Annotated in this window: 384 protein-coding genes, 9 pseudogenes and 3 riboswitches (2 of these 396 running past the window's edge); of the genes and pseudogenes, 306 read left to right on the forward strand and 87 right to left on the reverse strand. The window is 53.4% G+C overall.

Going from position 1 to position 461,373, the window contains the following annotated elements; all coding sequences use genetic code 11:
• The 9 genes from SK3146_RS27940 to SK3146_RS27980 all read left to right on the forward strand — a co-directional run.
• Window positions 1–1,311, forward strand: partial view of a ribulokinase gene (locus SK3146_RS27940; protein WP_249861843.1) — the 3' portion only. Its footprint begins 387 nt before the window's first position; only the last 1,311 of its 1,698 coding nucleotides appear in the window; the start codon falls outside the window, past its left edge; the stop codon is at window positions 1,309–1,311.
• Between the two features lie 309 nt (window positions 1,312–1,620).
• Window positions 1,621–7,272, forward strand: a complete 5,652-nt coding sequence (locus SK3146_RS27945) for an S-layer homology domain-containing protein (protein ID WP_249861844.1) — start codon at window positions 1,621–1,623, stop codon at window positions 7,270–7,272.
• Between the two features lie 226 nt (window positions 7,273–7,498).
• On the forward strand, window positions 7,499–9,811 hold the full coding sequence (locus SK3146_RS27950; protein ID WP_249861845.1) for a helix-turn-helix domain-containing protein: 2,313 nt from the start codon (window positions 7,499–7,501) through the stop codon (window positions 9,809–9,811).
• A gap of 179 nt (window positions 9,812–9,990) precedes the next feature.
• The gene (locus tag SK3146_RS27955) at window positions 9,991–11,619 is read left to right on the forward strand and encodes a type 2 periplasmic-binding domain-containing protein (protein ID WP_249861846.1); all 1,629 of its coding nucleotides are present in this window, start codon (window positions 9,991–9,993) and stop codon (window positions 11,617–11,619) included.
• A gap of 93 nt (window positions 11,620–11,712) precedes the next feature.
• The gene (locus tag SK3146_RS27960; RefSeq protein WP_249861847.1) at window positions 11,713–12,669 is read left to right on the forward strand and encodes an ABC transporter permease; all 957 of its coding nucleotides are present in this window, start codon (window positions 11,713–11,715) and stop codon (window positions 12,667–12,669) included.
• Window positions 12,670–12,685: 16 nt separating this feature from the next.
• The gene (locus SK3146_RS27965; RefSeq protein WP_249861848.1) at window positions 12,686–13,558 is read left to right on the forward strand and encodes a carbohydrate ABC transporter permease; all 873 of its coding nucleotides are present in this window, start codon (window positions 12,686–12,688) and stop codon (window positions 13,556–13,558) included.
• Between the two features lie 14 nt (window positions 13,559–13,572).
• Complete coding sequence (locus SK3146_RS27970; RefSeq protein WP_249861849.1) at window positions 13,573–15,813, forward strand: glycosyl hydrolase family 95 catalytic domain-containing protein; 2,241 nt, start codon at window positions 13,573–13,575, stop codon at window positions 15,811–15,813.
• A gap of 17 nt (window positions 15,814–15,830) precedes the next feature.
• Window positions 15,831–16,469: an SGNH/GDSL hydrolase family protein gene (locus tag SK3146_RS27975; RefSeq protein WP_249861850.1), complete on the forward strand. Its 639-nt coding sequence runs from the start codon at window positions 15,831–15,833 to the stop codon at window positions 16,467–16,469.
• A gap of 181 nt (window positions 16,470–16,650) precedes the next feature.
• A complete protein-coding gene (locus SK3146_RS27980) occupies window positions 16,651–18,195 on the forward strand; it encodes an FAD-dependent oxidoreductase (RefSeq protein WP_249861851.1) in 1,545 nt (514 codons plus the stop codon).
• A gap of 89 nt (window positions 18,196–18,284) precedes the next feature.
• Here SK3146_RS27980 and hcp read toward each other — a convergent pair whose 3' ends face one another.
• Entirely contained in the window at window positions 18,285–19,577 is a 1,293-nt protein-coding gene (gene hcp, locus SK3146_RS27985) for a hydroxylamine reductase (RefSeq protein WP_249861852.1), read from the reverse strand.
• 187 nt (window positions 19,578–19,764) lie between these two features.
• On the reverse strand, window positions 19,765–21,099 hold the full coding sequence (locus SK3146_RS27990; RefSeq protein ID WP_249861853.1) for an ABC transporter substrate-binding protein: 1,335 nt from the start codon (window positions 21,097–21,099) through the stop codon (window positions 19,765–19,767).
• Between the two features lie 423 nt (window positions 21,100–21,522).
• Here SK3146_RS27990 and SK3146_RS27995 point away from each other — a divergent pair, with 423 nt between their 5' ends.
• From SK3146_RS27995 to SK3146_RS28040, 10 genes are all read left to right on the forward strand, one after another.
• Window positions 21,523–23,388 carry a chondroitinase-B domain-containing protein gene (locus tag SK3146_RS27995; protein WP_249861854.1) on the forward strand — a complete coding sequence of 622 codons (1,866 nt, stop codon included), beginning with the start codon at window positions 21,523–21,525 and terminating at the stop codon, window positions 23,386–23,388.
• A 197-nt stretch (window positions 23,389–23,585) separates the two neighbouring features.
• Window positions 23,586–25,895: a glycoside hydrolase family 95 protein gene (locus tag SK3146_RS28000; RefSeq protein WP_249861855.1), complete on the forward strand. Its 2,310-nt coding sequence runs from the start codon at window positions 23,586–23,588 to the stop codon at window positions 25,893–25,895.
• Window positions 25,896–26,110: 215 nt separating this feature from the next.
• The gene (locus tag SK3146_RS28005; RefSeq protein ID WP_249861856.1) at window positions 26,111–28,372 is read left to right on the forward strand and encodes a helix-turn-helix domain-containing protein; all 2,262 of its coding nucleotides are present in this window, start codon (window positions 26,111–26,113) and stop codon (window positions 28,370–28,372) included.
• 152 nt (window positions 28,373–28,524) lie between these two features.
• Window positions 28,525–29,469 carry an ABC transporter permease gene (locus tag SK3146_RS28010; RefSeq protein ID WP_249861857.1) on the forward strand — a complete coding sequence of 315 codons (945 nt, stop codon included), beginning with the start codon at window positions 28,525–28,527 and terminating at the stop codon, window positions 29,467–29,469.
• A gap of 7 nt (window positions 29,470–29,476) precedes the next feature.
• On the forward strand, window positions 29,477–30,337 hold the full coding sequence (locus tag SK3146_RS28015) for a carbohydrate ABC transporter permease (protein ID WP_249861858.1): 861 nt from the start codon (window positions 29,477–29,479) through the stop codon (window positions 30,335–30,337).
• Between the two features lie 47 nt (window positions 30,338–30,384).
• The gene (locus tag SK3146_RS28020) at window positions 30,385–31,950 is read left to right on the forward strand and encodes an extracellular solute-binding protein (RefSeq protein ID WP_249861859.1); all 1,566 of its coding nucleotides are present in this window, start codon (window positions 30,385–30,387) and stop codon (window positions 31,948–31,950) included.
• 65 nt (window positions 31,951–32,015) lie between these two features.
• Window positions 32,016–33,437, forward strand: a complete 1,422-nt coding sequence (locus SK3146_RS28025; RefSeq protein ID WP_249866466.1) for an arylsulfatase — start codon at window positions 32,016–32,018, stop codon at window positions 33,435–33,437.
• Window positions 33,438–33,640: 203 nt separating this feature from the next.
• Entirely contained in the window at window positions 33,641–35,353 is a 1,713-nt protein-coding gene (locus SK3146_RS28030; protein WP_249861860.1) for a ribonuclease J, read from the forward strand.
• Window positions 35,354–35,447: 94 nt separating this feature from the next.
• On the forward strand, window positions 35,448–35,762 hold the full coding sequence (locus tag SK3146_RS28035) for a metal-sulfur cluster assembly factor (RefSeq protein WP_249861861.1): 315 nt from the start codon (window positions 35,448–35,450) through the stop codon (window positions 35,760–35,762).
• 84 nt (window positions 35,763–35,846) lie between these two features.
• On the forward strand, window positions 35,847–35,987 hold the full coding sequence (locus tag SK3146_RS28040; RefSeq protein WP_249861862.1) for a hypothetical protein: 141 nt from the start codon (window positions 35,847–35,849) through the stop codon (window positions 35,985–35,987).
• A gap of 150 nt (window positions 35,988–36,137) precedes the next feature.
• Here SK3146_RS28040 and SK3146_RS28045 read toward each other — a convergent pair whose 3' ends face one another.
• Both SK3146_RS28045 and SK3146_RS28050 read right to left on the reverse strand, forming a co-directional pair.
• The gene (locus SK3146_RS28045; RefSeq protein ID WP_249861863.1) at window positions 36,138–36,470 is read right to left on the reverse strand and encodes a hypothetical protein; all 333 of its coding nucleotides are present in this window, start codon (window positions 36,468–36,470) and stop codon (window positions 36,138–36,140) included.
• Window positions 36,471–36,605: 135 nt separating this feature from the next.
• Window positions 36,606–37,211, reverse strand: coding sequence for a pentapeptide repeat-containing protein (locus SK3146_RS28050; protein WP_249861864.1), 606 nt, complete (start codon window positions 37,209–37,211; stop codon window positions 36,606–36,608).
• A 223-nt stretch (window positions 37,212–37,434) separates the two neighbouring features.
• On the opposite strand from SK3146_RS28050, the gene SK3146_RS28055 reads away from it, so the two are divergent.
• Window positions 37,435–38,166 (forward strand): DUF1906 domain-containing protein, encoded by a 732-nt coding sequence (locus SK3146_RS28055; RefSeq protein WP_249861865.1) that lies wholly within the window; start codon window positions 37,435–37,437, stop codon window positions 38,164–38,166.
• Window positions 38,167–38,331: 165 nt separating this feature from the next.
• On the opposite strand, the gene SK3146_RS28060 is transcribed toward SK3146_RS28055, so the two are convergent.
• Window positions 38,332–38,532, reverse strand: a complete 201-nt coding sequence (locus SK3146_RS28060; protein ID WP_249861866.1) for a hypothetical protein — start codon at window positions 38,530–38,532, stop codon at window positions 38,332–38,334.
• Window positions 38,533–38,884: 352 nt separating this feature from the next.
• Between SK3146_RS28060 and SK3146_RS28065 the strand changes: the two genes are divergently transcribed.
• The 3 genes from SK3146_RS28065 (at window position 38,885) to SK3146_RS28075 (ending at window position 42,321) form a co-directional block, all read left to right on the forward strand.
• Complete coding sequence (locus tag SK3146_RS28065; protein ID WP_249861867.1) at window positions 38,885–40,069, forward strand: MFS transporter; 1,185 nt, start codon at window positions 38,885–38,887, stop codon at window positions 40,067–40,069.
• A 303-nt stretch (window positions 40,070–40,372) separates the two neighbouring features.
• On the forward strand, window positions 40,373–41,599 hold the full coding sequence (locus SK3146_RS28070; RefSeq protein ID WP_249861868.1) for an RtcB family protein: 1,227 nt from the start codon (window positions 40,373–40,375) through the stop codon (window positions 41,597–41,599).
• A 107-nt stretch (window positions 41,600–41,706) separates the two neighbouring features.
• Entirely contained in the window at window positions 41,707–42,321 is a 615-nt protein-coding gene (locus tag SK3146_RS28075; RefSeq protein ID WP_249861869.1) for a hypothetical protein, read from the forward strand.
• A 185-nt stretch (window positions 42,322–42,506) separates the two neighbouring features.
• Here the strand turns inward: SK3146_RS28075 and pdxK are convergent, their stop codons facing one another.
• Window positions 42,507–43,316, reverse strand: a complete 810-nt coding sequence (pdxK, locus tag SK3146_RS28080; protein WP_249866467.1) for a pyridoxine/pyridoxal/pyridoxamine kinase — start codon at window positions 43,314–43,316, stop codon at window positions 42,507–42,509.
• A gap of 365 nt (window positions 43,317–43,681) precedes the next feature.
• On the opposite strand from pdxK, the gene SK3146_RS28085 reads away from it, so the two are divergent.
• The 3 genes from SK3146_RS28085 to SK3146_RS28095 are packed head-to-tail and all read left to right on the forward strand — an operon-like array spanning window position 43,682 to window position 46,601.
• Entirely contained in the window at window positions 43,682–44,722 is a 1,041-nt protein-coding gene (locus tag SK3146_RS28085; RefSeq protein ID WP_249861870.1) for a Gfo/Idh/MocA family protein, read from the forward strand.
• Complete coding sequence (locus SK3146_RS28090) at window positions 44,719–45,630, forward strand: Gfo/Idh/MocA family protein (protein ID WP_249861871.1); 912 nt, start codon at window positions 44,719–44,721, stop codon at window positions 45,628–45,630. The genes SK3146_RS28085 and SK3146_RS28090 overlap by 4 nt, the downstream gene beginning before the upstream one ends.
• Before the next feature lie 50 nt (window positions 45,631–45,680).
• On the forward strand, window positions 45,681–46,601 hold the full coding sequence (locus SK3146_RS28095; protein ID WP_249861872.1) for a sugar phosphate isomerase/epimerase family protein: 921 nt from the start codon (window positions 45,681–45,683) through the stop codon (window positions 46,599–46,601).
• 82 nt (window positions 46,602–46,683) lie between these two features.
• Here the strand turns inward: SK3146_RS28095 and SK3146_RS28100 are convergent, their stop codons facing one another.
• Window positions 46,684–48,972 (reverse strand): helix-turn-helix domain-containing protein, encoded by a 2,289-nt coding sequence (locus tag SK3146_RS28100; protein ID WP_249861873.1) that lies wholly within the window; start codon window positions 48,970–48,972, stop codon window positions 46,684–46,686.
• Between the two features lie 257 nt (window positions 48,973–49,229).
• Between SK3146_RS28100 and SK3146_RS28105 the strand changes: the two genes are divergently transcribed.
• The 7 genes from SK3146_RS28105 to SK3146_RS28135 all read left to right on the forward strand — a co-directional run bounded on the left by SK3146_RS28105 (window position 49,230) and on the right by SK3146_RS28135 (window position 57,427).
• Window positions 49,230–50,138 carry an ABC transporter permease gene (locus tag SK3146_RS28105; protein ID WP_249861874.1) on the forward strand — a complete coding sequence of 303 codons (909 nt, stop codon included), beginning with the start codon at window positions 49,230–49,232 and terminating at the stop codon, window positions 50,136–50,138.
• Window positions 50,139–50,154: 16 nt separating this feature from the next.
• Window positions 50,155–51,021, forward strand: coding sequence for a carbohydrate ABC transporter permease (locus SK3146_RS28110; RefSeq protein ID WP_249861875.1), 867 nt, complete (start codon window positions 50,155–50,157; stop codon window positions 51,019–51,021).
• Window positions 51,022–51,053: 32 nt separating this feature from the next.
• Window positions 51,054–52,601 carry an extracellular solute-binding protein gene (locus SK3146_RS28115; RefSeq protein ID WP_249861876.1) on the forward strand — a complete coding sequence of 516 codons (1,548 nt, stop codon included), beginning with the start codon at window positions 51,054–51,056 and terminating at the stop codon, window positions 52,599–52,601.
• Window positions 52,602–52,876: 275 nt separating this feature from the next.
• Window positions 52,877–55,144, forward strand: coding sequence for an Ig-like domain-containing protein (locus tag SK3146_RS28120; RefSeq protein ID WP_249861877.1), 2,268 nt, complete (start codon window positions 52,877–52,879; stop codon window positions 55,142–55,144).
• Window positions 55,145–55,598: 454 nt separating this feature from the next.
• On the forward strand, window positions 55,599–56,270 hold the full coding sequence (locus tag SK3146_RS28125) for an EAL domain-containing protein (RefSeq protein ID WP_249866468.1): 672 nt from the start codon (window positions 55,599–55,601) through the stop codon (window positions 56,268–56,270).
• Window positions 56,271–56,279: 9 nt separating this feature from the next.
• Complete coding sequence (locus tag SK3146_RS28130; protein WP_249861878.1) at window positions 56,280–56,636, forward strand: hypothetical protein; 357 nt, start codon at window positions 56,280–56,282, stop codon at window positions 56,634–56,636.
• A complete protein-coding gene (locus SK3146_RS28135; protein ID WP_249861879.1) occupies window positions 56,633–57,427 on the forward strand; it encodes a diguanylate cyclase domain-containing protein in 795 nt (264 codons plus the stop codon). The genes SK3146_RS28130 and SK3146_RS28135 overlap by 4 nt, the downstream gene beginning before the upstream one ends.
• A gap of 635 nt (window positions 57,428–58,062) precedes the next feature.
• On the opposite strand, the gene SK3146_RS28140 is transcribed toward SK3146_RS28135, so the two are convergent.
• A complete protein-coding gene (locus SK3146_RS28140; RefSeq protein ID WP_249861880.1) occupies window positions 58,063–62,493 on the reverse strand; it encodes an S-layer homology domain-containing protein in 4,431 nt (1,476 codons plus the stop codon).
• A gap of 405 nt (window positions 62,494–62,898) precedes the next feature.
• A complete protein-coding gene (locus SK3146_RS28145; RefSeq protein ID WP_249861881.1) occupies window positions 62,899–63,078 on the reverse strand; it encodes a hypothetical protein in 180 nt (59 codons plus the stop codon).
• Window positions 63,079–63,238: 160 nt separating this feature from the next.
• Here SK3146_RS28145 and SK3146_RS28150 point away from each other — a divergent pair, with 160 nt between their 5' ends.
• The 6 genes from SK3146_RS28150 to SK3146_RS28175 all read left to right on the forward strand — a co-directional run bounded on the left by SK3146_RS28150 (window position 63,239) and on the right by SK3146_RS28175 (window position 69,851).
• Complete coding sequence (locus SK3146_RS28150; protein WP_249861882.1) at window positions 63,239–63,658, forward strand: BlaI/MecI/CopY family transcriptional regulator; 420 nt, start codon at window positions 63,239–63,241, stop codon at window positions 63,656–63,658.
• 3 nt (window positions 63,659–63,661) lie between these two features.
• Complete coding sequence (locus SK3146_RS28155) at window positions 63,662–64,510, forward strand: M56 family metallopeptidase (protein WP_249861883.1); 849 nt, start codon at window positions 63,662–63,664, stop codon at window positions 64,508–64,510.
• 964 nt (window positions 64,511–65,474) lie between these two features.
• Window positions 65,475–65,882 (forward strand): DoxX family protein, encoded by a 408-nt coding sequence (locus tag SK3146_RS28160; RefSeq protein WP_249861884.1) that lies wholly within the window; start codon window positions 65,475–65,477, stop codon window positions 65,880–65,882.
• Window positions 65,883–65,994: 112 nt separating this feature from the next.
• A complete protein-coding gene (locus tag SK3146_RS28165; RefSeq protein WP_249861885.1) occupies window positions 65,995–66,699 on the forward strand; it encodes a DsbA family protein in 705 nt (234 codons plus the stop codon).
• A 41-nt stretch (window positions 66,700–66,740) separates the two neighbouring features.
• Window positions 66,741–67,139 carry a disulfide oxidoreductase gene (locus tag SK3146_RS28170; RefSeq protein WP_249866469.1) on the forward strand — a complete coding sequence of 133 codons (399 nt, stop codon included), beginning with the start codon at window positions 66,741–66,743 and terminating at the stop codon, window positions 67,137–67,139.
• 453 nt (window positions 67,140–67,592) lie between these two features.
• Window positions 67,593–69,851 carry a heavy metal translocating P-type ATPase gene (locus SK3146_RS28175; RefSeq protein WP_249861886.1) on the forward strand — a complete coding sequence of 753 codons (2,259 nt, stop codon included), beginning with the start codon at window positions 67,593–67,595 and terminating at the stop codon, window positions 69,849–69,851.
• A 373-nt stretch (window positions 69,852–70,224) separates the two neighbouring features.
• Here the strand turns inward: SK3146_RS28175 and SK3146_RS28180 are convergent, their stop codons facing one another.
• The 3 genes from SK3146_RS28180 to SK3146_RS28190 all read right to left on the reverse strand — a co-directional run bounded on the left by SK3146_RS28180 (window position 70,225) and on the right by SK3146_RS28190 (window position 72,800).
• The gene (locus tag SK3146_RS28180; RefSeq protein ID WP_249861887.1) at window positions 70,225–70,842 is read right to left on the reverse strand and encodes a hypothetical protein; all 618 of its coding nucleotides are present in this window, start codon (window positions 70,840–70,842) and stop codon (window positions 70,225–70,227) included.
• A 56-nt stretch (window positions 70,843–70,898) separates the two neighbouring features.
• A complete protein-coding gene (locus SK3146_RS28185) occupies window positions 70,899–71,759 on the reverse strand; it encodes a carbohydrate ABC transporter permease (RefSeq protein WP_249861888.1) in 861 nt (286 codons plus the stop codon).
• Between the two features lie 72 nt (window positions 71,760–71,831).
• Window positions 71,832–72,800, reverse strand: coding sequence for an ABC transporter permease (locus tag SK3146_RS28190; RefSeq protein ID WP_249861889.1), 969 nt, complete (start codon window positions 72,798–72,800; stop codon window positions 71,832–71,834).
• 219 nt (window positions 72,801–73,019) lie between these two features.
• On the opposite strand from SK3146_RS28190, the gene SK3146_RS28195 reads away from it, so the two are divergent.
• The 3 genes from SK3146_RS28195 to SK3146_RS28205 all read left to right on the forward strand — a co-directional run bounded on the left by SK3146_RS28195 (window position 73,020) and on the right by SK3146_RS28205 (window position 78,274).
• Complete coding sequence (locus SK3146_RS28195; RefSeq protein ID WP_249861890.1) at window positions 73,020–75,170, forward strand: helix-turn-helix domain-containing protein; 2,151 nt, start codon at window positions 73,020–73,022, stop codon at window positions 75,168–75,170.
• 156 nt (window positions 75,171–75,326) lie between these two features.
• Complete coding sequence (locus SK3146_RS28200) at window positions 75,327–76,859, forward strand: extracellular solute-binding protein (protein ID WP_249861891.1); 1,533 nt, start codon at window positions 75,327–75,329, stop codon at window positions 76,857–76,859.
• Between the two features lie 29 nt (window positions 76,860–76,888).
• Window positions 76,889–78,274: a hypothetical protein gene (locus SK3146_RS28205; protein WP_249861892.1), complete on the forward strand. Its 1,386-nt coding sequence runs from the start codon at window positions 76,889–76,891 to the stop codon at window positions 78,272–78,274.
• A gap of 128 nt (window positions 78,275–78,402) precedes the next feature.
• Here SK3146_RS28205 and SK3146_RS28210 read toward each other — a convergent pair whose 3' ends face one another.
• From SK3146_RS28210 to SK3146_RS28220, 3 genes are all read right to left on the reverse strand, one after another.
• A complete protein-coding gene (locus SK3146_RS28210) occupies window positions 78,403–78,651 on the reverse strand; it encodes an AAA family ATPase (protein WP_249861893.1) in 249 nt (82 codons plus the stop codon).
• A 60-nt stretch (window positions 78,652–78,711) separates the two neighbouring features.
• Window positions 78,712–79,197 carry an HD domain-containing protein gene (locus tag SK3146_RS28215; protein WP_249861894.1) on the reverse strand — a complete coding sequence of 162 codons (486 nt, stop codon included), beginning with the start codon at window positions 79,195–79,197 and terminating at the stop codon, window positions 78,712–78,714.
• 102 nt (window positions 79,198–79,299) lie between these two features.
• On the reverse strand, window positions 79,300–80,184 hold the full coding sequence (locus SK3146_RS28220; protein ID WP_249861895.1) for a hypothetical protein: 885 nt from the start codon (window positions 80,182–80,184) through the stop codon (window positions 79,300–79,302).
• 172 nt (window positions 80,185–80,356) lie between these two features.
• Here SK3146_RS28220 and SK3146_RS28225 point away from each other — a divergent pair, with 172 nt between their 5' ends.
• From SK3146_RS28225 to SK3146_RS28235, 3 genes are all read left to right on the forward strand, one after another.
• A complete protein-coding gene (locus tag SK3146_RS28225) occupies window positions 80,357–81,013 on the forward strand; it encodes a response regulator transcription factor (protein WP_249861896.1) in 657 nt (218 codons plus the stop codon).
• On the forward strand, window positions 81,010–82,404 hold the full coding sequence (locus SK3146_RS28230) for a sensor histidine kinase (protein WP_249861897.1): 1,395 nt from the start codon (window positions 81,010–81,012) through the stop codon (window positions 82,402–82,404). Before SK3146_RS28225 ends, SK3146_RS28230 begins: the two co-directional genes overlap by 4 nt.
• An 87-nt stretch (window positions 82,405–82,491) precedes the next feature.
• Entirely contained in the window at window positions 82,492–83,367 is an 876-nt protein-coding gene (locus tag SK3146_RS28235; protein ID WP_249861898.1) for a hypothetical protein, read from the forward strand.
• A gap of 180 nt (window positions 83,368–83,547) precedes the next feature.
• Here SK3146_RS28235 and SK3146_RS28240 read toward each other — a convergent pair whose 3' ends face one another.
• Entirely contained in the window at window positions 83,548–84,414 is an 867-nt protein-coding gene (locus SK3146_RS28240; protein WP_249861899.1) for a helix-turn-helix domain-containing protein, read from the reverse strand.
• 269 nt (window positions 84,415–84,683) lie between these two features.
• Here SK3146_RS28240 and SK3146_RS28245 point away from each other — a divergent pair, with 269 nt between their 5' ends.
• From SK3146_RS28245 to SK3146_RS28275, 7 genes are all read left to right on the forward strand, one after another.
• On the forward strand, window positions 84,684–85,676 hold the full coding sequence (locus SK3146_RS28245; RefSeq protein WP_249861900.1) for an aldose 1-epimerase: 993 nt from the start codon (window positions 84,684–84,686) through the stop codon (window positions 85,674–85,676).
• 39 nt (window positions 85,677–85,715) lie between these two features.
• Window positions 85,716–86,822: a Gfo/Idh/MocA family protein gene (locus SK3146_RS28250; protein ID WP_249861901.1), complete on the forward strand. Its 1,107-nt coding sequence runs from the start codon at window positions 85,716–85,718 to the stop codon at window positions 86,820–86,822.
• Between the two features lie 21 nt (window positions 86,823–86,843).
• Entirely contained in the window at window positions 86,844–87,746 is a 903-nt protein-coding gene (locus tag SK3146_RS28255) for a sugar phosphate isomerase/epimerase family protein (RefSeq protein WP_249861902.1), read from the forward strand.
• A gap of 89 nt (window positions 87,747–87,835) precedes the next feature.
• Window positions 87,836–88,936 carry a fatty acid desaturase family protein gene (locus tag SK3146_RS28260; protein ID WP_249861903.1) on the forward strand — a complete coding sequence of 367 codons (1,101 nt, stop codon included), beginning with the start codon at window positions 87,836–87,838 and terminating at the stop codon, window positions 88,934–88,936.
• Window positions 88,937–88,994: 58 nt separating this feature from the next.
• Window positions 88,995–89,279 carry a MocE family 2Fe-2S type ferredoxin gene (locus tag SK3146_RS28265; protein WP_249861904.1) on the forward strand — a complete coding sequence of 95 codons (285 nt, stop codon included), beginning with the start codon at window positions 88,995–88,997 and terminating at the stop codon, window positions 89,277–89,279.
• A gap of 151 nt (window positions 89,280–89,430) precedes the next feature.
• Window positions 89,431–90,420: an aldo/keto reductase gene (locus tag SK3146_RS28270; RefSeq protein WP_249861905.1), complete on the forward strand. Its 990-nt coding sequence runs from the start codon at window positions 89,431–89,433 to the stop codon at window positions 90,418–90,420.
• Window positions 90,398–91,282: a creatininase family protein gene (locus SK3146_RS28275; RefSeq protein WP_249861906.1), complete on the forward strand. Its 885-nt coding sequence runs from the start codon at window positions 90,398–90,400 to the stop codon at window positions 91,280–91,282. The genes SK3146_RS28270 and SK3146_RS28275 overlap by 23 nt, the downstream gene beginning before the upstream one ends.
• 157 nt (window positions 91,283–91,439) lie before the next feature.
• Here the strand turns inward: SK3146_RS28275 and SK3146_RS28280 are convergent, their stop codons facing one another.
• Window positions 91,440–93,647, reverse strand: coding sequence for a hypothetical protein (locus SK3146_RS28280; protein ID WP_249861907.1), 2,208 nt, complete (start codon window positions 93,645–93,647; stop codon window positions 91,440–91,442).
• A gap of 354 nt (window positions 93,648–94,001) precedes the next feature.
• Between SK3146_RS28280 and SK3146_RS28285 the strand changes: the two genes are divergently transcribed.
• The 5 genes from SK3146_RS28285 (at window position 94,002) to SK3146_RS28305 (ending at window position 99,117) form a co-directional block, all read left to right on the forward strand.
• On the forward strand, window positions 94,002–94,721 hold the full coding sequence (locus tag SK3146_RS28285; RefSeq protein WP_249861908.1) for a metal ABC transporter ATP-binding protein: 720 nt from the start codon (window positions 94,002–94,004) through the stop codon (window positions 94,719–94,721).
• A complete protein-coding gene (locus SK3146_RS28290; protein WP_249861909.1) occupies window positions 94,655–95,557 on the forward strand; it encodes a metal ABC transporter permease in 903 nt (300 codons plus the stop codon). The genes SK3146_RS28285 and SK3146_RS28290 overlap by 67 nt, the downstream gene beginning before the upstream one ends.
• A 45-nt stretch (window positions 95,558–95,602) precedes the next feature.
• Window positions 95,603–96,628: a metal ABC transporter substrate-binding protein gene (locus SK3146_RS28295; RefSeq protein ID WP_249861910.1), complete on the forward strand. Its 1,026-nt coding sequence runs from the start codon at window positions 95,603–95,605 to the stop codon at window positions 96,626–96,628.
• 351 nt (window positions 96,629–96,979) lie between these two features.
• Window positions 96,980–97,930 carry a methyl-accepting chemotaxis protein gene (locus SK3146_RS28300; RefSeq protein ID WP_249861911.1) on the forward strand — a complete coding sequence of 317 codons (951 nt, stop codon included), beginning with the start codon at window positions 96,980–96,982 and terminating at the stop codon, window positions 97,928–97,930.
• A gap of 302 nt (window positions 97,931–98,232) precedes the next feature.
• Window positions 98,233–99,117, forward strand: a complete 885-nt coding sequence (locus tag SK3146_RS28305) for a putative RNA methyltransferase (protein WP_249861912.1) — start codon at window positions 98,233–98,235, stop codon at window positions 99,115–99,117.
• A gap of 143 nt (window positions 99,118–99,260) precedes the next feature.
• Here the strand turns inward: SK3146_RS28305 and serS are convergent, their stop codons facing one another.
• The gene (gene serS / locus SK3146_RS28310; protein WP_249861913.1) at window positions 99,261–100,568 is read right to left on the reverse strand and encodes a serine--tRNA ligase; all 1,308 of its coding nucleotides are present in this window, start codon (window positions 100,566–100,568) and stop codon (window positions 99,261–99,263) included.
• Window positions 100,569–101,154: 586 nt separating this feature from the next.
• Here serS and murC point away from each other — a divergent pair.
• Window positions 101,155–102,447: a UDP-N-acetylmuramate--L-alanine ligase gene (gene murC, locus SK3146_RS28315; RefSeq protein ID WP_249861914.1), complete on the forward strand. Its 1,293-nt coding sequence runs from the start codon at window positions 101,155–101,157 to the stop codon at window positions 102,445–102,447.
• A 124-nt stretch (window positions 102,448–102,571) separates the two neighbouring features.
• On the opposite strand, the gene SK3146_RS28320 is transcribed toward murC, so the two are convergent.
• Both SK3146_RS28320 and SK3146_RS28325 read right to left on the reverse strand, forming a co-directional pair.
• Window positions 102,572–103,513, reverse strand: a complete 942-nt coding sequence (locus SK3146_RS28320) for an aldo/keto reductase family protein (protein WP_249861915.1) — start codon at window positions 103,511–103,513, stop codon at window positions 102,572–102,574.
• A gap of 244 nt (window positions 103,514–103,757) precedes the next feature.
• Entirely contained in the window at window positions 103,758–104,171 is a 414-nt protein-coding gene (locus SK3146_RS28325) for an IS5 family transposase (protein ID WP_434006916.1), read from the reverse strand.
• A gap of 205 nt (window positions 104,172–104,376) precedes the next feature.
• Here SK3146_RS28325 and SK3146_RS28330 point away from each other — a divergent pair, with 205 nt between their 5' ends.
• The gene (locus SK3146_RS28330; protein WP_249861916.1) at window positions 104,377–105,507 is read left to right on the forward strand and encodes an IS4 family transposase; all 1,131 of its coding nucleotides are present in this window, start codon (window positions 104,377–104,379) and stop codon (window positions 105,505–105,507) included.
• 47 nt (window positions 105,508–105,554) lie between these two features.
• On the opposite strand, the pseudogene SK3146_RS28335 reads toward SK3146_RS28330, so the two are convergent.
• Window positions 105,555–105,767: pseudogene (locus SK3146_RS28335) on the reverse strand (transposase); the annotation flags it as partial.
• Between the two features lie 136 nt (window positions 105,768–105,903).
• Window positions 105,904–108,111, reverse strand: a complete 2,208-nt coding sequence (locus tag SK3146_RS28340; RefSeq protein WP_249861917.1) for an AraC family transcriptional regulator — start codon at window positions 108,109–108,111, stop codon at window positions 105,904–105,906.
• Between the two features lie 358 nt (window positions 108,112–108,469).
• Here SK3146_RS28340 and SK3146_RS28345 point away from each other — a divergent pair, with 358 nt between their 5' ends.
• The 11 genes and pseudogenes from SK3146_RS28345 to SK3146_RS28400 form a co-directional block, all read left to right on the forward strand.
• The gene (locus SK3146_RS28345) at window positions 108,470–109,375 is read left to right on the forward strand and encodes an ABC transporter permease (protein WP_249861918.1); all 906 of its coding nucleotides are present in this window, start codon (window positions 108,470–108,472) and stop codon (window positions 109,373–109,375) included.
• A 17-nt stretch (window positions 109,376–109,392) separates the two neighbouring features.
• Window positions 109,393–110,277 (forward strand): carbohydrate ABC transporter permease, encoded by an 885-nt coding sequence (locus tag SK3146_RS28350; protein ID WP_249861919.1) that lies wholly within the window; start codon window positions 109,393–109,395, stop codon window positions 110,275–110,277.
• 27 nt (window positions 110,278–110,304) lie between these two features.
• A complete protein-coding gene (locus SK3146_RS28355) occupies window positions 110,305–111,936 on the forward strand; it encodes a type 2 periplasmic-binding domain-containing protein (RefSeq protein ID WP_249861920.1) in 1,632 nt (543 codons plus the stop codon).
• 28 nt (window positions 111,937–111,964) lie between these two features.
• Window positions 111,965–112,783: a hypothetical protein gene (locus SK3146_RS28360; protein WP_249861921.1), complete on the forward strand. Its 819-nt coding sequence runs from the start codon at window positions 111,965–111,967 to the stop codon at window positions 112,781–112,783.
• A complete protein-coding gene (locus tag SK3146_RS28365; RefSeq protein WP_249861922.1) occupies window positions 112,774–114,495 on the forward strand; it encodes a glycosylhydrolase-like jelly roll fold domain-containing protein in 1,722 nt (573 codons plus the stop codon). Before SK3146_RS28360 ends, SK3146_RS28365 begins: the two co-directional genes overlap by 10 nt.
• Window positions 114,485–115,567, forward strand: a complete 1,083-nt coding sequence (locus SK3146_RS28370) for a sialidase family protein (RefSeq protein WP_249861923.1) — start codon at window positions 114,485–114,487, stop codon at window positions 115,565–115,567. Before SK3146_RS28365 ends, SK3146_RS28370 begins: the two co-directional genes overlap by 11 nt.
• Window positions 115,568–115,610: 43 nt before the next feature.
• Entirely contained in the window at window positions 115,611–116,336 is a 726-nt protein-coding gene (locus tag SK3146_RS28375; protein WP_249861924.1) for a glycerophosphodiester phosphodiesterase, read from the forward strand.
• A gap of 421 nt (window positions 116,337–116,757) precedes the next feature.
• On the forward strand, window positions 116,758–117,081 hold the full coding sequence (locus SK3146_RS28380; RefSeq protein WP_434006917.1) for a helix-turn-helix domain-containing protein: 324 nt from the start codon (window positions 116,758–116,760) through the stop codon (window positions 117,079–117,081).
• Window positions 117,056–118,229 (forward strand): annotated as a pseudogene (locus SK3146_RS28390) (ISL3 family transposase); the annotation flags it as partial. The gene SK3146_RS28380 and the pseudogene SK3146_RS28390, both read left to right, overlap by 26 nt.
• 142 nt (window positions 118,230–118,371) lie before the next feature.
• A pseudogene (locus SK3146_RS28395) lies at window positions 118,372–119,103 on the forward strand (transposase); the annotation flags it as partial.
• A gap of 201 nt (window positions 119,104–119,304) precedes the next feature.
• Window positions 119,305–119,508, forward strand: a pseudogene (locus tag SK3146_RS28400) (IS4 family transposase); the annotation flags it as partial.
• A 30-nt stretch (window positions 119,509–119,538) separates the two neighbouring features.
• Here SK3146_RS28400 and SK3146_RS28405 read toward each other — a convergent pair.
• Both SK3146_RS28405 and SK3146_RS28410 read right to left on the reverse strand, forming a co-directional pair.
• Window positions 119,539–119,712, reverse strand: a complete 174-nt coding sequence (locus tag SK3146_RS28405; protein ID WP_249861929.1) for a hypothetical protein — start codon at window positions 119,710–119,712, stop codon at window positions 119,539–119,541.
• A gap of 111 nt (window positions 119,713–119,823) precedes the next feature.
• Entirely contained in the window at window positions 119,824–120,579 is a 756-nt protein-coding gene (locus tag SK3146_RS28410; RefSeq protein ID WP_249861930.1) for an MBL fold metallo-hydrolase, read from the reverse strand.
• A gap of 253 nt (window positions 120,580–120,832) precedes the next feature.
• Between SK3146_RS28410 and SK3146_RS28415 the strand changes: the two genes are divergently transcribed.
• The 9 genes from SK3146_RS28415 to SK3146_RS28455 all read left to right on the forward strand — a co-directional run bounded on the left by SK3146_RS28415 (window position 120,833) and on the right by SK3146_RS28455 (window position 131,039).
• The gene (locus SK3146_RS28415; protein WP_249861931.1) at window positions 120,833–121,336 is read left to right on the forward strand and encodes a CYTH domain-containing protein; all 504 of its coding nucleotides are present in this window, start codon (window positions 120,833–120,835) and stop codon (window positions 121,334–121,336) included.
• Window positions 121,337–121,426: 90 nt separating this feature from the next.
• Window positions 121,427–121,672 carry a cold-inducible protein YdjO-related protein gene (locus SK3146_RS28420; protein WP_249861932.1) on the forward strand — a complete coding sequence of 82 codons (246 nt, stop codon included), beginning with the start codon at window positions 121,427–121,429 and terminating at the stop codon, window positions 121,670–121,672.
• A 257-nt stretch (window positions 121,673–121,929) separates the two neighbouring features.
• Window positions 121,930–124,116 carry a sensor histidine kinase gene (locus SK3146_RS28425; RefSeq protein ID WP_249861933.1) on the forward strand — a complete coding sequence of 729 codons (2,187 nt, stop codon included), beginning with the start codon at window positions 121,930–121,932 and terminating at the stop codon, window positions 124,114–124,116.
• A gap of 216 nt (window positions 124,117–124,332) precedes the next feature.
• Window positions 124,333–125,295, forward strand: coding sequence for a carbohydrate ABC transporter permease (locus SK3146_RS28430; protein WP_249866471.1), 963 nt, complete (start codon window positions 124,333–124,335; stop codon window positions 125,293–125,295).
• A complete protein-coding gene (locus SK3146_RS28435; RefSeq protein WP_249861934.1) occupies window positions 125,292–126,137 on the forward strand; it encodes a carbohydrate ABC transporter permease in 846 nt (281 codons plus the stop codon). The genes SK3146_RS28430 and SK3146_RS28435 overlap by 4 nt, the downstream gene beginning before the upstream one ends.
• 108 nt (window positions 126,138–126,245) lie before the next feature.
• Window positions 126,246–127,238, forward strand: coding sequence for a cache domain-containing protein (locus tag SK3146_RS28440; RefSeq protein WP_249861935.1), 993 nt, complete (start codon window positions 126,246–126,248; stop codon window positions 127,236–127,238).
• A gap of 173 nt (window positions 127,239–127,411) precedes the next feature.
• Window positions 127,412–128,032 carry a sensor histidine kinase gene (locus SK3146_RS28445; protein WP_249866472.1) on the forward strand — a complete coding sequence of 207 codons (621 nt, stop codon included), beginning with the start codon at window positions 127,412–127,414 and terminating at the stop codon, window positions 128,030–128,032.
• Entirely contained in the window at window positions 128,010–129,614 is a 1,605-nt protein-coding gene (locus SK3146_RS28450; protein ID WP_249861936.1) for a response regulator transcription factor, read from the forward strand. The genes SK3146_RS28445 and SK3146_RS28450 overlap by 23 nt, the downstream gene beginning before the upstream one ends.
• A 117-nt stretch (window positions 129,615–129,731) precedes the next feature.
• Entirely contained in the window at window positions 129,732–131,039 is a 1,308-nt protein-coding gene (locus SK3146_RS28455; protein ID WP_249861937.1) for an ABC transporter substrate-binding protein, read from the forward strand.
• A 609-nt stretch (window positions 131,040–131,648) separates the two neighbouring features.
• Here the strand turns inward: SK3146_RS28455 and SK3146_RS28460 are convergent.
• Window positions 131,649–134,624, reverse strand: coding sequence for a DEAD/DEAH box helicase (locus SK3146_RS28460; RefSeq protein WP_249861938.1), 2,976 nt, complete (start codon window positions 134,622–134,624; stop codon window positions 131,649–131,651).
• Window positions 134,625–134,983: 359 nt separating this feature from the next.
• On the reverse strand, window positions 134,984–135,409 hold the full coding sequence (locus SK3146_RS28465; protein ID WP_249861939.1) for a P-loop nucleotide/nucleoside kinase family protein: 426 nt from the start codon (window positions 135,407–135,409) through the stop codon (window positions 134,984–134,986).
• An 878-nt stretch (window positions 135,410–136,287) separates the two neighbouring features.
• Between SK3146_RS28465 and SK3146_RS28470 the strand changes: the two genes are divergently transcribed.
• The 22 genes from SK3146_RS28470 to SK3146_RS28580 all read left to right on the forward strand — a co-directional run bounded on the left by SK3146_RS28470 (window position 136,288) and on the right by SK3146_RS28580 (window position 167,129).
• A complete protein-coding gene (locus tag SK3146_RS28470) occupies window positions 136,288–137,115 on the forward strand; it encodes a ParA family protein (RefSeq protein ID WP_249861940.1) in 828 nt (275 codons plus the stop codon).
• A complete protein-coding gene (locus SK3146_RS28475) occupies window positions 137,063–138,016 on the forward strand; it encodes a ParB/RepB/Spo0J family partition protein (protein ID WP_152826919.1) in 954 nt (317 codons plus the stop codon). The genes SK3146_RS28470 and SK3146_RS28475 overlap by 53 nt, the downstream gene beginning before the upstream one ends.
• 255 nt (window positions 138,017–138,271) lie before the next feature.
• On the forward strand, window positions 138,272–138,880 hold the full coding sequence (locus SK3146_RS28480) for a hypothetical protein (protein ID WP_249861941.1): 609 nt from the start codon (window positions 138,272–138,274) through the stop codon (window positions 138,878–138,880).
• Window positions 138,881–138,915: 35 nt separating this feature from the next.
• A complete protein-coding gene (locus SK3146_RS28485) occupies window positions 138,916–140,037 on the forward strand; it encodes an SAF domain-containing protein (RefSeq protein WP_249861942.1) in 1,122 nt (373 codons plus the stop codon).
• A gap of 11 nt (window positions 140,038–140,048) precedes the next feature.
• Window positions 140,049–140,756, forward strand: coding sequence for a hypothetical protein (locus SK3146_RS28490; protein ID WP_249861943.1), 708 nt, complete (start codon window positions 140,049–140,051; stop codon window positions 140,754–140,756).
• A gap of 14 nt (window positions 140,757–140,770) precedes the next feature.
• The gene (locus tag SK3146_RS28495) at window positions 140,771–141,604 is read left to right on the forward strand and encodes a P-loop NTPase family protein (protein ID WP_249861944.1); all 834 of its coding nucleotides are present in this window, start codon (window positions 140,771–140,773) and stop codon (window positions 141,602–141,604) included.
• Window positions 141,601–143,463 carry an ATPase, T2SS/T4P/T4SS family gene (locus SK3146_RS28500; protein ID WP_249861945.1) on the forward strand — a complete coding sequence of 621 codons (1,863 nt, stop codon included), beginning with the start codon at window positions 141,601–141,603 and terminating at the stop codon, window positions 143,461–143,463. The genes SK3146_RS28495 and SK3146_RS28500 overlap by 4 nt, the downstream gene beginning before the upstream one ends.
• On the forward strand, window positions 143,460–145,529 hold the full coding sequence (locus SK3146_RS28505) for a hypothetical protein (protein WP_249861946.1): 2,070 nt from the start codon (window positions 143,460–143,462) through the stop codon (window positions 145,527–145,529). The genes SK3146_RS28500 and SK3146_RS28505 overlap by 4 nt, the downstream gene beginning before the upstream one ends.
• 73 nt (window positions 145,530–145,602) lie before the next feature.
• On the forward strand, window positions 145,603–146,082 hold the full coding sequence (locus SK3146_RS28510) for an ABC transporter permease (protein ID WP_249861947.1): 480 nt from the start codon (window positions 145,603–145,605) through the stop codon (window positions 146,080–146,082).
• A gap of 67 nt (window positions 146,083–146,149) precedes the next feature.
• A complete protein-coding gene (locus SK3146_RS28515; protein WP_249861948.1) occupies window positions 146,150–146,542 on the forward strand; it encodes a hypothetical protein in 393 nt (130 codons plus the stop codon).
• Window positions 146,539–147,087, forward strand: coding sequence for a hypothetical protein (locus SK3146_RS28520; protein WP_249861949.1), 549 nt, complete (start codon window positions 146,539–146,541; stop codon window positions 147,085–147,087). Before SK3146_RS28515 ends, SK3146_RS28520 begins: the two co-directional genes overlap by 4 nt.
• Entirely contained in the window at window positions 147,074–148,048 is a 975-nt protein-coding gene (locus SK3146_RS28525) for a hypothetical protein (RefSeq protein WP_249861950.1), read from the forward strand. The genes SK3146_RS28520 and SK3146_RS28525 overlap by 14 nt, the downstream gene beginning before the upstream one ends.
• 29 nt (window positions 148,049–148,077) lie before the next feature.
• Window positions 148,078–149,712, forward strand: a complete 1,635-nt coding sequence (locus tag SK3146_RS28530; RefSeq protein ID WP_249861951.1) for an RCC1 domain-containing protein — start codon at window positions 148,078–148,080, stop codon at window positions 149,710–149,712.
• A 20-nt stretch (window positions 149,713–149,732) separates the two neighbouring features.
• Complete coding sequence (locus tag SK3146_RS28535; RefSeq protein ID WP_249861952.1) at window positions 149,733–150,770, forward strand: DUF916 domain-containing protein; 1,038 nt, start codon at window positions 149,733–149,735, stop codon at window positions 150,768–150,770.
• A gap of 68 nt (window positions 150,771–150,838) precedes the next feature.
• Window positions 150,839–151,459, forward strand: a complete 621-nt coding sequence (locus SK3146_RS28540; RefSeq protein WP_249861953.1) for a WxL domain-containing protein — start codon at window positions 150,839–150,841, stop codon at window positions 151,457–151,459.
• A gap of 134 nt (window positions 151,460–151,593) precedes the next feature.
• Complete coding sequence (locus SK3146_RS28545; RefSeq protein ID WP_249861954.1) at window positions 151,594–152,709, forward strand: copper amine oxidase N-terminal domain-containing protein; 1,116 nt, start codon at window positions 151,594–151,596, stop codon at window positions 152,707–152,709.
• 5 nt (window positions 152,710–152,714) lie between these two features.
• Window positions 152,715–156,545, forward strand: coding sequence for a DUF5704 domain-containing protein (locus SK3146_RS28550; protein WP_249861955.1), 3,831 nt, complete (start codon window positions 152,715–152,717; stop codon window positions 156,543–156,545).
• A gap of 24 nt (window positions 156,546–156,569) precedes the next feature.
• On the forward strand, window positions 156,570–157,055 hold the full coding sequence (locus tag SK3146_RS28555) for a hypothetical protein (protein WP_249861956.1): 486 nt from the start codon (window positions 156,570–156,572) through the stop codon (window positions 157,053–157,055).
• Window positions 157,056–157,064: 9 nt separating this feature from the next.
• Entirely contained in the window at window positions 157,065–157,331 is a 267-nt protein-coding gene (locus tag SK3146_RS28560; RefSeq protein ID WP_249861957.1) for a helix-turn-helix domain-containing protein, read from the forward strand.
• Between the two features lie 13 nt (window positions 157,332–157,344).
• Window positions 157,345–163,593, forward strand: a complete 6,249-nt coding sequence (locus SK3146_RS35360; protein ID WP_434006827.1) for a DEAD/DEAH box helicase family protein — start codon at window positions 157,345–157,347, stop codon at window positions 163,591–163,593.
• Window positions 163,594–164,183: 590 nt separating this feature from the next.
• Window positions 164,184–165,998: a reverse transcriptase/maturase family protein gene (locus SK3146_RS28575; RefSeq protein WP_249861000.1), complete on the forward strand. Its 1,815-nt coding sequence runs from the start codon at window positions 164,184–164,186 to the stop codon at window positions 165,996–165,998.
• Window positions 165,999–166,073: 75 nt separating this feature from the next.
• Window positions 166,074–167,129, forward strand: a complete 1,056-nt coding sequence (locus tag SK3146_RS28580; RefSeq protein WP_249861958.1) for a hypothetical protein — start codon at window positions 166,074–166,076, stop codon at window positions 167,127–167,129.
• 31 nt (window positions 167,130–167,160) lie between these two features.
• Here SK3146_RS28580 and SK3146_RS28585 read toward each other — a convergent pair whose 3' ends face one another.
• Window positions 167,161–167,556, reverse strand: a complete 396-nt coding sequence (locus SK3146_RS28585) for a VOC family protein (protein WP_249861959.1) — start codon at window positions 167,554–167,556, stop codon at window positions 167,161–167,163.
• A gap of 210 nt (window positions 167,557–167,766) precedes the next feature.
• On the opposite strand from SK3146_RS28585, the gene SK3146_RS28590 reads away from it, so the two are divergent.
• The 15 genes from SK3146_RS28590 to SK3146_RS28660 all read left to right on the forward strand — a co-directional run bounded on the left by SK3146_RS28590 (window position 167,767) and on the right by SK3146_RS28660 (window position 180,297).
• The gene (locus SK3146_RS28590; RefSeq protein ID WP_249861960.1) at window positions 167,767–168,270 is read left to right on the forward strand and encodes a recombinase family protein; all 504 of its coding nucleotides are present in this window, start codon (window positions 167,767–167,769) and stop codon (window positions 168,268–168,270) included.
• 374 nt (window positions 168,271–168,644) lie between these two features.
• Entirely contained in the window at window positions 168,645–169,592 is a 948-nt protein-coding gene (locus SK3146_RS28595; RefSeq protein WP_249861961.1) for a DUF3991 and TOPRIM domain-containing protein, read from the forward strand.
• Between the two features lie 79 nt (window positions 169,593–169,671).
• Entirely contained in the window at window positions 169,672–169,839 is a 168-nt protein-coding gene (locus SK3146_RS28600; protein WP_249861962.1) for a hypothetical protein, read from the forward strand.
• Window positions 169,840–170,142: 303 nt separating this feature from the next.
• On the forward strand, window positions 170,143–170,475 hold the full coding sequence (locus tag SK3146_RS28605; RefSeq protein WP_249861963.1) for a plasmid mobilization protein: 333 nt from the start codon (window positions 170,143–170,145) through the stop codon (window positions 170,473–170,475).
• A gap of 14 nt (window positions 170,476–170,489) precedes the next feature.
• Entirely contained in the window at window positions 170,490–171,878 is a 1,389-nt protein-coding gene (locus tag SK3146_RS28610) for a relaxase/mobilization nuclease domain-containing protein (RefSeq protein ID WP_249861964.1), read from the forward strand.
• The gene (locus SK3146_RS28615; protein ID WP_249861965.1) at window positions 171,823–172,776 is read left to right on the forward strand and encodes a PcfB family protein; all 954 of its coding nucleotides are present in this window, start codon (window positions 171,823–171,825) and stop codon (window positions 172,774–172,776) included. The genes SK3146_RS28610 and SK3146_RS28615 overlap by 56 nt, the downstream gene beginning before the upstream one ends.
• Window positions 172,773–173,678 (forward strand): hypothetical protein, encoded by a 906-nt coding sequence (locus SK3146_RS28620; protein ID WP_249861966.1) that lies wholly within the window; start codon window positions 172,773–172,775, stop codon window positions 173,676–173,678. The genes SK3146_RS28615 and SK3146_RS28620 overlap by 4 nt, the downstream gene beginning before the upstream one ends.
• A gap of 49 nt (window positions 173,679–173,727) precedes the next feature.
• Complete coding sequence (locus SK3146_RS28625; protein ID WP_249861967.1) at window positions 173,728–173,919, forward strand: hypothetical protein; 192 nt, start codon at window positions 173,728–173,730, stop codon at window positions 173,917–173,919.
• On the forward strand, window positions 173,906–175,684 hold the full coding sequence (locus SK3146_RS28630) for a VirD4-like conjugal transfer protein, CD1115 family (RefSeq protein ID WP_249861968.1): 1,779 nt from the start codon (window positions 173,906–173,908) through the stop codon (window positions 175,682–175,684). Before SK3146_RS28625 ends, SK3146_RS28630 begins: the two co-directional genes overlap by 14 nt.
• Window positions 175,681–175,977: a glutamyl-tRNA amidotransferase gene (locus SK3146_RS28635; protein ID WP_434006828.1), complete on the forward strand. Its 297-nt coding sequence runs from the start codon at window positions 175,681–175,683 to the stop codon at window positions 175,975–175,977. Before SK3146_RS28630 ends, SK3146_RS28635 begins: the two co-directional genes overlap by 4 nt.
• A 57-nt stretch (window positions 175,978–176,034) precedes the next feature.
• Complete coding sequence (locus SK3146_RS28640; RefSeq protein ID WP_249861969.1) at window positions 176,035–176,874, forward strand: VirB6/TrbL-like conjugal transfer protein, CD1112 family; 840 nt, start codon at window positions 176,035–176,037, stop codon at window positions 176,872–176,874.
• A gap of 187 nt (window positions 176,875–177,061) precedes the next feature.
• Entirely contained in the window at window positions 177,062–177,247 is a 186-nt protein-coding gene (locus SK3146_RS28645) for an aspartyl-phosphate phosphatase Spo0E family protein (protein ID WP_249861970.1), read from the forward strand.
• A 25-nt stretch (window positions 177,248–177,272) separates the two neighbouring features.
• Complete coding sequence (locus SK3146_RS28650; RefSeq protein WP_249861971.1) at window positions 177,273–177,590, forward strand: hypothetical protein; 318 nt, start codon at window positions 177,273–177,275, stop codon at window positions 177,588–177,590.
• Window positions 177,591–177,619: 29 nt separating this feature from the next.
• Complete coding sequence (locus SK3146_RS28655; protein ID WP_249861972.1) at window positions 177,620–177,976, forward strand: PrgI family protein; 357 nt, start codon at window positions 177,620–177,622, stop codon at window positions 177,974–177,976.
• Complete coding sequence (locus tag SK3146_RS28660; protein ID WP_249861973.1) at window positions 177,973–180,297, forward strand: VirB4-like conjugal transfer ATPase, CD1110 family; 2,325 nt, start codon at window positions 177,973–177,975, stop codon at window positions 180,295–180,297. Before SK3146_RS28655 ends, SK3146_RS28660 begins: the two co-directional genes overlap by 4 nt.
• Before the next feature lie 53 nt (window positions 180,298–180,350).
• Here SK3146_RS28660 and SK3146_RS28665 read toward each other — a convergent pair whose 3' ends face one another.
• The 3 genes from SK3146_RS28665 to SK3146_RS28675 all read right to left on the reverse strand — a co-directional run bounded on the left by SK3146_RS28665 (window position 180,351) and on the right by SK3146_RS28675 (window position 182,704).
• Window positions 180,351–180,689 (reverse strand): helix-turn-helix domain-containing protein, encoded by a 339-nt coding sequence (locus tag SK3146_RS28665; protein ID WP_249861974.1) that lies wholly within the window; start codon window positions 180,687–180,689, stop codon window positions 180,351–180,353.
• Window positions 180,690–180,980: 291 nt separating this feature from the next.
• Entirely contained in the window at window positions 180,981–181,931 is a 951-nt protein-coding gene (locus tag SK3146_RS28670; RefSeq protein WP_249861975.1) for a HAMP domain-containing sensor histidine kinase, read from the reverse strand.
• A 98-nt stretch (window positions 181,932–182,029) separates the two neighbouring features.
• Complete coding sequence (locus SK3146_RS28675; RefSeq protein WP_249861976.1) at window positions 182,030–182,704, reverse strand: response regulator transcription factor; 675 nt, start codon at window positions 182,702–182,704, stop codon at window positions 182,030–182,032.
• Window positions 182,705–182,853: 149 nt separating this feature from the next.
• Between SK3146_RS28675 and SK3146_RS28680 the strand changes: the two genes are divergently transcribed.
• From SK3146_RS28680 to SK3146_RS28735, 13 genes and pseudogenes are all read left to right on the forward strand, one after another.
• The gene (locus SK3146_RS28680) at window positions 182,854–183,393 is read left to right on the forward strand and encodes an ABC transporter ATP-binding protein (RefSeq protein ID WP_249861977.1); all 540 of its coding nucleotides are present in this window, start codon (window positions 182,854–182,856) and stop codon (window positions 183,391–183,393) included.
• A 43-nt stretch (window positions 183,394–183,436) separates the two neighbouring features.
• Window positions 183,437–183,625, forward strand: a complete 189-nt coding sequence (locus SK3146_RS28685) for a hypothetical protein (RefSeq protein WP_249861978.1) — start codon at window positions 183,437–183,439, stop codon at window positions 183,623–183,625.
• A 126-nt stretch (window positions 183,626–183,751) separates the two neighbouring features.
• Complete coding sequence (locus tag SK3146_RS28690) at window positions 183,752–184,168, forward strand: ABC transporter permease (RefSeq protein WP_249861979.1); 417 nt, start codon at window positions 183,752–183,754, stop codon at window positions 184,166–184,168.
• Window positions 184,169–184,290: 122 nt separating this feature from the next.
• Window positions 184,291–184,896 carry a hypothetical protein gene (locus SK3146_RS28695; protein ID WP_249861980.1) on the forward strand — a complete coding sequence of 202 codons (606 nt, stop codon included), beginning with the start codon at window positions 184,291–184,293 and terminating at the stop codon, window positions 184,894–184,896.
• Window positions 184,897–184,992: 96 nt separating this feature from the next.
• Window positions 184,993–185,619, forward strand: coding sequence for a DUF2269 family protein (locus tag SK3146_RS35365; RefSeq protein ID WP_434006829.1), 627 nt, complete (start codon window positions 184,993–184,995; stop codon window positions 185,617–185,619).
• A 21-nt stretch (window positions 185,620–185,640) separates the two neighbouring features.
• Window positions 185,641–185,914 (forward strand): annotated as a pseudogene (locus SK3146_RS28700) (phage infection protein); the annotation flags it as partial.
• Between the two features lie 94 nt (window positions 185,915–186,008).
• A complete protein-coding gene (locus tag SK3146_RS28705) occupies window positions 186,009–186,656 on the forward strand; it encodes an NAD(P)-dependent oxidoreductase (protein WP_249861981.1) in 648 nt (215 codons plus the stop codon).
• An 82-nt stretch (window positions 186,657–186,738) separates the two neighbouring features.
• A complete protein-coding gene (locus SK3146_RS28710) occupies window positions 186,739–187,518 on the forward strand; it encodes a GTP pyrophosphokinase (RefSeq protein ID WP_249861982.1) in 780 nt (259 codons plus the stop codon).
• An 86-nt stretch (window positions 187,519–187,604) separates the two neighbouring features.
• Window positions 187,605–189,101 carry an MDR family MFS transporter gene (locus SK3146_RS28715; protein WP_249861983.1) on the forward strand — a complete coding sequence of 499 codons (1,497 nt, stop codon included), beginning with the start codon at window positions 187,605–187,607 and terminating at the stop codon, window positions 189,099–189,101.
• A gap of 114 nt (window positions 189,102–189,215) precedes the next feature.
• Entirely contained in the window at window positions 189,216–189,842 is a 627-nt protein-coding gene (locus SK3146_RS28720) for an NAD(P)-dependent oxidoreductase (RefSeq protein ID WP_249861984.1), read from the forward strand.
• Between the two features lie 25 nt (window positions 189,843–189,867).
• Window positions 189,868–191,013, forward strand: coding sequence for a metallophosphoesterase (locus SK3146_RS28725; RefSeq protein WP_249861985.1), 1,146 nt, complete (start codon window positions 189,868–189,870; stop codon window positions 191,011–191,013).
• A 293-nt stretch (window positions 191,014–191,306) separates the two neighbouring features.
• Window positions 191,307–191,392, forward strand: a riboswitch (cyclic di-GMP riboswitch).
• Window positions 191,393–191,480: 88 nt separating this feature from the next.
• Window positions 191,481–192,176 carry a response regulator gene (locus SK3146_RS28730; RefSeq protein ID WP_249861986.1) on the forward strand — a complete coding sequence of 232 codons (696 nt, stop codon included), beginning with the start codon at window positions 191,481–191,483 and terminating at the stop codon, window positions 192,174–192,176.
• Between the two features lie 242 nt (window positions 192,177–192,418).
• Window positions 192,419–192,931 carry a hypothetical protein gene (locus SK3146_RS28735; RefSeq protein WP_249861987.1) on the forward strand — a complete coding sequence of 171 codons (513 nt, stop codon included), beginning with the start codon at window positions 192,419–192,421 and terminating at the stop codon, window positions 192,929–192,931.
• 411 nt (window positions 192,932–193,342) lie between these two features.
• Here the strand turns inward: SK3146_RS28735 and tnpC are convergent, their stop codons facing one another.
• The 3 genes from tnpC to tnpA form a co-directional block, all read right to left on the reverse strand.
• On the reverse strand, window positions 193,343–194,917 hold the full coding sequence (gene tnpC, locus SK3146_RS28740; RefSeq protein ID WP_249861988.1) for an IS66 family transposase: 1,575 nt from the start codon (window positions 194,915–194,917) through the stop codon (window positions 193,343–193,345).
• 71 nt (window positions 194,918–194,988) lie between these two features.
• Window positions 194,989–195,342: an IS66 family insertion sequence element accessory protein TnpB gene (gene tnpB, locus SK3146_RS28745; RefSeq protein WP_094051092.1), complete on the reverse strand. Its 354-nt coding sequence runs from the start codon at window positions 195,340–195,342 to the stop codon at window positions 194,989–194,991.
• Window positions 195,336–195,662, reverse strand: a complete 327-nt coding sequence (gene tnpA / locus SK3146_RS28750; RefSeq protein WP_094051093.1) for an IS66 family insertion sequence element accessory protein TnpA — start codon at window positions 195,660–195,662, stop codon at window positions 195,336–195,338. Before tnpA ends, tnpB begins: the two co-directional genes overlap by 7 nt.
• Before the next feature lie 447 nt (window positions 195,663–196,109).
• Here tnpA and SK3146_RS28755 point away from each other — a divergent pair, with 447 nt between their 5' ends.
• The 11 genes from SK3146_RS28755 to SK3146_RS28805 all read left to right on the forward strand — a co-directional run bounded on the left by SK3146_RS28755 (window position 196,110) and on the right by SK3146_RS28805 (window position 208,297).
• Window positions 196,110–196,532, forward strand: coding sequence for an RNA polymerase sigma factor (locus SK3146_RS28755; protein ID WP_249861989.1), 423 nt, complete (start codon window positions 196,110–196,112; stop codon window positions 196,530–196,532).
• Window positions 196,533–196,750: 218 nt separating this feature from the next.
• Window positions 196,751–197,155 (forward strand): DUF6075 family protein, encoded by a 405-nt coding sequence (locus tag SK3146_RS28760; RefSeq protein WP_249861990.1) that lies wholly within the window; start codon window positions 196,751–196,753, stop codon window positions 197,153–197,155.
• A 17-nt stretch (window positions 197,156–197,172) separates the two neighbouring features.
• Entirely contained in the window at window positions 197,173–199,047 is a 1,875-nt protein-coding gene (locus SK3146_RS28765) for a C40 family peptidase (protein ID WP_249861991.1), read from the forward strand.
• Window positions 199,048–199,219: 172 nt separating this feature from the next.
• Window positions 199,220–199,456 carry a transposon-encoded TnpW family protein gene (locus tag SK3146_RS28770; protein WP_249861992.1) on the forward strand — a complete coding sequence of 79 codons (237 nt, stop codon included), beginning with the start codon at window positions 199,220–199,222 and terminating at the stop codon, window positions 199,454–199,456.
• A gap of 146 nt (window positions 199,457–199,602) precedes the next feature.
• Complete coding sequence (locus tag SK3146_RS28775; protein ID WP_249861993.1) at window positions 199,603–201,225, forward strand: recombinase family protein; 1,623 nt, start codon at window positions 199,603–199,605, stop codon at window positions 201,223–201,225.
• A 256-nt stretch (window positions 201,226–201,481) separates the two neighbouring features.
• A complete protein-coding gene (locus SK3146_RS28780) occupies window positions 201,482–201,835 on the forward strand; it encodes a hypothetical protein (RefSeq protein ID WP_249861994.1) in 354 nt (117 codons plus the stop codon).
• A 1,269-nt stretch (window positions 201,836–203,104) separates the two neighbouring features.
• Window positions 203,105–203,854, forward strand: coding sequence for an Ltp family lipoprotein (locus SK3146_RS28785; protein WP_249861995.1), 750 nt, complete (start codon window positions 203,105–203,107; stop codon window positions 203,852–203,854).
• A 1,384-nt stretch (window positions 203,855–205,238) separates the two neighbouring features.
• Complete coding sequence (locus SK3146_RS28790) at window positions 205,239–205,727, forward strand: reverse transcriptase domain-containing protein (protein WP_249861996.1); 489 nt, start codon at window positions 205,239–205,241, stop codon at window positions 205,725–205,727.
• Window positions 205,728–205,790: 63 nt separating this feature from the next.
• A complete protein-coding gene (locus tag SK3146_RS28795) occupies window positions 205,791–206,201 on the forward strand; it encodes a reverse transcriptase domain-containing protein (RefSeq protein ID WP_249866476.1) in 411 nt (136 codons plus the stop codon).
• A 555-nt stretch (window positions 206,202–206,756) separates the two neighbouring features.
• A complete protein-coding gene (ltrA, locus tag SK3146_RS28800; RefSeq protein ID WP_249861997.1) occupies window positions 206,757–207,980 on the forward strand; it encodes a group II intron reverse transcriptase/maturase in 1,224 nt (407 codons plus the stop codon).
• A 161-nt stretch (window positions 207,981–208,141) separates the two neighbouring features.
• The gene (locus tag SK3146_RS28805) at window positions 208,142–208,297 is read left to right on the forward strand and encodes a hypothetical protein (RefSeq protein WP_249861998.1); all 156 of its coding nucleotides are present in this window, start codon (window positions 208,142–208,144) and stop codon (window positions 208,295–208,297) included.
• Window positions 208,298–208,656: 359 nt separating this feature from the next.
• Here the strand turns inward: SK3146_RS28805 and SK3146_RS35370 are convergent, their stop codons facing one another.
• Window positions 208,657–208,929 (reverse strand): DUF7352 domain-containing protein, encoded by a 273-nt coding sequence (locus tag SK3146_RS35370; protein ID WP_434006830.1) that lies wholly within the window; start codon window positions 208,927–208,929, stop codon window positions 208,657–208,659.
• A gap of 211 nt (window positions 208,930–209,140) precedes the next feature.
• On the opposite strand from SK3146_RS35370, the gene SK3146_RS28810 reads away from it, so the two are divergent.
• On the forward strand, window positions 209,141–210,451 hold the full coding sequence (locus SK3146_RS28810; protein ID WP_249861999.1) for an ABC transporter substrate-binding protein: 1,311 nt from the start codon (window positions 209,141–209,143) through the stop codon (window positions 210,449–210,451).
• 161 nt (window positions 210,452–210,612) lie between these two features.
• On the opposite strand, the gene SK3146_RS28815 is transcribed toward SK3146_RS28810, so the two are convergent.
• The 3 genes from SK3146_RS28815 to SK3146_RS28825 all read right to left on the reverse strand — a co-directional run bounded on the left by SK3146_RS28815 (window position 210,613) and on the right by SK3146_RS28825 (window position 213,569).
• The gene (locus SK3146_RS28815) at window positions 210,613–210,912 is read right to left on the reverse strand and encodes a hypothetical protein (RefSeq protein ID WP_249862000.1); all 300 of its coding nucleotides are present in this window, start codon (window positions 210,910–210,912) and stop codon (window positions 210,613–210,615) included.
• A gap of 243 nt (window positions 210,913–211,155) precedes the next feature.
• Window positions 211,156–212,643, reverse strand: coding sequence for an IS1182 family transposase (locus tag SK3146_RS28820; protein WP_249861330.1), 1,488 nt, complete (start codon window positions 212,641–212,643; stop codon window positions 211,156–211,158).
• A 263-nt stretch (window positions 212,644–212,906) separates the two neighbouring features.
• Window positions 212,907–213,569 (reverse strand): phosphatase PAP2 family protein, encoded by a 663-nt coding sequence (locus SK3146_RS28825; protein WP_249862001.1) that lies wholly within the window; start codon window positions 213,567–213,569, stop codon window positions 212,907–212,909.
• A gap of 471 nt (window positions 213,570–214,040) precedes the next feature.
• Between SK3146_RS28825 and fba the strand changes: the two genes are divergently transcribed.
• The gene (gene fba / locus SK3146_RS28830) at window positions 214,041–214,907 is read left to right on the forward strand and encodes a class II fructose-1,6-bisphosphate aldolase (RefSeq protein ID WP_249862002.1); all 867 of its coding nucleotides are present in this window, start codon (window positions 214,041–214,043) and stop codon (window positions 214,905–214,907) included.
• 35 nt (window positions 214,908–214,942) lie between these two features.
• Window positions 214,943–215,893, forward strand: coding sequence for a 1-phosphofructokinase family hexose kinase (locus SK3146_RS28835; protein ID WP_249862003.1), 951 nt, complete (start codon window positions 214,943–214,945; stop codon window positions 215,891–215,893).
• 151 nt (window positions 215,894–216,044) lie between these two features.
• On the opposite strand, the gene SK3146_RS28840 is transcribed toward SK3146_RS28835, so the two are convergent.
• Window positions 216,045–217,055 carry a LacI family DNA-binding transcriptional regulator gene (locus tag SK3146_RS28840; RefSeq protein ID WP_249862004.1) on the reverse strand — a complete coding sequence of 337 codons (1,011 nt, stop codon included), beginning with the start codon at window positions 217,053–217,055 and terminating at the stop codon, window positions 216,045–216,047.
• A gap of 202 nt (window positions 217,056–217,257) precedes the next feature.
• Here SK3146_RS28840 and SK3146_RS28845 point away from each other — a divergent pair, with 202 nt between their 5' ends.
• From SK3146_RS28845 to SK3146_RS28855, 3 genes are all read left to right on the forward strand, one after another.
• Window positions 217,258–218,190: an aldo/keto reductase gene (locus SK3146_RS28845; protein WP_249862005.1), complete on the forward strand. Its 933-nt coding sequence runs from the start codon at window positions 217,258–217,260 to the stop codon at window positions 218,188–218,190.
• A 57-nt stretch (window positions 218,191–218,247) separates the two neighbouring features.
• Window positions 218,248–219,261 carry a zinc-binding alcohol dehydrogenase family protein gene (locus SK3146_RS28850; RefSeq protein ID WP_249862006.1) on the forward strand — a complete coding sequence of 338 codons (1,014 nt, stop codon included), beginning with the start codon at window positions 218,248–218,250 and terminating at the stop codon, window positions 219,259–219,261.
• A 158-nt stretch (window positions 219,262–219,419) separates the two neighbouring features.
• Window positions 219,420–219,917 (forward strand): DinB family protein, encoded by a 498-nt coding sequence (locus SK3146_RS28855; RefSeq protein ID WP_249862007.1) that lies wholly within the window; start codon window positions 219,420–219,422, stop codon window positions 219,915–219,917.
• A gap of 86 nt (window positions 219,918–220,003) precedes the next feature.
• On the opposite strand, the gene SK3146_RS28860 is transcribed toward SK3146_RS28855, so the two are convergent.
• The 3 genes from SK3146_RS28860 to SK3146_RS28870 all read right to left on the reverse strand — a co-directional run bounded on the left by SK3146_RS28860 (window position 220,004) and on the right by SK3146_RS28870 (window position 223,935).
• The gene (locus SK3146_RS28860) at window positions 220,004–221,428 is read right to left on the reverse strand and encodes a family 43 glycosylhydrolase (RefSeq protein ID WP_249862008.1); all 1,425 of its coding nucleotides are present in this window, start codon (window positions 221,426–221,428) and stop codon (window positions 220,004–220,006) included.
• A 56-nt stretch (window positions 221,429–221,484) separates the two neighbouring features.
• A complete protein-coding gene (locus SK3146_RS28865) occupies window positions 221,485–222,801 on the reverse strand; it encodes an ABC transporter substrate-binding protein (protein ID WP_249862009.1) in 1,317 nt (438 codons plus the stop codon).
• A gap of 288 nt (window positions 222,802–223,089) precedes the next feature.
• The gene (locus SK3146_RS28870; RefSeq protein ID WP_249862010.1) at window positions 223,090–223,935 is read right to left on the reverse strand and encodes a helix-turn-helix domain-containing protein; all 846 of its coding nucleotides are present in this window, start codon (window positions 223,933–223,935) and stop codon (window positions 223,090–223,092) included.
• Between the two features lie 157 nt (window positions 223,936–224,092).
• On the opposite strand from SK3146_RS28870, the gene SK3146_RS28875 reads away from it, so the two are divergent.
• The gene (locus SK3146_RS28875) at window positions 224,093–224,971 is read left to right on the forward strand and encodes an alpha/beta hydrolase family protein (protein ID WP_249862011.1); all 879 of its coding nucleotides are present in this window, start codon (window positions 224,093–224,095) and stop codon (window positions 224,969–224,971) included.
• A 231-nt stretch (window positions 224,972–225,202) separates the two neighbouring features.
• On the opposite strand, the gene SK3146_RS28880 is transcribed toward SK3146_RS28875, so the two are convergent.
• From SK3146_RS28880 to SK3146_RS35375, 3 genes and pseudogenes are all read right to left on the reverse strand, one after another.
• Entirely contained in the window at window positions 225,203–225,541 is a 339-nt protein-coding gene (locus SK3146_RS28880) for a VOC family protein (protein ID WP_249862012.1), read from the reverse strand.
• 169 nt (window positions 225,542–225,710) lie between these two features.
• Entirely contained in the window at window positions 225,711–226,313 is a 603-nt protein-coding gene (locus tag SK3146_RS28885) for a class I SAM-dependent methyltransferase (RefSeq protein ID WP_249862013.1), read from the reverse strand.
• 686 nt (window positions 226,314–226,999) lie between these two features.
• Window positions 227,000–227,278 (reverse strand): annotated as a pseudogene (locus tag SK3146_RS35375) (IS1380 family transposase); the annotation flags it as partial.
• A gap of 335 nt (window positions 227,279–227,613) precedes the next feature.
• Here SK3146_RS35375 and SK3146_RS28895 point away from each other — a divergent pair.
• The 15 genes from SK3146_RS28895 to SK3146_RS28965 all read left to right on the forward strand — a co-directional run bounded on the left by SK3146_RS28895 (window position 227,614) and on the right by SK3146_RS28965 (window position 246,193).
• Window positions 227,614–227,994, forward strand: a complete 381-nt coding sequence (locus SK3146_RS28895; protein WP_249862015.1) for a GntR family transcriptional regulator — start codon at window positions 227,614–227,616, stop codon at window positions 227,992–227,994.
• Window positions 227,995–227,998: 4 nt separating this feature from the next.
• A complete protein-coding gene (locus SK3146_RS28900) occupies window positions 227,999–228,715 on the forward strand; it encodes an ATP-binding cassette domain-containing protein (RefSeq protein ID WP_249862016.1) in 717 nt (238 codons plus the stop codon).
• Window positions 228,712–230,310: a hypothetical protein gene (locus SK3146_RS28905; protein ID WP_249862017.1), complete on the forward strand. Its 1,599-nt coding sequence runs from the start codon at window positions 228,712–228,714 to the stop codon at window positions 230,308–230,310. The genes SK3146_RS28900 and SK3146_RS28905 overlap by 4 nt, the downstream gene beginning before the upstream one ends.
• Window positions 230,311–230,642: 332 nt before the next feature.
• A complete protein-coding gene (locus SK3146_RS28910; protein ID WP_249862018.1) occupies window positions 230,643–231,218 on the forward strand; it encodes a class I SAM-dependent methyltransferase in 576 nt (191 codons plus the stop codon).
• Window positions 231,219–231,224: 6 nt separating this feature from the next.
• The gene (locus tag SK3146_RS28915) at window positions 231,225–231,833 is read left to right on the forward strand and encodes a DedA family protein (RefSeq protein WP_249862019.1); all 609 of its coding nucleotides are present in this window, start codon (window positions 231,225–231,227) and stop codon (window positions 231,831–231,833) included.
• A 213-nt stretch (window positions 231,834–232,046) separates the two neighbouring features.
• A riboswitch (cyclic di-GMP riboswitch) is annotated at window positions 232,047–232,130 on the forward strand.
• Window positions 232,131–232,234: 104 nt separating this feature from the next.
• Entirely contained in the window at window positions 232,235–232,684 is a 450-nt protein-coding gene (locus SK3146_RS28920; RefSeq protein ID WP_249862020.1) for a chemotaxis protein CheX, read from the forward strand.
• Between the two features lie 120 nt (window positions 232,685–232,804).
• A complete protein-coding gene (locus SK3146_RS28925) occupies window positions 232,805–233,935 on the forward strand; it encodes a sensor histidine kinase (protein ID WP_249862021.1) in 1,131 nt (376 codons plus the stop codon).
• Between the two features lie 514 nt (window positions 233,936–234,449).
• The gene (locus tag SK3146_RS28930; RefSeq protein WP_249862022.1) at window positions 234,450–237,545 is read left to right on the forward strand and encodes an efflux RND transporter permease subunit; all 3,096 of its coding nucleotides are present in this window, start codon (window positions 234,450–234,452) and stop codon (window positions 237,543–237,545) included.
• Between the two features lie 45 nt (window positions 237,546–237,590).
• Window positions 237,591–238,835: an efflux RND transporter periplasmic adaptor subunit gene (locus SK3146_RS28935; protein ID WP_249862023.1), complete on the forward strand. Its 1,245-nt coding sequence runs from the start codon at window positions 237,591–237,593 to the stop codon at window positions 238,833–238,835.
• Window positions 238,836–238,913: 78 nt separating this feature from the next.
• Entirely contained in the window at window positions 238,914–240,731 is a 1,818-nt protein-coding gene (locus SK3146_RS28940) for a hypothetical protein (protein ID WP_249862024.1), read from the forward strand.
• 194 nt (window positions 240,732–240,925) lie between these two features.
• Window positions 240,926–242,518 carry a spore germination protein gene (locus tag SK3146_RS28945; protein WP_249862025.1) on the forward strand — a complete coding sequence of 531 codons (1,593 nt, stop codon included), beginning with the start codon at window positions 240,926–240,928 and terminating at the stop codon, window positions 242,516–242,518.
• Between the two features lie 29 nt (window positions 242,519–242,547).
• Window positions 242,548–243,612: a GerAB/ArcD/ProY family transporter gene (locus SK3146_RS28950; protein WP_249862026.1), complete on the forward strand. Its 1,065-nt coding sequence runs from the start codon at window positions 242,548–242,550 to the stop codon at window positions 243,610–243,612.
• A gap of 31 nt (window positions 243,613–243,643) precedes the next feature.
• Complete coding sequence (locus SK3146_RS28955; protein WP_249862027.1) at window positions 243,644–244,744, forward strand: GerAB/ArcD/ProY family transporter; 1,101 nt, start codon at window positions 243,644–243,646, stop codon at window positions 244,742–244,744.
• Window positions 244,741–245,967: a Ger(x)C family spore germination protein gene (locus SK3146_RS28960; protein WP_249862028.1), complete on the forward strand. Its 1,227-nt coding sequence runs from the start codon at window positions 244,741–244,743 to the stop codon at window positions 245,965–245,967. Before SK3146_RS28955 ends, SK3146_RS28960 begins: the two co-directional genes overlap by 4 nt.
• Before the next feature lies 1 nt (window position 245,968).
• Complete coding sequence (locus SK3146_RS28965; RefSeq protein ID WP_249862029.1) at window positions 245,969–246,193, forward strand: hypothetical protein; 225 nt, start codon at window positions 245,969–245,971, stop codon at window positions 246,191–246,193.
• Between the two features lie 97 nt (window positions 246,194–246,290).
• Here SK3146_RS28965 and SK3146_RS28970 read toward each other — a convergent pair whose 3' ends face one another.
• Entirely contained in the window at window positions 246,291–248,228 is a 1,938-nt protein-coding gene (locus tag SK3146_RS28970) for an ABC transporter ATP-binding protein (protein ID WP_249862030.1), read from the reverse strand.
• A gap of 194 nt (window positions 248,229–248,422) precedes the next feature.
• Between SK3146_RS28970 and SK3146_RS28975 the strand changes: the two genes are divergently transcribed.
• From SK3146_RS28975 to SK3146_RS29025, 11 genes are all read left to right on the forward strand, one after another.
• The gene (locus tag SK3146_RS28975) at window positions 248,423–249,544 is read left to right on the forward strand and encodes an ABC transporter ATP-binding protein (protein ID WP_249862031.1); all 1,122 of its coding nucleotides are present in this window, start codon (window positions 248,423–248,425) and stop codon (window positions 249,542–249,544) included.
• Window positions 249,545–249,575: 31 nt separating this feature from the next.
• Window positions 249,576–252,593 carry an extracellular solute-binding protein gene (locus tag SK3146_RS28980; protein WP_249862032.1) on the forward strand — a complete coding sequence of 1,006 codons (3,018 nt, stop codon included), beginning with the start codon at window positions 249,576–249,578 and terminating at the stop codon, window positions 252,591–252,593.
• Window positions 252,583–253,560: a carbohydrate ABC transporter permease gene (locus tag SK3146_RS28985; protein WP_249862033.1), complete on the forward strand. Its 978-nt coding sequence runs from the start codon at window positions 252,583–252,585 to the stop codon at window positions 253,558–253,560. The genes SK3146_RS28980 and SK3146_RS28985 overlap by 11 nt, the downstream gene beginning before the upstream one ends.
• Window positions 253,560–254,462 (forward strand): carbohydrate ABC transporter permease, encoded by a 903-nt coding sequence (locus tag SK3146_RS28990; protein WP_249862034.1) that lies wholly within the window; start codon window positions 253,560–253,562, stop codon window positions 254,460–254,462. The genes SK3146_RS28985 and SK3146_RS28990 overlap by 1 nt, the downstream gene beginning before the upstream one ends.
• A 24-nt stretch (window positions 254,463–254,486) precedes the next feature.
• Window positions 254,487–256,634, forward strand: a complete 2,148-nt coding sequence (locus SK3146_RS28995) for a YIP1 family protein (protein WP_249862035.1) — start codon at window positions 254,487–254,489, stop codon at window positions 256,632–256,634.
• Window positions 256,631–258,982, forward strand: a complete 2,352-nt coding sequence (locus tag SK3146_RS29000) for a DUF5696 domain-containing protein (RefSeq protein WP_249862036.1) — start codon at window positions 256,631–256,633, stop codon at window positions 258,980–258,982. Before SK3146_RS28995 ends, SK3146_RS29000 begins: the two co-directional genes overlap by 4 nt.
• Window positions 258,982–259,845, forward strand: a complete 864-nt coding sequence (locus tag SK3146_RS29005) for a carbohydrate ABC transporter permease (RefSeq protein WP_434006831.1) — start codon at window positions 258,982–258,984, stop codon at window positions 259,843–259,845. Before SK3146_RS29000 ends, SK3146_RS29005 begins: the two co-directional genes overlap by 1 nt.
• A gap of 16 nt (window positions 259,846–259,861) precedes the next feature.
• Complete coding sequence (locus tag SK3146_RS29010; protein WP_249862037.1) at window positions 259,862–260,830, forward strand: carbohydrate ABC transporter permease; 969 nt, start codon at window positions 259,862–259,864, stop codon at window positions 260,828–260,830.
• 253 nt (window positions 260,831–261,083) lie between these two features.
• Complete coding sequence (locus SK3146_RS29015; protein ID WP_249862038.1) at window positions 261,084–261,797, forward strand: response regulator transcription factor; 714 nt, start codon at window positions 261,084–261,086, stop codon at window positions 261,795–261,797.
• 2 nt (window positions 261,798–261,799) lie between these two features.
• Complete coding sequence (locus tag SK3146_RS29020) at window positions 261,800–263,170, forward strand: sensor histidine kinase (protein WP_249862039.1); 1,371 nt, start codon at window positions 261,800–261,802, stop codon at window positions 263,168–263,170.
• A gap of 265 nt (window positions 263,171–263,435) precedes the next feature.
• Window positions 263,436–263,987, forward strand: a complete 552-nt coding sequence (locus tag SK3146_RS29025) for a glycerol-3-phosphate responsive antiterminator (RefSeq protein ID WP_249862040.1) — start codon at window positions 263,436–263,438, stop codon at window positions 263,985–263,987.
• Between the two features lie 8 nt (window positions 263,988–263,995).
• Here the strand turns inward: SK3146_RS29025 and SK3146_RS29030 are convergent, their stop codons facing one another.
• Window positions 263,996–265,657: a glycerol-3-phosphate dehydrogenase/oxidase gene (locus SK3146_RS29030; protein WP_249862041.1), complete on the reverse strand. Its 1,662-nt coding sequence runs from the start codon at window positions 265,655–265,657 to the stop codon at window positions 263,996–263,998.
• A gap of 305 nt (window positions 265,658–265,962) precedes the next feature.
• Here SK3146_RS29030 and glpK point away from each other — a divergent pair.
• A pseudogene (gene glpK / locus SK3146_RS29035) lies at window positions 265,963–267,446 on the forward strand (glycerol kinase GlpK).
• Window positions 267,447–267,458: 12 nt separating this feature from the next.
• Complete coding sequence (gloA2, locus tag SK3146_RS29040; RefSeq protein ID WP_249862042.1) at window positions 267,459–267,848, forward strand: SMU1112c/YaeR family gloxylase I-like metalloprotein; 390 nt, start codon at window positions 267,459–267,461, stop codon at window positions 267,846–267,848.
• 233 nt (window positions 267,849–268,081) lie between these two features.
• Here the strand turns inward: gloA2 and SK3146_RS29045 are convergent, their stop codons facing one another.
• Both SK3146_RS29045 and SK3146_RS29050 read right to left on the reverse strand, forming a co-directional pair.
• Window positions 268,082–268,888, reverse strand: a complete 807-nt coding sequence (locus tag SK3146_RS29045) for a histidinol-phosphatase (protein ID WP_249862043.1) — start codon at window positions 268,886–268,888, stop codon at window positions 268,082–268,084.
• A gap of 6 nt (window positions 268,889–268,894) precedes the next feature.
• Window positions 268,895–269,797, reverse strand: coding sequence for a LysR family transcriptional regulator (locus tag SK3146_RS29050; protein ID WP_249862044.1), 903 nt, complete (start codon window positions 269,795–269,797; stop codon window positions 268,895–268,897).
• Window positions 269,798–270,063: 266 nt separating this feature from the next.
• On the opposite strand from SK3146_RS29050, the gene SK3146_RS29055 reads away from it, so the two are divergent.
• The 3 genes from SK3146_RS29055 (at window position 270,064) to SK3146_RS29060 (ending at window position 272,436) form a co-directional block, all read left to right on the forward strand.
• Window positions 270,064–271,602: an MDR family MFS transporter gene (locus SK3146_RS29055; protein WP_249862045.1), complete on the forward strand. Its 1,539-nt coding sequence runs from the start codon at window positions 270,064–270,066 to the stop codon at window positions 271,600–271,602.
• 82 nt (window positions 271,603–271,684) lie between these two features.
• Window positions 271,685–271,816: a hypothetical protein gene (locus SK3146_RS35075; protein ID WP_283942793.1), complete on the forward strand. Its 132-nt coding sequence runs from the start codon at window positions 271,685–271,687 to the stop codon at window positions 271,814–271,816.
• Window positions 271,817–271,875: 59 nt separating this feature from the next.
• Window positions 271,876–272,436 (forward strand): PadR family transcriptional regulator, encoded by a 561-nt coding sequence (locus SK3146_RS29060; RefSeq protein WP_249862046.1) that lies wholly within the window; start codon window positions 271,876–271,878, stop codon window positions 272,434–272,436.
• Here SK3146_RS29060 and SK3146_RS29065 read toward each other — a convergent pair.
• Window positions 272,382–272,999, reverse strand: coding sequence for a histidine phosphatase family protein (locus tag SK3146_RS29065; protein ID WP_249862047.1), 618 nt, complete (start codon window positions 272,997–272,999; stop codon window positions 272,382–272,384). The two genes, SK3146_RS29060 and SK3146_RS29065, sit on opposite strands and share 55 nt — an antisense overlap.
• A gap of 19 nt (window positions 273,000–273,018) precedes the next feature.
• Window positions 273,019–273,816, reverse strand: coding sequence for a TIGR01457 family HAD-type hydrolase (locus tag SK3146_RS29070; protein WP_249862048.1), 798 nt, complete (start codon window positions 273,814–273,816; stop codon window positions 273,019–273,021).
• A 310-nt stretch (window positions 273,817–274,126) separates the two neighbouring features.
• Here SK3146_RS29070 and SK3146_RS29075 point away from each other — a divergent pair, with 310 nt between their 5' ends.
• From SK3146_RS29075 to SK3146_RS29100, 6 genes are all read left to right on the forward strand, one after another.
• Window positions 274,127–274,618 carry a cysteine dioxygenase gene (locus SK3146_RS29075; RefSeq protein ID WP_249862049.1) on the forward strand — a complete coding sequence of 164 codons (492 nt, stop codon included), beginning with the start codon at window positions 274,127–274,129 and terminating at the stop codon, window positions 274,616–274,618.
• 210 nt (window positions 274,619–274,828) lie between these two features.
• Complete coding sequence (locus SK3146_RS29080; RefSeq protein WP_249862050.1) at window positions 274,829–275,683, forward strand: AraC family transcriptional regulator; 855 nt, start codon at window positions 274,829–274,831, stop codon at window positions 275,681–275,683.
• Between the two features lie 192 nt (window positions 275,684–275,875).
• A complete protein-coding gene (locus SK3146_RS29085; RefSeq protein WP_249862051.1) occupies window positions 275,876–277,033 on the forward strand; it encodes a hypothetical protein in 1,158 nt (385 codons plus the stop codon).
• On the forward strand, window positions 276,940–280,194 hold the full coding sequence (locus tag SK3146_RS29090) for a X2-like carbohydrate binding domain-containing protein (RefSeq protein ID WP_249862052.1): 3,255 nt from the start codon (window positions 276,940–276,942) through the stop codon (window positions 280,192–280,194). The genes SK3146_RS29085 and SK3146_RS29090 overlap by 94 nt, the downstream gene beginning before the upstream one ends.
• Before the next feature lie 617 nt (window positions 280,195–280,811).
• Complete coding sequence (gene ltrA, locus SK3146_RS29095; protein ID WP_249862053.1) at window positions 280,812–282,104, forward strand: group II intron reverse transcriptase/maturase; 1,293 nt, start codon at window positions 280,812–280,814, stop codon at window positions 282,102–282,104.
• Window positions 282,105–282,284: 180 nt separating this feature from the next.
• Window positions 282,285–282,875 (forward strand): type 2 periplasmic-binding domain-containing protein, encoded by a 591-nt coding sequence (locus tag SK3146_RS29100; RefSeq protein WP_249862054.1) that lies wholly within the window; start codon window positions 282,285–282,287, stop codon window positions 282,873–282,875.
• 116 nt (window positions 282,876–282,991) lie between these two features.
• Here SK3146_RS29100 and SK3146_RS29105 read toward each other — a convergent pair whose 3' ends face one another.
• On the reverse strand, window positions 282,992–284,284 hold the full coding sequence (locus SK3146_RS29105; protein ID WP_249862055.1) for an MFS transporter: 1,293 nt from the start codon (window positions 284,282–284,284) through the stop codon (window positions 282,992–282,994).
• 221 nt (window positions 284,285–284,505) lie between these two features.
• On the opposite strand from SK3146_RS29105, the gene SK3146_RS29110 reads away from it, so the two are divergent.
• The 3 genes from SK3146_RS29110 to SK3146_RS29120 all read left to right on the forward strand — a co-directional run bounded on the left by SK3146_RS29110 (window position 284,506) and on the right by SK3146_RS29120 (window position 286,787).
• The gene (locus tag SK3146_RS29110) at window positions 284,506–285,465 is read left to right on the forward strand and encodes an acetylxylan esterase (protein ID WP_249862056.1); all 960 of its coding nucleotides are present in this window, start codon (window positions 284,506–284,508) and stop codon (window positions 285,463–285,465) included.
• 141 nt (window positions 285,466–285,606) lie between these two features.
• Window positions 285,607–286,089, forward strand: coding sequence for a CcdC family protein (locus SK3146_RS29115; RefSeq protein ID WP_249862057.1), 483 nt, complete (start codon window positions 285,607–285,609; stop codon window positions 286,087–286,089).
• Window positions 286,090–286,319: 230 nt separating this feature from the next.
• Window positions 286,320–286,787, forward strand: coding sequence for a zinc ribbon domain-containing protein (locus tag SK3146_RS29120; RefSeq protein ID WP_249862058.1), 468 nt, complete (start codon window positions 286,320–286,322; stop codon window positions 286,785–286,787).
• A 53-nt stretch (window positions 286,788–286,840) separates the two neighbouring features.
• Here the strand turns inward: SK3146_RS29120 and SK3146_RS29125 are convergent, their stop codons facing one another.
• The 5 genes from SK3146_RS29125 to SK3146_RS29145 all read right to left on the reverse strand — a co-directional run bounded on the left by SK3146_RS29125 (window position 286,841) and on the right by SK3146_RS29145 (window position 290,773).
• Window positions 286,841–287,212, reverse strand: coding sequence for a c-type cytochrome (locus tag SK3146_RS29125; protein ID WP_249862059.1), 372 nt, complete (start codon window positions 287,210–287,212; stop codon window positions 286,841–286,843).
• Window positions 287,209–287,412 carry a twin-arginine translocase TatA/TatE family subunit gene (tatA, locus tag SK3146_RS29130; RefSeq protein WP_249862060.1) on the reverse strand — a complete coding sequence of 68 codons (204 nt, stop codon included), beginning with the start codon at window positions 287,410–287,412 and terminating at the stop codon, window positions 287,209–287,211. Before tatA ends, SK3146_RS29125 begins: the two co-directional genes overlap by 4 nt.
• A 101-nt stretch (window positions 287,413–287,513) precedes the next feature.
• Window positions 287,514–288,251: a twin-arginine translocase subunit TatC gene (tatC, locus tag SK3146_RS29135; protein ID WP_249862061.1), complete on the reverse strand. Its 738-nt coding sequence runs from the start codon at window positions 288,249–288,251 to the stop codon at window positions 287,514–287,516.
• Between the two features lie 14 nt (window positions 288,252–288,265).
• Window positions 288,266–289,987 (reverse strand): GMC family oxidoreductase, encoded by a 1,722-nt coding sequence (locus SK3146_RS29140; protein WP_249862062.1) that lies wholly within the window; start codon window positions 289,985–289,987, stop codon window positions 288,266–288,268.
• Window positions 289,988–290,005: 18 nt separating this feature from the next.
• The gene (locus SK3146_RS29145) at window positions 290,006–290,773 is read right to left on the reverse strand and encodes a gluconate 2-dehydrogenase subunit 3 family protein (RefSeq protein WP_249862063.1); all 768 of its coding nucleotides are present in this window, start codon (window positions 290,771–290,773) and stop codon (window positions 290,006–290,008) included.
• Between the two features lie 351 nt (window positions 290,774–291,124).
• Between SK3146_RS29145 and SK3146_RS29150 the strand changes: the two genes are divergently transcribed.
• The 5 genes from SK3146_RS29150 (at window position 291,125) to SK3146_RS29170 (ending at window position 295,289) form a co-directional block, all read left to right on the forward strand.
• Window positions 291,125–292,141, forward strand: coding sequence for an ABC transporter ATP-binding protein (locus SK3146_RS29150; RefSeq protein WP_249862064.1), 1,017 nt, complete (start codon window positions 291,125–291,127; stop codon window positions 292,139–292,141).
• On the forward strand, window positions 292,132–293,028 hold the full coding sequence (locus SK3146_RS29155) for an ABC transporter permease (protein WP_249862065.1): 897 nt from the start codon (window positions 292,132–292,134) through the stop codon (window positions 293,026–293,028). The genes SK3146_RS29150 and SK3146_RS29155 overlap by 10 nt, the downstream gene beginning before the upstream one ends.
• 16 nt (window positions 293,029–293,044) lie before the next feature.
• Window positions 293,045–293,842: an ABC transporter permease gene (locus SK3146_RS29160; RefSeq protein WP_249862066.1), complete on the forward strand. Its 798-nt coding sequence runs from the start codon at window positions 293,045–293,047 to the stop codon at window positions 293,840–293,842.
• A 128-nt stretch (window positions 293,843–293,970) separates the two neighbouring features.
• On the forward strand, window positions 293,971–294,429 hold the full coding sequence (locus tag SK3146_RS29165) for a chemotaxis protein CheX (RefSeq protein ID WP_249862067.1): 459 nt from the start codon (window positions 293,971–293,973) through the stop codon (window positions 294,427–294,429).
• 86 nt (window positions 294,430–294,515) lie between these two features.
• Complete coding sequence (locus SK3146_RS29170) at window positions 294,516–295,289, forward strand: SDR family NAD(P)-dependent oxidoreductase (RefSeq protein ID WP_249862068.1); 774 nt, start codon at window positions 294,516–294,518, stop codon at window positions 295,287–295,289.
• A 168-nt stretch (window positions 295,290–295,457) separates the two neighbouring features.
• Here SK3146_RS29170 and SK3146_RS29175 read toward each other — a convergent pair whose 3' ends face one another.
• The 4 genes from SK3146_RS29175 to SK3146_RS29190 form a co-directional block, all read right to left on the reverse strand.
• Window positions 295,458–295,976: a pentapeptide repeat-containing protein gene (locus SK3146_RS29175; RefSeq protein WP_249862069.1), complete on the reverse strand. Its 519-nt coding sequence runs from the start codon at window positions 295,974–295,976 to the stop codon at window positions 295,458–295,460.
• 18 nt (window positions 295,977–295,994) lie between these two features.
• On the reverse strand, window positions 295,995–296,996 hold the full coding sequence (locus SK3146_RS29180) for a hypothetical protein (protein ID WP_249862070.1): 1,002 nt from the start codon (window positions 296,994–296,996) through the stop codon (window positions 295,995–295,997).
• Between the two features lie 21 nt (window positions 296,997–297,017).
• The gene (locus SK3146_RS29185; protein ID WP_249862071.1) at window positions 297,018–297,785 is read right to left on the reverse strand and encodes an RNA polymerase sigma factor; all 768 of its coding nucleotides are present in this window, start codon (window positions 297,783–297,785) and stop codon (window positions 297,018–297,020) included.
• A gap of 263 nt (window positions 297,786–298,048) precedes the next feature.
• Window positions 298,049–298,312, reverse strand: coding sequence for a DUF2573 family protein (locus SK3146_RS29190; RefSeq protein ID WP_249862072.1), 264 nt, complete (start codon window positions 298,310–298,312; stop codon window positions 298,049–298,051).
• A 141-nt stretch (window positions 298,313–298,453) separates the two neighbouring features.
• Here SK3146_RS29190 and SK3146_RS29195 point away from each other — a divergent pair, with 141 nt between their 5' ends.
• From SK3146_RS29195 to SK3146_RS29205, 3 genes are read left to right on the forward strand one after another with little or no spacing between them, the layout of a single operon-like run.
• The gene (locus SK3146_RS29195; RefSeq protein WP_249862073.1) at window positions 298,454–299,452 is read left to right on the forward strand and encodes an alpha/beta hydrolase family protein; all 999 of its coding nucleotides are present in this window, start codon (window positions 298,454–298,456) and stop codon (window positions 299,450–299,452) included.
• Window positions 299,453–299,478: 26 nt separating this feature from the next.
• Window positions 299,479–300,891 carry a DEAD/DEAH box helicase gene (locus tag SK3146_RS29200; protein ID WP_249862074.1) on the forward strand — a complete coding sequence of 471 codons (1,413 nt, stop codon included), beginning with the start codon at window positions 299,479–299,481 and terminating at the stop codon, window positions 300,889–300,891.
• Window positions 300,892–300,937: 46 nt separating this feature from the next.
• On the forward strand, window positions 300,938–301,477 hold the full coding sequence (locus SK3146_RS29205; RefSeq protein WP_249862075.1) for a hypothetical protein: 540 nt from the start codon (window positions 300,938–300,940) through the stop codon (window positions 301,475–301,477).
• A gap of 159 nt (window positions 301,478–301,636) precedes the next feature.
• Here SK3146_RS29205 and rsgA read toward each other — a convergent pair whose 3' ends face one another.
• Entirely contained in the window at window positions 301,637–302,698 is a 1,062-nt protein-coding gene (rsgA, locus tag SK3146_RS29210; RefSeq protein ID WP_249866478.1) for a ribosome small subunit-dependent GTPase A, read from the reverse strand.
• A 299-nt stretch (window positions 302,699–302,997) separates the two neighbouring features.
• Here rsgA and SK3146_RS29215 point away from each other — a divergent pair, with 299 nt between their 5' ends.
• Entirely contained in the window at window positions 302,998–304,791 is a 1,794-nt protein-coding gene (locus tag SK3146_RS29215; RefSeq protein WP_249862076.1) for an ABC transporter ATP-binding protein, read from the forward strand.
• A gap of 316 nt (window positions 304,792–305,107) precedes the next feature.
• Here SK3146_RS29215 and SK3146_RS29220 read toward each other — a convergent pair whose 3' ends face one another.
• Complete coding sequence (locus SK3146_RS29220) at window positions 305,108–306,721, reverse strand: FAD-dependent oxidoreductase (protein ID WP_249862077.1); 1,614 nt, start codon at window positions 306,719–306,721, stop codon at window positions 305,108–305,110.
• A 306-nt stretch (window positions 306,722–307,027) separates the two neighbouring features.
• Between SK3146_RS29220 and SK3146_RS29225 the strand changes: the two genes are divergently transcribed.
• The 6 genes from SK3146_RS29225 (at window position 307,028) to SK3146_RS29250 (ending at window position 311,998) form a co-directional block, all read left to right on the forward strand.
• Window positions 307,028–308,959: an S-layer homology domain-containing protein gene (locus tag SK3146_RS29225; RefSeq protein WP_249862078.1), complete on the forward strand. Its 1,932-nt coding sequence runs from the start codon at window positions 307,028–307,030 to the stop codon at window positions 308,957–308,959.
• Window positions 308,960–309,179: 220 nt separating this feature from the next.
• Entirely contained in the window at window positions 309,180–310,439 is a 1,260-nt protein-coding gene (gene ilvA / locus SK3146_RS29230) for a threonine ammonia-lyase IlvA (protein WP_249862079.1), read from the forward strand.
• A 135-nt stretch (window positions 310,440–310,574) separates the two neighbouring features.
• Window positions 310,575–311,057: an RNA polymerase sigma factor gene (locus SK3146_RS29235; protein WP_249862080.1), complete on the forward strand. Its 483-nt coding sequence runs from the start codon at window positions 310,575–310,577 to the stop codon at window positions 311,055–311,057.
• Window positions 311,047–311,409 carry a hypothetical protein gene (locus SK3146_RS29240; protein WP_249862081.1) on the forward strand — a complete coding sequence of 121 codons (363 nt, stop codon included), beginning with the start codon at window positions 311,047–311,049 and terminating at the stop codon, window positions 311,407–311,409. Before SK3146_RS29235 ends, SK3146_RS29240 begins: the two co-directional genes overlap by 11 nt.
• Window positions 311,406–311,714: a hypothetical protein gene (locus SK3146_RS29245; protein ID WP_249862082.1), complete on the forward strand. Its 309-nt coding sequence runs from the start codon at window positions 311,406–311,408 to the stop codon at window positions 311,712–311,714. Before SK3146_RS29240 ends, SK3146_RS29245 begins: the two co-directional genes overlap by 4 nt.
• Before the next feature lie 8 nt (window positions 311,715–311,722).
• Window positions 311,723–311,998 (forward strand): hypothetical protein, encoded by a 276-nt coding sequence (locus SK3146_RS29250; protein WP_249862083.1) that lies wholly within the window; start codon window positions 311,723–311,725, stop codon window positions 311,996–311,998.
• A gap of 163 nt (window positions 311,999–312,161) precedes the next feature.
• On the opposite strand, the gene SK3146_RS29255 is transcribed toward SK3146_RS29250, so the two are convergent.
• Window positions 312,162–313,469: an aminotransferase class I/II-fold pyridoxal phosphate-dependent enzyme gene (locus SK3146_RS29255; RefSeq protein WP_249862084.1), complete on the reverse strand. Its 1,308-nt coding sequence runs from the start codon at window positions 313,467–313,469 to the stop codon at window positions 312,162–312,164.
• Window positions 313,470–313,830: 361 nt separating this feature from the next.
• Between SK3146_RS29255 and kduI the strand changes: the two genes are divergently transcribed.
• Window positions 313,831–314,664: a 5-dehydro-4-deoxy-D-glucuronate isomerase gene (gene kduI / locus SK3146_RS29260; RefSeq protein WP_249866479.1), complete on the forward strand. Its 834-nt coding sequence runs from the start codon at window positions 313,831–313,833 to the stop codon at window positions 314,662–314,664.
• Window positions 314,665–314,939: 275 nt separating this feature from the next.
• Window positions 314,940–315,527 carry a DUF3238 domain-containing protein gene (locus SK3146_RS29265; RefSeq protein ID WP_249862085.1) on the forward strand — a complete coding sequence of 196 codons (588 nt, stop codon included), beginning with the start codon at window positions 314,940–314,942 and terminating at the stop codon, window positions 315,525–315,527.
• Between the two features lie 65 nt (window positions 315,528–315,592).
• Here SK3146_RS29265 and SK3146_RS29270 read toward each other — a convergent pair.
• Window positions 315,593–316,188, reverse strand: a pseudogene (locus tag SK3146_RS29270) (sulfite oxidase-like oxidoreductase).
• Between SK3146_RS29270 and SK3146_RS35080 the strand changes: the two are divergent.
• Window positions 316,144–316,275 carry a hypothetical protein gene (locus tag SK3146_RS35080; RefSeq protein WP_283942857.1) on the forward strand — a complete coding sequence of 44 codons (132 nt, stop codon included), beginning with the start codon at window positions 316,144–316,146 and terminating at the stop codon, window positions 316,273–316,275. The pseudogene SK3146_RS29270 and the gene SK3146_RS35080 sit on opposite strands and share 45 nt — an antisense overlap.
• 16 nt (window positions 316,276–316,291) lie before the next feature.
• Here SK3146_RS35080 and SK3146_RS29275 read toward each other — a convergent pair.
• Window positions 316,292–316,471, reverse strand: a pseudogene (locus SK3146_RS29275) (DUF2536 family protein); the annotation flags it as partial.
• 287 nt (window positions 316,472–316,758) lie between these two features.
• Here SK3146_RS29275 and SK3146_RS29280 point away from each other — a divergent pair.
• The 3 genes from SK3146_RS29280 (at window position 316,759) to SK3146_RS29290 (ending at window position 318,854) form a co-directional block, all read left to right on the forward strand.
• Window positions 316,759–317,928: an MFS transporter gene (locus SK3146_RS29280; RefSeq protein ID WP_249862087.1), complete on the forward strand. Its 1,170-nt coding sequence runs from the start codon at window positions 316,759–316,761 to the stop codon at window positions 317,926–317,928.
• A complete protein-coding gene (locus SK3146_RS29285) occupies window positions 317,925–318,473 on the forward strand; it encodes an SLOG family protein (protein ID WP_249862088.1) in 549 nt (182 codons plus the stop codon). The genes SK3146_RS29280 and SK3146_RS29285 overlap by 4 nt, the downstream gene beginning before the upstream one ends.
• Window positions 318,474–318,587: 114 nt before the next feature.
• On the forward strand, window positions 318,588–318,854 hold the full coding sequence (locus SK3146_RS29290; protein WP_249862089.1) for a hypothetical protein: 267 nt from the start codon (window positions 318,588–318,590) through the stop codon (window positions 318,852–318,854).
• 142 nt (window positions 318,855–318,996) lie between these two features.
• On the opposite strand, the gene SK3146_RS29295 is transcribed toward SK3146_RS29290, so the two are convergent.
• Window positions 318,997–320,319, reverse strand: a complete 1,323-nt coding sequence (locus tag SK3146_RS29295) for an ABC transporter substrate-binding protein (RefSeq protein WP_249862090.1) — start codon at window positions 320,317–320,319, stop codon at window positions 318,997–318,999.
• A gap of 169 nt (window positions 320,320–320,488) precedes the next feature.
• Here SK3146_RS29295 and SK3146_RS29300 point away from each other — a divergent pair, with 169 nt between their 5' ends.
• Window positions 320,489–320,785, forward strand: a complete 297-nt coding sequence (locus SK3146_RS29300; protein WP_249862091.1) for a DUF6509 family protein — start codon at window positions 320,489–320,491, stop codon at window positions 320,783–320,785.
• Window positions 320,786–320,919: 134 nt separating this feature from the next.
• On the opposite strand, the gene SK3146_RS29305 is transcribed toward SK3146_RS29300, so the two are convergent.
• Complete coding sequence (locus tag SK3146_RS29305) at window positions 320,920–321,546, reverse strand: pyridoxamine 5'-phosphate oxidase family protein (RefSeq protein WP_249862092.1); 627 nt, start codon at window positions 321,544–321,546, stop codon at window positions 320,920–320,922.
• 120 nt (window positions 321,547–321,666) lie between these two features.
• Here SK3146_RS29305 and SK3146_RS29310 point away from each other — a divergent pair, with 120 nt between their 5' ends.
• Both SK3146_RS29310 and SK3146_RS29315 read left to right on the forward strand, forming a co-directional pair.
• A complete protein-coding gene (locus SK3146_RS29310; RefSeq protein WP_249862093.1) occupies window positions 321,667–323,145 on the forward strand; it encodes a MocR-like pyridoxine biosynthesis transcription factor PdxR in 1,479 nt (492 codons plus the stop codon).
• A 136-nt stretch (window positions 323,146–323,281) separates the two neighbouring features.
• A complete protein-coding gene (locus SK3146_RS29315) occupies window positions 323,282–324,655 on the forward strand; it encodes a stalk domain-containing protein (RefSeq protein WP_249862094.1) in 1,374 nt (457 codons plus the stop codon).
• A gap of 170 nt (window positions 324,656–324,825) precedes the next feature.
• Here the strand turns inward: SK3146_RS29315 and SK3146_RS29320 are convergent, their stop codons facing one another.
• Both SK3146_RS29320 and asd read right to left on the reverse strand, forming a co-directional pair.
• Window positions 324,826–326,103 carry an MFS transporter gene (locus SK3146_RS29320; RefSeq protein ID WP_249862095.1) on the reverse strand — a complete coding sequence of 426 codons (1,278 nt, stop codon included), beginning with the start codon at window positions 326,101–326,103 and terminating at the stop codon, window positions 324,826–324,828.
• A gap of 47 nt (window positions 326,104–326,150) precedes the next feature.
• Window positions 326,151–326,939: an archaetidylserine decarboxylase gene (asd, locus tag SK3146_RS29325; protein WP_249862096.1), complete on the reverse strand. Its 789-nt coding sequence runs from the start codon at window positions 326,937–326,939 to the stop codon at window positions 326,151–326,153.
• A gap of 229 nt (window positions 326,940–327,168) precedes the next feature.
• Window positions 327,169–327,273: riboswitch (TPP riboswitch) on the forward strand.
• Between the two features lie 127 nt (window positions 327,274–327,400).
• Here asd and SK3146_RS29330 point away from each other — a divergent pair.
• From SK3146_RS29330 to tenA, 4 genes are all read left to right on the forward strand, one after another.
• Entirely contained in the window at window positions 327,401–327,988 is a 588-nt protein-coding gene (locus SK3146_RS29330; protein ID WP_249862097.1) for an ECF transporter S component, read from the forward strand.
• On the forward strand, window positions 327,988–329,520 hold the full coding sequence (locus SK3146_RS29335) for an ABC transporter ATP-binding protein (protein WP_249866480.1): 1,533 nt from the start codon (window positions 327,988–327,990) through the stop codon (window positions 329,518–329,520). Before SK3146_RS29330 ends, SK3146_RS29335 begins: the two co-directional genes overlap by 1 nt.
• 35 nt (window positions 329,521–329,555) lie before the next feature.
• Complete coding sequence (locus SK3146_RS29340) at window positions 329,556–330,362, forward strand: energy-coupling factor transporter transmembrane component T family protein (protein ID WP_249862098.1); 807 nt, start codon at window positions 329,556–329,558, stop codon at window positions 330,360–330,362.
• A 96-nt stretch (window positions 330,363–330,458) separates the two neighbouring features.
• Window positions 330,459–331,127 (forward strand): thiaminase II, encoded by a 669-nt coding sequence (gene tenA / locus SK3146_RS29345; protein WP_249862099.1) that lies wholly within the window; start codon window positions 330,459–330,461, stop codon window positions 331,125–331,127.
• 365 nt (window positions 331,128–331,492) lie between these two features.
• Here tenA and SK3146_RS29350 read toward each other — a convergent pair whose 3' ends face one another.
• Together SK3146_RS29350 and SK3146_RS29355 are read right to left on the reverse strand one after the other, a co-directional pair.
• Window positions 331,493–332,002 carry a GNAT family N-acetyltransferase gene (locus SK3146_RS29350; protein ID WP_249862100.1) on the reverse strand — a complete coding sequence of 170 codons (510 nt, stop codon included), beginning with the start codon at window positions 332,000–332,002 and terminating at the stop codon, window positions 331,493–331,495.
• 150 nt (window positions 332,003–332,152) lie between these two features.
• Entirely contained in the window at window positions 332,153–332,368 is a 216-nt protein-coding gene (locus SK3146_RS29355) for a hypothetical protein (protein WP_249862101.1), read from the reverse strand.
• 138 nt (window positions 332,369–332,506) lie between these two features.
• Between SK3146_RS29355 and SK3146_RS29360 the strand changes: the two genes are divergently transcribed.
• The 13 genes from SK3146_RS29360 to SK3146_RS29420 all read left to right on the forward strand — a co-directional run bounded on the left by SK3146_RS29360 (window position 332,507) and on the right by SK3146_RS29420 (window position 346,092).
• The gene (locus tag SK3146_RS29360; protein ID WP_249862102.1) at window positions 332,507–333,973 is read left to right on the forward strand and encodes an FAD-binding oxidoreductase; all 1,467 of its coding nucleotides are present in this window, start codon (window positions 332,507–332,509) and stop codon (window positions 333,971–333,973) included.
• A complete protein-coding gene (locus SK3146_RS29365) occupies window positions 333,974–334,525 on the forward strand; it encodes an MFS transporter (protein WP_249862103.1) in 552 nt (183 codons plus the stop codon).
• 147 nt (window positions 334,526–334,672) lie between these two features.
• A complete protein-coding gene (locus SK3146_RS29370) occupies window positions 334,673–335,362 on the forward strand; it encodes a response regulator transcription factor (RefSeq protein WP_249862104.1) in 690 nt (229 codons plus the stop codon).
• Window positions 335,363–335,366: 4 nt separating this feature from the next.
• Entirely contained in the window at window positions 335,367–336,830 is a 1,464-nt protein-coding gene (locus SK3146_RS29375) for a sensor histidine kinase (protein WP_249862105.1), read from the forward strand.
• A complete protein-coding gene (locus tag SK3146_RS29380; protein ID WP_249862106.1) occupies window positions 336,827–337,948 on the forward strand; it encodes a hypothetical protein in 1,122 nt (373 codons plus the stop codon). Before SK3146_RS29375 ends, SK3146_RS29380 begins: the two co-directional genes overlap by 4 nt.
• Window positions 337,949–338,124: 176 nt before the next feature.
• Window positions 338,125–338,727: a hypothetical protein gene (locus SK3146_RS29385; RefSeq protein ID WP_249862107.1), complete on the forward strand. Its 603-nt coding sequence runs from the start codon at window positions 338,125–338,127 to the stop codon at window positions 338,725–338,727.
• A 758-nt stretch (window positions 338,728–339,485) separates the two neighbouring features.
• Entirely contained in the window at window positions 339,486–339,614 is a 129-nt protein-coding gene (locus SK3146_RS29390; protein WP_249862108.1) for a cytochrome c oxidase subunit 2A, read from the forward strand.
• Window positions 339,615–339,641: 27 nt separating this feature from the next.
• Window positions 339,642–340,127, forward strand: coding sequence for a cytochrome c oxidase subunit II (locus SK3146_RS29395; protein ID WP_249862109.1), 486 nt, complete (start codon window positions 339,642–339,644; stop codon window positions 340,125–340,127).
• Between the two features lie 91 nt (window positions 340,128–340,218).
• Complete coding sequence (locus tag SK3146_RS29400) at window positions 340,219–341,868, forward strand: b(o/a)3-type cytochrome-c oxidase subunit 1 (protein WP_249862110.1); 1,650 nt, start codon at window positions 340,219–340,221, stop codon at window positions 341,866–341,868.
• 108 nt (window positions 341,869–341,976) lie between these two features.
• Window positions 341,977–342,963, forward strand: coding sequence for an S-layer homology domain-containing protein (locus SK3146_RS29405; RefSeq protein ID WP_249862111.1), 987 nt, complete (start codon window positions 341,977–341,979; stop codon window positions 342,961–342,963).
• A gap of 361 nt (window positions 342,964–343,324) precedes the next feature.
• Window positions 343,325–344,842: an FAD-dependent oxidoreductase gene (locus tag SK3146_RS29410; RefSeq protein ID WP_249862112.1), complete on the forward strand. Its 1,518-nt coding sequence runs from the start codon at window positions 343,325–343,327 to the stop codon at window positions 344,840–344,842.
• Window positions 344,843–344,939: 97 nt separating this feature from the next.
• The gene (locus SK3146_RS29415) at window positions 344,940–345,539 is read left to right on the forward strand and encodes a TetR/AcrR family transcriptional regulator (protein WP_249862113.1); all 600 of its coding nucleotides are present in this window, start codon (window positions 344,940–344,942) and stop codon (window positions 345,537–345,539) included.
• 121 nt (window positions 345,540–345,660) lie between these two features.
• Window positions 345,661–346,092 carry an HIT family protein gene (locus SK3146_RS29420; protein ID WP_249862114.1) on the forward strand — a complete coding sequence of 144 codons (432 nt, stop codon included), beginning with the start codon at window positions 345,661–345,663 and terminating at the stop codon, window positions 346,090–346,092.
• 56 nt (window positions 346,093–346,148) lie between these two features.
• Here the strand turns inward: SK3146_RS29420 and SK3146_RS29425 are convergent, their stop codons facing one another.
• Window positions 346,149–346,928, reverse strand: coding sequence for an EcsC family protein (locus SK3146_RS29425; RefSeq protein ID WP_249862115.1), 780 nt, complete (start codon window positions 346,926–346,928; stop codon window positions 346,149–346,151).
• Between the two features lie 276 nt (window positions 346,929–347,204).
• Here SK3146_RS29425 and SK3146_RS29430 point away from each other — a divergent pair, with 276 nt between their 5' ends.
• Both SK3146_RS29430 and SK3146_RS29435 read left to right on the forward strand, forming a co-directional pair.
• Window positions 347,205–347,972: a DeoR/GlpR family DNA-binding transcription regulator gene (locus tag SK3146_RS29430; protein ID WP_249862116.1), complete on the forward strand. Its 768-nt coding sequence runs from the start codon at window positions 347,205–347,207 to the stop codon at window positions 347,970–347,972.
• A gap of 115 nt (window positions 347,973–348,087) precedes the next feature.
• Entirely contained in the window at window positions 348,088–348,939 is an 852-nt protein-coding gene (locus SK3146_RS29435; protein WP_249862117.1) for an EamA family transporter, read from the forward strand.
• A 378-nt stretch (window positions 348,940–349,317) separates the two neighbouring features.
• On the opposite strand, the gene SK3146_RS29440 is transcribed toward SK3146_RS29435, so the two are convergent.
• Both SK3146_RS29440 and SK3146_RS29445 read right to left on the reverse strand, forming a co-directional pair.
• Complete coding sequence (locus SK3146_RS29440) at window positions 349,318–350,001, reverse strand: response regulator transcription factor (RefSeq protein WP_249862118.1); 684 nt, start codon at window positions 349,999–350,001, stop codon at window positions 349,318–349,320.
• 208 nt (window positions 350,002–350,209) lie between these two features.
• Entirely contained in the window at window positions 350,210–351,712 is a 1,503-nt protein-coding gene (locus tag SK3146_RS29445; RefSeq protein WP_249862119.1) for a sensor histidine kinase, read from the reverse strand.
• A gap of 148 nt (window positions 351,713–351,860) precedes the next feature.
• Here SK3146_RS29445 and SK3146_RS29450 point away from each other — a divergent pair, with 148 nt between their 5' ends.
• The 5 genes from SK3146_RS29450 (at window position 351,861) to SK3146_RS29470 (ending at window position 363,936) form a co-directional block, all read left to right on the forward strand.
• Window positions 351,861–353,177 (forward strand): ABC transporter substrate-binding protein, encoded by a 1,317-nt coding sequence (locus SK3146_RS29450; RefSeq protein WP_249862120.1) that lies wholly within the window; start codon window positions 351,861–351,863, stop codon window positions 353,175–353,177.
• 70 nt (window positions 353,178–353,247) lie between these two features.
• The gene (locus SK3146_RS29455) at window positions 353,248–354,066 is read left to right on the forward strand and encodes a carbohydrate ABC transporter permease (protein WP_249862121.1); all 819 of its coding nucleotides are present in this window, start codon (window positions 353,248–353,250) and stop codon (window positions 354,064–354,066) included.
• Window positions 354,067–354,158: 92 nt separating this feature from the next.
• Window positions 354,159–355,037, forward strand: a complete 879-nt coding sequence (locus SK3146_RS29460) for a carbohydrate ABC transporter permease (RefSeq protein WP_249862122.1) — start codon at window positions 354,159–354,161, stop codon at window positions 355,035–355,037.
• Entirely contained in the window at window positions 355,034–356,485 is a 1,452-nt protein-coding gene (locus tag SK3146_RS29465) for a sulfatase family protein (protein ID WP_249862123.1), read from the forward strand. The genes SK3146_RS29460 and SK3146_RS29465 overlap by 4 nt, the downstream gene beginning before the upstream one ends.
• Window positions 356,486–356,694: 209 nt before the next feature.
• Entirely contained in the window at window positions 356,695–363,936 is a 7,242-nt protein-coding gene (locus tag SK3146_RS29470) for a polysaccharide lyase family 8 super-sandwich domain-containing protein (protein WP_249862124.1), read from the forward strand.
• An 89-nt stretch (window positions 363,937–364,025) separates the two neighbouring features.
• On the opposite strand, the gene pyk is transcribed toward SK3146_RS29470, so the two are convergent.
• On the reverse strand, window positions 364,026–365,444 hold the full coding sequence (gene pyk / locus SK3146_RS29475; protein ID WP_249862125.1) for a pyruvate kinase: 1,419 nt from the start codon (window positions 365,442–365,444) through the stop codon (window positions 364,026–364,028).
• A gap of 139 nt (window positions 365,445–365,583) precedes the next feature.
• Between pyk and SK3146_RS29480 the strand changes: the two genes are divergently transcribed.
• The gene (locus SK3146_RS29480; protein ID WP_249862126.1) at window positions 365,584–366,369 is read left to right on the forward strand and encodes an AraC family transcriptional regulator; all 786 of its coding nucleotides are present in this window, start codon (window positions 365,584–365,586) and stop codon (window positions 366,367–366,369) included.
• A 144-nt stretch (window positions 366,370–366,513) separates the two neighbouring features.
• Window positions 366,514–367,113: a DNA-3-methyladenine glycosylase I gene (locus tag SK3146_RS29485; protein WP_249862127.1), complete on the forward strand. Its 600-nt coding sequence runs from the start codon at window positions 366,514–366,516 to the stop codon at window positions 367,111–367,113.
• A 187-nt stretch (window positions 367,114–367,300) separates the two neighbouring features.
• On the opposite strand, the gene SK3146_RS29490 is transcribed toward SK3146_RS29485, so the two are convergent.
• A complete protein-coding gene (locus tag SK3146_RS29490) occupies window positions 367,301–368,497 on the reverse strand; it encodes a YheC/YheD family endospore coat-associated protein (RefSeq protein ID WP_249862128.1) in 1,197 nt (398 codons plus the stop codon).
• Window positions 368,498–368,722: 225 nt separating this feature from the next.
• Here SK3146_RS29490 and SK3146_RS29495 point away from each other — a divergent pair, with 225 nt between their 5' ends.
• From SK3146_RS29495 to SK3146_RS29570, 16 genes are all read left to right on the forward strand, one after another.
• A complete protein-coding gene (locus tag SK3146_RS29495; RefSeq protein ID WP_249862129.1) occupies window positions 368,723–369,874 on the forward strand; it encodes a glycosyltransferase family 4 protein in 1,152 nt (383 codons plus the stop codon).
• A 204-nt stretch (window positions 369,875–370,078) separates the two neighbouring features.
• A complete protein-coding gene (locus SK3146_RS29500; RefSeq protein ID WP_249862130.1) occupies window positions 370,079–370,735 on the forward strand; it encodes a chromate transporter in 657 nt (218 codons plus the stop codon).
• A gap of 28 nt (window positions 370,736–370,763) precedes the next feature.
• On the forward strand, window positions 370,764–371,300 hold the full coding sequence (locus tag SK3146_RS29505; protein ID WP_249862131.1) for a chromate transporter: 537 nt from the start codon (window positions 370,764–370,766) through the stop codon (window positions 371,298–371,300).
• Between the two features lie 185 nt (window positions 371,301–371,485).
• Window positions 371,486–372,988, forward strand: coding sequence for a UDP-N-acetylmuramoyl-L-alanyl-D-glutamate--2,6-diaminopimelate ligase (locus SK3146_RS29510; protein ID WP_249862132.1), 1,503 nt, complete (start codon window positions 371,486–371,488; stop codon window positions 372,986–372,988).
• 150 nt (window positions 372,989–373,138) lie between these two features.
• On the forward strand, window positions 373,139–378,151 hold the full coding sequence (locus SK3146_RS29515) for a WIAG-tail domain (protein ID WP_249862133.1): 5,013 nt from the start codon (window positions 373,139–373,141) through the stop codon (window positions 378,149–378,151).
• A 693-nt stretch (window positions 378,152–378,844) separates the two neighbouring features.
• Window positions 378,845–379,282, forward strand: coding sequence for a MarR family winged helix-turn-helix transcriptional regulator (locus SK3146_RS29520; protein ID WP_249862134.1), 438 nt, complete (start codon window positions 378,845–378,847; stop codon window positions 379,280–379,282).
• Window positions 379,279–379,935 carry an HlyD family secretion protein gene (locus tag SK3146_RS29525; RefSeq protein ID WP_249862135.1) on the forward strand — a complete coding sequence of 219 codons (657 nt, stop codon included), beginning with the start codon at window positions 379,279–379,281 and terminating at the stop codon, window positions 379,933–379,935. Before SK3146_RS29520 ends, SK3146_RS29525 begins: the two co-directional genes overlap by 4 nt.
• A gap of 13 nt (window positions 379,936–379,948) precedes the next feature.
• Window positions 379,949–381,265, forward strand: coding sequence for an efflux RND transporter periplasmic adaptor subunit (locus tag SK3146_RS29530; RefSeq protein WP_249862136.1), 1,317 nt, complete (start codon window positions 379,949–379,951; stop codon window positions 381,263–381,265).
• A 12-nt stretch (window positions 381,266–381,277) separates the two neighbouring features.
• Window positions 381,278–382,927, forward strand: coding sequence for a DHA2 family efflux MFS transporter permease subunit (locus SK3146_RS29535; protein ID WP_375295433.1), 1,650 nt, complete (start codon window positions 381,278–381,280; stop codon window positions 382,925–382,927).
• Between the two features lie 113 nt (window positions 382,928–383,040).
• Window positions 383,041–384,771, forward strand: a complete 1,731-nt coding sequence (locus SK3146_RS29540) for a hypothetical protein (protein WP_249862137.1) — start codon at window positions 383,041–383,043, stop codon at window positions 384,769–384,771.
• A gap of 71 nt (window positions 384,772–384,842) precedes the next feature.
• On the forward strand, window positions 384,843–385,295 hold the full coding sequence (locus SK3146_RS29545; RefSeq protein WP_249862138.1) for a MarR family winged helix-turn-helix transcriptional regulator: 453 nt from the start codon (window positions 384,843–384,845) through the stop codon (window positions 385,293–385,295).
• A gap of 227 nt (window positions 385,296–385,522) precedes the next feature.
• A complete protein-coding gene (locus tag SK3146_RS29550; protein ID WP_249862139.1) occupies window positions 385,523–386,872 on the forward strand; it encodes a hypothetical protein in 1,350 nt (449 codons plus the stop codon).
• 534 nt (window positions 386,873–387,406) lie between these two features.
• Entirely contained in the window at window positions 387,407–388,201 is a 795-nt protein-coding gene (locus tag SK3146_RS29555; RefSeq protein WP_249866482.1) for a DeoR/GlpR family DNA-binding transcription regulator, read from the forward strand.
• A 30-nt stretch (window positions 388,202–388,231) separates the two neighbouring features.
• Window positions 388,232–389,215: an ROK family protein gene (locus SK3146_RS29560; protein ID WP_249862140.1), complete on the forward strand. Its 984-nt coding sequence runs from the start codon at window positions 388,232–388,234 to the stop codon at window positions 389,213–389,215.
• 339 nt (window positions 389,216–389,554) lie between these two features.
• Window positions 389,555–390,265 (forward strand): response regulator transcription factor, encoded by a 711-nt coding sequence (locus SK3146_RS29565; protein ID WP_249862141.1) that lies wholly within the window; start codon window positions 389,555–389,557, stop codon window positions 390,263–390,265.
• A 55-nt stretch (window positions 390,266–390,320) separates the two neighbouring features.
• On the forward strand, window positions 390,321–393,800 hold the full coding sequence (locus tag SK3146_RS29570) for a response regulator (protein ID WP_249862142.1): 3,480 nt from the start codon (window positions 390,321–390,323) through the stop codon (window positions 393,798–393,800).
• A gap of 31 nt (window positions 393,801–393,831) precedes the next feature.
• Here the strand turns inward: SK3146_RS29570 and SK3146_RS29575 are convergent, their stop codons facing one another.
• Window positions 393,832–394,872, reverse strand: coding sequence for a glycosyltransferase (locus SK3146_RS29575; RefSeq protein WP_249862143.1), 1,041 nt, complete (start codon window positions 394,870–394,872; stop codon window positions 393,832–393,834).
• A 114-nt stretch (window positions 394,873–394,986) separates the two neighbouring features.
• Between SK3146_RS29575 and SK3146_RS29580 the strand changes: the two genes are divergently transcribed.
• Window positions 394,987–396,273, forward strand: coding sequence for a glycosyltransferase family 2 protein (locus SK3146_RS29580; protein ID WP_249862144.1), 1,287 nt, complete (start codon window positions 394,987–394,989; stop codon window positions 396,271–396,273).
• A 242-nt stretch (window positions 396,274–396,515) separates the two neighbouring features.
• On the opposite strand, the gene SK3146_RS29585 is transcribed toward SK3146_RS29580, so the two are convergent.
• Window positions 396,516–396,758 (reverse strand): hypothetical protein, encoded by a 243-nt coding sequence (locus tag SK3146_RS29585; RefSeq protein ID WP_249862145.1) that lies wholly within the window; start codon window positions 396,756–396,758, stop codon window positions 396,516–396,518.
• Between the two features lie 560 nt (window positions 396,759–397,318).
• Here SK3146_RS29585 and SK3146_RS29590 point away from each other — a divergent pair.
• Window positions 397,319–399,796 carry a glycosyltransferase gene (locus tag SK3146_RS29590; RefSeq protein WP_249862146.1) on the forward strand — a complete coding sequence of 826 codons (2,478 nt, stop codon included), beginning with the start codon at window positions 397,319–397,321 and terminating at the stop codon, window positions 399,794–399,796.
• A 64-nt stretch (window positions 399,797–399,860) separates the two neighbouring features.
• On the opposite strand, the gene SK3146_RS29595 is transcribed toward SK3146_RS29590, so the two are convergent.
• Window positions 399,861–400,694, reverse strand: a complete 834-nt coding sequence (locus SK3146_RS29595) for an FkbM family methyltransferase (protein ID WP_249862147.1) — start codon at window positions 400,692–400,694, stop codon at window positions 399,861–399,863.
• Window positions 400,695–400,892: 198 nt separating this feature from the next.
• Between SK3146_RS29595 and SK3146_RS29600 the strand changes: the two genes are divergently transcribed.
• The 14 genes from SK3146_RS29600 to SK3146_RS29665 all read left to right on the forward strand — a co-directional run bounded on the left by SK3146_RS29600 (window position 400,893) and on the right by SK3146_RS29665 (window position 413,759).
• On the forward strand, window positions 400,893–401,639 hold the full coding sequence (locus tag SK3146_RS29600; RefSeq protein WP_249862148.1) for a class I SAM-dependent methyltransferase: 747 nt from the start codon (window positions 400,893–400,895) through the stop codon (window positions 401,637–401,639).
• A gap of 103 nt (window positions 401,640–401,742) precedes the next feature.
• A complete protein-coding gene (locus SK3146_RS29605) occupies window positions 401,743–402,504 on the forward strand; it encodes a glycosyltransferase family 2 protein (protein WP_249862149.1) in 762 nt (253 codons plus the stop codon).
• A 174-nt stretch (window positions 402,505–402,678) separates the two neighbouring features.
• Window positions 402,679–403,401, forward strand: a complete 723-nt coding sequence (locus SK3146_RS29610; RefSeq protein ID WP_249862150.1) for a sugar phosphate nucleotidyltransferase — start codon at window positions 402,679–402,681, stop codon at window positions 403,399–403,401.
• Window positions 403,398–404,417 carry a dTDP-glucose 4,6-dehydratase gene (rfbB, locus tag SK3146_RS29615; protein WP_249862151.1) on the forward strand — a complete coding sequence of 340 codons (1,020 nt, stop codon included), beginning with the start codon at window positions 403,398–403,400 and terminating at the stop codon, window positions 404,415–404,417. The genes SK3146_RS29610 and rfbB overlap by 4 nt, the downstream gene beginning before the upstream one ends.
• Complete coding sequence (rfbD, locus tag SK3146_RS29620; RefSeq protein ID WP_249862152.1) at window positions 404,414–405,295, forward strand: dTDP-4-dehydrorhamnose reductase; 882 nt, start codon at window positions 404,414–404,416, stop codon at window positions 405,293–405,295. The genes rfbB and rfbD overlap by 4 nt, the downstream gene beginning before the upstream one ends.
• A complete protein-coding gene (locus SK3146_RS29625) occupies window positions 405,282–405,743 on the forward strand; it encodes a dTDP-4-dehydrorhamnose 3,5-epimerase family protein (protein WP_249862153.1) in 462 nt (153 codons plus the stop codon). Before rfbD ends, SK3146_RS29625 begins: the two co-directional genes overlap by 14 nt.
• Window positions 405,744–405,763: 20 nt before the next feature.
• Window positions 405,764–406,906: a CgeB family protein gene (locus SK3146_RS29630; protein ID WP_249862154.1), complete on the forward strand. Its 1,143-nt coding sequence runs from the start codon at window positions 405,764–405,766 to the stop codon at window positions 406,904–406,906.
• Window positions 406,907–406,939: 33 nt separating this feature from the next.
• The gene (locus SK3146_RS29635; RefSeq protein WP_249862155.1) at window positions 406,940–408,073 is read left to right on the forward strand and encodes a CgeB family protein; all 1,134 of its coding nucleotides are present in this window, start codon (window positions 406,940–406,942) and stop codon (window positions 408,071–408,073) included.
• Window positions 408,074–408,099: 26 nt separating this feature from the next.
• Window positions 408,100–408,396 carry a hypothetical protein gene (locus SK3146_RS29640; protein WP_249862156.1) on the forward strand — a complete coding sequence of 99 codons (297 nt, stop codon included), beginning with the start codon at window positions 408,100–408,102 and terminating at the stop codon, window positions 408,394–408,396.
• A gap of 45 nt (window positions 408,397–408,441) precedes the next feature.
• Window positions 408,442–410,088 carry a glycosyltransferase family 4 protein gene (locus tag SK3146_RS29645; protein WP_249862157.1) on the forward strand — a complete coding sequence of 549 codons (1,647 nt, stop codon included), beginning with the start codon at window positions 408,442–408,444 and terminating at the stop codon, window positions 410,086–410,088.
• A complete protein-coding gene (gene wecB / locus SK3146_RS29650; RefSeq protein WP_249862158.1) occupies window positions 410,085–411,167 on the forward strand; it encodes a non-hydrolyzing UDP-N-acetylglucosamine 2-epimerase in 1,083 nt (360 codons plus the stop codon). The genes SK3146_RS29645 and wecB overlap by 4 nt, the downstream gene beginning before the upstream one ends.
• A 2-nt stretch (window positions 411,168–411,169) precedes the next feature.
• The gene (locus SK3146_RS29655) at window positions 411,170–412,159 is read left to right on the forward strand and encodes a polysaccharide biosynthesis protein (protein WP_249862159.1); all 990 of its coding nucleotides are present in this window, start codon (window positions 411,170–411,172) and stop codon (window positions 412,157–412,159) included.
• Window positions 412,156–413,034 carry an SDR family oxidoreductase gene (locus tag SK3146_RS29660; protein ID WP_249862160.1) on the forward strand — a complete coding sequence of 293 codons (879 nt, stop codon included), beginning with the start codon at window positions 412,156–412,158 and terminating at the stop codon, window positions 413,032–413,034. The genes SK3146_RS29655 and SK3146_RS29660 overlap by 4 nt, the downstream gene beginning before the upstream one ends.
• Complete coding sequence (locus SK3146_RS29665; protein ID WP_249862161.1) at window positions 413,031–413,759, forward strand: glycosyltransferase; 729 nt, start codon at window positions 413,031–413,033, stop codon at window positions 413,757–413,759. Before SK3146_RS29660 ends, SK3146_RS29665 begins: the two co-directional genes overlap by 4 nt.
• A 68-nt stretch (window positions 413,760–413,827) precedes the next feature.
• On the opposite strand, the gene SK3146_RS29670 is transcribed toward SK3146_RS29665, so the two are convergent.
• Genes SK3146_RS29670 through SK3146_RS29680 form a run of 3 tightly spaced genes read right to left on the reverse strand, consistent with a single transcriptional unit; the run spans window position 413,828 to window position 417,034 of the window.
• A complete protein-coding gene (locus tag SK3146_RS29670; protein ID WP_249862162.1) occupies window positions 413,828–414,748 on the reverse strand; it encodes an NAD-dependent epimerase/dehydratase family protein in 921 nt (306 codons plus the stop codon).
• Between the two features lie 3 nt (window positions 414,749–414,751).
• Window positions 414,752–415,726 (reverse strand): NAD-dependent epimerase/dehydratase family protein, encoded by a 975-nt coding sequence (locus tag SK3146_RS29675; protein ID WP_249862163.1) that lies wholly within the window; start codon window positions 415,724–415,726, stop codon window positions 414,752–414,754.
• 33 nt (window positions 415,727–415,759) lie between these two features.
• Window positions 415,760–417,034 carry a nucleotide sugar dehydrogenase gene (locus SK3146_RS29680; protein WP_249862164.1) on the reverse strand — a complete coding sequence of 425 codons (1,275 nt, stop codon included), beginning with the start codon at window positions 417,032–417,034 and terminating at the stop codon, window positions 415,760–415,762.
• Between the two features lie 245 nt (window positions 417,035–417,279).
• Between SK3146_RS29680 and SK3146_RS29685 the strand changes: the two genes are divergently transcribed.
• The 19 genes from SK3146_RS29685 to mscL all read left to right on the forward strand — a co-directional run bounded on the left by SK3146_RS29685 (window position 417,280) and on the right by mscL (window position 439,471).
• Window positions 417,280–418,521 (forward strand): glycosyltransferase family 4 protein, encoded by a 1,242-nt coding sequence (locus SK3146_RS29685; protein ID WP_249862165.1) that lies wholly within the window; start codon window positions 417,280–417,282, stop codon window positions 418,519–418,521.
• 379 nt (window positions 418,522–418,900) lie between these two features.
• Window positions 418,901–419,368, forward strand: a complete 468-nt coding sequence (locus SK3146_RS29690; protein WP_249862166.1) for a hypothetical protein — start codon at window positions 418,901–418,903, stop codon at window positions 419,366–419,368.
• Between the two features lie 117 nt (window positions 419,369–419,485).
• Window positions 419,486–419,860 (forward strand): hypothetical protein, encoded by a 375-nt coding sequence (locus tag SK3146_RS29695; protein ID WP_249862167.1) that lies wholly within the window; start codon window positions 419,486–419,488, stop codon window positions 419,858–419,860.
• A 238-nt stretch (window positions 419,861–420,098) separates the two neighbouring features.
• Window positions 420,099–421,658, forward strand: coding sequence for a glycosyltransferase (locus SK3146_RS29700; protein ID WP_249862168.1), 1,560 nt, complete (start codon window positions 420,099–420,101; stop codon window positions 421,656–421,658).
• Between the two features lie 89 nt (window positions 421,659–421,747).
• Window positions 421,748–422,782, forward strand: a complete 1,035-nt coding sequence (locus SK3146_RS29705; RefSeq protein ID WP_249862169.1) for a glycosyltransferase family 4 protein — start codon at window positions 421,748–421,750, stop codon at window positions 422,780–422,782.
• A gap of 237 nt (window positions 422,783–423,019) precedes the next feature.
• Complete coding sequence (locus tag SK3146_RS29710; protein WP_434006832.1) at window positions 423,020–423,721, forward strand: glycosyltransferase family 2 protein; 702 nt, start codon at window positions 423,020–423,022, stop codon at window positions 423,719–423,721.
• Window positions 423,722–423,728: 7 nt separating this feature from the next.
• Window positions 423,729–424,865 carry a glycosyltransferase family 2 protein gene (locus SK3146_RS29715; protein ID WP_249862171.1) on the forward strand — a complete coding sequence of 379 codons (1,137 nt, stop codon included), beginning with the start codon at window positions 423,729–423,731 and terminating at the stop codon, window positions 424,863–424,865.
• Between the two features lie 6 nt (window positions 424,866–424,871).
• Entirely contained in the window at window positions 424,872–425,600 is a 729-nt protein-coding gene (locus SK3146_RS29720; RefSeq protein WP_249862172.1) for a glycosyltransferase family 2 protein, read from the forward strand.
• A 109-nt stretch (window positions 425,601–425,709) separates the two neighbouring features.
• On the forward strand, window positions 425,710–426,000 hold the full coding sequence (locus SK3146_RS29725) for a nucleoside-diphosphate sugar epimerase (RefSeq protein WP_249862173.1): 291 nt from the start codon (window positions 425,710–425,712) through the stop codon (window positions 425,998–426,000).
• Window positions 426,001–426,029: 29 nt separating this feature from the next.
• The gene (locus SK3146_RS29730) at window positions 426,030–426,371 is read left to right on the forward strand and encodes an alpha-helical endospore appendage domain-containing protein (RefSeq protein WP_249862174.1); all 342 of its coding nucleotides are present in this window, start codon (window positions 426,030–426,032) and stop codon (window positions 426,369–426,371) included.
• Window positions 426,368–426,670 (forward strand): hypothetical protein, encoded by a 303-nt coding sequence (locus tag SK3146_RS29735; protein ID WP_249862175.1) that lies wholly within the window; start codon window positions 426,368–426,370, stop codon window positions 426,668–426,670. The genes SK3146_RS29730 and SK3146_RS29735 overlap by 4 nt, the downstream gene beginning before the upstream one ends.
• A gap of 89 nt (window positions 426,671–426,759) precedes the next feature.
• Window positions 426,760–427,218 carry a ferritin-like domain-containing protein gene (locus SK3146_RS29740; protein WP_249862176.1) on the forward strand — a complete coding sequence of 153 codons (459 nt, stop codon included), beginning with the start codon at window positions 426,760–426,762 and terminating at the stop codon, window positions 427,216–427,218.
• A 237-nt stretch (window positions 427,219–427,455) separates the two neighbouring features.
• Window positions 427,456–428,682: an S-layer homology domain-containing protein gene (locus SK3146_RS29745; RefSeq protein WP_249862177.1), complete on the forward strand. Its 1,227-nt coding sequence runs from the start codon at window positions 427,456–427,458 to the stop codon at window positions 428,680–428,682.
• A 38-nt stretch (window positions 428,683–428,720) separates the two neighbouring features.
• Window positions 428,721–429,932 (forward strand): S-layer homology domain-containing protein, encoded by a 1,212-nt coding sequence (locus SK3146_RS29750; RefSeq protein WP_249862178.1) that lies wholly within the window; start codon window positions 428,721–428,723, stop codon window positions 429,930–429,932.
• Window positions 429,933–429,937: 5 nt separating this feature from the next.
• Window positions 429,938–436,306: a CARDB domain-containing protein gene (locus SK3146_RS29755; protein WP_249862179.1), complete on the forward strand. Its 6,369-nt coding sequence runs from the start codon at window positions 429,938–429,940 to the stop codon at window positions 436,304–436,306.
• A gap of 198 nt (window positions 436,307–436,504) precedes the next feature.
• On the forward strand, window positions 436,505–437,323 hold the full coding sequence (locus SK3146_RS29760; protein WP_249862180.1) for a sensor histidine kinase: 819 nt from the start codon (window positions 436,505–436,507) through the stop codon (window positions 437,321–437,323).
• Window positions 437,320–437,991 (forward strand): response regulator, encoded by a 672-nt coding sequence (locus tag SK3146_RS29765; protein WP_249862181.1) that lies wholly within the window; start codon window positions 437,320–437,322, stop codon window positions 437,989–437,991. The genes SK3146_RS29760 and SK3146_RS29765 overlap by 4 nt, the downstream gene beginning before the upstream one ends.
• Before the next feature lie 139 nt (window positions 437,992–438,130).
• On the forward strand, window positions 438,131–438,793 hold the full coding sequence (locus tag SK3146_RS29770; RefSeq protein ID WP_249862182.1) for a YcnI family copper-binding membrane protein: 663 nt from the start codon (window positions 438,131–438,133) through the stop codon (window positions 438,791–438,793).
• Between the two features lie 195 nt (window positions 438,794–438,988).
• Entirely contained in the window at window positions 438,989–439,471 is a 483-nt protein-coding gene (gene mscL / locus SK3146_RS29775) for a large conductance mechanosensitive channel protein MscL (RefSeq protein ID WP_249866483.1), read from the forward strand.
• A 153-nt stretch (window positions 439,472–439,624) separates the two neighbouring features.
• On the opposite strand, the gene SK3146_RS29780 is transcribed toward mscL, so the two are convergent.
• Entirely contained in the window at window positions 439,625–441,532 is a 1,908-nt protein-coding gene (locus SK3146_RS29780; protein ID WP_349655169.1) for a terpene cyclase/mutase family protein, read from the reverse strand.
• A 169-nt stretch (window positions 441,533–441,701) separates the two neighbouring features.
• Between SK3146_RS29780 and SK3146_RS29785 the strand changes: the two genes are divergently transcribed.
• The 15 genes from SK3146_RS29785 to SK3146_RS29855 all read left to right on the forward strand — a co-directional run bounded on the left by SK3146_RS29785 (window position 441,702) and on the right by SK3146_RS29855 (window position 456,390).
• The gene (locus SK3146_RS29785; RefSeq protein ID WP_249862183.1) at window positions 441,702–442,568 is read left to right on the forward strand and encodes an AraC family transcriptional regulator; all 867 of its coding nucleotides are present in this window, start codon (window positions 441,702–441,704) and stop codon (window positions 442,566–442,568) included.
• Window positions 442,569–442,722: 154 nt separating this feature from the next.
• Window positions 442,723–443,790, forward strand: coding sequence for a zinc-dependent alcohol dehydrogenase (locus SK3146_RS29790; RefSeq protein WP_249862184.1), 1,068 nt, complete (start codon window positions 442,723–442,725; stop codon window positions 443,788–443,790).
• On the forward strand, window positions 443,765–444,187 hold the full coding sequence (locus tag SK3146_RS29795) for an alginate lyase family protein (protein ID WP_249862185.1): 423 nt from the start codon (window positions 443,765–443,767) through the stop codon (window positions 444,185–444,187). Before SK3146_RS29790 ends, SK3146_RS29795 begins: the two co-directional genes overlap by 26 nt.
• Window positions 444,174–445,661 (forward strand): IS1182 family transposase, encoded by a 1,488-nt coding sequence (locus tag SK3146_RS29800; protein ID WP_249861446.1) that lies wholly within the window; start codon window positions 444,174–444,176, stop codon window positions 445,659–445,661. Before SK3146_RS29795 ends, SK3146_RS29800 begins: the two co-directional genes overlap by 14 nt.
• Window positions 445,662–445,962: 301 nt before the next feature.
• A complete protein-coding gene (locus SK3146_RS29805) occupies window positions 445,963–447,369 on the forward strand; it encodes a glycosyltransferase family 4 protein (RefSeq protein ID WP_249862186.1) in 1,407 nt (468 codons plus the stop codon).
• Window positions 447,366–448,796 (forward strand): glycosyltransferase family 4 protein, encoded by a 1,431-nt coding sequence (locus tag SK3146_RS29810; protein ID WP_249862187.1) that lies wholly within the window; start codon window positions 447,366–447,368, stop codon window positions 448,794–448,796. The genes SK3146_RS29805 and SK3146_RS29810 overlap by 4 nt, the downstream gene beginning before the upstream one ends.
• 31 nt (window positions 448,797–448,827) lie before the next feature.
• Window positions 448,828–450,150, forward strand: coding sequence for a glycosyltransferase family 4 protein (locus SK3146_RS29815; RefSeq protein WP_249862188.1), 1,323 nt, complete (start codon window positions 448,828–448,830; stop codon window positions 450,148–450,150).
• A complete protein-coding gene (locus SK3146_RS29820) occupies window positions 450,150–451,358 on the forward strand; it encodes a glycosyltransferase family 4 protein (RefSeq protein WP_249862189.1) in 1,209 nt (402 codons plus the stop codon). Before SK3146_RS29815 ends, SK3146_RS29820 begins: the two co-directional genes overlap by 1 nt.
• A gap of 146 nt (window positions 451,359–451,504) precedes the next feature.
• Window positions 451,505–451,729: a helix-turn-helix domain-containing protein gene (locus tag SK3146_RS29825; RefSeq protein WP_028547616.1), complete on the forward strand. Its 225-nt coding sequence runs from the start codon at window positions 451,505–451,507 to the stop codon at window positions 451,727–451,729.
• A 205-nt stretch (window positions 451,730–451,934) separates the two neighbouring features.
• On the forward strand, window positions 451,935–452,183 hold the full coding sequence (locus tag SK3146_RS29830) for a hypothetical protein (protein WP_249862190.1): 249 nt from the start codon (window positions 451,935–451,937) through the stop codon (window positions 452,181–452,183).
• Window positions 452,180–452,554, forward strand: a complete 375-nt coding sequence (locus SK3146_RS29835) for a retropepsin-like aspartic protease (RefSeq protein ID WP_249862191.1) — start codon at window positions 452,180–452,182, stop codon at window positions 452,552–452,554. The genes SK3146_RS29830 and SK3146_RS29835 overlap by 4 nt, the downstream gene beginning before the upstream one ends.
• A gap of 157 nt (window positions 452,555–452,711) precedes the next feature.
• On the forward strand, window positions 452,712–453,179 hold the full coding sequence (locus SK3146_RS29840; RefSeq protein ID WP_249862192.1) for an SRPBCC family protein: 468 nt from the start codon (window positions 452,712–452,714) through the stop codon (window positions 453,177–453,179).
• Window positions 453,180–453,406: 227 nt separating this feature from the next.
• Window positions 453,407–454,711, forward strand: a complete 1,305-nt coding sequence (locus SK3146_RS29845) for a beta/alpha barrel domain-containing protein (RefSeq protein WP_249862193.1) — start codon at window positions 453,407–453,409, stop codon at window positions 454,709–454,711.
• Window positions 454,712–454,838: 127 nt separating this feature from the next.
• A complete protein-coding gene (locus tag SK3146_RS29850; RefSeq protein ID WP_249862194.1) occupies window positions 454,839–455,810 on the forward strand; it encodes a phosphotransferase family protein in 972 nt (323 codons plus the stop codon).
• A gap of 217 nt (window positions 455,811–456,027) precedes the next feature.
• Window positions 456,028–456,390, forward strand: a complete 363-nt coding sequence (locus tag SK3146_RS29855; protein WP_249862195.1) for a hypothetical protein — start codon at window positions 456,028–456,030, stop codon at window positions 456,388–456,390.
• Window positions 456,391–456,567: 177 nt separating this feature from the next.
• On the opposite strand, the gene SK3146_RS29860 is transcribed toward SK3146_RS29855, so the two are convergent.
• Window positions 456,568–457,434 (reverse strand): helix-turn-helix domain-containing protein, encoded by an 867-nt coding sequence (locus tag SK3146_RS29860; protein WP_249862196.1) that lies wholly within the window; start codon window positions 457,432–457,434, stop codon window positions 456,568–456,570.
• 83 nt (window positions 457,435–457,517) lie between these two features.
• Here SK3146_RS29860 and SK3146_RS29865 point away from each other — a divergent pair, with 83 nt between their 5' ends.
• Window positions 457,518–458,336, forward strand: coding sequence for a phytanoyl-CoA dioxygenase family protein (locus SK3146_RS29865; RefSeq protein ID WP_249862197.1), 819 nt, complete (start codon window positions 457,518–457,520; stop codon window positions 458,334–458,336).
• A 249-nt stretch (window positions 458,337–458,585) separates the two neighbouring features.
• Here the strand turns inward: SK3146_RS29865 and SK3146_RS29870 are convergent, their stop codons facing one another.
• Together SK3146_RS29870 and SK3146_RS29875 are read right to left on the reverse strand one after the other, a co-directional pair.
• Window positions 458,586–458,969: a hypothetical protein gene (locus tag SK3146_RS29870; RefSeq protein ID WP_249862198.1), complete on the reverse strand. Its 384-nt coding sequence runs from the start codon at window positions 458,967–458,969 to the stop codon at window positions 458,586–458,588.
• Window positions 458,970–459,105: 136 nt separating this feature from the next.
• Window positions 459,106–459,324, reverse strand: a complete 219-nt coding sequence (locus SK3146_RS29875; protein ID WP_249862199.1) for a hypothetical protein — start codon at window positions 459,322–459,324, stop codon at window positions 459,106–459,108.
• A gap of 261 nt (window positions 459,325–459,585) precedes the next feature.
• Here SK3146_RS29875 and yhfH point away from each other — a divergent pair, with 261 nt between their 5' ends.
• On the forward strand, window positions 459,586–459,798 hold the full coding sequence (gene yhfH, locus SK3146_RS29880) for a protein YhfH (RefSeq protein ID WP_249862200.1): 213 nt from the start codon (window positions 459,586–459,588) through the stop codon (window positions 459,796–459,798).
• Between the two features lie 97 nt (window positions 459,799–459,895).
• Here yhfH and SK3146_RS29885 read toward each other — a convergent pair whose 3' ends face one another.
• Entirely contained in the window at window positions 459,896–460,879 is a 984-nt protein-coding gene (locus SK3146_RS29885) for an HD-GYP domain-containing protein (RefSeq protein ID WP_249862201.1), read from the reverse strand.
• Between the two features lie 394 nt (window positions 460,880–461,273).
• Here SK3146_RS29885 and SK3146_RS29890 point away from each other — a divergent pair, with 394 nt between their 5' ends.
• Window positions 461,274–461,373 carry the 5' portion of a response regulator transcription factor gene (locus SK3146_RS29890; protein ID WP_249862202.1) on the forward strand. 596 nt of this gene lie beyond the right edge of the window, so 100 of the gene's 696 nt are visible here — the first part of the coding sequence; it begins with the start codon at window positions 461,274–461,276; its stop codon lies beyond the right edge, outside the window.

A 461,373-nucleotide genomic window follows, 5' to 3' on the forward strand; every position in this document is an offset into this window, starting at 1 on the left:
GCGCAAGAGCAGGCGAACCGCATCAATGAGACGGCTCGGCGCCGCGGCGAGCCCTTCCTATCCAGATACGGGGGGAAAAGTTCGTCCGAGTGGATGTTAGCCAAAGCCTGGCAGGTGCTAAGCGAAGCGCCTCATGTTTATGATGCGGCGGACCGCTTTATGGAAGCGGCCGATTGGGTTGTCGGCCAATTGGCGGGCAGGCCGGTGCGCAGCGGCTGCTGCGCGGGATATAAAGCGTTCTGGAGCAAAGAGGACGGCTACCCGGGGGAGGCGTTCCTCCGCGCGCTCGATCCCCGGCTGGAGCGTTTCGCTATAGATAAGCTGCGCGGCGAAGTGCTGCCGCTCGGGGAGAGAGCCGGGGAATTGACGGAGGGGCTGGCTGCCGAGCTCGGACTGGCTGCGGGGACGGCGGTCGCCGTCGGCATTATTGACGCTCATGCGGGCGTGGCCGGCGTCGGAGCGGTGCATTCCGGCCAAATGGTGATGGCGATGGGGACATCGCTATGCCATATGCTGATCAGCGATAAAAAGATTTATGCTGACGGTGTCAGCGGCGTGGTCGAGGACGGGATTATACCGGGATTATACGGTTACGAGGCGGGGCAGCCGGCGGTCGGAGACATCTTCGGATGGTTCGTGGAGCATCAGGCTCCCGCTTACGTAACCGGGCTTGCCGAAAGCGAGGGAATAGGCGTACACGATTGGCTGGAGCGGCGCGCTGCGCAGCTCAGGCCCGGTCAGCACGGTCTGCTCGCGCTTGACTGGTGGAACGGCAACCGCTCGGTGCTCGTGGACGCCGACTTAAGCGGTCTGATCGTCGGACTTACGCTTCAGACGAAACCGGAGGAAATATACCGGGCGCTGCTGGAGGCGACCGCATTCGGCACCCGCAAAATTATCGAGACGCTTGAGCGGGCGGGGGTTGAAGTGAAGGAACTGCTCGCTTGCGGAGGATTGCCGAAGCGCAACCGGCTGCTGATGCAGATTTATGCCGATGTGACCGGCCGTACGATCAAGGTAGCCGCTTCAGAGCAAACCACCGCGCTGGGAGCGGCGATGTTCGGCGCGGTCGCGGCCGGCCCCGGTCACGGTGGCTATTCGGACATAGCCGAGGCGGCTCGTCATATGGCTCGCGTGCGCGATGAGTATTTTGTCCCGGATGCGGAGCGCGGCGAGGTATACGACAGACTGTACCGGTCCTATGTTCAGCTTCACGACTTGTTCGGCCGGGGAGGATGCGAAGTGATGAAAGAGCTTCTTGCGGTCAAGCTGGAGACGAGCCGCCGACAGCTTGCAGACGACAAAATATAAACCGATATCCGTAATCAATCTGTCCGCCTGACCGGGTGGGGAACCGAAGCCGTTTTCGTTCCCCTGCCCGACCGGAGCGGGCTGTTTGTTGCGGATTTTTTTGCGCAAAGCCCGAAAATGATGATTCATTTTATAAATTAATGATATACAGTGAGTGAATTTCATGCCGTGTTCATGTTTTGGTGATTTCCCTCTCCCCGTTCTTCCGTTATAAATATAGGGTATAGGGACCGACTCTATTGTTGTATTGTTGCAAGCGCTTTAATCTAGTGGATAGAAGGGCTTGAAGCGCAAAAATGCAAGGGAGAGGTGACACTGAATTTGAAGGGGAAGATGAATAAGAAAGGCTTGTCCAAAGCGGTTTATATCGGGCTTACTCTGGCGCTGATGCTCGGCGGCATGCCTGCCGCACCTTCGGCGGTCCGCGCCGCAGCTGCCGGGACTCCGGGCGGCGTAGATTCTGCGGGCTTACGGCTGTGGCTGAAAGCGGATGCGAATAGCGTCGAATTGGCGGGCGATTCCGTGAACCGATGGAAGGACAGCAGCCCGAACGGGAACGATTTCATTAATGACGGCACGGTCGACGCCCTTGCATCCCGGACCAAGCCGAAATATGTGGCGGAGAACGACAGCCTGAATTTTCAGCCTACCGTGAGATTTACCCGCAGCAGCAACGGAAGTATTTTGCAGGACGTCGACGGCGTGTTCGCCGATGGGGAGAAGGTGAACAACGCCAGCCTGTTTACGGTGACCGGCGGTTTGCCGAAGATGGGAACTTCCTCGATCTTCAACCAACCGCTGGCAGTCGGCAGTCTTGGAGCATACATTCCTCTTACGCCTAAGGCGACACCCGATGTGGGGTATGTTACGTGGGACGTTGGAGATAGCGGCTCTACTCGCTTGCAAACATCCAATATTGACATTCTGAACGATTACAGCGTATGGGGGCTTCATTTCGACGCCTATCCCGAGACGGTGGGATCGAACGTTTACCAATCGATTACCCGCGACGGAAAGCAGGAGGCGACAGGGACGCAAACCCGCGCTCCGATGACCGGCAAAGGCGGCGCTGCGGCGTCAATCGGCTCTGCGGCAGGCGGAGGCTCGGGCTACGAAGGCAATATGGGCGAGCTGATTCTGTTTACGAATCCGCTTACAGCCGTGCAGAAGCGGCAGGTGGATACATACCTGGCGATCAAGTTCGGCTTGACGCTGAAGGAAGGCGATTACTTGTCCGCCGGCCCTTCTCCGCAGATCGTGTGGAACGCCGCGGCGAATGCCGGTTACGGCAATCATATTGCCGGGATAGGCGCGGACGAGGTCGGTGCGCTGCAGCAGACGCAAGGCCGCAGCAGCCAGAAGGACCAGAATCGTCAGATCCTAGTTACGGCCAAGCAGCCTCTGGCGGACAAGCAGTATTTGATGTGGGGCGATAATGACAGTCAAGACGACGGAGTTCCGTACGGAACCGATTATAAACGGCTGTCCCGCATCTGGAAAGTGCAGCAAACCGGCGGTGTAGGCACGGTTCAGGTAGCTGTCCCGGCGGACTTGATCCCGCTCGGCGGCGTGCTGTTGACGAGCGGCGGCACCGATTTCGGCAGCGCTTCGGCAACGCCGATGACGGCGGCGACGATTCATGGTGCTCCTTATTATGTAGCCGATGCGGCGCTCGCCAGCGGCTCGTATTTTACCTTTGCGGAAAAGCTGCCTGACGTCCAATTGACGAAGCTGGAGATTTGGAACGGCGCGGAGAACGCGCTTGGCGGCTTTGATCCGGGCAAGATGAACGGATATGAAGCTTTGGTTCCGGAAGGAGCGGATCAAGTTAAGATCGCTGCGCAAGCGGGCGGCGGCGTTGACCTGAAGCTGACGCTCACGAATTACTTGCAGGCCGACGCGCCGGTTGCAGACCCGGATCGCGTGCCGCTTGTGCCGGGAGTAAACAGGCTGAAGCTCACATTGTCGAGCGGTGACTCCATCAACGTCTATACGGTGGATATTATACGTAAGCTTGCGGTGGCCGAGGACGGCCGGATCGAGCTGAACGCAGGCTCGGTGACGGCGAGCTCCTATCAGCCGAACACGAATTATGTGCCCGCCAATGTGGTGGACGGCAATTGGGAGGACCCGGAGAGCCGCTGGTCGGCATCGGGGCAGGGGCAATGGCTTCAGTTCGATTTGGGGCAGCCTCAGCCGGTTACCTACGTGCAAATCGCGTTTCTGAATGCGGCGGAACGCTTATCTACCTTTGAAATCCTGGAGTCGAACGATCCTGATTTCGCTTCAAGCACCGTCCTGCTGGAGAAGCGAAAAAGCCGCTCGCTGCAAGCGACAGACAGCGTGCTGCAGCCTTATGTGCTGTCGAAGCCGTCAACCGCCCGCTATTTGCGCTTCGTCGGCTACGGCAACACCGCTTCCGGCAGCTCGGGCAACTGGAACAGCTTGACGGAGGTGGCTCTGTACACGGGGACGCCTCCCGTCATCGTAGAGCCGGAGGAGCCTACGGGACCTCCCCAAGCGGGCGATGTTCCGGAAGGACCGCCGCCTGTGCTTGACGTCATTCCCGTAAGCACGGCAGAGCAATTGCAGACGGCTCTGGATCAAGCCAGGCCGGGAATTGAAATCAGGCTGAAGAGCGGCTCTTACGAGCAAAACGGTCCGTTCGTCATTAAGGACAAGCAGGGCACGGCCGCACTCCCGATCCGGATTACTGCGGAAGAGCAGGGCGGCGCTATTATTAAAGGAAACAGCTATCTTCATATTGAAAATTCAAGCTATGTCGAAGTATCCGGCCTTGTGTTCAACAACGGGATCGGTATGCCCGGCCTCGATTATCGTGGGATCGACAAGGATCTGGCGGCGGGGATAAAGGGAGAGGACCCGTCATCCGCTACCGTGCCGAAAGCGCAGCTTCCGCACGCGCAGGTTCATCCCGGGATTGAACTGTACAATTCAAGCAATATTTCGGTGCTGCGCAACAAATTCGCTCTCGACGAGACAGGGCAGCCTTACCGGTTCACCGCTTCCGATGAGATCGGTTCCGTATGGTGCTTGGTCAATATCGAGGGAAGCTGCCGGATCGGCGGAGATCATTATGATGCCGACAGGCCCGTGTACACCGGCGATACGCCGTTCACGAATTCTTCTCTGCAAACCGATAACGGCACGAACCGCCATTTCATCCGCGTCGAGGGGATCGGCAGTCATAACCGGATCGCCTATAACGATATCGGACCGAAGAAAGGGTTCGGCGCTACGGTTATATACGACGGGAAGGAAGGCTACAACGTTTCGCAATACGACGTCATCGAGTACAATTACTTCCATGATATCGGTCCGCGCGTAACGAACGGGCTTGAAGCGATCCGACTCGGTTTGTCCGGCTTGTCGCTTGCGTCGGGCCATGTGACCATTCAACATAATTTGTTCGACGGGCTGAACGGAGAAGACGAAATCGTATCGGTGAAAAGCAGCGATAACGTCATCCGCTACAACACCGTCCGCAACTCCTACGGGGGCATCGTAGCCCGTCACGGGCACCGCAACAGCTTCTACGGCAATTTCATTTTCGGCGACGGGAAAACGCCGGGCTTCAGCGGCTTCCGTATTTACGGCAACGATCACAAAATTTACAACAACTATATGGAAGGTCTGACGACCAATGTGATCCGACTCGACGGAGGCACCGAAGATGCCGGTCCGGACGGCAGCACGAACCCGACGGTCAAATGGCTCGAAGGAACGACGGAGCAGACGGCCAAGCTGCGCGATCTGCCGGCGGACAAGCAGACGGAAATTCTCCGCGGCCACTGGCGGCAGTATAATGTGGAAGTTTTCAACAATACGCTGGTCAACGTAGGCAACAGCACGTCCAGCTTCAGCATCGGAGGAAGAAACTATCAGCCGGTAGGCACGAAGGTTTACAATAACGTCGTCTACAGCAATGCGGGCGTCATGTTCAACGAAACCTCCGCCGCGCAGAACGCGCCGGAGAACGAACGCCAAATCTATGTCGGCAACCTGGTAGAGGGTACGGCGAATCCGACCAATATCTCCAATGCCGCCCGGGTACCGGCGAGCGCGATCGAGAAGAAGCCGCTGCAGCTCGTGCGCAGCGCGGACGGCCTGATCCGGCTGTCGGCAAGCAGCCCGGCCATCGATGCGGCGAAGGCTCCGTACCTTCCTCAGGAGGATATGGACGGGCAAACCCGCTATAACATGCCGGATGCCGGAGCGGACGAGTACGACCGCCAGATCGCCCCTACGAACAGGCCGCTGACCCCGGCCGACGTAGGGCCTGACGCGGGCAAGACGCAAGAAGAAGGGGAAGCGGGGTTAAGCGCGCTTTCCTTCGATCCGGAGGGAGGGCTTGTTCCCGCCTTTAACGAGGACGTCACTTCTTATCAAATGACGGTTCCGGCCGAGCAAGGCAGCCTGAAGGTCATTCCGACCGCAATAACCGGCGGTTCCCTGATTACGGTAACCGCGGACGGAGCCGGGCCGGTCCAGGTCGCCAGCGGCCAGCCGAGCGGCGCCATCGCCATTGCCGAGGGAGGCACGGTTCTTGTCGTGCAGGTGTCACTTCCATCGGGAAAAAGCAAATCGTACACCATTGCCGTACAGCGCGGGCAGGGGGGAGAGCCTTCTTCCCCGCCGACGGACGAACCGATCGACGAGCTTCGATTCGCGGACAATGCGTACAGCCTGAAGGTTAACGGCACCCAGTCTACGGTCGTTTACGCCGTCTATCAGGGAAGCTCCCGCCTGCTGACGGGCGCCTCCTTCCATACGGAAAACCCGCAGATCGCAGATGTAGATTCCCAAGGGCGGTTGACCGGGGTATCGCAAGGCGCGACTGTTGTCGTCGCCACCTACAAGCAGTATAACGCCAGAGCCGCGGTAACTGTAACCGGGGATCAGGCGCCTTCCGGGGAAGCGGGACTCGGCAGCTTGTCGCTTTCCCCGGTCGAGGAGATGACTCCGAGCTTCGATTCGAACACGACCGCGTACAACGCGACGATGCCGTACAATGAGAGTCTGCTTACGATTATGCCCTCGGCCTTGACAAGCGGTTCGCAAATTACCGTCAGCGTGGACGGAGCAAGCCCACAGACGGTGGCAAGCGGGCAATCCTGCACGGTAACGGTCGGACAAGGCGGCGGGATCATCACGATTGAAGTAGCTCTGCCTTCGGGAACAAGCAAGACGTATACGATCGCCGTGCATAAGGGAAGCGCCCCTCCCAGCCAACCGGGCGACAACGGATCGACCGTTATCGTCCGGCACCGTTCCGGCTCATCGGGATCGGCTCCCGCACCGGCGGAAGTAACGCCGGCCGTACCGTCTGAACCGGGCACAACCGCTCCCGGCACGACGTCTCCGCTCCCGCCTGCTCCGGGAGCGTCGGCTCCCGCAGAGCGTCCGCTCTTCTCCGATACAGCCGGACATTGGGCGGAATCCGCGATCGCCAAGGCGTCCGGGCTGGGCATCGTTAACGGCTACCCGGACGGCAGCTTCAAGCCGGATGAACCGATGACGAGACTGCAGTTCGCCGTCCTGCTGGTTCGGGCGTTAAAGGTGACGTCGGCTGACGCCAAGGCGGAGTTTGCGGATCAAACGGACATACCGGATTGGGCTTTGCCCGAAATCGGGGCAGCGGTTCAGGCCGGCATTATTCAAGGCTACGAAGACGGTACGCTGCGTCCCGGCAAGGAGATCAACCGCGCCGAGATGATTACGATGCTGGCGCGAGCGCTCAAGCGGGACGGCGAACCGGCCGCAGCCCCGATGTCCTTTGCCGACGGAAACGAGATACCGGACTGGGCGGCAGCCTCCGTCTCCTATGCGGTTTCCGCAGGCATCATGCAGGGCAAACAAGCCGGACGCTTCGCCCCGGGCGATATCGCTACGAGAGCGGAAGCGGTAACGGTGATCATACGTATGCTGGAGCTTCAATAAACGAAAGGGGCGCCTTGCGCCCTATAAGGGATGGCCGCCCGCAAGGGACGGCCTTCCCTATATTGCGTAACAGGGACCTCATCTGGCAAAGCGTCGGCGTTCGACTTTGTCGCCGGATCTTGCGGCAGGCAGTGGAGCCGATTGCATGAAGATGCTGCCCTCTTCCTCCCTTTCGTGTATAATGAAAAAAGAATGAATGCAAAAAAAGAACGCGGGGGCAACGGATATGAGTCTTGGAAAACTCCGTTTTAGTACACGAAGCGTCATCGTCAACTGGCTCATCTCCTATATCTCCGTATTGCTCGTCCCGACCGTTATCAGCGGTATCATATATGCGGCGACTTGGCATGTCGTAGAATCGGAAGTGAACCGGGCCAACGAATCGCTTCTCCGGCAGATGGAGCAGGCCATCGACAGCAACCTGGCCGGCATTGAGCGGTTAAGCGTCGAGATGGCCTTAAGCAAGCGGCTGTCCGGATTCATCACGACATCCAAGCCGCTGACGGATACCGATTACTATGATGTGGTCGGCATCGCCGCCGATTTGCGCGTATATAAAATGGCAAACGACTATATCGACCAAATCTACGTGTATTACAAAAATAGCGACACCGTCGTATCTACGCGCGATCATATCGACAGCCGCAAGCTCTACGAGACGATCCGCGAGCGGGAATCCATGAGTTACGAGGAGTGGAAACGTTTTTTTGACAAAAGGTATATTCAAGAGTACGCTCCGGTCACGCTGCGCGAAGGCGGGGAATCCGCGAAGGCGGTTATGTACGCCAAATCGATTATTCTCGATAACCCGGAGCAGCCCGGAGCGGTCATATTATTCGTCATCAAGGACTCCAAGCTGCTTGAAAATATCAGCTCCGCGAACAAATCGTCCATTGCCGTGCTGGATAAGGAAAATCGTCTGATCGCTTCCGACAGCTTCGAACAAGCTCCCGATTTTCTCGTTCAGGAGCGTTTATCCGGCAAAAACGGACTGTTTTACAGCAAAGTGAACGGGGAAGACGTCGCCGTGACTTACACGACATCCGACAGCACCGGGTGGAAATACGTATCGATGATGCCGGCCGAGCTGTTCGACGAGAAGATGCAATACGTCAAATCGCTCATTACGATCAGTTTGATACTGAGTCTGTTCATCGGGGGAGTCGTCAGCTACTTTTTCGTAAGGAAAAATTACAATCCGATCAGCATGCTTATTCACAGCTTGTCCTCCCAATCCGGAATTTCTTTCGAGGAAGGCTCCAACGAGTACGGCTATTTGCAAGCGGCGCTGAACGATACGTTCGCGGAGAAAGAGAAGATCGGCCAGCGGCTGGAGAGGCACCGCAGCGCCATTCGCTCCCATTTCCTGCAGGGGCTGTTAAAAGGCCGGATGGAGCAGGATGTGCCCGTGCATGAATCGCTCGCAGCCCATAATATCCGGCTGGAGACGCCTTATTTCGCCGTTCTGCTGTTTCACGTCGACCATTACGGCAAATTCGACGCCTCCGGATTCGTGGACCCCCATAAGGAAAAGCTGGTGCATTTCATTATTATGAACGTTGCGGAAGAAGTGGCCGGAGGCCGTCATCAGGCGTTCACTACCGAGACTGACGATATTCAAGTGTGCATCGTCAATTTCAAGGAGGAGCGCGATCCCGCAGCGCTGAATTCCGTTGCGGAGCAGGTCAAATCGTTCATGCTCGATCATTTCCATGTACGGCTTACGGCAGCGATCAGCGGCATTCATGAAGGGCTGGACGGGATTCAGAGCGCCTATCAGGAATCGCTTGCAGCGCTGGAATACCGGCTGGTCATGGGGAGCGGCGAAATTATTCGCTACGAAGACTTGCCTAGCGCAGGAGCCGGGAAGGAGACGGCGGGCTATTATTACCCGCTGCATATCGAGCAGCAATTGATCAACTTCGTGAAGACGGGCGATTACGAAAAGGCGAAAGCGTTGGTTGACGACATTATCGATATTAACGTATCGGATGCGCCTTTATCCGTGCCGCTGGCTAAATGCCTGATGTTCGATCTGACCAGCACGCTGCTCAAAACGATGGACGAAATCGGGGCGAGCAATAAGCGAGAATTGATGGAGCGCGTCAATCCGGTCGACCGTCTGACGGGTTGCGAGACGATCAAAGAGATGCGGGTGCAGATCGGAGAAGTGCTTCAGCAAGTATGCCAATCGATCGGGGACGACCGTAAGCAGGATCATAACCAGTTAAGCCGGCAGGTGATCGCTTTCGTGAAGGAGCATTACAGCTCGGAGAACTTGAACATCACCATGATCGGCGAAACGTTCAAGCTGACTCCTTCCTATTTGTCCAAGCAATTTAAGGCGCAGACGGGCGAGGCTCTGCTTGAATTTATTAACAAGACCCGGCTTGAGGAAGCGAAGCGGCTGCTTGGCGAGCAATCGTATTCGATTATGGAAATCGCCCGGAGGGTAGGCTATGCGGATATTAACACCTTCAACCGGGTATTCAAAAAGTATGAAGGCATTACGCCGAGCAAATACAAGGAGATCGTATAACGCATGAAAAGCCGCCCAGCAGCGGCTTTTCGCTATTTTACACGGCGATTGCGGATAATAAGGAGAGGGATTTTCGGTTTTATAGACCGATTTCGTTTTTTAATGATTTCAAACCGGCGCTTTCCGTTCCATAATAACGCTTAGGTAACAAGTCTTACACATGAATGAGGGGGATTGGCATGAAGAAGTATTCTAAGAAGAAAACGATCGGCATCGCGGTATCCGTTGTAGTCGCTTCCGCCAGTATGCTGACAGCCTGCTCCGGCTCCAAGGAGAACGCGGGGCAAACCGGAACGGGAAATTCTACGGCTACACCTGCCGCGGAAGCCGGCAAGTATCCGGTCAACACAACGGAGACGCTTACGTCTTGGGAACAAATTAATAATAATTTGCTGACCTTCGTCCCTAATCTGGCCGATTCGCCGTTCGGCAAGCAGCTGGAGAAGGATACGGGAATTAAAGTGAAGTATTCCCATCCCGCCGACGGGCAATCCAAGGAGCAGTTCAATCTGCTCATCGCTTCCAATAATTTGCCGGATGTGATCGAATACGATTGGAACAACGCCTATCCGGGCGGTCCGGAGAAAGCGATCGCCGATAAGGTGATTTTGCCGCTCAATGATCTCATCGATAAACAGGCGCCGAATTTGAAAAAATTGCTGCAGCAGGATAAAGAGCTCGATAAGATGCTGAAGACCGACAGCGGCAAATATTACGTGTTCCCGATGATTCGTCCGGACAACGGACTTGTGTTCCGCGGGCCGATGATTCGTAAGGACTGGCTCGACGAATTGAATTTGCAGGTGCCGACGACGATCGACGAATGGTATACGGTGCTTAAAGCGTTTAAGGAAAAGAAAGGCGCTACCGCTCCGTTCACCGCTCAGTACAGCAATGAATTCAATGTTCAGGACGCCTTCATCGGCGCTTATCACACCGCTAACCGCTATTATGTCGACGACCAGGGCAAAGTAAGATACGGTCCGATCGACCCGCAATTTAAGGATGCGTTGAGTCTGCTGCGTCAGTGGTATGCGGAAGGCTTGATCGACAAAGACTTCGCGCTCAATACCGATTCGAAGGCGTACGACAGCAAGATGCTGAGCAATGCGTCGGGAGCAACGGTAGGTCTGCTCAGCGGAGGTATGGGCAAATGGATGGAGAGCGGGAAGAAGCAAGATCCGAAATTCCAGCTGGTTGCGGCTCCTTATCCTACGTTGAAGAAGGGCGAGCGGGCGTTTATCGGCCAACGCGATTTCAAATTTAATCCGATCGCCAGCAAGGCGGTAACGACCGCCGCCAAAGATCCCGAGCTCGCCGTCAAATGGCTCGATTACGCATACAGCGAGAAGGGCAGCATGCTGTTCAACTTCGGTATCGAAGGGGAAAGCTACACGATGAAGGACGGCAAGCCGACCTTTACGGATAAAATCACGAAAGATCCGAAGTACAATTTGCAGCAAATGGTGACTCAATATACGAAACCGAACGGACCGTTCCTAGGCGATGCAAGAAAAAGCTTCAATACGTTCAAGGAGCAGGACGACGCCGTCGGAATCTGGGAACAAACGGACGCAGCCAAGCACGTCCTGCCGCTGTTCATTACTCCAACTGTAGAGGAGAGCAAGGAAGTCGCCAAAATCAACACGGCTATCGCAAGCTATAAAGAAGAAATGTTCGTTAAATTCGTAATGGGCAAAGAACCGCTCGATAAGTTCGACGACTACGTGAAGCGTATTAAAGAGATGGGTAGCGATAAAGTTACTAAAATTTACCAGGATGCCTACGACCGTTACAACAAGCGTTAATATCATTCGGCTCCTACGCAGAACTTGGGACGCGCGCGGCCTGGCCGGCGCGTCCTCTCTGCACAGAGCCTCAGAAGGATGGAGTGGAGTTATATGACCGCAATCAATCAAGAGGCTGCATCGGTCTTTGTAGAGAAAAAGCGGACAAAAGCGGGCCTGCTGCTCGATATACGGAAGAACAAGCTGCTGTATGTCATGCTACTTCCGGTACTGCTGTATTACGTTATATTTCATTATGCTCCGATGTACGGCGCGATCATCGCTTTCAAGGATTTTTCGCCCCGGCTCGGCATTTGGGGAAGCGATTGGGTCGGTTTCGACAATTTCCGGACGTTTTTCACCGGCGCCTACTTTTGGCGGACGATCAAAAATACGATTCTTATCAGTTTCTACGAACTGATCTTTGGGTTTCCGGCTCCGATTATTTTGGCTTTGCTGCTGAATGAAGTGAAGCATTCGATATTCAAACGCACCGTACAAACGGTAACTTATATGCCGCATTTTATATCGCTGGTCGTCATATGCGGGATTATTAAAGATTTTACGTCCAGCAACGGAGTCATTAACGACTTGATCGCCTGGATGGGCGGAGAACGGTTCACCTTCTTGCTCGAACCGGAGATGTTTCGTCCCGTCTATGTCACTTCCGGCATATGGCAAAATATAGGCTGGGGGACCATCATTTATTTGGCTGCGCTGACCGGAATCGATCCGGAACAATATGAGGCGGCGCGGATTGACGGGGCTGGGCGATGGAAGCAAATGATTCACATTACCATTCCCGGCATTATGCCGACGATCGTCATTTTGCTCATCCTGGAAATCGGGCGGATGATGAATGTAGGATTCGAAAAAATCATTCTGCTGTACAATCCGAGCACGTACGAAACGGCCGATGTCGTCTCGTCGTACGTCTATCGGGTCGGCTTGCAGGATTTCAATTACAGCTTCAGCTCGGCGGTCGGTTTGTTCAATTCGGCAGTCAATTTCACCCTGCTTATATTCTCGAACTGGCTGAGCCGCAAATTGAACGATACGAGTCTATGGTAGAAAGGGGGCAACTCAAATGAACCGGCCGACATTTTCGGAACGATGCTTTGATTTGGCCAACGGCCTGTTTTTAATACTGATGATGATCGTCACGATTTATCCGCTGATCTATGTAGCTCTAGCCTCGATCAGCGACGCTTCGCAGTTGATGGCGTTTACCGGTCTGCTGTGGAAGCCGCTCGGCTTCTCGCTCGACGCTTACGCGAACGTATTTGCCAACCCGATGATTTTAAAAGGCTACGGCAATACGCTGTTCGTGGTTGTCGTCGGCCTGGCTTTCAATATTTTGTTGACTTCGCTGGGCGCCTATTCGCTGTCCCGCAAAAGCCTGATGTACCGTAAGCCGATTTTGCTGTTTATCGTATTCACGATGTTTTTCAGCGGGGGACTGATTCCTTTTTATTTGACGGTCAAAGGGGTCGGCTTGGCTAACACGTTATGGGCGCTGATTATTCCCCAGGCGATCAACACCTTCAATCTGATTTTGATGAAAACGGCGTTCGAATCGATTCCCGACGCGCTGGAGGAGTCCGCCAAAATAGACGGCGCGAATGATTTCGTCATCCTGTTTCGGATCGTGCTGCCGCTATCCATGCCCGTTATTGCCGTGATGCTGCTGTATTACGGCGTGAGCCACTGGAATTCATGGTTCCATGCGCTGATCTTTTTGCAGGACCGGTCGATGTATCCGCTGCAGCTTATTTTACGGGAAATTTTGCTTCAAGGCGAAGCCAACAGCACCGGCGCTTCCGACACGGATATGGTTATGCTGGCGGTTACGTTGAAATATGCGACGATTATTGTAGCTACGGTGCCGATTTTGTGCGTCTATCCGTTCTTGCAAAAATATTTCGTGAAGGGCGCGCTGATCGGAGCCATTAAAGGATAAGGAGAGAGACGGACATGCAGGAAAACGGTACGGAAGGCGTCAAGCTGGATTTCGACTGGGAGACGTTCCTCGCGCCGAACGATATGGAGTGGGTCGTCAAGCCCGTCAGCTGGGATGAGGGCGCCTTCATCGGCAACGGCTTGATCGGGGCGATGATCTACGGCGAGGAGAACGCCAGAAAACGGCATGTGCTGCGCCTCGTAACGGGAAGAACGGATGTGACGGCATCCAGAACGGAATCGCCGGGATTTCCTCCCCGGGTGCCGATCGGCGAGCTGGACTTGGAGCTTGAAGGCATGATTTACCATCCTACCCGCCTGCGGCTCGACTTGTGGAACGCCGAGCTGAAAGGGTCGGCGACGACGACGCAGGGGGAAGTCCGTCTGCGCGCTTTCGTCCATAGCGAAGAGAACGTGATGGCCGTCGAAACGGAAGCTTCCGAGGGGGAGCGGGCGCATCGCTTCGTGTGGTACGAACGGGCGAATGTCGATCCGGTGCTGATTTACGCCGACGGCGTGAACGTGAATCAGTTTATTCCGGAGGCGGACATCGCCAGGCTGGATAAGGACGGGATCGCGGTATCCGTGCAGAGGTACAAGACGGATGAGGGCTGCGTAACGGCCTGGAAGGAAGTCCGCTTGTCCGAAGCGAGAAGAGTATGCTACTTGTCGGTTGCGCGGGGCTGCGGCGATGCGGCCGTCCGCGAGGCGGTTCAAGCGGTCGCAAAGGCGGCCGGCGCCGATTACGGGCAATGGCTTCAGGCTCATCGCAGCTGGTGGCATCGCTATTACCGGCAAAGCTTCGTTTCGATTCCCGACGGCCGGCTGGAGAGCTTCTACTGGATTCAAATGTATAAGCTGGCTTCCGCTACCCGGGCGGATAAGCCGCTGATCGATAATCAGGGGCCGTGGCTCGCTCCGACCCCGTGGGCGGGCGTCTGGTTCAATATGAACGTACAGATGAGTTATTCTCCTGTATATACTTCCAACCGGCTGGAGATCGGCGAATCGTTAGTTCGCTCGATCGAGGAGCATCAGGAGCAGCTGATCCGCAATATCCCTGAGGCCTACCGGCACGATTCCGCCGGACTCGGCCGAAGCTGCAGCTTTGATCTCGACAGCAAAGTGGAAGATGAGGTCGGGAATTTGACATGGGTATGCCATAATCTATGGCGGCAATACCGCTACTCCATGGACGATGACATGCTGAGGCGGGTGCTGGTGCCCGTCCTGCGCAGAAGCGTCAATTATTACGCTCATCTGCTGGAGGAAGGCGAGGACGGACGCTGGCATCTGCCCCCGACCGTCTCGCCGGAGTACGGCTCGTTTATGAAAACGAGAGTGCGCGACTGCCATTACGATCTGGCGCTCTTGCGCTGGGGCTGCGAAACGCTGCTTGCCGTCAGCGGCCTATTAGGCGAAAGCGATCCGCTGGAGGAGCGCTGGCGCGCCATTCTCGAACGGCTGGTTCCGCTGCCGGTGGACGATAGCGGCTTCATGGTCGGCGAGAATACGCCTCTGGCCTATGGGCATCGCCACTTCAGCCATCTGCTCGCCGTCTTTCCGCTGCATCTGATCGGCTGCGACGACGAAGCGGAGCGGGAGCTGATCGCGCGGTCGCTGGAGCATTGGATCGGGAAGGAAGGCGACCTGCGCGGCTTTAGTCTGACCGGGGCGGCGTCCATTGCCGCCGTGCTCGGCAGAGGAGGCGAGGCGCTCGGCTATCTGCAGGCGCTGCTGCATATCGTGAAGCCGAATACGATGTACAAAGAGGCCGGGCCGGTCATCGAGACGCCGCTCGCCGGAGCCGAATCGCTGCAGGATATGCTGCTGCAAAGCTGGGGCGATACGATTCGGGTATTTCCGGCCGTGCCGGACGAATGGCAAGCTGCCGCATTCCACGACCTGCGGGCGGAGGGCGCGTTTCTAGTCAGCGCCGTCCGCGAGGGCGGCAGGACGCGGTGGGTCCGGGTGAAGAGCCTGGCCGGAGAGCCGTGCGCGGTGAAGACGGATTGGACGGGAACCGTCATGTACAAGCTGACCGGTACGGATCGGGAATCCGCTGCCGACGCGCAGCCGGGCGGCATCATCCGGCTGGAGCTTCGCTGCGGAGAAGAGGCGCTGCTGTATCCCGAGGGAGAACAACCGGACTTCGTCATCAGGCCGGTATCTGCGGGAGCGGCCGGAAGGCCGATTCGCCCGTTCGGCGGGCATAAGCCGTGGCGCTGGTTCGGATTCCCCCGGCATATCGAATAAGCAGGAGGCGTTCAAAAGTGGACAGCTGTATAAGGCAAAGCGACATCGTATTGTTTCAAGGAGACAGCATTACTGATTCCAGTAGAAATCGCGACAATCCTTCCGATCTCGGCAAAGGCTACGCGAGCATGATCGCCGGATTGTACGGCGCGGCATTGCCGCAGCGGCAGGTCACTTTCCTGAACCGCGGCATCAACGGCAACCGCGTCAAGGATTTGGAGGCGCGGTGGCGGCAGGATTGCCTGGAGCTTAAGCCGGACGTCGTTTCGATCTATATCGGCATCAACGATTGCTGGAGACGGTACGACCGGAACGATCCGACCCCGGTCGAAGTATTCGAAGCGGGCTACCGGGAGCTGCTTGTCCGCACGAAGGAAGAGCTGGGGGCGCGGGTGATCCTGATGGAACCGTTCGTGCTTCCGGTTTCGGAAGACCGCAGGGCGTGGCGCGACGATCTGGACCCGAAAATTCAAGTCGTCCGGGAGCTGGCCCGCGAATTCGGCGCGCTGCTCGTCCCGCTCGACGGCCTGTTCGCGCAAGCTTCGGTCACGGCTCCGTCCGCCTTCTGGGCGCCGGACGGGGTACACCCGTCGCCTGCAGGGCATGCGCTGATTGCGAAGGCGTGGCTGAGGACGGCCGGCGCGGCGGTTTGGTAAAGCGAAGCGATATAAACGTGAATCCCTTTGCATGGTTCGGATTGAAATCCGGCCTGCAAGGGGGTTTTTCATTGTTTAGGAAACCGAGCATCGCGTCACTTTTGGGGGAGTTGTTGTTGTATAGAATCGGCCTGGAAAGGAAATCCTATGCAAAAAAAATGAAGCTAAGGGGTAAATGACCATGACGCTGCAAAGTGAACCGGCTGCCGTCAGCATGCCGCAATTTCCCGATTCCTACTGGCTTCGCTCGATGCCGATTCCGCAATTTCCCAAGCTGCTCGCCAATCTTGAGACTGATGTCACCGTGATCGGCGGCGGAATTACCGGCATGGCCACCGCTTATTTGCTCGCGAAGCAGGGCGTGAAGGTGATCGTCCTGAACGCAGGACGCATTCTGGAAGGAACGACGGGCTCGACGACGGCCAAAATAACGGCCCAGCACGATCTTATCTACGATGAATTCATCGCCCATTTCGGGGAAGAGAAAGCCCGTTTATATTACGAGGCGAACCATGAAGCGCTAACATGGATCACGGCGACAGCCGCCGAGCTGGGCGTCGACTGTCAGTTAAGCGAAGAGGATGCCTGCGTCTATACAAGCCGCGACGATTATGTGCAGAAAATTCAAGCCGAGTATAAAGCCTACGAGAAGCTCGGCATCCCAAGCGCTTATGCCGATACGGCGCCGCTGCCCTATGAAACGAAAGCGGCCGTCATCATGAAACGTCAGGCTCGCTTCAATCCGGTTCCGTTTCTGGCCCGGCTTGCGGAGGAGATTATTCGTATGGGAGGGCAAATTTTCGAGCAAACGACGGTGGTAGGCTCCACCTTGGAGACGCGGCCGACCGTAAGGACGAAGCACGGACCGCAAATTACATGCAGCCATGTCGTCAGCGCCTCCCATTTTCCGTATCGCGATTTGAAGGGGCTTTATTTCGCCCGGCTTCATGCGGAGCGGTCGTATGTGCTCGCCGTCCGGACGAAGCAGCCGTATCCCGGAGGTATGTACATCAGCGCCGAGGAGCCGAAGCGTTCTCTGCGTCCGCTGCTCATCGACGGCGAGCCGGCGGTGCTGCTGGGCGGCGAAGGGCATAAGGCGGGACAAGGCATATGCACGTTCCAATATTACGAGCATTTGCAGAAGTTCGGCGAAGAGACGTTCGGGCTTCGGGACATATTGTACCGCTGGTCCGCCCAAGATTTGTACACGCTCGACAACATGCCGTATATCGGTCAAGCGTGGCCCGGCGTTCCGAATCATTGGATCGCCACCGGCTTCCGCAAATGGGGTATGACAAGCGGCATCGCTGCGGCGATGCTGAATGCGAAGCTGATTACGGGCGAGAAGAGCCCTTACGAGGAAGTGTTTACCCCGCGCCGATTTCACGCCGATCCGAGCATCAAGACGTTTATCAAGCAAAATGCGGACGTGGCGATGCATTTTTTGACAGGCCAGCTGGAGACGCCGCACAAAGAACCGGAAGATTTGTCGCCGGATGAAGGCGCGCTCGTACAGGTGAACGGCAAAAAAGCCGGAGCCTACCGGGATGCCGCCGGAAAGCTGCATGTCGTCGATACGACCTGCACGCATATGGGCTGCGAAGTGGAGTGGAACGAAGCGGAGCGGACTTGGGATTGCCCTTGCCACGGCTCGCGGTATTCGTACAGCGGCGATGTCATCGAGGGGCCGGCCAAGGAGGCGCTTGCGCAGGTCGAGCTGACGTAGCCCTGATACAATAATCCCCCTGCTTCGGCGGACATGAAGCCGCAGAGGCAGAGGGATTTGTTGCGTGAAGCGGAAGCTCCGGCCCAAGATTAGTGCAGCGCAAGCATGGTTGCCATATCCTCCTGCGCGTCGCCGATCAGCTTCAGCCCGAATTTTTCGACGAGGACGTTCAATACGCCTTCGTTAATAAATTCCGGCGCTTTCGGACCGATCCGGATATCCTGGATGCCGAGACTGAACAGGCCAAGCAGAATGGCCACGGCCTTTTGCTCGAACCAGGACAGCACGATGCTCACCGGCAGCTCGTTCACGCTGCATCCGAAGGCGTCGGCGAGCGCGAGCGCGATTTTGACCGTAGAGCCGGAGTTGTTGCATTGACCCAAGTCGATGTAGCGCGGGATGCCGGTGCCGGGCACCGTTCCGTAATCCACATCGTTGAAGCGGAACTTGCCACAGGACGTCGTCAAAATGACGGTGTCGCTCGGAAGCGAGGTGGCGAGCTCGCGGTAATATTCGCCGCCTTTGCCCGGGGCGTCGCAGCCGGCGATGACAAAAAAACGCTTGATCAGACCGTCCCGAACGGCTTGGATGATCTCCGGCGCAAGCCCGATCACAGTTTCGTGATGGTAGCCGGTCGTAAGCACCTGATCGGAGTCGATATGCGCCTCCGGCAGCTCCAGCGCCCGCTCGATGAGCGGAGAGAAATCGTCGCCGACGATTTTCGTGACATTCTCAAGACCGGCTACCTCATAGGAGAAGAAACGGTCCGCATACGTGCCTTTGATCGGCATCACGCAGTTTGTCGTCGCCAGAATCGCTCCCGGGAACTGCTCGAATAACCGGCGCTGGTCATACCAGGCTTTGCCGATATTGCCTTTCAAATGCGCATACTGCTTCAGCTTCGGATACCCGTGCGCCGGCAGCATTTCGGAATGGGTGTAAATATGGATGCCTTTGCCTTCCGTCTGCTTCAGCAGCTCCTCCAGCGCGTACAGGTTATGCCCTGTCACGACGATGCATTTGCCCTCGATTTTATTTTGCGGCACCGTGACCGGCTGGGGGACGCCGAAATGCGTCGTGTGCGCCCGGTCGAGCACATCCATGATCCGCACGGCGGCATGGCCGACCTTCATGGCCATATCCAGATGCTCCTGCAGATTAAAATTGGAGTTGGTTAAAGTCATATAAAGCGCTTCATGGGTGATTTTATCCACTTCCGGGTCGGTATAGCCAAGCTGCCGGGCATGCGTCGCATACGCGGCAATCCCCTTTAACGCAAAAATCATCGTATCCTGCAAGCTGGCGATCGTCTCGTCTTTTCCGCATACCCCGATCACCTTACAGCCGCCGCTCGGCGTTTGTTCGCATTGGTAACAAAACATAAGTCTTCCTCCATTCGCTGATTCGCTAATGTTTTCTTACAACGCTTAGCTTATCAGAAGCGGGAGCACGCGCATGTGACGGCCGTCACAACATTTCCGGCGAAATCGTGACAGCGTCTCGGCGGCGCATGGTTAAGAGGTGAGGCGGGCCCGAATCGGGCGCAGCTTGCGGATAATCTGAAAAAGGCTATTCTTGTCTTATTTTCGCCTGCACGATGGCATTAATCTGTTCATCCGCATCGCGCAGGGCGGTATTGATGTCCTTTTCTTTTTTGAGTACGCTTTCATAAGCGTCCAGAATAACTTTGTTCGTATCGCTGCCCTGATATTTGGAAATCCGGGGGACAGACGGCTTCAGGCGGGTCATGCTGCTCAAGTTGTACGTCTTGCCGGCGAATTCGGGAATGGCTTTGCCGAACTCTTCCTTCACCTTCTCGCTGGACAGGACGGACATTTTCCCGTTTCGCGCCAACTGCAGCTGGACTTCGTCGGACAATGCGGTTTCAATGACGAGGAAGGCGGCTTGTTTGTTTTTGCTTTGGGCGGTGATCGACATATTCGGAGTATCTACGTTGGTGCTGAATCCCATATTATCTTTGTGCTGCGGATAAGTTACGACGTCCCAGTTCATATCCGGCGCGCTCTTTAGCGCGTTGACTGTGCTGCTGTATCCGGTAATCATCGCCAGCCGGCCCTCGACGAACGCCTTCTGATTTTCGCCGAAATTCATTGTATTATAAGGAGCGTCGGAGTTGCCGGGATAGTTGTAGATGCTTTCCCATAGATCGAACGCTTTTTTCCAAGGGTCCGTCGTTATGGTCGCCTTATTGTCCTTGTCCAGCTGATACAGCGTAATCTGATTGACCATCCGGTTCACGTTGTCCGGGAACAGCCCGCGATATTGGACGCCGTCGTAATTTCTCGTCATCTTCTTCCCGAGATCCCCGATTTCCTCCCAGGTCATCCCGTCCTTCGGATAAGGCACGGCGAATTTATCGAACAAGGTTTTATTGTAAAACAAACCGAATGCATTGTTGTACACGGGCAAGCCGCCCAAATCGTTGCTGCCGCCGTTGACTCTGATGTAATCGATCATCTCGGGAATAATCCGGTTCACATCGAATTTGTTCTGCTTGATCAGCGGTTCCATATTATAGAAAAGCTGCAGCTCGATCAGCGATTTGATGGTGGACCCGTAACCGACGACGATATCCGGAATGTTGCCGGCAGCGATGATCTCGTTGAGCGAGGAGCCTTTTTCCGAGGTATTGATGTACTCCACGTTAATATTCGGGTACTTTTTGGCGACCGGATCGACTATGTACTGCTTGAATTCGGCTTCGTTAAAAATCCCTTGGCTGGTCGCCAGTTTAACGGTTACAGGCTCGTTAACGGCTGACGGAGTCTCAGCTTCCTCAACCTTGCCGGCGCCCCCGCCCGGATCTCCCATGCAGCCGGATAAGACGGCCGATGCGGCAATAAGGACCGCAAGCGACGGCTTCCATCCGTAATATTTCTTCAATACGCACACCCCCTGAATAATTTGTGAACGATTCCAATTTATTTATAAAGGAATCGGCTTTAGAAAGAAATCATCAAAATGTGAAATGATCATCAAAATGGAAACTGAGGATAAAAAAGGATTAGATGGCGGCTCGGGCCGCCGCGTCCGCCAGCTGCGGAATAGGGGGGATGTCTTCTTGCGGAGGCTGCTGATACCATAGGGGCCAAACTCCGATTTTTCAGGTTTTAGTTGCGATTTTTAAGTGCCATTTTATGTTTTGATGATTTATTTTTGGGAGAAAAGCCCTTATAAATGAATTGAGTGCGCACTCGAACCGATATGAAACCGCTTTATTTTTCGTCGAGAGGAGAGGGAAGCCAACAGTCCGGCAATAAAATTGTTTTGAAAAAAAACATCATTTATGTGAAGGATGTGCGGCTAATGAAAAATTGTAAAAACGCATTTGCGGCGTTCTTGTGCCTGCTTCTTGTGTTCGCTATGCTGCCCGGGATCGGGAACGCGGCCGACATCAAGCTGACGGTGCCCGCTTCCGGAGTAACCGCCAGCGCCGACGACGGCAACGTTCCGGCCAACGTCGTCGACGGAAGCTTGGCGACCCGCTGGTCGGCGAGCGGCGACGGCCAATGGATTCAGCTCGATTTGGGAGCAGCCAAACAAGTCTCGTACATTAAGATGGCTTTTCAAAGCGGATCGACGCGTACGTTTACTTTCGATATTCAAACTTCGGCGAACGGCAGCGCGTTTACGACGGCGCAGAGCGGCGTCGTCAGCAGCTTGAACGACTCGCTGCAAACGTTCGATTTTCCCGATGTCAGCGGCGTGCGCTATGTCCGCATTGTCGGCCATTGCAATTCCGTCAGTTTGTGGAATAGCTACACGGAGATCGAAATTTACGGCAGCGAACCGTCCGGCGTGGTGAACGTATCTACCTCCGCGCAGCTGCAGGATGCGATTAATCACGCGTCCGCCGGAACGACCATCGTGCTTGCGAACGGAACCTATACGCAAAGCAGCGCCTTCGTCGTCAGCGGCAAGAACGGTACCTCCGGCAGCCCGATTACAATCAAAGCGGCGAATCAAGGCCAGGCGATCATCTCGGGAGGCGCGGCTCTGCAAATTTCCAATTCGTCCTACGTAACCGTAGAGGGCCTGAAGTTTACGAACAGCGGCAAAACCGCCGTACTGCTGGACGGCTCCAATCATATCCGGATTACCCGGAACAAGTTCGCGCTGGCGGCTACGGGGGGCGATTTGATCTGGCTTCAAGTCAGCGGCGCTAACAGCAATCATAACCAAATCGACCGCAACGACTTCGGGAACAAGACCGATACCGCTCCGCTTATCACTTATCAGGGGGACGGGAACGGCCATATATCGCAGTATGACGTCATTGAATACAACTATTTTCACGACGTAGGTCCTTGGGTTGACAACGGTAAGGAAACGATTCGCCTCGGGCTGTCGGGCATTTCCCTCTCGGACGGCTTCAACACAATTCAATACAATTTATTCGAGAACACCGACGGCGAGCCGGAGATCGTCTCCGTCAAAAGCAGCAATAATACCGTCCGGTACAATACGTTCAAAACGTCCCAAGGCGGGGTTACTTCCAGACACGGCCATTTTAACAGCTTCTACGGAAACTTCTTCCTCGGCGACGGGACGGAGCCGAAAGAAGACGGCATCCGGATTTACGGCAACGACCATAAAATTTATAACAACTATATGGAGAAGCTGACAGGGAAAGCGATTTTGCTTGACAGCGGCGATTATGACGGAGGATCGAGCGGTCACCCGTCGAATCCTTCCTCGAGCGATTTGGCGGCGCAGTGGAAAATTTACCGCGCGCAAGTAGTCAATAACACGATTGTCGACAGCGCTACGGGCATTATCGTCGGCTCCGGTAAAACGTACGCCCCCCAGGACAGCAGAGTAGCGAATAACATCGTGCGAAATTCGGGCGGAACGCTCTACAATGAGGCGGCTACGACGAATACGGTGTTTGAAGGCAATATCGGCTACGGCAGCACGCTGAACAATAAGTCGCGGACATCGGCCGAAATTTGGAACACCAACCCGCTGTTTACGACGGTCAACGGATTGCAGAAGCTGTCTTCCAGCAGCCCGGCGATCGATTATGCGAAAGGAACGTATTCATTCGTTACGACGGATATGGACGGGGAAACTCGTTCCGTCAATGATGCGGGCGCAGACGAGCGCTCAAGCGCAACGTCGTTTGCCAATCATCCGCTGACTGCGGCGGAGGTGGGACCGAGCGCTCCGTAAGGCGGTAACTGCGGGCATGCTGCTCTTTTTGCAGCATGCCTGTCTTGCCGTCGTAACGGCAATATGCGAGAGGGGCGGCATACGGCAGCGCCGATACGGCTCCAAATGCCATAACCGGAGGGATGCCGGGGAGAGAAGCCCCGCTTTCTTACGCCGGACCCATGTAAACGAACAACGGGAGAAAATGGGGGATTACGATGTTATCTACAGAACGTAAGCAAGAAACGGTATTGCATTATCTGAAGCCGGCTGCCAAATGGCTGCAGGCTCTCCCGGTAGGGAGCGGGCGGATCGGGGCTATGGTGCACGGAGAAATCAACCGTGAAGTCATTCAGCTGAATGAAGATACCGTCTGGGCGCGGGGACCGGTAAATCGCAATAATCCGGATTCTTTGGCCGCGATGGAGGAGATCCGGCGGCTGTTGTCGGAAGGCAGGCTGGAAGAAGCTCATGACCTGGCCGATATGGGAATGATGGGCGTGTCGCGGCGTCAGCCGCCGTACCAAACGTTGGGCGAGCTGAATCTGTTTTTTCCCGGTCATCGGGGCAGCGATGCCGCGGAGTATCGCCGGGAGCTTGATTTGGAAACCGGCATCGTCAAGATCAGTTACCGTTTGGGAGACACCGTCTACACCCGGGAGATATTCGCCAGCGCGGCCGATCAGGCATTGATCGTGAGGCTGACGGCGGACCGTCCGAACCGGCTCCGCTTCGGAGCCAATTTGTCCCGCAAGTTCGACTCCGTAACGGAAATGAAAGGAACGGATACGGTTAGCCTGGACGGTCAATGCGGAGCTTGGGGCACCCGGTTTCACGTGATGCTGAAAGCGATAGCGGAGGGAGGGACCAGCCGCTCGCTGGGCGATCATATCGTCGTGGAAGGGGCGGATGCCGCTACTTTGGTGCTGACGGTGTCCACCGATTTCCGCTATCCGGATTACCGGGAGCGCTGTCGTGAGGAGCTGATTCAAGCGGCAGGCATTCCGTACGCTCGCTTAAGGGAGCGGCATACGGACGAATACCGTCCTTGGTTCGACCGGATGCGGCTGTCGCTTTCCGCCGGGACGGAGGCGGACGATGAGCTTCGCCGTCTTCCGACCGATGAGCGGCTCGCCCGCGTGAAAAACGGCGAGGCAGACATCGGGCTCATCGAGCTTTACTTTCATTTCGGCCGATACCTGCTGATTGCCAGCAGCCGTCCCGGCACGATTGCGGCGAATTTGCAGGGGATCTGGAACGACAGCTACGTCCCTTCCTGGGACTCGAAATATACGATTAACATCAACATTCAAATGAACTATTGGCCTGCGGAAGTATGCAATTTGGCCGAGCTGCACGTCCCGCTGTTCGACCGTTTGAATGCGATGCTGCCTAACGGGCGCGAGACGGCGCGCATCCAGTACGGCGCGCGAGGCTTTATGTGCCATCATAATACCGACTTGTGGGGAGATACCGCGCCGACCGATTTTGCGCGGGCAGGGCTATGGCAGATGGGTGCGGCCTGGCTGTGCTATCATTTGTGGGAGCATTACCTGTACAGCCAGGATCGGGCGTTTTTGGCCGAGCGGGCGTATCCATTAATGAAGGAAGCCGGGTTATTCGTATTGGATTTTCTGCTGGAGGATGACGAAGGGCGGCTGCATATCGGACCGACCGTATCGCCGGAGAACAGCTATCGGCTGCCGAACGGTCAGGTCGGAAGAATATGCATGGACCCCGCGATGGATGTCCAGATCGCCAGGGGCTTGTTCGAGCGCTGCGCCGCCGCCGCGGATATTCTTCAGGCGGACGAAGAGCTGCGGAGCGAATGGCGGGCGGCGGGCGGCAAGCTGCCGGAACCGAAGATCGGCCGCTTCGGACAATTGCAGGAATGGGACGAGGATTATGAGGAAGCCGATCCCGGCCATCGCCATGTGTCGCATCTGTTCGGCGTATTTCCGGATCATCAGCTGCTGCGCGACGAGCGGTGGTCCCGCGCGGCCAGGAGCTCTCTGGAGAGGCGGCTGGAATACGGCGGAGGCGGGACAGGCTGGAGTCTGGCGTGGATCGTCAGTCTCTGGGCGCGCTTGCTCGAAGGCGACAAGGCGAATGAGATGCTGGAGAAGCTGCTGCGCGTGAGCACCGCGGACAATTTGCTGGATTTGCATCCGCCGCAAATATTTCAAATCGACGGCAACCTGGGCGCCGTCGCAGGCATCGCGGAGCTGCTGCTGCAGTCGCATGAAGGCGCCGTCCGATTGCTTCCGGCGCTGCCCTCTTCCTGGCCGGAGGGCCATGCGAAGGGGCTGCGCGCCCGGGGCGGCTTTGAGGTTTCCTTGCAGTGGCAGGCCGGAAGTCTTAAGCAGGCGGAGATCGTATCGCAGTCGGGCTCCGTCTGCAAGCTGATCGCCCCTGCGCGGCTAGAGCTGGAGATTAGGCACGGCGGCATTGCCATAGCGTCGACCGTCTCGGGCGAAGCCGAATTTCCGACCGTGCCGGGCGCCGTTTATGAAATTAGCGTGCGCTAATCTCGGCTACGCCGGCTATAGTCTTTCACTTCATTCGGTAACCCCCGTCAATAACGTATAATCGATAACCGTCCGCCGTCCGAAACTTTTCGGGCGGTTTTTTCTGCTCGTAAGCAGGGGAGGAATCTGAATTTTACCGAAATATCCCAGGAGCGTCTGGACAATTGGTTTTAAGAGCGATACGCTAGAGGAAGACGCAAGGAGGGATTGGATGTATGAGGCTTTCAAGGGGGATCTTTCGTAAAAACGTATTTCGCAAACATCTCGCGCTGTTCCTGATTACGATTCTTGTTCCTACCTGCTTATTTCTAGGCGTATATATGTACGGTTATGCCAATAATGTTAAGGAATCGATCGTAAGCGCTTCCAACAATGATATGGACCGGGTTTCAAGAAATTTGGACATATTTTTCGAAAATACGGACCGGATCGCGCTGCAAGCCTCGCTCAACCCCTCTATCGTGGAAATGCTGAACCGTCCGTTTGAGAAATCGGCCTATGATTTTTTCGTTGTCAAGGAGCTGCTGAGGGGATGGACTTCGTACAATTCTTTATTTCAATCGGTGTATATTCACATTTTGCAAAATAACAAAGTGCTGACCACCAATGAAGGCTTGTACAGCCTAAACGATTTTTACGATGCGGCCTTTATTCATGAGATGGACCGTCTCGGGCGAAGCCGTTACGCCGTATGGACCGGAGTTCGAAGATTTCACGAGAGCACGGGGGTAAATACGGTCGATTCGGACGTTCTCACTTTCGTAAGAATCGTTCCCGTCACGGAGCAAACGCCGCTCGGCGTCCTATACATCAATTTCAACAAGGATGTTTTTTTGCAAACGATTGAGCATTTGTCGCCGGATAGCTTGGGGAATATTGTCGTCATCGACCCTCAAAACCGGCTTGCCTCGGGACCCGTAGACGGTCTGGACGCCGAAGCGGTCGCGCGCGAGCTGCAGCCCGGTCAAACGCGAACGGATGTCCTCGGACACGGCCCGAACAAATATTTCATTACGGCCAGCAAGAGCGCGGTTAACGGTTGGACGCTGCTTAATCTTACGCCCTACGAAGCGTACAGCGGGCAAATGTCGCATATTTTGCTGAAAGTCTCAGGCATCTTCGCAGCCGTGCTTGCGCTCGGAATCGGACTGGCTTATTTGTTCGCATCCATCCTCTACGGCCCTTGGAGACGGGTGGAAGAGCGGCTGCAGGGCTATGTGCTGAAAACATTCGAAGCCTCCAAAGGCGATGTGTATGCGGTCGTCGATCATGCGATTCATAATCTGATCGATACGATCCGCCATAACGAGCCGGTGCTGCGGGATCATCTGGTGCGCGATCTGTTCCACTATCCGCATCCGCAGGACGATCGGACGCTACGGGACCGGTTCGCCGAATGGGGCGTGCCTTTCGAGCATCCGTATTTTATCGTTATTGTCATCTCCGGGGAGCTGAGGATCGCCGACAGGGAGAACGAATCCAGGTATAATCTGGTTTTGTACAGCTTGGCCGAGGAACTGCTCAACACCCGGTTTCAGGCGGCGGGCAGCGTGCTCGGTAAAGTCCAATTCGCGTTTTTGCTTAACACGGAACGCAGCGAGCTTCAGGAGGAGACGATTCATGATCTGGAGGCCTGCTGTCAAGACATCGTCACGAAGGCGAGGGAGCATCTCGATGTTTCGATGCATTTTTGCATCGGAGGCGTCAGACCTCTTCATCGCGTGCACGAGGCTTACGAGCAGGCAAGGCGGGTTATGGCTTACAAAGCTTTTCTGTCGCATTCCGGCATCTTTTATGCGAATGAATGGAACGAGCCTCAGCAGTTCGAATATCCGGCTTCTTACCAGAAGCTTCTGCTCAATACGCTAATGACCGGAAACCGGGAACAGGCGGAGGAGCTTATATCCGATTTGTTTCACCGTTACATTCATAACAGCCGGTATCCGCTTCCCAAGCTGCAGCAGATGCTCGTTATGCTGATGAGCCATATCATGAGCTCGCTTGCTCAAGAAGGGTATGACATCGGTCCGCTGGTCGACGAAGCGGGGCTGCTGAACCTGCAAACCAGCGGCAACAGTCTCGAGCTGCAGGCGTTTATCAGCAATCAGCTGAAATCGGTGATGGATTATTTGGAAGCGGTGCGCGAACAGCGTCAGATCAGCCCTTATATCCGTCAGGCTTTGACCTATATCGAAGGGAAATACAAGGAAAATATTTCGATCTCCGACATTGCGGCGGCGATCGGCATCAGCAGCGGGCATTTGAGCCGGCTCTTCAAGGCCGAGGTGGGCAAGCCTCCGCTCGAATATTTGACCGAGTACCGGCTGGAGCAGGGCAAGCAGCTGCTCGTCGATTCCGCGCAATCTCTGAATCAAATCAGCGAAGCGATCGGCTACAACGATGTGCATACGTTCATCCGCTTTTTTAAGAAATATGAAGGTACGACCCCGGGAGAATACCGGAAACAGTGGATGTAGCCTTTTTGATGCGCCATGTTGAGTTTATGATATCCCACGATACCGCGCTATTTTCTCCATCCGGATCAAAGAGTGGACATTTACGGCAGCCCCGTGCCCCGGTGTATGATGGAGCCGTAAACACATCATCTGACGTAAAGGAGGAAATGGCTATGCATCATACCGCCGTTATGCGCGAATCGAAGCGGAACCGAACTCGTCTTCTGTTTCGCCATAACTGGAATGAGCTCCGCAAGCACAAATATTATTTCGTGCTGCTTTTGCCGGGGCTTCTTTATTTTCTGTTATTTCATTATTGGCCGATGGCCGGAGTTGCAATCGCTTTCAAGGATTTCCGGCTGCTGGACGGCATGATGGGCAGCCCTTGGGCGGGGCTGAAATGGTTTCGGATTTTGCTGGATTCTCCGGATTTTTGGATCTCGTTGAAAAATACGGCCGTTATCAGCTTGTACAAACTGCTGTTCAATTTTCCGGCGCCGGTCGTGCTCGCCCTGCTGCTGAACGAGGTATACCGGGCCGCTTTCAAGCGGGTTGTTCAGACGATCGTCTATTTCCCGCATTTTTTATCCTGGGTCATTCTCGGCGGCATTCTGGTCTCCTTATTTTCGAACAATACGGGAGTAACCGCGATGATCGGGCTGGCGACATCGCCTCTTATGGACCCGGCCAAGTTTCGCGGGCTTCTGGTTCTAACGGAAATGTGGAAGGAAATCGGTTGGGGAACCATCATTTATTTGGCGGCCATTTCCGGCATTAATCCGGAGCTCTATGAAGCGGCGCGAATGGACGGCGCAAACCGGTATCAGCTTATACGGCATATTACGATCCCGTCCATTGCGAGTACGATCGTCATTATGCTTATCCTGAGAACCGGGCAAATTTTACATGTCGGCTTCGACCAAATCTACGTGCTTTACAACCCGCTTGTATTTGATGTGGCGGATGTGCTGGATACCTACGTGTATCGGGTAGGCATTACGATGGGACGCTATTCGTTCGCGACGGCGGCAGGCTTGTTCCAATCGCTGGTCGGCTTATTGCTGCTGCTGCTGACGAATTCGGCGGCCAAAAAAATGGGGGAACGCGGAATATGGTGAGATGCCTATGAAAAAAAGCGCTGCATCCAGATTATTCGATTCGGGAAATGCGGCATTCCTCTCGCTGCTTAGCGTAATTTCGATTTATCCGTTATGGCGGGAAATTTCGTTATCGCTCAGTTCACGCGATGAGGCGATGCGGGGCGGATTGTTTCTGTGGCCGCGGGAATTTACTTGGAGCGCTTATTCCCATATTATGGATTCGGGCTTTATCGGGCTTGCCTACACGAATACGATCTTTATTACAGCCGTCGGCACGGCGCTGCATTTACTCGTCACCTCGAGCGCCGCCTACGCTCTTGCCAAACGGACGCTGCCGTGGAAAAACGCCTTTCTCTTGCTAATCGTCTTCACGATGATATTTAGCGGCGGCTTGATCCCAACTTATATGGCGGTCAAACAATTGGGCCTAGTAAACTCGCTGTGGGCGATCATCGCGCTAAATCTGTCATCCGGCTTCAACCTGATCATCATGCTAAATTTTATCCGGGCGATTCCGGAGGAAATGGAAGAGTCGGCCATGATCGACGGGGCGAACCCGATCCGGATCTACGCCTCGATCATACTGCCGCTTTGCAAGCCGGTGCTGGCCACATTGGCCTTATGGGTCGCCGTTTCGCTGTGGAACAATTTCTTTCAAGCGATCATTTATTTGAACGATCAGTCGCTTACGACCTTGCCGCTCCTGCTTAGACAAATCGTCGCCGGACAGGAGATCGCTCAGCAGCTGGGCCAGCTCGACGATACGACGACGGAATCGGTCATTGCCGCGACGATCGTCGTGTCCATCCTGCCTATTGTGGCCGTCTATCCGTTTCTGCAGCGTTATTTTACGAAAGGCGTTATGCTGGGCTCGGTAAAATCGTGAAGCGTCAAGGACATTTTCAAATCGTACGATATAAGGGAGGTCTTTCGATGAAACCACAAAAACGGCTGTTGGCCGTTACCGGTATTACTGCATTGGCATTGGCGCTGGCCGCGTGCAGCGGCAAAGACGCCGCTACGGCTCCCGCCGACTCGGCCCCCGATAAGGGGGACAAACCGGTTACGCTGCAATTTTTGCGCAACGGAGGCTTTCCGGAGTTTCCGGCCGACGGCGGCGAGGCCAGGCAGGAAATCCTGAAGGCTCTGGATAAGGCGGGAATCAAGGGGATCGACTACAAGGTGACGATCGCGGCGGGAGACGAGTATACGACCAAGCTGAACCTGCTCGCTTCTTCAGGCGAGCTGCCCGACTATTTCGATATCGATGCGAAGACGTTATCCCGGTTCATTGAGCAGGGACTCGTGAAGCCGATCGACGAGTATTTGAAACAAACGCCCAACTTGGTCAAATCGATTCCGAAGCCGTATTGGGATCAGGTGACTTACGACGGCAAAATTTACGCCGTACCGAACGGCACACGTCCGGAAGCGTTCAATACGCCGAGCGTGACCTCCATTCTCGTCCGGCAGGATTGGCTCGACAATTTGAATCTGAAGCAGCCGACGACGATCGGCGAACTGCATGATGTCCTGAAAGCGTTCGTCACGCAGGACCCGGATAAGAACGGCAAAAACGACACGGTCGGTTTCGGAGCAACGAAGACGATCCAGACGAACCAGGCGCTTTTGACGCAGTTCCGGTCGATCTTCGGGGCATTCGGCATTGCGCCGACCCATTGGATGGAGAGCGGCGGCCAAATCAAAAAGGGCATGGTGCTGCCGGAGACGAAGCAAGCGCTTGCCGTTCTGCAACAGTGGTATAAGGAGGGGTTGATCGACCCCGACTTTCCGGTGATGGAGAGAAAGCAGCTGGAGGAGAAAATCGTCGGTTCCAAGGTAGGCGTATGGGAAGACGACGGGTATTTGGTTAACCCGCAGGCGAATCCGGTTGCCGGCTCGCTGGTTAAGGCGACGCCGTCAGCCAAGCTGTCGCTGATCGCGCCGCCCAAAGGACCGGACGGAAAGCAGGGCTTCCCGGAGACGAACGCGGCTGCGTCGGCTCCGCTTCGGGCGATGTCCGCCAAGGCGCAAAATCCGGAGAAGCTGTTCCAATTTCTTGAATGGATGGCTTCGGATACGGAGAACGGCGGTTTCAACTATGTCACTTACGGGATCGAGGGCAAAGACTTTACCTTCGACAAGGCGAGCAATACGATTACGCAAACGGTCAGCTATGCCGATTTGTACAAGCGGGGCTACTCCAATCCGATTCGGATGGTATTTATTATCGACAGGCGCTGGACGACGCCGGAGGTGCGCTCGGCGCTTGAACTGGCCGGCAAATATGTGATCCCGAACCAGCTTTGGCGAACGGTGCAGGCGGAGCTCGATTATCCGGACCTTGAAGCGAAGCTGTGGCCGGAATACCTGATCAAGATCATTACGGGCGTATGGCCGGTAGAAAAGTATGACGAGTTCGTGCAAAAGTATTATCAACAGGGCGGGCAGCAGATCGAGAAGCAGGCGAACGAAGAGTGGAAAAAGCTGAAAAAATAAACGGAGAGGGGATCGTTACATTGCAGCAGCGGCGACCTAATATTTTGCTGATAACCGTCGATCAGATGCGTTGGGACTGCCTGAGCGTTATGGGGCATCCGGTCGTGGAGACTCCGAACCTGGATAGTATGGCCCGTTCCGGTGTATTGTTTCGCAGCGCCTATTCGGCGACGCCGACCTGCGTCCCGGCCCGGGCGGCTATCTTCACCGGTATGAGTCAGCGCTCGCACGGACGGGTCGGTTATCAGGACGGTGTTCCGTGGAAATACGAGCATACGCTTCCCGGAGAGCTTGCGAAGGCCGGGTACCACACGCAATGCGTCGGCAAGATGCATGTGTATCCGACCCGCAGCTTGTGCGGCTTCCATCATGTGGCGCTTCATGACGGGTATTTTCATTACTACCGCGACAAGCATATTACGACGGCGAACCGGCATTTTGACGAATGCGACGATTATTTGCGGTGGCTTCGCGAATCGGCGGGAATGGGCCGCGATATTACCGAGCTCGGCCTCGATTGCAACGCTTCTACGGTCGGCAGGCCGTGGCATCTGCCCGAGCATCTTCATCCGACGAATTGGGCGGTAACCGAGTCGATCGACTTTTTGCGGCGGAGGGACCCCGGCATGCCGTTCTTTCTATGGACATCCTTCGTACGCCCGCATTCGCCGCTCGATCCGCCGCAAGCTTACTTCGATATGTATAAAGATGCCGACATGCCGGAGCCTCCTGTAGGGGATTGGGTAAGTCCGGAAATGGAGGCGGGAGGCTCCAGCGATCCGACGACGATCTTCGGCATCGTGCCCCGGCGCAGATTGAACCGTGCGCGCGCAGCCTACTACGGCTTGATCACGCATATTGACGATCAGATCGGGAGGCTCGTTAACGCGCTTCAGGAATACGGAGTGCTTCGCGATACGCTAATCGTGTTTACATCGGATCACGGGGACATGCTCGGCGATCATCATTTCTTCCGCAAAGCGCTTCCTTATGAGGGAAGCGCGAAAATTCCGTTTATTGTGTACGATCCGGGAGGCAGTTTGGGCCTGCGCCAAGGCGGGCAGGTCGACGAGGTGATCGAGCTGCGCGATCTGATGCCGACGATGCTGGACGCCGCCGGCGCGCCCGTTCCGCAATCCGTCGAAGGGAGCAGCGTGCTGCCTCTCTGCCGCCGGGAAGCGGCGCCATGGCGGAAGTACATTCATGGGGAGCATGCATTCGGGAGTTTGTCCAACCATTATGTAACGGACGGGCGCGAGAAATATATTTGGTACTCCCAGACCAGCGAGGAGCAGCTGTTCGATTTGCGCAGCGATGCGCAAGAGACCGCTAATTTGGCTGCCCGCCCTGAAGGCAAGGAACGGATCGGCATTTGGCGGGAACGTCTCGTCGCGGAGCTTGAGGGCCGCGAGGAAGGATACGTCGAACAAGGGAAGCTTGCTGCAGGCCGAAAGCCGCGGGCTTGCTTAAGCCATATTTTGCAATAAGTCGATAGACTTGACTAAACGGGCTGCCCCCTTCGCGGGCGGCCTGTTTTTTGACCTCAGCGGAAACCATCTCTGAACACGGCTTGGACAACTGTGAAAGGACGTCCAGCGGCGTTTTTCTCAAAGCTCACCGGGGATTTGGATCTGGCATGGCTGCGAGCTTGGCGCGCCTTTATGCATGATAACGGCGGCGCGGACAAATAATGATACTAGACACCAATAGATATTCGAGGGGTGTTTTCGTGAAAGGCTCAGGCCAAAAGCTATCCATTTTCGCCCTCGGAGGCGTAAATGAAATCGGTAAAAACATGTACGTCGTGCAGTACGGCAAAGATATCGTCGTAATCGATTGCGGATCGAAGTTTCCCGACGAAAGTTTATTGGGAATCGATCTCATCATTCCCGATATTTCTTATTTGATGCAAAATCGCGATAAAGTGCGGGCGTTGATCATTACCCACGGTCACGAGGATCATATCGGCGGTTTGCCTTATGTTTTGAAACAAATGAATATGCCGGTCTACGGCACGCGGCTGACTCTGGGGCTCATCGAAGCGAAATTAAGGGAGGCTCGTCTGCTTGGGCAAACGAAGCTGATTCCGATCGACTCGGATTCCCGGCTGGAGCTGGGCTCGATCACGGCTGCATTTTTCAAAACCAATCACAGCATCCCCGACTGCCTCGGCATCGCTTTCGAGACTCCGGAAGGAACGGTCGTTCATACCGGAGATTTCAAATTCGACCTGACCCCCGTCAACGAACAGTACGCGGACATTCACAAGATGGCGGATATCGGCAAAAACGGCGTGTTGGCGCTGCTGTCGGAGAGCACCAATGCCGAGCGTCCCGGCTTCACGCCGTCCGAACGCAATGTCGGAGAGCATATTTTGGAGGCCTTCCGCAAGGCGCGCCAGAAAATATTTTTCTCCACCTTCGCATCGAACGTTCATCGGCTGCAGCAGGTCATCGACGCGGCCGCTGCAACCCGGCGCAAGATTGCCCTGCTCGGCAGAGGAATGGAAAACGTCGTCGCCATCGCCGCGGAGCTCGGGTATATTCGCATACCCGAAGGCATGATGGTAAAGCCGGAAGAAGTAAACGGGCTGCCTCCCGGCCGGATCGCCGTCCTGTGCACGGGAAGCCAAGGCGAGCCGATGTCCGCTTTGTCGCGGCTGGCCGGCTCCATGCACCGTCAGGTTGCGATTTTGCCCGGAGATACAGTAATTCTCTCCGCTACGCCGATCCCGGGCAATGAACGCAGCGTGGCGCGCATGGTAGATAACTTGTACCGGCTCGGAGCGGAGGTCATCTACGGTTCAGGAACGGTGACGGGTATGCACGTGTCCGGGCATGCCAGCCAGGAAGAGCTTAAGCTGATGCTTACGCTGATGAAGCCCAAATACTTTATCCCGATTCACGGCGAGTTTCGGATGCTTCACCTGCACGGCCGATTGGCCGAAACGGTAGGGGTCGACCCCGGTCATATTTTTATCGTGGGCAACGGAGATGTTGTCGACATCGAGAACGGAACCGCGGTGCAAGCCCGTAAAGTTCAAGCCGGAAACACCCTGGTGGACGGCTGGGGCATTGGCGACGTCGGCAGCATCGTGCTGCGGGACCGGAAGCATTTGTCCGAAGACGGCATGCTGGTCGTGGTCGTTACGCTGAGCAGGACCGAGGGGCAGATCGTATCCGGGCCGGATATTATTTCGCGCGGCTTCGTCTACGTCCGCGAATCCGAATCGCTGCTGGAAGAAGCCAACCGGCTTGTAGCCGAAACGATCGCGCGGCTGCAAGCGGAAAATGTTTATCAATGGAGCGCGCTCAAAATCGGCGTCAAAGACGTGTTAGGACGCTACCTGTATGAAAGTACCGGGCGCAAGCCCGTTATTTTGCCGATCATAATGGAAATATAACGGCGACGGAAAAGTGATGCGGCAGATGCTCCCGTTGCCATCAGGGTCGGCCCGGCAGGAGGAAGTTAGATTTATTGGAGGGAGGTGCGACAGCATGAGTTTAGAAGACCGCGTTGTAACTGCGCTGGAAGAAGTGATCGATCCTGAAATAGGCGTCAACATTGTCGATCTCGGGCTTGTCTACGATGTGTCCGTTAGCGAAGCCGGAAAGGCGTCCATCCGAATGACGTTGACGATTCCGGAATGCCCTTTGGCCGATACGATCGTCTCCGATGTGGAGAAGGCGGCGGGGCAGGTGCCCGGAGTCAATGAGGTCGACGTCAAGCTGGTTTGGGAACCCAAGTGGACCCCGGCCAAAATGAACGATCAGGCGCGGGAAGAGATCCGGGCGCGACAGACGTTGTCCTAGCCCGTGCATGATTCAATCGGACTTGTATATCCTAAGGGCGTAGAATTTCATTCTGCAACCCGATTCGTACGGAGGTGAAGCCAAGTGGCCAAAGGAATGAAGAAGAACGAAGGAAACAAATACAATACCAATCCGAATTATGCGGATCAAGTATTGAAAAACCATGAAACGCAGCCGGCCCAAAACAGCCCGCGTGAAAGCGACGATACACTTCGCCATCGTTAAATCCGACATCGGCATGTTCGACAAGGTTAAGGCAGCTTATTCATTCGGCTGCCTTAACCTTTTATTCGTAGGAGCGTCCGCCTTCGCATATAGAAAAAAAGACCGCTTCGGGCGCTCCATGCGCCAAAAGCGATCCGGTTAGCGAAGCGGTTATTGATACATTCTGCCGCTTGGATACGCCGGCATGCCGGACGGATTGTATTCGGAATATCCGCCTAAGGCCATTTGCTGACTTTCCAGCTGTCTGCAAATTTGCGCTACTTGCTGCAGCTGCTGCATGGCGAGCTGATGCCCGTGCAGAGCGGTCTGGATCATATGGACGGCCTGCCGCTCCCGCTGCGCCAATTGCTCCAGATGGAGCGCGTTTTGCTGCTCTTGCTGCAAGAGCTGCTGATACATTTGGCTCGCTTGCTGGGTTTGGCTCATCAACTGCTGGATCATTTGCTCGCATTGGTTAATCTGATTGGACATCGCTGTGTGCATGTACGATAGGCTCCTTTATATCTATGGTTTGCAGTGCGCCTTTATTGTGGGTTAAACCGCACGGCAATATTCATTATCCTGAATAAGGAAACCCGCTTGACTCAGATTGTTCAGGGCGATGACTGACATGGACTGCTATTCGACCTTGGCGCCGAACGAGCGTAAAAACGCGATCGCCTGTCCCGCATCCATCCGCGCTCCCTTGACATCAAGCGATTTGAAGTCGACCCCGTCCATAACGGCGCCGCGCAAATCAGCCCCCTGGATACGCGCTTTGCCCAGCTGGGCCCGCGTCAAGTCGGCCGACCGGAGATCGGATTTCTCCAGACTGCATTCATATAAATCCGCCTCGACAAAACGGATTTCGCGCAAATCCTGCTTACCGAGACGAGCATGGCGCAAATTCGTATATGACCAGTCCCCGCGAACGATCGTAATGCCGTCCATCGTACATTCCGAAAAATCGGAGCCGACCATTTTGCATTCCTCCAGCTTGGCCGCAAACAGGTTCGCGCCGCGAAATCGGCAATTGGTGAAGGCGGTGCCTTTGTGGACCGACCCGTTCAACTGAGCGCCGCTAAAATCGCAGTCGATGAATTGGCATCCTGTCGTCCATATTTCCTCCAAATAAGTCCCGCGAAACCGGCAGCGCTGAAACAGGCAATGGGTTAATTCGCCGCCGCGCAAATCTTTTTGACTGAAATCTACCTCGTCGTACTGCTGATCTATGTAAGAAAACATAGGAACTCTCCTTTATTTTGACTGTCTTCCTTTCTCATTATGCGCGCTGGTCAGAGCCGGTTGCAAGGACGAATTCATTTCGGGGCGGCTTGAAGCTTCGACCTAGCTGGTTAAACGCCTGTTTAAATTGAGCAGGGCTATAATCACTAACTATGAAGCTTTTTTTGCATAACTTATAGTAATAGCGTCTGCTGCGGCAGACGACAAAAGGGAGAGATGCAACATGGCCAAAGGATTTGACTGCGCAACACCGCTTACGGCGAACACAGCTGCGGCGTTTGAGCGGGACGGGTACGTTTTTGTCGCCCGCTACCTCGTTCCGAGCAGTTGGAAAGCTTTGACCCGGCAAGAGGTCGATACGATCAGCAATGCCGGATTGCAGATCGTCTCCGTCTATGAAACGACGGCGGACCGGGCCTTGGGCGGAAGAGCGGCGGGATTGTACGACGGCGCGTCGGCGCTGGCCTTGGCGGGGCAAATGGGGCAGCCGCCGGGAAGCACGATCTATTTCGCGGTCGACTTCGATGCCTCGTCCGCTCAGATGAGCTCGGTCATCAGCTATATTCGCGCAGCAAGCGAAGCGACGCCTGGGTACAATACCGGGGTATACGGTTCTTATTCCGTAGTTGAAGCGGTAATGGCGGCAGGAGCCTGTTCGCGCGCATGGCAAACGTATGCTTGGAGCGGAGGCAAAAAATCGGCGAGAGCGAACATCTATCAATACCAAAACGATATTACGGTAAACGGCATCGCCGTCGATCTGAACGAATCTTATGGACAAGAGGGCTGGTGGAACTCAGCCGGGGCCAATGTTTCTCTCAGCGTAAGCGACGCGAATAAGCTGATCGAATTTATGAAGGCCGGGTATTTCGCGGCGAACGACGAGGCCGGCAAGGAGGAGTTTCACCGTCTGGCCAACGAACTGCGCAAAGCCTCGGGACAGCCGGAGGAGTAGGCGCGAGTCTGTCCCGCCGGGTACGCCAAATATGCCTCGTCCGCTCAAGGAGAGCAGGCGGGGCTGTTATAAGATCGCCGTCGCCATACGGCGGCGCTTGGACGCGGCTTCATCGCGGCAGGACACGGCGTTCGATGGCGTTGACGATGGCCAATAAAATACCGGTCAAAAAGGCGGCTTGCGGTAGCGGCCGCTTCCTTCCGAACGCACCTGCTTCTTCCCGACGAACGCCATCACCGTCACGGAGAAGGCGATAAGCAGAACGGATTCGAATACCGAGATATGGCCGTCGTTAGCCCACATCAAGGTGAGAAAGAGCAAGATCCACATGTTGACGTAAATATATTCATACAATAATCTCGGCATGCATCCACCCTCATTTCATTGTCTTTTCCATAGGCTCCGATGAGTGGGTTGAATTAATACTACTATAATTTTATAAAAATCCGGAGCAAATTTCAAAGGAAAAAGCAGCAATTTGTCGTATGCTGCGGCGACAGTTCTCCAGCCTTTTATATTATATGACCCGATTGCAAACGTTGGAACTCTCTGTAGAAAAATAGGACAGCCCGCCCGAGCAAGGTCGGTTGAGAGGGTTTACAGATAGAAGCCGGGATGTTACGATGAATCTGTTAATAAATTGTTAAGACAATTATTGAAATGAAAACAACGTCTTGCTATTTTAATCGGGAGTCGTTTATACGGTGCGGAGGTTGTCATGGAGATTTGGAAACGAAATTTATGGCTCCTATGGGTAGGATGCTTTATTACATCGGCAAGCTTTTCCATGGTTATCCCCTTTTTGCCGTTGTTCTTATTACATATCGGAGTAAGCGAGAATATCGAAATGTGGTCGGGACTGTTATTCAGCTCGGCCTTTTTTGCCGGCGCTATTTCTTCGCCTTACTGGGGCGCGCTGGGAGATAAATACGGGCGCAAGCCGATGATTATTCGCGCGGGCTTCGTCCTGTGCGTCATTTACTTGCTGACGAGCATGGTAACGAGCCCGTATCAGCTGCTTATCCTTCGTTTATTGCAAGGGCTGCTCAGCGGATTTATTCCGGGTTCGATCGCGCTTGTCGGCACGAATACGCCGGAGAAGCATGTGGGTTACGCGCTGTCCATGATGTCCACCTCCACGGCGACGGGGAGTATTATGGGCCCGCTCATGGGCGGCTTGATTTCGAAAATTTTTGACAGCCGCGTCGCCTTCGCCAGCGCGGGAGTGTTCGTGCTGTGCAGTACGCTGCTCGTGCTGTTCTGGGTGAACGAGGAGAAGTTCGTCCCGAGCAAGGACCGGTCGTCGATCATCGCCTCGATGAAAATGGCCGTCAAAAATAAACCGTTCGTGACCGTGCTCGGCTTGACGTTATTGACCCAATTTTCCGTAATGACGATCGAGCCGGTGCTGCCGCTGTACATCGTGCAGATCGGCGGCTCGGCCAAGGACGCCTCGCTCATGGCGGGAATCATCTTCTCGCTGGTCGGGATCGCCAGCATTTTGTTCGCCCCGCGGTGGGGCAAGCTGGCCGATAAGATCGGCTTTCATAAAATTCTCGTTATCGGCCTTTTCGTCGGCGGCCTCGGCAATTTGGCGCAAATTATGTTTCACGGCATTTGGGGCTTCTCGATCGTCCGCTTTATTTACGGGGCGTTCTTCTGCGCCGTCTTCCCGGCCTTGAACGGACTGGTCGTCAGAACGACGCCGGCCGACTTCCGCGGACGCGCCTTCGGCTTGAACCAGACCGCCAGTCAGCTGGGAGGCATGCTGGGGCCGCTCGTCGGCGGAGCGATCAGCGGCGTGTTCTCGATCCACAGCGTCTTCCTCGTCACCGGATTGCTGCTGCTGCTGGCGATGGGCGCCGCTTATTGGTCGAAGGATAAGGAAATGCAGCCTTCTTAGCATGAGGCTTGCCCGGCAGATCTACAATTTCATATCCCGATCGATGAACCCGCGGGACGCGCTGAATAGGTTATGTGAGGCGCTTCCCCGGGTTTTTGTTGTTGCCAAGCGGATTGCCGAAACGAGGCGGGGTATCAACTTAAACGACAGTGCGGCGCGTTTTGCAGGGGTATCGGTTGGGGGCCGCTTTCGGGGTCCGGGAGGCGGCCGTAATACTTTTGCCGTGTACAGCATCGTCTTTTTCGGAGAAAATGGAGCTATCATCGCGAGGGCGATTACAGAAGACGAGGAGTTGAATCATTCATGGCATATCAAGTGATAGACGGAGTGCGGGTGTGGGGGAAGCCGGATGAAGGGGCGCTGGCCCAAGCGCGAACATGCGCGTCTCACGGCAATGTAATACAAGCGCTGCTGATGGCGGATCATCATAAAGGCTACAGCCAGCCTATCGGCGGCGTTGTCGCCTACGACGGTCAAATCTCGCCTTCGGGTGTCGGCTACGATATCGGCTGCGGGAATAAAGCGGTTCGCACGAATTTGCAGGCGGCGGACTTGATGCCGCGCATCGGGCAGGTGATGGACCTGATCGCCAAGCGGGTTTCCTTCGGGATCGGCCGCGCTAACAGCGAGAAGGTCGATCATGAGCTGTTCGACGACCCGGATTGGTCGGTCTATCTGGCGGTCGGCCGTCAGGAGCGCGATAAATTAAAAGCTTTGGCCCGCGAGCAGCTCGGCACGGTCGGCAGCGGCAACCATTACGTCGATTTGTTCGAAGAGGCCGGAACCGGGAGACTGTGGATCGGCAACCATTTCGGCAGCCGCGGGTTCGGCCATAAGACGGCGAGCGGATTTCTCAATTTGGCCGCCGGCCGCGAGTTTCTGGGGCGCGCTCCGGGAGAGAGCATGGATCAGCCGCCGGTGCTGCTCGATATGGGCAGCGAGCTCGGCGATATGTATTACCGGGCGATGAAGCTGGCCGGCAGGTACGCTTATGCGGGAAGAGATTACGTTATTCGTCAGGTGCTGTCCCTGCTCGGGGCTGAGGCCGAGCTGGAGGTGCACAATCATCATAATTACGCCTGGAAAGAGCGGTATCACGGTCGCGAGGCGATTGTCGTCCGCAAGGGAGCGACGCCGTCGGCTCCGGGCCAGCTCGGTTTTATCGGAGGGAGCATGGGCGATATTTCGGTCATCGTGCGCGGCAAGGAGACGGAGGAGAACCGGGATGCCTTTTACAGCACGGTTCACGGCGCGGGCAGAATTATGAGCCGCACGCAGGCTGCGGGCAAAATGAACTGGAAAACCCGCAGCCGCTCTGGCGGCCAGATCTCGCCGGAGCAGATGCAAGCGGCGGTCCGCAGCTTCGGCGTCGAGCTGCGCGGAGCCGGAACCGACGAGAGTCCGTTCGTCTACCGCAAGCTGCAGGAAGTGCTGGATGCCCATGCCGACACGATCGACGTCCTGCATGTGCTCAAGCCGATCGGCGCATGTATGGCCGGAGCCGATGAGTTCGATCCGTATAAGGATTAAGTTTTTCACCCATTTTTGCCCATCTTATTCTATAATTATTGAATAGTAGCTTGTTTTTAAGGGTCCCTGTACAAAAGGGGCTCTTTCATAATGATAGGGGGGATAGAATGAGCGAATTTACGGCAGGAACGCTGTTTCGGACAAGCGATTTCGCCGATGAAACATTTGGGGCGACGTTAACCGATAAGGACAGAATCGAGATATTGAATGATACATGGTCGGTTATCCTGATGGAGGATGAATATTTGGGCGATTCCGCTACAGTGGAGAAATTGGCCGGGCTGTCCCGCAAAAAGCCGCTGCTGTATTTTTACAATGCTGAGGATCACGGATGGGGATTCAAGGTGTTTGATGACGGACGCATTACATCTTCGTTAGATGTAAGTTATGATTTAGAATATTCCTATTTTTGTAAGTTGGCTGAGGAAAGATACCCCGGTGAAATACCGCATGCTTTACCCAAAGAATTAACGGACGAGATGTTTGAGGAAGTTAAGCGACTGCCGGAGTTTCTCAAGGAAACGGAGGAGCAGTACGCTGGGGTACGTCCCGAAGCGTTTCAGCGCTTTGAGATCGACATCGAAGAATTAAGGGATTTGTTCTCCGAGGAGTATCGTCATCATTTGGAATTCATTCATGATTTGGTGTATGAATTTAAAACGATTATGGGGTTCAAGGAAATGAGATGGGTCAATTACGATATGGATCTGTCTAACCGTTGAACGATATTTCACCCCTCGGTATCCGGCCCGGCATAATAAAGCCCCGGGCATCGGGTAACCTCCTTTCGAGGAGAAACCCGATGCCCGGGGCTTTTTGCCTTGCTGTCCAGACTGAGCAGCTACGCCTTGAAACGGTAGCTGCTCATCTTTGGAAGATGGAGGCGCCCGCGCTTAACGCGAAGCGCTTATTGGAACTTTCTGTAAGCGGAATGCATTGTAGGGCCGACGAAGGAATTGATCGGGAAGCCGTGCTTGATCGCGCTCATAATAAACGCTTTGGCCGTAGCGACCGCTTGCTTCACATCGCTGCCTTTGGCCAGCTCCGCGGTGATGGCCGCAGAATACGTGCAGCCGGCTCCGTGCGTGTAGGTCGTAGCGATTTTCTTCGACTCGTAGAGCTCGAAGCTCGTACCGTCATAGAGCAGATCGACAGCCGTCGGATGATCGAGCTTCGCTCCGCCTTTAATCAGCACATATTTGGCGCCGGACTCGCGGATCGTCTGCGCGGCTTCCTTCATGTCGTCGAGCGTCTTGATCGGAGCGCGGCCCGCGAGCTGGGCGGCCTCGAACAAATTCGGCGTGACGACGTCGGCCAAAGGCACAAGCAGCTCGCGAAGCGCCACGGTCGATTCCGGATGAAGCGCTTCGTCATTGCCTTTGCATACCATCACCGGGTCGATGACGATACGGCTTAAGCCCTTCTTCTTAATCGTTTCGCTGACCAGCTCGATAATTTCTACGGAGCCGAGCATCCCGGTCTTCAGCGCATCGACGCCGATGCCGCCGAGCACGGTTTGCAGCTGCGCTTCAATCGTAGGCAGGGCCACGGGATGGACGCCGTGATGCCAGTTATTGTCCGGGTCCATCGTCACGATCGTCGTGAGTACGGTCATTCCGTAGACGTCTCTTTCCTGGAAGGTTTTCAAATCGGCTTGAATTCCGGCGCCCCCGCTCGTATCCGAACCGGCAATCGTTAAAGCTTTGTGCATACTCATCATGCTTCTCTCCTTATAGCTGTCTTTCGTGAAAAAGCCGCCGGCGGCGTCGGCCCCCGCAGGAGCCCGACGAACCAAAGGCTGGTATTCTTTATCCTATCACTTTACACGGAATTTTCAATGGAAAAACGCGAATATTCATTTTATCGGATTCATCGTCATAGTTTCCGGTACCCTGAATCTTGAGGTAAAAGCGGAAAAACCGGCGATAGGCTGATCAAGCGTTCCTCCGTTATGATAGCGGGGAAAGGATATATGCTGCGGCGGCAGGATAACGCTTCAAATTCGTTAAACGGCCGCGCTATAAGCTGCGAGAGAGCAAGGCTGAGTAACGCAGCAATTGAAAACGGAAGAGGGGATTACCGATGTCATCATCAGGCAAAATCAAGTTTGCGATTATCGGGGCGGGGGTTATCGCGCCGCTGCATGCGGGAGCGATCAGGGCGCATCCGGAGGCGGAATTGGTCGCCGTTGCGGATAGCGTGAAGGAGAAGGCGCAGAAGCTGGCGAACGAATACGGTGTGCCTTTCGTCTATGAGCATATCGGGCAGCTGCTGGAGCAGTGCGAGGTCGACGCCGTCTGCGTCTGCCTGCCGAGCGGGCTTCACGGCGAAGCGGTCATTGCGGCGGCCGAGGCGGGCAAGCATGTTCTGTGCGAGAAGCCGCTCGATATTACGCTGAAGAGCATGGATGCGATGATTGCGGCGTGCCGCAATCATAAGGTGAAGCTGGCGACGGTGTTTCAGAAGAGAACGACGGAGCTGGCGATCCGGACGCGTCAAGCCGTTCAGCAGGGCAAGCTCGGCAAGCTCGTGCTCGGAGACGCTTATTTGAAATATTATCGCAGTCCGGAATATTACCGGAGCGCCGATTGGCGGGGAACGTGGGAGATCGACGGCGGCGGGGCGCTGATGAATCAGGGCGTCCACGGGGTGGACATCATCCGCTGGATTATGGGCGATGTGGACAGCGTATTCGCTTATGCGGCTCCGCTCGTCAGAGATATCGAGGTCGAGGATACGGCGGTCGCCGTCGTGAAGTACAGGAACGGGGCGTTCGGCGTCATTCAAGGGGCGACCTCGGTCAATCCCGGGCAGGAGCCGAGATTCGAAATTCACGGCGAGCACGGCTCGATCGTCTATGCGGACAGCGGCATCAAGCTGTGGAAGACGGCGGACGGCGAGGAGCCGCCTGTGATTGCGGCCGCCGAGCGCCGGGCGGAGGGCAGCGATAATCCGCACGACATATCCGAGGACGGCCATTACATGTTGCTCGACGACTTGATCCGCGCTATACGCGAAGATCGGGAGCCGTTAATATCCGGCGAAGAAGCTCGCAAATCGGTGGAGCTGATCTTGGCGATCTACGAATCGGCGAGGACCGGCAAGGAAGTGAAGCTCCTATGAACGACAGAACATTACGCATCGGCATGATCGGGCTCGATACGAGCCATGCACCCGCCTTTGCGGAGCTGCTTAACGATCCGAGCCATCCGCATCATATTCCCGGCGCGCAGGTAACGGCCGCCTATCCCGGCGGCTCGTCCGATTTCGAGCTGAGCCGCTCCCGGGTCGCCGGCTTTGCCGCCAGGCTGCGGGATGGCTTCGGCGTCGATATAGCCGCAACGATCGAAGAGGTCGCCGAGCGCTGCGACGCCGTCATGCTGCTCTCGGTGGACGGCCGCGTTCACCTGGAGCAGTTCAAGCGAGCGGCCGCCTACGGCAAGCCGGTCTTCGTCGACAAGCCGTTCGCCGTCGGCAGCGGGGATGCGGAGGCGATGGCCTCAATCGCCGCAGAGCGCGGCATACCGCTCATGAGCTGCTCGTCCGTCCGCTACGCGCAAGGGCTGAGCGATGCGATCGCGGAAGAGGCGCAAGGCGCTATTATCGGGGCCGACTGCTGCGGCCCGATGGAGCTGCAGCCGACGCAGCCGGGGTTGTTCTGGTACGGCATCCATACCGCGGATATGCTGTACGCGGCGATGGGCCGGGGCTGCCGGGAAGTGAAGGCATTCACAAACGACGATCATGATGAAATCGTCGGCGTATGGGAAGACGGCAGAATAGGCACGATTCGCGGCAACCGCAAAGGCAACCGGAATTTCTGCGCGCTCATCCATCGGGAGCAGTCGAGCCGGTTCGTCGATGTGTACGCGCATCCGAAGCCGTATTACGCCAGCATGCTGGAAGCGATCGTTGCGATGTTCCGCACGGGAGCTGCGCCTATCGAGATGAAGGAGACGCTGGAAGTGATCCGGTTCATCGAAGCGGCCAACGAGAGCAGAAGAACCGGAGCCGCCGTCCGGCTAAGTTAAAAGCAACCGGCCTTGAACTTATGGCCGGCCAAAGGAGTGGAACCGAAACGATGGAAATTCCGTTTCAATTAGGGATTATTACCGATGAAGTGTCGCAGCGGATTGAGGAGGCTATTGCGCTGGCCCGGGAATTCGGGCTTACGGCGCTGGAGCTTCGCTCGGTGGACGGCTTGCCGCTTCATCAGCTTTCGCAGAAGCGGCTGGAGGAGCTGCGCAGCCAAATCCAGGCGGCGGGTATGCACGTGTGCGCGCTGTCGACGCCGGTGTTCAAATGCGCGCTGGACAGTCCGGAGGAGGTAGCGCAGAGCAGGGCCGTCCTGGCGCGGGATTTAGCGATCGCGCAGCTGTTCGGCGCGAAGATGGTTAGAGGCTTCAGCTTCTGGGCGAAGGAAGGAGAGCCGTTCGGCGCCGCGCTCCCGGCGATCGTGCGGCAGCTGAGCGGCATCGTGCCGCTCCTCGAAGAAGCGGGCGTTACCTTCCTGCTCGAATTCGATCCGGCGGTCTACGCTACCAACGCCGCCAAAGTCGCACAGCTGGTGGAGGCGGTCGCTTCCCCCTATGTCAAGGCGCTCTACGATCCGGGCAACGATATATGGGACCCGGACGGCGAGCTCCCTTATCCTGACGGTTACCTGCATGTGAAAGAGCATCTGCGCCACATTCATCTGAAGGACGCTGTTCGGAAAGGGGATAAAATCGAGGGCGCTGCCATAGGAATGGGACAGGTCGATTACAGAGGGTTATTCGCCAAGCTTCTGGAGGACGGATATAACGGCTATGCGATGGTCGAGACCCATTACCGGCTGCGATCCGAGCTGACGGAGGAGCAGTTGAAACGCCCTTCGGGCTATGCCTTTTCCGAAGGCGGGGAAGAAGCTTCCCGGCAATGTCTGGAGCATTTATTCTCCCTGCTGCGGGAAACGCTGTCCGGGCGTACGAGCGCCGCACTGCCGGACAACCCGGATAGGTAAGTTATATAAGCAAGGTTCGTTGTACGGTTCGCCGGCTCGCGCGGGGCAAGCGATGCAGCCCAAGAGAAGAGGGCTGCATCGCTTATTCCGCCGTCAGCCGCGAAGCGTATTTCTTGCGGTATTCCCCAGGCGTAATCCCCGAATATCGCTTGAACATGCGGATGAACGAGTTCGCGTTCTGGTAGCCGACATGAGCGGCCACATCCTGGATTTTCAGCTCCAGATTGTCCAGCAGCAGCTTCGCCCGCTGAATGCGCAGATCGTTCAAATAATCGCTGAAATTCATCCCCGTCTTTTCTTTGAAATACGTCGATAAATAGCCCGGCGTAATCTTCAGCTTGTCGGCCATCAGATCGAGGGTGATGTCCTCGTGCAGATGAGCGTCCAAATAGTCGATGACAAAGCGCGTGATCGGGTCCTGGTCCTCCGTATGGCGGCGGATCAGCTGAACGGCGGGCTGCAGCAGCGCCGCGAACCATTGCTTCAGCTGCTCCGCGCTGTAAACGGCGCTGAGCCCGCATAAGGAAGGCTGGGCCGAAGCGCCGCCGCGCTGCCCGTGCAAATTCAGCTTCTGCAGCGTCTTATCCGTCTGCAGGGCGACTTCCTTGGCGAACTGCCGGTACGCCTCGATGGAAGCGCCCCGCCGGCCGAGCTGCTCCACATGCTTGGCGATCCATTCGCCGACCGCCTCCTCGCGGCCGCTCATCAGCCTCGTGTGAAGCTCCTCCTCCATCAGCACGGTGAACGGATACGGCTCGGGAGCGGGCTGTACGCCGCGAATCACCTGGGTTTCATCAAGCAGCCTCCGCTGCTTGATCGCCTGCGTCATCTCCTCATAAGCTTCCGTAAAGGCCGAAGCCGCCGGATATAACGGGCTGACGGCCATCGTCACCAAATACAGATCATGCTCGACATCGAACATGTTTTTCAAATAATCGATCGGCTGGCTGACGCTGTCCGGCCCGGTATCCGCGGTAAAAATAAGCGACAGCACGAGATTGCGCTCCATCTGGAACGTCACCGATTCCTCGTACGACCGGAGCAGCACGCTGTCGATACATTCGCGGATGTAATAGGTTCCTTTCTCCTGATCGATGCTGAGCTCCGCGTATTTCTCCTTGAAATGGATTTCGAACAGCAAAATCATGAACGGCATGTTGTTATCGGCCATTTCCCTTAATTCCGCCAGGTTCATATGGATGTTTTTGAGCTTGTTGGTCAGCGCGTATTTGCGCAGCAGCGACGTCTTATGCGCCAAATCCTGCGTTATGCTTTTGTTCGTCTGCATCATTTGATCGACTTTGTGGCCGATCAGGTCGAATTCGCGGATCGGCCCGTGCTTCGGCTGCGGCTCGCCGGTATCCCATGCCTGCAGCGAGTCGATAATTTTGCGCAGCGGCGTATGGAGGCTCCGGCTGAACAGGACGGAAGCGGCGATGCTGACAAGGGCTGCCGCGGCGAGCAGCGAAATGAGGATCGTATTAAGCCGGACCAGCTGCAAGGAGATCGACTCGGCCGGCACCATGCTCACATAGGTGAACCCGGTCTCCGGACCTTTGCGGAAAAAGTAATAATAATGCCCTTTCATGACAGACGATTTTGCCGGATCGAAGGCGGATAACGGCTCGATCGGCATATCCGGTGTCGTCGTATAAATTGGCCGTCCGTCCGGGTCCAATATGTAGAAATGCTGATCGGACGAAATATTATGAATTTGGAACAGCTTCTGCGCGTCGAGCATGACGATCATGTACATATCGTTATACGGCATCGGCTTCATCAGCATCGGCAGCAGCAGTCCTTTGTCCGTCTCGACGCCGGCCGATTTCTCGGTAAACCGGGAAGCGGGCAGCACCCGGAAGCCGATGCGCTCGTCGAACTGGCGGTTCCAGAACGACAGCGGGTAATCCCCGCTGCGGTAAAATTTGCCGAACATGTCCTCGGCGCTGCTCGTGCCGTCCTTCTCCACGACATAAGCGTCGTTTCGGAAATAGATGATGACGTTCTCGAACTGCAGGAACGGATTGCTGTAGAGCGCTTTCAGCTCGGAGCGTATATCTTCGATGCTGGCGTAGCCGTTGTTCTCCTTCACCTTTCTTAATATGTTCAGATTCGTCATCCAGCGGTCGTTTTGATTCAGACCCAGCACGATGTTTTTCGATAAGCGAAAATGATTTTCGTACCCTTCCACCGTATGATTGATGCTCAGCTCGTTGTATTTCACGATTTCGTCGTGAATTTTATTTTTTAAATAAACGGAAGTGACGAAATTAAAGGCAACGAGAAGAACGATGACGGCCAGGAAGCCGGTCAGCATTTTGCCAAACAGGGATTTCGGTTTTATCGATCGGGGAACAAATTCGGCCATCATGCTTCCAACCCTTCGTCGCGGAAGTCACCTCTCATGAAAACGGACGTCTCCAGGTGCGGGTACCTTTATCATACGTTGTTTTTTCGGTTCGGAACAATATGCACTTTTTCCACTTCATGCACACTGCTCCATCTGTTCAAGAAAAAGCGGATCGGATCAAGAACATGCAGATTTATTTGCCGCTCCCGGTTCGATTATGATGGCCCTACAAGCAGGATGGACTGCGGGCGACAAAAAAGCAAGGGGGGTGTAGGAGAATGGCGGCGTCCTTGTCCAAAACATGGCGCAAGAGCAAATATCTCTGGCTGCTGCTTCTGCCGTGTCTCGCGTATTTTATTGTATTCCGGTACGTTCCGATGTTCGGGCTCGTCATTACGTTCAAAAACTACAATACGTTCAAAGGCATTATGGCGAGCGAATGGGTCGGACTGAAGTATTACCGGATGTTTCTGGAGAACCCGGATTTTTTCCTGCTGCTGCGCAATACGTTCCTGCTCGGAGCGTACAAACTGCTGTTTGGCTTCCCCGCTCCGATCGCGCTGGCGCTCTTGCTTAACGAAGTGCGAACCGTGCTGTTCAAAAAATTCGTGCAAACGGTCAGTTATTTGCCGCATTTCATCTCGAATGTGATCGTGGCGAGCATGGTCATCATGTTTTTGTCGCCGACCGGCGGATTGGTCAATCAGGTGATCCGATCGCTCGGCTTCGCGCCGGTCAACTTTATGATGGAGCCAGGGATGTTCCGAACGGTGTACGTGCTGTCGGAGATTTGGCAGCATATCGGCTGGGAGACGATCATTTATTTGGCGGCTCTTACGGCGGTCGATCCCCAGCTCTACGAAGCGGCGGGCATGGACGGAGCAAGCCGCTGGCGCAAGCTGTGGCATGTGACCGTACCCGGCATCGCCCCGGCTATTGTGATCGTGTTGATTCTGAACGTCGGCAAGGTGCTGGAGATCGGCTTCGAAAAGGTATTTCTGATGTACAATCCGGCGACCTACGGCACGGCGGACATCATCGGCACGTACGTTTACCGGGTGGGGCTGGAGCAGGGCAATTTCAGCTATGCGGCGGCAATCGACTTGTTCATGGGCATCATCAGTCTGATCTTTATTTGGACGGCCAACACGATCAGCCGTAAGGTCGGAGAAACGAGTCTGTGGTAAAAGGAGGGGGTGAGCATTGAAAGAAAAGACCGGGTTTTTTACCGTCGTAAATACGGTCATCCTGCTCGGCGTGATCGTCATTACGCTGTATCCGTTCGTCTATATGCTGGCGGTTTCTTTAAGCCAGGACGTCTATGTCATGAAGGGAGAAGTGACCCTTTGGCCGAAAGGATTTAATCTGAAGATGTATAAGCTGGTGTTCGCCGATCCGAACATTTGGCTGGCTTACAAAAATACGATCGTCTACGTCGTCCTCGGGACGCTGATCTCGGTCGCCGTCACTTCGATGGGGGCGTACGCGTTATCGCGCAAAGATATGGGGTATCATTCCTTTTTTACGCTGCTGGTCGTCTTTACGATGTTTTTCAGCGGCGGGATGATTCCGACGTTTCTCGTCGTCCGCTCGCTCGGGCTGATGGATACGGTGTGGGGCATGGTGCTGCCGGGCGCGGTGAACACATGGAATCTGATTCTGATGCGGACGTTTTTCAGCGGCATTCCGAAGGAGCTGGAGGATTCGGGGCGTGTGGACGGCCTGACCGATATCGGCATTTTCTTCCGCGTCGTTATTCCGCTGTCGCAGGCGGTGTTCGCCACGATCGCTCTGTTCTACGCCGTCGCGATGTGGAATAACTTCATGCTGCCGCTGCTCTACTTGCGCAACCCGGATTTGTTCCCGCTGCAGGTGCTGCTGCGCAATCTGGTGCTGGCCGGGAGCGTCAGCTCCGGCAATGTGACCGGCATCGGCGGAGATAATCTGGTCGTCGAGGATTCCTTGAAGTTCGCTACGATTATGGTCTCGACGCTGCCGATTTTACTCATATACCCGTTCGTGCAAAAATATTTCGTCAAGGGCGCGATGATCGGCGCCGTCAAGGGCTAGCTGCTCAAACCTATACAAAGGAGAGGGTCTTCATGAATAAAATGGCATCGTTATCGCTTGCTTCCGTCATGGCGCTATCGGTTATGGCCGGCTGCAGCGGGAATGAAGGGACGGAAGCGGGAGGAGGGGCGGCGCCGAACGCGCCGGACGGAACGCCGGCCAAGAAGACGCTGACGGCGCTGCTCGACAACAACCCGACGTTTCCGTACAGCAAGGATTGGCCGATCTGGAAGTGGCTCGAAGAGAAGACGGGGGTGACGCTGCAGGTACAGACACCGTCGGGCAAGCTGAACGATACGCTCAATTTGACGATCGCTTCGAATCATTTACCGGATTTAATGAGCATGCCGAGCCGCAGAGATTCCGACCGGTTCGGGCAGCAGGGCGCGCTTGTCAACATTCTTGATTATCTCGATCAGATGCCCAATCTGAAGAAGTGGATACAGAAGTATCCGGATGAAGCGAAGGCGATGATTTCGGCCGACGGCAAAATGTATATGTTCCCTAACCAAGGCTTCGGGGAAACGAACCGGATGATTTGGCTGTATCGCGAAGACATTTTTAAGAAGAACGGCCTGACGCCGCCCAAAACCTATGAAGAGCTGTACCGGACGATGAAGCAGCTGAAGCAGGTTTATCCGGACAGCTACCCGCTGTCGCTTCGCTTCGGGCAAATTCCCGACGAAATGTATACGCATTTGGCTGCCAACTACGAAACCGGCGCTGACGCGTATTACGACATCGACAAGAAGGAATGGCGATACGGGCCGATTGAAGACAACTACAAGGCGATGGTGGGGATGTGGCACCGGTTTTACGCCGAGGGGCTGATTCCTCCGGATTTCCTGTCTATCCAGACGAAGCAGTGGCAGGATACGATGTCGACCGACAAATCGTTCATTACCATCGACTATATTAGCCGGATCGATTTCTTCAACAATGCGATGCAAAAAGAGAGGCCCGACTACAACATGCAGTTTATGGCTCCCCCTGCAGGTCTGGACGGTGGCAAGCAGCTCAATCCGTACTTCCATTATTTGGACGGCGGCATGACGGTGGCGTCGACTTCCAAAAACATGAAGGACGTCATGGCCTTTATGGATTTCTTCTATACCGAAGAAGGGCGCACGCTGGCAAGCTGGGGCAAGGAAGGAGAGACGTACGTTACAGAGAACGGGCAGAAGAAATTCAAGCCTGAATTTACCGACGTGACGGAAATGCGCAAAAAGACCGGTCTGCAATCGAGCAGAGGCACGTACACCTGGATCGATTACGACGCCCATCTGTCGCTGTTTTCCAAAGATTTGCAAAATGCGTACAAGGAAGCGGCCAAGTACGATCCTCCGGCGATGCAGCCGCGGCCTTCGTTTACGGAGAAGGAGAACGAGGTGCTGTCCGTCACCGGCGAGGCGCTCAAAAAGCACAAGGAGGAAAGCTTCGCCAAGTTCGTGCTCGGAACCCGGAGCTTAAGCGAGTGGGGCAAATATGTCGAGGAGATGAACAATCTGGGCGCGCAAAAGCTGGTTGACACGTACAAGGAAGCTTACAAGCGGGTGGAGAGCGCGAAGCTGAAGCCGTAGCCCGCAGCCGGAGACGGCGGAGAACTTTAGATCATAACGGCGAAATCACCACTCTTTTAAGAGTCTGGCCGATGAGCGACGTAGAAGGTATATATGCAAAATGATAGTAATTATACAGCGTTAGCGGTGAAATATACAGTCATTATTCATTCGCTATGCACAAAAGGTACTCCGTCGGACAGACTCTAAAAGGATAGGAGCCGCAGGGAGAAGCCTGAAAATCAAGCTGGCGGGAAGCGGGAGCACCGCTGTTCCCGCCATAGGAGGCCGCTAAGATGTTAAGCAGAGTAAACGCCTGGAGACGCTTCGTCTTCGCCGTATGCATGTCGTTGCTGGTTACCGCTTCTTCCTTCACCGTCCCGCTGCCCGCCGTCTGGGCGGCTTCCTCCGTGACGATCGACGCTCCCGCGACGGGCGGGACGCTCGCATGGCCGAAAATGGTGCTGACCGGCACGTATACGGGGGCTTACGATATTAAGCTCAGCATCAACGGCGAGTCCCAGGTTAGCGTCGCGACGGACGACCCGGACGCCGACGATGCGGGCACGTGGCGCTATGAGCTGGACACGCGCGAGTACAGCGGCGTCGTCCGTCTGCGCGCCAGCGGGTCGGACGCGCAGACGCGTTACGGCGTCTGGAGCGATACGCTCGAGCTGCGGGCCGATCCTTCCAGGGGAGAAGCGCCGCAGGTGGCCATCGTGAACCCGGCGGAAGGGCGTTCCGTGAGCGGAACGGTTCCGGTCACCGTGGCGGTATACGGCGGCGCGCCCGTGCGCAGCGTGCAGGTGCGCGTGAACGGAGGGCCGTGGAAGCCTGCGCTGCGCCATGGAGAGCAGTATGTGCTGGAATGGAACACGAAGGGGCTGGGGGATGCGACGAGCAGCCTTGAGGCGAAGGCGACGGATATCCGCGGCCGCACGGGCTTCAGCGGCACGACCTACGCGACGGTGGGCCGGGGCGCGCGCGAACCGGTCACGCCGAAGCCGCAGGATCGGGCGATGTGGATATGGGAGCCGGAGGCTTACCGGCTGCTGCTGAACCCGGGCTCGAGGGCGGTGCTGGACGCCTTCGCCAAGGACACGTCGACCTTCGGCTCGGACCCGGTGACGACGCTCTATTTGGCCGTCGGCCCGATGGCGGATATGGACATACTGGCGGACGATCCGGGCAAGCTGCGCAATTTCATCGCGTGGGCCCACGGCCGGGGGTATCAGGTGTACGCCTGCATTTCCGGAGGGACGACTCCGCCTTATATGGGAGCGTATACGATCTATCACGACAAAGCCGTGAGGGAAATGGAGAAGGTGCTGAACTACAATATCGCCTCATCCCGCAGTGAGCGGTTTGACGGGGTGAACGCCGATATCGAGCCTTACATCTCGCCGGATTTCAAGGACGATTATCCGTCGCTGCAGCTGCAGTATTTGGAGATGCTGCAAAAAATGATCGACCGCCGCAACGCGTCCGGCTTGAATCTGCCCTTCGGACCGGCGATCCCCAAATGGTTCGATTCGTCGGCGCAGGCGGAGGGCATCGTCTGGAACGGAAGCGCTAAATGGCTGTCGCAGCATGTGCAGGATATGACCGATTATATTTCGATTATGGATTATCGCGATACGGCGGACGGATCGGCGGGCATTATCGCCGGAGCGCAGGGCGAGATCGATTATGCGGACGGGATCGGCAAGCCGCATTCGGTCGTCATCGGAGTGGAAACCCTCGATATTGCCAATAGCGGCGATCCGGAAGCGATCACGTTTCGCGAGGAAGGGCGCGCGGCGATGGAAGCGGAGCTGGATAAAGTATACGCCGCTTACGGGAGCAGAGTCTCCTTCGGCGGGATTGCGGTGCATCATTATGATTCGCTTCGTACGCTGCCGTCTTACTGGGGACCGGGCAGCACCGTCTGGCAGCCTCCCGCCGACACGAAAGCGCCGTCCGCCGTCCGCGGCATCCTGAAGGCCGAAGCGGCCGATTACCAGCAGGCCGAGCTTGCGTACGGCATGGCCGGCGACAATACGGATATCGACCGGTATGTGATCTACCGCGGGACGACGCCTTGGTTTACGCCGGGCCCCGACAACGTAGCGGGAGAGTCCCGCTCGCTCTCCTTCCGCGACGCCGGGCTGCTGCCCGATACCGTCTATTATTACAAGGTAGCCGCCCGCGATGTGCGGGGGAATGTCGGCCCGGCTTCATTGCCTGCGTCCGTCAAGACGAAGAAGACCGCTTTGAAGCCGATGGCGCTCCAAGGGATGAGCATTGCGATGAAAGGCTCCGCCGCGGCGGTGACGATGCAAGCGGTTGACAAGAATACGGGACAGCCGCTCGCGAACGCTCTGGTCGAAGGCCGCTTTCAATATGCGGGCGGCAAATATACCGGCGGCCGAACCGATGTCAACGGGATGATCACGCTCGCCTCGGAGACGATTCCGGCGGGGGGACAGGTCGGCTTCGAGCCGCGGCGCGTCACTTCGCCGGGCTATTACTGGGCTCAAGCTTACGACGAGCCGCATACGGTCAGCTTATATCCGCTTCGCTGAAGGGACAAGGCGGCATCATGGGACTTGGCAGTCAAGTCCTGCGATGCCGCCGTTTTTGCGTTGGAAACATGATGTGCTTCCGTTTCCGGCCGTATGAATGTATTGTTTCAAATGTATTGTTTCAAAAATTCCGAAACTGCTCGGCATAGAATGCGCCGGGCAGTTTTTCTTTTTGTTTGCCGCCTCTCAACATAGGCTTTAAGAACTAATCGCTAGAAAGTAGATTTTGTCTTTTTTGGGACATGGAACCTGGAAAACATAAAATATTTGTCGATATATGTAAGGGATTGCTGGATTTGATAAGCAAATTCATTTAGAATTAGAGTGATGCTAGTAAATTATAGAAATAGATTGCAGCCGCATAAGCCCTTTAATTAGGAAGAAAGGAATATTGACAATGCCGTATGAAAAAGCAGGTTGCTCTTTCTCGCATGTATATCAGCCGATCGTCTATATGGAAAATAGAGAGATACTAGGATTTGAGGCTCTGATCAGAAGCAATATAGGACATCCGGAGCAGTTGTTTGAGATGGCCCGCCGAGAAGACCGCCTGTTCGATCTGGATACGCAATCCGTTCTTCGGGCTGTCAGTCAATGCAGTCAAGTCATATCGGGCCGGAAAAATCAGCTATTCGTTAATATATACCCGTCCACGCTGCTTCATCATGAATTTCATGCGTTCCTGGACGAGCTTGTTTTTCAGCGATCTGCCGGCTTGGATATTGTGTTCGAAATTAACGAAGCGATCGAGGAATTCGACAGATGGACGGAGCTGCTGGATCGGGGTATTGTGAACCTTTTACATAAAAAGGCGATCTTGATCGCATTCGACGACGTAGGGGAAGGCGCCATTTCCCTAAAGCAGCTGGTCGACTTCGAGCCCGATTATATTAAGCTGTCCAAATATTTCACGAACGGTCTGGAGCATTCCCAAGGGAAGCAGCGAATGATCCGGATGCTGGCCGAGTTTTGCAGCGGCGGCTCCTCCGAATTAATCGTCGAAGGCATCGAAACTGAGCGGCAATTTTACATATTGGAGCAGATGGGGGTCGTATACGGACAAGGTTATTTGTTTGCAAAACCCCAGCCTTTGGAAGAACTCGTGTTCGTTAACCCTATATTGTAAAGGATGTTTATGATGAGCAATCAAGTGAACTATTCTCGCAGAGCGAGCTTGTCCATGAAGATGACGGAATTTGAGATGCCGCCGATGCAGGATTTGCTGATTATCGGAAAAAGAGCGCCTATCGGTCCGGAGGCCGTGAGGAGAATGGCCGAAGCGTTGTCTCCCGAGCAATTCTCGATCCTAAAGTTCGATCATCCCAAAGTCGAAGGGGTGTTAATCCGCAATTCGCTGCTCGAATTGCTCGATAAAAATCTGCTGCTCGAAATCATATTGGAGGAAGCGGATAAACTGATCAATGAAACGATGGTATTAAGAGCCGAATTGAAAATTACGGTTTCAATCCAACGAGAGGTGGAGCTTCAGTGAAGGTTGGACAGGTCATGTCGGAAAAAGTATGCAGCATCACTTCCGGAAGGAGCGTCAGGTATGCTGCGGATCTTATGAATGAGCTGGGAATCGGTTCGCTGGTCGTAATCGATGAAGGGGAAGTCAAAGGGATCATTACTTCGAAGGACATTCGTTCTGCTCATCCGAATCGAATCGTGGCCGACGCGATGACGTATAATCCGGTAGGCGTATCCCAATCGGCGTTCATCGGCAGCGCGCTGCTTACTATGGAACAGCATAAGGTAGAGAGGCTGATCGTCCAAGACGGCAAGCAAGTGAAGGGCATCGTCACCCGTGAAACGTTAAAAAGCACACTCGGCAATTATATCGATCCTTTAACGAATTTGTACCGTTCCAATTACATAGAATACATCCACGAATACTTGGTCGAAGAGGGTACGCCGTTCTATTTGCTGTTCATCGATTTGAATGATTTCGGCAGAGTGAATAAAACATACGGGCACGCGGTCGGCGACGATCTGCTGATCCATTTCTCCGGTATGCTGAAGCAGGTTGTACGGGATCAGGATTATTTATGCAGATACGGCGGAGATGAATTCGTCATTATTACGAGCCGCAGCCGCGAGGAAATCAACTTCATGACGGAGCGGCTGTCGATGCCGGTTACGTTCCACTCGTTCACGATTTCCGCGGCGATCGGCGTCGTATACGGCTATGCCGATAACGGACAAGCGCGTACGTACCGCGATTGTATCAGCACTGCGAGCCTGCTTTCCACCGACGCCAAGCAAAAGCAAAAGGTGCAGTAAAGCAGGACTCGCATCGCGGTGAATGCTGCTTCTGAGCGCCGTCGATCATTCGAAGAAATCGTTGACGAAATAAACGAAGGGCGCAAAGATAGCTCTAACATAATGAATAGTAAATCGCTTGGAATAATAAACGTTTGCCGCTGGAACAACCGGAGACCGCTATTCCGCTCTTTATGGAGGGGAAGGGTGCATCTCCTTTTTTGGTTATATCGGCTATAAAGACGACGCAGCATCATCCAGCATCCTAAAAAACCTTCCGTTTTCCGCAGTGTTCGCGGAACGGAAGGTTTTTGCCGTATATCGCTAAGGATGTTGATTAATACCCTGGATGCGGACGGAATAAGCTTCAGAGCATCACGTCACTTTTGGGGGATTTGTTCCTCCCCTTTCGCTTAACCATTCAAGAAATCCGGGGATAAGAGCGACCGGAAGATGCTTTCGCATGCGCAGTCAGCGTTTTTCACCACGCTTTTAGAAGCCTGGTGAAAAACGAGCGGAGGGACCATTTGAGTCTGGAAAAGCGTAAGCGATCGCCTTTGAAAACGGATTCTCTCCATAGAAAAATAGGAAAATAATCCAAAGAATCCGATTTCAACAGCGATTGGAGGATCAAATGGACGCGGCTGCGGACTTTTTCACCACCCTTTTAGATACAAGCCGTAAATCAGCTTGGCTGCTTGAGCTCTGGTGCTGCTGTCGTCCGGAGCGAACCGGCCTTCGGACATTCCATCCATAATTCCGGCCTGCTGCAGCTTCTCAATTGCTTGGGCGGCATAGCTTTGAATATCGCTATGATCGCTGAACGCTTTGCCCGGAACGGCCGGAGTCAGCTTGATTTGCGCCAGCTGAGACGCTCTATAGGCGAGCGCGGCCATTTCCTGGCGGGTTATTTGCCGGCCGACGCCGAAGGAGCCGTCCTCATAGCCTTGGGTAATGCCGAGCTTTTGGGCCGCAGCAACGTATTTGTAATAATACGCGTCCTTGTCGACATCGGTGAAGCGGGCCTCCGCTTGGTCATCCGCGAGATCCAAAGCTTCGATCAGCATTTTCACGAACTGCTCGCGGGTCACGTTAAGTTCGGGAGCGAAGCGGCCGCCGCCGACGCCGTCGATCATGCCGCGCGCGGCCAATGCTTCAGCCGCTTCCTGAGCCCAGACCGCGCCGGACAAGTCGCCAAATGCGGCGGGAGCCTGCATCGCCGTGTAATAGCTGAAATGACCGGCGGTGAAGGATACGGTGCCTGCCGCCGCGTCGTACCGGCTGCTGGCTACCGGCTCCAGCTGTCCCGCCTCTGTAACGTAATAGGCGACGATCCTTGAAGGGGTTTCTCCGCCTGCCGTATAACCGAACGTGATTTGCGCAGGGCGCTTGCCTGTCAATGCATGAATCTGCTTGCCGTCCACGGAGACGCCGAATTCATAGACCGGCTTATTGTCGGCGGCGCTTCTGACCTCGGCCGGGAGCGTCTCTGCGTTCGCCAAGGCGATCGTAAAGACGACGTCCGACGCGGGCATATGGCCGCTGCCTAGGGCGTCCGGTCTGATGCTTACGGCAGCCAAGCCGGTTTGGATGCGGATCGCTCCCACGGCCCTCGACGCTTGCAGCTCGTTCCATACTGCGGCCGGAAGCTTGACGGTCAGACGCGCCGCGCCGTCCAATGGCGGCAGCTTGAGCACAAGAGCCGAGCTTCCGTCCTGCGGCGCCGCCTTCAAGGCCGCCAGCGCTTGCTCCAGCACCGCCCGGGTCACTTCGGCCGCCGCGATTCCGCTGCCGTCGACCGCGGGCTTGGGCAGGTCGACCGTTACGTCGCCGCCGGTCGGCAAGGACGTGCCCGATTCGGCGCTGCCGGAGCCCCCGCTTGAACCGGATGATCCGCCGGAGCCGGAGTTGGAGCCGCTGTCCGAGTCGTCGCCGGAATCGTCCGAGCCTCCCGATGTATCGCCGGGATTGCCGCCGTGATCACCCGGGCTGCCTCCATTGCCCGTATCTCCGCCGTCCCCTGGCTGGCTCGGATTGCCGGGATCGACAGGAGGCTGCTCCGCATCGTCCAGCTTCACCGTAACGGCTGCTTGCGCGGATTGTTCGCCGAATGCGTTCACGGCCGTAACCGCAAAGCGGTACTCGATGCCGCCGGCAAGTCCCTTTGCCGTATAACGGGCTTCCGTAATCGGCTGTTCCGTCAGCCGCCGTCCGTCCTGGTACACATAGTAGCCCGCTGTCGCCGGGTCTTGAGCGGCTTTCCACGATAAGAGAGCCTCGCCCGTTCCCGCAGCCGCCGTCAGTTCGGCGGGAGCGGCAGGCAGAGCCGCGCGATTCACCGTGACGCTGTAGCTATCGGTCGAGCGCCCGTCAGCCGCCGTCACGCCGATGGCAAACAGACTGTCGCCTTCCGGCAGCGGGACGCTGCTTGTACGGTATACCGCATCGCTGACCGTATAGGTGACGACGGTGACGGTATCGCCGCGTTTGACGGTAATGCCGCTGAGCGAAGCGCGGGCAGCGGTCGTCGCCGCCTGCAGCGTAACGCTGCTCATGGCGTGAGGGGCGCGGTACACATAAGCTTTCGTCTGCGGGTCGAATCCGGCCAAAGGCTCGTCGTTTAAGGAAACTGCTTTTAGCGTCGCGTCGCTGTCGGGCACGACCTTAAGCGAGTAAACGGCCGTTTTTCCTTTATAGGTGGCGCTGACGACAGTATCGCCCGCGCGAAGCGCCGTAAGCAAACCGTCTGATTCTACGGAGGCGACCGAAGGATCGCTGCTAACGAACGAGGAATAGGCGGTCACATCGTTTGTTCCCTGTTTGCCCAAATAATAACGCACCTTCAGCGGGACGGTCTGTCCTTCGGTCAATGCCGCCGCAGGGCCGTCGATCGCAATATGATCGTATAATTCCCATGCCTTCAGATCGACGATCTGCAGCCGGTCGAGCGGATAGTTGATTTCGGGACGATAGATGTTGGCGCCCGATTCGTACATAATGTACAGCTTGCCGTTCAGCAGGAAGTTTCCTTCCGCCGAAGGAGGCATATTCAGCGAATCTTCCATATTCAGTCCGTCGAGGAACCAGACCGGCACCGTCGTATTCTCGATCGTTACGCTCGTATGAGGCGGCTCCTGCACGCTTGCTTTATATTTCAAAATATTGCTGTTCGGATTCCCGTTCGTTTGGCTTAGCATGACCTCGTCAGCCGTAACTGTAGCGCCTTGAATGCGGTCCGGCACCGAGAATATATAGTCCGGGATCACCATGCCGTCGCTTGTCAGCTTGGAGTCCGCAGGAAGCAGGTCCGTCTGCTTATCGAGCTTGTAACCGACGATCCAGGCGTTATATACTTTGTTGTCGCGCGTCGTCATTTTCTGAATCGGCGTAGTCAAGTAGTTCGGCGAGCTGTAATAATCGCCTACCCATAGAATACCGTCCGAATACGTGGCGAAGGAGGCCCGCGTATTGGTCAGAAAGCTGCCTTCGAACGACAGATTGGCGTTATCCGGACAGTCGACCACATCATCCAGCTTCAGCCGGAGCAGTTCCTTGCCGTAGGCGACCCATACGTATTTATCGCTGACGGCTACTCCGCCCGCATGTCCTGTAAACGGCTGCCCGTTCTTATATAAATGAATCGTTTTGACTTGCTTGCCGGTCGTTAGATCGATGATCGTCAGCGTGCTCGCGCGCCGGTCGTCGCGGTAGCTGGAGAGGACGGCCCAGTTTTTGTCGCGAATGATATGCATCCCCTGAGGAACGAGTCCCTGCAGCAGTCCGGGCACGATCGGCCCTGGCTCGCTCACGTCGAGGAACCGCTGATAAGGCGTAATGTCTCCGACAATCGGAGCGCCCGTCTCCTCCTGCGTCAGCGGCTCATGCGGCAGTGTAACGGCCAGCGGCTGCGACTTCTCGGATTCGTTGGCCGACGAATCGACGGCCGACACCTGCAGCTTGTACTCGAAGCCCCCGGATAACGAAGTAATGTCGGCGGTATACGTTGACGACGATACGGTGCCTGCCAGAGAGCCGTTCCGGTATATGTTATACGAGGCGATATCCGGCTCGGTATTCGGAGCCCAATTCAGCTTCACCGTAGCGGCGCCGGTTTGCGATGCCGCAAGCCCTGTCGGAGCGTCGGGCGGGATCGAGTCGATGACCTCCGGCTGAGGCGTAGCCTTAACAAGCTCCGAAGGCATGGACATCTGGAAGTCGGCGTTCACCGCGACGACCGAGAAACGGTATTCGGTGAAGTTGGTCAGTCCCGTCACTTCGTACGAAGTATCGGACGCCGTCTCGTCTTCCATCACCCCGTTGACGATGACGCGGTAGCCGGTTACGTTCGGATCGGCGCTTGCCGTCCAGTTCAGCCGCACAGAGCGATCCCCCCGCACGGCGAACAAGCCGGCGGGCGATACGGGCGCCGAGGTGTCCGGAGCTTGTCCGGCAACGATGCTGCCCGGCGTCGGCGTCTGCTGATTGGCCGTCTTGCGCATGACGATCGTCTGATCGGTCGGATAGCTGTAGATGACGCTTTTATTCAGCACCACATCGTCGTTTTCGCCGGTTCCGTCCGAATACGAAACGCTGCACAGCTGGAAGCCGTTGCCGTCTACGAGAATAAGCGTGCGGGAACCGCTGTTGGACAAGCCTTGGCCGGATATCGGGTAAAACTGGTCTTCCCGGATATGGGAGCCGAAGTTGGCGTTGAACGCCTCCACACTGCCGGACAAGCCCGGCGACTGCACCCACAGAATCATCGTGTCATGCGGCTGAATCGTCATATCTTTATCAAGATTCCACGTTGAGGTGGTATTATAAATAATTTTGTATCCCTTCAGCGGGATCGGAGTACTGCTGTTGTTGTACAGCTCGATATACTCGAAGCCGTCGACCGAAGAACCGGAGGCGTTGACCGCGTTGGTCGTATCCTGAACCATTTCGGTAATCGTCAGAGGCGGGATCGGGACGGAGCCCGCTGCGGCTTGCGCCGCAGGCAGCCCGTGAAGACCGGCTATCGGAGGTACGGCGAGGAGGAGTACGAGTCCTGCGGTAAAACGACGTTTCCATTCATGGTTTATCATTTGAACACTCCTTTATAAAGGCTTATGCTGTGTGCTGATTGCTTCAATGATTTTTGGCCAACACAAAAAAGACGAGATCCACCCCCCGTACAAATCGTCTCCTTCCCGCCCGTATTGCGGCAGAAAGGGAAAATGTTGTAGGATCAGGGTTTTCTCATCGTCTCCACCCATATTCCTTCTATAAATAAAGCGCATTCAAATCGAGAAAAGTATATCATAAGCCTTAGTCTCTGTATAGTTAATATTCCGTTAAGCTCTAGCCGTATTTTTCAACCTGTCAGTGAGTTGGGGGAGGCCGCCCGCTTTACAGCAGGACGGTTTCCGTCATCGGGGACCCGTCCTGTTGGCCGACCAGCTGCTGCGCAAAGTCCGGATCATCCGGAAGCGGCTATGGCGTCCGCCAATTCATCGCGGAGAATCCGGGTCGGACAGACTGCGGGTGTAAAATTTGGCCGGCGGCGATAACGGGGCTTGGAGATGCTGCTTCCGGAGCGCAGCGCCAGGCGCCTGGTAACCCGGATAAGCATCGCCCGGCCGGACCGGCAGCAGACCGCGGGAGGATACGTCTACGGCGTCGATAAGCATCCTCTTCCGGCGGTTTCAGCATAAGCGCCGGCTCGAATAGAAGCGGAATTCGGCTGTGTTGTTTCGAGCGGAGATGGCGAGGCGTAGAGCTCCCGCATCCCGGCGCCGCCTTGACTTTTCCGGGCACGGTCACTACAATTTGTAGTGAGAGGTGTGGCAATTGAAAATTCATCATTTCAAAACGAATGAAAGCGGCTTAAACCGGTTCTTCGGCGCGTTGGAAGCCAAGATCATGGACATCCTGTGGGACGGCGCCGAGAAATCGATCAAAGACGTGCAGCAGAAGCTGGAGCGCGAGCAGGAGAAGCTTGTGAACTTCAATACCGTTATGACGGTAATGAACCGTCTGGTCGCCAAAGGCGTGCTGAAGAAGCGGCTGGAGGGCCGGTCTTTTGCCTACAGTCCCGTTCTTTCCAAGGAGCAGTTCATCGACACGCAGTCCAAGGAGCTGACGCATGAGCTGATCGAAGAATTCGGGCCGCTTGTCGTGAGCCATATGCTCGATGCTTTGGAAGAAGCGGACACGGAATTGATGGAAAAGTTGGAACAAAAAATAAAGCAGCTGAAAAAGGAAACGTAATCGATGTGGGAAAATCGATCGAAGCTGATTTTTGGTTCGTGTATGCTGATTGCGAGCTTGATGTTTTTCCAGATGGGCATGTACACGATGCATGTGCTGGCCGGCTGGGACGTGAAATATAATGTCATCCAGTTTTGCCATACGGCGATCCGGTCGCTGGGCGTCACATGGGCCGGATATATTCTGAACGGGATTGTATTTCATACGCTGCTGCTTACGGTCTGGATCGCCGCAAAGCAGCTGTATTTATCCAGAGCCTTCTATAAGAGGCTGCTGTTTTGCCGTCATGAAGAGCTAACTCGGCAAATATGCGAGCAGCACGGCGGCGGGCATCCGTCGATTACCGTCGTCCGCAGTCCGGCGCCGATGGCGTTTGCGGCAGGCTTTTGGAAGCCGCAGATCGTCTTGTCGACGGGCTTGCTGGAGCTGCTCGATCCGAGCGAGCTGGAGGCTGTCATCCACCATGAGACGTTCCACCGCAAGCACGGCGATCCGCTGAAAATATTTTTGCTGTCGCTGTTGGCTTCCGTCATGTGGTATTTGCCGATTTTGAAGTCGTTTCACCAAAATTATAAAATCGTCAGGGAAATATTGGCCGACAACTATGCGATAGACAAGCTGGGCGGCTCTGCGGATCTCGGAGGAGCGCTGCTGAAGCTGTTGAAAGGACAGACTCCCGCGAATCTGTCGATATCGCATGTATCCTTCACGGATACGTCGATCAATTTCCGCATTCGGAAGCTGCTGGAGCCGCAGAGCGAGCTTCCGCTCAAATGGCCGTTTACGCCTGCGATGATCTCGGTTCAGGCGATGCTCGCTTTATGCTCGATGTTTATTGTAGTCATGCATTAGAAGCGTGGCGAACAAGTCCGCTGCGATACCCATTTGATCCAATCGCTGTTGAAATCGGATTTTTGGATGGTTGTCTTAGACGAACGTTAACGCTTTTCCGGATTCAAACGGCCCCTCCGCTCTTTTTCATGTCTGTCCGACGGAGCTGTCGTTTGTGCATATTGAATGAATAATGACTGCATATTTCTCCGCCGACGCTGCATCATTACTGTCATTTTGCTTATATACCTTCGACGTCGTTCATCGGACAGACTCATAGAGGAGCGGTGAAAAACGCTGACTGCGCAGGCGAAAGCATCTTCCGATCGCTAGCCCGTAGAATAGCGGAAATCCGGGAACAAAGTCGAACGTTAACGCTTCGCCAGCTTGCTCTCGCTGCTTCCGCAAAGGGGAAGCTAACGGACGCCGGCGACCTTAAATCGCCATAACTTGCCCTTTTCAAACGGTAACGGTCGCCACAGCGCTTATTGGCCCCGATCTGCTTCTGAGAAGCGATATTACAGGTAAATAGCTGCACTCCTGTCCGTTAAAAATCCGAAAGGTCGGTTTTGGCGCAAATAACTGCGTCTGTGTCCGTTAGAGTTTGGGGCGGCGTCTCTGGTTCCGAGCAGGGAGCTTCCCGCCGCATAGGAAGCGTGCAGTGAAGTTCTCACAGTAATCATTCCGTTGTATCGCTGACGAAAACCTTCTCCGAACGATGCCGAAGCGCTAGGATGCCCGACAGATCTTTTTACGCATGCGGGTAGACACTACGGGGTGTAGTTTGCCGATTTATGGCGGACGCTTTCTCTCCTGCTTCAAGCATTGAACGGCTTATGGAGCCCGGACGGTAACGGCATGCGTTTCCTGCAGGCGGCCGTTTTCGCAAATATATCCTTGGCCCGATCCGCCCGCTGCAGGGCGCCGCTTTTGTTGCTTGCCGCAGCTTGGGCCAGTTATATTATAATGAAGGAGGCAATCGGCGATGCCGCATGTCAAAGAAGGGCTCGGCGCCTTTATCGTAAGAGTGGCGCTGGGGTTTACTTTTTTCATACACGGTTGTTTGAAATTTCAAGGAGGAATCGAAAACGCCGCGGCGTTTTTTGAAACGCTGGGTTTGCCGGGTATATTGGCCGATGCCGTAGGGGTGATCGAGCTGGTCGGCGGCTTTTGCGTCATGCTGGGCATCGGCGCCCGCACCGTGTCCGCGGCTTTCGCGCTGATCATGCTCGGAGCGATTTTTACGGCCAAGCGATCCGCCGGATTTGCGGGAGGGTATGAGCTGGAAGTGGCCTTGCTCGCTATGTCGGTACATACGATACTAAGCCCCAATCCGATATTCGCCGTCGGCAATTTGCTGACGAAGGCGGAGGCGACAGGACGGGAAGTCTGAGCTTGTCCGCGGCCTCTCGTCCGCAACCCTTCGGGGAATAGCGGAAGTTAGTGAAACCATATGACGATTGTGATAAGATAACGATTATATAAGAAAGAAGAGGTATATTTCCTTGAAACCTACAACGAAAAAAGCGACGTATAAAGAGCAAAAGAAGCTGGAGAAGCAAAAAGAACAAGCCCGCATGCGGAATATCATGTGGATTACGGCGGCATGCGTCGTTGCCCTCATCGCCATTATTATCATTGTGATACCAAAGCCGCAGCCGGCGCAAATGCCGTATGAATCGATGCCGGTGCTCGGCAAGAGCGACGCGCCTGTCAAAATCGTCGAATTGGGCGATTACAAATGCCCTTCCTGCAAAGTGTTCAGCCAGCAGATTGAACCGCAGCTGCAAAAGGATTTCATCGACACGGGGATCGCGTCGCTTCATTTTATGAACTATACGATTATCGGTCCGGATTCCAATACGGCGGCGCTGGCGGCCCAGTCGATTTTCCATCAGAATAACGACGCTTATTGGAAGTTTTACGACGCGATCTACAAAGCTCAGGGGGATGAGAAGCTCCCGTGGGCGACGCCGGAATTTTTGACGGAGCTTGCCCGCAAAGAAAATTTGCCGGTAGACTACGACAAGCTGATGGCGGATATTACAGGTAAAACATACCAAAGCGAAGTCGACGCGCATAACGCATTCGCCCGCAATAATAAGGTGGGCGGCACGCCGACATTGTACATCAACGGCAAAAAGTTCGACGACGTGTTCGATTACAACAAGATCAAAGCCGCGATCCAAGAAGCGCAAAAGGGTGAGTAAACGACGTGATCCGATCGATATGCAAGCAATACGGATTGTATATGGCCTGGGCGGTGTCCCTGGTCGCCGTAGCGGGCAGCTTGTTTCTGAGCGAGGTGCTGGGCTTCGAGCCGTGCAAGCTGTGCTGGTTCCAGCGCATCTTTATGTACCCGCTCGTCATCGTACTGGGAATGGCATGCTATAAAAACGACCGCAGGCTGATCTCTTACGTGCTGCCGCTCAGCGTGATCGGCGGGTTCATCTCGCTCTATCATTATGCGGAGCAAAAAATTCCCGGATTGGCGAAGCTGCTTCCGTGTACGGTCGGCGTTCCGTGCAACCAGGATTACATCGACTGGTTCGGTATTATCACAATTCCGCTGATGGCTCTTGCGGCGTTTATTTTGATCACGGTTTTCCTGCTTCTGGCCCGCAATTCCGGCAGCGGCGAAGAGGAGTAATCCGGCAATCGGCCCGGGTCCCGATTACGGCAAAACGGCTTCATAAGCGACACTGCTTTTTACGCAGATTGCGAAGAAAGCGGCGATGCTTATGGAGCCGTTTTTTTTGTTGCGGAGGAAACAAAACGTATCCTTTTCCGCAAATAGCCGGGAGCTTCTCCTGTAATGAGGCGTACAGTCATGCAAAGCGTTTCGGCGGAATAGCAGACGGCCCGGGCAGGGGCTATAGACAAGCGGAGTGAAAAAGCTGCCTGACGCTGGCGGAGCCGCTAATTCGAACTTGGCTGCAGGCGCTCTCGTATCTCCTGGAGCAGGATGTTTTTGCCCCGCAGGCTGTCATGATTGGGCGGGCCGGTCCATATATTGGTACAAGCGGGTGAGCCTCGTTGCAGCGGCTGCATCGGGTTCATCGAAGTCCGTTGTCAACTACCGATGGAGATGGAGTGAGGGAGCATGAACGGTACAATGCCTACGGCCGTACGGCAGGTCGTATTGAACATTTCGGGAATGACATGCGCGGCGTGCGCCGCCCGGATCGAGAGAGTCGTCGGCCGGATGGAAGGGGTCGAGCAGGTTAACGTCAATCTGGCGATGCACCGGGCGACGCTGACGCTAATGCCGGACCGGGTGGACGTGCATCAGGTCGCGGACAAAATCCGGCTGCTCGGCTTTGCCGCGCAGGAATATGCGCCCGACGAGAAGAGTACGGAGACGGCCGACCCGTTCGACATTGCCAAAACCGGCGCGATCTTCTTCATTTCGCTATTGTTTATGCTGCCGTTTATTTGGGCGATGGCCGGGCATCATCGGCTCACCTCCTCGCTGTGGGTGCCCGAGCTGATCGTCAATCCGTGGTTTCAGCTGGCCTTGGCGACGCCGGTGCAATTTGCGATCGGCCTTCCGTTCTATATCCGGGCGTTTCATGCGTTGAAGAGCGGGGGAGCCAATATGGACGTGCTGGTCGTCATTGGGACGTCAGCCGCTTACGGCTACAGCCATTATTTGATGTTTCACGGAGCCGCCGCCGGTCACGGCATGGCCGCAGGGCATCATAGCCCGCTGTATTTTGACGCCAGCGTCATGATTATGACGATCGTCTGGTTCGGCAAATGGCTGGAAGCGTTGTCCAAGCGGCGAACGGTGAACAGCCTGCGCGAGCTGCATCGGCTGCGTCCGGATATGGCCTGTGTCGTTAGGGAGAACAAGGAGCAGCGCTTACCGTTCGAGGAGGTCGCTTCCGGCGATTTGCTGCTGGTCCGGCCCGGCGATAAGATCGCGGTCGACGGCATCGTTGTGGAGGGACACGCCGCGGTGAACGAATCGATGATCAGCGGGGAGAGCATTCCCGTGGATAAACAGGCGGGCGACCGCGTGATGAGCGGTACGGTAAGCCAGAACGGGATGCTCCTGTTCAGGGCGACGCAGGTCGGCGATCAGACGACGCTGGCCAAGCTGATCCGGCTGATGGAGGAGGCGCAGTCGTCGAAGGCGCCGATTCAGCGGATGGCGGATAGGCTGTCCGGCATCTTCGTCCCGATCATCATCGCCGTCGCCGCGCTGACGTTCGCCGCCTGGTATTTCCTGCTGGAGCCGGGCCTCACCGGCGGGGCGCTGGAGAAGGCGATCGCCGTGCTGCTCATCGCCTGCCCCTGCGCGCTCGGATTGGCGACGCCGACCTCGATTCTGGTCGGGTCCGGGCGGGCGGCGCAGCTCGGCATTCTGTTCAAGGAAGGGAAGCATCTGGAGTCGCTTCCGCAGGTTAACGTCGTGCTGCTGGACAAAACCGGCACGATTACCGCCGGCAGGCCGCAGCTCACGGACGTGCTGGCGGTTCGCCGTACGCCCGAGGCGCTGCTGCGGCTTGTGGCGGCGGCCGAGCGGCCGTCGGAGCACCCGCTCGCGCGCGCCGTCGTCGAGGCCGCCGAGCGGATGCACGGCATGCCGGGCGGAGGCCCCGCGCAGGAGCAGCCGCCCGCCTGCGAGGCGTTCGAAGCCTATGCGGGGCGCGGCGTTCGCGCCGTCGTGGAAGGCTGCGAGGTGCTCGCGGGGACGCGGCTTTGGCTGCAGGAGCGGGGCGCCGCTCCGGCGCTGCAGTCCGCTCGCATCGAGCGCTGGGAGCGCGAAGGATGCGGCATCATCTACGCGGCGGTCGACGGGGAATGGGCCGGAGCGATTGCGCTCAGCGACCGGATCAAGCCGACCTCGCGCAAGGCGATCGCGCAGCTGCAGGCGATGGGCGCGGAGGTGATGATGGTCACCGGCGACCATCCGTCCACCGCCCGGTCGATAGCGAGGCAGACCGGCATTCGCCACGTATACGCGCAGATGCTGCCGGAGGACAAGGTCGCGCTGGTCGATCGCCTGAAGCGGCAGGGCAAGCGGGTCGCCATGGTCGGCGACGGGATCAACGACGCGCCGGCGCTGGCGGCGGCCGATGTCGGCATCGCCATCGCCCAGGGCACGGACATTGCCAAAGCGGCCGCCGACATCGTGCTGCTGAAGGGAGATTTGAAGGGGATGGTGCGGGCGCTGCGCATCAGCCGCAGGACGATGCGGATCATCAGGCAAAATCTCGGCTTCTCGCTGCTGTATAATACGCTGGCGATTCCTTTTGCCGTAACGGGGTATTTGGCGCCATGGGTCGCCTGCACGGCGATGGCCTTCAGCTCGGTCACCGTCATAGTGAACTCGCTGCGGCTGCAGAAGGCGTAGCACAGATTCGCGGCTCCAGAAACGGCGGTAAAGCTCGCTGCGGCGCCCAATAAAATATCCCAATTATTTACAAAATTGGATTATTCAAGGTTAATAGCGAAGTTTTTTCAGATTCCAACGGCCCCTGCCTGCGCTCGCGTTTATTACGTTCTTAAGCATCCGGGTAAACGGTCCATCCGGTCAATTCAGCTGTCGAGCATCATCGCCGGCATCTTCCCTCGGATTAGCACGAAATGAAACGAAACGGTATACGCACAAAAGCCCCCGGCTCCGCTCGGCTGCATCCCAAACGGTATATACGGCTTACCGTCGGAAGATGCAGCTTTGCGGTTCGGGGGCTTTTTCAGGTTCAAGGGAAGTCCTTCAGAGTCCTTCAGCCGTGCGGCGCCGGGCGCAAAGAGGCGGATTGCGCGAAATACGCGCCTACAGCCCGCACATCAGACACAGATTGTAGCCGACGCCGGTCGCTCCGGTAGAACGGGTCGCTGTAACGCGCCAGCGCCTGCTCCGAGTCCGCGGCATTCGCATCCGCCCAGACGCGGATCATGCCGTCGGGATAGAAGCAGAGCAGCTGCTCGCCCGGCAAGTCCATGGACTTCGACGCCATCGCGACGGTGCCGCCGACATGGCCGAAGGACCGGCCGTGCCGGTCGAGCACCTCGCCGTCGCCGCCGCGGACGAGCTCGTGCAGCCCGTCGCCGTTCAGGTCGAACGGATATACAGGGCAAAACCAGATACCCGGAATGACCGACGGCCCGAAATCCCGTGTCCACAACACCTCGCCATCCTGGGTAAATACGGTCAGCTTGAGCGTGTCCGTCGGGAAGAAGAACATTTCGTAATACGGATCGATATCGAAATCGCGGCTGTATACGGCGGCGATCGCTTGGCGTCCTTCCCCGATCCGCACGGGAAACGCCCGCAGCATGCCGATCTCGGAGCCGAGAGAGAGCTCCAGTACTTGGCTTAACTCGATGGACGGCTTATTCATGGCGCAAAACCTCCTCCAATATGTGCGTAAGGGTTATTTGACGCGCCCAGGTCCGTTTATCCTTTGATCGCGCCGACCATAATGCCTTTTACGAAGTAGCGCTGAATGAAAGGGTATACGGCAAGGATCGGCAGAGACGCGAGAAAAATCGAAGCGGTGCGGATCGACAGCGAAGAAACCTCGTTCATGGACGTAAGATCGCCCATCAGCGCCGCCATCTCCATCTGAATGACCATATCGCGCAGGAATAGCTGCAGTACCTTCAAATCCGCGGAATTCGTATAGATCACCGCATCCATGAACGAATTCCAATGGAATACGGCGATGAACAATCCGATCGTCATGATCGCCGGAAGCGATAACGGCAAATAAATTTTGGCGAAAATCGAAATGTCGTTGGCTCCGTCGATCTTGGCCGACTCCTCCAGGCTGTCGGGAACATTTTCGAAAAAGGTGCGCAGCAAAATCACGTTCCAGGTGCTGATGGCGGTAGGAATAACGAGCGCCCAGATCGTATCGATCAGCCCGGTCGCTTTGACGATCAGGAACGTCGGCACGATCCCGCCGTTGAACATCATCGTAATGATGATGTAGATCATAAACGCCTTGCGCCCCGGCAAATAACGTTTGGACAAGGCGTAGGCGATCGTCAGCTGCAGCAGCAGGTTCACGGTCAGGCCGAGCACGGTCCGGGTTACCGTCACGAGGAACGAATGCAGAAATTGGGCGTTATCGAAGATAAGTCCGTAGGCCTTCAGGTTAAAGCCCTTCGGAACGAGCATCAGCTCGCCCTCCCGGATCAGATTGGAGTCGCTGACGGAAGCCAGCATGACGTAATAAAACGGAAGAAAGGTGAGAATTGCAAATGCGGTCAGCACGGCGCCGATCCATATATTTGCCGAAAGCTTGAAGCTCATGGGCCGCAGCTCCTTTCACAGTAGGTTGGGTGGAATTCTTGATAGCTTATCCCGGCGTATTTCGCGCCGCGTCTACCAGAGCGAAACTTCGCTGTACTTCTTGGCGATCCGGTTCGTGGTCCAGATCAGGATGAAGCCGATGACCGACTGGAACAGTCCGATCGCCGCGGTAATGCTGAACTGGGCGCTCTGCAGGCCGATCCGGTAAATGTAGGTGCTGAGCACATCGCCGACATCGTACACCGACGGATTGTAGAGGATGTAGATTTGCTCGAACCCGACGTCGAGCAGATAGCCGACCTTCAGGATCAGCATGATGAGCACCGTATTGCGGATGCCCGGCAGCGTAATGTAGATCAGCTTCTGGTAGCGGTTCGCGCCGTCGATGGTGGCCGCTTCGTACTGCTCCGTATCGATCGAGCTGAGCGCAGCCAGATAGATGATCGCGCCCCAGCCGGATTCCTTCAGGATGGAGGAGAGGACGATGACAGGGCGGAAATATTCCGACTTGCTGAGGAAAAATACGGGCTCCATGCCGAAGGCGCGCAGCATGTTGTTGACCAGCCCTTCGTTCGGAGACAGCAGCTGAATAATGATGCCGCCGAACACGACCCAGGAGAGAAAATGGGGGAAATAGACGACGGTTTGAATCGTTCTTTTGAACAGCAGGCTTTTCATTTCGTTCAGCAGCAGCGCCAAAATGACGGGCACCGGAAACGCAAACAACAGCTCGTACAAGTTAATGACCAGCGTATTGCGCACGATGGAATAGAAGTCTTCGCTGCCGAACAGAAATTCGAAATGCTTGAGCCCTACCCACGGGCTGCCCCAGATGCCTTTGGAGAAATTGTAATCCTTGAACGCAATCAATACCCCGTACATCGGCAAATACCGGAAAATAAAGTACCATAGCAGCCCCGGCAGCAGGAGGGCGTATAAATATTTGTGCTTGCCTGCGGCGCGCCATACGCTCGTGAGCGGCTTGCCTCCGGTTTGTTTCGGTGCGAGTGTGCGCTCCTGCGTTTCTGTCATAGCTTTCATGCGGGTTTCGCCTCCCTTATCGGTTTGTTGGGTTTAGTATAGAGCCGCGCCGCCGCCGGGAAAATGGATAAAATGCCGGATCGTGTACATAATTCTAGCTTCGGTCTGGACAATTTTTTGACTCAAAGAAATATACCTTAACCGCCATGTGTAAAATGTTATAATCATGCCATGAGAGCGTTTTCTTAACGGTCGAAGATTGCTTTAGGGGGGAAAAGAATGAGGCTGAGAAGTCTGGAGCCGCCGAGAAAAAAGCTGCTGCTGCTGGCGATGGTCGTTCTGTTTACGGCGGTGCTGTCCTATACCGCAACGCTGCTGAAGATGCACCTGGATACGTCGGAGCGGTACGTCGAGTCGTTCCAAAGCACCCATGACAACGCAGTATCCCTTTCCTTTATGCTGGAGAAGCAAATCCAGTCGATCTACTACCAGCTCACGCTGGAGCGGGTGCTGGCGGAATGGCTCTCTCAGCCGGAGCCGCGGATTTCCAATATGTACATGCTGGGAGAGGTGCAGAACAATTCGCTGAAAATCATTAACAGCAATCCGATGATCGTCTCCGTGTACATTTACAGCAAAGTGAACCGCACCGTGCTTGCGTCCAATCACGAGTTTACGACACTCGATCAATTTCCCGACAAGGAGCTGTTTACCGAATTTAACGAGAAAGGCGGCCATTGGGTAGGCGTAAGGGAAGAGAAGGCAGGTTATTTCCATAAAAAGGACATCATTACGTTCGTCGGCCCGCTCGGAGATCAGGGGCTGGCGGCCATTAACATCGACGAGCGGAAGCTGTTCGGCGAGACGCCCGACGCTTACGGCATGGTTCTGCTCGGCAAGGACGGCCGCGTGCTCGCTTCGCGCGCGGGATATGACGAAAGCGGCAATGAATTGCGCCTGGAACGGCTTCCCGCGCTGAATGCGGACATCGGCCAGCCGCTGCGGTGGGAGAACTACTATGTGACGGCTGCCGGACAAACCGGCGGCGAATGGAGCATTCTCTCCTACACTCCGCAGATTGAGCTGTCCGCCTCCTGGAAGCAGCGCAGAAACGGGCTTGCCGTGCTGGCCTGCGTGCTCGCGGGGCTGGGTTATTTGATCTACGGCTCCGTGCGCAGACTGTACGTGCAGCCGATGGAGAGGCTGGAGCTTTCTTTTAATAGAAATCTGGAGGATTTGAAGCATCAGTTCGTGTTGAATGTGATGAACGGTAAACTGAAGGAGCCGGATATACGGGATAAAATGGCGGAGACGGGGCTTGTCTTTCCGTCGGGGCGGTTTAGGGTGATCGTTTTTCAGATCGACGATTTTTACAGTTATTTGCTCGGCATGAAGCAGGAAGAACGTTATTTTATGGATAAGACGGTCTACAACGCGATCAAATGGACGTTTATGACATCGTATCCGTGCTATGCGGTCAAGGCGGAGCTGGAGAAGATCGCGATTTTGATTGCCGAACCGGAAGAGTTGGAAGAACGCGGCATTTTGCACGATCTGGAAGGGACGATCCGCTATTTGCAAAAGGAGATTTACGATAACTGCAGCCTGACGATCTGCGCCGGGATCAGCCGCGTCCACGAAGGGATGAATCAAGTCCACTGCGGTTATTACGAGGCGCTGCAGGCCGTCGATTTCAAGACGATTTACGGCAAGCACAGCATCATTCATTATAAGGACATTGCGGCTCGCAAAAGAGACGATAGCGCAAGCGGGGCGGACTCCGCCGATATCGGCCGCTGGCTGCAGCTGCTTCGGGAAGGAGAGACGGAGGCGTTTGAGTCGAGCCTGAGGGAAGGCGTCGAGCGGCTGGTGAACGGGGAGCGGTTCTCGCTGGACCGGCTGAACGCGTTTTTCTCCAATGTGCTCTACGGCATGATCAAGACGGCGCTGGAGCTGCGGCTGGATATGTCCGAAATCGTGCAGGAAGATTTGTTTATGAAAATGTACGGCTATGAATTTTTGCAGGATAAGACGGATTATGTGCTTCAGGTGGCGGGGAAGCTGTCCTCCTGCCTCGCAGCGCGCAAAGGCTCCAACAACAAAACGCTGCAGCTGATCGTCGATTACATTCACGCCAATTACGATAAGTCGATTTCGCTTACGACGATCTCCGATTCGCTTGGCATTAACTCCTCTTATATCAGCACGCTGATGAAGCATGAGTTCGGATGCGGGTTCGTCGAATATTTAAACCAGCTGCGCATTAAGAAAGCCCAGCAGCTGCTGGAGGACCCGAATCTGGCGATCAAGCGTATTTCCGAGATGTGCGGCTACGATACCGTGCACTCGTTCATTCGCAACTTCAAAAAGCTGCATCTGTTCACGCCGAGCGAATACCGCAGCAAAGCGATCGCCAAACGCAATGTATAAAAAATCGATACCGGAAATGAACACGCCGCATCCAAAAATATTTACACAACCCGAAGGAATGTCCATTGCGATTTTTTCCGCACCAAGAAACAATGGGGTTACATTCGCAGGAAGCTGCAGGCGGATGCATCCTAATCTAACGGAGGAGGAAGTCGTATGCAAAAGAAAAGGGGCTATTCGGCGGCGCGGCCGGCGCTTCTGGTTCTCTCGGTCTGCCTGGTGACGGCGGGCTGCAGCGGCGCGAAGAGCAAAGAGGCGGGAGGCGCGGGGGAGGCAAACGGAGCGAAGGCGGAGCCGTACAAATTCAAGGTGATGTTCGACTATAACGTCGATCCGAAGGGCATGTCGCTGACGGATAACGAGTACATCCGGTATTTGAAGGAGCAGACCGGCGTCGAGGTCGCGCTCGATTCGCCGGGAACCGCCGGGTATGTCGACAAGCTGAACGTACTGATGGCTTCGGGCAGCTACCCGGACGCCTTCGCCGTCAGCGACCGAGACTTGATCATGAAGTACGCCAAGGACGATCTGCTGACCGATCTGACGCCATACATTAACGATACGGCCAAATACCCGAACATTAAGAAGGTGATGCCTGCGGATTCATGGCTGCCCGTGACGGAGAAAGGCAAAATATTCGCCTTCCCCTACAGCCGTCCGGACGGTCTCAGCCAGGTCGTCTACATTAACAAGCAGTGGCTGGATAAGCTGAAGCTGCCGGTTCCGCAGACGATCGACGATTTTTACCAGGTGATGAAAGCCTTTACTTTGAACGATCCGGACGGCAACGGCAAGAACGATACGTTCGGGCTGCTGACGACAAGCAGCGTGGACAACGGAGCTCGGGCGTTCAAGGCGGCGTTTAACGCAGAAGCGTACTCCGTACGGGACGGAGTGGTCACTCCGCCGGAAATTACGCCGGAATACAAGGAATTTCTGAAGTTTATGAACAAGCTGGTGAACGAGAAAATTCTCGATCCCGAGTTCCCGACCGTCACGTCGCCGATTTTCCAGCAAAAATTCAAGTCGCTGAAGTACGGCGTCATCTCCGGCTTCTGGCATTATCCTTCCGGTCTGGAAATCCCCAAGGAGGTGATGAGCCAGTACATCGCGGTGCCTTTGCCGCTGCAGCCGGACGGCAAGCCTGCCAGCTTCTCCTATCCGAGCTTGAACCGGCATTACATCGCCATTCCGAAGGAGACGAAAAACATCGATCAGCTGATGAAATTCATGGATTGGGCCGTTTCTCCGGAAGGCATGAAATATTCGTTCCTCGGCGTGCCGGGCTATAACTACAAGGAAACAAGCGGAAAGATCGAGCTGACGGACCAGCAGCTGGCGCCGATCCACTGGTCGTTCTCGCTGGTGAGAACCGGACAATTAACCGATGATGTGAAAAAGTATATCGGCCTGGTGTACCCGAAGGAGGCCGTGGACAATTTGGAGCTGGCGGCCAAGATCGGCAAGCCCGACTTGCTGCGCGCCGCGCTGCCATATTATCCCGAGCTGGCCGGCTTCAATCTGGGGAAAATTACGAGCGAATATACGACCAAGGCGATACTCGGCAACGCCGATGTCGACCAGACATGGGACAGCTATGTCAGCAGGTATAAATCGTCCGGCGGGGAGAAAGCGATGGCATTTTGGACGAACTGGTACAACACGGAAGGCAAATCGGTTTTGAAATAAATCTGAAGCGATAGAGGAGGATATGAAACATGACAAGTTCAACGAAGCAGATCAAGCTGGATAAGGCGCTGGAGTTTTCCGTCGGGCAGAAGCTCGGGCAGCTGCGGGCGGTTCCCGTCGCCTTGGGGGATGAACGGAAGGCGTTTCTCGCCGTCTACGCCGCGGACTTCGATGTCGACCCGTCCGTCAATATGTTCTTTTACCCGACGGACACCTTGAAGATGATACTGTTTACCGAAGACGGCGAGGTGCTCTGGAAGCGGGAGCTGGGCAAGACGGTCGTGCCGGGCATCTGGTTCTGCCCCGTGTACCCGTTCGATCTGGACGGCGACGGGGTCGACGAGCTGTGGTTCGTCAACAATCTGAACGAGCAGCATCCGTTTGCGGTGCCGTTTTACCGGCTGGAGCGGCTCGATGCGCGGACGGGCGAGACCACCGGCCAGTGGCCGTGGCCGCATGACGGAGGCAAGGAACAGCCGCTCAGCTGCACGTTCCGCAATTTTATCGTCGGCGGCTATGCGCACGGCGAGCCGGTGCTGGTCACGGCGCAGGGCACGTACTGGAGCATGTACCTGCAGGGCTGGAAGCCGGATATGACATCGCGCTGGGAGCATGTCATTCGCAAGGAGGACCCCGGCGCAAGAGGCAGCCATGTGACGCCGGTGATCGATCTGAACGGCGACGGGATCGACGAGCTGATGTGGGGCGAGCGGTGCATCGAGCTGGATACGGGTCGGGAGCTGTTCTGCGCCGACCGTGAAGTATACGCCGGGCACTCCGACGTCGTGCAGCCGATCTTGAACCGGGAGCACGGCCGCTGGTCGCTGTTTACCGTGCGCGAGTCCGATCCGTCCGCAACGCCGCGCGTCGTTATGTTCGACGAGCAGGGCAGCCGGAAGTGGGGCGATGTCGACCAGGGGCATATGGATATCGGCTGGGCCGCCCGCCTGCAGGACGACCGGAGCCATGTCGCGATGGCGATCCGGATCGGGGCCAAAACATGCGGCCCGGACGGACGCTTCCATCAGAACATGGATGAGTTTATTTACGATGCCGAGACAGGGCGGCCGTACCAACTGCCGTTCCAGGTATACCGCACGATTCCCGTCGACCTGAACGGCGACGGCTATCACGAGCTGGTGCGCGGCATGCCGGCCGGCGACGGCGAAGTGTTCGACCGCCACGGCGTCTCGTACGGCAGCGTCGGCGGCACCGTTGCCATGGCGTCGAAGCTGCTCGACCTGCCGGGAGAACAGCTTCTGTCCTTCAAGCCGGATGGCACGGTGACGATATGGGCGGACCGGAACGCCGAGGACGCTCCCGAGGCGCTCGAACGGTACAGCCACCCGTATTACAAGGCTTGCCAGCGGTTATATGCGATCGGCTATAATTTGTACATCGTCGCCGGGTTATAAGAGGCTTGGAAGCAAGAGCGTCCCTGCGTTGGCAGCAGGCGCTCTTTGCGTATTTAATGAACCTGCTTCAGACGGGCCGGTACGGGAGTCTTTGGCCTATTCCGCATCCAAATCCTTATTGTGTTCTTTTAATTCGGATAAGTTGGTTTATTTAGTCCGTAATCGAGTATAACGGTGGCGTTTGCAGCAATGACGTTAGTTAAAAACCGGCAAAGAAAATCGAAGCAGATTCTGTTTCTTGAATGATGCTCCGGCACGAGCTCGACAACGGAGTCGTAAATATCATCCTTATGCAGCACGGGTACGGGTACATGGAGCCTCATAGCCAGTTCGTTGGCCAACGTCGACTTGCCGGTTCCGCACGTTCCTCTAAGCAAAAGGATTTTAGGCATATAATCCATCCATTTTTTCATTTGGAAAACCAGCGCGCGCCGAATTTAGCTTTGAGCAAGTAGTTCTTCTCTTGCCTCAATAAGCCATGGGTGCACTAATTTGAGCTTGTCCCTTTGTTCCCAGACATGATTCAAGTAAATAAGAACCGCTCCATTCAAATCAATACAATCTATTTTTTCTTTCATTTTTTCTTGAAACGGCTGTTCTCCTGGAAGCTCCCACGAAATCTTATCGGAGACAAATAAAACCTTGTCTAATAAACTTGATCCTGCTTTCAAGGTAGTGTGGCATTCAATGGCGCTTAGCACATTAACGTGTGTACAAGCAAATATTTTATTGGCCATATCTCTTGAAAGCTTCTGATGAATAATCCGGTGATAACGGTATTCTTCCTCCAATATATCGATACCGGAGCTCTCAGCCATGCGAATCATGCCGGATTCAGGAATCACGTTGCTAATATCATGAAGAAAAGCCGCTTGGGCTGCGAGTTCAGGATCTAAACCAAACAGGGTTGCAATTCTCCCCACGTTTTTTTATGCAATTCTTCATCACGAGACGCTGCCAATCGGCAAAGATTCAGTTTTATTCTAGACCGCAGCGGGATCTAGTACTTTCGGTTAATGGCACTCTTAAATCATCCCGTATGACTGTAAGGTTCGAAGCCTTTCCACCGTAATCCCACCCCGCCATTCTAACTCTGTACCTGGGGAGAGGGCATGCCAGTTAATCGGCCATCCTCCGTCCTCTTGCTGCTGTCGGATAAGAACTTGTAGATGGTTATGGATCTCTTCATCAGAAATAAACTTCCTTGAGTAGCTTGTCGAGACAGGGCACCAATCAAGAACTTTATGGACATAACCTTCCGCTAGCGGGTTACGTTCGATTGTTCCAGGACGGCTCAGCCAATCGTCAAGAGCAGGCCAATATTTGTCCGCCTTGTTGGTATCTGGCACATTCTCCAAGAAAGTTATCCATTGAATTCCATCATGGTACCCTGTCGGGCTTCCGTGTTCCAGATAGTCCCAAGTAAATTGCTCATTTTTTAAAAACCACTCTTCTTGACAGAAGTCCGTGAACGCCTTTTGCTTGTATAAATAGCCAAGAATTTTTCCCGTCGGATTGATAGAAGGCCGGCAGTCCTCTTCTGTTTTCCACCATGGCGCATGGGGATAATGTTTGGCATTTTTAAATACAAAGGGTACTCCACCCCCGGGCAGCGTAATTTGCTGAAGATGTTTAACGATCCCTTTGACGATATGCGGATCGAAATAATGAACTTCCTCCATAATAGTCAACGCTAGCTCGGTTGGAACAGGCTGGCTTTGAGGGCAGCGGAGGTCAGGCTCAAGTGCATTCCCGAAACCGCCGTCCTGATTTTGATACGCTTTAAGAACATCGACAACCTCAACATTAGACCCGCCTTCAAAATGATACTCGTACCGTTTTCGATCCAGCAAACGCGCGTTTTTGTATAAAAAATCTTTAGCCCGACTAAGTACCTGTGCCCCGTTCATGTTCGTCACCTCTCATTTATCTTGTGAATCCAAATACTGGATATTTCGAATTTATTATTCGTGCTGAAGGAAACGAATTCCTTCTTCAGTTGCGAATGAAAAAGCCGCCTAGCGAAAACGACTGAAACAAAATCGATGACAGCTCCGTCGATTACTTGAGGGGGGTCATCGAATGGCGCATATTCTCATCGTAGAGGATGAGCTGGCTATCAACGATTTGATTGCCATGAACCTGGATTTGGTAGGGCATAGCTGCGAGCAGGTATATAACGGCAATGAGGCGCTGGAGTGTTTAAAAACTAATGCTTATGCGCTGATTATTATGGATATTATGCTGCCGGGACTGGACGGCTTTCAATTAATTCAGCATGTGGCTGAGGGGACGCCGGTCATTTTCTTGACCGCCATGGGCGGCTTATCCGACAAAGTGAAGGGACTTAAGCTGGGCGCCGACGATTATATCGTGAAACCGTTCGAAACCGTGGAGCTGCTGGCGCGAATCGATGCGGTGCTGCGCCGCATTCAGCGGGCGTCGCCCGTTTTTGCCCTTGACGGTACGGTTGTCAATCTGGACAGCAGGGTGGTTACGGTAAACGGCTCCGAGGTTGAATTCACGCATCGCGAATACGAGCTGCTGGAGACGCTGATCAAAAATAAAAATATCGCGTTGTCGCGCGAGAAGCTGCTTCATCTGGTTTGGGGATACGACTACATGGGCGAAACGAGGACGGTAGACGTCCATATTCAAAAGCTGCGCAAAAAATTGCATTGGGAGCAGCGCATCAAGACTGTATATAAAATGGGCTATCGGCTGGAGGTCAGCCCATGAAGTTTTGGCAAAAAACGTTTATCCTCATCCTGGCGGTGGTCATTATATTCATCAATGGATGCCTGTACCTTATCGCCAGATCGTACTACACGCTGGATATGAAACGGGATGCCGACAGGGCGCTGGGGGAATATCAGTTTATTTCCAATAGTGTTTACCAGACGTTGGACAGCCTGTATTTCAGAGAGCAAACGCTGCCGATCCCGGAGCAGATGCGAAGCTTTATGCGCTCTTATGCCGATTATTACGCGCGCCAGCACGTATACTTGGAGCTGCTCCGTTCGGATCAGCTTATTTTCTCCAACGTGCCGGCTCGTGCCGCAGCGCCGGATGTTCCCGGGGAAGCGGATCGGACGAAGATCCGGATGGTCAACGAAGGCCCGTTTTTATGGATCACCGGCAGCGTCGGCGGTCATTACGACGATTACACGCTGCTGTATGCGCGGGATAACTCCGAGCTGTATCAAGCCCAATCCCGGATGACCCGTTACTTGATCATCGTGAGCGCTGCCATGGAGATCGCTTTGGCGTTAGCGCTGCTTCTGCTGCTTAAGAGATTGACTTACCCCGTCCGGGCTTTACAGCAAGCCGCCGGCGAAATAGCGGGAGGCGTCTATGATCGCGCCATCGCAGTGAAGGGGAAGGACGAGTTCCGCGATCTTGCCGTAAGCTTCAATCAAATGGCTGCAAGCATCCGGGAGAAGATCGGCGAACTCGATCAAGCCGCGCGCAATAAGCAGCGTCTCGTGGATAATTTGGCCCATGAACTGAGAACGCCGCTCACGGCTATTCGCGGGTATGCCGAATATTTGCAGCGTGCGAACGCCCGCGAACAGGACCGCATCAAGGCGGCCGGCTATATTTTGAGCGAAACCGGCCGAATGCAGGATCTTGCCTTCAAATTGCTGGACCTCGCGCTCATAAGCAACAATGCGGTGGAACGGCTTCCCGTCGTACCATCCCGATTGCTGGAATCGGTGCGGGTTGCGGCCGAGCCAACGCTGCGGAGCAAACAGATACGGCTGGAAGTTTCCTGCCGGTTGGATGAAATTAAGGGAGATGCGGTGCTGCTGCAATCGATGCTGATCAACTTTATCGACAACGCCGCCAATGCCTCCGCAGCGGGTTCAACTATACGTTTATCGGCTTACGCCGATGCGGCGCCGGTACTCGAGGTGCAGGATTTCGGCTGCGGGATGGAGGAAGAGCAGACGGCATTGGTGTGCGAACCGTTCTATCGGGTGGATCGGGCGCGTTCCAGACATGGGGGCGGCGTAGGCTTGGGATTGTCGCTGTGCCGGCAAATTGCCCAGCTGCACGGAGCCGAGCTTCAAATGAAATCCCGGCCAGGAGAGGGAACGACGATGCGGGTGATTTTTACAACTTCATAACAACTCTTTGAAAACTCGATAATATCCGCGGATGTATGATGTTGTTGTAAGTACTTCGGTACAATTCAATCAGAGGAGACGATCGAGATGAACATGTTGAAGAACACAGTGAAAAAGGCAGGCGTATTCGCTGCAGCGGCCGCTTTAATTGCCGGCGGCGGCGCGACGATGTATATTCTGCTCAGCGGCGAGACTTTCGCGCAAACCGGCGTGCAGGTTGTGCAGCAGCCGATTAAGGATGTACAGCCGGACACAAAGGCGGCTGTGACGGAGGAAAAAGCGGAGTACACCGTAATCGACCAATCCGCGGCGTATACTGCGGATAAGCTCAAGGAGGCGCTCGTAGCGAAGGGCGCTCCGACAGCGCAGCTGGAGAGCCGGGCTGCGGAGCTTCAGTCTACATACGTCCCGGGAGATAAGGATATTACTGCCGAACAGGCCGCCGCCTATGGAGCCGGGCTGCTTAAAAAAGTGTTTGACGCCGACCTCGCCGGGTACACGGCCCGCGCAGGCTTTCTCAAAGGGGCCGTCCCCGGCACCGACACCTGGTCTCTGACCTTTGATCCGGCAGGGTCGTCCGGCGAGGCTGCCGCTGAAGCGAGCGGCGCAAAGTCCTACTCGGTTTACCTGAACTCCGTTAACGGAAAGATCATTAACGCCTCGTCCTCCTATGACCGGAATGCAGTGAAGAATGCGGAATTGAACGACTCGGCCTGGAAGGAAAAGGCAAAACAGGCTGTGACCGCTCTGCTGCCTCAAAATGTAACGATCACCGGCGTCAAAATCACGGCTGCGGACGGCGTCGACAAAATCGGCGTTCCCGTCCTGTGCGAGCTGTCCGACGGCTCGGCCTATATGGCAGGACTCGCCGGCGACAACAAGGAGATCGTCAATCTTTATTACTTTCAAACCGGATACGACGGCAGCCTGGATCGTACGATCAACAAGCAAAAACAAATGTAGGCGCACATAGAGGATTGATGAAAAAGCACCGGAAGGAATCGGAACCCGTTTCAATAGCAGGGGTTCCGATTTTTTTATTGTTTAGGAAATGATGCGCAGCAATTTCCTGTGGATATCCGGGGGCTCCCCGAAAGTAACGGGAATAAGCTTCAGAGCATTACGTCACTTTTGGGGGATTTGTTATTTAATACTGGAGCTGAACTGCGTCAGGCTCATTCCGGTCTCGGCTTTGAACATCCTGCCGAATGTATGCAAGTCTGCATAGCCTACCCGAACGGCGATTTCATTGACCGAGAGGCTGGTATTGGCCGCCAGCTCTTTGGCCCGTTGGATGCGAATCCATCTCAGATATTTCATGGGGGACAGATTATAGAACTGTTTGAATTTGCTCAGCAAATAATTGCGGCTTAATTCGGAGACGGACTCCAGCTGCTCCAAAGTAATATTTTCCGCATAATGCTGCTCCAAATAACGCCGGGCCAATTCGACCCTTGCTCCCGAACGGGTTTGATTCAAGGCGAACGGCGCCGCAGATGTCAGCAGCTGCAGAAGAATGCCGATCAAGATATGCTGGCACCTCAACTGATTGACCCAATGAGGGTCCTGATAATTATGGACTAGCTGGTGAAGCTGGTCTTCAAGCGGCAGGCCGCGAATCGTACCGAGATACGTCTCTTTCGGAAGCAAATCGGACAGCGGAAAGTTCCTGCTCTGTCCGAAATGAAACAAGATGCTGATGCACTTGTAAGGACTTCCGGCTTTTCCATGGATGGTGTGCGGATGATCGGGCCGGATCAGAAAAAGATCTCCTTGTTTTACCGGCATCGGCTTATCTCCGAGCATGAATTCTGCGCTTCCATCCTCTACGTATTCCAATAAATATTGTTTCAAGCGCCGGTTTTTGTACAAGTCTTCTTCCCCATGCAAAAAATCGAAGCGGCTGGCCAGCGTAATATAAGGGGGGAAATAATAGTTAAACAGCCTGAGTATCGTCTCTTCAGGACTTAGAGCGAAGTATTCCTGATCTTCATGCGGAGCAAGTGCCATACCGATCACTCCTCACTGATTCGATACATTGATTGTAATCAAAAAATAATGATTCTAGCAACTCGGCATAGATAAGAAGTGGAATAGCCTACTCCGGGCGCTAGTCCTATAGGGCTAATTCGGTTTACCTGAATGTTATAACTAGACGTTATCCATTTTTTAAAAAAGTGATTTCGGCAACTTAAATGTTGCTTTTAGCTAAATACAAGGGAAAGGAAATTTTCTATAATGATTTTTAGAAAGCGTTACCAACCAGGGAGGGACTTGCATTGACAAGTAATTCGGCATCGGTAGAACAGGTCGTCAAAGAGGGACTGGATATCGTTGTTCTCAGGGAACCGGCTACCGGCTCCATAGCGGAGATCATTCCCGGCATCGGGAACAATCTGATTCGTTTTGAGAGCGGGGATCATCCGGTTATCGAGCCGCCGGCCCGCTTGCAGAAGCTGCAACAGGAAGCGTTTGCGCCGTTTCAGTACGGCATGCCTATGTTGTTTCCCCCCAATCGCGTACATAAAGGAAGGTTCAGCTATCGGGGAAGGGAATACGAATTGCCCATTAACGAGCCTCCGGATTTTCATCTGCACGGGGAACTGTGTAAACGGGCATGGGAGATCGTGGAAAAGGGGGTATCAGGCGATGGCGGAGCGTATGTAACAAGCCGGTTTAGCTATGCTTCCCATCCGGGCCTAATGGCTTATTTCCCTCACTCGCTAACCTTTACGGTAACTTACCGGTTATTGGCGGGACGTCTTTATTTGGAAGGCGCCATTGTTAACGACGGGGAGGAAGAGTCGCCTTTTGCATTCGGGCTTCATCCTTATTTTGCTCTACCTTTCCATCGCGGAAAAGAAATCATTCTCCATGCTCCCGCCTTGGAGGAATGGCCTGTCACTTCTCAGGCCACGGTCAAGGGTCTGCCTTCGCGAACCGAGTTGAGCCGGAGCTTGAACGAAGGCGTCTCGATCTCGGAGTATTCCGAACTGGACTGCTCGCTGATTACCCTTAAGGAAGGCGGAGCCACCTGCCGAATCGACGTGCCTGATAACGCGTACTCCATTCTCTTTCGTCTGGGGCCGGAGTTCCCTTATCTGGTGCTGTTCCGTCCGGACTGGTCTTCGGCTTACTCTCTGGAGCCTTATACGTATGTTACCGACGCGTTTAATTTGCCTTATGAATCTGAACGGACTGGAGCCAGAGGCCTCATGCCGGGAGAAACGTTCCGTTTTGCGGCTTCCATGTGGACCGAAGCGCTGGGTTGACGGTTTCGTTATGCAAGTTGACTATAAGGAGGGATCGGATTGAATTCGACGGATTTGGATGTATCTATTCGACCGCAGCTGCCGAATCGGAAAGATTTCAGAATCGGCTGTATCGGTTCCGGGTTTATTATGAGGGACTGCCACCTGGTTGCGTATCGGGATGCGGGATTTAATCCGGCAGCCATAGCTTCGAGGACATTTGAAAATGCCAAAGCAGCGGCGGAGCAGCGGGGTATCGCGAAGGTGTATGCAGCGTGGGAAGAGCTGATAAACGATCCGGAGATCGAGATTTTGGACATTGCCATCCCGCCGGATAAGCAGCTTGAGGTGGTGAAAAAGGCCGTAAAGCAGAAGCACATCCAAGGCATTTTATGCCAAAAGCCGTTGGCGATGAATTCGCGCGAAGCCTCCGAAATCGTCCGACTTTGCGAAGAGGCGGGCATCAAATTGGGGGTTAATTCGAATATGCGCTACGATCAATCGATTCGCGCCCTCAAGGCGCTTTTGGATCGGGGAGATCTTGGATTGCCCGTCTTGGCCACGATCGAAATGCGCGCGATTCCCCACTGGCAGGATTTTTTGCATCAATACGAGAACGTCGAAATTTTGAACATGGGCATCCATCATATCGATACGTTCCGGTACTTATTCGGCAACCCGTTGAAAATTACGGCTGTCGCCAGGCGGGACCCGCGGACGACCTTCCGGCATATTGACGGCATTTCCCAATATTCGTTCCAGTACGCTAACGAGCTGTTGGCGACAAGTCTTGACGATGTCTGGGCATGGCCGGGCGAAGGCACCGAGAAAGACATCTACATCAAATGGAGAGTCGTTGGACTGGACGGCTTGGCGCAAGGGACGATCGGCTGGCCCTCCTATCCGGAGCGGCAACCCAGCACGATCGAATACACGACCAAAACATCGCCGAATAAGTGGCATCGTCCAACCTGGGATGAGGTATGGTTCCCGGATGCGTTTCAAGGAACGATGGCCCAGCTGCTCCGGGCGGTTGAGACGGATAGCGAGCCTGAGATCAGCGGCAGGGACAATCTGCTGACGATGGCCGTCGTGGATGGATGCTATAAGTCGATTGCCGAAGGGCGCACGATCTTGTTTGAGGAAGTGGCGAGTTCATTCAATTAACTTTTTGGGAGGCGATGGTTCATGATTTCAGTAGGTATTTTTAACGGGTATTATCCGTATACATTGGCGGAAACGATTTCACGAATTCAGAAGGACGGCTTTTCCTGTGTTCAACTGGATCTCTCCTTCAAAGATCTGGATGTATCCGCTCATAACCTCGATAAGAGCAAGGCTCAATTCATACAGCATGCGTTCCGGGACGCTAACCTGCCGATAGTGGCCATCTCGGGATACACCAATATTATTCATCCTAACCCGGATATTCGGGAACAGAACATCGCAGGGTTAAAGAATCTCCTGCGCTATGCCCGCGATCTGGGTACCCCGTATGTCATCAGCGAAACCGGTACATATAACCGGGAAAGCGATTGGGTCTGGGATTCGAAGAACGGCACAGAGGAAGCTTACGAGGAGATATGCAGACAGATTGAAGATCTGGCAAAATTCGCTTACGAGCATGGTTCGGTGTTCCTGGTTGAGAACTATGTGAATAATATCATCGGTTCGGTCGATCAAGTGACCAGGCTGTTCTCCGATGTAAACCATCCGGGGCTCGGCTTGCTCATGGACCCGACCAATTACTTTACGGACACGAATATTCATCACGTGGACGAGGAGATTCACCGCATCTTCAATGCATTGGGCGACAGAATCAAGATTGCCCACGCCAAGGACTGTAAGCCTGCGGAAGACACAGGAGAAAAGCATGTCAATATCGACGCCGCCGAATCGCATACGTTCCGCGGAGCGGGAGCCGTCGAGCTTCCGGCGCCGGGACTGGGCATACTGAACTACGATCTGTACTTGGCCCGCTTGGCGAAGCTGCACCCGAATATTCCGATTATTATTGAGCACCTCGACGAGACCGACATTCCCCGGGCCAAGCAGTTTCTGGACGGCAAGCTGAAGCGGCTGGGCGTCTAAACCAACCCTTGAACGTTTGATTGGCGGATAAGCGTGCAGAATAGCGCGCTTATCCGTTATCCGGTTGACCGTTTGAAAGGAGATTTGAGATGGAAGTACAGACCAAGAGAAGGGATTACAGCATTACAGGTCCGGAGGGCAAACGCGCGGAGGAACGGGGACTGGTAGCGGCCGAATGGTACACCAGCCCGATTCCCCGCCAAAAAATGAAGGAATTGATGAAGAGAAAGGACGGTCCCGCCATACGGGATACGATAATATGGTTCGGCGGACTTGTCCTATTAGGCTATCTCGCTTTCCTCTCTTGGGGGACCTGGTGGGCGGTGCCGGCCTTTCTGGCGTATGGTATTTTGTACGCTACGCCCGGCGATTCCAGATGGCATGAATGCGGGCACGGCACAGCGTTCAAAACGCCTTGGATGAACGAGGTTCTATATCAAATCGCTTCCTTTATGGTGCTTCGTTCGGCTACGCCGTGGCGCTGGAGCCATGCCCGGCATCATACGGATACGATTATCGTAGGACGCGACCCGGAAATCATTACGGAGAGACCGCCGATTTGGAAGCAGCTTCTGCTGCAGGTCTTTCATTTATACGGGGGTCCCATAGAAATCAAGCGATTCCTTCTGCATACTTTCGGTAAGTTGGAGGCCCAAGAGAAGGAATATATCCCTGAATCCCAGTACAACAAAACGTTCTGGGAAGCGCGCGTGTACATGCTGATCATACTGGGGGTTATAGGAGCTTGTCTCTACGCCGGAAGCCTGCTGCCGGCCATGTTTGTATTTCTGCCCTCGTTCTACGGCGGTATCGTCGTCATTACCTTCGGCATTACCCAGCATCTCGGCTTATATGAAGATGTCCTGGATCATCGTCTGAATACCCGTACGATCTATATGAATCCGGTGTTTCGGTTCTTGTACTGGAACATGAACTATCATACGGAACACCATATGTTCCCTATGGTTCCCTATCATGCGCTGCCGAAGCTGCACGAGGAGATGAAGGCGGACTGTCCGGCCGCGCGAACCAGTCTTTGGGCGGCTCTGGCAGAGGTTATTACAGCGCTGCGCAAGCAGAAGCAGGACCCGGCTTATGTTGTTGTCAAGCCGCTGCCAAGCACGGCACGACCCTATATGTATGGAATTCCCCATGAAATGGATCTCGAATTGCAATTAACGAGGTCTTAACGTTAAACGAAGGAGTGAAGCCGGCATGAAGGTAACAGAATGGTTGGAGGTCTGTCATATGGAGGATATCGAAATGGAAGATGTCATGAGATTCGACCATGACGACCGCACCTTTGCCGTGTATCGTACCGACAAAGGCGAATTTTTTGCAACCGACGGATACTGCACCCATGAGAAAATTCATCTTGCGAACGGGCTTGTCATGGGGAGTGTTATTGAATGCCCGAAGCACAACGGCCGTTTCGATATTAAGACCGGCGCGGCCAAACGAGCTCCGGTGTGTGTCGATCTTAAGACGTATCCGGTAAAGATCGAGAATAACAGAGTATTTATTCAGCTTTAAAAGCGTGGTGAACAAGTGGCCGAAGAGTCGATAGAAAGCTGGAACGGCGTAAGCGGTCGCCTTTGTAGACGGAGCGAGTGGAAACTTCTATCGACCGCAGGCTGCTTGTTTTTCACCACCCATTTAATGGTCAGGAGGTCTAGGAAGCCGTATGATACAAAAAAATCCATTCGGGAAGCTGGAAACATCCGTTTCGCGTTTAGGCTTTGGAGCTATGGGGCTGGGCGGCGTTTTTGGGCAATATGGAGAAAAAGAGCTGATCCGGTCCGTCTTGAACTGCCTGGAGCAAGGCGTCAACTTTATCGATACGGCCCGTAATTACGGGGAATCGGAAAGAATTCTCGGGCTGGCTCTGAGAGAGTGGACAGGCGAGAAGCCGTTCATCGCTTCCAAAGTCCAGTCCCGAGGCCCCGGCAATTTAGGGTGGGGCCAGCCGATTCCGATTGAGACAGCCTACCCCAAAGGCTGGCTTAGAGAAAGCACGGAGACCTCGCTCAAGCTGCTCGGTGTAGAGACGATAGATTTAATGCAGCTTCACCAATATTGGCCCCAATGGGACCGCGTTGATTATTGGATGGAGGAGCTGCTTCAGTTAAAAGAGGAGGGGAAGATCCGGGGAATCGGGATTTCGCTTCCCGATCAGCGCCATGACCTTGCATTATCTCTCGTACAGAGCGGCAAGATCGATTCGGTGCAGACGGTATTTCATTTATTCGACCCTCTTCCTCTGGATTGCCTGGTTCCATTTTGCGTTGAAAACCGTGTTGCCGTCATCGCGCGCTGTATTTTGGACGAAGGGGGCTTGACGGGCTTTCTGCGAGAAGACACTCCATTTGAAGAAGGGGATTTCCGCAAATCCTACTTCGATTATTTGCCCCGTTCTATCTATATGGAGCGAGTGAACCGCTTGAAGGAGGCATTCATCCCGCAATATGCCGATAGCTTAGCGGAGCTAGCCATCCGGTTTGTTCTCCAGCATCCGGGAGTGACGACGGCAATCAGCTCGATGCATGTGATGAAGTATGCCGACGAGAACATTGCAGCCGCCGGCAAGCCGCCTTTGCCTGACGATGTTTTTGAAGACATTCGCCGTCACTATCGATGGGTGAGGAACTTCTATGAAACCAAATATTGGGCCTAAAGTGCTATGGTCCGAGCTGCTGCCGTATGAATTCAGAGCCAGGCTGGCAGAATGCCCGACGGTTTATTTGCCGCTTGGAATTTGTGAGCCGCATGGGCAGGTAAGCGCCTTTGGACTCGATACGTTTAAAGCGGAATGGCTCTGTATCGAAGCGGCTCGTCGCACTGGAGGGATCGTAGCGCCTTCCATGGGCTATCACATTCATGAAGCGGGATACCACGCCAGGTGGCTGGAGGAGGAAGTAGGGGAAACCGACCCTCTCCTAACCGGCATTCCCCCTGCGGTGATGATTCATTTATTGCTGTACCAGCTTAGGTCCTTCGTCAACGCGGGATTTCGAACCATTGTCGTCGTTTCGGGACATAGCGGAGGCAATCAAGCGGATTTGCGCCAAGCAGCCGCTGCCTTTACGGAGCATGTTCCGGTTACCGTATGGGTCCGAAGCGATCCTGAGCTCGCGGATGGACTGTACACAGGGGATCACGCGGGAAAATACGAGCTATCTCAGCTAATGTACCTTCGTCCCGAGCTGGTGGATATGGAGGCCAGGGCATGGGGGAATGTGCCGGGCTCCGGAGGGAAGATGGCGCTCGGCGACGATGCGGATGAAGCGACGCCCGAGCTGGGACAAAGCATTATGAATGCTTGTCTGGACCGCCTTTGTGCCGCGGTTTGTTCATTAAACAAGGCTCAACACTCCAAGACCATTCCTCCGTTAACGTATGGCATTATCGAAGAAATATGGCGCCGGGTATTATCCGGCTCGGAGACCTGGGTAACGGCTCGGCCGTGGCCGAATCAAAAGCCGGTCTCAGCTCATTCGCGGTGGAAAACGTACGAGTGCTACAGGGCGGACCGTTAAGGCAAGTATGCCGGCGGCGGTTGTTCGAACTTGACTCGGTGCAGAATGAAACGGACTAGCGTTCGATAGTACGCTAGTCCGTTTCTGTATGGTTATTTGAAAACCACCTCTAACCGCGGCCGCTCATCTTTGAAAGATACGTCGATGCTCATCGCGGTTATGGCTGCGGCCATTCGGCCGTCAATAAGGCGTGGGTCCGCATCGTCTGCTCCGCCAGCTGAGTTTGCGCTTGGCCGGTGCTCAAATCGTTATACTCGTACGTCATCGGCAAAACGGCTTCGATATGATAATTGCCGGGAGGAACCGGATGTCCGTCGTCGTCCTTCATATCCCAAGAGAACTGGAACCGGCGGTAATAGAGCGGCTTCAGGCTTCCCGTCAAGGCCGGAGCCCGGCCGTGCCATACCGGTTGAAAGACGCTCTCGCCAGCTTGCTCGGTAACCCGGGTAATGATGACATCGTAAACGATGGGCTTTGTCATTTCCAGCGAATTATCTCCGACATGGGTCAGCTGCAGGTCGACTTCGACGGGAGACCCGAGCCAGAAGCCGTTCGGGCTGTTGAAGTCGTAGGCGTCCAGGCTGAGCGCAAGCGGCATTCCGCGGTAGCCGACGAACCGCTCCGGATAACTGCCCGCCGTCCATGAACCGCTGAGTTCATGGAGCTTTGCCGAAGCCGGAGGCGTATAAGCCTGCGCATCCACCGGAGAAGGGATGGGGTCTCCGGCGGTTTTCCGCACATATAGACGGGCGATGTCGAAGTCGGAGCGGATGACCCCGGCCGCTTCTTGCTGCTCGCTTTGAATGCGGACCCGGTACAATCCTTGGCCGCTCGGAAGCGGCAGCTCTTCGGAGAAGCGCTCGGCGGGCAGGCTTGCCGACTGCTCCCACACTTCGCGGTAGCCGGCTTCTTCCCGTTTCTCCACGATAAACTTCAGCTTGGAGCCTACCGCCGTGCGGACGGAGCCGCTCACCTGTACGGAGGCAAGCTCCGTCGCCGTCAGGGCGGAAGCCGGCTGATCGAGCGAAATGCGGCTGTACTCGCCGTGCGGCAGCGGCGTATCGTCCGGCAGCAAGCCGCTGGCTCCCAGCAGCTCTGTGGCCGGGGCGAATCTTTTCTGATACAGCACTTTATAGCCGTTCGTTATTTGCAGAACGACATCGTTATCCTTGATGTCGAGCGGCGTCTCCGCGGCCAGCTTATACCGGGACAGTCCGCCGTCTCCGGCCGCTTCGCCGGTCTTGAACACGTTGAACCGGCCTTCCGTGTACAGGGACTGACTGGCGTGATTTCTGGCGATCAGCGCAGGAATGAACAGCTTGCCGTCGTCCAGATAGGCGTCCGCCTGCACGCCGTACAAATAGCTCGGACTGGAATCCAGCACGCCGTAGTCCTGCACCTCGTATTCCGCGCAGCGGTAATCCCACTGCGAGTCGCTGTGATCGATGTCCGTGGAGCAGCCTAGCAAAGCGCGCGCGTCCTGTTCGTGCACGAGCCAGTCTCCATTCTCGATCAAGGGCGCCTTGGACCAGTCGGGTCCTTCGGTCTCCGAGCCGAGCCAGTATAGAGAAGGGCCCTTGCGATCCGGCGTCATCTGAATGCGATTGACGCCGTTATCCAAAGTGAGCGTATGCTGCCGCGCATCCTCGGATACGAGGTAGCCGAGCCGCTCGGCCAGCTTGCGGATCGAGAGCATCGGCGTTCCGTCGGCGATGCGGCCGATGACGGCGTCCTTCAGCCGGACGACCGAATCCGCAGCCGTTATCGGGCCCAGCTCCGTTATGGCCGTCTGCCGGATGACGAGCGGCGCGTGTTCCTTGTAAGCTTCCGTCTCGCCGGGAGCGAAGCTTAATGTCCGCGCCTGCTCATTCCATTCCACCTGCCCGAATGGCCCGAGGTCGTTCAGACGCACCGCCGTTTGTCCGCCGATATTGTAAGAAGGGATGCTCACCCCGTCGTACTCGGCCTGAATGTCCGTGTACAGCACATCTCCCAGCTTGACGCCGACCCGGCTCGGCGGATCATCCTGCTGCGCGGGCGGCGGCTCGGCGGGCTTGCCGGAAGCGTAATGAATCGATACTTTGTGCTGGGCGGGAAGCCAGGCGACTTCAAACCCGTACTGCCGCAAATCTTCGGCCACGACGGCGGTGTAGCCGTCGATATTCATCGAAGGGATGGGCTGGCCGTTAATAGACGCCCGAATATCGGTGGAGAGCACCCGCCCGATAACGTCCCCGATCTTTCCGCTTGCCGGAAGCTCAGCCGCAGCAGGCGCGGCCGCTGCGAAAGTGTAAGCGAACGTCCACGCCGTTCCGGCGGCCAGCCAGCGGCGCCATAATCGCCTCGGTTCCCGATTTGTTTTCACGAAAGCAGCTCCTTCGTTTCTTTTTCTCATTAGACGCAAGGCAGGCGCCAAAAGTTACGTTGGGCGAACCGCAAGCCGGTCCTAGAAGCCCGGTGAAAAAAGAGCGGAGCGGCCATTTGAATCTGGAAAAGCGCAAGCATTCGCCTTTTTAGCCGGATGTTATCCGCTTCAGAGGTTATAAAAGTAATGATTACGCTTATAAAACGTAAAAAATACTATTTACAAATAGGCTTGGTTGTTTTATGATGGACTATGTTATTTGTAAATTTTACGTTTATAAATGGGGCAAAGAGATTATATGCAGAGCATGGCTGCTTATTGGCGATGCGGCTGTTGCAAGGAGGAGGTGAGCGCATGGAACTGATCCGGATGAAGGAGGTTGTCTTCGGATATACCGAGTATCCTTGCCTGGACAACGTGAATTTATCGGTGATGCAGGGGGAATTCGCCGCAATCATCGGCCCGAACGGCGCCGCCAAGACGACGCTGCTCAAGCTGATGCTCGGGCTGCTTAAGCCGTGGACGGGCGAGATTGAACGCCCCGGACTCCCAGCCGAGGGGCGGGGCGGGACGATAGGATACGTGCCCCAGCAGATCGCTTCCTTCAACAGCGGCTTTCCGAGCAAAGTGCTGGAGTTCGTTCAATCGGGCCGTTATGCGCGGCGGCGCTGGTTCGCCAGGCTGGGGGCGCAGGATCATGCCGCGGTCGAGGCGGCGCTAAAGCAGGTGGGGATGTGGCATTTGCGCCATAACAGGATCGGCGAGCTGTCGGGAGGACAGAAGCAGCGCATTTGCATCGCCCGCGCGCTTGCTCAGGAGCCGGACCTGCTTGTGCTTGACGAGCCCGCGACCGGGATGGATAAGGAGAGCCGATTAGGCTTTTATGAGCTGATGGAGCATCAGGTGAAACGACACGGGCGATCGGTCGTTATGGTGACGCACGGCTTGGAGGAGGCGCTGCCGCGCATCGACAGGGTCATCGAGCTGAAGCGAAAGGAGGGAGGAGATTGGAAATGCTGCACTACGAGTTCATGCAGCGGGCATTTTTGGCCGGAGGGATCGTCTCCCTGCTAGCTTCCGTGCTGGGCGTCTATCTGATGCTGCGCAGACAGGCGCTGATGGCCGATACGCTGTCCCATGTGTCGCTCGCCGGAGTGGCGCTCGGATCGCTGCTGCGCCTAAACCCGGTCGTCACCGCTTTCCTGGTCGCCATCGTCGGAGCGTGCGCGGTGGAGTACGTGCGCAGGTCGTTCCGGTCCTTCAGCGAAATTTCAATTGCGATCATTATGATCGGCGGGCTGGCTTCTTCGGTCGTCATCATGAATATGAGCCAGGGGCTCAGCAAAAGCATGAACGCCTATCTATTCGGCTCGATCGTCGCCGTCAGCGGCGGCGAACTGTGGCTGATGCTGGCGGTGGCCGTTATCGGCGGGCTGTATTTCTGCCTGCTGCGCCGCCCTTTGTATGTGCTTGCGTTCGACGAGGAGACGGCAGAGACGAGCGGGCTGAAGGTGAAGCTGCTGTCGCTTTCCTTCAGCATTATGACGGGAATGGCCGTTGCCGTAGCGATGCCGATCGTCGGGGTGCTGCTCGTCTCGTCGCTGGTCGTGCTGCCCGCCGCGCTCGCTATTCGCATTGCCCGCAGCTTCGCCGGAGCGATCTGGATTGCCATGGCGGCGGGGCTGACCGGAGTGTATACGGGCTTGACCGCCTCGTATAAGCTGAACACGCCGCCGGGCGGGACGATCGCTTTGACGCTGCTCGCTTTTCTGATCGGCGGATTGCTCGTCAAGCGCGGCTGGCTCTACATAGGGAAGCTTCGCAATCGAAACGTACCGCTGCAGGAAGAGAAGATCGGTTCCGCGACTTCCGGCGAGCTGACGCATGCTCCTTCCCGCGGCATGCAGTAAGAAGCGGATTTTCACTACACTTTTAGATATAAATGGAGGAACGAGATGAAATCATTAGTAAAGCAATCATTGGGATTATTGTTGGCCTCGAGTTTGGTACTTGCGGCAGGATGCAGCAGCGCGGAGCCGAAGACGGCTCCGGCGGCGGCCGGCGGACAAACCGCCCCGCAATCGGCCGCAGACACTTCGTCTAAGCCGGCGGCTGCGACGAAGCTGAAGATCGTGACGAGCTTCTATCCGCTGTACGAGTTCTCGCGCCAGGTGGCCGGAGATAAAGCGGATGTCGTGAATTTGATCCCCGGAGGCGTGGAGCCGCACGATTGGGAGCCGACCGCTCAAGACATGAAGCAAATTCAAGACGCCGGCATCTTCGTATACAACGGCGCCGGCATGGAGAGCTGGGCGGATAAGGCGCTCGACAGCTTGAAGAAAGAGCAAACCGCCGTTGTCGAAGCGAGCAAAGGGATCGAGCTGATGGAAGGCGTGGAAGAGGAAGACGAGGACGACCACGATCACGGCAAGGAGCATGCTTCCGCCGAGGGGCCTGTGCTTGATCCCCATATTTGGCTCGACCCGGTTTTGGCGCAAAAAGAAGTGCAGGCAATCCAGGATGCGCTGGAGAAGGCCGATCCGGCCAATAAAGAGACGTACAAGAAAAACGCAGATGCTTACATCGCCAAGCTGCAGCAATTGGACAAAGCCTTCAAGGACGGACTCTCCGGCGCCAAGCATAAGGAATTCGTCACCCAGCACGCCGCTTTCGGCTATTTGGCCAAGCGCTATGGCTTGACGCAGGTGCCGATTGCCGGTCTGTCCCCCGAACAGGAGCCGTCGCCGGGCAAGCTGGGCGAGATCGTCCAATTCGCTAAGGAGAAGCAGGTGAAGACGATTTTCTTCGAAACGCTGGTCGCTCCGAAGGTCGCTGAGACCGTTGCCAAGGAGCTCGGCGCCAAAACCGCGGTGCTCAATCCGATCGAAGGACTGACGGACGACGACAAAGCGAAAAATCTCGACTATATCGGCATTATGCAGAACAACCTCGCCGCATTGCAATCGGCGCTGAACGAATAATGACAGGCCCGTTTCCTCTCCGGCGATCCGGACGGGGAGGCGGGCTTTTTTTGTTGTTTAGGAAGTGATGCGCAGCAATATCCTGTGGATATCCGGGGGCTCCCGGTAAAGTACCTGAATCAGCTTCGAAGCCAAAGCCCCAATTGGTGGAATTATTTTGCCGTTTAACCGGAAAATGGCTTGCACCCGCCTCCTGCGATTGGCGCAGCTTCCCCTATGAGCGTTGTGAAAAGCGGCCTGAGAGCGGGGAGGGAGTTGGAAATGTTCAGATTTTGTACAGTTTCTGTTAGTATACTTATAAGCTGTGCAGCGAGCGGAGCCAGAGAATAGCATTGGATAGCAGGAAAGAGGTTGCAAGTCAAAATGGCGGACAACATTAACGTTTACGAGAGCACGCAAGTGCTGGAAGCGGGTGCGGTGCTTGCCGCGTTAGAGCGTTCCTTGGCCATGATCGAGTTCGACAGGCACGGAAACGTGCTGTGGGCTAATGAATCTTTTGCCCGGACGATGGGGTATTGCGCGGAGGAGCTGCCCGGCGCGCATCACCGGCAGTTTTGCACGAAATCATTTGCGAACAGTCCGGAGTACGGAGCTTTATGGGACCGGCTGCGGAGAGGGGAAAAATTTCAGGAAAAAGTGGAGCGAATCGCCAAGGACGGACATATCGTTTGGCTGGAAGCGACGTATATGCCCGTACAGGATAAGTCGGGCGCTATATCGGCCGTATTGAAGGTCGCTACCGACATTACCGTGCGGGAAGAGACGGGTGCGCGCGTGACGGGCGAGCTGCAGGAGATGGCTGCGGAGCTGTACCGGCGGGCGGAGGCGGGACTCGGCCGCAGCAGGCAGCTGTCATCGGCGGTCGAAGAGACGGTCGGCGGCTATGAACGGCAATTGCACGATTTGCGCGACCTGGAGCAGCAGGCTCAAGCCGTCCGCAGCATCGTCAAGACGATTCAGGATTTCGCTTCACAGACGAATTTGCTGGCGTTGAACGCAGCGATCGAGGCTGCGCATGCCGCAGAATACGGGCGCGGCTTCGGCGTTGTTGCAAGCGAAGTGAAGAAGCTGGCGCTGCAAGTGCAGGAAGCGGCAGGGGAAATCCAAACGGATCTAGAGGGCATTTCCGATCAAGTCGCGCGCGTCAGCGGAGGCATCAGAGATTCGCGGCAGGCGATTATCAAGAGCCTTGAGCAAAACAAGCTGGCCGCCGAAGCGTTCGTCGAGATCGGCGAAGCTGCGGGACAACTGGACGAGCGGGCTAACGATTTGCGCGGAATGATGTCGCAAGGAAACGTATGAGAAAACACAGTTCCCGCTCGCATAGCGCGTCGGTCCAAGCCTGCGGGCTTGCGGTCATCATGCTGCGGCTTGAGGTCTGCGGAACGGCCGGCGGACGACGAATTCCTCAATATATGATATAATCTATCATGTATTACACTATCTACCACCGGGAGAGTTCCGTTATGATCATCCAGTTCATTCGTTACAGGTAAAAAGGGTGCAGATCATGGAATCCATTCATTTTTTTTGGAAAATGATTGGGTTTATTTGACTGCGCCTTTTTTCATTCACCTATTACGAATGAACGGGGTGCTTTTTTGATGTCCAAAAAAGAAAATAAACGGACGGTTCATGCGGGCGTTATAGCACAAAATGAAGCGATTTTCAGATGCCCGTTATGCTCATCTCCGATGCGAATGGCCGGTCTGCAAAGCCTTATTTGCAGCCAGCGCCATTGTTTCGATCTATCGCGGCAGGGCTATATTAACTTATTGCCGCGGCCGCTGGAGACCAAATACGATAAGCGGATGTTCGAGGCGAGAAGGATGTTGTGCGGAGAAGGTCTCTTCGAGCCGCTGCACGCCGCCGTAAGCGATACGATCCTGAAGCGGCTCGGCAGCGGCAACGCGCAGGCGAGAATATTGGATGCAGGGTGCGGGGAAGGCTCGCATTTGTCAGGCATCCGGGACAACATCGTGCGAAATGCCGGTCGGCCGCCGCTCACCGTAGGGCTCGACATTTCGAGGGACGGGATCGGAGCGGCCACGGCCTATGCGAACGCGATTTGGTGCGTCGGGGACATCGCGGCCTGCCCGTTTGCCGGCGGGCAGTTCGGATTCATTCTGAACATGTTGTCGCCGGCCAACTATGCTGAGTTTCGAAGACTTATGACCGCTGACGGCATGGTGATCAAGGTCATTCCCGAACGGGATTATTTGAAGGAATTGCGGGGTGCTTTGTACGGAGGCTTGCCGATGCGGACTTTTGCGAATGATCGGACGTTGCAGCTGTTTCGGGAAAACTTTAGGCAAACGGATGCGAAGCGGGTGCGGTATCGGTTTCCGCTGGACAAGCAGCTGCTGGAGCCGCTGCTGCGCATGACGCCGCTCTCATGGAGGGTGACGGAGGAGCGTCTGCAGCAAGTTCTGGCTATGAGCTTGCCTGAGATTACGATTGATTTAATGATCTTAACCGGAGAGAAATAGACGAGGGCGATTGCCTGCCGGATTTTCGGGTAAAACCAATTAAGAACGGGGGTCATGCGGGCTGCATGACCCCCGTTCCCGTATGGGCAACGGCTCAAGCTCAAGCTCAAGCTCAAACTCAAGTCCAAGCTCAAGCTGCGCCCCTACCGGAAGGAGGCGCCCGAAGCTTCGGCTCCCGGAACGAGCAGCTCCAGGCCGTTCATGTACGGCCTCAGAGCCGGCGGAATCCGGACCGAGCCGTCTTCCTGCTGGTGGGTTTCCAGCAGCGGGATGAGAATGCGCGGCGAAGCCACCGCGGTATTGTTCAGCGTATAGCAGAAACGCAGCCGACCCTGCGCGTCGCGGTACCGGATATTGGAGCGCCGCGCCTGGAAGTCGAGCAGATTGGACGACGAATGAGTTTCGCCGTAGTTTTGCCGGCTCGGCATCCATGTTTCGATATCGTACTGTTTGTAGGTTTTTTGCGACATATCCCCGGTACAGACGGCCATCACCCGATAGGGCAGCTCAAGCAGCCGCAGCAGCTCCTCCGCATTGCGGGTGATCGCCTGGAGCAGCGACTCCGCAAGATCGGGGTCTGCTTCGCAGAGCACGACCTGCTCCACCTTGGCGAATTGATGCACGCGGTATAGACCGTGGACGTCGCGCCCTGCCGAGCCGACCTCGCTGCGGAAACACTGCGATGCGGCGGCCAGCAGACGGGGGGCCGACAGATCGACGATTTCGTTGCTGTAATAGGAGATCAGCGCCGCTTCCGATGTGCCGGCCAGCCACGTTTCGCCGCCGTCGATGCGGTACACCTGATCTTGACCGAGCGGGAAAAAGCCGGTGCTCGTGAGCGCTTCGGTCCGCACCATCAGCGGCACTTCCAGCGGCGTGAAGCCTTTGTGCAGCAGCAAATCAAGCGCAAGCTGCTGAACGGCGCGGTGCAGCAGAACGCCTGCGCCCTTCAGGTAGTAGCTGCGGCTGCCGCCCGTTTTCACGCCGCGCGGAATATCGATCATATCGTGCAGCTCGCCGAGCGCTACATGATCTCTGGGGGCAAAGGCAAAGACCGGCTGCGCGCCTGTGCTCCGAACCTCGACGTTATCTTCGTCCGACAACCCTTCGGGCGTGTCCGGCGATACGATATTCGGAACGAGCAGCAGCAGCTGATTGCAGGCCAGCTCCGCTTCGGCCAGCTCCGTCTCCAGTCCGGAGAGCTGCAGGCCGAGCTCTCTTACCTCCGCTTTGCCCGCCTCGGCTTCATCCGCGCGTCCTTCCCGGATCAGCCCGCTAATCGCTTGCGACCGCTGATTGCGCGCTTGACGCAGCGGCTCGATCCGCTGCAGCAGTTCCCGCCTTCGTTCGTCCCATTCCAGCAGTTTGGCAACCGACAAGCGAATCTTTTTCCGGTCGGCGACCGTCTGCACCAGCCCTGCGTGTTCTCTCACCCATTTGATGTCCAACATGGTTCCCTCGCTCCTTTTTGTGTGAAAATGCAAAAAGCGCCCTCATCCGTATGGGACGAGGAGCGCTTCACACTCGCGGTGCCACCCAACTTGACCGAACCGCTTCAGGCGATTCGATCCTCTTTGGTTCCGCGGTAACGGGCGGTGCCGGTAAGCTTAGGGGGGATGCTCCGGGTGTTGGAGCCCGGGTTCCCCTTGACGAAAACGCCTCCGAGTTGGATTCTCTTCATAGGCATAATGGCCGTGATGAAATTGTTTTATCAGTATACCGTATTCCGGACCCTTTATTCAAGTGCGGGCCGGGCGAAGAACCGCATGTGGAGTCGTTTGGCGAAGGAAAATGTGGAAAAGTTTGGATGAGTAGGCTTTCGATAGGATACCGGATGCAAACGCCGGCATATAATGCAAGCAATAATAAAACAAGGTTCCGGCTGCCGCGCCGATTTGTCGCCGCACAAGACAAACGGGGCGGAAGAGCGTATGATGGAGGAGGGGCGGAGGAAATAAAAGTGAAATAGGCAAAAGCATATTTCAAAGGTTTTACATATACTAACAGCATGTGAATAAGTTGCTGCGGGAGGTTACCATGGGAAACTATCATTTTATCGGAATTAAGGGCAGCGGGATGAGCGCTCTGGCGCAGCTGCTGCACGATCTTGGACACCGTGTTCAGGGCGAGGATACCGAGGATTATATATTTACCCAGGCTGCTTTGGAGTCGCGCCGGATTCCGATTTATACGTTTGGCCATGCTCCGCTGTCTTCAGAGATGACCGTTATTGCCTCCAACGCATTCCAGGACGACCACGCCGCGCTGGTGCATTGCAGGCTGGCCGGGCTTACGGTGCGGCGTTATCATCATTTTCTCGGCGACTGGATGCGCGGCTTTACGAGCATTGCGGTTACCGGATCGCACGGCAAGACGACGACGACCGGAATGATGGCGCATGCCTTAGGCTCGGTGAAGGCCTCGTGCAGCCTTGTCGGAGACGGAACGGGAACCGGACATCCCGATGCCAGCCTGTTTATTTTCGAGAGCTGCGAGTATAAAAGGCATTTTCTCGCTTACCGTCCTGAAATTGCGGTTATTACGAATATCGATTTCGATCATCCCGATTATTTCGCAGACATTCACGATGTGAGGAGCGCTTTCGAAGAGATGGCTTCTCTGGTCCGGGGGAATTTGGTCGCCTGCGGCGACGACGAGCAGGTGCGTCTCATGCGGACGGACAAGAAAACGCTGTTGTACGGGTTCGAGCCGCATAACGAGCTGAGAGCGGCCGATGTGGCCGTAGCCGGAGGCGGCGTCTCTTTCTCCGTCCAGTGGCGCAGCGCGCAGCTGGGGCGTTTCTTCATCCCGGCGTTCGGCCGGCATAATGTGCTTAACGCGCTGTCGGTCATCGGCACGGGGCTGCTGCTCGATCTGGACATGGAGCAAATCAGAGCGCATATGAGCTCGTTCTCCGGAGTGAAGCGGCGCTTCACGGAGAAACGGTGGAGAGGCAACGTGCTGATCGACGATTATGCGCATCATCCTTCGGAAATTAAGGCTACGCTGGAAGCGGTGCGCAGCAAATATCCGGAGAAGCGGGTGGTCGGCGTGTTTCAGCCGCATACGTTCAGCCGCGTAGAGAAGCTGATGGACGATTTCGCCGTGTCGCTGCGGGAGGCCGACGACGTGTTCTTATGCCCGATCTTCGGCTCGGCGCGGGAAGCGTTCGGCAAAGTATCGATCGAGCAGCTGCGCGAGCAAATTCCGAATGCCCAGCTCATTTCCGAAAGCACGGTCGCCGATCTGACCGGCTACGATAACAGCGTTCTCGTATTTATGGGAGCGGGCGATATTCAAAAGTACCAACAACTGCTGGAACGCCTGTAAGACAAGCGGAGGTTGGCGTTATATATAGACGGCCTTAAGGCTAAACCAAAGGGCGGCTCCCATCCGGATCGGAATACTACCGGAGGAAGCCGCCCTTGGCTTGCGGATGACAGCTAACCGCTCGTTAGCCTTGCAAAATCTCCTCGATGGCTTGCAGCACATCTGCGGACAGCGTGATCCCGCTGGCGGCGCAGTTCTCGACGACCTGCTCCGGACGGCTTGCGCCGACGAGAGCGCTGGCGACATTATTCTGACGGAGAATCCAGGCGATCGCGAGCTGGGATACTTTGATGCCGAGCTCGTCCGCGATTTTGGAAATGCTCTCGACTTTAGTCAGGTTGGACTCGCTGAGCTGTTTCTCGCCCCAGTTTTTGCTGGCCGCCCGGCTGTCCGCAGGAATCGGCCGACCCAGACGGTATTTGCCTGTAAGCAGACCTTGAGCGAGCGGAGAGAAGACGACCTGTCCGTAACCTTTTTCCAGGCCGATAGGAATAATTTCCTTCTCGATGTAACGGTTGAACATATTGTAAACCGGCTGGTTGACGATAATCTTGTCGAGCAAATATTTGTCGGCAAGCGCGTACGCCTCCACGATTTGAGCCGGAGTCCATTCGCTCACGCCGATGTAGAGCGCCTTGCCCCGAGTGACGAGATCGTCGAGGGCGCGCAGCGTCTCTTCGAGCGGCGTCTCCTTATCGTAGCGGTGGCAGTAATAAATATCGATGTAATCGGTTCCGAGACGCTTCAAGCTGGCATCGCATTGCTCCATGATGTGCTTGCGCGACAAGCCGCGGTCGTTGGGGCCTTCGCCCATTTTGTTGAACACCTTCGTGGCCAGCACGTAGGATTCGCGCGGATATTGGGACAACGCCTTGCCCATGACTTTCTCCGCTTCGCCGCGCTCATACATATTGGCGGTATCGAAGAAATTGACTCCAAGATCGTAAGCTTGCTCGATCGAACGAACGGCATGATCGTCCGCCACATAGCCTCCGTATGTCAACCAGCTTCCCAGGCTGATCTCACTTACTTTCAGTCCGCTGTTTCCCAGTTTGCGATATTGCATCTCGCATGCCTCCCTGATTTGGTATAATGGTTGCTGTAGTCTATTATAGAAATAATCGCTTGTTTTGGTAAGAGCTGAAAAAGAGTTCATTAACTTACCTGAAGGTACGGCACTTACGAAAAAGTAACTTTGGATTTGATAAATAAACCCATGCAAGTTGCTTCAGTCAAAGATCACATCGTATGCTTCCGCCAAAGGAATTCCCAAACTGGATCGTGAGAGTGATTAGAGCGTGTCTTCAAACCTAATTTAGCCATAACAAAATAGAGGCCAGCGATAAGAAGGCGGCAAATGTACAGGTTAGTTTATCATAACGAGTGGCCAGTCTGCGATAATGTTTGAGCTTGTTGAATAGACATTCGACCAGGTGGCGTTCTTTGTAGAGCCACCAATCGCACTTTCGCTGGACTTTACGATGTTTTCGACTCGGAATGACTGCAATGGCTTGTTGCTTCTCTATCAGTTCCAGGATGTTATTCATGTCATAGCTTCGATCGGCAATTACCGTCTTACCGGCCAGATCCATATCTTGAAGCATTTCATAGCCTTTCACACAATCGTGGCTATTGCCAGCAGTCAGTTCGAAGCGCAACGGATTGCCGAGCGCGTCCACAATGACATGGATTTTGGTCGTTATTCCACCTCTGGATCGTCCGATAGCTTGAAATTGCTGCCCACTTTTGCACCTGCGCCATGCTGATGGACGCGGACAATAGTGGCATCGAGCATGATATTTTCAAAATCAGGGGATATAGATACATGCTTTAGCAGACCTGTTGATTAACCACTAAATGGTAGAAAAAGAGCCGTCAACCCGGTAAAATGTTTGTACCCCTACAAACAGACCGGAAGGTGACGACTCCATGAAAAAGTTTAACACGATTCTCCCGATTCTTCAAACTGTCCTTACACCCGAAGAAGTCGAATCCATCGTTAAAGCGATTGGTTATGTGGATAAGGCGCGAAAATTCACCGTTTATCAGTTGCTTCACTATTGGGTTGCCGCAGCCAGTGAAGAATGGTCCGGGTATCGTTTCGGCGCAGATCATGCTGCTTGTAACGGTCTGTCTCAAGTTCACTATTCGTGTTTTTCCGGAAAAGCAGCTGATGTGCCGTTTGCTGTATTTAAAGAGCTATTTCACCTGCTTGTCCGCAAATGTAATCGCGAAACTCGGCGAAAGCTGGCCTTTCCAAAAGAATTGCTACTCATTGACTCTACGACGATGACGGTTGGGAAAACTCGCTTGCCCTGGGCCCCCTACCACGGAGAGCGGGCTGCGGTTAAACTGCATGTTGCATTGCGGGCGCAAAACGGACAACCGCTTGGCGTTACGGAAACGATCGGCGCAAGGCACGATGGCCCTGTATGCGAATCCTTGGAAAACCCCGACTTTATTATGGTCATGGACCGGGCTTACGGCAAACTGGAGCGCCTGGACCGCTATAAACAAGATGGACAATCCTTTGTCATCCGGCTTCGTGACCATGTTCATTTTGAAAAACCCTATGCACTTCGGCGTCAAGTCACTACAGATTCTCCGGTCATTCGGGATATCACTTGCCAGTTGGGAACCCCTCAGTGTCGTTCTAAGCATCGTCACCGCGTTGTCATCTTTCGTGATTTTGAGGGTAGAGAAATTCGCGTCGTGACCGATTTGCTGGGCATTACAGCTGAACAAATCGCCCTGATCTATAAAGCTCGTTGGCAAATTGAGGTGTTTTTTCGTTGGATCAAGCAACATCTAAACATTCCAACGTTATTTGGTACGACCGAAAACGCCGTCTATGGCCAATTGTTCTCTGCGCTGATCGTCTTTGTGCTGCTCAAATGGCTATTTGATGGGACAAAACATGGATTCCCTCGTCATGCTAATCTTTCGTTTGTTCGATTTGCTCGCCTGCTTCTTCTGGATCGACTACCCGTAGAATGGATGATTCGCTTACATCGTCTCATTGTGGATTACGGATCGATCTTAGTTACATATTCTGGATAATCAACAGGCCTGATGCTTCAGAATTTTATCCCATATGCCGCTATCTGCCAGCGACGGAAACGAGTGTACACTGTTTTCCATGAACCGTAATGTTCAGGCAAATCCCGCCACGGTGCTCCAGATCTGGCAACCCATAGCATGGCATTCAGCATCATCCGATTGTCTTTTGCAATACGTCCGCCTTGACGTTTCCGTTCCGGTGGCAGTAAATCTTTTATTTGATCCCATTGATCATCGCGTATTTCATATCGTCTTCTCATAGTACTAAGTTTACCATGTTTTGGGCTGGCCTTGTAGTTTGAAGACACGCTCTAGTTGAAAATAAATTTTACTCTTGAAAAAAGAAGCCGAGGCTTTACGTTCTGGAGCAGAAGATTAAGCGTCTAATGATGAAATTTAATCAGGCTTCATAATCTTCGCTTTGTATTGCATGCGATATTGGTTAGGCGTTAAACCGAATCTTTTTTTGAACTTCGTGATAAAGTAGGTACTATTGGACATTCCGACCAATTCGGCTATACGCTCAATCTTAAGCGCTTGATCTTCTAGCATATCCTTAGCCTTGTCCAAACGAACCTGGGACACATATTCTGATACGCCAATTCCAAATGTTTTTTTGAATAATTGGGAAATATAGGATGAACTCATAAATGTTTTTTGGGATAGAATCTCTAGAGAGATCTCCTGATGATAATGTTCATCAATATATGATTTAACACTTTGCATAACCATTTTCGTAACATGATCGAATCGTTGTGCATCAAGCATGCCTTCAATTAGTTCTATCAACCAGGCAAAAGCCTCAAACACGTTTCGCCGTCTGAACAACTCATCTGCCAACTGTCGTGCATTGGTTGATCTACTCTCTTCATAGGGATTGTTCTCCATCATCTTTTCGGCGATCATAGGAATGATCTGATACAGAACGAGTTCCACGCTTTCATATCTGTACATTCGCTCGGAAAGCTGCTCTGTGAGCGTTTTCACCCTTCGGCGGACTTTCTCAATCTGGTTATTCTTCATAGCAAGAGCGATATCTTCGTACAAGCCTGAGGCTACAAAATGATCGAGCTGGTGTATGGCTTCGTATATTAACGGTTCTTTCAATTCGCCATGGACCAGATAACGATGCTTCATTGCTTCTAATGCACCTTCACAGGATAAATGGAGCTCTGCAGCTTGAACTATTGGGCCAACGGCGCAAATCAATGGTTTCGGCGAGAGCTCGGGTATATGTATGCTTTGTGCTATATATCTAAATACCCGGTCCCTGTCTTCAAGGTTGAAGTTAAATGTAGCCGCCAGCTTTCGTTTGCTGTAGAAGGTAAGAAATACATCTACACCGGCTTCAAGCAGTTTTTCTCTTACCTTTTTATCCCAATTGCAGAATGATGTCGAAATTTCTTCATCTAGCGCATACATTACGACGACGAACATTTCTCCACGCAGTCCTGTTAGAAATTCCTTTTCGTCTAAAAATCCTAGAGTTCCGTGCAACAATTGATTTAAATTGTTTTCTATTACTTGTGCTTTCAAATTGGCTACCGAATAGTTCAAATGCTGAATGCTTTGTTCTATCAATATATATTCGTTGCTATCCATCTTCGACTCATAATCGGGAATCCCCTTTAGTTTGGCAGCTAGTAATCTGAGAGGCTTATAATGATTTATTGCAAATACGATTGCCAGGAGCGCTCCCAGTACCAGAGCACTGGCAGAAATCATAAGAATGACCGATCGGATTTCAAATGGAACACGAAAAAAGTCGCTCGTAGGCATGAGTAATACGTATTTCCATCCGGTATAAGGAGACTCCTTGAAGAATTGCATTAGCTCTAGATTTTGTAATTTGATCATCGACAACTGCTCGGAATTTAACGCGCGTTCAAAAGAATCCGGTTTCAGATCTGCCAAACGAGGTACTGCTGATGTGCTTTGCGTAATAACTTTTCCGTCATTAGACAAAATGACTAGTGCTTCTTGATTATTAACAAGTTGTCTTGTCAAAATTTGTTTAATGTTATCTATGTATACATTTACATACAGAATGTATAACGGTCCGTCCCCGCTTTTGAGGGCAGCGGATTTAGCGTAGGTAATTAGTCCTTCTTCCTGAAGCCCGTTTCCGTGCTCTTCTTGTGCGATTTGTGTTATTGTCCAGCAGGATTCGCTAGACTTTCGCTGCTTGCAGGTCGTTTTGTCGTTAATGGGGGACGTATAATCGTATTTAACGCCGTTGCTAGAGATCAGTAATTTTTCTTTGGGATAGTAAATGTTTATGGATTCGACGAAGGGCATGGAGCTAATCTGGCTTTTAATAAACTGATGCAACTCCAGATGAGCATATGATCCTTGAAGATTAACAAACTGTGCAGACATCAACTGATCTAGAACTAGCATTTCGGCAGGCTCAAGCACACTTTTTTCCACTATGGATTCGATGTAAGATACCCGGTTTGTATTAATCGTGAGCATTTCTTTCTCAATTTTGTTTGATATCAAGCTGAACAAGTTAAGACCAGCAAGTCCTGTAACAACCAGTACGGTGAAAAAGTGTGAAAGCAAATATTTTTTGAATACACGGGATTCAAAAAATCTTTTCATAGAAAGCATGCACCTCTAAGCAGCAGTTTTTTATACAGAAAGCGCTAACAAGTATGAACTCGGACATTCTTCTTTTCGACATATTTCTTCATATTCGACATGAGAAGAGGCATCCCTGCTTAAGTGCTGAATGTTTTGATTCAACTTAACAAAAAAATGTGCTCTAATTCGCTATTCAAAAAAACGAAGTTTTCTAAATAATGTTGAAAAACGGAAATTATTGAGATGAGCACTGAAGACTAAAAGAATGTGAAGCTTTGAAGAAAAATTAATATTGAGCTTATCGGTTTGGTTGTACTACATTGGATTTGTGGGCCAAGCCGCACAAACAATCACTTATAGAAGGGAGGAGAACGATATGTTTGAATCTGTATGGAAGGCGTACGGTAGGCAGAAAGTTTTATTTTTATTTTTGCTGCCTGCACTTGTCTATGTAATCGTATTCAATTATGTTCCTATGTACGGAGTCATCATTGCATTCAAAAACTTTAATTTCTCCAAAGGCATTATGGGCAGTGAATGGGTCGGTTTCGACAATTTCGGGCGCTTGTTTCAGAGGGGCTTCTTGAGGGTCCTTCGAAATACGATAGTCATCAGTTTGCTCAAGCTTATATTTGTATTTGGCGGTTCGATTGTATTTGCGCTATTGCTTAACGAGATACGTACTCGATGGTTGAAACGTGTCGTACAGAACATCAGTTATTTGCCTCATTTTCTTTCCTGGGTTATCATCGGGAGCATTTTGGTTGAGATGTTGTCACCGTCGCGAGGAATCGTGAACCAACTGATTGAGCATTTCGGAGGGACGCCAATCTATTTTTTGGCTGACAAGACCTGGTTTATGGTCATTCTTATTTTATCGGATATTTGGCAGAGTATCGGTTGGGGATCTATCGTTTATCTTGCTGCTATTACGGCTATTGATCCACAGTTATATGAATCGGCGCGCATGGACGGCGCTAATCGTATGATGCAAGTGTTTAACATTACTTTGCCGTCGATTATGAACATCATTATTATTATGTTATTGCTGCAAATCGGAAATATTTTAAATGCGGGTTTTGATCAAATTTTCAATTTGTACAATCTAAAAGTATTTGAGGTTGCGGATATTTTGGACACTTATGCCTACCGAATAGGATTGGAGCAGGGAGACTACAGCTTATCCACCACAATCAGTTTGTTTAAAAATGTCGTGGGATTAGCGCTAGTGCTTGCTTTTAATAAAATTGCCAACCGTTTCGGTCATACCGGTCTATGGTAGGGAGAGGAGAGCCGAATTTGAGACTCAAACTAAGCGCATTTGATGTGATAAACGGGATATTGATGCTTCTGTTCTGTTTTTCGATTATTTATCCATTTATATATTTGATCGGGTATTCGCTCAGTACTGCTGAAAGCTTGTATTCAGGAGGCGTGTCTCTGCTGATCTGGCCTAAGGAAATAACATTTGAGGCATACCGTAAATTCCTGTCGATGGATTTTATCTATACCGGTTTTTTTAATACGGTATTCCGCACAGTGATCGGTACACTTCTATCTCTTTTGGTTATGAGTTGTGCAGCCTATGCTTTATCGAAAAAGTACTTGCCGCATCGCAAATTTTATACGACCATTTTTATTATTACCATTTTCTTTAATGGCGGCTTGATTCCAACATATTTACTTATGCGTAATTTACATTTGATTGATAATATTTGGGTGTTTGTGCTGGGGCCGCTTATAAATGCTTTTTATTTGCTGATTTTGCGTAATTTCTTTATGCATATTCCCCCCGAATTAGAGGAATCGGCTAAAATGGATGGAGCGGGAGAACTGCGTTTTTTTTTCCAAATTATTATCCCGCTTTCATTGCCGTCCTTGGCGACTATTGGTTTGTGGCAGGCGGTTCATCACTGGAACAGTTGGTTTGATTCGCTGATCTATATCAACTCCATTGATAAGCATGTGATTAGCGTTCATATTCGCAGGCTGGTCATTGAGCAAGATGCCGCTATGAATGAAATGCTTGCCGGCATGGCCAATCAACAGGCGAAGAACATGCCAACGCCGGAAACGATGCGTGCGGCAGCCATTATGGTTACAACATTACCCATTCTGTGCGTGTATCCTTTTATTCAGAAGTATTTCGTGCAAGGTGTTATGGTTGGAGCTGTGAAAGGATAATAACAAATTCCGGGAGGTCGATCAAAAATGCGAAATATAAGAAAATCGCTATTGGCAGTCATGATTTCGACGGCACTGATGCTAAGCGCTTGCACTAATAGTCAGCCGCCTTCTAAAACTGAGGAAAAACCAGTAATTTCATGGGCAGGAGGACCGAATTATCCATTCAAAGATGACACATATGGTCAAAAGTATATGGAGGATACCTTTGGCATCAAAATTAAACCTGTTCGTGTCGATAATCAGGAAAAGTTGAATCTTCTCGTATCTACCGGTGAAATCCCTGATTTGATTGCTCTTGACAAGACAGAGCTATCAAATTATGTAAAAAATGATCTTTTGGCTCAAATTCCGCTTGAGATGATTCAGAAATATGCTCCAAACTATTATAATATCATGCTCAAGCAGGATGGGAAGGTATTCGTGAACAACAAGGTGAACGGAAAGAACTATGCTCTGCCCATTTTGGAGGCTAATACTGCTCCATATCCGGTAGCAATTCGCGGTGATTGGCTGCAAAATGTCGGGGCTGATATTCCCATAACACTTCAGGAATTGGAGAACGTGTTTATCAAATTCCGCAATGACGATCCAGACCGGAATGGGAAAAAGGATACGTATGCCCTCTCAACGGCAAGTGATAATCCAAACTTGTGGTTCAACTCGATTTTCGGTGCGTTTGGAACGAATCCGTTTATGTGGCATTTACAGAATGGTCAATTGGTGTATGGTTTTACGATGAACGAGACCAAAGATGCATTGAAAGTGTTGAAGAAGTGGAAGGATATGGATCTTATTGATCCGGAATTTATTACAGATAAGCGTCGCACCAGCGGTAAGGACGATGTTCCCTATAAGTTTGCCTCTGGTCGTATCGGCTATTTGGATACTCTCGCATATGCCGATTATCAATGGGACAATGACGGGCATTTGAACGCCAAGTGGGTATCGCTGCATCCGGAATGGAAAACGTTTTTCGATACTTCGGATAATCCGTATTCAACGGCTCCATTTACTAAATTGACGACTTCAGGACCTCAACCTGTCTATGTAAATGTCAAGCCGCCCGTCGGTCCCCAAGGGAAGTCGGGAACATTTGTCACGAACAGCCTGTCGAAATACGTTGTATTTGGTAAACAAGTTGAGAGCGACGAAGGCAAGATGATTAAGTTGCTTCAAATCGTCAATACGTTAATTAGCGACGAAAATGTCATGATCGCGATTGAAGTCGGCAAGGAAGGTGAGCAATGGATTTGGAATGAAAATCACCAAAGGGTTCCTAATCCAGAATTTCAAAAAAGCGAATTGTACCATCCGCAAGGCCGCAATATAGGAACCGGGTTATTCTTCGATGTTACCTACTCGTCTAATCCGGACATGTTGGCAATATTTGGAGGTCCTCGTGCCATTCAGCGTTACGAAACGACGAAGAAGAAGATCACGGACTTCCCTGGCATTATCAATGAGTTGAAGGCACCGCTACCTTCGGAAGCGAAATATTCCGATCTTAAGTCGAGTGTTCAAGAATATATCCTAAAGGCGATTTTGGGAGAAGTCGACATTGACGCAACTTATGCCGATCAGGTTCAGAAATGGAAAAACAGCGGCGGTGAAGTACTGACGAAGGAAGCCAATGAGTGGTATGCATCCGTTAAATGACCGGCTAACAGAGACGAATGAAAGACCGATGTCCATTAAAGAACTGAAGCAACAGTTTCTGCAGCCTTCTAATAACTATTCTGCTGCTCCGTTCTGGTTCTGGAATGACGTGTTGGACCGGGTTACGCTTGCTTCCCAGATGAAGGATTTTCGTGAAAAGGGTGTATATGCATTTGTTATTCACCCGCGGATTGGTCTGCCCGAATCTATCGGATTTCTTTCCGAGGTATATTTGGACTGGATGCAATTCGTGATTGAGGAAGCAAGTCGTACCGGAATGAAAGTTTGGTTATACGACGAGGCCATGTATCCGTCAGGATCAGCACACGGAATGGTCGTGAAGATGCTCCCGGAGCATGCTAGCAGGGGACTCAAGGTGATCGAGGTAACTCGAATGAGTTCCCTGGAGCTGCTTCGGATTCAGGAGGGGGAACGGCTGATTTCGGCACAGAAGGCACGTCTGCTGCCGGATGGAAAGCTTGAAGCAGAATCGCTGCGTATCATGAATGTGGAAGAACCTATTGGCTATTTAACTAATAGCCTCGCGAAGGATGAGGTATTACTGCTTTTTGTCGAGCATTATACAGGGGGGTTATTCGAGGCATCCATTACGGCGAGGATTCTCATGAGCCTGGCGCGCCGTTATACCCGGATGTGCTCCATCCTGCAGTTGGAAGGGCGTACGTCTCTATTGTGTATGAGACATATCGGAAGCGTTTTGGACCGTATTTCGGCAATACCGTGGTTGGTATATTTACTGACGAGCCTCATGCCCTGGGAAAGAAAAGGAAGCTGCCTCCGGGTGCAAAGCAGCCCGTTCCCTGGACAACCGGCTTCATGCAGTTAGCTAACAATGAGAATGTTGATGAGAGGGATCTGGCGTGGTTATGGTACGATTCTGACACGAATACCGAAGATTATGTTCGTCGACAGTATCAAAAGGCGGTACAACGACAACTGGCAGTTGCCTTCTATGAACCGTTATTTGCATTCTGCGAAGCGAACGGTGTAGCGCTGTGTGGGCATCCGATGAATCCCGATGATTATGGGCTCCTAGCCTATTTCCACATACCTGGTCAGGACATAGTGTTAAAACAATTGCTTCCGGGACATTGCAATGCTTTGACAGGGCCGGACAGCACACAAGGCAAATGCTCTTCAGATGCGGCAAGACATTCAGGCAAACGCCGGAATAGCAATGAATGCTTTGGCGGCTATGGGTGGTCGCTGACCGTCAGTGATATGAAATGGATTATGGATTGGCTGTTTATACGCGGAGTAAACGTGCTGCATCCGCATGCCTTTTATTATTCCGTTCGAGGAGAGCGTTCGGGGGAACGTCCGCCCGATGTAGGACCTCATAATCTATGGTGGCCTCATTTCAAGCGGATTGCGGAGTATATCAAGCGCATGTGTTGGATGAATACGGACAGCTGTAATTCAGCTGAAGTTGCTATTCTGACCGATGAATATCATTTGTCATGGAGAGCCGCCAAGCCTCTGTATCAGGCGCAAATTGAATTCAATTATATAAGTGAGCATGAGGTTATGCGGTCTAAGTTGGACAAGCTTGAAGGGACAATGAATCTTGGCTGCAACCGTTACCGTGTTCTTATTTTACCTGAAGACTATCGGATATCGGCAGCTATGAGCGATATACTGCTTCAGTTGCAGTTGGGTGGTGTCTCCATTTTAGGTTATATGTGCAAAATTCCGCATCTTAAGATGTGTTCCGTTGCGACGGATGAGGGAGAGTTTGTAAAGCTTGTTGACCTGAATATCCCGCGTAAAATGCTTCTGGAACCGCCATGCTCGGATATGCGCGCGAGTATGCTGAAGAAGGGGAAAACTACGTTCGTTATGGTGATGAACGAGGGGCAGGAAAGTTATGAAGGAATGATTCGTTTTCCCGGCATGATCAGCGCCCGATATGAAATATGGGATGCCTGGAATGGTTCGATCAAGCCTGCGGATTCTTCGATCAGGGGAGACGAAGGAATTAGTCTGAAGCTTGGAAAGCGCGAGTGCCTTGTCGTGGTCATTGACACGGAAGCGGCATCTATCGGGTCTACGCAGCTCGATGAAGCCTCTAGAGGACAGGATTATCAATACAGCAGCATATCATGTAATGAGATTACTGTGCCCTTCGACCAGGCCTGGATGTGTTACGGGTTACCTTGTGGTCCCGTTAGGGTGAAAAGGTTTGGTTCGTGGGCGGAATACGCGGGATGCGAGAATTTTTCGGGAACAGTGCGATACTTTAATCGGTTTCACATCAACGATCTATCTGATCAGTATGTCCTCGATTGCGGTCAGGTGGGTGATTTTATGGAAGTACGAGTCAATAAAAAACACGTCGACGTCCGATTTTGGGAGCCATATGAGGTGAACATTACGGATTGGTTGAATCCTGGAGTCAATTTGATCGATATCCTTGTCTCCAATAGTATGGCCAATCATTATGAAAAAGTGGGCAGGGCATCCGGACTTCTCACAGGAGTTCGGATGCGTCGAATTATAAGTAACAATAAAAAGTACGGAGGTTTTTATGAATCATAATAAATCAATTGTTCTCAATAATGTGCAGCATATCGTTTTGTATCGCAACAATTTCGAATTTAGTTCTTGGCCGTTCAACGCTGGAATGTGGAAAGTATCTGACGATGAAATTGTAGTGGGTTTTATGAACATAGCTTGTAATTACCAGCACGCTGGCACGATCCACCATGACCGGGTTGAAATGTTTAGCAATATTATGGTTGTCCGCACAACGGACGGAGGACAAACATGGACCGAACCCCAAAGGATTGTAAACAATGTTCGGTTATATGATCAGTTGCGTTATGGACCTGTCCATGAGATCACGGAGGGGGTTGATTTGATCAACCCTCGATCGCTACTGCTCTGCTGGAGTACTCCGGATTCCGCAGCTGCCGACGCAAAGGCATGGGTCAGCTTGTCCAGCGATGCAGGACATACATGGGGAGAAGCGGTTGTGCTCCCCTCCTGCGGTATTCCGCGGTTTCAGGGAAGACCGTCGTATCTAGTACGTCCTGACGGAACGATTCTGCTTTTTTTGACAGCAAAACCGAAAACGAGCCCGTATGACCGGCCTGTGGTGTATGCATCTTTCGATCAAGGCTGCAATTGGACGCTTGTGTCCATGATGCCGGGGAGTCAAGAGTACAGAATGATCTGCCCATCGCCTGTGCTTTTTGACGATGGCAGAATATTAGCTGCCATCCGATGCAAGCCTTCTATGGAATCAGCATGGGGTGAAGTATATGCGTCTGATGACGGAGGACGGACGTGGAGTTATTTGTCGCGAATTAATGATCATGGCGATACGGTTCATTTGACCCTTATGAGAGATGGCAGGCTGTTCGCAGTGTACGGCTATCGCAGACCGCCTTATGGTATTAGGGCGCGCATAAGTGAAGATCGGGGATTAACGTGGGGCCCCGAGCTTATCCTTCGCGATGATGGCGGCAGCCGCGATTTGGGGTATCCAAGAGCGGTAGAGTTGTCGGGTGGAAGGATGCTTGCTGCTTACTATATGAATGACCGCAACGATGCGATCCAGCAGAATGGTGGCGTACGCTATATCGCGGGAACGATTCTGGAACTGTAGGCGTCCGTTGCAAAAGTGCGAATAGAAGGAGTGAATGGATATCATGTTTATGAATTTGGCGCATAGGGGAGCTTCTCACTATGCTCCGGAGAACACGTTTGCCGCCTTTTATAAAGGATTGGAGATGGGAGCTAATGGACTGGAAACTGATCTGCGCAGAACGAATGATGGTGTAATTATTCTGCAGCACGATGAGCAATTGGATCGAAATACGAATGGAAATGGTAAATTGTCTGATTATACTTGGAGAGAAGTTGCACAACTTGATGCAGGATCATGGTTCTCTGATTTTTATCAGGGGGAACCGCTTGTTACACTGACGTCTTTTTTCAGGCATTTCGCTCGTCGTCCGGTTCTGCTGGCGCTTGAACTCAAGGAGCCTGGGATGGAGAAGGAAGTAAGCGAGATGATCGCAGTATGGAAACTATACGAACGGGTCACCATAACTGCATTCGATTTTGAGGTTTTGCAGGAGTTGAGAAGACGGGATGACAGAGTGCGTCTTGGTTACCTGACGTACGGTTGGGATTCAAAAGTACGGGATCAGTTAGCTGGGATTCGAGCGGTTCAGTTTTGTCCCAAGGCTGATCTGGTAACTGTAGGACTTGTCAACGAAGTTAAACAAGCAGGTTATGAAATAAGAGCATGGGGAATTCGCAAAGAAGAGCAGATGATGAGCTGTTTACAGGCATCTATTGATGGAATGACCATTAACTATCCTGATCGATTGACTGAAGCCTTGAAGGCGTCTGGAGGCAGTGTGAACTAACTTAGGAAACAACTTGGATAGCAAAAATTGTACAGTATTGGTTAAAGTAACGGAATTCATACCGCTTTAATAAATTAATGAGGTAAATCATTAATTGAAGGCTTCTTGATCCGGTTACTATGTCCTATTTGGTAAATCTCAGTTTAGGAACAAAATGCATGAAACTTCAAAACACGCCATTTTGCATCGGAAATCGTAGCGGAATGGCGTGTTTTTTAGGTGCGCCTGGCATGGGAGATAACTAGTAGACAGATTCTCAAGTAAAGATGTGGTATACTCTAAGAAAGCGAATGAACGGAGAGATACCATGCCTTTTAAATCCACCAAAGACAAACTGACCTTAAATGAGCAAGACCTGAACCTTCTAAAGCGAATCAGCCAAGCGCGTTCTGAAGAATTTCGACGGGTTGAACGTGCCCGAATGCTCCTGCATTATGCAGAAGGTCTCAGCATTCCGAAAATTACTGAGTTGTTGCAAACAACGGTTCCTAAAGTGAATCGTTGTGTGGATAAAGCGCTTGAACAGGGGGTTGGAGCCGCACTGAAAGAAGAAAAACGCTCGGGTCGTCCTCCTGAAATAACCGATGAGGCGAAAACTTGGATCGTTGAACTTGCCTGTCAGAAGCCCAAAGATCTCGGGTATTCTTATGAGGTCTGGACGAATCGATTACTGTCCAAGTCCCCACCCACAACAAAAGGAATAGACAGATGCCAACTCAGTATATCAACTATTATCCCATCATGACGATGAGGTTCACATCGAAGCAGTGCCGCTAGACAACAAGCAAATCTGCCCATGCTGCGCTTCGGATCAAGCGGTCATTCGGAAGGGAAGCAATGGTATGCGAATCGTCCGACATCTCCCTTTATTTGAGAAGAAGACCTATTTGCATGTGCCGACCATTCGCTTGTATTGCACACGCTGTGAAGCCGGATTCGTATAGCTATACGATTTCGTTGGCTCCAAGCAGCGTTACAGCAAGCTTTTTCGCTCCCGTACGGTCGAACAAGCGCTTGGATCCGCGGATGCAGCAAGTGCCAGCAAGTACCGTACAACACATGCATAACGAAGCGGTTCCTGTTCTTTGCGATGCGCTTTATGAACAAGTGTGGGAAGCAGTAAAAGAAATGGATGAGCTGATTCTGGGTGTCGATGACTTCGCGGTCAAGAAAGGTCATACGTATAACACTGGCATTCACAACCTGAAAGGCGAGACGATGCTGGATCTGCTGCCAGGCCGAAAGCTGGAAGCACTGCGGGCGTATGCCCAGGCACATCCAGACCTCCTTCTGCTTGATCCCAAGGCCGTAGTCATGGATTTGGCTCAGGCGTATCACACCTGGATTAGCGAGTGTTTTCCGAAAGCGATACGCATCGCGGACCGTTTTCATGTTCACGGTTATGTGATCGAAAGCGTGCAGGAAGTTCGGAAAACCGTTCAGCCTACATTGTCGCCGCGAGCGAAAGCTTATCTGAAAGCGAATCATCGTTTGCTGAATCCGCCCTCCGAATCACTGGACGAGCAAAGTAGAAAGAAGTTGGATGCGATACTGAATTACTCCCGTTTGTTGCGCAGCGTGTGGGAATGGAAAGAAGCGTTCACGACGTGGTACGACTGTTCACCAGGCTACACCGTTGCCAGGATGGGATTTGAGCGCTGGTATAGTCAAGGTGAACAGATCGAGCATGCTGCCGTCCAATGTGTGCTGAAGACCATGCGCAATTGGCAAGAAGAAATCGTAAATTACCACCAATGCCGATGGACAAACGCAACCGTAGAAGGCCGTCATAATCGCGTTAAAGCCTTTCAACGCCGCCATTATTTCACATGGAATTGCAGTCGCTACAAAGCGGGGATTCTGATTGCATGTAACCGCCATCGGATGTTATGACAATAATCAAGCACTGATTTTAAGGTTGAGCCCCAAATCTTTGATAGGATGGTGTTTGCGAAGACAACATCACCCAAAGAGAGGAGCACCTTTTAGATGAAGTCTACCACAGACGTCAGCAAAATCAAGAGTGAATGTTTCATTCCGCAAACTGCAGCACGATGCGCTGCTCCGTCGCTTTCTTGGCGGTCGCCTACCGCATCATAGCTTGCTGTATAAGGAGCTTGGGAGACTTGGCCGGTCGTGTCCGTCACTGCCGGATGAACTGCGGAAGCTGAATCAGGGGATCATCGCACCTTGCTTGCCCCATGGCCTTATTCTCGATCTGGATTCCACGGTGGAAACGGTCTACGGCGATCAAGCCGGCGCGGCCAAGGGCACGAATCCGCACAAGCCCGGGCGAAAAAGTTACCATCCCCTGCTGGCCTTTGAAGGAAAATCCCGCTTGAATCTGAATGCCGTCCTGCGGCCAGGTAACACGCACTCTTCTACGAACGCCGCTGACTTTCTAAAACAAACTTTCGATCTGCTCGGCGAACGCAAAGTGAAGTATGCCCGATTTGACAAGGGCTTCGGCGGCGAAGACTTCTACCGACTTTGGGAAAGCAACAACGTTGGCTATGTCGGCAAACTCAAGTGGACAAAGCGTCTGGCTAAAGAAGTTCGGGCCTGCCGCTATTGGACTCGCTATGTCGACGAAGAGTGGATCATCGAAGGCATTACCCTAATCTACAAAGCGACGTCTTGGACAAAGTCTCGGTGTATAGCGATTATTCGCAAAACCCAGGTGTTCGAACACGGCCAAGGGCGCATTGTGTTCGATGAGGACTGGCAGTATGAAGCTCTTGTAACCAATCTGGAATGGGCACCGATTGTTCAGCCATCCCTCGTAATTAGGGGATAATCTCACGAATGCTCACTCATTCGCAGGATTTCTATTGTATTGGATGTCGGTGAAGTTTGGAATGTAGGGATTCTGGCCCATCTCATTGGCTAATAGGCATGCAGGAACAGAGGCAGCGTTCATAACGCTTCCAGTTTTACCCTATTGTGCACTACTCCACTTTGCCTCTGAGGACTCTTCTTCCTGTTTGCGGATGAAGTTCGGGAACTTGATTATAAGTCCGCGCTCCAACAGATCATGACGTTTTTCTTGGAGTTGACGAATCTCAAAACCAAATGGGAGAAGTCTGTGCTTTTTAGTCAACTCCAGCAATGGATTGCCGGTGTGCCCAGCTATATCAAGGTTTTACTGACTGATCTTAGCTGCGAAAGTTGAGTTATTAATGATTCCATCTCACTTAATGCGTTATTGCAGCCTGTAATCGTCGATTTTCTCTCCGTCTTCCCATACTTCCACGAACAGGGCGTCGCACCCGTCAAAATCGGCGGGAGTGAGCGCCAGCGCTTTTTCTTCGTCGGTGCTAACAAAGACGTTGTCCATCTGTTCGCCCTGCAGCGAGATAACTACGAATATTTTCATATAAACCTCCGTCTCCTGCCGCGGCAGCTTTCGTCTTGGTCAATGATTCAATCCATTTTCTCATGAAAAGCTTGGGGCTTCGTTATTCGGGCGGGCCGCGCCCTCAAACGGCTAAAGTCCGCTCCCTCGGGCCAGCTCGGCGATCCGCGCGTTGGCTTCGCCCTGATACAAGCCGCCGTGATAGCAGATGACGGTGTGGATGTCGTACGCCGCCAGCTTGGCCAGCGATTGCAGCGCCTGCTCCATGTTCAGCGTCTCCTGCGGCGCGGGGCCTTGCAGCGAGCCGTCCGTGACCTTCAGCGCGTCGCCTGCGATAAGCGTTCGGCTGGCTTCGTGGTACAGACTAATATGCCCCGGCGTATGGCCCGGAGTCGCGATGACCCGGATACCCCCGCCGTAAGGCAGCAGTTCTCCGTCCGCTATCGTTCGGTCCACCTGGGCTTTCGGCGGATTCTCCAGCAGCGCCTTCAAGCTTCGGCGCCATTCCAGCGGCACTTCCTCAGGCAGAGCGTCGATCTGCGCGAGCGCTTCGGGAGTTACTTTGAGCAATCTTCTTTCTCCCTGAATGTACGGCTTCTCCAGTTCATGCGCCAGCACTTGCGGCTTCGAGGGGGCAGCGCTTGTGAGATCGGGCAAATTCCCGATATGATCGATATCCTGATGGGTGATAATAATGTGCTGCAGCTGCTCCAAACTCGTTCCCGCTTGGCGGATCGCCTCCCGGAGCGAATGAATTTGGCGCGGGAAACCGGTATCGACAAGCACGGCGGTTTCGCGGTCCCGGATCAGCACCGGGTGCACGGTATCCTTTTGTCCCAACACGACGGCGGAAATGTCCAGTATCTGGATCTCTCGAGCTGTTTGCATGGTATCCCTCCAACTTTGAATGCTTAGTAAGGCTATTTCATCATACAAAGTTAGAATTTATTAGTCAATTAAAATTTTTATTATAACACATAATTAATAAAATGTCAAGAAAAATATTTTTATCGCATGAAGGAAGCCGCGCGTTAAAGCTCTAAAGCGTCTGTGGAAGAGCGTTTCTGGCTTGTCCGACATGTGGTATGATAAGAACATTCACATGGGCTTTAGCCGCTAAAAACGAGAGGGGAAACAGAGAATGAGTACGGAGATTGAACGCAAGTTTTTGATTACCGCTTTTCCTAAGGAGCAGTTGGAGTCGGAAGAGGTCCGGTTCGTCGGGAAAAGGCATATTTACCAGACGTATCTGGCCTACTCGGAAGATCAGGAGATTCGCGTGCGGAAGCTGGTCGATCACGAGGGACGGGCCTCCTATACTCATACGTTCAAATCGGGTCACGGCCTGGTCCGTCAAGAGGTGGAATATGAAATATCGGAGGAAGTGTACCGGCAGCTTCTGATGAATACGAAGTTTGTTCCTTTGGAGAAAATACGTACGAAGGTCGAGCGGCAAGGATTGTGCTATGAAATCGATGAATACAAGCAGATTGATCTGATGGTGGTGGAGGTCGAATTTGAGGACGAACAAGCGGCACAAGCGTTCGTACCGCCGCATTGGTTTGGAAGAGAACTGGGACAAGAGGAAGAGTTTCGGAATAAGTCTTTGTGGATAAGTTTGCAGTCACAAAATGTTCGTCTATAAAAGGATGTCAAGGGGTTGATAAACTCCCCTATCTGTATAATAATTAATAGTCTACTAAAACGAAATGAAACAGGGAGATTAAGATTCAAAATGCCGACATCGACTTCAGAAGAACAAAAACCGGAACAATCAACCCCGGAGACAGAACTGCAGCAGGTAGAGATTTTCAAATGCAAGGATGCCATTTGTAAAGCATGGATTCGCAAAGAATTTGTAACGGAAGCGTCACCGAGCTGTCCTTTATGCAAAGGCCCGATGGTGCGAAGCTATAAACATGTGCCCGTCGTCAAGAAAAAGGGGAACAAAAAGTTTATCGTAGGCAAACGCCGCCTCTAAGGCGCGCCCCTCGTGAACCGATCGACTTCAGACAGGCTCTATCAGGTTGCCGGCAATGATACCGGCAGCCTTTTTTTTGTTCTACGGCCCAGGAACCCTCTATAGGTGAACGGATGATCCGCGAGTATGCCGAAAGTCGCAGTTTCGCGTCATATGCCGCCGAGCGTTAAAATTTTGCATCGAAAAAACAGGAATTTTCCGATGATTTGACGAAATTTGTAATCACTACATCTTTTTCGTAAAAAGGAATCGTCCAGATGGCACATGATAAATTGGCCGTGAAGAGCCTCCTGATTCTGTTCATTTCCGTCGCGTGCTGCTGCGCGAACATGCTGCTCTGGCCGACTGCTCCGGCCGCGGCGTCGCCGGAAGCTCCGTTATCGCCGCCTATGAGCGAAGCGGCCGGCGGCACGCTGGATCTATCCGGCTGGAATCCCGAAGAGAGGGGCACCGTCCGTCTGAACGGGGAATGGGAGCTTTATTGGCGCCGGCTGCTCGAACCCCGCGACCTGAGCGCAGGAGTGGCGGAGCCCGATGCGTATGCCCGCGTGCCGGGGACATGGGGGCAGTATCGGATCGGCGGGGAATCTCTCGGCAATCAGGGCTACGGAACGTACCATTTGACTCTGCTGCTGCCTCCCGGCGCGGTATCGGACACTACGCTGGGCCTGTATATTCCTCATGCGGCCTCTGCCTACAAGCTGTGGGTAGACGGGAGGCTGCTGGGAGGAAAAGGGACGGTCGGCGCGAGCCGCGAACAGATGATTGCGGGAAATGCCGCCGATACGTATTATTTTGTTCCGTCCGGGCCCAGAGTGGAGCTGACGATACAGGTATCCAACTTCGTCCAGCGCAAGGGCGGGCTGTGGGATGAGATCAGGCTCGGTTCCAAGGAGCAGATTGCCCGCATCAGCGAGCGGAAGGTCGTGCTGCAGACGCTGTTGTCCGGCTGCCTCTTGATCATGGGGCTGTACCATTTGATTCTGTACGTACAGCGCCGGAAGGACCGGTCGACGCTATATTTCGGCGGTTTATGCGCCGTCGTCGGCGTCCGGACGTTATTCGTCGGAGATACGGTCGCCGTTCAGTTATTTCCGGCGATTCCGTGGGAGCTTGGCGTGAAGCTGGAATATTTGGGCGCCATTTACGCGCTGCCCTTGTTCGCGGCTTATGCCGAATCGCTGTATCCGAAGGAACTTTCCCGCCGCCTGCTCGTCTGGATCGTCTGGACCGCTTGCGCGGGCAGTCTGTTCGTGCTGGCGGCGGAGGCCCGGCTGTATACGCTGTTTATGCTGCCGCTCCAACTATTTATTATGGCCGTCTTCGGTTATATTGCCTGCGTATACGCGGCGGCCCTGCGCCGCAAGCGGGAGTGGTCGGGGCTCAGTCTCGTCTCGCTGGCCGCGATTATTGCGACTGCGTTGAACGACACTTTATATTACAACCGGCTTATAAATACCGGAGATTTGTTCCCGTACGGCGTGCTGGCGGCGGTCTTCATTCAAGCGTATATTTTATCGGTGCGCTTCTCGCGTTCCCTGGTTCAGGTGGAGAAGTTATCGGGGCAGATGGCGGCGCTGACCGGAACGCTGGAGCTGAAGATCAAGAAGAGAACGGAGCAGCTGGAGAAGTCGAACCGGGAGCTGCAGAACGTATCGGAGGAGCTGATCCGGCTGGAGAAGTCGCGCCGCCGGCTCTTATCCAACATCTCCCATGAGCTCGGCACGCCGCTTACCTTGATTCAAGGCTACGTCTCTGCGATGATGGACGGCGTCGTCCCGCCGGGGGATGCCAGGACGTTGAAGCTCGTCTTGGACAAGTCGGAGATGATGGACCGGATTATCGGAGATTTGTCGGAGCTGTCGAAGCTCGAATCGGGGCAAGTCCGCTTCCGGTTTATCGAGCTCGATCCGCTGCAGCTCCTCTACGATATTTACGAGCGCTATGAGACGGACATTCGCTCCGGCGGTCTGGAATTCACGATTCGCGCTGCTCCGTGCCCGTCCGGGACGTACGTGCCCGTCATATGGGCCGATCCGGCGAGACTGGAGCAAGTCTTCGTCAATTTCCTGTTCAATGCGCGCAAGCATACGCCTGCGGGCGGCTCTATCGCCTTGGAGCTGGAATGGGTCTGGCCTAAGCGGACGAAGGCAGCCTCATCACCTCGCGTCGTCTTCAAAGTCGCCGATACGGGAGCGGGCATACGGCCCGAGGATGCGCCGCGGGTGTTCAACCGGTATTTTCAAGCCGGGGACCGCGAGCAGGTGAACCGGACCGGGGTCGGGCTCGGGCTTGCCATCGCCAAGGAAATCGTCGGCTATCATAAAGGGAAAATCGGCGTTCACAGCGTACCCGGCAGCGGAAGCACCTTTTATTTCTCGCTGCCGCTGCGAATGAAGCAGGATAACGACGCATCGGATTCCGCAGACGGACTTTCGCTCTGAACCGGGGCGTTTATACCAAATGGACATCGTCAAGTCTTCCGTTCTGCCGCGGCAGAGAGGGGGGCTTTTTGCTGTGAAGGAGGGTCCCGTACGATGATCTCATTGTTCAATTTTGAAAAAGAAGTGTTCATTCCCCTCATTTTAGAGCCCGCCGCCTTCTCTTATACTTGTAAGCAAGAGACAAGCGACTTTGTAAACTAAAGGTGGGCTACAATGATGAATTCTTCGACAACCTCACTCTCCTCTTCGAAAACCGCCCGCAAACGGACTTCCGCCTTCTCGCTGAAAGGCCGCTGGGAATCGCCGATTGCCGGATATTTGTTCATTTCGCCGTGGCTGCTCGGATTTTTGCTGTTAACGCTGTGGCCGATGCTGCAATCGGTGTATTACTCCTTCACCAAATTTACGCTGCTCGATCCGCCCGATTGGGTGGGCCTCAGAAATTACGAGAGAATCTTCGCCGACGACGATACGTTCCGGCAGTCGCTCAAAATTACGCTTTCTTTCGTAGTGCTGTCGGTTCCGCTGAAGCTGATCAGCGCCCTGCTGGTCGCTATTGCGCTCAATAAGAAGATTAAAGGGATTTCCTTCTACAGAACGCTGATCTATTTGCCTTCGCTCATCGGAAGCAGCATCGCCGTGGCTGTCCTGTGGAAAAATATGTTCGGCATCGACGGCTTTATCAACAAGCTGCTCAGCTTTGCCGGCATTAAAGGCATCAGCTGGATCAGCAGTCCGGGCACGGCGCTCGGCACCTTGATCATTCTGGTCGCCTGGCAGTTCGGCTCTTCGATGGTCATTTTCCTGGCAGGTCTCAAGCAGATTCCTGCGGAGCTGTACGAAGCTTCTTCGGTGGACGGAGCCTCCAAAATGCGGCAGTTTGTCCGGATTACGCTGCCGATGCTGTCTCCGGTGCTGCTGTTCAATCTGGTGCTGCAGACGATCGGCTCGTTCCAGATGTTCACGCAGGCATTCATTATTACTAAGGGAGGGCCGGTCAATTCGACGTACATGTATGCGCTGTATTTGTACGATCGCGCGTTTTCGCGCTACGACATGGGCTACGCCTCCGCCTTGGCGTGGATTCTGCTGGTCATCATAGGCATCGCCACGGCCGCCATTTTTGCCTCGTCTAAATATTGGGTATTCTATGAAACGGAAGGGAATGGGAAGAAATGAATCTAACTGTGCGCCGATCGATCCGATCGCATGTGCTGCTAACCTTGTTCAGTCTGGTCATGATCTACCCTGTTCTGTGGTGGGTCGGTGCAGCGTTCAAATCGAATGATGAGATGAGCTCGCCTTCTTTGTTTCCGACGCATTGGCTGTGGAGCAATTTCACCGAAGGCTGGACGGCGATTCCGAAGTACACGTTCACCCATTTCTATATGAATACGTTCGAATTGATCGCAGGCGTGCTGATTACGTCGGTGCTCTCCTGCAGCCTGGTCGCGTTCGGATTTGCAAGGCTCGATTTTCCGCTCAAAAACTTCTGGTTCTCGATTCTGATGGTGACGCTGATGCTTCCGACTCAAGTTACCCTGGTGCCGCAGTACATTATGTTTAATGCGTGGGGATGGGTCAACACGTATTTGCCGTTTTACGTTCCCCATGCGCTGGCGGGAGGGATCGGCGGCCCGTTCTTTATCTTCCTGCTCGTCCAGTTTATCCGCGGCCTGCCCAAAGATCTCGACGAATCGGCCAAGATGGACGGCTGCAGCTGGTTCGGCATCTATTGGCGCATTATTTTGCCGCTCACCAAACCGGCGCTGGTTACGGTCATGATCTACTGCTTCCTGTGGAACTGGGACGATTTCTTCGGCCATCTGCTGTACATCAATTCCGTGGACAAGTATACGGTGGGCCTCGCGCTCAAGCTGTTCGTGGACAGCCAGTCGGCGCTGCCTTGGGGACAGCTGCTGGCGATGTCTCTGGTCTCCGTCGTACCGTCGCTCATTTTGTTCTTCATGGCTCAGAAGCATTTCGTCGACGGCATTGCGTCGGGTGCGGTGAAGGGGTAAAATGAGGCTGCCATCATAACGATTATAGCGGGAAAGCTGCTTGTTACGGCAGCTTTTTTCTGCATAAGGGCGGTTTGAGGCGCAGCGGAGGACAGAGGGGGGAGCATCGTGACGAGCCTGCTTAAGAGGGTAAGGATCGATCGATTGTTTTTCGGCAGCTTCGCGGTATTTATTGCCGCCCTGCTGCTTATTTTCACCTGGATCAGCTACAGCATCACTTCCCGGGAGCTCGCCGATAATACGTCTTATTACCAGCAGGATTTGCTGGGGGAGCTGAACAAGCAGCTGGATATTCAGCGCCAGTCGATCGAGCAGATGTCGCTTGCGGCGGCGCGCAATATCGATACGGTCGGCTACGACCCGCTGGAGAAGGATTCCTTCGAGCGGCTCCGGCGCAAGAAGGACCTGCTGAATATGCTGGCCAATATCACCTACAGCACGACGATGGTTCAATCGATTTATTTGTATATGGAAAATCCCGAGCTTACCGATTCGCAGGCGCCCGTGAAGTTTCTCGATATTCGCGATGTGCAGTCGCAGAGCTGGTATCCGGATGTCAAGAGCAACGATTTTGCCTGGATAGGCGATCATATGCTGGATACGAACACGGGGCCGCAGCATTTTATCGGGTTCGCGCGAAAAGTATATAATAACTCCGGCAAATATTACGGATTGCTTGTGCTTAATGTGAAGGCTTCGGCGATAGAGCAGCTGGTCCGCGGCGAGACGGAGCAGAGAAACCGAATATTGCTCGACGCCGGCGGCAAGACGATCTCGGCGATCGGCGGCCTGACGCTGGGCGACTCGGAGCTGAGCCGGATTCGCGCCTCGGAGAAGAAATCCGGCAGCTTCCGCTTGCCGGCAGCTTCCGCTTGCCGGCGGCACCGGCCGGGGGCGACGCGCTGCTCGTCTGGAGCAAATCGCATTCGGACTGGATTCTGGCCGAAGCGACGCCGTGGAGCAGCATCGTTCACGGCAGCGTGCGTCTCGCTTATGCGCTCGTCGCCGCAGGCTTATCCGCCATTTTCATCGCTTCGTTCTTCACGCTGTTTCTGTCCAGGCAATTTACGAAGCCGATCCGGCAGCTGCTGGCGATTATGAACCGGGTTCCGGGAAGCGCCTCCGCCTCGCACCTGCCGTCGGATTACACGAATGAATTCGGCAGCTTGTTTAACGGGTACCGCCGGCAAATGGAGCGGATCGATGAGCTGCTGCAATCGCTCAAAGCGCAGCATAAGCGCCAGCGCGAAGCCGAGATTTTGGCGCTGCAGGCGATGATCAACCCGCATTTTCTATACAATACGCTTGACCAGCTGAACTGGCTCGCCATTGAGGCCGGGCAGGAGAAGATCAGCCGGATTTTATCGCTGATGGGCAAAATGTTCCGCATCGGCCTGTCCAACGGGGAGACGATGATTCCGATCCGGGACGAGCTCGTTCATGTGGAATCGTACTTGCAAATTCAAAGTATACGTTGGGGCGATGGCTTAACTTACTCGATTGAAGCGGACGAGGCGCTGAAGGAGCTGTATATCCCGCGGCTGACGCTTCAGCCGTTCGTCGAGAACGCCATTATTCACGGCTTTCACGGGCGCCGGACGGGCGAAATACGGATTGAAGCGGAACGGGAAGGGAACGCTCCGCGTATCGAATTCCGAATTTACGATAACGGCGTAGGGCTGCGGGCCGATTGGAGCGAGAAGAAGAAGCGGAGGACGGGCGGCTACGGCATCCGCAACGTCAAGGAGCGTATCGCCGCTTATTTGGGAGCGCCGTACGGCGTGCAGCTGCACAATCTCGACGGGCAGGGAACGCTGGTAAGGATCGTTCTGCCTGTCATTCATAATCTAGAAGAGGCGGAGGAGGAGAGCCATGTGGCGGATTCTCATCATTGACGACGATTTTCAAGTGCTGGACGGCATGCGCAAGTCGATCCCGTGGGAGCAGCTCGAGGCCGAGTGGGTCGGGGAAGCGATGGACGGCGAGGAAGGGCTTGCCGTCATCCGGGAGACGAATCCGGATATCGTCATTACCGATATTTATATGCCGGTGATGAATGGGCTGGAGATGATCGAGCAGCTGCGAAACGAGCGGTTTCCGGGAGAAATCGTCATCTTGAGCGGCTACTCGGATTTCCAGTATGCGAGACAGGCGCTTAGGCTTCAGGTCAGCGATTATTTGTCCAAGCCGGTCACGATGGAGGAGCTGCGCGCGGTGCTGGAGCGCGTCATTCAAGAGCTGGAAGCCAGAGAGCTTAAGGAGCTGGAGCAGGAAGAGATTAGGCGGAGGCTGAGAATGTACGAGCCGTTCGTGCAGAAGGAATGGCTGAAAGCGGTCGTTACCGGCACGTTCGACCGTTCGGTAGCGGACGAAAGCTTGAAGCTGTCGGAGAAAGAATATTGGAGCGAGAGATATCATCTCGTGATGGGAATGGAGCTGGCGAGCACGATGCGCATTTCCAACTTGACCTTGACGGATTGGAACTTGTTCCGGTTTGCGCTTGCCAATATCGTCAGGGAGCTGCTGGCCGATCATTGGCCGGAGGCGGAATTCGTCGAGCTGCACAGCCATCATGCGGCGGTCATTTTTCATCTGAAGCGGGACATGAGCGGGGAGGAAGCGTTGCGGGACATACGCCGCGCGGCGGAGCGGATGGCCGACTGCGTCCGAACCTATTTGAAGCTGGAAATACGGACCGGGTTCGGCGGGATTACGGATCATTGGAAGGAAATATCCAATTCTACGGAGGAGGCGTTTCTCGATCTGCTGCAGCAGACGCTGGTGACCGATCCCGCGCAATCCGGCGTTCTGCCTGCGGACAGCAAGATCGCGATCCGCCCGATCAAATTTTGCCAGGAGCTGGCCGAAGCGATCGTCTATTCCAAAGAGGAGACCACGGATGCGATCGTGGAATCGTATGTCCGGCAGCTGGGGGAGACCGCATCCGTATCGCCCGCTTACGTGCAGTATTTATGCTCGGAGATTTGGACGATACTCGCCTATTCTCTGTACAGTACGGGTATTGTGCTGGATGAATTGTTCCCTGAACAGACGGTTTCGCAGGAAGTGAGCCGGATCGCGACGGCGGGGGAGCTGGGGCGGTGGCTCAAGGAGAAAATTCGCGTCATCTCCACAAGCCGGGGCTGGAACGAAAATTCGCGGCATAAGGATACGGTGGAATTTATGATTCAATATGCGCACAGCCGCTATCCCGAAGAAATCAATCTGGAGGATGTATCCAAGCAGCTCTACTTATCGCGCAACTATTTGAACCAAATATTCAAAAAGGCGATGGGCGAAACCTTCACCAACTACGTCATCCGCGTCCGGATGGAGAAAGCCAAGGCGCTGCTGCTCGAAGGACGGCATATGATCTATGAAATCGCCGAGATGGTAGGGTACAAGAACGTCCCTTATTTCAGCTCCCTTTTCAAAAAATATTACGGTATGAACCCGAGCGAGCTCGGCAAAAAATAGGTTGTGATCAATAGTGACAGAAATGTGTTCATTACTCTTATTTTTCTTGCTTCCTGACGTCATTATAATGAAACTTGTTAGAATAACCTGCTGATACAGGAAGGGGATATGGGAAAGATGAGCAAGCAGATGCGAACATGGGGGTTGCTTTCCTTAACGGCTTTGGTGGCCGCGAGTCTGGCCGGCTGCGGTTCGAATACGAACGGCAAGCAGAGCGCAGCCGACGCGGGGGCTTCCGCGGGAAGCGGGGATAAGCCGGTCAAGCTCAGAATCGTTTGGTGGGGCTCGCAAGCAAGGCATGACGCGACCCTCAAAGCGCTGGATGCGTATACGAAAAAGCATCCGAACGTTACCTTCGAGCCGGAATTTTCCGGATTTGACGGATATGCCGATAAGCTGGCTACCCAGGCTGCCGCCAAAAACGCGCCGGACATTATTCAGATGGACCCGGCCTGGCTGTCGGAATACGCGGGCCGAAACCAGCTGGCCGATTTGTCGCAAGGCATTCATACCGAGGATGTCGACAAGTCGCTCGTCGATTCGGGCAAATATAAAGATAAATTGTATGCGATTCCACTCGGCAACAACGCCACGGGAATGGTCTTCAACAAAAACGCCGTGGACAAGCTCGGCATTACGCCTCCGGCCAACGGCTGGACCTGGGATCAATATTTCCAGTTCGGCAAAGACGCGAAGGCGAAGCTCGATAAAGATAAATATGTGCTGATGGATTACACCGCCGATTATACGATGTATACCGCTTATCAGATCAGCCAAGGAAAAGGCTACCCGATCACGGTGGACGGCAAGTTCAACATCGACAAAGCGACTTGGCTGGCTTATGTGAACAAGTATACGGAGCTTAGAAAAGACGGCGTCGTTCCGCCTCCCGACGTGGCCAGCACCGATAAAGAATCCGACGCCAAGCTCGATCTGATGAACAACGACACCGTGCTGATGAAGCGCAGCTTCGCCGCCTTGTTCCCGGGCTATGAAGGCGTCAAGCCGGGAGCGTATACGCTGGTGACGCAGCCAAAAGGGGCGCAGTCCAGCGGCTGGCTCAAGCCGTCGATGTTCTGGTCGATCAGCGCCGACTCCAAATATGTCGAGGAATCGAAGAAATTCATCGACTGGTTCATTAACGACACCGAAGCGGCCGACATTCTCGGAACGACCCGCGGCGTGCCCGTATCGAAGAAAGTGCTCGATTACTTGACGCCGAAGCTGACGGCTTCCGACAAGCTGCAGATCGAGCTGATCAAGAACGTCTCCCCGGACGCGCAGCCGTTCAACCCGGGAGCCAAAGGCTGGAGCAACTATACGGCCAAGGATTTCAAGGACATCGGGGAAAAGGTGATGTTCGGCAAGATGGCGCCGGAAGCGGCTTACGACGAGCTGGTGAAGAAGGCGAAGGATTATCAGTAAGGAATAGATTTATGGCTTGCGGCCTCCGCTCACATTGCGATGAGCGGGGGCTGTTTTTGTTTTTGCGGTAAGGAGTGGCTTGGAAGGAGGAGCGGGATTTGTAGTTTGTTGATGTGGATGTTAAACCTTAATGTTGATTTCTATGTACTATCGGTATATGGTCATAGAGATGGCATTCAAAATCGTCGCGGCGGTTGGGTAATGTGAAAAATGCCTATCAGTATGTAAGGAAATATCGATGCAAGTAAAGTGAGATCCGGGAGTACATACTATTTGCGGGCATGGTATTATGTTCCTGCTGAAGGGCGTTTTATTAATAAGGATACGTATGAAGGGGATATAAGCAACCGCTGAGTTTGAATTTGTATACGTATGTGCATAATAATCCGGTGTTGTGTTTTTTACTAAGTAAATTTAATAACATCGGAATCAGCAACAAATCGGCTTGAACAGCCACCTTACACGATAAGTGAAGGTGGCTGTTCTCATTATATGAAAAAAAGCTAACAATCTATCACTTCGTCATTAATAAGCATTTAAAACAAACAACAAGCCCATCCTAATTACATTTTGGAGCAAAAGAGCTTGGTGCGAAGCGATTCATTCGGATCAACTGCAAATGACTTTGAGGTCAATACTGTAGGTATCCATTAAATACGATGCAGTCCCGCTTAGAATGCGAAGCATATCGTCCGTAATACCTTGTGAATTGATACCTGGCTGTACAATTTTTATTTCAACTTTTACTGGAAAAACACGCATCTTATTTTTAATCTCCCGAAGTTTTCGCAAATCACCAATTTCAAACCTAGTGCCACCTGATCGTGCACGAGAAGATTCACGTTTCATAAGTCGATCAATAATTGAGGAGGGTTCTTGGCACCATTTTACAGACTTTTCAGCTTGTCCACAGACTTCATACAAATCAGCAACTCGCGCTCCAGGACTTTCACCGTGTGCATATTTACAGTGGTAAAATTGAATGGTTATTTTACCAGCTTCATCGATAATACTTACAATATCGGCAACTTCACCTGCACCATCATCATCAAATATCACGCAATATTTATTGGAGGAGATCAATTTCTGTATTGTGTGATATTGAATGCTTTGTATATCGCGTTGTATGCCTTGAGATTCTTTCTGGATATCTACATTGCTCCAATCCCATGATGTTATTCGTTCTTTATTGAACACCGGTGGCGACGAGGTCATTCTAACAATGAGATTTCCTTCCAACATTGATTGATCAACAAACTTTATGCGAGGTGGGAATTCATTGAAAAACTCTGTCATCCGGTATTCGCGTTTATTCCTTTTGAGTATTAATCCTGTTGGCTTTATAGTTTTAAATTCAAATTTTCTATTTGATATTTGAAGCTCGTATTCCTCGAAAACATAATTGTTTCCGATAATGAATCGGATCGGGTCAGTTTCACTATGATTTGAAAGTTTGATCTCCAAATCATAAATTGAGTAAGTGTTTGAACCATGCTTGATAAGAAAACTGCTGTCATTAATCAAATCCATATCAATAGGCCATTCTATTCCGTAAGGAACAGATGTTGGACGATCATTAATGATCTCAGGTACTAATGCGCCTTCAAATATCTTAGAGGTGTTGATTTTTTCATTTTGTAGACGAGCAGCTATCTCATTACACCAGTTCAACCAATAATCCATGCTCTCAACCCATTTAGACCAGATACGACCTTTGTAAGAGCACCCAATACTTATCTTACCGTTTCCACTGTATCCAGCTCCAAATAAATTCGATTTATATGAGGTTTCTTTTTGTGATTCAGTTATACCATTGCCTATATCAATCCCTGCAAACATTCGGTATCGAATAGGACCGTCGATTGCTGACTTAAGTCCGACAGTACCCAGCATTAAGCGCTTGATCCCATGCAAACACCGAAACACTGTCTCTCCGCGAATTTTATCGTGTTGGGCAAATAACACATCTGCTAGAGTATCTGAAATGCTCTTATTCGTACTGTTTATAAAGAACATATTTATTTCGGAATTCCAATAGACTAGATGCAAATGCCAGTTAGTATCACTAATTCCTTTGAAAGAGGTCCAGTCAATATTTGAATCCTGTTTTTCAATAATGACAATAATTCCAGTTTCATTATTTATAGTGAAGAAGCAATTATCAGGGTCAAACACATTATAAATTCCATCTGGATTCCAACTTTTCTCTTTGGTATTGTATGCTATCATACTAATCTTAGGTCGTAGTTGTTGTATTGTCATGCCATGTAGTGAAGAAACATCAAATCCTTCTGCAAGTTCTTGAAGGGATAACTCTCTGTTAATTTCTCGGTTAGCCAAAACATGAAGTAATACATTCCAGTCGGAATCCTGGGAGTACAGTTCTCGGAGTGACTCATTGAGTTCATCGTTCGCTATATTTGTAATGACTGTTGCCGTACCAAGCCCTTTTTTTGACCTTGCAAATCGTCCAATAAATTGCAACGTTATGGGCAATGATTTGTACTTATCATGTACGGCAGCGATTTTGAGGCTGGGTATGTCAATGCCTTCTCCAAACATATCGACACAAACAACAACTCTTGCGTTTCCACTTTTAAGTGCTGTCATTGAAACTGCTCTATCAGCTGGTGGAATATCGCTGTGTACTAACACTGGATTGTAGTGTGAAAAGTAAGGATGATATATCGTTTTATATAAACGATCTGCAGAACGCTTGTCTTTTGCACGGACAAGAATGACGTGATTATATCCAGCTTCTAGATCATTTTCAAGTTGGTTTACTGCAGCCGCAGCAATAGCCAAGTCTCCTTTTTCTTCGTCAAATTCAAGAATAGGAAGAAAATTGATCTCTTGAAAATACCCCTGTTCTTGAGCCATGGATAGTGGGAAGTTGTAAATTATTCTTCCATCAACCTTCTTCCCATCATTTCTAAAAGGCGTTGCTGTGAACTGCAAGCATTTTAATTTTCTCAATTTGTATTTTACTGATGCCCATGTATTGGCTGCGATATGATGTGCCTCATCTACGATTAGTGTATCGCAAGTATTTCTTATTGCCTCCAAATAATTATCAGGAAATCTTTGCAGTAGTGCCATTGTAGTGACTACAACATTTGATTTATTAAGGATTGTCTGAAGATCGGAAAGCTCTTTTGGAGTTCTGAGTAGTGTTGTCACGGCAGGTTTCAATGCAACGTCATTAATGACACCGATATCTTGTAAAACTCCAAAAGTCATAAATTTTTCAGCAGTTTGCTTTCTTAATAAGTTACTTGGGACAACAATAAAAGTTCGATCTATTCTTTCCGATACAACAGTTGCAATCATTGTCTCTGTTTTCCCTGTGCCTGTTGGCATAACGACAGTAGCAGGCTCGCTCGATACAGTCCAATGTGCTTTTATTGAAAATAAAGCACCAAGTTGTGCAGGACGAAGTCCAGTAGAGCCTTCATCTGGTGCTACAAGCGATAAAACACCACGCCAAGAGGAGGCAACACGACTAACGTCTATAAGTTCAGCTTCTGGTGTCGATTGGACCTGCACAATTTGATTGTTCCCAGCTATATGACTGACAATATTCACATAATCAGCCCCCTTAAAGCCAATATGATGATAGTTCAAATATAGATGAACAGAATCGAACGAGTAATTTTGATCAATTCCCTATATTATACCATTTCTAAAGCATCATGAAGCAAGAGGGAGATTAAATATAAATTCGCTGAAAAGTCCACCTTCGGTACATATCTGCAAGGTGTCTTTCCCTTTTCTAGGTATTAGATTAAACAATGTTAAGCGTAGCTTCACTGACTTACGCTGCGTCCCTTCCTAGCTGTTTCTCCTCAATTGAGTACTAACCCTTTCTCACCAGACCAAGCTGCTCACGAAGCAACCGCAAACTTTCCTCTACCGTTTGATGAGCCGTATCGATAATAAACCGTTCATGATTCCACGCCTCGTATTTGTCTATTCTTAACTTCATCCCAAGTCGGAAGAATAAGGCCAGGAATATCCGTTCGTCGTGTGCGGACACGGTGCCTGAGTTCGCGTTCATTAGAACAAATCACCTCGATTTCAACAAACGTAATCTGGAGAGATTCCGTTACGTCTCGCCAAGCCTGGCGCGTGATGGTGATGGTGATCGGATTGACCGTATCTGCGATTACATCAAGATCCAAGCGCAGGTTTTGTTTCGCAAGTTCGTAACACACCATATAGCCTTCTGTCCCGTTCACCGTGATTCCGGCAGCACGCATCGCCTGTTCAACTACATCGACCCGAAGATGCGTAGCTCGGAGCTCCTTAGCTAAAGCTGCGGATAATGTGGATTTGCCGGTACCTGGCAAGCCGCCAAAGATATATAACATGTTGTTTCCTTCCTCTCATCAAAGTCGAACTTTTCCTCAATTGCGGATTACCCCCTCACCATTCTAACTTTTTGAACATGAATCTCACTCCGCTTTCAGTCCATTGTTTCCTGTTTTTTGGCAAACAGATACCCGCGAGATGTCCTCGAAAAACTTTCTTCAAAATATTTTTCCTCAAACTACCCGATTTTGCCCGAAAAATGAAACGGCTTATAGAGGGACAAAAATCCTCGACTTCGCTCCTTGAAAATCGAATACAAATTTGTCCGGTACATTCCCCATGCAGCCTCAAAGGAGAGCCAATATGCCAGCGCGCCTTGACCGTAATGTTCCTGTACGTCCGTTTAAGGCGCAGGGCAAGACGAGAGCGATTCCGCGATGCATAGCGAAATGGTGGTTCCATTTACGGCGATGACCTGCATGGAGGTATCATGATACTTCCGTCCAGCCACAGCTTATCGCAATGGGGGCGGCCTGCAGCGATCCTGGAGGAAGCGCTAATCTGCGCTTATGGAGACAGTCCACCGCCGTCCGCCGGATAAATTTTTCTAATTCTATCTGTAACCCGGCCATGCCTGTTTTTGGCGTTGGATACAAACAGATTACTCTTCTATGAACATTCAGCTCGACCCGCAGGTAGAGAGCCTGCATGGAAGCAGTCACTCGTTATCATTCTTCATTTATTGTGTAAAGTAGAAAGCAGCTTAACGAAAAAACGACACTCTAATGCCTGTAAATGAAAATATATCATTTGAAGTCGAATATCCAAGAGGTCATCCCTTTCAGATGCACTCTTTTTATATAGATACCCTTGAAATGCCGGTGTTCTGGTTCCTCAGAGCAACCGGCTTCTTCTATTTGAAAGGAGACTTGAACAGATGGCCAAAGTAATCGCCCTTGCCAATCAGAAGGGCGGCGTGGGCAAGACAACGACAGCGGTCAACCTCGGCATCGGGTTGGCTGCGGAAGGTAACCGGGTGCTGTTACTGGATGCTGACGCACAAGGAAATCTGACGATTGCACTCGGATTCAGAGAGCCGGACAATCTTCCGGTATCGTTGGCGACGATGCTGCAAAAATGTATAGCGGAAGAAACCTATGATCCCAAAGAAGGCATTTTGCAGCATCACGAAGGAATCGATCTAATGCCGGGCAATATCGAGTTGTCGGCTGTTGAAGTGGCGCTCGTAAACACGATGAGCAGGGAAACCATCATGCGCACGTACATTGATTCTGTAACGGATAACTACGATTATATCCTGATCGACTGTATGCCAAGCATGGGCATGGTTACGATCAATGCATTGGCGGCGGCGGATAGCGTCATCATTCCCGTTCAGTCCCATTATTTGCCGGCAAAGGGCATGACGCAGCTTTTGCAGACGATTGCCCGCGTTCGCCGTCAAATTAACAAAAAGCTGGTGGTAGAAGGTGTCCTGCTGACGATGGTAGACAAACGCACCAATTTTGCCAAAGATATATCGTTTGTATTGAGACGCGATTATGGCGATAAGCTACGGGTTTATCAAACCGTAATTCCTTTTGCCATTGGCGCGGCGGAAACAAGCGCTCTCGGAAAAAGCATCTATGCACACGATCCGGGCGGACAAGTCGCCAGAGCTTATGCCTCATTAACGAAGGAGGTGCAGGATATTGGCAGCGAAAGAAGACCGACGCGCCAGCATAAAGCTGACCACAGTCGATGATTTGTTTACAACGGAAGAAACCCGGAATGCGCCACAGAAGGAACAGATCAAGGAAATCCCGTTGGCGGACATTAGTGATTTTCTCGATCATCCTTTTAAAGTAAAGGCAGACGATGCGATGTTGGAAATGGCGGAAAGCGTAAAGCAATACGGGGTGCTGGTTCCTGTGCTGGTACGTCCCAAAACGGATGGCGGCTTTGAAATGGTGGCCGGGCATCGGCGTAAAAAGGCAAGTGAAATGGCAGGAATGGAATCTATTCCATGCATTGTTCGTGAGTTGGACGACGATCAGGCGACCATTATTATGGTGGACAGTAATTTGCAGCGAGAGCATGTGTCTCCGAGTGAAAAGGCGTTTGCATATAGGATGAAGTTAAATGCGATGAAACGTCAGGCAGGCAGACCGAGCAAAGAAAATGCTGCCCAAGTTGGGCAGGATATAAATGGTAAATACTCGGTCGAGATTTTGGCAGAGCAAGTAGGTGAAAGTCGCAATCAGATTCAACGCTACATCCGTTTAACCGAACTCATCCCCCCCATTCTCGAAATGGTGGACAATAAGGATATCGCATTTAGCCCGGCGGTTGAAATCTCTTACTTGGCCGAGAAAGAACAGCAAGCCCTGCTGGAAACGATGCATGCCGAGGATTGTACGCCTTCGCTGGCGCAGGCGCAGCGCATGAAGAAGCTCAGCCAGGACGGCAAGCTGAACGGGGATGTCATCTTCGGCATTTTGACGGAGGAAAAGCCGAATCAGAAAGAGAAGCTGACGATTCGCAAGGAACGGCTTAGCCGCTTTTTCCCCCAGGACTATAGCGCGCAGCAAATGGAAGAGATCATTGTGCAACTGGTGGAAAATTGGTATCGCAGGAAGCAGCGGGAACGCGAACACGAGCGTTAATATCCCTACTCTCTCGGATGGAGAGATTTTTTTATGCCCATTTTTGCAGAAAGGAGTCTTCCAGATGGACTTTACCGCAGGAAAGCGGCGACAGTATGAGCGGCTGATGAAAGAAAAGCCCGGCTTTACCCGCAACGATGAATTGCCAGATGAGGATGAACGGGAGCCTCGTGAACGGGAGCCTCGCAAGCAGAGAAAAGGTGCTCTAAGCGGGCATAAGAGGCCTAATCGCAAAAGGAATCGGGAGGACTGACGATGGAGCAGGAGCAACGAATGGCTGGCGACTATGAAGTCTACCAGGCGCTGCCCATCGGCAGGGTCGAAGTTATTTTGGGCATCGACACGGCGAACGCCGAGAAGCCCTATTTGGTCTGCTACTGCGACCAGAACAATTTGTTTGGCATCGATCAGTATTATGGCGCAGAAGGATACGCGGACTATCTGGAAGCGATGCGGGAGTTCACTAAGCTCATGCAGTGGGAGATCGAGAAGTTACAGACGGAGCGTTCTGCCCTTCCAGAGCCGATGGCATCTATTCTATCTGCCCATTGCCTGCCCATCAAAGGGGAGGATGAACTCAGCGGCAGGCTTGTCGTGATCAGCCCGGAAAGGCTGCGACCGGAGTTTCGCACGGCGGATCATCAACTGGTTTGGGTGACAGGTGGCTTCGGCGCATCGGGACATTCGCGCGGACGAGCGGTTTACGTGAAAAGGCTCTATTCGGACGACGAATGCCGCTATAACCGGGAAGACTTGGCGGGCTTCCTCAAACCGGAGCATACACCGGCGTGGGCAGTAGAGAAGCTGGCGCTGCTTCAAGCGGAGAAGCAGCAGAAGCCACGGTCGCGAGACGAAGCCCGCTGAAATTCATTTCATCATAAAGAAAGGAGTCGTTAGCGATGTTGCCGACTTATCGAAACCGCAAGTTGTTTGTCATTGGAGCTATTGGGGCTGGGTTGGCGCTGCTCGTGGCGGCAGCCGTCTTTTTGCTGATGCAGTACAACGAGCAGCAGCACATGCAGCAACAGATGCAAGAAAGCTATGAAAAACAGATCGAGCAACTGAATCAAGAAAAGGAATTGAACAGCCGCGAGGTGTGGGTAGCAAGCCGAACCATTGCGGCAGGTGTCGCGCTCACTGCCGATGATCTCCAGGCGATTCCGATGCCCATGACCCTTCTGCCACCCGGTGTTATTACAGAGCGGGAAGCGATTATCGGAAAGCATGCCAAGGTGGAGTTGGAGGCGGGCACGCCGCTGCTCGCTTCTTTGTTGTACGAGGGCCAGCCGGTTCCGAAGGATGTACGGCTCAAGGAGTTTCAGGTTATTCAGCTTCCCTCCAATCTGAAGGCCGAGCAGTTTATTGATGTCCGAATCGGTTTTCCAACGGGCGAGGACTTTGTTTTGCTAGCTAAAAAGAAGGTGCGGCAATTGTCGGGCAATGTCGTGTGGCTGGAAATGAATGAGATGGACATTTTGCAAACGTCCAGTGCGATCATTGACGCGTACTTGCAGGGAGCGAGGCTATACGCGCTGCCGTATATCGAGCCGGGCTTGCAGGAGGCGGCAGTCGTGAACTATCCGGCCAATCCGAAAGTGCTCGACCTGATGGAGATCGATCCAAACCTGCTCGAAACGGCGAAAACCGAATTAGCCCGGAGCCTGCGCCAAACGCTGGATGCCAATTTGAAGGCGGTCAGCGACTCGGACAAGCTGCGGGCTTCCAGCGGCAATGTCACGGTACAGCAGCAATTGCAAAATGAACGGGCGACAACCCGGCAAGGCAACGCCATGTTTGAAACGCAGCCGCTTCCAGGCAGCGGAGCTTCGGAACCGCATGTATCAAACGACACACCGTCGGGAGAGGGGCAGTCACCGGCTGTGCCAACGCCGGAACCATCAGTTCCTTCCATACCGGCAGAATCGATTGCGCCCCCTTCGGCTGCAACCGAAACGGAAGCGGCGACAGATACAGTAGCGCCATCGGGAGAAGAACGCTGGGAGGACATTTTAAATCAGTAAAGGAGACGGTTATGAAAAAAATCGTATTTCTTGGTTCGGCGGACAAAAGCAATGTGCTGCTGTTGCTGGGCCGCTTGTTAAGCGCACTGGGGCAGAAGGTGCTGCTGGTGGATTCGACCATGGGACAAGCCGTTCAAGGGTATTTGCCGCCCGCATTCACCGGCAGCGCTGTTCAGGAGTTTGAGGAGATGGATGTGGCCTACGGCTATATTACTGCGGCGCAACTGGATCGCGCGCTGGAACAGGCGGGTACATTGGGCACCTATGATGTGCTGCTGCTTGACACGGATCATACGCAAATGATAACAGGACGGAATTTGCCCGATTTTGACAAGCGGATTTGGTGCTGGGACGGCAAGCGGTTGTCGCTGCAAAAAAATGAGGAGCTGATGCTGCGCCTGTGCTTGCATGAGGCGGAAGCGCCGCTCTCTTTTTATGAATGGCTGTCTCCCGCGCTGCCGGGCACACTGCCCGCATGGCGGGCCGAAACGCGGCTGCGACATGTGGAGTGGCTGGAGCCTTCCTTTCATTTTCCGCTTGATGAACGCGATGCCATAGCGGATTTGCATAACCAGCATCAGCACCGCATCGACCTTCGCCGCGTCAGCGGAGCGTTTCGGCAGGTGCTGCTCACCATGCTGCAACAGCTTGGGGATTGCGATGCCAAGACTGCGCGGCGCGCTTGGGCGACTGCCCAAAAGCGATGGCGAGCTTGGTAGAAAGGAGAAGAACGATGGGAATGATTGTTGTGTTTTGGAGTCCGTTCCCCGGTTTGGCCGGAACGACCACCAGTCTGCTGGCGGCGGCTACGTGCATGGGGCTGGAATACTCGGCCCGGCTGCTGCTTCTTGGCCTTTTGCGCGAGGAGGATGAGTCGGTGCAGCGCGCCTTTTACCCGCCGGAAAAAAATCCGTCCCCGTTGCCGGATACCGGCATGGATGCGCTGCTGCGGCTGCTGCAAAACCGCAAGCTGGAAGCGAGTATGCTGCGAGATTATGCGCAGCCGCTGCTTCGGGAGCGGTTGGATGTACTGACTGGCTCGGCGAAGCCGAACGCAGGCTTTGCCATGCTGGCGGAGCGCTGGCTGGAGCCGCTTTTGGACACCGCCAAGCGCGCCTACGATCTGGTGCTGTTGGACGGCGGCAGCGGGACCGCTCCGGGCTGGCGGGAGAAACTGCGGAATCGGGCGGATCTCCTTATTGTTTGCCTGCCGCAAAATCGGTTGCTGCTGGAGCGTTTTTTTCAATCTTCGGAAAGCGCGAAGCTCAGTGAGCAGAAAGCGATGCTCGTGTTTGGACAGTTCGATCCGGGTTCGTCCTTGACAGTCAATAACCTCCAGCGCCGCTTTCATTGGCAGCAGCCAGCCTTTCCAGTCGTGCATAATACGGGCTGGCTGGATGCGGTTCAGCACGGGGAGGCGATTCCGTATTGGTTTCGCAATCGCAAGACCTCGCACCAGCATGAAAATCATCGCTTTGTTCGGCACGTACGCGCGCTTGCGCATGCGCTGATCGAAGGCGCGGGCAGGAATCAGCCTGTATTCGGCGGCAAGGAGGACAAGCCATGATGACGCTGCTGAACACCCTGATTGTCATTGCCTTGCTGTTGCTGGCCGTTTTCTTCCTCTATTTGCGTATGAGCCGCCGTCTGCCGGAGCGAACGGATGGCGAGACCGTGTACACGCTGGAGGCGATGACGGCGTTCGTTAAAGACACCTTGCACGAAATGACAACGAGCCATCTCAGTGACTTTGGCTTATCCGAGGAAGAATATCGCCGTCGGAAGAATAAACGGGCGGAGCTAAAGAAGGCGCTTCGCGGCTGCACCTCCGGCGATTTGCGGGATAAGGAATACGTGAAGCAGGTCATCACCGATTTGCTGATGCAGCAATACGAAATGGACGATGCGCATCTGAACCTGCTCCTGCCGTTTCATCAACCGGAGTCACTTTCCGCACAGGATCAGTTTGACATCCTGCTGGATCGCTACAAGCAGCAATTCGGGCTGCGGGCGCTGGAGCAAATGATTCAGGTGTATGAGCTGGATCGGCAACGCTTCGATGAGGACGGTCAGCTTGAGGCTTACCGGATTTCGGGGGCAGAGATTCGAGGCATCTACGCGCAGGAATCTCCCTCATTGCAGACCGAGGATAAGCTTCGCATTGTCGTGCAGCGCATTTACCAGCACTACAAAGGTTTTAGCGTCATCGACGAGCTGCGCGATATGCGAATCGACGGCGTATCCGGCGGGGTGTCCGGTTTGCCGCCACTGATGTGGGAGGGCGAATGGGCGTTGGAGGACGAGGTAGAATGGCAGGCGCTGCCTCGTTCCCACGACAGCGTATGGCTGTTTTACAAGGGCAAGTCCATTCATTTGAGCTTCCTGTCGTTCGGCACGGAGCAGGAGCTGCGCCGCGTCTGTCAGATCATCTACAAGCACAATTTTCCCGGCCAGTTGTCCGAAGCGAATGGATTTAAGGTCAATGAAATGGGCGACGGCTCTCGCGTCGTCGTACTGCGCCCCCGGTTTGCGGAATCGTGGGCTTTTTTTGTGCGCAAATTTGATGTGCAAAACGCCACGCTGGAGCAGTTGATTCAGGACGAAAACGCGGAATTGCCGATCGGACTCATTCGCTATCTGGTGGCTGGCGCGCGTATTACGGCGATCACCGGCGCGCAGGGCAGCGGCAAGACGACCCTACTAATGGCGATGGTGCGCCATATTCCGGCGGTGCTGCCGATCCGGGTGCAGGAAATGAGCTTTGAGCTGCAACTGCGAAAAATCTACCCGAACCGCAACATCGTCAGCCTGCGGGAAACGGAAACGATTACCGGCCAGCAAGGGCTGGACATTCAGAAAAAGACGGACGGTTCGGTGAACATTTTGGGCGAGGTGGCGACCGATCCGGTTGCGGCGTGGATGGTGCAGATGGCGCAAGTGGCTTCGTTGTTTACGCTGTTTACCCATCACGCCAAAACGTTCCGCGATCTCGTACTGTCGCTGCGCAATTCGCTGCTCAAGACCGGCGTGTTCAGCAGTGAGCGCGTGGCGGAGCAGCAAGTTGTCAGCGTCGTCAACTTCGATATCCATCTGCGCCGGGATTTGGACGGGCGAAGATACATTGAACGGATTACGGAGTGCGTGCCGGTGCCGCAGGAGGCCGACTACCCAGCCGAGTTTACCGGCAAGATGACCAAGGATGTACGACTGGCCGCTTTTATGGAAACCGCGTTGGAGTTTTTCCGGCGCTCGACGGATCGCCCGCTGTACACGGCCCGGAATTTGATCGAATACCGGGATGGACGTTATGTAGCCGTACATCCCTTATCCGAGCAAAGCCGCCTGGACATGGCAACCTATTTGAGCGGCCCGGATCAGGCAGTCTTTGATGCCTTCTTGGATAGCCATTGGGAGGAGGAGTCATGATGCGCGAATGGCTCTCTCCCCTGCTCGGTATTTCGACGGTTCTCTTCCTGATGACGGTTGCTGCGTTTCTGTGGCTGTCACGCCGCGATTCGGACATTGCCGCCATTCGACGCTACGAGTCGCTGCGCAAGCCGGGACAAGCCTCGCGCAGGCAAGCGATGTACAGCTTCCTGCAACAGCTCTACAGCGTGTGTGAGCAAGTGCCGATCCTGCGCGCCTATTTGCATCATTTGCGCAAGCGGCTCCTGATCGTTCGGCTCGGCGACGAGTGGAAGCTGCGGCTGGAGACAATGAAATCGGCCTTGCGGGTGTGGAGCCTCCTGCTCCTGCTTGTCATCCCGCTTGCTGTCATGGTGCGCGATCCGTTCACCTGGGGCATTCTGCTGATCGGTCTGTGGGTAGGGCACGGCGTTTTGGCGGACATGGGCGTGCAGCGGCTGGAACTGCGTCTGCTCCGGCAGCTTCGCGCCTACTTCGGCGATGTCCGGCATCACTATCATCGGCACGGCATGGTGGAGGAAGCGATCTATGAAGCGGCAGACGGCGCGCCCTATGAAATGGCGCTGCACGGGCAGGAGTTATACGAGATGTTGACGGACAGCGATGCGGAGGACAAGCTGGCGCAATATGTGGAACTCGCCCCCAACCGCTATTTGCAAGGGCTGGCCGGATTGTCTTACCTCATTAAAGAGCATGGCGACCGGCAGAACGAAAGCGGTTCGGTGTACCTCAAAGGGCTGGAAAAGCTGGCCGGCGAGCTGAATCTGGAGCTGCTGCGGCGGGAGAAGCTTAGCTATTTGCTGCAAGGGCTGACGGTGATCGCGTTGGTGCCGTTGCTTTTTACCCGCCCGATTGAAGCATGGGCCAGCCACTTTTTCCCGTCGATGGACGCTTTCTACGCCGGGACGCTCGGCTGGCTGGCGAAGCTGAGCTTGCTTGTGGTCGTATGGCTGTCCTATGTATTACTTCGCGCACTGGCGGAGCTGGATGGGGCTGCCCGATATACGAGCAGAAACCGATGGGAGAAGCGCGTATACGGTTGGCGTTGGGTACGCTGGCTCGTGCAGCGGCTGGGACCGGCTCCCGATTCGCGGGAAGCGCATCGGGTGACACGGCTGCTCAAGGACACGGCATCGCCGCTGCGGTTGGAGTGGTTTTATGTGCAGCGCCTGGTTGCTGGCACTTTGGCATTTGTCGCTGTGCTAGGGCTATTTGTTTCCTTGCATGCAGCGGAGCGGCACCAACTGCTTTATGCGCCGGTCAAACCGGGGATGCTGTTCGGGCAGTTGTCCGTCGAAGAGGAAGTCAAGGCGCGGGAAACTGCGGCACTGGATCGCCGCATTTTGGAACAAGTAAAGGAGGTGAGGCCGCGCAACGAAGCCATCATTATGAACCGTCTCCGTCAGCAGGCATCGGGCAGCGAACAGGAGGATGAACTTCGCCTGACTGCGAGGCGCGTGCTGGAGAAGCTTGCGCAACTGGATCAGCCGTGGCTGCTGTGGTGGGAGGTGTTTCTAGCACTTGCCGCAGGCTGGGGTGGGTATGCGCTGCCCGTCGGCATCCGATTGTTTGAGCGGCGTATGCGGCGAATGGAGATGAAGCACGAGGTCGATCAACTGCAAGCGGTGATCGCCATGTTATCCGGGATGGAGCGCATGTCGGTCGAACAACTGCTGATCTGGATGGAGCAGTTTGCCCGTGTGTTCAAGGAGCCGCTGCAAGCCTGCTTGCTCCACTTTGAGCAAGGTGAGGAGCAGGCGCTGGCGCAGCTCAAGGAGGACGCGCCATTTCTGCCGTTCGTTCGAACCGTGGAGAAGCTGGAGCTGGCTTCGCAGCATTTGACGATCCGCCAGGCGTTCGATGATCTTGAAGCGGAGCAGGCGTTTGCGCGGGAGCAGCGCAAGCAGGAGTATGAGCAGTTGATTGAACAAAAAGCAGGCTGGGGGCGCTGGATCGGCTTTACCCCCTTGATGACACTGATCTTCGGATATTTGGTGATTCCACTCATTGTCGTCAGCCTGCAGCAAATGACCGCTTACTACGATCAGCTTCAACGCATTCAGTAAGCGGCACGGGTATCCTTCCTTTTCTTCATGAGGAAGGCTTTTTTTGTTGATCCCAATCAAAGGAGCGAATGCAATGTCGAATGCACAAAAAGCATTGGTGATGGCAGCGGGGATTTTCCTCGCCATCGCCCTCATTACCTTGGCCGTAGTGCTGTTTGTTTCGGCTCAGGATTCCACAAAGGCGGCGCAAAGCAATTTTAGCAATATTCAAACGGAGCTGTCACAAACGGCTTTTACGGTATACGACAATACGACGTTGTCCGGCAGTCAGGTCGTTAACGCGCTGCGTAAATTCCGCGATGTCGATCAATTCGGCATTCAGATTTTCACCGGCAAAAATCCGGCCGGACAATGGTATGGCAAAACGATCAATACGAGTGTGCCGATGGACAACGTGACTTACGGCACGGTCGTCGGCGTTGCTCCGGGCTTGATCGCTCAAACAGTGGACGAGGCGGATATTAACTATGTCAATCCGAGCGGCAAGTTCCGCGCGAACCTGGTGCTGGACAGCAGCAATGTCATTCGCGGCATTGTGTTCCGGCAGCAGTAAGGCCGCATGAAGGACCGAAGGTGCCCGGAGCTTCCCGGGCGCTTTCGGCTGAAAGGAGGAGAAGCGGATGGGTTACGTCCCGAGAATGATGATGGAGATGAGTGTCGCTTTTCTGGTGTTTCTGCTCGCGGTGGGAACGGGCCTGCTGCTGTTTCAAAACGGGGCTTTGCTCAACACGCTAGCCTACGTCTCAGGCCAAGTCCAGGATCGCAGCTTGCATCAAACCGCAAGTCCGATAGCCAGTGACGGCACGATCAGCGGAGCGGAGGTGCTCCACGCGCTTGCGCGGCTGGAAGAAGGCGATGTGGAAAGGATCGTGGACGGTGTCCGATACGCAGCGCCGCTGGAACGGGAGCAGCTTCGCGTAAGCGGCATCCACCTGCAAGCGAAATATGTGCCGCAATATGAGCGGGATGAGAGCGGGCGGCTGCTGCGGCTCATCTTGAGGCGAGTGCCATGAATACGCTGATCAAGCTGTTCGCGGTGCTGATTGCACTCCTGTTGCTCTACCTGTATCCGCTCGCTGCCGCCTTTGACCAGCAGGACGATATTTCCGAGCTGGTGGCGCTGCGGGCGACGACCTCATTTGTGGATGCGGTGCGCGACAAGGGCGGTATTACGCCCGCGATGTACTACGATTTTATGACCGCATTGGCTGCAACGGGCAACAGCTTTGCGGTCGAGATGGAGCATGGCAGCAAGAAATATGTGCCGGTCTACGATGATCCGACTCGGCCGGAAACGTTCCGCGGCATCTATGAAATACATTTCGATTCGTACTATGACGCACAGATTTTGCCGGTACTGTTTCCTGACAATACGCTGGCCAGAGATGATCCAAGCCGCCGCTACCGCATGCGGGTTGGCGATAGCTTCTCAGTTACAGTGCGCAATACGAACCGGACGGCGGGGACGCTGATCTTTGACATGCTGAACAACACCATCAGCCCAAATGAAAAGATCGTTATTCCTTACGGAGGGATGGTGCGCCATGCGCTGGATTGAGTGGGCGATTGTCGGCGCGCTGTTGTTCCTTCCCTTTGCGACCATCAATCGTATTGAGACGGATGCCCTGCGCCGGACGCTGCTGACCGAATTACGATATGACGCTGCGCTAGATGCGGCGGTAGACGATGCGGCGAGCCAGTTAATTGGCAATGCCAGTCAGCAACGAGAAGCGCAGTACGGCTCGGAGAAACGGGTCGCACTGAATAAGGAAGATGCCATTGCGACGTTTTATCGGACGCTTGATGCGGGCTTTGGCATCGCGGACGATCCGGTGGCGCAAGGCACGCTGCGCCGCTACATTCCCGCGATTGTCATTGTGGGGTATGACGGCTTCTATGTATACAGCGAACAGGAATGGATTGGCGTTGACGGGACGGTAGTGATGAAGCCGGTTTGGGGCGCGAAGAAGCCGTATGCCTACGCCGATGCGGCCGGCAACAGCCTGTCGTTTACGCTGGATCAGGAGGTATTGGCTTACGATGCGGCGAGCGGAAGCTGGCAGGAAGGGTTGCGGCAGGACATCCGGCAGCAAACGTCGATTCCGCTCCTGCAGGATGCTGAACAATTTGAGCAGATACGGCGCAGCACGATTGTCCGGGCGATTCAGGATGAACTGGCATATCGGATCAACCAATACAATGAAACCGTCTCCCGATCCGGATTTTCGTACGTGTTCACCTTGCCGCTAATCCCGGACGAGGACTGGAGCAACAGTATCGATGATGTGGGCGTCATGGCGTTTTTGCAAGGCATTCCGATGGGCGCGAAGGTGTACAACAGCTATGCGTTGGGAGGAAGCCGGGTGCTGAAACAGGAGGCCATAATCGGCGCTCGCAAAGGCGCGATGAAGGTTTATTTCCGTAGCTCCTGCGGCTACGGATATCCGCGCGAAGAGGTGTTTGCCAGCGAGCAAGCGGGTGCGTTAAAGGGCTACATGCCGCTGCCCTGTCCGCAATAGCTGGCATTATTGAAAGGAGGAAGCCGGATGTGTATGTCCGAGTAATGATCGGAATTTTGCTATGGCTTGCCGTCCATATCCCCGCCGCGCAAGCAGCCGGGCCTGTGTATACCCAGACTTGTGGCGGCAGTGAATTTGCCATGGCGTTAAAATCGGATGGCACGGTTTGGTCGTGGGGCAGCAATCAACAACGGCAGTTGGGATACGATTCCGGCGGTGCTGTCGTTTCGTTCCCTACTCGGATTCAATCTCTGCATCAGATCACGGACATCGCTTGCGGCGCCACCTCAGGCTATGCGCTGCAAGCCGATGGTTCGGTATGGGTTTGGGGGCGTGGAGCAGAGGGGCAGCTTGGTCTTGGCGACACGCAGCAGAGAAATGAACCAACGCTACTTTCATTGTCCGATGTGACGCAAGTGGAGGCCGGAGTCCATTTTGCGCTGTTTGTACGTAAGGACGGGACGTTATGGGCAGTTGGAGAGAATCAGCAGGGGCAGCTTGGCGATGGGTCGACCACGAGCAAGACATCGCCGGTTCAAGTGCCGGAGCTATCTTCGATTCTAACCATCGCTGCAGGTGGCGCGCATAGCTTGGCTGTCACGACAAACGGTCATGTGTATGCATGGGGGAGCAACAGCTACGGCGGCATTGGCAATGGAGGAGCCGGACCGCCGGTAACGACGCCGTACTGGCAAAGTACCTTGGCCAACATCGTCAGCGTGTCGGCAGGGAACGATTCCTCCTTTGCCTTGGATGCCAACGGTCAGGTCTGGTGCTGGGGCGTGAATACGTATGGACAACTGGGCTTTGGCGATACCGTAAGGCGCTATGAGCCGACGTTGTTTTCTGCGTTATCGAATGTAGCTTCGATTCATGCCGGTGGCGATTACACTCATGCGAGGCTGTCGAATGGCGAACTTTGGGGCTGGGGCTCGAACTGGAGCGGCAAATTGGGAGACGGGACGGGGACGGATCGCCATACCCCGGTGCACATACAGATGGAGGATGTTCAATTTGTAGGCAGCATCAAATCCAACTTTGTTCTGGCAGGAACAATCGACGATTTATTGTATAGCTGGGGCTATGGGGAGGGCGGTGTGCTTGGAAATGGCGGCGGCTCACGAGCTTTGCCCGGCCTGGTGACCGGGACGATGACGACAGCAAAAGGAGCCGCTTCGTTCTCATCGGTAATCCTGCCGTCCTCGCTTCAAAGCTCGGCAACCTTGCCCATAACGGTTTCGGACTTGCGCGGCTATAACGCGGGTTGGACGCTCAGCATATCCGCATCTCCATTTTACTGGTCGGGACTTGATCCCACAACGGGAAACAGCAGTCTGATCGCCAGCTTTCCAGCCTCCAGCCTGATGGTAAGCGGAGCCGCGCCGGTTACGATGCTAAATGGTATGGAAATCGACGCCGTTCACGGCCCCAAGCACCTGCCGGGACAAACACTGGGGACGACCTCCGTCCCCATCATGCAGGCAGATGCCGGGTACGGCACAGGGAGATATGAGACGGCTATGTCTTTGACGCTGGCGGTGCCGTTGACCGTACAGGTATTTCAGGCTGCTCCTGCCTCTTCCTACGAGCCAGGCGACACGATTGGCCTGTTGGCCGGAACGTATACGTGTACGATCACCTTGACGCTGACCAGCGGAATTTGAACAAAAGGAGCGAATAACGCATGTGGATTCGACTGTTGCTGCTGGCAACGGTTTTTTGGGTTGGAACGGGGTTTTCGGCCCCGGCGAAGGGACAGCAATTGATCGTGAGCGGCGATCCCGAACGCATCCATCCGCAGCTCGGCGCTTACGTCGAGGAAATCGTCCCCGGAGAGGAACGCGAGTATGCGGTGGAGGTGAGCAATCCGACGGAGAAGGACATCACCGCCCTGCTCTACATGGCGGATGCCATCCCGGCGCTTGGCGGCGGGAAGGATTTTACGTTGCCGAATGATCCGGATCTAAGCTCGGCAGCTTGGTATTCAACGCCGGATCGCCCCATTACGGTGCGGGCAGGAGAAACAGAACGATTTACCGTGAACATGTGCATCCCCGATTCCGTTCAGCCGGGTCAATATGTCTCGGTGATCGGCGTTTACGACGATCAGGATCACACAGTGGAAGTGTTGGACGATACGCAGGCGCGGTTTGTTACCCGCGTGGTCCGCAAGACCGGCTTGCAGGTCGTCCTCAACTACAAGCTGGACGAAGCGAAGCCGCCGCAGGCGGTTCCGCATGCAGCCGTCTACGCGAAAGAAAATGAGAAAGCCTTCCTCTCCATTTTGCTCATGAACGAAGGCGGCAGTTTATCCAAGCCGGAGATGACCGTGGAGGTCAAGCGGCAGGACGAAGATAAGACCGTACTGGAACTGAAAACTCGCTTCGACTCCATCTATGCGGGGACGGTGGCGCAATATCGAGCCGAACTAAGTAGGCCGCTCGCTCCGGGAGCCTATCTGGCGGAGGTCATCACGACCGTCAACGGGCAGGTGGAGCAAAGGGTACTGCCCTTTGAAGTGGCGGGCGAAGAAGAACGCACCCGCTGGGGAACGGCGTCTTCGGGCGAGGTGATTCAGGTAGCGGAGGATGGCTCCCCGTTGCCTGCGCCATGGCTTGGGTTTCACCGAGTCTACCTCTATGCCGGACTATTGCTGCTGATTGTGATCGTCACGTGGCGACGAAAACGTGCCGACAAGCGGCGTGCCAGGGAGCCGCGCTAAAATCCCATGCTGCGTCCGGGCGCAGTATGTTCATATAGATCACCCCATTTGTAAAGGAGAATTGATCCATGTTCAACTTCATTCGCAAGCTGCTTCCCCTTGCCTTGGCAACGGCGCTCCTGCTCCCTGCCGCCGCCCATGCCGAAACGGTGTCCATCATCGCAGGTACGAATCAATCGTCGCAGACGGCCATTTCCTTTAGCTCAGTGACGCTGGACGTAACTGCGAATCAGATCTCGACGGCCTCCAATGGAATTACCGTTCGCGATAGCCGCGGCAGCGGTGCAGGCTGGTCAGTATCCGTTTCGTCCACCGATTTTGTGAGCGGCTCCTTGCCTGACCCGACGACCTCGGGCACGTACACCGTCAAAATTCCGGCCAGCGCTGTTTCGGTCATTGTTGGTACGCCGGTTGTAGCCTTGAGCGGCCAGGCCGTCGATCCGACCTATGGGCCGCTGGCCTATAACGGTACGCTGTCCTCCACGCCGCTCAAGCTGATACAGGCAGCTCCGGGTTACGGCATGGGCGAATATACGGCAGGCGTCTCCTACTCGCTGGCAGTGCCGAAAACCGTAACGGTGGCTTCGGTCAGCAGCGGCTCCAGCAAGTATGAGGTGAATGATGTGGTCGGCACGGTAGCGACGACCTATACGGCGACGTTGACCTTCACCCTCGGTTCGGGCGTGTAAGCATGGCGCGGCTCCCGTTCCTTCATTAAAATGGGAGCCGCTTTTCCGATTTGTAAGGTAGACAGGCTCCAGCGATATCCCCTATCATATAGGGACAAGAAAGTTTTTCCAAACGAACGAAACTGTTATGAGGAGTGAAGCCATTGAAAAAAAGAATATTGCTGGTGTTGATCGTGGTCATGCTGGTGAATGGGTTTGCCCTGACTGCGAGCGCGGCATCCAAGCCGCCAACATTTGTCACGGTAGTGATGGATGGTACGAAGCTGTGGTTCCCCGACGCCCAGGCGTTCATTGATGAAAACCAGCGAACGTTGGTGCCGGTGCGGTTTGTAGCGGAGGCGCTCGGCGCAAAAGTCGGCTGGGAAGCGGAGAGCCGGTCGGTGCCGATCCAAAAGGACGATCAGAACATTCGGTTGACTATCAGCAGTCATGTCGCGACGGTTAATGGCGAAGAAGTGGCCTTCGATACCCAGGCGGTGATGCAAGGTGGTCGCACATTTGTCCCGCTGCGATTTGTCAGCGAAATCCTTGACGTTGCGGTGGAATGGGACGATAAAACGACTACGGTGTTGTTGTCAACAACGAAACAGTTGAATGGCGAGCGTGATCCGTGGGGCAGGCTGATTCGCACCACCGATCTGCCGAGCAATGCAGCGGATTATTCGTACATTCTGGCAGATATTCCGAACGCGATGTACGAAATGGCGTATCCGTATTCCGCGCCTGACGATAGAAAAGTATCTTCTACGCTGTACGCGACGATCCCGGAATACAACAAAGGGAATGTGGACATCTGGCTGGGCAGGCTGAAAACGTTTGGCGCGTTGTGGCTGAATGTGGATTACCGGACGATTGATGACGCATGGGCGCAGGCGCTGTTCGCGACCAAGTTGCAAAACTCCAATGCGGAGTTGAAATATATTCGCGAGTATGTCGATTGGGTGAAGGACAACAAAATTCAGATTGAGGGCTATCTCGATCCAGAGCCGTCCATGATCTATTACGATGGTTTTGGCGCAGATTACATTCGGGTCAAGTTCAGAATCAATTTTATTTCGTTCGACAAGCAGGAACGACTGTTATATGATGAGTGGTTTCCGAAGGATGCCAAATTCGAAAAAAATGTTTGGTATGAAGGATACTCGGATATTAAAATGAAGGCTAGTGTCGGTGGCGACTGGGGCAACTCATTAAAAGTTTCATCTACCGCAAGCCTGTTCTTTAATCACACCATTTCAAAGGTGGAGTAGATATAATGAAGCTCTCAAAACTGCATAAACCTATCCTGTACATGCTGCTGGCATGTACTTTTTTTATGTCATTTATGCCTCAACAGGCAGTGGCAGCTTCGCCGGAAATTAATATTAAGGACGGAGCCATCCAATTTGAAATTACCAGTACAGCCGCTACGACTTCCATCCGGTACAAAACGGTAGGCTGGGTAGTCACGCGCGAACAGGTATGTTCCGCAGCTGTGCCCAAACAATGCAGCGATCCGCGAGATAGGCCGCATGCGCTGTTTCTCAATCAGGAGGTCAGACAAAAAGGGCAGTATCCTGATCCGCCCATACCCGGCCAGCCATTGACTTCCTACTACGAAGTACCCGAAGAAATCGTGACTCAGCGACTTTGGGCAGCAGGTATGGACGGCATTCAGGACAATGACGATTTGTACTTCTATGCGGTCATGGTTTCCATCAATGGGGATGGCTCGGTTCGCAAAGGCCCCTTCTATACGTTGTCAGGCATCAAGCAAGCAGAGGGCTGGCGGGTTCCCGACGATCTGGATGACTATTTCGGCCTTCATATTCCTTATCGCAGCGCGGAGTTTCCAGTCGATGTCGTGGCCAAAACCGTCGACGGCCGAATCATTCAAAAGCCGGACGTGACGTTTTTGAAGGGCAAATACAAAATCGGGGAAACGATTGACCACGAATTTCCGGCGACCTTGACCGATGGCGGAAAAACGTATCGGATCGTTCGCTCCTATTTGTCCCCGAAGCAGGATACGACGCAGAAAAAGTGGTTGCAGGAAAATCCCGAAACGAACGAAAAAGTTCGTATTCGCAGCTTTACGGTAGCCCTTGGCGGTTCGGACGCGATTGCCGAATTTGAGGAAGCTGCGAGTCCCGTGAAAGCTTACTATCAAAAGGAAGATGGTACAGTATTGCAGGAGGTGGATAAGGGCGAGTTTGCGACAGGAGCGGAAGTGAATCACACCTTTGAGGCGACGATCACCAAAGGCGGGCAAACGTATGAGATTATTCGCTCCTTTATTACGAGCAACAGCAATCCGACAGAGAAGCTGTTCATTCAGGAAAAGGGCGACAGCAAGTTGCGGGAACGCTCCATTCTGGTTGGCCCGAGCGGTTCCAACTTTGTCGGTATCTACAAAGTGCCCTCGCCCGTTACCGTTACTTCCCGCATCGACGCGCCGGGGCAGGCGGCTTCGACGGAAACAGCGGTCACGGGCGATTTTACGTTCGAAGCCAAGTCGCAAAGCCAGCTCAAGTCTTATCGGATTACGAGTATCGAAAACGGGCAACTGGTCAACGCGAGTCAGCAAACCGGCGCACTGAGCGGCACATCGGCCAGCAAGTCGCTTCCGATTCGCATTCCGCTTGGCAGTAGCGACCAAGTCACCGTCAAAATCACAGTCGTGGTGACGGACATGGCCAACCAAACGGGCGATTCGACCGCCGATCACACGGTGCAGAACAATCGCGGCGGAGAACCCCCGCAAACCGGCTCCGAGCAGCAGCACGAGGACATGGATGCATCGGCATCGGCGGTGATCAAGGCGGATACGCGCGGCGCGGAACGCTATGACGTGCTCAAGGGCATCCCGACATCGGAAAGCTTATACGTGAATGCAAGCGCGAAAGCCTATTTGTACAAAAACAAATTTACGGAGCTCAAGGGGACGAAGCAGTATCCGGTCACCGTCAGCCGCACCTATTCGCTGCAATGGACGGAGTATGTCTCCGGCCCGCCAGACAGCGGGGGCAACCCGACCACTATCCCGGTATCGCGCTCCGCTACTCAAACGGTTACGCAAAACTATACGGTGGAACGCAAGTTCAGCTACTGGCTGATTGATCGCCTGGAAGTGTACGGCTTGCAGCGCGCTGAAATATCCAACTATGCCTTGCCGGGCGGCAAGGTGACGCTGCAACCGAGTGGCTACACGCCGCCAACCGTTTCGGCCAGCCATGATGCTTCGCCATCAGCGCATGTGACCGATCCGGTGTATCGCAATGTGACCTTGCCCGGCCAATCGTTATATGGCGGCTCCAGCCGTCCTGCTGTGCCGAGTGAGAATTGGAAGAATGAAGCGGAAAAGGCGGTCGGGAAAATCAAGGTGCGGAACGATTCCCTTGTCTTTAACGGACAGACCATCATGGACAGCCGAACAACGGAGGAAACGGCTCCGGCTCCGGGGGCGATTCCGGCTTCGCCGATGATCGGGCAAAACGTGCTTTACGGCAGCGGGTTTGTCATTGATTCAGGCAAAATCAACAAGGCAGCGCAGCCAAGCAGCGGGACGCTCTCCTACGCGCTGATTAAGGGCATTGGCGGCGGAAGCAATCAAAGTTTTCCGATTTCCGGCATCAATCCGGTGACGGTGCATACACCGGTGGTTTCTCGGGCCACCGTCTCTGACGATCAGGCACATAACCAGAAGACGGTGCCGACACCCGGGCGTTCTGCCCTTATTCTGAACCGCCCCTTCACCGTGACGATACCGACCAGCGGGCTGCATCGGGACATTACGGGGTATGGCAACCGGGATTACGCCAAGTACACCCGGGACAAACAAGTTCGTTTCCCCTTCGATGTATACAAGGCTGACCGCACTACGCTGATCCCGAAGGAGACCTGGACTTCGATTCCGGTTGGCCAGCTACAGACGACGTTTTATTTGCCGGTGTGGGTCGATGAAGGAAATTACGAGGTACTGTTCCGCTCCTTTGCCGAAAACAGTCCTTCTTCGTTTACCTCGCAGCCGAATGCCAATCTGGATGTGAACCATCATGCGGCGACGCAGGTGGTGCCGGTCGAAGTCATCGGCCGTTTGTTTGATTTCCGTATTACCGACATCGCGGACTACCAGTGGGAGACGGTATTCCGCACGGCAAAAGGTAGCGCGACCCCTAATGGCAACAGCTATTGGGTCGGGCCAAACGGGATCGATGGCGCGGCGCGGGGCAACAAGGCTCCGTACATGCTGCCGATCCGCCCGGGCAGTCACCCGGAGAGCGGCAAAAAGAACGTGGCGATTAAAACGGGCTATCACTTCAAATTCGAGGTGAAGACGCTCGGGAACATGTTCGGTTCGGGCGACGGTATCCTGATCACCCCTACCTTCTATTTCGTGGACAAGAAGGGGCAGAACCGGCAGCCGGTGGACTTGTATTACCATGCGGGCAACAAGCGCTTTATTCGCATCGGTTCTGCGGAGGACACGGAGCAACGGCTGGTGACGCTGGATACCCGGCTTCGTAATGTACCGCAGCAGGAATTGACCAATACCGCAAGCTCCCTCTGGAGGCTGAATGGCGCTACGGGGAATCAGGCGACGTATGTGCAACAATTTTTGAAGGATGCGGTGCAAAAGAAGATTGTTGTAGGCGGTTATGATGGCATGCTGCTGCCGCCACAGCTTCGGACCTTCATCGGCAGTATGCAAGTGCCAAGCGGCGTAGATGCGGTGCGAGCGAATGCTGCTGTTCAGCTTTGGCGCGGAGAGTACAGCTTGCCGGCAGCGCCGTATGCGGTGCCCGCAGGCTTCAATGTGGCCGAGTACGGACGCACCCATCGACTGGACGATCAGTCTCCGATCTTCTTGCGCGATGGCTACCTGATCGTTAATTTCAACATCGAGACGGTGCGCAACCGAAACACCAGTCAGCCGCATTTGCAATACAAAAATGCGCCTCTGAATAACCAATGGCGGATGGAGGGATTTGGTCGCAGCTTTGTCGATCCGTATGGCGCAAGCTTCTCCCTGCTAGACGGCGACGTGGTGTTTTATCATGCCGACCTGTCCAGCTACGACGATTTTGGCACGGGCGGCACCCACTAATTTCACCAGCCGGGAGGAATGAAAATGTTTGAGAAGCTGCAAAGCGCCGCTCCCGAGGAAGCGGCCTATTTTTATACCGGTTCGGCTGAGCAGGAGACCGGGCGTACCTGCATCGGCCATCTGCGCGGAGACTTCGGGCGCTCGGGCGAGGAGTTTTGGGTGACCTGGTTTCCGCGAAGCTCACCCTTTGAAACGTCAGCCTTCAAGGACGAGTTGAGCAAGGTGTTCCAAGCCATCGGCGATCAGGGTGTACTGAAAAGCCGTCAGCATATGCTCCGCTTTTGCAGCCAGCACCCGGAGGCGCGTATTGCCGGGGCAAGGAGCACGGATGTTTACGGTTTTCGGATGGAAACGAAGGAGCATCGTTACTATTTGCGCTGTTTCCCCTTTGCCGGGGACTACAACTTTTACTTGTATTGCTACGCCCGGCCGGAGCGCGTGGCCGAGCAGCAGCGGCAAGCCTCTTCTGCGCCTATTGCGCCGAAGAAGAAAACGGAGCCGCAACGATAGGAGGACGCTATGAACGATTTGACGCGTTATCGGCTGCTGGCGGAAGCCGCGCTTCCCCCGGCGGCCAAGCTGCTGTACAGCTATTTGCTGGATTTCGCGGGCGGGAGAGGCGGCACGGTGTGGCTGTCCTCCCGCCGCCTGGCGGCAGAGGTCGGACTTTCGACCTCTGCTATCCGCCGCAATCTGCATCGTCTGGAGAAAAACGAATTGATTCAGCTCACCTCGCGCTACTCAGAGGAAGGCATTCGGCTAACCAACAAAATTACGCTTCTTTGAAGGAGGTGCCCAAGTGACAGCCAAGCTGCAGCGAATGGTCGAGCTGTCTGCCCGTACAGCGCATGCGGTGGTGAACGATACTGGACAATGGAGCGATTTTTTACGCAGTGCTGCTTGGAACTACAAATATCCGTTTCAGGATCAATTACTGATCTACGCGCAACGCCCGGATGCCACCGCCTGCGCTCCGATTGAGGTGTGGAACCAAAAGCTGGACCGCTGGGTCAAGCGCGGCGCGAAGGGCATTGCACTGATTGAGGATCGGGGCAGCAGCTTGGGGCTGCGCCATGTGTTTGACGTGTCGGACACGCAAAGCCGCCAGTCGCGCGGCGTGCCGCTCTGGCGCATGGACGCGGCGGATACGGAGGCTGTGCTTGAAACGCTGGAGAACGCTTTTGGTCACGAACGGGAGCCAGCCATGGAATTGCCCGGCTCTCTGCTGGCTGCGGCGCGGAATGCAGTAGAAGATCATAGCGCCGACTACGTGCGGATGCTGCTGGCCGAGCGCGAGAACAGCCTACTTGAAGAGCTGGATGATTCGCATGTGGAGCTGCTGTTCCGGGAAGCCGTGCAGCATGCCGTCGCCTATATGACGATGGTTCGCTGCGGGCAGGAGCCATCCCACTATATCAGCACCGATGACTTATCCGGTGTCGGGTATTTCAACACTTTGCCCGCGCTTTCGCATGTGGGCGCAGCGATCAGCGATGTGGCGGAAACGATCTTGCGGGAGATTGAGTCTACCGTGCAGGCGCAGCGCCGACAAAACATGCAAAGTCAACCTTTGGATTCAATCCGCATCTTTGCAAAGCCGCAACCGCTGCCGCACAATGAGGGTAAACCACGCGAAGGGATGATGGAGCATGGAACTGACGTACACACAGAACGGGGATTACCTGCTGCCGGATCTGGCACAGCCGGAGTCGATGAGCATCGGGAAATACGGCCTGCTGCGCAAGACGTTTCTGAAAAACGAGCGCAAGGGTACCTACGCTCACCTGATGCTCTCGGAGCAGTTGAACCCGCATCTGGCGGAGATCGACCGGACGGCGAGGGAGCAGATCGAGCAGACCATCGCGCAACTGCTGGCGCAGCACCCGGCACCGGACAAAGCGAGCGATCCGTTGGACTGGACGGGCCACATGAACAATCTGAAGCAACAGGCGGAGGAACTGATTCTGACCGAACTGGTGTATCGCTAACATGGCATGACCGGAGAACGGAGGACAATCGTCTTCCGTTTTTTCATGACGGGAACCAGATCAACGATATGCTGCGAACCGCGCCGCTCTCGGAGAACAAGGCGGAGATCGCAGCTTTTTTTGATGCCCATGATGATCCGGTAGAACGCGCCCTCTACGTCAGAAGCCTGTTTCCGCAAGGGCAGACGGAGCTGGTACTGGAGCCGGACACCTGGCTCGGTGTGGAGCCTTACCAAAATGTGCTGCATATTTGGACGGGCAAGTCGGATAGCCGGACGGCGCAAGGCTTCTATGATTGGGGCGTGATCGTCGGCCATATCCGCAGCATGATGTTGCTGGGCGAATTTGACCGGACTCGGCAACCGGAGCCTTCCCTCCAGCAGCAAACGATGTGGCTGGAAGGGACGGCGGAGGAAAAAGCCGCCGCTTTTGTCTGGCCGCAGGCGGTCATTGACGCTGTTCTGCAAAACGGCAGCGGCTTCGAGCATGGCAAGCTGCGGATTGCCCTTCATTTTCAGCAATCGATATCGGCGCAGGACAATGCCGAGTTTTTGAAACGGGAATACGGGACGGGCGGGCGAACCCCTGCCTTGATTGGTACGAATATCCATGAACATCACGACAGCAAGGGCATTACGTTGGAACGCGGCTTTCGAGGGGATCAGGATCAGAAGCTGGTGCTGCCCTGGATGAAGGTGCAAAAGCGGATTGGCGAGTTGCTGGCCGCCGGACGTTATTTGAATCGCCGGGAGGCGGAGCAACTGCCTGCCTATGCCGAGCAGCAGGAGGAGCAACGCAGGCAGCGCGAGGCCGAGATGCGAGAGAAGCGCTCCATGCTGCCGGAGCCGCCGCTGGCTCCACCTCCATCCGCCCCGCCGCACAACCGAAAGAGCCTGCGCTATGCGTATACCGAGGGTAGCACGGTCTTCATCGGTGCTGACGAATATGAAATCGCGCAGTTGGAGCCGGGCAAGATTTGGTTGCAGGACAAGCAGTTTCCGCTCTTTTCAAAGGAGTTGAGCCGCAGCGAGTTGGAGCGCCTGCTGCGCGATAATCCGCTGAACGATCATTTGTTGACCGATGAACCGCTGTCTGCGGCGGAAGCGGCGTTGTGGGATATCGAGGAGACGGAGGAGCGACCGGAGGAGTCGGAGCAGGCGCAAGCTCGGGCAGGACGGGAGGCATTCGCACCTACGGAGCCTAATGAAGTTTCCGTTGCACCTGCTTCTGAGATCATCTCTCCACCGCGCCAACCGGCAAGCAACTACCGCATTGTGGATGTTGCGTTGGGGCATGGCGGTGCCAAAACGAAATTTCGCCGCAATGTGGAAGCGATTCGGTTGCTTCGGCAGTTGGAGGAGGAAAACCGCCAGGCCAGTACGGAGGAGCAGGCGGTGCTGGCGCATTATGTCGGCTGGGGCGGCATCCCGCAGGCATTCGATGATGCCAACAGCCAGTGGGCTGCTGAATATGCCGAACTGCATGCGCTGCTGACCCCGGAGGAGTTTGCGTCTGCCCGGGCCTCAACCTTGAACGCCCATTATACGTCGCCAACGGTCATTCAGGCGATGTATGAGTGCCTGGAGCAAATGGGCTTTCGGCGAGGCAATATTTTGGAGCCTTCCTGCGGGATTGGCAACTTCTTTGGTTTGGTGCCGGAATCGTTTCAGGATTCACGGCTGTTTGGCGTGGAACTCGACAGCTTGACCGGGCGCATCGCCAAGCAGTTGTACCCGCAGGCTTCCATTGCGATCAACGGATACGAGCGGACGAATCTGCCGGACAGCTTCTTTGACCTTGCCATTGGTAATGTGCCGTTCGGCGGCTATGGCGTGGCCGACAAAAAATATGACAAGCACAAGTTTTTAATTCACGATTACTTTTTTGCGAAGACGCTCGACAAGGTGCGGCCGGGCGGCATTATCGCCTTCATTACCTCCAAGGGGACGATGGACAAGCAAAATCCAGCGGTTCGCCGGTACATCGCGGAACGGGCGGCCTTGCTCGGCGCAGTGCGCCTACCGAGCAATGCGTTTCTGGCGAATGCCGGAACCGAAGTCACGGCAGATATTCTCTTTTTGCAGAAGCGGGATCGCATGGTGACGGTCAACGAGCAGAGCGAGCCGTGGTTGGCGTTGGCTGAAACGGAGGATGGCGTGCCGATCAACGCCTACTTTGCCGCTCAACCGGATATGGTGCTGGGTACGATGGCGTTTGATGACAAAATGTACGGCAATCGCGAGGAAACCACATGCCGACCGTACCCGGATGCACCGCTTGATGAGCTGCTGCGCGAGGCATTGGCCAATATTCACGCCGAATGGGTAGAAGGAGAACGTGAGGAGCAGCCGGAGGAAGCGGAGTCTTCCCTGCCTGCCGATCCGAATGTGCGTAATTTCAGCTTTGCGCTGGTGGAAGGCCGGGTCTATTTTCGCGAGAACAGCCGGATGCATCCGGTGGAAACTTCGGCAACGGCGACGGGGCGCATCAAGGGGCTGATCCAGTTGCGCGATACCGTGCGCGACCTGATCGAATACCAGACCGAGGACTACAGCGAGGAATCGATTCGCGAGCAGCAGCGCAAGCTGAACACGCAGTATGATCGCTTCGCAGCGCAATATGGGCTGATTAACAGCCGCGCCAACAGTCTCGCCTTTTCGGATGACAGCGCCTATTTCCTGCTCTGTTCGCTGGAGATTCTCGACGATGAAGGGCTCATGCTGCGCAAGGCGGACATGTTTACGAAGCGCACCATTCGGCAACGGACGCAGGTCGAGCGCGTAGACACCGCGTTCGAAGCGCTGGCGGTATCCATCGGCGTCAAGGCTCGGGTGGATTTGGCTTATATGAGCGAACTATCAGGCATTCCTGAAGCGAAGCTGATTCAGGACTTGCGCGGGATCATTTTTCCTAATCCCGAGCAGATGGATGAGGACGGGGAGCCGGTCTATGAGACGGCGGATGCCTATTTGTCCGGCCATGTCCGCGACAAGCTGCAGAGCGCCAAAGTCTTCGCAGCCCATGACCCCGAGCGGTACGCCGAAAACGTCAAGGCGCTGGAGGCGGTGCAGCCGCCGGATTTGACGGCTTCCGAAATCGATGTTCGGCTGGGGGCGACCTGGCTGCCTGCGGAGGTCGTGCGGGACTTTATGTTCGAGCTGCTGGACACGCCGCCGATGTTTCGCCCTTCCATTCAGGTGCTCTATTCCGATTACACAGCAGCCTGGAACGTGCGGGGCAAAAGCGATGATCGAAGCAACAACATTAAAGCCAACGTCACCTACGGCACGGAGCGGATCAATGCGTACAAGATTATTGAAGATACGCTCAATTTGCGGGATGTGCGTATTTTCGATACGGTGATCGAAAACGGCGTAGAAAAACGGGTGCTGAACCGGAAGGATACGGCCGTTGCCCAGCAAAAACAGGAGCTGATCAAGGAAGCGTTCGGCGAATGGCTGTGGCAAGATCCGCAACGCCGCGAACGGCTGACGCGCTTGTACAATGATCGGTTTAATGCGACCCGCCCGCGCGAGTATGACGGCAGCCATATCCGGTTGAGCGGCATGAACCCGGAAATCCGGCTTCGGCAGCATCAGGTGAACGCGGTCGCTCGGGCGCTTTATGGCGGCAATGCCCTCTTTGCCCATTGTGTTGGCGCGGGCAAAACATTCGCGATGACCGCCGCAGCGATGGAGAGCAAGCATTTGGGTTTGTGCAACAAAAGCATGTTTGTTGTCCCGAACCACTTGATAGAGCAGTGGGCGGCTGAATTTTTGCAGCTTTATCCGTCTGCGAATGTGCTGGTGACGACGAAAAAGGATTTTGAGACGAAAAACCGTAAAACGTTTTGCGCCCGCATTGCCACTGGCGATTATGACGCGATCATTATCGGGCATTCACAGTTTGAGAAGATTCCGATTTCCATGGAACGCCAGCGCCAGCAACTGGAGGAGCAGATTTACGAGATCACCGGCGGCATTCGGGAGTTGAAAGAGGCCAAGGGCGAGCGGTATGCGATCAAGCAATTGGAGAAGACGAAGAAGACGCTGCAAATCAAGCTCGAAACATTAAACGATACGAGCCGTAAAGATGATGTGGTGACGTTTGAGGAATTGGGTGTGGATCGGCTGTTCGTGGACGAGGCGGATTCATACAAGAACTTGTTTCTGTACACCAAAATGCGCAATGTCGCGGGGCTATCGCAAACTGAGGCGCAGAAGTCGTCGGACATGTTTATGAAGTGTCGGTATCTGGATGAACTGACGGGTGGACGTGGAATTATTTTCGCAACGGGAACGCCGATCTCGAACTCCATCACGGAAATGTATACGATGCAGCGGTATTTGCAGTATGGGAGCTTGCAGAAGCAAGGCTTACAGCATTTTGATTCGTGGGCGTCCACGTTTGGCGAAACCGTCACCGCAATTGAACTGGCACCTGCGGGAACGGGGTATCAGGCGAAAACCCGCTTTGCCCGGTTCTACAATTTGCCGGAGCTGATGAATATGTTCAAGGAAGTGGCCGACATCCAGACGGCCGATATGCTCCAGCTCCCGGTGCCGAAGGCGCATTTTCATAATGTGGCTGTCCCTCCAAGCGAGTTTCAACGGGATATGGTAGCCGATCTTGCTCGCCGCGCAGAGCAGGTTCGATCCAAGGCGGTTGAGCCGCACGAGGACAATATGCTGCTGATCACGAATGACGGGCGCAAGCTGGCGCTCGATCAGCGGCTGGCCAATCCGCTGCTGCCGGATGATAAGGGCAGCAAGATCAGCGCCTGCGCGAATAACATTTACCGGCATTGGCAAGACGGGCAAGAGCAACGGCTCACGCAATTGGTCTTTTGCGATTTGTCTACCCCGAAAGCAGACGGCACCTTCAATGTCTATGATGAGATCAAGCGCAAATTGTTGGAGAAGGGTGTTCCGGCGACGGAGATCGCCTATATTCATGAGGCCAATACAGATGCGCAGAAGAAAGAACTGTTCGGCAAGGTGCGGGCGGGACAGGTTCGCGTTCTGCTGGGATCGACGTTCAAAATGGGGGTGCGTCCGTAAAGGTCAGCCAGATTTCTAGCTGATCTGTGGACGATTGAGAATTCTACCTGTGGCAAGGTAGTAGAGAAAGGTATAAACGGTGTCATAACACCACTCTATCATCAGCCTGCTTACTCGAAAGGGAAACTGGACGGGGACAATAGCACGCAGGAAAAGCCATAAGTCGGTAAACTATCGCTACCGCGACTGAATGGCGAGATGAAAAGCTGTGAATGAGGATAAAGGCTAAACTGCTTGAATGACAGTCCGATGGGCCCTATTGTGCAGCTACGGCGAAAGATAGTTGATACGCCGTATAACATGCGTAAATGTACGGTATCCCATGTGCATTTACACTATACCGCATGTTTCCAAGCCGTAATCTACGGAAAAGGACGAACGTCATATCCGACATCACAGCATGCCATTTTCAATCGTCTAAACGGAGATTGCCTAAGTCGGAACGCTTGCAACAAGCTATGAGCGTAAGGCTCTGAAAATCCGATAAGGCAACGGAGTTTCCATAGTAGTCCGAGGACGGGAAAGCCGTCTACATGGCGAAGGGAAACAGGTATTCGTTTAATACTGAAAAAGGAAGGATGTGCGAGACATTGAGAAATCCTTTAGAGGTATTAAAAAGTCTAAGCACAAAGGCGTGTAACTCCAAGTACCGATTTCAACGGCTATATCGGAATTTGTACAACCCTGAATTTTATCTGATGGCCTACCAAAACATCTACGCAAAACCGGGTAACATGACCAAAGGCGCGGATGGACAAACCATTGATGGCATGGGAATGGAACGTATCTCCAAGCTCATCGACAGTATGAGGAATCATTCTTACCAACCAAATCCCGCAAGACGGGTATACATTCGGAAAGCAAACGGAAAAATGAGGCCTCTTGGTATCCCATCTTTCGATGACAAACTGGTGCAAGAAGTAGTTCGCATGATGCTGGAGAGCATCTATGAGCGTACATTCTCCCGTCTTTCTCATGGCTTCCGGCCAAACAGAAGCTGCCACACCGCGCTTGTGCAAATCAAAAAGGAATTTACAGGAGCGAAATGGTTCGTTGAAGGCGACATTAAAGGATTTTTCGACAACATCGATCATCATATTATGGTCGATACACTACGTCGAAGAATCGATGACGAATATTTCATCGCCTTGATATGGAAGTTTCTTAAAGCCGGATATTTGGAAGATTGGAAATTTCATAATACCTACTCGGGCACGCCGCAAGGCTCTATCATAAGTCCGATTCTTTCAAATATCTATCTTGACCGGTTTGATAAACATATGGAGAAGTATATCAAATCGTTTGATAGAGGAACTTTCCACCAACGAACAAAAGAATACCGCTTCTGGGAATACAAACTCTCGGTCAAGCGCAAAGAAACCACGGCGAGATGGAACGGTATGTTCGACGAGGAGAAACAACTCGCTTTACAGGAAATCAAGGCTTTGAAGACCAGCATGCAGAGCGTGCATTGTCGCGATCCCTTTGATCCCACATTCCGCAGGCTCAAATATGTCCGGTATGCAGATGACTTTTTGGTCGGAATTATCGGTTCAAAAGAAGATGCCGTACAGGTTAAACGTGATATTGGCAACTATCTTCGGGAAACCTTGAAGTTGGAAATGTCCGAGGAAAAAACGCTGATTACACACACGGCAACAAAAGCCCGGTTTCTAGGCTACGACATCTGTGTCTGCCGCGATCAACAGACACACTACGGCAGGCGCAGCATGAGCAACAGAGTCTTGCTGTATATGCCGCAAGAAAAGTGGCTGAAAAAACTGCTGGCCTATAAGGCGCTTCGCATCAAAACGGACAGAGACCAAAAAAAAATCTGGAGACCTAAGCATAGACGGTATCTGGTAGACAATGATGACCTTGAGATTCTGAAAAAGTACAATAGCGAAATTCTGGGGATGTACAATTATTACCGATTAGCCCACAACGTCAGTAACCTCCAAAGCTTTAAATATGTGATGGAATACAGCATGTACAGAACCTTTTGCCTGAAATACCAATGCAGTATTGGAAAACTCAAAAGGAAATATTGCATTGACGGGAAGTTCGCGGTCAGATACCAGACGACTTCAGGTGAAAAGACGCTGTTTCTGTACAATGGAGGATTCAGACGCCAAGAAATGCCGGATACGAGGCCATCCATAGATAACAATCCCGACAATATCTCGGTCACTATGGCTAGAACAAGCATGATGGACCGGATAAAAGCCTGCAAGTGCGAATGGTGCGGTAAAGGAGGAGTCTCCATCCATATGCATCATGTTAGGAAGCTAAAAGACCTAAAGGGCAAACGGGCTTGGGAAAAGGTGATGGTCGCTCGGAAACGGAAAACGATGGCGCTCTGTGTTAGCTGTCATAAAAAATTACACGCTGGATTGCTAGACTAAGAATACTGGAGAGCCGTATACAGCGAGAGTTGTATGTACGGTTCGGAGGGGAGCGTTTGGAAACCTGCCGTAGTAATGCGGCAAGGCGCCGGGCGCTTACCCTACGCCGGTACGAATGTGCAGACGAAGCTGGTTGCCATTCATGACCTCGATTGCCCATGGCGTCCGCGAGATTTGGAACAACGTTTAGGGCGTGTGATTCGCCAGGGCAACCAGAACAGCGAAGCGCATATTTACCGCTACGTGACGGAAAACACATTTGATGCCTACCTCTACCAGACGCTCGAAAACAAGCAGCGCTTTATCTCGCAAATCATGACGAGCAAGTCGCCGGTTCGCTCTGCCGAAGACATCGATGAAGCGGCTCTTTCTTACGCCGAAGTGAAGGCACTGGCGACCGGCAATCCGTACATTAAGGAAAAGATGGACTTGGACATTCAAGTGTCCAAGCTCAAGCTGCTTAAGGCCAACCATCTAAGCCAGCGTTATGCACTGGAGGATCGGCTGCTCAAGCTGTTGCCGCAGCAGATCAAATCGACGGAGGAACGGATTGCCGGGTATGAGCAGGATGTGGCTTTGTACAGGCGTCAGGATGCCGATACGATGGACGGCGAGGAAGCTGCCTTTGCCGGAATGACGATCAAGGAGTTTACGTATAAGGAACGCGCATCGGCAGGCGCGGCGCTGCTGGAAGCCTGCAAGGGGATGACTTCTCCCGATCCGCAGGAGATCGGCCAATACCTGGGCTTCTCCCTATGGGTTTCGTTCGACAGCTTCTATAAGGAGTACAAAGCGACATTGCGCGGCGCGTTGGGGCATAGCATTTCGCTTGGAACTGATGCAAGCGGCAATCTGACTCGACTGAACAATGCACTTGTTGCGCTGCCTGAGAAGCTTGCCTATTGCCGCGATCAACTGGTCACGCTCAGAAAGCAGATGGAAACAGCGAAGGAAGAAATTGCTGCCCCATTTAAGCAGGAAGAGGAACTGCAAGCCAAATCGGCGCGGCTGGCGGAGCTGAATGCGCTGCTGAATATGGATAAGCGGGAGAACGAGGCGATAGACGCAGGCGTGGCTGACGAGGAACCGGAGTTGCCGGACCGCAAAAGAGCGAACCGGCAGGAGCGGTGACGGATGGTAGATGCAGGATGATTTCCGTCAGTTACAATGACGTGCTTCGATAAAGCGAACCTTGCCCTTTTTTTGCCCTGCTCCAGAGCACTTCATCTGAAAGAGAGGTTTGGATGAGTTCGACCGGCACGCCATTATCGTTAATCACGGCAACTCGATAATCGTCAATAGGTTCGTATGGTCCTAAAATCACTTCTTCTCCCTCGATGGCAGCTTCTAAATCATTCACTTTAAAGGCCAAATGAGGCAAGGACTTCATCAGCGGGTGCAAGGGGGAATCCGGCTCAAAACGATGCCATTGGATTCGAAATTGGCCATCATGATCTGAAGTGTACATTTTGGCTGCTGCGCTATATTTTTCATTTGGCTTGATTTCCGTCGTGGGAATACCCGTATGGTGAAACTCATAACGAATACCGTCTTTCAAGATGCAACACCTCCATTCAAAATTTGTATAACCAGATTATACGAACTCAACGTCTGTCTTGTCCAATTCCGCCGCAGTATCGAGCCGCCATAGGGGCGAAAATAGCAAATATCCATAAGCCCGGCGAGATGTACTATCCCAAGAGCCTGTTGCCCTTCCCCGGCAGCAGGCTTTTTCTCTTGGGGTATCCAAACGAGGAGGTGTGAACCATTGGAAGCGAATCAGGACAAGGTTTATCGGGTAGGGATTTATTGTCGCGTGGGAAGAAGGGATGAAGGTATTGCAGAGAGCGCCGGTATTGCCGATCAAAAAGCTCGGTTGACGGAATATGTGGTGCAGCAGGGCTGGCGATTGGTGAATGTGTATGCGGATGATGGTTACAGCGGCATCCATTTCAACCGCCCGGCGTTTCAAGCCATGCTGCGGGACATCCATGACGGAGAAATGGATTGCATTATGACCTGTGACTTGGCGAGGCTCAGTCGAAATCAATCGGAAGGGTTGTTGGTTTTGGAGCGCTTTTTTCCTGAGCGCAAGGTTCGGTTTTTGACGCTGGATGGCAGCGTGGATACGTTGAATCGGGGAGCGCTTAGCGCCTTGCCGGTGCGCCATAGGTTGAACGTAAAGGGTAGCGAACGGAAGGCGATAGAACGAAAACCGAGTGAAGGAGAGAAAACGGCAAACCGCAGAAGGGGACATCGGCCTACACGCTGATAGGCCGAAGCTCGGATGCTGCCCCATCCTATTCTTGATGTGCTTTAGTGTGGCGAAGCTTTTCTAATGGAATGATCCGTAGAGACGATCAATGACAGGTTCGCGCGTTCCGACCGGATCAGGTATGTTTGTTAAGGGAGGGAACGCGCATGGAAAAGGAATGTAAACGATACGTATGGAACGTATGGCGCTTTATTGGCAAGGTCATGCGGATTATTATGCGTACCTGAAAAAAATGAGGGTGCTATAGTCGCAGAAGTCCCATATGCTGAACCCGACAAGTCTGTTGCCGACCGGTAACAGACTTATTTGCGTTCATCTCTGCTTGTGCATGGACATTGAACAGGATGAAGATGATCGAAAGGAGCGAGTCGATGGCTTATGTAAGCAAAGAACAGATCGAGCGTGCCAAAGAATGGGACTTGCTGACGTATCTGCAACATGTCGAGCCTTATGAATTGGTGAAATGCTCACGAAATGCCTATGCGACACGCAGTCATGGCAGCTTGAAAATATCCAACGGCAAGTGGTTTTGGTGGTCGCGCGGGTTTGGAGGGCGCTCGGCACTTGATTATCTCATTAAAGTGCGGGGAATATCCTTGCCGGAGGCGGTGTTGCATATTAACGAGCAGGCTTCTCTCTCTCTATCACCGGTTTCGCAAGTGATTCAGGAGGTGATCGCCGCTGTCCCATTCGAGCTTCCCGAAGCCTATGAAACTTCAAGCCGCGTGGTTGCTTATTTACGCGGACGGGGAATTGCCCGTGAGGTGCTTGAAGCGTGTCTCCAAACGGGACGCCTGTATGAAAGCCGGAACTATCACAATGCGGTGTTTGTCGGTTTTGATGAGCAGGGCGTTCCACGCTATGCGGCGATTCGCGGAACGACTAGCACTCGCTATATGGGCGAAGTGCCGGGCAGCGATAAGCGTTATGCCTTCTCGCTTCCAGCAGTAGAGAACAGCGCTGAACTGCATCTGTTTGAAAGCGCCATTGATCTACTGTCCTATTGCACATTCATGTTGTTGCGAGGAAAGCACTGGCGGCAAATTCATCTTCTGTCGCTTGCGGGGATACATCGCCCCGCAGAGAATAAGGACGAGTCGGCACTTCCGGCTGCTCTTCTCTCCTATCTGGATCGCCACTCGGAAGTAAAGCGACTGGTGCTGCATTTGGACAATGATGAACCGGGACGCTTGGCCGCAGAGATGATCGAGCAGCAACTCGCTCAGAGCTATCTGTTGAAGAATGAACTGCCTGTCCAAAAGGATGTAAATGAGGACTTGATGGCGTACAAAAAGCAACGTGAGTTTCCAGCACGGTAGTATTGCGGCACAATGGCAAGCCGACTCGTCATTCGCAATAATAAAAAAGTATCCATCTCAGGGGGAGGGGGGATTGAGCATGCAGTCGAGAAATGACAAGGAGCAAGGCGAGACAAGTTGGGATGCGGAGAAGATTGAAGCGGCATTGGTGGAGGCAGAGGAGCAAGCTCGCAGCGAGAAGACGCGATATGATCATCATCAGGTCATGCGCGAGGCGCGACAAAAGATCAATCGAAAGGAACGTTGAGCGAGGTATTGTAATCAAATTGAACCGGACCAGGGTTCCATGAAGACGCTGTTTGCACGGCGTCTTTTTGTTGCCCGCAGCCCCCTCTTTTTCCCGGCAGGTGCCCTGAGGGCAACGTGTAACGTTGCAGCAAGCACTGAATTTGGTCTCCCAAATTCGCTTGTTAGGGGCGAAGCCCCTAATACCCCTTCCACTGAATCGTATGTTTCTTGTTCATTAGGTGGCTGCATCTTGCATCTGGAACGCTTTTTATAAAAGTGCCCTTTTCTCTAGGACTACTCCATTTCAGAAAGGAGCGAACATATGCGGAAAAGAAATCTGCGTATTCAAGTATGGGTCAATCAGGAAGAAGATCGAAAGCTTCAAAAGTATGCGAAGCAGTCGGGATTATCACGCGAAGCTTACCTCCGCTCACTAATCAACGGCTATGTCCCTAAAACGTTGCCGCCTTTGGATTACTACACGATGCTGCGCGAGCTGCACGCTATCGGAAATAATCTTAACCAGCTTGCGGCAAAGGCTCATGCAACCGGTCATCTGGATCGAACCTCGTTCCAGCGCGAAGCGGATGATTTGCGTCGCGCTGTGCAACAGATACAGGAGGCTGTGACTGCGCCGGAACCGCGCCACACATAGGGGAAAGTGCCAATATGGCTACGACTGCGATATGGGACGTGACCGACCGTTTGAAGCGTGTACTAAACTATGCTGTCAATCCGGATAAGACGGATCAGGAGCGCATGGAAGCAGATGGCTTGCAACAGACGCTTGCCTACACCGGCTCGAATGCGAAAACGGAGCGGCAGCTTTATGTGAGAGGGATTAATTGCGATCCCAGCAGTGCATATGAGCAAATGCAGCGCACCAAGCAGCGGTTCCAGAAGTCGGGCGGCATTGTGGCGTTTCATGGGTATCAGTCCTTTGCACCGGGGGAAACGACGCCGGAGATGGCGCATGCCATTGGCGTAAAACTTGCGCAAGCGCTTTGGGGAGAACGCTTTGAAGTGATCATCGCCACCCATCTGGACAAAGATCATTTGCATAATCACTTTGTTCTCAATTCCGTTTCCTTTGTGGATGGTAAACGCTATTACGACAATAAGGCTTCCTATTCACTGATGCGGCAAACCTCCGATCAGCTATGTCGGGAGCATGCGCTATCCGTCATTGAACAACCGGAGCGTGGGAAAGCCAAACATTACGGTGAATGGAGAGCCGATCAGGAAAGCAAGCCGACATGGCGTGGAGTCATTCGCGAGGACATTGATGATGCCATTGCTGCAACAAGGACAATGAGCCAATTTTATGCGCATCTGCAAGCGAAGGGGTACGAGATCAAGGCACATGTCAAGCATTTGGCAGTTCGCCCGTCAGGTAAAACGAGATTTGTCCGGTTGCGCAGCCTTGGCGAAGCTTACTCCGAGGAAGCAATCAAGCAACGGATTTTGGACAGTACGTGGTCAGAGAAGAAAGCAGCGATGCTGTCTCCACGCCGTAAGCGTGCCGTGTTGGTTCGAGGAAAGCACTTCGCCAAGTATCACAAGCTTTCCGGCCTTCAAGCATTGTATATTCGTTATCTATATGCCTTGGGCATTCTGCCCCGCTATCGTTCGTCCCCGAGACGAGCGTCTTTTTTGTTGCGAGAAGACCTGCGCCACTTGTCGCAAATCGTTGAACAGACAAAACTGCTCTGCCGTTATCAGCTTTCCAGCCGAGCGCAATTAGTTAGCTATTATGAAGCTCGACTGGTCGAAATGAGTGAACAACAGATTGAACGTAAATTTTGTCGTAGGCGCTTGCGCAGTTGCCGACAGCCAGAGCAGATCGCAGAGTACCGTGAACAGATCGCGGCGCATTCCCGGCAACTCGCGCAGCTTCGAAAGGAGGTGAGGCTTTGCGCGGGCATTTTGGCGCGCTCAGATACGATCAAAGACAAGCTGCATCATCGTGAAAAAAAATCCAGTCGCAAGGAGGTAGAAGCCCATGAGCGGAAACGAGGCGGCAGATCAGGTCGTCAGCATGAGTCTACGCGGCATTGAAGTGATGGCGAAAATATCCGGCGAAGGCGCAAAGCATTTGGCGGTCTATTTGTTCGCGGTGCTGCAAGGGCAAAAACAAACCCGAGGTCGTACGCGGCTTGAGAATTTGCTCCGCAGCGGGAAGGAATTGAAGGTATTTGCTGTCCGGAATGAGGATTTGCCGACCTTTTGTAAGGAAGCGAAGCGCTACGGCGTCTTGTACTGCGCGTTGCGAGACAAAAAGAATGTGGATGGTTTGTGTGATGTAATGGTGCGCGCCGAGGACGCCTCCAAGATCAACCGTATCGTGGAACGCTTCCAACTGGCAACGGCGGATACCGCCAGCATCAAGCAGGAAATCGAGCAAGCCCGTCAGGAGAAGCAGCCAGATTTGGAAGCGGAACGAGCGATGGAAGTTGTGGAGAATCCAGAGGCGACAGTCGCGGAGACAGCAGCGCCTGAAACGGAGATCAGCGAGGACTTCTTGGATGAACTGTTGGGAAAAAAGCCCGAACCACCGGGGGAGGTGGAACTGGGAAACGAAGTGCTGGAAGGCGGAAGTCCGATTCCCCAGGAACCGCTGGCCGAAGCAGGGGAACTGGAACATCCTCATCCCATTCCACCCCACCAGGCCGAGAACTTGAATCAATCGGAACCCCTATCTCCGTCCGCGCCTACCTCCGCGCACAGCGAGGCATCCGAAACGATTTCTGAACCGCCGAAGCAGAAGGTGTCTGTGCGACAATTGTTACGTGAAATTCGGGAGGAGAACCGTGCTGCGGAAAAGCGGCGGCAGCAGCAGCAAGAACGGGAGCCGGGCTTGCCGAAACGGAAGGATCGGGGCAAGACTCCTGTTGCCGTGAACGCTCCGGTCGAGACTCCGAAGCGCAGCAAACGTAAGAGGGGGAAAGCCAAATGAGTGAATGGGATGATTTATTCCGTCAAGAAACGCCGCCGGTGAAGGCCGCTTCGCAAAACCAGTCCTTCGATAAGGATGCTTGGGTGCAGAAAAAGCAGGAGCTGCGTCAATGGACGTATGAAACCATTGATGCCACTTCGGTTGCGGTCGCGCAAACCAGCGAGCAGTTTCAACAGTATTTGGATGTGCAAAGCCGCTTCGGTCGATATAGTGTTTCCAATGCGCTGCTCATTATGGCACAGCGGCCGGAAGCAACGCGGATTGCGGATTTTGAGGGATGGCAGGCAATGGGGTTTCGCATCCGTCGGAAAGAAACGGGCTTTTATATTTTGGAGCCTGGCGAGGAATACAAACGGGAGGACGGCAGTACGGCGGTAAGCTACAATCCGAAAAAAATGTTTGACGTTGCCCAAGTTATCGGAGAGAAACCGGAACTAGCGCCCTCACCAGACGAACGCACCCGAATCAAGGCGCTCACGCACCGCGCTCCGGTGCCGATTCAGATGGGTGATGCCTTACCAGAGGGGATGAACGCCCTCTACCAGCCGGATGTCCGCCAGATTGTGATTCGCCGCGGACTATCAGCCGGTGATATTTTTCGTTCACTTGCTCAGGAGTTGGCCCACGCAGAATTGGATCAGGGAAAGTCCGACTACAGCCGCTCAGATCATCATTTCCAAGCCAGTAGCGTTGCCTATATGTTGAGCAAGAAGTTTGGCATGGAGACAGCGGATTTTCGATTTAACAGAGCAGTCGAAAGGCTTAAAGGACTGGAGCCTCAACAGATCCGCACGGAGCTTTCAGTTATTCGAGATACGGCCTACACGATGACCAGCCGAATGTACCATCTTCTAGGTCAACTGCGGCAACAACAGCCGAGTCGAACAAATACGGCCCGTTAGGGAACGTCAAGCTGACGGCTGCTATTACGATGACGTGGGAGGAAGGACGATGAAAGAGGAGGAACGCATTCTTTGTTTGGATCATTACGAGCATGGCATTGTCATCAACGCTCTGAACACGCTGCGCAATGGACTGATCGGGGAACGGCGATCAACAGATGCTGTTGATGATTTATTGTTGAAGGCCATTGATGCCCCCTACAACAAAGGGAAGTACCGGAGACAGCATGCATCGCGCTAATACCGTAACGAGTCAGCTAGTACTCGTTGCGGTTTTTTTGTTGCCTTTTATCTGGATGGCACTACATGCTGCCCCTGCCCTATCAGAAGGCTTGCCTGCCCTCCTGCTGCAACTTAGCACGGCGATGGAGCATCCCTTCCGCGTCCGGTGGGTCGCAGATACGCCGCGCAGCTTGCTGCTCTTTACGGTGGCTTATGCCATCTGCGTCGGAGTGTATTTGTCCTCGTTGCGAAATTACCGCAGGCGTGAGGAACATGGCAGCGCCCGCTGGGGGAAGGCGAAGCAGATCAATGTTAAATACCGAAGCAAAAAGCTGGAGCAAAACAAAATTTTGACACAGCATGTGCGAATCGGTTTGGACGGCCGCAAGCATCGTCGAAATTTGAATGTGCTTGTGGTCGGCGGATCGGGGGCTGGGAAAACACGCTTTTATGCCAAGCCTAATGTCATGCAAGGCCATACTTCCTTTGTCATTCTCGATCCGAAGGGCGAAATTTTACGAGATACTGGTAGCTTGCTCCGGTTGGAAGGATACGACATCAAAGTGCTGGATCTCATCAATCCGCATTTGTCGCATGGCTACAATTCGTTTGCCTATTTGCGGGATGATAAGGATGTTCTCAAGCTCGTTACCAATTTAATTCGCAATACGACACCGAAGGGGAGCAATACAAACGACCCGTTCTGGGAACGTTCAGAAACGGCGCTATTGGAGGCGCTTGTGCTATATCTGCTGTACGAAGCACCGCCGGAGGAGCAGAATTTTCCAATGGTGATGGAGATGATTGCGGCAGCGGAAGTTCGCGAAGAAGACGAAACGTATCAAAGCCCGCTGGATGAACTGTTTGAGCGGTTGGCGATGCGCGAGCCGGAGCATTTGGCGGTCAAGCAATACAACATCTTTAAGCTGGCAGCAGGCAAGACGGCCAAGTCCATCCTGATTGGTCTCGGAGTACGGTTGGAGAAGTTCAATCTGCCAACTATTGCAGGCATGAGTGTGGTAGATGAACTGGACATGTCCAGTATGGGAACGAAAAAGACAGCGCTATTCGCCGTCATTCCCGATAACGACAGCAGCTTCAACTTTGTCGTCGGCATGCTGTATACGCAGTTGTTCCAGAGTTTAATGTATGAAGCTGATTACCGACATGGTGGACGCTTGCCCGTTCATGTTCATTTTGTGATGGACGAGTTTGCGAACGTCGCGTTACCGACAGAGTTTGACAAACTGCTCTCTACGATGCGCAGTCGCGAAATATCCGTTTCCATCATCCTGCAAAATTTGGCACAGCTCAAAGCGCTATATAAGGATGAGTGGGAATCCATTGTCGGCAACTGCGATTTGTTTTTATATCTCGGAGGCAATGAGCAGTCCACTCACAAGTATGTGTCGGAACTGCTTGGCAAGGAGACGCTCGATACCAATACGTATGGACTCAGCAAAGGACGCAATGGGAGTTACTCTATCAATTATCAACAGACAGGTCGGGAATTGCTGACACCGGATGAGGTTCGGTTGCTTGATAACCGATACTCGATTTTGTTTATCCGCGGCGAACGGCCCGTATTGGACGAAAAGTATGATGTGCTTCGGCATCCTAACGTTGCCTTGACGTTGGATGGCAACGGGGAAGCCTACCGACACGGCGGCACAGAGCATGCAATTGATTGGAAATCTGTGGTGCTGCATGAACAAGGTGACTATGAACTTTTGTCTGAGAGCGAACTGGAAGATCTACTTTTACAAGGAGATGATCGTCATTGAAGCGTAAAACCCAATGGTTGCTGGCAGGCGGCGCGGTGATCGTACTCGGATCAGCATGGGCTTCGACGGCCTATGCCGCAGGCGATCCGATGGAGACCGTCAATAATTTTTCCAATTTCATTTTTGGTTTGATCCGGGCAGTGGGCATGATTATTTTGGGTTTCGGCATCGTCCAGATCGGCTTGTCGCTCAAATCGCATGATCCATCCCAACGAGCCAATGGGTTTTTAACCTTGGCTGGCGGAATCATTATTACATTTACGAAGGAAATTCTGGCGTTGATCGCGGGGTAAATGATCGTGTAGGAGAGAAGCGCTTGCTTCCCTCCTGCACAAAAAAAGGGTGAGCGCATGTCGAAAAACAGTTGGATTGAAGAAAATCTGGAGAATGCCCTGAACACCTGGAATAACAAGATGAACGAGATTTGGCAGCTCGTCACGCAATCGCCTGCCGAGTTTAAGGGCGGCGCAATTTGGCGGGTGGTCACGGATATTCACGGCGCGTTGCAAGCGACGGGGCTTGCTCTGCTTGTGCTGTTTTTCGTGGTCGGCGTGATGAAGACGGCGGGCAATTTTGCAGAGATCAAGCGACCGGAATTGGCTGTTAAGTTGTTTATCCGTTTTATTCTAGCCAAGGCGGTTGTGACCTACGGGCTGGAACTGATGATGGGGCTATTTACTATCGTGCAAGGTGTCATTACGACCATTATGGGAAACTCCGGTTTCGGAGCGATGGAAGGCATAAGCTTGCCGGGCACAATTTCGCAGGCGATTGATGATGTTGGGTTTTGGGAGAGTATTCCTTTATGGATTGTTACTCTGCTGGGTAGTTTGTTTATTACGGTGCTATCGTTCATTATGATTCTATCCGTCTATGGCCGGTTTTTTCGCATTTACTTGTACACGGCCATCGCACCTGTCCCACTGTCATCTTACGCTGGTGAGCCGAGTCAAAGCATTGGTACGTCCTTCCTGAAAGGATATGCAGCAGCATGTTTGGAGGGAGCTATTATCGTGCTGGCTTGTATCATATACGCGGCATTTGCCGAAGCTCCACCTGCTGTTGTGGAAGGAACTGGAGCAGTGACGATGATATGGACGTATATCGGTGAGTTGATCTTTAACATGCTAGTGCTGGTCGGAACCGTTAAAATGGCAGACCGCGTTGTTCGAGAAATGATGGGGTTATAGAACGATTTAGGATAGAAACTCGATAGTTTGCTTCCCCTCGGTGAATTTCTTCTATATCCTATAAGTATATTACGTACCATACAATTATACATTTGACTTATAGGTGGTTCGTGAGTACGATTTATTTATCGTATAAAATTTTTATAGTGCTGATTCGTTATTGGCTCTCAGATAGGGGGACAGATCAATGAGAGAGTTGGAGCGAGATCTGGAAGCGCAGCGGAAACGCTTAAACAAACTGGGAACGCGCTTGGTGAAGCAATCCATTTCGTTAGCTGAAAATCAGGAAATACAAGAACTCAGCCGCCAGGTCGATCAGCTTGTGATTCGTAGTCAACGTATGAAGCGAGTACAAGAACGGCAGGAACGGTAGTGGAAAAAAGCGAGGGGGAGCACCTATGGAGTTTCCATCATGGTTCAAGCAAATGGTTCAAAAGAGACTGGATAAGGTTTCGGCGCAAGTTGCATATCATCCTGATATAGAGCAAATACGCAAGGAGGAAGATATCGCCTTTAAAGCGATGTTTGCCGAGATTGATATAAAACATTCACCAATCTTTTCCGAATGGGAGGACAGACACAACTTGATGCAAGCCATGATGAATGAGAAGCTGTACTTTAGAGGTATGCAGGATGGTATTCAACTTGCTGTTGTGATTCTCTATCACTCTTGTTGGCAGGACGAGGAGGCACCTTCAACTGGTAATCCTAATTAAAGTAGATTGTTTGGGAGGTTGAATTGAATATGGAGATCAAAATTAACCGGGAAATCCGGGCATATACGGAAAGCTTATTCTTTGGACTGTCCTTGCGGCAGTTCTTTTTTTCTGTCCTGGCAGTGGGAGCGGCGATTGGCCTTTACTTTGGATTGCGGAGCCACTTTGGTGTCGAAACCGTTAGCTGGATATGCATCTTGGGAGCAGCTCCCTGCGCCGCGCTGGGCTTTATTCAGTACCACGGAATGACTGCGGAGCAGTTGTTATGGGCATACATCAAGTCAGAGTTTATGATGCCCAAGCGACTCGTTTTCCATTCCACGAACCATTATTATGAAGCGCTGAGAGGTAAACTACGGCAGCGCGGTTTGGAGGAGACGCGATGATTAAAACACTCAAGCGCATCCTCAGCCAAGACAAGGAACGATTTGTCGTTCCCAAAGGTGTTCAACAAGCAATCCCGATTCGAGCCATCTGGCCGGACGGGATTTTTTTAGTTGGCAACAAGTTTTCTAAGTCGTTTCGCTTTGAAGATATTAATTACGCCGTAGCCTCGCGAGAGGATAAGGAAGCGATGTTCCTAGCTTACGGTGAACTGCTTAATTCATTGGACAGCGGGGCAACGACGAAAATTACAATCAACAATCGGCGGCTTAATCGGACAGACTTGGCTGATTCTATTCTGATTCCGTTGCGGGAGGACGGGTTAGACCCGTATCGGGAGGAATATAACCGCATGCTGCTCGACAAAGCGACCGGTGCCAATGAAACGTATCAGGAGAAATACATTACCGTCTCCGTTGTCAAAAAGAACATTGAGGAAGCACGGCAGTATTTTGCACGGATCGGTGCCGAACTGTCAGGGCATTTTACACGGCTTGGCTCTAAATGTACGGAGCTGAGTGCCACGGATCGTTTACGCAGATTGCATGATTTTTATCGCATAGGAGAGGAAGCCGGTTTTCGATTCGATTTGTCGGAAACGACGCGCAAGGGTCATGATTTTAAGGACTTCATCTGCCCGGACACGCTGGAGTTTGAGCGGGATCATTTTCGCATGGGTCGTTACTTTGGTCGCGTCATCTTCTTACGGGAGTATGCCAGCTACATCAAGGACAGCATGGTCGCCGAGCTTTGTGATTTGAACCGAAACCTGTTACTGTCACTTGATGTCATCCCGATCCCTACCGACGAGGCGGTACACGAAGTGGAAAATCGACTGCTTGGCGTGGAAACCAACATTACGAACTGGCAGCGGCGGCAGAATAAAAACAACAATTTCTCAGCGGTTATCCCTTATAACATGGAGCAGCAGCGCAAGGAAAGCAAGGAGTTTCTGGACGACTTGACCACACGGGATCAGCGAATGATGTTTGGATTGCTCACGATGGTGCATATCGCAGAGAGCAAGGAGCGGCTTGACCAAGATACCGAAGCCTTGTTGACGACAGCCCGCAAGCATCTGTGTCAGCTTGCCCCGCTGACCTTCCAGCAGATGGACGGCCTAAATACGGTGTTACCGTATGGGCTTCGCAAGGTGCAGGCGCTGCGAACGCTAACGACCGAAAGTACGGCAGTCTTTATCCCATTTCGCGCCCAGGAGGTCATGCATCCCGGCGGCGTTTACCAAGGACAGAATGTCATCAGTAAAAATATGATCTTTGCCAGCCGCAAGCAATTACTGAACGGAAACAGCTTTATTTTGGGCGTACCTGGTTCCGGGAAAAGCTTCACCGCAAAACGGGAAATCGTCAATCAGGTGCTGGCGAGCGACGATGATGTTATCCTGATCGACCCGGAAAGGGAGTATTCCGCTTTGGTAAAAGCACTTGGCGGCGAAACGATTCATATCTCGGCCACTTCGCCCAATCATATCAATGCGATGGATATGAACCGGCAATATGGCGATGGAGCCAATCCAGTCATTTTGAAATCCGAGTTTGTGTTGTCATTGTGTGAGCAGTTAATGGGCGGATATCCATTGGGGGCAAAAGAAAAGTCACTGATCGACCGTTGCACCGCCAGCGTCTATCGAGGCTTTTTGCAGAGCCAGTACAAGGGGGAGCCGCCAACATTGCGAGACTTCCATGCGGAGTTGCTCAAGCAAGCAGAGCCGGAGGCGCAGGACATCGCGCTGGCGATTGAATTGTTCACGTCAGGCAGCCTGAACACTTTCGCTCAACCTACAAACGTCAATGTTCATAATCGGCTGATCAGCTATGATATTTTGGATTTGGGCAAGCAGTTGCTTCCGATTGGCATGCTGGTCGTGTTGGATAGTATTCTCAACCGTATCACGCAAAACAGAGTGAAAGGCAGAAACACATATATCTTTATTGATGAAATTTATTTGTTGTTCCAACACGAATACAGCGCCAACTTCTTGTACGCCTTATGGAAGCGTGTCAGAAAGTATGGCGCTTTTTGCACAGGCATTACGCAAAATGTGGACGATTTGCTACAAAGTCATACCGCCCGAACGATGCTGGCTAATAGCGAATTTATTATCATGTTGAACCAGTCCAGTACAGATCGCAAGGAGCTTGCCGAATTGCTGAACATTTCGGATTTACAACTCTCCTACATCACGAATGTCGATGCTGGAAACGGTCTTATGAAGATCGGAAGTTCGTTGGTTCCTTTCACTGATCAGTTCCCGCGGGACACGATGCTGTATCAATTGATGACGACCAAGCCAGGCGAATAGACAAACAAAGGAGCGGCAGACTAGCTGCCGCTCCTTTGGCCCACACGATTATGTTAATTGTTGTCTTCTTCTGTTAGTAGCGCTTTTAGAATACGGTGAGCCTGACGCTGGCGGGCTTCGTCCTGTTGCAAGAGTAGTAACACACATTCCCATATCCAAGGATTCTCTTGCAAGCTACCTGCTTCATCGCCAAACAGGTCGTGGACAGACATATGTAAACCGGAAGCAATTTTTTCAATCGTATTTAATTTGACATTGATTTCACCGCGTTCCACTTGGGCAAGGTAGTTGCCAGCCATTTCAATACGCTCACCCAACTGCTCTTGTGTCAAATTATGAGCCATTCGATGCAAGCGAATCTTGGCTCCCACGATTTGTGCAAATGTAGCCATACCCAACCACAACCTCTCTCACTTAAAAGTGTAGACTACACTGTGAGATGGGGGGAGAGTCTTAAAAGTTATAGAAGACAATTATAATTATAGTTTTAACTGATAGAACTTTGTGATATATGCATCACTATTTTTTCATGATTATGGTTTAATGTTTTTGGCGTGCATGTCAATGAAAATGACGCGCGGTGAAATGTGGTAAGAGGGGGGATGATCTTGTTTCACAATTGGAATAGGTGAGAGAGGAGGAGCTGCAAAATAGCAGCTTTTCTCCTATAAGATTAAACGGGATTAGGTTAAACTCGGCAATACAATGGTAAACATACTCCCCTTGCCTATCTCACTTTGCACGATTACATCACCGCCGCAAAGTTTTACTATACGTTTTACAAGTGGAAGTCCAAGCCCATATCCTGTTTTTGAATGGGATGTATCTCCTTGATAAAACTTATCGAAAATACGAGCTTTAGACTGTTCGTCCATTCCAGGGCCATCATCTTGAATCACAAACCGAATCTCGTCATTTACGTTTACAAGGGTAATATTTATTAAGCCACCTTGATAGGAAAATTTAATTGCATTATCCAAGAGGTTAAGCCAGATTTGCTGCGTTAAATCTTCGCTTCCAATATAAATGACTTCATCTAGTTCTACATTTACAGTAATCTCTTTTGCAGACCATTTAGGCTCCATTAAAACAATTGTCCTTCTAAGTTGTTCGTCGAGCCTAAATGGAGTTTTATCCACAATAATTTCAAGATTTTCGTATTTTGATAACGTGAGCACATTGGTGGATAGCGCAGCTAAACGTTCTGATTCCGTTATAATAATATCAAGGTACTCTCGACGTTCTTCCTCTGAGAGTTTATTTTCCTTGAGAAGTTTTGCAAAACCGCGTACAGATACGATAGGTGTTTTAAATTCATGTGAAAAGTTGTTGATGAAATCACTTCTCAGAGTTTCAATAGTTGAAAGTTCTTGTGTCATTTTATTAAAACTATGAGAGAGGTCCTCCAATTCACCAATGCCTTTTAAATCTATCTTCACGTTAAAATCACCGTTTGCTACTCTATGAGTAGCATCTATTACTTTGCGGATCGGATTTAGCGCTTTTCTACTGAAAAAAGCTGTAAGTGCTGTTCCAAGCATAATGCAGAGTCCAAAAAGAATAACAATCAGTAATAAGGGGTTATCTTTATTTCCGCCAGGTAGAGATATAATGCCCATTTTCTGTAACAACATAGCGCTTCCACCGATTAATAGAAATGTTACCACCATAACACAGAAAACGAGCAGGACCAGTATTATGGCGAGGTTTACCCTTTTTTCGAAAAATACCCTCATTCTTTCTTCACCACCTTATAACCTAGACCTCGTACTGTAACAATCTCAATCTCTGGCCAATCTTGAAACCTGTTTCGCAAACGGTTGATATGAACATTAAGTGTGTGGTCATCAGTTTCAGACTCCATTCCCCAAATCTCATCCATTAATTGAATACGAGTAAAAATCATGTTTGGATAAGATAGTAGCTTAAATAATAGATAGAACTCTTTTTGTGGAACATTAATAACCTTATCCTCACGAGATACGGTGAGCGCATCATAATCGAGTACAATTTTGCCGACCGTTAGTTTTCGCTCAACAGCAATCTTGGCTCTGCGGAGAAGTGCCCTAATTCTAAGGATCATTTCTTCTTCATCTACAGGTTTCGTCATATAATCATCCGTGCCAACAAGAAACCCCTGTCGCTTGTCCCGTGGCTCTTGCTTGGCTGTTACCATCAAAATCGGTATAGTCCCCCATGACAGTCGGAGCTGTCGGGTCAATTCATAGCCATCTATATTTGGCATCATTAAATCAAGCACTACCAAATCAATGTGCTGCTTTTCCATTAAATGAAGTGCGGCCATGCCATCCTCGGCTCCATATGCTTCAAAGCCGTTCTGTGTCAAGACAGCGCACATTAACTTTCTTGTATTTTTATCATCTTCTACCACTAATATTTTTATCATAATCGTTGGCCTCCAGTAATTCTATTATAGATTAATAAATTATATCTTCAAAAAGTAAACTGAAAATCAATTGGTTATTTCCGTCCAGTTGAGATTCAGTTTACTTTGCCCTGCTACATTATGAATGTACAGAAAACGGAGGAATATTCATGCTAAAACTTAAACTTGAAAATATTAAGAAAACGTATAAAAGCAGTGAAGTTGTTACCGCCTTAAAGGGCATCTCTATTGGATTTCGCGAAAATGAACTTGTTTCTATCCTTGGCCCATCAGGCTGCGGTAAACCCACGCTTCTTAATATTATTGACGGATTAGATCATTATGATAGCAGAGATTTGATAATAAACGGATTATCAACAAAAAAATTCAAGAACAGTAACTGGGATGCTTACCGTAACCACTCTATAGGTTTTGTGTTTCAAAGCTATAATCTGATTGGACATCAAACGGTGTTGCAGAATGTTGAAATCGCAATGACTTTATCTGGCGTGGATGCTTTTGAAAGAAAACGGAGAGCGAAGCACGCTTTAACGGAAGTGGGGCTTGCAGATCATTTGAATAAAAAGCCAAATCAATTGTCCGGTGGCCAGATGCAGCGTGTCGCAATCGCAAGAGCGCTCGTCAATGATCCTGATGAACATTTTAAAGGAAATATCAAAAACACGCCTTGTCATCATGGTTACCCATAACAGTGAACTAGCGGAGGAGTACTCAGACAGAATTATTCGCTTTTTGGACGGTGAAATCCAGTCGGACAATAATTCTGTAATCGAAGCTGAAGTAGCGGAAGTATCCACGCAATCGTCCAAAACACAAAAGAGCGAAATTGCCGCTGCACAAAAAGATTCAGATAAGGATGTTTTGCTTGGTATTCCTTTCACAGACGAAAAGGCAAAGGAAGAAGGCATTATTAACGCTTGAGGCAGTTACCACGCCTACAGGTATCAGTATTTATCCAAAAGATTTTGAAAGCAAAGATAAGATAAAGAATCCCTTGATAAATTCAACAATGGCAAAGAAGACGATGATCAACTGATTTATTCTGATATGGCGGAAACCATTTCTTCCATGATTGGAACATTGCTTAATGCTGTAACGTATGTTTTGACTGGATTTGCGGCTATATCTCTTTTGGTTTCTACAATTATGATCGGAATCATAACGTATGTTTCAGTAATTGAACGCACCAAAGAAATCGGAATCCTTCGTAGTGTGGGTGCACGTAAAAAAGACATTTCAAGGGTATTTAGTGCGGAAACGATGATTATCGGATTTACGGCTGGAATACTTGGGGTAGGTCTTTCTTATCTCATGACAATACCAATTAACTCTATTATCTTCAGTCTTGCAGATATTTCTAGTATTGCAAGCCTTAACCCACTTCATGCGTTAGCACTTGTTGCTGGAAGTATGATACTCACGGATTTGTACCATCCAGAATGGCTGCAAAGAAAGACCCGGTAGTTGCACTTCGCAGTGAATAGTGAAGGCATACAGATGATAACAGGACTTATAGCGTAGCGAGGAGATTGCAATGAGAAAATATATCGGAATAAAGATACATTCTATATACAGGGGGGATCGGCATGATCTTGTCACCATTTTTCCGTAAACTGGCACTCACTTTACACGTGATATCAACAATGATCTGGCTTGGCTCCGCTGCGGCCTATATACCTATAGCGATCTATGTTCTGACAAATCAAGATGTCGAGCTGGTACAATCCGCTATTCAGATCATGTCTTGGATTGTTAATTTTATCATTGTCCCTACGGCTTTTGCATCGCTGCTCACCGGAGTTGCTTTATCGCTTGGCACCCGGTGGGGTTTATTCCGGCATTATTGGATTATATTTAAGCTTTTGTTAACCGTCATAGCTGTTTTTTTCTTGATAGGATACACACGAGGATTAAGCGAAATGGCATCCATAGCATCGAATGTCGACCTTAGTGTTTTACAAGACAGAGAGCACATCGCACACACCATTGGAGGATTGGTGGTTTTGATTGTTGCAACGGTTCTGTCGGTGTACAAACCAAAAGGCATGACTAGGTATGGGTGGCGTAAGCAGTTGGACACAAAAAATGACTCCACACCTTATTCAACACCACGTTGGATAAAAAGGATTGGATTCGCTGCCATTGTCTTGCTCCTGGTAATTGTCGTTTTATTTTTTTTTCAAACAATGTGAATAGATCAGGTTAAAGCAGGATCAATCGTTTGAAATAGGAGGATATTGTAATGGCAAAATATATCGAAATAAAAATACATTCTATATACGGGGGGAATGGATATGACCTTGTCACCATCTTTCCGTAAACTGGTACTCACTTTACACGTCATTTCTACAATGGTATGGCTTGGCTCTGCTGCGGCTTATATACCTGTAGCGATCTATGTTCTAACAAATCAAGATACCGAGATGATACGGTCTGCTATCCAGATCATGTCCTTGGTTGTTAATTTTGTCGTTGTCCCTGTGGCTTTTGCATCGCTGCTCACTGGAGTTGCTTTATCGCTTGGCACGCGGTGGGGTTTGTTCCGCCAATATTGGATTTTAATCAAGCTTTTACTTACTGCTTTTGCAGTATCTATGTTGGTTGCTTACTCAATTGAATTGGGCCACGCAGCGTCTATAGCGGCTCAAACTACATGGTCAAGTACCGACGTTGAAATTTTAAAGGCTCCTATTCACATCACCCATCCAAGCGGAAGTGTGTGTATTGTTCTCGTCGCAACAATCTTGTCGGTGTACAAACCCAAAGGCATGACTAAGTTTGGGTGGCGTAAACAGATGGAATCAAATAATAAAACGGATTCTACACCTTTTTCAAGGCCGCGATGGCTAAAAAGGGTAGGAGTCGCTGCTATCGGTGCATTTTTGTTATTTGTGACGATAATGATAGTTATTTAGGCAATTACGGTGTGAATGTTCGTATCCGTCTTTATCCTACTGCTATTCTTCGGAGCGCCTTTACTTGCATTGGCTCCAGAAATGATGTCTCCATTTTATCGGGATTGGGTATTCTTGGCTACCAATGAGATTTATGATAGAAGGTTTACGGGAACTGTTCTTCTTCAATAAGGAATTATCCTGGAGTATGGTTTCTGTTCAAGTCTGGATTGGAATAGTAAGCATGTTGGTTGTTTTGGGTACTGCTTTCAAAAAGAATAAAGCCAAGGAAGCAGTAACGGATTCTCAATCGTGAAAAATAGAATGATGTGAAATCTGTAAACTCCATACGACAGTGTATCGTATGAAGTTTACAGATCTACTTTTGCCATTAAAGGAGTGGAAGTGTGATGAAAGTATTAGTAATTGGGGCAACTGGTAGAACGGGTCAAGAATTAGTGAAGCAAAGTTTAGAAAAAGGCTACGAGGTAAGAGTTTATGTCAGACGTCCCGAAGCTATAACACTACAAAAGAATTTGACAGTTTTCAAGGGGAATTTAGATGACATTGAATCGTTGACAACAGCGCTCCATGGTGTTGATTCAGTATTAATAGCGCTTGGCAACTCCATATCAAATCGCAATGATAAATTATTTGAATGGGTGATACCAAATTTAATTACAGCAATGAAGGCTGCAAATGTAAAACGAATCGTAAGTTTATCTGCTTTAGGTGTTGGAAGTACATTTGATAATACACGCTATCCTTATCGGTTCGGTGCACGCAGCTTCTTAAAAGGGAATTTTGAAGACCATTTGGCAGGCGAAATCAAATTTAAAGATTCCGGATTAGACTGGACAACGGTTCACCCCGGTCCATTGTTTAATGGAGAGAAAATGGAAAAACCACTTGTACGTGACGCATCAACTGGTTATAAAATGCCTAGAGCACCTCGAACAAATCGCGCAGATGTGGCACAAGTCATGCTTAAAGCATTAGTAGACCCATCCACTTATGGGAAAGAGCTTATCATGGCGTCAACACCGGATAAGAATTAGAAGAATATAGGGTAGGTGTGGGTTCGCTCCACACTTCCTGTTTTGGAGAACTATATAAATGAACTAGGAAGGAGAATTATTTATGGAGCGATATCAGGTAGATCATTTAGACAGATTTAAAAAGGAAATAACTCGATTCATGATGGTGTATAAATTTGCCCTGAATGAAGTGGAAACGAAAATAGATATTTTGAAAGAGGAGTTCCAATTACTTCATGATTATAATCCGATTGAACATACTACCTCTCGATTGAAGTCGCCCAAGAGTATCCTAAAAAAGATTCATCGAAAAGGCGGGGATATTACGTTCGCTAATGTAAGCAATAATGTGAAAGATATTGCCGGAATACGAATTACATGCTCCTTTATTTCTGATATATACCGTATTTGTAATATGTTGCAGCAACAAAGAGATGTGAAAGTTTTAGAAATTAAAGATTATATTAAAGAACCTAAGCCGAATGGTTATCAGAGTCTTCATCTGCTTATCAAAATTCCTGTTTTTATGTCGGACAGGGAAGAGCAAGTAAATGTGGAGATTCAAATCCGAACGATTGCAATGGATTTTTGGGCGAGTTTGGAGCACAAGATCTATTATAAATACAACGCCTCTGTCCCTCCGCACCTTCTTCGGGAATTGAAAGAAGCTGCTGATACGGCAACAGCATTGGACAAAAAAATGGAACGTATTCACAACGAAATAGAAGTATTAAAAGGAGAACGTAGAGAGAATTTTGAGGAAGAAGCAATTCAACTGGAAATTAATAACCGGAGGGTTATCATTCCTGAATTTTTACTTAGTATGATTAATTCTGATGATGCTTTGGATCTTGACAGAAAAGCATTTCAAGGAAATGTCTGAGGAAAAGCAACGTTGTCAGTTTTATCTAAGAAGGTTTAAGTTGGAGCATTCGGGATCGTTAATAAAATTTGAAAGGAAGTTTCCACATGAGTAAAAGCACCACTTCCGCTGGATCTGCTCAAAGCGTTTCACTTAAATCACTCATTGGACCTTTAATGGCAGTCGTACTGGGAATGTTTATGGTAATTCTCGATACTACAGCTGTTAACGTCGCTATACCTGGGCTGCTAGATTATTTTGACACTGAAGTCTCGACTATGCAATGGGCTATCACCGGCTATACCCTTGCCTTGTCCGCCGTCATACCGTTAGCAGGTTGGATGACGGACCGGTTCGGGGCTAAACGTATTTTCCTGATCACTATCGGATTATTCACACTAGGCTCCGCGCTTTGTTCATTGGCGGCTTCACCAGAGCAATTAGTCCTTTTCCGGATCATTCAAGGTCTTGGTGGCGGTATGATCGCTCCAATCGGTTTTGCTATGGTCTTTAGGCTTGCTCCGGAAGGGAGCCGAGGTGCATTAATGGGAATGCTTGGCGTTCCAATGCTTCTGGCTCCTGCCATCGGCCCAATCCTGTCAGGGTGGCTTATGGAATATGCGACATGGCACTGGATTTTCCTGATTAATATACCCATAGGAATCATCGCAATATTCGTAGGTATCCGTTATTTGCAGAATTTCGAGCGTAAAGCTGTTCCTGCGTTGGATTATTTGGGGATGATCCTTGGCCCTACTGCATTCGTCATGCTGGCATATGGTGTTAGTGAAGGGGGACATAGTTGGACCTCCACACAAACCATAACCGGGTTGTCCATCGGCGGGATTGCCCTGCTATTGTTCATCATCGTTGAACTGAGACAAAAAGAGCCGCTTCTGGAGCTTCGGGTATTCCGCTCTTCTGATTTCTCAAGGGGAATTCTGATTGCATGGATGTTGCAGATTGCATTATTTGGTGCTATGGTTCTCATTCCGTTGTACTTTCAGACTGTAAGTGGCTACGGACCATTGAAAACAGGGCTGGTCATGTTGCCTCAAGCGCTTGCCTCAGCCTTCATGATGCCTATCGGCGGAAGGCTGTTTGATAAAATAGGCGCGCGACCGTTGGCTGTGTCAGGACTCGGCCTCATTACGACAGCACTCGTCATGCTTTCGCAGATTACTCAGGATACAAGCCTGACTTACATCATTTTCAGTTTGGTTATGGTAGGAGCAGGCAGTGGTCTGTCGATGATGGCCCTCAATACCCACGTGCTTCAATCCGCACCTTTAAGGCTGGTAAACCGCGTAACTCCGTTGACGACAGCAGCTCAGCAAGTTATGGTTTCCTTCGCCGTAGCAGGTTTGACCGGCTATCTTACTTCACAGTTGGCTGATCATATGAAGGAATCCGGAGGAATCGATCCAATTGGCTCAGCAGTAGCTGCGTACGGCGACACCTTCTTAGTCGCGGCAGGTATTGCTTGCGCAGGGGCCTTGCTTGGACTTATTCTCCGCAGGCCGAAGCCGCAGTTGGGCGATAAAGACGGCGATGAGGGTGCAGAAGTGGAGAACGCAAATGCCGGTGCGATGATGGGGCACTAACCCTAGTAAGCAATACGATCTAAGAGTCATAATTCAAAGGGCAACTTATTGGTGGTTGTTGTCAACTAATAATGAATTGCCCTTGTAAGACAAGTCTAGGGAGGGGTGAAAAATATGAACCTGCTTATTCTTGGAGCGACCGGGCCAACAGGCCGATATGTTGTGGATCGCGCTCTACAATCAGGTGACACGATTACAGTTCTCGCTAGGCGGCCGGAAGCGTTAGCTGATTTGAAAGATAAAATTAAAGTTGTTGTTGGCGACGCAACGTCAAAAAATGACTTGGTAAAAGCCATGATGGGGCAAGATGCGGTGATTGCGACGCTCGGCAGAGGCAAATCAATTCGTTCAAATGACTTATTTACTAGCGCAGCCAGAGCCATTGTCAATGCAGCCAAACAAGCAGGCGTATCCCGCCTGGTATGGCTGTCATCTTTTGGTGTTGGTAATACAATCCAAAACGCGACCATCGTACAAAAATTCATGTATAGGACTCTTTTACGCGATCTCTACGTCAACAAGGAATCTTCGGAAAAAATAATTCGGGGAAGCAAGTTAAACTGGACAATAGTTTATCCTACTGCATTAATGAACGGACCAGCCAAGGGAATGTATCAGGTGAAGGAGCGTATCAAGATGAAAGGAGCTCCTAGAATTCGCCGAGCGGATGTTGCGGATTTTATGCATAAGGCAGCATACAGCGATGAATGGAGCTACCGTCATGCCGTTATAACAGACTGAGGCTTGCAAGGAGATGGGGGAGAACATGAGTAAAATTGCTATCATATTTGGTGTTACAGCCATCTTATCTTTTTACGGGGGTTCTAATTTCTATATAGGGAGGAAGTTATTCCATTGGCTCAAATGGCTTTTTCCACAAATCAATGGAACGATTTATACAGTGATCTATGTTTTATTCGCTTTGTCGATGGTCATAGCTATTTTACCGCTCCCCTCTGCAATTAAAGGAATAATGAGTTGGTTTGGGTCCTATTGGATGGGCATTTTTATCTATTTACTCATCTTCTTTTTAGTCGCGGATTTGGTTATCTTACTCGGGAGCGTAGTAAAGTTTATGCCTAGACCTATCCCGCAAAGTGTTCACTTTTATACAAGCCTAGCGGCTATATTGTTAACTGTCGGTTTTGTTAGTTATGGCATCTATAACGCAACTCAAGTCAAAAACGTTTCCTACGATATTCAAACGAAAGAAGCGGTTTTGTCGCCAAACATGAAAATAGTCCTCATAAGTGATTTGCATTTAGGGGCCGTAAATTCCGAAAAACGCCTTGAAAGCATTGTGAAAAATATAAATAGCCTTGAACCTGATCTTATTTGTATAGCTGGGGATATTTTTAATGACGATTATGACGCTATACAAAATCCCGAACAAGCAATTGATTTGTTTAAAAGTATGAAGGCGACCTACGGCGTATATGGAACTCTTGGGAACCATGATGGTGGAAAAACATTTGACAAGATGATTGAATTTCTTAAGCGAAGCAACATAGAACTCCTTAATGATGAGTATGTAATTGTCGATGGGCGGCTAGTTTTGTTCGGCCGAGTAGACCCTTCGCCGATTGGCGGTTTTGGCGAATTGACAAGAAAAGATGTGACAGAACTAATATCATCACTGGATACGAATCTACCGCTTGTCGTAATGGATCATACACCCTCCAAGCTTGAACAATATAACGAAAAGGTTGATTTAGTGCTTTCTGGTCATACGCACAGAGGACAAATATTTCCAGGTAACTTAATAACAAATGCTGTCTTTGAAGTAGACTATGGACATTATCAAAAGAGTGCTGACAGTCCACACATTATTGTGTCATCGGGTGTAGGGACTTGGGGAATGCCAATGCGAGTCGGTTCAAATAATGAAATTGTAGCTATTAATTTACATTAGAAATGATGTTATGTAGTTGACCCAATCCCAGTTGAGGTGATTTTCGAACCATAGCGGGAACACTTCCATTCCATTGTCGCAGTATAGGTGTTCCCGTTAAAAATATTTGATTTTGGTCAAACAGGTTTCTTGAATCTCCAGAAGACTGGTCAAAAAAGCTTCGATGCTGCCGGGTAAATGCGAGAGCATTATCCTTCTCACACGTGGAAATTTGATTGAGAGGTCGAGAGAAAATTGAGCGCTATTGTCTGTAGTTAGCCATTGGAAGGCAAGGGCAGGATGAATTAATATAAACAGGAAAATGGCAAACCAGCTCGAAAGACTGGGACGCAAAGCCACGGGTCTTCTGCATATGTGCAATGATCGCCGGGCTGCCCTCTTAAAGTCAAAATTAGGCGAGACACGACCATTGAGGGGACGTGTTTTTTTGTCATTTTCCGTAATAAGTTTAGGGGTGATGATGACAAATGGGAAATTCAAAAGCCTATCCAATTGAGATTGAGAATTTGATGCGGCAGAGAGCCAATAGTATAGAGGTACTATTAGTAGATAGCGACCCATCTTGGCAACAGCGTATCGTTACATTAATTGATGCTGAACAGGATATGAAAGTATCGTGGACTGTTTCGACAGAGGAAATGGCGATTCGAGCGGGATTACAATTAGATGTAGATGTCATGATTCTGGATGTTTCGCTATCCGAGGGACTGGAAGTGGTGGTGGAAATTCTACGTAAAAAAACATTACCTATTATTGTTCTTACATCGCTAAATGATAGAGAAGTAATTATTGACGCCATTTTATCGGGAGCAACAAATTACATTACAAAAGAAAATTACATTGATATTCTGAAAGCTATCAGAGAAGCGTATTATGACAAACCTTCCCTACATGCGGATGCTGTAAAAGTCCTGCGAAACGAAATAGAGCTTATAAAGCGAAAAGAACTACATTGTATGCTCACACCCGCGGAAAGAGATATTCTTAAACTAATCGGTTGGGGCTACAGTCAACCAATCATTAGAGATTTGCTTGGTATTACATCAAATACAATGAAATCTCATGTGCGTAATATCAATCGTAAATTTAACGCGCGTACAATTCGAGAAGCAGCTCGCAAGGCAGAACGTAGGGGACTTTATGATCGCCAATATGCTACTTAAAATGATGTGGCAAGATTCGAGAAACTTCGACAAAAGCAAGAAATCGGTGTCATAAAAAGATCACCCTACTCAACTATATGTTTTATAGGTAAAATGAAGGGTATAGACAGGAAGAAAAGGGAGGAATCTACTGAAATCAAAGGGGATGGAGGGTAAAAAGAATCAATTTTCATAGTCGAAAAGTAGTAACTGTTGATTATTAACGAGACCACTCCTAAATAAAAGGTTAAGGAGACGATATTATGGCTCGAAAAGAAACGGAGAGTGAACTGTGTTCGACTGTTGTTGGGACTAATGTGCGATTCAAGCAGGTTACCCCTTTAGTTGAGGTAGAAACATGGCTTATGTCTTATAACGAGTGGAAGGCACGATTAGAATATTTACAAGTTGAACTTTCCCATATCCCGGAGTTAACGAGAACATTGCATTTAATAGCGACCCGTAACTATACCCAAAAACAAGAGACTGTATTGCGAACTGTTATGCGACGAATGGAAATTACGGAATATGAGATTCCGCTATTATTATCCAAAATCGGTCTGATCGACTACGCTTTCACGGCTCTGACCCCGGAAGAAAGTTTATTCGTTCGGCTGCGGTATTTGGAAAAGCTGACATCTACAGAAGTCGGGAATCGACTTGTTCTTTCACGTCGTACGTTTTTCTATCATCGAAAGCGAATATTAAATAAAATATATCTAAAAATAAAGGATCGGACGTTTTTGTTGGAGCTTGACTCATTAGAAGAAGCTTGAGACTAATGTTTAGAAGATGCTTGCACTTCTTTTTTTTGGTTCGGAGTAGAAACCTTGAGGTTCTTATAGCCCGCTTTCTTTGCACTTCCGATGACATTATTATATCAGACATAATAAACTCTGAAAATAGAGAATTTGTTGTATGTTAAATAATATTACTACATCATATAAACTTGAAACATGTGATGGTTGATTGAAATTACATTGCACTGTATTTGCTCTTATTTTGCACATAGTATGCATCCTACCTGCACTTATTTCATGATACGATTGTAATGTAGAAATAGTGAAGGACAGCCTCAATCAGTGGCTGTCTTTTTTTGTGCTTATCTTTTGTTTAACGTCCACTTTATATGTAAGCGTCAAATAGCCCCCACCTTGAGATCAGTGGGAGCTGGCGTAGGCTAAGTATTAAGACTGATGCATTCGGCACGTGTTCGGCAACGATTGCGACCAAGGCATATACGGCTCCAGCGTTTGCGGATCTAGCGGTCCGGCCAGTTGCGGTAGTTGCTCGAAGAGATACTTCAAGTAGTCGTAGGGACGAAGTCCGTTTTCCTTGGCTGATTCGATGACGCTGTAGATGGCCGCACTCGCCTTCGCGCCGCGTGGCGTGTTGGCAAACAGCCAGTTCTTGCGTCCGATTACAAATGGCTTGATCGAACGCTCGCTTCGATTGTTGTCAAGCTCCAATCGTCCATCTGCAAGGAAAGCCGTCAACTTCTCCCACTGGTTCAGGCTGTAGGTGATCGCCTGCCCAAGCAAGCTCTTAGGCAATGTTCGGGAACGTTGCTGTTTCAGCCATGCGAAATACGCCTCCACGATGGGACGGCTTCGTTCCTGACGAGCGGCATGGCGCTTGTCAGGCGCAACTTCTTTTAGCTCGCGCTCAATGGCAAAGAGCTGATTGCAGTAAGCCAGCCCTTGTCCTGATGCCGTCTCGGCCCCCCGCGCTTCCGGCGGTGCGGCCTTGAGCGCCTCATCGTACTTGCGGCGCGCATGCGCCCAACAACCGACCAGCGTGACGCCCGCGACCTTGTGATAACCCGGATAGCCGTCTACATGCAGGTAGCCTTTGAATCCAGACAGGAAATTACGGGGATGCTCCCCGCCTCGGGTGCGCTGGTACTCATAGAGTACGGCCGGAGCGACTCCGCTCCCGGTCCGGTACAGCCACAAATAGGAAGTGGACTCTGCCGACTTGCCTTCTTCGCGTAAAACTTGCAACGTCGTCTCATCCGCATGCAGCACTTCTTGCTTGAGCAGATGGACTTTCATCGCGGCGAAGATGGGCGTCAGCCACTGCTCGGCACCATAAATCATCCAGTTCGCCATCGTCTGTCGGGACAGTGTATACCCAAGCCGCGCATAGATCTGTTCCTGTCGATAGAGCGGCAAGCCGTCTACGTATTTCTGGCATAGCACATGGGATAGGATGGACGGCGAAGCCAAACTGCCGGGATACACGGGCTTTGGCATCGACGCCGTAACGATGGGCGTGTGGATTTCTTCACGCTCGCAGCGGCGGCAGGCATACACCTGTCGGACATGCCGAACTACCTTGATTTGCGGCGGCACGATGGCAATCTCACTGCGCGTCTCGGTCGTCATCTCGTGAAGCGCTCCACCGCAGCATGCGCATACCTGCTCGTCTTCCGCAAGGGTGTACGTTACCGTCTCAACCGGCAGATGCTCTAGGTCCGCTTCGCGTTTGCCCGTCGTCTTACGGCGCTCATACGTCACCTTTTCCATGGGCGGCTCTTGGCCTGCCGGCGTAGCCAGCACTTCCGCTTCGTTGAACAGATTCAGTTCAATCTGATCCAGGTTTGTCTTCTCGCTGGAAGCACCGAAACGCTTCTGCTGCGCAAGACGGAACTGCTCCTCGTACCATTTGAGCTTGGCGGACAGCTCCGCAATTTGCTGTTCCTGCTTGGCGTTTTGCTGTTGAAGTTGTTCTAGAGTAAGGGATTCCGGTCGATTCTCCATACGCTATGATTTCGATACGGATGCCCCGATGCCTGCCTGCACATATGTCGATTTGACGAAGGAATAGATTGCTAAATGATGGTGGTGGCGGCCACTTTCGGGTGAGCCTGTCGCTGGCTGAGCGAAAGTCCGTCCAGCAGCCAGCGGAGCTCGCGAGTTGTGACCGTTACCGGATCGCCGTGATCCCTGGGCCACTGGAACGTACCGCGCTCGAGTCTACGGTAGAACAGCCAGAAACCGTTATGCTCCCAGTATAAGATTTTTAATTTGTTACGCTCGCGGTTGCAAAAGACGAACAGGCATGCAGAGAATGGGTTCAGCCCGAGTCCCTCTTGGACGAGTGCGGCCAATCCGTCGATGGATTTTCGTAAATCCGTGCTGCCACAGGCCAGGTAAACTTGCCGTGTCGTCAGTTCGCTTAGCATACGTCCTCCAATGCTTGCACGACATTGCGAAGCAAGGCGGGATTGAATCCGGCGTCGACCTCGATGACGGCTGCGCCGATCTTGATGCGAAGACAAGCGGATGATTTGGGTTCCGGCTCAGGAGTAACCACAGCTTTGACGAAAGTGGTTGGCTTGGCAGTAGTGACAACGGTAGATGAACCGCCTAGTCTTTTCATCCAAGTGTAAAGCCCGCGACGATCCACCTGATTGGCTTTGCACCATTTTACTGCTTTTTCTCCGCTGGCACGGAAAGCGGCAATTCGTTCTTCCCATTTCTTCTGTACATCTTCTCTGGCCATAAAATATCCTCCCCGAATTGATTCTGAGGAGGATTATCTCATGGTTGCTGCAAAGAACGAAGGTGGGTAGGGTTTGACGCTTACCTTTATATTTATGATTTTCTTTTGTTAGAAGTTGTCGTAACCGTCATGATGTTAAAATTAACCATTTGACGACACCAACATTAACAAAATTGCTATCCATCTCACGAGGTGTTGCCATGTGAGAATGGAGCTGATATTGATGTCTCCCAACCATGTATAGCATTAAGCAAGGATTTAATTATGTTTCATTGAATGGAATACAATCCACTTTAGGCCTGGCCACATTTGAGTGCTTTTCTACTCAATGGCGAGGCCTTTTTTATTTCTATTATAGCCTTCAGAATGCTTTGAAATATAGCGTTGGCTGTCGCTCGCCTCCTTCCGTTTTGGTTGCTCACAAAAACCAAAACGGAGGGGAAATATATGAAAGTAAAGGTTAACTTGCGCGAAATCTATCCTTATTACAAAACTGATATTTGGGTAGAAGTGGAGGAAGAAGTGGCGCGCGATCTTCGACAATTTGATTTAAATGAAAACGCATATAACTTGCGGCGGTATCGGAATAAGGCTTATTTCTCCTTAGATCGAGAAGATGGAATCGAACAAGAAGCCCTGCAAGGTTCTGCCTCACCTGAAGAACTACTGATGCAAAAGGTTTCCAGTGAGGAGTTGTACACAGCGCTTTGTCAATTGCCGGACAAATGGGTTCAACGCATCTATGCGCATTATATGATGGGGATGTCTAAAGTTGCGATAGCGCGGTCGGAGCAAGTTGATGAGAGCACGGTACGTAAATCCATCGAACGAGGGCTTAAACAGTTGGAGCGGTTGCTGCAATCCGAATAATGAAGTAATTAATCAAACAGATTCTACATGTGGGACTGTCGCTTTTTGTGGCAGTCCTTTTTCTTTGCTTGAATGAACAGTAACATGCAGTAAGTTATTTTTTTGTTTTCGGCACTTGAGTACCCGATTTGGACTTCGAAATGAAAGGGCTAGTGAAGGCTCGTCATTTTTAGTAGCTATATTGCTGTACAAATCATTTTGAAAGGAGAAATTGCATAATGTCTACTTTATTCCGTGATGCTGAACATGAAAGCTTCTATTATCATATGTTAGCTGAACGTCAATGTACAGATAGTTACCATCGAGCATTGTTCTATACTTTGGGAATATCGAAAGATACGCGTGCGCATATCCATGACGTATTCGATTTTGCGAGCGGTGGTATTAAACCGGAAGGTCTGTCAGCTTCCTGGCAAACCGGAAGCTCTATCCGCACTTGCCGCTTGGCGTTCAATCTCTGGAATGGGTGGAGCCAGGTTGGAGAGGAACGCTATTCAACCCCGCATGAACTTTTTGATTGCGGTTTTGCCCCTTACTTTTTTGAAGCGATACGCCTCCGTTATCCCGATTATTGCAGAAATCAAGCCCCTTCTTTCAGGCCCAAAGCTGAACGTAGTCGTTAAGGTGAGGAGGGATTTCTTTGAAAAAAATAAAAACCAGAATGACAATTAAGTCAATCAAACGGATAAACAAGCATGCTCGTTTGCTTAAACGAACTATATCTGAAAGGAGTAGAAGGACCCGATACAAGGAGCATGAAAACACTGGTTCTTCCTTCGAGCAGATACAGGATCGTAACCAGACGAACATGCAAGAAGCGGTAAACAGCGCAGTACGTGTCTCAAAGGGGGCTGTGGTAACAATCGGCAAGCGGTGGCGTCATCGTTACCGAGTTCGTCAGTCTCATCAACATGTTGATTTAGGTTTACGGCCAATTACGCACATCAAATTACGGCGTGGGGTAACTAAAGGGCTTCAACCTCAAATAGCTAGGCGAAAACGTCGCTCTTCCTCTGTAAAGGTGATAGACCGACAAAAGTCGAGGACTCAACCAGCCGGAAAAACAAAATGGTTTACACATGCAGGAGCTAAAACCACAATTGACAATAACGGAAAAACGAAAGGAAATACGCCGCGGCGGAAGAATACATCTTCGGCTGCTTCTCCTTTTTCGGGAATGAAAATGAAAGGAAATGTCCGTCAAAGGCGGACTCTGAAAGTTGTATCGCGTACCCTAAAGTCAAGCCGTTCCTTCGGTCGGGATGGAGGCCAGAATCAAAGAGAGGATAAGCGCTCATCTTCTCAACAGCAGAGAGCCTTGCAAACTGCCGTCCAATTGCGGCGTTCGATACAATGGTCGCGAACTGCTGCTCAAATGAATCTACGTATGATAAAAATGCTTGTCAGAGCGGTAGTTTTACTGATTAAAGGACTATCGACACTTCTGGGGATCAGCAGTACCGTTATCATTCTGTTATGCATAGTCATGATCATCGCGGCACTTGTATCATCCCCATTTGGAATCTTTGTTGCAGATGAAAATACAGAACCCGGTACACAGAAACTTGCTTTGATAGTAGAGGAAGTTGACGTCCAATTTTCAACTCAATTGGAACATGTGCGTCAGGCAGCCGGAGACATAGATCGAGTGGAAATCTCTTATGTGGGTAGCGCGGACAACACACGCATTGATAATTGGCCGGACGTACTGGCCGTTTTCGCTGTCAAAACGTCAACAAACACAGCGGGATTCGATGTGGTAACTATGGATAGACAGAGGGTGGAACTGTTGCAAGCGGTCTTTTGGGATATGAATCAGATTGATTCACATATCGAAACACTGGAGCATACAAAGATTGTCTCTGTTGAACAGGATGATGGAAGCATAGAAGAACAACCGATGACGGAATACGAACGCATCTTGCAACTGTCGATTATTGCTCGAACGGCAGAGCAGCAAGCTGCACACTACAATTTCTCTAATGAACAGATCAATTTAGTGGAAGAACTGTTGTCGGCAGAGTTTCGGCCCATGATGTTTGCGTTACTTGGCAAGGATGAGAGTGTGGGCTTGTCATCAGAACAGCTTGAAGTGATCCGAACAGACCTTCCTGCCGGAGTGCTTGGAAGCCAGGCCGTCGAGTTGGCGTTGACTCGGTTGGGAGATCCCTACAGCCAGCCCAAAGCAGGACAAGCAAACTACACAGATTGCAGTTACCTTGTGCAGTGGGTATATCGGCAGCTAGACGTTACTTTGCCAAGAACTGCGGCAGAGCAGGCACGGTTTATTATGGAAAACGGATTGACTCTCAATTCCAATGAATTAATACCCGGAGATTTAATTTTCTGGAGCTACGAACAAAACGGGCGATTTATGGATATTACGCATGTCGGCATCTATGCCGGTAACGGCAAGGTCGTTGATGCTTCATCCAGTCGGTTACAGGTTGTTTATCGGAATGTGTTCGATGCTAATCTTCAAGTGCTTTACGGAAGACCCTACTTTCAATCGTAGTTAATTGAGAGCCGCTATTCGTCCGAATAGCGGCTCTTTTGCATTGTTTGGAGTTAATAGCGATTCCTGATTATTTCGCAGACTGCCCGAATTTACTTGGAAAATGAAACGGATAGTAGAGGGACGAATTTGGCTCTACTCCGTTTTGGATAATCGCATGGGAGGAGTGTAAATGAATGACAGTAGACTGAACCTTCAATCCTTACATCTTTCTGCTCCAACAGGAGCAAATAAAAAGTTGACAGGTTATACCGAACATTTAATAGAAAGCGTGCAAAAACGCGAAGTCCAAATTGGAAAAACCAAGTATATCGTGAAAAGTAGCTATATCGGAAAAGAAACATTCAGTGAAAAAATCAAGCGGCTTGTTCTGAATGCTTGGGAGAACGAGCAGTACCTGGATAAATAACGATACTTGCCGGGAATCTATATGATTCCCTTCTTTTTGTGGCTATAACGCAACACGTTTCGGAGAACACGATTTTGCACATTACTCCATTTTTCAAAAATGCAATATACTGAAATCAGCCGATTGTTGCTGGGAAAGGAAGGGGAATGAAAAAACAGCAGCAGCGAACTCGAACCGCTATCTATCGTCGTCTAAGTCGGGATGATGAACAAAGCGGAGAGAGCATGAGCATTGAAAACCAGGGTAGTTTACTTGAACGCTATGCAAAAGAAAACGGCTTTGAGGTTGTAGATATTTATACGGATGATGGTTGGAGTGGTACCAATTTTGACCGTCCCGACTTTCAAAGAATGAAACGGGATATCGAGAATGGTAAAATAGACATTGTACTGGTCAAAGACTTGAGTCGTTTAGGGCGCAATCAAATTGAAACCAGCTTGTGCATTCAGGTGTTTTTCCCTGAGCATGATGTACGCTTTATTGCCGTCAATGAAAACATAGATACGGCCAAAGGCGAAGATGATTTCATGGAATTGCGCAACTTGTTCAACGAATGGTTCGTCCGCGATACAAGTCGCAAAGTAAGGAATGGCTATCATCTGCGAGCGGTAAAGGGAGAATACACTGGGGCGTACGCTCCTTATGGTTATCGTAAAGATGAGCTTAACAAGCATAAGCTAGTTCCAGACGAGAATACCGCTTCGATTGTGCAGCGAATCTTTCAATTGGCTGTGGAAGGATATAGTCCTTACAAAATCGGCAGATTGCTTCGGGAAGATAAGATTCTGACACCGCGGGCTTACCTAGCGGAGCAGTATCAGCGTTACTTGAAAGTGGTCAATACCAAGCATCCTTATGATTGGGGAGCAACTACAATCAAGAACATTCTTCAGAATAAAGTGTATTTAGGTCATATGGTAAGTCATAAGGCCATGAAGCGATCTTACAAGAGAAAAGGAATGGTTATTTTACCGCAAGAGGAATGGATTGAGGTTCTTAATACACATCAGGCGCTAATTGATGAGGAAACTTTTGCTTTGGCTCAGAAAGTAATCCGTGTGAAAAAGCGTCCAACTAATGAGGGAGAACATCAAATCTTTGCAGGATTGCTGAAATGTTCGACCTGCGGACAAGGATTATCCTTTGCACGGGGCGGCAGTAGCAAATATGATGGCGGCAAAGGCGGTCGCGGCAGCTTCGCTTGTAACCAGGCGCGAACGCGAGGCAAAGATTACTGTAGCTTTCATTATGTCAGTTACGTTGATTTATACGAGATTATATTGTCGGATATCCGGCGTCACGTTCAGACAGTCAAGGATCAAGAAAGCGCCTTTGTGGAGATGCTGACTGAAATGAGTCAAAGCCAGCAGAAGAAGCAGTGGGGAGCTGCAATTAGGGAACAAGACAAGCTCAAAAAGCGGGAAATTGAGTTGCAAACCATTCAGCGAAAGCTTTACGAAGACAACGCTTTAGGAAAGATCAGCGATGAGCAGTACATAGCGTTGTCACGAGATTTCACCTCAGAGCAAGCTCAAATTAAGGAACGACTAAAGCTGTTGGAAGACCAACTAAATCAGGTTAAAGGCAGTCTTGAAAATACAAAACGCTTTTTGGAACTGGTGCAACAGCACACCGACATGAAAGAACTTACGAAGCCGGTTTTAAATGAATTGATAGATAAGGTTGTTGTGTTTAATGCAGAGAAGGTAAACGGCAAGCGTGAGCAACGCATAGATATACATTATCGGTTCGTCGGATTAATTTCGTAAACGACTGGGGTATTACTTAGTTAAAAACAGAATACTCCACTCTCGTTTACTGACCCGACTGGACAAAGACCTCAGTATTATAAAAGTGGTGATTATTACTATTATGTTTCATCAAATAGGGGAATTGATACTTGGAACGCAGCTGCTAGTTTTATTCCAGGTGGTAGTTGGTTATTTAATAAAATTAATGAGAAAGGGTTTAACGTGATACCTCCTGAAGAGTTTAGAAGTGATGAAATTAAAAATTTTCTAACTGTTGGCTAAAAGGGCAGTGAAGACCTTGGGGAAAATAGCGAAGGTTGTTGACGGTGCACTCATTATGGGTGACTGGGCCTATAAAATGTATGATAGTGATTATGATCTTGATATCGTAGTGTATAAGTTAATGCCGCTTTCTTCTTTACGATCCAAAGATAAAGGTACGCTGTTTCAAAAGTACATTTATGCGAAAACAAGGATAAAAGAACTTGTTGATGAAGGGAAAATTAGCTATGATAAAGACCTGATTGACACATTAACTCAAGATATTGCTTCGTACAATATTACATCCAATAAGAAAGACATTCAAAACCTGGTGGATGAAATTGGTAAAATTTTTGGCAACGATTAATTTATGGTGGAGGTATTAATTGAGTGCGATTTTCTTTATCATTTCGGGATGGATATTATTAAATTGTGTATTCTATATTAGAATGAGATACATTTTTACTAAAATGCAAAAAAAAGAAAGCATATTAGCACTTATCGTTGTTAATATTATCGTTCTTTCTTGTTTATTTTTAATTATCAGTTTTAGGTGAAAAGTTCACTATGCAAGACGGGAAGCGTCTGATCTGGTTAATGGTCTTTCGTATGTTTGTTGCGAATATGCTAGACAGTTTGGGGATGGCCAATTCCTTGAGTTAATCAATAACTCTCAAAATGTGATTTTAATAGCCACAATGCGTTTTACCCTTCGCATTGTGGTTTTGTTATTTTATGTTCGACGCACCACCTAAAATATGAAAAATCGCTCGATATGTGTGCGGGGCGCAATCCATCAATTCAGACGAACAGATTTTGTCTTCTGACCGATATGCGTGGGTTAAACCCCTTGCCAACGGTGAAGGGAACGGTCAGAAGCTATTCTGTTTCGGCAGGTTTGTAAATGGCTTATCATGCTAAAAGTTGGAAGTTGGCTACCCTCGTTTGCGCAAAAATAGAGTAGCTGCCGCTACTCGTAACATTACTTCAAAGCTCTTTTGAGCATTTCCTCCAATTCCTTCCTCTTCTCTTCTTGGGTCATGGACTCAATTGGCTAGTATTCACCATTAAAATTATAGTCCGCTGGGTTTCGTGAAGTCCCGTTTTTGGGAACGTATTCACCCTTTGAATTATAATCTGTAGGATCTTTGGATGGTGCTTTAGGGTTCTTTTCAAGCTGCTCTCGCGTATATGTTGCGGGTTTATTTGTTGATTGAGGCTTAGTTAACTCGTATTGTCTATCAGCTAATGGTTGAAACTTGAGAAGCATACTATTTTTTCACTCATTGAAAGTAGAGAATCAACTGGTTTTAGCTGATTCAGATAGTTAACCAAATGAATGTAATCATGCTGGCGGAGCAGACCAGACCAGACGCTGACGACGGGAAGCTGCCACGGCAGCGGAGCAGCTTTCCGGTAGGATCTGACAGACTCAGGGATGAGATCCGGAAAGGCCAGCAGGAGACGAGCGCTCAGTTGGGCGAGATCCTCTCTCGCGTCGAGACATACGGCTAGCAGCGGCGCGGCCTGTTTGGGAGGCTGTTCGGCAAATGACGGATGACAAATAGCGATATGCTGTTATATTATGGTTTCAGTATTGAAAAACTCTCACATTGTAAAGGGGTACATAATAATCATGGAGCAACAGCAACAAACAGCGCCAGCAGGGAAGCCAATCAAGCCAAAGAAGCCACTTTTAAAGCGTTTTTGGTTTTGGGTGGCCGTGATCGTCGTCGTCATCATTTGGACAGCTAACTCGGGCGGCAAGGATCAGCCGCAGCAAGCAGCAGCACCACAGCAGCAAGCAGCAACACCACAACAGCAAACGGCAGCACCACAACAGCCAGCAGCAGACACGACTAGCCAGAAGGCGGAGGAGCCGAAGAAAGAGGAACCGAGGAAAGCAGAGCCTCCGAAGGTGGAGGATAATGTTCCCTCAGAATATAAGTCTGCTTTGAAAAAAGCTGAATCCTATGCAAAATCAATGAGCATGTCAAAGAATGGCGTTTATGATCAATTAACATCGTCGTTTGGGGAAAAATTTTCCGCAGAGGCTGCTGAGTATGCAATGAGTAAACTTGAATTTGACTGGAAAGAAAACGCGTTGAAAAAGGCTGAATCCTATTCTAAATCTATGCACATGTCGAAAAAAGGTATTTATGATCAACTTACTTCGGAACACGGGGAAAAATTCACTAAAGAGGAAGCGCAGTATGCCGTTGACAATATTAAAGCCGATTTCAATGCAAACGCCTTGGAAAAAGCAAAAAATTACCAGAAATCAATGAGTATGTCGCCGGAAGCAATAAGGGATCAACTTACTTCGGAATACGGAGAAAACTTTACGGCAGCGGAAGCCGATTACGCTATTAAAAATTTAAAATAAATCAATCCCTAAGGTCGGGTGGAGACGCTCGGCTTTTTTTGCGTTCTCGCTTTGGTTTTCTAAGAGTCCGTTATTCAATAGCGGTTATCCCGATTATCCACGATATCCGACGATGAAAAGATTTAAGCCCCCATTGCCGGGGGTTTTTACGTTTATGGCGTGCCCAGCTAAGCACGCATCTTCTAGCCGGTGAAAGTCCGGTCGCGGGAGGGACCCAACTCCCGCATAGCTAGGATACCTGCATATGACGAAATTTGTACATAGAAGCGTATCGACGATAGTTTTGTCAGAGATAAGGCGAGCAACATACCAGGCCGTAACATAAAGTGAATCCTGCCGTGCCGTAAAAAAGGCCTCGCAAGAGGGAAGAGAGGAATCGGAATATCGCCTAAATGGGTGAAGGCCACGGAAGCTAATCGAAACTTGGAGCGACAGCAAAGAACCCTCCGGCGTATGGGGAGCGGCATGGTATGAAAGAGGATGCAGTGAACTGGGGAGATCCTCCCCTGCACGGAAATTTTTTTTGAACCGTAATGAGACGATCTATAAGCCAAAAGGCAAAGTGAGCCATCTGCAGAAAGGGAGTCCGAGGGGCTTATAGTGCGTGCGTGGCAGCACGATCATCAGGTTGGTTAAAAGTCCCGCTGAGTCCCGGACTAGGGGACTCGTATCCAAACTCGGGAGTAACGTCTCGGGGGCCGGCAAAGTTTTTTTGCCGGAGGGCAGGGCGTCTGCCGCGAGACAGAGTCTGAAGGGCTTGAGGAGAAGTACCAGGCCGTAGTGAAACGGGGCTACCCGAATTGCGAACCGGTCGGCCAAAGATGGGGCAAGGTCGAGTCTGCACTATGGAGACGAAGGCGTTCTAGTCCACCCATCGCACCAAGGTGTGTGCGGACGGCATGGTACGGAAGATGACGATGTGACCCACGGAGATCTCGTCGTGTCTGAAACAAATGCACTTGTAGGGCGAGTGGTTAAACAAAGTCGAAGCGGTCGCGCCGCGCCCGCCGCTTCTAAAGAATGCGCGGCAGTTTCAGTAACGGATGCTATAAGGAAACCCCGAAATGCATACCGGACGCATGGCGAGAAGTCGAAGAGCTGCGTAATACTTCAGAACGGACGAACAACAGAAACGTCCGGATCAGCCGCCAAGGTGCGGTTGGCCTTTGCTCACTCAAAAGGTGACGCAGAAGGGGGAAGGCGGCTCGCTTTATGGAGACCGGAACTGGAATGAGTTTCGCGAGTAGGCGGCAAGGAACGGAAAAGTTCCCTATGTGAAAGACCCAGAACTTGCAGCGGAGGACACGAGACGCATGAAAGCAGAAGGCACAGGACGAAAAGTTCAATCGTTAATTGACAAGGTGTATCACCGAACATCTTGGAAATGGCATGGGAATCGGTGAGAGCAAACGGAGGCAGCGGAGGCATCGACAAGGTCTCCATCCCGGTATTCCAAGCTGCGGCCGAGGCGGAACTGGAACGATTGTACGAGGAATTGAAGCAGGGTACGTACCGACCAATGCCGGTCAGACGGACACACATTCCCAAGAAGGGAAAGCCCAAGGAGAAACGTCCGCTGGACATACCGGCCATACGGGACAGGGTGTGCCAACAGGCATTGAAAAACAGGTTGGAACCGATCCGTGAATCCTTGTTCAGCGAATGCAGCTTCGGGTACCGGTCGGGTCGCTCGACCCATCAAGCGTTGCGGAAAATCTATCGCGAACTGATGGACGGATGTGAATGGGTTGTTGACGCGGACTTGCGGGAAACGTTGGCTGACATTGAAAAACAAGGAGATCATCGTTTCCTGCATGAATGCCGTCGATTCCTGAAAGAAGGCGACTATCACCCACAGCCTGTCCGGCGGTAATACATCCCGAAGAAAGACGGAAAACAAAGACCACTTGGGATTCCTACCGTTCGAGACCGTGTCATACAGATGGCAACAAAACTAGTTATGGAACCGATCTTTGAAGCGGACTTTCAGGAGTCTTCATTCGGATTCCGTCCGAAACGAAGTGCGAAGGGAGCGCTTGACCGTATTCGAAAAGCATGCAACCGCAAAGGGAATTGGGTGGTCGACGTCGACATCCAAGGCTACTTCGACAACATCAACCAAGAAAAACTCATGAAGCTGGTGGAAATGCGAGTCAGCGACAGGCGTTTCCTGAAACGGGTACGGAAGTGGTTAAAGGCGGGAGGGATGGAGGAAGGAAGGGTAAGGCGATCGGATTTAGGAACGCCGCAGGGCGGGGTTATCTCTCCGCTCTTGGCGAACATCTATCTAAATTACTTCGACATCCTATGGGAGAGGTACAGCAGCGGGATTGGAGAACTGACGTGATACGCGGATGACTGTGCGCCACGAATGCACAGCGCTTAGTTAAGCGCAAAAGCAATGCTGAACAAAAGATGAAGGCGGGCCCTTCGGAGCCGCTGTACAGGCGGAGGCTTCAAACCACCTTAAGCTGCTGCGGTCAAAAGCCGTGGTGGTGAGCGTTAAGGAAAAGGCAGAGCTAGACTCTATCAGGTGAGTGTTACGGAGACGAACACAAGTCAATGGCTGATAAAGTGTCGAAAGCGTAGGAACGTCATCAAAACCAGGAGGGAGTCGTTGGCCTGAGATAAGTCTGGAGGAAACCTGTTTACTGTCCAGATGGTGACCGGCATGAAGGCGGCGTGAACGTAACACAGGCTTTTGTTCGGAACGTGGGAACCTACGACTCCGATGTGAATGGAAAAATCCAAGCGGAAACCCCGCAAGGATGAAAGTACAGATGCGGGGTATAGGGGCGGAATAGCCAGTAGTAGCAATGAACCCACTGAAAAGGTGGCGGAGCCAAGGGGCTACGTTATTCAGTTTTGAAAATGCGTCAACCGCGAAAGTGGGAGGAACAAAATGGACAAAATAAAGCCGTATGAAATTTCGAGGCACATCGTTTGGGAAGCCTATGAACTTGTCAAAACGAACAAAGGTGCGGCCGGAGTCGACGAAGAGTCGATTCAGAAGTTCGAAGCCAATCTGAAAGACAACCTCTATAAAATATGGAACCGAATGTCCTCGGGGAGTTACTTTCCTCCACCAGTCAAAGCGGTAGAAATACCGAAGAAGAATGGCGGCGTCAGGATATTAGGAATGCCAACCGTGTCAGATCGCATCGCGCAAATGACAGCTAAACTATACTTTGAGCCCATGGTAGAACCCATTTTCCATCCTGACTCTTACGGGTACAGACCGGGGAAATCCGCTATTGATGCCGTTCGAGTGACAAGAACCCGATGCTGGCGATATGACTGGGTACTGGAGTTTGACATTAAAGGTCTATTTGACAACATCGATCACGAACTGCTCATGAAAGCAGTGAAGAAGCATACGGATTTCCCGTGGGTCATTCTCTACATCGAAAGATGGCTAAAGGCCCCGTTCCAAATGAAGAATGCAGACATTGTAGAACGAACTTCCGGCACACCGCAAGGCGGGGTCATCAGTCCAGTACTTGCAAATCTGTTCATGCATTACACCTTTGATAAGTGGATGGGAATCGAACATCCCCAGAATACGTGGGCAAGATACGCGGATGATGCAGTGATCCACTGCCAAACGAAAGAAGAAGCTGAACAACTGCTAAAGAAACTCAAAGAGCGGTTCGCACAATGCAAACTCGAATTACATCCGGAGAAAACTCGGATTGTCTACTGCAAAGATGATGACCGTAATGGAGACCATCTTGAGATCAAGTTTGATCTCTTGGGATATACCTTTCGGCCAAGAAGATCGAAGAACCGGCATGGAAAATTCTTTATTAACTTCACACCAGCGGTAAGCAACAAAGCGTGTAAAGCGATGAGGCAGACGATAAGAGGTTGGCGAATGCATCTGAAACCAGACATTACAATCCATGATCTGTCTCGGATGTTCAATGCATCTATTAGAGGATGGCTCAACTACTACGGGCACTTTTACAAGTCGCAACTATACCCGGTCTTCCGTCATATGAATCAAGCACTTATCCAGTGGGCTAGAAGGAAATACAAGAAGCTAGCAAGGCATAAAATTCGTGCAATTCGATGGATGGGTAGACTGCGAAGAATCTTCCTAAACTGTTTGCACATTGGCAGTTAGGTGTACTGCCTGCGGCTGAATAATGGGAGCCGGATGAGCCGAGAGGTTCACGTCCGGTTCTGAGAGGGCCTAAGGGTGCGATTTCCTCGGGCTACTTACCTCGTAATCGTGTGTAAGAGAAGGAAAGACGCAGATCGTGCGAAGAGCTAATACGAGCGATCATGGAGCGACTGGAACTCACGTTACATCCAACGAAAACTCGTATCGTCGGCCTCTGGACTGGAGATGAAGGTTTTGACTTCCTGGGCCTGCACCATCGCAAGACGAAAGCGGGAACTTCGAAGGGAAAAGTGTACTACACCACGCAGCAGTGCTAACCCGAAAAGCGGAAGAACACATTCGGGAAGTGGTAAAGGAAAGATTGGCGCCATCAAGCATGCGGCATAAGTCATTCCTGGAACACATGGAATGGCTGAACCCCAAAATTCAGGGCTGTCGGAACTATTACGATACGGCCTACAGCCAATTGAAGATGGCGAAGCTGATTGTAATCTGCATGCACATGAATGACGAGCATCGGAAAGCCGTATGAGGGAAACCTCACGTACGGTTTGATGAGGAGGGGCTGGGCACCGCCCTGCCTTTCACTCTAGAGGTCAATTTCATGTTTAAACCGTTTTCTTTGAAATCAATGGCTCTAGTTGGCTTTTCGGAATTTATGGTGGAATTGCACAATTCAATTGTAGTGGAATACGAGACTACCGCTCTGGAGCAACACAGAATCAAGGAATTCGTAATCTGAGATATTTACTTCAATGTCATGCACTGTTCCGTATACCAAAATGTTGTATGTTTCTCTGATTTCCTCATCAGGATTAACTAATGCATAAAGTACGACTTCATTTCTTTGTTCCTTTACCGAAAGAATTTGCGAACCCAAAGGAAGTTCAAGTCCGCAATACGTCCAATAAAATAAACTTACACAGAGTAGACTTATACTGAAATACAAACCTACATTTTATGCATTAAAGGATAATTAAAGCGATAAAATCAAGAAATGGATAAATAATGATCGAATTGCCCAATGAATTTTTAAAAAATATAGGATATGCTTTATGTTATGTGGTGATGCCGGAGTGCATTTATCGTTTATCACAACATTTGAAACCGCTTACCAAAAGTTTTCATTTAGGCAATGAAATCATTAGGAGGGGAAAAAGATGAAGTGGATGAGAACGGTATCTTCCGTTATACTGGTTGCGGTGCTTGCCGGTTGCAGCCAAGGAACGGACACAAAGGACAGCACGGAGAATGTTCCAACGAAAAATGAAATAACCAGCGAACCGATAACGCTTACTCTGTACCAGCACGCGGCGATCAGCAATGAGGAAATCGACAAATTTATCGTTAAGCCTGTGCAAAAAAAGTATCCGAATATTTCGTTTAATATTGTACGTAAAGGGACAGGCACCAATCCGGAGGATTTGGTGGCTGCGGGCATCGTTCCGGATCTGATCTATACGACGGACGCTAATACTCCGCTTTGGCGAGAGCTAGATGTGCCCGAGGATCTGAGCGCGCTGATTAAGAGCAACAACTTCGATTTGAGCCGTTTTGACTCTAATGCGATCGACGCGGTTAAAGTTTACAGCGGTGGAAAAGGCGCCATATACGCGCTGCCGGTTGCGCAGAACATCGCAGCTCTTCTCTATAATAAAGATATTTTCGATAAATTCGCTGTCCCGTATCCGAAGGACGGAATGAACTGGGACGAGATCATCCAGTTGGCCCGCAAGGTCACCAAAACGGAAAACGGGGTCCGGTACATTGGGCTCAGTCCCGATACGGTTTCCCGCTTAGGTTACGGACTTTCCTTACCGTACGTTGATCCGGCTACGAACAAAGCGGCAATTAATAACGATAATTGGAAAAAAGTGCTCACCACGATGAAAGAGATGATCGACATCCCGGGATTTCTCGGAGAGGATAAGAAGATCACCTACGGCAGCAGTGATTTCTTTAAGAACGGGAATATCGCCATGCTGACCGCCTGGGTTCCCGATATGATAGCGAGCACGGACCCGAGTATCGCGGATAAAATTCCATGGGATTTCGTCTCTCTTCCCAACTATCCGGAAGCCATCGGCACAGGACGCATCATTACCCCGCATACGATCATGCTGAATAAGCAAAGCAAATATAAGAATGAAGCTTTTCAAGTGATGTCGATCTTTACTTCCGATGAAGTGCAAGCGGAGCTGAGCAAAAGCGGAAAAATTTCCGCTTTAGCCAAAACGGATTTTCAAACACAGTATGGCGCAAATGTGCCTTATCTTCAAGGAAAAAACATCAGCGGAATATTTAAGTCAAAAACACGCCCGATAAACGATCCCCTCACGGAATATGACGCTTTAGTTCGTTCGGCGCTCGATGCTGCGGCCAAAGAATTGGCAGCGGGGAAAGATGTTAATACGGCCTTGCGGGAAGCCGAGGAGAAGGCGAATAAAGCGATTGAGGAAAAAGCGAAATAAATCTCCTACGAAAAAGTCCATGTCTGTTATGGACTTTTTTGGGTTTGTAAATAATTGTATAAGAACCCATCCAGTTCACGGCCCCTGGTTCGCGTATACGGAACGGGGGCCGTTTAGCGCGGTATGCCGTAGACATCGCCTTTTCATTTCATAAGCCCTGCTTATATCCCAAACCGCTCCATCTGCTCCCAGAGCCGTTCTTGATACAAGATCTCCTTCTGCTTCGCGCCGATCAGGTCATAGTGAGGAAACTCGGCCCGGTAATGGATGTAATCCGGGTTCAAGCCGTGCTCGGCGCACCAGCTCCGCAGCCGCTCCAGATCGGAGCAGCCGACTTTGGTCACCGTCTTGATCCCCGGAAACCGCGGCTCGTACCAGTAATGCGTCAAATATGCGATTTCTCCCCGCGCGACCTTCTCCTTCCAAGCGTTAAGCTCGCGCCTTGCTATTCCGAAAGCCATCGTGAATCCCCCTTGCCGTTTGCGTATAAAATAATCTGCCGCGGAGTGCGGCCTTCCGTTCTTTTTTCACCGGGGAAGAACCCTCTATCGACCGCAGAACATGATGACGAAATCACCGCATTTCTAGGAGTCTGTCCGACGGAGTTACTTTTGTAGGTCCCTTCGGAGTAAGACTCGGTTTTCAAATGATTTTTCATCACGATTTGAGTATAATCACTGTGTCTTTCTTTGCCTTTGTGGGAGTTACGCCGCTTTTTTACGTTTTTGGGCAGACCTCTCCCGTTTATACACCGTGGATGGTTTGGGATATCTGGCAGAATGAAGCTTTCTTAAATTATAGCTTAAAGCCAAAAGGACGAACTCACCCTCAACCTTATCTTCGCCACGGAGGTGAAACTGACGAAAGCCCTGACATTCTTTCATTTGCCCCCACGCGGGTTCCACGATGGCTTTACGTAACCGGTAAATGTCTTTACCGGCATCGCTTTGCACTTTGGTTCTCATGGCTTCTCGGATCGGATCGCCTTCATTGCGTTTGACCCTTCGTTTACCGGATCCGGACTTAACGCAGTCCTTTTGAAACGGGCAGGTCAGGCAGGCATCGCTCATATACACCCATTGAGTCGCTTTTTGAGGATCCTTTTCATAGTATGTGTACTTGTGGATCAGCGTTTGTCCCGCTGGGCACACATAGGTATCCGTTTCCGGGATATACGTAAAGTTGGTTTTATCGTACGGATTCCCGTGCTGCTTGTTTTCACGGGTTGCCGCGATGTAGGCGTCGGTCTCGGCCTTCGTCGCCGCCTGAATGTTGTCCGCACTAAAGTACCCTGCGTCCGCACTCACTTTCTCGGGCACCTTTCCCGTTATGTTGCGGATGGAACCGAGCACCGGCTGGAATTGGTGTTGGTCGCTGCTGCTAGGGTTCATCTGCAGTCCGACGATGAATCCCTGATCCGCATCTACGGCAATTTGCGGATTATATCCTTGGATGACGCCTTGGGTTTTCGTATCCATGATTTGGGAATCTGGATCGGTAAAGTTGAATTGATCTTTGTCCGGTGTCTTCGATTCCTCTACCGGTTTGCGAGTTTCCAACTGTCTGAGCGCCTCTCTGATTTTTTCAAGTCGGGATTGGCGATTGGTCACCGATTCCGGCAACAGCGAAAGGGGCTCTTCGTTCTCTTGGTCGTCTATCTGGCCGGCTTGCTCGAGAGCTTCGCGGATTTCCTTTTCCAGACGCTCGATTTCCTGGTTCATCCGATCTCGCGACATCGACTTATGCTTCGATGCATGGGCTTTCAGCTTCGAACCATCGATGCTGACATGACCGAGGGACACGTACCCTAGCTGTATGGCGATGTGTACCACTTGTTTGAAAAGTCCCGGTAATGATTCGAGGTGATCCTTTCGAAAATCGCTGAGCGTACGGAAATCCGGTCGATGGCCGCCACATAGCCAACGAAAAGGAATATTTTCATCCATAGCCTGACGAAGGGTCCGGGAGGTGAACACACCCGTAGCATAGCCATAGAACCATAACTTCAAAAGCATGGCGGGGTGATAGGCTTCTTCTCCGCGATGGGAATACCGATTTGTCATGACCGTGAGATCCAACTGATCCACGATGTCGCTAACAAGCCGCACTAAATGATCTTCAGGGATCCAATCGCTCAAATACATCGGAAACAATTCACCTTGTTCCGTGGAGTAAGATTTAAATTTTGCCATAAACCACACACCCTTTTTTACCAGATAAACAGATTACAGTTAAGTTTCGCGACGAAACTATGCTTTTCCTGTTTCGTCGGACAGACTCCTAGAAGGGTGGTGAAAAAGTCCGCTGCGGCGTCCATTTGATCCTCCAATCGCTGTTGAAAACGGATTCTTTGGATTGTTTTTTCGTTTTTCTATGGAGAGAATCCGTGTTCAAAGGCGAACGCTTACGCTTTTCCAGATTCAAATGACCCCTCCGCTCTTTTTTCACCAGGCTTCTAGAGGCGCGCAGGGACCCTCTCGAAACCGGGGCCGGAATAACGCCGGTAGACTCCGATCGCGAAGGCGAGCCAACAGCCGCTGGCCATAAAGCCAGCCGCTACGTCGCTCGGATAATGCACGCCCAAATAAATCCGGCTGATGCCGACCATGACGATCATGAACGCGCCGAAGAGCAGAAGCAGAATCCGTACCGGCAATGAAGGCACATGCCTCCAGACGAGGAAGAGGAATACGCCGTACAAGCTGAACGCCGCCATCGAGTGGCCGCTGGGAAAGCTGTATCCCGCCGCCTCCGCCAGCCGGTATAATGCCGGACGCTCCCTGTGAAATAGAAGCTTCAGCAGCTCGTTAAGCAGCCAGGAACCGCCGGGTACGGCAAAGAAGAAGAGCAGCTCGCGGCGCAAACCGCAGCATATATATAGAACGACGGCAAGCAGACAGGCCAATAGCCCCGCGGGCAGACCCGCCCCGATAAAAGTAAATGATTGCATAATGCGGGTTAACGGCGCTGATTCCATCCCTTGAATGGCAGAGATGAGTGCGGAATCGAAGCCGTCCGTATGGCTCGTACCGACGAGCGCAGCGATGATGCCGAATCCCGCCGCGCAGAACAGAGCGGTAAGAAGAAGCGATGGGAATGGGCGATAGGACGGTTTCAAAAGGTTTTGAGCCTCCTTGTTGATGGATGTGCGATAAACGGCTTATCTCCATTATGCATGAAGAAGAGCGGATTCGCCAAATTCATAAAATAAATGATTGAAAAAATCAAAAAAATGATTTAATATTTCATTATAAACGACATGGATGGAGTGATAGTTCCACCCGGTCTTCGCGGTCCAATACCGCGTCGAAGCGCAAAAAAAGGCGAAGGAGAAGGCATGAAGCGGGCGGCAATAGATCGCACAGGCTGCAGCTTCGCGTTTCATCAATTGAAGGTATCGTTCAAAACTATGAGCGAAAACTTCGTTAAGCCTGCGGGAGACCGAATGGAAATGCGTCGGTATATCGTTGCCCAAAATGTCGGCAGACCTTTCCCACGTCGCGATCGTTTTCAACCCGGCTTGCCGGGACATGCTTTGCTGCAAGGATGACTCGTTTCTTAAGATTATTCATCATTTGGAGGTAATCATATGCCATTAGTATCGTCCACCCCATTACTGCAAGCGGCCAGAGCGAACGGCTACGCTGTAGGAGCTTTTAACGTACACACGCTGGAAATGCTGCAAGCCGTTGTCGAAGCGGCGGAAGAAACCAACTCGCCTTTGATTTTGCAATCGACGGTAGGGACCGTCAAGCATTTGGGAGCGGACTATATCGCCGCCGCCGCAAGAACGGCCGCCGACCGCTCCAGCGTTCCGATCGCGCTGCATCTCGATCACTGCACTGAGTTCGACGTGCTCGTACAATGCATTCGCGCAGGCTACACCTCGGTGATGATTGATGCGTCGATGCATCCGTTCGAAGAGAATGTGCGCCAGACGAAGCGCGTCGTGGAAATCGCCAAGGCGGTCGGCATTAATGTCGAAGCGGAGCTCGGCAAAGTCGGCGGCGTCGAGGACGATATCGTGGTCGCCGAGCATGAAGCGCTGATGGCGGACCCGGACGAATGCGCCCGTTTCATTGAGCTGACGGGAGTGCCTACGCTGGCACCTGCGATCGGAACGGCCCACGGGATTTATAAAGGGGAGCCGAAGATCGATTTCGACCGGATCGGCCGCATTGCGCAGAAGGTTGCGGAACCGCTCGTACTGCACGGCGGATCGGGCATTCCGGAGGAACAGGTGAAACGCTGTGTCGCTCTCGGTATGGCCAAAATGAACATCGCTACGGAAATCCGGATCGTCTTCTCCGATGCGATCAAGCGCGTGTTTGCCGAAAATCCGGATGAAAACGATCCGCGCAAATATATGATTCCGGCGAAACAAGCGGTCAAAGCGGCGGCCATCGAAAAAATGCGGATGGTCGGCTGCATTGGCAAAGCGAGCGATTGGCGCTAGGCGCCGAGCTTCGCGGCGCTTTTAGGAGGAACAGGATGATAACGACGGTTACGCTTAATGCGGCGATAGACAAAACGTATTACATGGCGCGTTTTCCGCTGGGCCGCGTGTCGCGCGTCAAGCAGATGTATGCCGAGCCCGGCGGTAAAGGAATTAATGTGGCGAGGGTGATCCATCAGCTGGGGCTCCCCGTGACGGCGACCGGGTTCCTCGGCGGCTATAACGGAGACTGGATTCGGATGGCGTTAAGCAGGCAAGGCATTACCCATGATTTCGTGCAGGTGGAAGAAGAATCGCGGCTCTGTCTGAACATGATCGACGAGGAAGTCGGCGTCTCGACAGAGGTGCTGGAGCCGGGACCGTCGATCCCGGAGCGGGCGATGGAGCAGCTTTCGGCGGCGGTCGGCAGGCTGGCTGCCCGCTCGCGCATCGTCTGCTTCAGCGGCAGTTTGCCGAGCGGCGTGCCCAGCGGCTATTACGCCGAGCTGATCGGGATTGTGAAGCAGGCCGGAGCGCTGGCTTTTCTCGATACCAGCGGCGAGGCGCTGCGAAGCGGCGTCCAGGCGGTTCCTGATTTCATTAAACCGAATGAGGATGAAATCGTGCAGCTGCTTGGCGAGGAAATGAACGGGGAAGCTGCTTCGTCCAGCCGGACTTTGCAAGAGAAGCTGGCTTCGCTGCAAGCTAGGGGCATGGCGGGCGTGACGGTGTCGCTCGGAGCGGAAGGCTCGCTGTCTTCGTTCGACGGCAGCCTGTTCAGGGCTGCAGCCCCGCGGATCGAGGCCATAAACACGGTCGGCTGCGGCGACGCTTTCGTCGCCGGAATGGCCGTAAGCACGGCGCGGGAGCTGCCTGCGGAAGAGCGGATCGCGTTTGCGACGGCAGTCGGCACGGCCAATGCGCTGAACGCGAAGGCCGGATATGTGAAGGCAAGCGATGTGGAGCGGCTGCTCCGCGAGGTGAGTGTAGAACGGATAACAGGCTAGCCGCCTGCCGGAATAGAGTGAGTGAAAACGGTGCGATCCTTGGGGGCGCACCGTTTTTTTATTGTTTAGGAAATGATGCGCAGCAATAAGGACAACGATAGATGTTTTCCCCATTGCCGCAACCCTTTAAAATGATGCCCGGCGGCTGCACTTACGCTTTCACCGTCGATTTACGCACGATCAGCGTCGAGGGCAGCATGATCTTGCGGCTCCGCGCAGGGGCGGTGCCTTCGATTCGTTCGATCAGCATCTGCATTCCCATATAGCCGATGTCGTAGGCCGGTTGGGCCGCTACCGTCAGAAACGGGTTATAGTCCGGAATCGGCTCGGGATCGTCGAAACAAGCGACGGAGATTTCATCCGGAACGGTCACGTTCATTTCTTTCAGCGCTCGCAGCGTGTTGACGCCGATGAAATTGTTCGCCGCCACGATCGCCGTAGGCCGGGCTGCCGGAGCAAGCGCCATGAAGGTCCGGACGATGTCCGAGAAGCTGTCCTGCCGGAAATGCGTTTCGATCAGCAGCTCCGGACAGGCCTCAAGGCCGCTTAGCACCAGCGCGTCAAGGAACGCCTGTCTTCTCTCGCGGGCGTTGGAAATGCCCGAAGGACCGTTGATCAGCGCGATCCGGCGATGTCCCTGCTCCGCCAGATGAGCGACAAGCTCTCTGGTCGTCTCCACGTTGTCGCCGCTTGCCAGATCGGCGTCGATGCCTTCGACATAGCGGTCGACGAAGACGAACGGAACGCGGCGCTTCGCCAGCTTGCGCAGGTTGGGCAAGGAAGCGTCGCCCGTCGGCGCGATGAGGACGCCGTCCACCTTGGAGGACAGCAGCAGATCGACGTAACGGCATTCCTTGTCCGTCTGTTCGTCGGAGTTGCCGAGCAGCATCTGATAGCCGGACTGGAGAGCTTTATCCTCGGCTCCGCGGGCGATGGTCGTAAAGAACGGATTGGCGATATCCGGGATCACCAGAGATACGAGCTTCGTTTCCTTGGAGACAAGACCCCTGGCCTGCTTGTTGGGGATATAGTCCATCTCCCGGATCACGGCCTCGACCTTCAGGCGCGTCGCCTCGCTGATGGCGGGGGAATGGTTAATGACGCGGGAGACGGTCATGGGAGACACGTTGGCTTTTTTGGCTATATCGTAAATGGTTACCATAATGAATTCAGTTCCTCTCAAATTTCCAAGAGCTTGACCGATTGACGAATCGGGCAGTGGCTGTTATGTTAATGTTATCGGTAACATAAACATAACATATTTTCGGGCTGATCCGCAATCAGCAGCGGGCGGACACCGCCCGCAAGCCGGAGGAAGATAGGGTACCGGCGGATGAGGTCATGCTAGAGGAGGAGGGACAGGAATGAAATATAGGCAGCTCGGGAAAACGGGGCTTCAGGTTTCGGCGCTGAGCTTCGGGGCCTCGTCGCTTGGAGGCGTTTTCCGCGATATTGACGAGAAGGAGGGAATACGCGCCGTCCATGAGGCGGTAGAGCGCGGGATCAATCTGATCGACGTGTCCCCGTATTACGGCTTGACCAAGGCGGAGACTGTGCTGGGACAAGCGATAAGCGAGCTCGACCGCAGCCGCTTTTACTTAAGCACGAAGGCCGGCCGCTACGGCAGCGAGGAGTTCGACTTCTCTCCCGGGCGAATTATCCGCAGCGTGGATGAAAGCTTGCAGCGGCTCCAGACGGACTACATCGACATTTTATATTTGCATGATATTGAATTCGGTTCCATGAAGCAAATTTTGGAGGAAAGCATTCCGGCGCTGCAGCGTCTGAAGGAGCAGGGCAAAATTCGCTTTACCGGCGTATCCGGTCTGCCGCTGGCGATCTTCCGCACGGTGCTGAATGCGGCCGAGGTGGACAGTATGTTGTCTTACTGCCATTATTCGCTCAACGATACGTCGCTGACGGAGCTGCTGCCGTTAATCGCTGCGAACGGGACGGGGCTTGTCAATGCGTCTCCGCTGTCGATGGGGCTGCTGAGCGGCAAGGAGCCGCCGTCTTGGCATCCCGCCGGAGAAGAGACGAAGCGGGTGTGCCGGCAGGCGGCGGAAGCGTGCGCGGCCCGCGGCATCAACCTGCCGAAGCTGGCGATTCAATTTGCCACCGCGAACGAGGCGATTCCGACGACGCTGGTCAGCACGGCCAGACCGCAAGCGATCGCGATGAACGCCGACTGGGCGGACGAGCCGATCGATCGGGAGGAGCTGGCGCAGGTGCTGGAGCTGCTGAAGCCGATACATAACCACACATGGCCGAGCGGCAGGCCGGAAAACAGTATGTAATCGCCGCGTTACATGTCACCATCTAACCCTATTTCGGAGAAAAGAGGCGTAATTCGGATGAAAACGATTGTATGCGAGGAACCGAATCGTTTGGCGATGAAGGAGACGGAGAAACCGGAGGCGGCACCCGGTGAAGCGTTAATTCGCATCCGGCGGATTGGGATTTGCGGCACCGACTTGCACGCGTACCGGGGCAATCAGCCTTACTTTGTGTACCCGCGCGTATTGGGGCATGAGCTTGCCGGAGAGGTGATAGAGATTGGCGCGAACGCTCAAGGACTTAAGGCGGGCGATACGGTAGCGGTCATTCCGTATCTCGAATGCGGCGAATGCGTCGCCTGCCGCAGCGGCAAGCCGAACTGCTGCGTAAAGATGAGCGTGCTCGGCGTGCATCAGGACGGCGGGATGCGCGAATATATGACCGTTCCGGCGGAACATCTGCTGTCCGCCGAAGGGCTCGGCTACGATCAGACGGCGATCGTAGAATGCTTCAGCATCGGCGCTCATGCGGTTCGCCGGGCGCAGATCGTCCCGGGCGAATTCGCGCTGGTTATCGGTGCCGGACCGATCGGTCTGGGCGTCATGAAATTCGCCAAGCTGGCGGGAGCCCGGGTCATCGCGCTCGATATCAATGAAGAGCGGCTTCAGTACTGCAAAGAGTGGGCGCCGGCCGATTACATCGTCAATGCGAAGGAAAACCCGCTGCAGCAGATTGCGGATATGACGGGAGGCGATTATCCGACCGCAGTGTTCGATGCGACGGGCAACGCCAAATCGATGGAGGGCGCCGTCCAATATGTGTCTCACGGCGGGAGGCTCGTATACGTCGGCTTGGTGAAATCCGATATCGCCTTCAGCGATCCCGAATTCCACAAGCGGGAAATGTCGATAATCAGCAGCCGCAACGCGACCCGGGCCGACTTCGAGCATGTGCTCGACAGCCTCCGCGGCGGCCGTATCGATACGTCATCGTTCATTACGCATCGGGCCGGCTTCGATGAGATGATAGACGCTTATGAATCGTGGCTGAAGCCGGAGACGGGTGTCATTAAAGCGGTTGTTGAATTATAATTAAATAAAGCGGAGCGTATCCTGACATACTGTTGTCAGTAAAGCTGTTGTATAGTTGAAGCAAAGAGTCCGTTTGGAGCGGCGGGATGTTGCCGGACCTGCTGCAGCTAAGATAATGAACGAGAACTGACACAACTATTTCAGGGAGGCGTTTACTTATGTTTACGACCATTCAACAATTTATCGAGGAATACGGCCAAGAATCGGCCAATACGCAAAAGCTGCTCTATGCTTTGACGGATGAATCGCTTAGCCGGGAAATAGCTCCGGGATACCGGACTCTAGGTCATCTTGCCTGGCATTTGGTGCCGAGCGGGGGACTGCTCCATCCGACCGGACTTAAGTTCGAGGCGCCGGATGAGCGCAGCGAAGCCCCGTCGTCGGCAGCGGCGATTGCCGAAGCTTACCGGGCCGCTTCACAGTCTCTGATTGACGCGGTCCGCAATCAGTGGACCGATGCCAAGCTGCAAGAGACGGCGACGGTTTTCGGCCAGCCCTGGAAAAACGGATTGACTCTGCATGTATTCCAGAAGCATGAAATTCATCACCGCGGGCAGTTGACGATTTTGATGCGTCAAGCCGGTCTGCCGGTAACCGGAGTGTACGGTCCGACCAAAGAAGAGTGGGCGGCTTTAGGAATGGAAGCCCCCGTGTAACAAACGAGCGAAGGGCCCTCTCCTGCAAACAAGAGAGGGCCCTTCGGCTTGCTCCGCGGGCGGCTGCCGGGAGCGGGGAAGCTAAGCTATGTATGATCAGACACGCCATAATGCGGCGCGATCAGGAAGCTTTGGCTGCGGAGGGCGGCGCCGTCCTCATGCTTCGGAGCGGCCGTCAGCCTGCCGCTGCGCTCGCCGCCCATGGTCAGCATCAGCCCGGTTGCGCGGCTGATGACGGCGGACCAGCCGCCGCTCTCTACCGCGGCGAATTGCCAGAACTGGCCGTCGCCGTCGGCGCGGGGGCGCAGCGCAAGCTCAACGGGCTCAACGCGGTCCGGCGTCTGCACGGCTTCGAGGCAGCGCCCGCTCGCCTTGCTCACGATGCGGACATATCCGTCCGCCGTCTGCTCGAGCAGCCAGTGCTGGCGCGTGGAATCGTACGCCAGCGTCTCGGCGATCAGTGCGTCCGAGCTGTCGTCCTCGGCGGCCAAATAGCGGCGAGAGCGGTTCAAGATGCGGATGTAGCCGCCGGCAGACGCAAGCTCCGTGTGAGAGGCGCCCGCCCCCGTACCGTCTCCGCTCTCCTCTGCGGCATTCACCTTTACCTCATCGCTCCATAGCAGCGTCATCGTCGTGTCGTCGGGAAAGCGAATGGGCAGTATCGCATAGGACGACCGGTGATAGTCCCGCGGATGCCAGCGGTCTCCGACGTACCAATAGCTTGTGCCGGCTTCGCCTTGCAGCGGCAGGATAAAGGTCGGCTGCGTATCGTAGGTCGTCGGCCCGCCGAAGTCCAGCAGGCCGGACCAGCGGCCGGTGAGGCTGCGGGAATAGGCGTATTTGCCTTGGTTCGGCTCCCAGCCCGTACAGCCCGAGCTGATCATGAAATAAACGCCGTTGCGCTTGACAAGCGCGGGGGCTTCCCGGTATTGACTGGGCCATAACGTGCGAACATGCTCGTCAATAGCGAGATAGTCGTCGCTGAGCCGGTACATATGCAGATCGGCGTTGTCCCGCGCCGCCGAGATGAAGTAGGCCGCGCCGTCGTCGTCGACGAACAGCGTACAGTCCCGCGACATCGCTCCCGACGGGTTAAAGCTGCCGTGATACACGTAATCTCCGTCGACGGTGTCGCAGCTGGCGATCGCGCAGCGGGCCGCTCCGTAGTCCTGGCCGTTCTCCCAATGCATCCACATGACGTATTTGCCGGTCGCGGCGTTGTAGATGACCTTCGGCCGTTCGATATTCGCCCCGCGCCCCGTCTCCTTATCGGTGACAAGCTCCGGGGACGTCCGCATGTCGATCGGCAGAAACCTCGAATCCAGCGTCAGCACATCGCCGCGAAATTCCCAATTCGTCATGTCCGTCGTGCGATAGCAGGAGACGCGTTTGCGCCCCTGCCGGTTTTCTCCGAACCAGTAGATGTACGGCCCGGATTGAAGCATGCCCCCGCCGTGAGCGTGCAAGGGCTGGCCGCTCGTATCTTTCCATAAAGAACCGTTGTACAGCATATGGTCATTCTCCTTTGCCTATTGATGGTCCCGCGCCAGGAAGCCGCGCGATTCGGTTACTTGCCCGCACCGGCGTCGATCTGGCGAATATGATTTTGCAGGCCCTCGTCGGCTACGCGGAGCGTCGTATTAACATCCTGCTCGCCCGCCAAATATTTGGTCACCTGTTCGCTGACGATTTTGCCCGCATCGGGATATTTGCTAGTCGCCGTATAAGCGGGAACGTACGCGCCTTTGAAAATCGCGTCCAAATGCTTGCCTTGCAAAATCGGCATATCCGCACCGAGCTCGCGGCGGATCGAAGCATCCTTCAGCACGGACAATTTGCCGGAAGCGCGCGTCAATTTCTTCTGTATTTCGTCCGACGTCAAAATTTCGATCACCTTGAACGCCTCGTCCTTGTGCTTGCTCGCCTTGGTGACGAAAGCGACGTGCTCGTCGACCATGCCGGCTACATTAGGCTTATCCGGGTTGCTCGGATACTGGGAGATGTCCCAGTTCAGCCCTTTGGCCGCGTCGCCCTGCAGCAGGTTGAAGTTATTGCCGGTCGCGAACATCGCCAGATTGCGGTCCTTCATAAATTGGTTGCGCGGATGCACGTCCGGCACAGGCTCGTTGGACGGGATCGACTCGATGCTCTTCGCAAGCTCCAGCACATGCTTCCATTCGTCGTTATTGAAGTTAGACTTGCCGTCCTTGATCGTCGGCAGCGCTTCCTGGAGCGCCAGCTTTCCGTAGCCGTCGGCTTCCAGCCCGCGGTAGCGCACGCCCTGGTCCTCCCGGCTTACCTTCTTGGCGAGCTCGATCGTCTCTTCCCAGGTCATCCCGTCCTTCGGATAATCGACCCCGAATTTATCGAAAATATCCTTGTTGTAATAAATAGCATTAAAATTGGCATCGTACGGGAGGGCGACCAGCCCGCCGTTGTCGTATCCGCGGATCGTATCCAAATAAGTGGCCTCGAACCGGCCCAAATCCAGGCTATGCTTCTTGATCAGCGGCGTCATATCCTCGACCAGTCCCAGCTCTTGATAGTCGGGAATCAGATTGACCCAGGTCGCTACAAGATCGGGAACTGTGCCGGCGGCAATCATTTCTTTAATATTTTCGCCTTTAAGCATCTCGATCTGAATATTCGGATATTGCTTCGCCAGCGGCTCGACAATCAGCGTTTGAAAATCGGCATCGTTGATTTCCGACCACTTTTGGGCGAGCAGCAGTTTGACGGGTTCTTCGGATTTCGTCGTCGCTTCGGCGGTTTGACCCTGCTCCTTGCCCGCTGCTTGCGGCTCGTTTAAGCCGCTGCTGCATCCTGCCAGAACCATGAAGGCGACGAAGACGGCGGCTGCCGCTTGGCATACACGTGCTTCCATTTTGCAATCCCCCTTGAATATTGTGTTGTAAGCGATTTATGAATAATAGTATCACTGCCTTTTGCCTGCCAACAATTGAAAAAAGCAGGCTAAAATAACACTTTTGCACACAGAGTAAGCGGTAATAGGGAAGATCCCCCGCGCAACGAAAGTCCTATCGCGATTGCACGCGTGAGGCGGCTGATGCGGCGGCGGCATTGACGGACAGGCTCCTTCCTAATCGAGTGCGCACAAAAAACCGCTTGGAAACAGCTTCCCCAAGTGGCTTGCTTGAACTGGAACAAGAGGCTACGCCTTAATGCCTGAGCGGTATTGAAACGGCGTCGAACCGACCTGCATGCGGAAAAACTTGCAGAAATAAGCGGATGACGAGAACGTCAGTTCTTCCGCGATTTCCTCCACGGACATCGTCGTCTCCTGCAGCAGCTTCTTCGCCTTTTCGACCCTTACTTTCGTCAAGTAATGCTTCGGCGACATGCCGTACACCTGCTTGAAGCAGCTCGTAATATAGTTGCGGTGCACATGCAGCTTCTCGGACAGCTCGGCGATGAGCAGCCTCTCCGACCCTCCGTACGTTTCGAGCAAATAAGCGGCTTCCGTGGCGATCAAATGCTTGGAGTTTGAGGCGGGGGAGTCGTCGTTCATTTCGGGAATGACGATCTTTTCGATCAGAAACGCGAGGAACTGCATCATGATCGACTGCATCATCATCTTTTGGGTAAAAGCGAGCTCGTCCTGCGTCCGGAACAATTCGATCAGCCTTTGCATGGATTGGCGGATTTCCGCTTCGATCTCGGGCGTTTGGCGCATGCTGACGATAGGTCTGCGCATTTGGTGAAACAAAGAGTGCACCTCGCGGGGCTCCACATCGAAATGAAAATTGAAGAAGCGGCTTTCCTCATGCGCTTCCGGATAATGCAGAACACCGGAGTTAACCAGAATAAAATCGCCTGCGCGCAGCCTGTACTCGACGCCGTTCACCCACTCGCTCATCTCGCCCGTCTCGACGTATAAAATCTCGAACATCGGATGCTTGTGATTCGGATAGACGGAGCCTTTCTCCGCATTTTTATAGAGAATGCTCCAAACGTGGAAAGAAGTGAAAAAACCGGGAAAGAAAAAATGATCCTTCATTTTTTGCACCGACTTTCGGAAAAAAATGCGGTTTATGATCAGAGTATCATAACGGGGCATTCAGGTAAATATTTCCTCCCCGTGCCATGGGAAACGCCGGCGCTTTCCTGTATGATATACATGGATAGGAAGCGATTGACAATCAGGAGGGATTGCGATGAGTGAATCTGTCATCATTCATGACACATTCGTATTAAACGCCGGCCGGCTAAGCGGCGGGGAGCCGCTGTTCATCCGCGGCGACGTGCGTCTGATCCAAAGAGGAGGCTTGCAGGAAGCTTCGGCGCTGCCGGTTCTGCTCATCAGCCACGGTTTCAAAGGGTTTAAAGATTGGGGCTTCTTCCCGTATATCGCCGGGCGTTTTGCCGAAAACGGCTATTATACGGTTACCTACAATTTTTCCTGCAACGGCGTCGGGCAAACGGATTTCGACGAGCTGGACAAGTTCGCGCTCAATACGTTTTCGCGCGAGCAGGAAGATTTGAGCCTTGTGCTGAACGCGCTGCTGGAGCGGGGGCTTCCTCGCGCCGAGCTGGCCGATCCGTCGCGCATTGCTTTGCTGGGCCACAGCTGGGGAGGGGCGGGCGGCATCGTATTCGCCGCCGAGCATCCGCAGGTGAAGGCGCTGGTCACTTGGAACGGCAGCGCCTATGCCGATTTATTCCCCGCCGAGTTCAAAGCGCAGGTGGAGAAGGACGGCGTAGCGTACGTGGCGAATGCGCGAACGAAGCAGGAGATGCCGATTCGGATCGAGTATTTCGACGATCTGAAGGCAGGCGGCGAGCGGTACGATATCGTGCGGCGGCTCGCCGAGCTGAACATACCCGTGCTGCAGGTGCAGGGAGACCAGGATTCTCCGCGGCTGCAGGCCGGCTTCGAAGCGCTGCGAGCCGGCGCGCCCCGGCATAAGACCGCCGTCGTTGCCGGCGGCAATCATACGTTCGGCGCGGTGCATCCTTTCCAGGGCGCGACGCCGCATTTGGAGGAGGCGCTGCAGGCTTCGCTGCGCTTTTTGGATGAAGCGCTCCGGCGTTAACGGTTTGTAAGCAATCTGCGGCGTCTTAAGCCTGCGTCCGGCGTGATCCCGCGCCGGACTAGACTGGATATGTTGATTCCACGTGGCTTTTAGCATTACGAAACGTCAGACTCTTCGCCAAATAAGTATTAGACTGGCTCCCAAAATAAAACAGCGGCAGCCATGGAATGAAAATAAAGCGTTAGACTGCCGCTGTTTTATTAAGCTGACGTTCACCGTTAGCGTAATCAATTAACTCAGAACCTCGACAGTAAATCCACCAGGCGCTTGGACATAGAACGTCCATGCGTGCGATCTTTGCGGGGGCTCCACATCAAACCCATCATCCTTCATACGTTGATTGATTTCGTTCACCCGATCCTCGCTTTCTTGAATGAAGCCGATATGAAAGGTGTTGGGGTAGCTGACTTGATTGCCTTTCATCAAGGTAAGCACTAACCTACCGTCGTCAAATAATACGGCGAATGTATTGCCGCGTGTGTTTCCAATTTGCAATCCGAAATATTTTACCAAGAAATCGACTGTAGCTTTAACATCACTGACCGTTAGGTTGAGATGGTTTAGTTTCACAAGAACACTTCCTCTTCCAGGAATTTATTTGTTCAATATCCATACTTTAACACAATATCTCCTAATCTGCCCGTTACTTCAATGAGTATAGGAGCTACCCTGCGAAGCTACACACTGTCTGTCCCGTTAAATATCTATCTATAGGTGTCGCAAATTTAACTTTTCATTATTATTTCTGTAAAGTAAGTGCTTGAAAATGTGGTTGTCCATGTTGTAATGGAATTGTGTTAAAACTTATTTCTTTAAAATGTTTTCCTACAACCGCTCTTATTGAATTATCAGAATATGATGCAAAAAAACGTTTAGGATCACACCAATCATTATCCCATATCCCTTCTGAATCTTTTCCGCCATATAATCCCATATAGAAAAGAGCATCTGGTTTCATTATTCGTTTGATTCCTAAAAGTACGTCATCTATTTCGCTTTTAGGCACATGTAACAGACAATTTAGGGCATATACAGCATCGAATGTACTATCGGCGAAATCTAAATCGTAAAAGTCCATGACATATGCTTGAAGTCCTCTCTCCTTGCAATAGCGCACCATCTCGGAAGACAACTCAACGCTTGTTACCTCAATGCCATTTTCCTTGAAATAAAGACTATCAATGCCTGTGCCGGCACCAATTTCAAGTAAGTTTTTTTTATTCGATGAAAGTAACTTGTTCAGAAAATTTTCTCTCTCAATAATTTTCCACTCAGCAGGTGTAGCATTTACCCTTCTATGAGAGTCAATATCATATGATTTAGCAAGATTCATTTTATTCATATGTACACCTCGATTAAAAATGACTTCGAAAAACTTCCTTGCCCGTAGGAATATTAGGCAGCTTTCTTAAGAAGATTATTTCATAAAACTGGAAGTTATACTACTGAAAATTGGCTGATATTTAACTTACAGATTAAAATCGGTAGTTAAACATTACTGACAGTTAGCTGAATGAAGCATGGTCAGTCTACAACTTTATTTTCCACAGTTATCAAGACCTAAATTTAAGAAAGTCAGATAAAATAAAGAGTTCCACATATTGTACATGACTAATATGTGGAACTCTTTATCGTTTCTGCGGCAGCCTCTTGGTGATGGTTAATATGCTCATTACCGGTTAGAGTTCAGTATAATCCATCTTTTGTATACTATAGAAAATCGTCGATCAACGAGATTCCATTGATGATCCGCATCCGACTATCTTGCAGAAAATCGCGGGTCCAATCGTCCGGCTGACGTAAATCCCAGCTCCGGTACATACCGACAACTACTATAATCTCGCGAAGCCTAAGGAAGAGCGACAGCTGATTCTTCCAACCGTCGGGCAACCGTCGACCATCCTCTGTATAGCCTTGTTCGAAATGCTCAATGAAGAGTTCGTACTGCACCTTCCGTTCTGACTTCGAATCTTCCCCGAATACATAAAGCAAATAATAGAGTTGAATAGCAATGTCCTCGGCATACCAACGACCGCCAAGAAAGCGACGGAGCAGCGCATCGTGCTGCAGTTTGCGGAAATGAAACATTCGCTCGCAACCGAGCGTCCAACCAATGATGAGATAGAGCAAGATGCGATGAACAGGGAAAATGGCGTTGTGCGCTTTACCACCGGAGAGGTCCTGCATGGCCTCGGCGAGCTTGATTTTTTCAAGATAGGCCAGGAAGATTTTGACGCCTCCGAAACTCGTGGCGTTTTGTAGCGAAAATTCACTCTTGATTTTGCTGACGTCTGTGGTAGACTTCATCTAAAGGGTGCTCCTCTCTTTGGGTGATGTTGTCTTCGCAAACACCATTCTACCAAAGATTTGGAGCCCTTTTTATATTTTTAGACGATCGTACTTTCGAAATTCAGGATTAATTTTTTAAGCCATTGTTAATAATTCTTTTAAACAAAAAATAGAGGAGATTAGCTCATATAATGAACTAACCATCCTCTATTTACGTTACTACAATTAACCGAGTCCACTACTTTATTTTTCAGTGAATGGAGAATCAGGGTTGAAGTGTATGGTGTGATGTGATACAATCCAAACATAATGTATGGCGTGTAGTCATACACTAGCTACAGTGAGGTGGAAGCATGGATTTTATATGGAAACCGGATCATTTTCGGATCGACCCGTCTCGTCCGTTATATGAGCAGTTCGTAGAGCAACTGCGGGCCGATATTGCACGCGGCGTGCTGGCCCCCGGCATCCGGCTGCCGTCCGTACGGGAGCTCGCGGCAACGATCCGCGTCAATCCGACGACCGTCATGAAAACTTATCAGGAATTGGAGCGAAGCCAGTTGATCGTAACGTACCGCGGACAAGGCACCTTTGTCACTAAGGACGAAAAGGTTATCCGGGAGAGCAAGCGGGCTATCGCCCGCGAGGCGGTCCGCAAGCTCCGCGAGACGGCCGAATCGCTCGATTTGACTGTGGAGCAATTGCTGGAGCTGGCACAAGTAAAGGAGGAATAAGTTTATGGGCGTTAACGTAAACGATGCTCTCTATGCAATCGAATGCAGTGAAGTGAGCGTAACGTTGAAGAAGAAGCCTATTTTGCAAGACGTCACCTTCCGTTTGGAAAAAGGGCGTATCGGCGGCTTGCTCGGACCGAACGGCGCCGGGAAATCGACGCTGCTTAAGGTATGCTCCGGTCTGATGGAGCCGAGCGGAGGCGCGGTGCGAATATTCGGCGAGCCGGCGGGGGTGGCGACTCTTGGGCATATGGCGGTTTTGCCGGATCGGGGCAAGCTGCCCGGCTGGCTGACGGCGGGAGAATGGCTTCAGTTCGCGCGCGATTTGTATCCGGATTGGAACGAGGACTACGCGGAGCAGCTCGTTCAGTCATTGCGCGTCAACCGCCAGTCGCGGATCGCGGCCTTGTCCCGGGGAGAGGAAGCGAGGCTGCAGCTATTGACCTGTCTTGCCCGGAGATCGCCGCTCATCGTGCTGGACGAACCGTTTACCGGCGTCGATATGCTGTCCCGGGAGCAGATCGCTTCGTCGGTGGTCGCCGATCTGGCCGACGGAGAGCGAACCTTTCTTATTGCGACGCATGATATCCGGGAAATGGAAAATTTATTCGATTGCCTCATCCTGCTGGGAGATGGCCGAGTCCGGTCGACGGACGATGTGGATGACTTGCGGCAGCGGGGACTGTCGGTAGAATCACATTATAGGGATGTGTTCTCATGACCGTGATCCCGCTGTTGTCCCGTTTGGAAATGAGCCGATACAGTCCTTTTTTAATCGGAAGAAGACAAAGCAATTATTTATGGATCGTCTTGGCTATCTTGGCCGCGCTCGCCGGGAGCATGGCGCTCATGCGCGATGCGACGACGGTCAGCGGACTGTTTACGTCAGGGGTACTCATCCTGTTCGAGGCGATGCTGCTGCTCGTATTGTACGATTCGACATCGTCCGGCGCCAGATACGGCGTTAGCCGCGACTGGTGGCTGCTGCTGCCGCATTCGCGCCTGTCGCTTCTGCTCGGCAAGGCGCTGGGCCTGCTCCGGTTCGGAGGGCATCTCGCCGCTTATCTGCTCTTCATCCGCGTGGCGCATTACGCGCTTGCCGCCGGCTGGGAGCGGATGGAGACCGTACCGCCGGCGGAGCTGCTGCGGATCTTGGGCGCCGACGCGCTGCTGGCCGCGGCGCTTATGCCTGTCGTCGTCGCTTTCGGTTTGCTGCTGACGGTGTTCCATATAGGGTGGGCGCGTATGGCCGTTACGATCCTGTGCCTATACGTTTCGATGCCTGCGCTCATTTTTACGATCATGGCGGGGAATCGGCAGTTCGCGGCGGATTACTTGGCTCCGGGGGATGTCGCCCGCTACGCCGGGATCATCGCGGCCGCGGGATGGCCGCTGGCCGGACTATGCCTATGGCTCGCCGCGTCCGTCGGAATGAAGCGGATGAGCGGCATCCGCTACAGGAGCGGCGCCGTTTCCCGGGCCGCCGAATCCGGCCCCGGGCTTGCCGCAGCGAAGCAGGGGCAGCTCGGCGGAGACATCCGCCGAACGCCGTTCCGCACGCTCGTCGCGATGGAGCGGCGGCGGCATACGAGCCTGCTGCGGACGAAGGCAGGGAAGCTTATCGCGTGCATATTGCCGGCGGTGGCGGCTATTTTTGCTTATCGCAACGGCGGCAATATGCAGGAGCTGATCTCGTATCAGTCGGCTATCGTTGTGCTCGGCTATATGGCTATCGTCGGTTATTATATAAACCGGCATATGGAGTTTCAGCGCAACGATTCGGCCTGGTGGTTGACTTTTCCGCATTCCCGATATTTGCTGCTCGCAAGCCGCGCCTGCGCTTATTTATCGGTCATGCTTCCGTATTGGGGACTGCTGCTGCTCGGTTGCGCGGCGGGAGCGCTGCTCAAGCAGTGGACGGAGCCGATGCCGCCGGAGCAATGGGGGATCGTATGTCGCTGCGCGGCCGGGTACCTGCTGCTGTTCGTCCCTTTGACCGTTCTTTATATTATCGCGCTGCAAGGGCTGGCGGCTTTCGTGAGCCGCCCGTGGATGTCCGTTCTTTCAATGCCGCTGTACGCAGGCTATGTACTGGGCTTCCCGTTGTCTCAACGGGTCATAGCTCCTGAACGGGGGATCGGGAGGCTGTATCAAGAAGGTCCTTCGCCGGATTTAGGAACGCATCTGCTGCTGTTCTACGCCTTGGTCATCCCTTTTGCGGCGTGGTGCTTCTGGCTTGGAGGCAAGCATATGCACCGGTATTTGCTGGCACGCGATGCTTCGGCCTCCGGGACCGGAAGAAGGAGCAAGCAATGAGCATGCGTCTGCGCCCGAAGACGACAACCTGATAGCTCTGAGTGGTGTCAGTCAACCATACGCCCCCGGTAGCCGGTTAAAGCTACGGGGGTTTTTATATGTTGTTTTTGGGACAACTCCTCCTGAAGCCCTATATCATGGCTAAAACTAACATATGTTGTTAGAATGAATGCCGAAAAGCAGTCCGGAAGACAACCTGGTCTTAAGTCCAGTAAAATCCCGGCCTGCGGACTGTTGAATAGTTCATCCAAAATTTGTATGCTTAATGTGAAAAGTGATAAAATTGTGAACGCATCAAAAAAAGAGTAATCTTATGAAGAGAGGTTCCCACCATGATTGATGTCAATGCGCTAGTTCAGGAAAAGTTTCTATTCCTTCATAAATTTCTCCGTTCCCCTAAGCAGATGGGGAGCATCACGCCGAGCTCCAAATTTTTGGCTAGAGCAATGGTTCGGCATATACCTTGGCATGAAGTGGGCGCCGCGGCGGAGCTCGGAGCCGGCACCGGGGCGATAACCGAGCAAATTCAAGTCAATCTGAAGGAGCGGACCAAGCTGCTGCTGTTTGAAAAGGACGGCATTCTGCGCGACCAGCTTGCCGTGAAGTATCCGGGAGCTGCCTGTTACGCCGACGCATGCCATATCCGAAATGCGATGAAATCCGAGGGCATCGGCCAGCTCGACGCTATTGTCAGCGGTCTGCCGTTCTTTAACTTCCCGCAGGGACTGCGGGATAATATTATGAAGGAAGTGGCGGCTTCGCTGAAGCCGGGGGGATATTTTATCGCGTTCCAGTATTCGCTGCAGATGAAGCATAAGCTCAGCGGCGATTTCGATATGGAGACGATCGACTTTGTGCCGTTTAATTTGCCCCCGGCTTTTGTCTATGTTTGCCGCAAGAGAGGTTGATCGTTCATGAGTTATGATTCGCTGCTGTCCATGATCGGACAATTCGGTTATGCGGCTTTGTTTTTCGCTCTGTGGTTAGGCATCGTCGGCATGCCCATTCCCGATGAAGTTATCGTCATGACAGGCGGCGCTGCAACAGCCAGCGGTTTGCTGCATGTTATACCGGCATTTGCGTTAACGTATTTGGGCGTTATTTCCGGGTTGTCCCTCGGCTATTTTCTGGGAAGGTTCGTCGGCAGTCCGGTGATCGAGAAGCTGAAGCGCAAGAAGAAGATGGACAAATATTTGAGCATGTCCGAGAGTCTGATCGAAAAGTACGGAAGCATGGCGCTGGTGATCAGCTATTTCTTCCCGGTTGTCAGGCATGTAACCCCTTATATTGTCGGCATAAATAAAATGACGTTTCGGCGCTATGCCTTGATTTCCTATTCGACGGGCTTGGTATGGACGCTGATCTTCTTTGTTGCTGGCCGCTTGGCCGGAGACCATGTGGAGGAAGCCGGCAAACTCATTCATCTGTACGGGCTTCGGCTTTTATGGGTGCCTGCCGCGCTTGTGATGATTTGGGCCGTCTATCGGCTCGTTTTCTCCAAACGGTCGCTGGGCGGAGAATAGCTTGTTTTCGGGGCTCCCCGCAAAATACCTGAATCAGCTTCGAAGTCAAGGCCCCACTACTTTGTGGGGTTATTTTACTTTTCCGGGAGGGCGGTAGTCGTAAAGTCATGTTTTTTTGCGGCAATGATATCGGAAAATGATACTATTTTATTACCTTCTATGCTACAATGGGATTAGTTTGATACGTATTTTCCGTGGAAGCTATCATGACAAATCGAAAAACGGCAAACTTATCGAAAGGTAAGGACGCAAAGCCACAGGCCTAAGGAACCATTCTATGGCGGCTGGGTTACCGAAATTGCGCTTATATTCCGGTCTTTGTAGAACAAGACTGCCCAATTTCGGGCAGTCTGTTTTTTTTCTCGGGAAAATAACTTTCATTTGAAAAGGGGTTGTATTGTGTGCAAGCAAACTTCGTCAATCCGTTCTTGACTTCATCGCTTCATGTCATCGAAACGTTGATCCAGATTAAACCTGTCGTAGGGCAGCTCAGTGTGAAAACGATTCACTATACCGAGGACTACGTTTGGCTTAAAATCGGCATCATGGGGCAAATGAGCAAAGACGTTTTATTCGGGTTTCCGGAGACGGTAGCTTTCCGTATGGTTTCCGGCATGATGGGAGGATATCCCGTTAGCCATTTTGACGAGCTATGTCAGAGTGCCGTAGGAGAGCTTGGCAATATGATCAGCGGCAATGCGAGCACGCTGCTGTACCAGCAGGGGATCGAAGTTGACATAACGCCGCCTCATCTCGTTAACGGCACCGCGTACGCTTGGGGAGGGCAAGTGTTCAGCATCCCGTTGTTAATTGACACGATCGGCGAATTCAATATTTACATATCAGCATAAATTCATGCAAAGCAAGAGACAAAATGTATAAAAAAACTGTTAAATAGAGCATTGGCGTGTGTGAAGCTTTATGATAAGTTAAATATTATCACACAATTCAACTATAGGCGGGTTTTCATCATGGACGAAGAGCCTTTGCTGAAGAAAATACGGAATTCGAAGCCGCAGATCGTGCAATTTTGGCTGCGGGGAGCCATCAAGCTTTCGGGGCTTGCCGGGATCGAGAAGCTGCAGCGAAACGGCGACCGGTATTTCGATTATTTGCTGGATATTCATATTCCGGCCGCTGCCCATCCTTTTCAAGCCGTAGTTCCGGACTGGTGTGCCAGGTATTCCGAACTTAAGCTGCAAATTATTGATATTATCGACTGTTCTCACCGTTGGCGCCAAGCCTTTTTTGCGTATTGCGGAGACTGGGCGCCGAAGGATTTGCTCCAGGCGATCAGCATGCGCATCGATTATTTCGAGGCACAGCTCTGCGAGGGCTATTGGCAAAGAACCGTGTCGTCCTTAAAAGAAAAGGACATGGCGATTCATCAGCTTCACGACGACAGAATCAACCTGCTTGGCAAAATGGCCGCGAGCATGGCTCATGAAATTAGGAATCCGCTTACTTCGATCAAAGGCTTCCTTAAGCTGCTGCGTTCCAATATTCAGTCGCTGCCGCGTGAGAAAGCGGATGCCTATCTGGAATTTATTGAAGAAGAATGCAACAATATGCATATGCAGGTTACCGGATTTCTCAGCTTTTCCAGAAGGCCCATTATTGAAGAAGAAATGGCCCATATCCCGGTAAAGCAAATGATCGAATACAACTTGTCGCTGCTAAACCCTCGGCTCATCAACGAGAATGTTCATTTATCGATAAGCATAGCGGACCATTTGACGCTCAATTGCCAGAGGCTGGCGATTCAGCAGGTTTTGAACAACCTGATCAACAACGGCATCGACGCGCTGTCCGAGATCAAGCATGAGAAAAAAATGGAGATCCATGCCTTTGAAGAAAGCTGGGGCATCTCCATCCACATAAGCAACAACGGTCCGGCCATCCCGGCTGAGATTTCAAATACGCTGTTTACCCCGTTTGTAACGAACAAGACGAACGGTACGGGGCTCGGGCTTGCCATTTGCAAGCAAATTATGTCCAAAAACGAGGGAGATATTACTTTTCAAAGCTCGGAAGAAAAAACGGTCTTTATATTAACTTTTCCGAACCGCCCCGCTTGCGATATGCAGCCGGTTCGCAATTGAATCGAAGAAGCCCTGTGCGGCTTCTTTTTTTTGTTGTTTAGGAATTATGCGCAGCCATTTCCTGTGGATATCCGGGGGCTCCCCCGAAAGGAATGTCTACCCATAGAACGATCCCAGAGGAATGGTTAGACGCCGATCCAGCTTAGGCTGGATGCGGACGGAATAAGCTTCAGAGCATCACGTCACTTTTGGGGGATTTGTTCTCCGGATTCGCACATCTGGCAATATGTTCTGCTGGATGACTGCGCAGCTTCTCGTGTATAGTAGGTTTCATGTTAAAAAGAAGTAGAGTTCCTTGCTGACGGCATGACGATGCAGATCCGGGGAGCTCTGCTTATTTGCGTTGCCTTGGTTTGGTTTTCTCATCCCTTTTTTTGGAAGGTTGGTTAGCCCGAAGCCGGCAGCTGCTATTATTTACTAGCTTCGCGCTGCATGCCGGAGAGCCGTTTGTTCATGTTCCGTTCATATTGCAGGTGTATTTTGATGAAAGCTTAAGGTCCTAGGAGGGAACTTCATGAATAAACTGACCAGCTTCTCCATGAAAAATGTAGCTGCTGTGTTCATCATAATCGCTCTATTGATGGGCGGAGGCTTGTACGCGGCATCTACATTGAAAGTGGAGAACATGCCGGATGTTTCGTTTCCGGTTGTATTAATCAGCACGACCTATCCCGGTCCGCCCACGGATGTGATGGAACAGGTCACCAAGCCGCTGGAGGATAAGGTAGCGAACATCGAGGACCTGGATTCCTTAACGTCGACCTCCAGCGACAACGTATCGACGATTATCGTTCAGTTCAAACAGGACGTCGATACCGACAAAAAGAAGCAGGATATCGAGAGCCTCGTTCAGGAAGTGAATCTGCCGTCTACGGCGGAAAGACCGAAGGTCTCAACGTTCGGCTTCGCCTCGATTCCCGCTTATTACCTGGCGATTTACGCCGATAACGGGATGAGCCAGACCGAGCTCGATCAGCTGTATGAGGATCAGATTAAGCCCGGCTTCGAGTCGATGCAGGGGATCGACCATGTCGATTCCATCGGTTCGCGGGAGACGACGATGGACATTCAGCTGAACGCCGATGCGTTGAACAGCTACGGCTTGACGCCTGCACAGGTGACCGCGTCGATCCGCAGCGCGCTGTCGAGCGGCCCTATCGGTTCGGTCGATTTTGACGGAAATACGAAGATGGCGCGGGTTACCGGCGATTTGGACAGCCTGTACAATCTGCAACAGATGGAGCTGCAAACGGCGAGCGGGGGCACGATTACGCTCAAGGAAATTGCCGTCATCAAAGCCGTCACCGATTCCGAATTCAACGCGCGGCTAGATGGCAAACCCGCTATCGGCATTCATCTGTACAAGACGAAAAGCGCCAATGCGGTGAATTTCTCCGACGATGCCGATAAGCTGATCGAAGGCTGGCAGCAATCGATGCCCGGCGTGACCTTCAAGGCCATTTACAACAGCGCGGACGAAGTTAACGAATCGGTTCACGGCATGCTGAAGGAAGGGATTTCCGGAGCGCTGCTCGCTTCCTTGATGATTTTGCTGTTTTTGCGCAATGCGCGCATGACCTTGATCGTTCTCGTATCGATTCCGTTATCGATACTCATTACGTTATTGATGATGTCCCAGCTTCATATCACGCTTAACATTATGACGCTCGGCGGTATGTTCATTGCGGTCGGGCGCGTCGTCGACGATAGTATCGTCGTTATCGAGAACATTTACTCCGCGCTGCAAAAGGCGCAGGAACGTAATGAATCCGTCATTAAGCTCGCTACCAAGCAGGTAGCGATGGCGATTACGTCGTCGACCTTGGCGACGGTCGGCGTGTTCGCTCCGATCGGATTGGTCAGCGGGATTGCCGGCGAGTTTTTCCGGCCGTTCGCCATTACGCTGGCGTGCGCGCTGCTCGCTTCCCTGCTGGTCGCCTTGACCGTCATCCCGATGATGGCCAAGCTGCTGGTGTTAAAAGGCGGACGCATCAAGCATCATGACGAGTCGCATCGCGGCCGGTTGCAGGCATGGTACGAGCGGGTGCTTAAGTGGTGTTTGAACCATCGGATCAAAACGCTGCTCGTGTCCGGTTTGCTGCTCGTCGTCACCTTGGCGACGGTAGTGCCTAATTTGGCCGTCAGCTTTATTCCCGAAGGCAGCTCTGAGCGGCAGATGTACTTTTCCATCAAGCTGCCTTACGAAACGTCCATCGAAAGCACGGATGAGCAGACCAAGCAGATCGAAGCGATGCTGCGCGATGCGAAGGACGGTTCGGGCCAGCCGCTGTTCACCTATGTGGAAGCGTTGGTCGGCTACGGCGGCAAGACGGACCAGGTCGCTTACCAGTCCGAGGTGTATACGGAAGTGAATGAAACGGCCGATCCGGATCAAGTGAGGGATCAATATAAGAAGCTGATTTTGGACGAGCTGCCTAAAGGCTCCGAGGTTACGCCCAAAACGTTGGCCGGCGGCGGCGGCGGCGTTTCTACGACCGATTTCAGCTACATGCTCAAAGGCGACGATCAGAAGCAGCTGGAAGACGCGGCGGCGCTTGTCAAACAAAAGCTGCAAAGCTTCCCGGAGCTGTCCGAAGTCGAAGACAGCCTGAGCGATTCCAAGACAGAGGTTGAAATTGCCGTCGACCAGCAAAAAGCCCGTTTGTTCGGCCTAAGCGCCGCGACGATTCGGGATTCGGCCCGCAGTTGGATTCAGAAGGAACAGCTCGGCGATCTGCACTTTGACAACATCCTGTATAAAACGACGGTCGAGCTGGCCAAAGACGATAAAAACTCGCTCGATAAAATCGGCAAAATGCCTTTGAAGGCTGCAAACGGCAATACGATTTATTTGAACGAAGTAGCCAAGATCAAAGAGGTGCAGGCTCCTGCGTCGCTGCAGCGCGATTCGCGCGAGCAGGTCGTCAGCATTACGGCTAAAATCAACGACGAGAACAAATCCGGCGTCAGCAATAAAGTATCCGCGGCGCTGAATGAAGTTCAGCTGCCGGACGGCGTATCCCGGGAAGTCAAAGGGGTTACGGCGGATATTCAGGAAAGCTTCTCCCAGCTGTTCGTAGCGATGGCTGCGGCGGTGTTCATCGTATACCTGGTCATGGTGCTTGCCTTCGGCAATGCGGGAGCGCCATTCGCGATTTTGTTCTCGCTGCCGTTTGCGGCGATCGGCGGTCTTATTGCTTTATTGTTAACCGGCGAATCGCTGAATATTACGTCGCTGATCGGCTTTATGATGCTGATCGGGATCGTCGTAACGAATGCGATCGTCCTGATCGACCGCGCTCAGCAATTGCGTCAGGAAGGCTACACCGTCCGCCACGCATTGGTTGAAGCGGGTATGGTACGGCTCAGACCGATCATTATGACGGCCGGAGCGACGGTCGTGGCGTTAATTCCGCTGGCGCTGGGCTTGACCAAAGGCACCTTGATCTCCAAAGGTCTTGCCGTCGTCGTCATCGGCGGGCTCACCACCTCCACGCTGCTTACGCTGGTCGTCGTGCCTGTCGTGTATGAGCTGATCGAAGCCATTAAAGGGCGGATCGGCGGATGGTTCCACCGCAAAGCCAAACCGAATCAAACCATGGATATGTAAGGGGAGAAAACAATGAATCAGCGTAAAAGGACGCGTCATAACAGGATGCAATGGGTTAAAACGGCGAGCATGGTGATGGTGGTCGCGGCGCTGGCCGCAGGCTGCGCCTCGCCCAAGACCGCCAGCCCCAATGCCGCCGCGCAGACGGATACGAAGACGGTAAAAACGGCCGCCGTCGACAAGCAAAGCATGGGCGATCCGAAGGAGCAAGTAGCGGATATCGTCGCCGCCTCCGAAGTCGATATTAGCCCCAAAGCCGACGGGCAAGTGCTCGAGATCGTTAAAAAACGGGGAGATACGGTGCAGCAGGGGGAGGTGATTTTCAGACTGGATCAAAAGGACGCGCTCCTGCAAAAGGATAAAAGCGAGGTTGCTCTGAAAAGCGCAGAGGACGCGCTGCAAAAAGCGTCCGAAGACCTCACAAACAGCAAGACGGAGCTGCAAAATTCGATCGCAAAGGCGCAGCAGCAGCTGGACAGCGTGACCAAGGATTACAACAAGATGCATAACGATTACGACGCAGGCCTTGTAACGAAGCGCCAATTGGAACAAAGCGAGATGCAGGTGAACAGCGCGCAGCTGGATTTGCAAAATCTGCAAAACAAGCTGGACGCCATGGACAAAACCAACGGGCTCGCCAGCGCCCAGTCGCAGGTCGATTCCGCGAAGCTCAGCCTTCAAGACATCGACAATACGCTGGATAACTACGCCGTGAAGGCGCCGATATCCGGGGTGCTGACGGATCTGTCCGTGGAAGTCGGCCAATCCGTGGCGCGCGGAGGCAAGGTCGGCCAAGTGCAGCAGCTTGATCCGATCAAAATCAAAGCGGATTTGAGCGAAGCCGCGGCGGCGCTCGTCAAAGGCAAGCAGGAGCTTTCCTTCTACAGCGCGGACAATCCGGACAAGCTGCTGCAAGGACGCGTCACCTATTTGGCGGACGTGATGAACTCGCAGACCAAATCGTACCCGCTGGAGCTGGAAGTCGCTAACGCCGACGGCTACTTGAAGCCGGGCTCCCGAGTGCAGATACAGCTAACGAGCAAGGAGGAGCAGATGGTCATCGCGGTGCCGAGCCTTAGCATCGTAAGAGAGGGCAGCGACGCCTTCGTATTTATTTTGAAGGGAGACCAGGTAGAGAAGCGTCCGATAAAGCTCGGCCGGGTAAACGAAACGTATCAGGAAGTGTTGGACGGAGTGAAAGCCGGCGAGCAGGTGGTCGTCTCCGGGCAGCATCAGCTGAAGGACGGCCAGAAAGTAACGGTTGCTCAAGACGCCAATAATCAGAAATAATCTATCGCTAAAAGCGTGGTGAACAAGCGGCCGAAGGCCACGAATCAATCACCACCCTTCTAAGGGAGGCAAAGAAAGATGAAAACAAACTGGAGAGCGGCGATGGCCGCTACCGTGTTATCGGTAGCGCTGATCGGTTCGTCGGTTCCCGCGATGGCGGATGACGCGCCCGCGGCAGCTGTAGTTAGCAGCGCCTCGTATTCGTTGAACGAATCGATGTCCGCCGTAGTCAAAAGCGTGTCGGTCAACCGCACGTCGGGCGGCCTGCAGATCGGGGCTTTGGTCGGATTGACCAACAATACGGGAGCGATGGCCCGCGTGCCCGATTACGAGGTCAGGGTGAAGACGACGGAAGGAACGGTGTACACGCTGCAAGCGAGCAGCGCCAACGCCCGTTCCTTGATGGCTCAGGAAAGCGCGGAGCTCACTTATATGGTTACGGTCGACCGGCCGACCGATGCGGAGATCAGCGAGCTGTCGTTCGTCGAGGTCGACGAGTACACGTATCCGAAGACGGAGAAGGTGCTGCTGAACGTTCCGGTAACCTCGAGCGTATGGTACGGAACGAAGGGAGAGCTTACCGATCCGTCGGCCAACATCGCCTGGGGCGAGACGTTCTCGCTGCCTTCGTCCAGCTCCCCGCTGCGTTACACGCCGGTGGAAATGAGTAAGCAAAACGACACTAACGGGTATTCATATCTGATTACTGTGCTTGCGGACAACCAAGGTACCGGCACGGAGACCGTACCGGATTTCCGGCTGGACGGCAAGACGGCCGATAAAACGTACGCCGGGAAAAGAGTGGAGCAGGAGCCGGTCACATTGGCCGCAGGAGAGAAGAAGTACGTGCATTTCTCGGTAACGCTGGATCAGGACGTCTCGCTGCAGAGCTTGCTGCTGATGACGACGGAAGCTTTCGTTCCGGCCGGCGGCGCCTCCTCGGCTCAGGGAGCCGCCGGGGCAGGAGCGGGAAGCGCGGCGGGCGGAGCCGCTGCCGGGTCGGCCGCCGGAGCATCGGCGCAGACCCAGCCGGGCTTCGATGTCGCGCGGCTGATCATCGCGGCGCCGACGCCGTCGTCGCCTTCGAATACGGCCGGCGATTATACGATCGGCTCGCCGATAGCGGTGGACCCGCTCAATCATCTGATCGATTCGAAGACGGAAGTATCGCTTGTCGAGCTTCATATGCATGAGAATGAAGGAGAAGGCTTCAAATCGGTTGTCGCCAAGTTCAAAATATCGAACAAGAGCGATATGACGGTAGCGACGCCTGCCTTCCAGACCGAGCTGGTCGGAGGCGACGGCTCCAGCTATGCGGGAACCCGTCAATCGACGACGGCGGCCGAGCTGATGCCGAACCTCGGCTATGTCGTCAGCTATTCCTTTATGATTCCGGCATCGGAATCCGGAGAGACGATGACGATGAAGCTGCTCGACAACGTGACGGCGGCTCCGTACAGCAGCACGATCGCCAATTTCAACGTCGCCGTTCAAAAGGATACGGACGATTCGCTGATGTCGTTCTATCCGTTCAACGTGAAGCTGGACGATTGGACGCTGTCCGCCTTCACGAATACGGCCGCGGGCGGGCAAGGCTTGACGTATTCCTACAAGCTGAAGCTGTGGCTGACCGTGAACCGTCTGGAGGACGTCGTTGTCGATCAGAACTTCTCCAAGTTCAAAGTCGAGCTTGTAGACAGCGCGGGCCGGTCGTTAGGCTCGCAAACCGTGCCGTTTACCGGCGATAATAAGCTGGTAAGCGGAGAACAGACGATAGATCTGAGCAATATTAAAACCGACCAGGTCAGCTCTCCGATTACCGTCAAGCTGTACGAGTCGATCGATACGCCGAACGGCGAAGCGACAAGACTCGTGAAAACGCTGGTTCAGCCCTAATCGATAGCAGATATTTCGTGAAAGAGAGATCGTGGACTTCGCTGTCCGCGGTCTCTTTTTTTGCATTATACAGTCGGCGTTTTCGCCGCATGGAAGAACTGCGGAGTTTTGGATAAAAAAACGGCTCTTGGGTGAGAATGGAGAATATCCATACCAATTTTACGGCGACAATCTGTGCGAAAAGGGGATGCTCTGTGAACTTCATCAAGTGGCTTGCCAAGAAACCGTTGAAATCCCGCGCGTCTGCGCAATCCGCCGCAGCGGCGGTGCAGCCGCAGCAGCAAACGCAAACGGCGGGCAAAGCAATTTTCATAGAGTTGAACGACAATTACAACTACTTGTCCTCCTTGTATGAAGATTGCTCGGATATCGTATTCCATCACTTTAAAATCGGCGGTATAACGGATGCGTTCCTTATCTTTATCGATGAGATGTCGGATACCGATATGATAGATCAGCACGTCCTTAATCCGCTCATGGAAGGCGTCGCCGAATCCGAAAAGGGCAGATCGATTATTTCAAAGAGCATCAGCGTATGCCACGCCAAGGAAATTGCGACGTTTGATCAAGCTGCCGACGAGATTTCCAAGGGCAATCCTGTCATCTTCGTCGACGGCGACAATCAAGCGGTATCATTGGGCCTGGCCAAGTGGCCGAAACGGAATATCGAGGAGCCTGTTGCCGAATCGGTAGTACGGGGACCGCGGCTCGGGTTTACGGAAGCTCTGGGTGTCAACACTTCTTTGCTGCGAAGAAGCATCAAGAGCCCGGCGCTCAAGATGAAATCGCTCAAGATCGGGCGGTATACGCAAACCGAGGTAGTCGTCACTTATATCAAAGGGGTCGTCGATCCCGCATTAATCGATGAAATTATAAGCCGGCTGCAGCGCATCGACATCGACGGCATTCTCGACAGCTACTATGTTGAGGAACTGATCGGCGACAACCCGCTCACGCCGTTCCCGCAGATGCTCTCTACGGAAAGGCCCGACGTCGTTGTGGGCAATTTGCTGGAAGGCCGGGCGGCGGTTATCATCGACGGTTCTCCTTCGGTACTGGTAATGCCGATTACGCTGTTTTCGCTGATCCAGTCTCCGGAAGATTACTACCAGACGTTCTGGGCGGGAACGTTCATCCGGTGGCTGCGCTATTGCTTCTTTGTTATCGCCTTGACCATTCCGTCCGCTTATGTGGCTATTTTGACATACCACCAGGAGATGATTCCGACGACGCTGCTGCTCAGCGTAGCCAAGTCGAGGGAAGAGATCCCTTTCCCCGCGCTGATCGAGGCGCTGCTGATGGAAATTACCTTCGAGGCGCTAAGGGAAGCGGGATTGCGCCTGCCGAAGCAGGTCGGACCTGCGGTCAGCATCGTCGGCGCTCTCGTCATCGGTCAGGCGGCCATTTCCGCAGGGCTCGTCTCCTCGCCGATGGTTATGGTCGTCGCGTTTACCGGCATCGCTTCGTTCACCTTCCCGCGATATACGCTGGGCATATCGATCCGGCTGCTTCGGTTCCCGCTGATGTTTCTCGCCGGCTTTCTCGGACTTCTCGGCCTCATGCTGGGGATTATTACCATCGTCATTCATTTGTGCACGCTGCGTTCCTTCGGCGTTCCGTATTTGTCATCTCTTGCGCCCATGCATAAAAACCTGGTTCAGGACGTGTTAATCCGTACGCCGCTATGGGCCAGAAGCATAAGGCCGAAATTAACCGGCACTGTGAACCGTCGGCGACAGGCACCGGGGCTTAGGCCCAAACCGCCGCAAGGGGATGGAAGCGGATGATCGAAAAGGGAAGATTAACGGCCATGCAAATGGGAATGCTGATGTTTCCCACCATTTTGGCTACCGCTATATTGATTTTACCGGCCATTACCGTCAAATACGCAAAGCAGGATGCCTGGCTTTCCCCTTTATGGGCTTGCGCCGTCGGCTTTGTTCTGGTCTACGCCATGTACAAGCTTCATACGCTGTACCCGGGAAAGAGCATCGTGGAAGCAAGCGAGCTTATTATCGGCAAATGGCTCGGCAAATGCTTCGGCTTCGTGGTTTTCTTCCTTTACTTGCAGGATACGGGATTTGTTATCAGGGAATACGAGGAATTCGTCGTCGGCAATTTCTTGCAGCGCACTCCTGCGATTGTCGTCACCAGCTGCATGGTGTTCGTTTGCGCGATAGCCGTGCGCAGCGGCGCGGAAGTGTTGGGACGATGCGCGCAAGTGTTCGTGCCGCTCATCATTATTTTTTTGCTGCTTATTCTCATGCTGCTAATCCCGGAGCTCAAGTTTATCCGGCTGCTTCCGGTTTTGGGCGGCGGGCTCGGACCGTCCGTTCGGGGAGCCGTTCCCCAGATCAGCTGGTTCAGCGATTTTATGCTGATCACCTTTTTTCTGCCGGTTTTGGCGGATCAGCGCAAAGGCTTGAAGCACGGTTTATTATCGGTCGCTGTCGTCGCTGTGACTATGGTGCTCATCAATATGGTCATTTTGCTGCTATTCGGCCATTTGGCGTCCAAGTATACTTATCCGGTCATGGTCGCCTCCAGATATATTAGCCTGGCTGATTTCATCGAGCATACGGAAGCGATGGTGATGGCGATATGGGTGATGGGCGTTTTTGTTAAAATATGCGTCTACTACTACTGCTTGCTGCTTATTTTCTCGCAGTGGCTCAACTTTTCCGATTACCGGCGGATCGTTTATCCAGTGGGGTTTTTGCTTGTGCCGTTCAGTTCCTGGGTGACGCCGAATGTGCAGGTGATGTCGGATTTTTTCGACAAGGTCGGAGCCGCTTATTATATTACGCTCAAAATCGTACTGCCCTTGCTGCTCACGGTCATCGCGCTGATTCGTAAAAAGTTTGCGTCTGCCGGAAGCTGAGCGCCAGTTTGCGAACGGGGGAAACCTGACCATGATAGAAAAAGGCAAAATCAGCTCGCTGCAAATGGCCGTCATGCTGTATCCGACGGTAGTCATTACGGGAATCCTTTTGCTGCCTTCGCTGCTGGCCGCCATTGCAGGCAGGGATATGTGGATGTCGCCGATTTGGAGCGCCTCGGGCGGCTTCTTCATCGTATGGCTTTGCTTCTGGCTTCATAACCGGTATCCTCGGCAGTCGATTGTCGAGTACAGCACGGCCATAGCCGGGTGGTTTCCGGGCAAGCTGATCGGGCTGATCATTCTCTTTTTCTACCTTCAGCTTAACGGCTATGTCGTCAGGGAGTACGGAGAGTTTCTGGTCGGCAGTTTTTTTCCTAAGACTCCTTTGATTCTTATTATGGGGAGCATTGTGTTCGTCTCTTCATTCGCAGTTCGCGGCGGCGTGGAGGTGATCGGTAAAAGCTCGATGGTATTCGTTCCCATCATTATTATCCTGTTCGTAACGGTTGTGCTGCTGCTCATTCCGGAGCTGGATATGAGAAGGCTGCTGCCCGTGATGGAGCATGGATTGAAGCCTTCCTTGTTGGGGGCGGTGATCCCTTTCGGCGGATGGTACGGAGAGTATATGATCGTCGCCTTTTTGCTCCCTTTGCTGGTCGACCGTTCGAAGGGGCTGCGCTCATGCGGAATATCGATTTGCGCGGTGATGGCAACGATGCTGATAACGAATCTGGTCGTATGGTCATTGTACGGCGGGATAGCCGCCAATGTCATTTATTCTCCGTTTCTCGCCGCGCGATATATTGAAGCGGGAGATTTCATCGAGCATGTGGAGGCTATCGTGATGGCTATTTGGATTTTGGGTATTTTCATTAAAATCTCTACCTTCTTCTATATCGTTACGCTTGGGACGGCGCAGTGGCTCGGGCTGTCCGGTTACCGCCTCCTCGTATTTCCGATAGGCCTGCTCCAGCTTATGTTCAGCATCTGGTCAGCCGCCAATTTGCAGGAGCTTGGCCATACGATCGGGACGAAAGGTCCGTTCTATTATGCTACCGTCCAATACTTACTGCCGATCCTCTTAGTTCTTATTGCTATGATCCGCAAAACGAAAGCAGGAGGTACCGCATGAACAACGGGTTTGCGCAAACAGGAATGCGGCTGTTACGGCCAGCGCTTTCTTTCTTCGGCGGCTTCGCATTGCTGCTTACGCTGACAGGCTGCTGGGACCGGGTCGAGGTGAACGATTTGACGCTCATTATGGCGGCGGGTCTCGATAAAAGTGAAAATTCGATGATCGAGCTGTCAATCGAGGTTTATGTGCCGAAGCCCTCCGGGAGCGGGGAGCAGGGCGCTTCGGGAACGGGAGCCAGCAGCGGCAACGCCCAGACGCTCGTTCGCTCCGCGCGGGGGGTGACGCTGGCCGATGCCATGTCCAGGCTGCAGGAGGAGTTTCCGAGACGGATTTTCTGGGGGCATTGCGAAATCTTCATCTTCGGCGAAAAACTGGCAAGAGAGGGAATACGCGATCAGGTCGATTTCATTATGCGGGAGCCCGGTCCGCGGGAGCGGGCGGATGTCTTCATCAGCAAAGGAGAAGCCAAAAATGTCCTATCGCTGCTGCCGCCGATTGAGAGAAGCTCCGCGGAAGTGCTGCGGGAGATGGCCAAGCTGCAGACAGGCATGAAGGTGACGGTCAAGGATTTGGCCGAAATGCTGATCGGCGACGCTCAAGCGGCGGCGGTCCCCTGGATCGAGGTGCTTCCGCCCGAGGAGAATCAAAAGCCGAACCAGACGGTAGGCTTTATCAACGGCACCGCCATAATGAAAGAGGACCGCCTGGTCGGCCGATTGGACGACAAGCTGACCAGAGGCTTGCTCTGGCTTCGAAATGAAGTGAAAACGTCCATCGTCACGATCGAGCCTGAGAGCGCCAAAGGGCATGTGTCGGTGAAGCTGCTGAGAAGCAGCAGCGAGCTTATTCCGAAGATTGACGGAGACAAGTGGAGCATGACGGTCAAAATTCATACGGAAGACGACGTGATGCAAAATACGACGAATCTCAATTTAAGCGATCCCAAATTGACGAAAACATTGGAGAAAGAGCTGGCGAAGGATATCGAAGAGCGGATCAAATTGGCGCTGGTGCGGCCGCAGAAGCAGCTGAACGCCGATATTTTCAACTTTGCCGAAGCGTTTCACCGCAAATATCCGAAGGAATGGGAGAAGTCGAAGGATCATTGGGACGACATTTTCCCCAAAGTGGAGGTTCGGATCGTGGCCTCGGCGCGAATTCTTCGCACCGGCATGGCGACTATAGGGGCGAACCGCCCGGAAAGCGAGGTGAAAAAATAAGATGAGCTGGGGAACATTGCTGTCGATTACCGTATTGGTCATTCTGATGATCGCCTATGAATGGCCCAAGATGAAGCAGTATTCGACCAGGGAGAAGGGGGCGTTTATCGTGCTCACTCTTTTCGGTTATGTATTGGGGGTGCTGCTGATTTTCTTCCCGGAAATGCCCGGCCCGACCCAACTGGTGGATGCGGTGTTCAAGCCGCTCGGGAAAATGCTGGAGTAGTCCCGCCGTAACCGGAGACCGGGGCGCCCGGTCCGGCCGGACACCGAAACCGGCCATCTGTAAAGAACGCCGCCGGACAGTCGTTGTTATTGCCCGCCTAGGTACCGAAGCCGGCGCCCATCATTTCGTCCGGTCTCATCGCCTTTAGCTGCTTCTCGTATAGCTCGCGGTACAATCCGCTCTGTCTTAGCAGCTCCTGATGGGAGCCGCGCTCCGCAATCCGGCCCTGATCGATGACGAGAATCTGGTCGGCCCTTACGACGGTAGCGAGCCTGTGGGCGATGATGAAGGTCGTCCGGTCTTTCATCAGCTTCTCCAGCGCCTCGGTCACCAGCGCTTCCGACTCCGCGTCGAGAGCGGAAGTGGCTTCGTCGAGAATGAGGATGCGCGGATTTTTGAGCAGGGCGCGGGCGATCGCGATCCGCTGCTTCTGACCGCCGGACAGCCGGACGCCCCGTTCGCCGACGATCGTATCGTAGCCTTGGTCCATATCCCGGATAAACCCGTGCGCATTGGCCGCCTTAGCCGCTTCGACGACCTGCTTCCTATCGGCGTCCGGATTGCCGTAAGCGATGTTCTCGTAAATCGTGCCGGAGAACAGCATATTGTCCTGCAGCACGACGGCGATTTGCATACGCACGTCGGACAGGTCGTAGTCGCGCAAGTCGGCGCCGTCCAAATACACGGTGCCTTCGTCCGGGTCGTAGAAGCGCGGAATCAGATTGATCAGCGTCGATTTGCCGGCGCCGCTCGGCCCTACAAGCGCGATGACATCGCCAGGGGCGGCGGAGAAGCTGATGTTTCTGAGCGCCGTCCGTTTTTCCGTGACGACTCGCGGCGGGTCGGGCTTCGTTTTGGGCGGGATGAGGTAAAATTTTTTGGCCGGCAAAATCATGTCTACCAAATCGGGATCATATTTTTTACCGGGCTCCTTCTTGTCCTCCGGACGCTCGGTGACATAGGTGAAGGTCACATTGTCGAAGACGACGCTGCCCTTGCACTGCCTCAGTCGGAGCGGATTCTCCTTCACGGTGATTTCCGGTTCGATGTCGAACACCTCGAAGATGCGCTCGATGTTGCTGAGCGAGTTCTGGATCGTCGCATTCGCTTCCGCGAACCGCTGGATAGGTCCGTACAGCTGGCTTAAGTACGCTTGGAAAGCGACGAGCAGGCCGATGGTCATATGCCCCTTAAGCACGAACAAGCCGCCGGTGAACCAGATGATCAGCCCTCCGGTCTGCGTGAACGTTTGGCTGATGCGCCCGAGAGAGTTGGCCAGCAATTGGGCTTTGTTGGCATGCGCTATATGGTTTTTGGCCTGCTTCTCGAATCTTTCCATCTCCTTCTTCTCTTGGTTGAACGATTGGACGATCTTCATCCCGGAAATTTTCTCGACGAGAACTCCCTGAATTCTCTCCATCTGCCGGTGCACCGAACGCCAAGACAGCCGAATTCGCACGTTCATGTTCGTAAAGGTCAAGTAATAAAGCGGCAGCAGCCACAGCGACAGCAGGGCGAGCTGCCAGTTGATCTTGAACAGCATGAAGCCGGCGAAGAAGACGAGAAACAAATCGATAACCAGATTGATAATGCCGCCGTTCACCAGGTTCTGCGCTCCGTTCACATCGTTCATCATCCGCGTCACGATGCTGCCTACCTGCCGATTGTCGTAAAAGCGCTGCGACAGCTTCTGCATATGCTGATACAGCTGGTGGCGGATGTCGTAGACCATCCGGTTTCCGAGCCGGAAGGTAATCGTATTGCGTAAGAAATTAATCCATATTCCGAAGGCATAGACGGCGCCCAGGACGGTCACCGCCCTGCCCAGCGTCCAGAAGCTCTCCTTTTGGGGAAGCACGTCGTCGATCAAAATTTTGGTCATCCACGGGCCGATCATCGGCACGGCGAATTGCACAATCCCAAGCGATAAAATGAGCAAAAGCGTGAGCCGATAAGGCTTGAGAAACGTTAAATAGCGCTGGACGAGCTTCTTCTTATCCGAAGGAGCCGTCTCGCTTTGCGCGGATGCGGTCATGCAATCACTCCCTGATATTGTCGTTATTTTCCAATAGTATAGACATTAACACAGTCTTTTTTAAATAAAAATGGCGAATATAACCATTAAACATGGACTATTCTGCTTTGCTGCCAATTATTCACACCATCTTCACACGGAATTCATTACAATAGTTTCTAAGATAATGAAAATTTGTGCGTGGAGGCGGGAATATGGCGAGAATTCTTATCAATCATCTGTATAAGCGATACGGAAAGGATAAGCACCCGGTCGTAAAGGATTTCCATCTGGAAATCAAGGATAAAGAGTTTTTGGTCTTTGTCGGGCCGTCCGGCTGCGGGAAATCGACGACGCTCCGAATGATTGCCGGCTTGGAGGACATTTCCGAAGGGGAGATCTACATCGGAGATACGCTCGTTAACGATCTGCCGCCGAAGGATCGCGACATTGCGATGGTGTTCCAGAACTATGCGCTGTATCCGAATATGAGCGTATATGAGAATATCGCCTTCGGCTTGCGTCTGCGCAAGCTTCCGAAGCACGAGATCGATCTGGCCGTCAAACGGGCCGCGCGCGTGCTTGAGATCGAACAATATTTGAGCCGCAAGCCGAGGCAGCTGTCGGGCGGTCAGCGTCAACGTGTGGCCCTCGGACGCGCCATCGTCCGCAATCCGCAGGTGTTTCTGATGGATGAACCGCTCTCCAACCTGGACGCCAAGCTGCGGGTACAGATGAGAACGGAAATTATCAAGCTGCACAAAACGCTCGGCGTTACGATGATTTACGTGACGCATGACCAGATCGAAGCGATGACCATGGGCGACCGCATCGTCGTCATGAAGGACGGCATCATTCAGCAGGTCGACACGCCGGAGGTTATTTATACGAATCCGAGCAACACGTTCGTCGCCAGCTTTATCGGCTCCCCGCCGATGAATTTCATCGAAGGCCGGATTACGGAGAACGCTCTGGGCAAGCTCGAATTTCACACCCAACGGTTCGCGCTCGCGATTCCGGACGGCAAAGCTCATGCTTTGGTCAAAAACAAGCAGGTGAACAAAATGATCACCCTGGGGGTCAGACCGGAAAATATCAGCCTCGAAGAGATGGTGTTCCAGGCATTTCCGAACGCGGTCATTCCGGGTACGCATAAGCTGAGCGAGCTGATGGGAGCGGACCGCTACCTGCATCTGGATATCGGTCAGGAGAGAATGCTCATCGTACGGGTGAACCCGCGGTACCACTATGACGAAGAAGATAAGGTTCAGGTCGCCGTCGATATGTCGAAAGCGCTGTTCTTCTATAACGAAACCGGCGAGCGGATTATGGATTAATACGCCGTGATGCGAAAAAGGAGTGACTGAATTGCAAGTAAAATGGAAACGCATACGCAAGCGCTTTCTTGCGGTTCTGATGATCGGGTCGCTGGGATTGTCGTGTACGTCCTTTCCGGCGCTGCCGCAAGCTGCGGCGGCCGATACCGCCGGTCCCGACGCCGCCAAGCCCGCTGCGACTTTGGCGGGTACGGCGGGTACGGCGGCCAAGGCTGCGCCGACCAACCAGCGTCAAGTCGTAAAGGCCAATGAATTCGAGCCGTATTACGCCAACGTGCTGAAGGGCTGGCAGGACAAGGGGATCAAGGCAGGAACCGCTTCGATCGAAATCAAGGCGGCCGATGTTTCCGAGAAATCCGATGAGGCCGCTGCCACGGTAGGCAGCTACGAGGGCAAGAGCAACGTTCTCCTGTGGAACAGTCCGAAGGAAAGCTGGGTCGAATATCAGGTGAATGTTCCGGCCGACGGGTTGTACGAAATGCAGGTATCCTACCGGCCGTACACGGGCAAGAGCCTTCGCCGTCCCGTCAACTGGGACATCAAGCTGGACGGAGCCCATCCGTTCCGGGAGGCGTCTTCCGTCGCGCTGTACCGCCAGTGGAAGGACGCCCGTCCGATCAAGAAAGACCGCGACGGCAACGACATCCGGCCGAAATCCGAGGATATCTCCAATTGGTCGCTGCAGCCGCTCCGCGATTCCGGCGGCGCTTACTCCGAGCCGCTGCAATGGTATTTCAGCAAAGGGACGCATACGATTCGTCTGCAAAGTTTCGATCCGGTGGCGCTTGAATCGATCAAGCTTGCGCCGCAGACGAAACCGAAGCCGTATCAAGACGTCGCCGCCGCTTATCCGCAATCGAAGCCGGTGGAAGCCGAAACGGCTACGCTGCAGGCCGAAGACGTCGAATGGAAGAACGATTCGGCGATTCAGATCACTTCCGATACCGATCCGAGAACGGTTCCGCTGGCCAAAGGCCGGATTACGTTCAACAGTATCGGAGGGAAAAAATGGTATAACCAAAACCAAGAGATCACGTGGACGATCGATGCTCCGGAGTCCGGCAAATATAAGCTGGCTTTCCGGGAGCTGCAAAATACGATTTCGCAAAAAGCTTCCTTCCGCCGGATTGCCATCGACGGGAAGGTGCCTTTCCAGGAAATGCTTGCTTACCGTTTCCCTTACGCTACGGGCTGGCAGGGCATGGTTGTGGCGGACGACCAAGGGAAGCCGTACGAATTTTATTTGGAAAAAGGCAAACATACGCTGACGCTGGCCGTAACGCATGATCCGTTCAAGCCGGTCATTATCGGCATCGAGGAAATTACCGACATTCTGCAGGGCATCGACCAGGATCTGAAGTCGCTGACCGGCGGCCAAGACGATAAGAATCGCACTTGGAAAATCGCTCAGGATATGCCGGATTTGCCGAAGCGGCTGACGGAGGTCTCCGATTTGATGAAGAAGCTGTCCGAGCAGGTACAGACCGTGAACGGACGCAAGGATAATGTAAGCGAAAGCCTGAACACCTCGATTAAAGATATTGAAGAGCTGCTCAGTAAAGTCGACGATATTCCGTACCATAAGGATACGATTTCCTCGATGAACGAGAAGGTAAGCAATTTTATCGAAACGCTTGTGCAGCAGCCGCTGCAGTTCGATGAAATCTATGTAGCGCCCGTCGAGAAAAACTTTCCCGTCATGGAAGCTTCCTTGTTTTCCAAAATGAAAGGCATGGTCGTCAACTTCTTCTATTCGTTCCAATCGAAGGATCGGCTGAGCGATTTGGACGACAAGGTGCTTAACGTATGGGTGCAGCGTGGTCGCGACTATGTCACGCAGCTTCAGGAGCTGGCCGACGAGACGTTTACGCCGGACACCGGCATTCAGGTCAAGGTGAACCTGCTTCCTAACGCGCAGCTGCTCGTGCTCGCCAACGCCGCAGGCATCCAGCCGGATATCGCCTTGGGGCTGACGCAGGATTTGCCGGTCGATTACGCGATCCGCAACAGTATATACGACATTTCCAAGTTCCCTGATTTCAAGGACTTGTATAAAAATTACAGCCCGGGCTCCTGGCTTCCGTTCTACTATAATAAAGGCTACTACGCGGTTCCGGAAACGCAGGCGTTCCATGTGCTGTACTACCGCAAAGACATTCTGAGCCGTCTCGGTCTGTCGATCCCGGAAACTTGGGACGACGTGTACGACATGCTGCCGACGCTGCAGCAAAACTACATGAACTTCTATATGCCTCCTACGGAGTATATGACGTTCATTTACCAGAATCATGCGGATTTCTTCGATAAAGACGGCGTCAAAACCGCATTGGATACGCCGGAAGGCTTCAAAGCGTTCAAGCAATGGACCGATTTGTTCAATATTTATGCGATGGATCGTTCCGTATCGAGCTTCTATCAGCATTTCCGCAAAGGCGATATGCCGATCGGTTTCGCCGATTATAACACGTACATCCAGCTGTCGGCGGCGGCGCCCGAGCTGAACGGCTCTTGGGGCATCGCGCAAATTCCGGGCACTCGTCAACCGGACGGAACGCTCGCGCGCTGGTCGGGCGGAGGACAGACGGCGGGGGTTATTTTCAACTCCTCCAAGAAGAAAGACCAGGCATGGGAATTTATGAAATGGTGGGCTTCGGCCGATACGCAGGAGCGGTACGGCTCCGATTTGGAAGCGTTTAACGGAGTATCTTTCCGCTGGAACACGGCCAACGTCGAAGCGTTCTCCAAGCTGCCTTGGAAGCGCGAGGACGCGAACGTGATTTTGGAGCAGTGGAGATGGTATAAGGATATGCCGAACCTGCCGGGCGGCTATTTCGTAGGACGCGAGATCAATAACGCTTGGAACCGGGCCGTGGTGGACGGCATGAACTACCGAAGCTCGCTCGAGCAGACCGTTCTCGACATTAACAGGGAGCTGCGGCGCAAGCAGCAGGAATTCGGCTTTATAGATGCAAACGGCGAAGTAATCAAAACGATGGATTTGCCGGTTGTCGACAAGCCTTGGGATGGGGTGAATCCGTATGTTAAGTAACCAAGCAAGCCTTTCCACGAAATCGGCCGCTCCGGTCAAGCTGACATGGACGGATAAAGCAAAGTCGTTGCTGTCCGAGATTTGGGCATACCGCTTATCGTATTTGTTTATTGCACCGTTTATGTTTTGCTTCATCGCTTTTATTCTGGTGCCGGTGCTTGCGGCCGTTTGCCTGAGCTTTACTTATTTCAACGCCATTGAGCCGCCTCGCTTTATCGGCTGGACCAATTTTCAAAATTTAATTTCGCAGGATTTGACCTTCCTGAAATACGCTTTGCCGAACACGTTCAAATTTGCGATGATCGTCGGTCCCGGCGGTTATATTCTGGCCTTCCTGCTCGCTTGGCTGATAACCCAGCTGCCGGCGGGGCTGCGCAGATGGTTTGCGCTGGCCATGTACACGCCGTCGCTGACGATGGGGATCGCGATGACGATCGTCTGGCTGCCGCTGTTGTCCGGCGACCGTCTCGGTTACTTGAACAGCATTTTACTGCAAATCGGATTTATCGACGAACCGCTCTTATGGGTGACGGATAAAGCTTATCTGATGAACTCGATGATCGTCGTTACGCTCTGGTCCAGTATGGGCGTCGGCTTCCTGGCGATGATGGCAGGGATACTGAACGTTAACCCGGAGCTGTACGAGGCGGGGCGTCTTGACGGCATGAGCAGCAGGCTGCAGGAAATTTGGTACATTACGATTCCGTCGATGAAGCCGCAGATGCTGTTCGGCGCGGTAATGGCTCTCGTCTCGACGTTCAAGGCGGGATCGATCGGAGTCGAGCTGTCGGGGCAAAACCCGACGCCGCAGTATTCCGGCCACTTGATCATCAATCATATCGACGACTACGGGCTGATCCGATTCGAAATGGGCTATGCCGCTGCGATTTCCGTATTCCTGCTCGTTCTGATGTACGTGTCGAATAAACTTTGCTGGGGATTGTTCGGCTCCAAGGAGGATGAATAATGCAAAACGCAGCCGTATGGTGGAATAAAATCAAGCCGTGGAAAAAGAAATCGAAACTCAATTCCATGGATATGTTTCAAAAAATTCTCGTCGTTCTGCTTGTGCTGTTCTCGATCTTTATGCTGCTTCCGCTCATCTTTATTTTCAACCATGCGCTGAAGCCGTATCAGGAGCTGTTCATTTATCCGCCTAACATTTTCGTCAGGGAGCCGTCGTTCCAGAACTTCGTCGAGCTGTTCCTGGTCGCGTCGAGCTCCACGGTGCCGGTGACCCGTTACCTGTTCAACAGTCTGGTCATCTCGGGCGGCGCAGTCGTATGCGTAACGATCGTCAGCGCGCTGTGCGCTTATCCGATCTCGAAGCATAAATTTCCCGGGCATAAGATCGTGTTCGCGACGATTATTTTGACGCTGATGTTCGCTCCGGAGGCGGTGCAAATTCCGCGCTATCTCGTTGCGAGCAGCCTCGGCATTATGAATACGTATTTCGGCCATCTTTTACCTTTGTTGGCGATGCCGGTCGGAGTGTTTCTGCTCAAGCAGTTTATCGATCAGCTTCCTAACGAGCTTCTCGAAGCGGCGCGCATAGACGGAGCGACGGAAATCCATATCTTCCTTCGCATTGTCATTCCGATTTGTATGCCTGCGGTAGCGACGGTGGCGATTTTGACCTTCCAGCAATCCTGGGGCAATACCGAGACGTCCACTTTGTTTATGCAGGATGACGAAATGAAGAACTTCCCGTTCTTCCTCTCGACGCTTACGAACGGCCTGGCCAACAACGTCGCCAGACAAGGGGCCGCAGCGGCCGCAGCGATGGTAATGTTCATCCCGAACCTGATCATCTTCCTCGTATTCCAAGGGAAAGTGATTGCGACGATGGCTCATTCCGGGATCAAATAAATGAAGAAAGGAGGAAGAGCTACTATGGTAGTCAAGAAACGATGGCGTCGTCCGCTGTTCCTTCTTTTGGCGATCGCCATGCTGGCCTCGACCATGCTGCCTATGACGGCGCTGGCCTATGTGCCTTACGATACGAACTATAAGGACGGCTACGATCAGCTGATTTGGACCCAGTCCGCTTACACCCCGGTAGAGGTGATGGGCAGGGAAATATATGCTCCCGATCCGAAGGACCCGAGCAAGCAGGTATTTTCGCCGCTCGTTCAGCCTAAGGGCATTTTTATCGACGAGAAAGACAACATCTATATTGCGGATACGGGAAATAACCGGATTGTCCAGCTCGATCCGCAAGGGACTTTCGTCCGCATCATCGATGTGAAGGAAAGCCCGCTGAAAAAACCGGAAGGCGTGTTCGTCGACAAAAAAGGCGAAATTTACGTTGCCGACACAGGCAATAAGCGTGTTCTCCGATTGGATAACAACGGTAAGCTGATCCGCGAATTCAAACGTCCGGATACGAAGTTTTTACCGGAATCGTTCAAATACGACCCGATCAAGGTCGCGGTAGATAAGCGCGGGTTTCTGTACATCGCAACGCTGGGCGGCTATCAGGGGCTGCTCCAGCTCGATCCGGAAGGCAATTTCCAAAGCTTCTTCGGCGCCAACAAGACGGATTTCTCCGTGATGGACGCGTTGAAGCGACTCCTGTACACCCGCGAGATGTATTTGCGGGAGATCAGCAAGCTGCCGGGATCGGTCAGCAGCGTAACGATCGACCAAAGCGGATTTATTTACACCGTGACCAAAGAAGTGGAATCGGGGCAAATTAAGAAGCTTAACATTGCGGGGAAAGACTTGCTGGCAACGAAAAATGACGCTTCGGCAACCGATGAGAAAATCAAAAATTTCGGAGAAGTCCGCTTCCCAAGCAAGGATAAGCTGACGCCGAAGCTGAACGATTTGACGGTCGACCGCAACGGCAATATTACCGCGATCGATTCGACGCTCAAATACGTCAACCAATACGATGCCAACGGCAATTTGCTCTTCTTCTGGTCCGGCGACACAAGCGCTTCCTCCTCCAAGCTGGGGGTCGTGAAGACGCCTTCGGCGATCGCCTCCAACTCGCAGAATAACCTGTTTATTCTGGATGAAGAGAACAACGTCGTCCAAGTATTCCGCCTCTCCGAGTTCGGCGAGCTGGTTCATAAAGCGAACCAGATGACGCAGGAAGGGCGTTACGAGGAGAGCGAGAAGCCCTGGAAGGAAGTGCTGCGGCTTAACGCTTACTATACGCCTGCGCTGCTTGGTCTGGCCAAGGCGGCGTATAAGAAGGGCGATTATGAAGAAGCGGAGAAGCTGTTCTATCAAGCGGGGCAGCAGGAGGGATACTCCGATGCATTCTGGCAAATCCGTCTGGTCTGGTTCCAGAAGCACTTCGCTTTATTAATGAATATCGTCATTATCGCCGGTCTGGGCTTCCTTATATTCGAACGGGTTACCCGGAAGAGCCGGTTCCGTCAAAATTGGCGCAACCGCCGCAGATCGCAAATTCCGATCGTCGTGCAGCTGAAGCATGCGTTCTACATTCTGAAGCATCCGATCGACGGTTTTAGCGCGATCCGTTACGAAGGCAAAGGCGGGTTCGCCAGCAGCGCGATTATGCTTATTCTTGCCTTAGTATCGTTTTGCATTTACCGGGCGTATACGAACTTTACCTTTAACGCCTCCGTATTCCTGGAAATTAATTTGGTTACTGTGTTTTTCCAATTTATGGTTCTTTGGATCGGCTGGATCGTATCCAACTATTTGATCAGTACGATTTATCGAGGGGAAGGCCGTTTCCGCGACGTCGTGTTCGGAAGCACGTACGCCTTGTTCCCGATCGTGCTCGTCGGTTTGCCGCTGACGCTAATCTCGAATGTTATGACGCTCAGCGAGGCGTCGATCTACACGTTCTTGCAGTACGGCATGATGATCTGGGTCGGCCTTCTGATCTTTTGGAAAGTGCAGTCGATGCAAAACTACAGCGTAGGCGAAACGATCATGAATATTTTCTTATCGCTGGTCACCATGACGCTGCTCGGGGTTCTGATCTTCATTACCTTCGGTCTCAGCACCGAGCTTAAAGACTTCTTCTATTCCATCTATCAGGAGGTGACGATCCGATGAGACGCAGACGATATAAAATCATCCTCTCCGCTTCGCTTGCCGCCGCGCTTAGCCTCTCGCTGATTGCGACGCAAGCGGTGCAGACGATCAATGCGGCGGATCCACCGGCCGATGCGGCGAAGACGGATGCGGCTGCTGCGGACAAATCGGCGCAGCCCGCCCAGGACGCGCAGGCTCCTGCCGCCAACGCGGCTTCGTCCGCTCCGGCTCCTGCGCAGCAGGCCGCTCCGGTCGACGCCGATAAAGCGAAGGCGGAGCTGCCGAACGACGCGAATTTCAAGCTGGCGGCGCAAAGCGATACGCTGAAGCTGCTCGTGGACAGCACGACCGGGCATTTTCAGGTGGAAGACAAGCGAAGCGGCGAAATCTGGCGCTCTTACCCGAATCCGGAGCAATGGCCTAAGGAGACGATTACGGGGACGTGGAGAAACAATTTGCGCTCTCCGATCATGCTCGAATACATCGACGCGGCGAATTTTAAATCGCAGCCCAAAATGACGAGCTTACTCGAGGATAAAGGCACGCTCGAAGGGTTTCAAACGACGCCGACCGGGTTCAAGGTCACCTTTAACTTCAAGACGTCCGGGTTCAAAATTCCCGTCGAAGTGAACGTGAAAGACGATTTTGTCGAAACGAAAATTATCGACAGCGGCATTACCGAAGGCAAGCTGAGCTTGCTGAACCTGAAGCTGTATCCGATGTTCGGAGCCGAGCCGTCGATCGGGCAGGACGGGTATCTTCTCGTACCGGACGGCTCCGGCGCGTTGATCCGCTTCAAGACGAAGCAAATTAACGACAAATCGATCTACCGCGAGAACATGTACGGAAGCGATATTTCCTTTTATTCGGAGCGGACCGCCCGTCAGCAGGCCAAGATGCCGGTGTTCGGGATGAAATCGGGCGACAAGGCCTTCGTTGCCGTCATGAGCGGCGGGGAAGAATACTCCAAGGTGTTCGGCTCGCCGTCGGGAGCGTTCGGCCAATCGAACTGGATTACGCCGGAGTGGCAGTACCGGATCAAATTTTTCCAAAATACGAGCAAGAAAGGGAACGCCGGCTTCTTTACTTACAGCAAGGAGCGGTTTGCTTCCGAACAGCGTTCGACCCGTTATTATTTGCTCGATAAGAATCAGAGCGATTACGTCGGCATGGCATCCAAATACCGCGAGTATTTAATGAAGGAGCAGGGCGTCAAGCCGCTGCAGGTCAGCTCGAATAAAATTCCGATGTTCGTCGATATTGTCGGAGCCGACGTGAAAAAGGGGATGCTGTGGGATAAATATTTGCTCGGCACCTCCACATCTCAGGCGATGGAAATGGTCAAGAGGCTTTACGGCCTCGGCGTTGAAAATATGTCGATTCAGTATTTAGGCTGGCAAAAAGGCGGCTACAGCTCGTTCGGCGGCCTGTTCCCGGTCGATAAGCGGCTCGGCGGCAACGAAGGGATGAAGCAATTCATCGAATTCGCCCATTCGTTGAAGCTTCCCGTTTACCTGGCGGCGAACTACAGTCTCAACAATAACGAGCGCGACGGCTTCAATCCGCGGTATGACGGCATGCGCAACTTGGCCGGCACGCTGATGGACTTCGAAATGTATGCAAGCCGCGATACGGTGACGCAGATGAGTCCTAAATTTGCGGCCAAATCGCTTGACAAGGACTTGAAGGAATACGAGTCATTGAACGCCGACGGCATCTACTTCGAAGACGGCGTGGGCCGCTATCTCGACAGCGACTTCAACACCCGTTATGTATCGACGAGAACGGATACGATGCATACGCAGCAGGATATGCTGCAGCAGGTGAAGGATGCGCTGGGCGGAGTCAGCGTGGAGAGAGCCAACTTGTATACGCTGAAAGACATTAATCACATCCATCGAATAGCTGACGATTACTCGTACGATTTGTTCATCGACGAATCGATCCCGTTCATGCAGATCGCTCTGCACGGACTGGTCACCTATTCGTCCAACTGGTCCAACCTGCGCGATCAGTACAAGACGGAGATGCTTCGCAGCATCGAATACGGCGCAAGCCCGTCGTTCATCTTCACCAGCGCTCCGTCGGAGGATATGAAAGGCGCTTATTCCATCTATTATTACAGCATGAACGTGCATGATTGGGAGTCCACGGCCGTGGAGGAATACCAGCGCTATAATCAAGCGCTCGGCGATGTGCAGAACAAGTTCATCGTCGGCCACCGGACGATCGCTCCCAACGTCAAGGAAGTGACGTACGAAGGCGGCAAGAAGCTGGTGCTCAACTACAACACGACGCCTTACAGCGACGGCAAGCTGAGCGTGCCTGCTCAAGACTTCATCGTAGTGCAAGGAGGGGGAAGCCAATAATGCGCAAATACAAATTGAGCTCCGCCGCTCTCCGCAAAGTGGAAGGTTCGCTGTTTATCGCACCTTGGGTTATCGGCTTCCTGGCGTTCATCGCCTTCCCTTTGGCGTACTCGTTCTACATGAGCTTTAACCGGGTGAAAATAACGGCCGGCGGCGTGGAATACTCGCCGGTCGGCTTCCAGTATTACCGGGAAATTTTGTTCGCGGACGGCGGCCTCTTGTACAACGATTTGCTGCCGTTCCTGCGGCAGGCTCTGATCATGATCCCGGTCATCGTCGTCTTTTCGCTGTTGATCGCGATCCTGCTGAATCAAAAATTTTTCGGCCGTTCGTTTTTCCGGGTCATCTTCTTCCTGCCTGTTATATTCTCTACCGGTCAAATCATTCAGGAGTTTATAACCCAGGGCGAAGGTACGCTGGCCCTCGTTCAGGAATTCGAAGTAGGCAGCTACATCAATACGTATTTGCCCAAAGCGTGGGCGACGCCGCTTGTGTCCGTTATTAGCTCGTTCGTCCTCATTCTGTGGTATTCGGGCGTGCAGATTCTGATCTTCCTGGCCGGGCGCCAGACGATTTCAACCTCGGTCTATGAAGCGGCTCGTATCGACGGCGCTGACCCGTGGGAGACATTTTGGAAAATTACGCTTCCGGGGCTGACTCCGTTCATTTTGCTGAATCTCATTTATACGGTAGTCGATTTGTTTACGTTTCCGTCCAATCCGATCATTTCAAAGGTGAATACGACGAATTACGGTTTATCCAGCGCGCTGGCCTGGATTTACTTTATGATCGTGCTTATTTTCCTCGGTATTGTGCTGTACATCTTCTCCAGAGTCAACAAATCCGCAAGCGGAGGCAAATAGAAAGGAGGCGAACGGAATGCAAAAAATCGTAAGAGATATAAAAAACTCGCGCTTTGACGCTCACACCGTGAGCCGCTGGCTGACGACGCTGAAGCATTTGTTCATCGGCAAGGAAGCCGATAAAGGGTTAATCTTCCGGTTGTTCATGTATTTGATCCTCATCGACGTGGCCTTTATTTATATCAAACCGATTTTGTATATGATAACGACCATGATCAAGGATTCGTCGAACCTGCTCGATCCCGCCGTCATTTGGGTGCCGCGTTCGTTTTTTATGGGGCATCTGGAGGAAGCGTTCAGGCTGCTGAAATACAGCAGCGCGTTTTGGATCAGTATGACGGTTGCGTTGAGCGTCGCGGTGCTGCAGGTCATCTCCTGCGCAGTCGCCGGGTATGCGTTTGCGCGGCTGGAATTCCCGCTGAAAAAGTTCTGGTTCGTATGTCTGATCTTCACCTTCGTCATGCCGCCGCAGGTCACGATTTTGCCGTCGATCCTGCTGTTTAAGGACTTCGGGTGGATCAATACGTACTTGCCGTTGATCGTTCCGGCGATTTTCGGCCATGGCTTAAAGGGAGCGCTGTTCGTCATCATTTACAGGCAGTTTTTCAGCACGCTGCCGAAGGAGCTGGAGGAAGCGGCCAAGATGGACGGCGCCAGCGTCTTCCGGGTGTTCTTCCGGGTCATGCTCCCGATCTCCACGTCGGCCATCATCGTCGTCTTCCTGTTCTCCTTCGTATGGAACTGGAACGACTTCTATTATCCGACGATGTATATGTTCGGGGCCAAGGAAGTGCCGCTGTCGATCAGCTTGTCGCGTCTTGCCGCATCTCTGGCGGCGGAAGCCGAGCAGAGCGGTCCGAGCATCTTTGCCGAGCCGATCAAGATGGCCGCTTCGTTCCTGATCATTATGCCGGTGCTTGTCGTTTATATGTTTACCCAGCGCTGGTTCGTTGAGGGCGTAGAGCGTACGGGTCTGGTTGAATAGTTAGCGGAACTGGCAGCAAGGACGGATGAAAGCCTGACGGTGTTCAGGCTTTTTTTCGTTTGTTTTGAGAAGTGTGATGAAAACGCCGACTGCGCATGCGGAAACGACTTCCGATCGCTCTTGTCCCCCGACTTCTTGAATGGTTAACCCGTGAATAGGTTGAAATCGGGCACACTTTTGGGGATAGTAGGGAATTGTTTCTTGTCTAAAAAGGAATAGCCAAGTAATATGAAAAGATAGGGGGAATCACAGAATGCATATATTACTTGTGGAAGATGAACCTAAAATCCGCGAAGTTGTAACCGCTTATTTGAAGAACGAAGGCTGGGAGGTCGATTGCACCGCTAACGGGTTGGAGGCTGTGCAGCTGTTCGACGGCCGCGCGTACGATCTGGTCATTTTGGACCTGATGCTTGAGGGATTGCCGGGAGAAGAAGTATGCCGGCGCATTCGCGAAAAATCGGTCGTGCCGATCATTATGCTGACGTCCAAATCGCGGGAGAGCGATACGATAGCGGGACTGAACCTGGGTGCGGACGATTACATCGCCAAGCCGTTTCGGGTGAAGGAGGTCATTGCCCGCATTCACGCTTTAAGACGGCGCATTCATGCGTATAAGGCCGATCAGGCGAAGCCGGATGTGCTGACCTTCGACAGAGGCCAGATCGTGGTCGATTTGGAGGCGAATACGCTGCTCGTCCGCGGCGTTCATACGAATCTTACGACGACCGAATTCAAGCTGCTCAGCGTATTTACAAGCAAGCCGGGCAAAATTTGGTCGCGCAGCGATCTTTCCTATCATGTGCTGGGCTACCGGTTTCAAGGGGACAGCCGCTCGATCGATACCCATGTCAAAAACTTGCGAAAAAAAATCGAAGAGGATACGAAGGAGCCGCGTTACATATTGACGATGGTCGGCTCGGGATATAAATTTGCCGCCGAGCCCGATGCGAAGGAAACGGTCTGATTATGATTAGATTTTTGCGTAAAATGAATGTGATTCTATTTATTACTCTCCAAAGCTGCTTTATTCTTATCATTTCGATCGTCGCTTACGGTTACAGTTTTAACTGGCAAAATGTGTTTGACCGGTATCAGGAGGATCAGCTTAAAGTAAACGCTTTCAAATTAATTGACGACATAAGAAACGAGAACATGTCCGTAGGCCCGTACAATGAGGATCAGAAATCGTGGCTGACCCGCAGGGCGACGCTGTACGGGATTCTGGTCCGTTACGGGGAAGACCGGCGCAACATCTGGTTCGACATGTTTTCAAGAGTACAGAACGAGAAGGATCTGATTGTTCAGGAGTATCCGGTGGTGGCTAAAGGGGAAACGAAAGGGGTTTTGCAGGTCGGCTATTTGAAAACCGTCAACCAGATCGACCCGAACGTCGTCGCCTATCAGAAGATGATGCAGACGCGCTCGGCGCTGCTCTACGGCATCATTATCGTGATCTCGGTCATCGTCAGCTTCTTCGTGGCCCGGCTGCTCTCCGCCCATTTGGAGAGGCTGCAGGAGGCCGCTCATAAGATCCGGCTCGGCAATTGGGAAGTGCAGGCTTCGGTGAAAGGCCCCGAAGAAGTGCGCAGACTGGCCCTGACGCTCAACGAGCTGTCGCGGGAGCTGAAGAAGCAGGAGGATTGGCGTCATCATCTGATGGAAGATTTGACGCACGAGCTGCGGACGCCGCTGACGTCGATGCTCTCTCAGCTGGAGGCGATGATCGACGGCATTTATGAAGTCGACCTGGAATGGCTGCAGCAAATTTATGACGAGCTGATCCGCTTAACCCGGCTGATGAACGATATGGAGAAGCTGTCGGAGGCGGAAGCAGCGCGGTTTACGATTCATATCCGGCGTATTAACATGGTGCAGCTCACGCAAAACGTATACCGTAACTTTCAGCAGATGGCCCGCAGCAAAGGCGTCAAGCTGCAGTTCGTGCCGACCAATGCTCCTTGCTACGCGGAGGTGGACCGCGACAAAATGATCCAGATTATTTCCAACATCGTCTCCAATGCGATCAAATATACGAACGAAGGCGGGAAGGTGACGCTGGGCGTCGATTGGACGACAGATTCTACTATTATCTATTGCAAAGATACCGGAATCGGGATCAGCGAAGCCGATTTGCCTTATGTGTTCAACCGGCTCTACCGGGTGGACAAGTCGCGTTCCCGGTTCAGCGGCGGGGTCGGCTTGGGGCTGAGTATTGTCAAAGCTCTCGTCGAAGCCCATGAAGGCGAGATCGAGGTGACGAGCGAGCTGGGACACGGGTCGTCGTTTACAGTGACGATTCCGAACGTGTACAAGTCGCTGGAGCAGCAGCTGGCTTAAGTAGCGCGATGAAATCATGGCCCTTCTAGAAGCCCGGTGAAAAACGAGCGGAGGGGCCATTTGAATCTGGAAAAGCGTAAGCGTTCGCCTTTGAAAACGGATTCTCTCCACAAAAAAACGAGAAAATAATCCAAAGAATCCGTTTTCAACAGCGATTGGAGGATCAAATGGACGCCGCAGCGGACTTTTTCACCACCCTTTTAGAAGCGTGGCGAAAAGGCGGCCGCAGGTTACAGGTTGCAGGGAATGAGAAGGAGGCAGGCAAATGAATTTTTACGGTCAAAAGGTACTCCCAGCGGTGCGCAAGATGAGAGATTTGGAGCTGCTGCTCAAAAGCCAATTTACATATCTGGTGCTGCTCGATATTCATATCTCGCAGCTGTTAAGCATCGTTCAGCTGGCAAGAAGCCATCAGAAAAAAATGCTCATTCACGCGGATTTGATCCACGGGTTGAAAAACGACGAGTATGCGATCGAATTTCTATGCCAATCGGTCAAGCCCGCCGGCATCATCTCGACGAAGAGCGCGGCGATAGCGACCGCCAAGAAAAACAAAGTGCTTGCCATTCAGCGGCATTTTCTGCTCGATACGACGGCGTTGGAGACGACCTATAAAATTACGGCGAAGGTACAGCCCGATTATATTGAAGTGCTGCCGGGGGTAATCCCGCATATCATTGCAGAGATGAAAGAAGAGCTCGGCATTCCGATTCTTGCAGGGGGACTCATACGTACGGTGGAGGATGTGGAGATGGCCCTGAAGGCCGGGGCGGTCGCCGTGACGACCTCCCGGAAAGACATATGGGGCCACTATTAACGCGTTTGTTAAGCGAGCGGCTCTACCGCGTCGTGAAGATGGCGTTCGAGCTCGGACGCCTGCAGCTCGGCTTGCTCTTCAGTCCAGCCGAAGCGTTCGGCCATATAGCCGATCACCGGCTGCTTCCAGCTATGGACCGCTTGGATATTGAAGTACAGCGAGCCGGTGCGGCGAATGAAAAAGTCCAGCGGCGTTACGACCATCTCTTCGTCGATGCCGTACAGCAGGGAAGCGAACCAAGAGGCGGGCATGCCGTAACGCTTGGCTTCTTCCTGGTGTTTCCCGTACAGTTCGAAGACGCGGTCGATGTTGGAGCCGTAGCGCTGCACGAGCGTTCTGGCTTCGGCTTCGCTTAGTCCGATGCGGACGCCCTCCTGCACCTTGCTCTTGAGGAAGCCGGGGTAGCCTTGGGAGCCGCCGACATCTCCGCCGGACAGTTTGACGCGGTCGGTCGTGCAGCCGGGATACGAAGCATGGCCCTGCTGCTCAAGCTGGCTTGCCACCAGGTTGACGATGCGCTCCGCCATTTTGCGGTAGCCTGTCAGCTTGCCGCCGGCAATCGTGATCAGCCCCGACGGCGCGATGAAAATTTCGTCCTTCCGCGATAGCTCGGAAGGGGATTTGCCGTCTTCGTGGATGAGCGGCCGCAAGCCCGACCAGCTCGATTCGACGTCTTCCGGCCCCAGCTTGAGCGACGGGAACATGAAGTTGGCGGCGCGGACGATATAGTCGCGGTCTTCCACCGTCATCCGGGGATGGGCGATATCGCCCTGGTAGTTCGTGTCTGTCGTTCCGACGTACGTTTTGCCGTCCCGCGGGATCGCGAACACCATCCGTCCGTCCGGCGTATCGAAGTAAATCGCCTGCTTGAGCGGAAAGCGGCTGCCGTCAATGACCAGATGGACCCCTTTTGTCAAATGGAGCCGTTTGCCCTGCTTGGAGCCGTCGATTTCGCGGATCGTGTCGACCCAAGGGCCGGCGGCGTTGACGATCTTGTTGGCGCGGATTTCGAAGCGTTCTCCGCTCATCCGGTCCACCGCGCGGACCCCGACGATTTTCCCCTTGTCGTAAAGCAGCTCCTCGGCTTTGGCATAGTTCATCGCCTTCACGCCTCGGCGCACCGCTTCCTTCATCGTCTCGATCGTCAGCCTCGCGTCGTCCGTCCGGTACTCTACATAATAGCCTCCGCCCTTTAATTTATCCGTGCGCAGCAGCGGTTCCTTATTCAAGGTTTTTTCCTTCGAGAACATAATCCGGCGCTCTTTTTTGCGGACGCCGGCCAAATAATCGTATACGAGCAAGCCGACCGACGTCGCCAGCTTCCCGTACGTACCGCCCTCGATGATCGGCAGCAGCATCCATTCGGGAGTCGTTACATGAGGGGCGTTTTCGTATACGATCGCGCGCTCCTTGCCGACCTCGGCGACCAGCTTGAATTCCAGCTGCTTCAAGTAACGCAGTCCGCCGTGAATCAGCTTGGTCGAACGGCTGGACGTGCCAGCCCCGAAGTCCTGCATTTCGATCAGGCCGGTCGACATGCCGCGCGTCTGAGCATCCAGGGCGATGCCGGCTCCCGTGATCCCTCCGCCGATGACCAGCAAGTCCAACTGCTGACTGCTTAGGCTTTGTTTATGCTCCGCGCGATACACTCCTGAAAAACTTGTACTCATCTGAAATCAACCCTCTTCTTCGTTAGTATGCCTTCTGTCCGGATGACCGGGCCGCAACAAAAAAAGACCGATAACATGGCCTGGCCCCAAGTCCGAAAAACGGCTTGCAGCAAGGTATGTTACGGTCTACTCTTATTCTCTGACCAAATATTAACTTGTCATAGGTCTTGCATGTACTTGATTATTCGTATCATAACACGAGAGTGGAGAGGAATCAATACGGTTGACAGAGAAAATGTTCGTATGATAGATTTCAACTTGAAAACGGTTTAATCCGTCAGGCGAAGCGGCAAGGAGGAGAAAGGATGAGCACATCCCGTTATGTCGTTGCAATAGATCAAGGAACGACGAGCTGCCGGGCGATCGTCTTCGACCGTCAGGGAGCGATTGTTCGAACGGCGCAAAAGGAATTTACGCAGTTTTTTCCGCAATCCGGCTGGGTCGAGCATGACGCCGAAGAGATTTGGCAAACCCAGCTCGAAGTGCTGAAGCAGGCGGTGGAGACGATCGCGGTGGAGGATATCGCGGCTATCGGCATCACCAACCAGAGGGAAACGACGGTCGTATGGGATAAACGGACCGGCAAGCCGCTGCATCCCGCCATCGTCTGGCAGTGCCGCCGCACAAGCGCCATTTGCGACGAGCTCAGGGAGAGGGGCGCGGCCGCCGCGATTCAGAGCAAGACCGGGCTCGTGCTGGACGCTTATTTCTCAGGCACGAAGCTGAAATGGATTCTCGACGCGAATCCGGATATTCGGGAGAAGGCGGAGCGCGGGGAAGCGCTGTTCGGCACGATCGATACGTGGCTGATCTGGAAGCTGACCGAGGGCCGGCGCCATGTGACGGATGTATCCAACGCTTCCCGAACGATGCTGCTCAACATTCACACCGTGGAGTGGGATCGCGACATTTTGCAGGAGCTGTCCATACCGGCCGCAATGCTGCCGGAAGTATGCTCCTCCAGCGAAGTGTACGGACATACGACGCTGCTCGGGGAGCTGCCGGCATACCGATCGCCGGAGCGGCGGGCGACCAGCAGGCGGCGCTGTTCGGTCAAGGCTGCTTCAAGGAAGGGATGGCCAAAAATACGTACGGAACCGGCTGCTTCGTCTTGAAGCAAACGGGCGAGAAGCCGATTTTATCGCAAAAAGGGCTTATTACGACGATCGCGTGGAAAATCGGCGGCCAAGTATGCTATGCTTTGGAAGGAAGCGTGTTTAACGCCGGAACGGTCATTCAGTGGCTGCGCGACGGTCTGGGACTGATCGCCGACGCGTCGGAAACCGATGCGCTCGCTTCTTCCGTCGAGCATACGGAGGGTGTCTTCTTCGTACCTGCCTTCACCGGTCTCGGTACCCCTTATTGGGAGCCGGAGGCAAGAGGGATGATTACCGGACTGACTCGCGGCGCCTCTAAGGCGCATCTGGTGCGCGCGGCGCTGGAGTCGATCGCCTATCAGAGCGGCGAGGTGCTGCAGGTAATGGAGGAGGAATCCGGTATCCGGCTCAAGGAGCTGAGGGTAGACGGAGGTGCGGCCAAGAACGACTTCTTGATGCAGTTCCAGGCCGATCTGCTCGGAGTGCCCGTCGCGCGGCCGAAGACGATTGAGACTACGGCTTTGGGAGCCGCCATGCTGGCCGGCCTTGCCGTTGGCTTCTGGAAGGACGTGGCGGAGCTGGAGACGTTGAAAGGATTTGACCGCACGTTCGTTCCGCAGCAGGGCGAGGAGTTCAGAGAGCGGAGGATGGCGGGCTGGAAGCGGGCCGTTTCGTATCAAATCGGGAGTTGATTTTTACCTTATATGTTATCTATACGTAAAGTTCATCATGTAGCTATCATTTGTTCGGATTATACGGTGTCCAAACGGTTTTATACCGAGCTGCTCGGATTTCGGATCATTGAAGAGACGTACCGCGCCGAGCGGCAGTCCTATAAGCTCGATCTGCAAATAGCGGAGCATACGCAGATCGAATTGTTCTCCTTCCCGGATTGTCCGCCCCGGCTGCAGTACCCGGAAGCGAGAGGGCTGCGGCATCTCGCCTTTGAAGTAATCGATGTGGAAGCGTCCGCCGCATACTTGCGCGAGCAGGGCGTAGACGTCGAACCGGTCCGCGTCGATCCGGTGACCGGGAAGAAATATACGTTCTTCAAAGACCCGGACGACTTGCCGCTGGAGCTGTACGAAGCGTAGGCGGCGTTAGCCAAAAAGCCGAAAACTAAGGAAAGCCCGATTCTCCCAGCTCTGTGAAGAGCGGCAGAGCCGGGCTTTTTTAGTGAAATCGCTCCTCATTCGGCAATATCGAACTCAAAATGCAGCGTTTGTCTCAATGCATACGGCGGAAGGGGGAGGGTCAGCTGCCTATCCGTCCGCACGCAAAAAGGCCGATTCCCCGCAAGGAATCGGCCCCGAATCTGCTTTATGAATTACAACGGCACGATCTGCCGCTGTTTTTGCTTGAAATAAACCCACTCTTTGAAGCCGATTTCCTTCAGCCGCCGGCTCACCAGCTCCCAGTCGTCCCCGACACGTTCCGGCTTATGGGCGTCGGAGCCGAAGGTGACGCGAACGCCGTAATGGTTGGCGCGCTCGAGCACCGCGTCGATCGGATACCAGCCGCCGCAATCTTTGGTTTTGCCGGAAGTGTTAATCTCTATAGCGACATCTTGCTCGGCGATGATTTGCAGCGTTTTATCCACGGCATTGGTAGGGATGTCCGAGAAGGCCGGATAGAAGCCGCGCATCGCATCGATATGCCCGAGAATTTGGAACATGCCGCTGCGGGCCGACTGCGCGATCAGATCGTAATAAATCTCTTTTTGCTCGATTTGTTGCCGGTCGGTCAGACCATCCCAGCGCTTCCTGTTAAAAATACTGACACCGCCTGATAGATGAACGGAGCCGATAAGATAATCAAAAGGGTATTGTTCGTAAACGCTGCGGTAGACGTCGGCATGCTCCGGGAAAAAATCGGATTCGCAGCCCAGCAGCACGTCGATTTTACCGGCGTACTCCTGCTTCAGCTTCAACACTTCCTCCACATAGCGGGCGAATTCGCTCTTGGCCATTGCGATGCCGGGCTGCTCGTGGTCCGCGTCGCTGGCAAAATACGGCGAATGGTCCGAGATGCCGATCACGGACAAGCCGCTGCTGATCCCCGCCTCGATATAGTCGCGGATCGTGCCCAGCGCATGTCCGCAGCGTTCATGATGAGTATGCAAATCGAATTTCATTTCACGTCACTCCGATCCTATAAATTGGATTTCCTGCATGCCTTTCAAATCGAGCAAAAATTGATGCAGCGCCGAGCTCAAATACCGCCCCGACTTATAAACGACGCCGACGGGATGACTGATTTCCAGCTCGTTGACTTTGATCATTTTGAGCGTTCCGAGCCTGAGCTCCGTCGCGATCGACATCTTGGAAATAATGGCCGCGCCGAGATTCAATTCGACCATCCGCTTTACTTCCTCGCTGCTTGACAGCTCCATGACAATTTGCGGAGCAAGATTCAGCTGTTTGAAAATTTGATCCACGAACCGGCGGCCGGCCGTCTCCGGCGAAAGCATAATGAGCGGAATATCTTGAAGCTTCTCGATCGGAATATGCTGAAAGCGGCTCAGCGGGTGCTGCGGGGAAACGACAAGCTCGAAGGTGTCGTAATAAAGAACCGAGCTCTCCAGCGCCGGATGCTTCTCAAACAAGTATGTAATGCCGATATCGATCGTTCCGTTCTCGACGCTCTGCATAATTTGCGACGAAGTCATCGAATGAATGGTCGTCTTAATCAAAGGGAACTGGTTTTGGAAGTAGGACAACACCCGCGGCAAAATTTGAATCGCAATCGAAGTCGTCGTTCCAAGATGAATATGTCCCTGCGGGGTTTGATTCAAATCAGCCAAACGCTGCTTTAAGTCTTCCACCGTTTGTAAAATCAGCTCCGCATGCTCGAGGAATACCCGTCCGCTGTCGGTCAGCGTCACCGGCTGATTACGGTCGATCAGTACGGTTTTAAATTCATCCTCCAAGCTTTTAATTTGGGCGGATACGGCTGGCTGCGTCAGGTTGAGGACTTCACCGGCTTTGCGGAAGCTCATCGTTTTGGAAATTGTGAGCAGCGTCTCCAGTTGGTTTAAATTCAATGACCGGATCCTCCTCTCCAAAAAGGGGCTAAACTACTGCGAGATTAGCATCATCAAAATAGATTTAATTTATCAGCTTTACAAAAAATATAAATTCCTTTTCTTGAAATATATTTTCATTATATGACACTTGATGCCGGGGATCAAACGAAAAGTAGTTTGGCACTAAAATAGTTGATTATGTAAATAAATAAGTCACTTGATTAATACTCAAATTTGAATATAATAATTTAGTGTAATCAAACTTGAGGGAATGAGGGGAAATTATGCCGCCTAAGAAATCCAACGTCCGTTGGACGATTGCCGGTCTTATGCTCGGGCTGTTGCTTGCAGCGCTGGACCAAACTATAGTATCCACCGCCATGCCGACGATCGTCGGCAAGCTGGGAGGACTCGATCAATTCGTATGGGTGTTCTCCGCCTATCTGATCGCCAATGTCGTATCGATGCCGATCTTCGGCAAATTATCGGATATGTACGGCCGAAAATTATTTTTCCTGCTTGGGCTGGCCGTATTCATGATCGGCTCCGCATTGTGCGGTATGTCGACCACGATGTTCGAGCTTATCGTGTACCGCGCCATTCAGGGGATCGGGGGCGGTGCGCTGATGCCGATCACCTTCGCCATCGTCTTCGACTTGTTTCCCCCGGAGAAGCGGGGCAAGATGCAGGGGCTGTTCGGCGCCGTATTCGGCATCTCCAGCGTGCTCGGACCGCTGGCGGGAGCTTATTTTACAGACAATGTCGACTGGACGTGGATCTTTTATATTAATCTGCCGCTCGGAGTCATTTCCTTCGTTCTCATCGCGCTGTTCTATCACCCGGTGCTGGCGACGAATCGCAATCAAAAAATCGATTGGCTCGGCACGGTCACGTTCGCCGCTTCGATTTTATGCCTGATGTTCGCGCTGGAGCTGGGCGGCAAGGAATTCGCCTGGAACTCGCTGCAAAGCTACGGGCTGTTCGCCGGCTTTGTTCTGCTGTTCCTGCTGTTCCTGCTGGTTGAATCGCGGGTCGCCTCACCCGTCGTGCCGCTGCATCTGTTCCGCAACAAGCTGTTCAGCGCCAGCATGGCAACATGCCTGCTCTACGGCGCCATCATGATCGCCGCCGCTTCGTATATTCCCCTGTTTATCCAAGGAGTATTCGAAGGCTCGGCTACGAGCGCCGGCCAGGTGCTCACGCCGATGATGCTCGCCGTCGTTGTGAGCAGCACGCTCGGCGGCCGTTTTATCGGCAAAACGAGCTACCGCAACATTATGCTCGTCTCCGCCGTACTGCTCATTATTGCGACTTCTTTGCTGAGCACGGTATCGGTTGAAACGCCTAGGTGGTCTATCACGATGTATATGATTTTCATGGGTCTGGGCATCGGGATGTCGTTCCCGGTTACCTCCATGTCGTCTCTGCATAACGTCAGCCCGCAGCTGAGGGGGATCGTCACCTCGCTCGTCAGCTTTTTCCGTTCGATCGGCTCGGCTATCGGCGTTACCGTGCTCGGGGCTGTGCAGGCGGGCGCTTTGAAGTCGAAGCTTGCCGAGCTGATGCCGAATTCGGGGCTCGCCGCGAAGCCGATCGATCCGCAGGCGCTGCTGCAGCCGCAAGTGCGGGCATCGATCCCGGGTCCCGAGTTGCAGAATATGATCGCGGGTTTGGCCGATTCGATCGCTTTTGTATTTCTATGCGCCATCTTTATGGCGGTGGCAGGGTTTCTTTTCATCCTTCTGATGGGCAAAGCGAAGATGGAAATCCCGTCCCGCAGCCAGCAGAGCCTGCGCAAGGAGCAGGCCGCTTCCGAGGTCTAAAAGGGCGGTGAAAAACGCGGACTTCGCATGAGAAAGCATCTTCCGATCGCTCTTGTCCCCGGATTTCTTGAAGGGTTAACCCATGAAACGGTTGAAATCCGCAGAAAAACGAAAAAACAATCCAAAAAATCCGTTTTCGACAGCGATTGGAGGATCAAATGGACGCCGCAGCGGACTTTTTCACCGCCCTTCTAAAGAGCAGGTTAATGCCTGACGGTTTTCGAACTCAACATAGAGCAGTCATTTATTGTTTTGACAAGAGGGTGAACGACCATGTCGATGAAATTGGTTATTCTCGGATTGCTGATGGAGGGAGATTCTCATCCGTATGAAATCCGGCAAATGATGAAGGTGCGGGAACTGCATCATTATATTAAAATACAGGACGGCTCGTTGTATTACGCGATCGATCAGCTGCGCAAGGATGAATGCATCGAAGCGGTCGAAGTCGTTAAGGACAGTAATCGTCCGGATAAAACGATATATCGAATTACCGGCAAAGGGAAGGAACTCTTTCAGGAGCTGCTTCTGTGCCAGCTTGAAGAGCGCAAGCAAATTTACGATCCGATGGCGACCGCTCTGGTGTTTGCGCAGTACGGGGATCAGGATGAGATTTATGCGATTTTGGCCAAAAAGGTCGAGGAGCAACAAACGAAAGTGCAGCAAATGCGGGACATCTACGAGGAGCATATCCCCAAAGTGCCGCGGGGGGTGCTGCATCTGATGATGAGCGCCTACGAGCACGGTTTGACGCAGCTGCGCAGTTTGGAGCGGCTGGCTCAAGACGCCAAGGAAGGACGTCTGAGAGAGCGGGGAACGCCGATCGACGAATGACGAAAACCCGGAACTACGCTGGCTGAACAAGCTGCGCAGTTTCGGGTTTTTTTGTTCTCGTCCGGCGGCAATCCGACACAGTGGCGGAAGAAGGCGCGTATCGGGCCGCCGTGGGTTACCATCGCGACGCTTCCGCCGGGATGGAGAGAGGCGATCCGGCTTACTTCCTTCACGATGCGATGATGCAGGTCGACGAACGACTCGCCGCCCGGGCAGCGGAAGTACGGATCGCGGCGGCTTGCCCGCCAGCCGTCGGGATCGGCCGCCAGGCAGTCGGCGTAGCTGATGCCGGTCCAGCGGCCGCGGTCGATTTCGCGCAGCGCCGCAGACGTCGCAAGCGAGCCGCCGCCGGACCGCCGCCCGGCTATGATCTGCGCGGTCTGAACGGCGCGCGGCAGGTCCGAGCAGTACAAGGCGTCGATCGCCCAGACGCTGAGTCGTTCCGCCAAACGCTCCGCCTGGCAGACGCCTGCTTCGGAGAGGGCATTGTTCATATGCCCTTGAAATACCGGCTCGCGGTTCGCCGCCGTCTCGCCGTGGCGAATCAAGATCACTCGCGTCATCGTCGTGTGAACCTCCTCCTTACGCGCGGCCCGGCTGCTGCGACAGCTTGTCCGCAAGCTCGGCCAAGCTGTCGCAGACGAGCTCAGGCTGCACGCCTGCGCCGAGCTGCTCCTGCTCCAGCGTCGCGCGGGTAATCAGCCCGGTCAGCACGAGCGCTGTCCGGCAATGCGCGGCGACGCCGCCGCGGATGTCCGTCCGCAAGTTGTCGCCGACGACCCAGATCTGCTCCGCCGGCAGGCCGAGCTTGCGGATGGCGTAGTTCATAATGATCGGCGACGGTTTGCCGATCACGACAGGCTCGGTCTGGCTCGCCCGTTCGATGGCGGCGCCGATCGAGCCCGCGCCGGGGCGCAGCTCGTGGTTCCACGGGAGCAGATGGTCCGGATTCGTCAGCACGAAGCCGGCTCCCGCCCGGATGAGGCTAACCGCCTGCGCCAGCTTCTCGTAGTTGAAGCTGCGGTCGATGCCCTGCACGACGAAGTCGACGGGGCCTTCCGTCACGATCGAAAACCCGGCTTCCAGCATAGCGCGTTCGAGCCCCGTTTCGCCGATCATGTATACCTTGCTCCCTGTGCCCTGCTCCTTCATATACATTGCGGCCGCCTGCGAAGTGGTCAGCACTTCCTCCGGTTCGGCTTCGATTCCGACTTTGCCGAGATGCTCGGCCACCTGCTCGGGCGTGCGCGATGAATTGTTTGTGACATACAAATACGGATATCGCTGCTTCTTCAGCCATTGAATGAATTCGGCCGCGCCGGGAATCGGCCGGTCTCCATGGTATAACGTTCCGTCCAAATCGAGTAGAAAACCGGGCATGTTTATTGTCCTCCTTGATTTCGCTTAAGCTCGGGATATGAATAGAGAACATTGTAGCAAATGGAGAACGGTTCTGGCTAGGGCATAGCGGGAACGGAAGCTTGCTGGAGCAAAATATTGTCAATGGGGCGGTAAAATCCGGCTTGCTCTTATTTCCGATTGTGAACATTTTTTGCAGCGGACAAGCGCCGTTTTTTTTATGGACAAGCACTCCTTACCCTCCGCTCGAATATTTGTATAGAAGTTCAGTTGAATATAAGTTTTATTTATGCAAATCCATAGAAAACTTTATTAACGGAGGTAAGGCAGCATGAAACTACTTGAATCCATTGAGCAAGCGTTTCGCAATATGACCGACCCGTCCCCCTATGATTTGCGGCAGGCGATACAGCAGTTGGAGCTGAAGGAAGAGGAGGTGTCTTCGTATGTCGCGGAGCCTTCGTATTTGCCTTACGGGCGCAAGGTGTTATTTCAATCCGAAGTCGTCGAAGTCATCCTGATTCATCTGCCTGCAGGGAGAGAGACGATGATTCACGATCACGGGGCTTCGAGAGGATGCGCTTATGTCGTGGAGGGTGAATTGACCAACAAAATTTACGAACTCGGTGCGGAAGGCTATGTTGACGAGAGCGGCGAGAGCGTCGTGAAGCAAGGGCAATTTCTGTACGCGCCGGAAGGAATGATTCATCAAATGTGCAATACGGGGACGAGACGGGTCGTTTCTTTACATGCCTACACTCCGGCTATGAGCAATACGAAGGTGTATCATACGTACGAGCAGGTGCTCGATTACGTTATATAACCCGGTTACTCGGGATGGACTGCCTCGGGCTTATGCGGCCCGGGGCTTATTTTTTTGCCACAAGCGGTTTCTTATGCAGGCGGAAGGGGAAGCTTCGGCGCGAATCGAACATGTAAGAGAAAGAAAACGTTTGAAGGAAGCGACAGGAGAACGGGAGGTGACCGGTGCCGCGCATGCCGTTTAAGGCCAACGAATAAAGGGGAGTGGGAGATGGAACAAGATCAATCGCAATTATTGAATCATCAGCTGTCCCGGCTGCGGGTCAAGCTGCTCTTTGCCAAGCTGTCGGTCTGCAGCCCCGAATGGAGGCGCTCCGCCTACCTTCCTTCGTACAACCAAATGTATTACATCATGGAGGGAGAAGGCTCGCTTCGACTGGACGGCAAGCAGTACCGGCCGAAGCCCGGCGAGCTCTGGTTTTTGCCAGGAGGGGTGGAGCAGGCGTATTCCGCCGCGGATGGCATTCCCTATACGATGTACTGGTGCCACTTTCGCGCTAACGTCAGCTTTATGAGGCTTTTCCAATGGTTCGGGCTTCCTTATGCCGTACCGGTTGCCGCAGAGGATATCCGGCAGCTGCAAAGCGGCTTCCGCGAGCTGGCCGACCGCCGCACCGGCACGGGACCTGCGACAACGCTGCAAGTTCAAGCGGCGCTGTTCACCCTGATCGGTTTCTTCATAGACCGCGCCGTCATGCTCCTGCGCCGCGATCCGCCTCCCGTCGCCATAGGGAAACTGCTGGATTGTCTTCAATACATCGAAGCCCGCCTCGCGCAGGATCTGACCGTGGAGCAGTTGTCGCAGCACGCGCATTTTCACCCGAATTATTTTATTCGGATGTTCAAGCGCTATATGGGCCTTCCTCCGATGCGTTACATTCATGAACGCCGAATGGAGAATGCGCAGCAGCTGCTGGCGTCGACGGAGCTGCAGATCGGAGAGGTGGCGCAAAGATCGGGATTCGGCGACGGCTCGTACTTCTCGGCGGCCTTCAAGAAGAGCACGGGACTGTCTCCGACCGATTACCGACATTTGCACGGAGGGGCCGGGAAGATGAATCCGTGATATCCTCCGCCTGCTGAAGCGCGTACTTGGTCGTCATCTCTGCGAGAAGTTAGTTTTACAACAAGTTTGGTTAGGCTGCTCTATTCCGGCTCGTCTTGAAAGCGCTGTATGATGGTGAGGGAATAAATGGGGATATACCCAAATACAGTGTGAAGGCGAGGCAGGCTTATAATGGAGAGTAAGGTCGGTTTCATGAAAGCGGTGATAGCTTGCATGGTGCTGGGCGCAAGCTGGCTGCCCGCAGGGAAGGGGGCGGCGGCAGACGAACGCCAGGCTTCCGTTGAATGGTTTGTAGCCGTAGACGGAAGCGATGCCGGCGACGGCTCGATTCAGCATCCGTTTGCGACTCTGGAGCGGGCGAGAGATGCGATCCGGGAGATGAAGAGCGGAGGCGCTCTGCCTGCCGGTGGCGTCACCGTACAGCTGAGAGGAGGAGAATACCGTATCGATCGTACGTTCCAGCTCGACGGCCGGGATTCGGGGGAAGCGGACGCTCCCATCGTGTACAAGGCCTATAACGGGGAAAAGGTAACGCTCTCGGGAGGCGATGCGCTGGACGCTTCCTTGTTCGAGCCGGTGACGGACCCGGCGGTTCGGGCCCGAATTCCGCAGGAAGCCGCGGATAAGGTGCGGCAGGTGGATCTGAAGGCGCTCGGCATCAGCGACTACGGAACGCTCGGCAACTATTTGGCCGTAGCCCCGGAGCTGTTCGTGGACGGCAATGTGATGACGCTGGCGCGCTGGCCGAACGAAGGGTTCACTACGGTAAACCAGGTCGTATATGCCGGCAATTCGTCGCAAGGCACAGGCTACACGTTCACGTACGATGACGGCGGACTGCGGCCTTGGAGCAGCGCGAACGATACGTGGGCGCTCGGATATTGGGGGAACGACTGGTTCACCAACGATTTGCAGATCAAATCGATCGATCAGGCGACGAAGACGATAGAGACGTATAATACGTCCAGCTACGCGATGAAAGCGGGACAGCGGTTTTATTTCTACAACATATTGGAAGAGCTGGACGCTCCCGGCGAATGGTATTTGGACCGCGCGGACGGAATGCTCTATCTGTATCCTCCGGCTCCCTTGGCAAGCTCGCGCGTGCAGCTGTCGCTGTTCGACCAAAATATGATCGCGATGAACGGAGCGTCGAACATCGTATTCAGCGGGCTTGCGCTGGAAGTAAGCCGAGGCAATGCGATCGATATGACCGGGGGGACAATAACCGGATCGAATACTGCGAGATCAGTAAAATGGGCGGCTATGCCGTCAAAATTAACGGCGGAAGCAATAACGGCGTGTACGCCTCCAGCATCTACAGCATGGGCAACGGCGGCGTGTCGCTGAACGGCGGCGATGTCGCGACGCTGACGCCGGCAGGCAACTATGCCGACAACAACGATATTTTCAATTATTCCAGAATCAAATTGACGTATACCTCCGCGGTCGAGCTGAACGGCGTCGGCAACCGGGCGACGCATAATAAGCTGCATAACGCGCCGCATTTTGCAATTCAATTCAGAGGGAACGACCATGTCATCGAATACAATGAAATTTACGATGTAGTCAAAGAAACCGCGGACGCCTCGGCGATCTACTCAGGCCGAAGCTTCGTGTGGCGCGGCAACGTCATCCGCTACAACTACTTCCATGATATTGTCGCGAGCGATCTTCGCGTTTCGACGGCGGCGATCTACCTGGACGATTATATGAGCGGCGTGGAGATGCGCGGCAACGTCTTCTACAATATCGGCAAGCAGGCGTTCAAGCTGGCCAACGGCCGGGAAAATATTGTGGAGAACAATATCGTGATCGACACGGGCTCTTCGATTGCTTTTATGAACCGCGGCTATAAACCTGGAGAGAAAAATTACGAATCGCTGATGAGCAAATTCGATCAGGTGCCTTATCAGAGCGACATATGGAGCGAGCGCTATCCGACGCTGCCGGACATTCTAAGCGACGAGCCGCTGCTGCCCAAGCGCAATGTCGTCCGCAACAACGCCATCGTGAACAGCGGACCGATTACCGGGGACAGCCGGAACATGGAGCTCGGCACGTTCGAAAACAACGTAACGTTCGGAAGCAAGGACGATCTGGGGTTTGAAGATGCGGCCAACGGCAATTTTCAGCTGAAGGAGGACTCGATTCTCTATTCGCGCATCCCCGGGTTCCAGCCGATCCCCTTTTCCGAAATCGGGGTGAAGGCCCCCGGATTGCCTCCGGCTCAATCGATCTTAGCGGTCCGCTCCGTGCTTTATCCGGTGAACGGAGGCAGCCTGACCGTCGGTATGGGACTTAACGGAAACACGCTGACATCGATCCGGGACGACAGCGGTTTGCTGGTGCAAGGAACCGATTATGTGGTTCAGGGGACGTCGGTTTTGTTCCCAAAAACATATTTAAGCAAGCTGGAGCTCGGCTATCATAGTTTGACGTTCTCCTTCAGCGCCGGCAACCGCGCGTTCTTGAACATTCGCGTCACGCCTCCGGCCAGCTCGCAGCTCGGCGCTTCTACGCTTAACTATGCGCAGCATTCGGGCGACAGCACGATCTCCGTGAATTTAAACGGCAATACGCTCGCATCCGTGCGCGATGAAACGAGAATGCTCGTCCCCGGTATCGATTACGTGAACAACGGGACGTCGGTCACGCTGAAGAGCGCCTATTTGTCCACGCTTGAGCTGGGATCTTATACCCTTACGTTTACCTTTAGCGCCGGAGACGACGCCGTGCTGGCCCTGAATGTCGCGCAGGAGAGCTTCACGCTTAATAAAACGTATTTGGCGTCGTCCGAATGGAGCAAGGATTATACTGCGTCCAAAGCGTTTGACGGGAGCGGCTCGACCCGTTGGTCCGCGGAGAAGGGCAAGGTGACCGATCAATTTTTGACGGTCGACTTCGGAGATTCCATCACGTTCAATCAGGCGGTTATTAAGGAAAGCTCTTACCAGCGGGTGGACTCCTATGTGCTTCAATATTCGGAGGACGGCGTCAATTACGTGGATATTCCGGGCACGGCGGGAACTTCGATCGGAGCCGAAAAGAAAATCGACTTCGCCCCTGTAACCGGACAATATTTCAGACTTTGGATGTTTTCTACCAAAAAGGAGTCGGGAGTCAGCAAGGAGCCGACGATCAATGAGATCGAGGTTTATTATACGGCTTCGGATGCGTTTCTTTCGCCGGATCGCGCCGTTTTCGATAAACATCCCGCTTTACAGCGCGATATCGACGTGACGGTCCGGGGGAACGGAAATCCATTGAAGGCGATACGGCTGGGGGATACCGCATTGACTGAATCCCGGGATTACTCGGTTACGGATTCCGCTTACGGCAATGAGGTGCGATTGTACAAAACCTTTTTATCCGCGCTGCCGGTCGGAGAGAGCAGGCTGGTCTTCGAGCTCAGCGGGGGGCGGAATGAGGGCTTTACGGTAGAAGTGAAGCAGACGGAGACGCAGCCTCCGCAGCTGACAGTTCCGCCCGATCTGACGGTCGAGGCGGCGGGAGAAAGAACGGCGGTGAATATCGGCGCGGCCGCCGCACCGGGAGCGGTATCGATCGTAAACGACGCCCCCGCGGATTTTCCGCTGGGAGTGACGCTCGTTCATTGGACGGCTATCGACGCGTACGGTGCGGCTGCAGCGGGAGTGCAGACTATTACGATAGTCGATACGACGCCTCCCGTCATTAGCGGAGCGCCTGCGGCTGAGCCCAATGCCAACGGCTGGTACCGCACCGATGTGACGGTGCTTTTTACGGCGGCCGACAGCGGCTCCGGCTTGGCCTCGGTTTCTCCCGATCGGACGATTTCCTCCGAAGGGATCGATCAGTCGGTGACCGGAACGGCCGTGGATCGGGCGGGGAACGAGGCGACGGCGACGGTTGGCGGAATTCGCATCGACAAGACGAAACCGGCAGTCGACATTCGCTTGGAGCCTTCCTATACGACGGGTCAGACGATGACGGTGACGTATTCCGTTTACGACGACTTGTCGGGAGCGGACGTCGTCAGCGCCGCATTGAACGGCAAGCCGGTCAAGAACGGGCAGACCGCTCGGCTGTCGTCCATGGCGGGAGATAACGTGCTGACGGTGACGGCGTCGGATAAAGCGGGCAATCAGACGGTACAGGAGGCGCATTTCCAGGTTGCGGTTGAAGCGCAGGTGGAGCTGATTCCCCCGATACTGATTGTCAAGGCTCCGGGAGTTTTGGATTCCGTCGGCGCGTGGATTCAGCTTCCCCGGGGATACGACGCCAAGGCTATCGACAAGAGCAGCGTCCGGCTGCTCGTTAACGGCAAATCCGTCCATCCCGAGCCGAGCCGCTGGGAATTTGAGGAGCGGGGCCGCGAGCGTCTGAGCCTGGCGCTGGTCCGTTTCGACAGGCAGCAGGTGATCGCGGCCGCCGGCCCGGCTGCCGGCAGCGTGAAAGTGACCGTCATCGGCAGCCTGCGCGACGGCACGCTTTTCCAGGGCAGCGGCACGCTGAGGATTGTACGTTAAAAGCCGTTAAGCTTTAAACCGTTCAGAGTTAGGCCCGGCGGGAAAGTGAAGAGGCTGCATCGGCGTTTCCGGCCGGTGCGGCTTTTTTTTATTCGGCGTGCCCAGAGGCACGCATCTTCTAGCCGGTGAAAATCCGGTCGCGGGAGGGGCCAAGCCCCCGCGTAGCTAGGATGCCTGCGTACGGCGAAATCTGTGCGTAGAAGCGCGTCGACGAAAGTACCTGTCAGAGATAGGGCGAGCAAGATACCAGGCCGTAACATGAAGTGAATCCTGCCGCGTCGTCAAAAAGGCCTCGCAAGAGGGGAGAGAGGAAGTCGAACCTCGTGGATATGGGTGAAGACCAAGGAAGCTGCTGGGAACTTGGAGCGGCAGCGAAGAATCCTCCGGCGTACGGGGATCGGTATGGTATGAAAGAAGATGCAGTGAACTGGGGAGACCCTCCCCTGCACGAAATTTTTTTTTTCGTAACGAGACGTTCTATAAGCCCAGCAGGTGAAATGAACGGTCTGCAGGAAGGGAGTCCGAGGGGCTCATACTACCGAGGAACGCAGGACAACACAACCTGCGGGAGGGAAGGGGTCCTGCTTTGTTCATGTTTCTTAAGGAGGTACGAGTCAGTGAATGCCGAGAGGCTAACAACACCAAAGGAAAACGTTCAACAACTCCAAGAGAAACTAGGTCATGCGGCCAAGGAAAACAAGAGGCGTAGATTCCATGCGCTTTATGACAAGATCTACCGGATGGATACTCTGTGGGAAGCATGGAAGAGAGTACGAGCAAATAAAGGGTCGGCTGGAATCGACGGAGAGACACTGGCGGACATCGAAAAGCAAGGGGAGTATCTTTTCTTGTATGAATGCCATCAAATCCTCAAAGAAGGCAAGTATCATCCCCAGCCCGTAAGACGGCACTACATTCCGAAGAAAGATGGAAAGCAAAGGCCGCTAGGCATTCCCACCATCCGAGACCGCGTCATACAGATGGCGACGAAACTGGTATTGGAACCGATCTTTGAAGCGGATTTTCAAGAATCCTCGTTTGGATTCAGACCGAAGCGAAGCGCCAAGCAAGCGCTGGACCGAATCCGAAAAGCATGTAACCGCAAAGGCAATTGGGTGGTCGACGTCGATATCCAAGGTTACTTCGACAACATCAATCAGGAAAAGCTGATGAAACTGCTGGAGATGCGAATCAGTGACAGACGTATCTTGAAACTGGCACGGAAGTGGCTAAATGCAGGGGTCATGGAAGAAGGAACGGTTCGACGTTCGGATTTAGGAACGCCGCAGGGGGGAGTCATCTCTCCACTTTTAGCGAACATCTATCTGAACTACTTCGATATCCTGTGGGAACGATATGGTAGCGAATTCGGGGAATTGACGCGTTATGCGGATGATCTCGTGATCGTGTGTAAGACGAAGAAAGACGCAGACCGGGCATACAAACTTATTCGTGCCATTATGGATCGTCTTGAATTGACGTTACACCCGACCAAAACACGCATCGTCGGACTTTGGACAGGAGAAGAAGGCTTTGATTTTCTTGGCATGCACCATCGCAAAACGAAAGCGGAAACTTCTCAAGGGAAGGTGTACTATACAACCCAACAATGGTTGGCCCGGAAAGCGGAAGAACGCATCCGGGAGGTCGTAAAAGAACGTCTGGCCCCGCCGAACATGAGGCATAAATCATTTCTCGAACATGTGGAATGGCTAAATCCTAAGATTCAGGGGTGGAGGAACTATGACTACACGGCTTACAGCCAATTAAAGCTGGCAAAGTTGGACTGGTACATTTTGCAGAGGCTCACGAGATGGTATGCCAAGAAGAGGCAACGCGCAAGATGGATGAGTTCGCTACAAGAAGTGAGGTTCCTAAGTAGTCAATATGGACTTAAAACGCTCTTGTAATCTGCATGCACATGAATGACGAACATCGGAAAGCCGTATGAGGGAAAACCTCACGTACGGTTTGATGAGGAGGGGCAGATTTCTCTGCCCTTTACTCTAGGCAAAAACCGTCTGGAAATTTGTGGTATGATAAAAGATAAACTTTGCTTGAGCTGATGAAAAAAATGAAGGAGGATATGTATGAGCGACATGCTGAGAATAGCTTTGCCGAAGGACAGCTGCGATGCGGCGGCCGGCTTGCTGCGGAAGGCGGGAATCGAACTGCCCGAAGAGCTGAGCGCTTCGCGGAAATATTTGTTTCAGGCTGAGGGGCTGGAGTGGATACTCATCAAACCGGCGGATGTTCCGCTGCTCGTCGAAACCGGCGCCGCGGATCTCGGCATTATCGGCAAACATCTTATCGCCGAAGCGGCGAAAAAGTCGGTGGAACTGCTCGACCTGGGGACGAACCGTCTCGCGCTGTCGCTGTTCGGGCCGGAAAATGCGCTTCACCGTCCGGATCTCGTTGTCGCGACCAAGTTTCCGCGTATCGCGTCGAGCTACTTTTTGAGCCGCGGCTTTGCCGTAAGGACGACGCCTGTTATGGAAGAGCTGCAGGCATTTTCCGATGTAACGCTGGATGCCGAGCCGGGTTATCGTCTGCGCGGGAACAGACCGCCGATCGGTACGGTCATGCAGGCAAGCGATAGGCTCATTGCCGGCCGCGGCAGCTTTGTTTGGAAGAGGCAGGCCGTGGAGGCGCTGTACGCCCGGCTTGAGAAGGTGCTATAGCTTAAGGCGCAGACTTCCGGAAGCGAAAAAAAAGAACGTCCGACCTTTGCGGTCATGACGTTCCAAGCGAATCGGTGAACCGGATCGGGCGGATGCCGCTGGAAAGAGCGCCCTTCTCACCGGAGGGCAGACTTCTTCTGTCCGAGTTTGCGGCTGCGCAGCATATAGACGATGTAAGTGATCAGGTACAGCACGAACATAATGGCGGAAAACCGGTACATGACAGCGTAGTTCGTCGCCGCTGCGATAGGACCGAGGAGCAATGCGCCGAGACCTATTCCGAGATCGAACGCGGAGAAGAAGGTCGCATTGGCGGCGCCGCGCCGTTCCGGAGCGGCACGCTGGATGATCCAGGCCTGCAGGGAGGGCTGGATCGCGCCGAAGCCGGTTCCGTAGAAGGCGGCCGCCGCTATCAGCAGAGCGGTACTGGAGGCGTAGGACAGCAGGATCAGGCCGATCAGACTAAAGACGGCGCCGGGAGCGAGCACCCATACATGACCGCGACGGTCGAAAATTTTACCGGATATCGGCCGGATCAAAAACAGCATGATGGCGTTGACCGAGAAAAACCAGCCGACATTGGCGATACCCTGCTCTTTCCCGAACAAAGTGATGAAGCTGACGATGCCGCCGTAGGTGACGGCAATAAGCAGCACCAGCAGCGAAGGAAACAAGGCTTGTTTATCCACCAGCCGCGACAGCAGCGCTCCTTGCTTCGAGGCTTGCGCAGACGGTCCGGAAGGAGCGGAAGAGGCGGAAGCAGAGCGGGCTTCCCCGGCGGCGGCTTTGCCGCTCCGGCCGGCGAACAGAGACACGAGCAGGGACAACAATGTCAAAATAAACGATACGGCGAACAGAACGGTGAAGCTGAACGTATTAATAATGGCGATTCCGGTCATCGGTCCGAGCGCCATAGCGAGGGTGGACGCCAAGCCGAAGTATCCCATTCCCTCGCCGCGGCGCGAAGCGGGAATCATGTGAGAAGCCATTGTTCCGTAAGTCGTCGTTGAAATTCCCCACCCGAACCCGTGCACGATCCGCAGCACGTAGATGGCTCCTACGGCGGAAGCGGCTATGTAGCTGCCGATGGCTGCCAGCGTGACGACCGATCCGACGATGAGAATAAGCCGGCCGGACATCAAATCCAGCGCCGCGCCGGAGAAAGGACGGATGAGAAGCGCCGCAAAGGTAAGAATGAAGATAACCATACCGACGGCGGAATTATCTCCGCCGAGTTGTGTGACATAAGCGGGGATCGTAGGCAGCAGCATTTGGAAGCCGAAGAACAGCAGCAGGTTGCCGAGGGCCAGCACGATAAAACTGCGGGTCCACAAAGGCTCCTTCAGCGGCTTGCTTGAGGCGGCGTCCGGCGGTGTTTCCACGCTCCGGTCGGCCAGCGATTGGGTCATTTTAACAATTCCTCCTTCGTCATTTCTTGACGATCAGTGCGTCATTGACGATTTTTATAACATTCTAAATATATATGTATATTAACTGAATTATACTCTGAAAATCGGAATTGTAAATAAAAGATTTGGCAAAACATTGGCGGATGGAGTATTCTCTTGATTGGAAGCGCTTTGATCTTTAAAGACGAATACCGGCAAGCGATGAAGGAGGACGATCTTCCATGCACTATATTGATAAAAAGCTAGAGGAGCTGTATGCAACCCAAGCGGACCGCACGGCGCCGGACGATCTGGACGCATTCTGGGAGGCAACGCTCGCCGAATATGATGCGAAGCCGTTGAATGACCGGCGGGAGAAAGTGCGGACGGAGGCGCCTTATATCGACGCCTACGAAGTGACCTATAACGGTTTTGATGCGACGCCGATTAAAGGCTGGTACCTGCTTCCGGGCTTTCCGGCGAAGCAGGATAAGCTTCCGTGCGTGATCTCGTTTCACGGCTATACCGGGAGCCGCGGCATCCCGGAGCAGCATGCGGCTTGGCTGCTGGCCGGCTTCGCGGTATTCGCCGTCGATGTGCGCGGTCAAGGAGGCGAGACCGGAAATCTTCTGCCGCAGCATTACGGCATGACCCGCGGCTGGATTACACAGGGCATTCTGGAGCCGCAGAAGAGCTACTACCGCGCAGTCGCCGTCGATGCGCTCAAAGCGCTGGAATGGGCTTCGCTCCAGCCCGAAGTCGACGCCTCGCAGATCGTCGTCTGCGGCGAAAGCCAAGGAGGAGGGCTGGCATTACTGACCGGGGCGCTCAGCGGCAAGCCGGCCAAGATCATCGCCGATATCCCGAATTTATGCTACATGGATTACGGTCTGTTCCATTCCACCGGCTCGCTGAAGGAGGCGGCCGATTTCGTCGCCGCCCATCCGGACAAGCTGGAGCAAGTGCTGCGGACGTTCAGCTATTTTGACATGGTGAACCTGGCTGACCGCCTTCGCGCGCCGGTGCTGATGTCCGTCGGGCTGAAGGATACCGTCTGCACGCCCGAAACGATCTTTGCGGTATACAATCGGATTCAAACGGAGAAGGCATTGAAAGTATTCCCGTTTAACGGACATTTTACGAGCCGCGATCATATCCGGACTCGCATCCGGTTTATCCGCGAGGATCATTTCCGGCTGTAGCGCCCAGCGTATGGCAACCGGCATGATCTAATAACAAAAGTTCCAGCAGGGCGCACTTACATAGGACGCGGATTTTCGTTATAATAAAAGTATTGAAAAAAATCTTCGTCCAGTGACGACACAACTCGGGGTGGTTACGCCATGCATATAGCTAATCCGCAGATGACCGTTACGATTGGGGCGGCGGCCGCCGCCTGTATGGCCATGGTAGTAAGGATGCGCGCTTCCAACAAGCCGGTGAATCCCAGAAAGCTGCTGATCCCGCCCTTTGCCATGAGCACGGGCTTTTTGATGTTCGCTTTCCCGATAACCCGGATTCCGCTGGAATGGGCGCTTACGGCTTTTTTGGTCGGAGCGTTTATCTTTTCCTATCCGCTGATTCGGACTTCACAGATGGAGACAAGGGATGGAGAAATTTATCTCAAACGCTCCAAAGCGTTCGTGTTCATTTTGGCCGGACTGCTGCTGGTGCGCATAGCATTGCGGCAGCTGATCGAACAATACGTATCGCTTCCGCAGACCGGTGCGATTTTCTTTCTCGTTGCCTTCGGCATGCTGCTTCCGTGGCGGCTCGCCATGTACGCCCAATACCGCAAAATCCAGCTCCGCGCGGAAGCGCGGTAGACCGGATCTACGAATTTGCAAACATAGCTTTCTTCCCAAGGCGCGAAACGTTTTATTCGCACCGGGGAGGAAGCTTTTTTGCATATCGGGCTAACTCGCCGCGGCAGCGTCCCCGGCCGGTACGTCCGGTGCCAACGGGCATTATTTTTCGGCTCAAGAGGGGGAATGCGGGCGGCCTTTCCCGACATATGATGACTAAGAGCAGTATTACTTAAGGGGAGGCTTGGCCGATGTCTTTTTTTGATAAAATGAAGCAGGGAGCGTCCGAAGCGGCCAAAAAAGCACAGCAAACGGTGGAGGCTACGAGACTGAGAGCGCATATTTCAGCGAAAGAAAAAGAAATGGAGAAAGCGTACGCGCTGATCGGCGAAGCCGTCTACGGCGCCTACGCGTCCGGCAATTGGAAGCGGCCGGAAAAGGAGGTAAACGCGTACTGCGAACACATCACGTATATTCGCCAGGATATACAAGCGCTCGAAGCGAAGCTGAAGGAAGCCAAAAACGAGAAGCTGTGTCGCTGCGGCAGAGTGGTATCGCGCGATGTGAAGTTTTGCTCGGTTTGCGGATTTCAATTCGAGGATGTCGTCTTTGTCGCGGAAAAAGAGACCGAGGAACCGATTCAGGTCATGTGCCGCGCGTGCCGGAGCTACAATGAAGTGGGAGCCAAGTTTTGCGGGCATTGCGGCGTCGTTCTCTAGGACGCACGAATAAGGATGGCGCGAGCGCCATCCTTATCGTTTTTTGCAACGGCTTATTTCTTGGCTGCCAGCCAGTCGGCCAAGCCTTGGATTTCCGTGTCTTTCAGCTGCGTCTTGAACGCGGGCATGCCGCCGCCTCCGGCTCCGATCTTGGCGGCGATCTGATCCTTGCTCAGCTTGCCGCCGACCTTCGTCAAGTTCGGGCCTGTCTTGCCTTCGAGATTGCCTCCGTGACAGGCGATGCAGTTTTGCTTGTACAGCGCATCCGCGTCGACCGCTGCGGTACCGCCGCCTCCGGCTGTCGTTCCTCCGGAAGGCGCCGTTGAAGGGCTTGGCGTCGGCGCCGTTTCATTCTTTGTGCCGCAGGCGGCCAAGCCGGCGATGATCATAACGGTCAGCAGAAAGATCGTCCATTTCAGCTTCATCTTAGTTCCTCCATGATTGACTTGGGTTCTTCTTTTTTGTCGGCTGCGGTATCGTCTACCATGCCGCGGGTCGAATTGCGGAATTCGCGCAGCGTGTCGCCGAACGCCCGTCCGAGCTGCGGCAGCTTGGCCGGCCCGAATACGATCAGAGCTATGATCAGAATGATAACCAGCCCCGATACTCCGATATTGTTGAACATGAGTGTTCCCTCCTTTGGGAAAGTTGAAACATCGTCAGCGGTCGCCTTTACAGACGGATTTTCCCAGCTTCGTCGCAGGATACGACTCAATCACCACACTTTTAGGTCAGCTGTTCTCGAGGCTTCGCCGCCAATTTCCGGTAATATTGTCCCGACACGACGACGCTCAGCTCGAACAGCAAAATCAACGGGATGGTGACGGACAAATGCGACACGAAATCAGGCGGGGAAATGCATGATCCGGTAATCGCCAGCCCCAAATACGCATACTTTCTTACTTGCTTCAGCCTCTCCGGGGTCAGCACGCCGATCCGGGTTAAGAACAGCACGACGACCGGCATTTCGAAGGCGACGGCAAGCGGGAAAATAATGTTGAACATGAAGGAGAAGTACCGGTCTATACCGTATGTTTCCACGGCGCCGATGCTTTGATTCATCTTCTTCATAAATTGGACCATCATCGGAAAAACAACGTAATAGCTGAAGGCGACCCCCGATACGAAGAGGAATAAAGAAGCGGGAATGTAGGCGAACGTTTCCTTTGCTTCGGATTCCGTCAAACCGGGGCGCACAAAAGCCCATACATGATACAAAAGGAGAGGCAATGTGGCGAACATCGCGAAGATGAACGCGCATTTCATGTAAATGAACAGTCCGTCCGTAAAGGAGAACACGTTCCATTCGATGTGAACCGCTGCAGGCTGGGACCGGATGTACCGCAAAATGGCGGGGGCTATGTACAGCCCCGTTCCCATAGCAAGCACGAACCAGGCAATAACGATAATCAGCCGTTTTCTTATTTCGGCCAGATGCCCGACAAGCTCTTCACTCGCTTCCATGCATTAACACCTCGCTATACTAGAGACCCCGGCGTTTTCAAATATTTCAGAATCCCTTCCGCCGCGCGGTATGACAGCGCCCCGACAGTCGCCGTAGGGTTGTAGCCGCTGTTATGGGCGAAGGCGGAGGCTCCTATGACGAATACGTTATCTGCATCCCACATTTGCAAATAGGTATTGACGACCGAAGTGCTCGGGTCCGACCCCATGACGACTCCTCCGGTGTTATGAGTCGATTGGTAAGGGATGATATTATAGTTTTTCAATTCGGCATTCGTCTGCTGCTTCGACGGTTTCATTTCTTTCATAATTTCGTCCGCTTTGGAGGCGATGAATTTCACCAGCTCGCGGTCCTGGTCCTCGAAATCGTAAGTAATGCGCAGCAGCGGCATGCCGTAGACGTCTTTATACGTCGGATCAAGATCCAGGTAATGATGCCGCCACGGCATATTGGACCCTTGACCGCTGACGGAGAGAACGCGGTTCGCGTATTTGATCGACGCCTGCTTGAAGTCCTTGCCCCAGGCCGGGGTGCCTTTCGGCGTGGAATTGTTGTCGATCGGCCGGTTGCCCGCCTGCGAGATGCGAATGCCGGCTCCGTGAATGAAGTTCAGGCTGCCGTGGTCGAAATTGTCTCCGTTGAAATCGTCGATCTCCATCCCGAGTGCGCCTGCTCCGGCGTACAGGTTGAACTCCTGATCGTCGTAAAAGCCGACCGAGGAAGCGCCGTTTACCTGATACGCATAGTTTCGTCCGACGACACCGGTTCCGCTCTTCGGATCGTAAGGCTTGCCCAGCTTGGAATTCAGCAGCAGCCGGACGTTATTGAACACATAGCTGGTCAGAATGACTACGTCCGCGGGCTGCTCGAATTCTTCGCCCGTAATCGTATTGACATAGACGACGCCGGTCGCTTTCTTGCCGTCGTTCAATATTTTCGTCACGTTGGATTCGGTCCGAATCTCCAGATTGCCCGTCTGCTGCGCTACCGGGATGACGGTAACGACCGGGTCGGCCTTGGCTCCGTATTCGCAGCCGAACCGTTCGCAGAACGCGCAGTATTGACAGGCGGCGCGGGCGATGCCGTCCGGGTTCGTATACTGCGTGGACAGATTGCCGGATGGCATCATATAAGGGTGATAGCCGAGTTTTTTGGTCGCTTCTTCGAACATCGTGAAGCTCGGCGTTTTTTTCATCGCGGGCGTGGGGAACGGATTCGACCGTTTGCCCACCATCGGGTTCTGTTCGGGCTCGCCGGAGATGCCGGCCATTTTCTCGAATTTATCGAAGTACGGCTCCAGCTCGTCGTAAGTGATGCCCCAGTCCTGGATGGTCATCCCTTCGGGAATTTTTTTCGCTCCGTACCGTTCGACGGTTTTGGAATAAATCTGGAAATCGTAAGGGAGAAAACGGAAATATTGGCCGTTCCAGTGAATCCCGGCCCCGCCGAGACCTTCTCCTAACAGGAATGAACCGTACGAGCGCATAGGAAGCGCAGTAAGCTTTTCCGTATTGCGGAACGTGACGGTTTCCTTGGACAGATCCTGCATCAAGCCGTAGCGGCGGGCATAACGCAGCTCATCGTGCACCATGTAATAATCTTCCGTTTTTCTCGCTTTGCCGCGCTCTAGCGCGACGACCTTATGGCCGGCTTTGGTCAGCTCTGCGGCAATGACGCCGCCAGTCCAGCCCAAACCTACAATGACTACCGGTACCTTCGGCAAAGTTGTAGCCATGAACTCATTCCCTCCTCTCTAGTGGCTCAAATGGTCGCGCAAGCTTTGCGGTTCCATTTTGACGAATTCTTTTTTGTCGACGACATCCAAATAGCTCATCTGGTTGCCCGGATAATTTTTCATTTTCCAGCCTCCCATGTTCTTGTTGCCGCCGTACAGCGGGTCGGCATAGACGCCTTCCGTCGTAAAGCTGATCAGCGTCTTGAAGAAGGCTTGGCCCGTCGTTCCGTACAAGCTGATGTCGGCGCCGTTCTCTAATGCTTTCAATACTTCGTCCTGCTCCGCCTCGGCCAAATCCAGAAACGATTTTTTATATTTTTGCTGGCTCAAATTTTGAATGGCCTGCAAGCCCATCGTAAACAGCTCATGCCGTTTTACGCTAGGATAGTCGCCTTGCGTCGTTTCGCCTTTCTGGAACGGCCCCATCATATAATCTTGGGCGTTAATCCCCCACTGGCCTGCCAGCTGATGGTCGATGAAGTAAGCGACGCCGAGCTCCTTGGCTCCCGGCCCAAGGTCGTCCTTGGGAAAAATCCGTTCGGTCGCCGCTTCCGTAATCCGGAATTGTTCCTGATTAAAGAACATGAGCGCCTGATTGTAGTCGGCCGCTTCGGGCTGCGCCTCGTTTGGCTGCTTGGCAGGCTCGGCAGGCTTGCCTCCCAGGCTTTTGCCGATGACGCCGCCTACCACGCCGCCTACGACGACGCCGCCGATGGCCGCACCCGAATATTTTAAAAATTTGCGCCTTGAATCACTTTGAGGCTGATTATCACGATGTTCCGGCACAAAAGCTCCTCCTTACGTTTCAAATGGTGTGCAATACATGGATGATTTACCTTTAATGAGGTTAGTTTTCCTATCTTTTGAAGTTTTATTCGATGCAAAAAAGTTTTTGGAGAACCGCTTAGAAACGGATTGTCAGCCTTATATGGGTGTGGTAATATATAACAATTAAGTGGGAGGGCTTCTAGGGATCCGACGGCGCCAAGCCGGTTCGAACCAAGCGAAGCCGAACGTCCGGCGGGGAGGCCGGCGTTAACACCGTAGGGATAAAAGACCTCGTGCAAGTTCCGCCGATTGCCGGCGAAACGAATGCGGGGTCTTTTCTGCTTTACTGGAGGAAAGGAGAATGTGCCGATGAAGGCGATCAAGGTGGAAGCTTTAACGAAACGGTTTGCGGTGAAGCAAAAAGGAGTCGGTCTGAGCGGCAGTCTGCGATCGCTGCTTAGCCCGAAATACGAGGAGAAGACCGCCGTGCACGGGATCGATTTGACGGTGGAGCAGGGGGAGATCGTCGCTTTTCTCGGACCGAACGGAGCGGGCAAGTCGACGACGATCAAGATGCTGACGGGCATTCTTCATCCATCGGGCGGAAGGGCCGAGGTGCTCGGGTATTGCCCCTGGAAGGAGCGCAGCCGGCTGGCTTATCATATCGGCTCGGTGTTCGGGCAAAAATCGCAGCTCTGGTACCATCTTCCTCCCAGCGATTCGTTCGAGCTGATGAGCCGCATTTACGAACTGAACCGCAGCGATTATTTCGTCCGCAGGGATGAACTGGTCCGCCGCTTTGAGCTGGAGCCTTACCTGCATATCCCGGTCCGCAAGCTGTCGCTCGGGGAACGGATGCGCTGCGAGATTGCGGCGGCGCTCTTGCATAGCCCGAAGATCGTATTTCTCGACGAACCTACGATCGGTCTGGACGTGATCGTGAAGCATAAAATTCGCGAGCTGATTTTGCAGATGAACCGGGAGGAAGGCACGACGATCTTCCTGACCTCCCACGATGCCGGAGACATCGAGCAGCTCTGTAAGCGGGCGGTCGTCATCAATTACGGCCGAGTGATTCTGGATGATCGGGTGGAGAGGATGAAGCGGGAGCTGCTTACATCGAAGACGATTCGCCTGAAGCTTCAGGAAGAAGGGCCGCTGTTTCAATTTCCCGGCGTCGAGGTGCTGGCGCAGGGGCGGATGGAGATGCTGCTCTCCGTCGATACGGCGCAGGCTAGTATTGAACAGGTACTGGCGCAGATCGTCAGCAAATACCGGGTGATCGACGTTACGATCGAGGACCCGCCTATGGAGGAGATCATCACGCATATATATGCCCGCGGCGGGCATGTCGGGAAGCAAGAGGAGGGGGCGGCATGCGTGTAGCAGACTCGGAGAAGAGCGGCAAGGCCCGCGTGGGAGCGGCGCTTCAACTGGCCGCAGACGGGGAGAGGCCGGTCTCGCCGCCATCGACGGCGGGCGGCAAAATCATGAAATACGCGGCTATCGGGAGGGTGACGCTGCGCAATCATTTTGCCTATGTGTATGATTTTCTAATACGTTCGATCTTCCTTATTACGATCATGTACATTTTCATTCAATTATGGCGGGTGACCTATCAGGGGGAAGGGAGCCGGCTCATTGAGGGATACAGCTACGATCAAATTATTTGGTACATTTTGTTTGCCGAAGCGTTGACGACAGCGTTCCCGAGCTTGGCGACGCGCATCGAGGATGAGGTCAAAAACGGCGATGTCGGCTATAAGCTGACCCGCCCGCTGAGCTACATCGGCTATCATTACGTGGGCTATGTCAGCGAGGTGCTTGTACGGCTGCTCGTCAATCTGTGCATCGGCGGTTTGCTCGGTATCGCGATGTTCGGCTTGCCGCATTTCGGATGGGGCTGGGCGGGCTTTGCGGTTGTGGCGATCGGCTCGGTGACGGTCAATTACCTGCTGAATATGGCTTTGGCGCTTTGCGCTTTCTGGGTAGAAGAAACGCGCGGGTTGGAGTTCGTCTATCACAAGCTGCTGTTCACGATAGGGGGCATGCTGATGCCGCTTGAGCTGTTCCCGCAAATGCTGCAGGACGTATGCCGCTGGCTGCCCTTCCAAACCGTGCTTTACTTTCCGGCAAAAACGGCGGTGCGATGGGACGATGTTTCGCTCGTTCCGATGCTTTTGACCCAGGGAGTTTGGATCGCGCTGCTCGCCGGACTGGTTATGCTCATCTACGGTATGGGAATAAGGAAGGTGAATGTCAATGGCGGCTAAGGAAGGAGCGCGTCCCATGGGAGGTAAACTGCGCGGTCTGCTCTTGTTCGTATGGACCTGCTGGAAGCTGAATTTGGCCGGAGCGATGGAATTCAGGATGAGCTTTCTGCTTACGGCCGGTATGATGGTCGTTAACAATGCCGTGTGGATTTTATTCTGGGGGCTGTACTTTCAGCGATTTCAGGTGGTGCAAGGATGGACGTTTCGCGATGTGGCGATGATGTGGGCGGTAAGCGCCGGCGGCTTCGGTTTGTCGGCGGTGCTGTTCGGCAATGCTTATCGTCTCGCTTCGCTCGTTGCCGCGGGGCAGCTGGATATTTATCTGGCGCAGCCGAAACCGGTGCTGCTGCATATTCTGATCAGCCGGATGTCGGTTTCCGCGATCGGCGATATCTTGTTCTCGCTCATTCTGTTCGCGCTGTTCGGCGATCTGACGCCGGCCGGGATGCTGAAGTTTGCGCTGGCCCTGCTGCTCGCGATGCTGATTTTTCTGTTCTTCGTCGTGGCGGCGCAGACGCTCGCGTTCTATATCGGCAGCGCGGAGGGGATCGGACAACAGCTGTTCAACGGTTTGCTGGCCTTCTCGACGTATCCTACGGGGATTTTTACCGGGCTCGGCAAGCTGCTTCTGTTCACCGTCATACCGGCCGGATTTATCAGCTACTTGCCGATCGGGCTGCTCCGCAGCGTCGAACCGCTGTTTCTTGCGGAAGCCGCCGGCATTGCGCTCCTGCTGACGGCAGGCGGCAGCGCCTTTTTTTACATTGGGCTAAGGAGATACAGTTCAGGCAATATGATGGGGCTTCGAATGTGAGTCTAAATAACTATTTTCATAAGGGGGGTTACAAAAACATATACTTATTGGAGAAAATTAGGTATAATGAATGATATTATAGACCTATGGATCTTACGTGATTTTGTCGTAAAGGAGACCGCCACCTCATGAAGGCAGAATATATCAATCCCTTTTTGGAATCTGCAAGAATCGTTATCGAGCAAGTCGCCAGCATACGACCTTCGACCGGGCAGCTTGGGATAAAAGACGTAAAGTTCGTAGAGAAATACATCTGGATTCAAATCGGCATGACCGGACAGATGGAAGGGGACATCGTATTCGGATTGCATGAAGAGGTCGCCTTGAAGGTAGTCTCCGCTATGATGGGCGGGTTCGCCATCACCGAGATGGATGAGATGAGCAAGAGCGCCATTTCCGAGCTTGGCAACATGATCAGCGGTAATGCGAGCACGATGCTGTACAATCAGGGAGTGAAGGTGGACATTACGCCGCCGAAGCTGCTGCATTCCGCGAACTCGGCAGGTTTTTTGCCGAAGAAGGCTTTGACGATTCCGCTCATTATGGAAGGAATCGGCGAGCTGGACATTCAAGTTTTGATCGTTTAATCGAATCGATTACAATAGAAGCGGGGAGCCTTGCGGAGATGCCGAGGGCGAACCGCTTTTTTTCATGCCGATGGAGGTGTCATACTATGTTTCAAGGGAAAATTGCCGTCATTACCGGGGCTTCCAGCGGAATCGGGGCGGTAATGGCGAGGAAGCTGTCGCTGCAAGGGGCGGTTCCCGTGCTGATGGCGCGCAGCGAAGACAAACTGCAGCAAGTAGCGGCCGGTTTAAACGGACCTTGCGGAACGCATCCTTTGGACGTCACGTCGGCCGCGCAGGTGACGCAGACGATGCAGCGGGTGATCGAACAGTATGGGCGCATCGATATTTTAATCAATAACGCCGGCTACGGGGTGTTCGAACGGTTCGTGGACACGCCGCTGGAGGAGTTCGAGAGCATGATGGACGTGAACTATATGGGAACCGTCCGCTGCACGAAGGCGGTGCTGCCCCATATGCTTCAGTCGGGAAGCGGCCATATCGTCAATATCGCTTCCATGGCCGGTAAGATCGGATCGGCCAAATCGACCGGTTATACGGCGACCAAGCATGCCGTCCTCGGCTTCACCAACTCATTGCGCCAGGAACTGGTCGGAACCGGCGTATACTTAAGCGCAATCAATCCGGGGCCGATCGATACGCCCTTCTTCGACAAGGCCGATCCGAGCGGCAACTATGTCCGGAACGTCAAATGGTTCATGCTGAAGCCGGAGCGGGTGGCCGATAAAGTGCTGCGGTCGATAGCCAGGCGCATCCCGGAGGTCGATATGCCGTTTACCGCCGGCCTCGGCGTCAAGCTGTTTCAGCTGTTTCCGCGCGCCTTCGATAAGGTGGCTTATAAGGTGCTGAATAAGAAATAGGCGCATACGCCAAACCGCCGAACGGCTTGATCCTATAATACCAACCCGCCCCTGTTCAAAGAGGCGGGCTGAGTTTTCATTATGAGAAGAGCGCTGCTTCTATTTCTGCATGGCGTCCTGTTAAGGCAACGGACGGCCGGAAAACCGTTCCGCCTGCATCAAGGTAAGCTACTCGATACCGCTGCCGCCCCGTGCCTGCCTGTAGGCGGCAAGCAGCTGCTCGACGGGAATTCCGTCGATCGTCATGTCTTTCATACTGCACCCGCGGATAGATACGCCGTCCAGCCGGCAATCGGAGAGCGTACTGCCGTTCAAATCACAGTTCTCGAACCGAAGCGGACGCTGCGATTTGCCTTCTTCATAAGCGGGGTGCCCCTCCGGCGGAAGACCGATATTATGAATATACGCTCCTCCGAGCTGGGCGTTGCAGATCTCCAGGTCGCTCAAATTGGCATCGTTAATGCGGGTTCCGCTAAAATTAATGTCGTTGAAGCGGGCTCCGTGCAAATCGGCGCATTGAAAAGACAGCTTCGGCAACGCGACCATTTGAAAACTTACCCGCTCCGCGTAACCGTTCCGGAACTCGGAACCGGAGAAATTCGAATCATTCAGCAGGATTTGCTGAATCGGTTCTTTTTTGCCGCTAATGACAATGGTTTCTGTCGGGGATTCATGGGATGGTTTCATTCGGATTCACCGCTTTCTTTATTTGTCGAGAGCTAAGAGCAAGGACGCCATGCGTTCGAGGACAAGTACGGCCTGCTCTTCGGCCGATTGGGCCTCTTCTAATCGTTCGATCGCCCGCATCGACTCCGAAGGGTCATTGGGACTGCCTCCTTGAGGAAAAGGGAACATCGTATGCATAACTTTCAATGATTCCGCGACTCGGGCATAATGCCTTTCGGCTTCGAAGGCCGCCTGCCGGATATCTTGCTCCAGCTCGTCGTCCGCGTCCCACACTTGCTGCAGCCGCTTCATGAAGGCGGCTGCATAGAGCCGGGCGTCATACACGAGGACCGTATTGTAAGCATTGCCGAATTCGCTTACGGCGCGGGAGGAGAACGCTTGCTTCCAGCCGTCATAAGCAGCAAGACCGTTCATGTAAGGGGGCAGTTCATGCTGATGCTCTCTTTGTCTGGCATGATGAATCGCCATGGCGAGCGCGCCGCGAAGAGCCGACGCTTTATCGAAGGGGCGGGCTTCCTCCAGGCTCATGACGAACAGCTCGGAGATTTCGCCCCGTCCCAGCTTCTCATACGGCAGCGTCCCTCCGTCCTTCATCTTCGGATCTTTGGCATGAAGCAGCTTCTTGTCGTCGTCGTAGCCGTACAGAAGACCGAATTCAGGAATGAACAAGTCCCAGCCTATGACGGGAATTCCCTTATCAAGGCTCGCCTGAATCAGATTCAGACCGCGAGTCAGCTCCTCCGCCGTAGGGGGCGCGAGATTGGCGGAGCGCACGGAGGCCGTTCGAAAGCCGAGATTGCCAAGCCCTTCCGCAAAAAACGGTCCCCACGGATAACCCGTGGGTCCTGCCACATCAACGTTCCGGGGATGAATGTTAATGCGAAAAGCGTGCCCCGTGTAGCCCATTACGTCTATCAGGTCCAGTTCATGGCGGCCGGTAAACCGGATAGCTCCATACATGGCTACGGCGGCGGATGTCCATGAATTTTGATGCGCAATGCAAGCTGCGATTTCTTCCAAGAGAAGCTCCCATCCTTTTCATCAAAATCGGATTTTGGAGCTGTCCAGGAGAACGCGCCGGTTATGACCGGCGTGCGCCCGCTGCTCCACGTAATCCGTCACATGGATTCGAATGCGCTCCTGCTGCAGTTTTTGCCGGGAACGGGAGATCGTTTTGTACACATTGGCGGTTGTCGTATTGAACAGGCCGGCGATTTCCTGAGGGGTGAGCTGACGGAAAAAGTGCGCCTCTACGAAGCTGCGTTCTTTGACGGTCAAGCAGTCCAGCAGACTGACAATGAACCGAACCGTTTCTTTGCGAATCAGCCTTTCCTCGGGAAGCCAGGAAGCTTGCGGAGCCGAACCCGGCAGCGACGGCTGATCGGGTTCCAAGGCGATGAACGCCAGGATGCTGTCGAGATGATCCCAATCGACTCCCGAAGCGTCCTTAACGGCGCTTGGAGTCAGGCTGGTGAACGGCTGTTCCTTGCCGTAAGGGCCTCCTCGGCGAAGCTTCATCATCGCTTGATTGCGCACGATCCGGTGCAGCCACGGGACGAAACGGCTGTCTTCGGTTAATGTCCCGAGACTCAGGAAAGCGCGGATCAAAGCATCTTGAACGATGTCTTCGGCCATATGGTGGTCCCTTGTGATCCCCGCGGCCCAGCTGTAGGCTATGCGCCGGTGCATCCTTACCAGCTTGCCGAACGCCTCGCTGCATCCTTGACGGGCCCGAAGGACGATATCGGCTTCCGGTTCCGCAGCCGCGGCCTCATCCGCACTGGAATCCGGCAGCGAGCTTTTTCCCATGTAATAAGTCATGTTTGAACGATTCCCCGCTTTCCGTTTCTTAAAACGCCCATTCAACGGCAGTCCATGCTTGGGACGGCTCTATGCTGCATAACGGGCATGCCTTGAGCATCGTTCCAAAAGCGGAAGCCTCCGATCCATATCGTATTGATGCCGTCCGCCGCTTATTTCTGACAAATAATAAAAAAAAGACTGGAACATGGAAGCCTCCGGTCTTAAGTTCAGCTGCAATATGATATTCTAGTGTCGTGAGAAGCGGCCGGTTACTCCGGCTCCTGAGCGTTATGGCGTTCTTTCAGCGCCAGGTTCAAGGAGCGAACCTCTTCGTACAAGCTTCTGACAGCCGCTTTGCCTTCCGGGTGGGTTTGATTCCAGTGATTTGCCAGCGCGGGCATGGATCTGTGAATATGGTTATAGACGGACCATACTTTTATTTTTTCCACCATTTCGGGGGATGTATCTCCTGTAAGCAGCTCGGCGAACTTTTCGACCAAGGCGTCAAATTCGGTTTGAAACTGGGGATTCATAGAAGCTCCACCTTTCAGAACATAATAGAAAGTAAATTTGTCGTAACAATAGTAAGTCTAGCGCACGAACGGGCTTCTGTCAAAAATTAGGGCAAGCGCTTATCGGGAAAGATGAATGCGGGAAAGGAGCCGCTGAACGGTATGAATGACGGACGAACTAAAGAAAAGACGACGGTGGGAGCCGGCGGCGGCGCAGTGACTTCTATATCGGAGGGCGCCGGCATAGGATGGACAACAGGAGGAGGGGCGCAGACTCCGGAAGCGGCCGGCGAAAGCGCCGCCGATTCCTGCGCCGCGAGCTCCTCTCCGGGGGAGGCGTTCTGCCGGAAACGCGAGCCGCTCAGAAGCCGCTACAGAGACATCTTATTGTACAGGCTCACTTATGTCAGCGAAGGGCTGAGGGTCAAAGGCTATTTGGCGGTCCCTGCAGCCGCATCGGCTTTGTCGCCGTATCTGGGCTTAATCTACTGCCGCGGAGGCATCCGCAAGGTCGGCATGGTGCGCAAAAGACGCATTATGTCGATGGCTAGACGCGGGTATTGCGTTTTTGCGCCGTTTTATCGCGGCAACGAAGGAGGCGAAGGGCGCGAGGATTTCGGCGGCGAAGACCGCTACGACGTCTGCCATGCGATCACCCTCGTTCGCTCGCTGCCCGAGGTCAAGCGCGGGCCGGTTCCGCTCATCGGGTTTTCCCGCGGAGCGATGATGGCTTTGCTGGCGGCCAAGCAGTGTCCGGATGCAGGACCGGTGGTCGTCTGGGGCGGCGTCAGCGATTTGTTCCATACGTACGAAGAGCGGGTCGATCTGCGCCGTATGCTGAAGCGGGTCGTCGGCCATCCCCGCAAGCAGAGCGAGGCGTATGAAGAGCGCTCGCCGGTGTACTGGTTAGAGCGGATCTCTGTGCCTGTGATGATCGTCCATGGAACCGTTCGCAGGTCGGCGTTGCCCAGGCGCGCAAGCTGGCGGAAGGGCTGGAGAGAGCGGGCAAGGATTACGCCATGGAGCTGTATGAGGGGCTGGACCACCGTTTTCCGAAGGAAGAGGACGAAAAGGCGCTCGATGCGGTGTTCGGCTGGATCACAGGGAAGCTGGCGCAGGCAGAGCAGGCTTGATGTTCCGCTTCTCCATTGGTATGATTAGGATGCTTTTGATGAAGGGGGAATTCGATGAATAACGGTTTTGCTACTTTACATATTGACGACATTTACGTTCGCAAGCTGCAAGCGTTGAATATTACGACGCCGTCGCCGATTCAAGCCGAAGCGATACCTGTCATTCTGGAGGGGAAGGACGTGGTCGCGCAGTCCCAGACCGGTTCCGGCAAAACGCTCGCTTACACGCTGCCGCTGCTGCATAAAATAGACAAGACATCCAAGGACGTGCAGGGTATCGTGCTGGTGCCGACCCGGGAGCTTGGCGTTCAAATCGTCTCTACGCTCGAACAGCTGACCGAGGGTAGCGGCATCCGTGTACAATCGCTGATCGGAGGGGCGGCCATCAGCAGGCAAATCGACCGGCTGAAGCTGCGCCCGCAGATTGTGGTCGGCACGCCGGGCCGGGTGCTGGAACTGCTTAAACTGCGCAAGCTGACCATGCATCACGTGCAGGTTGCGGTCGTCGACGAAGTCGATCAGGTGTTCGAGCTGGGCTCGATGCATGAGGTAGAGGCTATATTCAAAGGGATGCTTCGCGAGCGGCAGCTGCTGTTCTTCTCGGCTACGCTGCCGCCGCAGGTTCAGGCGGTGATCGACCGCTGGATGCGGGAGCCGGCGTTCGTGCAGGTGAATCCGGAACAGCGCACGTCGCAGACGCTGGAGCATCAATACTTTGTGTGCGAGGAACGCGACAAGATCGACACGCTGCGCCGTATCGTCAGATTGTACAACCCTCCCGCGGCAATCGTCTTCATCAATGAAACCGATGACGTTGCCGAGGTCGTTAGCAAGCTGCAGTTCGCCGGACTGTCTATAGAGGCGCTATACGGCGATGCGGGCAAACAGGATCGGGCCAAGGTGATGCAGGCGTTCCGGTCCGGCAAGTTCCAGCTGCTGCTCGCAACCGATATCGCCGCGCGCGGTCTTGATATCCCGCATGTGACCCATGTCATCAATCTCGATCCGCCGATCGATGCGGATCATTACGTTCACCGCGTAGGGCGTACCGGCCGGATGGGCAAGAAGGGGACGGCCGTCTCGATCATTACGCACAAAGAACGATTTATTATCAATAAATTTGCCAAAACGCTCGGCATTGACATCGAAGAAAAAGAGATGGCGTACGGGAAAGTCATCGACCCCGGCCAGCGGCGCGGCGCCTCCAGGGCGGTTCCGCGTTCGCGGGTGGAGCCTGCCGGACGCCCGGCGGCGGAGTCCGAGCTTGCGGAAAACCGCAAGAGCGCATCGGGCAAGTCGGCGGAGCCTCGCGCGAAGCTCTCCTCGCTTGCGGCCAAAGCCGCTCCGGGAGGCGCCGCCAAGCCGTCTTCGCCGCAGGCCAAGCGCAAGCCGGAGCGCGAGCGCGACCGCAAAAACAAGGGAGCGCCGCGCTGGCTGAAGGAGAAGCAGAACAAACCGAAGTCATAGATGTCTCCGGCGAGGGCGGATTCGGGAGAGGGGTTGGCTAAAGCCTATGGGAAAGCTGCTGCGGAGCATCGTCTCGCTGGCGATCGGCTGCGCCGTCATCGCCGCAATCGGATATTGGTATGTGCAGCCTGAGCGTCCATTGGATTTAACCTATTCGGAGCTGAAGGTGCGCGGCAAGCTGGCGGATATGATCGCCAGCCGCAAGCTGGAGGTGGAACTGACCGAGCCGGAAGTGAACAGCCTGCTTAAGAAGGCGCTTGCCGCGCATGCCCAAGTGACGCCGGATTTGGAAGTGACCGGAGCCGAGTTCAGCTTGGAAGGCAAGGAGTGGGTAGCGGATGTCAATTTGCTGTACAAGGGACAGTGGGAGGCTGCAGCCAGGCTGTATTTTACGATGTCATGGCAAGAGCCGTACCTCACGGCCGTTCATACGTCGACGAAGATCAAACGGCTATCCGTGCCATTGGACTGGTTCCGTCTTCAGCCGTTGAACGTCGAGCTGAACGATTATTTGCCGAGGCCGGCGGGAGTTCGTTCGGTCGCTTTCGAGGAACATGCGGTGAGAGTCGGATTGAAGCTGAGATAGACGGGATAGGCGCATACAAGAGCACACTGCGGCAAGCGGCATCGGACAGGTTCGATGCCGCTTGCGGGACAGGTGCTTTTTTTGCCGTTACAGCGTATAACCCGGGTCCGCTGGGCCCGGGTTATCTTCGCTTGCGTGCTTATGCGTGCGGGCGGCCGGTTACCGGTTTGTCCGCCCACGCATGTCCTTATGAATCTTTTTCCAGCGGTCTTTCTCCGCTTTGGCGGCCGCCGTATCGGTCTTGCGCTCGATATAGGCGAGCTCCTTCTGCAGCTTCACATAGCCGGCGTAGCGTTCCCGCTCCAGCGTGCCGTTCGCAAGCGCCGCCTGCACGGCGCAGCCCGGCTCCGCCCGATGGCCGCAATCGGCGAATCGGCACCCGGCGGCCAGAGCGTCGATGTCCCGAAACGCCGCGTCCATCGAGTCGCCGCCTTCCCACAGCTGCAGCTCTCTCATGCCCGGCGTATCGATAATGAGCGCGCCGCATGGCAGGACGACCAGCTCGCGATGCGTCGTCGTATGCTTGCCGCGGTCGTCGTCCTCGCGCACGCCGCCCGTTTTTTGCCGCTGCTCGCCGTACAAGCTGTTGAGCAGCGTCGATTTGCCGGCGCCGGAGGAGCCCAGCAGAGCAATCGTCTCGCCGCGCTTCAGCGTGGCGATCATCTGCTCCGTGCCTTCGCCGATCAGGCTGTTCACCGTGTAGACGGGCACGCCGAAGGCGATCGTCTCCACCTCGCGCACCTTCGCTTCGACGTCGTCGCATAAATCTTTTTTGGTGAGCACGATTTCCGGCGCCGCTCCGCTGTCATAAGCGGTCAGCAAATAGCGTTCCAGCCGCCGCACGTTAAAATCGCGGTTCATCGCCATCACGAGAAAGACGCGGTCGATATTGGTCGCGACGATCTGTTCTTCTACTGTGGAACCGGCCGCTTTGCGGGAAAATTTGCTTTTGCGGGCGTACACCCCATGGATGACCGCCTTGCGTTCGCCGGGCAGCTTCTTCATCCACACCCAATCGCCGACGGCGGGGTAATCGCTGCGTTCGCCCGCTTCAAACCGGTACTTGCCGGATAATTCGCCGAGCCACTCGCCGTCTTCGGCATAAATGCGGTACAAATGCTTGTGCTCCAAGGCAACGCGGCCGACGTCGTAATCTTCTTTCAGCTGTTCGACGAAAAACGGCTGAAAGCCGTATGCTTCTAAAGAGGTAAACTTCGTAATAATAACAACACCGTTCTTTCTACTAGATTAGTTCCGTCTGTCCGGACGGCAGTTCTCTCCGCGCGCACGGCGCTTATACCGCGTTCAATCATTACGCCTCACTCCGATCTGATTAGGATAGATTTAGTATAGGTAACCTGCGGGAACGGCAACAGGTAAAAAATCGCTATATCGATTTTTCACCGGCAGATTCGCGATGGGGCGGCGGGAACCGGTTCGTTTATATTCCGTTTATAAAACTGTCGTATTCTTTTCCCATAGAGAGCTGCACAGAAGTAAAAACGGATAGGAGTGCTGAAATGAAAGAACAACGAGCAACAGGCAGTTGGCGTTTATTTATGACTTTAATTCGGGAAACGAAGCCGTCCAAGTGGAAGCTGGGCATCGCGATCGCGCTTAGCGTCATTTCCACCGTGGTCGGGCTGATCGTACCGCTGTTCACTAAAAATCTGGTCGACAGCTTCTCGCTGACGTCGATCCGGCCGATGCAGATTGCGGCGCTGGTGCTCACCTTCTCCGCCCAGGCGGTTGCCGGAGGCCTATCGATTTATTTGCTTAACCATGTCGGACAAAACGTCGTGGCGAACCTGCGGGACCGGCTGTGGAAAAAGCTGCTGGCGCTGACGGTTCCTTATTACGACAACCACCGTACGGGAGAGACGATCAGCCGGATGACCAATGATACCGGGGTCGTCAAAGGGCTCATATCGGAGCATGTGACGAGCTTTTTTAACGGCATGATCTCGATTATCGGTTCGGTCAGCATTTTGCTGTATTTGGATTGGAAAATGACGCTGATCATGCTGCTGGCCGTGCCGCTGGCGATCCTGATTTTGGTGCCGATCGGGCGGCAAATGTTTGCCATCTCCAAAGGACTTCAGGATGAAACGGCCAAATTTACCGGGGTGCTGAGCCAGGTGCTGTCCGAAATCCGTCTTGTAAAGACGTCCAACGCCGAGCCGCTGGAATATGAGAACGGCAAGAGCGGCATTACGAAGCTGTTCCAGTACGGGGTTCGGGAGGGAAAAGTTCAGGCGATGATCGCGCCGCTCATTTCCTTCGTGCTGATGGCGCTGCTCGTCGTCATTATCGGATACGGCGGTATGCGGGTATCTTCGGGGATATTGACGGCCGGTGAACTGGTCGCATTCATCTTGTACTTGATCCAGATTATTATGCCGATCAACCAGATTACAACCTTCTTTACGCAGCTGCAAAAGGCCGTCGGCGCCACGGAGCGGATCATTACGACGCTGGAAGCGGAGGAAGAAGATATCGAACGCGGCTTGACGCTTGACAACGCGCATCAGCCGATCGTCGTCGATCATGTTACCTTCCGCTACGGAGGCGGCGAACCGGTGCTTAAAGAACTGGATTTCACCCTACAGCCGGGTAAGGTGACGGCGATCGTGGGACCGAGCGGCGGAGGGAAGACGACGCTGTTCTCGCTGCTGGAGAGGTTTTATACGCCGCAGAGCGGGCAAATCCGCGTCGGCGGAAGAAAAATCGAAGACTATTCGCTGCATTCGTGGCGCAGTCAAATCGGCTATGTGTCGCAGGAGAGCCCGCTGATCGCCGGAACGATCCGAGACAACATCTGCTACGGCACGGACCGCCTCGTTACCGATGAAGAGCTGAAGCGGGCCGCTGCGATGGCGTATGCCGATCTGTTCATCGAAGAATTCCCGGAAGGCTACGATACGGAAGTCGGCGAGAGGGGCATCAAGCTTTCCGGCGGTCAGCGCCAGAGGATCGCAATCGCCCGCGCTCTGCTCAGAGATCCGAAAATATTGATGCTGGACGAAGCGACGTCGAGCCTTGACAGCAAATCGGAAATCGTCGTGCAGGAAGCGCTCAAAAACTTGATGAAAGGCCGGACGACGCTGGTCATTGCCCATCGTCTCTCCACCGTCGTCGACGCCGAACAGATTCTGTTTATCGAGAAAGGGCAAATTACAGGCCGCGGCAAGCATGAAGAGCTGCTGCAGACGCACCGTTTGTACCGCGAATTCGCCACCCGGCAGCTTCAGATCAAGGAGTCGGTTCCTCCGGTGCCTGCGCCCGAGGCGAGCGGCGGTGCTTGGGTGAATTGACGCGAGGCAGTTCTTACAACGGCAAAAAAAGCAGAGGGAGCTTGAAGAGCCCTCTGCTTTTTGTACATTGTTTAGGAAATGAAGCGCAGCCATATCCTGTGGAAATCCGGGGGTTTCCCCGAAAGGAAAGTCTACCCATAGAACGATCCCAGAGGAATGGTTAGACGCCGATCCAGCTTAGGCTGGATGCGGACGGAATAGGCTTCAGAGCATCACGTCACTACCCTGGAAATTACTCTTGGTACCCCATTTCCATTGTCTGTGGTGCCGCGTCGGCGGCATGGATGGCTTTTGGGGGATTTGTTCTTGCCGCGGTTTATTTTTTCCGTTTGTTCACATACGACGCGTACACAATTTCGCCCGTGTCGAGCTTGGCGATTTCATCGCTGGTCCAACCGGCGATCTTGTTGTTTCCTTTGACCCCGGTCAGCTTGATCTTATATTTGCTTTCGAGGTAGCTGTCGAGCGCGGGCATATCCGCTTCCTTCAGCTCGCGCAGCGCCTTCTTGCCGTACAGCTGGCCGAGCAGAATGCCGATCGTTTCCGCGGCAAGACTCGTATTCGGCTGAATGCGCGCGCTGCCGTAGGCGATGGCGGAGGCGCCGACATTTTTGCCGGCCATAATGACGTTGTCGTAATCCTTGAGCAGGAAGCTGCGCAGCGGCATGCCGTATTTGTCCGGGCGGCCCATCTCGATGCCCCATTTGTTGGCGCTTGTGCCTTGCAGGTCCAGCGGATAGCCGGCGATGCTGACGTTGTCCCAGAACATTTTGGCGCCGAGCATATCCGAAGGCTTCAGAACGTAATCCGATTCATAGTGATTGTATTCCCGTATGTACAAGTAGTTCGGGAAGCCGTTCAGCTCCGCATGCTCCCAGCCTGTGATGTTTTTGCGGAAATGCTCCAGGATGAGCGGGATTTCCTTCTTTCCGAGCTCCATCGCTTCCGCCACCGACTTATCGTCCGACGGATCGACGGTATAGATCAGGAAGGCGTTGATGGCGACTTGCCCGTCGCGCTGGTTGACCGCGTTGAGCCCTCGCAAAAACACCCGGTCATTGGTCGGCTTGTAGGCGTCCGTCATGCCGCTCAGTCCGATGGCGAAGCTTTCGTTGACGGAACCGCCGCCGTACTTGGCTCTGCGCTGCTCCGGCGTCATGTTGTTGAAGCTGGTCTTGAATTTTTCCCAATCGACGTTTTTGAACAGCATCATCATGCCGGAGCTCATATATTCAATGTTGCTTTGGCCGTAGAACTGCTCCAGTCCCGGCATCCGCTTCGACTGCAATTTGCCGAGCAGCGCGGCGAAGTCCGTATTGTCGACCCAGTAATCGGCCTCGATCTTTTTCTTGGCGCCGGACTTGTCGGTATAGATGACCGATTCGACGGCATGAGGTCCGAATTTGCCAGGCGCTTCCTGAACGCTCTGGATGCTGACGCCGGATTCGATAGAAATATCTTTGCTCAGCTTGTCGTAATATTGCTGAAACTCCGGGAGCTTGCGGATTTTACCGTTGCGGAACCCGTCGAACAGCTCCTTGGCTCGTCCCTGCACCAACGAATGATACTGGTCGTCCCGCGTTTCGTCGAGAAACAGCATCTGCCCCTGGAGCAGCTGCCCCCCGATCGCATCCCGCGGGTCGAGCACCTTGACCTTCAGCCCCTCGTCGGCCGCCGCTCGGGCCAAATACATGCCTTCGAGCTCGCTGCCGAAGACCGCAACGTCGGCGTGCTCCGATGGAATCGGCGGCTCGGGCGTCGGAGTCGGCTTCGGCGTCTGCGAGCTGCCGCCCGGCAGTGACTCCGGGGTCGCCGCGGCTTGAGGCTTGCCCTGATTCGTCCGGATAAACTGGATGGAGGACACCGCAGCCACGGCGATCAGCGCCAGTACGACGAGACCGACGGATAGTCTTTTTGCATTCCATTTCATGCTTCATTACTCCTTCCTGCTGCTTCGCGTAACCCCGAATCGTAAATAATCTCGGTAAAAAAGGCAGTACCCAAATAAGTCTATCATTTTTCCGATACGTGTTCAAAAGACCCCCACAAACATTTTTGGGGCGGCGAAACATTGTAGTAAATCCAGGAACACTTCGCGAAGGTTCTGATTCATTGGTTCTTAACCGAACTTATCCATTTAAGCGGAAGCTGCCTGCAGCGGCTGTCCGATGCTTAAACCGTCATACATTATTTATATAAGGGAGAAATGATGATGAACAACGCTTTTAAGAAGGTTATGGTAACGGGTCTTACTGCGGCCATGGTGCTCGGAGGATCTACCGCCGCATTTGCCGATAGCGGCAAAGGCAAGGGCAACGACAAAGACCGCGGCCGGGATGCGGTGCAAACGAAAGTAAACAGCGGAAAAGACGTATACATAAATAATTTGAACGTAAAAAACTTGAACATTAAGCTGTCTTTCGACGACGTGAAAGGCGCTGACGTGGAATGGGCGCAGCGGTATATTGCGAGTCTTGCTTCCAAGCGGGTATTCGAAGGGTATGAGGACGGAACGTTCCAGCCTCGTAAAACGATTTCGCGTATTGAAGCGATTACAGCGGCGGTTCGTCTGATGGGATTGCGCGATGAAGCGGAATCGACCGAAGCGATGCAATCTAACCTGAACTTCAAAGATGCGGATAAAATCAAGAAAAATTATCCTTGGGCCGTAGGATATGTTGCGGTGGCTCTGCAAAACGATCTGTTCGAGGAGTCCGACGATTCCGTTCAGCCGGATAAGGACGCCGACCGTCTCTGGGCTACGACGCTGCTTATCAAGGCGCTGAAGCTGCAAGACGAGGCCAAGACGAAAATGAGCACGAAGCTGAGCTTCAAGGACGCGTCCAAAATTCCCGCCGGCTCCGTAGGCTACGTGGAAGAAGCGATCGAGAAGAAGCTGGTGGACGGCTACGAGGACAACACATTCCGTCCGGATCGCTCCGTCACGCGCGCCGAGCTGGCGGCCTTGCTCGACCGTACGGGCGATCAGCTGCCGGATAACACGGCGGTCCGCGGGACGCTGACCGCAGCGGTCAGCAACAATATGCTGACGCTGACCTCCAACGGACAGCCGTACAGCGTCGAGCTGGACGCAGCCGCCTTCATCTTCCGCAACAATGCGAAAGTAGCGGCCTCCGAGCTGAGAGCGGGCGACCAAGTGACAGTCCGCACGTACGGCGGCAAAGCGATCTTCGTTGAAGTGACGAAGCTTGGAAGCGGCAGCGGCAACAGCGGCAGCTTACCCGACAATACGACGTTCGCGGCTACCGTGAACGCAGCGGTGAGCGGCAATAAGCTGACGTTTACGAAGGACAGCCAATCCTACACCGTAGAGCTGGCGTCCAACCCGACGATCGTGCGCAACGGCCGCACGGTGTCGGCTTCCGATCTGAGAGCGGGCGATCAAGTCAATATCCGCACGTATAACGGCAAAATTATTTTCGTCGAAGTGACGAAGCTGTCGGACAGCGACCTTCCCGACAATACGACATTCGCGGCTACCGTGAACGCGGCGGTGAGCAACAATAAGCTGACGTTTACGAAGGACAGCCAATCCTACACCGTAGAGCTGGCGTCCAACCCGACGATCGTGCGCAACGGCCGTACGGTGTCGGCTTCCGATCTGAGAGCGGGCGATCAAGTCAATATCCGTACGTATAACGGCAAAATTATTTTCGTCGAAGTGACGAAGCTGGCCGGCAGCGATCTTCCCGACAACACGACGTTTGCGGCTACCGTGAACGCGGCGGTCAGCAACAATGTGCTGACGCTGACCAAAGATAACAAAACTTACGACGTGGAGCTTGCTTCCAATCCGACAATCGTACGCAACGGCCGTACGGTAGCGGCTTCCGAGCTGAAGGCGGGCGATCAAATCAATGTCCGCACCTATAACGGTCAAGTGATTTTCGTTGAAGTGACGAAGATGGTCGAAGAAGAAGTCGACTTTACCGTCATCGGCACCTTCAATTCGTATACGCTGAATTCCAACGGCTCCATCAATACGATTTCGATTAACCAGACGCTCGGCGACGGTTCGGTGCAAACGGCGGTTTACAACGTATCGTCGAGCTTAACGATCGAAGGCGACCAATCGCAGCTGACAACGGACCGTACGGTCGAGCTGCGAGGCAAAGATCAAGTGGTGCACACGATCGTCATTCGCTAATTCCTACTTTCGATAGAGAATAAGAAAAAAAGGTTAGATTACGCAAGGAGCAGCCTTCCCGTTCGAGCCGTCCGGCTCGGCGGGAGGGCTGTTCTTATTCACGGAACGAACTTCGGGGCGGGACGGCCGGTAATGTGAGAATTATGTTAAAGCCTATGGACAGCGGCGGACTTGGGTGTATAATAGATAAAATTACGTATAGATTAAACCGGAGGAAGTCATGGACAATCAATTACCGCAAGTTAGACTCGAAGATATCATCGTAGCCAGTCATGTGCTCAAAGACGTTATTCATCATACTCCGCTGCAAAAAAACTTCATTCTTTCGGAGAAATATAACTGCAATGTCTATTTGAAACGCGAGGATTTGCAGGTCGTCCGTTCGTTCAAAATACGCGGAGCCTATAATCTGATCCGCAGTCTGCCGGAAGAGAAGCTGCAGAAAGGCGTCGTTTGCGCGAGCGCGGGCAACCATGCGCAAGGGCTGGCCTATTCGTGCAAGGCGCTGCAAATTCCGGGTAAAATCTTCATGCCGACGACGACTCCGCGGCAAAAAATTTCGCAGGTGAAGCTGTTCGGCGGCCCGTTCGTGGAAGTGATTCTGACCGGCGACACGTTCGACGATTCCTTGAACGAAGCGGTGCGCTGCGCCGAGAAGGAAGGGATGCAGTTCATCCATCCGTTCGATAACCCGCAAATTATTGCGGGACAAGGAACGGTAGGGCTGGAGCTGATGAACGATATGCGCGAGCCTGTCGATTTCGTCTTCGCCGGTATCGGCGGCGGCGGGCTTGCAGCGGGCATTGCGACGTATGTGAAGGGCGTCAGCCCGTCCACCCGGTTTATCGGCGTCGAAGCGACCGGCGCGCCATCGATGCGCAATTCGATCGATCAGGGAGAGATCGTCACGCTGACGGAGATCGATAAATTCGTCGACGGAACCGCCGTGAAGCGGGTAGGCGAGCTGAACTACGACATTTGCCGCAGAGTCGTCGACGATATCGTCGTCGTGCCCGAAGGCAAAGTGTGCACCACCATTTTGGAGCTGTACAATGAAAATGCGATCGTAGCCGAACCGGCGGGGGCGCTGGCGATTACCGCGCTCGATTTTTACCGCGAGCAAATCGCCGGCAAAAACGTCGTTTGCGTAATCAGCGGCGGCAATAACGATATCGACCGTATGCAGGAAATTAAAGAGCGCTCGCTCATTTACGAAGGGTTAAAGCATTATTTTACCGTAGAGTTTCCTCAGCGAGCCGGAGCGCTGCGCGAATTTCTCGACGAGGTGCTCGGACCGAACGACGATATTACCCGGTTCGAATATACGAAGAAGACAAGCAAGGAGAACGGGCCGGCGCTCGTCGGCATCGAGCTGAAGAACAAAGAGGATTACGGTCCGTTAATCGATAGAATGAATAATAAGGGAATCAAATTCGTTGAAATTAACAAAAATCCGCACTTGTTCAATCTGCTTATTTAGCGATACGGGTACGGACCCGTCCAATACCGTGACAACACCGCTTTCGGCATCCGAACCGAGGCGGTGTTTTTTTTGACCGAACCGAACTTTAACGCCGAATTTGGCGACTATAAAGGTGAAAGGACGGTTGGGGGGATGACATTCGACGAACTTTACGCATCGTATGCGGACAGCGTGTACTCGTTTTTACGGTTTAAAATCCGGGATGTTCACCTGGTCGAAGACATCTTCCAGGACACGTTCCTCACCGCATTCAAGGAGATCGACCGGGGCCGGCGGCCGGAGCATCCCAAGGCCTGGCTCCTCACCGTCGCTCACCGGAGAATGGTCGACCGGTTGCGGCGCGAGCCCAGCGTCGAAGGTATGGACGAACAAGAGGAGGCGATAGGGACAGACAGGCAAGCCGATTGGACGGAAGCGCTCTACGTGCGGGAGCTGCTGGGCAAGCTGGAGGAATCGTCGCGGACGATTCTGTACGGGCTATATGTAGAAGGGCTGTCGATCCAGGAGATCGCGGTAGTATTGGGAATACCCGAGGGCACGGTGAAGAGCCGCTGCCACGCCGCCAAGAAGAAGCTGTCCGGATGGATGAAGGAGGAGAACCGGGATGGAAATTGAAGAGAAGCGAGAATGGGCTCTGCGTTACGTTCAGGGACTTCTCGGGGAGCAGGAAAAGCGGACCGTGTTCGAGCTGATTTTGACGGATGCGGAGTTTAAGCGATGCTTGAAGGAAGAAGTGGAGCTTTTCGCTAAGCTTCGGCAGCTCCGGTCTTCGCTGCAGCCGGACCGCAAGCGTGAGCTGCTTGCCGCGATCAAGCGGCAGGCCGCAGCGGATCGAAGCGATGCTGCGAACGAGGCGCAGGAGGAATCCAGACCCTGGATTTGGTGGAGCGAGCGGACGCTGCAGCTGACGCTTCCTCCGGTCATTTATCCTATGATGAAATTTTTACAAAGGAGATGTTTGACATGAGTAACGGAAACAACATTCCAACGAAAGAAATCGGCGAGCTGCTGGAGATCATATCGGGCAAAGCGCCCAAATTGGTGACGGATCTGCTATCCGCTTTGTATTCGGAGGAAGCGGGAGCGCGAATGGGGAAGGCGGTCGGAACCTTTTACAAAGAATTGATGGAAGCGGGGATTCCTGCCGACGAAGCGTTGAAAATGTCTAAGGACTATATGAATACGGTGAAATCGATCGCCGCGGAGCTGATCCCCAAAAACATCGTAAACCATAACAATGTAACCGGCGGCCCGACCCCTCCTCAATATTAAACGGCCCGATGAGCATGGTGAAGATCATCGTTCACGGCGCTTTGCTGATAGCCAAGACGCCGGGCTTGTGGCTCGGCTTTGTGCGGGAGCGTCGCAGCGGAGCCAGGGCGTTCGAGACGGAGCTGCTTAGCTTCGGGATGGAGCCGGAACAGGCGGCCGAGCTCGCCCAATGCTATAAAACGATGTTTATGCCCAAATGGAAGGACGCGTTTCGCAATATGAAGCGGATCAGCGGTGACGAGGGTAAAAAATTTCATACGGCCGATGCGCGGACGAAGGTCTAACATTCCGCATAACGCGCATCGCTCCGCTTCGTTCAGGCTGCCGATCGGCGGCCTGTTTGCATAAAGCGACCGGGACATCGGGACGGCGGAGGGGAGGAAGCCGTTAGAGCAGCGCGAACTGCAAAAAACCTGACGGATGTCCGCCAGGTTTTTGTGGGATTGTTTATTTGGAGGAGACTTTTTGCAAATCCTGAACGCCTTGGAAAATCGTCTCGTACAGCTCTTCGAGATTTTCTTCTTCGATGCAGGAGAATGCAACGCGCAGATCGGTTTCGCCGAGGGCGATCGTTCCGATGCCGTACTGGTCGAGCAGATGAACGCGGAGCGTTTCCGCGTCGACGGTTTTCAGCTTCAAGCACATGAAGTAGCCGGAGTTGAACGGGTAGTATTCCCAAGCCGCATCGAATTTGCCCGAGTCCAGAATGCTTTTTACTTTGTTGGCGCGGCCTTTCATGATGTTCGATTTCTCCAGCTTTTGCGCTTTGAAATCAGGGGATTTCAGAGCATGCAGCACAAAGGTTTGCGAAGGATGAGGTCCGCTGGAAATCGTGGCGCGGATAATCCCCATCGTTTTTTGCTCCAAGGCGGCAAGCAGCGGTTCGCTTTGGCCGGCGTAGGTGATGAAGCCGACGCGGAAGCCCCACACGTACTCTTCCTTGGTCGCTCCGTCGATCTTGACGGACAGCACGCGAGGATGCAGCCCGGTTAGCTGACCGGCGAGCGATTCGTGCAAGGACTCTTCGAAGAACAAGCCGAAGTACGCGTCGTCGGTTACGGCGACGACATTGATGCCCGCTTCCGCCGCATCCTTGATAGCCGCTACGATTTCTCGGCCTTCCTCGACGCCCGGCGTATAGCCCGTCGGATTGTTCGGGAAATTCAGCACGACGATCGCCTTGCCTTTGTCCTTTTGCGCGAGCAGCGCGCTGCGCAGCCCTTCGGCGTTGAATTTGCGCTCGCTGTTATATAGAGGATAGTATACGATTTCGGCGCCGCGGCGGATACCGAAGGTCAGCTCGTAGTTCTCCCAGTTTTTGTCGGGGATGATGACCGCATCGCCGGCATCGGCGTACAAATCGGCGACGATGCTGAGTCCGTGCGTCAGAGCGTTCGTTGCGATCGGATTGCCCAGGCTTTTGCCGCGAAGGGAAGGATTCTCCTCAAGCATCTTCTCGCGCCATGCGCTGCGCAGCTCCGGCTTGCCCGCAGGAGGGGCGTATTCGTAAATGTCCTTAGGATCGTAAGCGGACAATGTATCTTGAATCACCTTCAAGTGCATTGGCTTGCCGTTCTCCAATGCGGTTCCGATGGTGGCGTTAAATTTCTTCGCTTTTTGCTTCGCTTCGGCCGATTGGCTCAGGATGCCTACTTTAGGAAAGTAGATTTGCTTCCCAAGGCTGGAAAGCATGTCGAAAACATGCGGGTTTTCTTTGGCAATCGTGTCGTTCAGCTGTTGTGCAAGAGGGTTCATCTCGCTCCATCCTTCCATTCGTCTAACTATACTTTTTACAGGCCTGACATTAGGCTATATTATACCATTTTCACCCGGGGGAGTCACGGGCTGTTTTGGAAAAAGATCCGAACTATTTTGCCCCGGCCCCGACCGGAATTTCGGGATTTGCATCTGTTCGGGAAAACGGAGAAAAGCGGGACAATTATGTGACAAAGCTCGAACATCCTCGATGGCGGTAGCGAGGGAAGAGTTTTTATGTTACCATATACAGGGGAGCGGACGAAACGGAATTCGCTTTTTTGTCGAATTGAAACGTTTTACGGATGCAACCGATCCGAAATCGACGCAACCAATCATTATTGAGGAGGCAATTATTGCTATGGAAATCCGCTATGCGACAAATCCGACGGAAACGAAATCGTACGATACGGACAGACTTAGAAAAGAGTATTTGATCGAAGGGTTGTTCGTTCCTGGCAAATTGACCATGGTATACAGCCACGTAGACCGTTTTATTACCGGGGGCGTTATTCCTGCTTCCGAGCCGATCAAGCTCGAAGCGGACAAGCATGAGATGGGTGCCGACTACTTCCTGGAGCGCCGCGAAATCGGGATTATCAACGTAGGACCAAAAGGTTCGGTTGTCGTTGAAGGTACCGAATACGAATTGAATACGAGAGACTGCCTGTATATCGGGCTTGGCAATAAAGACGTTACGTTCAAAAGCGCGGATTCCGCGAATCCTGCTCGCTTCTACTTCAACTCCACGCCGGCTCACAAGCAATACCCAACCGTGAAAGTCGGTCTGGAAGAAGCGGAAACCGAGCATCTCGGTTCGATCAATTCGTCCAACGAGCGCGTCATCCACAGATATATCCATTTGAACGGCGTTCAAAGCTGTCAATTGGTTATGGGTATGACTTTGCTGAAGCCGGGCAACATGTGGAATACGATGCCTTGCCATACGCACAACCGCCGTTCCGAGGTCTACTTCTACTTTGATATGCCGGAAGACGGCCTGGTGTTCCACTTTATGGGCGAACCTAGCGAAACCCGCCACCTCGTTGTGCGCAACGAGCAAGCGATCATCTCCCCGAGCTGGTCGATTCACTCCGGCGTCGGTACGAACAACTACACGTTCATTTGGGCTATGGCCGGCGAGAACCAAGTGTTCCACGACATGGACAAGGTTGAACCGAAGGATCTTCGTTAATCGTTTTGAAGCGCCTTGAATAAGGCGATAACAAGAAGCCGTCCCGCTTAAGCAGAGCACTCTGCGGCGGGGCGTTTTTTAATTGTTTAGGAAATGATGCGCAGCAATTTGCTGTGGAAATCCGGGGGCTCCCCCGAAAGTAATGTCTACCCATAGAACGATCCCAGAGGAAGGGTTAGACGCCGATCCAGCTTAGGCTGGATGCGGATGGAATAAGCTTCAGAGCATTACGTCACTTTTGGGGGATTGCTTCTAGCAAAGAGAGGGATAAGCGCATGGCTGATATCGTAAAATTTAGAGCGAGCGTCTTTATCGGGGGGATGGCTTGGCTGCCGCCGGCGCATGATCCCGCAAGCGGGAATCGGCTGGAATTTGCGGCGGATATTCGCGGTTTTACTCCTCATGCGGTCAATACGGGAAGATCCAGGGTCGAGCAGGAGGTCGTGGTCGATTTTGCCAAGCGGAGGCTCGTTTCCTTCGGCGCGACAGGGGTCACGGTGCTCAAGATGACCGGCTCCGACGGAACGGTCACTTACCGGCAGGGACATGCTTCGACGGAAGGCATCGTTATGGAAAATGAGGTTTGGGGCGGGAGCGAAGTGACGTTTACGATGAGAGCGAGCGTAAGCAATCCGCTGCGGCCGGGCGCGCCGTCGCCCGATTATGCGCTCCGCATCAAGGCGAAGGAAGACGGCACCGCTCATATTAGCGGCTCTCATGACGGCTTTCCGTGCTACGAATTTTACAAGCAGGTGGACTTCGGCGAGTTTCAGCCGATTTACTTGCATCATTTCCTTGATACCGGCGATACGCCCGCAGCGATGGCGGGTGAAATGGAATACCATTTTGAGAAACACGTATAAATAGCGAAAAACACCTCCGCAGGCTCGGCCAAAAGAACTTGCGGGGGTGTTCGTCTACAGAGGCATTAATCGAAATCTTTATGTACCCATTCGTCTTCCGGAATGTCGAGCGCTTCGCCGGAAAACCGCTGCTCGCGGAAGGCGTCTCCGTACAGGTGAAAGCCGTTGCTCTCCCAGAAGCCGGCCCGGTCCTCGTTCATAAACTCGAACCCGCGAATCCATTTGGCGCTTTTCCAAAAATACAGATGAGGGACGATTAAACGCATCGGATAACCGTGTTTTGGCGTTAAAGAAGCGCCGTTATAGTGGGTAGCGAGCAAAATATCGTCGCCGAGCAGGTCGGCCAAAGGCACGTTCGTCTCGTAATCGTGATCGGCGTGAACCATGACATAACGGGCGGAAGGCTTGACCTCAAACTCCTTCAGCAAGTCCTTGAACAGAACGCCGCGCCATTCGGTATCGAATTTGCTCCAGCGAGTGACGCAGTGAATATCGCAGCGGACGGTCGTTTGCGGCAGCTTCATCAGCTCGTCGAACGAGAAGACGGCGGCTTTCTCGACTTCGCCGAAAATCCGAAAATCCCACTTGGACATATCGTATTCGGGACCTCGCCCTCATGCAAAATCGGGAAGCGCTCCGTAACGACTTGTCCGGGCGGCAGCCGGTCTCCGTACGCATGGCCGCCCGCCGGTTGAACGGGCTTCATTTGTTTCAATCTTTCGGCTTTATTGTTCATGATGTGCTCTAAGCTCCTTTGGGATAGTTTACTTCGCTTTAAAATGAACGGCTGCGCTGTACAGCATCTTGCCGATATTCGGATCGAACGCGACGCTGTGCTGTATCGACTGCACGTCCAGCAGCAGCGCTTTGTTGTTCTGGATTTGCTCCTCTATTTTTCTCTCCAGCGTTTTCAAATCATACGCTTCGAACAATTCAACCTTATTCTCGATACGGTCGACTATGAACTCCATCTCGATCTTCTCCCGATTAGAAATGTGGTGAAACGCGCTGACTGCGCATGCGAAAGCATTGTCCGATCGCTGTTGCCCTCGGCTTCCGCAGTTATTACCTATTGTACCAGAAGTTTCGCCGCCTTGGACAGCCCTTCGCTTATTGTTGTTCGAGCCGCCGCTGGTTCGCATTTTATTAGAAAATGCATTGTCAAGCCCGGATGCCGGTGAGATAATAGGCTCGTACTCTCACTTTGGAGCGAAAAGAGCGAAAATTTCTTATGATCTATTTTTTGCTGTTTTATATGGTCATCTATATGGGCAATGCCGTCTACGGCACTTACATTCCGGTTTATTTCCAATCGGTGGGCGCGGCTCCGGCCGAAATCGGCACTCTCTTGAGCTTGGGACCGCTCGTGGCCGTGCTGGCCCAGCCGATGTGGGGAACGATCGGAGACAGGGCGAAGACAAAAAACTCGGTATTGGCCGCACTGCTTGTAGGCAGCGGGGTGATGATCCTGCTCTTTCCGCTGTCCACGGCGTTTTATTATTTGCTTGCGATGGTGTGCTTGTTCACTTTCTTTCAAACGTCGATCTTCGCTATCAGCGACGCGATCACGCTGGAAGAGCTGGATAAGCAGAAGCGCTGGGCGTTCGGGCCGATTCGTCTCGGCGGAACGATCGGGTTCGCGCTCATGTCCCTCGGTTTCGGTTATTTGGCGAAGGTCAGCATTCAGTACCTGTTTCCGGTTTTTGCCGTCGTCATGCTGATTTCGCTGTTCTTGCTGCTGAAGTTCCCCAAAGTGTCCGGTTATCAATCGTCCGGCAGCAAAATGCAGGTTTGGGTGCTGTTCAAAAACCGCAAGCTGATGCTGTATATGGGGATTAACCTCGTGCTGCAAATTACGCTGGGCTACTACTATTCGTTTTTCCCGATATACTTCCGCGAGCTTGGCGCGGACAACGTCATGATCGGCTGGTCGATGGTCATCTCGTCGATCAGCGAAATTCCGTTTCTGCTGCTGGCTGGCCGGATTATGGCCAAAGTGCGGCTGACGCATGTATTTCTCGTATCGAGCATCGCTACGGCGCTGCGCTGGTTCGCCTTCTCCTCCACCGAAAATCCGTATTGGGTACTGCCTGCGCAGCTGCTGCACGGGCTTATGTTTATCGTGCTTACCGTGACTATGGCGATGTATATTAACCGGGAAGTTCCCAAGGAGCTTAAGGCAAGCGGCCAGACGCTGAACGGTCTTCTCAGCCTGGGCGTGGCCCGGATTATCGGCAGCTTCATCGGCGGCTTCGCCAGCGAGTCGTTCGGAATGAGGAGCGTGTTCATGTACAATGCTTGGATTGCGCTGGCGTGCGCCGCATGCATCGGCTGGGTTATCGTCAGAGAAAGCAGGCAGCGGTCGGCGGCGGCCGAACAGAAAGGGGCGTTACACGGATGAAGCGGGTTCTGATTACCGGCTATAAGGCGTCGGAGCTCGGCATCTTTTCACTCAAGCATCCCGGTATCGCGATCATTAAGAAGGCGATCAAAAAACGGCTGCTATCGCTCGTCGACGAAGGCTTGGAATGGGCGATCGTCAGCGGGCAGTGGGGCGTCGAGCTGTGGGCGGCCGAGGCGGCGCTGGAGCTGCGCGAAGATTATCCTCAGCTGCAGCTGGCCGTCATTACCCCTTTTTTGCAGCAGGAAGAGAAGTGGAGCGACGAGAAAAAGGAGCTGTACTCAGGCATTATGCAGCGCGCCGACTATGTCAACAGCGTGACCAAGACGGCCTACGACGGACCGTGGCAGTTTCGGGAAAAAAACAAGTTTTTGCTGCGCAACTCCGACGGCATCCTTTTGTTGTACGACGAAGAGAAGGAAGGCTCTCCGAAGTTCATCAAGGAGCAGGCGCTCAAGCTGGCCGAGCGGACCGATTACCGCTTGCTCACGATTACGGCCGACGACCTGCAAAATATTGTGGAAGAGGAGCAAACGGAGTTCTAAAACCGCTGTCGGCTGCAGGCAGTTCATTTTTTTCAGCATACTTCTAAACGGCGTTCCTCCGGCATACAATAGTAACACACTTAGGGAAACTAAGTGCAAATTGGAGGGATTGCTATGGGAGAAGAATTTCAAAAAGATGAATTGCCGGTAGAGGCCGACGCTGCGTTCGAAGAAAATGTAAGCGCTTCAGAGGACGCCGGAGAAGCGGCGGCAGAAGAGATTGTGGACGAAGCCGAGGATGAAGCATGCGAAGCGCCAGAAGAAACGGAATCGGAAGAAGAAGCGGAGGACGGTGAATGCGAAGAGCAGCCGGAAGCCGCGGCACAGGAAGAACCCGACGAATCGTCGGAAGATGAGGCAAACGAAGAAGCAAGCGAATAGCGAGAGACTCCAAATCCCTTCTCCAAGAACATAACCTACAACCTGTTCAGCGATGAACAGGTTTTTCTCATTTTGATTAGCCCTAATAATGAAAAAAATGGACCCCGATAACGGCAGGCAGAGTCCATTATGGAGGCATGGTTTACTGGCTTGCGGCTTTCTCGGTTTGGATCGCTTTCGTAGCCGCTTCCTCCACCATCCGAAGCGCGGTGACGGAATCTTTGGATTCGGAGAAGATCAAAGGCTGGAACACGTTGTGCACAGGCACGTCGATATAGGTGAGACCGGGGGCGCGAGCCGCCGGAGGCATGGCGTTCTTGCCGTAGAAGATCGCTTGCGCATGCTTGCCCTGCATTTGCGGCAGATTTTTGCCGAACGCTTCTTGAACCTTGGGGGTTTGCAGGGCGCCGATATTGCCGTCCTTGGCGTAATTGATCTGCATCTCCTCGGAAAGCAAGTATTGGATGACTTGAAACGCCTGATCCTTCTTGGTCGATTGCTTCGTAATATAAGCGACGTTGATGTTCGGCTGGGCCTTCACTCCCGGCGCATCGGCGAAGGAAGGCATGGAGGCGATATCGAAATTCAGGTTTTTATTTTGCTCGTACCACTGCACGATTTTGCCGGATACATGGACGGTCATGGCCATATTGCCTTTCGGGAAGTCGTCGACGGACGTAAACTGGTTCGCCGGAATTTCGTAAAACCGCCGCAGATTGTCGACCAGCTTCTTCCATCCGGGCGAGCTGAGATCGGCCTTGTCCTCCGTCAGACTGAGCGGCGACAGCGACAACTGATTATAGGTCATATATAAGCCGGGATGCTGCTGATACCCTTTGTACGTGCGCTCCCCTTCGACGCGGGTCAGCTTCTTGGCCATCTCGTAGATTTCATCGTAGGTCATACCGTCCTTCGGATAATCGACCCCGAATTTATCGAAGATGTCCTTGTTGTAGAAAAGCACGAACTCGCCCGACATGAACGGAAGGCCGTACATTTTTCCTTCCGGCGACAAGCGTTGTATTTGCGCCATGAAGGCCGGATTCAACTGGCTCGTATCGAAATTATACTTTTTAATCAGATCGCTCATATCGTATTGGAGATCGTTTTTCAAAATATAACGCTGGTAGTTCATCCCGGGGTTGTCGAAAATAATATCGGGAACCGTTCCCGCCGCGATCAAATCCTGATACTGCCTGCCCGGATTGTCCCACTGCGCATGCTTAAAGGTGAGCTCGGGAAACTTTTTTTTCAAAAATTGGCCGACTTGCTTTTCCCAGACGTCTTCTTTGCCAAAAACGGGATAAACGGTGTAAATGAAGATTTCGTTATCCGGCGATGACGGGCCGGGGGATTGCTTGTCTGCTAGCGGATCGCCCGGAGCTGCAGCCGGCATAGTACAGCCAGTGAGTACCGCTAGCGCGGACAACGTATAGATGGACGTTCGGAATAAACGGGTTGCCATTTTCTTCCTCCTTTACGTTTTTGAATTGTTTACCATTATAGGATGTAATGTATACGTTTTCATTGGGGCTATATTTGAAAACATAGGTGGTTAGGCGCATGTTTCGGATTACTTTTTCCCATTTCCATGTATAATAGGATTCTGAGGCTGCATGGAAAGGATGAGACAAATGATAGCCATTAGCGGTTATAGCGTGGAACTGGTTAGAGACCCGTTCGGAATTTTGCAAGGCAAACGGTACGAGTTCGTGCTCGACATCGAGGTGGATGAGGAAGACGAGCTGTATTCCGAGAACGGGCTGTACGTCAGAGTCATCTATAGTGTGGAGGAAAGCCGCGCTCACATAGTTAAATATGAAATATACGAGAGAAGCACGAACGTTTACCTCGAATTTGATATGGAAGATGAGGAGCGCGCTCTGGTAGAAACTTTCTGCAAGGAGCATTATCAAGAGGCGGAGGAATAAGCGCTTCTCGGGCAAGAAAAAAGGGAAAGAACGAAAAGCCTGACGGCGGACGTTCTTTCCCTTTTTTTTGCTGCCTGAGCTTGAGGATACCGTTCGTGCGGCATCTTCTACCGGCTGGAGCTTCGGCCGCTTGCTCAGGACTTCTCTTCCCGATGATGCGGGCAATATTTGCGCATCAGCTCGGCGGTTTCCGGATCGAGCGGAAGCCCTCTGGCGAGAAGATCTTGTTCGAGCTTGTCCCGGCGCTCGCCGCTGAGATTTTGCCCGAATTTGAATTTGGCGGTCAGATCGAGAATGCCGATGCGGACGACGGATACCGCCCTCAGCTCACCTTGATACAGCGGATCTGAGGCGTCGATGGGGATGTAGCCGCCCTCGGGCTGCAGCTTTTTCATCAGCGCCGACAAGGCCTCGGCCTTCTCCGCGGGATCGTCCACAGGCTGAGCCTCCCCGCGGATGTGCACGGATTTGAAATAGGCCGTTGCGGGACAGGCGAGCTGCGGATCGCTAAAATAGGATGGGATAATCGCATACTCCTTGGCGACGGCGAAGCTGACCTGCTTATGGCGGGCGATCTCTTTCATTTTCTGTCCGGCGCGGGAGCCGTGAATATAAATATGTCCGTTATGGTAGGCGTAATTGATCGGGGTCAAATGCGGCCAGCCGTCCAAGCCCGCCGTGCCCATAATGCCAAACGACATTTCTTGCAAAAAATCATCGATTTCATTTTGCTCCGTTACGGAAAATTCATTGCGTCTCATGTAGGGTCACCTCTTTGAAATGATTGATTCCCAGTGTAGTGGAATGATTGACAATTCAAAAGATCCAATTTAGATTGATTTTATTGGACCATTGAATATGGAGAGGAGGGAGAGGTTCGAATGGATTTTCAGATTCCGTATCAAGGATATACCGGTAAATACCCGACCAAGATGCAGGCGTTTTACCATGCGATCAAAGACTCCATAATAAGCGGCGTGCTTCCTTGCGGGACGAAGCTGCCGTCGAGCCGGGAGCTGGCGGCCTTATCCGGCGTCTCCCGCGGAACGGTCAATCAAGTGTACGATATGCTGGCGGCCGAAGGCTACGTAGAATGCCGGGTAGGCCGCGGCACCTTCGTCTTCTACGACGCGCAGCAGCGGCCCGGCGAGCCGAAGCGAGAGGACAGAGACGATTATGCGCTGTCTCCCTGGGGCGGACGCGTAATGGAGCAGGAAGCGCAGCTGTACTCCGCCGGCTCGGTCGCATACAACGGCAAAGCTCCCCGCACGGCGGATTTTCATGCGTATGCCACCGATTTGCAGCGGTTTCCGCATGAGGAATGGAATCGTTGTCTGCACGCCCAGGCGCGCCTGCTGTATCGGCAAGAAGGGCAGGCGGACGGCCGAGGAGGGCTGCCGCCAACGGAAGGCGATCAAGAGCTGAGGGAGCAGATCGCCCAATATTTGCGCAGAGCCCGCGGCATCGCCGCACGGCCCGAGCAAATCATAGTCGTCAACGGCTCGATGCAGGCGATAACGCTAACCGCGCAACTGCTTGTAGGGGAAGGGGATAAGGTCATTGTCGAGTCACCGGGCTTCAAGGGGATTCCGCGCGCCGTCCGCACGGCTGGAGGCGTACCCGTATCCGTTCCGGTGGACGGGCAGGGGATCGTCCCGGCCGATTGGGATTCCCGGCTGTTGTTCGTCACGCCGGGCAGACAGTTTCCGACCGGCGTCGTCTTAAGCCTGGAACGCCGCAGGCAGCTGCTCGAATGGGCTTACGACAAGGGCGCCGTCATCGTAGAGGACGATTACGACAGCGAGTTCCGCCACCGCGGTATGCCGCTGGAGCCGCTGAAGGCGCTCGACGGCAGGGAGAGGGTGATTCATATCGGCAGCTTTACGAAGACGCTGCTGCCTTCCGTCCGCATCGGCTACGCCGTGCTGCCGCCTGCGCTGGCCGCTCCGTTCGCCAAAGCCAAAGCGTTGTTCGAGCCGCTGCCCGCCGGCCTGCTGGAGCAAAAAACGCTGGCCGCCTTCATGGCCAGCGGACAGTATGAGCGGCATTTGCGCCGGATGAAGCGGATTTATTCGCGCAAATACGAAAGCTTGAGCCGCCGTCTGGCCGATTCGTTATCCGAACGGTTCTCATGGGTAAAAAGCGATGCCGGCCTGCATATATTCGGCTGGTGGCGCGGGAGCACACAGGCGTACGAGCGGTTCCGCAGCCAATGTGCGGACGCCGGAGTGCGCTGGTCGGAAATTCGCGGGGAGGACAGCGAAGGCGTCCGGATCGGCGTCTATTTCCACTTTCCTCATTTGACGGAAGAGGAAATGGAGTACGGCGTCGCCGTTATGAAGCGATTGGCGGACTCCTGAACGGGGAAGCAAATGTCTCCCAAATGCAGGAAATCGGGCCGGGAACGTCGAACTAAAATGGACGAATACCCACGGGGGTGAGCGATTGAAACGTCGATGGGGTAGGGGGGCGGCCGTAACAGCGTCTCTGTTTGCAATGCTGGCACTAATCTGGACGGCCGGGCCGGGACCCGCCGCCGCTTATGCGGACGACGGCGGCATTACGGTGAAAATTAACGGTGCCGCCGAAGCGATGGATCAGGCGCCGCTGCTGATGAACGGGATTGCGTTCGTACCTGTGCGTCCGGTTGTGGAAGCGCTTGGCGCATCTGTCGCCTGGTCCGATCACTCCAGAACCGTTACCGTCACTAAGGACGGCCAGTCTGCAAGGCTGCCTGTCGGCTCCAAAGAAGCTTATATAGCGGATCGGCCGCAGGAGCTGGAGTCGGAGGTGCGTTTGGTCGGGAATACGGCGATGGTTCCCGCCCGCTTTTTCAACGAAGTGTTCGGGATGTACGTATCTTGGGATGCCGGTACGCAAACGGTCAGCATCGATGCGGACGAGCCGTTCTACGGAAGGACGAAGCGCCAGATCGTCTCCAGAATGATGGCGGCCGTTCCGCAGTTCTCCGGCGATCCCTTCGAGGACAAGCCGCAAATCGTCTCCCCCCATCAGGCAGGCAAGCTCAATACCGATTTTATCGAAGACGGCGTCCGAACCGTCAATACAATGCGTTATTTGGCGGGTGTTCCCGACGATCTCGCGCAGGATTCGTTCCTTAACGAGCAAGCTCAGTACGGCGCCGTGCTGCTGGCCGTATACGGCCAGCTGTCGCATACGCCCGCGAAGCCGAAAGGCATGAGCGAAAGCTTTTACAGCAAGGGATATGCCTCCACGAGCAGCAGCAATATATACAGCCTGTACGGCGCTGCCGGAGCCGTTAAGCAGAACGCGATTTTACCGAGAACCGTCGTTTCCTATATGAGCGACAATGACGAATCGAATGTTGCCTCCGTCGGCCACAGAAGATGGATTTTGAACCCGGATCTGAAGAAAATCGGCTTCGGCTTGGCCGAAGGACGAGCGTCTAACGGGTACCGGTCGTTTTATTCGTCGATGCAGGTGTTGGATCAGAGCCGTGCGGATAAGTTCGACTATGACATCATAAGCTGGCCCGGCAAAGGATATTTTCCGCTAAAATATTTCCAAGGAAATGATCCCTGGTCGGTGACGCTAAATCCGGATAAATATGCGACGCCCGATCCGAACGAGGTGTCCGTATCGTTAACCCGGCTGAACGATCAAGAGATCTGGACGATGGATAAGGACGACGATGCCGCCGGCGAAGGGAAAGCCTATTTCAATGTCAATACGCATAAATATGGCGTGCCCAATTGCATCGTATTCAGGCCGGGCGGGAATATGAGATATGAGGACGGAGACCGTTTCGAGGTGCAAATCTCCGGGCTCAAGGATGCCGAAGGCCATGAGGCGCGGGTGGTTTATCAGGTCGTATTTTTTGCTTATTGAAGCGCTGGCAGAGCGCTGGACGCGGCAAGCGGAGGCGGCCGGATCTCACTCGCGGGCAAGGCTCCAGTCTATATTCGCCGGCGATAGCAAAGAGGCAGTTTCAGGGTTTTGGCGCCCTAAACTGCCTCTTTTGCTTATGTTATCTATGAACGGCCGGCTTCAACAAACAGTTACTTATCGGCAGCGCCTTCCGCTTCCTGCGCCCATGCCTTCAGCTTGCGGTCGGAAGGCAGGAAAAAGGTGAGCAGCCCGAGCAAAGGCAGGAAGCTGAGCATCTGCATGACGACCGTCAGATGAAACTTGTCGATCAGACTTCCGAGAGCGACGGCGCCCAGAGCGCCCATGCCGAAAGCCATTCCGGTAATGAGACCGGATACGGTGCCTACTTTGCCGGGAATCAGCTCCTGCGCATAGACGACGGTTACGGAAAAACTGGATAAAATGATCAGTCCGTTAATCAGCAAAATGACGTAGGCCCAAAACGCGTTCGCGTAAGGAAGCGCCATCGCCAGCGGCGCCGAGCCGAGCATGGAGAAGAAGATCAGGTTGCGCCGTCCGAACCGGTCGGCCAGCGGCCCGCCGAGGAACGTGCCTACGGCGCCGGCAGCGGCGAACAGAAAAATATAAATCTGCGCGTGCTCCAGCGACAAATGGAACTTTTCCATCAAATAAAACGGATAATAGATCGAGACGCCCGAGTGATACCACGATCTGGCAAAGACCAAGAAGATGAGCATGACGACGGCGAAAGTCACCTGCTTCTTACGAGTCGGACTGACGGCGCGCGCCGCCGCCGATTTGGCTTTGCGCGGGTGGGCGGCCAAATAGCCGCCGTACCAGCGGGCGATATACATCTGGACGACGATGGCCAGTCCCGCTACGAGCATGAACCATACGGCGCCCCGCTGGCCGAGCGGCACAAAGATCAGCGCCGTCATAATGGATGCGAGCGATTGACCGGCATTGCCGCCGACTTGGAAGATCGACTGCGCCAGCCCGCGGCGCGAGCCTGCAGCCATATGGGCTACCCGCGAGCCCTCCGGATGGAAGATTGCCGAGCCGAGTCCGACGAGGACGACGGACAGTAAAATAAGCCAATAATTCGGCGCAAAGGCCAGCCCGAAGACCCCCAAGCAGGTAAGCCCCATTCCGAGAGGGAGCATGTAGGGGGAAGGCTTGCGGTCCGAATACAGTCCTACGACAGGCTGCATGATCGAAGCGGTCATATTAAGCGAAAATACGATGATTCCCGACTGCATATAATTCAGCCGCATCGTATCCTTGAGAATCGGCAAAATCGCCGGGATGATCGATTGAATCGAGTCGTTGAATAAATGAACGATGCTGATCGCCAGCAAAATACGCATTACGGTAGGCTTGATGCCCGGCTGCGTCGCCGCCTGCGTCGTTGCTCCGGAAGCGGCCGTTCCGGTCTGTGCTGCTTGCATGGTTGTACTAAACTCCTCTGCTTTAACATAGGATGTGGGGCGGTTTTTTAGGAAGGCTTGACCGTTCCGAGAGCTTCGCCCATTTTAACTTTGCTGCCGACCTTCAGGTCGTTTCGGCTCTTGAAGGTGTTCGTCTCCATCAGGAGCACGACGGTGGAACCGAACTCGAAGTAGGCCAGCTCGTCCCCGCGGCTGAGCCGGTCCGGCAGCGGCGAGACGTATTTAATGCTGCTGACGTTCATTGCGCCCACCTTGACAACGGCGATTTCGCCGCCTTCATGATCCATATAAGTGATCAGGCGCTCGTTGCGGCTCAGCACTCTGCGCATCTGGCGAAGCCCGAATTCATTGACGGGGTAGACTTTGCCGGGCACATGTTCCTTCTCGATAATGACGCCGTCCACCGGAGTATGAATGCGGTGATAATCGGTCGGGCTCAAATAAAGGACGAAGTAGAAGCCGTTCTTGTAATTGACCGTGCGCGGAGAATGATTCAGCAGCTCTTCTACGGTGTAATCCTGCCCCTTGACATTGACAATCAACCCTTCGGAGATCGGCCCCATACCCGTAATGGCGGCATCGACGGGGCTGACCAGCGTATGCTCCGCGGTGTTCACCGGACGAAGCCCTTGGCGCAAGCGTCTTGTGAAAAAGTCGTTCAGCGAAGCGTACTCGGTCCACTGTTTCTCGGCATCCTGCATCGGAATTCCATATATTTTGGCAAAACGCGGAATGAGGCCGCGGCTCGCTCTCGATTTGGCAAAAGCTCCCGTTAACCTGGAGATCGACTTGCGCGAGGACAGCTCGGTCAACAAGCGGAAAAAGGGTTTCATCATAAGTGTACATTCACCTGTTCTTTCTAAAGTCTCTTGTCTACCGAATATCTTGACACAGAACCTGCTGCAACGCAAGAAAAAAGAATCGTATGCATATGACATTTTCATAGGAAACGACGAGGTTGGAGCTCTTCGGTTGCGTGCCGCTCCGAACGATGCGGACGAAAGCGAAGCGCCCATGATGCTATATATTAGCCGTTGACATTTATTTCATTCGTGTTAATATGATTATTGTCACTAGGGGAGCCGCAAGGCTGAGACTGGATCAATAGATCCTAGACCCTCTGAACCTGATCTGGATCGTGCCAGCGTAGGGAAGTGGAGAGCGTTTGAAGCGTGTGTATTTATTGAACATGCAGACCACTTCCTGTTTCGGGAAGTGGTCTTATTGCGTTGTCCCATTCAATCAGAAGAAGGTCGGAGCTATGGCCCCAAACAAGATAGAGGAGGAGTGGGTTTACATGTCCAAAGGGTTAAAATTGACGGACATCCTGGTTACGATCGTCATCGCGATCGTATTCGGCATTATTTACCGGTTGTGGGGGGATGTCTCCAATGTAGTGAAGCTGGCCGGGCTGCAGCTCGATCAGCTGGTATACGGCGTTTGGTTTATGGCCGCTACCGTTGCGGCGCTGATCATACGCAAGCCGGGCGTCGCCTTGCTGGCCGAAGTGGCGGCGGCGTCGGGAGAATTGATCTCAGGCTCGCAATACGGCGTGGAATCGCTGACTTACGGGATTGCGCAAGGGCTGCTGGCGGAGATGGTTTTCGCTCTGTTCCGCTACCGCAGCTTCTCGGCGGCGACGGCATGCCTTGCGGGAGTCGGTTCGGCGGCGGCTTCGCTCGTATTCGACGCCTTCAAAGGCTATTTGACCGATCTGCAATCATGGAATTTGCTGCTGTATTTCGCCTTCCGCTTTATCGGATCGGTGTTCTTTACCGGGCTGTGCGCTTACTGGCTCGTCAAGGCGCTGGAGGCGACCGGCGTGACGCAGCTGGTCCGTCCGGCCAGCCGTGCCGATTACCAGGCGCTGGAGCGTAGAAAATGATGCCGGTCAGCACATCCGTCACCGGTTTGCGGCTGAAGTTCGCCGGCAGTCCGTCGCTGCTGTTCGACGATATTTCGTTCTCGGTCAACACGGGGCAAAAGGTGCTGCTGCTCGGTCCGAGCGGCTGCGGCAAGTCGACCCTGCTTCAGGTGCTGACCGGGCTCATCCCGGATGTTATTGAGATTCCCGTCAAATTCGACGAGATTGTCATTCCCCCGTCCTGGGGGTATGTGTTCCAAGATCCCGACACCCAGTTTTGCATGCCGTTTGTGGATGAGGAGATGGCGTTCGTGCTGGAGAATCTGGGAGTTCCCCGGGAAGAGATGACCGCCCGGATCGAGCAGGGGCTCCGGCAGGTCGGATTGAATTTGCCTAAGCTTCATCTGGATATTCAGTCGATGTCTCAAGGGATGAAGCAGCGGCTTGCGATTGCGTCCGTATTGGCTCTGGAGCCGGAAGTGCTGTTCTTCGACGAGCCGACCGCCCTGCTCGATCCGGAAGGGACGAAGCAGGTATGGGATACGATCAAGCAGATCGGCAAAGACAAGACCGTACTTATTGTAGAACATAAAATCGACGAGGTGATCGATTTTGTCGATCGTGTCGTGCTTTTCACTCACGACGGCGCTATCTTGGCGGACGGCTCGCCGGAGACCGTCTTCGACCGGCACAAGGAACGGCTGCAGCAATTCGGCATTTGGTATCCGGGCGTATGGAGCGATTATGCCGCCGGCGCGGCGTACCGGGCGCTTCGGGATGCGGATGGGGCCGGGCCGGCGGCCGGCAGGGAGTACGGAAATCCGCTCCTTCAGTTGAAGCAGTTCACCGCCTTCCGCGGGCGGGAGCCCAAGATGCACGTGGACGAAGCGCAGGCCGGCCCCGGCGAATGGATCGCCGTAGTCGGAGAGAACGGCGCAGGCAAAAGCACGCTGCTGCAGGCGATGATGCAGCTGATCCCGGCTTCGGGCGCGGCGTACCGGCTCGCGGGACGGGAAGTGCGCGGATTCAAGGATGTGGCGGATTGCGCCGCCTACGTGTTCCAGAATCCGGAGATGCAGTTCGTCACGCATTCGGTGCTCGACGAGGCGGCGTTCGGCTTCCGACGCGACGGTGTCCTGGGCGCGGAGAAGCAGGCGCTTGCGCTGCTGGAGGAATTCGGCCTCGAGGAACAGCGGAGCCAGCATCCGTATCAGCTGTCCCTCGGGCAGAAGCGGCGGCTTAGCGTCGCTACCGCCATGGTCAAGGAGCAGCGGCTCGTGCTGCTGGATGAGCCGACCTTCGGACAGGATGCGGCGAATACGTTCGCCATCCTGGAGAAGCTGGAAGCCTGGCGGCGGCAGGGGACGACAATCATCATGGTGACGCATGATTTGGACATCGTCCGCTATTTCGCCACCCGCGTCTGGGAGATCGAACGCGGGAGGTTGGCCAAGGACCTGCAGCCGCGGCAATATTTGCGGGCGGCGGAGGAAGCTTCTTCTTCGGATGTCGCCGAAACGCCGCCGTCCGGCGCGCTGCCGGTTGAAGCGTAAAATTTTGAAGCGTGGCAAAAAGGAAGTGAACTGCCGTGGACAACTTTTTGTCCTATGAGGAAACATGGCTGCACCGGGTAAATCCGAGCGCGAAGCTGCTGCTGTCGCTCTTGCTGTTCTTCGTGGTGCTGTTTACAGATAACATCAACGTATTGATCAACGTCACGGCGGCGCAGCTGCTCCTGCTGCTGCTCTTCTCCGGACATCCGCTGCGCAGGCTGCTCTTGATGTTCCTGCCGTTCGCGCTCTTGTTCGTCTCATCGTCGATGTCGATGATGCTGTTCGGCAAAGGCGACACGACCTGGCTGCGCTGGGGGCTGGTCCGCATAACGGAGGAGAGCTTCTATCGGGGGCTGCATATCGGCTTCAAAACCGTCAACATGGCTTTGACCGGATTGATCTTCGCGCTGACGACCAGACCCGTCGCGCTGTTCTACTCGCTGATGCAGCAGTGCAAGCTGCCGCCGAAGTTCGCCTACAGCTTTATGGCCGCGCTCAGGCTGATGCCGATCATGGTCGGCGAGTTTCATACGCTCGGCATGGCGCTGAAGGTGCGCGGCGTCAAGCGGCGGGCCGGTCTCGGCGGCGTGTACGAGACGCTGCGCCTGTACGCGATCCCGCTGCTCGCGCAGAGCATCCGCCGGGCGCAGCGTATCGCCGTGGCGATGGAGGCCAAGCGCTTCTCTTCGGCTCGCGCGCGCACGTATTACTATCGCATCGGCTTCTCGCTGCGCGATGCGTACCTGCTCTTATACTTGACGGCGGCGGTGCTTGCCGCGCTGTATATCGGCCAGCATTTCCCGTATTTCCATGTCGGGGATGTGCGGTATCAAGTGAACTGACGCCCTGCCGTTCACCGAAAGCTTCGGGTGGAACTATCGAGGGCGCAAACGATACTTTCCGGGACTTGCAGGTCCCGGTCAGGAGGAGAGAAACCGATGAAATTTTCCGAAGAGCTGAGACTTGCCGTAGAGGACAGCTGGAACGCCAGCTTCCGCCATCCGTTCGTTCAAGGCATTGCCGACGGTACGCTGCCGCTGGCGAGCTTCCGTCATTATTTATTGAACGACGCCTACTATTTGTCCCAATTCGCCAGAGTGCAGTCGCTGGGAGCGGTCAAAGCCGACGATTTGGCAGTTGCGAACCGGATGACCGTACATGCGCAGGGCACCTATAACGCCGAGCTGTCGCTGCACGAAACGTTCGCCAAGCAAATGGGCATTACCGCCGAGGAACGGGCCGCGTTCCAGCCTTCCCCGACAGCCTACGCTTATACGTCGCATATGCTTCGCGCGGCGTACAACGGGCATCTCGGCGATATTATCGCCGCCATCCTGCCGTGCTACTGGCTGTATTATGAGATCGGGGAGAAGCTTCAAGGCTCGGCGCCGGAAGAGCCGATTTATCAGGAATGGATCAAAGCTTACGGAGGGGAATGGTTCCGCGAGCTGGTACAGGAGCAGATTGACCGCCTGGACGAGATTGCCAAGCATGTGTCCGAAGCGGACCGCCGCCGGATGAAGCAGCATTTCGTCGTCAGCAGCCATTATGAATACATGTTCTGGGAAATGGCGTACACTCACGAAGTATGGCCGACCTATCGTTAACGAGAACGAGCCGCCGGCAAGGTCTGTAAACCTTGTACCGGCGGCTTTTGACGTTGCCAAACGGATTCCATCGCTAACGGACGTCATGGCGGTTATTTTGATGCAATCGGCTTTTTTCAACATGCAACGGTCGCGACAGCGCTTATTGGCGCAGATTCGCTCCATGAAGAGGCGATCGTTGTTAGCGAACGGCATCCATGTCCGTTAAAAATCAAACAGGCCGATTTTTTCCTAAATAGCGGCTGCTGTGTCCGTTGGAGTCGTTCAGGCAATGATGAGCGGCGGTGTTGTGCGGGCAGCCTGCGGATGGACGGCCGCGGCGATCGGGAGAGGGAGACTCTTCCGCCCGCGTCTCGATGCGCGGACTACACGGTTTTGTAATACAATACCGTACCGTCCAGCCGGCCGTCGGCCGATCGGGCATACCCGGGAATTCGCCCGGCTTCGATGTAGCCCATGGACAAGTACAGACGATTGGAAGCGTCTCCTTCACGCGTATCCAGTACGAGCAGGCTTCTTCCTTCTTCTCTCGCTCTGTTCTCCGCTGCATGCATTAGCGCTTTGGCGATGCCTTTGCGGCGCGCCAGCGGATGCACCATCAGCTTGGCGATCTCGGCCCTATGCGAGGCATTGGCCTTTTGCGCCAGCTGCAGCTGGACGGTTCCGACCGCGGCGTCGTCCATGACGGCCGCCCACAGCAGGATTCCGGGCTGAAGAACGCCGTTCCAATAGCTGTTCGCTTCTTCGCGGGACAGCGGCGGCAGAAATCCGACAGACGCTCCGTCTTCAACAACCTCCACTAGCAGCTGCGACAAATCTTCCGATAAGGAAGGCGTTAGCTTAACGATCTCCCGAATATGCCATTTCCCGCTCATCTTCCTATCCCCTCCATGAGAATTTGCCTATGCCTCCAGTGTTCATTTCATAAACATGTTCGGCTCATTTGAACCTCGCTCGGCGGTTATACCGCCGAGCCTCTGCTGCCGATAACCGAAGCCGCGCCTGCCGGGAGATGAGGAAGCGGCTTACCGCTTTCTCATTTCAAAAAACTCGCAGCCCGCTCTCGAATGATACGTGACATCGCTGACCCCGGCTTGGGTTACTATCGATTCGCCGGTAAAACGGATAATGACGACGCCGGAATCTACGATATGATCGTCCTGGAAGACGCGGATCGGCGTCCGGCGATCCATCGCTTCCTGAAAGTCCTGATCGGTAAAAAGCTTGCGGTTGCTGGCCATAGTATAATCTCCTGATTCTATAATTGACAGTTGTCTACAAGTATTATAACAGAATGACCGGCCCGGCGGCAGCAGCGATCGACGCCGTCTTCCATCTTATGGTATGTTGGTAGGAGGATGGAAAGCGGAGGTATGGTTATGAAAAAAACGATCGTTCTGCTGCTGCTCGCCGCCGTATGCCTGTATCAGTACAAGCTGCTGGATTCCGCGGATCAGGACCCTTACCTCGTCACCGATTACAGCCGGCTGCATCCGGTCAAGGTGGAGCGGGTGGCGGAAGGCCGCGAAGAGCGGCAGCTGGCGGACCTTATGCAGGAGGCGAGGCGCAAGCATCTGACGATTTCCATAGCCGGTCAGCGGCACAGCCAAGGAGGACATACGTATTACAAGGACGGCATCGTCGTCGATATGACCACTTTCAACAAAGTGCTGTCGGTAGACCCGGCGGCCCGGACCGTTCGCGTGCAGGCGGGCGCGACGTGGAAGGATGTGCAGGACGCGGTCAATCCGTACGGGCTGTCGGTCAAGACGATGCAGTCGCAAAATATTTTTACTGTCGGCGGCTCCATCAGCATTAACGCGCACGGCAGAGACATTCGCAACGGCTCGCTGATCAAAAGCGTCGAATCGTTCCGCTTGCTGACGGCCGACGGCTCGGTGACGCAGGTTAGCCGTACGGAGAACGCCGAGCTGTTCCCGCTTGCGCTGGGCGGCTACGGGTTGTTCGGCATCATATTGGACGTAACCTTGTCGCTGACGGAGGATGAAGTATACAGAGTGAATACGGATGCCGTAAGCGTAGAAGAGTACGCGCGGTATTTTGCCGACAAGGTGCAGGGCAACCCCGACGTTCATATGCATATCGCCCGGATCTCGGTCGCTCCGGATCATATGCTCGATCAGATGTACGCGATCAACTATACGGTGGACCGGGAGGCTCCGCTGCAAAACTACAACCGATTGAGCGATGTCGAGAAGGGCGTCATTCCGTCCAAGCTGCTGTTTCATCTTAACCGCGCTTTCGATTGGGGCAAAAACGGGTTTTGGCGCCTGCAGCAGCTCTATTTCTCGATGCAGCAGAACAGCCGGATCAGCCGCAACAATGCGATGCGTTCCGAGTCGGAGTTCATGGAATACCGTCAGGCGGGAGAAAACGATCTGCTGCAGGAATATTTTATCCCTGTCGATCAATTCGCCGGATTCGTTCATAGTCTGCGCAGCGTGCTGACGCAGGAGGAGCTGAACCTGCTGAACATTACGGTGCGTTATGTGAACGAGGATAACGAAGCGATGCTGTCCTACGCGCAGCAAAATATGTTCGCCCTCGTCTGCCTGTTCAATATGCCGCTGTCGGATGAAGGGCAGGCCAAGGCGCGCCGCAGCATTCAAAACGTATTGGATCGGGTGCTTGCCCATCAGGGAACGTATTATTTGCCTTATGCCGCATTTCCGACCCAAGCCCAGTTTCAGCAGGCGTATCCGCGTTACCGCGAATTTGGGGAGCAAAAGGCGAAGTATGATCCGCAGCGGCTGTTTATGAATTATTTTTACGAGCAGTATTACGCGGAGCCGCCCGGCACCGGGCAGGGCAAGGAGGAATCTTGAATGAGGCTCGAATGGCTGATCCGGTCGCAGAGCATCGTCACGCTGGCAGCCGGGATGATTTATCCGTATTATTTATTGTTTTTGAAAAATTTGGGCAATACGTATTCGAAATACGGGCTGGCGTTCGCCGTTTTCACGATCAGCTCGGCCGCCGTCTCGCAATGGGTGGCGAAGAAGCTGGACAGGCATGCGCTGTCCATTCTGGTATACAGTTCGCTCGGGATGACGGCGGCGATGCTGCTGTTCCCTTGGGTCGACTCCTATGCTTGGGTGCTGGCGCTGCAATTTCTGATGGGAGCCTGCAGCGCGATGCAGAAGATGAGCGAGAAGGCGCTGCTCGCCGACTATACGCAGCCCGGGGCCCGCGGCGGGACGATCGGCTCTTATCATTTTTGGACCTCGATAGCGTCGGGCTTCGCCGTCATCGCCGGAGGCTATGTGATCGATTGGCTTACGATCGACGCTTTATTTTATTGCAGCGCGCTGCTGTACGCGTTCAGCGCCTGGGCCGTATGGAAGCACGGCAAGCAGGGGGCGCAAAGTGGCGGCTAGGCGGGTAACTGTGCTACGATCTTCATAGAAGCGCGGAGAACAAGGGAACGGGGAGCCGGCTGGGAAGTTCATTTATGAGGCCTTCGAAAGGAACCGGTTTGACCGCATTATCCCCAGGCTCTAAGGAACAGGAGTGCGAATGGATACATGGACAGAAGCAAAATATTGATCATAGAAGATGAAGAAGCGATTGCGGACTTGCTGGCCTACGGCTTGAACAAAGAAGGCTTCCGCACGACGATAGCCCGCACCGGCGCCGAAGGATTGCGCCTTACGGAGGAGTTCGGGCCCGATCTGCTGCTGCTCGATTGGATGCTTCCCGATATGAGCGGGCTCGATCTGTGCCGCAAGGTGACGGAAACCCGCAATCTTCCCATTATTATGATTACGGCCAAATCGGATATTACCGATAAAATTCTCGGTTTGGAATTCGGGGCGGACGATTATATCACGAAGCCCTTCGATTTGCGCGAGGTGATCGCCCGCATCCGGACGGTGCTTCGCAGATTGGCCCAAGCCCATAGAGCGGAGCCGGAAGAGGAGACGATCCGGTTTCAAAATATCGAGTTAATTAAAAGTGAACGCGTCGTCAAGAAAAACGATGCCGTCGTCGATTTGACTCCCAAGGAGTTCGACCTGCTGCTGGCGCTATCCAGCTATCGGGGCAAAGTGTTTACGCGGGACGAGCTGCTCGACTTCGTATGGGGCTACGATTATGCCGGAGACACCCGGACTGTAGACATCCATATCCAGCGGCTCCGCAAAAAGCTCGACGCAGGCGGTTGGATCACTACGGTGTTCGGCGTCGGTTACAAAGTGGAGAAGCAGGTGAACTAACCGAATGATTTCGACGATCAAGGTCAAGTTTTTGCTCGGCTTCTTTATCATTTTCGCGGCGTCGCTGCTGCTGTTGAACCTTCTCGTCGTCCGAATTATCGAGACGAGCAACGAGAACATCATTACGGAGGACTTGATCGGCCTGAAAAAAAACAGCAGCGTCTACGTGAAACAGACGTTTATGATCAATCATTACAGCAACGACGAAATTTATTTCGGGCAAATGGCGCAGGAGATGGTCGCTGAGCTGCAGCATGTCAGCTCAAGCGAAGTCAGCGCCTATTCGGTGAAGGGCGAGCTGCTGTATACTTCCGACGCTTCGGCATTCGCGGCCGCGGGAGACGAGGATTTGAAGCAGGCGCTGGACGGCAAGACGGCGTACACGCTCCATTATTCGGATAGTCCCGTCATGGTGTATTACGCCTATCCGGTTATGATGGACGGCAAAAAAGTAGGCATTTTGCGCTTCGCCAAAGATTTCTCGCTGCTGCATGAGCAGAGCAGACATATACTCGACGTTATTTTTTATGTGACGATAGCAATCTTTGCCGCGGCGTTTCTATTCTCCTACTTATTATCCAGACATATTACGATTCCCCTCGGACAACTGGCCAAAGCTTCCACTGAGGTGACGGAAGGCAACTTGGGCGTCCGTATCCGTTTTAGAAGAAAAGACGAGATCGGCAAGCTGGCGGATAATTTCAACCGGATGATCGAAAAAATTACGATGCAGATCGGGCGCATTGAGCAGGACAGAGATCGGTTGGAGGAGTTGAACCGTCACCGCAAGCGGTTTTTGGACAATGTGACGCATGAGCTGAAGACGCCGCTCACAACGATTCTCGGCTATGCCGAAATGATCAAGGACAACGGAAGCGGCGACGAAGCATTTTTTGACAAGGGCATGAATCATATTGTAGGCGAAAGCCGAAGGCTTCATCAGATGGTCGTTAAACTGCTGGAGCTTTCCAAAGAAACATCCGTTCGAGAACCGTTCGAGGAAGTCGATGCCGGTCGACTCGTGCAGGATGTGTGCGACGGCATGGCGATCAAGGCGGAGCGTTATAAGAAGACGATCGCATGCGAAGCGGAAGCCGGACTCGAGGTGAACGGCAGCCCGCAGAAGCTGAGGCAGCTGCTGATCAACGTCATCGACAATGCGATCAAATACGGCTATGCCCATACGGGCATTGATGTTAAGGCGGCCCGTTCCGGCGAAGATGTGCGGATCGTCGTCGCCAATCAAGGCGAGGATATATGTTCCGAGGAGCTGGAGCGCTGGTTCGAGCCGTTTTACCGTTCGGATCAGCGCGCATTCAAGGAAGTCGGCAGCTGCGGTCTCGGGCTTAGCATAAGCAAGGCGATCGCCGACGAGCACGGAGGAAGCATTGCCGTCGCAGGCGCCGATGGGCGGACGACCGTAGTGATCCGGTTGCCGCGAGGAATAAGCAAGGAGGGAGGATTATGATCGTAGCACGGTTTGGAGCGCTGGTCTTCTGCGCGCTGCTCTGTCTGGCGCTGGCCGGATGCGCGGGGAGACTGAGCGACAAGATTGTCGTGATCCCCGATACCGAAGAAGCGGGAGAGTCGGCCGATTCCGGTCATAACGGGCTGGAAGTCGGCAAAATTTACAAGCTGCCGGAGCAGGATATCACGGGTAGCGACATTGCAGGATGGATCGACAATCGGCGGGTGATCGGGCTGATCGGCGGCAGCGCGGGGCGGCACTTAACGGCGATCGATTATCAGACGGGCACCCGCGAGGCGTGGCAGGATACTGCGACGGAAAGAATCGAGCTGGGCGCGGTATCGCCCGACGGCAAATATATAGCGCTCACCCGTTATAATGGGGAGAAGGAAACATACAGCTTGCTGTCAACCGTTTCGGATCGCCAGGAAGCCGTCATGAGCGAAAGCGACGCCGGTGCGGCCGCAGCCAGGACGAGCCCGCTGGCATGGTCGAACAACAGCCGGTATGTCGCCTACGCCAAGGAAAAAAGCCGATTCGGCGAAGCGGCCTTGGTCGTTTACGACCGGCAGACCGCCGCTGTAAACTCCTGGGCGCTGCCCGGCTGGCAGGTCGTCTATGCCAAGGCGGCCGATGACGGGGCCAGCGCCGTTATTGTCAGGATGGAGGGCGGTCAGCCGTATGCGGCGTACGGGACGTTGAGCGAGGGCGCGTTCGAGCTTCGCTATGAGCATAACTTGAACCATGCCGACGGAGTGGATTTCATCAGCGACGATCAGATTGTGCTGAGCGGAGCGAACGGCGCGCTGATTACGTATGATAAGCGCAATAGCAGCACCGCGGTGCTGCTGGAGCAGGTCGGCATATTCAAGCTTTCTAACGATTCCAAATATATCGTCTACTCGAAGGAAAGCGAATCGCTCTATGCGGCCAAGCTGCAGGGCAACAATGTCTTGAACGAACAAAGCATTTACAAAGGCATCGTGCCGACCCGGCTGGATTGGAGCCCGGATAATAAGAAAATATTGCTGAACGGGAGAAAATGGTTTGAAGCGCGTCCTGCGCCCGCGCTTCAGGTCGTTCCGGCAAAAACGCCTCTGATCATCGAATTCAAATGACAATCGGCCATCCCCGCATCGCCGTCGCTTCGCCGACAGTGATGCGGGGATTTGCTTTGCCGCCGCTTCGGACTGCGGGGTTTACACTTTGTTTACATCCGGGAGATTTTTCGGCAACATCGCTGCGCTACGATGAGAGAGTGGTAAAGAGATGATGACGTGAAGGAGAGGAACGGATGAGAAAATCATTGCTTATGGTTATGGCGTTCGCCGTCGCTTTGGCGACGGCCGCCTGCAGCGACAACAGCGGCAGCGGCGGCGCGTCCGGCGATGATGCGGCGGGCCGGCAGGTAGGCGGGGCGCAGGGAAGCGGCGCTGGCGGAGGGCAGAAGAGCGATCCGCCGACGGATTCCGCTTCGGGAGGAAGCGATGCGGAGAAGAGCGCGAGCGCGGATGGCAATGCTGCGGGCGGAACGCAGAGCGGCGCGGATAGCGGCACCGCCGGAGCGCAAGCGGACAAGCCTGCGTCCGGGCAAGCCGCACAGACGCCGACGGATTCGGCGGCGGACCGCGGGGCGGCGCAGCCGGAGTCGGCGCCGCAGGCAGTGCCGCAGCCGGCGGCAGCGCAGGAGCAGGATGCGGCGCAGCGCTCGACGGCGACGCCGGAGCTGAGGGCAGTGCCGCAGGCGGCGGCAGCGCAGGAGCAGGGAGCGGCGGAGCGCTCGACGGCGACGCCGGAGCTGAGGGCAGTGCCGCAGGCGGCGGCAGCGCAGGAGCAAGGCGAGGCGCAGCGCCCGACGGCGGTGCCGCAGCCGGAGGCAGCGCGGGAGCAGGGCTAGGCGCAGCGCCCGACGGCAGCACCGGAGCCGAGAGCGGTGCCGCAGCCGGAGGCAGCGCGGGAGCAGAGCGAGGCGCAGCGCCCGACGGCAGCACCGGAGCCGAGAGCGGTGCCGCAGCCGGAGGCAGCGCGGGAGCAGAGCGAGGCACAGCGCCCGACGGCGGTGCCGGAGCTGAGAGCGGTGCCGCAGCCGGAGGCAGCGCGGGGGCAGAGCGAGGCGCAGCGCCCGACGGCAGCGCCGGAGCCACAGGCGCCTTAACCCGGCCGCCCTAGATCGGAACATCGAAAAAGAGTATCAGCGAGAACCACTCGCTGGCACTCTTTTTTTGTTTGCAGCCGCCGCAGCGCCCGGCGAGAGCGCTTACGGACACCATGGCCGTTATTTTGCCAGAATCGGCCGTCTTCCTATTGTAACGGTCGCCACAGCGCTTAATGCTCCCGATTCGTTTTATCAAGAGCCCATTTTCATTAAATAACTGCACCCATGTCCCTTAAAAATCCGACAGCCGGGATATTTGACTATATAACGTCTGCAGTGTCCGTTACGATTGGCAGCGCCGGTTTAGACGTGCTGATCGTCCGTTTCCAGGCGGGCCAGCGGCCCCAATCCTCCCGAAAATGCGGTCAATGAAACGATGTGCCGACGTCCATACAAAGTTCACGAACAAAAACGGTCGCATGTGACTTTGGTCATAGTGGCGAAGGCATACGGGACCTACAATGATCTCAGAAGTAAGCATCCGAAGGGAGTGAGGCAGGTTGGAACAGAAGGAAAAGGATCACGCCGAGACGTCGTTGAAGGGGACTTTCGCATCGGTTATGCTCCTCGCGGCATTTCTTATTTTGACCTGGGTCGGGGTATTCGTACTGTTTGCGGTCAGAGGGTAAACCAATCGAATGAAGGGGTTGTCACGCATGCATATGCATAAGTTGGAAAAAATTTGGCTTATTTTCGGGGTATCCATGCTCGGCGTATTTTTGCTCGTGCTCGGGATCGGAGCATTCGCCCTAGGAGCGCAGCCGCCCGGAGATCACGATCACGGCCACCATCGCGAAGTCGTCAATCCGGAGACGGTGGAACAGACCGCGCCGTTTAACGACTTGGGGCTGAAGAAGATCGGCGACAACGAATACGACGCTTACATGTTAGCGTTCGCATTCGGCTACGGTCCGGAGAATATGGAGATTCCGGCGGGAGCGACGGTACATTTTCACATTACGAGCAAAGACGTCGTTCACGGATTTCAAATTCCCGGAACGAATGTCAATATGATGGTCGTGCCCGGAGAGGTCAATCATTTGACGTACAAATTTACGAAGCCCGGCGAATATTTGGTGTTATGCAACGAATATTGCGGCGCGGCGCACGAGATGATGCAGACGCGGATTTTGGTCAAATAGGACTTATCCCGCTGCAATCCGCCGATTTCCAATTATATTGTGAAAAAAGTCACATTATGTGCGGTTAACCCGCGCAAAGGAGTGTAGAAGCATGACTAACGATATCCAACGTTTCGACCGCCGCGATTCGGCGCTGGTCCTTGCTCATATTTTGTTCGCCTTTCTGGCGCTGCTGCTGGGAGGCGTCGCAGGGGTGCTGCAGGGGCTGGTGCGCGGAGGAGCGATCAAGCTGCCTTACGAGATCGGCTACTATCAGCTGCTTACGGCGCATGGCGTGCTGATGGCGCTTATTTTTACTACTTACTTCATTATCGGCTTCCTGTATTCGGGGATAGCCAAAACGATGGGAGGCCATCTGCTGCCGATCGCCAGATCGCTCGGCTGGCTCGGCTACGGCCTGATGACGGCGGGAACGGCGCTGGCTACCGTCCTGATTTTGCTCAATAAAGCGACGGTGCTCTATACGTTCTACGCGCCGATGAAGGCTTCGCCCTGGTTTTATGTCGCGCTGGTTCTGGTCGTCGTCGGCAGCTGGATGAGCGGGTTCGGCATTTTCACCCATTACCGCTATTGGAAGAGGACGCATAACGGCCGACTGTCGCCGCTGTTTGCCTTCATGGCCGTTGTAACGATGCTTATGTGGCTTATTGCGACGATCGGGGTGGCGATTGAAGTGCTGTTCATGCTGATCCCATGGTCATTCGGCTGGGTAGAGACGGTCAACGTGGAGCTGAGCCGGACGTTGTTTTGGTATTTCGGCCATCCTTTGGTTTATTTCTGGCTGCTGCCCGCGTATATTTGCTGGTACGTCATCATCCCGAAAATTATCGGCGGCAAAATGTTCAGCGACGCGCTCGCCCGGCTGGCTTTCGTTATGCTGCTGCTGTTCTCGATACCGGTCGGATTTCACCATCAGCTGATGGAGCCCGGCATTTCCTCGGTTTGGAAATACGTGCAGGTCGTGCTCACCTTCATGGTCGTTGTTCCTTCGTTAATGACGGCGTTTTCCCTGTTCGCTACGTTCGAGCTGCACGGCGGTTCCCTTGGAGCGAAAGGACTGTTCGGCTGGCTGAAAAAGCTGCCGTGGGGCGATGTCCGGTTTTTCGCTCCGTTCATGGGCATGCTCATCTTTATCCCGGCGGGAGCGGGCGGATTGATCAATGCGAGCAATCAGATGAACATGGTCGTGCATAATACGCTGTGGGTTACCGGCCACTTCCACCTGACGGTAGCGACGAGCGTGGCGCTGACCTTCTTCGGCGTCACGTATTGGCTGATCCCCGCGGTGACCGGACGCGTGCTGACTCCGCTGATGCACAAGCTGGGAATTGCCCAGACGATCGTCTGGCTGGTCGGAATGTTCTTCATGTCGGGCTCAATGCATACCGTCGGCTTGCTCGGTTCGCCGCGCCGCACCGCTTATACGACGTACCAGGATCACCCCGACGCGATTTTGTGGATGCCGTATCACGTGGTGATGGCGATCGGCGGCACAATCTTGTTCGTCGGCGTGCTGATGATCATCTTCAATGTCGTTATGCTGCTTCGGGCGCCTAAAGGGTACACGGAATACCCGATCGCCGAGGTGCGCGACGCTGCGGAGACAACGCCGGCGATCTTCGAGCGCTGGAGCGTATGGGTCGGCGTGCTGGTCGTGCTCATTTTGGTCGCGTATACGGTTCCCGTGATGGAGCTGTTAAACAATCCCGGCGCCGGTGCGAAGGGAATGGTTACTTGGTAACCTAAATAATGGGGCGCATCGCGAGTGCAACTAATCTGTCGCCGTCTCGTCTATTTATATAGAAGAGTATGACGAAGATTAGCGGGCATTGACGCAAAGAGGTGAAATATGACAAAACATCGAAAATCGTTTTTTGCCGCCGCGCTGCTGATGAGTCTTATAATAACGAGTCATGGCTTAGCCTATGCCCAAGAGAAGCTTGTGCCGTTTTCGGATGTCTCCGAAGACTTCTGGGGATATTCCGGTATCGAATGGGCAGTGAAGCAGCAGATCGCCGAAGGATATCCCGACGGAACCTTCAAGCCGAACGCTGCGATAGACGAGAATGAATTTATCGCGATGCTGCTTCGCGCCTATCATCCGGCGGATTTGGCCAAAAGTACCGAAGGGCCCGGCTGGGCGGCGCCTTATACGGACTATGCGAAGAAGCTCGGCTGGACGATTGCCGCCGCTTCCGGAGAAGCCGGCTTCGAAAGAGGGAAAGCGGCGCAATTGGCGGCGAATGCGGCGGGGCGCAATTACAGCGTTGACGATGCCGTTCAATATATGCTGGATCAGGGGATAGCCGAAGGGAAAACGGACGGCACTCCGGCAGGCTTCCGCCCATCGGACCCTCTCACCAGGGCGGAGTCCGCCTTGCTCATTCATCGTTTGACGAGCCGGTTCGACCGTTTGCAGCCCGTCCCGGCCGCACAGGAGGCTTATGGCGGCGTGCTCGGCGATACCGTCCTTTACGAGAACAAAGCTCACGGTTTTACGCTGCGAATCCCGAAGAGCTGGGACGGTAAGTATGAAGTGAAGGAGAGACAGGTTCCCAATGGCACCAATATCGAATTTATAAATAAAAAGACGGTGCTGGGAACGCTGTTTACGGTTTCCGTCTGGTCCGAGAAAGCGTGGGAGGCGGATGGCGAGGAGATTCAGGGATTGATTCCGATCACCAAGCTCGGCGAGAAGAGCGGGTTCGTCTATTTATTCAATACTCCGACGGATGTTCCGTACGATCCGAACGATCAGCAGGCAAGAGCGGATTATTTGAAGATGTCCGTCGATGTGCCGTCCATTAAAAAGACGTTTGTGTTGCTTCCCGAATAGGAAGGCTTTAGAGAGCTGCCGCGTGCAGCTTTCTTTTTTTCGCTGATCGGAGTAAACCCTATTGACAAAGGGAGGAATATAGTGTAAATTTACGTTAAATGAATTAATCATTCATTCAAATAACTATCGCTGAACGAATTCACTGCTCCGACTTTTTGCATCATGCGAGGAAGAAGGAGATGGAGGACGCACCAGGGAACGGCGCTGAGGATGCGCAGAGCGAAGCGGCTTAAGATTTTCATGCAATTGGATGCATGAGAATATTGACGTAGTCCGGCGGCTTCCGATTACATGTACGGTTAAATTTTTTTGCATCAATATTGACTGAATTAATCAATCAAAAAAATGGAGGATGATTCAAATGACAATGAACACAAGCAAAGTGCAAGCTGGGGAGAACGGATTCACAACCGGAAAGGCGATTGTTATCGGGGGAAGCATAGCGGGTTTGCTGGCGGCCAGAGTGCTTTCGGACTTTTACGAGGAGGTGCTCATCGTGGAGCGGGACGAACTTCCGGAATCGCCTTCGGAACGGCAAGGCACGCCGCAAGCGATTCATCCGCACCGTTTTACGGAACGCGGCAAGAAGATTACCAACCGGCTGTTCCCGGGTTATGAAGACGATTTGTTGGCCGGCGGCGCTCTCCCCGTATTCAATAAACGGCTGCATAACGGCAATCAATACGGCAGCCTGGATGTACAAAATCCTCGCCATGATTATAAGTTCAGCAGAGCTTTGCTGGAATGGGCGTTTCGTAACCAGGTGAAGAAGTTGGCCAACGTCCGGATACAAGTGAAGCAAGAGGTTACCGGGCTTCTTATGAACGAGGATCGCAGCCGCGTTACGGGAATCCGGCTGCGCGAGAAGGGATGGGGAGGAGCGGAGAGCACATGGAATGCCGATCTTGTCGTCGATACGAGCGGGCGCGGCTCCAAGCTGACTCCGTGGCTGGAGGCCGCCGGTTACGAGGTGCCGCGGCCGGATCTGCTCAAAGTAGCGCTCGGTTACAGCACGCGCCGCTATAAGGTGCCCGCTCATTTGAATCATCTGATGGAAACATGGGATACGATCAATATTGCCGGGCAGCCCGCTAAAGGTACGTTCACTGGAGTATTTTCCTTTATTGAGAACGGGGTTGCGGAAATGCTTCTGTATCGGCCGGGCGGACAATATCCTCCCGTCGAGGCGGAGGCTTATGAACGGGAGATAGCGGGGCTTCCGACGCCGCTGATCGATTCGATCGTCCGGCAGCTCGAGCCGCTTGCGCCTCCGCGCGGTTTCCGCGTGCCTGAGCTGTACCGCCGCCGCTATGATCGGATGGAGAAATGGCCGTCCGGGTTGCTCGCGCTCGGCGACGCGATCTGCATCTATGATCCGATCTTCGGCCAAGGGATGACGGTGGCGGCCATTCAGGCCGAGGTGCTGGAAGCGACTCTGAGAGAGCGGCAGTCCGTACCTGAGGAAGGGTTCGAGCTGCATGTGCTGCGGCGGCTGCAGGATGTGATCGAACCGGCCTGGTGGCTCAACTGCGCCAACGATCTGCAGTGGGAAGGCGTCGAGTATGAGGGCGCCGAGCCGCTGAAGGCGATCTCTTTTGCCAGCCGGTATATCTCTTTGCTGCTGCAGCAAGGAACGACGCAAAATCAGAAGCTGTACGGTCTGTACTGGGCCGTCAATACATTATCGGTTACGCCGGAGGAGATGCTGCGCTTCGACACGGTTATGCCCATTTTGAATGCTACGGCTGAAGGCAAGCAGCTGCTTGACGAACTGGTCCGGGAATATGGCGAACATCTCGAAGCGATGTGGGATCAGATCATTCCTTCCTTCTCGCGGCTGCCTTATGAACCGTTTGCTCCGCAAAAGAGCGGCGAATGACATATGCCGTTATAAGTAAGGCGATATGAAACATGGTATACTCATAGTCAGCGCTCATTGTATATCGAAAGAGCTGTACCATAGAGGGGGAGTACCGTTGTCGCCTTTGAACGATGAACAATTGCATCAGATTCGCGATGAACGAAGGGAACAGATTATGCGGGCCGCGATGAAGGTTTTTGCCCATAAAGGCAGCGCAGGCACGAAGATGAGCATGATCGCGGCGGAAGCCCGCATCAGTCACGGTCTGCTGTACCACTACTTCAAATCCAAAGACGCGCTGTTCAACGCTCTGGTGCGGGAGGCGATGGAAGGAGCCGCGCTGGAGTTGGGCAAGATCAACCATTTGCAAGGCTCGCCGCTGGAGAAAATCAGAGCCTTGACGGAGGCTATTTTGGATGAGGGCGGATCGTCTTACTTCATGTTCATTCATCAGGCACGCACGTCGGACGGCGTTCCGGAGGAGGCCAAACGGCTGCTGGAGCAATATCCGATGCAGGCTTTTGTCGAGCAGCTGCTTCCCTTGTTCGCGGCCGGCCAGCAGGCCGGCGAAATAGCGGCGGACGATCCTGAGGAGCTTATCGCTTCATATTTGACCGTGCTCTCCGGCATTATGATCATTAGCGGTCACCACGGCGCAGGCTACCGGGTTCCGAAGGTCGAAATGCTCATGCGTATGGTAACGGCGCCGAAGTAGCGAACGGCGAGTCCGGGGAAGCCGATGTGCAGATAGCCGCGAGGAAAAAAACGTACCAGCATACGGTAGTTCCGGTAAATGGTATAATGGGGATGGGATTAGCTTCGGGGGAGGAATCGTTTTGAACCGATCTGAATCATGTCTCGGCTGCCGTTTGGCTCTTGGCGTCCAGCAAGCCCAAATCGTATACGAGGATCAGCGGGTAACTTGTCTTCTGGATCATGAACCGTTCTCGGATGGCCATACTTTAATAGTACCCAAACGGCATGTGCTGGATGTCGACGAACTGGACGAAGAGACGGCCGGAGCGGTGATGAGAGCCTCCTCGCTGTTATCAGCCGCGCTCAAGGCGCTGTACCGTCCGGACGGCATCACCGTCATTCAGAACGGAGGCGCCTTCAACGATTTGCGGCATTATCATATGCATGTATTTCCCCGGTATGCCGGAGACGGCTTTGCATGGCAGGAGCCGCATTACGCCGGTCTTGCCAAGAAACGGCTGGCGTTGACGAGAGAGCGGCTGAGCTCGGAGCTGCAGAGCCGGCTGCCGTAATGGCAGAAGACCGCCTCGGCGATGAAACCGTTCATCGTCAGGCGGTCTTCGCGCTGCTATTCGTCAAGCCGCCCTGGCTCGGCTTGACGCCCCGCTTCCTGCAGCCAGCGCATCCGGTAGCCGTTCATCGCCGTGCGTCCCAGCTCCTCCAGAAGCCCGTAATTCGCCCAGGCTCCGACGACGGCGCCGATGCCGGGAACGAGCTGGAGCATTTTGCGGAAATCGATCGTGTCGCGGTATTCCTGCTGCAGCTCTTGCCAGTCGATGTGGCGAGCGTACGATTCGGCCGGAGGGAGCGAGCGCTTCGTCTCCGGCCAGAGGGCGATTTTGCGCAGCAGCTCCGGCTTTTTATAGGGGCTGGAGAAGGCGAGCTGGAACAAATGCAAGACGAATAACCGCTCCCGGTAGTCGCGCGTCGAATGCCCGTACACGTGAGCCAGTTCGAATAAAAACTTCATTTTGATCCCGATCAAAATCGGAAAATCGGCCAGTCCGAGCAAAATGCCTCCGGCGCCCGTTCCGGCTCCTTCCGCGGCGGCGAGCTTTTTGTAAAATCCGAGTAATTCCTCCGCCTTATGATCCCGCAGCGCCAAGGACAGGCCGGCTAACGGCGGGTTTTTGGGCATATATTCGATACTGAACAAAGCGGTTTGGACGATGCCTTTGACCGCTGCGGTAATCGTCTGATGCACTTTATCCGGAATGACCTGATTGATGCGCGTCGAGACGGCCTTGGACGCTTTCTCCAGAAAGCCCGGAGGCTTCAGCAGCTCCAGCTCCCACCGCTTCAAGGCTCTGGCCGTTTGCTGCTCATAAATGCTTCCGCTCATGTCCATGCGGTCAAGCCTCCTTTTTCTCATTCTTAGGGGGATACGATTGCAGAAGCGCGGCTCTTCTCTATTATATCGCGAAATGGAGCGGTTTGCTCGGCGGGGAAGACAGACTTCGGCCTCCGCTTACGGGGGAGGATTGTGGGGAATTGTGCGTTTATGTGCGGATGCGTTTTGAACCTTGGCTGCAGTATGATAAAATACGTGAGAGAACACGTTTGACGATACGTTTCAAGGCAGGGAAGGCGGGCCGCGACCGTCCACCGGAAAGGATGTAATGATTTGTTCGTACAACAAAGGCATCAAGCGATTCTTCAAAAATTGCATAAGGAAAAATCGGTAGTCGTCTCCGAGCTGATCGAAATGTTCGGCGTATCGTTCGAGACGGTTCGCCGGGACCTGGAGTTTCTGGAGAAGGAAGGCTTCCTGAAACGAGTTCACGGCGGGGCGATTCCCGCAGAAATCGATTATAAGAAGGAGCAGCCGCTTACATTCAGGGAGACGAAATTCGTAGAGGAAAAAAGACAGCTCGTAGAACTCGCCACCCGCTATGTGACGGAAGGGCAGTCGATCGCGCTGGACGTCAGCACGACGAATACCGAGTTCGCCAAAGCGCTGAAGCCCAAATTCGAACGGCTGACGATCATTACGAATTCGCTGCCGATCGCCAATGAGCTCGTAGAGATGCCGCATTATACGATTATTTTAACCGGCGGCGTCATTCGCAACGAGGAGCGGGGCGTGATCGGCGATTTGGCCGAAGCGTTCGTATCGCAGTTTCATGCCGATTTGTTCTTTATGAGCGTCTCCGGCATTTCCCTTGAGGCGGGGGTTACCGATTTCGGCATCGGCGAAGTGCAGCTAAAAAAATTGATGCACAAAAACGCCAAGCGGACGATCGCGTTGGCCGACAGCAGCAAATTCGAGGTCGTCTCGCTGCTGAAGGTGTGCGGCATCGACGAAGTGGAACGCTACGTAACAGACCCGCTGATCGACAGAGAGATCGTCGAGCGCTACAAGAGCCATGGGCTTGAGATCGTGTATGAGTAATCTGAGTTATTGTGTATAGAAGCCGTCCGATTACGGGCGGTTTTTTGTTTGATATATTGAATATTTGTGTGTTTGTGTGCTATTATGTGTGTTGGATAAGAGAGGGGATGAAATCTTGATTATTGCTGCCGTGCTGCTGGTCATTTGTTCCGGACTTACTCATGCGGTCTGGAATTTATTCGCAAAGAAGAGCGAGGAGAAGGGCTTGTTTCTATGGGCGATTCTTGTTCCTTCCGTCCTGCTGCTGCTCCCTTCCTCGGTATGGGAAATCGCTGCCGCGTCTTTATCGCTGGAAGGGTATATGCTCATTGCGCTGTCGCTAGGTTTGCAGGCCGCCTACGGCTTGCTGCTGACCGAAACCTACAAGCATGGCGACCTGTCGCAGGTGTATCCGATCATGAGGGGCACTTCGACGCTGCTTATTCCGGCCATCGGCGTGTTTTTTCTCGGGGAATCGCTGTCCGGGTGGGGATGGCTCGGTTTGTTCTGCATAATCGCCGGCATTTTCATTATGAGCGGATGGACGTTCGGCGCAGGAGCTGCGGTGGAGCTCAAGCCGGTTTTGCTTGCGTTCAGCGTCGGCTTGTGCACGACCTCCTATGTGCTCGTCGATAAGCTCAATCTGCAGCATTTGTCGCCGTTAACCTTGCTGGAGGTGGCCAATGTCGGGTTTGTTCTGGGGATTACCAAGCCGGTGCTTAAGATGGACCGTCTGAAGGAGAAGCTGGCGGCGAACTGGAAATGGATCGCGATCGGCGCGGTTCTTAATCCGGGCTCTTATTTGCTGTTTCTGTATGCGATGAGCATATCTCCGGTATCGCATATTTCTCCGATCCGCGAAATCGGCGTTGTATTCGGGACATTGCTTGGCATTTTCGTATTGAAGGAAGCTCAAGGCTTGAAAAGAGTGATATCTTCGGCTATCGTCGCATTGGGAATTATGATCGTCGCCGGGTTCGGAGCTTAATACGGCATCTTGTCTCTACCTTGAACGCTCAGACGCACCGGGATTTTCCCGAGGCGCCGGAGAGGGAAGAGGGGACGCTAACCGAAACCGCCTTCGATATCGTTACGCTCGATGAGGCCGGGAATCTCCATTTTACTCGCTTCGGGGCGGGGAGGATCGTCTGGTTATGCGCCCGATATGATGCGCGGGCAGGTCTCGAACCAGCAAAAGCGCCCGGAATAAGCGGGGAGCCGCAGCTAAAGGCATAGCAGCCGTCCGCGGCGAAGGACGATATGCAAAAAGCCCGAACGTCCGCGAATGATCCGCGCCTCCGATCGTTAGTCTGCGTCTAACCTTCGGGGGCGCTTGATCAAGGGACGTTCGGCTCAGAAGAGAGAGCTACAGCTTTTTCAATACTTCGAATATTTTCAGCTCGTTGACGGAGGCGACGACTTCGGCCGTGCTTTGCATTTTGAACTTTTTGAGAATGCTGCCGACCTGCTTCTTGATCGTCTCGTATTCGACGGTGCGTTCCTCCGATATTTGCCTGCGCGTCTTGTTCTCGCACAGCAGCTTCAGCACCTGCAGCTCGCTCGGCGTCAGCTCCGAAATAATCTGTATGACATAGAGCAGGCTGGTCTCCGTTTTCTTGATTCTTACGAACTCCTCGCGGATTTTTTCCGCAATCATCGGCCGGATCGGCGAGCGGTTATGGTAGGCCGAACGGATCGCCTCGATAATTTCTTCCTTCTCCGCGGTTTTCAGAATATAGTCCATAATGCCCGTTTGAAAGGCGGCGAATATAATATTGTCGTCCTTATGCACGGTCAGCACGATAATTTTCATATGCGGCAGCTTCTCGTGAATTTGTTTGGCGGCATGGATGCCGGCGAGCGGGTCTTCCATCTCGATATCCATCAGCACGATGTCCGGCTGATGCATGGCGGCGTACAGGACGGCTTCATAGCCGGAGCCTGCCGAGGCGACGCTCTCCATATCCGCGCATCCCGCGATAATCCGCTCCAATCTGCGGCGGTGCGCCTCCATATCGTCTACGATCAGCACTTTGATTCTGTTCTCCATCTGTAAAGCGACCTCCCTTTTCAACCCCATACTGTATTAAAAAGATCTGTTAACGGTGAAAAGTCCGCTGCGGCGTCCATTTGATCTTCCAATCGCTTGTTGAAATCGAGTCTATCGTTGTTCGGATTCCAATGTCCTCTCCGCCGTTCCTCGCCGGATTTTGGATACGGGGGTATATTTTATTCCCCCCTTGCGGGAATTCCGATTTCTAAATGACCGGCAAATAAATGCGGAACGTCGTGCCTTGGCCGAGCTTGCTTTCCACGCTGATTTTGCCGTCGTGGCCGGTAATGATTTTATGGCAGTACGACAGCCCGATGCCCCAGTTATGAATCGACGGCTTCGTCGAGAAGAACGGCGAGAAAATTTGCTCCAGCAGCTCCTCCGGCATGCCGGGCCCGGTATCGGCGATCGAGATCATCCCCCAGCTGTCCTGGCGGCCGAGCTGGATCGTGATCGTGCCGTCCGGCGTGCCGGCCATCGATTCTAAAGCGTTTTCGATAATATTGAACACGGCCTCGGCCATATGCTGCTGATCCATGTAGGCCAGCGGTACGTCGCTATGGGCGAGCACCTTGATGCTCGGCTGCACGTTCCCCTGCCGGATGCGGGCAAGCGCCTGCTTGACCGGCGCGTTCAGGCGGCAAGGCTGCAGGTTCAGCTCGATCGATTTGAGCTTGTGCACCGCGTCGTTGATGCTCTCCATCGCCGACGAGCAAGATTGCAGCATCAGGTCCAGGCTGTAAGAGGTGTCCTCGTCATCGGCATATTTTTCCTTCAAATATTCGGCCTCCGAGCGGACGGCGAGCAGATGGTTTTTGACGGCGTGTGTAAACGCTCTCGCGCCGAGCGAAGCAGTGTCGATGCTTTTGTTGATCTGCACGTCCTGATTTTTATGGTAAGCCTCGATCGAATTGTACTTGAATACGATAAAGATGAGAAACGCAAGCGCGGCAAAGACGATATACGGAAATAAATATAACGTCCACGGGTACGAGCCGATCGGCGGCTGGAGATAATTGTAATAGCCCTCCAGATAGGTTGCGATCACCAGATTTTTGGGCGCCCACGAGAACATCAGAAAATGAATCAGCACGACGGGAACGAGACTTAATATATGGTACAGCGCATAATTTTTCAAAAAACGGATTTTCGGATAATTGATATAGTAGTTCAGCAGCATGAAGAAGGCCGCCAAGATTAGACCGTATCCCGCATAGCGCAGCCCGGTCTCCAGAGCGTTAACGAGACTTCTCAGCGCCGCCCCCTGTTCCTCCGGACTTTGCACGATAAGACCCTGCAGCCGGATCTGGACGCCGGGATCGTAGAACAAATACGTTAGCAGCGAAAAAACGGCGACAATCCCGTACAAGAAAGCGTTCGTTCGCCTTCGGGCGGTTCGTGTGAAGGAGATGGCGAAGCACAGCAGCGATCCGTTGAACACGATAATGCCCCCGTTCAGCATCCGGATCAGCGCGTTGGCGTTAAATTTGGTCAGCACGAGATAATTCCAGGTGCCCGGGCTGAAGTCGAAAAACGTATGAATAATGTTGTAGTAATAGTTGAATTTGCTTAAGTACAGCGTAAAGGAAACAAACGAAATGACCCATCCGAGGATAATGCCGAACATAAATCGGGTGGACAGGCTGTTCAATCTGCGGTAGGTAAGCAGAATCGTACAGACGATAAACAACAAGGTGAAATAGATCATGTTGAACGACTCCATATACACAATTTGCGGGTGGAAGGCAAGGGAGGGGGAATAAAACATTCACCTTCTGCAAACGGATCGGATTCCCCTATAATTAGGTCAGCGAAAACGTAAATCTTATGATAACAAAACAAAGGGTGGATGTAAAATGAAAAAAGTGATGAGTCTGGCTCTCGTCGGCACGCTGCTCGCAGGGGTTGCGGCGGGCTGTGGCGGGAAAACAACGGAGAATCAAGCAGCGGGTAATGCCTCAGGCTCGGATTCCAAAGAAATCAATTTGCGCATGACGGTGCTGCCCGACGATCTGGAGACGACCAAGCTGGCGTACGAGGAATTCAAAAAGGACAACCCGAACATTAACGTCCAGTTCGAGACGATTCCGCAAGCGCAGTATTATGAAAAGCTTCGTTTGCAGCTGTCCGGCGCAGAGAAGATCGACCTGTTCGGCGGCAATATGGATGTGTTCCTCGATACGGGCATTCTGGAGCCGCTCGACGATTACATTAAAAAAGACAATGTCGACGTATCCGGCTTCGGTCCGCTGCTGGACGGGATGAAGGTCAACGATAAAATTTACGGACTGCCTTACCGCAAATCGAATTACATGCTGTACTATAATAAAACGTTGTTCGATCAGATGAACGTGCCGTATCCGAAAGCCGATATGACATGGGATGAGTTCCGCGACCTGGCGAAAAAGATGACCAAAGGCGAAGGCGCGAACAAAGTTTACGGCGCTTACTTGCAGCAATGGGCGCAAACCTGGTACATGCAGGCAGTTCAAACCGGCGCTTCCATCATCGACAAAGATTTGACGCCGTTTAAGAAAGCGCTGCAATTCCGCAAAGATTTGGAGCAGGACGGTTCGATCATGCCGTGGTCCGAGCAGGTGACGACTTCGGCGCATTATAACTCGGCCTTCCAGAAGGGCAACGTAGCGATGAACATTATCGGCGACTGGCATGTCGCGCAGCTGCGTCAAGCCGAAGCGGATAAAAAAATCAGCTTCGACTGGGATGTCGTTCCGATCCCGCATCCGGCCGGCGTAGCGCCTAATACGAGCTTGGCGACCCCGGTGTCGATCATGATCAACAAGGAGTCGAAGAACAAGGAAGCGGCGTTCAAGCTGCTGCAGTATTTGACCGGAGCGAAGGGCGCCAAAATTTTCGCTTCCAAAGGCTTCCTGACCGGATTTACGAATGACGACATCCGCAAAGCGTATGTAGGCGACGGCAGCATGAAGCCGAAAAACATCCACTACTTCGTCGAGCAAAAGGAATATCCGGAATATCCGCTGCTGCCGGGCGTGAAAAACATCGTTGTCGGCAACATCTATGTACAGGAAGGCGAGCTTGCCCTCTCCGGCGGCCAAACCGTCGACCAAGCGATTCAAAAAATCGGCGAGCGCGTGCAAAAGGAATGGGCGGACAAATACGCCAAGGATTACAAAGCGGGTAAACAATAGATAAAAAAATGGGATCGCCCGTATTCCTAGGATTACGGCGCGATTCCGTTTGCAGGAGGGAGCTGAACGCATGCAGGCATCAAGAGCGTTAACGAGACGAAACCGGCTGGTAGGGTATGCTTTTTTGCTCCCGAATATACTCGGTTTTCTTATCTTCATTTGCTTTCCGGTCGTTGCCTCGTTTCTGATGAGCTTTACCGATTGGAACGGCTTCGGAGACATCACGTTCGCCGGACTGGACAATTACAAGCGGCTGATCGGCGACGAATCGTTCCGCATTTCGCTGCTGAACAGCATTGTCATGATGGTCGTATCCGTTCCGCTGACGCTGCTGCTCGCCATTCTTGCGGCCGTGGCGCTGAATAGAGGAATCAAGGGACTCAAAATATTTCGTACGGCGATCTTTCTGCCGCATATTACGGCAACCATTGCCGTCGCGGTCGTCTGGCAGCTGCTGTTCAATCCGACGATGGGGCCGATCAACGGCATGCTGAAAAGCATCGGCGTCGATCATCCTCCGGGCTGGCTCGCTTCGACGCAGTGGGCGCTGTTCTCCGTCATTATCGTTACGATCTGGCAAAATGTCGGCTACTATATGGTGCTGTATTTGGCGGGCTTGCAGGGGATTCCGAAGGACTTGTACGAGGCGGCGGAAATCGACGGGGCGGGCAAGCTGTCCCAGCTCGTCAAAATTACGATTCCGATGCTGTCGCCGGTTATTTTTTTCACCGTCATTATGGGCATTATCAATTCGTTCAAAGTGTTCGACCTGATCTTCCTTCTGACCAAAGGGGGCCGGGACGCTCCACGCACGTACTTGTATACGATATTTATTACACCGCCTTCCAGCGGTACGAATACGGCTATGCTTCGGCTATGGCCTATGTGATGTTCGCCATTATTATGCTGATTACGGTAATCCAATTCCGCGGCCAGAAAAAATGGGTCAACTACTAACCGACGAACGGGGATGACAAGAGAATGAATTCAGTCGCGCATACTTCCAAACAGCCGCATTCCTTGAAGCTTACCCGCTCGCCGGGAGCGCGGATCGTTAAAGGATTGTTATATATTGTGCTTATCGCCGTGGCAGGCTCGATGATACTGCCGTTTCTGTGGATGATCTCCGCTTCGTTCAAATCCGAGGCGGAAGTATTCGGCTTCCCGATCCAGTGGATTCCGAGCACGTTCTACTTCTCGAATTATTCGAAGGTATGGAACGACCTGCCGTTCTTCACTTATTATTTCAATACGATCAAAATTGCCGTCAGCACGACGGTGCTGCAGATCGTCACCTGCTCGATGGCCGCTTATGCGTTCGCCAAGGTACGGTTTCCGGAGCGGGACAAGTTGTTCTTCCTGTATATTACGACGATGATGATACCGTTTCAGGTGATGATGATTCCGCAGTTTTTGCTGATGAAGCAGTTCGGCCTGCTGAATTCGCATTGGGCGCTCATTCTGCTCGGAGCGTTCAGTCCGTTCGGCGTGTTCTTGTTCCGGCAGTTCTATATGTCGATTCCCGAGGAGCTGTCCGAGGCGGCGAGGATCGACGGGCTGAGCGAATTCGGCATTTACGCGCGAATTATTCTTCCGCTTACGCGTCCGGCTATCGCGAGCTTGACGATCTTTACGTTCATGCATTCGTGGAACGATTTTCTCGGGCCGCTCATTTATTTGAACGATGACAAGCTGTTTACGCTGCAGCTCGGCATGCAGCACTTCCAGACGGAGCATGCGACGGAATACGCTCCGCTGATGGCGGCGGCCGTCTGCGCGATCATTCCGACGATTATCATTTATTTCATCGCTCAGGATCACTTCGTGGAAGGCATTGCGGCGGGAGCGGTGAAAGGATGACGGATACGATGAACGAGCCGGCGGGCCTGACACGCAAGCCGAACATCGTCTATGTGTTTGCCGACCAGTGGCGCAGACAGGCGGCCGGTTTCCGCGGCGAGGATGAGGTGATGACGCCGAATATCGACGCTTTTGCCGCGGAGAGCCTGGTGTTTAACCACGCCGTCAGCTGTACGCCGCTCTGTTCGCCGCACCGGGCGGCGCTGATGACGGGAACGTATCCGCAGACGAGCGGCGTGTACACGAACTGTAAGCTCGGAGCGGACATACAGCTTCGAGAGAGCGATATGTGCATCGGCGATGCGCTGAAGCAATCCGGCTATGCGACCGGATATATCGGCAAGTGGCATCTCGACTTGCCGGAGCAGAACGTCGCGGAGCGGCCAGAATCGGGAGCGGCCGGCTGGGACGCCTATACGCCGCCCGGGCCGAAGCGGCACGGCTTCGACTTCTGGTACTCGTACGGCACGTACGACGAGCATATGACCCCGCATTATTGGCGGGATTCGCCGGAGATGATTCAAATCCGTCAATGGTCCGTCGAGCATGAGACGGATATGGCGCTCGATTACTTGGAGCAGCGGGCTCGGCGGCGGGAAGAGCCGTTCGTGCTGTTCGTCTCCTGGAATCCGCCGCACAGTCCGTTCGATCAGGTTCCGGACCGCTACAAGCGGATATATGAGGGACGGACTGTGAAGTTTCGGCCGAATGTGCGGGCGGAAGGGCTGGCCGCGCATACCGGCGAGCCGTTCGAGGACGGAATTGAGCGTCTGACGGAATATATGAACGACTACTGCGCCGCCGTTACCGGCATTGACGAGCAGTTCGGCCGCTTGCTGCAAAAGCTGAAGGAGCTCGGGCTTGCGGACGATACGCTGGTCGTGCTGTCGTCCGATCATGGCGAGCTGATGGGAGCCCACGGCTTAATGGCGAAGCATTCCTGGCATGAGGAATCGATCGGGATTCCTTGTCTGATGCGCTGGCCGGGACATATTGCCGCCGGTGAGACCGACCTCTTGTTCAACAGCGTCGATATTATGCCGACGCTGCTGGGACTCGCGGGGCTGGCGATCCCCGAGACGGTAGAGGGGACCGACTGCTCCGGTCCGATTCTCGGCCGCGGAGGCGACGCTCCGTCCGCCGCGTTCATCTGCACCTTCCCGGGACGCAAGGACGCGATCGAGCAGTTCGCCGCCCAAGGGCTCGACAACAAGCGCTACGGCTGGCGCGGGGTGAGGACGGCGCGGTATACGTATGTCGTGCACCGGGGTTACTCGGCCGTCGATCCGAGCTTCTGCTTGCGTCTTCTGTACGATTTGCAGGAGGACCCTTACCAGATGAATCCGCTCAAGCTGCAGAGGGCTTCGCAGCATCCCGTAGCGGAGCGGCTGGAGGGCCAGCTCCGCGAATGGCTTGAGGCTGCGGGCGACGCCTTTATAATTGCATGACGCTAGTAAAGAACAGTTCCTAATTGGCAATCTCGTAGAAGAATAGGCGGCAAGTCCGGTGAATAACGAACGGTTTCGCATCGTTTCGCCGGGCTTTTCCTGCCGCATTCTCGGCATAACGGGCTCCGAATCAGAGGCGTTCTTTTTTTGAAATGATATGTTACCGCTTACATAAAATGGTCATTTTATAACTAGAGGAGGAATCATGTATGTTCGGTTCGAAACGGTTCCGGTTATTTGTATGCCGGCTGCTAGCCGCAATGCTGCTTGTTTCCCCGGCTCTCTCCTGTGCCGGAGGCATTCCCGGAGCGGAGGCGGCGGCCCGCGTCTACGTGGCGGCGAGCTTCGACAGCTATCCTGCGACCCCTTCGACTTCGGGGCCTGCGGCGGAGGTCGGCGGCAATTGGGGGCTGTACAACGCGGACGTAAGCGCGGGCGATTATGCGGTCGGGGAGGCCGTCTACTCGCGTGCGGATCGCAGTTTGCGGCTGGTGTCGACTTCGGCCGGCAAAGTCGTCAATACGGCGAGAACGCTGTCGGCGCAAATTACGGGCAAAGCCGTCCTGGAGGCTTCCGTTCTGTTTGCGGATACGACGCATGCCCGCAGCGTGCTGGAGCTGAAAAGCGCGAGCGGGTTGTATACCACTATTGTGTCCGTAGATGCCGGCGGTAAAATGAAAGCGTTTAACACGCAAATCGGCTCCTACGAGGCGAATACGTGGTATTCGGTACGCGCATTTCTCGATCAGGATCAGCGGCTGCTCGACGTGTTCGTCAACGGACAGCCCGTGTTGACCGGCGCGCCGCTTCAGGCGAATTGGGATAAAATTTCTTCCATTAAAATTTCCCAAACCGGGACGGGCGGCTCGCCGGCCAGCATGTACGTCGACGATGTGAAAATTTCCGAGTTTGTCCCTGTCAGCGGTATTGCACTGCCGCCCGCCGTGTCGCTGGCGGAAGGGACGACCGCTGCGCTGGCTGCGGAGATGAGTCCGGCGGATGCCTCGGATTCCCGTATGATATGGTCGTCCGCAGATTCTTCCGTAGCCGCCGTGGACGCGGATGGCATGATCAAGGGCGTTGCGGCGGGGCAAACCGTCATTACGGCGAAGTCGAGGGACGGAGGCAAAACCGCATCAACCGCCGTTACGGTGACTCCGGTCGTTCATGTCGACAAGGTGCTGCTGCCGAAGGCGGTCCAAGTGGCGGAAGGAATGAGCGTAACGTTGAACGTGTACGTCGAGCCTGCTTCGGCGACCGATCAGCGCGTGAGCTGGTCCTCCTCCGACCCGGCCATTGCCGCCGTCGATAGCGCCGGCGTCGTCAGCGGGATCAAGGCGGGAACCGCGCTGATCACGGCAGCGTCCGTGGACGGCGGGAAAACGGCCGCAACGACGGTCACGGTGACGCCGTTCGTTCACGTGCAGAGCGTCGCGCTGCCTTCGGCTCTCAGCATAGCAACCGGAGAGTCCGCGTCGCTGCCTGCCGTCATTGAACCCGCCGAGGCTTCCGATCCTCGTCTGGAGTGGTCTTCGGACGCGCCGTCGATAGCCGCCGTCGATTCGCAGGGCATTGTGACCGGCATAGCGGCGGGAACGGCCGTCATTACGGCCAAAGCCGCCGACGGCGGGGCGAGCGCGTCTTCGCTGGTGACGGTAACCGATGCGATCATTGCCGTGGAACAAGTCTCTTTGCCCGCTGCGGTAACGATGGATGTGCAGGATACGATAACGCTGCAGCCCAAATGGACTCCGGCCAACGCGACCAATCGCGATGTTTCGTGGTCTTCGAGCCGGCCCGAGGTAGCCTCGGTCGATGAAACCGGGCTTGTCCGCTCTTATCAGCCGGGAACCGCGCAAATTACGGTAACGGCGCAAGACGGCGGAAAGACGGCGGCCGCGACCGTAACGGTGCGGCAGCAGGCGGAGCCGGCCGATGCATTCGACCTCATGCGGCTAAAATGGAAAAAAACGCTGGACGGCGGAGCCGCCATTGATACTGCGGATGCGAACATTGCGGAGATCGTTTCGTCTACCAATACGAGCGCGGCCAATTACTGGAGCGCGTTGAACACCGATCCGGGACGATCCTATTTGTGGAGCGACGTGCTTCCTTCCGACACGGTATCCGACGGGGTGACGACGAACTACACCCGGCTGAAAACGATGGCGCTTGCGTATTCGATGAAAGGCGGCGCGCTCTACCATCATATCGGGCTGCGGGACGATATAATAGAAGCTTTGGACTGGCTGTACGCCAATCAATATAACGAAACGGGCATTCAGTACGGCAACTGGTGGAACTGGCAAATCGGCGCGCCGCTGCGGCTGGCCGATCTGACGGTGCTGCTGTACGACGTTTTGACGCCGCAGCAGCTCAGCCGGTACGTCGGGACGATGGATCATTTTATCGGGGATATTTCGCTTCCGAGCTTCACGCAGACCGGGGCCAATCGTTCGGACATTTTGACGGTAGAGCTCATCATGGGCGTCGTGACGAAGGACGACACCCGCTTAACGCATGTACGCGAGCAGATGAGCCCGCTGTTTCCTTATGTGACCTCCGGAGACGGTTTTTACGAAGACGGCTCGTTCGTCCAGCATTCCACCGTCGCCTACACGGGCAGCTACGGAGAGGTGCTGATTCGCGGCGTCGGCAATTTGCTGTATATGCTCGCCGGCACCGACTGGGAGGTCACCGACCCGCAATCATCGAATGTATTCCGCTGGGTTAACGATGCTTTCGCTCCTATCATCTATAACGGCCAGGTGATGGATATGGTCCGCGGCCGGGCCATCGCCAGAGAGGCGAACACGGTCAATCAGGCGGCGGGAGGCATTATTGCCGGAATGGCGAGGCTTGCCCAATTCGCGCCTGCGGACGATGCGCTGAAGATGAAGCAGCTGATCAAGCATTATTTGACGGCGAACCCGGACTTCAACTATTACAAGCAGCTAAGCGATGCGGAGACGATTCAGACGGTGAAGCAGTGGATGGCCGATCCGGCGATTGCTGCCGAGGGAGACGGGCCGGCGCATTACGAGCTGAACGGGATGGCGCGGTCGGTGCACCGCGGCGATCAATATGCGTTCGGCGTCAGCAAAAGCTCGAAGCGGATTCAGACGTACGAGCTGACGAACGGGGAAAACGGCAAAGGCTGGTATACCGGGGACGGTATGACGTATTTGTACAACGCGGATAAAAACCAGTATACGAACGATTACTGGCCGACCGTCAATTTGTACCGTTTACCGGGAACGACCGTGGATACGCGGGAGCGTACGTTTACGAACTACCAGTACGGCGACGGGGAAGCGGCGCCCGGCAATTCCTGGGCCGGGGGCGTCGCGCTGGGAGCGTACGGCGCGACGGGAATGAACCTACAGCAGATCGGCACGACGCTGACGGCGAACAAGTCGTGGTTTATGTTCGACGACGAAATCGTCGCTCTCGGAGCCGGGATCAGCAGCAGCGACGACCACGCGATCGAGACGACCGTCGATCAGCGTAAGCTGAACGCTGCCGGCGACAATCCGTTTGTCGTCGATGGGGCAACGATGCCTGCCGATGCGGGCTGGTCGCAGGTTAGCGAGCAGACGCATTGGGCTCATCTTACCGGCAATGCGCCCGGAGCGGATATCGGTTACGTGTTTCCGGATGCGCCGAGCGTGCATATGCTGCGGGAGCAGCGCAGCGGCACCTGGCTCGATATTAACGATAACCCGACGACTTCTTCCGATGTGCGGACGAACCGCTTTTTGACGATGTGGTTCGACCATGGGCATAACCCGGATAACGGGACTTACAGCTATATCGTGCTGCCGAACAAATCGGCCCAGCAAACGAGCGATTACGCTGCGCATCCCGGGGTGACGATTATTAGCAATTCCCCGGCGGTGCAAGCGGTGCGCGAGCAGCAGCTGCATATTACGGCCGCGAACTTCTGGAAGGAGGAGCCGGCGACGGCGGATTTCATCACAAGCAGCCGTCCGTCGTCCGTTATGGTCAAGGAGCAGGAGGAAGGCGGCAAGCTGGAGCTGGCCGTAGCCGATCCGACGCTGGAGAATACGGGGACGATCGAGCTGGAATTAAACCGTTCGGCAGCCGGGGTATTGTTCTCCGACGAGCAAATATTCGTCACGCAGCTGTCGCCGACGATCAAATTGACCGTGAACGTGAACGGGACGATGGGTAAAACGCTGCATGCCGTCTTTGATACGGACCCGGCAAAACCGCGGCCGGAACCTGCCACACCTGCCGTAGAACCGGGCAATGTGCCGGACCCGCTTCCGTCCGTACCTCCGATCGTGCATGTATACGATGTGTTCGACGGGCAAACGGCGGGCAACCAGCCGGAGGATTGGACCGTCTCTACGGATAAGGATACGACCGCTTCGCTCGTCGGACTGAGCGACGCCGACGGTCTGTCGCTGCGGCTGCTCGATAGAAGCGGCAGCGGCTTTGTGGCGGCGTCGCGGAATTTTGCCCGCCAGACCGCGAAATTCGAGCTGGAATGGAAGTGGGCTTCGACCGCCCCGGGAGCCGCACCGGCCTTCGAGCTGACGGACGGCGCGACAGCCGCGATCGTGTTGCGGGCGCATGACGACGTATTGAGCGTGCAGGATGCGGACGGCCGAGAGCGGCAGGTGGCCGCGGTCGCCCAAGGCATGTGGAATCAAGCGAAGCTTCGGATCGATCCGGTCAGAAATACGTTCGACATCAGCGTGAACGGGACGCTTGCCGCTATCGGCATACCATTCAGTCATGCGGGAAGCGGCATCGACGGGCTTCGCATTGCAACGGAGAAGGACAATGCGTCGACGGCTCTGTATGTTGACGATGTGATCGTCTACGTATTCGGCGCTTCCCCTCTCCTGTACGATAATTTCAACGGCACGGACACCGGCGCGAAGCCGGCAGGCTGGACGATTGCAGATAAAGCGTCGACGGCCGAAGTATCCGTGGCGGAGATGCCTTCGGCGGCAAATAAAAGCTTGCTGCTGAACGATAACGACAGCAAATTTTCCGATGCGGCCAGCCGGACGTTTGCTCCTCAAACCGGCAGATTCGTCGCCGAATGGAAATTTCGCGAGAAAAATACAGGCAAATTTTCGGCCTTCGAGTTAATGAACGGGAGCACGTCACTGATCAAGCTTAGCTCCAACGGGACGCTGAAGCTGACGGGTCCGGGCAATGTAACGACCGATTTGATCAAGGTTGCTACATTAAACTGGCATACGGTCAAGCTGGATGTGGACGTCAGCCGGCAGCGGTTCCAGCTGTACGCGGACGGCGCTTTGATCGCCGCGAACGCCGTATTCTGGAACGAAGGGAGCGCGATCGACGCCATCCGCTTCAGCACAAGCTACGGCGCGGTCGATGCGCCGGTCTACATCGATGATGTCAGCGTGTATACGTTCGTGCCGACGGCCGATCATGTGGCAGTGACACCGGCGAGCTTGACGCTGGGCATCGGCGAGACCGCCATGCTCCAGGCGTCCGTAACACCTGCGGATGCGGTGAACGGACGGCTAGTATTCGAAAGCTCCGACGCGTCGGTAGCCGGCGTCGACTCGCAAGGCGTCGTCACGGCTGCGGCCGCGGGCAGCGCCGTGATCACCGTGCGCACCGCCGACGGAAGCGAGCGGGCGACCAGCGCCGTGACGGTGGCCGCAGCACCGGGCGACGGCGGCAGCGGAAGCGGAAGCGATGACGGCAGCGGAAGCGGAGGCGACGGAGGCAGCGGAAGCGGAGGCGACGGAGGCAGCGGAAGCGGAGGCGATGGCGGTAGCGGAGGCGACGGAGGCAGCGGAAGCGGAGGCGATGGCGGAAGCGGAAGCGGAGGCGATGGAGGCAGCGGAAGCGGAGGCGACGGAGGCAGCGGAAGCGGAGGCGATGGCGGCAGCGGAAGCGGAGGCGCCGGAGGCAGCGGAAGCGATGGCGGAGGCGACGGCGGAAGCGGAAGCGGAGGCGACGGCGGAAGCGGAGGCGATGGCGGCAGCGGAAGCGGAGGCGATGGCGGCAGCGGAAGCGGAGGCGATGGCGGCAGCGGAAGCGGAGGCGATGGAGACAGCGGAAGCGATGGCGTAAGCGTAAGCAGGAGCCACCGCAGCGGCGGCAGCGCGGGAGTCGACAGCGCGAGCGGCGTCAGCGGCGCGGTATCCGCGCTGGCCGAGCTGGAGCGCCTGCTGCAGCAGGCCGGCGATAGCGGCGCCACTTCGCAGCGGCAAGCGCTGCAAGCGGCGCTCGAGCGGCTGAGCGTCCTCGAAGCGGCGCCGGAGGCCGCGGATTCCTCGTCGGCGGCACTGACCGCCGATGATCTAACGGCGCAGCTCGCCCGGCTTGACGAGCTGCGAACGGCGGCCTCGCAGCGGCTGCAGGCGGCCGGGCTGCCGCTGCCGCAGAGCGGCGGCTTAACGATCCGGCTGGAGACGCCGGATGCGGCGCAGCCCGCTTCGCTGCAGCTGCCAGCAGCTGCGTTCACCAAGCTGAGCGATTACGGCTATACGAAGCTGCGCACAGAGCTGAACGGAGTTGCCCTGGAATGGCTGCCGGAATCGTTTGCGCTGGATGGACTGAACGCATTCCAAATCAGCGTCATGCAGACGCAAGCGGGCAGCGCCCCGGCGTTCGAGTTCCGCTTGCAAGGAACGGATTCCGCCGGCGGCACGGCGCCAATCGACCGCTTGCTCTCTCCGGTGACGGTCAGCCTTCCTTACGCTTTGCTGCAAGGAGAGGACCCTGGTCTATTGACCGTCTTCTATATTAACGGTTCCAATCCGCCGGAGAATAAAGCGGGACGGTATGACGAAGCGACGCATACGGTTCGATTTGTAACGGATCATTTCAGCACGTACCAAGTTTCAATCAACAATGTTTCGTTTGCCGATATGCCTTCGTCTCATTGGGCGGCTCGTGCCGTATCGGTTTTGGCGGCCAAAGGCATTATCGAAGGCAGAGCAGACGGCAAGTTCGAGCCGGACGCTCCGGTGACCCGCGCGGAATGGATGAAGCTGCTCGTTAAGACCATGCAGCGGCAAGCCGGCTCCAAGCCGTCGCAAGAGCTGCCTTTTACGGATATTTCCCCAAGCTCCTGGGAGTATAAGGCTGTGCAAGCGGGCTATGAAGCCGGATGGGTTCAGGGTGTCGGCCAAGGAAGGTTTGCTCCCGGACAGACGGTCAGCAGGGAAGAAGCGACCGTATTCGCGGCGCGTGCGCTGTACGGCGCGTCGATCGAAGCGACGGCGGAAGATGTAAGAAGACTGAACGATTATTCCGACGGCCAGGCCGTCTCCGGGTATGCCCGGGAAGCGGCGGCGCTGATGCTGCGCGACGGATTGCTGCACGGCAAAAGCGGGATGCGGCTGGACCCGCAAGCCGCGATGACCAGGGCCGAAGCGGCGGCAATCATGTTCGCGCTGTTTAACGGCAACGACGCAGCAGACCGCTAAGCGACCGCTAGGCGGCTAACCCGAATCAGAGCAAAGAGCTGCAGAGAACGTTCTCTGCAGCTCTTCCTATTTTCTTGCGCATTTGAATCTTAGACATTCTGAATTTTAATCAGATTGGTGGACCCGGATTGTCCTACCGGAACACCTGCGCTAACGACGATCAAGTCGCCCTGCTTAATGATGCCGGATTTCACACCGCTGCTGATAGCCGATTCGAACATGGCGTCGGTCGACTCCACTTTTGGCCCCGGGACCGGAGTGACTCCCCAGCATAGCGTAAGGCGGCGCAGCACCCAATCGTTGGCGGTAACCGCGATAATCGGAGATTTCGGACGGTATTTGGATACCATCCGCGCGCTGAACCCGGTCTCCGTCGGAGTAATGATCGCCTGCGCCTCCAGGTCGAGCGAAGAGCCTACGGCGGCTTGGCTGATTACTTCCGTGATGTTCGTTTTGCGCAGCGCCGCTTTCTGCGCCAGCATCTCGCTGTAAGACAGCGTCGCTTCGATGTTCGTTGCGATGGCCGCCATCGTCCGGACGGACTCCACCGGATATTTGCCGGCGGCCGTTTCGCCGGACAGCATCAGCACGTCGGTGCCGTCATAGACGGCATTCGCCACGTCGGACGCTTCCGCGCGGGTCGGCCGAGGGTTCGATTGCATCGAATCGAGCATGTGCGTCGCGGTAATGACCGTTTTGCCGACGGCATTGCCTTTGGCGATCATCTGCTTCTGAATGATCGGCACATCCTCCACCGGAATTTCGACGCCGAGGTCGCCGCGGGCGACCATAAGCCCATCGGAGGCTTCCAAAATTTCATCCAAGTTGTCTACGCCTTCCTGGTTTTCGATTTTGGAAATAATTTGAATGTGAGAGGCTTTCTTTTCCTCCAAAATTTTCCGGATTTCCATAATGTCGCTCGCTTTCCGCACGAAGGAAGCAGCGATGAAATCGACGTTCTGTTCGACGGAGAACTGAATGTGCAGGACGTCTTTTTCCGTTACGCCCGGCAGGGAGGTGTGTACGCCCGGCAGATTGACGCCTTTGCGCGGTTTGATCACACCGCCGTTCAAAATGCGGCAGCGGATCTCGGTGCCTTCGATCGCTTCGACGCGCAGCTCGATCAATCCGTCGTCGATCAGAATGCGCGAGCCTACGCCGACATCCTGAGTCAGTTGCGGATAAGAGACGGAAATCCGGTTGGCCGTGCCTTTGATCTGTTCCGTCGTTAATGTCAGCTCGCCGCCGGTGTGAAGCTCGTAGGAAGCCTCTTCCAGAAGTCCGATGCGAATTTCCGGCCCTTTAATGTCGATCAGGATGGAGACCGTTGCGCCGAGCTCTTCCGCAGCCTGACGCACTTTTGCGATCCGTCCGGCATGATCCGACAATTCGCCGTGGGCCATATTGATCCGGGCTCCGTTCATTCCGGCGCGAATCAGTTCTTTCAGTGTATCGATCGAATCACAGGCAGGTCCCATAGTGCACAATATTTTCGTTTTACGTAGCATGGATCAGTTCCACTCCTTGTTGTTTATATGCTGTTGGAACTCATTGTAGGGAAAATTGTCGAATTAGACTATGAAATATAGTACGCCAAATGTATAATAGTATCGAAAAACTACGTTATATAGAGCAGGTGACCCCGCGATGCTGCATATGGAAACCGTTCGTCAGGATACGGGAGTCCAGTGGTTTGAGGAATATGAGGAAGGAGCCCCGTGGTATTTGCTCATTCTCGTCACTTACGGCAAATGCTTATACTGGGTTCATCAGGAAAAGCTGATGCTGGAGAAGGGGGATTTGCTGCTGATCCCGAGCGGCGTTCCTTTTTACGGCAAGAGCATCCCGACTGTCATGCATGAGAAATATGTCGCCGCTTTTCGCGACGAAACGTCATCTCCGGCGCTGCCGCTGCTGTCGGCGCAGGACTTTTGCAAATGGAAAACGGGGAAATACGAGCTGCTGCTGCAAAGGTTCCGGATGATGCATGAAGAATGGAATGAACAGCTGCCATACCGCGAAGCGATGTGCCAATCGCTGGCGCTCGAAATATTGACGCATTGGAACCGGGAGCTGGACGAAGGCAAGCCGACCTCCGTGAAGGAACGGCATATCGAGCTGATGAAAGCGTACATCCAAAATCATTACCGGGAAAAAGTGACCAAAGAAGATTTGGCGAACGCGATCGGCAAAAGCCCCAATTACGCCGCTTCGCTGTTCAGCGGGGTGACCGGGCAAACGATAGGCGGTTACGTTCACGCGCTAAGGGTAAAGACGGCCGTTTATTTGCTGACGCATTCCCGCAGAACGGTGGCCGATATTTCCGATTATTTGGGCTACTGCGATCCGTCTTATTTTCACCGCATCTTCAAACGGGAGACGGGCAAGCTTCCCGCGGCTTATATCAAAGAACGGGAACTGCCGGTCCAATGAAAAATCGGCTTGTCCGCTGCTTTCTATCGACCGCAGGCCATGAATCAATGACCGCTCTTTTCAATCTGCCGATCGAACTATGACAGAACTTGTCCAAGTCCTATGGTATGATAAAGCCATGACGAACAGATGGAGGGATAGCGAGTGGAGAAAACGCGCTGCGGCTGGGTGAATAGCGACCCGCTATATGCGGACTACCACGATCGGGAGTGGGGAGTTCCGGTACATGACGACCATAAATGGTTTGAGATGCTCATACTCGAAGGAGCGCAGGCGGGACTAAGCTGGTATACGGTGCTGAAGAAGCGGGAGCATTACCGCGAAGCGTTCGACCGGTTCGATCCGCTCAAGGTTGCCGCCTATGACGACGCCAAGATCGAGGAGCTGTTGTCGAATGAGGGAATCATCCGCAACCGACTGAAAGTGCAGTCGGCGGTAACCAATGCCAGGGCATTGCTGAAAGTTCAGGAGGAATTCGGCAGCTTCGACGCATATATATGGCGGTTTGTCGGAGGCAGCCCGATTCTGAACAGCTGGGGCTCTTTAAGCGAGGTCCCGGCCAGCACGGCCGAATCGGATGCGCTGAGCAAAGACTTGCGCAAGCGCGGCTTCAAATTCGTCGGATCGACGATTTGTTACGCATTGATGCAGGCGACCGGAATGGTCAACGACCACATGACGCAATGCTACCTGTACAAAGGCGGCTGCGGGCATCAAGCGGAGCACGCGCATGAACGCGGCTAACGCGGCGGATACAAAAACAAAGCGGTCCTGTTGATAGGGCCGCTTTATTTTTGTTTAGGAAATGATGCGCAGCAATATCCTGTGGAAATCCGGGTGCTCCCCCGAAAGGAATGTCTAACCATAGAACGATCCTAGCTGAATGGTTAGACGCCGATCCAGCTGAAGCTGGATACGGACGAAATAAGCTTCAGAGCATCACGTCACTACCCTGGAAATTACTCTTGGTACCCCATTTCCATTGTCTGTGGTGCCGCGTCGGCGGCATGGATGGCTTTTGGGGGATTTGTTCTTTGACGCAGCTATCCAGCAAATATTTGGAGTAGGCGATCGGGTTGAAAAACGAAGCTTTCCATTCGTCGAGCAGCCCGGCTTCCCGCAGACTGTACCGCTGGTCCTTGCCGTTGCATTCAACGAAGAGGGGATAGCCGTCTTTGGTCATTCCGACGTCGAGACCGAGATCGGCCAGATGAGGCAGCTGTTCGCCGAGATAACGGCAAACCCGCAGCGAGAAATCGCACAGCTGCGCATAGACGAGCTGCCCGTCAAGCAGCGGGTATTCTTCTGCGAGGATGTCTTCGAGCCGGTGCACGGTACCGCCCTGTGCCACGTTAGTCAGAAAGCTGCCTTTGGGCGCAACCTTGGCTACAAGTCCCGTGACCTGCCACAGGCCCGATCCGTCCCGCTGCACGGAAACGCGCAGATCGAACGGTCTGCCGCGATAGGTCGCTAAGGCGAGACATTGCTGCACGATATACGGCATTTTTTTCAGCCGCCGAACGAGTAGCGCCGGAAGCCGGGGGCCGCGGAAGCGAAGATGCCGCTTCTTTTTGTTACGCACGCTGAGGCTGACCGGATAGGTGAGCTTCCAGCCGGAAGCGATTTTTTGCAGCAGCATGACGCCTCTTCCGATACTGCTCCGATCCGGCTTGATAATGATTTTGTCGTACAGCTTCATCATGATACCGATATTTGTCGTGTTCGCCGCCGAGGTTCCGGGCAGATGCGGGCGAAGGTCGGGATTCTGCATGAGCAGCTCGTGAACCCGCAGCTTGCCGTAGCGGTTCCATTGGTTGAACAGACGGGTTCCGCCGGCTACCCAGGACGATAATTCGTTATATTCGGCCGATCCGTTGTAAATGGCCCGGTTATGAATGACGGCCGGCAGCGGAATATGCTTTTGCACGAAGCGGCCGTTCTCCTTGACGTAAGCGTTGACCCGGAACGTATCGCGCTTAACGTCTTGAATGCGAAAAAAGCAAGGGGTTAATCCGTATTCTCCGGCGGCCTCCACGTAAAAATCCACGGCTTCGTATTGGGTGTTCCCTGACGGGAGCCGGCTGTGCAGCTTGTCGTTGACTAGGATGCCTACGTAGGGAGACTCCATGAGGCTCACTCCTTTTGTGCGAAAATGGCCTTGCATTCGAGTCTTTATACAGCTTATGCCGCCGCTTTCGAACAGGTAATGGACAAATGCGGTAGGCATTCATTGAACATTGAGGCGCCTGTCCCGTCTTCTCGGTTAGGGAGTCGTCCCTATGCCGTTCCACGTAGCTCTGCAGTTGAATACATTGCATTATGAACGGAATTGTGTCACAGAGGAGGCGGCAGCATGGAACGTCCTGTGATCGCTATCGTATCTCCGGGTTCTTTCGTCATTCCCTCGGCAACGAGCAGCTCGGTCGAGCTTGTGATCGAACAGGTGGCCAAACGCATGACCGCCAGAGTAAGTCCGGTTGTGTTCGGCAGAATGTCCGGGATCAGACCGAAACTGGAGAATGTGGGCGGCGTCCGCTACGTGAGGGTGCCTGCGCCTACCCCTTCAGCTTATATTCGCCACGTAAGCCGGAAGCTCTTCGAATACAAGCCGCAAATCATTCAGGTGGAAAACCGCCCGCGCTTCGTCCGTTATTTACGCCGTCATCATCCGAAAGCCCAAATCTGGCTTGTCCTTCACTCGCTTACTTTCGTTTCGGGGCGTCATATCGGCAGAGCCGAGCTGCAAGATTGTCTGGCTGCGGCCGACCGGATTGTCGTCAACAGCAGCTATCTTATGGAACGGCTGAAACGGATGGCCCCCTCCATAAGCGGTAACATCGTAGTCAACCATCTGGGCGTCGATACAGAGAAGTTTACTTCCCGCTGGACGGAGGAAGGTGCCGCAAGACGGGAGAGAATGCTTAGGAGTATGGGGCTTAGCGGTAAAAAGATCATTTTATATGTAGGGCGTCTTATCGAAATAAAAGGAGTCCATCATCTGCTGCGGGCGATGCCGCGAATTGCCAAGCTTGTGCCGGACGCGGTTCTGCTGGTCGTGGGCGGGGCGTTCTACGGCTCGAAACGCACGACGCCTTATGTGAGGCGACTGCACCGCATGGGGGCCAAGATGAAGAAGCGGGTTCGCTTCATCCCATATGTTCCGCATAATCAAATCGCGTCGTGGTTCGGATTGGCCGATATTCTCGTCGTTCCCTCCAACAGCAGGGAAGCTTTCGGTTTGGTCAACGTGGAGGCAATGGCCTCCGGCGTTCCGGTGGCGGCTACCCGCGTGGGGGGAATGAAAGAAATTATCGAGCATGGGGTGACGGGCTACTTGATCGATGCGCCGCTGCTGGGCAAGGAGCTGCCGCAGTGGGTTTCCACTGTGCTGACTCGTCAGGAATTGGCCAAACAACTTGGGGAAGAAAGCCTGAGGAAGGTTCGCGAACAGTTTACTTGGGAATGTACGGCAAGGCGATGGATGGAATTATATGGGTTATATTGAAAAATCTAAAATGAAATTAAGTTGAAATTCAATTCATAGTATTCCGCTGAAAAAAGAGGCCGATTAGGCCTCTTTTTGTGCATAAACGGACTTTTCATTTAAAATAAAAAAGTTTTATGTCAAAGTTTATTCCAAAAAGATAATAAGTAGTATATAATGGACATGAACGATAAGATCGGTTTTTGACAGGGGGGATGCTGCATCATGAACAAAGAAAATAAAAAAAAGGCGTCTTTACTGTGGGGAGTTTTTTGGTCTTTTTGTAAAATCAGTCCGATTACATTCGGCGGCGGATACGCGATGATTCCGGCTATCGAGAAGGAGATTGTGGAACAAAGGGGCTGGATGGACGCGGAGGAAATGAGTCAAGCCTTATCCATCGCCGGCTCGGCTCCCGGGGGCATCGGCGTTAACGCCGCTACATTGGTCGGATATCGTTTGGCTGGGCTGCCGGGTGCCGTTGCCGCGGTTCTCGGCATATCTCTTCCGACTTTTATTATTATGCTCCTTCTTACGATCGGTTATTCGGCGGTCCACGATGCGAAGAAAGTAACGGCCGCTTTCGAAGGCATTCATGCCGCGGTAGTCGCCTTCATCGCCGTAGCCGGGTGGCGCATGTTCAAGTCGTCCGTATCCGATAAAACGACGCTGCTGATTTTGCTGGGAGCCTTGGCGGCGCTCGTATTCTCCGGCTGGCATCCGGCCGTGCTGCTATTGATCGGCACACTCGTCGGCGTTATGTGTTTCAAGTGGAAGCAGAAGCTGGGACGGGGATTAAAGGAAGGCAAGCCGGATAAGCGCGATTCCGTCGTTCCGGCGGCCGCAGGACCCGGGCAATATATATGGGGAGACGGAATATGACGGCTTCTGAGGAAAGGACGCAGAAATTATGCTGCTAGCGTTGTTTTGGACTTTTTTTAAGGTAGGCCTCGTTTCCTTCGGCGGCGGATATGCGATTCTCTCCGTCATCGAGCATGAGGTGCTGCAGCATCAATGGATGACGCCGGAGCATTTTGCCGAAGCCGTATCGTTAGCGGGGATGTCGCCCGGACCCATCGCTACGAACAGCGCGGTGCTGATCGGATTCAAAACGTCCGGAATGCCGGGTGCGGTCGTGTCCGTCATCGGCATGATTCTTCCTTCCTTTCTTATCATTATCGCATTGGCTATTTTTTTCTATAAAAAAAGCAATAACGGATGGATGCAGGCGATTTTTTACGGGCTTAAACCGATGGTGGCGGCGATGGTCATATTCGCGGCTTACCGCGTAGGGGCGGGCGGATCGACGGTTCTCGGAATCAATGCCCATACCGTAGCCCTCGTCATTATATTCGCTTTCGCCGTCATTGGTACCGCCAAATACCGGCTTCACCCGCTAGTCGTTTTGTCGGTATCGGCTTTGATGGGCACAGCGTTTTTCTACTAAATCTAATAGGATGCTTTTTCACCGGCGAGCCTCGTTATGCGAGGCTCTTTTTGCCGTTGGCGCAGCCTTTTCTGACATCTGGATAACATCGGCGTCATTTTTGGATACGGGAAAAATAATGCCCTTAAAATGGTAATACAATAAGGTATCCAAGTAAGACGATGGAGCCGACAGGAGGATAAGCGATGGAGCTAAGAAGGCTGCTTTCAGGTTTGCATACGATTCGCAGGACAGGCGATGATACGGTTGACATCACCGGCGTGCAGATGGATTTCCGGCGCGTTCGCCCCGGAGATTTGTTTGTCTGCATTCCCGGTTCCCCGGGTATTTTGGAGGACCGCCATGCTTACGCCGGGGATGCGGTGCGAAGGGGAGCGGCGGCGCTGGTAGTGGAGCGGGATGTTGCAGAAAGCGGGGACGTGCCGCTTATTTATGTTAAGGATGCAAGGTACGCCTTGGCTGCCGCCGCCTCGCGTTTTTACGATTATCCTAGCACGCGGCTCAAGGTCATCGGCATTACGGGAACGAACGGCAAGACGACGACGAGTCATTTGATCGAGCATCTGTTAAAAGAGCATGGCTTTCATACCGGATTAATGGGCAATCTGTACACGCGGATCGGACAGGAGGAGACGTTTTTTGCCAACAATACGCAGGAACCGCCGGACCTACAGAATAATTTGCGCCGGATGGCCGACGCCAGGGCGGATTATTGCGTGATGGAGGTTACATCGCAAGGACTCGACTTGGGCCGGGTCATCGGCACCCGTTTTCATACTGCGGTGTTTACCAACTTGACTCAGGACCATCTGGATTATCATCTGACCATGGATAACTATTTGGAGGCCAAGGGGCTCTTGTTTTCACGTCTCGGCAACGCTTGCAGCAGCGACGGCGCCGGGGCGGTTGCCGTGCTTAATGCGGATGATTCCGCTTCGGATTATTGCCGAAGGCAGACGACGGCGCAAATCGTTACCTATGGAATAAACAATAAAGCCGATGTGACGGCGGCAAATATCCGGCTCAGCGCATCGGGAACGCAGTTCGACGTGTCGTACCTCGGGCAGTCGGCCGCCGTTCGGCTCCCTTTGGTCGGTCTGTTCAACGTATACAATGCGCTGGCGGCAATTGCGGCCGTCATTCCCGAAGGAATAGAAATTGCGGAGGCGGCACGATATATGGCGGGTATGAAGCCTGTCAGAGGCAGGATGGAAACGATAGACGAAGGCCAGCCGTTCACCGTGTTGATCGACTATGCCCATACGCCGGACGGTCTGGCGCAAGCGCTGCGCGCCGCCCGCGGATTTACCCGCGGTCAACTGGTTGCCGTATTCGGCTGCGGAGGCGACAGGGACCGCGCCAAGCGGCCTGAAATGGGCAGGATCGCGGCTCGGCTATGCGGGCGGATTATCGTAACGTCGGATAATCCCCGTTATGAGCATCCCGATGCCATTATGCAGGATATAGGGCGAGGGATTGTGGAAGAGGGCTTTCCGGCTTCGCACTGCGAAATGATTGCCGACCGGGCGGATGCGATTCGCCGGGCTGTGATGCTTGCAGGTGAAGGGGATGTCGTAATCGTCGCCGGCAAAGGTCACGAAGACTACCAATTCATGAACGGCCGGCGAATGCATTTCGACGACCGCGAAGCCGTCATAGATGCGCTGCGGGAGCGTGAAGGCCGTTAAGCTTCCATTTCGGATAGGTGTGAGCCTATTTTTCCCGGGCCTAATGACTTCCTTCTAGGTAAATGCATATGTTACAAAAGACTACTTTAAGGTTGCAAAAGTCTGACATATGCATAAAACTACGGGCCAACCACACAGGAGGAAGTGCAGATGAGGAAAAAGAGCAGCCGGGCCGGCGCCAAAATATCTCCGCTTCGAAGAAAGCAAAGCGGTGCGTTTAATGAGTTAAAATGGCTCGATGAAGCTTCATCAAGCAGCAAGCATGTAAAACCCCGCGCAGAGGAAGGCGATGCGCTGATCAGTCACTTGCCGGCGGAGGCTGAAGTTCTTACTAAGGATGCCGCGGCGGCGAAGGCGACGGAACCGGAAGCTCCGCAAAAGCCGCAAGTGTCGCCAGTGCAGGAGAAAGTCAAAGAAGAGCCGGCTGTATTGAAAGAGACTAAACCGCTCTCCTTCAAGCCGGTGCTGCAGCAGCGCAAGCAAATTCCGGTAAGCGGGCCGGTCGTATATACCGACGACCTGGCTGACGAGGCGGTTACCCAGGAGAAGGTCGCCCGCAATGCGATTGACGCGAGCAAAGTCAAACGCGGCTCGATCAGCCACGAGCAGCTCTCCGATTACGCGGTCACCACGTCGAAGCTCGGCGACCGCAGCGTAACTTCGCAGAAGCTTAGCATCCGCGCAGTCACGGAAGAACATATCGCCCCGTTTGCGATCTCCGGAGACAAAATTCAGGAAAGAACGATCGGCGGCGAAAAACTGCAGGACAACAGCATCACCTCCGATAAGCTGGCCGATAAAACGATCGATGCGATCAAGATCGCGGAGCGTTCGATTCATACGAAGCATTTGGCGGAAGAAGCGATTACGGGGGAGCAGATTCTTAACCAATCCATCACTTCGGAGAAAATTAAAAGCGGAACGATTCAGACGACTAACCTGGCGAACTACATTATTAATACGGCTAAGCTGGCGGATTTGTCCGTAACGACGGAGAAACTGCGAGATCTTTCCGTTACGGCCGGCAAAATCGCGGACGGAGAAATTACGGCAGAGAAGCTCGCGAACCAGTCGGTTTCGGAAGAAAAGCTGGCTCCTTGGAGCGTCGCTTCCGAGCATTTGCAGTCGGGCGCTGTTTTGCACGAGCATCTGGCCAACGATATTGTGCACAGCGGCAATATCGCCCCTAATCAAGTGAACGAGACGCATCTGGCTATCGACTCCGTAAATGAGGACCATCTGCATGATGGCGCGGTTACGGCGGATAAGCTTGCCAAACATGCGGTAAACGGAATGCATTTGGATCATTTCATTATCGAAGCCGTGCATTTGCAATCGGGAAGCGTGGAGCCTCGGCATTTGAAGGACGGAGCGGTCACGGCGAAAAAGCTTGCGGAACAAAGCGTCGGTTCCTTCCAACTGGCTGACGGAGCAGTCACTTCAGGGAAGCTTGGGGACTTGTCCGTCGTATCGAGCAAGCTGGCCAAGAAATCGGTAACCGCAGATCACTTGTCCTCCGGTGCGGTCACAAGCGCCCATTTGGCCGAAAAGGCGGTTCAGGCCGACCATGTCGGACCGAACTCAATCGCCAAGGATCATTTGCAGGATCATGCGGTCGTAACCTCCAAGCTGCAAGATCGGGCGGTTACGTCCGAGAAGCTGGCATACGGTTCCATTCAGCATCAGCATTTACAGGAGGGAGCCGTGCAAAGCGTTCAACTGGCCAATCAGAGCGTAACGACGTCGAAGCTGGCGAGCGAATCCGTATCGACGGATAAATTGACGAATCTGTCGATTACTACCGCCAAGCTGGCGCATTCCAGCGTAACGAGCGAAAAGCTTGGCCGCGAGGCAGTGCTGGGAGAGCATTTGGCGGCGGGCTCGATCCAGTCGCAAAGCTTGGCTAAGGCGGCCGTCAAAGCGCCGCATCTGGCTACGGAAGCGGTAACGCGGGAGAAATTGGCCGATCGCGCCGTGACGTCGGAGAAGCTGGCGGAACAATCGGTGCTCAGCGAGCATCTGATGAACGGGGCTGTCAAAGCGGCTCATCTGTCGCCAGGATCGGTCGGTTCGGTCCATGTGCAGGACCAGTCGGTCACAAGCTCCAAACTGGCTCAAGGGGCGGTCGAAACGCAGCATCTGAACCCGGGTGCGGTCGGGTGCGAGCAGCTGAGCGTAGGAGCCGTAGGAACCGAGCAGCTGCAAGAGCAGTCGGTGACGGCATCCAAGCTGGCTTTTGGCGGCGTGCAAATCCACCATATCGCCTTCGGCGCCGTGGGCTTCGAGCAGCTGCGCGAGCAGTCGGTAACCGCGGAGAAGCTGGCGCCGGGAGCGGTGGAAGCCGGACACTTGGCGGCAGGCACGGTCGGATCTTCGCAGCTTCAGGAAGAGTCCGTCACGGCTTGGAAGCTGGCGCAAGGGGCGGTAGAAGCAAGGCATTTGTCTACCGGAATCGTCGGCTCCGAGCAGCTGCAGGATGAGTCGGTGACGGCGGCGAAGCTGGCGCCGGGGGCGGTGGAGGCGATTCATCTGTCGCCTGGCATCGTCGGTAGCGAGCAATTGCAAGAGCAAGCCGTGACGGGGGCGAAGCTGGCTGCGGGCTCCGTCGTAGCGGATCATCTGACGGAAGGCTCCGTAGGGACGGCGCAGCTGCAGGAGCAGGCCGTAACGGGGGCGAAGCTGGCGCTTGGCGCCGTCAAGTCCGCGCATTTGGCCGAAGGGGCGATAGGCCGCGAGCAAATAGGGGATGGAGCGGTCGGCACCGAGCAGCTGCAGGATGAGTCGGTGACGGCGGCGAAGCTGGCATACGGCGCCGTACGTTCGGCGCATCTCACCGATCAAGCCGTAGGCTCGCGGCAAATCTCCGAGGGCGCGGTCGGCACGAGCCAACTGCAGGATCAAGCGGTTACCGGCTCAAAGCTGGATTGGGAGGCCGTCGGAACAAATCATTTGGCCCCTCAATCCGTCGGAAACGCGCAGCTGAAGGACGGTTCTGTCACTGCAAGCAAGCTGGCGTCCGGGGCGGTCATAGGAGAACATCTTGCTGAACGGTCAGTTGGGCCGCGCGAGCTGGCGTCAGGAGCCGTGGGCGAAGCGCATGTCGCCGACGCGGCGATCGGGCCGCGGCAGCTGCAGGAGAATGCCGTGACGGCCGAGAAACTGGCGGAAAGCGTCGTGAACGCCGTTCATCTGGCCCCGGGGGCCGTCGGCGCCGACACGCTGCAGGATGGAGCGGTGACGGGCTCGAAGCTGACGGAAGGCGCGGTGGAATCAAGACATCTGTCGGCGGGTTCGGTAGGCCGCGAAGCGCTGAGCGAAGGCTCTGTCGGCACCGGCCAGCTGGAAGACGGAGCGGTGACGGGCTCGAAGCTGACGGAAGGCGCGGTGGAGACGAGGCATCTGTCGGCGGGTTCGGTGGGTCGCGAAGCGCTGAGCGAAGGCTCTGTCGGCACCGGCCAGCTGGAAGACGGAGCGGTGACGGGCTCGAAGCTGACGGAAGGCGCGGTGGAGACGAGGCATCTGTCGGCGGGTTCGGTGGGCCACGAGGCGCTGAGCGAAGGCTCTGTCGGCACCGGCCAGCTGGAGGACGGAGCGGTGACGGGCTTGAAGCTGACGGAAGGCGCGGTGGAATCAAGACATCTGTCGGCGGGTTCGGTGGGCCGCGAGGCGCTGAGCGAAGGCTCTGTCGGCACCGGCCAACTGGAGGACGGAGCGGTGACAGGCTCGAAGCTGACGGAAGGCGCGGTGGAAGCAAGACATCTGTCGGCGGGTTCGGTGGGCCGCGAGGCGCTGAGCGAAGGCTCTGTCGGCACCGGCCAGCTGCAGGATGGAGCGGTGACGGGCTCGAAGCTGACGGAAGGCGCGGTGGAATCAAGACACCTGTCGGCGGGCTCTGTGGGCCGCGAGGCGCTCGGCGAAGGCTCTGTCGGCACCGGCCAGCTGGAGGACGGAGCGGTGACGGGCTCGAAGCTGACGGAAGGCGCGGTGGAATCAAGGCATCTGTCAACGGGCTCTGTAGGCCGCGAGGCGCTGGGCGAAGGCTCTGTCGGCACTGGCCAGCTGGAGGACGGAGCGGTGACAGGGTCGAAGCTGTCGGCGGGCTCTGTAGGCCGCGAGGCGCTGAGCGAAGGTTCGGTCGGCACCGGCCAACTGGAGGACGGAGCGGTGACGGCTGCGAAGCTCGGCGCGGCCGCTGTGCAGAGAGGGCATATCGCGGCGGGCGCGGTCGGAGCCGAGCAGCTTGCTGCCGATTCGGTGGATATCGCAGCGTTGAAGGACGCTTCGGTAACAGGCTCGAAGCTGGCGCTGGGCGTCGTGGAAAGCCGCCATATTGCGATGGAGGCGATCGGCACGGTAAAGCTGCAGGATTTGTCCATCACCGCCGCGAAGCTGGCGCTGGGCGCCGTAGAGAGCCGGCATTTATCGCAAGACGCGGTGAGCGCTGCAAAGCTGCAGAACGGCTCCGTAACGGAGCAGAAGCTGGAAGACGGTTCCGTTACAGGGCGCAAGCTGGCTCAAGGCTCGGTCGGCACGGAGCACTTGACGGTCGATTCGATCGACGGGCTTCATATTAAACAGGAATCGATATCCGGGTATCATCTGCTTCCCGGCAGCATCTCGCTTCTGCATTTGGAACCCGGTTTGATGAAGCAGATCAGCGCCGCAGCTTCCGCAGCGGTGCAGCGGCCGCAAGAACCGGATATAACGCCGGTTGAGCCGGATGCGGCCGCACAGGCGGAGCAGGAAGGCGACGGACTAGAGCAGCCGGTACCGTCCGCGGTGGAGAACGCTGAAGCGGACGTTCAGACGGCGGCGCTGGCCGCGGAGCCGGTAGACGGCGAGCCGCGGCAGCAAGCTTCGGCGCAGCCGCGGCACCATGCCTTCGAAACGGTGCAGACTGTGAAGCGCGGCACGCTCCAGCAGTTCGGACTGTCTTCCTTCACACTCAAGGTCGAGGAAGAATCGGCGGATCTGGTCGTCGTTTTCGATGAGGAATTCGCCGATGACGCTTACGTGTTTGTCGCTACGACCAGTCATCCGTCATGCTTTGCGGTCGTCAGGGAGAAGTGGCGGGACGGCGCCGTCATTCAAATCGTCCGCAGTCAATTCGCGCCGCAGCTGGAAGGAATGATAAACTGGATTGCCATCGGACGGAAATCATAGTATCTTTAATGAAAGGCAAAGGGGAACCTTCTCGCGGAGGTTCCTTTTTTGTCGTTTAGGAGATGATGCCCAGCAATTTCCTGTGGAAATCCGGGTTCTCCCCCGAAAGGAATGTCTACCCATAGAACGATCCCAGCGGAATGGTTAGACGCCGATCCAGCTTAGGCTGGATGCGGACGGAATAAGCTTCAGAGCATCACGTCACTTTGGGGGGGATTTGTTCCGCTCATCCGTCCCATATCCGTAAGAAAAAAATAATTCTTTTCAAAATAGTTAGATCGTGCTATTATTTCGTATAGAAATATTTCTTGTGCGAAATAGTTTCAAGCTGTAATAAGTTTTGGAGCGGGAAAGGGGCGATTACATAACGTGTAGAAATGCCGGATGACAGAACAACAATGACGTGCAAGTCCAACCGCTTTTCCGCAGACGGAATGCCGCTTCCTTGCACGATGGCGGCGCAGGCGACGACGTTTCTTTTTGGCAGCTATGAATATAACCTTTGTGTCCGCGCGGATTTTCGTTTCTGTTCTTTGCATATCCGGCAAGAAGCTCATTTAAAGTTCGTTCCGCTGTAGATGGATGATTGCGGTTGAAGCCGTGCGAACCTTACCTTGTTCAGCTTTCTCCGGTGTGGTATATTTTTGTATATAAATATTTCGCTTGCGAAATAAATTCGGAGGGCTGACAAACATGAGCAGAGCAATGCAAATCGGCAATTCTATACGAAAACTGACTAAAATTTTTAATACCACCATGGGGAAGGATCTGAAGGAGATCGGCCTGACGACTCCTCAAATCGCTACGATCGGGCAGGTGTATTTTGAACGTAAGACGATCGGCCAAATTTCGGAATGCACGCAGCTTTCCTACAGCACGGTTTCCGGAATTATCGACCGGTTGGAGAGGGACGGATGGCTTGAGCGGGTTCGAGACGAATCGGACCGGCGCATCGTATGGATCAAGCGAACGAGCAAGATCGAAGCGGAGAAGGAGAAGCTGCACTTTTTTCAAGAAAGCTTCTATGAGAATTTGTTGGCAGACTTAAGCCCGGAGGAGCTCGATAACATTGTTCGCTCGCTGGATCTGCTGACTACTTATTTGGAAAAGAAGGTTGAGGAGAAACCATGAAGAGGAAACAAGTCTTGTATATCATCCTCGCGGTAGCGGTGATCGTTGCCGCCGGAGGCGGGTATTCGTTCTGGTATCAAGGGCATTATTACATTAAAACAGAGGATTCGCGAATTACCGGCGATATTTTTCGCGTGATGCCTCGCATTTCGGCTAAAATCACTTCCCTGCCTATCGCGGAAGGCGACACGGTGTTATCGGATCAAATCGTCGGACAGCAGGACAATACGAATTTGGCTACCAGCAGCCTGGATCAGGCGGCGCTTCGTTCGCCGATCGACGGAACGGTCATCAAGACGATGGCCAGAGTCGGTGAAGTGGTATCGCCAGGGCAAACCGTCGCCATGATCGTCGACAAAAGTAAGCTGTACGTTTCCGCCAACATTGAAGAGGGCGACATTAACCGCGTGAAGGTCGGCCAACCGGTCGATTTCACGATTGATACGTTCCCTGGCCAGACGCTGCACGGCAAAGTGAGCGAAATCGGCGAAGCGACGGCCGCGACCTTCTCGTTGATCCCGGCTACCAATACAAGCGGCAACTTTACGAAGGTTACGCAGCGCATTCCGATTAAAATCTCGATTGATGATCAAGCGGGCCTAGCCGTAGCTCCGGGCATGAGCACTACGATCAAAATTCATTTGAAAGGGTAAGGGAGAAACAACCATGAGAAAAAAACAGATGACATGGATCCCGGCGATCCTTTCATTAGCCGTTATTTTTGCATTGCCTGGCTGCGGCGGAGCCGATAATAACGCAAGCGCGGCGCAGGCTGTTGCAGTCAAAGCGATTAAGCTCGGCCAGCCTGCCGATTCGGGCCTCAGCGGTAAAATTATTCCGGATCAGGAAAATAAAGTAGTAGCCAAAGCGGGCGGCAAAGTGTCCGAAGTGAAAGTGGACGAAGGCGCGGTTGTCAAGAAAGGCGATGTGCTCGTTCAACTGGAGACGGACGATCTGACTTCGCAGGTGAAGCAGGCCGAAGCGGCTCTGATCGCCTCCAAGGCTAAGCTTGCCGATACGCAGGCGGGCGCGCGCAGTCAGGAAATCCAAGGTCTGGAGAGCGCGGTGCAAAGCGCCGAGGCCGCTCTGAACCAGGTCAACGCCGCCGTTGATCAAGCCAAATCCGGCTTCGATCTGTCGCAAAAAACGTACAATCGGTTGAGAAATATGTATGACAGCACTTCTACCGTTACTAAAGAAGATATGGATAAAGGCACGTTCGAGTATGAAAAAGCAAAGGCTGCTTACGATCAGACCGTAGCTCAGCAGCAGGCGGCAGCGGCTCAAGTGTCCGCTGCGAAATCCAAGCTGGAACTGACGAAAAGCGGCGCTACCGGCAATACGCTCGAAGCGCTGCAGGCTGACGTGGACCGGCTGACGGCGGGATTGGAGCTGGCTAACAACGCCCTCGCCAATGCCACTATTACTTCGCCGATCGACGGCGTCGTATCCAAACGCAGCATTCAGCCGGGAGAAATGGCCCAGCCGGGAGTTACGCTCTTGTCCATTGTGAAGATGGACCCTGTGCAGGTGGAGCTCAGCGTTCCGGAAACGCAGATCGGCAAAATGAAGGCCGGCTCCGACGTTGAAGTGAAGGTCGGCAACTTGCCGGATAAAACGTTCGCAGGCAAAATCTCGTTCGTAAGCCCGGTTTCCAACGCGAACAGCACGACGTTCCCGGTTAAAGTGACGATCGACAATCCGGACGGAGTACTGCTGGCGGGGATGCTTGCGGAGGTGCATCTGAAGGATTCCGCGCCGAACGGCCTGGAAGTGCCGAAAACCGCACTCATTCAAAAAGATAATAAAACCTTTGTTTATACTGTCCAAGACGGTACGGCGAAAATGATCGAAGTCGCGACAACGGACAAAAACGCGGATTGGGTCTATGTGAAAGACAATCCAAACTTGAAAGCCAACGTTCAAATCGTCATTAATCCATCGGACCAAATCGCGGACGGCAGTAAGGTGAAGGTGGAATAGGAGGCGTTTAACGTGGCTGACCAGTCTCAAACTACAGCATCAGCTCCTCCGCTCGACCACAAGGATGAGCCCAGCTTCTGGCTGCCTCTGATTGCTATCATTCTGGCTACGTTCGTGTCGGTATTAAGCAGCAGCTTGGTGAACGTTGCGCTTCCCAAGCTGTCTACCGTATTCGGAGTGCCGACATCAACGATTCAATGGGTCGTCACCGGCTTCATGCTGGCGTCGGCGGTCGTTATTCCCGCGAGCGGCTTTCTCGCTTCGCGCTTCGGCAGCAAGCAGGTGCTTGTCCTGTCCGTTGCCGGCTTTACGATCGGGTCGTTCCTATGCGGTCTTGCTTGGAGTGATTCGAGTCTGATTGCGTTCCGGATATTTCAAGGTTTGACTGGCGGCTTCATCATGCCGGTCGGCATGACGGTTATGTATACGATCGTGCCTCGCCAGCAAATCGGCTTGGCGATGGGGATCTGGGGAATCGCGGCGATGGTCGCACCTGCGCTCGGTCCTACCCTCGGCGGTTACCTGATTCAGTACTACAGCTGGAGAACGCTGTTCTTCCTGAACGTGCCGATCGGGATCATCGCCGCCGCCGCCAGTTACTTCCTGCTGAAGGAAGGCGTCAAGCAGAAAAACCTGAAGTTCGATATTGTCGGAGCGGTATGCTCGGTCGTCTTTTTCGGATCGCTGCTGCTCGCTTTGAGTAAAGGACAAACCGAAGGCTGGACTTCGCTGTATATTGTATCGTTGTTCTTCCTTTCCGCGGTGAGCTTCGCGCTGCTGCTGTGGGCGGAATTGACGGTGAAGGAACCGCTTCTTAATTTGAAGGTGTTCAAAAATATCCAGTTCAGCGCCAGTACGCTAACCTCGGGGCTTGTCATGATGGCTATGATGGGCGGCACGTTCCTGATGCCGATTTATTTGCAGAACGTACAGTCCATGACGGCGCTCGATTCAGGTATCCTGCTCCTGCCTCAGTCGGTAGCTATGGCTTTGATGATGCCGATCAGCGGGAAGCTATTGCAGAAAGTCGGCATATTGCCTCTGGGCATTACAGGTTTGCTGATCCTCGGTGTGACGACTTACGAGCTTCATGTGCTGACGGCGGATACATCGCATATTTGGATCAATGTCGTGCTGACGATTCGCGGCTTCGGTATCGGATTATGTATGATGCCGATTTCTACCGTCGGTATGAGCAGCGTACCCAAAGAGCAAATCAAGGATGCTTCGCCGCTTTCCAACGTATTCCGTCAAGTTATGAGCTCGATGGGGATCGCTATACTGACGACGATTATGAGCTCGCGGCAGTATCTGCATTATTACCGTATTTCGGAGGATGTGCCGAGCTATTCGGACAACGCGACCTCGTTTATTTCGGCTTTAGCCGGGGCGTTGTTCCAAGGCGGGGTCGATAATGCGACCGGCAGCGGCACGGCTGCCAGCTACTTGGCCGGCATTATGCAGAAGGAAGCGCTCGTTCGCGGTATCGCGGATACGTTTTATATTTCGGCAATTCCGGCATTTATATGCATACCGCTCATTTTTTTGCTGAGAGAAAAGAAAAAGCCGAAGGAACAGCCTGCTTCGGAGCCGGCTCAAGCCTCGTCCTCGCCTGCTTCCGCCGGCTCCGGGGTTGCCGCGGTCGAGCCCGTCAAAGCGTAAGCAGCGGCTTATCACCCGTCGTATTCTGTGCACTTATACTTTGTTAAACAATTTGGAGGAAACCATCAATGAAAAACGTATGGGGAAAAACAGCATTGGCGCTCTCTTTAGTTATGTCGACAGCATCTGTCCCTGTGGCTTCCGTATGGGCCGACGCGGCGGAGCAGGCTGATCCTTCGGATCAAGCCGCCGCCGCGAACGCGCCGGTATACCGGCAGCTGACCGACGCGCTGAGCGTTCAGGTCAAGGGCGTGCTTAACGAAAAAACAGCCGCCGGCGTCAACATCGGCGTCGTCGTCAATTTGAAAAACAATACGTCGGAAACGAAGCGCATTCCGGATTACGAGCTGCGCGTCAAAACGTCGGACGGCACGGTCTACACGCTGCTCGGCAGCTCGGCGAACGCTCATTCCGCTTTACCGATGTCGGAAACCGAACTGAGCTATATGATCAAGCTGGATAATAAGGACGCGGTCGCATTATCCGAGCTGCAATGGATCGACGTGGACTGGGACGTATATCCTAAGACGGAGACGGCCGTATTGACCGTACCGGCGGATGGACTCAGCTGGGCAGGCAGCGACGCGGTTATTACCGATCCTGCCGCGATCAAAAACTGGGGTCAAACGTTTACGATCCCGTCGAGCAATCTGCCGCTGACCTATACTCCGGTCGATATGGACAAACAAAATAACGAGCAAAAAACGGCTTATGTCGTGAAGCTGCTGGTGCAAAATACCGGCTCGAGCACGATTACCGTACCGGATCTGGTGCTGGAAGGCAAAGACGGCACGTCTTCGTTCCAAGGCAAGCAGGTCGAGAAAGATAAAGTGACGATCGAGCCGAGTGAGAAAAAATACGTTCACTATGCGATCGAGACGAACCAGGATACCGTGCTGAAGACGATCAACGTGCTGACGCCGGAGAGCTTCGTGCAAACGGATGCGAAAGGGCAAAGCGCAGCGTACGATTATACGATCGGACGCGTGCAAATCGTGCTTCCCGAAGGGCGCATTCCGTCCAGCCTGCAGCCGGTTAACTACAGCTACAACGATGTCATAGCTCTAGACCCGGTCAACAAGTCGGTTAATTCCGATGTGGATATTTCGCTTGTCGAGCTCAGCATGCATGAAAACCAAGGCATCGGTTATAAAACGGCGGTGGCCAAGTTCAAGCTGACCAACAAGAGCGACACGCCGCTTCCGGTTCCCGCCTTCGGCACCGAGCTGGATACTCCGCAAGGAGTAAGCTATGCCGGCAGCAGACAAATCAACCCGCCGAAGCAGCTAATGCCGAAGCTGAGCCATATCGTGACGTATTCCTTCACCGTTCCGAATACGGAGGAGGGCGATCAAATGATGCTCAAGCTTTCCGATACGCAGGCTGCCGCGCCGTACAAATCGGCGATCGCCGCACTGAACGTGACGATGCAGCCGCTCGCTCAGGCGGATGACGTATTATCGTTCTATCCGTTCCAGGTCAAAGTGGAAAACTGGAGCATCCAGGCTTACACGAATCTGATTAGCGCGGCGAATCCGACGCTGACTTACGGCTATAAGCTGAAAATGAACGTGGATGTCAAGCAAACCGACAATGTCGTAGTAGATCAGGACTTCTCCAAAATGAAAGTGGCTCTGGTCGATTCGGCCGGCCGTACGCTTTCCGAAGAAAACCTGTCCTTCACCGACAGCGCCGGCATCGACAAGCTGGTATCCGGCGAAGTGATCGTCGACTTTAACAAAGTACGCGCCGACTATCAGGACAACAATCTGACGATCCAGGTATACGAATCGATTCAAACGGAGTTCGGCGAAGCCAAACGCTTGGTAGCCGTATTCAAATAAGCTAAAGACTACTCCCGCGTTTCCTCGTATGGATGCGCGGGAGTTCTCAAATGTAGCGGGGAGCCGAGGTTATGGAACAAGAATTCATACTGATCGAAGAATTGGAGACGTCGGCAAGGCGCGTTATGAGGAAGTTTGTTACCTATAGCAAGCATGTCGACCGGCGGTTTTCCGGCTCTCAGGTCAGCGCACTGCAAAGTGTGGAAGCAAGCGGCATGTTAAAAGTATCGCGGTTGGCCGAGCATTTGTCCCTGTCGTCCAGCGCGGTTACTTTGCTGTGCGATAAATTGATTCGACAGGGCTATCTTAGAAGAGAACGCAGTGTGGATGACCGGCGGGTGGTCTGTCTCGTGATTACCCAGCATGGCCGGGAAATTCTTCAAGAACTGCTGGACAAAGAAAAAGAAGTCGTTACCCGCTGGCTGTCGGGAATCTCCATAGAAGAATTACAGCAATTCAACAATGTGCTGCGCCAGATCAGAGAAAATATAAAGAAAAAGCCGACAGACGCATTCCGGGCCTAGCCGGGAAGCGGGCCGCTGATCCGTCTTAAGGTTGAACCGTTCGTGTTCGGCCGCTTTTTTGCGGGCGTCGAAAAACGTCATATTAAGAAAATGTAAAAGATGTTCATAAATCGTTCAAGAATATCCGAAACAAGAGCTTCACAGACAAGTTTAATTGTGATATATTTCGTATAGAAATATTTCTCATACGAAATGTATAGAGATTAAAGGAATGGAGAGAAAGAATCATGAAAACCAAACTGTTTAGTAAAAAAACGATTACCGGAGGCGTTGCGGCAGCGCTGCTGATCGGCAGCTTTGCCTATGCCCCTCAAGCAAAGCCCGCATATGCGGCAGAATTGCAGCAGCCGGCGGTAAGCTCCCCGCTGGTGGCCAAATATTTGCAAAATCTCGCTACTTACACCGCTTGGGTATCCGATAGGGAGGAAGACGATGTTCTGTCCGACGTGTCGTACGGCAAAACGCTTGCCGACGCTTCCGGTCTTTCTGCGTCGCTGCTGCGTGACAAGCTGGTGAGCAATTTCGATACTTACGTAAGCCTGAATGCGCAAGGCCAAAACTTGTCCGGCGATCAAATTCAGAAGCTGCATGATGAAGCCGCTAGCCTGATCAACGATGCGATTATGGAACACGGGTACAAGGCGCCTGTAAGCCAGGCCAGCATGAATCTGGATTCGGTTATTCAGCAGCGGTTGAACTTGATCGTCTCCGACGTCGCTGCGATCTCGAACGATGATGTCGATGACATCGAGAACCGGCTGGAATCGGGGGCAACGCTGGTGAAAGCATCCGGGCTGTCTCAAGAGGCATTGTTCGAAGCGCTGACAGGTTTGATGAATCTGTCCATCGACAACGCGGTAGGCCAAACTCCGGTTTCCTCCGATGCGGTTCAACAAGCGAAAGAGAAAGCAGCCGATAAAATCAGAGAAGCGATCAATACGGCAGGAGGCTATAAAGCCGTTTCCGCAGACCAGGGCGCTCCAAGCCTTGATAATATTGTGAAGCGCCGCATTGCTTTCATCATCAGCGACGCCGCAACGATTGCCGATAAAGATTATAACGATGTGCTGCAGGACCTGAAGAGCGGCAAAACGCTGCCAGACGCAACCGGCGTAGCAGCGGGACTCTTGTCTTCGGAGCTGAACCGGATCGTTCAACAGGATATCGATCATGCCGCCGAGCAAGGCTCCTTCGATACGAACGCCATCGAGAGCGCCAAAAGCAGCGCAGGCTTGAGAATCAGCGAGATTTTGTCCGAAGGCGGCTATACCGGGGAGAAGGAAACCAAAGCGGCGGGCAATATTAGCGCTCTAGTGCAGGAAAGATTGAAAGGGATCGTGTCGGATGCGGCCTTGATCGCCGATAAAAAATATTATGAAGTAGAAGATAAGGTGAATGCTGGAGCAAGCTTGTCGGCTGCTACAGGCATCTCCGGAGGAGAACTGTTCGACCGCTTGATCGCGCCAGTCAATCAAATGATCGAAACGATGACTAATGATCCCGACCAACAAGCGAAAGCCAAGGAACAAGCAGCTAAGCAGATCAGAACATGGGTTGACAACGGCTATAACAACTAATACACGGCCTAAGCCTCTTCAACGGCTTGCAGCTGCCGAAAGCGCGGCGGTCCTTACGGACTTCCGCGCTTTATTTTTGTTTAGGAAATGATGCGCAGCCATATCCTGTAGATATCCGGGGGCTCCCCCGAAAGTAAAGTCTACCCATAGAACGAACCTAGCGGAATGGTTAGACGCCGATCCAGCTGAAGCTGGATGCGGACGGAATAAGCTTCAGAGTATGACGTCACTTTTGGGGGATTGGTTCATACCTGTGGCGAATGTGAGCTTTTCATATAATATGCAAGAAGAAATCAAATAAATGATTGAAATTGTCATAATAAGCTCATATAATAATCAACATAACCATAAGTAGCCGTGGTGAAAAAGCAGATGGAGCAAGCGAGAACAATCTGGAGAAGAGCAGCGGATTAATCATCAAAAAATCAGGGGACAACAGCGACCGGAAGCTGCTTTCGCATGCGCAGTCGGCGATTTTCGCCACTCTTTTAAGCGGTACTCAAAAAAGGAATCGGCAGTTGGAGTGAAGCGATGATGGGTGGTCAGGAATTGTCCAAAGGCGAAGAAAGACGCAGTAAAATAATGAATATGTTAAAGACGCAGGGGCGCATAACGATCCAGGATATTATGGACAAGTTCGGCTGCTCCGAGGCGACGGCCCGGCGGGATCTGGATCATTTGGTGAAGACGGAGGCCGTCATCCGCACGATCGGAGGCGCGCAGTTCGAAGGCATTCCCGGTATTAAGGAGGCGTCGTTTCACGAAAAAAGGCAGCTTCTGTGGGTGGAAAAGGAAACGATTGCAGCCAAAGCGGCCTCGCTGATCGAAGAAGGGGATGTCGTCGGCTTGACCGGCGGTACGACGACGTATTTGATTGCCAAGCAGATTAAAGGACGCAAAAACATTACCGTTGTTACCAACGCGGTCAATATCGCGATGGAGCTTGCCGACAGCGACGGGGTTCAAGTCGTGCTGACCGGCGGCGTTATGCGTAAAAACAGCTTTGAGCTGTGCGGTCCGTTAGCGGAGAAAGTCGTTGAAGGACTGAATATCGGCAAAATGTTTATGGGCGCCGACGGCTTCGCTCTGGAGCAGGGAGTGACGACGTATTCCGAGCTTGAGGCGCAAATCGCCCGCTTGCTGATCCAACGTTCGAGTCGGACGTTCGCGGTTATCGACCATTCGAAGATCGGCAAAGCTTCCTTGTTCGGCATCGCGCCGTTATCATCGCTGCACGGATGCATCACGGACGATCCGCTCGACGAGGAGATGGCGGCGTCGCTGAAGGAAGCGCAGATTGAAGTATATGTTGCAGACAGGCCCAGATAAGCCGATAAGAGAAGGGTTGGAGGAGAAACGATGAGTTTTTTGATCGGAATGGACATTGGAGGCACCAATATCGTATGCGGTCTTGTCGATGAAGGCGGCAAGCTGATTTCTAAGATCAAACAGCCGACGGAAGCTCATATGGGGAGCGGATACGTATTCGATAAAATTAGCCGGATGATCCAAGAACTGCTTCAGACGGCGCAGGTGGAGAGCAAGGACGTGGCGGCGATCGGAGTCGGCACTCCGGGGTTCATCGATCCGGTTCGCGGCATTACGGTTTTCGCCAGCAATCTGCAGTGGACTCAGGTGCCTACCGCCGAAGAAATCGGCAAGCGGACGGACATTCCGACATTCATCGATAACGATGTCAGAATGTATGTTTACGGCGAGGCGGTAGCCGGGGCCGCCAAAGGCTATGAGCATGTGCTCGGCATTACGATAGGCACCGGTTTGGCGGCTGCGGTAGTCAATAACGGCGAGCTTTATTACGGGGGCCGATATATGGCCGGAGAGCTCGGACATATCCCGATGCCGGAAATCCCGTACACTTGCGGCTGCGGCTTGCAGGGATGCTTGGAGACGCTCGTCTCGGCGACGGGGATTGCCAGACAGGCCAGAGAGCAATTGGAAGCGGGACGGGCAAGCATTATGAACGATTGGCTGAACGGCGATCCGGTCGATCGGATTACGTCGGCGGACGTTTCCAAAGCTTACGATGAAGGAGATCCGCTGGCGGTGGAGATTATGAACCATACCGGCAAACTGCTCGGCAAAGGACTGGCTTATGCCGTATCCCTGTACAGTCCGGATATTATCGTTATCGGAGGCGGCGCGGCACTGGCCGGAGAGAGGCTGTTCGCACCGATGCGGGAGCAGCTGCAGCGCTCGGTTTATAAAGGATACTGGGAGCGGCTGACGATCGCGCCGGCACAGATGATCGACGACGCCGGAATCGTCGGCAGCGCGTTGGCCGCGGGGCGGCGGTTAAAAGAATTGCGGGGCGAGGCCGTTTAAAACCGGCTGCCTGGAATACATCATCCATGCGACCGAAGATACCGTTTTGGCTATTGAGCCGGACGGTATTTTTTGTATGTTCGGGAACATCCTTGGCGAATTGCCGGCATCCATGTTGAAGTTTTGTCCGATGTGGAACCGGTATCACTTTTATTAGTTTTTTTAACGAATGATAGACGAGCTTTTCCTTAATATAGTATATTTATAGGAGGATACAATTCTTTCCTGGCAAACATCCAGAATACGAAAAAAATATATGATAAATACAAAGAAAATGTTAAAACCATTCTAATTTTTTTAACTATTTTCTAACAATCATGCAGAATAGGTGATTCATGGATGTACAAGGTGCTGGTTATCGAAGACGATAATATGGTCGGAGAAATGTCAACGATGTATTTATCGGAAGAAGGGTACTCCGTGAAGCGGGCCGAGAGCGGCAGCCATGGATTGCAAATGATCGAGCAGTTTGCGCCGGACTTGGTCATCCTCGACATCATGCTTCCGGATATAAGCGGTATCGATTTATGCCTGGAGCTGCGTAAACGGTCCTGCGTTCCCATTCTGGCCGTATCGATGAAAACCGAGGTGCTGGACAGAGTCGACGCTCTGGTGGCAGGTGCCGATGATTACCTGTGCAAGCCGTTCAGCATGAGAGAGCTCACCGCCAGAGTCGCCGCCTTGATCCGCCGCTCGCATATGAGCATACTCAATCCGATGCCGGGCCCGGCGCAAGCAAATATCGACTTGGACGACGGGGAGCCGGTCAAGCTGGATTACGAGCGGAGAGCTATCTATGTTAACTCTTCTTATGTGGATACGACGTATTCCGAATTTGAAATTATGAAGCTGTTCGTCGCCAATAAGGAGAAGGTGTTCAGCCGGGACGAGCTGATCAACGCGCTGCGGGGGATCGATTCCTTCATTAACGACCGTTCTATCGACGTGCATATCGCCAATTTGCGCAAAAAAATCGAGCAAGACCCGAAGGAGCCGAAGTTGATAAAAACGGTTTGGGGAATCGGATATAAATATATGGGCAACTCTTAAGGAAACCCTTAGGAGTTTTTGCCGCGCATATTGAAATGAACGGGGAGAACTGCCGATGAAGAAGCTGTCGATTCGTCATAAAATGATGGTTCTCGTTTCATTGATTACCAGTATTTCGCTGCTGCTAATCGGGATGACCAACTACCGCACGGCCAAAGAGCAAATCATCGCTTCGCTGGAAGACAACGCCAGCGCCAATATGACGACCCGCGCTTATAACTTGTCCTCCTGGATCGAGACGAAGCTTGCCGAAGTCGAACTGATGAGCAGAACCGAGCAAATCCGCTTCGGAACGATGGAGGAGCGGTTGAGCTATTTGAGGAAGGAAGCCGCGCGGTCCAAAGGAGTTTTCGGTTATGTCGGGTTCTCCGACATGGACGGGAATCTCACGTTTACGTCCGGCAGAACGATGAATATTCGCAGCGATCCGGCTTTCGCCCGGGTGCTGGAGGGCCACAGCGCGATCTCCGACGTATTTGAGGCGCAGGACGGCTCGAACCGGATTTTCACGCTGCAGGTTCCTGTATACGGGAGTCGTGAAGAACTGGTCGGAGCGATCAATGTGACGATGCTGGCGAACGATATTTTCCGTCAGTACGCGGATTTTCGCGTAAGCGCGGACGATACGATGTTGTTCTTTTCTAAGGACGGAACGGTCATATATCAAGCGGACGGCAATCGGATCGCGCAGAAAAACATTCGGGACGAGGGATCTCCGCTGAAAGCGATGGCCGGAGAAATCATCCGGTACGACCGCGGCTCGGGCAAGATCATGCTGGGACAAAATCAGAAGCTGGTGTTTTACGCCTCCGTCGCGGGGACGCCTTGGTATCTGGCGCTCATGGTTCCTCTGACAGAGTTCGAGAAGCCGCTGGCTTCCTTATTGTGGTCGACGATATTGACGATTATGGTGACGGAGCTGACCATGCTCTGGCTTATTACGGTGCTGTTCAACCGGGAGATCAAGCGGGTTAAGGAAATTACCGAGGTGACTTCCCTCGTAGCCGAAGGGCACTTTAATCTGAAGCCGATACCGATTCAGGGAGAAGATGAAATCGGCACTTTGGCGCAATCGGTCAACGGTATGATGGAGCATTTGCGCAAAATGTTCGAGCGGCTTGAGGCGATTATTAATCAAAACGACTTTGCCATCATGTCGCTGGACGCGGATTACACGATCAATTATTTCAGCAAATCGGCGGAAAAGCTGCTGGGCTATACGGCGGATGAAGTATTATACAAGGAGACGCCCGTTCTATTTTTCGAACCCGGTCAGCTTGAGGAGGCCGCTGCGCAGCTGACCGAGCAGCTGGGCCGGCGAGTGGAGCCCGATCTTTCCGTCTTCAAGGAGCTGCGCAGTCTTCAATTCTCTTACGACCGGGAATGGATATTTGTCCGCAAGGACGGCTCCTTAGTCGACGTTACGCTCAACTCCAACGGTTTGCGGGATCATGCGGGACATTTCATCGGCGTGGTTGCCATCGCCCGCGATATTACGGAGCAGAAGCGAGTGCAAGAGCAGCTCGTTCAGGCCAAGCTCGAAGCGGAGGAAGCGAATAAGGCGAAGGGAATTTTCCTTGCCCGGATGAGCCATGAAATCCGCACTCCGCTCAACGGAATCATCGGCATGTCCCAGCTTATGCAGAAAACGCCGTTAAATGAGGTGCAAGCCGATTACTTGCGGAATATGACGACGTCGTCGCAGACGCTGCTGCGGATTATTAACGACATACTGGATTTCTCCAAAATGGAAGCGGGAAAGCTGGAGCTGGAGAAGGTCGTGTTCCATCCGGAAGATATTATTCACCGGCTATCGGAAACGCTCAGCGTGTTTCTGGGCGGAAAAGAGCAGTTCGAGCTGATTATGGAAACGCCGGAAAATATGCCGAACGCCTTGATCGGCGACCCGTTGAGACTGGAGCAGGTGCTTCTGAATTTGTGCGGCAACGCGGTCAAATTTACGCGCAAGGGGCAGGTCGTCGTCAGTCTGCAGCTGCTGGAAAACCGGGGCGAAGCGGTCAAGCTGCGGTTTAGCGTCAAGGATACCGGGATCGGTATATCTCCGGAACAAATGGAGCATCTATTCGAGCCGTTCACTCAAGCCGACGGTTCCACGAGCCGCAAATACGGAGGCACTGGTCTAGGGCTCGTCATCTCCAGCCATTTGCTCGAAATGATGGGCGGAGCTCTTCAGGTTGAGAGCCGGTCCGGCGTCGGCAGCGAGTTTTGGTTCGAGCTTGCGTTTCCTTTGTCCGAACAATCGCAAATTCGCAGTTACTCGGTACAGGAAGCTTACCAGGGCCAGAACGTTTGGATTGTAGAGGATAGCGAGGTGATGCGCGAGCATCTTTGTACCGTGCTGGCTTCTTTCGGTCTGAAGTCCAGCTCCTTCTTCTCTTGGAAGGAAGCATACGGCGCTCTTGCGGTCCCGCCCGCAGGGGACGAGACGGCTCCGTGCCGAATCGCGCTGCTTGATATGGAGATGCCTGACATGTACGGGCCGCAAACTTGGGCGGCGTTTCAGAGGGAGGCGGCGGCACTCGGCATTGTGACGCTGGTCATGACGACGGCCTTCGGGCGCGATGAGATGCTGGGCATGCCGGCTGAAGACAGGCCGGACGGCATCATCGTCAAGCCGTTCAGCAGGCCGGAGCTGTTCCGCGCCATCGAAGCGGCGCTCGAACGCCATGCCGCCCCGCTGAAGCTAGGTACAAGAACGCGAAGTATCGAGACGAAGAAGCCTTTTACCTCGTCCAAACGGATTCTGCTTGCGGAGGATCATGAAATCAATCAGCAGGTCGCTTGCGAAATGCTCCGGCAGCGGGGCTACATCGTGGAAATGGCCAAGGACGGGAAGGAAGCGATTAAGAAGCTGGAACAGTCGGAATGGGATCTGGTGCTGATGGATATTCATATGCCGGAGATGGATGGTGTGGAGGCGACGAGAATCATCCGCAAAGATCCCCGGCTTTGCCATATTCCGATTATCGCAATGACCGCCAATGTCATTCGTCACGATCACGAAACGTATTTGCGCATCGGAATGAACGACATTATCACCAAGCCGCTCGAGTCCGAGGCGATGTTCGCAACGATTCGCAAATGGCTGCGCGACTCGGATGAAGAGCAGCCTCGCAAGGACAGCGCATCCGAGACTGCCGAGCCGCTCCCCCGCTTCGAAGGAATCGACGTGGACAGAGCGCTCGCCCGCCTTAGCGGCAAACCGGGCATTTTGCTGCAAATGATCAAAATTTTCGAGCGGGATTACCACGATTTCTCCCGGAAGCTGAAGCAGGCGCTGGAGGACGAGGAGCTTGAGGAGGCGCAGCGGCTCATTCATACGCTTCGGGGAGCCGCGGGCAATTTGTCTGCGGCGAGGCTGTACGCGGCGGCCGGAGAGGTCGAATCGGCGCTGAAGCGGGCGGCGGCGAGCCCGGATCTGGCGGCCGCCGCCGCCGCAGCGGAGATGGACCGCGCTTTGCAGGAGCTGAGCGATTGCTTGCAGCAGGTGCTCGCTTCCGTGCAAAAGCTGTAGAGCGTGAAGCGCATCCGCTTCCGGCAATCGTTCAGAATGTCGCCAGCAGCCGCTGAACCTGCTCTCCCCGGCGGGTCCAAGTATGTTCGAGCGCATAGGCGGTTCTGACAGCGCCATCCCCCGGGTCACGCAGCCGGCGGATGACGGCGTCGATGAATTGCTCGTGGTTGTCGGCCACGTCGATATGCGGGCTCATCAGACGGCATTCCGGCATGTTGGTGCTCACCACGGGCTTTCCGGCGGCCAAATATTCATAGGCTTTGACGGGGTTCGTGGCCAGCGTCACCGGCGTTATTAGGAAAGGAATGATACATACGGATAAGCGGCGGATATAGCCGGGCAGCAGGCAATGCGGCTTAAGACCCAGAAAGCGAACATGGTGGGAGCGGCCGATGATGTCGTATTTTTTGCCGTATTCCGGGCCGATGACGATCATTTGCGCATTGCCGAGAAGCGATAGCTTTTTAATCAGCAATTCATCGACCCAAGGAGCCCAAGCGCCGATGTATCCGATCCGTTTCGTATCGGAGGACATCAGCTCCTTGTCTTCGTTCCACTCGCGGCATTCTTCCTCTTGCCCGCCGAGAGCGGGGGGAGGGAGATGAAGATTCATTTGCTCGTCGTACGCGTTTCGTATCATTTCGATGCGCATGCCCGGATAAGTTCGGCGCAGACGTTCGTACAGCCGCTCGGAAGTGCAAACAATACAGGTGGAGAGCCGGACCATGTCCTGTTCATAACGATGCCACTCCGCAAATTCATCTACGCAATCGTACACGACCCAATCCGGCGAATATATAGTTATTTCCGAAGCTTGAGAGGGGAGGGTCGACCATACGCCAACCGTTTCTCCGTATGTTTGGCGGAGTCCGGGCCAAGTATGCTCCAGCCAGTCCCGATGATGGTGAACGAGAAATAAATTCGGCTCGATCTCCTGCATGGCCTGCCTCGTCTGGGTTTTATTGCAAAAGTACACATGATGTCCCTTCTTCGCCAACTGGCTCATCAAATGCTGAGGCCTCTGCTTCATCCAGCCCCAGTCGATAGTAGGAGGATAAATAATGATGCTCACGAACGATCGCCCCTTCCTTTCATAAATCTCCTCTTATATGCATATGCCGAAGGAACCACTTCTTATCGGGAATCATAAGATACATGGTAACTTTCTATGGAAAGCAGGCTTCCCATGATCGTCTTCATTCTGGATTCCCGTCACCACCCGGCTGCACAGCATACGCAAAGAAGTCTTGACGCCGTATGTCCCGACGGCTGTCAGACGATATTCCTCGACGCCAACCCGGCGACGGTCATGAATCAAGTTATCGCTGCATCAGACGATCCTTTTTTTATAACATTATACGCCGGAGAAACGTTCAGTCCTGTGCTTCTGCATGAAATGGAGCGGCGAATGGAGAGATGCCCAGGCCGAACCGCAGGCATGCTGGTGAAGCAGACCGTCAAAGGCAAGCACCTGCCGGATATTCCAAGGGGGCCGCTAGTCTGGAGAACCGATGCAGTGAGATCGGACGCTTCTCCCGGTTTTGCCGCGAAGGAAGAATTTCCTTTTGAATCGTTTATTTTGCTGGAAAAGCAGCATCGCTTGAGTCCAGCCTGGGAGTGGGAAGAATTGTCCGGCGACGGCTGGCATCCTCATCGGCGGAGCATACCCGGATGGCGGCGGCCCGAGAAAGAATGGGAATGGGTGTATCCGGCATTGACTGCCCGAGAGCGGACTTGTCCGAGCCAACATATTTACCCGACGGTAACTGTCGTGATTTGCACCTATAATGACGGCGATTATATTCGCTGGGCAATTCGCAGCGTGTTTGCCCAAACTTACCCGTATTGGGAATTAATCGTCGTCGACGATGCTTCGGATGATCAGACCCAAAGCCGGCTTGAGCCGTTAACCGCTCCGAATGTGCGGATTATTCGCAACGACGGCAATCGCGGCAAATCGCATTGTCTTAATCTTGCTTTATCCGCAGCCCGGGGGGATTGGCTGCTGGAGCTGGATGCGGACGATTGGCTGGCGCCCGAATGTCTGCAAAGGCTTATGGATCATGCGGAAGGCATGCCCGGCGCAGGAGCATGGTATGCCGATCATGTTGAATGGCATGAGCGGGCTAATCAGGAGCTCGTCTACGGACGGGAAGGCGGGTCGATGCCGGTATTTTCCGCGAGCGGTCTTCTGACGACCGCCAGGCCGCTTGCCCCGAGGCTCTATCGCGTGCAAGTGCTGAAGGAGCTAGGAGGCTGGTTAACGACAGATCCTTTCGAAGGCCGGCTGTACGAAGATTTTCAAATATTGCTGCGCATCTCCTTCCGGTATCCTGTCCGTTATGTCCGGACGCCCCTATATCATCGAAGGCTTAGAAGGGGAAGCATAACTCACCGCATGAGCGGACGGTACGAAGCGTGGAAAGCGTGGATGAAGCAGGCTGAATGGAAAGCAGGCGGGAAGAGTGAGTAAGCTTCTTCCCGCCTGGCTTGCCGATTTTAAGAGTGTATTCTTACATAACTTACATTTTGAATGAAAAATCTTTCCGTCGTTGTAGGCGTAGCGTAGCTTCCGCTAGTGACCAGCACGTCGAATGAACCCTCTCCAGATCGAACCAGCGTCCCCTCGATAAATCGATTCGGAGAAAAAACTTCTATGGTCGCACCGATGGCTCCGGTCAGAGCCTCAAAAAAATCCATATTCTCACTTCCTTTTTATAAGTTAACCGAAGTAATGTTGATGATCGGAATCAAAACATTATCCCCTGTCGGCTCAAGAATTTGAGCGAAATCTTTACCGACGCCAAGCAGTTTGCCCGAAACGGGACCGGAAATCGTTTCGATGGAAACCGTTGTGCCGACGCGCGACAGTAGAAGGTTTTTGATTGATTCATTAGAAGCAACTAAAGCGGAAACTTCTTCCTGCAAGTTGTTGACCGCTGCGGTAACCCGGTTCACTGCGCGGGTAAGCCGATTAATTCTGCGGATGACCAGCAGTCTAAACAGCCTAAACCGTCTACTGAGTTCCCTGAACCGTTGAAGAAGCGGCTTTGAGGGTTTATGCGGCTTTTTTTTTCGCGGTTGTACCTTCGTAACGCACTTCTTGGTAATGACGATGCATCTTTTTACGAGGGACAATGACACTCACTCTCCTTAAATAAAATGACTTTACATGTTTACGTTATGTCCTTTGTGTTGGCAAGGTACCTTATCTATTTCAAAGATAATGAATCTACCTATTTTTTTGAGCGGATTTCAACCTATTTTTTCATGAAAGCGTTAATGTAGTCGCTTGAATTTGCAAGCGGACAGCGGACCGGACAAACCGAGGAGAGAGGGGGTTTGACTATTTTTGCCAAGCAAATGTACAAACCGGTTTAGTCTAACATAATGTAAACTAGAGTGACCCCAAAATCCCCCAGCCTAGTTTTCCCGAGGAAAAGCGTCAAAGCTCGGCGCGTTTGGATGCGGGAGAAGTCTGGCGTCACATTTTTGCTAAAGGAAGGAATGTTTCTCTGATGAACCAAGACCAAAACGGCCGTCCGGCGATTGTCCAATCGGTCATGCACGAGGATCGCCCTCTTTCGCAAAAACAGACGGAGGCGGGTGAAAGCTTAGCGAGAAATGATGAGCATTCCGGGAAGGTCTACGATGTTTTACGATTTCCGGTCATTGATTGGAATTTCAGATGGCAGAGACCTCAACAATTGTCGGTTCAATTCGCCCGTCAAGGCCATCGGGTGTTTTATTTTTCCACCGTCATGCGCGCCTTGGAGCAAGAGGACGCCTCCTTCGAAGACATATCCAGGGCCGTTACGATTCAACGGCTTGACGAGCAGATTTGGCGGGTACAGCTTTGCAGCCGTCATCCGTTGAATTTGTATCGGGATAAAATAGAAGATCCGGCCGATTTGCGGTATTTAAGGTGGTCCATCGAATATTTGCGGCAATTGTTTCAAATGAACGATACGGTTTCGATCATTGATCTGCCCTTCTGGGCGCCTCTTGCTTTCAGTTTAGAGAGCAATAAGGTCATCTATGATTGTATGGACGATCATGCGGGGTTCAGCAGCAATTCTTCGGAGATGCTCCTTGCCGAGGAGCAACTGACCAGAGACGCCGATATGGTCGTCACTTCGTCGCAGCGTTTGTTCGACTATGCCGCCCGGCTTAATCGATCGACGACGCTTATACGAAATGCGGTGGATTACCGCCATTTCTCCCGGGCTCCGGAACTGCCGGCTCCTGAAGTCGCGGGGCTCGCGGGACCTGTGATCGGCTATTACGGAGCTATAGCGGATTGGTTCGATATTCATTTAATCGCTTATTTGGCGAGCCGGAACCGGGATTGGACCTTTGTCCTGATCGGCCATACGTTCGGCTGCGACGTCTCGGTTGTTCAGCATTTGGATAATGTGATCTTAACGGGAGAGAAGCCTTATCATGAGCTGCCGAGGTATGTGCACCGCTTCGACGTATGCCTAATTCCTTTTCTCGTGAACAATTTGACGCTGGCCACCAACCCGGTAAAAATGTATGAATATTTAGCAGCCGGTAAGCCCGTCGTCTCCGTAAAGCTGCCGGAGCTGGAAACGGCGGGCGGGCTGGTCTACACCGCCGAAACTCCGGAACAGTTCGAACAGGCCGTCGTTCAAGCTTTGTCCGAAAACCAGAGAACGCATGTTGCGGGAAGAAAGCAATTCGCCCAAGCCAATACTTGGGATACCAGATACAAGGAGCTCGATAAGGCGATTCATCGGCTGTTTTATCCGAGAGTGAGCATTGTCATCGTCAGCTATAATCAATGGTCTTATACGAAGCAGTGTTTGGAGAGTCTGTTTCAAAACACCGATTACCCGAATCTGGAAGTTATTGTAGTGGACAATAATTCCAACGACGAAACGCGAAGCGCGCTGTCCCGGATGACCCATCCCCTGCTCAAAATTATTCATTCTCGGGACAACAAGGGATTTGCCGGAGGAAACGGACTGGGCTGCAATGCCTCGACGGGGGAATATATCGTACTGCTCAACAACGACACGATCGTCCCGCCCGGCTGGCTGCCCCGCTTGATTCAGCCTTTGCGGGATCGCCCGGACCTGGGCATGGTCGCTCCCATGTCCAATCATGTGGGGAACGACCAGATGCTCGATCATTTTGTCGGAGATCGTATTCACGGTGCCGATCCTCATTGGCTGGCCGATTTTTATTACTTCTATAAAGGACGTATCCGCTATACGGATTTGCTCGGCTTTTTTTGCGTGGCGATGAAGAGAGAGGTGTACGAAACGGTAGGCGAGCTGGACTGCGGGTATGAAATCGGGATGTTTGAGGATGACGATTATTGCGTCCGAGTGAGGCAGGCCGGGTATCGATTGGCGATAATCGAAGATGCCTTCGTATATCATCACGGCAGCATCTCCTTCAAAAAAATGGAAAGTGAGCGCTACGCCGCCTTATGGAATAAAAACAAGCAATACTTCGAGCAAAAATGGGGGCTTACGTGGGTACCGCCGAAGCCTCCGGCGACGCCGTTCCATGAGATCTTCGAGCCGGCGGCCATCGCCGAGAAAGTGCGTCAGTCGGGGAAGAAGAGCATTTTGCTGCTGGGGGACGGACAGTGGCGGGTCATTAAAAGGCGCTGGCAGTATATGGCGGAAGCGTTGATCGAGGATGATAGCTACTTGGTCATTACCTATGCAGACACGTACCATGACAAGCCGCTTGTCGGTACGCGGAAAGTCGGGCCGTCCTTTTATTTAACGAACCGGATCGATCTGTTCCGGGAGACGATGTTCGATCTGATCGTGTACTGCGGATATACGAACCCCGCCGGCCTGTCCTGGACTTCGCGCTTCCATGCCGTGGATGGAACTTCTTACCATGGTCAAGACCCGGGGATGACCCTTAGGCTTCCGGATTCCTTCGTCTATTGCGAGGATAATATGGCGAAGCTGATGCGGCAAATAACTGCACTATTAAGTGAGACTTTATAAATATAAAGCTGCCGGCAGCTCCCGGATGACGATCATGCATCGGGAGGCCGGCTTTTTGGCGTTTTTACAAATCGACCGGCGTGATGTGGAAACCGAGCTGCCGCACATCTTCGTTCTTCGAGGCTAACAGAAGATGAGTGTCGATATCGTCCCTTTTGAAGAAGGATTGAAGGTTTTGCATATTTAACCGGTTTAGTGTAATGAAGCTGTCTCCCTTCGTATGAATGTAAACATGAAAATGGACGTTCAAAAATGCAAAAAACTCCTCGATGCGGACGCCGGCTTTTTCTAGGAAGCTGTTGTTGAACTCGATGTTGCCTAACACGCTTCCGCATTCGCTGACCAGACGGCTCATCCCTGCAAGCGCATGTCCCTCATAGCCTTCGACGTCAATTTTGAAAAGCAGCCGTTCGTCGGCAAGCGGACGGTTTAGAAACAGCGAATCTACCTTAATACTGTTCACTTTATGAACCTCAAATAAATGCTGGTTCACATTCGGAACGGCCGATGAGGTTCCCGACCAATATTTATCTACATAAAAATTTTGCCCCTCCGTCTCGCAGTCTGAGGCCAAGGCGTAGATCATCCGGATTTGCCCGCGATTCGGATGCTCTTGCCGCGATTTCTCAATAATGGGGGCAAGCTGCGGGTTCGCTTCAATCCCGATGATCAAAGCATGGTCCGGATAAGTCGTCGAAAAAATAATTTCTCCGTAATTGACCCCGATGTCCAGCAAAATCGTCGGCTTCCACTGCCGGACGGATCTTCTCCAGAAGCCGGTTACGGCAGGCTGAGAGATCCCGCCTATTTTCGCCAAATGTTTTCCGCGATGCTCCCCGGAATTCACATAAAAAGCAGTATTGGAATCCGCAAAGGATACTTTTTCTAGCTGATTCATTGTTTTTCCCTCCTGAAATATGTTCTCTACTTACTATATACAAGGAAATGATGAGGAAGGAACAGCAAGTATCACTAGATTGCGCGCCCGATTACGGATGTGCGGGTTGATAGTTTATTTCGGAATCGATAGTTTCGTCATATACTGCTGGGAATAGTTCCAGAGAGGGGATGGCAAATGGGTGCATACTTCGATAAGATGTCATGGCTTCCGGACAGAATGCTGATGAACGATCTTGTGTTTCGTCTGCAATATTATAAAAATGACGCGACGTGGGAGCTCGGAGACGACTGTCTGTTACTAATTAAAAACAAATTGCTAATGGACAGCTATAAAGCGTATTTCGGGCAAAAAAGCGGCTTTACCCCCAGCTATATTTTCGAACTGGGCATGTTTTCGGGAGGGAGCATCGCCTTATGGCATGAAATTTTTCAACCGAAAAAAATCGTCGGCGCCGATCTTCGGGAAAACAAGGAAAATGATTATTTCAGACGCTATATCGCCCAAAATGGGCTGAGCGACCGGATCAAAACGTATTGGAAAACGAACCAAGCCGATACCGCCCGGCTAAGACAAATCGCTCTGGCCGAATTGCCGGAAGGCATCGATCTCGTTTTTGACGACGCATCGCATATGTATGAGGCGACCAAGCAAAGCTTCGAAGCGCTGTTCCCGCTTCTCCGTCCGGGAGGACTATATATTATCGAGGATTGGAACTGGTCGCATAGCGCCGCTTGCCAACGGGAGGACTCGATCTGGCGGGATAAAATCGAGCTGACAAGACTTATATTCGATCTGGCGGAAGCCGTCGGGAGCTCAAGCTCCGCCTATATCTCGAGCTTGCAGGTGTTTGACGGTTACGCCGTTGTCGAGAAGAGTGGGCGGAAGTTCGATCCCGGGGAACAATTCCGGCTGGAGCGGATCATCTCCAGGAGACAAGTCTGAGGATGGGGGCAGCCTTTAATTCCATTTCCGAACGTCAGCCCTTCCGTTCGTGATGCAAGATCATAGAATAATAAGGGACAATGATCAAGCAGGGGTGATGACGGTGAAGTTGAGCATTATTGTGCCTATATTAAACGAAGAGACGTTTATGCCGATGTATTTGAAAAGCGCTACGGCGTACGCCCACGAAATTTTGATTGCCGACGGAGGAAGCACGGACCGGAGCATGGAATGGATTCGACGGTTCCAGCAGCACTATAACATTAAAGTATTTTCGCTGCCTCAAACCGGGTTGCCGTATCAGGATTGGGATCAGCCGAAGGTGCGCAATTTTTTGCTGGAGCAGGCGACAGGGGATTGGGTAATGAATTTGGATGCGGATGAAGTATTCGACGACCGGATTTGCGAAGCGCTTCCCGAAATGATGGAGCGCACGGACGTCGATGTCTTCGAATTTCCGTTCGTTAACTTTTGGAAGGACCCGTATACCGTTCGCGTCAATACTGCAGGAGACGAGCGTTGGTCCAACAACATTATTCGAATGTGGCGCCATCATATCGGGATACGCTACGAGGATAAGAAAAGACATTGCTTTATGGAGCTGAACGGGCGAAGAATCTTTTATCTCCCGCGCGCGCATGTCGACATTCCGCTTTATCACTACCATTACGCGATCGGCCCCCGCATTAAATTTAACGATAACCGCAGGGGAGATGTCAATCGGTACGATAACACGGGAGAGCCCGACTGGAACTTTCGAACGCAGCAGTACGAGATTCGAACGGAGCCTTTTCAGAGCAAGCATCCCGCCGTTATCGAGCAGTATTTGTCCGGTCAGGAAATACATCCTATCGATTCCAATTGAAATTATACAAAGAACCGTCCGTCATTTACGGGCGGTTTTGGCGTTTGTCCAAGATGGACAGCAGCCAATTTTTACGGTAATGCGGTATAAGTCCATTAGTGTATATCGGCAAGAGCATATGATATCAGCATGGCAATTCATCCAGAAGCTGAATAAGCGAAGGAGGGAGCAATATTGAAAGGTGTTATATTGGCAGGCGGGACCGGGACGCGGTTGCGGCCGATGACGAGCATCGTTAACAAGCATCTGCTGCCGGTCGGTAAGCATCCTATGATTCATTACGCCATCGAAAAAATGGCCGAAGCCGGTATTAAACAAGTGCTGCTTATTATCGGGAAACAATCGGCAGGATTGTACATGGATTATATCGGCCTCGGACAGCAGTGGGGAGTGGAAATATGTTACAAAATTCAGGAAAATGCCGGAGGCATTGCTCAAGGCTTGGCCTTGGCCGAAGGATACACGCTGCCCGGAGAGAAGCTGCTTCTTATTTTGGCCGACAACTTATTCGAGGATTCCTTGAACGCGCAGGTACAAAAATTCGAGAGCCAGGGCACGGGAGCGCATGTGTTTTTGAAGCAAATGAAGGATTCGAGGCGGTACGGAGTGCCCGTATTCGATCAGGGACGTATCGCGCGAATTTTGGAAAAGCCGGCGAACCCGCCTTCGGATTATGCGGTCACGGGAATTTATTTATACGACGATCAAGTATTCGATATTATTCGAACCTTGCAGCCTTCCGCCCGAGGGGAGCTTGAAATTACCGATTTGAACAATGTGTATGCCGAGCGAGGCGCTTTATCGCACAGCCTGCTATCGGGATGGTGGGTCGATGCCGGGACGCATCGGTCCTTGCTCGACGCGGGAATGAAATTACTGGAGCGTGACCGCCTATGAGCACGCTGCTTGTAACCGGAGGCATGGGGTTTATCGGAAGCAACTTTGTGTTGTATTGGCTGGAGAGACATCCGGAAGACCGCATCATGAATTACGATGCATTGACTTACGCGGGCAATCCGGAGAATACGGCTTCGGTAAGCGGCCTTCCGCAGTACCGGTTCATTCGCGGAGATGTGGCCGACCGGATGAAGGTAAACGAAGCGTTTCAAGAGGAAAAGATCGATATCGTCGTTCATTTTGCGGCGGAATCGCATGTCGACCGCAGTATTGCCGACCCGCAGTCATTTGTGCGCGCCAATGTGCTGGGAACGCAGACGTTGCTGGAAGCAGCGCGTACGCATGGGGTATCCAAATTCATCCAGGTGTCTACGGACGAAGTATACGGCACACTGGGAAGCGCCGGTTTGTTTACGGAGACGACGCCGCTTGCTCCCAACAGCCCTTACTCGGCGAGCAAAGCCGGAGCGGATTTTCTGGCACGGGCTTATTACGAAACATTCGGAATGCCCGTCGTCATTACGCGCTGCTCCAACAACTACGGTCCTTATCAGTACCCGGAGAAGCTGATTCCTACCATTATCACAAGAGCCTTGCGCGATGAGCCGGTGCCCGTGTACGGAGATGGATTGAATGTCCGCGACTGGCTGTACGTTCAAGACCACTGCTCAGCTATCGAACGGGTGATCCGCCAAGGGCGGCCCGGTCAAGTGTATAACGTCGGCGGCGGCAGCGAGCGGACGAATCTGCAAATCGCCCGTCATATATTGGCGGAGCTGGGCAAGCCGGACAGATTGCTTCAATTCGTTGCCGATCGCCCCGGACATGACCGCAGATATGCCATTGATTCGGGAAAAATCCAGAGAGAGCTAGGCTGGCGCCCGCAATGTACGCTGGATCAAGGATTGAAGCGGACGGTGGAATGGTATCTGCATCATGAAGCCTGGTGGAGCAAGCTGCCGGGTTCCCGGCCAAACAGCGCTTCACAGCGCACGAACGGGGGGGACGGCGGATGAAGTTGCTCATTACAGGGGCAGGAGGGCAGCTTGGCCGCGATTTGATCCGCGTGCTTTCCGATCGGCATGAAGTGGTTGCCTTAACACGCAAAGAGCTGGACGTTGCCGATGAAGCCGCCGTGCTGGCCGCAGCATGCGAGATCGGGCCGGATGCCGTCATCCATGCGGCTGCCTACACGCAGGTGGATTTGGCGGAGAGCCGGACGGAAGAGGCTTATATGGTTAACTCCTACGGTTCGCGCAATGTGGCGATGGCTGCCCGTCAAACCGGAGCCAAGATGGTATATATAAGCACGGATTATGTATTTGACGGGACCAAAGGCTCACCGTACGGTGAGAAGGACCGAACGAATCCGCTCAGCGTATACGGACACTCCAAGCTGCACGGAGAAAAGTTCGTTCAGCTCATTTGCGATTCCTATTTTATCGTCCGCACCTCTTGGCTGTACGGCGTCTACGGAAGCAACTTCGTCACTAAAGTAATGGCGCTGGCCAAGGAGCGCAGCGAGCTGACCATGGTGAGCGACCAGTTCGGCTCGCCGACGTATACGCGCGATTTGGCCGCGTTTATCGGGCAATTGATAGCGACGGAACACTACGGCGTCTATCATGCTTCCAACCGGGGGATGTGCTCGCGCTTCGAATTTGCCCAGGAAATCATACGAATTCTGGGGCACAGCGATGTTCGGCTGAAGCCGGTCTGCGCCGACCAGTTCAAGCTTCCTGCGGCGAGGCCGGAAAACTCGGCGCTGGACGATATCTCCATTCGCACCAAAGGATTCCCCCGATTCCGATTATGGCAAGATGCGCTGCAAAGCTTTTTATTGCATGATTTGCCGGATAAAGAAAAGGAGGAACAGAGGAATGAACAAGATTAACGGTGTGTACACCAAAAGCCTGGTCAGACATTCCGATGACAGAGGATACTTTATGGAGCTGCTGCGCAATGACGATGAAATGTTCGAGCGGTTCGGCCAGGCATCGATGTCCATGTCGTTTCCCGGGGTCATCAAAGCGTTTCATTACCACCAATTGCAGGATGATATCTGGTATTTCCCCAGCGGCCATGCGCAGGTCGTGCTTCACGACATGCGCCCGGATTCGCCCTCGTACCGGCAAACGGACGTTTACTATATGGGGGAAAACCAGCCGTATCTCTTGTTTATTCCAAGAGGAGTCGCTCACGGATACCGGGTGCTCGGCGGCGGGCCGGCAACCATTCTCTATTTTACCAATCTTGCCTACGACGCGAATCATCCGGATGAATACCGGATTGCTTACGACGACCCTGCGATAGGCTTCGACTGGTCTACCAAGTTTCGATGACAGGAGGGAGGTGAGCCCGCTTGCGTCGTGGAAAAAAACAAACGCCGGCCGCAGCAACCGCTTCGCCTGATGCAGACAGAACGGCTGCGGGCGCAAAGGCGGGCAGAGGAGCGGGAAGACAGTTAGGATGGTCGCACGGATACCACTTGGGACGCTGCGAAGCGATACGCGCGCAAATAAGACCGGCTGCGCCGGCGATGAGAAACTTGCGCGTGCTGTACATCCCGCAAGGCTTTCATGCTATCGATCACGGGATTATCGGGGGACTCCAGCATTGCGTCCGCGAACTGATCGTCGGGACTCCGCAGCAGATGCTGTCGCTTGCCGAGGAGAAGCGCCCGGATGTGCTGCTGGTTTTAAACGGTCTTCATGTATTCCCGAACGATCAGGGGTATCAGGTCGGCCGGATTCGCGAGCTCGGGATTAGGACGGTCATCTGGTTCGTCGACGATCCTTACTTTACGGATGATACGGCTGCTATTGCTCGGTTTTACGACGTCGTGCTTACGCATGAGCAGAGCTGCGTTTCGTTTTACGCCGGCGCAGGCTGCAGGCAGGTCGGTTATTTGCCGCTGGCGGCCGATACGGAGCTGTTCCGTCCGCAGCACAGCGGTCCGGAATACCGTTCGGATATATGCTTTATCGGGATGGCATTCTGGAACCGGGCGGCATTCTTCGACCGTATCGCGCCGTTCTTGGCGACAACCGACTTTGTCATTGCCGGCGGGTTGTGGGATCGGCTTGTTCAGCATAAGCTGCTTAGGCATCGCATACGCGACGGGTATGTGCCGATAGAGGAGACGGTCAAATATTACAGCGGAGCCAAGATCGTCATCAATTTGCACCGGTTTCACTCTCATGAAACGGATAATAGGAACAGCCGGAATATACCGGCTCATTCCGTCAATCCGCGCACTTATGAAATGGCGGCCTGCGGCGCGCTTCAGCTGACGGACGGAAGAAGCGACTTGCCCAGGTTGTACGTGCCGGGCCAGGAAATTATCGTGTATCATTCTCCGGAAGATTTGATCGCCAAATTGAAGTATTACTTGTCGCATGAATCGGAGCGCCAAGCAATCGCCTATAATGCGCTCAAGCGGACGCTGCGGGATCATTCGTTCATGACCCGTATGGATGAATTGCTGAGCATGCTCGGCTACTAATACCCCGTTTGGAAGGAGGAGGAGAGCAAACGTATGGCCAAACGTGCAGCGAAGAAGCTTGCTCCGAGCCCTGATCACTTGCGGGCCGGCTGGAGCAGCGGCTGGGCCGAGGGCTACCGTACCGGCTCGGATTACGGTTATCATCTGGGACGCTGCGAGGCGATCATCAGACAACATCCGCTTCCCTCGCTGGGATGGTGGGATAAGAGGGTGACGTTTGTTACGTCCGGGAAAGGACTCCCGTACTCCCCTTTGGACGAATCGGTGATCGAAGCGCTTCGCGGGCTGGTACGCGAGCTGATCGTCGTGCAGCCGGGGCAGGACTTTGCGTCCGTTGCCATTCAAAGCGGAGCGGACGCCGTCATCGTATTGGAAGGAATGAACGTTCCGGGGGTGCAGCTCGACCGGATACGTTCCGCAGGAATTAGCACTGCAATATGGCTCACGGATGACCCTTATTATACCGATATGACGATACAAATGGTGAGGCATTACGATCATGTTTTTACGCTGGAGCTGCAATGCGTCGGCTTCTATAAGCAAAACGGCTGCAGGCAAGTTCATTATTTGCCTTTTGCGGCCAATACAAGGCTGTTCAGACCGAAGCCGATTCCGACCTCATTTCGCCGGGACATCAGTTTTATCGGGTCCGCTTATTGGAACCGGGTCGCTTATTTCGACCGGATGGCGCCTTATTTGAAGGATAAGCATGTATATATATCGGGGATATGGTGGGATCGTCTGCGTCATTTTCGGATGCTTGCTTCGAAAATCGACTTGAACAAATGGATGAATGCCGATGAAACGGCGAGCTTCTATAACGGCAGCAAAATCGTCATTAATCTGCATCGGGCGACGGATGACGCCAGCTTTAACAATAACAGCCGGCTGATCGGGGCGCTTTCGCCCAATCCGCGCACGTTCGAAATCGCCGCTTGCGGAACGCTGCAGCTGACGGATGTGCGCCACGATCTGGCCCGGTTTTATACGCCCGGTACGGAAATTGTCACCTACTCTTCCGTCGACGAGCTCAAGTACAAAATCGATTACTATTTGCGCAACGAAGAAGAGCGCCGGGCGATCGCGCTGAACGCGCTCAGGCGAACGATACGGGAGCATACGTATCCTCACCGCGTGGCGCAGCTGCTGCAAATATTGTTCGGATAATGCAAATTGTTCAGGGAGGGATGAACATGCTTTCAGCGGAAAAACGGACTGCGACTGTGACGATAGCGGCGGCAGGAAGAGGCAAGCGAAAAGCGAAGGCGCGAGTTCGGCCGAAATCCCGCCGCAGCAAAACAGGCAGGCTGCCACGCAAGTCCATGTCGCGGTTAAGCAAGAGAAAGACGGTTAGACGGTCCGGCAAACGCCGGAGGGGCGGAGCGCAGGAGACGCAAAGCTATGCGCAAGCCTTCAATAAAGCCTTCGATCAGGCCTATAACGAAGGGTTTCATGCCGGTTTCGCTGCGGGGCTTCAGGAGGCGGTCTGATCGGGACGGCCATGCAAACGGTTGTTTTCATTTAGGGGTGAGCGGATGGGCAGACCGAAGATGATGCTTTTCTCGCATATTGGCGGAAGCCGCTTTATAACCGGTGCGGAGAAATATTTGCTGATGCTGGCGGCCGAGGCGAATCGGCGCTTTGACTGTACGCTGGTCGTTCCCGAGCAAGGCCGTTTGTACCAAGAGGCGGCGCGCAGAGGCTTGTCTGCGCTCGTATGCGATATTCCTCTCGTGTGGCCGGTATACGAATCGGAAGCAGGCCTGACGCAGGAGGTGCAGGGAATGCTGGAGCAGAAGCGGCATGCCCTTCTGACGAACCTGCTTCTGCTGCATCAGCCCGATTTGGTAGCCGTCAGCACTTGCGTCAATGCGCTGCCGGCTATCGCAGCCAAACGACTGGAAATTCCCGTCGCCTGGCTGATTACGGAGGTTGTCGGGGCGAACAGCGCTTCTACGGAAGCCGCAGAGCTTATTCACCACTATTCCGATTGGATCGTTGGTATTTCGGAAACGGCTCTGCGTCCTTTCCGCGCCATTGGACTCAGCGATAAATTGGTTTACTTGCCGCCGACGTGGCTGCAGGATGAACTGCAGCCGGAGCAATGGAGGGATTATCGCCGAGACAAGCGGAAAGAGCTCGGACTGCGGGAGCGCCAATTTCTTATCGGTTATATCGCCGCGAGCCTGCATCCGGAGAAGGGCTTGGACCATTTCATCCGGATGGCTGTCCTGCTGGCGGAGCAAGCGTCCCATGTTCGCTTCCTGATCGTCGGGACGCCGACGGACGCCGTGTATATGGAGCGGTGTCAAAGGCTGATGGACGAATCGGGCTGCGGCGAGCGGTTTCATCACATCGCGTTTGAAGCGCGGATTCAGGCGCTGTTCCCGGCTATGGATATCGTCGTTGTGCCGAGCCTCGTTCCGGAGGGCTTCGGGATGACGGCTATGGAAGGACTTGTCTTCGGCAAAAGCGTAGTGGCCTACCGGTCGGGAGGACTGGAGGAAATATTGAATGCCGCCGGATACGGGGAATGGCTGGCGGAAGCGGGCGATGTGGCCGGGCTGACGGCCAAAGTTCGGGAGCGGATGCAAGCGCAGGCGGGAGCGCAAGCGGACATCCGGCGAGCGGTGGAGTCGGCGTTCGGCATCCGCTCGTACCGGAGGCGGCTGGACGGACTGCTGCAGCGGTTTCATGCGAAGCTGAAGGAAACGGCGGCTTCGCGCCAATGCGCTTCTCTGCCGGAGCTGCAGATGAATGCCGTCTATCGCGGAGAGACCGCGCCGACGGTATTTCTTCTCGAACACGGCAGGAAGCGGCCGTTCGTTTCGGAAGAAGCGTTCCAATTTTATCAATATAGATGGTCGGATGTCCGGTTCGTGCCGGATGAGCTGCTGCATCGCTTTCCGACCGGCGCGCCCGTCAGCACGGATTCGCCTTGGCATCTCTATCGTCCTTCGGTCATGCTGGTTCGCGGCACCGAAGCGACGATTTATTTGCTGCGGGACGGCTGTCTTTATCCGTTTACTTCGCCGCTCAGCGCGCAAATACGGGGCTTTGACCTTGGCAGGACGGTAACGCTTGACGATGAACAAGTGCGTCTCATGCCCCGGGGAGAGCCGTTAACGGAGCATCTGCCGGCATCAGGCGCAACATTCGAACAGAAAGGGGGATTGCCGTGAACATCGTCACCATTCTCGGCACCAGACCCGAGATGATCCGACTTAGCCTTATTATGAGCAAGCTCGATCAGTTGGCGGACCGGCATGCCGTCGTGCATACCGGGCAAAATTTGACGCCGACGCTGCATGATATTTTTTTTCAGGAATTGGGCATCCGTTACCCGGACTACCAAATTAAGCCTCAGGGATACTCGCTCGGCAGCCAGCTGTCGGCGATGTTCGGGGAGGTCGAATCGATATTGCTGGCTGAAAAGCCGGATAAGGTGCTGCTGCTCGGGGATACGAACAGCGCGTTATGCGCCATCCTGGCCGAGCGGATGAATATTCCGGTCGTCCATATGGAAGCCGGCAACCGCTGCTTCGACCGGAATGTGCCGGAGGAGAAAAATCGGCGTGTCATCGACGCCGTCTCCAGCGTCAATATGCCCTACACTTCGCAGAGCAAGCAAAATCTGCTCGGGGAAGGAATTCCCGCCCGCTGCATCGTCGTGACAGGCAATCCGATCTATGAGGTGCTGACGCATTACGAGCCGCAAATTCAAGCAAGCCGCATCCGCGAGCAGCTGGGGCTTGGAGGCGAACCTTATTTTCTCGTCACGATCCACAGAGCCGAGAATGTCGACAATCCGTTTCGCTTGCAAGGGATTATGGACGGACTTAACCGGGTCGCGGAGTCGTTCGGATACCGCATGATCTGCAGCACCCATCCCCGCACAAGGGCGAGAATCGGCGGCTCCGTCCCGCTTGCGACGCACCCGCTGGTCGAATTTCACGAACCGTTCGGATTTATCGATTTCGCGCATCTGGAGAAGCATGCTCTGTGCGTCTTGACCGACAGCGGCACGGTGCAGGAGGAATGCTGCATATTCCACGTTCCCTCCGTAACGATCCGCACCAGCACGGAACGCCCGGAAACGGTCGATTGCGGCAGCAATATCGTCGCCGGCGTCGATGCCGCGAATATTGTCGGCGCGGTGAAGCTGGCGCTTCGCCTATCCAGAAATTGGGTATGCCCGGAAGGTTATCTGGATGCCGCCGTATCCGATAAAGTCGTCAAATTTGTACTGGGAGGGATGTAGCGATGTTTGACAGCCGCAAAATTTTAATTACCGGCGGTACAGGCTCGTGGGGATATGAGCTGACCGCCCAGCTTCTTAGCAAATACGATCCGCTGGAGATTATCGTATTTACCCGCAACGAAGCGAACCAGGTGGCGATGAAGAATACGTTCTCCGATCCGCGGCTTCGCTTTTGCATCGGCGATATTCGGGATAAACAGGCTCTGCTTAAAGCATGCCGGGACGTCGATTGTTTGTTTCATCTTGCTGCGCTCAAGCATGTACCGGTTTGCGAGGACCAGCCGTTCGAAGCGCTGAAGACGAATGTGACCGGGACGCAAAACGTCATCGAGGCGGCTATCGAAGCGAAAGTGAAGAAAGTAATCTATGTGTCCTCGGATAAAGCGGCGAGCCCGGTCAATTTCTACGGCATGACCAAGGCGATCGGCGAGAAGCTGATAACGCAGGCGAATTTGTCGAGCGCCGATACGAAATTCGTCTGCGTCCGCGGGGGCAATGTGCTCGGCACGAACGGCAGCGTTATTCATGTGTTCCGCAAGCAGATCGTGGAGAAAAATCAAATCGGCATCACCGACAAGGCGATGACCCGCTTTTTCCTGACGCTGCAGGAAGCGATAGCGATGCTGCTGCATGCCGCGGAAAAAGGTCTCGGAGGGGAAACGTTCGTGATGAAGATGCCCAGCTGCCGGATTGTCGATTTAGCTGCGGTGCTCTCCGAGGCTTTGGGCAAAAAGGACGTCGATATGGTTGAGCTGGGGGTGCGCCCGGGGGAGAAAATAGAAGAAATTTTGTATTCCGAATACGAGTCGCATAACACGGTTTTATACGATGACGAATACATGGTCATTTTGCCGCCGCTGGATATCCCGGGGCTTCAGAAATATTACTCCCGATTTCCGCGGGCGGCTGCGGGAAGCTACGCTTCGGGACAAAGTCTGATGAACCTTCACGAGATTGAACGGATGCTGCTGAAGGGAGGTTTTTTGCCATGAGAGTTCTTGTGACCGGAGGCGGCGGAATGGCCGGCCATATGCTCGTTCGATATTTATCCGAGCGTACCGGCTGCGACGTGTTCTATACGATCCGGGAACAGCTTTTGCGGGATAGGCCGGGGAGCGGTTTGTACTTGGAAGCGAGCGACGACGAAGCCGTAAAAAGGCTGATAGAAGCCGTGCGGCCCGATGTCGTCGTCAACTGCATCGGCATATTGAACGATAACGCCGAGCAAAAGGTGACGGAAGCGTACCGTATTAACGGTCTTCTGCCGCATTTGCTCGCGGAAGCTGCGGAGCGGGTTGGCGGGCGTCTGATTCATATAAGCACGGACTGCGTATTTTCCGGCGATGCTTCCGGGGCCGGGGCCTACGAGGAAGACCGCGTGCCCGACGGCACGACGGTATACGCGAGAACGAAGGCGCTCGGCGAGGTGCTGCGGGCTCCGCATCTGACCGTGCGCACGTCGATCATCGGACCGGAAATTCGCCGGAACGGGATCGGGCTGATGCAATGGTTTATGAAGCAGCGCGGGACGGTACAAGGCTTCGTTCGGGTGCGCTGGAACGGCGTGACGACGCTGGAGCTTGCCAAATTCATCCGCCATGCGCTGGAGCGCGGAGATCGCTTGACCGGACTTGTGCATTTGACCGCTCCGTACGAAATCAGCAAGTACGGTTTGCTGAAGCTGATCCAAGACGTCTTCGGCAAGAGGGATGTTTGCCTTGAGCCTCGCGGCGCCAAATCGCTGGACCGGACGCTGCGCAGCACACGCGCCGATCTGGAGTACCCGGTTCCGGGTTATCCCGAAATGCTGAAGGAACTGCGCGACTGGATCGACGGGCATGCGCAGGAAGGGGAATGGGCCCGATGAATCCCAAAGTGACGATCGTCATTCCTTTCTACAACGATCCGTACGCTTATCAGGCCATATCCAGCGCGCTTGCGCAGACATATCCGAACGTCGAAATCATCGTCGTGGACGACGGGTCGAACCGGTACGGCGAGATCGGAAAAATTGTCCCTTTGATGAACCGCGTCCTGTATATGCGCAAGCCGAACGGAGGCACGGCCAGCGCATTAAATTACGGCATTCGCCGGGCTTCCGGAGACTATATCGCCTGGCTGAGCTCGGACGATCTGTTCTATCCGCATAAACTGGCCGTGCAAATCCCTTTTATGCTTGAACGCCAAGCGGAGATCAGCTTCTGCTCGTTCGACTTGATGGATGAGAACGGTCTGGTGACACAGACCGATGTCACGCCGCGTTTTGCGGATGAAGCCGCATTGTGCTCTGCCATGCTGACCTTGAATCCGATTAACGGCTGCACGGTCGTCATGTCTGCCCGGTTATTGGAGGAGATCGGTTTATTCAACGAAGCGCTGCCATATACACATGATTACGATCTGTGGTTTCGCATCATGCTGGCCGGTTACCGGTTTGCCTTTGTAGACGAGCCGCTGATCGGATACCGCTGGCACCCCCAGATGGGGACGGTGCGGCATTGGCCGAGCATCCAATTGGAGGTCGAGCAAACCCGCGGGCGCTATCGAAGTTCGATGACCGACTATATTCATAAGCTTGGCGGGCAAGTCTAGCTAAGCGGCAGAACGATCTAAGCCCGGCACTGTCAGGAGGTTTTACTGACGGGACCGGGCTTAGCGCGTTATTCTGCGGTACGCATTTCATATTCGTACGTGCTCTTAAGGCCTTGAACGAGATCGTAATCGGCCGTCCAGCCCAATTGCTCGTACGCTTTCGCATTGCTCAGGCAGCTGTGCCGGATATCCCCGGCTCGCTCCGGCTCACGCATAACGGCGATCGGAACCCCGTGCAAAGCTTGCAGCTGCTGCACCAGCCGGTTCACCGAGACGCTCGCAGCGGTTCCGATTTGCACGGTATGCCGATCTCCCCGGTGAATGGCGGCCAGATTGGCCTTAACTACATCTTTGACATAAACGAAATCGCGCGTTTGCTCTCCGTCTCCGTAGACGATCAGAGGCAGACCCTTCCGGAGACGGTCGAGGAAGATCGCAACGACGCCGCCCTCTCCTTTGGGGGTTTGCCGCGGGCCGTACACGTTGGCATATCGAAGGATCGTATAGTTTAATCCGTACAGCCTGTGAAATACGCGCAAATACGATTCGGGCGCCAGCTTGGATATGCCGTAGAAGGAGATCGGCTGCGTAGGATCGTCTTCATGAACGAGCGTCGTTTGCAAATCTCCATAGACGGCGCAGGAGGAAGCGTAGATGATTTTTTGCACGGATGCCTGCGCGCAGGCGTGAACGAGATTGGCGGTTCCCGCGATGTTGACCGAGGCGTCCGCTCCGGGGTCGGATACGGAACGCTGGACGTCGACTTGGGCCGCGTGATGAAAGACGACGTCGGGGCGCTCGCGCAGCAAGAGCGCTCGCACATCCTCGCTCCGGATATCCATGCGATGCAGAGGAACGCCGGGGGGCAAGTAATCGGGATTTCCGGTACTTAAATTATCGATGACCTGCACGTTGATCCCTTTGGCGAGAAGCGCTTCGACCAGATGGGAACCGATGAACCCGGCTCCGCCGGTAACAATAGCCTTCATAGTTCATCCTCCCGCTTTCTGTTGCCGTTTGTACCAATCGATCGACAGCTGCAGACCTTCCTCCAGCGATACGGACGGTTCGTACTGAAGTATTCGTCTGGCCCGCGATATATCCGGAATGCGGGCGGCCATATCCTCGAAGCCGGGACCGTATGCTTGGGCATGAGGAATAAATACGACGGGGGAAGACGAGCCTGCCAGCTTCACGATGCGATGCGCCAAATCGACGATCGCGATCGGGCGTTCCGAGCCGATATTAAACGCCAGGCCGTTAGCTGCAGGCTCCATTGCGGCGACAGTCCCTTCGACGGTATCCCGGATAAAGGTGAAGCAGCGGATTTGCGATCCGTCGCCGTGAACCTCCAAAGGCTCGCTCGCAAGAGCCGCTTTAATAAACCGCGGCACGACGCCCCCGTATTGCGAGGAGGTTTGCCGCGGGCCGTACGCGTTGAAATAGCGGACGACGGTGACCGGAAGCCCTTGCTCCGCGTAGGCGAAGCACAGATGCTCGTCGATCGCTTTGGCCGTCGCATAGCACCAGCGGTGAATCGAAGGGTCGCCAAGCACGCGGTCCGAATCTTCCTTGAACGGCAGCTTGCTGTTTTTGCCGTAAATTTCCGATGTCGAAGCAAAGACGACCTTCGCGCCGTATTTCATGGCCAGCTCAAGAACGTTCCGCGTACCGTCGATATTGCCTTCAATGACCTTCAACGGATTTTCGACGGTGTTTTTGACCCCGAGAACGGCGGCCAAATGGAAGACGACATCGCAGCGTTCGATCAGTCCCTCAAGCAGCGCTTTGTCGGTGACCGAGCCGTGGATCATCGAGTGCCGATTGCTTTCCGTCGCTTCGTCCAAAAAATGCAGCCGGCCTGTCGACATATCGTCCAATGTCCATAGATGATGTCCTAACTCTATTAAACGATGCACTAGATGAGAACCTATGAATCCGGCCCCTCCCGTTACGAGAATATTCATTTCGCTCTATCACCCCATTCATGTGGTTTCTTCCTAGATTGTGACGATATGATCGCGATCGCCGACATGCTTCATCGCATTGCGGGTATCGATAACCAGATTGGCGTGAGCCGCAACTCCATCATAAGGAATGCCCGAGTGATCGGTGAGGATCAGCACGCAATCCTGCTGCTCGATATTTCGTTTGGTCAGCGGACTTCCTTTCATAGGCTGACCGCCGACGCGAATCTCCTGAATATACGGATCGTGGAAGCTGACCTTGATCCCTAGCTTCATAAGCTTTTCTATAATCGGAATCGCCGTAGATTCGCGCAGATCGTTGACGTCTTTTTTATAAGTGACTCCGATAACCAGAACGCCGCACTCCGTTAGCGGTTTACCTGCAAGGCTGTGCGTCACCCGCTGCACGACATACTCCGGCATGAATTCGTTAACCTTATGCGCCACTTCGATAAACTGCAGGTCCACATCATATTGCTTAGCCTTCCACAGCAAATAGAGCGGGTCGACCGGTATGCAGTGACCGCCGATTCCGGGGCCCGGATAGTAGGGGGTAAAGCCGTACGGCTTGGTGCTTGCGGCGTCGATGGCTTCCCACAGGTTAATGTTCATTTTTTCGCACATCATCGCGAGCTCGTTCATGAAAGAAATATTGACGAGCCTTTGGCAATTTTCAAGTATTTTCGTAAATTCGGCGACCCTCGGAGAGGAGACGACGACAACATTTTGGAAAACACTCTCATAGATTTGTTTGGCGTAAGAAGTACATTGGCCGGATACGCCTCCTAGCACTTTGGGGATTTCATGCAGCGGACTCCGGCGAGCTCCCGGATCGATACGCTCCGGCGAGTAGGCCAAGTGCACGTCCACTCCAACAACCATTCCTGTCGATTCTATCAGGGGCTGCAATTCTTCTTCCGTCGTCCCCGGATAAGTCGAGCTTTCCAACACGACCAAATGCCCTTTATGCAAATGGGGCATAATATTGCGGACCGCATGTTTGACATAGGTCAAATCGGGTTTGCTGTCTTGATCCAGCGGGGTAGGAACGCAAATGATGACCGCATCCGCTTGGCCGACCGCATCGAAAGATTCGCTTACGTGAAAGGTACCGTCGGCAAATAACCTTCGAATCTCTTTTGCGGAAAAATCGGATAAATAGCTTTGCCGATGCTGCAGCTTCTGAATCTTGCTTGAGTCGACATCGATACCGTAGACGGTATGCCCCTTTTCCAAAAACAATTGCGCCAGAGGAAGTCCGACGTAGCCTAATCCGACAATGGCAATATGAAATCGCTTCTGATTCATCTCTGTACTCCTTTCGTCATTTCTTGTATAGCATACGTATATGAGCTTCTTCCGGTAATAGATTAATATCTCCTAGATGAAAAAATAGTAGAATGTCTATGCGCCGGCAGCGTCGCAGCATAGTGTTTCGCCTGTTACCCGGCAGGCAAAGATATTATCCTAGCGCATTGGATGTTTGTACCTTTCGAATACAGGGGCCGGAACATAGAATACATCGGGCTTCTTCGTGAGGAAGGGATGGGGATATGAATATACTGCTAACCACTTATTTTTATCTCCCGCATGTGGGAGGGGTGTCGACGTATGTTGACAATTTGAAGAAAGAGCTGGAGCGGATGGGGCATCAGGTCGATGTGTTTGCTCATCATCCGGACATGGAAAAGTACTATATGCCGAATAACGGCAGGGTTTTGGAAAAAAGCAAGATCAAAAATCTGATTTACGAGAAGGTATACGCTTATTACGAACAGTACATGCCCCATGTAGATCCCTGGATTCGGTGGAGAGACATCGAACGGTACTGCTTCGAAACTGCCGCCGCCGCCTTCGGATTAAATAAGTACGATCTGATCCATGCTCAGGATATCGTATCCGCCAGGGCGCTCTGGCGCGCCAAGCCGAAGGGAACTCCTCTCGTTGCAACCATTCACGGATGTCTGGCGACGGAATTCATTTATTCCGGGGAGATTACGAGCAAGCAAAGCCTGCCCTGGAAATATGCAGCTGCCGAGGAGCTGTACGGGGCGATATCGAGCGACGCTACGATCGTTCCGACCCGATGGCTGAAACGATTGTCCATGAGCGAATTTAAAGTGCCGGGCGAGCATTTGCGAATCATTCCGTACGGCATCGATATCGGGGCGTTTCAAGAGCGGATGGAGCAGTGGACGGCCTTTAGGGGACCGCAGGATAAAAAGGTGATCATATGTCCCGCGCGCCTGGTGCCGGTAAAAGGGCATAAGCATTTGCTGACGGCTTTGGCAAGGCTGAAGCAAGTCCGCAGCGACTGGGTATGCTGGATTGTGGGCGACGGACCGTTAATGCATGAGCTGCGGCAGCAAAGCAGCAGCTTGAGTCTGGACCCGTATGTCCAGTTTCTGGGCTCCCGATCCGACGTGCCTGCGCTGCTCAAACAGGCTCATGTCTTCGTGCTGCCCAGCTTGCAGGACAATCTGCCCTTCTCGGTCATGGAGGCACAAATTGCGGGGAAAGCCGTTGTCGTCTCCGATGCCGGGGGAATACCCGAAATGGTGGCTCACGGCAAGACGGGGCTCGTTTCTCCGGCTGGCCAGAGCGAGGCCATGTTCAACAATCTGCACCTGATTCTCGGAGACGATGTGCTGAGAAGGCGGCTGGGCGAACAGGCTAAGCGGTGGGCTCTGCATCATTGGTCGCTGCCGGTTATGATGGATGCGACATTGGACGTTTACGAATCGGCGACCCATGGACGCATATTAAAACGAGGAGGTAACACCCATGGCAGATAAACTTTCACTGCGAAAAGGAAACGGATATGCGGCCGCCCCACCTGCCGGAAAGATCCGAAACGGAAAGCTCCAGAACGGAAAGCTCCGAAAGCAAGGCGGCAAAGCCGGAGCGGCGGGCGGAACGGTTCTTCTCAACAGTCAAGCTGCCGTGAAGAAAGGCGTTGTGGAGGGAAAGAACGGCGCTCTAAAAAAAAGCGGGAAAAAGACTGCCAAAAAGAATGTGCTGCCATTTAAAAAACGGAAAAGGAACAAAACCGCGTTAGGGAAGGCTCCGCAAAAGAGAGTATTGAAAAAAAGACGCAAAAGCAGATCTACCGTACTGCGGAAAAGAGCATCGCTTCTTCCGGCTAGAAGGGCGGGCAAACGAAAAGTTCGCCGTGTGCGGAAAGCTATTACGCCGCTGATCTTGCCGCCGGCAATCCCTGCGATACCCGATCCTCCCGTTCAAGCGCCGCCGGAACAACCGGTCGAGAGCGACGGCCTTGTGCCGGGAGAATTGTACGATCCGATCTTTTCCTTCGATATTCCCAAGCCGGAAATTAAAGTTGAACCGCAAGTATGGGACGCCGTAAGGGAGAATCTGCCCTCAGATTATTTGATACCCGACCCGGCATTTATTAATGTGTTGTCCGGTGCAATGGACATGCAGACGATGCCGGAGTCATCCCCTGCGATGCAGCAGGTCGAAGCGGATGAGGCCGTAGGCCCGCTGCTCGATGCCAGTTTGATTTCTTTTATCGCGCAGGAGGTCACTCCTCCGTCTTATGAGCCGATGTCGCCGCCGGAGACGCCGCCCATGCCGCAAGCGCAGCAAGTACAGCCGAAGGCGGAAGGAAGCGGCGAATAAGAGATTTTTTGTGTGAGTAGACAGAAAACGGACGATTGCCTTCGAACAGTTGTCCATACCGATTCTTGCGGCGGGAATATACTAAGATCGTAATATATTACAAAGGAGTTGTCCCGCGTGAAAAAAAACGATAATGCAAACCGGCTTGAAGCCAAGATGGCCAAAATTCCTCCTATCTATCACAGCATGGTCCCTTCCGACTTGACCGACGAAGAGAAGCTGGCATGGATACTGGAACAAGAGAAGAAAGGGATCTTCGCAACGGCCCCGTACTTCAGATGGCTGAACAAAGCTCCCGGCTCCGGCTTGTATACAGGCCCCGGAACGGGTCCTGGAACCGGCCCGGGAACCGGATTGTTAGGAGACAACATAACTCCTTATTTGCCGGCGGGTTATGACTATTCGCTCGATGTGCCCGAATTCGGTCCTTCCCTGGACGATACGGATGATGAAGAGCATGACGACGCCGACTTGCCGAAGGAAGATAAATAAATAGCTTGTTTTAGCCACCGGACCTTTAGTCTAGTGGCTATTTTTTTATCGCAGGGGAAACTTTAAGTTTGAACGCGGTTTTCTCAACCGGCGCCTCCGAAGTTTCATCGGCAATAGGAGAGCGGCTCTAGCAATGAGCGGAAAGCAAGACGCGAGAAACGGAATATAGTAAATCAAGAGCTTGAAAGGCAGCGCTTCAACCTTTAGACACGATTAGAGATGAAAGGAAGAGACTCGGATGAAAATCTTGTTGGCAACCTACTGGCCCCTTCCTCATATTGGAGGCGTATGGACCTATCTTGAGATTTTACGGGACGGCCTGGAGAGAAGAGGGTATGAAGTAGACATATTCGCCCAGCATCCGGATTTAACAAAATATTATTTGATCAAGGACGGCCAGGAAGTGGAAAAAGCGCCGCTTTTGGCCGCAGCGGAGGCGCAGACGGCAGGGCAATACAAGGACCGGGATATCGTGCTTTCGCCGTGGATGCTGTGGAGGGAGAGCGAGAAGCGCGCCTTCGAGCTGGCATGCCGGCAGCTGCGGTTGGATCGGTACGATGTGATTCACTCCCAGGATATTATTTCGACCTTCGCGCTCGCCAGAGCGAAGCCTTCCGGCGTACCGCTGGTTGCCACCATTCACGGATGTCTGGCGACGGAATGGGTAGCGAATAAAGAAATTCGGGTCCGTTCCAGGCTGGAACGCCATCATTTGGCGCTGGAGGAGTACTACGGGGCCATGACGCCGGACTGTCTCATTTTGCCGAGCCGCTGGCTGTCCCGGTGCTTGTCGACGTTTCAGGTCGCTCATCCGAATACTTATATCGTTCCTTACGGGTTAAGCCAGCATGACTTTCATCCGCTGCCGAAGGAAGATGCCCAGGAACGCTCTCCCGAGCGCGAAGGCCATCGATTCATTATAGCTTGCCCGGCCCGCCTCGTTGCGATCAAAGGACAAACGCATCTCCTGCAAGCGATGAAACGGCTGATCGAGCGGAGAAAGGACGCCGTATGCTGGCTTATTGGAGACGGGGTGATGCGAGGAGAGCTCGAAAGGCAAATCAGGCAGATGAGGCTCGGGGATCATGTGAAGCTGCTGGGAAAACGGACGGATGTTCCCAACCTCCTGTCTTGCGCAGATGTTGTGGCGCTTCCCTCTTTGCAGGATAATCTGCCTTTCTCCGTTATCGAGGCGCAAAGTCTGGGTAAGCCTGTGGTGGCGAGCAGCGTCGGCGGCATCGTCGAAATGATCGAAGAGGGGGTGACGGGCTACTTGGTCGAGCCGGGAAACGCCGAGGCGCTGTACGAGAAGCTGCTGCTCCTCGCCGACGATTGCGCCTTGCGGGAGCGTCTGTCAAGGACGGCCAGAGAGCATTCGAAGCAGCGTTGGAACGATGCGGTCATGATCGATCGGACTGTGCGGGCATACATGGACGCAGCCGGCGGCAAACGCGCACCTAAGGCAGCGGAACCATTTATCGATAAAATGGAGTGCGGTTACCGCGATATGCTCTTGGAAACGAAGGAAGCTCTTGTCGTACCTACGATGACTTTGCAAGGAACCATTAAGGACGCAAGCTCCGGATACGCCGTCTCCGATGCCCGCGTACATTTGCTGGACGCATCCGGCGTCGTTCTCCGAAGCATGCATTGCGGAGCTAACGGGGAATTCGCGCTGCCGGGCGTACAGCCGGGCGCCTACGAGCTGGGCTGCTTCAGCGAGGCTTACGGTTTCAAGACCCGGGCGGTTAGAATATCTTCGGCCGGACGGGCGAACATCGAAATTTTGCTGCAATGAGCCCCCGCTGCTGCAATATACCCGCTAAGGCTTTGCTGCAGCGGATTTTGGATGAATATAATCAGACCATAGGGAAGAAGGGTAACCTGATGAGATTTGCATTTGCGATTATGACCCTAACCAAAGGCGGAGCCCAGAGGATGCTTGTGGAGATCATGCAGGGCTTGATCCGCAAAGGACATGAAGTGACGGTTGTGATGCCTTCTGCCGGAATCATCGATTTTGCGCTGAACGCCCGGTTGATTCGTACCGCCGGCGATACGATGACGGAGCACGACTTTCCCTATGCGGATGTGCTCGTCTCAAATTTTTACACGACGGTGGAAGCCGTGCAGAGAGCGTCGGAGCAGGGGAAGGGAATTCATATGCGTTTGAGTTTATGCTACGAACCGTTATTTTTGCCGGATCAGGCCGTTTCTTTCCCAACTTATCAGATGACGCCGAATCTTCTAGTGTTATCCCGGTATCAGCAGGAGTTGGTCTACTTGAATCACGGCGTCGAAGCGAAAGTCATCCCTATCGGAGTAAGCAAAATCTTCCGTCCGTACAGTATTAGAGATCACGGCGGGCCGCTGCAGATCGGCGCCGTCATTCGCAAGCCGGACGGGGGGGATGCCTGGCATCGGCAGCAGGAGGCGCTGATTAGCCATATGCTGTTCGTTAAAGCGCAGCGGCCGCAGGTGGAGTTAAATCTGATCGGTCCTCCGCGCGACGTATTCACCTCGCCTGCGCTTATGAAATTGCGCGAAACGGGGCAATTCCGGTTCTACACGCCGGCCAGTGATGCCGAGCTGTGCTATCACTATAATCAAATGCATATCTTCGTAACGTCTTCCGTGCACGAAGCGTGTCCTCTGCCGGCGCTGGAGGCGATGAAATGCGGTACGCCGCTCGCCGCCGTCTATTCGGGCGGCAATATGGAATATTGCCGGCATGAGCACAATTGCCTGCTCTCTTACGCCACAGACAACCGTCTGGGAGAGGACATTATACGTTTGGTCGACGATTCCGGGCTGCGCCGCAGACTGGCTTCCAACGGGCTTAAGGAAGCGGAGAAGTGGACATGGGAGCGAAGCGTAGAGCTTTTCGAACGGGCGGCGTTTGAATATATGTGCAGAAGATAGTGAATCGCGGGGGCCGATAAATCTCGGCTCTCTTTTTCATATGTTCCGCAGCCTCAATTTTCTTCGCTATGTGCACTAGCCCTCGCTCTCATAATAAATGTACATAAAATAATGTGGAGTTGTTTTGCACAACAAATGCAGCGATTGGAGTTGAGTCATAGAATGCGACCAGTACGTACTCCCTCTTCCCCCAGATTCAAGCGGCCCCGCTTGAAAGTGTCCGTCATCATCCCCGTCATGAACGAACGAAGAACGCTGGCTCGCGTCATCCGGGAAGCGAAGAAGCTGCAGCCCGGCGTAGAAATTATAGCCGTCGTCAACGGATCTACCGACGGCTCGGAGAACATAGCCCGGGTATCGGGCGCCCGCGTCATTTTCTATGAACAGCCGCTCGGTCATGACGTCGGCAGAAGCGTGGGGGCGCGGTATGCCAGCGGCGACGTGCTGCTATTTTTGGATGGAGATATGGTCATACCTGCACAGAAGCTGCGCCCCTTTATTTATGCGGTAGAGCGCGGCGTCGACGTTGCCTTAAACCGATATATAGGCCCGACTCGTTTACGCTCCTCTGCTCATCCGGTAGTGCTGGCGAAGCATGCTTTGAATACGGCCATCGGCAGAGCCGATCTTCGAGGAGCGTCGATGACGACGATTCCCCACGCTGTAAGCCGCAAAGCGCTAGACGCCATAGGGATCGAGAATCTTGCGGTCCCGCCCAAAGCGCAAGCGATGGCCGTGCAAAAGCAGCTGCGGGTGGAGGCCGTCCACTTTATTCACGTTGGCTTGCTGAACCCGGTTCGCCGGCGGGGCAACCGGGCGGACCCGCTCGGCAGATTGATCGTAGGCGATCACTTGGAGGCGCTGCGCTGGTATACGCAGTCTACGAACGATCGCGGGCTGCATACTGATTTGAATAGAAACCGGAATATGGTGAGGTGATCTGCTTGTGCAGCGTTCAAAAGCAATAGTGAAGAAGCCGGCTCCTTCAAGGCGTTTGCCAGTCGCCGGCCCGGGCAACCGGAAGCGCGGCAAGCCGAAAGCCCACCCGCAGCCGCTGCGGTTCCAGCGAACGGGAAAGCGGCGGCGCCGTCCGTTCAGGCCCCGCATATTCTCTCAAGCCTTTCAGGCGGGATTTCGGGCGGGGCGGAAAGACGCAGCCGATTATACGGTCGAGAACGAACCGAATCCGATCCAAGCGCTGAATCGGCTTTGGCTGCGCAGGGCAAACGGCGTGGGCCGGATCGGAGCGGGCTGGAGACGCTATGAAGAGGCGGCCAAAGGGTATGTGAACGGCTATTTCCGGGGCAAGAGAAAGCCTCCGCGGGATTGGCTGATGATGCCGACGGGCAAATCCGTTGCCGCTATAGTGACGGTGATGAACGAGGAAAGGACGATCGGCAGCGTGATGAGCGAGCTGAAGCGGCTTCCGCTCGAAGAGATTTACGTCATTGTCAACGGTTCAAGCGACCGCAGCTTCGAGAAGGCTCGCGAGCATCCTAGCGCAACCGTGCTGTTCTATCCCGAACCGCTCGGTCATGACGTAGGCCGCGCCGTAGGGGCTAAGATGGCGCAGTCCGAAATATTGCTTTTTTTGGACGGCGACATTCAGCTGTCCGCAGAGCGGCTGCTTCCTTTCATCAGCGCCGTCGATCGCGGAACGGATGTGGCCTTGAACGATATTTCCCCGTTTTTGGGGCTGTTTTATAACAGAGACCAGGTTACGTATATGAAGCAGTTTTTGAACGTCGCCCTGGGGCGCAATGATTTGCAAGCCAATTCCATGACGGCGGTGCCGCATGCTCTGTCCCGGAGGGCAGTGGAAACGATAGGCATTGCATCGTTAATGGTCCCTCCCAAAGCCCAAGCCTTGGCTGTTCATCACGGTCTACAAATCAGATCGGCGTGCAGCGTGGATGTCGTGCGCCGCAACCGGGTGAGGAACAACAATATAGGACCCATGAACCATGTGGCTGAACTGATCGTCGGCGACCATCTCGAAGCCCTTAAACTGATCGGCGATTTGAAGGGAGAACGAATGGCTTTTGCCGACACGATGCGTAAACGATCCTATGCTTGGAGGTAGAAGGGAATGCAGAAGACGAGCTTCATTATACCTAACTATAACGGTCTCCCCTGGCTGAAGCCGTGCTTGCAATCCATCCGCCAGCATACTCTAACGCCTTATGAGATCATTGTAGTCGATAACGGTTCGTCCGACGGCTCGGTCGACTATTGCTTGAAGAACGATGTGAAGCTGATCTCGCTTCCTTGGAATCGCGGCTTCCCGATCGCTTGCAATATGGGGCTGCGCATCGCTACGGGAGACGCGCTGCTATTGCTCAATAACGATACGCTGATGACGAAGAACGGGCTTTCCAACATGCTGCGATGCTTGTACAGCAGCGAAAATATCGGCATCGTCGGGCCGATGACCAATTATGCAAGCGGCAAGCAGATGCTTGGGGAGACTTTTACCACGGTAGAAGATATGACGGAGCGGATGAATCAGACGGACCCCGGGAAATGGATGGAGGTGGAAAGGCTTGTAGGGCTGTGCTTTTTGCTGCGCCGGGAGCTGCTGCATAAGGTCGGTCTGCTGGATGAGCGTTTTTCCCCGGGGCATTATGAGGATGACGACTATTGCCACCGAGCCCGCCAAGCGGGTTACCGGCTGATGATTGCCGGAGATTGCTTTATTTATCATCATGGCAGCGCGAGCTTCCGCAAAGAAGACGAACAATCCGTTAAGCATCTCATTTTGCAAAATCGCCAAAAGTTTATCGAGAAATGGGGCATGGAGCCGCAAGCGCATATTTAGCGTCGGACGCCCCTTCAATACGGTCTGTATAGGCTAATGCTGTGGTCTTTCAATCTTCGGCTGCATATGTTGTGAGAGAGCAGCTTTATACCTCCGGGAGGTTGATCGGATGCATAAGCAAATTACGAAAATGTTGGAACATATCGCCTCCTCGCAAATGGAGATGGCCAATATCCTCGAAGCCAAGCGGCATGTCGCCGTTCATATGTCGCAATTGGTTCATAATATTGCCGAGCAGTATCCAAATGTCGATGGCGTCGAAATGCTTACGGAGCATTCCTTGGACGTAGCCAAAAATATCGCAGTCTATTTAAGCAGTCTGGCCGATTTGGAGGAAGCCTTAGCCGAAAACTTGTCTTATGTGATGAAGGAAGTTGACATGCCGGACGGGGAAGAATGAACATCTTTTAACGGAAAAGAGGACTAACATTGAGCAGAAGCGATTCCTATTATAAAATGATGCAGGCTGCGGTTAAATTTCATCACAACATCGCCTTGATTCTGGAAGCCAAAGCGGCGGAAGCGACCCGTTCCTGCCAATGGATTTGCAACCATGTTTCTCCCCAGCAGTTTGACGATCACAGCAAGCAGGTCAGACGGGCGATCGAAGTTCATGAGCAATTGATCGAAGTGATCGAGGGTCTGACGAGGATGGAGCAAGCATTGTCGAAAAATATGTCCGTCTTATTAGGAGACGACGAAGAAAGCTCAGATTCAGGCGGGGAAGCGGGCGTCGGAGATTTGTTTCCGTTCGGAGGCGGCTCCAAATGAACTGGCATTATGAAGAAAATAAATTGAAGCTGCACATTTTGCATTCTCTTGCCCGCAGTCAAAGAGCGCTGGCCCGAATCATCGAAAGCATGGCGGATGTCTCGGAAATCCCGGCGGCATCCGCCGAACGCGTGGCAGAACAGATCGACGCAATCAGTCGCTACCAAAAGCAGCTGGCCGTCAAACTCACTGGCATCCGAATCCGCAAATTTCGTCGCGGACATCCGGGAGCGCTCTGGCTTAACCGTACTTTGCTGAGCGCGGAGAAACGAAGCGGAAAACGCGAATCCGGCAAATAAATAATAGGGGGGCGCACATGGGCGAGCTGTAGTGAATAGGCTATAGTATGGCGTTTTGCCTACCTTTGATTGGGAATGGAGGAAGCCGGATGATGATCAAATCCCCCTCTGCCGATGACAGTTTTTCCTTATCTGCGAAGCTGCAGTACCGGGACGTGCGCCGTTTTATGTCCCAACTGCAATGGAGCGTTAATCGCACGGCTACATTAATTCGGGCTTATGCGTCGCTGGTCAAGATGTCTCCTGACGAGGAGACCGCCTTGGACTTGGAGCGGATGCTGGCGGAAGAGAAGAAATATTTTGCTTTGCTGGAGGCGTTATACATCGAGCTTAAAGGCACGGAACCGCTTGTGCAGCCGGAGCCGTTTATTCACAACACATATCCGGACGGATTACGGCAAATGATTCGCTGGGAGCGGGAAACCATCCGGCAGTACCGCGATACTTACTTGCTGACCCCGAGCCCGAAGGTAAGGGATTTGTTTTTCTACGGTATCAACGACAGCGCCGATCATTTGGTAGGGCTGATTTTATTGCAGCAGTTATGATTTTTGATGATAGTAGTTCTTAAGAACTACTTATTCGGATAGTGGTTGCCAAAAACGGAGGGTATCTAGTATAATCGAACTGCATAGGAAAGTTTTGGCATTGATGTGTTATAATTTCATAATAATAGAAGCCGGAAGCACCGCCATTCAAAGGGAATTTTCCTATGTCTGGAGGTGCTTTTTGTATTTGTTTTTTTCAGTAAAAGCAGACACCAAAGTGTAAGGGAGAGAGATCATTTGAACCGGTTGATGAAACTAACCTTGTCCGTGCTCGTCGCGGCGGCCTTGTTGCAGGAAGCGGGGAGCGGAACGGCTGAGGCGAGCAGTCTCGACGACATCCATGATCATTGGGGAGAGCCGCAGATTACGGCGGCGGTTCAGGAGGGCTATGTGGACGGTTATCCGGACGGCACGTTCAAACCGGAACAGAATGTGAGCCGGGCGGAGTTTATTAAACTGGTGGCGGATGCGCTCCAGTGGGATCAACCGGAGGCAGCCACCGGCGCATGGTATACCCCGTACCTCAACGCATCTTTGGCTCGAGGGATTTACAAGAGCGGGGAATTTCCGGAGGATCGGCTCGAAGATCCGATCTCCCGCGAAGAAATGGCCCGGATGGCGGTGCGGGCGATAGGGATTGATCAGACGGATACTCGAAAGTGGCTGTACCTTGCCGCCTTGAAGGGGATTATTAACGGTTTGGATCAAACGGGAACATTGGCGCCGGACGAGCCTACGACGCGCGCGCAGGCGGTGACGGTAATAGGGAGAATCAAGCAGCTCCGCGCCGGGATCAGCCTCCCTGCGGATGCATACGTCATAGCGGAAGCGGAGATGTATTGGCATCGAACGAATCTGTTATCCGCGCTGCCGCAATATTTCGACGAGACGGGCGGTGCGGATTACCGCGAAGAGCTGTCGACACATTCCATCATGAACGGGAATATGACCTGCTCCCTCGACCGCTATGTTGTCGTAGATATGGACAATCCTCATGATCCGAACCGTTTCCTTGTGCCGGATGACCTGCAATGGGCGGATACCGCTGAGAAAAAAATAAAAGATGTCGGCGAAAGCGGCATCTATGTGCTTGTGTCGGAGCAGACGCTGCGGATTCAAAGCTTTCCGGCTCAGTCTAATGCCGTTAAGCCTTGCTATGCTTCTTTCATGGATAAACTGTATGACGATACAGGAGAACTTCGGGCACAAGGCCATCCGTATCAAGTGGCTCCGGCCGATCACTACACGCCTATCGGGAACAACCGGTTTTCCTTAAAATACGGCGGAGCGGTAACAGGCAATGCAGGGGAGCAGGTCATCCGTCCGTTCACAAGCTATGAGGTGCTGCCCAAAGGGCAGCTGGCTTCCCCAGATCCTAACCGTCAAGTCAGAGTGGTCTTCAAGGGCATCGGAGCGGAGGGCCCGACCCATATCATCTACGCAGGAAACGCAAAGAGCAAATAACCATCTAACAGCTTGTTATAAAAAAGGAGAGAACTATAGTGAAAAAAACAATTGCAGGTATGATCGTCGGCTTATCCCTATTCATATCCATATCCAGCACAAACGCCGCGCCGGCATTAAGCGATGTTAACGGCCATTGGGCCAAGGATCAAATAGAATTCGCCTTGAAGGACGGATTCGTCGACGGGTACCCGGACGGCACGTTCCGGCCGGATCAGAACGTCAGCCGCGTCGAGTTTCTGAAGCTGGTCGTCGATGCGCTCAAGTTTAAAAAGCAGGACGCCGCGGGGGAATGGTTCCAGCCTTACGTGAAGACGGCCGAAGTGAACGGGATTCACCAAACGGGCGAATTCGCCGCCGATCAGCTGAACGAGCCGATTACCCGCGAGGAAATGGCTCGGATCGCCGTCCGCGCTACCGGGGAAGCGAACTATGATGCGAAGAAGTGGATGTACCTGGCCACATCGAAAGGCATCATTACCGGCATGGACGAAGCCGGCACTCTCGGGGAAGATCAGCCGACAACGCGCGCTCAAGCCGTGACGGTCATCCGGAGGATCATGAAGATTCGGGAAGGAGCCAGCCTGCCGACGGATAAGTATGCTACTTCGGCGGCGGAGATTTATTGGCATAGGACGAATATTTTGACGATGCTTCCGCAGTATTTCGGATGGGGGGATGCGCACGGCATTCCATTTGATACGACGAAACTCCGCTACGATGGGGAAAATGGATTTTCAGAAGTAGAGAAGTATGTCGTAGTTGATATGGGCGATCCGAACGATCCGAATCGGGAGCTTATTCCGGAGAACATGATTTGGGTTAAGAAATATAATCTGGTTTACACTGTAGAAAAAGAGGCTCCAAGCAACAGTTATGCATTACTTTCTTTTAATCATATCGTGGTTAAAGGGGATATAGATTCACCGGTTTTTCGTTTTGCGAATTTATCGATTCCAACCATTTCTGATAGCCCAAATAATGTAGACGAGAATGGAGTGTTAAATAACGTAACTGCCTATGCCCCGCAGACGGGGGATGGCCCATATTTAGCTGCAGGTCATATGAGCAAATTGGAGCCGGGGCCACATGATTTCCATATCGTTTGCGGTGCGCTATTGCCTAAAGGGAAACTTGCGGAAAATGGACTATCCTTTAGTATCTTGAGAAGCTCTGCTCAGGAATTGGGTGAAAGAGGGAATCAATTAATATATCGTTCACAGGTAGAGTACAGCTTTTTAAAGGAGTAACTTGAATGAAAAAAATGCTGTCTTGCTTTTTATTAATGATGATTATTTCATCATTGGGTCTAAAATTTTCAAGTAACACTTATGCCGCAAGTTCGCAAGACCTAGAAGTAAACTTTACTTCAGGAACAATCATTCCGGGAATTTCTACAAACGAATATTTCATATCTGGTACCAATGGCATAAAACCCCTTGATGTTACTGTCCCAAACAGTAGCAATGAAGTTATACAGAAGGTAGAACTAATTGATAAGAAAAGCAATACTGCGTTACAACAATTAATCAATGTGGGTGAGAATCTATATAGAATTCCAGAGTCTGTTCAACCCATTGAGACTATTAATGTTAGTACTAAGAATGGTAATTCCTATGTGGGTATTGATGAAGGCTATTATGAATGGTTCCGCGACCCAACGAAAAAGAATATTTGGATGTACGATTACGACGATAAAGAGGATGGTGTAGCTCACAGGCATTATATCAATACCACTGATATCTACGATCTTCCACCTGGTGGAATGTGTAGTGGATTTACTGCTGAAAATACAAGTGGAGGATTGCCGTCTTCCTATCCTCTCACCGTTCCTTGTAACGTTGCAATGGATTACCGAGAAGGATATCTTTCAGCTTCGAACATTCATTTGTTCCTTCCAGATGGAGTTACTGAAATCAATCCAAAATATGTATTAGACATGAAATTCGATGAAACATTTACGTTTGATGACCAGAATGGTACGTTTAATTTGAAGCAAAACAATATTCAGTATATCACTACCACCGGACATATCGATCCGAACACACTTCATTACCGGTTTAACTACAAAGCAATCTTTGATGTTCCACCAGACGAAGCACCGGACTATTCAAACCCTAACGGAGTTGTTGTCCGCTGGTATAACTCGTGGAAGCTCAACGTGGTTGGTCACGTATATAAATATCCTGCGATGGCGATCCGGGTTACCACAGCTCCGCCTCCGGCCAAGCCGGACCTCACTGTAACAGGGTTGGCCTCTAAAAATGTTTGTATCGCTGTAGGACAGCAGGCTTCCTTCGAATATTCCATTAAAAATGTGGGACCCGCTGTCAATACCCCATTTAAGGTGAGTGTTCGAGTAGATGGAACAGAAATCAAATCAGATTCCTATTCCAGCTTAGCATTGAACGAAACTAAGGCGGGAACCTTCAACTACACCTTCAGCTCCGAAGTTGAAAAGCAAATCACCGTCTATGTCGATAGCGACAATGCGATAGCTGAAGATGATGAAAGCAACAACTCTCGTACCGAAACTTTTCAAGCCAAGCCCGCGGGCGGCTGCGATTCGTCACAGCCCAAACCGCCCGATTTGAAAATTACCGGGGATTTCACGATCATGAATCCGGTCATTTACTTTGGCGACGATAACCTGGTGCAGCCAGAAAATATCTCCGTAACCGGAGGCAACGGCTGCGCTTACGTTTCTCACGAATTTACCTTTACTCAGGGAAGCTTACGGTTTTACCCGCGAGGGTTAAGTCCGAAGGACGCCAATTATTGGTTTGTCTACGATTCAGGATACATGACGTACGGCGGCGGCATCGGGAAAGGGACTGTCACTGTGTATATGATAATCAACACAACCTGCGGTTCATCCGATCCGATCGGACCGAAAACGTTCGAAATTAAAACCGATCCGAATAACCATCCGCCAACCATCGAAATCGCATGGTACAAAAACGGGAAAGAAGTTACCGAAGCAGTGGTGGGCGATATCGTTGATTTGAAGGTTAAAAAAGAAGAAGATCCGGACGGCGATGAAACGTTCCGAACATGGTTATTCAGCGAAGGCAATACCGATTGGATTAAAGGGCTTCCGGCAGCTTCCGGATGGAAAGAGCCCTACAACGCGAATTCGTATCGCAATATTACGGCAAGTGTGGAAGGTTCTCATAAAGTATGTGCTACTATTAAAGACATACGGGGAAATGAGCCCGAAAGACCTTCTTGCGCCTTCCTGGATGTGCAAGGGCCGACGCCCATACCGGTTATCAACGGAGCGACGGTCGTCAAAGAGAATCGGCCTCTGAATCCGCCGCTCGATTCGTTAGCCAGTTATTCCCCGGTGACGGGACGTACCATTGATCATGCCCGCGACGAATGGAAGAGCTCCGCTGTGTGGACTGATGGAACGACTTCTTCCTGGGACGGCATCAGCAGCTCCTTCGCGAAGACAGGGAAAGTAACGGTCACACTTCATGTTTTTGATAATACGGGGCTAAAATCCATCGCGCCGGATTATCACTATATAACGGTCACGCCAGACGATCCGCCGATCATCGACTTCCAATACTTAAGCACGATGAGCCGCGGGCCGCAGAAGTTTAAAAACAAGTCGTACAGTCCGGACGGCGACGGCATTGAAATTTACAAAGTAACGGGCGGGTATGATTGGTCCAACAACGGCGCATGTAATGTCAATGAGACAAATTACTCCGACAATAATCAAGAATTTACGTTTAACCCGAACCGCGTAGGGAATTATTGCTTCCGCGTTTATGCCAAGGAGCCGGAATGGTACGGCAAGTCGGCGTATCGAGATTACACGGTTCAGGTCATCAACGATAACCCGAGCGTGGAATTTACAGTGACCGGAACGGCTAGCGAGCCGATGCCCGTCAATGTGGCAGGGTTTAAAGCAACCGATTTAGTCAATTGGACGAATACCAGCTTGGACAAGTCCAGTATGTACAAATCGTGGTCGGTAGGTCCAAATGGGGAATTGGTGAGCAGTAAACGATCTCAAGATAGCTCAAAAGGTCCAAAGTATTATTCACTACCGATGGGGAACGGAAATATGGGCCTCAACGGAAAAAGTCTCTTAACTGGTGGAACTTTTATCGAGCCTAACGTTGTGGCTATTGGGAATGACGAATACATCGCCAGAGAGTACCTATCATCGCATCTTGATCTTTACTTGGTAAGTCCAAACCATTCACCTATAAAACTGGTCTACTTTACGTATGACCAGAATAGCCAAGTGTATTTTAATGATGCAACCGATGAGCTTATGATCGTATGGACGGACGGACCGCGAACGGCAACGAGCCTTTACCGATATGAGCAGAAGTGGACTCGTTGGAGTTTGGCTACACTGCGGAGCGGAAATACAGGCGTCGCAGCAAGTGGGGACAGAGTGGTGACGTACGGTTCAGGTCCAGGTTATAAAGCCAGCGGGAAGAAAGCGGAATGGGCGGACGGAACACGGCCCAATCTGTTCTCAAGGCTAAAATTTGTTGATGATTACAAGGAAATTAACTTGACGGCAAGAACGATCACATCTTATACGGCTGCAGATAAAGTGCACCCGTATAGCACAATATCCTATGACTCGATTCCGGCATTCCCGCAAATGCAGGTTGCAGCATCGCCACCACCCTTGCATTATTACGAAGAATCAATACCTGACCAAAAATTAGGGTCAACAACAGGGAGTGACAGCCATACTGGAGTATTAATGGATGCCAAAGGAAACTACTATGCAGGTCAAATGTTGAACGGGTCGTTCCAGATATACCGCTTCGATGCATATACGGGGATACCCACTACGGTCCGGGTTGTTGGTCGAGGCGACATTGTCAACCTGACCAGTATATCAGAGGATGGGAATACTGCTGGTCTATATTGGTCCTATTATGATTGGGACGATTATATGACCAAATCGGGAACCGTCTATATTAATCTCTCGACGGGGGCGGAAACGGGCGCCGCTGCTACACACTTGGAAAATTTCGATTACAACAGCTATCAGAACGGATACGGCTGGAAAAACAATACGCTGGTTGAATTAAGCTATAATACGGCTGTAACCAACAGCAGTTTGCCAATCGATGCAACAATCATATCGGATAATCAATATGCTATCCGGGACTCTGGTCAAATTTATGTTTACAACTTCAATCCGAGCGAGGGGCAGCCGGACCGCTCCAACGAACCATTTACATTCGGCCAGCTTGTCAATACGTCATCGCAGCAAATTACGAACGGGACGATTCTTTGGAGCATGAAAACTCATTTGGATCATCCGAACATGGCTGCGGGCATGAGCTTCCGGATTCAAAACTATCAAAATATGTATCGTCTGGAATCGACACAATCCAGCCTGCGGCTGCTCAAAATTGCGGCTGGGCGAAAAACCGAGCTCAAAAGAATTAACCGGTCCGCTGCGAACGATGCGTGGATTCCATATAAGATTAAGCTTTCCGGCAACCAAATCAAAGTGTATGAAAATAACACTCTGGTCATGGATGCGACCGACGGCATGTTCGGATCGGGGACGCTGGGGCCGTTCTCTACGGCGGACAGCAGCCAGTTCCGATCGATTACCTATCAATGGAGCAATGCCGACGGCAGCTTTGCAACGCCGGGAACGGCTATCGTCGATACAGCCGTGTCGTACGATGTGAAATATGACGATCCGGAGAAAGACCCGAGACTGGACGCAAGAACCCAATGGATGTACGCGCACGTCGATACGACGATGTTCCTGGATGTAGGAGACGGCAAATCCGGCCTATCTGCGTATAACGGAAAAACGGTCCAAAATCAAATTTTAACGTTCGATAAAGTGGGGAGGTACAAAATCGACTATCGCGTACCGGACGATCCGCATCCGGACCATCGAATTGCAAACGGCGATTTGATGTTTGAAGCATACTCGAAATATTCGGACTGGTATACGCAATATTTAATTGTACATCGCAGACCGATTTCCAATTTCACAATCTTGCAAAACGGCAGAACCAAATTAGTTGAATGGACCGATTACAGCTACGATCCGGACCATTGCTACAACTCCGGCAATTGCCAGAATAAAGCGGACTATCCGACGAGTCACGGGATTTACAAGAAAAAGTTTTACTACGTTACACCATCGGGCACACGCGTCGATGGCAAGCTGATTCGCCCGACCGAAACGGGAACGTATATTGTGGCGATGGCCGTAGCGGACGAATACAATGCATGGTCCGATTGGTATGAGCAAACGATCGATATTTGCAGCGGCTGCCAAGCGGCGCCGAATCATCCGCCAAGCGTAACCCTAACGTTCCCGACAGGCAGCCAGAGCAATCCGACGCCGGTCAGCCTGCAGCCAACGATTCAATGGAATCAATCCGACCCTGATCCGAATACCGTTTTTGAATTGTTCGATCTGAACGTGAAAGATGAATGGGGCGGCTGCGTCGAATGCGTGACCAATAAACTGATGGGTACGACAGCTGGCAGCTGGGCATGGACAATGGACAACCTGTTAACGATGGGACGCAAATATCAGGCGCAAGTCAGGGTAAGCGACGGCGAAGCCTGGTCCGGATGGAGTAACGTCGGCTGGATGGCCACCAATAGTCCGCCGGCGGCATATATGAGCTTTCCATACGGAACGCAGGATAACCCGAATATCGTGAATACGAGGACACCGACGTTAACCTGGACGCAGACCGATCCCGATGCGGGAGCCATATTCGATTACTACCAAATCCAGATCGCGAATGAAGCGAATAATATCATTTACGACAGCGGGAAAGTGTGGCAGCATACGTCGTCTAATAACGGTAGTATGCAAGTGCCAATCGAGCTGCCGACAGGTCAGAAGCTAAGGGTCCGCGTAATGGTCTGGGATCAGTACGACGCGGCTTCCAATTGGTCGCCGCAAACTTGGATGATGATTAACCGGCCGCCTAATGCCGATTTTGACTGGACTCCGAAGCCGGCATTTGAAGGGGATACCGTCAACCTGATCAACCGTTCAACCGACCCGGACGGTGATGAGCTCAAGTTCGTGTGGCAAATTAACGGACCTGTTTACTATGCCGAACCAACGACCAAAGACGCCGTCATCCCGGGCAATATAACGGATTATCATCCCGGGGACTACACAGTGACATTGACCGCAACCGATATACACGGCGCTTCCGATACGGTGACAAAGGTCGTTCCGGTGGGGGATCTAAACGTAGAGGGCTTCGTACGCCATACGGATAGCTGGAACGAGAACAGACAGAGCTACAACCGCAAGAAGACGGGGGACCCGGAGAGGCCGCGCCCTTACGATATGTTTTGGTCGGGTGAAGCATTCGTGCTGGCGGCCGTGACGAACCAGCCCGCGGGTGCGGTTCAGGCTCATATGTCCTATACGGAGCTGGACGAAACGATGCTTCCTTCTTCAGGGAACGTCCAGTGGAGCGGGCAGATGAAGCGGGACGATTTCGAGACGCTGCCGGATCGAAGCTATGTATTCCGGTTTACCGCAGTCTGGCCGAACGGTCATACCGAGACCGCCGACCGGATCATTACGGTGCATGACCCTTGGACGGAATTTACCGCCAGCGTGAGAAAAGAATAACGCAGGACCTGTAGCTTCAGCCGCCGAGCTTCCTCTATGCCGGGTGCCAGGATTGTGCGATTCCCGAAAGCATTCCGCTTTTTTTCAGTGTATAATGATAGCAGGCTAACAGCGGATGCAAGCGCCGCTTCCGGCTTCATAGCGGTTTTATGAGCGGGAAGCGGCAGTTTATGAGGGGAGAAGGCAGGTGAAGAAAGCATGTCTTTACGCACGTTAAAGCTGCTCACTATTATTGTACCGCCGGTCATTATAGGCGGGTTTGAGTATATTCGCCATGATTTTTTGCTTGACGAGCTGTCCATGGAAACCGGCAACCTGTACATAACGATTCTTACGCTGTTTCTTTCGTACTTGTTCGCTTCCTGGATGTTTCACAGCATTCAGCGCATCAGCGCCAGACTGTCGGCCGAGCAGTCGAAGAGGGCTGTGTACGAAGAGCGGGAGCGGCTGGCTCAGGAGCTGCACGACAACATCGCGCAAATCTTGTTTTTCCTTAACGTACAGCTGAAAAAAGGACGAATTCAGGAGGCGCGTTCGGCCGTCTCGGAAATCGACCACCATCTCCGGCAGGCGATATTCAATTTGCGGACAAATCCGGAGGAAGGCGCCACGTTTACCGCGCGGCTCGGTTCATGGCTGGAAGAATGGAGCGGGATTACCGGCATTGCCGTCGAGCAGCGAATTGAAGTGCCGGAAGACATTGTGACGACTTCGGCGGAGGTGAAGCTGTTCGCGATTATTCGCGAAGCTTTCACCAATATCCGCAAACATTCGCAGGCGGACCACGCTTCAATTGAACTGGGAGTAATGGAGGAAGGCGGCCGGTGGCAATTGCGCGTCAGAGATAACGGAGTCGGTCTGAAGATGCCAGAAGAGGCGCACTCGAACCGCTATGGAATGTCTTTTATGCGCAAGCATGCCGCCGAATTGGGAGGAGAATTGGATGTGACGACGCCGCCGCAGGGCGGAACGGAGCTGGTCGTCTCAGGACCGATGCAAAGGAGAGTGACGCCATGAACTACAGGGTGCTGATCACCGATGATCACCCGTTGGCCCGAAGAGCAGTGCGTGCGCTGCTCGCAGGCGAGGAAGGCTTCGAGATTGTAGGAGAGGCGGACAATGGAGAGCGGGCCATTGCCTTATGCGGCGAACTGATGCCGGACCTTGTCCTGATGGACATTCAGATGCCGGGCATGACGGGGCTTGAAGCGACGCGCAAAATCAAGCAGCAGCATCCGCATATTCGCATCGTTATGCTGACGGTTTCGGACGATGTCGCGGACCTGTTCACGGCGATCCAAAGCGGCGCGCAAGGATATTTGCTCAAAAATATGGACCCGGATGACTGGATCGTTTATTTGCGCGGTCTCTTGGACGATAACAGCGAAATTTCCCGGCATATGGCCGATCGGCTGTTTCATCAATTCCGTTCGTCTCCCTCCCAGGCAGTGGAAGAAACCAAGCCGAACGTGCTTTCCCAGCGGGAAGGCGAGATTCTGATGTGCGTCGCCAGCGGGCTCAGCAACCGGCAAATCGCGGAGCAGCTCATTATAACCGAGAATACGGTGAAAAATCACATCAAAAACATTTTGGCTAAGCTGTCGCTCGATAACCGGGTTCAATTGACCGCCTATGCGATCCGTCAGGGGCTGACACAGTATAGTCAAAAACAATCCCGCAAATAGCCCGATGGGGTCATATTCAGATGCTTTTATTTGCTGTACATTAGGGGAGTAGTTTAAAGGCCGCCCGCTTCCGGCCGGAAGGGGACTTTTAAACAGCCTGTTTGATGGCAATAATGACGTCTGAAGGGAAGATAAGAACATGTTGAAAAAACCGAGTATTATTTTAATGATCTGCTTGCTGTTTACCATGCTGGGCGGGGGAATAGCGAGCGCGCACGTGACGGTGCTTCCGTCCGAAACCGTTCAAGGCACTTATGAGAAATTTGCCGTACGCGTGCCGACGGAGAAAGATATTCCGACGGTAAAGGTAGAAGTGAAAATTCCGATCGATTCCGTTTCGATCAGCCGTTTTGAGCCGAAGCCGGGCTGGAAATACGATCTGACGAAGGACGCTTCCGGCAAAATTACAAGCGTAACCTGGACGGCTACCGGCGACGGTCTGTCTTCAACGGAATTCGGAGAGTTTTACATGCAAGGCAAAGTGGCCGATAACGCCAGCAGCATTACCTGGAAAGCTTATCAAACCTACAAGGATGGCAGCGTTGTGGAATGGGTCGGCGCGAACGGTTCGGATAAACCGGCTTCCGTCACAAAAGTATCGGCCAAACCGGACGGGGCGGCTACGGATAGCCATGGCAATACGGCGGCTTCCGCAGGCAGTACGGCCGGCGGCGGACACGACGGGCAGCCTTCTGCGGCATCGGCCGCATCGCAAACGCCGCTGTACTTGTCAATTATCGCGCTCATTTTGGGGATTGTCGCGCTGATTGTGGCTGTTTCCAAGAAAAAAGCAAGCCGCTAAGTTGTTAGCGGGACAATGGAGGACGGAACCTGTCATTCGGGTTCCGTTTTTTGATTTTACGGAAGATAGTTACCGGCAGATGGGAAACGGTTTTGTGAAAAACATCTCATTCTTGCTTTGAATGATCGACCAATGGGACAAAATCGGTTATGATAGTAGAAAAAAACGATAAAGGAGTTCCATATGGCTTCAAAAATGATTAAAGAGTTTAAAGAATTTGCGATGAAAGGCAATATGATCGATTTGGCGATCGGCGTTATCGTCGGCGGCGCCTTCGGTAAAGTAGTTACCTCCATCGTCAACGATGTCGTGATGCCGCCGATCGGGCTGCTGCTCGGGAAGGTCAATTTCTCCGATTTATTCGTCAGCCTGGACGGCAACAGCTATGCTTCGCTGGCCGAAGCCAAGGCGGCGGGAGCTCCGACGCTGAACATCGGTGTATTTATCAATACGCTGCTCGATTTCCTGATTGTTTCTTTCGTCATCTTCATTGTGGTCAAGCAGTTGAACCGGCTGCGCAAAAAGCAGGACGACAAGCCTGTGGACCCGAAAAAAGAAACCAAGGAATGCCCGGAATGCCTATCGGAAATTCCCAAGCAGGCGATCCGCTGCAAATACTGCACCGCTTATGTCGAGCCTGCAGCTTCCTTGGAATCGTCGCCTCGCACGATGAACTAAGGTCTGTCCGATGTAGAACTCCGCCGGACAGTTTCCTAAAGCTTAAGCTCCTGCAGGCGTCCCACACCGAAAAACCGCGCTTCGCGTCAATCGTCGAAGGCGGTTTTTTGCCGTTGCTGCGGACGGGGAAGCCGCAGCGCACCGCCGCCTCGTTTACATAGGATCGATGCTGCCGCCATACCGGCGCAAATAACGGGAGAACGTCAGCAGCGGCCAGATGTAGTTGTTGCTGTGGTAGTTGACATAGACGCTTCCCGGCAGCCCGCCGCCGGTCGGATAGTCGAACCGCCAATCGCGCTGGCGGAGCAGCTCGATCAAGCGCATGATGCCCCGCTCGATGGACGGGGTAGGGCGGTCATGAACGGCAATGAGCAAATCCAGTGCCCAGGCGGTCTGCGATGGGGTACTATTCCCAAGCGGAACGTAACGCTTCACTTTGTCGCTCCGGCACGATTCCCCCCATCCGCCGTCTTCGTTCTGGACGCTCTCGATCCACCCGGCGGCCCGCCGTATCGCAGCATGGTCCGCAGGCAAGCCGACGGCTAGTAAGCCCGTCGCTACGGCGCTGCTGCCGTGAATATAGCAAATGCCCCAGCGTCCGAACCAGCTGCCGTCAGGCCTTTGCTGACTCAGCAGCCAATCCGCTGCCTTGCGGATAAACGGCTCTGAACGGGTCAAGCCGGCCTCGTCGCCCCAGAATTGCAGCGTTCTCCCGCTCAAATCCGTCGTCGACGCATCGACGGCGATATCCTCCGCGCTGTCAAACTGGAATAGCTGCAGCAGCTGCGGGTGCGGCTCTCTCTCGAAGGAGGGCCAGCCGCCGTTATCGTTTTGCATGGAACGAACCCATGCGGTTCCTTTATGCCAGGCCTGCTCCGCCTTGGGCTGCAGGAAGGAGTTTCCTCCTTGTCCCGAATAAGCGCGGGTTGCCCGAAGCGCCGCCGTCGTATCGTCGATATCCGGGTACAAGGTGCTGATATCCGAGAAGCCCCAACCGCCGGGAGGCGTATGAGGGGCGCGGAGCGCCCAGTCTCCATAGCGGGTTTGCTGGCGGGGCAGCAAATATTCCGCCGCCTTGCGCACGACGGGGTGAGCCGCAGAAACGCCGGCCTGCTGCAGAGCGCAGCTTAACATAGCGGTATCCCATACCGTCGAGGTAGACACCTGCAGATGCGCTTTCCGTTCGTCCTGGCACAGCAGGGTAAAGAGCCCGCCGATCGCTTTCTTGATCACCGGCGACGTCTTGCCGTCGTAGCCGAGACAGATCAGGGAGAGGATCATCAGCATCGTGGCGGTGGAATAGGTCAGCAGCGTCCCGTCCGGCTCGATGCGATCCAGCATAAACCGCTCCGCCGCCGCCAGCGAGGCTTGATGGATCGGGAAGTGAAGCGGCGGGACAGCCTCCAAAAGCTTGTGCAGCGCAGGCAGCCATGATGCGTGGCTCTCAAACGGCTGCTTGCCTCCGATATAGAGGTCGGACAAGTCCGGCGATTGCTCGTGCCGCAGGCCGAACCCTGCGCCTGCCATGATCATGACGGGAACGAGATGTACCCGCGCATGCCCGGACAGATCGTAAATGCTGAACAGAAACCACGGCGGCGCCAGCAGCAGCTCTACCGGCACCTTGAGCATATCGGGCCACGGTGACTGACCGGTCGCCGCCAGCATGACTTGGGTAAGCATCGCGCGCACTTTGGACAGACCGCCGCGGGAGACGATAAACTGCCGCGCCCGTTTCAGCCTCGGGCTTTCGGGGCTTATATAGCCGCTGTAGAGGAGCGCGTAATAGGCTTCCACCGTCGCGTCCAGGTTACCCTCTTGTTCATCATAGTACAGCTTCCAGGCACCGCTTTCTTCCTGCTTGTCGACAATTCTCTCCGTCAGCTTGCGGATGAGGGGCTCGGCGTCGTCGCGCCGGAGAGCGCGAAGCAAAATGATCAAATACGCGTCGGTCATCGTGCCGATTTCGAAGCAGAGCCGCCAGGAGCCGTCAGGCCGCTGCATTTGCTTCAGCCGATTTACCATAGCGGCCGTCTCCGAACGGATGATGCGATAGTCCAAAAGTCCACCTCGCTTCCTGCTATGCTTTCGTACTATTTGTATGGGGAGGCAGCTTTTCCTATGCGCTTGAGGGGAGCGGGCTTTCTGGCTTCTGCCGCAGATTTGTTATAAAATATGGCTTAGACGGATCACAGAGCCGAATTTGAATGTCAAAACAGGACGGGGGCCAATGATGAAACCACTTAGAGACTCCCAATTGAAGCTGCTCTGGACGGCGCGGATCGATTATTCGCAGGGCAGCCGGGTTGAATCGCATATGCACTCGGATTACGACCAGCTGCTGGTCGTTTTGTCCGGGGAAGGCCAGACGGTGATCGGGGGACAAAGCTGCGAGGCCAAAGAAGGGTCTGCTTTTTTGTTTCTGAAAGGGGTTTCACACAGCTTCCGTTTTACAAGCCCCGCCATTACGCTGGATTACAAGTTTCAATTGCTGGACCGGCAGCTCCGGGAGTGTCTGGAGGAAGCGGAGCCTAGCTGCCTATGCGCCGGCGCGCATTTGGCCGATCTCAAGCGGTGGCATAAAATGTCGCTTCATCAAATGAGAAATCCTAAGGCGCATCATCCGCTCGGCATTGAGTCGGGATTGAAAGGCACGCTGGTCACGATGCTGCTGGATGAGAAGTCCGACTGGAGCGATTCGTATGCCGCATTCCCGTCAGCGGGCAATGACGAGCCGGTCGTCCGATATATGAAAGCCCATTTTTCCGACAAAATCACATTGGATATGCTGGCGAGACGTTTCGGCTTTAACCCTAATTATTTGATCAAGCGGTTCAGCGACAAGACGGGGATGACGCCGATCCAATATTTGCAGGAAATCCGTCTGGAAAAAGCCAAGGAATATTTGGAATTTACGTCGCTGCCGATCACCGAGGTGGCCGAGAAGGTAGGGTGGACGCAGGAGTATTTTTCGAAAATCGTAAAAAAACGTCTCGGCCAGTCGCCGTCCCAATACCGCGAATCGTTAATTCATGCTGTCGGCAAGGACATTATTCTGGATGAAGATTTTGCGAATGTGTGGCGCATTGTCCCTTAATGTAAGGCCTGCGGCTTATTGCGGCCGTTCTATCTCGCGGTCCGTACGAACTGAATAATGACCATAAACAGATGAAGTTTATCCATACTCGCCTCAAGCGGCATCCTTTATAATTTGAAATGATCGAAACTTATAAGGGATAGGGGCTAATCCAATGGTTAGAAAAATGTCCGTTCCGCCGATGCAGCTGGTCGACTCCTGCGGGGATGATACGCAGCTGTGCGCGGTCGTAGAAGAAATCGGCAGTATTACGGTTAAGCGGGCGCTCATTCCGGAGCCGGCCGAAGGCGAGATTCGCGTCAAAATCAAATGGGTCGGCATTTGCGGGAGCGATGTCGAGGTGTTCCGCGGAGCAAGAGAGCCGGAGTTCATCTCTTATCCGACGCGTCTCGGGCATGAGGTCGCCGGCATCATCGACAAGGTCGGTCCGAACGTTATCGGACTTCGGGAGGGAGATCATGTCGCTCTCCGCTATATATGGGGGGCATTCGCCGAATACGTATGCTGCACGCCGTTCTCCGTCAAAGTGCTGCCGAAGGAGCTGCCGCTCATCGAGGGCTCCCTGATCGAAGTGCTTCCCGGAATCATCCATGCCGCCGAGCTTGGGGACATCTCCCCTCATAAAAACGTTCTTATCATGGGCCAGGGGGTGAGCGGGCTCGTGATGACGCAGGTGGTCAGCTTGTTCAGCCCGCGCAATCTGGTCGTCACCGATCTGTTCGACGAGAAGCTGGAGCTTGCCCGCAAGTACGGAGCGACGCATACTTACAAGCTGCCTTCGGCCGATGCGCGTACGATGGATATTGTCGGGAACGACTTCCCCGACGGGTTCGATGTCGTGATCCCCTGCCTGCTCGAAGGCGACGGGATGGTCGACGCGATCGATGCCGCCGCCCAGAACGGCCGTATCGTGATGTACGGTTGTATCGGCACATGCCATAAGCCGGTCGATTTTTTCAAGGTTCATAAAAAAAGGCTGGACATTATGTCCACCGAGCCGAAGCGGGATATCGACAACCGCCGCTATTTCGATCAGGGGCTGCGCCTGGTGTTGGACGGCCTGGTCAATACGGAGGAAATGATTACCCATGTCATCCCGCTACAAGACGTCGCCCGCGCTTTCGAGCTGCGAAACCGTCATCAAGGCGATACGATTCACGTGATGATCGACTGCGAAACGAAGGAGAGGGGAAGCCATGATGAGAACGACGGAGGACTATAACGGCCGCGGAGAAGAGCGCTTCGCTTTCATCGACCGCGGACGGCTGCTCCGGCAGGCGGAGGCTTCTTTGCACGCCGATACCGTGCATATTACGGATGATGTCGCCCCGATGAGCGAAGGCGGCATCCATGATTTTTATTCCAACGGCGACTATTGGTGGCCGAATCCCGAAACCGCGGACGGGCTGCCGTATATACGGCGCGACGGGGAGAGCAATCCGAATAATTTTGACCGGCACCGGCTCGGGCTGCGCCGCATGAGAACGCATACGGCGAATTTGGCGTCCGCGTACAAGGAGTCTGTCCGACGAAACAGGAAAAGCATAGTTTCGTCGCGAAACTTAACTGTAATCTGTTTATCTGGTAAAAAAGGGTGTGTGGTTTATGGCAAAATTTAAATCTTACTCCACGGAACAAGGTGAATTGTTTCCGATGTATTTGAGCGATTGGATCCCTGAAGATCATTTAGTGCGGCTTGTTAGCGACATCGTGGATCAGTTGGATCTCACGGTCATGACAAATCGGTATTCCCATCGCGGAGAAGAAGCCTATCACCCCGCCATGCTTTTGAAGTTATGGTTCTATGGCTATGCTACGGGTGTGTTCACCTCCCGGACCCTTCGTCAGGCTATGGATGAAAATATTCCTTTTCGTTGGCTATGTGGCGGCCATCGACCGGATTTCCGTACGCTCAGCGATTTTCGAAAGGATCACCTCGAATCATTACCGGGACTTTTCAAACAAGTGGTACACATCGCCATACAGCTAGGGTACGTGTCCCTCGGTCATGTCAGCATCGATGGTTCGAAGCTGAAAGCCCATGCATCGAAGCATAAGTCGATGTCGCGAGATCGGATGAACCAGGAAATCGAGCGTCTGGAAAAGGAAATCCGCGAAGCTCTCGAGCAAGCCGGCCAGATAGACGACCAAGAGAACGAAGAGCCCCTTTCGCTGTTGCCGGAATCGGTGACCAATCGCCAATCCCGACTTGAAAAAATCAGAGAGGCGCTCAGACAGTTGGAAACTCGCAAACCGGTAGAGGAATCGAAGACACCGGACAAAGATCAATTCAACTTTACCGATCCAGATTCCCAAATCATGGATACGAAAACCCAAGGCGTCATCCAAGGATATAATCCGCAAATTGCCGTAGATGCGGATCAGGGATTCATCGTCGGACTGCAGATGAACCCTAGCAGCAGCGACCAACACCAATTCCAGCCGGTGCTCGGTTCCATCCGCAACATAACGGGAAAGGTGCCCGAGAAAGTGAGTGCGGACGCAGGGTACTTTAGTGCGGACAACATTCAGGCGGCGACGAAGGCCGAGACCGACGCCTACATCGCGGCAACCCGTGAAAACAAGCAGCACGGGAATCCGTACGATAAAACCAACTTTACGTATATCCCGGAAACGGATACCTATGTGTGCCCAGCGGGACAAACGCTGATCCACAAGTACACATACTATGAAAAGGATCCTCAAAAAGCGACTCAATGGGTGTATATGAGCGATGCCTGCCTGACCTGCCCGTTTCAAAAGGACTGCGTTAAGTCCGGATCCGGTAAACGAAGGGTCAAACGCAATGAAGGCGATCCGATCCGAGAAGCCATGAGAACCAAAGTGCAAAGCGATGCCGGTAAAGACATTTACCGGTTACGTAAAGCCATCGTGGAACCCGCGTGGGGGCAAATGAAAGAATGTCAGGGCTTTCGTCAGTTTCACCTCCGTGGCGAAGATAAGGTTGAGGGTGAGTTCGTCCTTTTGGCTTTAAGCTATAATTTAAGAAAGCTTCATTCTGCCAAATATCCCAAACCATCCACGGTGTATAAACGGGAGAGGTCTGCCCAAAAACGTAAAAAAGCGGCGTAACTCCCACAAAGGCAAAGAAAGACACAGTGATTATACTCAAATCGTGATGAAAAATCATTTGAAAACCGAGTCTAACTCCGAAGGGACCTACAAAAGTAACTCCGTCGGACAGACTCCTAGAATACGATTGCCGGATCTCCATGGCGTTCAAGCGGGAGGGACAACCATGACGGGACACAAACGTCCGCCTACCCCTGAGCACTCATCACATGAACGAGCTGGGGATGCCCGAAGGGATCGCCAGTTTTTCCTGCTTTGTCGCAGGGTGAATTAGAACAAACGGACGAGAGGGGGAGCTTCGTTGAGAATACTGCTAACGACCTATTTTTCACTTCCGACATTTACAGGCCTGAACACCTACATCAACGTGCTAAAAGCAGAGCTTGAAGAACATGGGCACCAAGTGGATGTGCTGGCCCATCACCCGAGTATGGAACAGACCGTCTATCTGGTTAACGGCGGTGCGACGATCGACAAGACGGAAATCAGGAATGTCGTTTACGGAGAAACCGAGCGTTATTTTAAGCAACACTGGCCGAATGTCGATCCCTGGGTGCTGAACGCAGAGATGGGCCGGTATACGTTCGAATTGGCGGCCAGCTTGCTCCGTTTGCATCAATATGATCTTATCCACGCCCAGGATGTTATATCCGCACGCGCCATGCGAAGAGTGAAACCGGAGCAAGTTCCGCTGGTCGCCACCATCCACGGCATCTATACCAAGGAGCTTTTATACTACGGATGGATAACGGACCAAGAAAGTTTGCAATGGAAATATATGGCGGAGCAGGAGCGTTTGGGCGTCGTTTCGCCTTACTGCACTCTCGTCCCGACAAAGTGGATGAAGAATGAGTTCCGAAACGTTTTCCGTATTCCGGAGAGACGGTTGAAAATAAGCCCGTACGGGATCAACGTTGAGCAGTTTCTCCGGCGGATGAAGGCTGAACCGGATTCTTCCATAGAGCCGCCTCCCGGCACATTTGTAATGGCATGCGTCGCCAGAATAGACCCGATTAAAGGACATAAAACGCTGATGGAAGCACTAAGTCTATTGAAAGAAAAGCAGGACCATTTCGTCTGCTGGCTTATTGGAGGGTGCTACCAAAAAGAGCTGCAAGCGGAGCTTGAAAAGGAACGGTTGACCAGAAAGCTGGAAAATCACGTTATCTTTTTGGGTGACAGGGCCGATGTTCCCGCACTATTGCACCGCGCGGACATTATGATCCTCCCTTCACTGCAGGAAAACCATCCGTTCGCGATTATGGAAGCCCATCTTGCCGGGACGGCCGTTGTTGCATCCGATGCCGGAGGAATCCCGGAAATGATCAGGCATGAAGAGAACGGGCTGCTGTTTGAAAAACAAAACGCCGCCCAGCTCGCCGACAAACTGCTGACGATCATGAATCGACCTAAGCTGCGGCGGAGGATGGAGGCAGCCGCGCGCGCAAGAGGGATCAAGCGCTGGTCCTCGGACTCTTTATACCGCCGGATCATGCAAGTGTATGATCAAGCGCGCGCATCGGTTCAACCCGCTCAACCGAACGCCGTCAAAGCATCGGTTTGGCCGGCAAGCCTCTTTCTGTTCGAGACGGACAGAAGCTGGGATACCGGACCCTGGCCTGCGATTCTCCGGCATCTTCCTGCCGGTTATTCGATACCGGATATACAGTTTATGAAGTGGCTGGCTGCAAAGGAGGGTAATGATTGAGAATTCTCCTTGCGACCTACTGGCGCTTGCCTCATGTGGGAGGCGTGAACGCGTATGTCCGGACATTGCAAAAAAAGCTGGAAGAGAACGGACATCATGTAGACGTACTGGCTCATCACCCGGATATGAAATCCATTTACCTTCTTCGCTCCGGCCAGTCTGTAGATAAACAGACCATCAAAGCCTCCATCTTCAACATCCTGTTCTATTACTATGAAACCTATTTGCCTCATGTCGACTCCTATATTCGCTGGAAAGAAATTGAACGGTATACGTTCGAGCTTGCAGTATCTTTGCTCGGTGTAGGCCGGTATGACGTCATTCACGCCCAGGACATTGTATCGGCGCGGGCTTTAAGCCGGATCAAGCCCGATCATATCCCGTTAATTTCGACCGTTCACGGCATCGTAGCCGAAGAATATTTGAACGCAGGCGTGATCGCGAGCAAAGAGAGCCTGATGTGGAAATATGCTGCGGCGGAGGAGTATTACGGACACGGCTCGTCAGACCGGACCATCGTTCCAACCCGCTGGCAGGTCCGGGAAACCGGCGAGCAGTTTGGCTGCCCCAGCTGCTGGTTTACGGTCATTCCTTACGGGATCGATTTGCCGTCCTTCTATGCCCGTATGAATAAGGAAGCAGGCACGCGGGCAGAACCGCGCGATAAGTCGTTTGTTATCGCCTGCCCTGCGCGTCTTGTTCCTGAGAAGGATCATAGAACGCTTATCGATGCGCTGAGCATACTGAAAGAGCGGCGAAGCGATTTTGGCTGCTGGCTGATCGGAGACGGTACGCTAAGAGAGGATCTGGAACAATATTGCAAGGAAAAACAGGTGAGCGGCCAAGTCTTATTCATGGGCAACCGTTCCGACGTTCCCGATCTTTTGAATCAAGCGGATGCGATGGTGCTTCCGTCTCTGCACGATATGCATCCTTACTCCATTATGGAAGCACAGGCGGCAGGCAAAGCCGTGATAGCTTCCGATGCCGGAGGCATCCCGGAAATGGTCGAGCACGGAGTGACCGGGCTGCTCTTCCGGAAGCGGAACGCTGCGGAGCTGGCCGATCGAATAGCCGAGGTTTGGAATCAACCCGAGCTGCGCGAGCGGTTGCAAACGAACGCGAAGGTATGGGGAACGGCTCGTTGGTCTGCCGATCGAATGCTTGCAGAGACAATGGAAGTATACCGGCAGGCTGCTGCTGCTGCGGGTAACTCCGGCAAGCGGCAGACCATGGAAGAATGGGAAGCAAGCCATCGTTACGGCTTGAGAGCAGCTCCATCAGCCGACGCAGACCCGGCAGCCGAAATCTTCCATTTCTCAATCCCATCGTGGCTTCAGCCTGGAGATACGGACTTATGGGAAAGGCTGTCCGGAAGCCTTCCCCCGGCTACTCCATTCCGGACAGGGCGTTCATCATGCGGTTGACTTGACTCCTAAGACAAAGGATGAAGGACGAATGAAAATTTTACTGGCCTACTTTTGGGCGCTTCCCCACGTCGGAGGAGCAAACACCTATATTCAGATGATGACAAAAATACTGGGGGAGCACGGGCATCACGTCGATATTTTAGCGCGGCATCCGGATGGCGGAGGCGTCTACTTGGCAAATACCGGTGAAAGGATCGGCGGATTAAAGCTTTGGGAAACCGTGTGCGAAGAAGCGCGGCATCATTTTCAAAGCCATTTTCCGCAGATCGACTCGTGGATTTTTGAACGGGAAACGGAAAGATGCATTTTTGAACTGGCGCTGTCTTATCTGAATCTGCATCAATACGATATCATTCATGCCCAGGATCAGTTGTCAACCCGGGCGCTATGGAGCGTTAAGCCGGACAGCGTGCCTCTGGTGGCATCCATTCACTCCTCGTTGGCAGACGAGCATCAACTGAAAGGCCGCATATCCAGTGCGGACAGCCTGGCGGGGAAATATGCGGAGCAGGAGGAATACCTCGGCTCCTGGACATCCAGCCGAACGATCGTTGCCTCCGACTGGCTTAAACGGCAGCTGCTGCAGCATTATCCACAGTCGGAGGATCAATTCCGAGTCATTCCCTACGGCATCGACCTGGCCTCTTTTCAAGAAAGGCTGCTGGAAGAACCCGACCCGCCTCTTCCCGATACAGAAGACCGCTTCGTCATCGCCTGCCCCGCGCGGCTGGTGCATGTGAAAGGGCATCGAACTCTTATCGAAGCTTTGAGTAGGGTAAAGGGGCGGCGGGATCATTTCGTTTGCTGGCTTATCGGCGACGGCTACCTTAGAGAAGAGCTTGAGCAGTATTGTATGCAAATGAACGTTGCGGACTGCTTTTTTTTCTTGGGCAATCGTACGGACGTTCCGGCTGTTCTGAAGAAGGCGGATCTCGTCGTGCTTCCGTCGCTATCAGATAACCAGCCCTTTACCGTCATTGAGGCGCAGGCCGCAGGCAAAGCCATTGTCGCCTCCAATGCGGGGGGAATCCCCGAAATGATCGCGGACGCAGAAACCGGATTGCTTTTTGAGAGAGGAGACGCAGTGCAGCTGGCTGACAAAATCATGGAGGCTATGGACGATCCCTGCCTTCGTTGCAGGTTAGAAGTCAATGCGGGCGCTTGGGCGAGGAAGCAATGGGCTTTCCATACGTTGTACGGGCAAACGATGAGCATATATCGTGAAGCTATTGAAGCGGGGAGGCAGCTCAAGCAGCCTAAGGCTCAAGAGCCGAGCCTGGTGTTTTTTTCACCGGATTCCGCCTTTATGAAGAAAATACTCCAAACATTCAAAAAAGGGGGAGGCGCCTAATGAACATACTGCTGCTAAGCACCGACATTCCTTATCCGCCCGTCAGCGGAGGAAGATTGCGGGTTTTTCAGGTGCTGAAGGAGTTATCCCGTTATCATCGTATGTACCTGATCTCCTTTCTGAAAAATCCGGATGAGTACGAGTATAAACGGGAGCTTCTCGATTACTGCGAGGATGTTGCGCTTGTACCGTTACCCGCAAGCTTGCCGGGAAAATATTTCTCCAAGTATGCTTCCAGGGAGTTTCAACAGCATATCGACGATTTTCTGGCCCGCTATCCGATCGATCTTCTCCAAATCGAGCACTCTTATATGGATGTGTACCGCTATCGTACGCCAAAGCCCGGGGGCCTGGGAAAAGTGCTTATTCAACATAATATCGAGCACGAGGTTCATAGACAGCGAATCGCCTATGAATGGCCTGGTTACAGCTGGAAGGAGAAGCTGCTGAACAGCCTCGATTACTTGCGATTCAAGCGATTCGAGTGGAACCGTATGGGTGAGCAGGACTTATGTGTCATGGTATCGGAATTGGAAAGAAATAAGCTGCTCAAGAAACGCCCCGAGCTGTCAAATCGAACGGTCGTTGTTCCCAACGGCGTGGATACGGAGTATTTTCAACCGCCGGCAGACGGCGGCAGGAAGCCGCTGACTCTTGTTTTCACCGCGCATATGGGATGGTTTCCGAACGAGGATGGCATGCTCTGGTTTTACCGTGACATGTTCCCACGGCTCACAGATCGTTACCCGGATCTTCAAGTCATAGCAGCGGGAAAAGAACCGACCGCTCCCGTGCTGCAAATCGGCAACGAGGATCGGCGGATCGTGGTCACCGGAAGAGTAGAGGACATGCGGGAATTTCTATATACCGGCACCGTATTTATATGTCCTTTGCGGATGGGCGGGGGGACGAGGCTGAAAATTTTGGAGGCGATGGCCAGCGGAATCCCCGTCGTATCGACGTCCATCGGATGCGAAGGGCTAGATACCGTCAGCGGAGAACATCTCTTGATCGCAGACCGGCCGGATGATTTTGCCGAACGGATCATAGAACTGCTTGAACAGCCTGACCTGCGGACCAGACTCTCCGGCAATGCCCGTAGATTGATTGAAAGCAGCTACGGCTGGAAAGGCATTGTCGAACGCTATGACGCACAGCTGCAGGAGCGCTTCGGCGGGAGGGAAACGGAAGCTTGGACGCGCAGATAAGACAACCGTCAAAAACAGCTCCAAATGGCGCTAACGCCCATTTTTATCGGCTACTGCACCATTGATGCATACCGCTCATAAACTAACTTTGACTGTATCCCTACACCTTGTAATGATACAAAAACCCGAGCAAGGAGGGGTGACACTTGAAGGGCAGCGACCACAAAAGCAAATTTTTGCTAACCAATCGTGAACGCGAAGTTTTCGAACTGTTGGTGCAGGACAAAACTACCAAGGATATAGCACAGCAGCTGTTTATCAGCGAGAAAACGGTGCGTAACCATATTTCCAACGTCATGCAAAAACTGAATGTGAAAGGTCGTTCACAGGCAGTTGTCGAGCTGATCAAGCTTGGGGAGTTAACCATCTGATTAGGTTTGGCATCCCGCTTTGCACTATTTTAATCCACTTTTGGCCTTCTTACGGGCTTTCCCTTCAGGGAAAGCGCTGGAGAGGGCTCTTTGGTTTTGCGGCGTTAGCTGAAGCGATTGATAGATAAAGAGAATGTCTCCATTCAGTGGAGCTTAACTTAAATTGTGGTAAAATAGATACAAGAAATGCAGGGGAGGTCTAGCTATGAAATGGCAGCAAGTTCGAGAATTGTATCCCGATCAGTTTGTTTTACTTTCCATACTTGACTTTACTGAACAGGAAGACAAAAAAATTGTCACCGAGGTTGCATTGATACGGCTAGTTCCCGCTGAGGAAGCGAACAAGACGTTTTTCCATGTGGAGCCGGGCAATCTTGTCTACCATACCGCTAACGAGAATTGCATCATTCATTTGCGCAAAGAACCGCTTCTGAGAATGAGGCGCGGCTCATGAGGCTTCGTTATGACGGACAATTACTGACCGCCACTGTTAAGATTTGCTATCGCGATAAAGTTTTGGAGCTCACCGATATTGTCATTGATACGGGCTCGTCGCATACGGTTTTCAGTCCGGATGCGCTCGAATCGATTGGCGTAACTTATGAGAATGGTGATCCTGTCTACGAAGCTTACGGGCTTGGAGGAACAGTTCCTTTTTATACGAAGATAATGGACTATATCCAAATTGACAGATTTAGGACGGACCAAATCGAGATTGATGTGGGCGTGCTGCCTAAGTCTCATAAGGGATTGATCGGACTAGATATTTTGAAAACGTACGGTTTTGTCTTGGACTTGGACAAGCTTGAACTTTACAGGTCGTAAAGCAGAAAGTTACGCGTCCAGCTTCATCCGGCGTATTTCGATTGCCCCCCAACGAATTTTTTCACTAATCTTTAGAAACGTGGTGAACAAGTGGAAACCTCTATCGACCGCAGGCAGGCCACGACTAAATCACTACCATTTTAGGAGCTTACGCATAATGCCGCTAATCCAAATGTCCTTGATGATTCACGCTCCGGCGCAGTTATGCTTTGATCTGTCCCGAAGCATCGATATTCATATGCAGTCGATGTCGCAGACAGGGGAGAAAGCCGTGGCCGGAAGAACCGGCGGGCTGATTGAGCTCGGCGAGACGGTGACGTGGGAAGCCGTCCATTTTGGCGTGCGCCAGAGGCTGACTGCCCGCATTACGGAGATGGAGGCGCCGCGCCGCTTTGTCGATGAGATGGTGCAAGGCGCATTCCAGCGGTTCTATCATGTCCATGAGTTCGTTCCGCAGCCGGAAGGAACATTGATGCTCGACAGCTTCGATTACACGTCGCCGCTCGGCGTGCTGGGTAAGGCGGCCGACCGGTTGTTTCTGGAGAGCTACATGACCCGCTTGCTGAGAAAACGGAACGAGATCATTAAGCGAATCGCCGAGGAACAGGTCAAATCAACGTCCTGAACAGTCCCCGGATTTTAACGAATCGGGACGGGAAGCATCTACGCCAAACCTTTGGAGTCTCATTCTCTTAAGAGAGAAGGCTTCCAAAGGTTTTTTTACATTGAAGAAAACGGCATCGAAAACCATTATTAATGAAATTTATCGCATAAATAAAAATGAACGATTTTACTTATAGAAAATGATTGGTTACACTAAATGTACTACAAAATGGAAAGGTTGTGTTGCGAATGAACAATCAGGCCAATTGGTTTCGGGAACAGTTTCCTTATTCCGCTCCTCCCAGGGTGCTGTTCGACGGTGTAGAGGTGCCTACGGCGATGCCGGAACATATTTTTATTACGGATACGACGTTCCGCGACGGGCAGCAGGCCAGACCGCCGTATACGGTAGAGCAGATTGTTACGCTGTTCGACTATTTGCACCGGTTGTCGGGAGAGCGGGGCGTCATCCGGCAGTCGGAGTTTTTTCTTTACAGCGAGAAGGACCGGGAGGCCGCTTACCAATGTATGGCAAGAGGCTACAAATTTCCGGAAGTGACGGCATGGATTCGGGCGGTGAAGAAGGACTTTGCGCTTGTAAAAGATATGGGCATTCAAGAAACGGGCATCCTCACCTCGATTTCCGATTACCATATTTACTCAAAGCTGGGGCTCGACCGGGAACGGGCAATGGCTCAGTATCTGGATATCGTCGAGGCGGCGATGGCTGCGGGCATTCGTCCCCGCTGTCATTTAGAGGACATCACGCGGGCGGATGTGTACGGATTTGTCATCCCTTTCGTACAAAGGCTGGTTCAGCTGTCCGGCGAAAGCGGCATTCCGGTCAAAATCCGTCTGTGCGATACGATGGGCTACGGGGTGTCTTACCCGGGTGCGGTGCTTCCAAGAAGCGTTCCCCGTCTGGTGCATGCGCTTCGCCAAGAAACCGGCATCCGCAGCGAGCAGCTCGAATGGCACGGGCACAACGACTTTTACAAAGTGCTGACCAATGCGGCTACGGCTTGGCTGTACGGCGTCGGCGGCATTAACGGGACGCTGCTCGGGTTCGGGGAACGGACCGGAAATACGCCGATCGAAGGCTTGCTGTTCGAGTACATGGGATTGACCGGAGATCAATCGGTGGATACGACGGTCATTACGGAAATAGCCTACTATTTCGAGAACGAGTTGGGCTACAGCATCCCTCCGATGACTCCGTTCGTAGGCAAGCAGTTCAATGTGACGGCGGCGGGTATTCATGCGGACGGCGTGATCAAGAACGAAGAGATTTACAACATTTTCGATACGGATAAGCTGCTGAACCGGCCGCTGGGGGTTCAAGTGACCGACAAGGCGGGAGCGGCGGGAGTCGCTTTTTGGGTGAACAAGCAGCTGAAGCTTACGGGCGAGCAGCGCATCGACAAGAAGCACGAGGCGATTCAGAAGATGACCGCTTGGGTAGCGGAGCAGTATAAGGACGGGCGCACGACGAGCTTGTCGGATACGGAGCTGCTGGAGGCGGCGCGGCAGTGGCTGCCGGAGCATTTTCAGTGAAAGGCTCATTATTTTAAGAAATTGTAAATCATCTATTGATGCGCTGTCCTATTTGGCATATATTGATCGTAAGCATGGAAAAAATCTCGGCCGGAAGAGCGGGCCGCAGAAAGGGCGTGACCGGCAGATGGAGAGCGGGCGGTTCGATCATTTGGTTTCGCATGAGGGAGTACTGGATTCCGGTGAGCTGGCGAGCCGGGAAACGCTGTACGTCGGACGCAACGGTAAAGCGGTGGAGCGGTTTTGCCTGGATCGGGACGGCGGCCGCAGTTTTATCTTTAAACCGCTGACGAATCCGGAAACCGTCGGGCGGGAGACATGGGTGTACCGGAACATCCTGCCCCATATTCCCGTGCGCTATCCGGCACTGCACGCTCATGCGCCGCATTTCGATGCCGGCCGATATTGGGCGGTTTACGAGGATCTGGGCCCGCTGGAGCATCGGTTTGACCGGGAAACGCTGGTCCGCGCGGCGGCGGCGATCCCGTATTGGCAGCAGCTGCCGATAGAGAGCGTGCCGAGCGAGTTTTCCGGACATACGCCGCGCGTCGAGCAGGTGAGCGAAGAAGTTTGGGGGCAGCGCGAAGCCTTGGAGCGGGTGCTGACGGAAGCGTCTTTCCCGGTCTCCCTGATCCCCGAAGCGCTGCGAATCGCAGCTCGGCCGGATGAAGTCGCGGATTCGGAAGCCGTGGTGTCGCACGGAGATTACCATCCGCTGAACATATCGCTGCGCAAGGATGAGCTGATCGTCTTGGATTGGGAATATGTGCAGATCAACTCCGTTTATTGGGATTTATACAATTTGCTTGATATGACGAGCCCGAACTACCGCAAGCCGGATATGAGCGGGGCACTAAGAAACGAGGTGCTTGCGGCTTATTACGCCCGCCGGCAGCAGCTCGGCTGGAGCAGCGAGTTCGATACGTTCCGGAACCATTATTATCGCTATGCGCTCGCGTATTCCCTATGGATACTGCTGCTCATCGACAAAGATTTGCAGAAAGGCAGCTTCGATACGGCTGCATTGCTGGAGCAGAGACAGGAAACGCTCGCCATTGCGGCGAATTTGCTGCTCGGCGAAAATACGAATCAAGCATAGCTGTAGAGGACGAACCTTATGTCGGGTTCGTCTTTTTGTACATATGGAAAATGACGGAAAAACCTCTTTACAAATGATTGCGAACATGTTAAATTTTAAAACCAAGTAAGCTTGTAGGGAATTGAAAACAGAAATGAAACGGGGGCTTGACGTTATATAACTCGCAGTGAGAAGCAACGACGGAATGAGAGGCGAAACAAGAGAGGGGGATTATACAATGAAATCGTATATGGATGAATTTACCCGGTCGTTTATCGACGATCATCTGGATCTGTACCGTTATGCCGTTCATTTGGGCGATCAGGCATGGGCCGACGAGCTGCTCGAGACGCTCAGGCATTACAAGGAGCACGTTCGTCAAGAAATGTATCGCATAAACCGCAAAGAGCTGTGGCGGCAGTTCGACGCCGTCAATTTGCAGCTGCTGCAGGCTTATAACAAGCTGCAGGACGGCCCGGACGAAGAGACGCAAGCGAGACTGCACCGGCTTATCCGGCAGCTGAAGCTGCAGCGTATCGCCATTACGAATCAAATTTGCGTATCCAAGCAGGCGGCCAATTGGATGCCGTATCGAACTTGAAACCGTACGGGAAATGAAGACGAAGCGGAGCGCGCCTGCTCCGCCGTTTGTACATTGCGGCAGCGGGAGCGGCACCGCACAAGCGGCAAACCCGGGGGAAACGTGCGCTGCAGGGTGCTTGCAGCGCATGTTCGATCCCGCCGCCGCAGCTGCAAGCCGGGTTCCCGGCCCGCCTGCTCAATGGCTCTCGTCAGCCGCCGATTTGCGCGCCTCTTTGCGATATTGCGAAGGGCTTTTTCCATAGTAGGCGGTAAATTGCTTCGTAAAATAAAACGGATTGTGAAAGCCGACCTCATCGGCAATTTCCGCAATTGGCATCGTCGTGTACTCCAGCAGCCGCGACGCTTGACGCAGCCGCAGCCGCAGCAGCGTATCGATCACCGATTCGCCGATCTCCTGCTTGAACAAATGGGCGAGCCGCGAAGGGGACAAGGCGACTTTTGCGGCGAGCTCTTCCACGCTGTGACGCTGTTTCATATGCTGGCTGAGATGGCTGAGCACCTGCTCGACCCGCGGGTCCATCTGCCCCGATTTGACCCGGGCCTCCGCTTGCTGGGCCAGCAGCAAAATTTCCTCCATCGCATTCAGCGACAGCCGGGAACGGTAATAATCGAGGTCCAGGCTGTCCCTGATCATCCGCTGGAACGCCTCCCGGATGCGTTCCCGCACGCTCTGCTGCGCGATACGGATCATGTGAAGCGCTCCCGCCTCGGAGGGAAGCGTCAGCCATTCCGACCAATGGGGCAGCGGCATGAAGTGAGCCCACACAAACTCCCATACGCTGCCTTCGGGCGTAGCGTAATGGTGCGGGGTGCCTGGCGGGAGCAGCACGATATCTCCCGGCTCGCAGGGCTGCAGCCGTCCGTCCAGCCAATAATGTCCCGTCCCCGACAAGGTAAACGTAATCAGCCAATCCTTCGTTCCGAAAGACCGATGCGTCTGGTACCCGTGCGCTTGACGGAAATGACCGGAGACGAGAATTCCCGGCGGCGGAGCGGCGGTCTCCATGAGATCGGCAGCAGGATCGTTAAGGTTTTCAGCCATTTGTTCCATTCCTCCGTCGACATTGGCGTCTTATAATGAAGCCATGAAATCATTATGGTTATTATGGATGGGAGAGAGGAACCATGTCAACTCAGGCGCTTGGCGGCGTGCTCAGTGAGGAGCAAAAAAAGCAGTTTGATGAAGAGGGATATTTGATCGTGAAAGGTTTGCTTGCAGACGATGCGCAGATCATTATGGACGAATTTATGAGACTCCATGCGGCGGGGCCGATCCCCGGCTGTTTCCAGCCGATGACCGCGGAGGAAGCGGACGGCGATATTCTGAAGCAGTATCCGCGCATGATGCACCCGCACAAGGTGAACGAGATCGCATTTCGGTATATGCTTCATCCGAAGGTGATGAATATTTTGGCCGATCTGTTCGGAGCCGATCCTTTGGCCGCGCAAAGCATGTTTTATTTCAAGCCTCCGGGAGCCAAAGGGCAGGCGCTGCATCAGGACCAATTTTATTTGAAGGTGGAGCCGGGTACCTGCATCGCGGCGTGGACCGCCATCGATCCTGCGGATGAAGAGAACGGAGGATTGTTCCTTGTTCCGCAGACGAATCGGATCGATATCGAATGCCCGCACACAGCGGACCCGGCGGTATCTTTTACCAAAGAGGAAGTGGATGTGCCGGAAGGCCGCGAAGCGATCCCGGCGAGGATGGATGCGGGCGACGTGCTGTTCTTTAACGGCAGCGTAATTCACGGTTCTTACCCGAACAGCTCGGCGGACCGGTTCCGGCGCGCCTTCATATGTCATTACTCCGACGCGGCGACGACGAAGATCGGCAAATATTATAAGCCGCTGTACCGGCATGACGGGACGGCTGTTACGGTGGAAGCGAATGAGGATGCGGGCCCTTGTGGAACTGAGTTCCAGCAAACGGGCGCCCATTAAAGCGGGGCGGACGGAAGCGCTCGCGGGGTGCGGCCCTTGTATTCGGGAGACGACTTATAGCGGGTAGCATAGGCAAACAGTAGGTGAGAGGTTAGTTTCCTGCAAAGTAACCGGGTTTCTTAACTCAAACGCAGTTTCCTTTATGTAGAGGAGGGCAGCGGCGTCCGCCGCTACCCTTTTTCCCTTAGATGTATACTTAACAGGCTTCCATAATGGGCCCGTTCTGCGTGATCAGGGTAGAAGTACAAATCAAAAGATTAAATCATTAATAGGAGCTATTTCCCACTGATACTGTGCTCCCTTTTCTACTAGAATATCTTTGCTTAATGAATGTATATAGTCAAATTCGATCTTCTTATTATGACTTTCGAATACAATGATGTTTTTGGGAGAAGGTAACGGCTCACTTAGACCGTTCTTTTTTGCCGAATTTATTTTATCGGTAATTTTTATGATTTCGTTCTGATCAGTATGTTCTGTTATTACTTTTCTTGATTTGTATTCCATTACTGTAATCTTTATTATTGATCCTGGGTTAGGTACAGGCAGGCTTTTATTTTGGCACCCCAATAATAGTCCGAATATCATAATTGATATGAAAACGGAGTATATGAATCGAAAAGGTAACAGCATCGCTCCCTCCTTTAAAAGCGTGGATTAGTAGTCCATTGGTGTAGGCGACCAGTTGTATCTGGAGTCGTTATTAATATACAGTGGTAGAAAATCCGCCCATCCCTCGGTCCAAGCGCAGTTTTTGCTGGATATTTGTTCAAAATAATGCGGAGACGGGCAATTTTGATTCAATAAGCTTGGTGTGCTTGTTTTCATCAACGGAATATAGTTTATAGCCAATTTCAACATTTTTGTTAGTTGGTTTCCTGAGCATTTTGCTTTGTTTCTTGCAGAGAAGTGGTGCGGCAAGCGATGTGGAAGCGAACGTGCTAAACAAAATCATTAAGGTCAACACAACACATAACGAATATTTCATTTTTATCCTCCTATGTAAAAAAGATATAATACCTAAATATTTTTTGGCATATTTTAAAAGTGTTTATAATAGGGCATTTCTTCCAATTTATAGGTCATTTGGAATATGTCATGGAGATTAGGGAAATTTGGTAACGGAATGTTAGGAAGAGGGTACGTATATTTCAGCCAGATTACATTTTTCAAAACCGGTATGAAAGCGGTAACAAAAAAGCGGTTTTCGTGTATACTTGTTTTATACGCGAGCAAAGGAGTGTCGTCTATGGGTGTAGAACCGATGAATCCTTTAGAATTGTATGCCGTCAAACGCTGCTGTCGCTGTGGAATTGAACTGGAAGAGCAAGCCGATTGTTACAAAACGACCTGTGATGAGTGCGAGGGAAATACGTTTTACCCGCTGTCCCCGTATCAGCCGAAGGGCAAGATCGCGAAATGGATGCAAGGCACGAACATCATTGATGATTACTGGCTGTAACCGCCGCCCCGGCAGACTTCCGTCAAGAAGCCGCTGCCGGGGTTTTTCGTATCATAACGCGCGGCGCTTCGGCTCTGAACGAGTTGCGGCGGTGCGGCTACAGCTGCTCGCCCATAGAGAGGAAGGTGTCCACGAGTTCGGGGTTGAAGGCGGCGCCTTTCTGCTCGAGCAAAAAGCGGACGGCTTCTTCGTGCTGCCATGCATCCTTATAGGCCCGCCGGCTTGTCAGCGCGTCATAGACGTCGATAATAGAGACCACCTGCGCTTCAAATGGAATTTCATCGCCTTTCAGTCCGGCTGGATAACCGCTGCCGTCCCATTTTTCGTGATGGTAGTGAATGATATGCTCCGCAATTTTCAGTTCCTCTTGAAGAATATCGTCCTCCAATTCGCGCGAAATTTTGCCGACAATCTCCAGACCGATCAAAGGATGCGTCTCCATAATGTGCCGCTCGTAATAGTTGAGCTTTCCGGGCTTGTACAAGATGCCTTCGGGAATGCCCGATTTGCCGATGTCGTGCATAATGCTGGCGTTAACGACTTGCTGTATGTATTCCTCGGACAACCCGAGCTTCAGGCGTTCGTTATGAGCGATCAGCAGCTTTTCGGTGCCTTGCTGCACCCGGGTCAAATGCTCCTCGATATGCGGATCGCGAATTTCGCAAGAGATAGCCAGCACCTTCAAAATTTCACTCTGCAGCTTCAGCTTGCGCGTCTCCGATAAATAACTGCCCTGCGGGATTTGATCCAAATCGCGGACGACGCCGATATAATACGTTTCCTGCTTGTGCAGAATCGGAGTGATCGTAATATTTGTATGCCAAATGTCCTTGTTTTTTTTACGGTTAATAAAAACGCCCGACCAGGCCAAATTCATCTGCAGCGACTGATACATGCTTTCATAAGTTTTGCGCGGGGTTAGTCTCGATCTCAGAAAGCTTGCCCGCAGACCGATCATATAAGCGCGGGTATAACCGGTCATTTCCTCGTACTTGGAGTTGACTTCTACGATGCGGTGCTCGCGGTCGGTAATAATAACGCCGTCGGCCAATTTAAGATAGAAGTCGAATGCGGTTTCCATAATGCTACCTCCTTGGAATGAAACGGTATAGGATAACGGGAAGGAGGCTGATTGAAGTACCTCGGCACCAAAATACTAGAATGATTCTACCATAGGATAACAGGGAAGAACCATTGGGTTTGGCTTATTTTTTGGATAATGCTTGAACAAGGAGAGATTTGTCTTCAAGGAAAGGGAAGTGGGGATGTTTTCCTCCATGTCAGGAAGAAATTGGGAGTAAAGGTGAGCGGGGGCTTGTGCATAACCGCGTTACAATGAGTATAATGAATAAAATGTAATCTCTTAAAAGCCGCTTAATGATTTCTTAATGAATGCTTGCGTAATGCTTAAACTTTGAACGCTACAATGAAACAGGAATATAAACATCCGTAGGGGCGACGAGCCGGGAAGGTGCATGATGAGAACGATATTAGTAGTAGACGACGATAAGGAAATTGCGAATCTGGTCTCGCTTTATTTGGTTAACGAAGGCTATCAGGTACTGAAGGGGCAGA

Source organism: Paenibacillus konkukensis, assembly GCF_023523925.1.
GTDB classification, from domain to species: domain Bacteria; phylum Bacillota; class Bacilli; order Paenibacillales; family NBRC-103111; genus Paenibacillus_S; species Paenibacillus_S doosanensis.

Bases quoted from the DNA above. Each gene is read 5' to 3' on its own strand.
- SK3146_RS35075 (WP_283942793.1), top strand. From the start codon at position 271,685: ATGAAACGGTTGAAATCCGCAGAAAAACGAAAAAACAATCCAAAAAAT.
- SK3146_RS28030 (WP_249861860.1), top strand. From the start codon at position 33,641: ATGATACTAGACACCAATAGATATTCGAGGGGTGTTTTCGTGAAAGGC.
- SK3146_RS29720 (WP_249862172.1), top strand. From the start codon at position 424,872: ATGCAGAAGACGAGCTTCATTATACCTAACTATAACGGTCTCCCCTGG.
- SK3146_RS29030 (WP_249862041.1), bottom strand. From the start codon at position 265,657: ATGAGTACAAGTTTTTCAGGAGTGTATCGCGCGGAGCATAAACAAAGC.
- SK3146_RS29335 (WP_249866480.1), top strand. From the start codon at position 327,988: ATGCCGGTCAGCACATCCGTCACCGGTTTGCGGCTGAAGTTCGCCGGC.
- SK3146_RS28680 (WP_249861977.1), top strand. From the start codon at position 182,854: ATGCTAAAACTTAAACTTGAAAATATTAAGAAAACGTATAAAAGCAGT.
- tatA (WP_249862060.1), bottom strand. From the start codon at position 287,412: ATGTTCAACAATATCGGAGTATCGGGGCTGGTTATCATTCTGATCATA.
- SK3146_RS29200 (WP_249862074.1), top strand. From the start codon at position 299,479: ATGAATAACGGTTTTGCTACTTTACATATTGACGACATTTACGTTCGC.
- SK3146_RS29450 (WP_249862120.1), top strand. From the start codon at position 351,861: ATGAAAAAAGTGATGAGTCTGGCTCTCGTCGGCACGCTGCTCGCAGGG.
- SK3146_RS28425 (WP_249861933.1), top strand. From the start codon at position 121,930: ATGGCACATGATAAATTGGCCGTGAAGAGCCTCCTGATTCTGTTCATT.
- SK3146_RS29045 (WP_249862043.1), bottom strand. From the start codon at position 268,888: ATGAAATTCGATTTGCATACTCATCATGAACGCTGCGGACATGCGCTG.
- ilvA (WP_249862079.1), top strand. From the start codon at position 309,180: ATGGACAATCAATTACCGCAAGTTAGACTCGAAGATATCATCGTAGCC.
- gloA2 (WP_249862042.1), top strand. From the start codon at position 267,459: ATGTTATCTATACGTAAAGTTCATCATGTAGCTATCATTTGTTCGGAT.
- SK3146_RS28955 (WP_249862027.1), top strand. From the start codon at position 243,644: ATGATAGAAAAAGGCAAAATCAGCTCGCTGCAAATGGCCGTCATGCTG.
- SK3146_RS28195 (WP_249861890.1), top strand. From the start codon at position 73,020: ATGAGGCTGAGAAGTCTGGAGCCGCCGAGAAAAAAGCTGCTGCTGCTG.
- SK3146_RS28650 (WP_249861971.1), top strand. From the start codon at position 177,273: ATGGAGTTTCCATCATGGTTCAAGCAAATGGTTCAAAAGAGACTGGAT.
- SK3146_RS29020 (WP_249862039.1), top strand. From the start codon at position 261,800: ATGATTAGATTTTTGCGTAAAATGAATGTGATTCTATTTATTACTCTC.
- SK3146_RS29015 (WP_249862038.1), top strand. From the start codon at position 261,084: ATGCATATATTACTTGTGGAAGATGAACCTAAAATCCGCGAAGTTGTA.
- SK3146_RS27970 (WP_249861849.1), top strand. From the start codon at position 13,573: ATGCAGGAAAACGGTACGGAAGGCGTCAAGCTGGATTTCGACTGGGAG.
- SK3146_RS29355 (WP_249862101.1), bottom strand. From the start codon at position 332,368: ATGGCCAGCAACCGCAAGCTTTTTACCGATCAGGACTTTCAGGAAGCG.
- murC (WP_249861914.1), top strand. From the start codon at position 101,155: ATGGGAAACTATCATTTTATCGGAATTAAGGGCAGCGGGATGAGCGCT.
- SK3146_RS29330 (WP_249862097.1), top strand. From the start codon at position 327,401: ATGTCCAAAGGGTTAAAATTGACGGACATCCTGGTTACGATCGTCATC.
- SK3146_RS29580 (WP_249862144.1), top strand. From the start codon at position 394,987: ATGATCGTCTTCATTCTGGATTCCCGTCACCACCCGGCTGCACAGCAT.
- SK3146_RS29075 (WP_249862049.1), top strand. From the start codon at position 274,127: ATGAAACTACTTGAATCCATTGAGCAAGCGTTTCGCAATATGACCGAC.
- tenA (WP_249862099.1), top strand. From the start codon at position 330,459: ATGAAATTTTCCGAAGAGCTGAGACTTGCCGTAGAGGACAGCTGGAAC.
- SK3146_RS29640 (WP_249862156.1), top strand. From the start codon at position 408,100: ATGCTTTCAGCGGAAAAACGGACTGCGACTGTGACGATAGCGGCGGCA.
- SK3146_RS28600 (WP_249861962.1), top strand. From the start codon at position 169,672: ATGCAGTCGAGAAATGACAAGGAGCAAGGCGAGACAAGTTGGGATGCG.
- SK3146_RS28055 (WP_249861865.1), top strand. From the start codon at position 37,435: ATGGCCAAAGGATTTGACTGCGCAACACCGCTTACGGCGAACACAGCT.
- SK3146_RS29595 (WP_249862147.1), bottom strand. From the start codon at position 400,694: ATGAATCAGCTAGAAAAAGTATCCTTTGCGGATTCCAATACTGCTTTT.
- SK3146_RS29590 (WP_249862146.1), top strand. From the start codon at position 397,319: ATGAACCAAGACCAAAACGGCCGTCCGGCGATTGTCCAATCGGTCATG.
- SK3146_RS28285 (WP_249861908.1), top strand. From the start codon at position 94,002: ATGGAACTGATCCGGATGAAGGAGGTTGTCTTCGGATATACCGAGTAT.
- SK3146_RS28810 (WP_249861999.1), top strand. From the start codon at position 209,141: ATGAAGTGGATGAGAACGGTATCTTCCGTTATACTGGTTGCGGTGCTT.
- SK3146_RS29080 (WP_249862050.1), top strand. From the start codon at position 274,829: ATGGAACAAGATCAATCGCAATTATTGAATCATCAGCTGTCCCGGCTG.
- SK3146_RS28445 (WP_249866472.1), top strand. From the start codon at position 127,412: ATGATCAACCCGCATTTTCTATACAATACGCTTGACCAGCTGAACTGG.
- SK3146_RS28305 (WP_249861912.1), top strand. From the start codon at position 98,233: ATGTCCAAAAAAGAAAATAAACGGACGGTTCATGCGGGCGTTATAGCA.
- SK3146_RS29770 (WP_249862182.1), top strand. From the start codon at position 438,131: ATGTTGAAAAAACCGAGTATTATTTTAATGATCTGCTTGCTGTTTACC.
- tnpC (WP_249861988.1), bottom strand. From the start codon at position 194,917: ATGGAGAATCGACCGGAATCCCTTACTCTAGAACAACTTCAACAGCAA.
- SK3146_RS28045 (WP_249861863.1), bottom strand. From the start codon at position 36,470: ATGCACACAGCGATGTCCAATCAGATTAACCAATGCGAGCAAATGATC.
- SK3146_RS28485 (WP_249861942.1), top strand. From the start codon at position 138,916: ATGTTGCCGACTTATCGAAACCGCAAGTTGTTTGTCATTGGAGCTATT.
- SK3146_RS28500 (WP_249861945.1), top strand. From the start codon at position 141,601: ATGATGACGCTGCTGAACACCCTGATTGTCATTGCCTTGCTGTTGCTG.
- SK3146_RS29405 (WP_249862111.1), top strand. From the start codon at position 341,977: ATGACAAAACATCGAAAATCGTTTTTTGCCGCCGCGCTGCTGATGAGT.
- SK3146_RS29220 (WP_249862077.1), bottom strand. From the start codon at position 306,721: ATGAAATGGAATGCAAAAAGACTATCCGTCGGTCTCGTCGTACTGGCG.
- SK3146_RS29870 (WP_249862198.1), bottom strand. From the start codon at position 458,969: ATGCTGTTACCTTTTCGATTCATATACTCCGTTTTCATATCAATTATG.
- SK3146_RS28170 (WP_249866469.1), top strand. From the start codon at position 66,741: ATGGCCTGGGCGGTGTCCCTGGTCGCCGTAGCGGGCAGCTTGTTTCTG.
- SK3146_RS28340 (WP_249861917.1), bottom strand. From the start codon at position 108,111: ATGAAAAGATTTTTTGAATCCCGTGTATTCAAAAAATATTTGCTTTCA.
- SK3146_RS29190 (WP_249862072.1), bottom strand. From the start codon at position 298,312: ATGAATCCCCAGTTTCAAACCGAATTTGACGCCTTGGTCGAAAAGTTC.
- SK3146_RS28125 (WP_249866468.1), top strand. From the start codon at position 55,599: ATGGAAAATAGAGAGATACTAGGATTTGAGGCTCTGATCAGAAGCAAT.
- SK3146_RS28005 (WP_249861856.1), top strand. From the start codon at position 26,111: ATGAGGCTTTCAAGGGGGATCTTTCGTAAAAACGTATTTCGCAAACAT.
- SK3146_RS28100 (WP_249861873.1), bottom strand. From the start codon at position 48,972: ATGATGGCCGAATTTGTTCCCCGATCGATAAAACCGAAATCCCTGTTT.
- SK3146_RS29395 (WP_249862109.1), top strand. From the start codon at position 339,642: ATGCATATGCATAAGTTGGAAAAAATTTGGCTTATTTTCGGGGTATCC.
- SK3146_RS29425 (WP_249862115.1), bottom strand. From the start codon at position 346,928: ATGGACATGAGCGGAAGCATTTATGAGCAGCAAACGGCCAGAGCCTTG.
- SK3146_RS28145 (WP_249861881.1), bottom strand. From the start codon at position 63,078: ATGCTTATCGACGCCGTAGACGTATCCTCCCGCGGTCTGCTGCCGGTC.
- SK3146_RS28550 (WP_249861955.1), top strand. From the start codon at position 152,715: ATGAAGCTCTCAAAACTGCATAAACCTATCCTGTACATGCTGCTGGCA.
- SK3146_RS29465 (WP_249862123.1), top strand. From the start codon at position 355,034: ATGACGGATACGATGAACGAGCCGGCGGGCCTGACACGCAAGCCGAAC.
- SK3146_RS28455 (WP_249861937.1), top strand. From the start codon at position 129,732: ATGAGCAAGCAGATGCGAACATGGGGGTTGCTTTCCTTAACGGCTTTG.
- SK3146_RS28200 (WP_249861891.1), top strand. From the start codon at position 75,327: ATGCAAAAGAAAAGGGGCTATTCGGCGGCGCGGCCGGCGCTTCTGGTT.
- SK3146_RS28720 (WP_249861984.1), top strand. From the start codon at position 189,216: ATGAACCTGCTTATTCTTGGAGCGACCGGGCCAACAGGCCGATATGTT.
- SK3146_RS28620 (WP_249861966.1), top strand. From the start codon at position 172,773: ATGAGTGAATGGGATGATTTATTCCGTCAAGAAACGCCGCCGGTGAAG.
- SK3146_RS29495 (WP_249862129.1), top strand. From the start codon at position 368,723: ATGGAACGTCCTGTGATCGCTATCGTATCTCCGGGTTCTTTCGTCATT.
- SK3146_RS29790 (WP_249862184.1), top strand. From the start codon at position 442,723: ATGGTTAGAAAAATGTCCGTTCCGCCGATGCAGCTGGTCGACTCCTGC.
- SK3146_RS29755 (WP_249862179.1), top strand. From the start codon at position 429,938: ATGAAAAAAATGCTGTCTTGCTTTTTATTAATGATGATTATTTCATCA.
- SK3146_RS29815 (WP_249862188.1), top strand. From the start codon at position 448,828: ATGAAAATTTTACTGGCCTACTTTTGGGCGCTTCCCCACGTCGGAGGA.
- SK3146_RS28835 (WP_249862003.1), top strand. From the start codon at position 214,943: ATGATAACGACGGTTACGCTTAATGCGGCGATAGACAAAACGTATTAC.
- mscL (WP_249866483.1), top strand. From the start codon at position 438,989: ATGATTAAAGAGTTTAAAGAATTTGCGATGAAAGGCAATATGATCGAT.
- SK3146_RS27950 (WP_249861845.1), top strand. From the start codon at position 7,499: ATGAGTCTTGGAAAACTCCGTTTTAGTACACGAAGCGTCATCGTCAAC.
- SK3146_RS28320 (WP_249861915.1), bottom strand. From the start codon at position 103,513: ATGCAATATCGCAAACTGGGAAACAGCGGACTGAAAGTAAGTGAGATC.
- SK3146_RS28555 (WP_249861956.1), top strand. From the start codon at position 156,570: ATGTTTGAGAAGCTGCAAAGCGCCGCTCCCGAGGAAGCGGCCTATTTT.
- SK3146_RS28140 (WP_249861880.1), bottom strand. From the start codon at position 62,493: ATGATAAACCATGAATGGAAACGTCGTTTTACCGCAGGACTCGTACTC.
- SK3146_RS29530 (WP_249862136.1), top strand. From the start codon at position 379,949: ATGAGAAAAAAACAGATGACATGGATCCCGGCGATCCTTTCATTAGCC.
- tatC (WP_249862061.1), bottom strand. From the start codon at position 288,251: ATGGAAGCGAGTGAAGAGCTTGTCGGGCATCTGGCCGAAATAAGAAAA.
- SK3146_RS29140 (WP_249862062.1), bottom strand. From the start codon at position 289,987: ATGGCTACAACTTTGCCGAAGGTACCGGTAGTCATTGTAGGTTTGGGC.
- SK3146_RS29385 (WP_249862107.1), top strand. From the start codon at position 338,125: ATGAGAAAATCATTGCTTATGGTTATGGCGTTCGCCGTCGCTTTGGCG.
- SK3146_RS27955 (WP_249861846.1), top strand. From the start codon at position 9,991: ATGAAGAAGTATTCTAAGAAGAAAACGATCGGCATCGCGGTATCCGTT.
- SK3146_RS28805 (WP_249861998.1), top strand. From the start codon at position 208,142: ATGGAGCGACTGGAACTCACGTTACATCCAACGAAAACTCGTATCGTC.
- SK3146_RS28710 (WP_249861982.1), top strand. From the start codon at position 186,739: ATGGAGCGATATCAGGTAGATCATTTAGACAGATTTAAAAAGGAAATA.
- SK3146_RS28095 (WP_249861872.1), top strand. From the start codon at position 45,681: ATGGAAATTCCGTTTCAATTAGGGATTATTACCGATGAAGTGTCGCAG.
- SK3146_RS28190 (WP_249861889.1), bottom strand. From the start codon at position 72,800: ATGAAAGCTATGACAGAAACGCAGGAGCGCACACTCGCACCGAAACAA.
- SK3146_RS35080 (WP_283942857.1), top strand. From the start codon at position 316,144: ATGCAAAATCGGGAAGCGCTCCGTAACGACTTGTCCGGGCGGCAGCCG.
- rfbD (WP_249862152.1), top strand. From the start codon at position 404,414: ATGAAGTTGCTCATTACAGGGGCAGGAGGGCAGCTTGGCCGCGATTTG.
- SK3146_RS29280 (WP_249862087.1), top strand. From the start codon at position 316,759: ATGATCTATTTTTTGCTGTTTTATATGGTCATCTATATGGGCAATGCC.
- SK3146_RS29500 (WP_249862130.1), top strand. From the start codon at position 370,079: ATGAACAAAGAAAATAAAAAAAAGGCGTCTTTACTGTGGGGAGTTTTT.
- SK3146_RS29710 (WP_434006832.1), top strand. From the start codon at position 423,020: ATGAACGAACGAAGAACGCTGGCTCGCGTCATCCGGGAAGCGAAGAAG.
- SK3146_RS28775 (WP_249861993.1), top strand. From the start codon at position 199,603: ATGAAAAAACAGCAGCAGCGAACTCGAACCGCTATCTATCGTCGTCTA.
- SK3146_RS29545 (WP_249862138.1), top strand. From the start codon at position 384,843: ATGGAACAAGAATTCATACTGATCGAAGAATTGGAGACGTCGGCAAGG.
- SK3146_RS28610 (WP_249861964.1), top strand. From the start codon at position 170,490: ATGGCTACGACTGCGATATGGGACGTGACCGACCGTTTGAAGCGTGTA.
- SK3146_RS29840 (WP_249862192.1), top strand. From the start codon at position 452,712: ATGCCGCTAATCCAAATGTCCTTGATGATTCACGCTCCGGCGCAGTTA.
- SK3146_RS29445 (WP_249862119.1), bottom strand. From the start codon at position 351,712: ATGATCTATTTCACCTTGTTGTTTATCGTCTGTACGATTCTGCTTACC.
- kduI (WP_249866479.1), top strand. From the start codon at position 313,831: ATGGAAATCCGCTATGCGACAAATCCGACGGAAACGAAATCGTACGAT.
- SK3146_RS27995 (WP_249861854.1), top strand. From the start codon at position 21,523: ATGAAAAATTGTAAAAACGCATTTGCGGCGTTCTTGTGCCTGCTTCTT.
- SK3146_RS29765 (WP_249862181.1), top strand. From the start codon at position 437,320: ATGAACTACAGGGTGCTGATCACCGATGATCACCCGTTGGCCCGAAGA.
- SK3146_RS28910 (WP_249862018.1), top strand. From the start codon at position 230,643: ATGATTGATGTCAATGCGCTAGTTCAGGAAAAGTTTCTATTCCTTCAT.
- fba (WP_249862002.1), top strand. From the start codon at position 214,041: ATGCCATTAGTATCGTCCACCCCATTACTGCAAGCGGCCAGAGCGAAC.
- SK3146_RS28660 (WP_249861973.1), top strand. From the start codon at position 177,973: ATGATTAAAACACTCAAGCGCATCCTCAGCCAAGACAAGGAACGATTT.
- SK3146_RS28900 (WP_249862016.1), top strand. From the start codon at position 227,999: ATGGGCGTTAACGTAAACGATGCTCTCTATGCAATCGAATGCAGTGAA.
- SK3146_RS28205 (WP_249861892.1), top strand. From the start codon at position 76,889: ATGACAAGTTCAACGAAGCAGATCAAGCTGGATAAGGCGCTGGAGTTT.
- SK3146_RS29600 (WP_249862148.1), top strand. From the start codon at position 400,893: ATGTCATGGCTTCCGGACAGAATGCTGATGAACGATCTTGTGTTTCGT.
- SK3146_RS29215 (WP_249862076.1), top strand. From the start codon at position 302,998: ATGAAAGAACAACGAGCAACAGGCAGTTGGCGTTTATTTATGACTTTA.
- SK3146_RS28855 (WP_249862007.1), top strand. From the start codon at position 219,420: ATGTTTACGACCATTCAACAATTTATCGAGGAATACGGCCAAGAATCG.
- SK3146_RS29455 (WP_249862121.1), top strand. From the start codon at position 353,248: ATGCAGGCATCAAGAGCGTTAACGAGACGAAACCGGCTGGTAGGGTAT.
- SK3146_RS28655 (WP_249861972.1), top strand. From the start codon at position 177,620: ATGGAGATCAAAATTAACCGGGAAATCCGGGCATATACGGAAAGCTTA.
- SK3146_RS29665 (WP_249862161.1), top strand. From the start codon at position 413,031: ATGAATCCCAAAGTGACGATCGTCATTCCTTTCTACAACGATCCGTAC.
- SK3146_RS29685 (WP_249862165.1), top strand. From the start codon at position 417,280: ATGAATATACTGCTAACCACTTATTTTTATCTCCCGCATGTGGGAGGG.
- SK3146_RS27980 (WP_249861851.1), top strand. From the start codon at position 16,651: ATGACGCTGCAAAGTGAACCGGCTGCCGTCAGCATGCCGCAATTTCCC.
- SK3146_RS29875 (WP_249862199.1), bottom strand. From the start codon at position 459,324: ATGAAATATTCGTTATGTGTTGTGTTGACCTTAATGATTTTGTTTAGC.
- SK3146_RS28645 (WP_249861970.1), top strand. From the start codon at position 177,062: ATGAGAGAGTTGGAGCGAGATCTGGAAGCGCAGCGGAAACGCTTAAAC.
- SK3146_RS29225 (WP_249862078.1), top strand. From the start codon at position 307,028: ATGGTAACGGGTCTTACTGCGGCCATGGTGCTCGGAGGATCTACCGCC.
- SK3146_RS28255 (WP_249861902.1), top strand. From the start codon at position 86,844: ATGATTTCAGTAGGTATTTTTAACGGGTATTATCCGTATACATTGGCG.
- SK3146_RS28405 (WP_249861929.1), bottom strand. From the start codon at position 119,712: ATGAAAATATTCGTAGTTATCTCGCTGCAGGGCGAACAGATGGACAAC.
- yhfH (WP_249862200.1), top strand. From the start codon at position 459,586: ATGGGTGTAGAACCGATGAATCCTTTAGAATTGTATGCCGTCAAACGC.
- SK3146_RS28010 (WP_249861857.1), top strand. From the start codon at position 28,525: ATGCATCATACCGCCGTTATGCGCGAATCGAAGCGGAACCGAACTCGT.
- SK3146_RS29635 (WP_249862155.1), top strand. From the start codon at position 406,940: ATGGCCAAACGTGCAGCGAAGAAGCTTGCTCCGAGCCCTGATCACTTG.
- SK3146_RS28070 (WP_249861868.1), top strand. From the start codon at position 40,373: ATGGCATATCAAGTGATAGACGGAGTGCGGGTGTGGGGGAAGCCGGAT.
- SK3146_RS28510 (WP_249861947.1), top strand. From the start codon at position 145,603: ATGTCGAATGCACAAAAAGCATTGGTGATGGCAGCGGGGATTTTCCTC.
- SK3146_RS29360 (WP_249862102.1), top strand. From the start codon at position 332,507: ATGAAAAAAACGATCGTTCTGCTGCTGCTCGCCGCCGTATGCCTGTAT.
- SK3146_RS28905 (WP_249862017.1), top strand. From the start codon at position 228,712: ATGACCGTGATCCCGCTGTTGTCCCGTTTGGAAATGAGCCGATACAGT.
- SK3146_RS28515 (WP_249861948.1), top strand. From the start codon at position 146,150: ATGGGTTACGTCCCGAGAATGATGATGGAGATGAGTGTCGCTTTTCTG.
- SK3146_RS28060 (WP_249861866.1), bottom strand. From the start codon at position 38,532: ATGCCGAGATTATTGTATGAATATATTTACGTCAACATGTGGATCTTG.
- SK3146_RS28535 (WP_249861952.1), top strand. From the start codon at position 149,733: ATGTGGATTCGACTGTTGCTGCTGGCAACGGTTTTTTGGGTTGGAACG.
- SK3146_RS29440 (WP_249862118.1), bottom strand. From the start codon at position 350,001: ATGGAGAACAGAATCAAAGTGCTGATCGTAGACGATATGGAGGCGCAC.
- SK3146_RS28185 (WP_249861888.1), bottom strand. From the start codon at position 71,759: ATGAGCTTCAAGCTTTCGGCAAATATATGGATCGGCGCCGTGCTGACC.
- SK3146_RS29560 (WP_249862140.1), top strand. From the start codon at position 388,232: ATGAGTTTTTTGATCGGAATGGACATTGGAGGCACCAATATCGTATGC.
- SK3146_RS28415 (WP_249861931.1), top strand. From the start codon at position 120,833: ATGAGTACGGAGATTGAACGCAAGTTTTTGATTACCGCTTTTCCTAAG.
- SK3146_RS29235 (WP_249862080.1), top strand. From the start codon at position 310,575: ATGACATTCGACGAACTTTACGCATCGTATGCGGACAGCGTGTACTCG.
- SK3146_RS29520 (WP_249862134.1), top strand. From the start codon at position 378,845: ATGAGCAGAGCAATGCAAATCGGCAATTCTATACGAAAACTGACTAAA.
- SK3146_RS28885 (WP_249862013.1), bottom strand. From the start codon at position 226,313: ATGAATAAAATGAATCTTGCTAAATCATATGATATTGACTCTCATAGA.
- SK3146_RS28840 (WP_249862004.1), bottom strand. From the start codon at position 217,055: ATGGTAACCATTTACGATATAGCCAAAAAAGCCAACGTGTCTCCCATG.
- SK3146_RS29480 (WP_249862126.1), top strand. From the start codon at position 365,584: ATGCTGCATATGGAAACCGTTCGTCAGGATACGGGAGTCCAGTGGTTT.
- SK3146_RS29305 (WP_249862092.1), bottom strand. From the start codon at position 321,546: ATGAGACGCAATGAATTTTCCGTAACGGAGCAAAATGAAATCGATGAT.
- SK3146_RS29785 (WP_249862183.1), top strand. From the start codon at position 441,702: ATGATGAAACCACTTAGAGACTCCCAATTGAAGCTGCTCTGGACGGCG.
- SK3146_RS29300 (WP_249862091.1), top strand. From the start codon at position 320,489: ATGATAGCCATTAGCGGTTATAGCGTGGAACTGGTTAGAGACCCGTTC.
- SK3146_RS28625 (WP_249861967.1), top strand. From the start codon at position 173,728: ATGAAAGAGGAGGAACGCATTCTTTGTTTGGATCATTACGAGCATGGC.
- ltrA (WP_249861997.1), top strand. From the start codon at position 206,757: ATGGACAAAATAAAGCCGTATGAAATTTCGAGGCACATCGTTTGGGAA.
- SK3146_RS28755 (WP_249861989.1), top strand. From the start codon at position 196,110: ATGAAAGTAAAGGTTAACTTGCGCGAAATCTATCCTTATTACAAAACT.
- SK3146_RS28175 (WP_249861886.1), top strand. From the start codon at position 67,593: ATGAACGGTACAATGCCTACGGCCGTACGGCAGGTCGTATTGAACATT.
- SK3146_RS28860 (WP_249862008.1), bottom strand. From the start codon at position 221,428: ATGCTGTACAACGGTTCTTTATGGAAAGATACGAGCGGCCAGCCCTTG.
- SK3146_RS29740 (WP_249862176.1), top strand. From the start codon at position 426,760: ATGATGATCAAATCCCCCTCTGCCGATGACAGTTTTTCCTTATCTGCG.
- SK3146_RS28345 (WP_249861918.1), top strand. From the start codon at position 108,470: ATGTTTGAATCTGTATGGAAGGCGTACGGTAGGCAGAAAGTTTTATTT.
- serS (WP_249861913.1), bottom strand. From the start codon at position 100,568: ATGTTGGACATCAAATGGGTGAGAGAACACGCAGGGCTGGTGCAGACG.
- SK3146_RS28375 (WP_249861924.1), top strand. From the start codon at position 115,611: ATGTTTATGAATTTGGCGCATAGGGGAGCTTCTCACTATGCTCCGGAG.
- SK3146_RS29100 (WP_249862054.1), top strand. From the start codon at position 282,285: ATGAGCGACATGCTGAGAATAGCTTTGCCGAAGGACAGCTGCGATGCG.
- SK3146_RS29155 (WP_249862065.1), top strand. From the start codon at position 292,132: ATGCGTGTAGCAGACTCGGAGAAGAGCGGCAAGGCCCGCGTGGGAGCG.
- SK3146_RS29655 (WP_249862159.1), top strand. From the start codon at position 411,170: ATGTTTGACAGCCGCAAAATTTTAATTACCGGCGGTACAGGCTCGTGG.
- SK3146_RS28985 (WP_249862033.1), top strand. From the start codon at position 252,583: ATGTTAAGTAACCAAGCAAGCCTTTCCACGAAATCGGCCGCTCCGGTC.
- SK3146_RS29320 (WP_249862095.1), bottom strand. From the start codon at position 326,103: ATGCAAGCAGCACAGACCGGAACGGCCGCTTCCGGAGCAACGACGCAG.
- SK3146_RS28930 (WP_249862022.1), top strand. From the start codon at position 234,450: ATGAATAAACTGACCAGCTTCTCCATGAAAAATGTAGCTGCTGTGTTC.
- SK3146_RS29110 (WP_249862056.1), top strand. From the start codon at position 284,506: ATGCACTATATTGATAAAAAGCTAGAGGAGCTGTATGCAACCCAAGCG.
- SK3146_RS29115 (WP_249862057.1), top strand. From the start codon at position 285,607: ATGCATATAGCTAATCCGCAGATGACCGTTACGATTGGGGCGGCGGCC.
- SK3146_RS29820 (WP_249862189.1), top strand. From the start codon at position 450,150: ATGAACATACTGCTGCTAAGCACCGACATTCCTTATCCGCCCGTCAGC.
- SK3146_RS28035 (WP_249861861.1), top strand. From the start codon at position 35,448: ATGAGTTTAGAAGACCGCGTTGTAACTGCGCTGGAAGAAGTGATCGAT.
- SK3146_RS28235 (WP_249861898.1), top strand. From the start codon at position 82,492: ATGAACATGTTGAAGAACACAGTGAAAAAGGCAGGCGTATTCGCTGCA.
- SK3146_RS29240 (WP_249862081.1), top strand. From the start codon at position 311,047: ATGGAAATTGAAGAGAAGCGAGAATGGGCTCTGCGTTACGTTCAGGGA.
- SK3146_RS28015 (WP_249861858.1), top strand. From the start codon at position 29,477: ATGAAAAAAAGCGCTGCATCCAGATTATTCGATTCGGGAAATGCGGCA.
- SK3146_RS29850 (WP_249862194.1), top strand. From the start codon at position 454,839: ATGGAGAGCGGGCGGTTCGATCATTTGGTTTCGCATGAGGGAGTACTG.
- SK3146_RS29670 (WP_249862162.1), bottom strand. From the start codon at position 414,748: ATGAAGGCTATTGTTACCGGCGGAGCCGGGTTCATCGGTTCCCATCTG.
- SK3146_RS29460 (WP_249862122.1), top strand. From the start codon at position 354,159: ATGAATTCAGTCGCGCATACTTCCAAACAGCCGCATTCCTTGAAGCTT.
- SK3146_RS28820 (WP_249861330.1), bottom strand. From the start codon at position 212,643: ATGGCAAAATTTAAATCTTACTCCACGGAACAAGGTGAATTGTTTCCG.
- SK3146_RS28495 (WP_249861944.1), top strand. From the start codon at position 140,771: ATGGGAATGATTGTTGTGTTTTGGAGTCCGTTCCCCGGTTTGGCCGGA.
- SK3146_RS29250 (WP_249862083.1), top strand. From the start codon at position 311,723: ATGAGCATGGTGAAGATCATCGTTCACGGCGCTTTGCTGATAGCCAAG.
- SK3146_RS28050 (WP_249861864.1), bottom strand. From the start codon at position 37,211: ATGTTTTCTTACATAGATCAGCAGTACGACGAGGTAGATTTCAGTCAA.
- SK3146_RS29700 (WP_249862168.1), top strand. From the start codon at position 420,099: ATGAAAATCTTGTTGGCAACCTACTGGCCCCTTCCTCATATTGGAGGC.
- SK3146_RS28230 (WP_249861897.1), top strand. From the start codon at position 81,010: ATGAAGTTTTGGCAAAAAACGTTTATCCTCATCCTGGCGGTGGTCATT.
- SK3146_RS28640 (WP_249861969.1), top strand. From the start codon at position 176,035: ATGTCGAAAAACAGTTGGATTGAAGAAAATCTGGAGAATGCCCTGAAC.
- SK3146_RS28595 (WP_249861961.1), top strand. From the start codon at position 168,645: ATGGCTTATGTAAGCAAAGAACAGATCGAGCGTGCCAAAGAATGGGAC.
- SK3146_RS28950 (WP_249862026.1), top strand. From the start codon at position 242,548: ATGGGAATGCTGATGTTTCCCACCATTTTGGCTACCGCTATATTGATT.
- SK3146_RS28090 (WP_249861871.1), top strand. From the start codon at position 44,719: ATGAACGACAGAACATTACGCATCGGCATGATCGGGCTCGATACGAGC.
- SK3146_RS28770 (WP_249861992.1), top strand. From the start codon at position 199,220: ATGAATGACAGTAGACTGAACCTTCAATCCTTACATCTTTCTGCTCCA.
- SK3146_RS29105 (WP_249862055.1), bottom strand. From the start codon at position 284,284: ATGACCCAATCGCTGGCCGACCGGAGCGTGGAAACACCGCCGGACGCC.
- SK3146_RS28990 (WP_249862034.1), top strand. From the start codon at position 253,560: ATGCAAAACGCAGCCGTATGGTGGAATAAAATCAAGCCGTGGAAAAAG.
- SK3146_RS28130 (WP_249861878.1), top strand. From the start codon at position 56,280: ATGATGAGCAATCAAGTGAACTATTCTCGCAGAGCGAGCTTGTCCATG.
- SK3146_RS28330 (WP_249861916.1), top strand. From the start codon at position 104,377: ATGAAAAAGTTTAACACGATTCTCCCGATTCTTCAAACTGTCCTTACA.
- SK3146_RS29565 (WP_249862141.1), top strand. From the start codon at position 389,555: ATGTACAAGGTGCTGGTTATCGAAGACGATAATATGGTCGGAGAAATG.
- tnpB (WP_094051092.1), bottom strand. From the start codon at position 195,342: ATGCTAAGCGAACTGACGACACGGCAAGTTTACCTGGCCTGTGGCAGC.
- SK3146_RS29550 (WP_249862139.1), top strand. From the start codon at position 385,523: ATGAAAACCAAACTGTTTAGTAAAAAAACGATTACCGGAGGCGTTGCG.
- SK3146_RS29065 (WP_249862047.1), bottom strand. From the start codon at position 272,999: ATGACGCGAGTGATCTTGATTCGCCACGGCGAGACGGCGGCGAACCGC.
- SK3146_RS28270 (WP_249861905.1), top strand. From the start codon at position 89,431: ATGATACAAAAAAATCCATTCGGGAAGCTGGAAACATCCGTTTCGCGT.
- SK3146_RS29660 (WP_249862160.1), top strand. From the start codon at position 412,156: ATGAGAGTTCTTGTGACCGGAGGCGGCGGAATGGCCGGCCATATGCTC.
- SK3146_RS29725 (WP_249862173.1), top strand. From the start codon at position 425,710: ATGCATAAGCAAATTACGAAAATGTTGGAACATATCGCCTCCTCGCAA.
- SK3146_RS29310 (WP_249862093.1), top strand. From the start codon at position 321,667: ATGGATTTTCAGATTCCGTATCAAGGATATACCGGTAAATACCCGACC.
- SK3146_RS28430 (WP_249866471.1), top strand. From the start codon at position 124,333: ATGAATTCTTCGACAACCTCACTCTCCTCTTCGAAAACCGCCCGCAAA.
- SK3146_RS28115 (WP_249861876.1), top strand. From the start codon at position 51,054: ATGAATAAAATGGCATCGTTATCGCTTGCTTCCGTCATGGCGCTATCG.
- SK3146_RS28940 (WP_249862024.1), top strand. From the start codon at position 238,914: ATGAAAACAAACTGGAGAGCGGCGATGGCCGCTACCGTGTTATCGGTA.
- SK3146_RS28735 (WP_249861987.1), top strand. From the start codon at position 192,419: ATGGCTCGAAAAGAAACGGAGAGTGAACTGTGTTCGACTGTTGTTGGG.
- SK3146_RS29380 (WP_249862106.1), top strand. From the start codon at position 336,827: ATGATCGTAGCACGGTTTGGAGCGCTGGTCTTCTGCGCGCTGCTCTGT.
- SK3146_RS28490 (WP_249861943.1), top strand. From the start codon at position 140,049: ATGAAAAAAATCGTATTTCTTGGTTCGGCGGACAAAAGCAATGTGCTG.
- SK3146_RS29350 (WP_249862100.1), bottom strand. From the start codon at position 332,002: ATGAGCGGGAAATGGCATATTCGGGAGATCGTTAAGCTAACGCCTTCC.
- SK3146_RS28365 (WP_249861922.1), top strand. From the start codon at position 112,774: ATGCAGTTAGCTAACAATGAGAATGTTGATGAGAGGGATCTGGCGTGG.
- SK3146_RS29540 (WP_249862137.1), top strand. From the start codon at position 383,041: ATGTCGACAGCATCTGTCCCTGTGGCTTCCGTATGGGCCGACGCGGCG.
- SK3146_RS28360 (WP_249861921.1), top strand. From the start codon at position 111,965: ATGTCCATTAAAGAACTGAAGCAACAGTTTCTGCAGCCTTCTAATAAC.
- hcp (WP_249861852.1), bottom strand. From the start codon at position 19,577: ATGTTTTGTTACCAATGCGAACAAACGCCGAGCGGCGGCTGTAAGGTG.
- SK3146_RS28925 (WP_249862021.1), top strand. From the start codon at position 232,805: ATGGACGAAGAGCCTTTGCTGAAGAAAATACGGAATTCGAAGCCGCAG.
- SK3146_RS29085 (WP_249862051.1), top strand. From the start codon at position 275,876: ATGAAAGCGGTGATAGCTTGCATGGTGCTGGGCGCAAGCTGGCTGCCC.
- SK3146_RS29375 (WP_249862105.1), top strand. From the start codon at position 335,367: ATGATTTCGACGATCAAGGTCAAGTTTTTGCTCGGCTTCTTTATCATT.
- SK3146_RS28420 (WP_249861932.1), top strand. From the start codon at position 121,427: ATGCCGACATCGACTTCAGAAGAACAAAAACCGGAACAATCAACCCCG.
- SK3146_RS28630 (WP_249861968.1), top strand. From the start codon at position 173,906: ATGCATCGCGCTAATACCGTAACGAGTCAGCTAGTACTCGTTGCGGTT.
- SK3146_RS29860 (WP_249862196.1), bottom strand. From the start codon at position 457,434: ATGGCTGAAAACCTTAACGATCCTGCTGCCGATCTCATGGAGACCGCC.
- SK3146_RS29845 (WP_249862193.1), top strand. From the start codon at position 453,407: ATGAACAATCAGGCCAATTGGTTTCGGGAACAGTTTCCTTATTCCGCT.
- SK3146_RS29245 (WP_249862082.1), top strand. From the start codon at position 311,406: ATGAGTAACGGAAACAACATTCCAACGAAAGAAATCGGCGAGCTGCTG.
- SK3146_RS28665 (WP_249861974.1), bottom strand. From the start codon at position 180,689: ATGGCTACATTTGCACAAATCGTGGGAGCCAAGATTCGCTTGCATCGA.
- SK3146_RS28105 (WP_249861874.1), top strand. From the start codon at position 49,230: ATGGCGGCGTCCTTGTCCAAAACATGGCGCAAGAGCAAATATCTCTGG.
- SK3146_RS28560 (WP_249861957.1), top strand. From the start codon at position 157,065: ATGAACGATTTGACGCGTTATCGGCTGCTGGCGGAAGCCGCGCTTCCC.
- SK3146_RS28480 (WP_249861941.1), top strand. From the start codon at position 138,272: ATGGAGCAGGAGCAACGAATGGCTGGCGACTATGAAGTCTACCAGGCG.
- SK3146_RS28895 (WP_249862015.1), top strand. From the start codon at position 227,614: ATGGATTTTATATGGAAACCGGATCATTTTCGGATCGACCCGTCTCGT.
- SK3146_RS29285 (WP_249862088.1), top strand. From the start codon at position 317,925: ATGAAGCGGGTTCTGATTACCGGCTATAAGGCGTCGGAGCTCGGCATC.
- SK3146_RS29505 (WP_249862131.1), top strand. From the start codon at position 370,764: ATGCTGCTAGCGTTGTTTTGGACTTTTTTTAAGGTAGGCCTCGTTTCC.
- SK3146_RS28975 (WP_249862031.1), top strand. From the start codon at position 248,423: ATGGCGAGAATTCTTATCAATCATCTGTATAAGCGATACGGAAAGGAT.
- SK3146_RS29055 (WP_249862045.1), top strand. From the start codon at position 270,064: ATGCCGCCTAAGAAATCCAACGTCCGTTGGACGATTGCCGGTCTTATG.
- SK3146_RS28220 (WP_249861895.1), bottom strand. From the start codon at position 80,184: ATGAACGGGGCACAGGTACTTAGTCGGGCTAAAGATTTTTTATACAAA.
- SK3146_RS28960 (WP_249862028.1), top strand. From the start codon at position 244,741: ATGAACAACGGGTTTGCGCAAACAGGAATGCGGCTGTTACGGCCAGCG.
- SK3146_RS28760 (WP_249861990.1), top strand. From the start codon at position 196,751: ATGTCTACTTTATTCCGTGATGCTGAACATGAAAGCTTCTATTATCAT.
- SK3146_RS28725 (WP_249861985.1), top strand. From the start codon at position 189,868: ATGAGTAAAATTGCTATCATATTTGGTGTTACAGCCATCTTATCTTTT.
- SK3146_RS28915 (WP_249862019.1), top strand. From the start codon at position 231,225: ATGAGTTATGATTCGCTGCTGTCCATGATCGGACAATTCGGTTATGCG.
- SK3146_RS29205 (WP_249862075.1), top strand. From the start codon at position 300,938: ATGGGAAAGCTGCTGCGGAGCATCGTCTCGCTGGCGATCGGCTGCGCC.
- asd (WP_249862096.1), bottom strand. From the start codon at position 326,939: ATGATGAAACCCTTTTTCCGCTTGTTGACCGAGCTGTCCTCGCGCAAG.
- SK3146_RS28085 (WP_249861870.1), top strand. From the start codon at position 43,682: ATGTCATCATCAGGCAAAATCAAGTTTGCGATTATCGGGGCGGGGGTT.
- SK3146_RS29835 (WP_249862191.1), top strand. From the start codon at position 452,180: ATGAGGCTTCGTTATGACGGACAATTACTGACCGCCACTGTTAAGATT.
- SK3146_RS27965 (WP_249861848.1), top strand. From the start codon at position 12,686: ATGAACCGGCCGACATTTTCGGAACGATGCTTTGATTTGGCCAACGGC.
- SK3146_RS28275 (WP_249861906.1), top strand. From the start codon at position 90,398: ATGAAACCAAATATTGGGCCTAAAGTGCTATGGTCCGAGCTGCTGCCG.
- SK3146_RS28520 (WP_249861949.1), top strand. From the start codon at position 146,539: ATGAATACGCTGATCAAGCTGTTCGCGGTGCTGATTGCACTCCTGTTG.
- SK3146_RS29005 (WP_434006831.1), top strand. From the start codon at position 258,982: ATGCGCAAATACAAATTGAGCTCCGCCGCTCTCCGCAAAGTGGAAGGT.
- SK3146_RS29170 (WP_249862068.1), top strand. From the start codon at position 294,516: ATGTTTCAAGGGAAAATTGCCGTCATTACCGGGGCTTCCAGCGGAATC.
- SK3146_RS28265 (WP_249861904.1), top strand. From the start codon at position 88,995: ATGGAGGATATCGAAATGGAAGATGTCATGAGATTCGACCATGACGAC.
- SK3146_RS28615 (WP_249861965.1), top strand. From the start codon at position 171,823: ATGAGCGGAAACGAGGCGGCAGATCAGGTCGTCAGCATGAGTCTACGC.
- SK3146_RS29370 (WP_249862104.1), top strand. From the start codon at position 334,673: ATGGACAGAAGCAAAATATTGATCATAGAAGATGAAGAAGCGATTGCG.
- SK3146_RS29830 (WP_249862190.1), top strand. From the start codon at position 451,935: ATGAAATGGCAGCAAGTTCGAGAATTGTATCCCGATCAGTTTGTTTTA.
- SK3146_RS29125 (WP_249862059.1), bottom strand. From the start codon at position 287,212: ATGAAGCTGAAATGGACGATCTTTCTGCTGACCGTTATGATCATCGCC.
- SK3146_RS28970 (WP_249862030.1), bottom strand. From the start codon at position 248,228: ATGACCGCATCCGCGCAAAGCGAGACGGCTCCTTCGGATAAGAAGAAG.
- SK3146_RS29160 (WP_249862066.1), top strand. From the start codon at position 293,045: ATGGGAGGTAAACTGCGCGGTCTGCTCTTGTTCGTATGGACCTGCTGG.
- SK3146_RS28160 (WP_249861884.1), top strand. From the start codon at position 65,475: ATGCCGCATGTCAAAGAAGGGCTCGGCGCCTTTATCGTAAGAGTGGCG.
- SK3146_RS28020 (WP_249861859.1), top strand. From the start codon at position 30,385: ATGAAACCACAAAAACGGCTGTTGGCCGTTACCGGTATTACTGCATTG.
- SK3146_RS27960 (WP_249861847.1), top strand. From the start codon at position 11,713: ATGACCGCAATCAATCAAGAGGCTGCATCGGTCTTTGTAGAGAAAAAG.
- SK3146_RS28965 (WP_249862029.1), top strand. From the start codon at position 245,969: ATGAGCTGGGGAACATTGCTGTCGATTACCGTATTGGTCATTCTGATG.
- SK3146_RS29525 (WP_249862135.1), top strand. From the start codon at position 379,279: ATGAAGAGGAAACAAGTCTTGTATATCATCCTCGCGGTAGCGGTGATC.
- SK3146_RS29510 (WP_249862132.1), top strand. From the start codon at position 371,486: ATGGAGCTAAGAAGGCTGCTTTCAGGTTTGCATACGATTCGCAGGACA.
- SK3146_RS29315 (WP_249862094.1), top strand. From the start codon at position 323,282: ATGCTGGCACTAATCTGGACGGCCGGGCCGGGACCCGCCGCCGCTTAT.
- SK3146_RS35365 (WP_434006829.1), top strand. From the start codon at position 184,993: ATGGATATGACCTTGTCACCATCTTTCCGTAAACTGGTACTCACTTTA.
- SK3146_RS29165 (WP_249862067.1), top strand. From the start codon at position 293,971: ATGAAGGCAGAATATATCAATCCCTTTTTGGAATCTGCAAGAATCGTT.
- SK3146_RS29025 (WP_249862040.1), top strand. From the start codon at position 263,436: ATGAATTTTTACGGTCAAAAGGTACTCCCAGCGGTGCGCAAGATGAGA.
- SK3146_RS28875 (WP_249862011.1), top strand. From the start codon at position 224,093: ATGAGTGAATCTGTCATCATTCATGACACATTCGTATTAAACGCCGGC.
- SK3146_RS29800 (WP_249861446.1), top strand. From the start codon at position 444,174: ATGGCAAAATTTAAATCTTACTCCACGGAACAAGGTGAATTGTTTCCG.
- rfbB (WP_249862151.1), top strand. From the start codon at position 403,398: ATGAGCACGCTGCTTGTAACCGGAGGCATGGGGTTTATCGGAAGCAAC.
- SK3146_RS28675 (WP_249861976.1), bottom strand. From the start codon at position 182,704: ATGATAAAAATATTAGTGGTAGAAGATGATAAAAATACAAGAAAGTTA.
- SK3146_RS28450 (WP_249861936.1), top strand. From the start codon at position 128,010: ATGTGGCGGATTCTCATCATTGACGACGATTTTCAAGTGCTGGACGGC.
- SK3146_RS28260 (WP_249861903.1), top strand. From the start codon at position 87,836: ATGGAAGTACAGACCAAGAGAAGGGATTACAGCATTACAGGTCCGGAG.
- SK3146_RS29400 (WP_249862110.1), top strand. From the start codon at position 340,219: ATGACTAACGATATCCAACGTTTCGACCGCCGCGATTCGGCGCTGGTC.
- SK3146_RS29175 (WP_249862069.1), bottom strand. From the start codon at position 295,976: ATGAAACCATCCCATGAATCCCCGACAGAAACCATTGTCATTAGCGGC.
- SK3146_RS28995 (WP_249862035.1), top strand. From the start codon at position 254,487: ATGGTAGTCAAGAAACGATGGCGTCGTCCGCTGTTCCTTCTTTTGGCG.
- SK3146_RS28075 (WP_249861869.1), top strand. From the start codon at position 41,707: ATGAGCGAATTTACGGCAGGAACGCTGTTTCGGACAAGCGATTTCGCC.
- SK3146_RS28580 (WP_249861958.1), top strand. From the start codon at position 166,074: ATGCGGCAAGGCGCCGGGCGCTTACCCTACGCCGGTACGAATGTGCAG.
- SK3146_RS29060 (WP_249862046.1), top strand. From the start codon at position 271,876: ATGTCGATGAAATTGGTTATTCTCGGATTGCTGATGGAGGGAGATTCT.
- SK3146_RS29290 (WP_249862089.1), top strand. From the start codon at position 318,588: ATGGGAGAAGAATTTCAAAAAGATGAATTGCCGGTAGAGGCCGACGCT.
- SK3146_RS29150 (WP_249862064.1), top strand. From the start codon at position 291,125: ATGAAGGCGATCAAGGTGGAAGCTTTAACGAAACGGTTTGCGGTGAAG.
- SK3146_RS29490 (WP_249862128.1), bottom strand. From the start codon at position 368,497: ATGGAGTCTCCCTACGTAGGCATCCTAGTCAACGACAAGCTGCACAGC.
- SK3146_RS29885 (WP_249862201.1), bottom strand. From the start codon at position 460,879: ATGGAAACCGCATTCGACTTCTATCTTAAATTGGCCGACGGCGTTATT.
- SK3146_RS28505 (WP_249861946.1), top strand. From the start codon at position 143,460: ATGATGCGCGAATGGCTCTCTCCCCTGCTCGGTATTTCGACGGTTCTC.
- SK3146_RS28025 (WP_249866466.1), top strand. From the start codon at position 32,016: ATGCGTTGGGACTGCCTGAGCGTTATGGGGCATCCGGTCGTGGAGACT.
- SK3146_RS28525 (WP_249861950.1), top strand. From the start codon at position 147,074: ATGCGCTGGATTGAGTGGGCGATTGTCGGCGCGCTGTTGTTCCTTCCC.
- SK3146_RS29570 (WP_249862142.1), top strand. From the start codon at position 390,321: ATGAAGAAGCTGTCGATTCGTCATAAAATGATGGTTCTCGTTTCATTG.
- SK3146_RS28870 (WP_249862010.1), bottom strand. From the start codon at position 223,935: ATGAAGGATCATTTTTTCTTTCCCGGTTTTTTCACTTCTTTCCACGTT.
- SK3146_RS28065 (WP_249861867.1), top strand. From the start codon at position 38,885: ATGGAGATTTGGAAACGAAATTTATGGCTCCTATGGGTAGGATGCTTT.
- tnpA (WP_094051093.1), bottom strand. From the start codon at position 195,662: ATGGCCAGAGAAGATGTACAGAAGAAATGGGAAGAACGAATTGCCGCT.
- SK3146_RS28845 (WP_249862005.1), top strand. From the start codon at position 217,258: ATGAAATATAGGCAGCTCGGGAAAACGGGGCTTCAGGTTTCGGCGCTG.
- SK3146_RS28295 (WP_249861910.1), top strand. From the start codon at position 95,603: ATGAAATCATTAGTAAAGCAATCATTGGGATTATTGTTGGCCTCGAGT.
- SK3146_RS29675 (WP_249862163.1), bottom strand. From the start codon at position 415,726: ATGAATATTCTCGTAACGGGAGGGGCCGGATTCATAGGTTCTCATCTA.
- SK3146_RS29000 (WP_249862036.1), top strand. From the start codon at position 256,631: ATGAGACGCAGACGATATAAAATCATCCTCTCCGCTTCGCTTGCCGCC.
- SK3146_RS28785 (WP_249861995.1), top strand. From the start codon at position 203,105: ATGGAGCAACAGCAACAAACAGCGCCAGCAGGGAAGCCAATCAAGCCA.
- SK3146_RS28605 (WP_249861963.1), top strand. From the start codon at position 170,143: ATGCGGAAAAGAAATCTGCGTATTCAAGTATGGGTCAATCAGGAAGAA.
- SK3146_RS29070 (WP_249862048.1), bottom strand. From the start codon at position 273,816: ATGCCCGGTTTTCTACTCGATTTGGACGGAACGTTATACCATGGAGAC.
- SK3146_RS28180 (WP_249861887.1), bottom strand. From the start codon at position 70,842: ATGAATAAGCCGTCCATCGAGTTAAGCCAAGTACTGGAGCTCTCTCTC.
- SK3146_RS28370 (WP_249861923.1), top strand. From the start codon at position 114,485: ATGAATCATAATAAATCAATTGTTCTCAATAATGTGCAGCATATCGTT.
- SK3146_RS28850 (WP_249862006.1), top strand. From the start codon at position 218,248: ATGAAAACGATTGTATGCGAGGAACCGAATCGTTTGGCGATGAAGGAG.
- SK3146_RS29010 (WP_249862037.1), top strand. From the start codon at position 259,862: ATGCAAAAAATCGTAAGAGATATAAAAAACTCGCGCTTTGACGCTCAC.
- SK3146_RS28730 (WP_249861986.1), top strand. From the start codon at position 191,481: ATGGGAAATTCAAAAGCCTATCCAATTGAGATTGAGAATTTGATGCGG.
- SK3146_RS29365 (WP_249862103.1), top strand. From the start codon at position 333,974: ATGAGGCTCGAATGGCTGATCCGGTCGCAGAGCATCGTCACGCTGGCA.
- SK3146_RS29645 (WP_249862157.1), top strand. From the start codon at position 408,442: ATGGGCAGACCGAAGATGATGCTTTTCTCGCATATTGGCGGAAGCCGC.
- SK3146_RS28435 (WP_249861934.1), top strand. From the start codon at position 125,292: ATGAATCTAACTGTGCGCCGATCGATCCGATCGCATGTGCTGCTAACC.
- pyk (WP_249862125.1), bottom strand. From the start codon at position 365,444: ATGCTACGTAAAACGAAAATATTGTGCACTATGGGACCTGCCTGTGAT.
- SK3146_RS29410 (WP_249862112.1), top strand. From the start codon at position 343,325: ATGACAATGAACACAAGCAAAGTGCAAGCTGGGGAGAACGGATTCACA.
- SK3146_RS28935 (WP_249862023.1), top strand. From the start codon at position 237,591: ATGCAATGGGTTAAAACGGCGAGCATGGTGATGGTGGTCGCGGCGCTG.
- SK3146_RS28155 (WP_249861883.1), top strand. From the start codon at position 63,662: ATGTGGGAAAATCGATCGAAGCTGATTTTTGGTTCGTGTATGCTGATT.
- SK3146_RS28380 (WP_434006917.1), top strand. From the start codon at position 116,758: ATGCTCCTGCATTATGCAGAAGGTCTCAGCATTCCGAAAATTACTGAG.
- SK3146_RS29625 (WP_249862153.1), top strand. From the start codon at position 405,282: ATGAACAAGATTAACGGTGTGTACACCAAAAGCCTGGTCAGACATTCC.
- SK3146_RS29705 (WP_249862169.1), top strand. From the start codon at position 421,748: ATGAGATTTGCATTTGCGATTATGACCCTAACCAAAGGCGGAGCCCAG.
- SK3146_RS29265 (WP_249862085.1), top strand. From the start codon at position 314,940: ATGGCTGATATCGTAAAATTTAGAGCGAGCGTCTTTATCGGGGGGATG.
- SK3146_RS28705 (WP_249861981.1), top strand. From the start codon at position 186,009: ATGAAAGTATTAGTAATTGGGGCAACTGGTAGAACGGGTCAAGAATTA.
- SK3146_RS28540 (WP_249861953.1), top strand. From the start codon at position 150,839: ATGTTCAACTTCATTCGCAAGCTGCTTCCCCTTGCCTTGGCAACGGCG.
- pdxK (WP_249866467.1), bottom strand. From the start codon at position 43,316: ATGAGTATGCACAAAGCTTTAACGATTGCCGGTTCGGATACGAGCGGG.
- SK3146_RS28240 (WP_249861899.1), bottom strand. From the start codon at position 84,414: ATGGCACTTGCTCCGCATGAAGATCAGGAATACTTCGCTCTAAGTCCT.
- SK3146_RS28465 (WP_249861939.1), bottom strand. From the start codon at position 135,409: ATGTTATATATCTTTGGCGGCTTGCCAGGTACCGGCAAATCCACATTA.
- SK3146_RS28225 (WP_249861896.1), top strand. From the start codon at position 80,357: ATGGCGCATATTCTCATCGTAGAGGATGAGCTGGCTATCAACGATTTG.
- SK3146_RS29795 (WP_249862185.1), top strand. From the start codon at position 443,765: ATGATGAGAACGACGGAGGACTATAACGGCCGCGGAGAAGAGCGCTTC.
- SK3146_RS29515 (WP_249862133.1), top strand. From the start codon at position 373,139: ATGAGGAAAAAGAGCAGCCGGGCCGGCGCCAAAATATCTCCGCTTCGA.
- SK3146_RS29090 (WP_249862052.1), top strand. From the start codon at position 276,940: ATGGGCGGCTATGCCGTCAAAATTAACGGCGGAAGCAATAACGGCGTG.
- SK3146_RS29760 (WP_249862180.1), top strand. From the start codon at position 436,505: ATGTCTTTACGCACGTTAAAGCTGCTCACTATTATTGTACCGCCGGTC.
- SK3146_RS29735 (WP_249862175.1), top strand. From the start codon at position 426,368: ATGAACTGGCATTATGAAGAAAATAAATTGAAGCTGCACATTTTGCAT.
- SK3146_RS28865 (WP_249862009.1), bottom strand. From the start codon at position 222,801: ATGGAAGCACGTGTATGCCAAGCGGCAGCCGCCGTCTTCGTCGCCTTC.
- SK3146_RS28815 (WP_249862000.1), bottom strand. From the start codon at position 210,912: ATGGCTTTCGGAATAGCAAGGCGCGAGCTTAACGCTTGGAAGGAGAAG.
- SK3146_RS29555 (WP_249866482.1), top strand. From the start codon at position 387,407: ATGGGTGGTCAGGAATTGTCCAAAGGCGAAGAAAGACGCAGTAAAATA.
- SK3146_RS29185 (WP_249862071.1), bottom strand. From the start codon at position 297,785: ATGGGAAAAAGCTCGCTGCCGGATTCCAGTGCGGATGAGGCCGCGGCT.
- SK3146_RS28000 (WP_249861855.1), top strand. From the start codon at position 23,586: ATGTTATCTACAGAACGTAAGCAAGAAACGGTATTGCATTATCTGAAG.
- SK3146_RS28790 (WP_249861996.1), top strand. From the start codon at position 205,239: ATGGCATGGGAATCGGTGAGAGCAAACGGAGGCAGCGGAGGCATCGAC.
- SK3146_RS28715 (WP_249861983.1), top strand. From the start codon at position 187,605: ATGAGTAAAAGCACCACTTCCGCTGGATCTGCTCAAAGCGTTTCACTT.
- SK3146_RS29295 (WP_249862090.1), bottom strand. From the start codon at position 320,319: ATGGCAACCCGTTTATTCCGAACGTCCATCTATACGTTGTCCGCGCTA.
- SK3146_RS28695 (WP_249861980.1), top strand. From the start codon at position 184,291: ATGATCTTGTCACCATTTTTCCGTAAACTGGCACTCACTTTACACGTG.
- SK3146_RS28670 (WP_249861975.1), bottom strand. From the start codon at position 181,931: ATGTTGTTACAGAAAATGGGCATTATATCTCTACCTGGCGGAAATAAA.
- SK3146_RS29470 (WP_249862124.1), top strand. From the start codon at position 356,695: ATGTTCGGTTCGAAACGGTTCCGGTTATTTGTATGCCGGCTGCTAGCC.
- SK3146_RS29195 (WP_249862073.1), top strand. From the start codon at position 298,454: ATGAATGACGGACGAACTAAAGAAAAGACGACGGTGGGAGCCGGCGGC.
- SK3146_RS29255 (WP_249862084.1), bottom strand. From the start codon at position 313,469: ATGAACCCTCTTGCACAACAGCTGAACGACACGATTGCCAAAGAAAAC.
- SK3146_RS29855 (WP_249862195.1), top strand. From the start codon at position 456,028: ATGAAATCGTATATGGATGAATTTACCCGGTCGTTTATCGACGATCAT.
- SK3146_RS28690 (WP_249861979.1), top strand. From the start codon at position 183,752: ATGGCGGAAACCATTTCTTCCATGATTGGAACATTGCTTAATGCTGTA.
- SK3146_RS28470 (WP_249861940.1), top strand. From the start codon at position 136,288: ATGGCCAAAGTAATCGCCCTTGCCAATCAGAAGGGCGGCGTGGGCAAG.
- SK3146_RS28355 (WP_249861920.1), top strand. From the start codon at position 110,305: ATGCGAAATATAAGAAAATCGCTATTGGCAGTCATGATTTCGACGGCA.
- SK3146_RS29865 (WP_249862197.1), top strand. From the start codon at position 457,518: ATGTCAACTCAGGCGCTTGGCGGCGTGCTCAGTGAGGAGCAAAAAAAG.
- SK3146_RS28120 (WP_249861877.1), top strand. From the start codon at position 52,877: ATGTTAAGCAGAGTAAACGCCTGGAGACGCTTCGTCTTCGCCGTATGC.
- SK3146_RS29120 (WP_249862058.1), top strand. From the start codon at position 286,320: ATGTCTTTTTTTGATAAAATGAAGCAGGGAGCGTCCGAAGCGGCCAAA.
- SK3146_RS28410 (WP_249861930.1), bottom strand. From the start codon at position 120,579: ATGCAAACAGCTCGAGAGATCCAGATACTGGACATTTCCGCCGTCGTG.
- SK3146_RS29680 (WP_249862164.1), bottom strand. From the start codon at position 417,034: ATGAATCAGAAGCGATTTCATATTGCCATTGTCGGATTAGGCTACGTC.